Source organism: Bradyrhizobium sp. 521_C7_N1_3, assembly GCF_052075975.1.
In the GTDB taxonomy this organism is placed as follows: domain Bacteria; phylum Pseudomonadota; class Alphaproteobacteria; order Rhizobiales; family Xanthobacteraceae; genus Bradyrhizobium; species Bradyrhizobium japonicum.
In genome coordinates this window covers 1,362,762-1,824,134 of record NZ_CP197232.1, presented here as the reverse complement: position 1 = coordinate 1,824,134, position 461,373 = coordinate 1,362,762, and the positions used below count along the sequence as shown (strand labels likewise).

Annotated in this window: 355 protein-coding genes, 2 tRNA genes, 1 other RNA gene, 48 pseudogenes and 1 riboswitch (1 of these 407 cut by a window edge); of the genes and pseudogenes, 140 read left to right on the top strand and 266 right to left on the bottom strand. The window is 59.7% G+C overall.

Annotated elements, in window-relative coordinates; all coding sequences use genetic code 11:
• From AB7008_RS08330 to AB7008_RS08315, 4 genes are all read right to left on the bottom strand, one after another.
• Positions 1 to 89, bottom strand: the beginning of a protein-coding gene (locus AB7008_RS08330; protein WP_071916583.1) for a pyruvate kinase alpha/beta domain-containing protein. The gene continues 190 nt to the left of window position 1, outside the view; 89 of the gene's 279 nt are visible here — the first part of the coding sequence; the start codon lies at positions 87 to 89; its stop codon lies off the left edge, out of view.
• A gap of 85 nt (positions 90 to 174) precedes the next feature.
• Complete coding sequence (locus AB7008_RS08325) at positions 175 to 651, bottom strand: Lrp/AsnC family transcriptional regulator (protein ID WP_080588720.1); 477 nt, start codon at positions 649 to 651, stop codon at positions 175 to 177.
• A 328-nt stretch (positions 652 to 979) separates the two neighbouring features.
• Entirely contained in the window at positions 980 to 2,758 is a 1,779-nt protein-coding gene (locus AB7008_RS08320; protein WP_212477297.1) for an FAD-dependent oxidoreductase, read from the bottom strand.
• A 28-nt stretch (positions 2,759 to 2,786) separates the two neighbouring features.
• Complete coding sequence (locus AB7008_RS08315; RefSeq protein WP_049803097.1) at positions 2,787 to 4,325, bottom strand: phosphoenolpyruvate hydrolase family protein; 1,539 nt, start codon at positions 4,323 to 4,325, stop codon at positions 2,787 to 2,789.
• 235 nt (positions 4,326 to 4,560) lie between these two features.
• On the opposite strand from AB7008_RS08315, the gene AB7008_RS08310 reads away from it, so the two are divergent.
• From AB7008_RS08310 to AB7008_RS08240, 15 genes and pseudogenes are all read left to right on the top strand, one after another.
• Entirely contained in the window at positions 4,561 to 4,830 is a 270-nt protein-coding gene (locus tag AB7008_RS08310; protein ID WP_223153738.1) for a hypothetical protein, read from the top strand.
• A complete protein-coding gene (locus AB7008_RS08305) occupies positions 4,827 to 5,126 on the top strand; it encodes a hypothetical protein (protein WP_223153739.1) in 300 nt (99 codons plus the stop codon). Before AB7008_RS08310 ends, AB7008_RS08305 begins: the two co-directional genes overlap by 4 nt.
• 913 nt (positions 5,127 to 6,039) lie before the next feature.
• Positions 6,040 to 6,526: pseudogene (locus AB7008_RS08300) on the top strand (sugar phosphate isomerase/epimerase); the annotation flags it as partial.
• A 13-nt stretch (positions 6,527 to 6,539) separates the two neighbouring features.
• Positions 6,540 to 6,791, top strand: coding sequence for an FAD-dependent oxidoreductase (locus AB7008_RS08295; RefSeq protein ID WP_071916584.1), 252 nt, complete (start codon positions 6,540 to 6,542; stop codon positions 6,789 to 6,791).
• Positions 6,748 to 7,398, top strand: a complete 651-nt coding sequence (locus AB7008_RS08290; protein ID WP_071916585.1) for an NAD(P)/FAD-dependent oxidoreductase — start codon at positions 6,748 to 6,750, stop codon at positions 7,396 to 7,398. Before AB7008_RS08295 ends, AB7008_RS08290 begins: the two co-directional genes overlap by 44 nt.
• Entirely contained in the window at positions 7,386 to 7,652 is a 267-nt protein-coding gene (locus tag AB7008_RS08285) for a PAS-domain containing protein (protein ID WP_223154100.1), read from the top strand. Before AB7008_RS08290 ends, AB7008_RS08285 begins: the two co-directional genes overlap by 13 nt.
• Before the next feature lie 1,011 nt (positions 7,653 to 8,663).
• Positions 8,664 to 9,116, top strand: coding sequence for a Nif11-like leader peptide family natural product precursor (locus AB7008_RS08280; RefSeq protein ID WP_080584114.1), 453 nt, complete (start codon positions 8,664 to 8,666; stop codon positions 9,114 to 9,116).
• 248 nt (positions 9,117 to 9,364) lie between these two features.
• On the top strand, positions 9,365 to 10,711 hold the full coding sequence (locus AB7008_RS08275) for a radical SAM family RiPP maturation amino acid epimerase (RefSeq protein WP_100213762.1): 1,347 nt from the start codon (positions 9,365 to 9,367) through the stop codon (positions 10,709 to 10,711).
• A 104-nt stretch (positions 10,712 to 10,815) separates the two neighbouring features.
• Positions 10,816 to 11,067 carry a hypothetical protein gene (locus tag AB7008_RS08270; RefSeq protein ID WP_370126333.1) on the top strand — a complete coding sequence of 84 codons (252 nt, stop codon included), beginning with the start codon at positions 10,816 to 10,818 and terminating at the stop codon, positions 11,065 to 11,067.
• Positions 11,068 to 11,116: 49 nt separating this feature from the next.
• Positions 11,117 to 11,425, top strand: coding sequence for a hypothetical protein (locus AB7008_RS08265; protein ID WP_028160486.1), 309 nt, complete (start codon positions 11,117 to 11,119; stop codon positions 11,423 to 11,425).
• Between the two features lie 389 nt (positions 11,426 to 11,814).
• The gene (locus tag AB7008_RS08260; protein ID WP_028160485.1) at positions 11,815 to 12,213 is read left to right on the top strand and encodes a hypothetical protein; all 399 of its coding nucleotides are present in this window, start codon (positions 11,815 to 11,817) and stop codon (positions 12,211 to 12,213) included.
• A 25-nt stretch (positions 12,214 to 12,238) separates the two neighbouring features.
• The gene (locus AB7008_RS08255; protein ID WP_035711445.1) at positions 12,239 to 13,654 is read left to right on the top strand and encodes a hypothetical protein; all 1,416 of its coding nucleotides are present in this window, start codon (positions 12,239 to 12,241) and stop codon (positions 13,652 to 13,654) included.
• 742 nt (positions 13,655 to 14,396) lie between these two features.
• The gene (locus AB7008_RS08250; protein WP_306330604.1) at positions 14,397 to 14,519 is read left to right on the top strand and encodes a hypothetical protein; all 123 of its coding nucleotides are present in this window, start codon (positions 14,397 to 14,399) and stop codon (positions 14,517 to 14,519) included.
• A gap of 264 nt (positions 14,520 to 14,783) precedes the next feature.
• Complete coding sequence (locus AB7008_RS08245) at positions 14,784 to 15,077, top strand: helix-turn-helix domain-containing protein (RefSeq protein ID WP_035711448.1); 294 nt, start codon at positions 14,784 to 14,786, stop codon at positions 15,075 to 15,077.
• Positions 15,074 to 16,366, top strand: a complete 1,293-nt coding sequence (locus AB7008_RS08240) for a type II toxin-antitoxin system HipA family toxin (RefSeq protein ID WP_028143541.1) — start codon at positions 15,074 to 15,076, stop codon at positions 16,364 to 16,366. Before AB7008_RS08245 ends, AB7008_RS08240 begins: the two co-directional genes overlap by 4 nt.
• Positions 16,367 to 17,079: 713 nt before the next feature.
• Here AB7008_RS08240 and AB7008_RS08235 read toward each other — a convergent pair.
• From AB7008_RS08235 to AB7008_RS08220, 4 genes are all read right to left on the bottom strand, one after another.
• Entirely contained in the window at positions 17,080 to 19,881 is a 2,802-nt protein-coding gene (locus AB7008_RS08235; protein ID WP_028143542.1) for a trypsin-like peptidase domain-containing protein, read from the bottom strand.
• A 60-nt stretch (positions 19,882 to 19,941) separates the two neighbouring features.
• Positions 19,942 to 20,943 carry a hypothetical protein gene (locus tag AB7008_RS08230; protein WP_131233133.1) on the bottom strand — a complete coding sequence of 334 codons (1,002 nt, stop codon included), beginning with the start codon at positions 20,941 to 20,943 and terminating at the stop codon, positions 19,942 to 19,944.
• A 345-nt stretch (positions 20,944 to 21,288) separates the two neighbouring features.
• Complete coding sequence (locus tag AB7008_RS08225) at positions 21,289 to 22,596, bottom strand: DUF6973 domain-containing protein (RefSeq protein ID WP_028160482.1); 1,308 nt, start codon at positions 22,594 to 22,596, stop codon at positions 21,289 to 21,291.
• Positions 22,597 to 22,614: 18 nt separating this feature from the next.
• Positions 22,615 to 31,839, bottom strand: a complete 9,225-nt coding sequence (locus AB7008_RS08220) for a hypothetical protein (protein ID WP_441258656.1) — start codon at positions 31,837 to 31,839, stop codon at positions 22,615 to 22,617.
• Positions 31,840 to 31,968: 129 nt separating this feature from the next.
• Here AB7008_RS08220 and AB7008_RS08215 point away from each other — a divergent pair, with 129 nt between their 5' ends.
• Positions 31,969 to 32,382, top strand: coding sequence for a hypothetical protein (locus AB7008_RS08215; protein ID WP_441258655.1), 414 nt, complete (start codon positions 31,969 to 31,971; stop codon positions 32,380 to 32,382).
• Positions 32,383 to 32,531: 149 nt separating this feature from the next.
• Here AB7008_RS08215 and AB7008_RS08210 read toward each other — a convergent pair whose 3' ends face one another.
• From AB7008_RS08210 to AB7008_RS08175, 8 genes are all read right to left on the bottom strand, one after another.
• Positions 32,532 to 34,685: a hypothetical protein gene (locus AB7008_RS08210; RefSeq protein ID WP_212477299.1), complete on the bottom strand. Its 2,154-nt coding sequence runs from the start codon at positions 34,683 to 34,685 to the stop codon at positions 32,532 to 32,534.
• A 197-nt stretch (positions 34,686 to 34,882) separates the two neighbouring features.
• Positions 34,883 to 38,245: a hypothetical protein gene (locus AB7008_RS08205; RefSeq protein WP_441258654.1), complete on the bottom strand. Its 3,363-nt coding sequence runs from the start codon at positions 38,243 to 38,245 to the stop codon at positions 34,883 to 34,885.
• A gap of 38 nt (positions 38,246 to 38,283) precedes the next feature.
• Positions 38,284 to 40,383, bottom strand: a complete 2,100-nt coding sequence (locus AB7008_RS08200) for a trypsin-like serine peptidase (RefSeq protein WP_038936579.1) — start codon at positions 40,381 to 40,383, stop codon at positions 38,284 to 38,286.
• 1 nt (position 40,384) lies between these two features.
• Positions 40,385 to 41,236 carry a trypsin-like serine peptidase gene (locus AB7008_RS08195; RefSeq protein WP_157788444.1) on the bottom strand — a complete coding sequence of 284 codons (852 nt, stop codon included), beginning with the start codon at positions 41,234 to 41,236 and terminating at the stop codon, positions 40,385 to 40,387.
• A 334-nt stretch (positions 41,237 to 41,570) separates the two neighbouring features.
• Positions 41,571 to 41,846 (bottom strand): carboxypeptidase-like regulatory domain-containing protein, encoded by a 276-nt coding sequence (locus tag AB7008_RS08190; RefSeq protein WP_157158172.1) that lies wholly within the window; start codon positions 41,844 to 41,846, stop codon positions 41,571 to 41,573.
• Positions 41,843 to 42,742, bottom strand: coding sequence for a trypsin-like serine peptidase (locus AB7008_RS08185; protein ID WP_049806740.1), 900 nt, complete (start codon positions 42,740 to 42,742; stop codon positions 41,843 to 41,845). Before AB7008_RS08185 ends, AB7008_RS08190 begins: the two co-directional genes overlap by 4 nt.
• Positions 42,743 to 43,089: 347 nt before the next feature.
• The gene (locus AB7008_RS08180; protein WP_131233136.1) at positions 43,090 to 43,338 is read right to left on the bottom strand and encodes a hypothetical protein; all 249 of its coding nucleotides are present in this window, start codon (positions 43,336 to 43,338) and stop codon (positions 43,090 to 43,092) included.
• On the bottom strand, positions 43,265 to 43,558 hold the full coding sequence (locus tag AB7008_RS08175) for an Ig-like domain-containing protein (RefSeq protein WP_223153741.1): 294 nt from the start codon (positions 43,556 to 43,558) through the stop codon (positions 43,265 to 43,267). The genes AB7008_RS08180 and AB7008_RS08175 overlap by 74 nt, the downstream gene beginning before the upstream one ends.
• Between AB7008_RS08175 and AB7008_RS08170 the strand changes: the two genes are divergently transcribed.
• Positions 43,467 to 43,748 carry a hypothetical protein gene (locus tag AB7008_RS08170; protein ID WP_154694114.1) on the top strand — a complete coding sequence of 94 codons (282 nt, stop codon included), beginning with the start codon at positions 43,467 to 43,469 and terminating at the stop codon, positions 43,746 to 43,748. The genes AB7008_RS08175 and AB7008_RS08170 overlap by 92 nt on opposite strands.
• Positions 43,749 to 44,341: 593 nt before the next feature.
• Here the strand turns inward: AB7008_RS08170 and AB7008_RS08165 are convergent.
• From AB7008_RS08165 to AB7008_RS08145, 5 genes and pseudogenes are all read right to left on the bottom strand, one after another.
• Positions 44,342 to 45,808, bottom strand: a complete 1,467-nt coding sequence (locus AB7008_RS08165; protein ID WP_441258653.1) for a ThiF family adenylyltransferase — start codon at positions 45,806 to 45,808, stop codon at positions 44,342 to 44,344.
• A gap of 98 nt (positions 45,809 to 45,906) precedes the next feature.
• Entirely contained in the window at positions 45,907 to 46,455 is a 549-nt protein-coding gene (locus AB7008_RS08160; protein ID WP_028143554.1) for a Mov34/MPN/PAD-1 family protein, read from the bottom strand.
• A 4-nt stretch (positions 46,456 to 46,459) separates the two neighbouring features.
• Positions 46,460 to 46,948, bottom strand: coding sequence for a hypothetical protein (locus tag AB7008_RS08155; RefSeq protein ID WP_028143555.1), 489 nt, complete (start codon positions 46,946 to 46,948; stop codon positions 46,460 to 46,462).
• Positions 46,948 to 47,259 (bottom strand): hypothetical protein, encoded by a 312-nt coding sequence (locus tag AB7008_RS08150; RefSeq protein WP_028143556.1) that lies wholly within the window; start codon positions 47,257 to 47,259, stop codon positions 46,948 to 46,950. Before AB7008_RS08150 ends, AB7008_RS08155 begins: the two co-directional genes overlap by 1 nt.
• Positions 47,260 to 47,843: 584 nt before the next feature.
• Positions 47,844 to 48,043, bottom strand: a pseudogene (locus tag AB7008_RS08145) (transposase); the annotation flags it as partial.
• 332 nt (positions 48,044 to 48,375) lie between these two features.
• On the opposite strand from AB7008_RS08145, the gene AB7008_RS08140 reads away from it, so the two are divergent.
• Entirely contained in the window at positions 48,376 to 48,597 is a 222-nt protein-coding gene (locus AB7008_RS08140; RefSeq protein ID WP_028143557.1) for a hypothetical protein, read from the top strand.
• 1,014 nt (positions 48,598 to 49,611) lie between these two features.
• Here AB7008_RS08140 and AB7008_RS08135 read toward each other — a convergent pair.
• Both AB7008_RS08135 and AB7008_RS08130 read right to left on the bottom strand, forming a co-directional pair.
• On the bottom strand, positions 49,612 to 50,655 hold the full coding sequence (locus tag AB7008_RS08135; RefSeq protein ID WP_018273859.1) for an IS110 family transposase: 1,044 nt from the start codon (positions 50,653 to 50,655) through the stop codon (positions 49,612 to 49,614).
• 89 nt (positions 50,656 to 50,744) lie between these two features.
• Positions 50,745 to 51,014: pseudogene (locus tag AB7008_RS08130) on the bottom strand (integrase core domain-containing protein); the annotation flags it as partial.
• A gap of 83 nt (positions 51,015 to 51,097) precedes the next feature.
• Here AB7008_RS08130 and AB7008_RS08125 point away from each other — a divergent pair.
• On the top strand, positions 51,098 to 52,120 hold the full coding sequence (locus AB7008_RS08125; protein ID WP_038937504.1) for an IS110 family transposase: 1,023 nt from the start codon (positions 51,098 to 51,100) through the stop codon (positions 52,118 to 52,120).
• A 258-nt stretch (positions 52,121 to 52,378) separates the two neighbouring features.
• Here the strand turns inward: AB7008_RS08125 and AB7008_RS08120 are convergent.
• The 4 genes and pseudogenes from AB7008_RS08120 to AB7008_RS08105 all read right to left on the bottom strand — a co-directional run.
• Positions 52,379 to 53,298, bottom strand: a pseudogene (locus AB7008_RS08120) (IS3 family transposase); the annotation flags it as partial.
• A 61-nt stretch (positions 53,299 to 53,359) separates the two neighbouring features.
• Positions 53,360 to 53,629: a hypothetical protein gene (locus AB7008_RS08115; RefSeq protein WP_028144096.1), complete on the bottom strand. Its 270-nt coding sequence runs from the start codon at positions 53,627 to 53,629 to the stop codon at positions 53,360 to 53,362.
• A gap of 432 nt (positions 53,630 to 54,061) precedes the next feature.
• Complete coding sequence (gene nodU, locus AB7008_RS08110) at positions 54,062 to 55,816, bottom strand: nodulation protein NodU (protein WP_080588739.1); 1,755 nt, start codon at positions 55,814 to 55,816, stop codon at positions 54,062 to 54,064.
• Positions 55,817 to 56,316: 500 nt separating this feature from the next.
• Positions 56,317 to 57,510, bottom strand: a complete 1,194-nt coding sequence (locus AB7008_RS08105) for a pyridoxal phosphate-dependent aminotransferase (RefSeq protein ID WP_049802023.1) — start codon at positions 57,508 to 57,510, stop codon at positions 56,317 to 56,319.
• 1,376 nt (positions 57,511 to 58,886) lie between these two features.
• Here AB7008_RS08105 and AB7008_RS08100 point away from each other — a divergent pair.
• From AB7008_RS08100 to AB7008_RS08090, 3 genes are read left to right on the top strand one after another with little or no spacing between them, the layout of a single operon-like run.
• Complete coding sequence (locus AB7008_RS08100) at positions 58,887 to 60,458, top strand: hypothetical protein (RefSeq protein WP_244433080.1); 1,572 nt, start codon at positions 58,887 to 58,889, stop codon at positions 60,456 to 60,458.
• Positions 60,455 to 61,141, top strand: a complete 687-nt coding sequence (locus AB7008_RS08095) for an HAD family hydrolase (protein WP_028144093.1) — start codon at positions 60,455 to 60,457, stop codon at positions 61,139 to 61,141. The genes AB7008_RS08100 and AB7008_RS08095 overlap by 4 nt, the downstream gene beginning before the upstream one ends.
• Positions 61,138 to 62,040, top strand: coding sequence for an NAD(P)-dependent oxidoreductase (locus AB7008_RS08090; protein WP_041956566.1), 903 nt, complete (start codon positions 61,138 to 61,140; stop codon positions 62,038 to 62,040). Before AB7008_RS08095 ends, AB7008_RS08090 begins: the two co-directional genes overlap by 4 nt.
• Positions 62,041 to 62,742: 702 nt before the next feature.
• Here AB7008_RS08090 and AB7008_RS08085 read toward each other — a convergent pair.
• The 4 genes from AB7008_RS08085 to AB7008_RS08070 all read right to left on the bottom strand — a co-directional run bounded on the left by AB7008_RS08085 (position 62,743) and on the right by AB7008_RS08070 (position 67,852).
• The gene (locus tag AB7008_RS08085; protein WP_035711516.1) at positions 62,743 to 64,206 is read right to left on the bottom strand and encodes an NAD-dependent succinate-semialdehyde dehydrogenase; all 1,464 of its coding nucleotides are present in this window, start codon (positions 64,204 to 64,206) and stop codon (positions 62,743 to 62,745) included.
• A 12-nt stretch (positions 64,207 to 64,218) separates the two neighbouring features.
• On the bottom strand, positions 64,219 to 65,148 hold the full coding sequence (locus tag AB7008_RS08080) for a dihydrodipicolinate synthase family protein (RefSeq protein WP_018645246.1): 930 nt from the start codon (positions 65,146 to 65,148) through the stop codon (positions 64,219 to 64,221).
• A gap of 171 nt (positions 65,149 to 65,319) precedes the next feature.
• Entirely contained in the window at positions 65,320 to 66,468 is a 1,149-nt protein-coding gene (locus tag AB7008_RS08075) for a hypothetical protein (RefSeq protein ID WP_018645247.1), read from the bottom strand.
• Positions 66,469 to 66,715: 247 nt separating this feature from the next.
• Positions 66,716 to 67,852 carry a CaiB/BaiF CoA transferase family protein gene (locus AB7008_RS08070; protein ID WP_231088695.1) on the bottom strand — a complete coding sequence of 379 codons (1,137 nt, stop codon included), beginning with the start codon at positions 67,850 to 67,852 and terminating at the stop codon, positions 66,716 to 66,718.
• On the opposite strand from AB7008_RS08070, the gene AB7008_RS08065 reads away from it, so the two are divergent.
• Together AB7008_RS08065 and AB7008_RS08060 are read left to right on the top strand one after the other, a co-directional pair.
• Positions 67,748 to 67,972 carry a hypothetical protein gene (locus AB7008_RS08065; RefSeq protein WP_244439237.1) on the top strand — a complete coding sequence of 75 codons (225 nt, stop codon included), beginning with the start codon at positions 67,748 to 67,750 and terminating at the stop codon, positions 67,970 to 67,972. The two genes, AB7008_RS08070 and AB7008_RS08065, sit on opposite strands and share 105 nt — an antisense overlap.
• 210 nt (positions 67,973 to 68,182) lie before the next feature.
• Positions 68,183 to 69,274, top strand: coding sequence for a LacI family DNA-binding transcriptional regulator (locus AB7008_RS08060; RefSeq protein WP_018645249.1), 1,092 nt, complete (start codon positions 68,183 to 68,185; stop codon positions 69,272 to 69,274).
• Between the two features lie 164 nt (positions 69,275 to 69,438).
• Here AB7008_RS08060 and AB7008_RS08055 read toward each other — a convergent pair whose 3' ends face one another.
• Both AB7008_RS08055 and AB7008_RS08050 read right to left on the bottom strand, forming a co-directional pair.
• On the bottom strand, positions 69,439 to 72,072 hold the full coding sequence (locus AB7008_RS08055; RefSeq protein ID WP_244433081.1) for a CehA/McbA family metallohydrolase: 2,634 nt from the start codon (positions 72,070 to 72,072) through the stop codon (positions 69,439 to 69,441).
• Positions 72,073 to 72,273: 201 nt separating this feature from the next.
• On the bottom strand, positions 72,274 to 73,599 hold the full coding sequence (locus AB7008_RS08050; protein WP_063615341.1) for an MFS transporter: 1,326 nt from the start codon (positions 73,597 to 73,599) through the stop codon (positions 72,274 to 72,276).
• Between the two features lie 713 nt (positions 73,600 to 74,312).
• Here AB7008_RS08050 and AB7008_RS08045 point away from each other — a divergent pair.
• On the top strand, positions 74,313 to 75,095 hold the full coding sequence (locus AB7008_RS08045; protein ID WP_028144089.1) for an enoyl-CoA hydratase-related protein: 783 nt from the start codon (positions 74,313 to 74,315) through the stop codon (positions 75,093 to 75,095).
• A 59-nt stretch (positions 75,096 to 75,154) separates the two neighbouring features.
• Here AB7008_RS08045 and AB7008_RS08040 read toward each other — a convergent pair whose 3' ends face one another.
• The 11 genes and pseudogenes from AB7008_RS08040 to AB7008_RS07990 form a co-directional block, all read right to left on the bottom strand.
• Positions 75,155 to 76,375, bottom strand: coding sequence for a substrate-binding protein (locus AB7008_RS08040; RefSeq protein ID WP_018645254.1), 1,221 nt, complete (start codon positions 76,373 to 76,375; stop codon positions 75,155 to 75,157).
• Positions 76,376 to 76,523: 148 nt separating this feature from the next.
• Positions 76,524 to 77,780, bottom strand: a complete 1,257-nt coding sequence (locus AB7008_RS08035) for an amidohydrolase family protein (RefSeq protein WP_157158159.1) — start codon at positions 77,778 to 77,780, stop codon at positions 76,524 to 76,526.
• Positions 77,781 to 77,856: 76 nt separating this feature from the next.
• Positions 77,857 to 78,552 carry an ABC transporter ATP-binding protein gene (locus tag AB7008_RS08030; RefSeq protein WP_018645256.1) on the bottom strand — a complete coding sequence of 232 codons (696 nt, stop codon included), beginning with the start codon at positions 78,550 to 78,552 and terminating at the stop codon, positions 77,857 to 77,859.
• Positions 78,545 to 79,279 carry an ABC transporter ATP-binding protein gene (locus tag AB7008_RS08025; RefSeq protein ID WP_018645257.1) on the bottom strand — a complete coding sequence of 245 codons (735 nt, stop codon included), beginning with the start codon at positions 79,277 to 79,279 and terminating at the stop codon, positions 78,545 to 78,547. The genes AB7008_RS08030 and AB7008_RS08025 overlap by 8 nt, the downstream gene beginning before the upstream one ends.
• Positions 79,266 to 80,276: a branched-chain amino acid ABC transporter permease gene (locus AB7008_RS08020; RefSeq protein WP_018645258.1), complete on the bottom strand. Its 1,011-nt coding sequence runs from the start codon at positions 80,274 to 80,276 to the stop codon at positions 79,266 to 79,268. The genes AB7008_RS08025 and AB7008_RS08020 overlap by 14 nt, the downstream gene beginning before the upstream one ends.
• Positions 80,277 to 80,341: 65 nt before the next feature.
• Positions 80,342 to 81,562 (bottom strand): substrate-binding protein, encoded by a 1,221-nt coding sequence (locus tag AB7008_RS08015; RefSeq protein ID WP_035711494.1) that lies wholly within the window; start codon positions 81,560 to 81,562, stop codon positions 80,342 to 80,344.
• Entirely contained in the window at positions 81,559 to 82,422 is an 864-nt protein-coding gene (locus AB7008_RS08010; protein WP_035711497.1) for a branched-chain amino acid ABC transporter permease, read from the bottom strand. The genes AB7008_RS08015 and AB7008_RS08010 overlap by 4 nt, the downstream gene beginning before the upstream one ends.
• Before the next feature lie 845 nt (positions 82,423 to 83,267).
• Positions 83,268 to 84,124, bottom strand: a pseudogene (locus AB7008_RS08005) (pyruvate kinase); the annotation flags it as partial.
• Between the two features lie 145 nt (positions 84,125 to 84,269).
• The gene (locus tag AB7008_RS08000; protein WP_049802025.1) at positions 84,270 to 86,045 is read right to left on the bottom strand and encodes an FAD-dependent oxidoreductase; all 1,776 of its coding nucleotides are present in this window, start codon (positions 86,043 to 86,045) and stop codon (positions 84,270 to 84,272) included.
• A complete protein-coding gene (locus tag AB7008_RS07995) occupies positions 86,042 to 86,902 on the bottom strand; it encodes a phosphoenolpyruvate hydrolase family protein (RefSeq protein WP_035711502.1) in 861 nt (286 codons plus the stop codon). The genes AB7008_RS08000 and AB7008_RS07995 overlap by 4 nt, the downstream gene beginning before the upstream one ends.
• Positions 86,895 to 88,064 carry a Tm-1-like ATP-binding domain-containing protein gene (locus AB7008_RS07990; protein WP_035711506.1) on the bottom strand — a complete coding sequence of 390 codons (1,170 nt, stop codon included), beginning with the start codon at positions 88,062 to 88,064 and terminating at the stop codon, positions 86,895 to 86,897. The genes AB7008_RS07995 and AB7008_RS07990 overlap by 8 nt, the downstream gene beginning before the upstream one ends.
• A 799-nt stretch (positions 88,065 to 88,863) precedes the next feature.
• On the opposite strand from AB7008_RS07990, the gene AB7008_RS07985 reads away from it, so the two are divergent.
• Complete coding sequence (locus tag AB7008_RS07985) at positions 88,864 to 89,370, top strand: hypothetical protein (RefSeq protein WP_018645264.1); 507 nt, start codon at positions 88,864 to 88,866, stop codon at positions 89,368 to 89,370.
• A 4-nt stretch (positions 89,371 to 89,374) separates the two neighbouring features.
• Here AB7008_RS07985 and AB7008_RS07980 read toward each other — a convergent pair whose 3' ends face one another.
• From AB7008_RS07980 to AB7008_RS07945, 8 genes are all read right to left on the bottom strand, one after another.
• Positions 89,375 to 91,234, bottom strand: a complete 1,860-nt coding sequence (locus AB7008_RS07980) for a sigma-54-dependent Fis family transcriptional regulator (protein ID WP_028144081.1) — start codon at positions 91,232 to 91,234, stop codon at positions 89,375 to 89,377.
• On the bottom strand, positions 91,188 to 92,300 hold the full coding sequence (locus AB7008_RS07975; protein WP_011084700.1) for an ABC transporter ATP-binding protein: 1,113 nt from the start codon (positions 92,298 to 92,300) through the stop codon (positions 91,188 to 91,190). Before AB7008_RS07975 ends, AB7008_RS07980 begins: the two co-directional genes overlap by 47 nt.
• On the bottom strand, positions 92,300 to 93,127 hold the full coding sequence (locus tag AB7008_RS07970) for an HAD-IIA family hydrolase (RefSeq protein ID WP_011084699.1): 828 nt from the start codon (positions 93,125 to 93,127) through the stop codon (positions 92,300 to 92,302). Before AB7008_RS07970 ends, AB7008_RS07975 begins: the two co-directional genes overlap by 1 nt.
• Positions 93,120 to 93,890, bottom strand: coding sequence for an SDR family NAD(P)-dependent oxidoreductase (locus AB7008_RS07965; RefSeq protein ID WP_011084698.1), 771 nt, complete (start codon positions 93,888 to 93,890; stop codon positions 93,120 to 93,122). Before AB7008_RS07965 ends, AB7008_RS07970 begins: the two co-directional genes overlap by 8 nt.
• Positions 93,887 to 94,828: a ribokinase gene (locus AB7008_RS07960; protein WP_018645268.1), complete on the bottom strand. Its 942-nt coding sequence runs from the start codon at positions 94,826 to 94,828 to the stop codon at positions 93,887 to 93,889. The genes AB7008_RS07965 and AB7008_RS07960 overlap by 4 nt, the downstream gene beginning before the upstream one ends.
• Positions 94,825 to 95,685 (bottom strand): carbohydrate ABC transporter permease, encoded by an 861-nt coding sequence (locus AB7008_RS07955; RefSeq protein WP_011084696.1) that lies wholly within the window; start codon positions 95,683 to 95,685, stop codon positions 94,825 to 94,827. Before AB7008_RS07955 ends, AB7008_RS07960 begins: the two co-directional genes overlap by 4 nt.
• 12 nt (positions 95,686 to 95,697) lie before the next feature.
• Positions 95,698 to 96,660, bottom strand: a complete 963-nt coding sequence (locus tag AB7008_RS07950) for a carbohydrate ABC transporter permease (protein WP_011084695.1) — start codon at positions 96,658 to 96,660, stop codon at positions 95,698 to 95,700.
• Between the two features lie 69 nt (positions 96,661 to 96,729).
• Entirely contained in the window at positions 96,730 to 98,115 is a 1,386-nt protein-coding gene (locus AB7008_RS07945) for an ABC transporter substrate-binding protein (protein ID WP_011084694.1), read from the bottom strand.
• A 358-nt stretch (positions 98,116 to 98,473) separates the two neighbouring features.
• Here AB7008_RS07945 and AB7008_RS07940 point away from each other — a divergent pair, with 358 nt between their 5' ends.
• Complete coding sequence (locus AB7008_RS07940; RefSeq protein WP_161966258.1) at positions 98,474 to 98,692, top strand: hypothetical protein; 219 nt, start codon at positions 98,474 to 98,476, stop codon at positions 98,690 to 98,692.
• 44 nt (positions 98,693 to 98,736) lie between these two features.
• Here AB7008_RS07940 and AB7008_RS07935 read toward each other — a convergent pair.
• From AB7008_RS07935 to AB7008_RS07915, 5 genes and pseudogenes are all read right to left on the bottom strand, one after another.
• Positions 98,737 to 98,992, bottom strand: a pseudogene (locus AB7008_RS07935) (IS5/IS1182 family transposase); the annotation flags it as partial.
• Between the two features lie 79 nt (positions 98,993 to 99,071).
• Positions 99,072 to 99,434 (bottom strand): Wadjet anti-phage system protein JetD domain-containing protein, encoded by a 363-nt coding sequence (locus AB7008_RS07930; RefSeq protein ID WP_026312353.1) that lies wholly within the window; start codon positions 99,432 to 99,434, stop codon positions 99,072 to 99,074.
• Positions 99,431 to 99,775: a hypothetical protein gene (locus AB7008_RS07925; RefSeq protein ID WP_014497905.1), complete on the bottom strand. Its 345-nt coding sequence runs from the start codon at positions 99,773 to 99,775 to the stop codon at positions 99,431 to 99,433. The genes AB7008_RS07930 and AB7008_RS07925 overlap by 4 nt, the downstream gene beginning before the upstream one ends.
• A gap of 31 nt (positions 99,776 to 99,806) precedes the next feature.
• Positions 99,807 to 100,064 (bottom strand): hypothetical protein, encoded by a 258-nt coding sequence (locus tag AB7008_RS07920; protein ID WP_028170466.1) that lies wholly within the window; start codon positions 100,062 to 100,064, stop codon positions 99,807 to 99,809.
• Positions 100,065 to 100,332: 268 nt separating this feature from the next.
• Positions 100,333 to 100,503, bottom strand: a complete 171-nt coding sequence (locus AB7008_RS07915; RefSeq protein WP_014497906.1) for a hypothetical protein — start codon at positions 100,501 to 100,503, stop codon at positions 100,333 to 100,335.
• Between the two features lie 36 nt (positions 100,504 to 100,539).
• Between AB7008_RS07915 and AB7008_RS07910 the strand changes: the two genes are divergently transcribed.
• Positions 100,540 to 100,914 carry a hypothetical protein gene (locus AB7008_RS07910; protein ID WP_340050700.1) on the top strand — a complete coding sequence of 125 codons (375 nt, stop codon included), beginning with the start codon at positions 100,540 to 100,542 and terminating at the stop codon, positions 100,912 to 100,914.
• Between the two features lie 684 nt (positions 100,915 to 101,598).
• Here AB7008_RS07910 and rpoN read toward each other — a convergent pair.
• The 3 genes from rpoN to AB7008_RS07895 all read right to left on the bottom strand — a co-directional run bounded on the left by rpoN (position 101,599) and on the right by AB7008_RS07895 (position 107,847).
• Positions 101,599 to 103,053, bottom strand: a complete 1,455-nt coding sequence (gene rpoN, locus AB7008_RS07905) for an RNA polymerase factor sigma-54 (RefSeq protein ID WP_011084688.1) — start codon at positions 103,051 to 103,053, stop codon at positions 101,599 to 101,601.
• 2,293 nt (positions 103,054 to 105,346) lie between these two features.
• Entirely contained in the window at positions 105,347 to 106,132 is a 786-nt protein-coding gene (locus AB7008_RS07900) for a helix-turn-helix transcriptional regulator (protein WP_018645272.1), read from the bottom strand.
• A 1,100-nt stretch (positions 106,133 to 107,232) separates the two neighbouring features.
• Positions 107,233 to 107,847, bottom strand: a complete 615-nt coding sequence (locus tag AB7008_RS07895) for a J domain-containing protein (RefSeq protein WP_011084684.1) — start codon at positions 107,845 to 107,847, stop codon at positions 107,233 to 107,235.
• Between the two features lie 1,406 nt (positions 107,848 to 109,253).
• On the opposite strand from AB7008_RS07895, the gene AB7008_RS07890 reads away from it, so the two are divergent.
• Both AB7008_RS07890 and AB7008_RS07885 read left to right on the top strand, forming a co-directional pair.
• Entirely contained in the window at positions 109,254 to 110,582 is a 1,329-nt protein-coding gene (locus AB7008_RS07890; RefSeq protein WP_011084682.1) for a hypothetical protein, read from the top strand.
• Positions 110,583 to 111,266: 684 nt separating this feature from the next.
• The gene (locus tag AB7008_RS07885) at positions 111,267 to 111,683 is read left to right on the top strand and encodes an SET domain-containing protein (protein ID WP_011084680.1); all 417 of its coding nucleotides are present in this window, start codon (positions 111,267 to 111,269) and stop codon (positions 111,681 to 111,683) included.
• 739 nt (positions 111,684 to 112,422) lie between these two features.
• Here the strand turns inward: AB7008_RS07885 and AB7008_RS07880 are convergent.
• Positions 112,423 to 113,183, bottom strand: a protein-coding gene (locus AB7008_RS07880; protein WP_236842183.1) for an IS5 family transposase whose coding sequence is annotated in 2 segments (ribosomal slippage) — positions 112,423 to 112,844 and positions 112,844 to 113,183 — 762 coding nt in all. Because the reading frame shifts where the segments join, the coding sequence is not laid out codon by codon here.
• A 532-nt stretch (positions 113,184 to 113,715) separates the two neighbouring features.
• Between AB7008_RS07880 and AB7008_RS07875 the strand changes: the two genes are divergently transcribed.
• Complete coding sequence (locus tag AB7008_RS07875) at positions 113,716 to 115,374, top strand: outer membrane beta-barrel protein (protein ID WP_224517533.1); 1,659 nt, start codon at positions 113,716 to 113,718, stop codon at positions 115,372 to 115,374.
• A 2,156-nt stretch (positions 115,375 to 117,530) separates the two neighbouring features.
• Here the strand turns inward: AB7008_RS07875 and AB7008_RS07870 are convergent.
• The 4 genes and pseudogenes from AB7008_RS07870 to AB7008_RS07855 form a co-directional block, all read right to left on the bottom strand.
• On the bottom strand, positions 117,531 to 118,106 hold the full coding sequence (locus tag AB7008_RS07870; RefSeq protein WP_014497914.1) for a hypothetical protein: 576 nt from the start codon (positions 118,104 to 118,106) through the stop codon (positions 117,531 to 117,533).
• Positions 118,107 to 119,718: 1,612 nt separating this feature from the next.
• The gene (gene tnpC, locus AB7008_RS07865; RefSeq protein ID WP_223154101.1) at positions 119,719 to 120,393 is read right to left on the bottom strand and encodes an IS66 family transposase; all 675 of its coding nucleotides are present in this window, start codon (positions 120,391 to 120,393) and stop codon (positions 119,719 to 119,721) included.
• A 17-nt stretch (positions 120,394 to 120,410) separates the two neighbouring features.
• Positions 120,411 to 120,698, bottom strand: a pseudogene (tnpB, locus tag AB7008_RS07860) (IS66 family insertion sequence element accessory protein TnpB); the annotation flags it as partial.
• Between the two features lie 19 nt (positions 120,699 to 120,717).
• Positions 120,718 to 120,972: a transposase gene (locus tag AB7008_RS07855; protein ID WP_240537932.1), complete on the bottom strand. Its 255-nt coding sequence runs from the start codon at positions 120,970 to 120,972 to the stop codon at positions 120,718 to 120,720.
• Between the two features lie 446 nt (positions 120,973 to 121,418).
• On the opposite strand from AB7008_RS07855, the gene AB7008_RS07850 reads away from it, so the two are divergent.
• Entirely contained in the window at positions 121,419 to 122,765 is a 1,347-nt protein-coding gene (locus AB7008_RS07850) for a citrate-proton symporter (RefSeq protein ID WP_014497917.1), read from the top strand.
• A gap of 389 nt (positions 122,766 to 123,154) precedes the next feature.
• On the opposite strand, the gene AB7008_RS07845 is transcribed toward AB7008_RS07850, so the two are convergent.
• Entirely contained in the window at positions 123,155 to 123,361 is a 207-nt protein-coding gene (locus AB7008_RS07845) for a hypothetical protein (RefSeq protein ID WP_011084669.1), read from the bottom strand.
• Between the two features lie 556 nt (positions 123,362 to 123,917).
• Between AB7008_RS07845 and AB7008_RS07840 the strand changes: the two genes are divergently transcribed.
• Positions 123,918 to 124,457: a GNAT family N-acetyltransferase gene (locus AB7008_RS07840; RefSeq protein ID WP_014498653.1), complete on the top strand. Its 540-nt coding sequence runs from the start codon at positions 123,918 to 123,920 to the stop codon at positions 124,455 to 124,457.
• Between the two features lie 191 nt (positions 124,458 to 124,648).
• Positions 124,649 to 125,445 (top strand): annotated as a pseudogene (locus tag AB7008_RS07835) (IS1380 family transposase); the annotation flags it as partial.
• A gap of 151 nt (positions 125,446 to 125,596) precedes the next feature.
• Here AB7008_RS07835 and AB7008_RS07830 read toward each other — a convergent pair.
• Complete coding sequence (locus AB7008_RS07830) at positions 125,597 to 126,022, bottom strand: hypothetical protein (RefSeq protein WP_223153745.1); 426 nt, start codon at positions 126,020 to 126,022, stop codon at positions 125,597 to 125,599.
• Between the two features lie 227 nt (positions 126,023 to 126,249).
• Between AB7008_RS07830 and AB7008_RS07825 the strand changes: the two genes are divergently transcribed.
• From AB7008_RS07825 to AB7008_RS07815, 3 genes are all read left to right on the top strand, one after another.
• Positions 126,250 to 126,633: a hypothetical protein gene (locus AB7008_RS07825; protein WP_011084664.1), complete on the top strand. Its 384-nt coding sequence runs from the start codon at positions 126,250 to 126,252 to the stop codon at positions 126,631 to 126,633.
• A 583-nt stretch (positions 126,634 to 127,216) separates the two neighbouring features.
• Positions 127,217 to 127,510, top strand: coding sequence for an IS5 family transposase (locus AB7008_RS07820; protein ID WP_011084662.1), 294 nt, complete (start codon positions 127,217 to 127,219; stop codon positions 127,508 to 127,510).
• 142 nt (positions 127,511 to 127,652) lie between these two features.
• Positions 127,653 to 128,663: an IS481 family transposase gene (locus tag AB7008_RS07815; protein ID WP_011084661.1), complete on the top strand. Its 1,011-nt coding sequence runs from the start codon at positions 127,653 to 127,655 to the stop codon at positions 128,661 to 128,663.
• 330 nt (positions 128,664 to 128,993) lie between these two features.
• On the opposite strand, the gene AB7008_RS07810 is transcribed toward AB7008_RS07815, so the two are convergent.
• From AB7008_RS07810 to AB7008_RS07795, 4 genes are all read right to left on the bottom strand, one after another.
• Positions 128,994 to 131,237 (bottom strand): hypothetical protein, encoded by a 2,244-nt coding sequence (locus AB7008_RS07810; protein WP_011084660.1) that lies wholly within the window; start codon positions 131,235 to 131,237, stop codon positions 128,994 to 128,996.
• 426 nt (positions 131,238 to 131,663) lie between these two features.
• On the bottom strand, positions 131,664 to 132,905 hold the full coding sequence (locus AB7008_RS07805; RefSeq protein WP_011084659.1) for a cytochrome P450: 1,242 nt from the start codon (positions 132,903 to 132,905) through the stop codon (positions 131,664 to 131,666).
• A gap of 550 nt (positions 132,906 to 133,455) precedes the next feature.
• Positions 133,456 to 134,337, bottom strand: a complete 882-nt coding sequence (locus AB7008_RS07800; protein ID WP_011084658.1) for a pantoate--beta-alanine ligase — start codon at positions 134,335 to 134,337, stop codon at positions 133,456 to 133,458.
• 184 nt (positions 134,338 to 134,521) lie between these two features.
• A complete protein-coding gene (locus tag AB7008_RS07795) occupies positions 134,522 to 136,003 on the bottom strand; it encodes a pentapeptide repeat-containing protein (RefSeq protein WP_011084657.1) in 1,482 nt (493 codons plus the stop codon).
• Positions 136,004 to 137,409: 1,406 nt separating this feature from the next.
• On the opposite strand from AB7008_RS07795, the gene AB7008_RS07790 reads away from it, so the two are divergent.
• Positions 137,410 to 138,318 (top strand): hypothetical protein, encoded by a 909-nt coding sequence (locus AB7008_RS07790; protein ID WP_014497924.1) that lies wholly within the window; start codon positions 137,410 to 137,412, stop codon positions 138,316 to 138,318.
• 462 nt (positions 138,319 to 138,780) lie between these two features.
• Here AB7008_RS07790 and AB7008_RS07785 read toward each other — a convergent pair whose 3' ends face one another.
• Complete coding sequence (locus tag AB7008_RS07785; protein ID WP_011084653.1) at positions 138,781 to 139,215, bottom strand: VirK family protein; 435 nt, start codon at positions 139,213 to 139,215, stop codon at positions 138,781 to 138,783.
• Between the two features lie 685 nt (positions 139,216 to 139,900).
• On the opposite strand from AB7008_RS07785, the gene AB7008_RS07780 reads away from it, so the two are divergent.
• From AB7008_RS07780 to AB7008_RS07760, 5 genes are all read left to right on the top strand, one after another.
• Complete coding sequence (locus AB7008_RS07780) at positions 139,901 to 140,881, top strand: hypothetical protein (RefSeq protein ID WP_014497925.1); 981 nt, start codon at positions 139,901 to 139,903, stop codon at positions 140,879 to 140,881.
• 2,013 nt (positions 140,882 to 142,894) lie between these two features.
• Positions 142,895 to 143,584, top strand: a complete 690-nt coding sequence (locus AB7008_RS07775) for a response regulator (RefSeq protein ID WP_011084649.1) — start codon at positions 142,895 to 142,897, stop codon at positions 143,582 to 143,584.
• Positions 143,585 to 143,610: 26 nt separating this feature from the next.
• The gene (locus AB7008_RS07770; protein WP_014497926.1) at positions 143,611 to 145,065 is read left to right on the top strand and encodes a type II and III secretion system protein family protein; all 1,455 of its coding nucleotides are present in this window, start codon (positions 143,611 to 143,613) and stop codon (positions 145,063 to 145,065) included.
• A gap of 10 nt (positions 145,066 to 145,075) precedes the next feature.
• Entirely contained in the window at positions 145,076 to 145,738 is a 663-nt protein-coding gene (locus AB7008_RS07765) for a CpaD family pilus assembly lipoprotein (RefSeq protein WP_011084647.1), read from the top strand.
• Positions 145,739 to 145,933: 195 nt separating this feature from the next.
• Entirely contained in the window at positions 145,934 to 148,249 is a 2,316-nt protein-coding gene (locus AB7008_RS07760; protein WP_011084646.1) for a hypothetical protein, read from the top strand.
• 292 nt (positions 148,250 to 148,541) lie between these two features.
• Here AB7008_RS07760 and ltrA read toward each other — a convergent pair whose 3' ends face one another.
• Positions 148,542 to 149,951: a group II intron reverse transcriptase/maturase gene (gene ltrA / locus AB7008_RS07755; RefSeq protein WP_028170458.1), complete on the bottom strand. Its 1,410-nt coding sequence runs from the start codon at positions 149,949 to 149,951 to the stop codon at positions 148,542 to 148,544.
• Between the two features lie 272 nt (positions 149,952 to 150,223).
• Here ltrA and AB7008_RS07750 point away from each other — a divergent pair.
• Positions 150,224 to 150,664: pseudogene (locus tag AB7008_RS07750) on the top strand (transposase); the annotation flags it as partial.
• A gap of 793 nt (positions 150,665 to 151,457) precedes the next feature.
• Here the strand turns inward: AB7008_RS07750 and istB (AB7008_RS07745) are convergent.
• Together istB (AB7008_RS07745) and istA (AB7008_RS07740) are read right to left on the bottom strand one after the other, a co-directional pair.
• Positions 151,458 to 152,168, bottom strand: coding sequence for an IS21-like element ISFK1 family helper ATPase IstB (gene istB / locus AB7008_RS07745; protein ID WP_014497929.1), 711 nt, complete (start codon positions 152,166 to 152,168; stop codon positions 151,458 to 151,460).
• An 8-nt stretch (positions 152,169 to 152,176) separates the two neighbouring features.
• Positions 152,177 to 153,553: pseudogene (gene istA, locus AB7008_RS07740) on the bottom strand (IS21-like element ISFK1 family transposase); the annotation flags it as partial.
• 626 nt (positions 153,554 to 154,179) lie between these two features.
• On the opposite strand from istA (AB7008_RS07740), the gene AB7008_RS07735 reads away from it, so the two are divergent.
• Entirely contained in the window at positions 154,180 to 155,514 is a 1,335-nt protein-coding gene (locus tag AB7008_RS07735) for an IS5-like element ISBj2_B family transposase (RefSeq protein WP_181577869.1), read from the top strand.
• Between the two features lie 1,170 nt (positions 155,515 to 156,684).
• Here the strand turns inward: AB7008_RS07735 and AB7008_RS07730 are convergent.
• The 4 genes and pseudogenes from AB7008_RS07730 to AB7008_RS07715 all read right to left on the bottom strand — a co-directional run bounded on the left by AB7008_RS07730 (position 156,685) and on the right by AB7008_RS07715 (position 160,893).
• Complete coding sequence (locus tag AB7008_RS07730) at positions 156,685 to 157,086, bottom strand: hypothetical protein (protein ID WP_014497933.1); 402 nt, start codon at positions 157,084 to 157,086, stop codon at positions 156,685 to 156,687.
• Between the two features lie 1,003 nt (positions 157,087 to 158,089).
• Positions 158,090 to 159,154 (bottom strand): IS630-like element ISRj1 family transposase, encoded by a 1,065-nt coding sequence (locus AB7008_RS07725; RefSeq protein WP_011084514.1) that lies wholly within the window; start codon positions 159,152 to 159,154, stop codon positions 158,090 to 158,092.
• A gap of 324 nt (positions 159,155 to 159,478) precedes the next feature.
• A pseudogene (locus AB7008_RS07720) lies at positions 159,479 to 159,637 on the bottom strand (IS630 family transposase); the annotation flags it as partial.
• 234 nt (positions 159,638 to 159,871) lie between these two features.
• Positions 159,872 to 160,893: pseudogene (locus AB7008_RS07715) on the bottom strand (IS110 family transposase).
• 325 nt (positions 160,894 to 161,218) lie between these two features.
• Between AB7008_RS07715 and AB7008_RS07710 the strand changes: the two are divergent.
• Positions 161,219 to 161,548 (top strand): annotated as a pseudogene (locus tag AB7008_RS07710) (transposase); the annotation flags it as partial.
• Positions 161,549 to 161,802: 254 nt separating this feature from the next.
• Here AB7008_RS07710 and AB7008_RS07705 read toward each other — a convergent pair.
• Positions 161,803 to 162,596: pseudogene (locus AB7008_RS07705) on the bottom strand (IS630 family transposase); the annotation flags it as partial.
• Between the two features lie 129 nt (positions 162,597 to 162,725).
• On the opposite strand from AB7008_RS07705, the gene AB7008_RS07700 reads away from it, so the two are divergent.
• Positions 162,726 to 163,486 (top strand): IS5-like element ISBj2 family transposase gene (locus AB7008_RS07700; RefSeq protein WP_110115815.1). Its coding sequence is split into 2 segments (ribosomal slippage): positions 162,726 to 163,065 and positions 163,065 to 163,486, totalling 762 coding nucleotides; the frame shifts between segments, so codons are not numbered across the junction.
• A gap of 9 nt (positions 163,487 to 163,495) precedes the next feature.
• Here the strand turns inward: AB7008_RS07700 and AB7008_RS07695 are convergent.
• The 11 genes from AB7008_RS07695 to AB7008_RS07645 are packed head-to-tail and all read right to left on the bottom strand — an operon-like array spanning position 163,496 to position 171,919.
• Positions 163,496 to 164,533 (bottom strand): EscU/YscU/HrcU family type III secretion system export apparatus switch protein, encoded by a 1,038-nt coding sequence (locus AB7008_RS07695; RefSeq protein ID WP_014497939.1) that lies wholly within the window; start codon positions 164,531 to 164,533, stop codon positions 163,496 to 163,498.
• Complete coding sequence (sctT, locus tag AB7008_RS07690) at positions 164,530 to 165,351, bottom strand: type III secretion system export apparatus subunit SctT (protein ID WP_011084629.1); 822 nt, start codon at positions 165,349 to 165,351, stop codon at positions 164,530 to 164,532. Before sctT ends, AB7008_RS07695 begins: the two co-directional genes overlap by 4 nt.
• A 10-nt stretch (positions 165,352 to 165,361) precedes the next feature.
• Positions 165,362 to 165,637, bottom strand: a complete 276-nt coding sequence (locus AB7008_RS07685; RefSeq protein ID WP_011084628.1) for an EscS/YscS/HrcS family type III secretion system export apparatus protein — start codon at positions 165,635 to 165,637, stop codon at positions 165,362 to 165,364.
• 2 nt (positions 165,638 to 165,639) lie between these two features.
• A complete protein-coding gene (sctR, locus tag AB7008_RS07680) occupies positions 165,640 to 166,305 on the bottom strand; it encodes a type III secretion system export apparatus subunit SctR (protein ID WP_011084627.1) in 666 nt (221 codons plus the stop codon).
• Positions 166,298 to 167,419, bottom strand: coding sequence for a type III secretion system cytoplasmic ring protein SctQ (sctQ, locus tag AB7008_RS07675; protein WP_011084626.1), 1,122 nt, complete (start codon positions 167,417 to 167,419; stop codon positions 166,298 to 166,300). The genes sctR and sctQ overlap by 8 nt, the downstream gene beginning before the upstream one ends.
• Positions 167,416 to 167,952: a hypothetical protein gene (locus tag AB7008_RS07670; protein ID WP_011084625.1), complete on the bottom strand. Its 537-nt coding sequence runs from the start codon at positions 167,950 to 167,952 to the stop codon at positions 167,416 to 167,418. The genes sctQ and AB7008_RS07670 overlap by 4 nt, the downstream gene beginning before the upstream one ends.
• Positions 167,928 to 169,283 (bottom strand): type III secretion system ATPase SctN, encoded by a 1,356-nt coding sequence (gene sctN, locus AB7008_RS07665; RefSeq protein ID WP_011084624.1) that lies wholly within the window; start codon positions 169,281 to 169,283, stop codon positions 167,928 to 167,930. Before sctN ends, AB7008_RS07670 begins: the two co-directional genes overlap by 25 nt.
• Positions 169,280 to 169,900, bottom strand: coding sequence for a type III secretion system stator protein SctL (sctL, locus tag AB7008_RS07660; protein ID WP_011084623.1), 621 nt, complete (start codon positions 169,898 to 169,900; stop codon positions 169,280 to 169,282). Before sctL ends, sctN begins: the two co-directional genes overlap by 4 nt.
• The gene (locus AB7008_RS07655) at positions 169,897 to 170,535 is read right to left on the bottom strand and encodes a nodulation protein (protein ID WP_011084622.1); all 639 of its coding nucleotides are present in this window, start codon (positions 170,533 to 170,535) and stop codon (positions 169,897 to 169,899) included. Before AB7008_RS07655 ends, sctL begins: the two co-directional genes overlap by 4 nt.
• A gap of 11 nt (positions 170,536 to 170,546) precedes the next feature.
• Positions 170,547 to 171,410 carry a type III secretion system inner membrane ring lipoprotein SctJ gene (sctJ, locus tag AB7008_RS07650; RefSeq protein WP_011084621.1) on the bottom strand — a complete coding sequence of 288 codons (864 nt, stop codon included), beginning with the start codon at positions 171,408 to 171,410 and terminating at the stop codon, positions 170,547 to 170,549.
• Positions 171,411 to 171,418: 8 nt separating this feature from the next.
• A complete protein-coding gene (locus AB7008_RS07645; RefSeq protein WP_026312858.1) occupies positions 171,419 to 171,919 on the bottom strand; it encodes a nodulation protein NolB in 501 nt (166 codons plus the stop codon).
• Positions 171,920 to 172,101: 182 nt separating this feature from the next.
• Between AB7008_RS07645 and AB7008_RS07640 the strand changes: the two genes are divergently transcribed.
• Positions 172,102 to 172,794, top strand: coding sequence for a secretin N-terminal domain-containing protein (locus AB7008_RS07640; RefSeq protein ID WP_020608155.1), 693 nt, complete (start codon positions 172,102 to 172,104; stop codon positions 172,792 to 172,794).
• Between the two features lie 1,148 nt (positions 172,795 to 173,942).
• Positions 173,943 to 174,146 carry a hypothetical protein gene (locus AB7008_RS07635; RefSeq protein ID WP_011084616.1) on the top strand — a complete coding sequence of 68 codons (204 nt, stop codon included), beginning with the start codon at positions 173,943 to 173,945 and terminating at the stop codon, positions 174,144 to 174,146.
• Between the two features lie 570 nt (positions 174,147 to 174,716).
• On the opposite strand, the gene AB7008_RS07630 is transcribed toward AB7008_RS07635, so the two are convergent.
• Positions 174,717 to 175,781 (bottom strand): IS630-like element ISRj1 family transposase, encoded by a 1,065-nt coding sequence (locus AB7008_RS07630; protein ID WP_011084514.1) that lies wholly within the window; start codon positions 175,779 to 175,781, stop codon positions 174,717 to 174,719.
• Between the two features lie 154 nt (positions 175,782 to 175,935).
• Positions 175,936 to 177,390, bottom strand: coding sequence for a DUF1521 domain-containing protein (locus tag AB7008_RS07625; RefSeq protein ID WP_014497946.1), 1,455 nt, complete (start codon positions 177,388 to 177,390; stop codon positions 175,936 to 175,938).
• A gap of 250 nt (positions 177,391 to 177,640) precedes the next feature.
• Between AB7008_RS07625 and AB7008_RS07620 the strand changes: the two genes are divergently transcribed.
• The 13 genes and pseudogenes from AB7008_RS07620 to AB7008_RS07560 all read left to right on the top strand — a co-directional run bounded on the left by AB7008_RS07620 (position 177,641) and on the right by AB7008_RS07560 (position 190,535).
• Entirely contained in the window at positions 177,641 to 178,201 is a 561-nt protein-coding gene (locus AB7008_RS07620) for a hypothetical protein (protein ID WP_080588795.1), read from the top strand.
• Positions 178,202 to 178,298: 97 nt separating this feature from the next.
• Positions 178,299 to 178,607 (top strand): hypothetical protein, encoded by a 309-nt coding sequence (locus AB7008_RS07615; protein ID WP_011084613.1) that lies wholly within the window; start codon positions 178,299 to 178,301, stop codon positions 178,605 to 178,607.
• Positions 178,608 to 178,649: 42 nt separating this feature from the next.
• Entirely contained in the window at positions 178,650 to 178,841 is a 192-nt protein-coding gene (locus AB7008_RS07610; protein ID WP_014497948.1) for a hypothetical protein, read from the top strand.
• A gap of 116 nt (positions 178,842 to 178,957) precedes the next feature.
• Positions 178,958 to 179,851: a SctD/MshK family protein gene (locus AB7008_RS07605; protein ID WP_011084612.1), complete on the top strand. Its 894-nt coding sequence runs from the start codon at positions 178,958 to 178,960 to the stop codon at positions 179,849 to 179,851.
• A 33-nt stretch (positions 179,852 to 179,884) separates the two neighbouring features.
• The gene (locus AB7008_RS07600; RefSeq protein ID WP_011084611.1) at positions 179,885 to 180,421 is read left to right on the top strand and encodes a hypothetical protein; all 537 of its coding nucleotides are present in this window, start codon (positions 179,885 to 179,887) and stop codon (positions 180,419 to 180,421) included.
• A gap of 2 nt (positions 180,422 to 180,423) precedes the next feature.
• Entirely contained in the window at positions 180,424 to 180,852 is a 429-nt protein-coding gene (locus tag AB7008_RS07595; protein ID WP_011084610.1) for a tetratricopeptide repeat protein, read from the top strand.
• Between the two features lie 9 nt (positions 180,853 to 180,861).
• On the top strand, positions 180,862 to 182,961 hold the full coding sequence (sctV, locus tag AB7008_RS07590; protein WP_011084609.1) for a type III secretion system export apparatus subunit SctV: 2,100 nt from the start codon (positions 180,862 to 180,864) through the stop codon (positions 182,959 to 182,961).
• Positions 182,962 to 182,991: 30 nt separating this feature from the next.
• Positions 182,992 to 183,582, top strand: a complete 591-nt coding sequence (locus tag AB7008_RS07585; RefSeq protein ID WP_011084608.1) for a tetratricopeptide repeat protein — start codon at positions 182,992 to 182,994, stop codon at positions 183,580 to 183,582.
• A gap of 567 nt (positions 183,583 to 184,149) precedes the next feature.
• Positions 184,150 to 184,572, top strand: coding sequence for a hypothetical protein (locus tag AB7008_RS07580; protein ID WP_011084606.1), 423 nt, complete (start codon positions 184,150 to 184,152; stop codon positions 184,570 to 184,572).
• A 1,114-nt stretch (positions 184,573 to 185,686) separates the two neighbouring features.
• On the top strand, positions 185,687 to 187,033 hold the full coding sequence (locus AB7008_RS07575; protein WP_080588796.1) for a M16 family metallopeptidase: 1,347 nt from the start codon (positions 185,687 to 185,689) through the stop codon (positions 187,031 to 187,033).
• A gap of 53 nt (positions 187,034 to 187,086) precedes the next feature.
• Positions 187,087 to 188,492 (top strand): annotated as a pseudogene (locus tag AB7008_RS07570) (M16 family metallopeptidase).
• Between the two features lie 519 nt (positions 188,493 to 189,011).
• Positions 189,012 to 189,761 (top strand): hypothetical protein, encoded by a 750-nt coding sequence (locus AB7008_RS07565; RefSeq protein ID WP_011084600.1) that lies wholly within the window; start codon positions 189,012 to 189,014, stop codon positions 189,759 to 189,761.
• A gap of 54 nt (positions 189,762 to 189,815) precedes the next feature.
• On the top strand, positions 189,816 to 190,535 hold the full coding sequence (locus AB7008_RS07560) for a hypothetical protein (protein ID WP_011084599.1): 720 nt from the start codon (positions 189,816 to 189,818) through the stop codon (positions 190,533 to 190,535).
• Positions 190,536 to 191,081: 546 nt separating this feature from the next.
• Here AB7008_RS07560 and AB7008_RS07555 read toward each other — a convergent pair.
• The 3 genes from AB7008_RS07555 to AB7008_RS07545 all read right to left on the bottom strand — a co-directional run bounded on the left by AB7008_RS07555 (position 191,082) and on the right by AB7008_RS07545 (position 193,384).
• Positions 191,082 to 191,525, bottom strand: a complete 444-nt coding sequence (locus AB7008_RS07555; RefSeq protein ID WP_240536560.1) for an NEL domain-containing protein — start codon at positions 191,523 to 191,525, stop codon at positions 191,082 to 191,084.
• Positions 191,526 to 191,609: 84 nt separating this feature from the next.
• Complete coding sequence (locus AB7008_RS07550) at positions 191,610 to 191,999, bottom strand: hypothetical protein (RefSeq protein ID WP_014497954.1); 390 nt, start codon at positions 191,997 to 191,999, stop codon at positions 191,610 to 191,612.
• Positions 192,000 to 193,087: 1,088 nt separating this feature from the next.
• Positions 193,088 to 193,384, bottom strand: a complete 297-nt coding sequence (locus tag AB7008_RS07545; protein WP_161170740.1) for a hypothetical protein — start codon at positions 193,382 to 193,384, stop codon at positions 193,088 to 193,090.
• Positions 193,385 to 195,451: 2,067 nt separating this feature from the next.
• Between AB7008_RS07545 and modC the strand changes: the two genes are divergently transcribed.
• From modC to AB7008_RS07525, 4 genes are all read left to right on the top strand, one after another.
• The gene (gene modC, locus AB7008_RS07540) at positions 195,452 to 196,561 is read left to right on the top strand and encodes a molybdenum ABC transporter ATP-binding protein (RefSeq protein ID WP_441258652.1); all 1,110 of its coding nucleotides are present in this window, start codon (positions 195,452 to 195,454) and stop codon (positions 196,559 to 196,561) included.
• Between the two features lie 56 nt (positions 196,562 to 196,617).
• A complete protein-coding gene (locus AB7008_RS07535) occupies positions 196,618 to 197,886 on the top strand; it encodes an IS256 family transposase (protein WP_014497957.1) in 1,269 nt (422 codons plus the stop codon).
• Between the two features lie 1,014 nt (positions 197,887 to 198,900).
• Complete coding sequence (locus AB7008_RS07530) at positions 198,901 to 199,455, top strand: peroxiredoxin (protein WP_011084586.1); 555 nt, start codon at positions 198,901 to 198,903, stop codon at positions 199,453 to 199,455.
• Positions 199,456 to 199,461: 6 nt separating this feature from the next.
• Positions 199,462 to 200,010: a carboxymuconolactone decarboxylase family protein gene (locus tag AB7008_RS07525; protein ID WP_011084585.1), complete on the top strand. Its 549-nt coding sequence runs from the start codon at positions 199,462 to 199,464 to the stop codon at positions 200,008 to 200,010.
• A 211-nt stretch (positions 200,011 to 200,221) separates the two neighbouring features.
• Here the strand turns inward: AB7008_RS07525 and AB7008_RS07520 are convergent, their stop codons facing one another.
• From AB7008_RS07520 to AB7008_RS07490, 7 genes are all read right to left on the bottom strand, one after another.
• The gene (locus AB7008_RS07520; RefSeq protein ID WP_011084584.1) at positions 200,222 to 200,518 is read right to left on the bottom strand and encodes a ferredoxin family protein; all 297 of its coding nucleotides are present in this window, start codon (positions 200,516 to 200,518) and stop codon (positions 200,222 to 200,224) included.
• A 38-nt stretch (positions 200,519 to 200,556) separates the two neighbouring features.
• Entirely contained in the window at positions 200,557 to 201,864 is a 1,308-nt protein-coding gene (locus AB7008_RS07515) for an FAD-dependent monooxygenase (RefSeq protein ID WP_011084583.1), read from the bottom strand.
• Between the two features lie 11 nt (positions 201,865 to 201,875).
• Positions 201,876 to 202,985 carry an electron transfer flavoprotein subunit alpha/FixB family protein gene (locus AB7008_RS07510; RefSeq protein ID WP_014497958.1) on the bottom strand — a complete coding sequence of 370 codons (1,110 nt, stop codon included), beginning with the start codon at positions 202,983 to 202,985 and terminating at the stop codon, positions 201,876 to 201,878.
• A 950-nt stretch (positions 202,986 to 203,935) separates the two neighbouring features.
• Positions 203,936 to 204,277: a nitrogenase stabilizing/protective protein NifW gene (gene nifW, locus AB7008_RS07505; protein ID WP_011084580.1), complete on the bottom strand. Its 342-nt coding sequence runs from the start codon at positions 204,275 to 204,277 to the stop codon at positions 203,936 to 203,938.
• A gap of 654 nt (positions 204,278 to 204,931) precedes the next feature.
• Complete coding sequence (locus AB7008_RS07500) at positions 204,932 to 205,750, bottom strand: nitrogen fixation protein NifQ (RefSeq protein ID WP_011084579.1); 819 nt, start codon at positions 205,748 to 205,750, stop codon at positions 204,932 to 204,934.
• Between the two features lie 104 nt (positions 205,751 to 205,854).
• Positions 205,855 to 206,739 carry a nitrogenase iron protein gene (gene nifH, locus AB7008_RS07495; RefSeq protein WP_011084578.1) on the bottom strand — a complete coding sequence of 295 codons (885 nt, stop codon included), beginning with the start codon at positions 206,737 to 206,739 and terminating at the stop codon, positions 205,855 to 205,857.
• Between the two features lie 181 nt (positions 206,740 to 206,920).
• Positions 206,921 to 207,232, bottom strand: a complete 312-nt coding sequence (locus AB7008_RS07490; protein WP_161170736.1) for a hypothetical protein — start codon at positions 207,230 to 207,232, stop codon at positions 206,921 to 206,923.
• 74 nt (positions 207,233 to 207,306) lie between these two features.
• Here AB7008_RS07490 and AB7008_RS07485 point away from each other — a divergent pair, with 74 nt between their 5' ends.
• Positions 207,307 to 207,732, top strand: a complete 426-nt coding sequence (locus tag AB7008_RS07485; RefSeq protein WP_011084576.1) for an ArsC/Spx/MgsR family protein — start codon at positions 207,307 to 207,309, stop codon at positions 207,730 to 207,732.
• Positions 207,733 to 207,941: 209 nt separating this feature from the next.
• Complete coding sequence (locus AB7008_RS07480) at positions 207,942 to 208,685, top strand: OmpW/AlkL family protein (protein WP_018647470.1); 744 nt, start codon at positions 207,942 to 207,944, stop codon at positions 208,683 to 208,685.
• 405 nt (positions 208,686 to 209,090) lie between these two features.
• Here AB7008_RS07480 and AB7008_RS07475 read toward each other — a convergent pair whose 3' ends face one another.
• The 10 genes from AB7008_RS07475 to AB7008_RS07430 form a co-directional block, all read right to left on the bottom strand.
• The gene (locus AB7008_RS07475; RefSeq protein WP_011084574.1) at positions 209,091 to 209,438 is read right to left on the bottom strand and encodes a (2Fe-2S) ferredoxin domain-containing protein; all 348 of its coding nucleotides are present in this window, start codon (positions 209,436 to 209,438) and stop codon (positions 209,091 to 209,093) included.
• A 719-nt stretch (positions 209,439 to 210,157) separates the two neighbouring features.
• Positions 210,158 to 210,502: a hypothetical protein gene (locus tag AB7008_RS07470; protein ID WP_011084572.1), complete on the bottom strand. Its 345-nt coding sequence runs from the start codon at positions 210,500 to 210,502 to the stop codon at positions 210,158 to 210,160.
• A gap of 33 nt (positions 210,503 to 210,535) precedes the next feature.
• A complete protein-coding gene (locus tag AB7008_RS07465) occupies positions 210,536 to 210,895 on the bottom strand; it encodes a DUF3024 domain-containing protein (protein WP_014497964.1) in 360 nt (119 codons plus the stop codon).
• Positions 210,834 to 211,151, bottom strand: a complete 318-nt coding sequence (locus tag AB7008_RS07460; protein WP_014497965.1) for a hypothetical protein — start codon at positions 211,149 to 211,151, stop codon at positions 210,834 to 210,836. The genes AB7008_RS07465 and AB7008_RS07460 overlap by 62 nt, the downstream gene beginning before the upstream one ends.
• Entirely contained in the window at positions 211,148 to 211,462 is a 315-nt protein-coding gene (locus AB7008_RS07455) for a nitrogen fixation protein NifZ (RefSeq protein ID WP_014497966.1), read from the bottom strand. Before AB7008_RS07455 ends, AB7008_RS07460 begins: the two co-directional genes overlap by 4 nt.
• A gap of 250 nt (positions 211,463 to 211,712) precedes the next feature.
• On the bottom strand, positions 211,713 to 211,937 hold the full coding sequence (locus AB7008_RS07450; RefSeq protein ID WP_011084569.1) for a 4Fe-4S binding protein: 225 nt from the start codon (positions 211,935 to 211,937) through the stop codon (positions 211,713 to 211,715).
• 10 nt (positions 211,938 to 211,947) lie between these two features.
• Positions 211,948 to 213,447: a nitrogenase cofactor biosynthesis protein NifB gene (gene nifB / locus AB7008_RS07445; RefSeq protein ID WP_011084568.1), complete on the bottom strand. Its 1,500-nt coding sequence runs from the start codon at positions 213,445 to 213,447 to the stop codon at positions 211,948 to 211,950.
• A 747-nt stretch (positions 213,448 to 214,194) separates the two neighbouring features.
• Positions 214,195 to 214,419 carry a putative nitrogen fixation protein NifT gene (gene nifT, locus AB7008_RS07440; protein WP_011084566.1) on the bottom strand — a complete coding sequence of 75 codons (225 nt, stop codon included), beginning with the start codon at positions 214,417 to 214,419 and terminating at the stop codon, positions 214,195 to 214,197.
• The gene (gene nifS / locus AB7008_RS07435) at positions 214,416 to 215,597 is read right to left on the bottom strand and encodes a cysteine desulfurase NifS (protein WP_011084565.1); all 1,182 of its coding nucleotides are present in this window, start codon (positions 215,595 to 215,597) and stop codon (positions 214,416 to 214,418) included. Before nifS ends, nifT begins: the two co-directional genes overlap by 4 nt.
• 323 nt (positions 215,598 to 215,920) lie before the next feature.
• Positions 215,921 to 216,241, bottom strand: a complete 321-nt coding sequence (locus AB7008_RS07430; RefSeq protein WP_011084564.1) for an iron-sulfur cluster assembly accessory protein — start codon at positions 216,239 to 216,241, stop codon at positions 215,921 to 215,923.
• A gap of 259 nt (positions 216,242 to 216,500) precedes the next feature.
• Between AB7008_RS07430 and AB7008_RS07425 the strand changes: the two genes are divergently transcribed.
• The gene (locus AB7008_RS07425; RefSeq protein ID WP_014497969.1) at positions 216,501 to 217,091 is read left to right on the top strand and encodes a hypothetical protein; all 591 of its coding nucleotides are present in this window, start codon (positions 216,501 to 216,503) and stop codon (positions 217,089 to 217,091) included.
• A 21-nt stretch (positions 217,092 to 217,112) separates the two neighbouring features.
• Here AB7008_RS07425 and AB7008_RS07420 read toward each other — a convergent pair whose 3' ends face one another.
• The 10 genes from AB7008_RS07420 to nifD all read right to left on the bottom strand — a co-directional run bounded on the left by AB7008_RS07420 (position 217,113) and on the right by nifD (position 227,481).
• Complete coding sequence (locus AB7008_RS07420; protein WP_011084562.1) at positions 217,113 to 217,496, bottom strand: Rieske (2Fe-2S) protein; 384 nt, start codon at positions 217,494 to 217,496, stop codon at positions 217,113 to 217,115.
• Between the two features lie 598 nt (positions 217,497 to 218,094).
• Complete coding sequence (locus tag AB7008_RS07415; protein ID WP_225895108.1) at positions 218,095 to 218,928, bottom strand: host specificity protein; 834 nt, start codon at positions 218,926 to 218,928, stop codon at positions 218,095 to 218,097.
• Between the two features lie 892 nt (positions 218,929 to 219,820).
• Positions 219,821 to 220,114: a ferredoxin III, nif-specific gene (gene fdxB, locus AB7008_RS07410; protein ID WP_011084559.1), complete on the bottom strand. Its 294-nt coding sequence runs from the start codon at positions 220,112 to 220,114 to the stop codon at positions 219,821 to 219,823.
• Between the two features lie 10 nt (positions 220,115 to 220,124).
• Positions 220,125 to 220,319 (bottom strand): CCE_0567 family metalloprotein, encoded by a 195-nt coding sequence (locus tag AB7008_RS07405; RefSeq protein WP_026312876.1) that lies wholly within the window; start codon positions 220,317 to 220,319, stop codon positions 220,125 to 220,127.
• A gap of 19 nt (positions 220,320 to 220,338) precedes the next feature.
• Positions 220,339 to 220,803, bottom strand: a complete 465-nt coding sequence (locus AB7008_RS07400) for a NifX-associated nitrogen fixation protein (protein WP_011084557.1) — start codon at positions 220,801 to 220,803, stop codon at positions 220,339 to 220,341.
• Positions 220,804 to 220,809: 6 nt separating this feature from the next.
• Positions 220,810 to 221,205 carry a nitrogen fixation protein NifX gene (gene nifX / locus AB7008_RS07395; protein ID WP_011084556.1) on the bottom strand — a complete coding sequence of 132 codons (396 nt, stop codon included), beginning with the start codon at positions 221,203 to 221,205 and terminating at the stop codon, positions 220,810 to 220,812.
• Positions 221,202 to 222,611, bottom strand: coding sequence for a nitrogenase iron-molybdenum cofactor biosynthesis protein NifN (nifN, locus tag AB7008_RS07390; RefSeq protein ID WP_011084555.1), 1,410 nt, complete (start codon positions 222,609 to 222,611; stop codon positions 221,202 to 221,204). Before nifN ends, nifX begins: the two co-directional genes overlap by 4 nt.
• Before the next feature lie 9 nt (positions 222,612 to 222,620).
• Positions 222,621 to 224,264 (bottom strand): nitrogenase iron-molybdenum cofactor biosynthesis protein NifE, encoded by a 1,644-nt coding sequence (gene nifE, locus AB7008_RS07385; RefSeq protein WP_011084554.1) that lies wholly within the window; start codon positions 224,262 to 224,264, stop codon positions 222,621 to 222,623.
• 92 nt (positions 224,265 to 224,356) lie between these two features.
• A complete protein-coding gene (gene nifK / locus AB7008_RS07380; RefSeq protein WP_011084553.1) occupies positions 224,357 to 225,913 on the bottom strand; it encodes a nitrogenase molybdenum-iron protein subunit beta in 1,557 nt (518 codons plus the stop codon).
• Positions 225,914 to 225,978: 65 nt separating this feature from the next.
• The gene (nifD, locus tag AB7008_RS07375) at positions 225,979 to 227,481 is read right to left on the bottom strand and encodes a nitrogenase molybdenum-iron protein alpha chain (protein WP_011084552.1); all 1,503 of its coding nucleotides are present in this window, start codon (positions 227,479 to 227,481) and stop codon (positions 225,979 to 225,981) included.
• A 598-nt stretch (positions 227,482 to 228,079) separates the two neighbouring features.
• Here nifD and AB7008_RS07370 point away from each other — a divergent pair.
• Positions 228,080 to 229,065 (top strand): annotated as a pseudogene (locus tag AB7008_RS07370) (IS3-like element ISRj2 family transposase); the annotation flags it as partial.
• Between the two features lie 186 nt (positions 229,066 to 229,251).
• Here AB7008_RS07370 and AB7008_RS07365 read toward each other — a convergent pair.
• The 19 genes and pseudogenes from AB7008_RS07365 to AB7008_RS07275 form a co-directional block, all read right to left on the bottom strand.
• Positions 229,252 to 230,316, bottom strand: a complete 1,065-nt coding sequence (locus tag AB7008_RS07365; protein WP_011084514.1) for an IS630-like element ISRj1 family transposase — start codon at positions 230,314 to 230,316, stop codon at positions 229,252 to 229,254.
• Positions 230,317 to 230,459: 143 nt separating this feature from the next.
• Positions 230,460 to 230,654 carry a 4Fe-4S binding protein gene (locus AB7008_RS07360; RefSeq protein ID WP_011084548.1) on the bottom strand — a complete coding sequence of 65 codons (195 nt, stop codon included), beginning with the start codon at positions 230,652 to 230,654 and terminating at the stop codon, positions 230,460 to 230,462.
• Between the two features lie 538 nt (positions 230,655 to 231,192).
• Positions 231,193 to 232,305, bottom strand: coding sequence for an alanine dehydrogenase (ald, locus tag AB7008_RS07355; protein ID WP_011084547.1), 1,113 nt, complete (start codon positions 232,303 to 232,305; stop codon positions 231,193 to 231,195).
• A 369-nt stretch (positions 232,306 to 232,674) separates the two neighbouring features.
• The gene (hypE, locus tag AB7008_RS07350; protein ID WP_011084546.1) at positions 232,675 to 233,721 is read right to left on the bottom strand and encodes a hydrogenase expression/formation protein HypE; all 1,047 of its coding nucleotides are present in this window, start codon (positions 233,719 to 233,721) and stop codon (positions 232,675 to 232,677) included.
• Positions 233,718 to 234,860, bottom strand: a complete 1,143-nt coding sequence (gene hypD, locus AB7008_RS07345; protein WP_038937406.1) for a hydrogenase formation protein HypD — start codon at positions 234,858 to 234,860, stop codon at positions 233,718 to 233,720. The genes hypE and hypD overlap by 4 nt, the downstream gene beginning before the upstream one ends.
• On the bottom strand, positions 234,857 to 235,129 hold the full coding sequence (locus AB7008_RS07340) for a HypC/HybG/HupF family hydrogenase formation chaperone (RefSeq protein ID WP_439711317.1): 273 nt from the start codon (positions 235,127 to 235,129) through the stop codon (positions 234,857 to 234,859). The genes hypD and AB7008_RS07340 overlap by 4 nt, the downstream gene beginning before the upstream one ends.
• Positions 235,109 to 236,570 (bottom strand): annotated as a pseudogene (locus AB7008_RS07335) (Kae1-like domain-containing protein); the annotation flags it as partial. The pseudogene AB7008_RS07335 and the gene AB7008_RS07340, both read right to left, overlap by 21 nt.
• A 371-nt stretch (positions 236,571 to 236,941) precedes the next feature.
• Positions 236,942 to 237,927, bottom strand: a pseudogene (locus AB7008_RS07330) (IS3-like element ISRj2 family transposase); the annotation flags it as partial.
• Between the two features lie 37 nt (positions 237,928 to 237,964).
• Positions 237,965 to 238,318: a hydrogenase nickel incorporation protein HypB gene (gene hypB, locus AB7008_RS07325; protein ID WP_441258651.1), complete on the bottom strand. Its 354-nt coding sequence runs from the start codon at positions 238,316 to 238,318 to the stop codon at positions 237,965 to 237,967.
• Positions 238,264 to 238,566, bottom strand: coding sequence for a hypothetical protein (locus tag AB7008_RS07320; protein WP_014497976.1), 303 nt, complete (start codon positions 238,564 to 238,566; stop codon positions 238,264 to 238,266). The genes hypB and AB7008_RS07320 overlap by 55 nt, the downstream gene beginning before the upstream one ends.
• 209 nt (positions 238,567 to 238,775) lie before the next feature.
• The gene (hypA, locus tag AB7008_RS07315) at positions 238,776 to 239,117 is read right to left on the bottom strand and encodes a hydrogenase maturation nickel metallochaperone HypA (RefSeq protein ID WP_011084541.1); all 342 of its coding nucleotides are present in this window, start codon (positions 239,115 to 239,117) and stop codon (positions 238,776 to 238,778) included.
• Positions 239,110 to 239,463, bottom strand: coding sequence for a nickel-dependent hydrogenase large subunit (locus AB7008_RS07310; protein WP_014497978.1), 354 nt, complete (start codon positions 239,461 to 239,463; stop codon positions 239,110 to 239,112). The genes hypA and AB7008_RS07310 overlap by 8 nt, the downstream gene beginning before the upstream one ends.
• A gap of 835 nt (positions 239,464 to 240,298) precedes the next feature.
• Positions 240,299 to 241,155 (bottom strand): annotated as a pseudogene (locus AB7008_RS07305) (hydrogenase expression/formation protein).
• Between the two features lie 572 nt (positions 241,156 to 241,727).
• Positions 241,728 to 242,018: a HypC/HybG/HupF family hydrogenase formation chaperone gene (locus tag AB7008_RS07300; RefSeq protein ID WP_011084536.1), complete on the bottom strand. Its 291-nt coding sequence runs from the start codon at positions 242,016 to 242,018 to the stop codon at positions 241,728 to 241,730.
• A 2-nt stretch (positions 242,019 to 242,020) separates the two neighbouring features.
• Positions 242,021 to 242,619 (bottom strand): annotated as a pseudogene (locus tag AB7008_RS07295) (HyaD/HybD family hydrogenase maturation endopeptidase).
• A 34-nt stretch (positions 242,620 to 242,653) separates the two neighbouring features.
• Positions 242,654 to 243,346, bottom strand: a complete 693-nt coding sequence (cybH, locus tag AB7008_RS07290; RefSeq protein WP_014497983.1) for a Ni/Fe-hydrogenase, b-type cytochrome subunit — start codon at positions 243,344 to 243,346, stop codon at positions 242,654 to 242,656.
• A 4-nt stretch (positions 243,347 to 243,350) separates the two neighbouring features.
• Positions 243,351 to 245,141 (bottom strand): nickel-dependent hydrogenase large subunit, encoded by a 1,791-nt coding sequence (locus AB7008_RS07285; protein ID WP_011084532.1) that lies wholly within the window; start codon positions 245,139 to 245,141, stop codon positions 243,351 to 243,353.
• Between the two features lie 13 nt (positions 245,142 to 245,154).
• Positions 245,155 to 246,246 carry a hydrogenase small subunit gene (locus AB7008_RS07280; RefSeq protein WP_011084531.1) on the bottom strand — a complete coding sequence of 364 codons (1,092 nt, stop codon included), beginning with the start codon at positions 246,244 to 246,246 and terminating at the stop codon, positions 245,155 to 245,157.
• A gap of 645 nt (positions 246,247 to 246,891) precedes the next feature.
• Positions 246,892 to 247,503, bottom strand: a complete 612-nt coding sequence (locus tag AB7008_RS07275; RefSeq protein WP_011084530.1) for a molybdate ABC transporter permease subunit — start codon at positions 247,501 to 247,503, stop codon at positions 246,892 to 246,894.
• Positions 247,504 to 248,610: 1,107 nt separating this feature from the next.
• Here AB7008_RS07275 and dctA point away from each other — a divergent pair.
• The gene (dctA, locus tag AB7008_RS07270) at positions 248,611 to 249,927 is read left to right on the top strand and encodes a C4-dicarboxylate transporter DctA (RefSeq protein ID WP_011084529.1); all 1,317 of its coding nucleotides are present in this window, start codon (positions 248,611 to 248,613) and stop codon (positions 249,925 to 249,927) included.
• A 122-nt stretch (positions 249,928 to 250,049) separates the two neighbouring features.
• Here dctA and AB7008_RS07265 read toward each other — a convergent pair.
• Positions 250,050 to 250,810, bottom strand: a protein-coding gene (locus AB7008_RS07265; protein ID WP_110115998.1) for an IS5 family transposase whose coding sequence is annotated in 2 segments (ribosomal slippage) — positions 250,050 to 250,471 and positions 250,471 to 250,810 — 762 coding nt in all. Because the reading frame shifts where the segments join, the coding sequence is not laid out codon by codon here.
• A 75-nt stretch (positions 250,811 to 250,885) separates the two neighbouring features.
• A complete protein-coding gene (locus AB7008_RS07260; protein WP_011084514.1) occupies positions 250,886 to 251,950 on the bottom strand; it encodes an IS630-like element ISRj1 family transposase in 1,065 nt (354 codons plus the stop codon).
• Between the two features lie 878 nt (positions 251,951 to 252,828).
• Between AB7008_RS07260 and AB7008_RS07255 the strand changes: the two genes are divergently transcribed.
• The 3 genes from AB7008_RS07255 (at position 252,829) to AB7008_RS07245 (ending at position 256,649) form a co-directional block, all read left to right on the top strand.
• Positions 252,829 to 255,498: a PAS domain-containing protein gene (locus tag AB7008_RS07255; RefSeq protein WP_038937436.1), complete on the top strand. Its 2,670-nt coding sequence runs from the start codon at positions 252,829 to 252,831 to the stop codon at positions 255,496 to 255,498.
• Entirely contained in the window at positions 255,495 to 256,178 is a 684-nt protein-coding gene (locus tag AB7008_RS07250) for a response regulator transcription factor (RefSeq protein WP_011084526.1), read from the top strand. The genes AB7008_RS07255 and AB7008_RS07250 overlap by 4 nt, the downstream gene beginning before the upstream one ends.
• Positions 256,179 to 256,262: 84 nt before the next feature.
• Positions 256,263 to 256,649 (top strand): response regulator transcription factor, encoded by a 387-nt coding sequence (locus AB7008_RS07245; protein ID WP_014497989.1) that lies wholly within the window; start codon positions 256,263 to 256,265, stop codon positions 256,647 to 256,649.
• Positions 256,650 to 257,446: 797 nt separating this feature from the next.
• On the opposite strand, the gene AB7008_RS07240 is transcribed toward AB7008_RS07245, so the two are convergent.
• Positions 257,447 to 258,715 (bottom strand): IS256 family transposase, encoded by a 1,269-nt coding sequence (locus AB7008_RS07240; RefSeq protein WP_039228626.1) that lies wholly within the window; start codon positions 258,713 to 258,715, stop codon positions 257,447 to 257,449.
• 39 nt (positions 258,716 to 258,754) lie between these two features.
• Here AB7008_RS07240 and istA (AB7008_RS07235) point away from each other — a divergent pair.
• The 4 genes and pseudogenes from istA (AB7008_RS07235) to AB7008_RS07220 all read left to right on the top strand — a co-directional run.
• A pseudogene (gene istA, locus AB7008_RS07235) lies at positions 258,755 to 260,047 on the top strand (IS21 family transposase); the annotation flags it as partial.
• An 8-nt stretch (positions 260,048 to 260,055) separates the two neighbouring features.
• A complete protein-coding gene (istB, locus tag AB7008_RS07230; protein WP_014497929.1) occupies positions 260,056 to 260,766 on the top strand; it encodes an IS21-like element ISFK1 family helper ATPase IstB in 711 nt (236 codons plus the stop codon).
• Positions 260,767 to 260,967: 201 nt separating this feature from the next.
• The gene (locus tag AB7008_RS07225) at positions 260,968 to 266,109 is read left to right on the top strand and encodes a Ulp1 family isopeptidase (protein ID WP_354267412.1); all 5,142 of its coding nucleotides are present in this window, start codon (positions 260,968 to 260,970) and stop codon (positions 266,107 to 266,109) included.
• Positions 266,110 to 266,471: 362 nt separating this feature from the next.
• A pseudogene (locus tag AB7008_RS07220) lies at positions 266,472 to 266,793 on the top strand (DDE-type integrase/transposase/recombinase); the annotation flags it as partial.
• Between the two features lie 50 nt (positions 266,794 to 266,843).
• On the opposite strand, the gene AB7008_RS07215 reads toward AB7008_RS07220, so the two are convergent.
• Entirely contained in the window at positions 266,844 to 267,101 is a 258-nt protein-coding gene (locus AB7008_RS07215; protein ID WP_011084508.1) for a WGR domain-containing protein, read from the bottom strand.
• A gap of 569 nt (positions 267,102 to 267,670) precedes the next feature.
• Between AB7008_RS07215 and AB7008_RS07210 the strand changes: the two genes are divergently transcribed.
• Entirely contained in the window at positions 267,671 to 267,892 is a 222-nt protein-coding gene (locus tag AB7008_RS07210; RefSeq protein WP_014497999.1) for a hypothetical protein, read from the top strand.
• Positions 267,893 to 268,416: 524 nt separating this feature from the next.
• On the opposite strand, the gene AB7008_RS07205 is transcribed toward AB7008_RS07210, so the two are convergent.
• Positions 268,417 to 268,761 carry a hypothetical protein gene (locus AB7008_RS07205; RefSeq protein WP_011084509.1) on the bottom strand — a complete coding sequence of 115 codons (345 nt, stop codon included), beginning with the start codon at positions 268,759 to 268,761 and terminating at the stop codon, positions 268,417 to 268,419.
• Positions 268,762 to 268,917: 156 nt separating this feature from the next.
• On the opposite strand from AB7008_RS07205, the gene AB7008_RS07200 reads away from it, so the two are divergent.
• From AB7008_RS07200 to tnpC (AB7008_RS07190), 3 genes are all read left to right on the top strand, one after another.
• Positions 268,918 to 269,292 (top strand): transposase, encoded by a 375-nt coding sequence (locus AB7008_RS07200; protein ID WP_011084510.1) that lies wholly within the window; start codon positions 268,918 to 268,920, stop codon positions 269,290 to 269,292.
• 19 nt (positions 269,293 to 269,311) lie between these two features.
• Positions 269,312 to 269,668, top strand: coding sequence for an IS66 family insertion sequence element accessory protein TnpB (tnpB, locus tag AB7008_RS07195; RefSeq protein ID WP_011090953.1), 357 nt, complete (start codon positions 269,312 to 269,314; stop codon positions 269,666 to 269,668).
• 104 nt (positions 269,669 to 269,772) lie between these two features.
• The gene (gene tnpC, locus AB7008_RS07190; protein WP_441261193.1) at positions 269,773 to 271,269 is read left to right on the top strand and encodes an IS66 family transposase; all 1,497 of its coding nucleotides are present in this window, start codon (positions 269,773 to 269,775) and stop codon (positions 271,267 to 271,269) included.
• 213 nt (positions 271,270 to 271,482) lie between these two features.
• Here tnpC (AB7008_RS07190) and AB7008_RS07185 read toward each other — a convergent pair.
• Positions 271,483 to 272,484: pseudogene (locus tag AB7008_RS07185) on the bottom strand (type IV secretory system conjugative DNA transfer family protein); the annotation flags it as partial.
• Positions 272,485 to 272,511: 27 nt separating this feature from the next.
• Here AB7008_RS07185 and AB7008_RS07180 point away from each other — a divergent pair.
• Together AB7008_RS07180 and AB7008_RS07175 are read left to right on the top strand one after the other, a co-directional pair.
• Entirely contained in the window at positions 272,512 to 272,712 is a 201-nt protein-coding gene (locus AB7008_RS07180; RefSeq protein WP_035666406.1) for a hypothetical protein, read from the top strand.
• A 42-nt stretch (positions 272,713 to 272,754) separates the two neighbouring features.
• Positions 272,755 to 273,819 carry an IS630-like element ISRj1 family transposase gene (locus AB7008_RS07175; RefSeq protein WP_011084514.1) on the top strand — a complete coding sequence of 355 codons (1,065 nt, stop codon included), beginning with the start codon at positions 272,755 to 272,757 and terminating at the stop codon, positions 273,817 to 273,819.
• Between the two features lie 47 nt (positions 273,820 to 273,866).
• Here AB7008_RS07175 and AB7008_RS07170 read toward each other — a convergent pair whose 3' ends face one another.
• A complete protein-coding gene (locus AB7008_RS07170; RefSeq protein ID WP_011084515.1) occupies positions 273,867 to 275,663 on the bottom strand; it encodes a recombinase family protein in 1,797 nt (598 codons plus the stop codon).
• Here AB7008_RS07170 and AB7008_RS07165 point away from each other — a divergent pair.
• From AB7008_RS07165 to AB7008_RS07150, 4 genes and pseudogenes are all read left to right on the top strand, one after another.
• Positions 275,550 to 275,901: pseudogene (locus AB7008_RS07165) on the top strand (DDE-type integrase/transposase/recombinase); the annotation flags it as partial. The gene AB7008_RS07170 and the pseudogene AB7008_RS07165 sit on opposite strands and share 114 nt — an antisense overlap.
• Positions 275,902 to 276,082: 181 nt before the next feature.
• On the top strand, positions 276,083 to 278,335 hold the full coding sequence (locus AB7008_RS07160) for a hypothetical protein (RefSeq protein WP_028144443.1): 2,253 nt from the start codon (positions 276,083 to 276,085) through the stop codon (positions 278,333 to 278,335).
• A 272-nt stretch (positions 278,336 to 278,607) separates the two neighbouring features.
• Positions 278,608 to 282,825 carry a Ulp1 family isopeptidase gene (locus tag AB7008_RS07155; RefSeq protein ID WP_441258650.1) on the top strand — a complete coding sequence of 1,406 codons (4,218 nt, stop codon included), beginning with the start codon at positions 278,608 to 278,610 and terminating at the stop codon, positions 282,823 to 282,825.
• Between the two features lie 457 nt (positions 282,826 to 283,282).
• On the top strand, positions 283,283 to 283,861 hold the full coding sequence (locus AB7008_RS07150; RefSeq protein ID WP_304492805.1) for a hypothetical protein: 579 nt from the start codon (positions 283,283 to 283,285) through the stop codon (positions 283,859 to 283,861).
• 8 nt (positions 283,862 to 283,869) lie between these two features.
• On the opposite strand, the gene istB (AB7008_RS07145) is transcribed toward AB7008_RS07150, so the two are convergent.
• From istB (AB7008_RS07145) to AB7008_RS07135, 3 genes and pseudogenes are all read right to left on the bottom strand, one after another.
• A complete protein-coding gene (gene istB, locus AB7008_RS07145; protein WP_014497992.1) occupies positions 283,870 to 284,601 on the bottom strand; it encodes an IS21-like element ISFK1 family helper ATPase IstB in 732 nt (243 codons plus the stop codon).
• An 8-nt stretch (positions 284,602 to 284,609) separates the two neighbouring features.
• Positions 284,610 to 285,986, bottom strand: a pseudogene (istA, locus tag AB7008_RS07140) (IS21-like element ISFK1 family transposase); the annotation flags it as partial.
• A gap of 98 nt (positions 285,987 to 286,084) precedes the next feature.
• Positions 286,085 to 286,497: pseudogene (locus AB7008_RS07135) on the bottom strand (transposase); the annotation flags it as partial.
• Positions 286,498 to 286,797: 300 nt separating this feature from the next.
• Here AB7008_RS07135 and AB7008_RS07130 point away from each other — a divergent pair.
• Together AB7008_RS07130 and AB7008_RS07125 are read left to right on the top strand one after the other, a co-directional pair.
• Entirely contained in the window at positions 286,798 to 287,139 is a 342-nt protein-coding gene (locus AB7008_RS07130) for a type II toxin-antitoxin system PrlF family antitoxin (protein WP_014498004.1), read from the top strand.
• Complete coding sequence (locus AB7008_RS07125; RefSeq protein ID WP_011084500.1) at positions 287,136 to 287,639, top strand: type II toxin-antitoxin system YhaV family toxin; 504 nt, start codon at positions 287,136 to 287,138, stop codon at positions 287,637 to 287,639. Before AB7008_RS07130 ends, AB7008_RS07125 begins: the two co-directional genes overlap by 4 nt.
• Before the next feature lie 331 nt (positions 287,640 to 287,970).
• Here AB7008_RS07125 and AB7008_RS07120 read toward each other — a convergent pair whose 3' ends face one another.
• The 4 genes from AB7008_RS07120 to AB7008_RS07105 form a co-directional block, all read right to left on the bottom strand.
• Positions 287,971 to 288,168 (bottom strand): dTDP-4-dehydrorhamnose 3,5-epimerase family protein, encoded by a 198-nt coding sequence (locus AB7008_RS07120; protein ID WP_018648901.1) that lies wholly within the window; start codon positions 288,166 to 288,168, stop codon positions 287,971 to 287,973.
• Positions 288,078 to 288,308: a dTDP-4-dehydrorhamnose 3,5-epimerase family protein gene (locus AB7008_RS07115; protein ID WP_244651854.1), complete on the bottom strand. Its 231-nt coding sequence runs from the start codon at positions 288,306 to 288,308 to the stop codon at positions 288,078 to 288,080. The genes AB7008_RS07120 and AB7008_RS07115 overlap by 91 nt, the downstream gene beginning before the upstream one ends.
• Before the next feature lie 78 nt (positions 288,309 to 288,386).
• Positions 288,387 to 289,742 (bottom strand): aspartate aminotransferase family protein, encoded by a 1,356-nt coding sequence (locus tag AB7008_RS07110; protein ID WP_038937402.1) that lies wholly within the window; start codon positions 289,740 to 289,742, stop codon positions 288,387 to 288,389.
• A gap of 325 nt (positions 289,743 to 290,067) precedes the next feature.
• The gene (locus AB7008_RS07105) at positions 290,068 to 290,256 is read right to left on the bottom strand and encodes a hypothetical protein (RefSeq protein WP_014498007.1); all 189 of its coding nucleotides are present in this window, start codon (positions 290,254 to 290,256) and stop codon (positions 290,068 to 290,070) included.
• Positions 290,257 to 290,430: 174 nt separating this feature from the next.
• On the opposite strand from AB7008_RS07105, the pseudogene AB7008_RS07100 reads away from it, so the two are divergent.
• A pseudogene (locus tag AB7008_RS07100) lies at positions 290,431 to 291,184 on the top strand (IS6 family transposase).
• Positions 291,185 to 291,191: 7 nt separating this feature from the next.
• Positions 291,192 to 291,506, top strand: coding sequence for a hypothetical protein (locus tag AB7008_RS07095; protein WP_011084497.1), 315 nt, complete (start codon positions 291,192 to 291,194; stop codon positions 291,504 to 291,506).
• On the opposite strand, the gene AB7008_RS07090 is transcribed toward AB7008_RS07095, so the two are convergent.
• Both AB7008_RS07090 and AB7008_RS07085 read right to left on the bottom strand, forming a co-directional pair.
• On the bottom strand, positions 291,503 to 291,793 hold the full coding sequence (locus tag AB7008_RS07090; RefSeq protein WP_011084496.1) for a DUF2274 domain-containing protein: 291 nt from the start codon (positions 291,791 to 291,793) through the stop codon (positions 291,503 to 291,505). The genes AB7008_RS07095 and AB7008_RS07090 overlap by 4 nt on opposite strands.
• Positions 291,790 to 292,191, bottom strand: a pseudogene (locus AB7008_RS07085) (TrbI/VirB10 family protein); the annotation flags it as partial. The gene AB7008_RS07090 and the pseudogene AB7008_RS07085, both read right to left, overlap by 4 nt.
• 126 nt (positions 292,192 to 292,317) lie before the next feature.
• Between AB7008_RS07085 and AB7008_RS07080 the strand changes: the two are divergent.
• A complete protein-coding gene (locus AB7008_RS07080; protein ID WP_212477373.1) occupies positions 292,318 to 293,667 on the top strand; it encodes an IS701 family transposase in 1,350 nt (449 codons plus the stop codon).
• A gap of 49 nt (positions 293,668 to 293,716) precedes the next feature.
• Here the strand turns inward: AB7008_RS07080 and AB7008_RS07075 are convergent.
• The 3 genes from AB7008_RS07075 to AB7008_RS07065 all read right to left on the bottom strand — a co-directional run bounded on the left by AB7008_RS07075 (position 293,717) and on the right by AB7008_RS07065 (position 295,817).
• Positions 293,717 to 294,477, bottom strand: a protein-coding gene (locus AB7008_RS07075; protein WP_224517492.1) for an IS5 family transposase whose coding sequence is annotated in 2 segments (ribosomal slippage) — positions 293,717 to 294,138 and positions 294,138 to 294,477 — 762 coding nt in all. Because the reading frame shifts where the segments join, the coding sequence is not laid out codon by codon here.
• A 165-nt stretch (positions 294,478 to 294,642) separates the two neighbouring features.
• Positions 294,643 to 295,305: an amino acid ABC transporter permease gene (locus tag AB7008_RS07070; protein ID WP_014498011.1), complete on the bottom strand. Its 663-nt coding sequence runs from the start codon at positions 295,303 to 295,305 to the stop codon at positions 294,643 to 294,645.
• A complete protein-coding gene (locus AB7008_RS07065) occupies positions 295,302 to 295,817 on the bottom strand; it encodes an ABC transporter permease subunit (protein WP_028144277.1) in 516 nt (171 codons plus the stop codon). The genes AB7008_RS07070 and AB7008_RS07065 overlap by 4 nt, the downstream gene beginning before the upstream one ends.
• Positions 295,818 to 295,843: 26 nt before the next feature.
• On the opposite strand from AB7008_RS07065, the pseudogene AB7008_RS07060 reads away from it, so the two are divergent.
• Positions 295,844 to 296,111, top strand: a pseudogene (locus AB7008_RS07060) (transposase); the annotation flags it as partial.
• Between the two features lie 2 nt (positions 296,112 to 296,113).
• Here AB7008_RS07060 and AB7008_RS07055 read toward each other — a convergent pair.
• Together AB7008_RS07055 and AB7008_RS07050 are read right to left on the bottom strand one after the other, a co-directional pair.
• A pseudogene (locus AB7008_RS07055) lies at positions 296,114 to 296,326 on the bottom strand (IS110 family transposase); the annotation flags it as partial.
• Positions 296,327 to 296,475: 149 nt separating this feature from the next.
• Positions 296,476 to 298,338, bottom strand: a complete 1,863-nt coding sequence (locus AB7008_RS07050) for an NEL-type E3 ubiquitin ligase domain-containing protein (protein WP_011084490.1) — start codon at positions 298,336 to 298,338, stop codon at positions 296,476 to 296,478.
• Positions 298,339 to 298,581: 243 nt separating this feature from the next.
• Between AB7008_RS07050 and AB7008_RS07045 the strand changes: the two are divergent.
• Both AB7008_RS07045 and AB7008_RS07040 read left to right on the top strand, forming a co-directional pair.
• Positions 298,582 to 299,341 (top strand): annotated as a pseudogene (locus tag AB7008_RS07045) (IS6 family transposase).
• Positions 299,342 to 299,348: 7 nt separating this feature from the next.
• Positions 299,349 to 299,723 carry a hypothetical protein gene (locus AB7008_RS07040; protein WP_249162681.1) on the top strand — a complete coding sequence of 125 codons (375 nt, stop codon included), beginning with the start codon at positions 299,349 to 299,351 and terminating at the stop codon, positions 299,721 to 299,723.
• A gap of 15 nt (positions 299,724 to 299,738) precedes the next feature.
• Here AB7008_RS07040 and AB7008_RS07035 read toward each other — a convergent pair whose 3' ends face one another.
• Complete coding sequence (locus AB7008_RS07035) at positions 299,739 to 300,128, bottom strand: hypothetical protein (protein ID WP_014498016.1); 390 nt, start codon at positions 300,126 to 300,128, stop codon at positions 299,739 to 299,741.
• Positions 300,129 to 300,307: 179 nt separating this feature from the next.
• Here AB7008_RS07035 and AB7008_RS07030 point away from each other — a divergent pair, with 179 nt between their 5' ends.
• A complete protein-coding gene (locus tag AB7008_RS07030) occupies positions 300,308 to 300,715 on the top strand; it encodes a PilZ domain-containing protein (protein WP_014498017.1) in 408 nt (135 codons plus the stop codon).
• A gap of 281 nt (positions 300,716 to 300,996) precedes the next feature.
• On the opposite strand, the gene AB7008_RS07025 is transcribed toward AB7008_RS07030, so the two are convergent.
• The 3 genes and pseudogenes from AB7008_RS07025 to AB7008_RS07015 form a co-directional block, all read right to left on the bottom strand.
• Complete coding sequence (locus AB7008_RS07025; protein WP_080586833.1) at positions 300,997 to 301,206, bottom strand: ClpX C4-type zinc finger protein; 210 nt, start codon at positions 301,204 to 301,206, stop codon at positions 300,997 to 300,999.
• A gap of 555 nt (positions 301,207 to 301,761) precedes the next feature.
• Positions 301,762 to 302,262, bottom strand: coding sequence for a condensation domain-containing protein (locus AB7008_RS07020; RefSeq protein ID WP_038937460.1), 501 nt, complete (start codon positions 302,260 to 302,262; stop codon positions 301,762 to 301,764).
• A gap of 176 nt (positions 302,263 to 302,438) precedes the next feature.
• Positions 302,439 to 302,933 (bottom strand): annotated as a pseudogene (locus AB7008_RS07015) (IS1380 family transposase); the annotation flags it as partial.
• 54 nt (positions 302,934 to 302,987) lie between these two features.
• On the opposite strand from AB7008_RS07015, the pseudogene AB7008_RS07010 reads away from it, so the two are divergent.
• A pseudogene (locus tag AB7008_RS07010) lies at positions 302,988 to 303,746 on the top strand (IS6 family transposase).
• 802 nt (positions 303,747 to 304,548) lie between these two features.
• Positions 304,549 to 304,624, top strand: a tRNA-Ile gene (locus AB7008_RS07005).
• A gap of 227 nt (positions 304,625 to 304,851) precedes the next feature.
• Here the strand turns inward: AB7008_RS07005 and qatD are convergent.
• From qatD to AB7008_RS06985, 4 genes are all read right to left on the bottom strand, one after another.
• A complete protein-coding gene (qatD, locus tag AB7008_RS07000) occupies positions 304,852 to 305,616 on the bottom strand; it encodes a Qat anti-phage system TatD family nuclease QatD (protein ID WP_014498022.1) in 765 nt (254 codons plus the stop codon).
• Positions 305,613 to 306,887 (bottom strand): Qat anti-phage system QueC-like protein QatC, encoded by a 1,275-nt coding sequence (qatC, locus tag AB7008_RS06995; RefSeq protein WP_014498023.1) that lies wholly within the window; start codon positions 306,885 to 306,887, stop codon positions 305,613 to 305,615. Before qatC ends, qatD begins: the two co-directional genes overlap by 4 nt.
• Entirely contained in the window at positions 306,884 to 307,582 is a 699-nt protein-coding gene (qatB, locus tag AB7008_RS06990; RefSeq protein WP_224517554.1) for a Qat anti-phage system associated protein QatB, read from the bottom strand. The genes qatC and qatB overlap by 4 nt, the downstream gene beginning before the upstream one ends.
• Positions 307,583 to 307,745: 163 nt before the next feature.
• Positions 307,746 to 309,626, bottom strand: a complete 1,881-nt coding sequence (locus AB7008_RS06985; protein ID WP_028160578.1) for a KAP family P-loop NTPase fold protein — start codon at positions 309,624 to 309,626, stop codon at positions 307,746 to 307,748.
• Between the two features lie 208 nt (positions 309,627 to 309,834).
• On the opposite strand from AB7008_RS06985, the gene AB7008_RS06980 reads away from it, so the two are divergent.
• The gene (locus AB7008_RS06980; RefSeq protein WP_028160579.1) at positions 309,835 to 311,598 is read left to right on the top strand and encodes a hypothetical protein; all 1,764 of its coding nucleotides are present in this window, start codon (positions 309,835 to 309,837) and stop codon (positions 311,596 to 311,598) included.
• Between the two features lie 36 nt (positions 311,599 to 311,634).
• Here the strand turns inward: AB7008_RS06980 and AB7008_RS06975 are convergent, their stop codons facing one another.
• Both AB7008_RS06975 and AB7008_RS06970 read right to left on the bottom strand, forming a co-directional pair.
• Entirely contained in the window at positions 311,635 to 312,480 is an 846-nt protein-coding gene (locus tag AB7008_RS06975; RefSeq protein WP_038937275.1) for a Wadjet anti-phage system protein JetD domain-containing protein, read from the bottom strand.
• A complete protein-coding gene (locus tag AB7008_RS06970) occupies positions 312,477 to 314,147 on the bottom strand; it encodes an SbcC/MukB-like Walker B domain-containing protein (RefSeq protein WP_232208741.1) in 1,671 nt (556 codons plus the stop codon). The genes AB7008_RS06975 and AB7008_RS06970 overlap by 4 nt, the downstream gene beginning before the upstream one ends.
• A gap of 400 nt (positions 314,148 to 314,547) precedes the next feature.
• Here AB7008_RS06970 and AB7008_RS06965 point away from each other — a divergent pair, with 400 nt between their 5' ends.
• Both AB7008_RS06965 and AB7008_RS06960 read left to right on the top strand, forming a co-directional pair.
• On the top strand, positions 314,548 to 314,670 hold the full coding sequence (locus tag AB7008_RS06965; protein ID WP_038937273.1) for a transposase: 123 nt from the start codon (positions 314,548 to 314,550) through the stop codon (positions 314,668 to 314,670).
• A gap of 237 nt (positions 314,671 to 314,907) precedes the next feature.
• A riboswitch (cobalamin riboswitch) is annotated at positions 314,908 to 315,109 on the top strand.
• Between the two features lie 376 nt (positions 315,110 to 315,485).
• Positions 315,486 to 315,932, top strand: coding sequence for a hypothetical protein (locus AB7008_RS06960; RefSeq protein ID WP_014498031.1), 447 nt, complete (start codon positions 315,486 to 315,488; stop codon positions 315,930 to 315,932).
• Between the two features lie 401 nt (positions 315,933 to 316,333).
• Here the strand turns inward: AB7008_RS06960 and AB7008_RS06955 are convergent, their stop codons facing one another.
• From AB7008_RS06955 to AB7008_RS06935, 5 genes and pseudogenes are all read right to left on the bottom strand, one after another.
• Positions 316,334 to 317,749 carry a hypothetical protein gene (locus tag AB7008_RS06955; protein ID WP_244433119.1) on the bottom strand — a complete coding sequence of 472 codons (1,416 nt, stop codon included), beginning with the start codon at positions 317,747 to 317,749 and terminating at the stop codon, positions 316,334 to 316,336.
• 193 nt (positions 317,750 to 317,942) lie between these two features.
• A pseudogene (locus tag AB7008_RS06950) lies at positions 317,943 to 318,365 on the bottom strand (transposase); the annotation flags it as partial.
• A 63-nt stretch (positions 318,366 to 318,428) separates the two neighbouring features.
• Positions 318,429 to 318,607: pseudogene (locus tag AB7008_RS06945) on the bottom strand (IS21 family transposase); the annotation flags it as partial.
• An 81-nt stretch (positions 318,608 to 318,688) separates the two neighbouring features.
• The gene (locus AB7008_RS06940; protein ID WP_011084471.1) at positions 318,689 to 319,495 is read right to left on the bottom strand and encodes a glycoside hydrolase family 12 protein; all 807 of its coding nucleotides are present in this window, start codon (positions 319,493 to 319,495) and stop codon (positions 318,689 to 318,691) included.
• A 288-nt stretch (positions 319,496 to 319,783) separates the two neighbouring features.
• Positions 319,784 to 320,591, bottom strand: a pseudogene (locus AB7008_RS06935) (IS6 family transposase).
• 398 nt (positions 320,592 to 320,989) lie between these two features.
• Between AB7008_RS06935 and AB7008_RS06930 the strand changes: the two are divergent.
• Both AB7008_RS06930 and AB7008_RS06925 read left to right on the top strand, forming a co-directional pair.
• Positions 320,990 to 321,232: pseudogene (locus AB7008_RS06930) on the top strand (hypothetical protein); the annotation flags it as partial.
• A 628-nt stretch (positions 321,233 to 321,860) separates the two neighbouring features.
• Complete coding sequence (locus AB7008_RS06925; RefSeq protein WP_011084467.1) at positions 321,861 to 322,064, top strand: hypothetical protein; 204 nt, start codon at positions 321,861 to 321,863, stop codon at positions 322,062 to 322,064.
• 714 nt (positions 322,065 to 322,778) lie between these two features.
• Here the strand turns inward: AB7008_RS06925 and AB7008_RS06920 are convergent.
• The gene (locus tag AB7008_RS06920; protein WP_014498039.1) at positions 322,779 to 324,317 is read right to left on the bottom strand and encodes a DUF1521 domain-containing protein; all 1,539 of its coding nucleotides are present in this window, start codon (positions 324,315 to 324,317) and stop codon (positions 322,779 to 322,781) included.
• Positions 324,318 to 325,214: 897 nt separating this feature from the next.
• Between AB7008_RS06920 and AB7008_RS06915 the strand changes: the two genes are divergently transcribed.
• Positions 325,215 to 326,564: an IS701-like element ISBj6 family transposase gene (locus AB7008_RS06915; protein ID WP_038951335.1), complete on the top strand. Its 1,350-nt coding sequence runs from the start codon at positions 325,215 to 325,217 to the stop codon at positions 326,562 to 326,564.
• A gap of 49 nt (positions 326,565 to 326,613) precedes the next feature.
• Here the strand turns inward: AB7008_RS06915 and AB7008_RS06910 are convergent.
• A protein-coding gene (locus AB7008_RS06910; protein ID WP_110115998.1) for an IS5 family transposase occupies positions 326,614 to 327,374 on the bottom strand; the annotation gives its coding sequence in 2 pieces (ribosomal slippage) (positions 326,614 to 327,035 and positions 327,035 to 327,374; 762 coding nt in all).
• Positions 327,375 to 327,807: 433 nt separating this feature from the next.
• Here AB7008_RS06910 and AB7008_RS06905 point away from each other — a divergent pair.
• On the top strand, positions 327,808 to 327,999 hold the full coding sequence (locus tag AB7008_RS06905; RefSeq protein WP_014498042.1) for a hypothetical protein: 192 nt from the start codon (positions 327,808 to 327,810) through the stop codon (positions 327,997 to 327,999).
• Between the two features lie 336 nt (positions 328,000 to 328,335).
• On the opposite strand, the gene AB7008_RS06900 is transcribed toward AB7008_RS06905, so the two are convergent.
• On the bottom strand, positions 328,336 to 329,142 hold the full coding sequence (locus AB7008_RS06900; RefSeq protein WP_011084459.1) for an EAL domain-containing protein: 807 nt from the start codon (positions 329,140 to 329,142) through the stop codon (positions 328,336 to 328,338).
• A 292-nt stretch (positions 329,143 to 329,434) separates the two neighbouring features.
• On the opposite strand from AB7008_RS06900, the gene AB7008_RS06895 reads away from it, so the two are divergent.
• The 3 genes and pseudogenes from AB7008_RS06895 (at position 329,435) to istB (AB7008_RS06885) (ending at position 332,469) form a co-directional block, all read left to right on the top strand.
• Positions 329,435 to 330,223: a hypothetical protein gene (locus AB7008_RS06895; protein ID WP_223153754.1), complete on the top strand. Its 789-nt coding sequence runs from the start codon at positions 329,435 to 329,437 to the stop codon at positions 330,221 to 330,223.
• A gap of 129 nt (positions 330,224 to 330,352) precedes the next feature.
• Positions 330,353 to 331,729: pseudogene (gene istA, locus AB7008_RS06890) on the top strand (IS21-like element ISFK1 family transposase); the annotation flags it as partial.
• 8 nt (positions 331,730 to 331,737) lie between these two features.
• Positions 331,738 to 332,469, top strand: coding sequence for an IS21-like element ISFK1 family helper ATPase IstB (gene istB / locus AB7008_RS06885; RefSeq protein WP_014497992.1), 732 nt, complete (start codon positions 331,738 to 331,740; stop codon positions 332,467 to 332,469).
• Positions 332,470 to 332,477: 8 nt separating this feature from the next.
• On the opposite strand, the pseudogene AB7008_RS06880 reads toward istB (AB7008_RS06885), so the two are convergent.
• Positions 332,478 to 333,052 (bottom strand): annotated as a pseudogene (locus AB7008_RS06880) (IS66 family transposase).
• A 136-nt stretch (positions 333,053 to 333,188) separates the two neighbouring features.
• Positions 333,189 to 333,677 (bottom strand): hypothetical protein, encoded by a 489-nt coding sequence (locus AB7008_RS06875; RefSeq protein WP_014498044.1) that lies wholly within the window; start codon positions 333,675 to 333,677, stop codon positions 333,189 to 333,191.
• A gap of 505 nt (positions 333,678 to 334,182) precedes the next feature.
• Here AB7008_RS06875 and AB7008_RS06870 point away from each other — a divergent pair.
• Positions 334,183 to 334,380 (top strand): annotated as a pseudogene (locus AB7008_RS06870) (transposase); the annotation flags it as partial.
• 954 nt (positions 334,381 to 335,334) lie between these two features.
• On the opposite strand, the gene AB7008_RS06865 reads toward AB7008_RS06870, so the two are convergent.
• From AB7008_RS06865 to AB7008_RS06855, 3 genes and pseudogenes are all read right to left on the bottom strand, one after another.
• Positions 335,335 to 335,550 (bottom strand): hypothetical protein, encoded by a 216-nt coding sequence (locus AB7008_RS06865; RefSeq protein ID WP_038937322.1) that lies wholly within the window; start codon positions 335,548 to 335,550, stop codon positions 335,335 to 335,337.
• 589 nt (positions 335,551 to 336,139) lie between these two features.
• Positions 336,140 to 336,445: pseudogene (locus AB7008_RS06860) on the bottom strand (HigA family addiction module antitoxin).
• 51 nt (positions 336,446 to 336,496) lie between these two features.
• Complete coding sequence (locus AB7008_RS06855; protein WP_223153755.1) at positions 336,497 to 336,796, bottom strand: type II toxin-antitoxin system RelE/ParE family toxin; 300 nt, start codon at positions 336,794 to 336,796, stop codon at positions 336,497 to 336,499.
• A gap of 453 nt (positions 336,797 to 337,249) precedes the next feature.
• On the opposite strand from AB7008_RS06855, the gene AB7008_RS06850 reads away from it, so the two are divergent.
• Positions 337,250 to 337,567, top strand: a complete 318-nt coding sequence (locus tag AB7008_RS06850) for a hypothetical protein (RefSeq protein ID WP_011084451.1) — start codon at positions 337,250 to 337,252, stop codon at positions 337,565 to 337,567.
• Positions 337,568 to 337,584: 17 nt separating this feature from the next.
• Here AB7008_RS06850 and AB7008_RS06845 read toward each other — a convergent pair whose 3' ends face one another.
• Entirely contained in the window at positions 337,585 to 338,031 is a 447-nt protein-coding gene (locus tag AB7008_RS06845; RefSeq protein WP_018647864.1) for a tyrosine-type recombinase/integrase, read from the bottom strand.
• A gap of 340 nt (positions 338,032 to 338,371) precedes the next feature.
• On the opposite strand from AB7008_RS06845, the gene AB7008_RS06840 reads away from it, so the two are divergent.
• Together AB7008_RS06840 and AB7008_RS06835 are read left to right on the top strand one after the other, a co-directional pair.
• Entirely contained in the window at positions 338,372 to 338,728 is a 357-nt protein-coding gene (locus tag AB7008_RS06840) for a hypothetical protein (RefSeq protein ID WP_028182256.1), read from the top strand.
• Between the two features lie 840 nt (positions 338,729 to 339,568).
• The gene (locus AB7008_RS06835; RefSeq protein ID WP_018647867.1) at positions 339,569 to 339,802 is read left to right on the top strand and encodes a cold-shock protein; all 234 of its coding nucleotides are present in this window, start codon (positions 339,569 to 339,571) and stop codon (positions 339,800 to 339,802) included.
• Positions 339,803 to 340,122: 320 nt separating this feature from the next.
• On the opposite strand, the gene glmS is transcribed toward AB7008_RS06835, so the two are convergent.
• The gene (gene glmS, locus AB7008_RS06830; RefSeq protein WP_011084447.1) at positions 340,123 to 341,949 is read right to left on the bottom strand and encodes a glutamine--fructose-6-phosphate transaminase (isomerizing); all 1,827 of its coding nucleotides are present in this window, start codon (positions 341,947 to 341,949) and stop codon (positions 340,123 to 340,125) included.
• A 1,332-nt stretch (positions 341,950 to 343,281) separates the two neighbouring features.
• On the opposite strand from glmS, the gene gmd reads away from it, so the two are divergent.
• Both gmd and fcl read left to right on the top strand, forming a co-directional pair.
• Positions 343,282 to 344,367: a GDP-mannose 4,6-dehydratase gene (gmd, locus tag AB7008_RS06825; RefSeq protein WP_014498053.1), complete on the top strand. Its 1,086-nt coding sequence runs from the start codon at positions 343,282 to 343,284 to the stop codon at positions 344,365 to 344,367.
• Positions 344,339 to 345,346: a GDP-L-fucose synthase gene (fcl, locus tag AB7008_RS06820; protein ID WP_011084445.1), complete on the top strand. Its 1,008-nt coding sequence runs from the start codon at positions 344,339 to 344,341 to the stop codon at positions 345,344 to 345,346. Before gmd ends, fcl begins: the two co-directional genes overlap by 29 nt.
• Positions 345,347 to 345,620: 274 nt before the next feature.
• On the opposite strand, the gene AB7008_RS06815 is transcribed toward fcl, so the two are convergent.
• The 27 genes and pseudogenes from AB7008_RS06815 to AB7008_RS06685 form a co-directional block, all read right to left on the bottom strand.
• A complete protein-coding gene (locus AB7008_RS06815; RefSeq protein ID WP_028153850.1) occupies positions 345,621 to 348,737 on the bottom strand; it encodes an efflux RND transporter permease subunit in 3,117 nt (1,038 codons plus the stop codon).
• Positions 348,738 to 349,247: 510 nt separating this feature from the next.
• Positions 349,248 to 350,113: pseudogene (panC, locus tag AB7008_RS06810) on the bottom strand (pantoate--beta-alanine ligase).
• Positions 350,067 to 350,953: pseudogene (gene panB / locus AB7008_RS06805) on the bottom strand (3-methyl-2-oxobutanoate hydroxymethyltransferase). Before panB ends, panC begins: the two co-directional pseudogenes overlap by 47 nt.
• A gap of 960 nt (positions 350,954 to 351,913) precedes the next feature.
• On the bottom strand, positions 351,914 to 353,182 hold the full coding sequence (locus AB7008_RS06800; RefSeq protein ID WP_035716818.1) for an IS256 family transposase: 1,269 nt from the start codon (positions 353,180 to 353,182) through the stop codon (positions 351,914 to 351,916).
• Positions 353,183 to 356,907: 3,725 nt separating this feature from the next.
• A complete protein-coding gene (locus AB7008_RS06795; protein WP_011084436.1) occupies positions 356,908 to 357,144 on the bottom strand; it encodes a DUF2274 domain-containing protein in 237 nt (78 codons plus the stop codon).
• Positions 357,145 to 357,149: 5 nt separating this feature from the next.
• The gene (locus AB7008_RS06790; RefSeq protein ID WP_011084435.1) at positions 357,150 to 358,352 is read right to left on the bottom strand and encodes a TrbI/VirB10 family protein; all 1,203 of its coding nucleotides are present in this window, start codon (positions 358,350 to 358,352) and stop codon (positions 357,150 to 357,152) included.
• Complete coding sequence (trbG, locus tag AB7008_RS06785; RefSeq protein ID WP_038936969.1) at positions 358,349 to 359,383, bottom strand: P-type conjugative transfer protein TrbG; 1,035 nt, start codon at positions 359,381 to 359,383, stop codon at positions 358,349 to 358,351. The genes AB7008_RS06790 and trbG overlap by 4 nt, the downstream gene beginning before the upstream one ends.
• On the bottom strand, positions 359,380 to 360,063 hold the full coding sequence (gene trbF / locus AB7008_RS06780; RefSeq protein ID WP_028144224.1) for a conjugal transfer protein TrbF: 684 nt from the start codon (positions 360,061 to 360,063) through the stop codon (positions 359,380 to 359,382). Before trbF ends, trbG begins: the two co-directional genes overlap by 4 nt.
• 93 nt (positions 360,064 to 360,156) lie before the next feature.
• Positions 360,157 to 361,383: a P-type conjugative transfer protein TrbL gene (trbL, locus tag AB7008_RS06775; protein WP_038936970.1), complete on the bottom strand. Its 1,227-nt coding sequence runs from the start codon at positions 361,381 to 361,383 to the stop codon at positions 360,157 to 360,159.
• Positions 361,380 to 361,751 carry a putative entry exclusion protein TrbK-alt gene (gene trbK-alt, locus AB7008_RS06770; RefSeq protein WP_080586783.1) on the bottom strand — a complete coding sequence of 124 codons (372 nt, stop codon included), beginning with the start codon at positions 361,749 to 361,751 and terminating at the stop codon, positions 361,380 to 361,382. Before trbK-alt ends, trbL begins: the two co-directional genes overlap by 4 nt.
• Positions 361,751 to 362,482, bottom strand: a complete 732-nt coding sequence (gene trbJ, locus AB7008_RS06765; RefSeq protein WP_028152635.1) for a P-type conjugative transfer protein TrbJ — start codon at positions 362,480 to 362,482, stop codon at positions 361,751 to 361,753. The genes trbK-alt and trbJ overlap by 1 nt, the downstream gene beginning before the upstream one ends.
• The gene (trbE, locus tag AB7008_RS06760; protein WP_038936971.1) at positions 362,479 to 364,920 is read right to left on the bottom strand and encodes a conjugal transfer protein TrbE; all 2,442 of its coding nucleotides are present in this window, start codon (positions 364,918 to 364,920) and stop codon (positions 362,479 to 362,481) included. Before trbE ends, trbJ begins: the two co-directional genes overlap by 4 nt.
• A 10-nt stretch (positions 364,921 to 364,930) precedes the next feature.
• Positions 364,931 to 365,194, bottom strand: coding sequence for a VirB3 family type IV secretion system protein (locus AB7008_RS06755; RefSeq protein WP_028152637.1), 264 nt, complete (start codon positions 365,192 to 365,194; stop codon positions 364,931 to 364,933).
• Positions 365,194 to 365,517: a TrbC/VirB2 family protein gene (locus AB7008_RS06750; RefSeq protein WP_038936972.1), complete on the bottom strand. Its 324-nt coding sequence runs from the start codon at positions 365,515 to 365,517 to the stop codon at positions 365,194 to 365,196. The genes AB7008_RS06755 and AB7008_RS06750 overlap by 1 nt, the downstream gene beginning before the upstream one ends.
• Position 365,518: 1 nt before the next feature.
• Complete coding sequence (trbB, locus tag AB7008_RS06745) at positions 365,519 to 366,481, bottom strand: P-type conjugative transfer ATPase TrbB (protein WP_080588765.1); 963 nt, start codon at positions 366,479 to 366,481, stop codon at positions 365,519 to 365,521.
• 177 nt (positions 366,482 to 366,658) lie between these two features.
• Positions 366,659 to 367,978, bottom strand: coding sequence for an MFS transporter (locus AB7008_RS06740; RefSeq protein ID WP_038936973.1), 1,320 nt, complete (start codon positions 367,976 to 367,978; stop codon positions 366,659 to 366,661).
• 135 nt (positions 367,979 to 368,113) lie between these two features.
• Positions 368,114 to 368,539 (bottom strand): CopG family transcriptional regulator, encoded by a 426-nt coding sequence (locus AB7008_RS06735; RefSeq protein ID WP_038936974.1) that lies wholly within the window; start codon positions 368,537 to 368,539, stop codon positions 368,114 to 368,116.
• A 6-nt stretch (positions 368,540 to 368,545) separates the two neighbouring features.
• On the bottom strand, positions 368,546 to 370,519 hold the full coding sequence (locus tag AB7008_RS06730) for a conjugal transfer protein TraG (protein ID WP_038936975.1): 1,974 nt from the start codon (positions 370,517 to 370,519) through the stop codon (positions 368,546 to 368,548).
• A gap of 36 nt (positions 370,520 to 370,555) precedes the next feature.
• Positions 370,556 to 372,319: a relaxase/mobilization nuclease domain-containing protein gene (locus AB7008_RS06725; protein WP_038936976.1), complete on the bottom strand. Its 1,764-nt coding sequence runs from the start codon at positions 372,317 to 372,319 to the stop codon at positions 370,556 to 370,558.
• Between the two features lie 545 nt (positions 372,320 to 372,864).
• Positions 372,865 to 373,929, bottom strand: a complete 1,065-nt coding sequence (locus AB7008_RS06720) for an IS110 family transposase (protein WP_202949172.1) — start codon at positions 373,927 to 373,929, stop codon at positions 372,865 to 372,867.
• A 712-nt stretch (positions 373,930 to 374,641) separates the two neighbouring features.
• Positions 374,642 to 375,472, bottom strand: a complete 831-nt coding sequence (locus AB7008_RS06715) for a lytic transglycosylase domain-containing protein (RefSeq protein WP_038936978.1) — start codon at positions 375,470 to 375,472, stop codon at positions 374,642 to 374,644.
• Positions 375,473 to 375,474: 2 nt separating this feature from the next.
• A complete protein-coding gene (locus AB7008_RS06710; RefSeq protein ID WP_212481101.1) occupies positions 375,475 to 375,987 on the bottom strand; it encodes a S26 family signal peptidase in 513 nt (170 codons plus the stop codon).
• Positions 375,984 to 376,448: a DUF2840 domain-containing protein gene (locus AB7008_RS06705; RefSeq protein ID WP_028152645.1), complete on the bottom strand. Its 465-nt coding sequence runs from the start codon at positions 376,446 to 376,448 to the stop codon at positions 375,984 to 375,986. Before AB7008_RS06705 ends, AB7008_RS06710 begins: the two co-directional genes overlap by 4 nt.
• Positions 376,449 to 376,737: 289 nt before the next feature.
• The gene (locus tag AB7008_RS06700) at positions 376,738 to 377,616 is read right to left on the bottom strand and encodes a replication initiator protein A (RefSeq protein ID WP_038936980.1); all 879 of its coding nucleotides are present in this window, start codon (positions 377,614 to 377,616) and stop codon (positions 376,738 to 376,740) included.
• Between the two features lie 22 nt (positions 377,617 to 377,638).
• Positions 377,639 to 377,920 (bottom strand): helix-turn-helix transcriptional regulator, encoded by a 282-nt coding sequence (locus AB7008_RS06695; RefSeq protein WP_041957479.1) that lies wholly within the window; start codon positions 377,918 to 377,920, stop codon positions 377,639 to 377,641.
• A 120-nt stretch (positions 377,921 to 378,040) separates the two neighbouring features.
• Positions 378,041 to 378,208, bottom strand: a complete 168-nt coding sequence (locus AB7008_RS06690; RefSeq protein WP_244433102.1) for a DNA -binding domain-containing protein — start codon at positions 378,206 to 378,208, stop codon at positions 378,041 to 378,043.
• A gap of 709 nt (positions 378,209 to 378,917) precedes the next feature.
• A pseudogene (locus AB7008_RS06685) lies at positions 378,918 to 379,216 on the bottom strand (DUF2285 domain-containing protein).
• A gap of 232 nt (positions 379,217 to 379,448) precedes the next feature.
• On the opposite strand from AB7008_RS06685, the pseudogene AB7008_RS06680 reads away from it, so the two are divergent.
• Positions 379,449 to 379,658 (top strand): annotated as a pseudogene (locus AB7008_RS06680) (helix-turn-helix domain-containing protein); the annotation flags it as partial.
• An 81-nt stretch (positions 379,659 to 379,739) separates the two neighbouring features.
• Here the strand turns inward: AB7008_RS06680 and AB7008_RS06675 are convergent.
• The 20 genes from AB7008_RS06675 to AB7008_RS06580 all read right to left on the bottom strand — a co-directional run bounded on the left by AB7008_RS06675 (position 379,740) and on the right by AB7008_RS06580 (position 406,189).
• A complete protein-coding gene (locus tag AB7008_RS06675) occupies positions 379,740 to 380,057 on the bottom strand; it encodes a DUF736 domain-containing protein (protein ID WP_028152647.1) in 318 nt (105 codons plus the stop codon).
• A gap of 545 nt (positions 380,058 to 380,602) precedes the next feature.
• The gene (locus AB7008_RS06670; protein WP_049803133.1) at positions 380,603 to 381,085 is read right to left on the bottom strand and encodes a hypothetical protein; all 483 of its coding nucleotides are present in this window, start codon (positions 381,083 to 381,085) and stop codon (positions 380,603 to 380,605) included.
• Between the two features lie 126 nt (positions 381,086 to 381,211).
• Entirely contained in the window at positions 381,212 to 382,147 is a 936-nt protein-coding gene (locus AB7008_RS06665; protein ID WP_038936982.1) for a DUF2493 domain-containing protein, read from the bottom strand.
• 330 nt (positions 382,148 to 382,477) lie between these two features.
• Positions 382,478 to 383,539 carry a DUF7146 domain-containing protein gene (locus AB7008_RS06660; RefSeq protein ID WP_038936984.1) on the bottom strand — a complete coding sequence of 354 codons (1,062 nt, stop codon included), beginning with the start codon at positions 383,537 to 383,539 and terminating at the stop codon, positions 382,478 to 382,480.
• Positions 383,539 to 387,855 carry a strawberry notch-like NTP hydrolase domain-containing protein gene (locus AB7008_RS06655; RefSeq protein WP_038936985.1) on the bottom strand — a complete coding sequence of 1,439 codons (4,317 nt, stop codon included), beginning with the start codon at positions 387,853 to 387,855 and terminating at the stop codon, positions 383,539 to 383,541. Before AB7008_RS06655 ends, AB7008_RS06660 begins: the two co-directional genes overlap by 1 nt.
• Positions 387,856 to 388,002: 147 nt before the next feature.
• Positions 388,003 to 390,156 carry a ParB/RepB/Spo0J family partition protein gene (locus AB7008_RS06650; RefSeq protein ID WP_049801967.1) on the bottom strand — a complete coding sequence of 718 codons (2,154 nt, stop codon included), beginning with the start codon at positions 390,154 to 390,156 and terminating at the stop codon, positions 388,003 to 388,005.
• A 105-nt stretch (positions 390,157 to 390,261) separates the two neighbouring features.
• Positions 390,262 to 391,224 carry an ArdC family protein gene (locus tag AB7008_RS06645; RefSeq protein WP_038936987.1) on the bottom strand — a complete coding sequence of 321 codons (963 nt, stop codon included), beginning with the start codon at positions 391,222 to 391,224 and terminating at the stop codon, positions 390,262 to 390,264.
• Positions 391,225 to 392,294: 1,070 nt separating this feature from the next.
• The gene (locus AB7008_RS06640) at positions 392,295 to 393,005 is read right to left on the bottom strand and encodes a PAS-domain containing protein (RefSeq protein ID WP_038936989.1); all 711 of its coding nucleotides are present in this window, start codon (positions 393,003 to 393,005) and stop codon (positions 392,295 to 392,297) included.
• A 68-nt stretch (positions 393,006 to 393,073) separates the two neighbouring features.
• Positions 393,074 to 394,135 carry a HAMP domain-containing protein gene (locus tag AB7008_RS06635; RefSeq protein ID WP_441258649.1) on the bottom strand — a complete coding sequence of 354 codons (1,062 nt, stop codon included), beginning with the start codon at positions 394,133 to 394,135 and terminating at the stop codon, positions 393,074 to 393,076.
• Between the two features lie 649 nt (positions 394,136 to 394,784).
• Entirely contained in the window at positions 394,785 to 394,967 is a 183-nt protein-coding gene (locus AB7008_RS06630) for a hypothetical protein (protein ID WP_038936991.1), read from the bottom strand.
• A gap of 283 nt (positions 394,968 to 395,250) precedes the next feature.
• Positions 395,251 to 396,060, bottom strand: a complete 810-nt coding sequence (gene istB / locus AB7008_RS06625; protein WP_014497900.1) for an IS21-like element ISBj11 family helper ATPase IstB — start codon at positions 396,058 to 396,060, stop codon at positions 395,251 to 395,253.
• Positions 396,057 to 397,571 carry an IS21-like element ISBj11 family transposase gene (gene istA / locus AB7008_RS06620; protein WP_039228609.1) on the bottom strand — a complete coding sequence of 505 codons (1,515 nt, stop codon included), beginning with the start codon at positions 397,569 to 397,571 and terminating at the stop codon, positions 396,057 to 396,059. The genes istB (AB7008_RS06625) and istA (AB7008_RS06620) overlap by 4 nt, the downstream gene beginning before the upstream one ends.
• A gap of 338 nt (positions 397,572 to 397,909) precedes the next feature.
• Complete coding sequence (locus tag AB7008_RS06615) at positions 397,910 to 399,640, bottom strand: dipeptide ABC transporter ATP-binding protein (RefSeq protein WP_038936791.1); 1,731 nt, start codon at positions 399,638 to 399,640, stop codon at positions 397,910 to 397,912.
• Positions 399,637 to 400,518, bottom strand: a complete 882-nt coding sequence (locus AB7008_RS06610; protein WP_038936790.1) for an ABC transporter permease — start codon at positions 400,516 to 400,518, stop codon at positions 399,637 to 399,639. The genes AB7008_RS06615 and AB7008_RS06610 overlap by 4 nt, the downstream gene beginning before the upstream one ends.
• Positions 400,515 to 401,477: an ABC transporter permease gene (locus AB7008_RS06605; protein ID WP_038936789.1), complete on the bottom strand. Its 963-nt coding sequence runs from the start codon at positions 401,475 to 401,477 to the stop codon at positions 400,515 to 400,517. Before AB7008_RS06605 ends, AB7008_RS06610 begins: the two co-directional genes overlap by 4 nt.
• Positions 401,474 to 403,162, bottom strand: a complete 1,689-nt coding sequence (locus AB7008_RS06600) for an ABC transporter substrate-binding protein (protein WP_038936788.1) — start codon at positions 403,160 to 403,162, stop codon at positions 401,474 to 401,476. The genes AB7008_RS06605 and AB7008_RS06600 overlap by 4 nt, the downstream gene beginning before the upstream one ends.
• Before the next feature lie 32 nt (positions 403,163 to 403,194).
• The gene (locus AB7008_RS06595; RefSeq protein ID WP_038936787.1) at positions 403,195 to 404,529 is read right to left on the bottom strand and encodes an NtaA/DmoA family FMN-dependent monooxygenase; all 1,335 of its coding nucleotides are present in this window, start codon (positions 404,527 to 404,529) and stop codon (positions 403,195 to 403,197) included.
• An 852-nt stretch (positions 404,530 to 405,381) separates the two neighbouring features.
• Positions 405,382 to 405,672 (bottom strand): hypothetical protein, encoded by a 291-nt coding sequence (locus AB7008_RS06590; protein WP_028144232.1) that lies wholly within the window; start codon positions 405,670 to 405,672, stop codon positions 405,382 to 405,384.
• Positions 405,673 to 405,683: 11 nt separating this feature from the next.
• A complete protein-coding gene (locus tag AB7008_RS06585) occupies positions 405,684 to 405,899 on the bottom strand; it encodes a hypothetical protein (protein ID WP_240536567.1) in 216 nt (71 codons plus the stop codon).
• Complete coding sequence (locus AB7008_RS06580; RefSeq protein ID WP_240536566.1) at positions 405,896 to 406,189, bottom strand: hypothetical protein; 294 nt, start codon at positions 406,187 to 406,189, stop codon at positions 405,896 to 405,898. Before AB7008_RS06580 ends, AB7008_RS06585 begins: the two co-directional genes overlap by 4 nt.
• Between AB7008_RS06580 and AB7008_RS06575 the strand changes: the two genes are divergently transcribed.
• Positions 406,176 to 406,541 (top strand): hypothetical protein, encoded by a 366-nt coding sequence (locus AB7008_RS06575; protein WP_244433091.1) that lies wholly within the window; start codon positions 406,176 to 406,178, stop codon positions 406,539 to 406,541. The genes AB7008_RS06580 and AB7008_RS06575 overlap by 14 nt on opposite strands.
• A gap of 666 nt (positions 406,542 to 407,207) precedes the next feature.
• Here the strand turns inward: AB7008_RS06575 and AB7008_RS06570 are convergent.
• Together AB7008_RS06570 and AB7008_RS06565 are read right to left on the bottom strand one after the other, a co-directional pair.
• A pseudogene (locus AB7008_RS06570) lies at positions 407,208 to 407,357 on the bottom strand (DUF3551 domain-containing protein); the annotation flags it as partial.
• 526 nt (positions 407,358 to 407,883) lie between these two features.
• Positions 407,884 to 408,156 carry a hypothetical protein gene (locus tag AB7008_RS06565; protein ID WP_038936786.1) on the bottom strand — a complete coding sequence of 91 codons (273 nt, stop codon included), beginning with the start codon at positions 408,154 to 408,156 and terminating at the stop codon, positions 407,884 to 407,886.
• Between the two features lie 673 nt (positions 408,157 to 408,829).
• Here AB7008_RS06565 and AB7008_RS06560 point away from each other — a divergent pair.
• Positions 408,830 to 408,902 (top strand) — tRNA-Ile (locus tag AB7008_RS06560).
• A gap of 120 nt (positions 408,903 to 409,022) precedes the next feature.
• Here the strand turns inward: AB7008_RS06560 and AB7008_RS06555 are convergent.
• From AB7008_RS06555 to AB7008_RS06540, 4 genes are all read right to left on the bottom strand, one after another.
• Positions 409,023 to 409,481: a tyrosine-type recombinase/integrase gene (locus AB7008_RS06555; RefSeq protein ID WP_038936785.1), complete on the bottom strand. Its 459-nt coding sequence runs from the start codon at positions 409,479 to 409,481 to the stop codon at positions 409,023 to 409,025.
• A 9-nt stretch (positions 409,482 to 409,490) separates the two neighbouring features.
• Positions 409,491 to 410,438, bottom strand: a complete 948-nt coding sequence (locus tag AB7008_RS06550; protein WP_244433089.1) for a restriction endonuclease — start codon at positions 410,436 to 410,438, stop codon at positions 409,491 to 409,493.
• Between the two features lie 55 nt (positions 410,439 to 410,493).
• Positions 410,494 to 411,051, bottom strand: coding sequence for a hypothetical protein (locus AB7008_RS06545; protein WP_157788454.1), 558 nt, complete (start codon positions 411,049 to 411,051; stop codon positions 410,494 to 410,496).
• 71 nt (positions 411,052 to 411,122) lie between these two features.
• Positions 411,123 to 411,308: a hypothetical protein gene (locus tag AB7008_RS06540; protein WP_244433088.1), complete on the bottom strand. Its 186-nt coding sequence runs from the start codon at positions 411,306 to 411,308 to the stop codon at positions 411,123 to 411,125.
• A gap of 557 nt (positions 411,309 to 411,865) precedes the next feature.
• On the opposite strand from AB7008_RS06540, the gene AB7008_RS06535 reads away from it, so the two are divergent.
• Entirely contained in the window at positions 411,866 to 412,078 is a 213-nt protein-coding gene (locus AB7008_RS06535; protein WP_038936780.1) for a hypothetical protein, read from the top strand.
• A 1,923-nt stretch (positions 412,079 to 414,001) separates the two neighbouring features.
• Positions 414,002 to 414,973 carry an AraC family transcriptional regulator gene (locus AB7008_RS06530; RefSeq protein WP_441258648.1) on the top strand — a complete coding sequence of 324 codons (972 nt, stop codon included), beginning with the start codon at positions 414,002 to 414,004 and terminating at the stop codon, positions 414,971 to 414,973.
• Between the two features lie 697 nt (positions 414,974 to 415,670).
• On the opposite strand, the gene AB7008_RS06525 is transcribed toward AB7008_RS06530, so the two are convergent.
• The 4 genes from AB7008_RS06525 to tnpA form a co-directional block, all read right to left on the bottom strand.
• Positions 415,671 to 415,874, bottom strand: a complete 204-nt coding sequence (locus tag AB7008_RS06525; protein ID WP_038936777.1) for a hypothetical protein — start codon at positions 415,872 to 415,874, stop codon at positions 415,671 to 415,673.
• A 188-nt stretch (positions 415,875 to 416,062) separates the two neighbouring features.
• Positions 416,063 to 417,715 carry an IS66 family transposase gene (gene tnpC, locus AB7008_RS06520; protein WP_441258647.1) on the bottom strand — a complete coding sequence of 551 codons (1,653 nt, stop codon included), beginning with the start codon at positions 417,713 to 417,715 and terminating at the stop codon, positions 416,063 to 416,065.
• A 45-nt stretch (positions 417,716 to 417,760) separates the two neighbouring features.
• Positions 417,761 to 418,108, bottom strand: a complete 348-nt coding sequence (tnpB, locus tag AB7008_RS06515; RefSeq protein WP_038936775.1) for an IS66 family insertion sequence element accessory protein TnpB — start codon at positions 418,106 to 418,108, stop codon at positions 417,761 to 417,763.
• Entirely contained in the window at positions 418,105 to 418,506 is a 402-nt protein-coding gene (gene tnpA, locus AB7008_RS06510) for an IS66-like element accessory protein TnpA (protein WP_212477285.1), read from the bottom strand. Before tnpA ends, tnpB (AB7008_RS06515) begins: the two co-directional genes overlap by 4 nt.
• A gap of 222 nt (positions 418,507 to 418,728) precedes the next feature.
• Between tnpA and AB7008_RS06505 the strand changes: the two are divergent.
• From AB7008_RS06505 to AB7008_RS06485, 5 genes and pseudogenes are all read left to right on the top strand, one after another.
• A pseudogene (locus tag AB7008_RS06505) lies at positions 418,729 to 419,609 on the top strand (IS3 family transposase); the annotation flags it as partial.
• 284 nt (positions 419,610 to 419,893) lie between these two features.
• Complete coding sequence (locus tag AB7008_RS06500; RefSeq protein WP_014498117.1) at positions 419,894 to 420,088, top strand: hypothetical protein; 195 nt, start codon at positions 419,894 to 419,896, stop codon at positions 420,086 to 420,088.
• A 229-nt stretch (positions 420,089 to 420,317) separates the two neighbouring features.
• Positions 420,318 to 420,794, top strand: coding sequence for a hypothetical protein (locus tag AB7008_RS06495; RefSeq protein ID WP_225895088.1), 477 nt, complete (start codon positions 420,318 to 420,320; stop codon positions 420,792 to 420,794).
• Positions 420,795 to 421,101: 307 nt separating this feature from the next.
• Positions 421,102 to 421,494 (top strand): avidin/streptavidin family protein, encoded by a 393-nt coding sequence (locus AB7008_RS06490; protein WP_080588743.1) that lies wholly within the window; start codon positions 421,102 to 421,104, stop codon positions 421,492 to 421,494.
• Positions 421,495 to 421,838: 344 nt separating this feature from the next.
• Entirely contained in the window at positions 421,839 to 422,330 is a 492-nt protein-coding gene (locus AB7008_RS06485) for a hypothetical protein (RefSeq protein ID WP_014498119.1), read from the top strand.
• A 208-nt stretch (positions 422,331 to 422,538) separates the two neighbouring features.
• Here AB7008_RS06485 and AB7008_RS06480 read toward each other — a convergent pair whose 3' ends face one another.
• On the bottom strand, positions 422,539 to 423,069 hold the full coding sequence (locus AB7008_RS06480) for a Crp/Fnr family transcriptional regulator (protein WP_244433087.1): 531 nt from the start codon (positions 423,067 to 423,069) through the stop codon (positions 422,539 to 422,541).
• Positions 423,070 to 424,038: 969 nt separating this feature from the next.
• On the opposite strand from AB7008_RS06480, the gene AB7008_RS06475 reads away from it, so the two are divergent.
• On the top strand, positions 424,039 to 424,398 hold the full coding sequence (locus tag AB7008_RS06475) for a methylamine utilization protein (RefSeq protein ID WP_014498121.1): 360 nt from the start codon (positions 424,039 to 424,041) through the stop codon (positions 424,396 to 424,398).
• A 4-nt stretch (positions 424,399 to 424,402) separates the two neighbouring features.
• Here AB7008_RS06475 and AB7008_RS06470 read toward each other — a convergent pair whose 3' ends face one another.
• From AB7008_RS06470 to AB7008_RS06455, 4 genes are all read right to left on the bottom strand, one after another.
• Positions 424,403 to 425,395, bottom strand: a complete 993-nt coding sequence (locus tag AB7008_RS06470; RefSeq protein WP_038936768.1) for a hypothetical protein — start codon at positions 425,393 to 425,395, stop codon at positions 424,403 to 424,405.
• Positions 425,396 to 425,902: 507 nt separating this feature from the next.
• Positions 425,903 to 426,925: a cytochrome-c peroxidase gene (locus AB7008_RS06465; protein WP_038936767.1), complete on the bottom strand. Its 1,023-nt coding sequence runs from the start codon at positions 426,923 to 426,925 to the stop codon at positions 425,903 to 425,905.
• Between the two features lie 388 nt (positions 426,926 to 427,313).
• On the bottom strand, positions 427,314 to 430,022 hold the full coding sequence (locus AB7008_RS06460) for an EAL domain-containing protein (RefSeq protein WP_244433086.1): 2,709 nt from the start codon (positions 430,020 to 430,022) through the stop codon (positions 427,314 to 427,316).
• Between the two features lie 412 nt (positions 430,023 to 430,434).
• Positions 430,435 to 430,596: a Flp family type IVb pilin gene (locus AB7008_RS06455; protein ID WP_080588741.1), complete on the bottom strand. Its 162-nt coding sequence runs from the start codon at positions 430,594 to 430,596 to the stop codon at positions 430,435 to 430,437.
• A 1,846-nt stretch (positions 430,597 to 432,442) separates the two neighbouring features.
• Between AB7008_RS06455 and AB7008_RS06450 the strand changes: the two genes are divergently transcribed.
• The gene (locus tag AB7008_RS06450; RefSeq protein WP_038936765.1) at positions 432,443 to 432,622 is read left to right on the top strand and encodes a hypothetical protein; all 180 of its coding nucleotides are present in this window, start codon (positions 432,443 to 432,445) and stop codon (positions 432,620 to 432,622) included.
• 668 nt (positions 432,623 to 433,290) lie between these two features.
• Here AB7008_RS06450 and AB7008_RS06445 read toward each other — a convergent pair.
• From AB7008_RS06445 to AB7008_RS06435, 3 genes are all read right to left on the bottom strand, one after another.
• Positions 433,291 to 433,812 carry a hypothetical protein gene (locus AB7008_RS06445; RefSeq protein WP_162131494.1) on the bottom strand — a complete coding sequence of 174 codons (522 nt, stop codon included), beginning with the start codon at positions 433,810 to 433,812 and terminating at the stop codon, positions 433,291 to 433,293.
• 64 nt (positions 433,813 to 433,876) lie between these two features.
• Positions 433,877 to 434,002 (bottom strand): hypothetical protein, encoded by a 126-nt coding sequence (locus AB7008_RS06440; protein ID WP_018646717.1) that lies wholly within the window; start codon positions 434,000 to 434,002, stop codon positions 433,877 to 433,879.
• Positions 434,003 to 434,248: 246 nt separating this feature from the next.
• The gene (locus tag AB7008_RS06435) at positions 434,249 to 434,482 is read right to left on the bottom strand and encodes a hypothetical protein (RefSeq protein WP_011084363.1); all 234 of its coding nucleotides are present in this window, start codon (positions 434,480 to 434,482) and stop codon (positions 434,249 to 434,251) included.
• 495 nt (positions 434,483 to 434,977) lie between these two features.
• On the opposite strand from AB7008_RS06435, the gene AB7008_RS06430 reads away from it, so the two are divergent.
• The 4 genes from AB7008_RS06430 to AB7008_RS06415 all read left to right on the top strand — a co-directional run bounded on the left by AB7008_RS06430 (position 434,978) and on the right by AB7008_RS06415 (position 437,666).
• Complete coding sequence (locus tag AB7008_RS06430) at positions 434,978 to 435,181, top strand: DUF6894 family protein (protein ID WP_131233107.1); 204 nt, start codon at positions 434,978 to 434,980, stop codon at positions 435,179 to 435,181.
• A gap of 777 nt (positions 435,182 to 435,958) precedes the next feature.
• Positions 435,959 to 436,120 (top strand): hypothetical protein, encoded by a 162-nt coding sequence (locus AB7008_RS06425; RefSeq protein ID WP_441258646.1) that lies wholly within the window; start codon positions 435,959 to 435,961, stop codon positions 436,118 to 436,120.
• A 281-nt stretch (positions 436,121 to 436,401) separates the two neighbouring features.
• Complete coding sequence (locus tag AB7008_RS06420) at positions 436,402 to 436,716, top strand: hypothetical protein (protein WP_038936762.1); 315 nt, start codon at positions 436,402 to 436,404, stop codon at positions 436,714 to 436,716.
• Between the two features lie 458 nt (positions 436,717 to 437,174).
• On the top strand, positions 437,175 to 437,666 hold the full coding sequence (locus AB7008_RS06415; RefSeq protein ID WP_038936761.1) for a hypothetical protein: 492 nt from the start codon (positions 437,175 to 437,177) through the stop codon (positions 437,664 to 437,666).
• Between the two features lie 208 nt (positions 437,667 to 437,874).
• On the opposite strand, the gene AB7008_RS06410 is transcribed toward AB7008_RS06415, so the two are convergent.
• Genes AB7008_RS06410 through AB7008_RS06400 form a run of 3 tightly spaced genes read right to left on the bottom strand, consistent with a single transcriptional unit; the run spans position 437,875 to position 439,750 of the window.
• Entirely contained in the window at positions 437,875 to 438,204 is a 330-nt protein-coding gene (locus AB7008_RS06410) for a hypothetical protein (protein ID WP_038936760.1), read from the bottom strand.
• 12 nt (positions 438,205 to 438,216) lie between these two features.
• Positions 438,217 to 438,861: a hypothetical protein gene (locus AB7008_RS06405; protein ID WP_049803107.1), complete on the bottom strand. Its 645-nt coding sequence runs from the start codon at positions 438,859 to 438,861 to the stop codon at positions 438,217 to 438,219.
• The gene (locus AB7008_RS06400; protein ID WP_038936758.1) at positions 438,836 to 439,750 is read right to left on the bottom strand and encodes a DNA-processing protein DprA; all 915 of its coding nucleotides are present in this window, start codon (positions 439,748 to 439,750) and stop codon (positions 438,836 to 438,838) included. Before AB7008_RS06400 ends, AB7008_RS06405 begins: the two co-directional genes overlap by 26 nt.
• Positions 439,751 to 440,724: 974 nt before the next feature.
• On the opposite strand from AB7008_RS06400, the gene AB7008_RS06395 reads away from it, so the two are divergent.
• From AB7008_RS06395 to AB7008_RS06385, 3 genes are all read left to right on the top strand, one after another.
• Positions 440,725 to 441,117, top strand: coding sequence for an SEC-C metal-binding domain-containing protein (locus AB7008_RS06395; RefSeq protein ID WP_085971534.1), 393 nt, complete (start codon positions 440,725 to 440,727; stop codon positions 441,115 to 441,117).
• Positions 441,118 to 441,806: 689 nt separating this feature from the next.
• Positions 441,807 to 442,325, top strand: a complete 519-nt coding sequence (locus tag AB7008_RS06390; RefSeq protein WP_441258645.1) for a hypothetical protein — start codon at positions 441,807 to 441,809, stop codon at positions 442,323 to 442,325.
• 204 nt (positions 442,326 to 442,529) lie between these two features.
• The gene (locus AB7008_RS06385) at positions 442,530 to 444,233 is read left to right on the top strand and encodes a recombinase family protein (protein WP_038936755.1); all 1,704 of its coding nucleotides are present in this window, start codon (positions 442,530 to 442,532) and stop codon (positions 444,231 to 444,233) included.
• On the opposite strand, the pseudogene AB7008_RS06380 reads toward AB7008_RS06385, so the two are convergent.
• The 6 genes and pseudogenes from AB7008_RS06380 to AB7008_RS06355 all read right to left on the bottom strand — a co-directional run.
• Positions 444,206 to 444,292: pseudogene (locus tag AB7008_RS06380) on the bottom strand (acyl-CoA thioester hydrolase); the annotation flags it as partial. The gene AB7008_RS06385 and the pseudogene AB7008_RS06380 sit on opposite strands and share 28 nt — an antisense overlap.
• Positions 444,293 to 444,364: 72 nt before the next feature.
• Complete coding sequence (locus AB7008_RS06375; protein WP_441258644.1) at positions 444,365 to 445,279, bottom strand: metallophosphoesterase; 915 nt, start codon at positions 445,277 to 445,279, stop codon at positions 444,365 to 444,367.
• A gap of 150 nt (positions 445,280 to 445,429) precedes the next feature.
• Positions 445,430 to 446,464, bottom strand: a complete 1,035-nt coding sequence (gene ruvB / locus AB7008_RS06370) for a Holliday junction branch migration DNA helicase RuvB (RefSeq protein WP_174770139.1) — start codon at positions 446,462 to 446,464, stop codon at positions 445,430 to 445,432.
• A 20-nt stretch (positions 446,465 to 446,484) separates the two neighbouring features.
• Positions 446,485 to 447,102 carry a Holliday junction branch migration protein RuvA gene (gene ruvA / locus AB7008_RS06365; protein WP_441258643.1) on the bottom strand — a complete coding sequence of 206 codons (618 nt, stop codon included), beginning with the start codon at positions 447,100 to 447,102 and terminating at the stop codon, positions 446,485 to 446,487.
• Entirely contained in the window at positions 447,099 to 447,626 is a 528-nt protein-coding gene (gene ruvC, locus AB7008_RS06360; RefSeq protein WP_028157463.1) for a crossover junction endodeoxyribonuclease RuvC, read from the bottom strand. The genes ruvA and ruvC overlap by 4 nt, the downstream gene beginning before the upstream one ends.
• A 238-nt stretch (positions 447,627 to 447,864) precedes the next feature.
• Positions 447,865 to 448,611: a YebC/PmpR family DNA-binding transcriptional regulator gene (locus tag AB7008_RS06355; protein ID WP_028150892.1), complete on the bottom strand. Its 747-nt coding sequence runs from the start codon at positions 448,609 to 448,611 to the stop codon at positions 447,865 to 447,867.
• Between the two features lie 203 nt (positions 448,612 to 448,814).
• Here AB7008_RS06355 and AB7008_RS06350 point away from each other — a divergent pair, with 203 nt between their 5' ends.
• The 5 genes from AB7008_RS06350 (at position 448,815) to AB7008_RS06330 (ending at position 456,813) form a co-directional block, all read left to right on the top strand.
• Positions 448,815 to 450,563, top strand: coding sequence for a methyl-accepting chemotaxis protein (locus AB7008_RS06350; RefSeq protein WP_441258642.1), 1,749 nt, complete (start codon positions 448,815 to 448,817; stop codon positions 450,561 to 450,563).
• 108 nt (positions 450,564 to 450,671) lie between these two features.
• A complete protein-coding gene (locus AB7008_RS06345; protein WP_028157461.1) occupies positions 450,672 to 452,096 on the top strand; it encodes a methyl-accepting chemotaxis protein in 1,425 nt (474 codons plus the stop codon).
• Positions 452,097 to 452,834: 738 nt separating this feature from the next.
• Complete coding sequence (locus AB7008_RS06340) at positions 452,835 to 453,299, top strand: (2Fe-2S)-binding protein (protein ID WP_200875129.1); 465 nt, start codon at positions 452,835 to 452,837, stop codon at positions 453,297 to 453,299.
• 8 nt (positions 453,300 to 453,307) lie between these two features.
• Positions 453,308 to 455,473 carry a xanthine dehydrogenase family protein molybdopterin-binding subunit gene (locus AB7008_RS06335; protein ID WP_304492796.1) on the top strand — a complete coding sequence of 722 codons (2,166 nt, stop codon included), beginning with the start codon at positions 453,308 to 453,310 and terminating at the stop codon, positions 455,471 to 455,473.
• Positions 455,470 to 456,813: a c-type cytochrome gene (locus AB7008_RS06330; RefSeq protein WP_304492795.1), complete on the top strand. Its 1,344-nt coding sequence runs from the start codon at positions 455,470 to 455,472 to the stop codon at positions 456,811 to 456,813. The genes AB7008_RS06335 and AB7008_RS06330 overlap by 4 nt, the downstream gene beginning before the upstream one ends.
• A gap of 248 nt (positions 456,814 to 457,061) precedes the next feature.
• On the opposite strand, the gene AB7008_RS06325 is transcribed toward AB7008_RS06330, so the two are convergent.
• The gene (locus AB7008_RS06325; RefSeq protein ID WP_028157457.1) at positions 457,062 to 458,159 is read right to left on the bottom strand and encodes a cyclase family protein; all 1,098 of its coding nucleotides are present in this window, start codon (positions 458,157 to 458,159) and stop codon (positions 457,062 to 457,064) included.
• Between the two features lie 120 nt (positions 458,160 to 458,279).
• Here AB7008_RS06325 and AB7008_RS06320 point away from each other — a divergent pair, with 120 nt between their 5' ends.
• Positions 458,280 to 459,347 (top strand): CobW family GTP-binding protein, encoded by a 1,068-nt coding sequence (locus AB7008_RS06320; protein WP_304492793.1) that lies wholly within the window; start codon positions 458,280 to 458,282, stop codon positions 459,345 to 459,347.
• Between the two features lie 212 nt (positions 459,348 to 459,559).
• On the opposite strand, the gene AB7008_RS06315 is transcribed toward AB7008_RS06320, so the two are convergent.
• The 3 genes from AB7008_RS06315 to ssrS form a co-directional block, all read right to left on the bottom strand.
• On the bottom strand, positions 459,560 to 460,384 hold the full coding sequence (locus AB7008_RS06315; protein ID WP_028157455.1) for a TIGR00282 family metallophosphoesterase: 825 nt from the start codon (positions 460,382 to 460,384) through the stop codon (positions 459,560 to 459,562).
• Complete coding sequence (locus AB7008_RS06310; RefSeq protein WP_304492792.1) at positions 460,362 to 460,958, bottom strand: 5-formyltetrahydrofolate cyclo-ligase; 597 nt, start codon at positions 460,956 to 460,958, stop codon at positions 460,362 to 460,364. The genes AB7008_RS06315 and AB7008_RS06310 overlap by 23 nt, the downstream gene beginning before the upstream one ends.
• Before the next feature lie 202 nt (positions 460,959 to 461,160).
• A non-coding RNA gene (gene ssrS / locus AB7008_RS06305) (6S RNA) lies at positions 461,161 to 461,321 on the bottom strand.
• Between the last annotated feature and the right edge of the window lie 52 nt (positions 461,322 to 461,373).

The window sequence follows — 461,373 nt, the reverse complement described above, 5'->3', positions numbered from 1 at the left end:
GCGGCAAGATCTGCCCCCGCGGCCGCGACGGCATGCGAAGGGGTACTCTCCACGTCAGCTCGAGAAGCCTCAATCAGCGACCGATACATCGATCGAGTCATAAAGACCAAAGCCGCCCCTTACGGACTGCGGTCGACGGTAGTTGAGCAAGCCAATGTCCTCTTCGTCAGTCGCTTAACACCATGCGATGGAGGCTATTGGCAAAGTAAATCCTGCTTTGAACCGATCCATGACAACCATTGTTTCAATGCGCTTTATGTCTGAACTTTCGTCTGTAAGGCGCCGGGCAAACCGCTCGTAATCTTCCATATCGTTTACGGTAACGAGCAAGACGAGGTCAGCCAGACCTGTAACGCAGAATGCGCTCATCACTTCAGACATGTTGCGAATTTGCCTCTTTAGACGATCAACGGTATCGGCACGCGCGCGCTCCAAGGAAATGAGAACCACTGCGGTCACGTTACGGCCAATTGCTTTTGGAGAAATGATGGAAACGTCGGCCTCTATGACACCCGTCGATCGAAGGCGTTTCAGCCGACGTTGAACTCCGGATGCGGATAGGCCGACCTTCCCTCCAAGTTGTTCACTACAGAGGCGATTGTCTCGTTGGACAAGATCAAGAAGACGAAAATCGATCTTGTCGAGTTGCATCACTGCCTCGCGGCCAGCGGATTGCGATCGCGTCGGGGAAGCAGACGCCTGCGCTGCTTGTCCTGACATTTTCGACTCCTCACTACGCCGCCTAGCTGTTGAACGATCGATTTCTCGCGCTGTCATATGTCTTGGAACACCTGTTGGGAGCCCAGCTCTTTGCGATACATCGTAGACAGTTGGTGCGGCGATCTCCCCCTCCGCCGGGCTCACCAAACTCGAACCCGGCCGCCCCTCGAGGATGTCGCGGGTCGGGGCCGACGTTTCTATCGATGCGCGCCCCGGACCCGAGCACATATTCCCCGCCACAGACGAGTGTGGTAGATCGTCAAGCTCTGGAGGCGACGGCTTTTTGCTCCTGATCAGCGGAAAGCACTATTGCGTTGACGGTGCGATATGCGAATACGATGGCGGGACCGATTGTTATGCCTGCCCCGGGATAAATCCCGCGCATCGGCGACGTCATGTCGTTGCCGCAAGCATAAAGACCCTGGATTGCATTGCCTTGTGCATCCAGGACGTTTCCGTAACTGTCCGTCGCCAATCCGGTCGCCGTGCCAAGCGTTGCCGGAACGATCGGCAGCGCGACAAATGGTCCGCTCTTGATTGGTCCAAGATTTGGATTTTTTCCGACGGTCGGATCGCCGAGCGTGCGATTGAAAGCCGATTCCCCACGCTTAAAGAGGGGATCCCGTCCTTGGGCAGCGTGCGCGTTGTGTTCCTCGATCGTCTTTTGAAGCACAGCGGGATCTAGTCCCAGCTGCTTTGCGAGCTCAGAAATCGTTTCACCTGCCTTGACGTAGCCAAGGCGGACATATTTACCGATACTCAACGTCCAGGGCCATGGCAGTAGGTGCCCCATGCCCCTCAATCGAACGAACTGGCGATCGCAGATGAAGTAGAATCGCTTATCTGCTGGATAGCCGTTTTCAAACATTGCCAGGCAAATATCGTGATACGAATTCGATTCGTTGACGAAGCGTCTGGCGTTTGGACCGACAGCAATGACCCCAGGACGGCCCCGGTCGAGCCAGCCGTATGGCACAACCTGCGAGCCGCTGCCGCGTTTCAGGATTGACACCGGCGTCCAGAAGCCTGCCGATGCGACATCTTTGTCGATGGCGGCCCCGAGCGTAGTTGCAAGCCCAATGCCATCACCGTTAACATCGGCGTGGGCCAACGTAACATCATGCTGGTGTGCACCACTGACGTCCGTTCTCAACTGCGCGTTCCGGGCAAAGCCGCCAGTTGCGAGAACAACACCACGTGAGGCGCGCACGCGGATGCCAACGTCGATCCGCTTGATAATGGCACCCGTGACGCGCCCGCCTTCCTGCGTGAGTTCGACCGCTGGAGAAGATGGCCAAATTTCTACGCCGTACTCGTGCAGGCTCACCAGCAGCCGCGCGATCAAGGCATTCCCACCGCTGAGCTCAGTACCACGCCTGAAGCTGAGCCGGTCCCGCGCATAGCGGCTCAGGCGAGTTACGACGTGTTTGAGCGACGCAACAGATTGGAGTGGGTTGAGAAAGCTTCTCACCTCGCTCGATGAGATCATCATGCCCCCGAGCACAACCCGAATGGGATCACCAATCAAATCGAAGTCCTTGCCGAGAAGCCGCCCATCATAGGGGGCCGGGCTCAGTGCCCGTCCCTTATCAGCGCCGCCAAGTTGGCTCGAGTGATAATCGGGCGTAGTGGCCAGGGTAAACTTGACACTCGTGCCGTTCTCGAGCGCAGTTAGCGCCGCCGGGCCGTCTTCAAGATAAGCATCAATGAATTGCGCACGATAATGAACGCCGAGTTCGTGCTGCAGGTATGTCCTCGCATTGGCGATGGTGTCATCGATGTTAGCCGCGCGCGCCTGAGCAGAACAAGGAACCCAGATCATGCCATTCGAAAGGGCCGTCGTTCCGCCAAGTCGCGGAGATTTCTCGCATACAATGACGCGCAGTCCGGCCTTTGCCGCATCGAGCGCCGCCGACAGCCCGGCCGCACCGCTTCCGATCACGAGGACATCTGTCTCCCAGTCCTGATCCGCTCTCGTCCCTCCTTTTGAGGCGAAAGCAATCGTGTCCGGCTTAGCTCGGTCATTTGGCGCGTTCATGCGGCCTCGCTGCACGTTGCAGTGAACATCAATGAGTTTGCGGAAGCGGGACAGCTTTGAATTCCGCCGCCGCTGTTTTCACTGCCCGCTCAATTGGAATTCTTTCGATCGAGGATGCGCCAACAAAGCCAACACACTCGGTCGTCCGATAGACCTCGATCGTATCTTCAGGCTCGGCAATTGCCCCACCATGGCAAAGCGAGAGCACGTCCGACCGGATGCTTCGCGCCGCCGCGTTGATCTCATTGATGCGCCGGATCGCCTCCTTAACGGATTGCCCCTCCTCATGACCGACAAGGCCACCGCGCGTTGCGCCGACATGTGGGACGATGCAGTCGGCCCCTGCACTTGCCATCGCTTTGGCGTCTTGAGGGCTTGCGACATAGGCGAGCGAAAAGATATTCTTCTTTCGCGCGAGAGCGATCAGTTCGACCTCACGTTCAAAGCCAAGGCCGACGCGGCCGCGGCGGTCACGCCAGTTGTCGCCCATGGTTGAGATCGTCGGATAGTTGATGACGCCGGAGAACCCAGCAGCCCAGAACTTGTCCAAGAGAGCATCGAGGTCGAGCCGGAGAGGATCCCAAGCCTCGATACCGCCAACTACGTAATCGGATACGCCTTTCGCCGGCCAAAGGACCATCGTGGGTCCTTTGGCACGCGATAGCCGTTCTGCCGTAAGCCGGCCAATGCTCGCGTTCTCAGACGCAGTTGTGCGCATGAGCGTCGTGTAAGGCGTATGGGCGTAGAACTGGCGACCCCGAAACTGATCAGGAACGCTCGATGGCAGGCCAAAATTGACCATATCGATCGCACCGGGCGCGATCACTTGCGGAATCTGTTGCCGCGACGCTGCCTTGAGCCGATCCGGACCGGCGCTTGCGGTGCCTCCAACGATTTCGTCTCCGAGCTCCGTTATGGTCAAATCAATGACGGCGTCGAATTCACCAGCCGCGATCAGCTGCTCCATTTTATGGCCGCCCGCCCCGTTAGCCGGAAAGACGATCGCGTCTACACCGGCGTCGGCAAGCCGCGCTACGCATTGATTCGCGGCCGGCGTGGTCACGCCGAAGGCCGTTATCGCAACGATCTTCTTGTCTCGTCCAAGCTTGACGGGAGCATAGTGCGTGGCCGCAATGGCCCGCCCCGCGTTCTTGAGCACCCTACTGGTAAAGACATTGATGCCGAACAGATCGACCAGCGTCGGATAGAGGATGATGTCGCTGTGAGTGGCCAATTCGGCGAGTAGCGCAGGCCTTGCGCTGCTCACCAGAAATTTCGGAAAGCCATAAGGCAGCTCAGACACAACTTCGCCGAAAACCGCGCTTGCCCTACCCCCCGCAACCCCGACAATCGCGCTGATCGTTCCTGCCCCCAGGAGGTCACCAACCTTACTGCGCGTCCTTTCAGCAATCTGCTTCAAGAGTTCCGTGGGGGTCTTCGCATCGGCTGGTTTGTCGCCGCCATCCCTCCCAGTGCCGACGTCGATCAGGATGGTCTTGCGGCCGCACGCCTCGATAATGTCCGCAAGGTAAGACGCCTCGCGGCCCTTGGTATCCAGCGTGGCCACGATCGCGACCGCATCCGTAGTCGCGGATCCAGTCGCTAGTTCGGACAGGTTACCATCACGGGCCGACCTCTGGTCGTCCGTACAATGGTGAGACACGATCTTCCTCCCAGATCATACCTAACTATAGGTGGTCTAGACCCGGCTCTACCCGGGTATAAGATTGGTGAGGCGGCCAAATGGGTAATATTGGGTAGAAACGTTGAGAGCGAGAGTTCGCGGCAAACTTGCTACACAGATGTCGGACATAGCTAAAGGCGCACAATTGCAAGTCTACGCGCCCTCCTTGCGCAGCCTTCCAAAAGGCTTCCTGCTGGTCATGGCGACCCTGCCAATCCTGGACTGGAACGACTGTCTTTTGCGAGACTTGCTAACCCTCGACCAGGCAACGACGGCTCTCTATGCGGCGATAATCATGATCGACCCGTTCGCCTGCTGGGAGGATAGGGCCGAATCGTTGAAGGATGCCGGCATCACCGGCGTCGCCAATTTCCGCGCGCATCTATGATCGAGCGGTCGGCGGCGGGCGTACCTGTTGATGCCGGACAGGAGCTCGAACTTCGGCGGAAGGAATGGTTCATAAGCCTTGGCTTCAAGGCGTTGTTTGCCGTCGCGAGCGATTCTGAAATTACTGCAGCGGAGAAGCGATTTGGCTCCCATCTGGACGGACTCATCCATCTACCAGCAGAGGCTCTTACACGGACGATGAGCGAGGAGATGGAGCTGGTAAGTCTTGGCCAGCACGGATCGTCATTTCCAATGGCCGCGCTTTTGGATGGGACGACTTCGAAGCGGCCAACTTGAGCAAAGTGACGCGCGGGACTGTCTGTGATCCGCAGCTTCCCGAGCATGGGTTTGTCTTGACGACCCCAGAAGACTGGCCGCCTTTCCGCGATGAAGTCTGTGCGGGTTCAAGCCTTCGGTGAATCGTTGTCGCTCGAGAGAATGCATTTTTCCGTTTGGCTGGTGAGGACGCGCTCAACAGCGGTCTCAGGACGACCTGATATGCGTATCTGGGAGCGTCAACAGCAGGTTCACGATCTAGGGGGAATTCAGCGCAGTTTGTGCATTTCCTGCTCGGGACTGGCAATGCTGGGCTGCCTCGCGAGGTGATCTCGTCGATATCGCCGGAATCAATCGCAGCTGGCGTTGCAATAGGCATTAGCTAAAAGTTGGATGCGGCCCCGTCGCTAATTGCTATTCTATGGAGGCGATCGTGGTGACGCCGCTGAAGAACCCCACGGGATTACAGATTTCCGAGCGATTTGCAGCGGGGGTGCACGGCATCGGGAGGCCGCGACAGCGCGCGCTTCCAGCTCGATGAACTCGCCGTTCGGGCCTCGGATGAGCCTGAACCACTTATCACATCGTTTCCGGTGCTGCTCCGTCCCATGATCTACTTCGTAGCCCGTCTTTTTCGTTACATGAGACGGCGCAACGGGCGGGATGTGTCAGGCACGACTATCGTTACGCTATCCGTCCATCGGACCGGCTGCAATCACCTCGATATCTCGACTGCCAAGTGGGCATGATGACGCCCCAAAAAAGACCGCCGCCGGATTTCTCCGGCAGCGGCTCAAGTCTTGGGAGAAAGCAGACGAACCGGTCTGCCAGCGGAGAAGAGATAAGAGCGGAATTCTGGCCCCCGCTCGCTATTATTCAAAAGATGTCGGATTGGTCACAGCGCACGAACTCAGCATCCGGGTAAAGTTGGGTAATCTACTTCGAAACGCATCGCAACAGGATGACGACGGATCTCCTCTTCACGCTCGACCTGATGGATCAGGTTCCGGAGATGCGCCTGCTTGCCGATCTCTCGCACTTCTTGGTGAGCTGCGAATTCTGGTATCCGATCTCGGACGAGGACGAAGCGCTGGTGCGGCGAGTGCTCGATCGCACTTGGGCATTTCATGGCCGTGTTGCGTCTCGCGAGCAGATACAGGTCGAGATCACGTTCCCTCAACACAAGATCTGGCTGGACCTATTTCTTGGATGGTCGAAATCCGGATTCAAGAGCTGGAAGACGCGCTGCTGCGGATGCCCGCCTCACCTTCGCATGCGAACTTGGCCCACAGCCTTACGCAATTAGCGATCGGCTGGGCAACGACACCACGGACCGCTGGCAGGAAGCTGTCCTGCTCAAATCCCTGGTGCGCGCAATCTGTTTGAGGAGGCGGCGAACGATGAGCAGTCGTCACCCGTAAATCGTTTAGTCGCGTGAGTAACCAATCCACGATAGTGATCGTTGGGGCGGGCGAAGCTGGTAACGCCGCTGCCGTCGCTCTGCGGGAGGCTGCTGGCATGGTGGTCATCGGCAATGAAAGTACGCTGCCGTATGAGCGCCCACCTCTGTCGAAGGCGGTCCTGAGCGACGAGGTCAACCCTGGACCAAAATTGATTGTCACGTCGGAACGCCTTGCCGAGCTTGGGGATCGATTATCGCCAGGGCAGCGAAGTGATTTCAATTGATCGCGCGGCCAGTATTGTCACGCTCTCAAACGGATCAGCAATAGCGTATCACCGGCTCATGCTGGCGACGGGAGCCCGACCTCGGAAATTGAGCATCCCGATCGCCGAAGGAGCCAATGCGGCGACACTGCGGACATCTGTCGTCTCATGCTCCAGAGCGGCTGCTGCTGACTGCCATGATTCGGGCATCGATACCTTGGGCCCGCAGGCTACGCTCCTACAAACAGATGCGAACGGACAGATAGCATTGATCAATTCCCGAGCGAGCGAATTCATCGGCTGCTCCTCGCAGCTTATCCATTCCGATCTTTTGCGAGCCGACCAGGTACCGAGCGATGAATCAACCGCAGCTGAAATTACCCAACGTGAGGTCTTTGACGACGTCGAAGGATTGGCGAGCGAGGCTCAACTCCCAGATGGACGGTGGCTACGAGTCAGCCGCAGTCCGACCCAAGAGGGGCGCGTTATCCTCGTTTATAGCGATATCACCAGTTTGAAGCATCAGAAAGCCGAGTTGCATGCGACGAACCTGAGACTGGATGCGGCGCTGACGCACATGTCTCAGGGTCTCTGCCTCTACGATAGTGGGGGCGGCTGCGAGTTGTAAACCGGCGCTTCCGTGAGATCTTTGATCTTTCGCCTGAGCTCGTTGTTCCGGGCACGACTTTCGAAGAGGTGCTCGGTCTGAGTGTTGCCGCTGGAAATCATGGCTGCCAGACGGTGCCCGATCTGCTGGCGGAGCCGGAGAACTGTTTGCTCCACAACGAGAGCGGCAACTATCTTCAGTCCCGGCAAATGAGACATCTACCGCTTCCTCAGGTGCGGCAGATGATGATCGGTCCAGCTTCATTTATGATCTGACTGAACAAATCATGATCTTCCTGTGTCCAGACGTGCGCCGTTGGTGATTCTGGTGAACGGGCATTATCGATCGGGTTCGGATCCATAAAGCTCCCCTTTCTATTATGAGAACAAAGGCCACTTGAAGATCTCCCCCAGGGAGTGAGCTGAAGTTCGTCACGAATTCAGACATGGGTGGCTTCGTCATCGAGAGGCCAAGTTCGAGTGTTAAAGAGGCTGGCTTTCGAGAAGCTGACAAAGGTCAAGCAAGGGAGATAAACCGGCGGCCGCATCTGCCACGTCTGATGCGATCATCTCCGAGCAACGTCTCATTCCGCCCGACCTCGCAGTCGGCGCGCAGATTTGCGTCGTGCATCGCATTCATCTGGCGGTAAAGCTGGTTAGGAGGTCCAGGCGATGCGGACCGCGGCCAGACCCAGTCTTGCACCGAACATGTGAATTTCGATCTCTACTCGCGACCAGTCGTTCTGCCTTACAATTTGAGCCATGCTCGGGCCGCTAATCATAGTCGCGCCAGCGCGAGAACAGACGAGAGCGCGACCTACGTGAGAGTTCCGGCAAGCGCGGAGCGAACTGTTCACCTAATTAGATGAAGAACGAAATCGCTCAGACGCAAAGCGGCCGAGCCGATCATCCCGCGTACGGCTAAAGGAGCGGCCGTGCCGGTGATCCCGGGACTGCGGCTGCCACTGCGTGTAATGGGCACTTCGCGACGTCCCCGGCGCCTCCGATCCTGCGCGTCATGATGCAACCTCCGACTGACAACCGGAGCTACATCGATCAAGCGGCGTGTTTCATCTCAGGCGAGGCAATACGAACGGCCAACTTTGTCCCGGCTGCTATTGACGCTCAGCGTGATGCAGATGGCGCTCGTGTCAGGGCGAGCTTGGAGGAAGCGGACATTTCAGCGGCGACTTCGACACTGAGCGCTTGTTAGGTTCGAGACCAATGTCGGCAAGTTGACGATACGCACGGTCGGACAAAGCGCAAAAGCGGCAACTTCAGTTTGGTATGCGGATTGCTTTGTTACGGCATGATCACCGATCGCTTCCAAGGCGACGGATAGGTAGCAACAGCAGAGGCCCGGCTATGTCGCAGGCTGAGGTAGAACGGTTTGTCAAGAATCTAACGAAAGAGGGTAGTCTGCTCGAAAACCTTAAGCAGAGTGCTACAGGTCTTGCACCGATTGTAGCGGTCGGAAGAAGTCACGGCTACGATTTCACGGTTGACGAGATTAGGAGCAGCATCCGAGCGCCAGGCCGACACGAGTTGATGCAGGTCGACGCGATTGTCGGCGGCAGGCAGGATTTAAGCGGTGCGGGCTTGAGCAGCATTGTGCATACCACTGCGTTGGCTAGTTCATCGTCGGAGGCACCCACGAGCGCCGTGCAAGCCGCGGAAGCCGGCCGTGACCTGGTCGCTATCGTTTTGCTTATTGTAGTTGTTGTCGCGGTCGCGGCCTGACATGTTTTCAGCTCTGATCGCATTGGCTCGTCCTCAAGGAGACGAACCGGTGCGAAGAGAACTGAAATCACGCCTCGTCAGGCGTGAGATCATTGCTTTCAGGCCTAGAGATGCGGCTTTAGGGCGCACCCGCACCGTATGACGCACACTGCCACCGAACACTGCCGACAGATCTTTGACCGGCGTACCCCCGAGCAACTGCGCACGTTGTCACACATCAAGCGCTTCATGGAGCGGCTGGCTGTGACTTGGAGTTCCGCAGGGCGCTTTCGGAGAACGTTGATTCTCCTCGCGCGGTAACAGAGCGCTACGGCATCGAAGTTGACCCAATGAAGATGCTGCCGCTCTGGCGCGGCGGCTACCTGAAACACCGCTTCAAGCCGGAGTCTACGCCCTGGCCCCTGGCTATGATGTGGGACGAGTTTATCTGCGAGATGTTGCGCCATCGCGGCATCCTGCGCGAAGAGGGCGAAATGTCGACGATCAACTCTCGCTTTCATGCTTGGCGCGAGCGCCAAATCCGGCGCTGCAACGACGAATTGGGCGTAACGGCGGCGTCGGTCACGTACCCGATCATCGCTTTCGAGCTGAGCGACGGCTGCTCCGTCGGTTGTTGGTTCTGCGGCCTCTCGGCCGACCGCTTCAAAGGCTATTACGAATATAGCGAAGAGCATGCAGCGCTTTGGCGCGGTGTGGTCGGTATCGCGAGCGAGATGTTTGGTTCGGCTGCCCGTACTGGTTTCTGCTACTGGGCCACAGAGCCTATGGACAACCCACACTACGACCGCTTTCTATTCGACTACTATCAGATCACGGGCGCATTGCCACAAACAACGACGGCGGCCCCGATCAGGGATCGCGCGCTCACCACGCGCGTGCTCGAACTGTTCAAGCGCTATCGCACCGTGACAAATCGTTTCTCCGCGCTGAGCACAACACATCTCGACCAGATTCACATGGCGTTTTCGCCTGAGGAGCTGATCGGTGTCGAACTCGTCCTGCAGGGCAAGGAGGCGCTGACTGCAAAGGCTTTTGCTGGGCGCGCGCGCGAGCGGAGCGAGAAACTTAGGGTCGCCAACAAAGATGATGCAATCGCCTTGCTGGAGGGCGATCACACGACCATCGCCTGTGTTTCCGGCTTTCTCGTAAATATGCTGCAGGGGCGTTTACAATTGGTGACGCCGGTGCCGGGTAGCAAACGCTGGCCTCTCGGCTACCGCGTCTTGAGTGAACGCTTCTTCAGGACGCCTGACGAGTTCCGCGAGGGGCTGCAGCGCATGATTGACCAGCATATGCTCGAGAGCCCAGCTCCCAAATTGCCGATCCGCTTCCGCAGGGACCTGCAATACCAGGCCGGGAACCGATGCTTTCATCTCCGGTCACGCAACATGGAACACCGGGTGCTCGACGACATCGCTCCGACTTCCGTTGGCCATCTAATCGCCTGCGGCAACTGCACAGCGTCGGAGCTGGTTAGGCAGGTCACAACTGACGGAGCGAGCGTGCTCGCAGTAGCCGACCTGCTCGATCAGTTATACGCGGCCGGGGTGATTGAAGAGGACTTAGACGACAGCTTCGCCTGGCAGACCAGCTGACCTGCTACTGCGCTTTCATCCGGCAGCGGTTAGAGTTTCGGATTTTGTACGCCAGTGGGTCCGCCGGAAGAATTTCATTGTCGAGTTGCCCAGGCGAACGGTGCATGATGCCCCTGCAGTTCCACCGCGCTGTCAAAAACATGGAAATTTGGAGTGCACGCAGCGGCGGCTACTCGTTCGTTATAAGCTTGCAGGGCCCGACCGGTCCTGGTTTTCGCGGAAGGTTCGGCTACGTCGCTTCGTGGCGTCCGCTTGACCAGAGCCGTGGCGCGATCAGGGTGCTCGGCTCGCCGCTGCAGAGCTTCGCTGAGGCCGATGACGCCTGCAATAGTATGCTCAATTACCTGAGAGACTGAACTGATTCCTGGTCGCGGAAAATGGAAGCATCTTAAAGATGCTGCAGTCGTGCCGGGTGCTACCCAGGATGTTCACCGGGTCGAGACGTACTTTGTAGCGATTGAGATTATCGCGGCCGATTTCAGCGGGCGCTACACGTTCTATCCGTCGGACGGGCTTGCTCCAAATCGAGCTCATGTGGATTATCTTGAAGATCATCTGCCGTCCCTGACGCCGCTCGGAGCAAACATGTTCGTCGAAGGCTCGACAGATTTGTTCGCATTTCCCAATCCGGTAGCTAAGCCGTACCACAGGATCGTGATCCACGAGACGCCCCTAGCGAACGGCTGGGCCCTACCGGATCTATTCACGAAATGATCAGCACGATCCGTACACGGTTGCGAGCCAGAACAGCTTGATGACAAGGGCGGGACAGGTCGTAACGCCGTAGTCCCAATGACTTCACTGATTTTGCCGTCCTGCCACGCCTGTTTGCGGCGGCCGCCGTAGTAATGCTGCCAGATCTCGCCGAAGCGACCGGCCGGGGAGCGGGCTTGGGCCTTGACGGGCAGCGACCAGAGCCGCGCTCTGGAGCTATCCGGTTGGCATAGCCCTTTTTCGTCAACGATTCAGCCTGCGCGTTATTTCTTTCGACTATTCGTGCCGACCGGGGGACTAACCTACGAGAGTGGCTAGACGATCATTGATACCGGTTACTGCCTAACCCGGCGCGCCCCTGCTCCAACCTGAATACGGAGTACAGACAAATGCAAAATGCTAAGACGGCACAATTTGAGCAAGAGGTACTTAACTCGCTTCAGTCCATGGAGCTCGAGCTGGCGCTCCGGGGCAGCATGAACGCGCTACCTGAACAGCCAGTCGACACGAACCCGGAGAGAGCCGAACAGCAATCTGCGTTGAACGAGGCTGTGTCTCTCGTAAAGAGACGAGATGTGCTGGAGAGGATTTGCCCCGGCCTTCAGTCCGTCGCAGGCGACGCGCAAGCTCTCGCCAAATGGATTACGCCGGTTCTCCTTCCGATGGCGATTGCAGGCACTGTCCCCCTGAGTCCGCTAGTCTTTGCGGGCGTCGCGGTACTCTTCTTCCGGGTAGGCGTGGCGACGCTCTGCAAAGGGTGCGTTCCAGCCAAGGACAAAAGCGACTGATCTGCCCGGGACCGGAAAGAAAGTGATGACGCCACAACAACTCCTAGCCGAGCTGCAGAAAACGACCGAGTTGCTGGACTGGATACTGAAGCTCGTGCCGCCGTGCGGCGGTGGGTCGAATCTATTGTGGGCGCCGCCGGATCTGGAAGCACAATTCAAGGTCCTAGGCATCGCGGATGGGACGTTTATCGATCGCTACTCCTCGTTTCTGAAGCGGACAGACTGGGTGCACAACGCCTTCGAGGACTTGATTTCGAAGTCTCCGGCTCTCCGCCAAATCTGCCGAGCGGACGCGGGGATCGCGTCCGGAACCGTCAACGACGCAGAATTCAACGGACACGTCTACTCCTTCAGGTCATCACAAGGACTCGGCTACGTGATCGCGTTGCCGATGGGTGCGATGCCGTTAATCTCGAGCGGTGCCGAAATGCTCATGCTGCCCGCGGACACAAGTCTATGCGAGACGCTCGGAAACGCATTGACCAAAAAGGGGCTTGGAAAGGATTCAGAGCCGTGGCTGCTGCGGCTAAGGCGTCGGCTGGTCCGCTTCTCCAGCCGGCCCTACCTCGCCAAGCGGTGTTCTAAGCAGATCGGCTGGCAGTTCGGAATGATGATCCACCGGTACGTTCACCTCGGAACAGCTGACACGCCGGACGTGATCAGGGAACTTGGAGCAATTCCACTTGTCACCGACGTCCGGCGTTGGGGGCACCCACTTGAGGCTGGGAGCAACCTTAGATTTTTCGCAATCCAGTTCCTTCTCCTGCATGAGTGCGGGCATGTGGCGGCTGGAGACCTGTCCACAACAGATACAAGTCACTTCGAGATGGAATTCGCTGCTGATGGTTTCGCGTTTCGGGAATTGATCGGCTCTGCCGATGGAGATGATGTGGCTATATCGGGCACTCTGGGGGCGTGGCTGATCCTGACGTTGGCTGCATGGATTGAGGATCTGTCCCAAGAGACCGCGCCTCGATCACATCCACCGGCAAGGGAACGCCTCGAACGTCTCCGCGCCTACTTGCGGTCTCGAGAGCAGGAACAGCCGTCGATGACGCGCGCCCTGGAAGTTTTCGACGCCATGGCGAGTATGCAGAAACGGCTTTTTGAGGAAGCGAAGTCAGCTGGCGTCCTCACCATGGAGTTTCCGCTGTCGCGGTTTCTAAGCATGTGCGCACAGACCGGCCGGCATGAGATGTTCTACGACCAGCTGCCGCGATGGCTACTATTTGGCGCGCCTTCACGCCTCTGCCGGGAGTTGGCCCGCCTGCGCGTCTGCATGGAGCGAAGGATTGAGAGCGATCAGCAGGATGGCCGCGCAAAAGAGCAGTTGGGGCTAATAAACTGGGTGTTCGATGCGGCTCTGGCCGCGCCGAGCAACTTCTTGTCCAGAAAACTTCAGGCCTTTTATGCGAGAGCGCGAGCGGCGACCGATAGTTGACTGTCTGCTTTTCGGCGCTCGTCGGGATGCTCGATACCTGATACCGGAGGACGCCTGCGTTCAACGCGCGGCTGGCGCTCTACTTCCAGCCTTCTCGATCACGTCGCAGTGGCGGTGCTGTTTGGATGATACCGCCTCCTGACTTCGAAATCGCGGTTGAGGTCGAGGACGTCAAAAGCAACGCGGTCGGTGCGGCCTGCGTAACAGCCGCGAACGACCCCACGTCTTAAAGAACTCACGCTCTTGTCCGGCCTTTGACGCTGCAGCACCGAAGCGTTCGAGCAACAGTCTCAGAGCACTTTGCTCCAGCGCACGATTGCTAATTTGCGTCGCCTGCACGATTCAGGCCTGCTCTCTCCAAGCCAAACAGAATATAGAGGGAGGGTGAGGATCGTACGGCGGGGGTCACTGTTGCGTTGCTGCTGATTGCCCTAGGATCCGAAGCCTTCGCTTCGGGGCCGTGTTCGAGCACAAGGCATGGGGTTGCTCGGCCACCGAGGTGGAACGGCGCCACCATGGATTCGCGGGAGCCCAACTCGGATCCCTGTTGAACGGTGCCGGCTTCTTTCACCATGCGCACAGGGCCGACGACTGTCACGCCCTCATCAAGATCCTGACTACCATCCGCAGGCGCGCCGGCGCTTGCGGTGCTGCTAGAGCAAGCCCGAAAGAGAACGGTAAGGCTGTGGGCCGAGCAGTCGCCGTTCGATCTGAAGGATGTCCTGAAACGTCGCGGCTACAGATGGAGCGACGGCAGCCCAGATCCTGGTACATCGACGTCGGCGAGGCGGCTGTCAACGACGAGATCGCTTTCCTCAAGGCGGAGATCTACCTGCGCGAGATCGCCCTCGCCTGCAGACGTTGACCGCCTTTATCCGTTTTTCACCGTGGGCATAGAAACGTGCCCCCGGGTACTTCACCGGGGCCGCGGCACGGTGGTCATGCGGCGGACCCGCAACCAAGGCGGCGAAGTCGTTCAGGCTGATCGCGGGCGAGCGAGCGAGCGCCGATCGCACCCATATGAGTTTTATGGCCTATTCTAAGATATTATGTAAAACTAATATCCTTTTGATATCGCGTAAAAATCATATTCGGCCTATATATCTTAAATCTCATACGGGATGACGGCATGATTTTGAAGACAATCAGTGACTTAGGACTGGCCGTCCGGGAAGCCCGCCGTCGGCGGAAGCTGACCCAGAAGCAACTCGCCCAGACGCTGGGGACCACCCAAGAGTGGATCTCGCAGTTCGAGACCGGCCGCCTGGAGAATCCGAGCCTCGGAACGGTGCTAAAGGCCTTCGCCGCGCTGGGGATCGACCTGAACATCGACAGTGTGCCGGGATCTCTACGGAACAACGACTTGGATACCGGTGATCTGGCGCTCGACGAGCCGAGCTTTCTCAAGGGACGGCGGCGATGAGCAAATTCATGAACGTCCTGATGGGCGGCGTCCCGATCGGCCGTCTCGAGCAGATGGATACCGGCGTCCTGGCCATCGAGTACGCCGATGGTTGGCTCGCGGCCGACAGGGTTCAAATTCCGCTTTCGATGTCCCTGCCTCTCGCCGCCAAGAAGCACTCCGGCGCGAAGGTGGCCAACTATCTCTGGAATCTGCTTCCGGACAGCGACCAGACCCTGCAGAAATGGGGACAGATCTACGGCGTGTCGCCGAACAGCGCGTTCGCTCTGCTGTCGAAGGTCGGAGAGGATTGCGCCGGCGCGATCCAGATCGTCACCGACGAGTGGATGGCCGCCAATGCGGATTCGCCTGGGGAGGTTCAGTGGATCGACGAGGCGGAGGTCGCGAACCGCCTCAAGCGCCTGCGCGAGGAGAGGACCTGGACGGGACGTCGCGACGGCGACCGGGGGCATTTCAGTCTCGCCGGCGCGCAGCCGAAGATGGCCTTACTGTTCGACGGAAAGCGATGGGGCGTACCGAGCGGCCGCCGGGCGACCACGCACATCCTCAAGCCGCCGATGCCTCACCTGCGAGGCACGACCGAGAACGAGTACGCGTGCCTGCGCCTCGCGAACCACCTCGGGATCACGGCGGCCGAAGCTAAGGTCGGGAAGTTTGGCGAAGAGGTCGCGATCGTCGTCACCCGGTACGACCGCGAGATCGACAAGGATGGCGTCGTCAGACGATTCCACCAGGAAGACATGTGCCAGGCGCTCGGCGTGCATCCCGCCGTCAAGTACCAGAGCGAGGGCGGACCCTCGATCGAGCAGATCACCAACGACGTGCTGCGCTATGCTACCGATCCGGAGGCGGACAAGGCGGCGTTCGCTGACATGATCGCCTTCAGCTTCCTGGTGCTCGGTACCGACGCGCACGCGAAGAACTTCTCAGTCATCCACCTCCCGGGCCGGCGGATGTTTCTTGCGCCACTCTACGACGTCCTGAGCCTCGTGCCTTACGACAACGACGAACATGAGCGGCGACGCCTGCGCATGGCGATGAAGATCGGCGGCTATTACAAGTTCTCAGAAGTCCTGCCGCGGCATTGGAGACGCCAGGGGGAACTGATGAAAATGGATCCCGACGAGATGATCGCGCGATTGGTGGCGCTCGGCGAGAAGATTCCCGACGCGCTCAGCGACGTCGTGAAGGAGGCGAGGGTCGAGGGCCTGAAAGAACCGGTGCTTGACACGGTGCTGGACGGAATCTCGGCGCGCGGCAAAGCGATTGTGCAGCAATACTCGGCGTGAACGCGCCGCGCTCGGGATCGTCGATGAGATAGGCGTGACGCCGACGGACGCCGTCGGCGCCCGTTCCGACGCTCAAATCCGATGACCAAAGTTTGGGTGAAGATTTGGAAGGCATCGAAGACACCGCCGGAAAAGGACGAGCTAATAAAATCGTTCGACCGCGAGGCAGACAATCAACTAAGAAAACAATTATCAAAAGACATAATATCGAAGGTGTACGATTGGCTCTCGCGCACGCCGAGATAGGACAGCCAGTGCCAATTGCCATCCCGACCGCTCAAGTTCTTCGATGTGGACACCGAAGAAGCTGAGGGTTGGCCGGCTCAAGCTTGATATTACACGCGCCATGTTGTCGCAGGGTGCTACTTTGCAGAGGGATTCGCGAGCGACCGGCCCGAGCTAACGAGCGGAACCCCCTGTAAGGGGATCACCAGATTCGGCGTCGGTAGTTACTTGCAACTGAAATCTCCGCGCCGTCCCGGTACATGTCGTGGTTTCCCGAAAACGTATAGACCTGCGCCCGTTTTCCAAGCTTTCCAAAGACGTCGTCCAAAATGGAGGAGAAGTTCGATTTGCACCCATCCGGGGGGCCCGGCTAATGGACAACCTAGATCGAAGACGGCCGACCTGTTATTGGCTGAAGGAGCACGGCAATTTCGATCTGCTCGATGTTGGCGGCAATGGGCAGTTGGACATGGCGGCTTGAGTCGCTCTCATTCATCCACCATTGCGAGATAGTCCGAGAGTCGCATCCGACGATAGCCGGGCCGCTGCGGCGCCTCGTCTCCCGGTGGAACCATCAGGACGCTCTCCTCGCCGCGCGGCCGTGGGACGAACTTTTTGGGCGGGACCGGGTCGGCGCGATCCCAGTCGATCTCAAACGCGTCCGCAAAGTACTTTGCAATTCCGGCGTGATCGAAGATCAGTGAAGCATCGCGGTTGGTCGATACCCCCATGCCACTCCAATTGTGACTCCCGATCAGGACGCGCTTGCCGTCGACGACCATACCCTTGGTATGATGGTTGGGGATTTGCTTGAGACGCGAGTCGATGTCGACCCCCTTCGACTTAAAATACCAGGCAGAGTGGGTGGGATCCGAGAACTTCTTGCTGCTGTCCGCGCGCAGGATCACGCGGGCATCGTCCAGCGAAACCAGCTTGTCGGTCAGTTCGCCGATCAGATCGTCGATGTAGCCGCGATGCTGCCGCGGGTTGCTCGGCATTCCGATATAGGGGATCTGGAAAACGAGGCTGCGCCTTGCGGAGCGGATCAGCTTCAAAACGGCCTCGCTGTACACTCCGCCTTCGCGGTCGGGCGTGAGCAGAGGGGCCGCGACAATGCTTTCGGTGATCTCCAGGGGCTTCTTCAGCCGCGCTGGCGGCCGGCGTTCGCGCGGCCGCTCGATGGCTTCGAAGACGGACTCCGGCACATCGACCAGCGGCTCGCGATCATCCGCTTTCACCGGCACTTCCTTGCCGCCAAGGTCATGCGACCGCCGCACATCCTGAAGGATGTGCTCGCGAAATCGCTCGGCTAGAGTTGGGCTTTGAACAATCACGTGCCACTCGCGATTGCCGGGCAGGTCCTCCTCCGTAGCCCTGTCGCGCTCGGATGGATCGATGATCGGCTGGCTCGACGAACTCTTCCAGTTGCCAGAGGACAGCCAGAACTTGTCATCGTTCCGGACGGTGACCTTGATGTGATAGGACTGCTGAACCAGGCCGGTTGTTCCGAGCGGAACGGCGATGCGCTTGAACTTGCCATCGCCGAACCGATCGGCCCACTTCTGAAAGATCGCCTCTGCATCGAATTCGGTAGTCTCGTCGTCAACGTCAGCGAACGTCTTGAAGTCGGCTGCCAGGATGATCTTCGTTCCGGCAGCGAGACGTTTTGCCATCAGGTCGCTAATGGCTGATGCACGAAATTCGTATATCGCCGAAACCCAGGAGCCTGCATCCTCGCTCATAAAGGCCTTCAGCTCATCGAAGCCGTATTCCGGGCTGACGTGCGCGCGCACCGTCATCAGTTCTTCGACCGGACTCAACTGGTATTTTGGATCGCGGCGGGCATCGTCGTCGTAAGCGTTCGGAGCCGCGGCGGCCTCGAGAGACATCAGGCCCTCGAGCTGCTCTTCGACCGTGGCCGGGGCGTATTGGACCTGATAGCCCTGGAACGAATGCGGTCCGTCCGCGCGCAGCCCCTCCAGCGCGCCTGGTTGCGCTGACACGGCGATGCAGGGCGTATCGCCGATGCGGCCGTCATCCTCAAGATAGCCGACGCGCGCTGCGAGCACGCCTTCCGGCTTCTGCTTCCAGAACGCCTCGGCGGCATGCTCGACCGACATCCCGACACGGGCCGCACCGGCCACAGTCGATATCGTGCCGAGGTCGACCGTGATGGTGACCGGCACCGTGACGCTCACCGTGCCCCGCCCGCCGGGGGCGGGCTGCGGCGCCTGTGCGATCGCCGGCCGGGACTCGATCACCAGAGGCAGGGTCCAGCGCTTTTTCGCTACGTAAAAGTTGAGCTGGCTGGCCGGGACCGCCAGGTTCGTCTCCTTATAGATGCCGGCGAAGTGCAGGCCGACGACTTCGCGGGTCTTGAAATCGACGACCACCGATCCGGAGTTGCCGCCCAGCGTCGTGCAATCATGCGTCGTGGCACCGGCACGCGGCGCCGTGATGTAGCCGGGGGCAAACCGCTTCACGTCATATATGCCACGATAGAGCCGCTGCATCAGCGCCTGATCGGAGATGCGCGATGGCGGTGCCTTGGCGGGGTAGCCGAGCGTGAAAACGGCGGTGTTTTCCAGAGCGTCGGATCCTGCGATCTTGAACGGCGGCAGTTCATCCCCGTGGCCAAGGGACGCAAGCCTCATGAAGGCGATGTCGTTCGGCCCATCATCCGGCTCGATGTAGAGCACTTCGGCAATCTGGCGGCGCAGCCCACCAGATGCCGCATCGCGAAAATGACCGGTATCCCAAACCGTGCTCATCGTCCCGCCGCCGGCGCCTTGACGGAACACAAAGCCCTGCCCTTGTCGCCGCGCGAAGACATTCGCCACGTGGCGGTTGGTCACGATAATTCCGGCATCGATCAACCAGCCTGTCCCCGCGAATGGCGCACCGCCCGGAAAGTCCACGAGGTCGATGCGGCCGACCCGGTCGACCAAGCCTTCCGGAACCGCGCGACTTTGCTTCGACAATTCGAACAGCGTCTGTGCCTCGACACCGATAAGCGACACATCCTCAAAATTGAGACCGGCTTCTCCATTTCGCTCGACGAAGAAAACCGGTCTCTCCTCAGACACGATCGTCTCCAGATCGGCGATCGGACTGCGTGTCAAAAGGTCAATCACATCACGCGGGCTTGGCGGCGCTTCCTCGAGGTTTGCCGTCTCGAGACCGGCCTTGTCCCTTATCCGTTTGGCGATGCTCTGCGCCGCGTCGGGATTGCGCGCGAGCAACCGTTTGACGAACTCGATCAGATCGCTTCGTTGGGATTTGTCGGCCATCGTTCGCGCTCCGCGGTTGCTGGAAAATGATTACGGCGTCGCCGGCGAACTTGTCGCCGGTCAAGCGACGCGCGCCGGAAAAAGTTGTTTGATCTTCTGATGAAACAAGTCGGCGAATTGCTCAAACCCCGCCTTCGCAGGATGGAGTTCGTTGTGCCAGGAGGACACCTGCGGCGCCAGCACACCTTGCGTCCTGACGACCGTCACCCGAGGACCGCTCAGCGACTCCAGCATCGCCTCAAACTGCCCGAGCATCTCGCTGACGACGGCTTGGCCCGACGCAATCGTCGGAAAGTTGCGCAGACCGAAGGTCGGCTTGAGCCACGGTCCGAATTTGCAGATGCCGCGGCCGTCGGGTATGGCGAAATCATAACCATGAAAGATGAGATGCGTGTCGGGGCTGCATTTGTCGCGGATTGCAATCAGATCCTCATATCCGGCGCGCACCAGCGCCAAGGCCGCAGCAAAGCGCGGCTGATTGACGTGCGCCGCTGGTGGCTGAGTCGGATTCCAGTCCTTGACCCAGAGCGCCATCGGATTGTCGACGATGTCGTTTCCACCTCCGGAAAACAGCAGCAGGTCCCAATCGCCGCCCGCGGGACTGCCGTTCGTCAATCGTTCGGTCAGGGTCGTGCGCTCCTCGACACCCAGCATGAAACGAACCTCATCGCCCGTCTTCGCCAGGTTGAGGATGGGCACGCCCAGCCGTCGCTCCAGTCGCGGAACGATGCCGCCGCCGAACAGCGGCACGGGATATTCGAACCACGAATCGCCTTCGGCGAGGATCTGCAGAGGCGCGAACGCCTCGCCGCGCTCGCCTGCCGCCTCGGCGCCGCCTTCCCCGCGTCCCGCTCGCGGCGGCAACGTGCCGCGGGCCTTCATGATTTTCATGACTGCCTGGTATTCGCGGGTCCGGCGAACGCGCTCGCTGCGCTGTTCGCGTCGCAGCTTTTCGCGCTCCTGGCCAATTGTCCTTAGCGACGGCGACTGCGCTACCGCTGCCCGTGCGGTCTCGAGACCAGCCGCGCGTGGCCGCGCCGGCGCTGATACGCCGGCAAGCACGCGCGCTTCGTCCAGGGTCACGGGCCCGGCCGCGACCGCCGCCTCCCTTGCGCCAGATTGCGAGCCGGCCTTGCCCTTGCCGGACCGCGGCTTGACGGTGACCTTCCTGGTCCGCTTCTGCTTTGCCATACGCACAGCATGCTATCGTGATTGCAATACACATTCCGCACCCAGGGTCCCGCCATTCGCGCGGGCCCAGGCAGACAAAATAGGATCAACATACTACTTCAAGATGCATGAACGACCACCGCTCGTCAATGCGGCACTTGACTCAATCCAGGCAAGCGTACGCCTTGGCTCATATGGCTGCTTGAAATTCGAAATTCGGTCGACGCGGCGATCGAACTACAGCTTGTATTTGCCGTCCGAGTTTACCAGGACTCCGGCGCGCAAGACCCTGCACCTGCCGGTATCGACGCAGTCCTGCACCTTTTTCAAGACCTCATCGACCTTCATGCCGTCGCCCGCCTTGCGGCCGACCCCGTTGTTGAACAAGTCCATTTGCGTCGCGAGCGGCTTGCCGGGATTTCCGTCTTCATGCGTAGTCGCCCATTTCTCGGCCCAGACAACGCCCACGCCGCTGTCGGCCGCCATACGGGCGTTCCACAACGCATGACGAAAGGCATCGCCATTGTCGTCTTCGAGCGCCGTCGACTTGTAGCTGGCGAGAGCCTCGTTCACGGCAGTTTTCGCGTGTAACAGAACCAGAGCGCCGACGACGGGATTTTGCCTGAACAAATCCCATTCTGGGGCACTGAGAACACCTGAGGTGATCGGCAGCCCGCCGGATTCCTGACCAGACTTTTCATGTGCGAGCCTCTCCGCGGCCCGCTCGCTGCCCTCGGTCCAAAATCTTTCCGTCGGCTTCGGGGCCGCGGCCTCACCATTGATCTTGGCCTTCGGGACCGCTGCATTTCCGACCTGAGCCACCGCGCTCACGCCGAGCAAAGCCAACAGTTCGGCGGGAAGACCCGGAAGATGTCCGATAGGCTCGTTGCTGGCAGTTGCCACGACAAGCCGACCTACCGCGACCACATAGGCAACGAGAACCGCGGCTTGAAGCAGCAGTTGCTGCACGGCCGTCATATCGACGGTGTTCTGAACGCCAAACTGGCTATTGGTTGTAATGTCGGCAGGCTTCGCGTCATCGATCTCGATATTGCGGTACATCGCCCCCTGGCGCCGGGGGTCCGGGGAGAGAGCGCTCTCGTGGGCACCTGCATCCTTTGGCGGGGTCGCGGCATGGATCGAATTAACCACGCCGTTTCCGACGAGGCCCCCGAGCACGACACCAGCGAGCGCCCAGATGCTTGCATCAATCTCAACGAAGGACTGCACCACGCCGCTTCCGCCCGCCTTCCACAAGGCAACGTTCCAGAACGAAATTGCGAGGAAGGCCGAAGAGAGGACGACAAACCACCCGAACGTAATGACGCGCTGCAGTGAGTAGCAATTGAACTCGTCGACCAGCGCGGTCTTCACGCCGGTGATGCCGCTTGCAAACATAAATACGCCGAGCAGACAGACACCCCCGACAACCAATCGCAGGTAGCTTGGCGTCGCCGCCTCCGCATATCCGAGCGAAACCGCGGAAGCCACGATGAATGCCAACATTGCCGCGGAAATACGCCACCACTTCGTTTGCAGATTCATTTCGTTAAACCCTTACCGTCAACCAGAAATCAACTTTGCGGGAAGGACGCAGCGCCGGATCCGGATGATCGGCCGGTTCGACGCAGCCTCGAATACACGAAGGTCAAAGATATAATCGCCGCCGGCTGCGGGCCGATAAGACCGGCGCCACGCCGCTACCGATTCGACAAACGGGCCGACCCAGCCCGCCCAGTCCCCGGTCCGAAGTCCGGAGCGCGCAAGGCCCGACACGTGCAGGCCGTCTCCCTTGATATCGACCTCTTCAGCAAGAAGCGGCTCGAAGGTGAGGAGCACATCCAATGAAAGTTCTTCCAGAATCGCGTCGTGGTCGGAAGCACTGCCACCGCGCGGCCCAAGCAGATCCTTCAGCATTGCGGCGAAGTGTTCGCCGAACGAGCGAGCTTGCGACGCCATCTCCACCTCGGCCACGGTGAGTATGGGCACCAGCGGAGCACCCGACGCAACGGTCGGAACCCGATAGACGAATTCCTTGGCGACAGGTTTCCCCCGGATTTCGGCATTACGTGTCAGATCCAGCTCCGTCTGCACGGAGCGATAGGCAAGAATGTCGAGATCCAACGCATCGAGCCGTCTCAGTCGCTTCGCCAGATCCCCCTCATTGAAGATCAGCGGACCGACATCGTCGGTCTTCGGATGGGCGGCGTCGGCCGGACAATAAAGCTCAAAGCTCCCGGGCCCGGGCAGACCGGCGCGGCTCTTATCACGCTTGATGACAAGACGGCGCCGGCCGTCAGCCATGACCTCCTCTGCAACATCGTAAACATCGAGACGCTCGACCAGCGCGGCCTCGGATTCGATAATCTGTTGCGACAATGCGCTTGCGAGGTCTTGCGCGCGTGCCGCGAGGAATTTGGCAGCAGCCTCGCCGGTCGCCTCCCTGCCGAGCTGTCGCAGAACGGGCTCGACCGCCTCGGCAAAGATCGCAAACGCCCTTGCTCGCAGCGCGTCCCGGGTAAGGCCGAGTAATGCTTCCGTGGGCAATGGGCCGGTTCCCGGATTGTAGCGGAGGGTCAATTTGAGTCGATCGCTTCCGCTGCCTTCGTAGCTCCACGTTCGCGAATGCCTCCAAAGCCGCGCATCGCCGATCGTGTTCGCCACCGTGTTTCCAATTGATTCAACCTCGATCGCGGGCGTCCGCGGATACCGCTTTCGCACGATCGGGATGTCCGCATCGGGCAGCTCATAGACCCGTGGTGTCGCGAGCTTGAGCCATGCGGTCGGCCGATAACGCCCCGGATCTCCCGGCACCACGGCCTCGAGTGCGGGTCGCGGCAATCGCTGCACGTGCGTCAGCCGATACCCGGCCGGCGAAGGAACGGTGTTCTTGTCGTAGTTCGGCGTCACGTCGGTCGTGACAAACAAGTGCCGTCTCCCGCTCGCCGGAGCTCCGATCTGCATCGCGGACGGCCGCATCGTGTACGGCACGACGCCGGTGTCACGCGACACGATGCTTCCATATGCCTGCGGTCGCTTCTCCTCGTCATGCGGGACGGCAGCCTGATCCTCGTAATACGAGATCGTGTCGATTGCATCTGCAGCGGAGAGCCGCATCAGAACCCTGTCCTTCAAAATCGCGTTTGGAACGTTTCCGATGGCCGGCCGGCCATCGAGAACGGGGCGAAGATCTGCGACAAGTGACGCGGCAATCGACGCCTTGGCGATCAGGATCTGCTGCAGAGCGTCGCGGCCTCCTTGCGTGTCGGACAGTCTTTGCACGGCCGGAACATCGAGCACTTCGTCGTACAGCGTAAGCGCACGGGCAGCGGTTGCATCTGCATCGATCCGGTCGAAGCCAACCGACCGCACGGGCTTTTCGTCCCCGAACGTCGGCACGTCGGCAACGAAGCTGTGCAGGCCGGTTGAAATGGGTGGCAGTGCGAGGTCGTGGCGCACGGCGGTGGTGAAATGATTGGCCGGCGGAAGCACGTCTTGCCGCACCAGCCAGATCGCCCGCTCGACCAGCCCCGGGACGCTGCCATACCCCGTTGCGAGCAGGAACTGCGGCGCAAAGTGTGCCATGGAAGCCTCCAGTTCTTCCAGGGTGCGCCCAAAACCGGCGGGGAACGCCACGGTGTTTGCAGGCTTGGCAGAGCCGTCATGGCGCAGCGGCAGCGGCAACGGCACAACCACGCTCTTCACATCGGAAGGCTCAGTGCCATCCAGCCCATCCAGGCTGGTGCGCTCGACCCGAAGCGCCAATGCAAGCTCAGCGAACTCTCCATCCGAAACTTCGACATCAAATCCGAACACGACAGGATCGCGAGACAACAGCCGTTCGGCTTCCGTCCTGACCGTCGTCGCCGGAATTGTCCGCAAGTCTCTCACGCTCGTCATCGCACCGAACGCTGCGCTGGCAGCCTCCATGAACTTCCAGAGCTTCTCGACGTCGGGCCTCGCAAACGCGACCGACCGCTTCAGGGCACGAGTCTGCTCGCTCCCGCCATCGGTCAACGACACGCCGATGTGTTCGTCGCGAAGCTGCAATGCCGCCTGGGCGTAGATGACCCTGGCGCGATCTGACATTTCAATCAGCGCCCGGTACTGGTCGTCGGTCAGGGGGCCTTCACCTTCCGGCACGATTGACGACGCAGAGCGGGGATCAAGCACCATGGCTACGTTGAGCCGGCCGGCAGTGCTGCCAGGCCACCATGCGAGCAGCAGCCCGGGCAAATCGTTCAGCGGGATCAGGCGATCGGAGTATCGGATTTTGACCGGGACGCTCGCGAGCGGCGGCCCCGACCAATCGTTGCCGTAGACGTCGCGCCATTGACCGGCGAGCTGCAGCGTCTTGCCTACGGCAGCATAGGGCGACCTCGCATTCATCAGCTTGGCGAACGGCAGGGCCAGCCGGTAGGTGAGCATCTCCGTCACGCCCTCGTCGTCGGTGTGCCCCACAGCGAGGCTCTCGGATATCGAGACCAGCTCGGCATTGTCATCCCTGACCGAATAGGCGAACATGGAGAAGCGCGCGGCGAACTGGTCCCAAAGCTCCTCGTTGAGACCGGTCGGAACGGCGGGCCGCTCCGGCCGCGTCACGATGATGGGCAAGACCCCGGCCGGAGCGATTGGTTCGCTGAGCTCCGCCCGCGCCAACGGGTTTTCGCTGTCGATCTGGAACGTGAACGAGTGACCATCCAGATAAGCCGCAGGATCGGCCTGGTCGGCAGGAACATCGAATACGACTGCGTTCGCGTATCCCGCGCTCTCCTCGGTCAGGTACAGGATCATCATTAGCTCGATCGGCGGCGTGCTTCCATCACCCTCCGGGCGAGGCGGGAGCTGCTGGATCGAACTGCCAGCCGTCGGCCAGCCGATACTCGTGCCGGCGCGGTTCGTGACGCCCGCGCGCCGCACGATTTCGACAAAAGCCTGAAGCTCGTCGATCGAAGCCACATAGGTCTCCGAGATAGCCGTTTCCGCGGCCAGCTCTGTCGCTCCGAAAGGCCTTGCTTCGGCCGACAGGTCACTCTGCACGACCACGGCCGAAGTCGCTGCACCAACCAGCGGCTCAAGCCCATCCGGCTTGACGTTGTAGAACTCGGCGCGTGCGATCCGTTGCGCGCCGCCGGCCTCCAGGTTGAGGGCATCCAGCCAAACGCGATCGCCTTCGGGCATACCGGCGATCTCGAAGCGATCGAGGACGGCAGCACCCGGGGCCGGTTTCACCAGTTGCAGCCGCAGCGTCACCGCGATGACGGCGTGCGAGCCGATTTTTGCCGCGGCTTCCGGACGCGTCCGCTCGCCGATTCTGAAGGCACGGAGGCCTGGACGACTGAGAAGGCCCTCGCTACGCGTCCTCGCCTGGTGACGAATGACCTCGGCCGGGAACGGGACCAGATGGGCACGGTTGCCACCGAGAACGCGGGGGCGCCCCACGGCGAAGTCGCGCGGCACCGTTCGAAACCTGTCGGCGGCGCTGATGCGCCCGCCAAGGTCGGTAAACAGGTGCGCACTGGCCGCGAACTGGACCAAGGCATCGCTCTCGACGCCGTCGATAGCAAAGGTGAGCGCCCCGCCACGCAGGAACGAATCTCCCGTCTCAATGACGAAGGCCGGCCGCTCAGCCGGGACGGCGGGGCGCCCGAGCGGATGTTGCAGCCAGGCGAGCTGGTAGAGACCATGATGCATTCCGGGCGCAAGGTTCGGAGGCATGACGCCGGCGGGCGGCGAATCCGGGTCGGGGAGCCGCGGTCCATGCAAGAACAGGCGCGTCGCCATTGCGAGAACGCCTGAGCGAACCTCGTCCCGTTCCAGTTCGTCGAGCAGATCGCCCAGCCTGAAGGCATGAGGCGATCCATCCGCACGCGGCGCTGCGGTCCTGATCTTCTCCGCGGCGATGGCACAAAGGCGCGAGATCGAGCCGCGGATGATCAACCCGACATAGTCCTCGAACAGGACCTGCGCGATCGGGAGCCGCTGCGGCTCCGCCTCGGCGCCGACCGACTCGGCAACTCGGGAAGGCACAAGAGCGGCCATCTGACGCTGGAGTTCGGCGTCGATCTTTTCGCGGTAGGCATCGTTGACGACCTGCTTGTCGGCAAGGCGCGTCGTCACCGGCCATTCCGATTCGGCAAAGCCGCTCCGGGTGATCGTCGCGGTGGGCGGAAGCGGGAAGAACACGCCGCCGATTTGCGCGGCACCATCGACCGCGTCCGGCGCACGCGAGATCGTCGCGTCCACATTGGTCCGAAACAGCGCATCGACAAACAGGAAAGACGGTTGGCGCTTCCGACGCTCGGATGCGTGGGCGGTTCCGTCGAAGATCGTGTCGCCCGCAGCAACCCAAAGCGAAATTCTGTCGAGCGTGTCGAACGTGATCTCGTGATCGCGCAAGGCGACACCGGGGCTCCGGTTCGTGGTGTTTGCGATCGTCCAGGCCGCCATCAAGACAGCCAGGCTCGATCCGCCGACGGGATGCCCATCGGCCGTACTATCGGGAATGACGCCGAGAAAAACGGCGTTGGCGCGAACGGACGCGTCGGCTGCCGCTGCGAGCGTCATGTCCGGCATCAGATACACGGGCATCCGCCATGGCCCAAGATCCGGTGCGAGCCGCCAGTCTGCCGGATTGATGTTTTCGGTCCAGGCCGGCGGCTCCTTGAACACCAGAAGCGGCCTGCCGGCTTCGGTCACGACAATCGACTCGGTGCCGGCACGCGGCTGGAACAGGTAGTACTGCGTGTTGCGGTCCGACCCGACGTAGACGGAATAGTCTACGGTCGTCGAGAAGCTGAAATGCAGACTGATCTCGATGGTCTTGCCGAACACCCTGAAGCGGGCGATCACGACCGAAATCCGCACGCTGACACCGGCCTCGATATAGAGGCGAATGCGGTGGTCCGTTTTCATATCGAAGCCGTAAGCAACCCATACGCGAATGGAGACTCCGGCCTTCACGATGCCGAAGTCGACATAGCCGTATATCTCGCCGAGTATGCCGACCTGCCCGCGGATCGCGACGAAGGTGGATGCTGCCTGCGTCCACTGGCGCACCTCCGGGCGAGCCGGATCGTGCCAGAGCACGCCATAGCCTCCCTCGATCTCGGCGAACACCGTGACCGAGAGCCCGGCACGAAAGATACCCTTGTTGATCTCCTTGCCGAGGCCGACACGAAACGCCATGCCGACCTCGGTGACGGGCTTGTAGGTCAGAAGGCTATCATCGACGATCAATGCGCCCGATCCGCCGCCCTGGTGAAATCTAGGCTGTGGGATCAACCATGCAGCAGGCCCCGATACGCGGCGGAAGTAGAGCCCGCCAGATCCGATGAACGGGAATACCTGTACGCCGAAGGCGCGTCCATAATCCTTGTTGAAGGGATAACCGAGATCGACGGTGAAACCGCCGTCGGTATAGATCTCAAATGCGATCGTTGGAAGCGTGACACTGACGACGCCGAATTCCAGCTGACGCCAGGCCGGCGGCGCGACGATCTCGATCGAATAGACGCCGAGCTTTTCACTGAGCTTCCGATACAGCACATCCAGCGAGAAGAGATAGTCGCTGGAGCCGGGCGACAGCGTGACACCGAAGCGAATGCCATAGATGTCGTCGTCGCGCATCGCAAGGCCGAGCTCGACGCGATCGGCGAATACTGCGGAGAAGCCGACGGACCAGCCTCGCGACGGGTCGAAGCGGATGTAGTCCCTCTCGATCGCGGTGGATATCTTGTCCAGCGCGGCCGTCTCGTTGTTTCCAGGATCCTGGTCATACGGCGCTTTCGATGTCAGGGCCGTAAAGCGACCGACGACCTCCTTGGTGGTCCTGGGAGGAGGCTGGGTCGCCGGAAGCGGATCGACACGCTGCCCGAGCGCAATCGCCTTCAGATCGAACACGCCAATCTTGCCATCGATGGGCTTGCGGGCGGCGAACCAGCCGATGCCACTCGCGGCCTGTCCGCTCCCCAGCGTTTTGGGGTCCACGAACAGGAACAGGGAGATGCCTGCCTCATCCTTCGGAAACTTGTATCCGAGAATTTCGAGCTGGGCGCCGATCGCATAGAGCAGCTTGATCTGCGATGAAGCGCCGCCCCCCGGCGGCCGGAACTGCTTGTCGAGAATCTTGAACCGTTCGGCCCGCAGCTTGATCACGCCTTCGATGCCGATGTCGAGCTTGCCATCGCTTTCCGGGAATTTGATGCCCAGCGCCCAGCGCGGAGCCCATCCGCCACCCGTCCTCACTCCGTCACTGAAGCCGAACAGCACCGACAGCTTGAATCCCTTCTTCGGCGCCAGCGAGCCGAGGAATCCGAGATCAAGATCGAACTCGAGACCAAAGCGGAAGCCGTCGGTCTCCGGAAAATTTCCGAATCCAAAATAGCCGAGATTGGGAAGTCTCAATCCCTTCCCGAACAGGTTCAGAGCCTTGAACTTCAATGGAAAGGAGGACCAGAATCCGCGGCCGGGCCGCTTGGCGGCGGAGCCGAACTGAAAGCGCAGCCGCCCCGGATTGAAGAACATTCGCAGGGCTCGCTCAATCGCGTGGCCGGGCAGGTTCGGAATCCTGAACCCCGTCGCAATGCCCATGTCGCTGAAATCGAGGGCCTCGATATCGATGACATCAAGCCCGCCCAGGGAGCCAAATTTGACCCTGCCGTCCAGAAGAAAGCGGGAGACGACCGATCTTGCATCCGCCCCGTCGGGTTTCGAATCGTCGGTCACATAAGCAATGCGATTGACGTCGACTATACGGATGATTGCATCTTCATCGCCCTCTTCAGGTGCAACCTGCCCCTCCTTTTTGGCGGCGTATCTGAAGCTTTGCTCGGGGTCGGTCTCATAGGTGTATACTTCACGCGTGGCTCCGCCTTCGCGTATCCGCTCGTAGCGTCCGACCAAAGACAGAATGGAGTCGTGCTTTCTCTGCCAGGCCGTGCTCGCTCTCTTCTCCCATATGTCGCCGAACCCATGGAACAGACGTCCCAGGTAGAAGTCGATCTTGGCTTGAAACGTCGAAATTTCGCCGTTCGCAAAGCTGACGAGCAAGCGCCGGATCTTGAAGCCGTAAGAACCGTCGTGTTCGGGCTCTTCCTCATTTGCTAGGGCAGGTTTGATCGCCGAGCCGTCGTCCCGATAGTCGACCAGACCGGAAAGGCGCGATTTTGTGGACCCGCCCGAATTGCCGATACCCTTGAGTTCGATTGCAACATACTCGCCGCGCAGCCGGTCGAGATCCATGCCGCCGAGCAGACCCTGGACCTGCGCGGGGAGATCGCCGAGCCCCAGATCGCAATTGATGATGAGAACGCCGGCCCAGTTGCCGTCGTTGAGAATGCTCAGCAGTAGCTGGTATTGCCTGGCCGCAGCGGAGTCGGTGGCAGCGGCTTCTGTCTTCGCACGGTTGATGAAGGCCTTAAGGATATCACGCGCATTCGCGGTCGGATCCTCTTTTCCCTCGGGTCCCGGGCGCAGAAACTGATCCCTGCCCGACCAGGATGCCGGGTCATCGGCGAGTTCGATGATACTTCTGCTTTCATATCCCTTGATGATGAAAAGCGTCTCGGGGCGTAGTTTTTGACGGTCCGCGCGCCCTTCTGCGCCCGGAATGCCGACATCGAAAGGCCAGCCCCCGATTGCCAACCGGCTCTCGAGGGAGGTGCCACCTTGCGCCGTCACGTCGGGCATCTTGTTCGCGACCAGGAACAAGCGATTGCGGATCAATGCGTCGGCAACGGCCGGCAGCACCGGCCCCTTCCCTCCGCCCGGGGTCCGGCCGCGAACGGCAAATTGAAACTGCGCCGGCTGCCCCTTGGCGGTGCCAACCGAAACGGCAAAGACGATCGCCGCGATGCGCCCGTCCGGCAGGCGCTCGACCTCGAAGCCGAGCGGCGTCGTCGATCTGCTGATGACCGGATCGGTTTCGGTCGCGGGCGAACTCTCGGTGACAGTATATCCCTTTGGGGCCGCCAGCTTGCGGCGCTCATGCGCCAGCCTTTCTATGTCGAACGCCTGAGCGGACTTGCGCTTGTCCTGCTGAACGCCGCGCGGCGGCAGGACAGGCACAAAACCCGCCGGAATATTCGCGGCGTCCTGCCTCCCGACCGTCAGCTCGAGCGGCGCATGCTCGAGCACACCGCCATCCATCTTCAGGTTGCGGCCACTGGGTGGCTCGGCGATCATTCGCATGGTGCCGGAGGGATCGCCGCGGTGCACGCTCATCCACGACGTAACGCCGAGGCTGTCACCTTGCGCCGAGAGCGCGGGCGTGTTCGTGGCTGCAGTGCTCTCGGCGGCTTCGGCAAACCCCTCCGGCGGGCGCTTGTCAATCGCGGGGCCGAGGTCGAACGTGACGAATATATCTCCGGACGCTTCAGTTCCGGAAGCTGAAGGCCCCAAAGTCTCGCTGGGCGCAAAACCAGGCAGCAGTCCGAGCAGCGCAAGGTCGAGCGCCGCACCGGCTTCGGTGCCTCCCGCAGGTGGCTTCACCTTTGCCTTGAAGGTCCCGCGCAACGACATCGTGTCGTCGTAGTCACTGGCACCTGCTTCAAGTTTCAGCGGCTGGCGCGTGAATACAAAAACCGGTCCCCGCTGCAGCGCCGGGGTCGGATGCGGCACGACTTCAACGTCGTGCCCGGGCGCTGTCGGGATCGCCAGGACGAGCGCTTCGGTGTCGGAGCGAGGCAATGGTTGGAGAAACGACCGGAGCTGGTCCAGCGGTGCAAACGGATCAAGCGAAAGCACGCATCGACCGCTTCTCGTGCCGGCCTCGCCGCCGTGCAGCACGGCAGCCTCTTCCGTAGAGGTCGCGGGCGATCCATCGTTCCGCTTCAGGTAAGTAAAGCGGTTGACGAGCCCCGCGCCGACGATCTCGTCGATCGACGTCGGCGTCAGGACATCGCTACTCGAGCTGAGGTGACCCTCGCCACGGAAACATCCGATCGCGGAAGCGTCCGTGAGATCGAGCTCCAATTGCATGATGGCGAAGGGCGAGCGGCTTGTGTCCAGTGCGCGCCGTCGACCGAAAACATGTCCGGATCCCTGGGGCGTGAATACCAGACCGATCGGGCCGGCCGAAAGCATCGATCGGTCGAGGTCAAGGACGTATTCCAGCAATCCTGTTGCCGGATCCTCGAGCTGGACCTGGTTAGCGCCGAGCGGAAAGGACCCGCTGCGCCCGCCTTTCAATACGAACAGCGGCACACCGCCGCCGGCGCGACCGAAAGCAATTCGCTCCGCTGTCTGGGCGAGCCCGATTGTTGCCTGCTCGGCCGCCCGATGATCGAGCCATGCAACGATCTCCGAAAGTCCGGCAAACGGTTGCGCTGACGGCAGCACCCAAAAGATGCCGTTGCGAACGACGCTGTCGTCCAAGGTCAACGACGGCTCCGACGCGACATCGTTGATAGGACGAAACAGGATTCTGGGGTTTACAGCATCGTTGGCAAAAATGGACGAAGTTCCACAACGGGAAAATGTCACCATGAAATGCGACTCCCTTCGGTCAACGGCAATCCGAGTAAACGACAATCCTTACGGTCAATAATCAGGGGGGCTGGAAGGCCACCGAGTTCAATCGTCACCGCCTTGCCGAGCCGTGCACCGGGCGGCCATTGATCGGTGGCGTCCTTGATCGGTTCGAAGCAGCCTTTTTGAATATCCGCCGGGAGGACATGTGCAAGGCGTGCTCCCAGCGGCACCTGACGATCCTGCCCGCCGATCTCGATCTTGACGTTCGGCGAATAGGTCAGGCCACCGAGGGCGACCGCACATGCAACCTGATATTCCGGCTTGCAAAGGACCGTTCGGTCGAATGCGGTCGTATGAGCGTCGGCTGTGAACTTGTCCAACGCGGCCAGATCCTGCGCCGCCACGATCAACGTGGCCGGATTTTGAGCGAGCGAGTCAGGCGCCTTGCTGAAATAAATGGCCGGGCTCGGAATAGTCGCTATGGTCTGGACCTGGCGCAAGTTTCTCGGGAGAAAAACCCGCACAACCCCTTGCTGGAGCAAATCCTCAAAGACGACATGGGACGCGAGGGCCCCGAGTTTAAGTGTGGTACCGGCCTCCACTGCAGCCCCGGCGGCGCTCTCGGCCTTGGCATTCTCGGCATTGGCGTTCTCGGCATTGGCGTTCTCGGCATTGGCGTTCTCGGCATTGGCGTGCTCCGCCTTGGCGCTCTCGGCCTCGGCGCTTTCCGCCCCGAGGCTGCTCGGCCGGTTAAGCCTGCCCGACAACATGTACGCCAAAAACAGGTCAGAGGCGGCGCGCCCGCGCGGCGCGGCCACCTTTCGCGGCCTAGGAACCAATGCGTAGGGATCAATCGGATCGGCCTGGGTGGACAGATCCAGTGGCGCGCCGGGCTGCATCGTGCGCGACACCGGATCCACGCTGGTCGACTTGAAACGAAGCGACATCGCCGGGTGCAGATCGAAGAAATGGAAATTTCGATCCGCCCGATGCGTGTGTAGCATCATCCCGTCGATCGTCTTCGGCAGGCGCGAAACCACTTCAGATACGATCTGCCCGTTCAGGAGCTTGTGACTCTCGTCAACAAGTTTCGAAGCCGTTCGTCCTGCGGCGATGCTTGCGTAGCAATCGACGATCCGTTCCCAGGGCTTCGTGGCCGGATTCTCCACGGCGGGATTTCCGACGGAAGACGTAAGTTTTTGAGGTAGCGTCGCCAGATGCAGGGCGACGGCCCAGTATCCGGGGATCAGGTATGGCGTGCTCTCGGCCTTGGCGAGCCGAAGGACGATGCGCACCCCGTCGGTCGTGCGCGTTCCGTTGAGGCGGCGAACCGGGACGACCTCGACCGAGCCGGACAAGTTCGGCTCGAACTGGTGAAGAGGGTATTTCGCCGAATCGACGCTGCCGCCAGGTCGAGCGAGCTCGACCCAAGGTGTCGATGGATACTCGAATTCGGCCGGCGGGCGGTTTGCGGGAGCCTCCGACGCAGGCGCCGCGATCGGTGTCCGGCACGCCTTGCTGATCGCGTCAATCTTCAGGTCGCCCTCCGCGAGCGTGACGCGAAACGGACCATACGGCATGCTTCCTTCCGGAAACAGTCGAAGCGCCATATCGTCGGACTCGGGCGACGGAGCCGACGCGTGCGTCAGCGCCGCGGAAAGAATCTCGATCTCGACCCGACGATGGGACGGTTGCGGCGCCGGCTCGCCTGCAGCCTCGGTGGCCGGCCTGGCAGGATCCGCACAAGCGCCGCCTGCTCCTGAATTCGCCTTGGCCTGCCCGCGTCCTTCGATCTCGAGCGCGAGCGGCACGCCCGGCGCGCTTTGTCGCAACAGTGCGGCGATCGTCTGCGCGCGCTGGAACGAAAGCTTCAGGTTTGAATCGTCCCCGCCCTCGCTGTCGGCGAAACCCGAAACGCGGACGAGCAGGCGCGACTTCGACGGCCTGCCACTGTCACGATTCGCCGCGACGAGCAGGGCCCCCAGCTCCTTGATCTCCCGAATGATGGCAGCTGGCCGCTTCTTGTCGGACGACCAGACATGGCCGCTCAACCTGCTCGCACCGCGGGGAAAGCAGATCAGAGGCTCGCGAATGACGATAGTGCCGCCGGTTTCGACAGGACCGCCATTGATGAGCGCCAGTTTCTGATACAGCGCATTCACGCAGGTACCGTGTGCACCGCAGTTGTCTTCACGGACTGCGGCGGACGTTGCACGAGTGGCGGTCGCAAGACAAAGGAGCGTCAACAGAGCCGCGCATGGCCGGCATGGCGCCCGCCGACTCGTTCGGTTGTACCTCATCCCCCACCCCCTTAGAAAGATTGCCCCATCAGCAAATGACTTTCAACGAGTATAAATTCTCAAGCAGTCGGTGACAGCATAGACGTCAGCCAACGTCTCCATCCCTGAAATGCGGCAGCTATCGCAATGAAATCCTGCGCCCGATCGCTGTGGTGGTCGACGATCTCCGCATATGCAGATAAGGCTTCGACGAAACTGCCGGCCTCATCGGCCAGCGAAAGAATGGCGTAGCCATCGAGTGGCCGCCGACTGCGGGCCTGGCGGCCGCCGTTCGCCAGGTATTTGTCGACCGACGACCACCATCCAAGCTTGCTCGGAATCTCTCCTGGAAATGCCCTGGTCAGGGCGTGCCCAGCCGGCTCTATCCAATCGGGATGTGTCCCGGCGAGCGTGTTCAGGACACATCGCGCCGCGGCCTCCGAGCCCGATGCGGCCATCTGTGCGACCAACCCCGCGAATTCGCGCGTGAACTTTGGGTCGGCGATCACCGCGTTGCCCGGAATCGCGGACGAGCCCTTCAGCAAGGTCCTCATGCCGGAGACTAGCTCCGGAAAATTGGGCTGCAATTGGGAAGCGACGGCTTCAAATGACTTTCCGAACTCCTGCAACATCCGCGCCCCGATCGTGGAGAAAACGGCGTTGAAATCGAGCTTTCGCAAAATCGGTCGCGCCGTATCCGTTTCATGGAAAGCGAGCACGCACAATGCGCCGCTCGTGGTCGCGGCCGCCGGCACCTTTTGTCCACTCCTGCACATCGCTCCGACTGCATCGAGGATGCGAGCTTTTCGCTCCAGAACGACCGAGCCGGCAACGAAGTCATCCGCATGCACGATGCACGCTGCATAGTCCCAGGCTGCATCGCCCAATCCGGTCGGGAACGATACGAGCTTCCAGTCGGCCATGCCGGACTGCAGCAGGACGGGAATGGCCTGCGGGTCGCGTGCCCCAAGACGCAAGCAGAAGCGCAACGGCCCGCCGGCAGCTTCATCGGCCATGCGCGCGGCATCGAAGTCGCCGTCGCCAAGCGCAGCGAACGCAGGCGCCAGCGGTCCGGAGGTCGTGCCTCGATTGAGCCACTCCCGCAGCTCGTCCCAGTTCCCCGAACGATACTGGGTTTCGCAGACCATCCCGACGAGCGCAGGATTGTGCGCGCCCCTCTGCAGATCGTCCAACACGGAGGAAAGCCCGACGACCGCTCCCCGCTGCAGAAGACGCCTGCCGAAAGCCACCAGCAACGAGGACGCCACCCTAGGCGGCAACGTTCTGAGCGCCTCCGCAGAGACCGCCCGTCCGAGCCTGACCTTGAGGTAGACTTGCGCCGCCCCCGTCAGGTCGTCGACGGCACTGGCCAGGAGGGCTCCCACCTCTGGCCTCCAATAGGAATCCGCCTCCTCGATTCTCTCCTCGCCGCTCAACAGCAGATGGTAGATCGCTTCCGCGCGCATGTCGGTGCTGCTGTTGGCCCGGGCGCGGAAGAATTTCGTGGCTCGCAAATTGGCGTTGTCGAACCGCCGGCGATCCTGCCGGCGCATCAGGTCGAGCATCGCAAGCCTTACATCGCTTCGGTGCCGCAGGCACTCGCCGGTGCGGGTCACAAGCCAGCGCTCGGATTCAAGCCGCCGCAACAGCTCCATCGCTTCGTCCGTTGACAGCGCATCGGCTTTTTCGACGAGGCCGCTGGCCGGGGCCATAACCTCGCGGATGACGTCGGTGGTGACGGCGCGCACGACCAGCCCGGGCACCGCGAGCTGCCGTACCTGCGGGTCGTTGATGTGATTGACCATCCGGTTGATCAGGATGCCCGTAATGCGCCTGCTCGTCACCAGGTCTGCGCCGGCATCACTGTCATCGTCTCCGGCCGACTCCTGCGCATCCCCTGACTCGCGGTCAGATGCCTCGACTTCCCGAATGATCTCGTCCAGGAGAGACGCACGCTCCGCTTGGTCCCTGCTCTTGAGCCAGTTCATGACGATTGCGACATCGAGAGGACTGCCCCGCAGCAGCTTGGCAAGAGCTGTGATCTGCGAACTCGCGATTCCGATGGCATCGCTTTGGTTGCGCCGGCGGATGAGTTCGACAGTGGCCGCGAGTGGAAGCGGCCCGAGCTTGATGGGCGGGTGACTAGTCGTGATCTCCGGCGCGCCGGCGCGGCCTGCTACAACGACCCGCAAATTCTCCCAGCTCCCCCCGGATCTCGCGCCCGTCGGCGGCGTCGGTGCGCGCAGCGTTGCGATTAGATCTGAGATACCTTTCACCGCCTGCTGGTCGTACTGAACCACTTCGAATGTGTCGAAGACGAGCAGTACCGGCGCCCGACCCTCGTTGATCGATTCGATGATCGACCTCAGCTCGAAGCAATATGCATTGAGCTGCGATCGCGTCGTATCTTCGAGCAGCCGCTGCGACGGATTGTTGGCCAGCAGATCGATTGCACCTCGCAAATCGGCTCGGAATTTGGCCAGCGGCGCTTCCAGCCCGGGAAACCACGTGGAGAATTGGAGGGCAATGTCGATGAGGATCTGCAGCGGCTGGCGCGGTGCCAGCGCGGCGCGATCGAAATCGAGATAGGCGAAGGGTAGATCGATGCCCGGAAACAAGGCATGGTCGAGAATGAATTTTCCGATCAGACTTGACTTGCCCATGCCGCCGATGCCGCTGATGATCAGCGGCTCGTTGGCGGCGTCGCTGAAGGTTATTCTCTGCCACAAGCTCCGAATGGCTCGACTTGCATATTGCCTGAGCTCTTCGGGCGGCACGATTCCAACATATGCGCGCAGCGTCTCGATCTGCTTTTCACGGCCGACGATGCGGTCTCTGCTGCCGTCCGCGCCATCCTGCTCCGTCCGCCCAACCAGGACTCTCAAGGGCTCCAACAATTCGCGTTTGGCGATTTGCCTGCGGACATCTGCCGTTGGCGGCACCGCCGCGAAGTCGGTCCCGGCGAGCCAGCCGGACACGACCATCAACTGATCGAGCTCCGAGGCCGTGGCGGCGTCTAGCTCGGGCAAATCACCCTTTATGACCCGGCGGAGCATGGCGCCCTCCAGATCGTCGCTGTCCGCAGGTATGTCGATCGCGGACTTCAGCGTGTTGGACGCGTTGGCATCCAGCAGCACCTGCCGACGGACGCTGGGCTTGAGTTGCCACATGGGCGTCCCGCTCCGCGGCACCAGTTCGGATTGGGCAAGCAACGCACGAAGATCCGGACTTTCGTCCTTGTCGGGCGAGAAGCCGATACTGTTGGGAAGGAAGTAGCCGCGGGTGGCGGCGGCCAGCAGCTGCTGTGACGCGAGGTCACCAGGGAAAGCCGTCTCGGTCTTGCCCGACACGGAATTCGCAGCGTCCCGCACCACGCTCAAATCGCTATCGAGCTTTGCCGTATCGATACCGGCTGCTCGCAATCGCGCGACGATGTCAGCCATTGAAGACGTGCTATCCGGTGCCGCCATGCCATTCACCTCTATTGCATGACCTTGATTGCCTTCAGCGCTGGGACCACACCGCCAGCCAACGTCTTCAGCCTGAGCCCAGGATCGGCCAAATCCGGCAACGTGGCCTTCGAATATTCGTAGAGCGCTGCAACCGTATCATCGTTGTAGCGGCCGTCCGCGCCAGCGGCAGAAACTGCTGCCCGAATGCAGCTCTTCCAGGCTTCGATGCCAATCGTGTCGTAAGCGACGACATCGTGCTTGTACTGACTTGTATATTCGCGCACAAAATCGGGAATATGACCGATCAGCAGCCAACGCATCGATTTCAAGCCCGGTCCCAACACCTGCTGCGTGTCCGTGACACCGATCATCCCCGCGATGAGTTCCTTCAGCCCTCCGTCAGGCGGCGACTTGTGGATGTCATCGATGACGATCCAAACGAGTTCGCGCAATACCAGTTCCTGACCTGCCGCCGGCCCCATCGTTCTGTCGATCACGGTTTCGCTCACGGTAAGTCCAGCGTTTTTGGCGCGATCCTCCAACAGCCGACCGAACCAGGCCGGCAGATCGTTTGCCCACCAGCGGGTCCGTTGCCGCTCGTCCGTAGGTTTTTCCGGCATACCCCTCATTTCGCCAAGATCGATGCGGCGGCCGAGTTCCAGGAGAAAATCCTCCGGCCTGTCGGATTTAAATTCCTTCATTTCCTCGGCGGAGAATTCGACCACGATCGCGGGCCGACGTCGTGCAATGGCGCGCAGGATGCGGGTGGAAAAGCTCTTGCCGGACTTTCCAGGAACACTAGATGCGTTCTGCTCGCTGACGACCAGAACCCGCTGCACCGCATGCGAATCGAACATCGCGAATGCGGCTTCCTTGAAATCCACCCTTCCCAGCACTGGCTCGGGCTTCTGGCGATCATCGGACAACGACCACAGCCCGTCGTTGGTCCCGAAAACGGCGGATGATTCCAGCAGAAGGCCTGGTTTCTCCACCGAAAGCCGGGCGATCACCTGATTTATAAACACACCCTGATTGCAGAGACTGGTGGGCCTGTTCGGATAGGCTGACGGGTGCCCCGCATTGTGAAACCCGACGATATCCGGCGTTGCGTCGAAGCAAGGTGATCCGGAGGAGCCTCCGTTCGTGTTGGTCGAATAAAACAATCGGGTCGAGGGATCGGGATCGCTGTCGACAAAGTCCCCCTTATCGAACATCTGGGGACCGGCGGAGGGATGCTGCAGAAGCGCGATTGCACTGCCAGGACGCGGCGGGCGCACCGGGGCGCCCAAACGCTGCCATCCGCGAAGCTTGCCTCCGCCTCCGCCAATGGATTCGGCACCGATCCGCTCGGCCAGACGAATGATTGCGCAGTCGAGGCGCTGGTCAATCGGCGGCGGGCCGAAAAGGTGGGTCCGTCCGTCATCCGGATGCTTCATGCTCGACCATTCGAGCCAACGGCTGGCTGGCGGATTTTCCCGAGGAGTCACGAGCCTGACCACGCGCAGACCACTCGGCGGGGCTGCGACGGCGAAGGCGCCGACGGGCGCCCAGTAGTCGAACACGAAAGCTAGGCTCTGCTCCGCTCCCGCCAGCGCAACATCCCCGGCCGGGCCGGGGACCAGGAAGCGCTCGACGACGTGACGCGCCGTCAGAACGAGATCTGCCCCGATGAGGAAACCGGTCCCCTTGAAGCCCGGCTCGTACGGATCGTCGATCCAGATCGCACACACACGGTAACGGGCGGCCTCCATTCCTTCAAAGAACGTCTTCGAAACCAGGAAGGGCTGAACCTTGTTGTTCAGGCTCTGGAGGTTAGCCTGATCGGCCACTCCGTCCGCATTCACGGCAATCTGGTCCGAGAGGATTCCGCGAAGCACGGCATTGGTCTGACTGCGACTGATGAGCTCGACACAAAACCGTTCGAGCCATCCCTGGCTGGCCAAGTGCGGTACCAGCGCTTCCGTCAAGACGACCTTGTTGCCCGGATCCTGTGGCGCAAGACGCTCGATATAGTTCTTGCGATCGCTCGGCTGCGTGTCGGGCGGCAGGATCGCGTCGACCGCCGCCGTTATCACCGCCCACGAGGCGTAGAGATTCAAGACTTTCGGTAAAATCGCCTGCGTCGGCATTTTAGATACCCCACTCCCCCGTCTGGCTTCGGACGATCGCAGGGTGATCGGCTATCGCCGACAGGAGCACGGCTTCGTTGCGCGCTCCGGGGCGGCCAAAATAATGCAGTCCCACAACCTTCGACGATGCGAAATCCACCAGCGGACTGCCGGAGGACCCATTGGTCGTCGAACAGTCGTGGGCCAGTACATCCGTGCCGAGAAGCTCCAGCACGCAACCCGGAGAAAAGCGCTTGGTGCCGTCGAGCTCACCGAAAACTTTGAATACGTTCTGATCGTCCGCGAGGTCCTTGATCGGGTGCCCTGCGACGAAAACATTCCGTTTCGCCCATCCGTTGGACTGCGCCTTCAGATCCATCACGATCGGTGACGGCATGCCGCCTGCCGCGTCCGCCGTCGGCGGCTTCAGCCGGAAAATCGCGAGATCCGGTTTGTCACCGCCCTCGACATAAAGCACCTCGTCGAGGGCGAACCGCGAATGCTTCGAGCCTCCCTTCTCGAAGCGGAAATCTACGACGCATGGCCGATCGGTCCGCAACCGCCATCCCTGGCGCACGTCGGTGGCCGCCAGCGCAGCGTTCTGTCGGGCCACCGCACCGGCGACATGCGCATTGGTCACCAGCGTGTTCCTGCCAATCAACCACCCGGTCGCAACAGGAACGAACGGCTCAGCGCTTCCGACCATGATGCAGCCAACCCGAGCGCAGATGTCCAGGATCGCGTTCTGTGCCGTATTGATATACGCAACCCAGAAGTCGTCTTTCGCAGTCGCCGCACTGGTGTCGGGCGCATCGCCCTCGACGAACCAGGCTGGCCGCCCAATGACTTGGATCACGGCCTCCAGATTCGCCAATTGCCCTGCGTTGAGATCGCGATGGCTGACGTGACCGCCGGCGAGCGAGGCGGCAAGGTCGAGTCCTTCCCGTGCGGTCTTGTTGGCAACCGCGCGAGCGAGCTCCGTCGCGCCGGGAGACGCCGCTTTGAGATTCCATTCGATGCGCTGCTCAACCTCCTGCAACGACGGTGACTTCGGCGCGACTGACTCCAATCCGCCGGCTTCTCGCGGCGCCGCCGCTGGTCCGAGCCCCAGCTTCTTGATCTCTTTGATGACTCGTTCGGCGCGTTCCTCAGTGGACTCCGGGAAGCGGGCTCGACTTATCATGGCGTCTCTCCGCAGGGGACCGTCATCAGGGCGGATCGATTGTTACGTCATAGGTCTTGTCCGGCTCCGCTCCGACATTGATGTCTACGGAGCGGCTCTCGCCAGAGGCGGTGAAGATGCGCAGCCGAACCTCTCCGGTTGGAAGCCCGATCTGGGCATGCCCGTCCGCATCCGTTTGATACATCAGTTCCGGCACCGGACCGCTTGCCTGCTCGACCGCGATCCGGGCACCGGCAAGCGGCTGCCCATCGCGGAGGGTCACATGAATGAAGCACCGGCTGCGCGGCACGGAAGCTGTCAAGCCGAGGCGGCCTGCAACCACTCCTTCACCGTCAACACGATCTCCGGCGAAAGTCGCGGTCCGGAATTCGCCGTCACGCCGAGACTGGGCGCCGTGCCACCTATTCCATAAGCGTGCACCGCAACGGCAACAGCTTCGCTGGTCGCCGACGCCTGGACCCAGACAGGCGAGCCACTCTGGCCTCCGTACGTATCGACGTCGTAATAGATGCGGTGTGCGGACGTCCGAAGCACCCTGTTCTGGTGGAAGTACTGGTTTCGCCCGTTGTCGAGATCACCCGGATAGCCCGAAATGTTGACGAGAGCGTTCTCCAGCTCGGCATCCGTCTGCGACGCGATCTTGAAATAGCCGACCTCCTCGCCCAGCGGCTCCGCCAGCTGAATGCAACCGATGTCATGATCGGGATCGGCCGAGTTGATCCATTGCTGAAGCGCAAAGAACTTCGTTGCGGTCACGGTCCTGAAGGGAGATACGCCTGCGTCCTGCCCCGGCGAGACCTCGATCGAACCAATCCAGCCGTTGAAATCCGACGGGCTGTAGACGCAGTGTCCTGCGGTCAGCAGGGTCTTGGGGCCGATAAACCACCCCGTCCCGATATACGAAGATGTCTGTGGCGGCCGAGGCTTCAATTTCAGCCCGGCAATCTTGCGCCACGGCGGGGCCTTTGTATTGGTAATTCTGACGCGGTCGTCGGTGCCCAGCACTGTTTCGTTGCCGACCCGCACGCCCTTCGGTTTTATCTTGACATCCGATTTTCCAAAGACAAGCAGATCCTGCTGCGATTCGCCCTTGGACTCGGCGCTGCCATCACTGCCGGCAGTTTCGATGACGGGCGCAATGGGTTGATTTTCGGTGGGCGGCAAGGCCGCTGACGACGACCAGGGCAACGCATTCATGCCAAATCCTCCTCAAAAAATAAATCAAGAGATTACGGCTACATCCTAGTTGCGTCAGAATTTTCTGCAACCAAAATCGGATCTTCGTTCCCGTCTCGCCATCGACGACGGGATCTTTTAAGGTCAGGAGCTATTCCATATTGAACGATGAGCTTGTGGCCTGTCTTCTGCTGGAAAACTGGGGCAAAGTCCGTTGAGCACGTATGCGACTGAAGGGACGACATTCAGTTCAGCTGCATTACTCTGCCGAGAGCATGTGGCGGCGGGCATAGGCAGAAACTTCACCTCGACATTCCTGATAGCGTTCCTCCTCCGACTTTCTCGCAACACACTGTAATGACGAACCACTAAAGAATGTTGTTCAGTAGAGAGAGCGCTCGCGAAGTTTGCGCCGCGCGGGCAATGGTTCCCGTCGCCGATCGCTCGGCAAAGGCGAAAGTCAGTTTGTCCGTATTCACTTCCGACAATCCAAGAAGGCTGTCCGGCCTTTCCCCGCTCGAGCCCGAGAGTTTGGTAGTGAGGTTAAGCCCTTCGCTCGTGAACGCCATTTCGGCGGATCTGACGAGGCTGATCTCTCCAGCCAGACTCGTGTCCACGCTGGGACTGCGGAAGGAGTCCACCTCTGCCCCAGTTTGCGGCTTGCTCCTGCGCCAAGATCATCTCCGTAACCGAGCCGACTGACAGTTGATCGTGATCGAGGTCGCTGTCGTTTGAGAGTACGCCAATGGCTGCCGACGCTGTAACAACCCTGCCTTTTGCTACGCCATTGCTGTCGGAAATTGCGACCGGATCGTGGTTGGTTGGGGTGAACAACACCCACTATCCTTATTGCGACAAGTACGGCGGTCGCACCCAATGCGCCGATACCAGGGATTGTCATCAGCCGGCGTGTGACGTCCTCTCGATCGGCGACCGCCTCGATCTCCTTTGTCACTTCGCGAATCCGTTCTTCGAGGCGGCGGAGATCGGCGAAGAGATCGCCCACCAGGCGACGCATCACTGGTGACAAATCGTTTCTTTCGTCATTCAAAGCGCGCGGCAACTCGAGTTTTAAAGGGGATCAATCGCTGTCCGCTCAAGCTCCCGAACAACGCCAAACTCTTCGCCGTTGAAGCAGTCCTCAGGGCGATCCGAGACGTCGTGATGAGGCCAGCGCCAGAACACCATGAGTGTTCAACCGAACAACAGAATGAGAGCGACGACTATCTGTGCTTGTAACACTTCCCCCGGAAAAGGCTTGCGGCACTATTTTGTCCAGAATTTTCGATGGGCCAACAAGCGCGCCGATGCGACTCAGTTCGAGAACGGGCCTTCGGAGCAAATGCTGGCTTGGTATGCAAAATCGGCAACAGATATTCGTCACTTCTTAAGGAGAGATCAGCCGCAGGAGACCAAGTTGCCGCGGCCAGAGCTCGGCCGATCAGCGTTGCTGCGCAACTGCGCTGATTCACTCCATCCCTTCGCCTGACCACCGTCCCTGCTATGGCGCTCAGGTTGGTCGTCCAGGCAGCGGACGACCTCTTCTCGAGCGTTCGCGTTTATCTGGCGCGCAACTGGTTTTCTCTAACGGACGATCTTCTAGACCGAAGGCGGGACCGCTCAACGCCACAGACGAAGATGGCGAGACCTGCCTTCGGTCTGGCAGGTGCAGTTCGGATTTGCGCCTTGCACGAACCAGCGAGAACTTGGATGGAGAAAATAGAAGAAATTGGAGCAACCACGATCGGTTGGAAAAGCAGCAATTCCGATCGACATCTTAATGTGCTGGGCAGCCAGAATGATTCCCGCGGCCATGGATGTGAACCCCACCGAGAATTGCGGGTCACCTGGCCGGTTGACGTAGTCGGCAAGTTGCTGGATGCCGACCGACGCGCACCCTGGATTGCTTAATGCCTCCTCGACCTCGTTAGCGCTCATGCCGCGAGCAGATGTCCACGCTGCCCGTTGCACCCGCGACAACCCGCGCAACTCATCAACCAGGGCAACGAGTTCTTTGCGTGGATCGCGAAGCCGGTTGTGGCACTTCAGGCACATCCACGGCGAGGGAACGTCGTAGATGGAGACGCTTGACCGCAGACCCGTAGCGTGCGTGCTGCCGCCCATCAACATGCGCGGCCATACATTCTGGATCGCGTGCCGGGCGAAGTTTCCATCAGTATCGTCAACACATGAGAGTATCGTGTCGAACCGGAAGATTGCCTCATCGGACGCGAGCTCCGGAAGCTGATCGCCTCGATCGACGCGACGCAGAAACTCCTCCCACTTCTTCATCACATGGTGGGCCGTCAGCCCGCGGGACCGCAGATATTGGGCAACGATCTCAGCCTTCGATCGATCGTCGTTAAAGTCAACGATGCGAGCAAGCGGATAACGGTTGAGATTGGTTATATCGTCCAGCGCCTCCGGATCGATGGCCGTCACGTGACCCCGCACACCAGGCACGGAGCCGAGGGCCAGCGCGAAAGCCTGGCCGACCGCACCGGCGCCGACCAAGTAGGGCTGGCCGATGGACAACGTCTCGGGCAGCTCAGCGGAGGGCAAATCTTCCCACCCCGATCGGGTCTGCAGATCGAGGAGCGAATACGCAAGCTGATCGACGAAGGAACCGCGTTCGGGGTTAATTCCGCGCAGGTGCTTGAAAACCTCGGCAGCAGCTAGACACCCCGCGAAAGCAGGGCCGAGTGGATTTTTGTCCCGCGGTATCACGCTAGGAGCTGATCCGAGCGGACCCGCGTAGATATTCCATCCGTCTGCGAAGATCGACAGTCGTCGATCCGCGGCGAATCGCGCGCCCTCATTTCCAACCGTGATCTCAACGTCTGCGCGTTTATCAGCGGCGATATCGAGCTCAACGCGGACACGATCGCCTACGGCTTCCTTCGCCCATGCCAAAAGAGACTCAACGAGACTTCCAGGCTTGGCGTACGGTACGACGCCGTCGAGAAGGCGGGTCTCCGGCACTGACAACGCGATGCCCTCGACAAGCTGGTCTTGCCGGACCAGTTGGTTCGTCAGAGTCCAGATCATGTGCTGCCCGGCGAACGTGGACGCGATCGCGGCGGGCACCGTGACTCTCACCAAACCTTTGCGGGCCTGATCGATAGGTCGAAGGGCACCGGAAGGGTCCGGCCGCAAATGCCTATCGCCGAGAAGAGGGCCAGACATCAGCGCAAATCCAGAAAAGAAACCGTACCGGCACCTTCGAGAACGAGACGGCGGGCCGCGTCGGCGATCGAAAGAAGGTGCCAGTAGTTGATCTGGAATTCATGGATGCCGGCCCGATGCGGCCATGGACCGGTCCAGTGACCGTACCGCGGAAAGACCACCGACAAGACCCCTCGACTTATCGCACGGGCGTCGTCGTATCGGGAATGCTCGACCCAGTCGCCCGGATGCGAATGCACCTGAGCGAGCGCGACCCAGCGCTTTGCTCGGGTGGCCGCCGACACCGCCGCCATTGCCTCGCCGGTGACGTCGTAATTGCCCCACGTGCCGCGCTGTGGGGGCACAACAACGGCTTCCACGCGCCCGCACCCTCCAGGCAGATCGCGACCGTACCAGAAGCAGCACGTCTCGACGCGCCCGGCCCCTTGCAGCACCCCGACCGTTTGTTCGAGGGCATTCTTGGGCGCGTAGAGGATAGCGGAATTGGCTTGATAGGGCTGCTGCGGCGGCGATCGGCGTATCTGGTCGTCCTGATCGAAATTGCTCATGCGGTTACCCCTGACGGCCCCTGTAGTAGAGCCGCATGGCCTCGGTGATGGTGAACAAGGTGTGGTTGAAATTGTGGCGCTCAGGGTCCCAGACATGCCGCGCCTCTACCGAGTGGCGCAAGTCGTAGAACTCCAGCGTCGTGGAGTTGCAGATGAGCTGCCGCTTTTGGTCGTTGTAATTTGGATGCACCCTAAGGTGCGGCGCCTCGATGTTGGGAAGCCACCGATCATCGTCGCCCAGCTTGTAGTCCTTCGTAATCGGGTTCACGAATTGCGCGCTCGGTGGCCATTCGGGATAGCAGTGAAATTGAAGTCGCAGCAGGAAGAAGTCGGCACTCGGGCTCCAGAGCGGCACGCACAGGGTTAAGGCGTCGATTCTGCACCAGCCGGCCTCTTCCAAAGTCCGTCCCTTCAGAGCGAGAGGAAGATCCCGCTCGAGCGCCTCGCCGCCACGAGCAGGATCTGGGACAGGTGTCTCGTTGGCATTGGCCATCACGCCCCGCCGGTGCCACCGACGATCTGATACTTGCGTGCCGGACAGATATGCTGCTCTTGGGCCTGCCGCAGCGTGAGCCCGAGATAGGGCGTCAGGTCGGCGCCGGCGTGTTGGCACTGGAACTTGTCGTCAGCGTCCTTGTGCTCCGCCGGATTAAACTTGCCGTAAGAAGCGTCCCATACAGCCTGCAGCGTGGTCGCCCACGAAACCTTAAAGGTCACGTCGCGGTTTGTCTTCGTGTTCAACACCACGACACGCGTTTCTTTCGCAAAATCAACAACTTCATTCTCATCGGCAACTTCAGCCATCTGCTCGGCTCCTTCCAAAATCAGCTAATTAGCTGAGCCCCTCAGACTAGAGCAGCGGCGGCGCCGGCTTTTTGCGTTTTCACACGGAGTCACGACGAACAAGGGCGCGGGGTGTTGTTTTCAAGCCGCAAGACGTCGCTAACGACGGCCATTCGATCGCAGCTTCGTCGCGGACAATCTCGCACCTGTGCCTTGCAAGCGCGCATTCTCTGCAGGCAACGGTGCAGTTCGTGCTGAACGTTCGCATCAGGCCTTGTCAGCCGTCCCAGCGGGACATACGTCGGCAAGCTATTCGCCGAGCGATGCAAAGAAGTCGGGTCATTCGGAGGAAAACTCTGCGATCGCCGCGTACAAGATATCGACAAACCCGGAACACTTCTGTAGGGAAGTGCACAATATTAAACGCGCCACCTAAGAGCGTAGCCGTAATTCAATCCGTTTCAAGTCGCCCGTATGGTTGGGCTCAATGCTTTCAATGTGAGCTAGCGCGAATGCCTGGTACCGGAACCATTTCAGTGGTTTGCCAGCGCCCCCCATAAATATGTGAGAAGATCACGCGATGACTGTGCGCGAGCAGCTGTTTACTTTGTTGCGCAACCTGCCTCTTCCAAGGCCCTCAGCCGCTTCGCCTCGGAAACCTCCATGCCGCCGAATTTGGCCTGCCAATTGTAGATCGTCGCCTCGGAAACACCCTGCTTGCGAGCCAGGTCGGCTGTCTTCGCCCCAGCCTATGGTCCTTTAATACCGCGATAACCTGCTCTTCCGTGAACCTTGCTCGCTTCATCTGTCCTCCTTCTTCTGATATCTGAGGCCGGCAAACTGGACCATTTTTGGCTAGAGTTCTCGCTGCCGATCCGTCGACATCCGGACGTACTGCGCAGCCCGGAGCTCGCGCTCCCGAGGCCCGGGCAGCGGGGCATGCTGGACGGTGAGCTCTGTTTCCATGGAAGGCTCCCGAACTGTGCAGCGGTCAGCCTATTCAACCCGCCTGAAAACCAAGAAGTGTGAAGCTGTTCACCCCCGCCGAATCCCTCTTCGCCTACAATAGGAACGTCCCGGTCCGGGACGCTCATCCGGGAATGGACGAGTCGGAGCTGGGGAAGCTGGAGGCCGGCCATGAAGCGCCACGCCATGAGCAAGTATTTCGGTAGTGGCGCCGGCCACGTTCTGCGCCAGCACAACAGCGCCGTGCTGCTGTTCAGCTGGCGCGGCAAGTCCGACGGATCGGCCCGATATGTCGAGCGCGTCAACCGCTACGCGCGCGATGGCGTGGAATATCCCTGTCTTGCCGCCTTGCTCCGCGCGGTCGAGGCCGAGCACGCTCAAAAGGAGCGCTGATATGCAACATCAACGGCATCGCCCCACCGACCTGTTGGATCTGTACATCGGCGCTAAGCGCGCGTTGGAGCAAGCGATCACGGCGCTCAATGCCGGAGCGGCAGGGCCGCGGCAGCGAATTCGGTGCCGGCCTCAAAGTTTGCGACGGCGGAGCTGTTCCAACCCATCCTTGATCAATCGGAGATCTGCGTGAACGTGCTTGCTTGCGGAGCCGGACGCGGACTCGAGCAATTCGCGCCGAAGGCCCCTCATATCTTCAAGCGCCTGCTGGTTCCTTAAGCGAACGTAAGCTGAGACTATTGCTTTACACCACATGTCGTTCCAAATGCGTTACAAAATGAGTTCTCAAGATTGACTGAACTGCAGTGACCCGCGAGTACATATGTGAATCGCAGATGCCGAAATCTCAAATATCATGTGCAAACGGCACACGGGGAGACTGTAAACCCAGCTCGCAGACTTCGGCAACAACCTGCGCTCGGAGGGAAACACGCCGGAAGAATACGGAACCCAATCCGCTGGACGCACTCGGCGCCGCGCGGAACTTCGACGCGCCGGAGTGGACCGGCCCCGGCCTGGAGGTTTTTTCCGGATCGAAAAACCGAGCTGGGACGGAGAGGTCTGTCACTGTCTGGGCGGCAATAAGCGACAAACGCAGCTTCATCCCCCAAAAAAGCCGGGGAGTGATCCGCGGAACCCAGCTTGCCAAAGCCAAAGAGCTGCTCAGTGACCTTTGACCTTGCCCCCATATGTGGAACGGCCCGCGAGGCAAGAGCTTTTTCAGTCGATTTCACACATTGGAACGGTGCGGTCATATGTCCGGCCTTTGCGCGCGGCACAATATGGCCGCTGGCCTCGATGAGATCCGCGGAACGAGGAGCTAAATCAAGTTTACGCGCTTGAGCGCATTGGGGGCAGTAGCTTCACTCGTTTCGGGATTTCGTCCCATGGGTTCATCGCCTGTTGTTGCACCTCGCCCTCTGCCGGCCTGCGCCGGTCAGATCGTTTTGGCGGTCACTGCGTCACCGCGGCAATCGCCAATGGGTCGGGACGCCGATAAATTCCGCCCTTGTTCAGGAGCGCCCAGATGATCCGCGCCGTCTTATTGGCCTGCGCGACGGCGGCAACCTTGAAGGGGCGTCTGGCGAGAAGCGCCTTCAGCCACGGCCGCGCCCGAACGTCGTTTCGGACAAGCCGCAAGACGGCCGTTGCCCCGACAACGAGGAGAGAGCGGAGTTCTGGATTTCCCATCTTCGATATTCGTCCCAACCGCTCTTTGCCTCCGCTTGAATGAGGCCGCGGCGTCAATCCCAGCCAGGCGGCAAAGTGGCGAGCCGACTTGAACCCGCCGGGATCCGGCACAAGCGCTTTGATGGTCGCCGCCGTAATGGCGCCGACGCCAGGGATCGTGGTCAACCGACGCATGTCCTCGTCGTGCTTGGCCTCCGCGACGATTGCGCGCTCGAGCCTCTCGATCTGGTCGGCTGAAGCTTCAATCTCGTCGGCAATAGCCATCAGCGCGAAGCGCGCTGCTGCGGGCAGGCGTGCATCTGTCTCATCCCGTATGATTGCGACCAGCGCCTCAACCTTTGCCAGGCCGGCGGTGGCGATGATCCCCAATTCTGCCAGATGCGCGCGCAACGCGTTGACCGACTGCGTTCGCTGCCGCACTAGAAGAGCGCGGGTCTTCAGCACCATCGCGGCAGCCTGTTGCTCAGCCGTCTTAATCGGCACGAAGCGCATGGTCTTTCGGGTCACCGCTTCGCTGATGGCCTCAGCGTCCGCCGCATCCGTCTTGCCACGCTTGACGAAGGGTTTGACATAAGCCGGCGGAATGAGCCGGACCTCATGACCGAGAGCTGCGATCTCGCGCGCCCAATAGTGGGCGCTACCGCATGCTTCCATCCCCACCAGGCATGCTGGCAGCTTCTCAAAGAAACGCAGAACTTCGCTGCGCCGTAGCTTCCGGTTGAACACGGGTGAGCCCTCGGCATCCGCCCCGTGAACCTGGAAAACGTGCTTGGCCAGATCCAGCCCGATGGTGATAACCTGTTTCACGGAACGGTCCCTCCTTTGTGGCGTTCGAACAACGACCACGTTCTAGCACTTTGATGCTGTTGGAGCGGGCCGTTCCACCACATCAAGTTTTATCCAGTCCTGAGTTCGCCCCGGCTGTTGGATTTGCCCGGTTGGGCGGTGGTAGCGACGGGAGCTGGCGCGGAGCCCTCGGCATAGCGCAGCGCCAGATCCCGGCGCGGATCGCAGGTGAAGGCGAACTCGGACGGCGTCTTCCATCCGAGCCGCGAGTGTGGTCGTGCGTCGTTGTAATCGGTCCGCCAGCATCGGAGCGCGACGCGGGCATGGGCCAGCGACGTGAACAGCGTCTCGTTCAACAATTCATCCCGCAGCCGGCCATTGATGGGGAAGACGGCCCCGCTCCCTCCGCGCCGGCGATATACTGGCGATGGATGGACGAACCCGGTAACAGGAGCAATTCACCATGGAAATCGCGACAATTGGGTTGGATATTTCGAAGCACGTATTTCACATCCATGCAGTTGATGGCCAAGGCCAAGTGGCCGGTCGCCAACGCCTCCGGCGAGGCGAGATCGTGTCGTTCTTCTCCTCGCTCGCACCTTGCCTAGTCGGCATTGAGGCCTGTGCGACTGCTCACCACTGGGCGCGGGAGATTCGGCAGTTTGGACACGATGTGAGATTGATCCCGCCAGCCTATGTTAAACCCTACCTACGAAGAGGAGCCAAGAATGACGCCGCTGACGCGGCCGCGATCTGCGAAGCGGTCACCCGTCCCAATATGCGGTTCGTTCCAATCAAGAGCGTTGAGAACCAGGGCTTCTTGATGCTTCATCGTGCAAGAGGCTTGTTGGTCCGCCAACGAACCATGACAGCCTGCGCGATTCGGGCTCACTTTGCTGAGTTCGGAATCATTGTCGGGCAAGGCCGGCAACGGGTGGATGGTCTGGTGGACTTGTTGGATGACGAGGAACTGACACTACCGGCCCACGCCCGCATCGCACTAGCCATCCTTGTGAACCAACTGAAGGAATTGGACCGGCAGGTCGAGGCCATTGAGCGCGAGCTCACTCAGATCCAGCGAGTAAATCCGATGGCGAAGTTGCTGTCCTCAATTCCCGGGATCGGTCCCATAACGGCCACGGCTCTCGCCGCGACCGTACCGGACGCAACAATGTTCCGCTCCGGGCGGGAGTTCGCGGCCTGGCTTGGCCTGACGCCTAAGCAGAATTCCACCGGCGGGAAGGATCGGCTCGGCCGGATTACGAAACAGGGCGATTCCTATCTCAGGCACTTGCTTGTCATCGGAGCACGTAACGTCGTTCGGTACCCAAAGGCTCGCTCCCGGGTTGGAGGCGGCTGGATCGAAGCCCTGCTTGAACGGCGTCGGCCGATGGTCGTCGCCATCGCCGTTGCCAACAAGTTGGCCCGGATCGTCTGGGCGATGATGACGACCGGGGAATTCTATCGGCCTAAGCTCGCGGCCTGACTTTCCGCGTATGTTGGCCACCTTATGGTGTGAGGGCAAATGACAGCATGATGGACACCGGCGGAGCTGGGGATCGAGCAAGCCCGAAGAGCTTTAAGCGCAACAAGCGCGACCCGTTGATGAGGCCTCGATCCGCGATCTCCATCAGGGCCAGCGACCATGGCATCGGTCGCACCAACAGGCCGGATACATGAACGCACCCGACCGGTATCTAAAGTGCTGCTGAAATCCCTTGCATCCGCGGGGCCGTCTATACATGAAGCTCTCGATAAAGGCATTCTGCATGGGCTTGCCCGGCGCGATGTAGTGCCATGCAACACGGCTCTGATCGGCCCATGTCAGGATGGCGTTGCTGGTGAACTCGCTGCCGTTGTCGCTGACCACCATCTTCGGCTTGCCGCGTTCCATCAGCAGCCGGTCCAGCTCCCGCGCCACACGGGTGCCGGAGAGCGAGGTGTCGGCTACCAGCGCCAGGCACTCGCGGGTGCAATCATCGACCACGGTGAGGATACGGAAGCGGCGGCCATCGGTGAGCTGATCCGACACGAAGTCGAGCGACCAGCGGTCGTTCGGCGCCATCGGCACCATCATCGGCGCCCGGGTCCCGATCGCCCGCTTGCGGCCGCCGCGGCGGCGCACCGCAAGCCTCTCTTCCCGGTAGAGCCGGAACAGCTTCTTGTGGTTGATCAGATAGCCTTCCCGCTTGAGCAGAACATGGAGGCGCCGATAGCCGAAGCGGCGGCGCTCCTGGGCGATCGCCTTCATGCGCTGGCGAACGCCGGCTTCGTCCGCCCGGGTCGTCCGGTATCTCATGGTCATGCGGCAGCAGCCGATGGCTTTACACGCCCGCCGTTCACTCATCCCGTGGGCAGCCACGAGATGCGCGACAGCCTTCCGCTTGGCCGCGGGCGTCACCACTTCTTTCCCAAGAGGTCCTTCAACGCCGCATTGTCCAGCATGGAGTCGGCCAGCAGCCGTTTCAGTCGCGTGTTCTCGTCCTCCAGCGTCTTTAGCCGCTTGGCCTCCGACACCTCCATGCCACCGAACTTGGCCTTCCATTTGTAGATGCTGGCGTCGCTGACGCCATGCTTGCGGCACAGATCGGCGACCGACACGCCGGCCTCATGCTCCTTCAAAATCCCGATGATCTGCTCTTCCGAAAAGCGGCTGCGCTTCATGCTCTGGTCCTTGTGGTGGGCCAGAACGAACTTCAAACTGGATCAAGCCCGAGGGGCAAGGTCAGATGTGATCGGGCACGATTGGTAGCTTTTGGAGCGCTTCCAACATCTGCTTGAGTTTGGCCGAACTGGCGTATCGCTCTTCCGTAATGTTGTCGCCGCCATGGCCGAGTATGTCGGCGCGGAGTTCAGAAGCCACGCCAGCGTGCTTCAGATCAGCGCCTCCGCTTTTGCGAAACGAATGGAAAACCTTCTTCTCGGCGGCATTGGGCACCGCGACGTTTGGCACTTTGATCCAATCACCATAGAACGTGTCGCCGAGTCCGGTCATTAGCCGCTCGCAGCTCCGGAAATAAAAGCTTGTGGCCCAGCTTTTTAATGGCGGAGTGGTATTGAAGAAACCCAAGTCGGAGAACTTCACTTATGAGCGGCACTCGCCGCATCGACTGCAGATTCTTCAGCGCTCGGTGCTCGTTCGGCCGAATGAAGATATAGGGGATTCCATTCTCTTCGAGAACGTCATCGATGTCCAAGCCGCATAGCTCCTCTCGGCGCCCGAAAGTGTATCTCGCGAGGTACGGTACGACGTGCAATGCGTCGTGATAGACGAGCGAACCGGCCTTGATCCTGTTTTCGGAATCCTTGCATCCTCTCCATGGAGCTTGACGGAATATAGCGGCCAAGTCTTCAGCAGAAAACGGATTGCTTTGGTCGCGATCCCTACCTTTCTTCGTTACCCCTAGGCCTGCAGCGATCGCATTCGTCAAACAAGGCGGCCTCTGGCGGGAGGTATCCGATCTTTGGCGTACGGTTCCGCCTCCGCGCGCTGAGAGAGAAAGATGTCGTTGGCCAGCACTGAGTCTCCGCCCGCGCGTTTCGTCCACAGCACGCCATCGCACCACACGTGGTCAACGCGGTCCCACTGGCAGGCAGATGCCGCATTCGGGAAAAACCCGCGTCCATTGTGATTGGCGCTTGTGTTGCATAGTAGCGGAATGCCCGTGAGGCCCTCGTATTCGACGAGAAGTTCGGCGATTTTGTGCTGAGAGGTCCTGCAAATAGTCTGCAATCGAGCAGATCCGTCCAGATGCACAACAGCGGGGATCTTGGCCCGCCATTCTGCTCGTGTTAGGTGCTCGAAGAGCATGTAAGGGTCTGGCGTTCCAGGACTAAAAATATCCGGCGCACGATCCTCCAGGCATATTGGCGCTACCGGCCGGAAGTGCTCGCGAAGTTTGATGTCGTTGAGACGGTCCTTCATTCGCGGCGATGTCGCCGCGGCCAGTATGCTTCTGCTACCCAAAGCCCGAGGTCCAAGCTCCGCGCGGCCGGCAAGGAAAATGACGGGCTTGTTGCTGGCGAGAATCGTTGCAAGTTCACGCATGCTACATGGTGAGCCGTCCCATCCGGGCGGCACGTCGCCTCGTTCCACGGCTGGACCACTATAGACGGACCATTCCAATGGTACAAAGCCTTGGTCCGCCCCTAATGCGGAGCAAGCGGCACCTATTGCCGAGCCACTGTCATTCGGAAAGGGTGGCACCCAGATAGCATCGAACAAGCCGGCAGCTCGTAGTGTGCTATTCCATTTTATGTTGAGACCGCAACCGCCGGCGATGCACAGATTGCGCGCGGGAAGCCTCGAATGTCTCTGTATAGCACTCGCGAGCTTGGTAACGAGCAGACGCTCTTGGAACCAATGAAAGGATGCAAGCACATCTTCGGGGGCTTTGGCTTTTAACCGTAGCGCGCTGGCATCGAAGAACTCGTGGACAGGCTCAAGCGCGGCGTCCTCGCTGCAACGATCGACTGGCTCCGTAAACGTGCTAAAGTGCTTTTCGTAGAGCTCCTGAAACACCTCGACGATGCCTTCGTCGACCGAACCGAGCGCGATATAGGCCATCAACTTGCCCGCAACACCGAGGTCCCACTTGGTCCGGTTCGACTGCTTGTATGGTCCGAAGTGGTAGCCTGCGGCAGCATAAGCATGCCCGATCAGCGGGAAGAGGCACTCGAGGAACCTGGCTGCGCGGCGTTCTATATGGTAGAGACGTGGAAAGGAGGCGCCGTCCCACACCAGACAGAACGCGGGCTGCCCGGCCTTGGCGAAAGGGCTAGTACAAAAGGCCGAAGCCACATGGGCTGTGACATGCGGATAGCTTTGATAGGGGAAGGCGCTCCCGTTGAGCATTAGCCCAGAGCCGTCGTGCGCTATGAGGAGGCCTTCGGCATCGCCCTCAACATACGGCGCCCCTTTAAGGGTAATGGGTGCAGTCCCACTGAAAACCTCAAATTGTGACTCGACCTCGCCCCACCATCCGTCGATGACGAAGCGATCAACGTCTCGCGGATCAAAACCGTGCTCTGCCAGGGCGACAACAACTGCATCGAGATTGTCGATTTTTTGATATCGCGGATTATTGCCCCGCTTCTCCTGCTCGATACAAAAGACAAGCCGTCCGTCCTCGATAAGAGCGACTGCTCCGTCATGGGTCAGTTTGATACCGCAGATGCGCATACTGTCTCCGAACCTAATGCCGGTGATCCACTCGACTTGAAGGCGCCGCAACTGTTGCTCATCGCGAGACTCAGATGGGCTCCCATCTGTCACGATGCACGCTCTGGGCCAGTTCAAATCAGTGGAATCGCTGGCGATTGTCTGATCAAAGTCGGAGTTGGAAGCGACTTGACCGATTCGTGACACCGGACGCGTTCGGTTTCGGACCAAGCACTCCCGCCTACGGCGACAATTTGCGTGCGTGCGACCTGCGGCCCTTTGTGCCTTCTCCGACGTCGAGCGAACGAGTGCATCGGAACTCTTTACCGGATGGTGAGATCGTCGACCAGATCAGGAGACGTGACCTCCAGAGGCGGCGACGAAATGCGGTCTTTGACGTTACGATTCGACCGATGCTCGCCGTTAACGGACATAGGAGCTGCTTACATTGCCGAGTGCAAGTCATCAGCTGAAGCGCAGATATTCACAACCATGCCTTTCGTCTGGAACTGGACCGGCCGTTATTTGATCCTAAGGCTATTTAGCGCCTGGACGACGCGCGTCAGGCCGATGGCCGATGCCCCCGGAGGGGCGCCGAATGAGAGTCGCAGACCGTTGACGTCGCCAAACGCGTCTCCCCCAACGCAAGCCACGTTAGTTTGCTTCAGGAGCCAGCTTGCAACATCATCCGTCACTCCAACGCGACCTTCGTCCTGCAAAGCAGATGCAAGCCTGTTCAGATCAAGATAGAAGAATAATGCCCCGTCGGCACGAGGTGGCGTTACATCACGTAGATTAGAAAGGATGTTAAGACCTATGTCGCGAGCGTCGAAAAGCCGTTGGTATGTCTCCCGCTCAATACGGCCGCCGACCTGAAAGTGGCTCAGCGTAGCCTGCTGCGCCTCTCGACTTGGTATCATCGCTGCATAGCCCTGAAGCTTTCTAGCGGCGGAAACGATGGCCCTTGGAGCCGCGAAATAACCCAAGCGAGAGCCTGATATCTCCAGCGCCTGTGAACATGGATTGACCATGATCGTTCGCGATCGCACGGCGGGGTGCGCCACGACGATCGACTCATGGCGGTGTAAACCAGTGAATACCAATCTTGAGTAGCGCTCGTCCGAAATGATCCATATTCGGAATTCGATAGCAAGCTCGCCGACGTCCTGCAATGTTGTTCGGCTGTAGACTGCGCCCGTCGGATTGTTGGGTGAATTGATAATCATCGCTTTAGTCCGCGATGTAATGGCAGCTCGGATTGAGTTGCCATCAGGAGTATATCGTGGGCGCTGAGCGTCGACGAACACTGGTACTGCGCCAGCGGCGTGAACCAGTGCTGGGACAAACGGTTGCCAGGGGCGGATAATGATAACTTCGTCGCCCCGCTCTAGGACAGCCAGGCCCGCACAAAGCAGCGCTTCCTTTGAGCCGGCAGTGATTGCGATCTCTTCCGCACTCCAATCAAAGCCTGTCTGGGCGGCGAGCCTTTCCGCAATAGCTTTGCGGAGCGGCATGAGGCCAATGGGATCCAGGACGCCGCTCGCCCCAGAATCGACAGTAACCATCGCCCTCTCGTGCGCTAATGAGAGTGACTGGAAGATCTCGTCATTTGCGAGATCGATAAACTCATGCCCGCCAAAAGCAGAACCCGACGCCACGTCCTGGGCGCCGGGCACACGCTCTGTAAAACAGAACGATATCGAGTCTGACTGCAAGTGACCTCCTACGGTCGTCGAACTCGAGCAGCGAGCCAAAGCTCGCGACCGCCGTACTCTCGCGGTCTAGCCATCGAACCATATTCGGCGAGGCTGGCGATCTCACCTACACCGACACAGCCCCCCTACACAAAGCCGACAGCCTAATCGCCCGTCGCTCCATGCTGAGTGCTTGGTGCGACAATTGTGGCTCAACATCAAACTGACGGCTCTTTGGCTCGACTACGCTGCATAGAACGGCTGGACTGCTTGCAAAATGCGGGCCCCTGCCATCCTCCTACTTGCGAAGCGTTTTGCAGCCGGCACGTGGATACTTGAACGACCTCGGGCTCAAAGGATTTCGCAAACGTGAGGACTAGGCACGTGCGCCGCGACAGAGCCGTTGACGGTGACATATTGCAGTTGCTCCTGCCAAATTCGTTCAAGGTGCATCGGCGCCCGATCCGCGCAGGCGGCACGGTGTGTCATCGCCAGGAATTTTGGTGCCTGATCAATCACCAGTGTTAGTAGTTGATCCGGTACGCGTTGAAAACGCGCGTTAAGATGTTGCGACCTTTCCAGACAATCATGCACCATGCAAGCTGATGATAGAGGGTCAATATGTAAGCCAAATGGAAGCGAAGATTACAATGGCGTGAGAAGGACGGTTTTCACTCTGTGGAGGTTGAGATCGACAAAGCCGTTCTATTCGTCACTCGCCCCCTGAGATTGATTAGGGTAAGGCAGGAAAACATCGGGCCGCGAGATCGGTCAGGCGCTCGCTACCCCAGAGAGCCTGTTCGTAGCAGTGTGCGCACAGCGGCTACCAAATGTGAGTTGGCCAAAGAACGGAGGGGCTAGGTTGCCTATAAGTCCATTCGTTACTCTGTCCCGCAGACGGACGTGCGCACTTCGACTGTCCAGGACCCGGCTCTCGGTATCGGCAATCGCGCAATGGGTCGCTTTGCATCATCTGCCGGGTCTTACTCGCAAAACACGAAAATACCAACGCGCCGCTACCAGGCCTGCTTGGAGCCCTTTTCTAATGCTGGTCGTCCGTAAGGACCCGCTTTGGTGGTTTCCCCGCAGAATGGAAGGAAATGAGTGGAACATCAGAAGGCTTTCACTGACTTCAAGCACTCGCACCTTCGCTCCGGTGTGGCGCTTTTCGCACACAGTCGTAGCATCTTGAACATCGTGTGAGGGCCTGAACGAGGCACAACACTCAACTGAGTGGCTAGAGTGGCTCGTGTTCCAATTTTCCTCGCTCTAGAAGTGCCAGCCAGTATTTTCAAAGGAGTGGTACGACGCTTGCTTAAGGATGAAGCGAACTTCCGCCTTCATATAGCCATGCGAGGCGCCCCGCCAGATCGGCTTCTTAAGAAGTGGGTGACTATATGTCCGGTGTCGCCGGTGCGTTTCTCTGCGCTTCAAGCGAACCATGGTCGCGTGTTGTTGATCAGCTGAAGAAAATGATTCCGACGCTTGCACTCCGTGGGCAAGCAGGTGTCGCGGTCTATGCTTTCATGCAAGAGCGTGGGATCCGATATGCAAGGGCGATTCAATCGAACGATAATTCAGTGCGCATCGACGGAATCGAACAGGACCCGCGCTTTCGGCCTCATGTTGCAATCGCGCAGATCCGCAGCGGAGGTGGGGATGACGGCGATGTGCAGTCAATTCCCAGCCGCTATTTTGCAATTTCTCTGGACGGCGCCTTGGTGAACGCTCATGAACTCAGGAGCGAATTGCTCGCTCAGGGACCACTGATAGATACCAACACAGACGCCGAGCTCTTGCTGAGGTGGATCGAACGATCTTGCGAACGAGAATATTGGCGTCACGGCTTGCCCGCAGACTACGAAGCTATCTTTCGCGAGCTTGATGATCGTATCGATGGTGCCATTTCCGCGCTTTTGCTAGATATGAACGGTGATCTTGTTGCATATCGCAATCGAAGCGGTATGCGACCGTTGGAGACTATGCGGGCAAGCAATGGATTGTTGCTCTTTGCTTCCGAAAATTGTGCCTTCGCTGGCTTGAAAGGTGAGACCCAGCAGCTCTTGCCTGGGAGCATACGGCGCGTGGACGCCAAGTCCGGCCGCAGCGTTGACCATATCCTGAACAGCCGAGGATGTAAGGCCAAACTCTGCGCCTACGAAACTCTCTATTTGGGAAGTCCGAACACATCGGTTGAGGGCCATTCACATCGCCAGACCCGTCACAACATCGGGCTGGCCTTGGGGAGAATCGTTGCGGAGCGAGTCCAAGCAGACCCACTCTTGATGCCGCCAATCGTGTCCTCCATGCCAAAGACTGGGGGGCCGTACGCCGATGGTCTGTTTGACTCTCTCGCCGAACAGGGCGTGCTCGCCGAGCGTAGTGACGTAGTGGCAACGCAATTTCTTGAGCGAACGCTCCTGGGCAGACCCAAGGCCCGACAATCTCGCATTGCTCAGAAGTATCTCGTGTCGGAATCTGCCGTCGCTAAACGGACCATCATAGTTGTCGATGAGGCCCTCATTCGAGGTGATACCAGCCAAGCCGTCACAACGATGCTCCTTGCCGCTGGAGCCGAAGCCGTACATTGGGCAATTGGTTCGCCGCCTATAGTTGCTCCACACTACTACGGCATGGGTATTGATACGCTAGATGAGCTCGCATTCTGGCAGGCGTTGAAGCGACTGCCGCCCGAACTACGCGCCCAGAGTCTTCGCTTCCACAGGATGGATCCGCCAGCCCTCAAAATTATTGAAAGCAACATTGCGACGGCAATCCAAGCAGCCACCATCACTTATCTGCCCTTCCGTGCCCTTGTACCCATATTGGCCAACAGGCTAGAGGGCATCGATTTGTCGCCCTTCACGTTGGAGATGCCGACCCCCGCTGGACGTCAGCGCGCGGACAGAAACTTGAAAGCTTTGCTGGCCGCTCTTCCTGTCAATCCCCGTCTGAGGTCAGCATCATGATGCCCGCTCTCGTATTTGACTGGAACGGAACACTGCTCGATGACACATACGCGCTGCTCGAAACGACCAATGTAATTTTGGACCGCTTTGGTCGTCCGAGCATCGATATAAACACCTTTCGAGAGCATTGTGATGTTCCCCTCGATCGTCTCTATCGTAGCCTCGGAATGTCGCAGGAGGAGGTTGAGGCGGTGGAGCGTGACGAAGGCGCACTGTTTCACGACACGTACGAGCCTCTTGCGGATAAAGCCGATTTACGTGAGGGGGCGCGCAGAGTGCTCGCGTTAGCCCGCCGAGAATCTGCTCTACTCATCATCCTCAGCAACCACATAGTCGCGCCTCTACAGTTTCAGCTGAGGAGACTTGGAGTGGATGACTACGTCACCGACGTGCTCGCCTTTGAAAGCCGCGCCACGCAATACAAATCGATAAGCAAAGGAGAGCGGCTTCGCCTTTATATGAACAGGCACAACCTGAAGCCGTCGTCAACCTTCATCGTCGGCGATATGCCCGTCGAGACTGATATTGCACGCAGTCTCGGGCTGACAAGCATATCCATTACCGGAGGATTTGTTTCGACCTCGCGCCTGCAAGCTGCGCGTCCAGATTACACCATCAACAACCATCACGAGCTGTTGCCGATCCTACAAAGCCATGGCTTCTTTCGGAATACTAAATCATGAGCAAGGGATCGTCAGCGAACGCGGCTCCCAAAACGATCAAGCAGAGCATAGGGCTTATCGGAGCGGGGCGCATGGGAACAGGTATAGGGATCAGCCTGCTGCGTCAGCAAAACGAACTCCACATCAAAGTCAACAAGAACCGGTTCGGTGCTGATCGCCTGATGGGTGCAGGGGCCCGCGAGCATGCGTCGATCGCTGAGTTGGCGCAGCATGTAAGTGTGGTGGTGTTGTCATTACCGTCCAGCCGCGAAGTTGAGACGGTGTGCCTCGATCACGATGGACTGTTTGTTAACATGTGCCGAGGAGGTTTGATAATTGATTGTACGACCTCGTATCCCGCATCGACCATTGCATTGGCCAAAACGGCGGAAAGACGAGGTCTTAGCTTCATTGATGCTCCAGTAACACGAAGCCCCGAGCAAGCAGAGCTCGGCCTTCTCAATGCGATGGTTGGATCGGATGCAACACTCTTTCCCGTTGCTGAACGCATTCTTGCTGCGTTTTGCGAGACCGTTATGCATGTTGGAGATGTCGGACACGGCCACAAGCTCAAGCTTGTTTACAACAGCATGACTATGGGCATCGCTGCGGTCGCCGCTGAGGTCTGCCAATTCGCGGATAGTCTTCAGATAGATCTTGTGACACTGCGCTCTTTGGTCAGTCGGGGCTCTACGAACAGTGGAATATTCCAAGCCTTCGCCGCCTTTTTGTTGGGAGAGAAACCAGATGCACTGGCAATCTCGATTGCAAATGCTGCAAAGGACATCGAGTGTGCTGTGCGCCTAGCGCGCGAGAGTGCCGTTTCCGTGCCGGTCCTGGATGCTGCCGCGCAGGAACTCAACCTCTCAGTTGTCGCAGGCAAAGGTGAACTGACCCTCCCACATTTGGCCCGATCGTAGACGCTTGGTGTGGTTCCAAGCGGGCCATTTTTCCACGAGTCCCTGGTGCCCCTCGACTTCCTGGGCATCGAGAGCGATGACTAGGACGAGATGGTCCGCATCTTCAAAGAAGTCAGCGGCGTTTCTTATACGATGGGGTGGAGTTCGATCCAAACAGCGTCAAGGTCAATCGCATTCGCGAGGAAACTGAGTATGGCGGCCTGCGCATCACCGACGCGTTGGTCGATACTGCCAAGGCCCGAATCATTATCGATTTCGCCTTTGGTGATGCGGTCGAATCGGGTCTACTGGACATGGACCTGTCGGTTCTCCACGATCTTCCTGCTCGCATCTGCGCGCTTCTGCGCGTGAGATGGTCATCGCCGAGAAATTCCAGGCGATGGTCATGCTGGACCGCACCAATATTCGTGGTGCTCGCGGCCTCATCATTGGCGCGGATACTTGAGGGCTTTGGCACACGCAGCTGTTATCCGTCCGCGCTGATCTGCGGACAACGTATCTCATTTCTGCTCTCGCCTGAAAGAACAAGAAGGTGTCGGTCCAGCAAAGAAAAGGACCGCTGCCGGATTTCTCCGACAGCGGCTCAAGTCTGGGGAGAGGCAGACGTACCGGTCTGCCAGCGGAGAAGGGCGGAGCGCTTGAAGCGATCCGGCGGCACTAACGAAGTCGTTCTGCTCCGGTTTGGTATCTGGTATTCCGGTTCTAGCTCGCCTGGCTCACGAATTTGGTGTCGAGATAGCCCTCGATTGCCTCGAGGCCACCTTCCGAACCGAAGCCTGACTCCTTCGTTCCTCCGAAGGGCACTTCGGGAAGCCCAAGGCCATGATGATTGATCGATACCATCCCGCATTGGAGATCGGCCCCGATCGCGGCCATCGTTGCGGCGGATCGCGTGTAGGCGTAGGCGGCGAGCCCGTAAGGCAGTCGATTGGCCTCCGCCACAACCTCGTCATAGGTTTTAAACCGCGCAATCGGCGCGACAGGGCCGAACGGCTCTTCATTCATGATGCGCGCTTGAGGTGGAACATCGGTCAGGACCGTCGGCTCGAAGAAGTACCCCGTATTGCCGATACGCTTGCCGCCGATGCGCAACTGGGCGCCGCAATCGAGAGCGTCCGCGACGAGGGTCTCCATTGCATCGACCCGGCGCGAATTGGCGAGCGGCCCCATCCGGCTATCTCTTTCAAGGCCATTGCCAACCTTGATCGCGCTGGCCTCGGCAACGAACCTCTTGACGAAATCTTCATAGATACTGTCATGCACCAGAAACCGCGTCGGCGAGACGCAGACTTGGCCCGCATTGCGGAACTTGTTCGCCGACAAGATTCTTGCGGCTTTCTCGACGTCGGCATCCGGGAAAACGATGGCAGGCGCGTGCCCGCCGAGCTCCATGGTGGTGCGCTTCATATGGGCGCCGGCAAGGGCTGCGAGATGCTTTCCGACCACGGTCGAACCGGTGAAGGAGACTTTCCGGATGATAGGATGGCGTATGAGATAATCTGAAACTTCGGATGGCACCCCGAAGACGAGATTGATCACGCCCGCAGGCAAGCCAGCATCCGCGAAACTGCGCACCAGCGCCATGCAGCTCGCTGGCGTCTCTTCAGGTCCCTTGACGATGATGGAGCAGCCGGCTGCAAGGCTGGCGGAGATCTTCCGCACGGCCTGGTTGATCGGAAAATTCCAGGGCGTAAATGCGGCAACCGGCCCGACCGGCTCCTTGGTCACGAGCTGGACAACATTGCCAAAGCGCGCCGGGACGATCCGTCCATAGGCGCGCCGCCCTTCTTCGGAGAGCCAGTCGATGATATCGGCAGCAAGGAGCGATTCAGCACTCGACTCGGTGAGCGGCTTACCCTGTTCGAGCGTCATGATCAATGCGATGCCGGCTGCGCGCGAGCGTATGAGATCGGCGGCCTTGCGCATCGTCCTGTATCGGTCAAAGGCCGAAACCTTTCGCCAAATCTCAAATCCCTCCTGAGCGGCCATGATCGCACGATCGAGATCGCCACGAGACGCATAAGGAGTTTCGCCAATCGGCTGGCCGGTTGCGGGATTGAGGATTTTTTCCGAGCGATCCGAACCCCCTTCCGTCCACTCGCCGGCAATGAACATCCTGATCTTGGGGTACACAGGTTCTGCCTGCGTGGCTTGTTCTCGGCGCATCATGCCCGCATCTCAATGTCCCCAGCGAAGAGACAGCGGGTTGAGCTCACGCGCAAGCTCGATCAATCCAGCTCTCGTCGCCGGATGGATCTGCTCGAGCGGATGCCGCACGGCTTCGCATTTGATCACGCCGCCTTCAGCCATTACGCTCTTGGTGGCGCGCAGGCCGCACTGGCGGTTTTCGAAATTGATGAGCGGCAGCACCCTTGCATATGCAAGAGCGGCTTCCTGCCTGCTGCCCCCTTTGTGATGATCGAGCACGGGGCGGAGCAAATCGGGCAACAGCGCGCTCGACATTGTTCCGCTCGCACCGGCATCGAGGTCCGCCATCATGGTGATGGCTTCCTCCCCGTCAAAAGGACCAATGATGACCTCACCGCCGAGCTCGATCAGACTGCGGAGCTTGGCAGCCGCAAACGGCACCTCGATCTTGAAATATCTGGCGAGCGGCACCTCGCAAGCGAGCCGGACGAGAAACGGGACCGTCAATGTAACGCCGGAGAGCGGCGCGTCCTGGACCATAATTGGAATCCCGGCGGCGTCCGCGACCCGGCCGAAATGCCCGATCATGGCGCCTTCATCCGCCTTGAGGCTTGGACCATGATAAGGCGGCATCAGCATGAGGAGGCTTGCGCCACGTTCGGCCGCATAGCGGGCGCGTTGCACCGCAATCTGCGTGCTGAAATGGCTGCAGGTCACCATGACGGGCTTGCGGCCCGCGACATGCGAGAGGCAGAGATCGACCAGAAGGTCACGTTCCTGATCAGACAGCAGGAACTGCTCGGAATAGTTGGCCAGAATGCAGATCCCGTCCACGCCTTGGTCGATCATGCAATCGAGCACGCGCCGCTGCCCTTCGAGATCGAGATCTCCAGATTCCGTAAACGGCGTCGGAGCGACCGGGAACAAGCCGCGATAGATGGGGGGTTTCGCATTTCTCATGTAGAGGATTCCAGACAGGAGGCAGTCAGTTGCTGTCTAACTCGATCAGCCCATCGCGAATATCCAAGGAGTGGAGCCGATGCCGTCGGACTGTTTGGACAGATTGACTGGCGTGGCGTCACAAACAAGATTGGTTGGAGGCTTTGTTCGCGTTGGAAGCCTTTCGCGCCTCTAGATCCAGCCAGGCGGCACCAGATCCGTCAGGATGGCAAGGCATTCAAACAGGAAGTAGCTTCCGAAAATCAGCTCGACGTTCTGGGCCGCATCGATATCGCGCACGATCGCCTTTCGGGTGAAGCAGCCGCCGGTGAGCATTCCAGGCGGGCGCGGGTCATCGGGAGCAGTCGGTGTCAGGTATTTCGAGCTCAGTTGAGTAACTGTGCGCTCCGCAAATAATCTATATTTGGCGCCCCCCTCAGGACCAAGTGCGGATGCGAGGCGCAGCGCCGCGGCGGCAGCGATAGCAGTGGCCGCAGTATCCCTGCTGGTGTTGGGGATCGCCGGATCGTCGAAATCCCAGAAGGCAATGAGATCCGCGGGGACATGGTCGATCCACCAGTCAAGAAGGCGGACGGCGTAGTCGCGCCATAGCGGTTCGTCGGGGCGGACCATGGCGGCGTGAGCGGTGTAGAGCATCGCCCATCCCTGCGCCCGGCCCCAGGTGCTGATATCGCTATATCCCTTGTGCGTGTGCGTTCTGAGCACCTTACCGGTGTGATCAAGGGTGGAAGACTGGATAACTGAATTGTCCTGCCGCACATGGATCTCCAGGACGCGCCGCATATGTGCATTGGCGACCTCCTCCATCCGGGCATCGGAAAGCTCGTCCGCGGCCCAATAGAGCAGGCCTGTCGCCTGGAGCGAGTCGATGCTGCTCTCGGAAGCTCCCACTGCGCTCGCCTCCTCGGCATCCCTGCCCAACGGTATCAGTCCGAGGTGTGGATCGAACATATCACGAAGCGATCTTGCTGCTGTCAGAGCCACCGCGCGGGCGTTTTCTTCCTTGAACAGGATGCTGCCGAGGGCGCCGGCATGATAGAAGCCGAAGCCCTTGAAGGCCGTAAGCCGCTCGGCACGCGGCAACATTCGGCTTAGCGCAGCACGCGCGTCTTCGATTGGGAACTGGCTGCGATCAGCGAGGTGCGCGAGCCAAAGCTCACCGACAAATGCCCCGCCGGTCCAATCACCATCGGGGGTAAACGTCCATTTTCCGTCGGCGGCACTCGCCCAGTGTGGCAAGCCCGAGCGTGCGGTGTCCCGAGTCTCGGCAATGCGCTTCAGCATACGCTCGCGCGCGGGCAGATATTGGCTTTCCGACATGGCTTCTGGTCCAACATAATACTCGCCGCGCGGCTTTGCCCTGGCGGCAACTTAAAGCTCTTTACCAACAGATCCTGGACTGGCGCGAACGGTTGGTGTTCACGAGACTTCCAATCGTGCTTGGCTGCATCTCTGCGGAGTAGCAAGCCTCGTCAGCAGCACCGCAGGGAAAGCCGCGTGCAAGTTTATGCCAATCACGATGACCCTCCGACGTAAGCGTGCTGCTTTCGACAATCCTCGTTGTTCGTTAGTGATGCGAGTCCGCAGCGCCGATGGCGCCGGTTTCATAAAGATGCTTCAATTTCCTAGCGTCATAGCCCAGCTCTTTCAGAATCTCTTCCGTTTGCGCACCGAGCTTTTGCGGCGGCAAACGCACGTCCGGCTGCTCGCCGTCGTAGCGCACGGGATGGCTGACAAGGGTGATGGGAGCTCCGGTCGCGCCGGTCACGACCTGAAAATTTTTGTTATGCGCGATCTGCGGATCCGCAACGACGTCGGCATAATCGTTCACCGCAGCGTGCCAAATTCCACGCGCCTCGAACAGGACGATGCATTCCATGGTTGAGCGTTTGGCGATGTTGGCAGCAATCATGGCTGAGGCCTCGTCCCGCCGGCGATACGCCTCCTCGTCAGGAATTCGCTGGTCGGCCGGAAGGCCAAGCGCGCCTGAGAGCGCCTCCAGCGATCCCAAAGAGATCGCAATGTGCCCATCGCGTGTCGCATAGATGCCGTAAGGCGCACCGTAGTACCAGCCGGCCACCGGGCCCGGCTGACGGACGTCGTCAGGCCTTTGGCCGTTCAGGTAGCAGGTAAAAGATTCCATCTGCAGGTCGAGCGCAGCCGACAGCAGGCTAACATCGACGCGGCAGCCCTGCCCCGTCCGCGCCTTCCGCACCAAGGCAGCCAGGATCCCCGCCGCAAACAAGGCGGCGCCGTGATGATCGATGGCGGAAACGCCGACAGCCCGCGGCCCCTGCTCGCGACTTCCGGTGATCATCGCAAGTCCTGATAGCGCCTGGATCAAGAGATCCTGGCCTGGGCGATCGACATAGGGCCCGTCAGGACCGTAGCCGGAGGCAGCGGCATAGATGATCTGCGGATTGATCTTCTTTGCATCCTCGTAGCCGAGACCAAGCTTGTCGAGCACACCCGGGCGGAAGTTCTCTGCGATCACATCCGATTTGGCGATCAGTTGCCTGGCGATGACCACGGCTTCGGGTTTTTTCAGATCGAGCGTGAGGCTGCGCTTGTTGCGGTTTCCCGTCAGAAGCAACATTGATTGGCCGTCAACCCGCTTGTCCGCCCCGCCCCATTTCCTCTGAAAGGCCCCCCCGGGCGGTTCCACGGCGATCACGTCCGCACCGAGGTCGGCGAGAAACTGCACGCCGACCGGACCCATCAGAAAGTGATTGAGGCTGAGGACTCGAATGCCCTTCAAAAGATCGACCATACATCCTTGCTTTCGGTTTTACCTGAAATCGAGGTGCTGGCTCTCGATTTCTGAAATCGATTTCAGACTTAGGCTGTGCGAGAAGCGGAGTCAAGCGAATCTACCAACTTTCGAATGAGATTCGCTTCATCCCGCTCCATCTGTGCATGAGAGGGGCAGAAAATAGCGCCGATGGCCCGCATACAGGGCTTGAGAAGGTAGCGCTCGTGATGGTTTAACCCTTTTGAGGGGAGACCCTCTCCTTCTCCTGGTTGACCAACGCAAATGGACAAGAAACCTGTAATCGCGCCCAAAGGCCGGCAGCAGCCGCGCGTGAAGATCGAGGACGTTGCCCGGAAGGCGAATGTGTCGCCGGCGACGGTGTCGCGGGTTCTCAATCACCCCGATATCGTACGGCCGGAGCTTCGCGACAGGGTCATGCGGCATATCAATGACCTCGCCTACACGCGCGATAGCGCAGCCAGAGCATTGAAATCGGGACGCATGCGGACCGTCGGCGTCATCGTTCCGACACTGGCGCTCGGTATCTTTGCAGAAGGCGTGGAAGCCCTCCAGAACCGCCTCAGCGAAAGCGGCTACACGCTGTTCATTGCGAATTCGCAATATGACCAGCGGCGTGAATTTCAGGAACTGCAAAGTCTCATTGAACGCGGCATCGATGGAATCGTGCTGGTCGGAGCTTCCCACGGACGGGAGCTGAGGAGCCTGATCGAACAGGCAGGCGTACCCGTCATCACCACCTATGTTGCCAAGGCCGGCGGCGGCATCCCCGCGATCGGAATCGACAACGAAAGCGCCACCCGCGAGATGACGGAGTATCTGCTAAGGCTTGGACACGTCCGTTTTGGCGCGATTGCCAACGTTGTCGCCGCGTCCAACGACAGATCCCGCGCCAGGCTCGAGGGAATTCAGCGCGCGCTGTCGGACGCCGGTCTCCCGCTCAAGCCGAGCCAGGTCGTCAAGGCCGATTATTCGCTTGCCCAGGGCCGTAGCGCCCTTCGTCAGCTCCTCACCGATCATCCGGACACGACAGCAGTCATCTGCACCACCGACACGCTTGCCATCGGTGCAATGGCAGAGGCTCGCAAGATGGGGCTGGCCGTACCGGCTACGCTTTCCATCACAGGATTTGACGATGTGGAGCTGGCGGCGCAAATGGACCCGCCGCTCACAACAGTCAGCGTTCCGGCAGCAGAAATCGGCCGGGGAGCCGCCGATTATCTCATCAATGCCATTGCCGGAAGTCCTGTCCCGAGAAGTGTCGTGTTGCCGTACCGGCTGGTCATGCGCTCATCGAGCGCCCCGCCGCGGTCCAGCGTCCGTCCCGCCCGTCGCGGGCGCAGTCGAGATCATTGACCGGGCCACGGTCCTGATAACTATTTCAGAACCGGAGGCTGGCGTCCGCATCCCAGGACCCGATGACGCAAGCTGCTCGCCCCTTATCATTATTCGCCCGTAAGTAGAGGTGGCTGAGCATGCGATGCGCCGCCTGCGCGATCGTCAATGGCACAAGAGACTTCTCAATGCTCGCGTTCAACGTGAACGGAGTGAACGGGCGCATGGTGGTGGCTGGCGCCCAGTTCGTGCAATCTATGATGCAGGCGATGATGCGCAAGTTCCAGGGCAGCTCGCAGCCGCGAGTGTCGCGCTTCGTCGGACTTGGGAGCGAGCGTGTCCATATAGGCGATCGATCCCTCGATTTGAGCAAGGACCGACACTGCATCCGCGGTGGCAAAGATGGGCATTCCGCCTACTTTGACATATACCGCACTGGTGTGCGCCGCAATGTCGGCCTCGCGTCCGGCGACACTGCCCCGAACGCGCAGCGCGATCCAACATGACTCGTTGATGGGCAGGGAGAGCTGCCCCTTGCACGACAAGCCTCCGCATCGAACCTCCTCGAGGACCGTGCCGTTACATATGAGCTCCACCCGCGCCGGCGGGACGCTGACCGATTCGATCCGCCAGTCGATCGTGAGGGTGCCGCCTGAACGGGGAAGGGACACCGTGCCTCCAGGGCGACGTCCTTCAACGGTCATCTCAACCAGAGGCCCGACAGTGATGAACGTGTCCCCGCTGCGTACGGCATCCATCCAGTTGCGATACGTGAAGTCGCGTTCGCCCAATCGCACATAGGTCCGTGAGCCCCCGAGGAGCGCGGCCGCGTCCATCTTGTCGGAGCCCGCCACCAGCGGCAGATGGTAGCCGATGTTGAGGTAGCGATACCAATCGGCGAGACCAAATGCGCTGAGCTGCGCGGTCCGCGGGTTGAACGACATCATTTCGATGGCGTCGACAAGGCCGAGCACAATGTCGGCCGCACGCTCCGCCTGCGGGTTCGGCGCATGGGGCATTACCACCAGCCCCCCTTGCTGACGGCAGCGCTCCGCCCAGTCGGCCATGGTCGCTTCCAGAACATGGCCGATTGCAGCTTCGTTGGACCCGCCGCAAGAGAGCGGATTGATCATCTCACCTTCATAGCCGAGCAGCGATATGTGCCCCAGAACCTGCATCCGGTTCTCCGTGCCGACCCGAACCAGGAATTCTCCGTCGCCGCCGAAATCCTTTGCCCCGAACGTCGTGCGTCCGTCGAAATCGGCGACGTTGGTGAATAGCTCGCCCCACTGTGCGGCGAGCAAGTTGACCACGTTGACACCCTCCGCCTTGCCCTCAAGCAGCGCTGTCTGCGGGCTTAGGAAATGGACGTGCGTATCAGAGCTAACCCATCCCTGTTCGCGCCAGCGCAGCACACGATCGAGCTCAAAGGTGAGAGTGTCCGTGCTTGCAGTGATGTCGACGATGGTGCGCAACGGGCGCACCTCAAAACCCCTGCAGATCTCTACGAACACGGGCCCGAGCGGCAGGTCCGCCTCGCAACTGCCGTCCACGTAGACGTACTGGTTCAGCCCATTGGCAAATTCGCCCGAGAAGTCCTCGAACCTGCCGGTATTGACCTTGCGGTGATGTCCCTTGGGTGGCAGATACTCCCCATGCGCACCATGGACATGCAACCGCGCGGCAACGCGCACGCCACTGTCCTTTTCCATGATGCGGATCTTGACCGGCCTTGTGGCCGGTTCGACTGTCGCCACATTGAGCGAGGCGCTTGCGTTACCGCCACCTTCCAACGATCGAAGCTCGAACATGTGCAAGCGGCCATCGTCGGAGCGCAGATAGAGTCTTGCGTCCGGATGCGCCGAGTACTCAACGATGACATCGCTCCCGCAGCGCACGGGCTGCACATCAACTTTGGCGCCCAGCCAATCCGCTCTGGAGTACTCGAGCACTGCGCGTGCCGAGATGACCGTGCCGAGGTCCATGCCGATCTGCTGGCCCCGATCGTCGACATCGAGCTCGCCAAGCTTGTTCAGATGGAACCCCGGCGGCAGCCTCACCTTCAGCTTGCGACGGCCCTGGAGGCGCAGCGGGTGCTGGGTGAGCGCTGTCGTGGTCACCGCAAACACAAGCGAGATTTCCTGTTCCGCGCGCAAGCTCAACGCCGAAAGCTCCTTGTCCGGATAAGGATTGGGGAGCGCGTAAAGCCACACGTTCTCACCTTGTCGATCCATGCGTCCCGATTGGGTGCGAGCCTCGCCCTGGAAGAAGTTCGCCCCCGGCGCTCTGCCGAGTACAAAGTCCTCGCCGGTGCTTGCATGTACGATGGGCGCGCGTAGCGGCAAGGCGGCGAACGCACTCGCACTCCAGGAGATGTGGTTCTGCTGGATCGCGAAGCGGCGCAGCACCGGCACGTCGGTCTCGCTGCCGTCGGCATAGCGGAGCCCGTATGTCGCCACCCGGTCGCCGAGTGGATTGCCTTCTACAGGCAGCGTAGCCGGGCCGATCTCTCCGAAACCCTCGGGGCTTGCACTGGGGCGGTCTGCCGCCACTTGCACGAACAGCACATAGCTCGCCATCGTCGGCGGCAACGCGATTACGGCAGGAGGGGCGCCGGGGCGCAGCTCCAGCACATCCGGCCCTATTTCGCTGCCGAAGAGAAAGGGCATGCCGCGATGGGTCTGGAGCCCGCGAAGTGAATCGATCCAGCCGGTGTCACCCGGGCGGGCGGCGAACCCTTCACCGGCATTTGCGCGCTCGGCGTTGAAATATCGCTTCAAGTCCACAGGCGTGAAGTGCGGCGATGAAGGTGTTTTCATGCTTCGGACTCCAGTTTCAGCAACTCAGTGCCTCGCAAGCATTCTTTGTTTGTTGTGAATGACTGCTCGCGCAAGGACGCTTGCGCCGACCCCATGCTCATGCCGAGCATGAAGAGATACGCGCGAGCCCTTATGTTTTGCAGCTAACGTGGACGCCTTGCGTCCGTCGCGGGCACGGCGAAGCGCAGGGGCAGAGCGTGTTCATTCACCTATGTAGAGGCAGCCGCGCTTCTTTGCGATCTGGTAGACCAGCACGCTCAGGAGCGCGATCAACGATCCGTAGACGGGAAACATCCAGGCGATGTGCTCGCGTTGCAACCAAACCAGCAGATAGGGTGACGTCCCGCCAAACAAGGAGACGCCGAGCGCATAGCCGAGAGCCACTCCGGTGGTCCGCACGGCGCGCGGCATCAGCGTGGTAGCGATGAAGTTATAGAGGGCCATGTTGAAGCCCACGATCGCGCCGCCGAACACCGTAACAAAGAAGAACGTGACGATGCCTTTTTCCGAATAGAGCAGTGTCAGGAAGAAGCATGGGATGAGCAACAGGCGCAGCAGCGCGAACGCGCGCGAGGGTCGCACCTTGTCCGCGAAAGCGCCGACAAACGGCGCCGTTGACATCCAGATCAGGACCATCAGGGTCATGATCCCGTACACATACGTGCTGTCCTCCTTGAAGACCGTATTGGCCATGTTGGGAAGACCGGTGTTCCAGGCATAGTTGGCGATCTGCACCGACCCGATCACCAGGATGACGGCGAGCAGCGAAAGGCGGACGCTCCATAGCGTTTTCCACACACCGCCAGTCGATTCCTGAATGCGCGAAGACTCGTCTTGCCGATGCATGGCTCGATTGATCAAGGTTTCCGGCACCGTCGTGCGCAGATAGATGATCAAAAGGCCCAGCACGCCGCCGACCGCAAAGGGTATACGCCAAGCCCACTCGCGCATGGCTTCAGGTGCGACCGAGGCGCTCACCAGGAAGGCAACTAGGCTGGATCCAAGGCTTCCCAATTGGATGAATGTGCCGCCAATCAGACCGAGATAGCGTCCCTCCTTACCAGGTGGCGCCAGTTCAATTGCAATGGCGTTGGCGACACCAGCTTCAGCGCCTGTGGCAAACCCCTGAATCAGCCGCATGATCAGCAGCGCTATGGCCGCCGTGACGCCGAGGTCCTTGTAGGTGGGCAACAAGGATATCAAAAGCGAGCAAACCGCCATGGCCGTGACAGAGATCAGCATGACGCGCTTGTGGCTGATGCGATCTGCGACCGGCCCCAGCAAAACAGCGCCCAGCGGTCGAGCGCAAAAGCCCGCGCCGTACACGGCAAGTCCCGCCAGCAGCGAGGTGGTGGGATCATCGGAAGGGAAGAAGTGCGGCGAGAGAAACGCCGCCATTACGCCGTAGACATTCCAGTCGTACCACTCTAGCGCCACCCCTCCTCCAAGGCCGGCGGTCATTCGCTTGTTGGCAGTTTGCTTGTCAAGCTGGACGGGTACAGCGCTGGGCTGAGCAATGATGTTCATGGGTCCTCGGGCTCTATTGATGACTTAATGATTTTGCGGGTCGCGCGAGAACGAGCAGCCGCTCGTCGGCTCAACTGCGCCCGCCGCGAGCGGGGGTCTACGAGAGCGGCGGCCTTGAGCAGGCCGGACCGCGGAAGCGCAAGCGCAACAGCTGCCCGGGATGCCGGCGGAAAGCCCGCCTGGCTTCACGTAATTGCGGGCCTCGCCTCACGAGCGGCCATTGCACGATCCTAATGGCGCAGGACGCCTTCATCGTTGCTTCCGACTTGCGCGGCGACTCGCATAAAGCGCGCGCGAGATTCCGTGCCATTCCCATGGCCAGCCTTCCTCCTGTTGCTCTAAGCGCGCTTCTGAAGAAGCTGATGTTCTTGTTGGACAGCGCGGCGTCACAAGACCCGTCGCATCGTCAATGAGATCCTTCAGATGTGACCCACTCTCGCCGGCCGCATCCTTCTGGTTTCCCGCAGTACCGGGCATTTCGACATCGAGTTCTGAAATCGATTTCAAGATTAGTAAGAATTCGGAACTGCGGAGTCAAGCCGTTTTTTACGGGTGAAGCCCGCCTCATGGTCTCCGTCGGCTCCGCGTTGAGCAAGGTGGCTCAGCGCCGCTGAGGCTGGTTCTTCCAAGAAGAGGCTTTTGGATGCCTCGTTGCGAAGAAATCGATTTCAGTCTAAGGCGTGGTTCTCATATTCCTTCAGGAGAACCGCTCCATGTCCGAGACGCCCGATCTCATCCTCTCGACATCTGTCGCGCCCCACGTGCGCCTATTGACGCTGAATAGGACATCAAAACGAAACGCCTTGAGCAACCAGTTGATCGTGGAGCTTGGCGCCATCTTGCGCCGTGCCGCAATCGATGAGGATGTCCGCTGTGTCGTGCTTTGTGGCAGCGATGCGTTCTTCTCTGCCGGAGCCGACATCAAGGAGATGCGGGAGCGCGGCTTTGAGGCAATCGACAATTCCGCCCGACGTTCTGCCTGGGGGGATGTCGCCAATTTCCCCAAGCCTCTCATTGCCGCGGTCGAGGGCATTTGCTTCGGCGGCGGCCACGAATTGGCGCTGCTCGCGGATATCGTGATAGCAGGTGAAGGGGCGGTATTTGGGCAGCCTGAGATCAACATCGGAATATTGCCCGGCGACGGCGCAACGCAGAGGCTGACACGCGTGGCTGGCAAATCACTGGCCATGCTGATGATCCTGAGCGGCCAATCCATCACGGCGCGGAGTGCGATGCAGGCCGGCCTTGTGGCGGAAGTTGTCGAAAGCGGCAGGGCGCAGAGGCGAGCGCTCGAAATAGCCGATCTGATAGCGCAAAAGCCTCCCCGCTCGGCTGAACTTGCCAAAGCTGCCGTTCTCGCCGCCTTTCAGACCACGTTGGACGCCGGGCTCGAGTTCGAGCGGCAAGCGATACGTCACGCTTTCAGCACAGCTGACCAGAAGGAGGGAATGAACGCCTTCTTTGACAAGAGGCCGCCGAATTATCGCGGGAAGTAGCCCCCCGCGATTGGCTCGCACGCGGCGCCGGCGAAGCTCGCCCGCGCAACATGCGACATTCAACACTCCTTCGGCTCGACCGGGCCGGCGCTACGGGCGACGATCTCGTATTGGCCGGCCTTTGCCACGCCAATGTACATGTTCATCCTGCAGTGGCGCTTGCCCGGCACCATCTCCGCCGGCCCGCCAGGCCCTTCCGCAATCTTGGCGTGGTCAAGCGCGGCAGCGACAGCCTCGCGGTCAATTGTACCGGCTTCCCTCACTGCGGCTTCCCACAGCTTCAGTCCTCGATACGTGCCGGTCGCGGCGCTTCCTGCTGAGAACCGGAACTTGCCCGGAAACTGCTTTTCGTAGGCCGACTGAATTTTGGCGCTCACCGGATCTTCCGCCGCGAGCGCCTTGTAATAGTCGAGGCTGCTGGCGAGGCCTTCGATCTCGTGAGCCTGGTTCATTTCGAGCGTGTTCTCGTCATAGTAGACGCAGCCCAGCTGTCCCCCATTCCTAGAAAAGCCCGCTTCATAAAGCTGTTTGAAGAACGAGCCGACGCCCGGGGGGATAACACTGTTGAAGACCACGTCTACCTTGTTGGACGTGATGCGGCTCACGGTCGATGAAAAATCGATTTGGTCAAGCGGGTAGTACTCCTCGAACACCACCTCCCCGCCGCTGCTCTCGATCACCTTGCGCGCATAGGCATTGATTGTTTGCGGCCAGACGTAGTTTGATCCAGGCAGCGCGAAGCGTCTGCCACCGTTCTTGATCAACCACGGAATGAACCGGTCGCAATTCTGCGCCGGTACCGGCCCGGTGCAAAACAGATAGGGCGTGCACTCCCTGCCTTCGTAGGCCTGTGGATAGATGTAGAGCGTCTTGCCACGAGAGATGATGATGTCCTTGATGGCGTTGCGCATCGAGCTCGCAATGCCGCCGAGTACCAGGTCGACCTTGTCTCGTTGAATCAGCTTGCGGACATTGCCAACAGCGACGGACTCGTTGGACGCGGTGTCTTCGATCAGGAGGTCGATCGGGCGCCCCAAGAGACCACCGTTCTCGTTGATCTCGCTCGCGACCATGCGCGCGACATTGGCGTCGGTATTCCCGGCAAAGCCGAGTGCCCCCGTAAGGTCGGTGGCAATGCCAATCCTGATCGGGCCTTCAGCGGCGTTGGCCCAGTCAGGACGGATCACCCAGCTGCCCGGGCCGGCCGCAATGGCCGCAGACACAAAGGCGAAATTGCCGAGAAAGCGGCGGCGGCTGAGTTGCCGGTGATCATTCAACATGGAACTGACCTCCCCTTGGCTCATGGCCTTAATCCACGCGCCCTGCTCTTTCCTGGGGGGCGCGGTAACCGGAACGCTATCCGTCATTTTTCGGTTTCAAGTCGGCTCTTCGGATCAACTTTTTAAAATCGCGAACGAAGTGCAGCAATCAGGACAGTCTGAAAAGCTCCCTCGCGTTCTCGCCAAGGATCCTGACCGCCAAGCGCTCTGCGTCTCGGGGGCGAAAGTAGCCGCTCGCAACTTTTTCTTTCAGAACCTCGCCGATGAGCCGGCGTGCGCCCTGTATCGCGGCAAATGTCTCCTCAACGTGAAGACAATCTCCTCCGATCATCATTCGCGATTCATCCGGCAAGACTTCAATAGCCTCGTGCAGGGCCAGCTTGAAATGGGACGGGCTCAACAGGAAGGACCAGCACAAATCGAGCCAAACATTGCGGTACACAAAAGCCATTCCCAACAAGTCCCGGCTCCAGGGATAGGCCAAATGCATCAGCAGAAAACGGGTCCGAGGATGACGCTCAATCAACCCGGTCATGCGTAGCGGGTGGGAGCCGCTTATGATTGCCGTTCCAAGATGAGTTTGGACTGGCAGGCCGGCTTCGCCTGCGAGCTGACAAAACAAATCGACGACAAAGTCACAGAAAGCCTTGCGCGCCGCAGGGGATGGAGACCTTTGTCCCCAGGCCTGCCGAGCGAGGTCCTCGTTCGGTTCGTCAAAGCTTAGATCGCGGTCATAGGCGAGCGCGTTTTTGAGCGCAACGTGATTGCGCCGGGCGCAGCCGGCTACGAGCTCCCGGATTGCGTCGCAATAATCGTCGAAGGTTTTCACCTCCATGCCGAGGCGCCGCAGCAACGTATGGCCGCAATTTCCATTGTGATCGCGAGATTCCGGGTGCCAGCCGAGGGCGAATGCATTGATCCGCAGGACCGCATCGTAACTCTGCCCTAGGACCGGCCGCGGATCCATCAACGGATCGAGAAAAGGGTCCGTTACGATCCTTCCGATGGCGGCGCGCCCAATGACTTCACTTGGCCATGTCGCCTCCCTGTGGCGCAAGCGCACCAAAGCGTCTACTGCCTCCCAGTTGTCGCGCGTGATTCCGGTTTCGGCGACGCCGTAAAGCTCGGCGACACCGCCGGCGAGGTTACGAACGAATGCATTTGAGCCGCTCCTCTCCAGGAACGGAGCAAGGGCCTCCCAGGTGGTTGGCTCGGTAGCGGTAGATAACATATCGCCAGTCGCCTTGGGCTCGGATGGCAGGACGTGGCTTGTCCAAGCCGCATAGCTCTGCTGGAACAGTTTCAAAAGATTCACGTCCCGGCTATGTGCGACCTCGGACATGTGATGTTCATGGACATCGACGACCTGGCACGCATTCACAAAATCGCTCATGGTTTTGGACATCGTCCCTCTCTGTTCAGTCATCGCAAGGAACTTCAACGCGCCATCTTTCGGGCGTGGGATGGCAGCCGGGACGCCTCTACGGCGCCAGATACGTCAAGAGCCGCGGGTCGTCGCGCAGCTGTTGCGACGGGCCCGACAGCGCGACACGGCCGCGATCGACCACATAGGCCTGCTCCGCGACGCGCATTGCGAGATCGAGATGTTGCTCGACGATGATGATCGCGATCTCTCTGGCTAGTTCGATCAAGCGCTCGGTGATCTCCTCGATGACGCCGATCCAGACACCCTCGGTCGGCTCATCCAGCAGGAGGAGTTTGGGGTTTCCGAGCATCGCGCGGGCGATTGCGAGCATCTTGCGCTCGCCACCGGACAACGTTCCGGCCGGCTGATCCAGACGCTGGCCGAGTTTTGGAAACATCATCATGACCCGGTCCACTGCCGATCTATCGCGGTGCAAAAGCGATCCGACGGCGAGATTGTCGCGCACCGACAGGCGCCCGAACACTGAATGCTCTTGCGGCACATATCCAATGCCGGCCCGCACCCGCTCTTCGGTTCGGCGGCGATCGATATCTTGGCCGTTGAATTGCACGCCGCCCCTCCATGCCGGCAGTTCGCCCACGATCGCCTTCATGAGCGTGCTCTTTCCGGCGCCGTTACGGCCGAGGACGGCCACACCGCCCCGCGGTGGGACGGTCATATTGACACCGAACAGCACCTGGCTGCGTCCGTAGCCGGCGTCGAGATGCTTGAGATTGAGGAATTCAGGCACGGCGCAAATAGATCTCCTGGACGCTTCTGTTGGCCTGGATCTCGGCAACCGTCCCCGACGCCAGAACCTTGCCCTGATCGAGCACGGTTAGCCGGTCGCAGATGTCTCGGATGAAATCCAGGTCGTGCTCCACGATGACAAGCGAGCAATGCTGCTTGATCGGCTGCAGCAACTCGCCCGTGACGCGGCGCTCCTCAAGGCTCATGCCACCGGTCGGCTCGTCCAAGAGCAGAAGGCGCGGCCGGCATGCGAGCGCCATCGCGATCTCCAGCCATTGCTGCTGACCGTGAGAAAGGGTCGCCGCAGCATCAAACGCGCGATCGGCGAGCCGGAACTGGAGGAGCAACGTCATGACCTCCTCGTGCAGTCGTCCCCGACTGCGCGAGAACGCCAGATCCAGCAGTGAGGACCGGGCCTGCAGCGCGAGCAGGATGTTGTCGTATAGCGTGAGGGTCGGTAGCACGGCGGTGATCTGGAATTTCAGGCTCATGCCCGCTCGCGCACGCTCTGGCGGCGTCAACGAGGTGACGTCAGTATTGATGAATGTCACCTTGCCTCGCGTCGGCACTAGCGCACCTGCAAGACACTTCATCAGCGTGCTCTTGCCCGAGCCGTTCGGCCCGATCAGGCCATGAAACTCTCTCTCGCCGACGCTGAGCGCCGCTCCGTCCAGCGCGGTGAGTTTGCCAAAGACCTTGGAGATGCCGGCGGCTTCAAGGAGCGGCATTGCGCTTCTCCTTCAGGCTCGGGCCGAAATGACCTACACGTTCCCGCTCGCCCAGCACGAGGCTGATCAAGCCGAGGGGGCGGAACAGAATGACGAGCAACAGCAAAACGCCGAGAATGATCGGCCAGATATCGCGATAATTGTCGGAGAGCCAGAAGCTGAGGCCCTCAACAATCGCGGTGCCGATGACCGCACCGATCAATGTCCCGGAGCCGCCGAACAAGACGTAGAGCACGACCTGGGTAGACATGACCACGCCCAGCATGTTCGTCCAGACGAAGCCCTCGTGAAACGCATAGAGGCTGCCGGAAGCACCTGCGATCGCGCCGCTGATTGCGAATATGATGGCCTTCAAATGCTGCACATTGTAGCCGAAGAAGGCGATGCGCTGTTCATTCTCTCGCAATCCCGCCAGTGCCAGACCGAACTGCGACCGCAGCAAAAAGCGCGACAGAAGGTAGATCAGAACCAGAATGGCGAGAACCAGATAGTAAAATCCTGGTCCCTCGCTCAATTCGTGCGAGCCGATTGTCATCGGCGGGATCGAAGGGATACCGTTCTGGCCGCCAAGATAATGAGAACCCCGAGCGAGCCGATCGGCTGCATAAGCTCCGGTCATAGTACCAAGCGAAACGAAGACCACACTGGAGGGGTGACGGCCAAGCAGCAGGAAACCTGCCAGCAACAATGCCGCTACAAAACCGATCAAGGTTCCGGCCGGAAGAACGGCAAAAATCGATGCGACCCCGAAATCGCGTGAAAGCAGCGCCACACCGTAGCCGGCCGTGCCGAAGAACAACGACTGACCCAAGCTCAAGATCCCGGCATAGCCCCACACCAGGTCGAACGACAACGCGAAGAGGCACAGGATGAGCACTCGCGTTGCATAGACAGTGATGTAATCCCGCAGGACGAGCGGTGCGATCGAAGCGGCAATCAGCAATGCCAGTTCGAGAATTGGAAGCACCTTCGTTCGCCCTGCGATGGCAGATGCCATGACGGGCGAACGAGCAGCTTCAATCACGTGTGGCGGGGGCTGTGTGCCAGTGCCGGTCGATGACATCAGCACTCCTTCGGATCGACCAGGCCGGCGCTACGCGCGACAATCTCGTACTGGCCGCCCTTCGCCACTCCAATGTACATGTTCATCCTGCAGTGGCGCTTGCCGGGCGCCATTTCGGCAGGCCCGCCCGGCCCTTCCGCAATCTTCGCGTGGTCGAGGGCGGCGGCTACCGCGTCGCGGTCAATTGTGCCGGCCTCCTTCACTGCAGCCTCCCACAGCTTTAATCCTCGATAGGTGCCGGTCGCGGCGCTGCCTGCCGAGAACCGGAACTTGGCTGGAAATTGTTTGTCGTAGGCCGATTGAATCCTGGCGCTTACCGGATCCTCCGCCGCAAGCATCTTGTAGTAGTCGAGGCTGCTCGCGAGCCCTTCAATCTCTTGGGCCTGGTTCATTTCCAGGAAATTTTCGTCGTAATAGACGCACCCCAGCCGCCCGCCGTTTTTGGAGAAGCCGGCTTGATAGAGCTGTTTAAAGAACGGGCTGACGCCGGGCGGGACAATGGCGTTGAAAACCACGTCGACTTTGTTGGATATGATCCGGCTAACTGTGGAGGAAAAGTCAATCTGGTCGAGCGGGTAGTATTCTTCAAAGACGACTTCGCCACCGCTGCTCTCGATCACCTTGCGTGCATAGGCGTTGATTGTTTGCGGCCAAACATAATTGGAGCCAGGCAGGGCAAAACGCTTACCACCATTTTTGATCAACCAGGGAATGAACTGGTCACAATTCTGTGCCGGTACCGGTCCCGTGCAGAACAGATAGGGCGTGCACTCTTTACCTTCGTAACCTTCCGGATAGATATAGAGCGTCTTGCCGCGAGAGATAATGACGTCCTTGATCGCATTGCGCATCGAGCTCGAGATACCGCCAATCACCAAGTCGACCTTGTCTCGCTGGATCAGCTTTCGCACATTTCCCACGGCGACGGATTCGTCGGAGGCAGTATCCTCAATCAGGAGTTCGATCGGGCGTCCCAACAGGCCGCCGGAGTCGTTGATCTCCTTGACCAGCATGCGAGCGACATTGGCGTCAGTGTTGCCGGCAAAGCCAAGTGACCCGGTAAGATCGGTCGCAATGCCAAGCCTGATCGGGCCTTCCGCAGCATTTGCCCAATCCGGGCGAATTATCCAGCTGCCCGGACCCGCCGCGATGGCGGCGGAGGCGAAGGCGAAATTGCCGAGAAAGCGGCGGCGGCTCAGTTGACGGCTGGCGTTGATCATCGGTTGACCCCTCTTCCCGAAACAAGGCCTTGCGGCCGGAACTTGATGAAAATGATGGCAAGCACGAACACCAGAACGTCGGCGATAACCGGTGACATCAGCCAAGGCAGCCAGGCACTGAACGTGCCGATGACGCCGGCGCCAGCGACTGGGCCGGCGAAGGACCCGACCCCACCGACCATCACAGCAACGAAACCCTGGATAAGAAAGCGGATGCCGAGATCGGCGAACAATGAAAAGACCGGCACGATCAGCGCGCCGGCGAGACCCGCGAGTGCCGCACCAAATGCAAAGGTGACGCTGTAGATCATGCCCGTGGAGATGCCCGAGGCACGCGCCAGCTGTGGGTTCTCCAGCGAGGCGCGGACTCGCAGGCCGAACGAGGTGTAGGCGAGCAGAGCATGGCTCGCGGCCATGACCAGCAAAGTGATGATGACGATGACGCCGCGCCAGGCGGCGAAATGCAGACTGCCGATCGTGATAGAGCCACTGATTGGCTCCGGCACCGAGAGATACAGTCCCCCGGTCAGGCCGCGCACGGCTTCGCGAATGATCAGCCCCAGCGCATAGGTGCCAAGCATGGCGACGATTGGAGCGGCATAGAATCGGCGCACCACGAGTTTTTCCAGGACGAAACCAAGCGTGCCGACCGCGACGGGCGCGGCAAGCATGCCGAGCGGGACCGGCAAACCGACGCTGTGCATGAGATAAGTGACGTAAGCGCCGAGCAGGACGAACTCGCCTTGGGCGAAGTTGAAGATGCCCATCATGCTGGCAATGATCCCGAGACCGAGCACGACCAGCACAACAATGGCACCGAAGCTCAAAATCTCGAAGGTCGCGATAAGTAGCGTATCCATGCTGCTGCGTCACATTCCTTGGGCTTGCGAGCACAGCTTCTTCACGCCGACCGCGCGAAGGCGTGAGCTACTCGTTGGAATGCGAAGGGCTGCTGTCACAAGAGCGCTCCTGGAAGGTCATCCCGGCAATGGGAGTTGCAGGCGATGGTGGGCTTCTAGGGCGGCCCGCCTGTCGGCGCTTCATTCACGACATGCGGCTCGAGATTGCCTAGATCAACGTAGGGAGATTTGGGTAATGTTGGGTAATGTTGGCCAGGCGACCGACATTGCGGACACGTTAAAGAGGTCCTACGGCGGGTCGCCGGCCGTTCTCGCCAGCCCAATTTCGATGCAGCCAAAAGCGATAGAGAGCTATCCGCATGCCCTCACCGCAGGCTCCCGCAAACGCGCGCGTCGTTAGCGCCTACCGAACTATCGGAGGAAACCAGAAGAGCTGACGCACCATTTGCGATGGCCGCAGGCCGTGAGTTCAGCACCGAGAAGGCATCAAGTCATTGTGGCCGAGCACCTGGCTTGCCGACCAGCGGAAATGTGAATTCAATTCCCGCACCCGCAAACGTGGTCCACAGAGTCTGCAGCAGATCGTCGGATGCGGGAGGCGTGTCATTGTACTCTTCGAGCCGCCTGATGACGGCGCACGATAACCCGCTTCGCTCGGCCAACTGCTTCACCGACCAGTTCAGCATCCCCCATGCGGCTCGCAATTGCCTCCCCGTGAGCTTCGATGCGGCTCTCCGCTCCCTTGCGAGTATATCGTAATGCGCGTCGATCTACACGCCGAGCCACTCCCTTACACCGCCATAGCTGTTGCCGAGCGGTACAGCGTGCATCGATGGCAACGAGAAGGTCGCTGTCGGCGCAGTGATCATCGAGTCCGGCATCTGGGTTGCGACGATGACGGGCTTGGCAACAAGCCGGCAGGCCCTGACGACTCCTTTTGCCGGCCCAGCACCTCCTCAGGGGGATTTCAACCCTGAGGTCGCCTCGCGCGACCATGATGGCGTCTGACAAGTGGATCATATCCCAATACGATCAAGCGCCATCGGGGTCTCGATCTTGGCAACGCCACCGGCGGCCTCACCGATCAAAGCTCGTGCCTCGACCAGGTCAGATGGTTTCTGAACAAAGGACAGCAACCCAGTCGACGCCAAGCTCGAGGCCGAACGCAAGATCGGCTCGATCCTTCTTGGTTAGAGGCGAGATCTTGAGCAGCGCGCCTGGCAGGCTGGCGCCCTTGTGATCACGGATGACGCCGCCGATCACAACGCACGCCATTCTCCGTTCAGAACCGAGCTTTTCGACGACTAGCTAGACGAACGCCCATCGTCAATGAGCAGGGCCTGACCGGGATAAGCGGCTGCGAATATTTCTGGATGAGGCCGCGGGATTGACTGCTTCCCGCCTGTCTCTTAGCGCGAAGCAGACCGTCTCCCCGGCATCCAGCGCGAGCTTGCCTTCATCGAGCCGGCCAATGCGGATCTTCGGGCCTTGCGGATCCTGCAGCACGCCGATCGGCCGATTGAATTCCAGCTCCAGCGCACGGATCGAGACGAGCACACGGGCGTGATCGTCATGGGTCCCCGCGGCTGAAGTTCAGCGTGAAAGTATCAGCCCCCGAAAGATAGAGCGCACAAAGCTTTTCAGGTGATGCGGTTGCCGACCCAACGGTTGCGACAATCTTGGCATGGCGTGAGCGGCGCATCGTGCCCCTCTAGTTCAGAAGATAAGTTCAGCATCAAACGAGATAGGGCCGCTCACAAGGTATTCAAAGCGAGCTGGCCGACGTTGCGCACTTTCGCTCTCTCCACCGTCCGTCGTTGCTGGACCAAGAGGTGAAAACACTGCACTTATGCACCGGATGCCGCCGCCGTCTGTCCCTGATGGGTGGATTGTACGATGCTGTTCACCGCGCGGTAGGCGAACACGATGGCTGGTCCGATCGTAATGCCGGCCCCAGGGTAGATCCCACGCATCGGTGAAGTCATGTCGTTGCCGCAGGCATAAAGACCTGCGATCGGCACGCCGTTTCCATTTAGGACCCTTCCGCCAGGATCCGTTGACAGGCCGGTCGCAGTTCCAAGGGTCGCCGGGACAATCGGGAGCGCAATGAATGGCCCGTTCTTGATAGCTCCAAGGTTCGGGTTTTTCTTTCCAACCGCGGGATCTCCCAGGGTTCGGTTGAAAGCCGATTCACCGCGTTTGAAAAGCGGATCGCGCCCTTCAGCTGCGTGGGCATTATGTTCTTCAACGGTCTTTTGGAGCTCTTGCGGGTCGAGGCCCAATTCCGCCGCAAGCTCCGCAATCGTCCGGCCAATCTCGATGTAACCCAAGCGGGCATACTTCTTGATACTCAAAGTCCAGGGCCAGGGGAGCAGGTGTCCCATGCCTCTGAGGCGGACGAATTCCTTGTCGCAGATGAAATAGAACCGCTTGTCCGCCGGATAGCCGCTATTGAACATGGCAAGACAGATGTCATGGTACGAATTGGATTCATTGACGAAGCGCTTAGCATTTGGCCCCACCGCGATGACACCTGGACGGCCACGATCGAGCCAGCCGTACGGGACCACTTGCGAGGAGCGGCCGTTCCTGAGGATCGACACGGGCGTCCAGAATCCACTCGATGCAACGTCATTATCGATCGCAGCTCCGAGCCTGCCTGCGAGCGCAATGCCGTCTCCTGTGACATCGCTGTGGGCCAGCGTATCATTGTGCTGGTGGGCTCGGCTGAGCTGGGCTCGCAATTTACCGTTCCGCGCAAAGCCACCGGTTGCCAGGATTACTCCGTGCGAGGCTCGGACGCGGAGATCCGTGCGATCCCGCTTGAGGAGTGCGCCAGTAACTCTCCCTCCCTCCCTCATCAGATCAACCGCTGGGCAGCTTGGCCAGATTTCAGTGTCGTATCTGCGAAGGCTTGCCAATAACCGCGCGATCAGAGCATTGCCGCCACTGAGTTCAGTGCCCCTCCTGTAGCGCAGCCGGTCGCCTGCGTAGCGGCTGACCCGGCGAAGGACGTGCTTGAGCGAGGCAGCCGACTGGAAGGGATTGAGAAAGCTTCTGACCTCGCCGGACGAAATCATCATGCCGCCGAGCACGACGCGAATCGGATCACTTATCAGGTCGAAATCCTTGCCGAGAAGCCGTCCGTCGTAAGCTGCGGGGCTCAGCGCCCGGCCCATGTCGATCCCGCCGATCTGGCTCGAATGATAATCCGGAGCGGAGGCCAGTGTGAACTTGACTTCACTCCCATTCTCCAAGCTGGCGAGCGCCGTTGGGCCGTCTTCAAGATAGGCATCCACGAAGTCGGGGCGATAGTAATCGCCAAGTTCGTGTTGCAGATAGATCTTCGCATTCGCAATCGAATCATCGATTTTCGCCGCTCGAGCCTGCATTGAGCATGGAACCCAGATCATGCCGTTCGAGAGGGCGGTCGTGCCACCGAGCCGGCCAGACTTCTCGCATACCGTCACGCGAAGTCCGGCTTTTGCCGCATAGAGCGCCGCGGACAGCCCGGCAGCGCCGCTGCCGATCACGAGCACGTCCGTCTCCCAATCGTGCGTCGGCTTGTTCGCTTTGGAGGAGGAAGCGGTACTAGGTTTCAATTTGGTGATCGGGTTGTTCATTCCTGCCTCGGTGCAGATTTCTGCATTGATTGCTGACGCTTTCGCGGGAGCGGAACGGCTTTGAATTCTTCGGCTGCAGCTTTCACCGCCCGCTCGATCGGAATCCGTTCGATGGAGGAGGCGCCAACGAAACCGACACATCCGGTAGACCGGTAGACTTCCGAGGTATCCTGGGGCTCGGCGATTGCCCCGCCATGGCAGAGAAGGATGACTTCCGGCCGAACGGCTTGAGCGGCAGCATTGATCTCGTTGATGCGCCTGATGGCCTCTTCGATCGACTGTCCCGCCTCATGACCCACAAGCCCGCCGCGCGTTGCGCCGACATGTGGGACAATGCAGTCGGCTCCCGCGGCTGCCATCGCCTTGGCATCGTGCGGGCTTGCGACATAGGCGAGGGAGAAGATGTTCTTCTTGCGGGCCGCCGCGATCAGCTCGACCTCACGCTCGAAGCCGAGCCCGACGCGGCCACGACGCTCGCGCCATTTCTCACCCATCGTTGAAATGGTCGGGTAATTGATCACGCCGGAGAATCCGGCAGCCCAGAACTTGTCCAAGAGATCATCGAGCTCGAGCCGGAGGGGATCCCAGGCCTCGACACCGCCTATAACAGGAACCGAGGAGACGACGTTGCGGATCTCCGCCGCGAGCTCGAGCGTGCGCGCATTGGAATCGCCGATCCGGCTCGTCGGCAGCCCCATCAACCGCGACAGCCCGGTGCTGTAGACCACGAGCATGTCGGCGCCGCCGAGAGCTGCGCATTTTGCGACGAGGCCGCAACTGCTCGCCGCGGCAAGCACTGCCTTTCCAGCCTCAACTTGAGCTGTGATCTTTGCGAGTATTTCGGCCCGATCAAACATCCGCAACTGATGAATCTCCTGGTGTCAATTGTTCGACGATCCACGATGCGGCCGCCTCCGCAAATTCCGGATCATTGATGTGACAATCCAGCTCGCGGGCGATGATCGATCGCGGCAGATGTCGCCTGACCGCGTCGAACCAGGCCCTATCGGCTTCAGGGTTTCGAAAGATGCCGCCGTCCCGGTCATAGTCAGAGACCCCCTTGACCGGCCACAGAACGAGGGCGGGCGCCTTTGCTTGCGAAAGGCGCTCGGCTGTGAGCCTGCCTATGCGCTCATTCTCCGAGACGGTCGTACGCATGAGCGTCGTGAAGGGGGTATGCGAATAGAATTGGCGCTCCTTGAACTCGGCAGGCACGCTCGAGGGAGGGCCAAAATTTACCATATCGACGGCCCCCGGGGCGATGAGCTGCGGAATCATGCGGCGAGATGCTGCTTTGAGCCGACCCGGACCCGCACTAGCGGTGCCGCCGACAAGCTCGTCAGCGAGCTCGGTTGTGGTCAGATCGAGCACCGCATCGAACTCGCCGGCGGACACGAGCTGCTCCATCTTGCGGCCCCCGGCGCCATTGGCCGGAAAGACAATCGCGTCGATGCCTGCCTCTGCCAGCCGCGCGACACAGCGATTTGCCGCCGGCGTCGTGACCCCAAAGGCCGTGATCGCAACCGTCTTCTTCTTCCGCCGATCCTGAGCGGGCACATAGCGCATCGCCGCAATGGCCCGCCCCGCATTGTCCAGAACGCGTTCGGTGAACGCGTTGATCCCGAAAAGATCGACCAGGGTCGGATAGAGGATGATGTCGTTGTGGAGGGCCAATTCGGCCAGGAGGGCTGGCCTCGCGCTGCTCACCAGTAGCTTCGGGAATCCATACGGCAAATCCGATACAACTTCACCGAAGACCGCGCTGCCTTTGCCGCCCGCCACGCCGACGATGGCGTCGATCGCACCTGATCGGAGGAGCTCCTTGACCTCTTCACGCGCGCTTGCAGCTATTTCCCGCAAGACCTCGGCGGGTGAAACCACGCGTGCATCGCTGCTGTTCCTCCGGTTTGATGTGCCTACATCAATCGTAAGAGTCTTGCGGCCCCACTGTTCGATGACGCGCGCGAGATAAGCGGTTTCGCGGCCCTTTGTGTCCAGGGTTGCGACGATCGCGGCCATGCCCGCAGGATCGCACCGCTGACCATCCCGGATCGACCTTTCGTCGTCCGCGTAATGGTGAGACACGATCTTCCTCCTGGACGTTTCTGGACACCTGGAGGTCTAGATCGGAGTGAAATGGCCCATAAGCCCGGATACGAGCGCGATTGGGTAAAGTTGGGTAGCTCCAAGCGGCCATAGCAGCAGCCGCTTCATCCTGAGCGCCACCGTAACGAGGGAAGCCGCCTCTCCCCTTTGCAAGGAGGCGAGCGTCAGCTGGCGGAGCTTTGTGGTTTGGGCCGCCCGCATCGTCGGCGCGCTCCGAGACAAAAAGATGCCGCTGCCGGAATCTTCCAGCAGCGGCGCGAGTCAGGGAGGAAGCAGACGAGCCGGTCTGCTAGCGGATCCGTAGGACGCAGCGATAGCTCGCCCGGAATTTTCTACCCGAGACGCTTCACGGGCCCTTTTTCAGAACGAGCCGAACTCGGGCAGCATCGGCAAATCGTATCCGGCTCACAGCAAGGCGCGGAGAGGCTACTCAAGCAAGAACGGCTATGACGGCGTTAGCGTTCATCGCATCCAGCCGAGCCCGGCTCCCCCGCCGAAGAAAGACATGACATTGCTCCCCCAAAGATCGACGAGTGGTGGTCTAGACCTCGATGGAATGGCGTGTAAGATCGGCGAAAGGTTCAAATGGGTAGGATTGGGTAGAACCGTGAGAGCCAATGTCTTTGGTCGCCTTGCCGCAAGTCTCCCCTCGCCTCGCGGTGATCAGATAACGATCTATGCGCCGTCACTGCGGACTCTTCCGCAGAATGCCATGCTCGTCATGGCTACACTTCCTGTCATCGACTGGAACGACTGCCTCGTGCGGGACTTGCACGCGAGCCCCAAGGCGCCCCCTTGCTGCTATGCGGCCGTCGTCATGATCGATCCCTTTGCCTGCTGGGAAGATCTCGGAGATCTGTTACAGGATGCAAAGATGACCGGAGTGACGAATTTTCCGCCAGCCTGCATGATTGAACGGACATCGGCAGGAGTGCCGCTCGATCGCGGTCAGGAGCTCGAGCTTCGCCGTATGGAGTGGTTTGCAAGGCGCGGGTTCAAAGTCCTGTTTATCGCGGCGGACGAGGCAAAGATGACAGCAGCGGAGCAACGGCTTGGTTCGCAGCTGGATGGGGCCGTCTATCTGCGACCCGAGGCGCTTGCGCTGCCGATTGGATCGGATATCGGGCTCGTAAGCCTTGGCTCTCATGGATCGTCGTCGGTACCGAGGTTCTCCCTGGAGCAGGCCGCCACGGCCAAGCAGCCGCTACGACGGGCATGAGGCCTTATTCGAGGATCCGCAGTTTCTTGATTTTATTGTAGAGGGTTTTGCGCGAAAGCCCGAGAGAGCGAGCAGTCTTGCCGCGGTGAAGCCGGTTTCTCTTCAAGCCCTCGATGATCCAGTCTCGCTCGGACAGCGAGGCCGCGGGCCGTGCGCCAAAAGGTGGCTCCAACAACGGCTTTAGCACCTCACCGGTGATGTGACTTGATGGCAAGGTCACGAGCTGGTTCACGACCTGCCGCAACTCGCGCAAATTGCCTGGCCAATCGTGCCCCGCGAGCGCAAGGAATGCAGAGTTTTCTATCGTGAGCGTCTGGGCGCTGGAATCTCCTTTGGCTTCGACGGTGAAGTGTTGAACGAGTTGCGGCAGATCTTCAAGCCTGTCGGGTAGCGAAGGCAATTGGACATCCAGCCCGGTAAAAAGGTCGAGAAGCCGCGCGCACAGAACCGTTTCAAGACCAGCGCCTCGGGCCACGGTCGCGGTGGCAATGATCCGGGCGTTGGAACGCATGACAGTTACCCCGTTCAGAGGGGTAAATCCGCCTGTCTCGAGGTAATCGGCAAGGCGCTCCTGTCCATCGCGCGAAAGTTGGTCGACATGCAATAGCACGACGGCACCGTCACTCGACGCCTCCAGGAGTGACAATTGGCGTCTGCCGCTCTCAAGACGCTCGGCGCCGAACAACGGGCCAAGTATATCCATCGCCGGACCGGGGCGGCAATGAAACAACGCCGTTTTGGCGTGCCTGCGGTCGCTAAACGCGTGAACCAGGGTTGCTATTCTACGCTTGCCAGAGCCGGCCTCCCCCCAGATGAGGACCGGGCGGGGGGTCGCCGCAACGCGTCTGGTGATCTCAAGGATGCGCTTCATTGCCGAGGACTGTGCGATCACGCCGTGCCTGAAACCACTCAACTGCAGCTGCCGTTCGAGCAGATCCACCTTCTCGCGCAACAGGTGGATGGTCTTGAAGCCCGACGTCACCTCGAGGACCGACATCTCCAGAGGCACGCGGTCCAGCGAAGAGCCTCCGATGAAACCTTGGATTCCGGTCTCGCGGCAGATGTCGAGGAGTTCGTCCGGCTTCGTAATGGGGCCGCCCCCAAGCAGGCAGATGGTGCTCTTGTTGACGGATTGAGCAACGCGCGCAACGGCGCTCGTACGCGCTGCAAGTTCAGACAGGCTGACCGACGGATCGGCTCCGCTTTCAACCGCGCGGTTTAGATTGAAGTTGATGCAAATGGCCTCGGCGCCCGCTTCGACCATTCGACGCGCCTCGGATTGACTGCGCGTATAGGCAATTGTCATCAGGCCGCGTTTTGCAGCTTTCACGAGGAGCTCGATTTCCCGGGAGTAACCAAGACCACACTTCTCGAGCAATGACCTGCGCTCATCGTCGATGTGTATGACCGATGGGAAGTTGGTCACGCCGCCAAATCCCCATTTGATGATCCGATCGAGCCAACGATCAACATCGAGCTCGGGGTCGAATGTACAGGTGCCGAAGAAGACCGGCAGTTTCGTGCTGGGCAGAATTTCGGTCCGTCCGAAGCTTGCCACGAATTCGTTACTATTGCGGATTGGGAGGATCGAGGCAGGCGAGGCCCCACCCATGGCACGAAAACGGCCCGCATTGAGCGCGAGCACGAAATCGGCCCCCGCCCGCTCGGCGGCTCTGGCGGTCATGCCCGACCCGATCCCCGCACCAAGGACAAACGAACGGGAATTGCGGAAGAACTGCCTGATACCGGCTCCCTTCACCTCAGCCGTCCGCCTGTCGATCCTGAGCCGCGCATCATCGCACGGCTCTACGTGAAGACTAGCTCCAACTCGCAGGTGCGTGCAACCGCCATACCGCCTTTCCATTGCCCATGAACAAGTGGCAATCGGCTGGAGCGGCGGTGAGGGTGAACTTGGAGGCGCCTTTGGGCCAACCGGATTGTGGCGCCCTGGCGACGAGAGCTTCGTTTCCGGCATTACCGTAGATGTACGTGACGCTGCCGAGATGCTCGACGAAATCGACCCCAAGTTCAATCGAGATCTCCTGCTGCCCGGGCATTGACGAGGAGAAGTCGTCCGGGCGAATTCCAACAGTGACCGGCTTGCCAACCAGCATCTGGTCCGGCTGGACCGGAACGGAGATCGTGGGCCCGGCGTCCAACCGGACATCCATGCCATGTTCATGAGCTGCTTCGACCTTGCCGCCCAGGAAGTTCATCTTGGGCGAGCCGATGAATCCTGCAACAAAGCGCGAAGCGGGATTGTGATACAGATCGTGCGGGCTGCCGACCTGTTCGATGTTGCCGTCCTTGAGCACCACGATCTTGTCAGCCAAGGTCATCGCCTCCACCTGGTCATGCGTCACGTAGATCATGGTATTTCCGAGCTGCTTGTGGAGCTTGGCGATCTGAACCCGCATCTGCACGCGCAAATCGGTGTCCAGGTTGGAGAGCGGCTCATCGAACAGGAAAACTTTTGGTTCTCGCATGATGGCGCGCCCGATTGCGACGCGCTGGCGTTGCCCTCCTGAAAGTTGTCGAGGCTTGCGCTCCAATAGATGGTCGATCTGCAATAGCGATGCTGTTTTGGCTATCTTGGCGGCGATCGCGGCTTTCCCGGCTTTGGCCATGCGCAGGGGAAAGGCCAGGTTCTCTTTCACCGTCATATGCGGATAGAGAGCGTAGCTTTGAAAGACCATGCCGAGGTTGCGATCGGCCGCATCGATGTCGTTGACGAGCTCATTGTCGATGAGGAGCCGCCCACCGCTGATGGGCTCGAGCCCGCCAATCATGCGCAGAAGCGTGGATTTGCCCGACCCGGACGGACCAACAAAGATGACAAATTCGCCGTGATCGATAGTCAGGTCGATATTACTCAGGATCTCGATTGTCCCAAAAGTCTTCTTGAGGCCCTCCAGGCGAACGTCGGCCATTATGCCCTCCTCTGTCGCGGTTGAGCCGCGCGAGCAGCACTTACCTCAATCTCGCGCAAGCTCGATACGATGAAGTCGGGAGCCATCAAGGACGGATCCTGACGCGTTGGCACGCCGGTTGTAACAAGCACCGTGGCAAGACCCGCCCTCTTTCCGGCTTGAATATCCGTAGGAACTTGATCTCCGATCATGATGGTCGACCCGCGCTTCGTACCGAGGCGTGAGAGCGCTGTCTCGATCATCGGCACTTGCGGCTTTCCAACGATCGAAGGCCGCACTTGCGTAGCAGCGGCCACAGCTGCAATGGTCGCACCAGCGCCAGGTTCGAACCCGCTGGCCGTCGGCAGCAGAAGATCGGGATTGGTTCCTATGAACACAGCTCCATTGAGGATCGACTCAACCGCAATTCGCAGCTTCTCATGCGTGATGTCCCGGTCAAGCCCCATCACGACAGCTTCGGGCGCTCGGTCCGTGACCTCCAGCCCAACATCTCGCATGGCCGTCACAAGCGAGGAAGCTCCGATGACATAGATTCGCGTTAGGTGCGGATAATTGGTTCGAACGAGTTCTGCGGCGGTGATAGCGCTTGTAACGACCTGAGACGGTGCGATCGAAAGACCAGATCCTCTCAGCCTGCCGACGACGTCCTCCGGGGTATGCGTTGAATTGTTCGTCGCAAAGCAGAATGGCACGCCTGCTTTCTGCCATCTCGTAAACGCCTCTATGGCATCCGCTATTGCGGTGCCGCCACGATAAACGACGCCATCCAGATCGGAGATAATCCCTTCTATCGGCGGCCAGTTGATCTTAGAGCTGAGGCTAACCATTCATCAGCATCCCACCATTCACATGGACAATCTGCCCGGTCATGTAGGAAGCTGCGGGGCTGGCCAGGAACACCGCAAGCCCTGCGATATCTTCCGGCAGTCCGACCCGGCCCAGCGGAATTCGGCCACTATGGCGCGCTTCGGTTTCCTCCCGCGGACGCCCGTGCAAGGGTGTATCGATAATCCCGGGAGCAATCGCGTTGACGTTGATCTTGAACGGAGCACATTCATAAGCGAGCAGCTTTGTCACATCGTGCACGATGGCTTTTGACAAGCAATAGTCGGCGCCGCCAGCCTGGTAGTTGAAAACAGCACCTTGAGATGACAACGAGGACCCGACATTGACGATGCGGCCGCCTTTGCTCTTCATGAAGCGCTCGATCGCCAGCTTCGCGCAACGAAGCACTGCGACGGAATTGATCTGGATGGTTTTTTCGATTCGATCGGCATTTCCGGTCAGAAGCGCCTGAGCCGATTTTATTCCGGCGTTGTTGATCAGGACATCGAGCCTGCCGAAGCGCTTGGCGATCTCATCAAGCACCCTGCCGACATCATCTTCTCGTGACACATCCATGCTCATCGGCAGGATGCCATTGCCGTGCGGCAAACGAGTCAGAATGACTCGCAGGTTTTCCAAATTCGCGTCGGTTGCCAGGACGTTCGCACCGCCTTGACGGAAAGCATTAGCTATGGCTGAGCCAATGCCTCCACCTGCACCGGTCACAAGCACGGTCCTGTCTGCAACTGAGAACTGTTCGGTCATTCCAACTCCAAGATCGATTGAGAATTCAGAAATTCGTCGACGGCCCAACTGCTAGGCATCGATCTTTGGGCGCCGCGTCGCGTCACACATAAGGCGGCAACCGCGAGCGCCTTTTTGATCGCTTCTCGTATCGGCAACCGATGAGCAAGAGAGGCTGCGAAAGCTCCATTAAAGGCATCCCCCGCCGCGGTCGTATCAACGACCTTCACAGGAAATGCGCGGAGCGCGAAAGTCGCGCTGGCATCGGCGTAGTAGGCTCCCTGCGCACCTAGCGTGATCAGCGCTGCCTTCGGCCCGAGATCGAGAAGCTTTCCAGCCGCATGAGCGGCGCCGTCGAAGTCATGCACCTCGACACCGGTGAGCTCGAAAGCTTCCGTCTGGTTTGGTGTGACGAAATCGACACTCCTCCACGCCGCGGGCGACAGGCCCGCCCTCACGGGGGCCGGATTGAAAATAAGATCGAATTCCTTGACGCTCTTCAATGCAAAAAGGTGATTGAGCGCGGGGACCGGCATGCCCATTTCGGCAACGACGATTGCGTCCCGCTCAATGAATTCGGCCGCCTTCTCGACCATGCTCGGAGTGACATTTGCATTGGCTCCCGGGTCTATGACAATCATGTTGGAGCCGTCGTCGCCGACGAGGACAAGAGCAGAACCGGATATCTCCCCCGGGCATACCTCAATGGCATCAAGGCGGACACCTGCCTCACGCAGCGCTTGCAGCAACGATCGGCCAGCGTCATCATCGCCAAGCCGGGTGTAGAAGCTCGGCCGAAGCCCCAATCGAGCGGCGGCGACCGCCTGATTTGCGCCCTTGCCTCCCGCATTCTGCTTTAAGCTTCCCATCAGGCTTTCACCCGGCGTTGGAAGCCGCTCGACGTTGAAGCAGAGGTCAAGATTGGTCGTTCCGAAGAACATCAATGGTCTGGGGCTCATTTCACGGCCCCGAAGGTAAGGCCACGTTCGAGATGACGCTGGCCAAGGATAATCAGGACGATCGGCACAATCATGGTCACCACCAAACCCGCAGCCATGACCGGATAGAACTGAACGCCTGGATTAAGCAGCTTGAGCAGGGCCACGGTGACCGGTGCTTTCGTCGAACTGAGGATCAGGCCGAGAGCGAAATTGTGCCAGGCAAGCAAGAAAATGAGCAATGAAGCGCCGATTAGGCCGGGCTTTAGAAGCGGAAGAACGATGTGCCAGACTACACGGAACGGCTTTGCACCATCCATGGCCGCCGCCTCCTCAATGTCCTTTGGGATGTCCTCGATATATGATCGGCTTAGCCAGATGATCATTGGCAGCGTGACGACCTGATAAACCCAGATCATGCCGAGATAAGTGTCATAAAGGCCAACTGTTTGGAACACGCTGAACAGCGGTATAACGACAAGGAGTGCCGGCGCGAAGCGGAAGCCCAGAATGAAGAACGCGATGTCCTCCTTCCTAGGGATATCACGTCTTGCCAAGACGTAACCTGCGGGTACGCCGGCGATCAGCGATACGAGCACCGCGCCAAGCGATATCACGACGCTATTGGCGACCGGCGTCAGGAAATCAACCTTGATGGTGCCGTAGCTTGTCGCCCCGGCCTGGGCGGCATCGAACAAAACGCGGAAGTTTTCAAATGTTGGAGTGAAGACAAAGCGCGGCGGCAAGGTCATGACCTCGGCCTGCTGCTTCAGCGACATCATCACGATCCAGACCAGGGGAAATGTCAGGATGAGCGTACAGACAACAACCAGTCCATTAAGGAACAAGCTTGCGGGCGTTAAGCGTTTGAAGCGCATTGCCAGCCTCCTCTAGCTTACGCGCTGCCGAACCAACCGCCACAATTTTACCATGGCCAAGGTCCCGAGAAGCACGATCAACCAGTTGACAACCATGAGCGCGGCACCACGCCCGAAGGCGAGGTTTTGAAAGGCTGTGATGTAGGCGCGAACCGAGAGCACGGAGGTACTGTCACCTGGACCGCCCTGGGTTGTTCCGAAGATGATATCGAACTGATTGAGCGACTCGATCAGCCGAAAGACTGCGGCGATCAGGATATACGGTGCAATGAGTGGAAGCTCAATATGGAGGAACGTCGCCCAACCCTTAGCGCCATTGATCCGCGCGGCTTCTCTGATCTCCTCGTTAATGCCCTGCAAACCGGCGAAGATGATGAGCGCAAAAAATGGTGTGTAAGTCCATATGTCGATGAGAACTAGCGAGAACATCGCCGTACCGGCGTCCGAAATCCAGGCGAAGCGGCCGATCCCGACGAGCGAAAGCAAATAGTTCAGAATCCCGTTTTGTGGATCCATCATTGTGGTCCACATCAGGGCGACGCTCATGGGCGGCAATACCAACGGAAGGAGAATGACAGGCCGCATCAATTGTGCAAGAAACACGCGGCTTGCGAACAATTTGGCGAGCGCAAGCCCAGAGAACGCTTCCGCGAGGACCGCGGAGCAGGCATACACCGTGGTCGCCCGCATGCTGTTCCAGAAATCTTGAGTCTTGATTGCCACTTCATAGTTGGTGACCCCAATGAAACGAACCAGGGGACGGCCAAACTTGAGATCGGTCAGCGATTGGAAGACGCCATAGAAAAACAGAAAAAGAAATCCGAGCAGTATGATGATCGCGGGAGCAATCGCAGCAAGGCTCCACCAGTCAAGAGCATGCTGCCCGGCGCTTTGCACCTGCTCTTTTTTGGGCGGTGCCAGTTGGCCTACCGATGATTGTAGCATCACGGTTGCGTCGATGCCTCGAAGGTTCATCGCTCACTTCTCGAAAGATACGCGGGGGTAGTGGAGGCGGCAATCCGGTGATGCCGCTCCCCGGTTGCCTTACATGGAGGAGCGAATCTCGGAGGCGAGGTCGGCCAATGTCGCCTTCACGTCCGCACCATTAACCATCTTCTGCATGGCAACTGCCCAGGCGTTCATGGCCTCGGCAAACCCTACGCGCGGCGTAAAGGCGAGCGCAGCCCGGTCCTGAACACTCTTGAAGGTATCCACGAAATTTGTGAATTCCGGTTTAGCCGCATAGTCGAGCCAAACCTTGTCGCTCCAGGTCGAAGCGCGCGGCGAGTTGACGAGCTTGCCGGCGATGGCACCGTTCAGCTCGACCTGCTTTGACGTCGCCCACTGAATGAAGAGCCAGGCCGCTCCCTTTTTCTGGGAAGCAGCATTCATGGCCAGGGACCAGATCCAGATGTTCGATTCGAAAGTCTTGCCGTTCGGAGCTCGCAGTGGCGGAGCGAAGGCAATCTTGCCCGAAGCGGGCTTGCCGGCAACATCGTTCCAGAACCCGAACATGTTAGAATCGATCGCCATCGCTGTCCGACCCGAATTGATGCCATCGACCACTTGGTACCAGTTGTCGTTGGCAAAGGATGGGGCAGCACACCTCTTGATCATCTCCACGTAGTCTTTGTGGAAGGCGATCGACTCGGGAGAATTGAGACCGGTTTCCAACTTGCCGTCCTTGACGACGAAGTCGTGTACACCATAGGACTTGGCGATTGAGATCGCGGCCGTGTGGATGCTGCTCCAAAAGCGCACTCCTCGCACACCCAGGGGCGTGATCGCGGGATCGGCAGATTTTAGCTTTTCGCATGCCGCCGACATTTCCGGCGGGGTTGTCGGAACCTTGATACCGTGTTTGTCAAGAATGTCCTTACGGTAGAACAATTGGATGTTTTCGAACCCGTGCGGGATGGCCCACACCTGACCCCGGCCCGGTTCGATCTGCCCGCCATTGACTTGCCAAGTCAGCGCGTCACGCAATGCGGGGAAGAAGTCCTTGTAGTCATAGCTTGCCGATGTGAGCTTAGGGTCGTTCAGATAGCGGTCGAGCGGCTCAAGCAGTTGACCGGGCGCAAGATCCCAAGCCGGTTGAATTCCTGTGCCGACGACATCCCACGAGGGCGATTTTGTGCTCAGCTGGATGGTCAGCTTATTCCAATAGGCATCGTCCGGATAAAGCTCGGGCGTCACCTTGATGCCCGTCAACTTCTCGAACTCAGGAAGCTGTGCTGCAACCGCGTCAGCATATGGATGGATGTCGTAAGCCCAAACGATCGAAGCGCCCTCGAACTGGCGCCAGTTGATATCCTCCGCTTTGGCCTGGCCGAAAGATGCGGCCGCACCGGACAAGAGAGTTGAGCAAATCAGAGCGGCTTTGACGAAATGGTAAGAATGGCCGCGCGGTGCGGCTAGCGTCCTTGGCATTGGTCCCTCCTCTGGGCTCTTCGGCCCTCAAGTTCACGTGCCTGTCGTCTTCCAGGGCCGCGAGTGTTGGTAACGCTAGCCGTGATTTTCCGCCCTTATGCACCCATTCAGATCGAAGTTGGGTATTTTTGGGTAAGTCAAGAAAACAGCGTTACAGCAGCCGTTGCAAAAGCCATGGGGAGATGATCAATGCAGGCCCATGTTCAGACCCCGCGCAGCCAGCCTACAAACGAGGGCCGAGCCGGGCCAACCGCCCGAGCTGATGCATAGTAGCTCGTTCGAATCCCTCTGTTAATCTCACCTTGCGGCACGGACGCCTCGATCTTGTTCTTGATTGTGCTGCTTTTAAGAGGGACGAGTGCTTGATGCATTGCCGCAACCTTTCTCGATCCGCAAACAATCTGGTCTCTCAACCCGCCATATTGCAGGACGAAGCTCGAGCGCGACCGCGAGCATCAGCAACAAGGCGTTGCGGATTAGGCCCAACGAAAGCCTCAGCCAGGCTGAGGGTGAGGCGGAGATTGTGGTCGACGGCGGTGAAGGCGATGTTGGCGGCGTCCCCCTCCCGGCCCTTTGAGATGGCAGCGACCGAGATGCCCGTCGCTCTTCATGTGGCCATTCACGGCTCGATGACTGAGAGGCGCCTGAGCCGATGCGCAGATAAGATTGCCGCAACTTAAGGCCGCACTCGCGGGCCAGCCGATTGGTTAATCGCCGCATATTCCAGCTTGGCATCGGTCGGGAGGTGATGGTCTTGGGCTGAACGGTGGTCTCCACCGTCGCTGCTTGAGATCGCGCGTCCGCAACGCGCCGGTCTCATGCGCCCCCTCAAGCTCTCGGCCAGCAAGAGCTCCAGCTTGTCACCGAGCCGCTTACGTCAATGGCCAAGCGTGCCCGTTACGCAAGCTGGCGCCCTGGTCAGTCCGAACGCCTACGTGGGCGTAGGAAGAATCGGATCAAGCTCCTCCTGCTCGAGGATCTTGGATCCATCTTTGGCCAAGTATGCCGCCAGTGAAGCGATGCCGGAGTTTGGTGGGCAACGAGCGGGTGCGGACTTTTTGGTCGGCGCCCGCCCCGAGATGCGGCAGGATCGGTCGTCCGACGGCGCGCTCCATCGTGTGGAATATCCAGGTGCCGTCCGGATCGATATCCGACCAGTGAAAGATCGGGGTTTGTTCGGACACCATTGCCGAGATCGTGCGCAGGGCCTGTTGGCTGGCAAGCGAGGGATACCCGCCAACATACAGCGTAGCACCCAGTCGAGCGGCGTCGGCCTCGGCGACGTGCCTGTTGAAGCTTGCCAAGTTTTCGATCGTCAAAACATACGCCGGCGGCTCCCGGAAGCGGACATGATCTGCCTCCTTAGGCGCGATCCCGAGATGAGCGGAGTGGCTCCGGAGAGATCGGCCCCAAGAAGATCGATCTTACCCGCGATCAGCAGCGGCGGGGCAAAGCGTTCCAGCCCGATCGCCCGCAGTGCCTCGCGGGGCCGCGCGCCCGGAGGAAACTCGAGGACGCCACTCAGGAGCCGAACCACGACGCCTTCAACGCGTTCCAGCGTCTTGCTGTGCCTCACCGTCCGTCGCGAGAAGGTCTTATAGTCCACGTCGAGATGCTTGTTGTCCAGGATGGCCTGGGCGAGATCGAAGGCGTGGCGCAACGTATCGACATCGGACGAAGCGACCCGCGGGCTACCGCTCCCGGTCGATCAACGACGGATCGACTGGTGCGCGCATCCGCACCTGAAGCGGTGGTTCGATCTGGTCAAGGCAGGCCGGGCGTGATCCGCGCGCAGCGGCGTTCATCGAACCATGATCGCCGCCCGGCGCGACCCTAACGATCAGCTGGCCGGCGTATGGTAGCCTTTCGGTTGCCATGCGCGACCCTTGAGGCGATCCATGGCCATGATCGAGTCCGCCGCCCCATCCGCGCCGCAAGTCCAGCGACATGGCTCGATCTTTGACTGTAGGAGGCGCTTCATCCAGAATAAGAGTTTAGGACTTTGGTTCTTTGAATGCCTTCTTCTTCAAGGCGGATAAATAATTTCCTCGAACTCTTGGACGAGATTTACCGGCCAAGCGCATTTCTAGCGTCACAACAAGTTCCTCAAATTTTTTGCGTGTTGCGCCCGCCAGAGGTCGTTGCCGATAATAGCTGTACAGGCGCTCGGTTATGACAGCTGTCACCCACCGTGGCGTATCTTCCGATTCGTAAAACTCACTTATCCTGGTTATAGCTAGGGAACGAGTCGATCTCGAGCAACATGAAAGAGCAGAGCAGCGTGCGAATTGCAGATGTCTTCTCGCTGCGTATCTGCTCATCGATAAAATCAACCAGCTTTTCGCTTCCAAGGCTTTGATAGGCGATCTCGGCAACGATGGTCGGCATGACATGCTTGATCGTACCCTCGATGAACCTAAATAGCTGGGACAGCTTTTCACTCAGTACCGGGCGCGACCATTGGACGGTGTTTTGGCAACAGCTCCTTATCTGCACAACGGGTCTGTTCCGACCCTGAGAGACATGCTGGTGCCGCACGCCAAGCGGCCGATGTCGTTTTGCGTAGGCAGCCGTGCGTTCGACCCGGTCAACGTCGGGCTCGCGACGAAAGCACAGTCGTCCGAAAGCTGTGCGGCCGGTCTGACGAACTTCGATGTGTCGCTGCTTGGGAACAGCAATCGCGGACATTCTTTCGAGGGTAAGGAAACCGACTTAAGGAAACTGCCGCCCGGCATCATCGGACCAGAGTTGACCGACGCCGAACGGCGAGCGCTTGTCGAATATCTCAAGACTCTATGAGCGATGGCGTTCGACGCCGACTTGTGTGCCGGCGTCGCTAGCTTCCGCCGAGTTCGAATGCGCCTCGTCAGAACACGTGCCATTCGGCAGATTGTCCCTGCTCAGCCAGGTCATGTGTCCCTCCTGCCGGGACGTCGTCGATTGTCTTGAAGCCGCCATGAGCTCGCCGGTCCTAAGCAGCCCCGACTTGGCGCAATCCTGACGATCCCGCCCAACCGCACTTGGCGATGCTGGGCGCGGCTACAGTTGCGCACTCGAAAACCTGTTCATTTTCCAAAATCTGGGCGCTCCAAGTGTAGTTTTTACAACATTTAGCGCCGAGCTATTATGGTTAAGCCAATAATTCGCCCTACAACCTTGTTGTGCAGCGTAGCAACGAACCGGAAAGTTATCGCGGAAGAGGTGGTGGCGATCATTGGCGTGCGAGATCAGCCGGCTGCTACCGATCGGGGCCGTATATCGGCCGACAATAAGCCAAGGCGAGGACTTGGGAGGAATAAGAGCTTGGCGCCGACGGAGCCTCTGAAAACGCTCGCCCCTCTTAGACGGCAGTCGGCCTATACTACCTCTCCTCAAATGCCGCGCCAGAAGCTTCCTTCCATCACCATCAACAATCTCGCTCCAAAGGCCCGCTTTCAGAGACCTCCAAAGCTACGCTTCCGGATTAAATCGACAGCTGGGGGTTTATTTATCGAGGCCAGTTCCGCCCGATGCTCTACTGTTCATCGTTGACCACATATTGTCGCGGCGGCGCTGCACCGAGGACCGAATGCGCATGGCTTCGCGGTACTTCGCGACCGTGCGGCGGGCAATATCAATGCCCGAGACTCGCAGGCGCTCAACGATCGCGTCATCGGACAGAACCGCTGACGGCTCTTCGGATTCGATCAGCTGCTTGATGCGGTGACGCACCGCTTCAGCGGAATGCGCCTCACCGCCATCCGCCGAAGGGATCGATGCCGTGAAGAAATATTTCAACTCGAATGTGCCGCGATTTGTTGCCATGTATTTGTTGGCGGTGACGCGCGACACCGTGGATTCATGCATCTGGATGGCCTCGGCAACGGCCTTTAGATTCAGCGGCCGCAAATGCGCAACACCAAGGGTAAAGAAGCCGTCCTGCTGACGCACGATCTCGGTCGCAACTTTCAGGATGGTGCGGGCGCGCTGGTCGAGCGCGCGCACCAGCCAGGTCGCGTTCTGCAGCGCGTCGTTGAAGTAGGACTTATCGACGTCCTTGCCGATCTTCTTCGACAGCTTGGAATAATAGGTCTGGTTGACCAGCACGCGCGGCAAGGTGTCGCTGTTGAGCTCGACATGCCAGCCGCCATCAGGAGCCGGACGGACATAGACGTCGGGTACCATCGTCTGCAGCCGCGCCGACCCGAACTTCATGCCCGGCTTGGGACTGAGCCGGCGGAGCTCGTCGATCATGTCGGCGATGTCCTCGTCGTCGACGCCGCAGAGCTTGCGCAAGCTCGCGATGTCGCGCTTGGCGAGGAGATCGAGATGCTCGACGAGGGCCTGCATCGCCGGATCGTATCTATCGAGCTCGCGGAGCTGGATCGCCAGGCACTCGCGCAAGTTACGCGCACAGACGCCGGGCGGATCGAACTCCTGCAGGACGGCAAGAACGTGCTCGACATCCTCCTGCGTTGCGCCGAGCCGCTCGGCGGCCTGGCCGAGATCCGGCGGCAGATAGCCGGCTTCGTCGACGAGATCGATCAGATACTGCCCGATCATGCGCTGCGCCGGCGCGGTGAATGCGACCGACAGTTGTTCGGCCAGGTGGTCGGACAATGTTGTCTCGGACGCGACAAACGCTTCGAGATTGTAGTCTTCGTCACCCGAGCCGCCGCCACCCCATTCGGTATAGGTGGTCATGGCGCCATCCCGGGCGTCGCGCACTTGGGCCTCGGCCAGCTGATCGCCGCTGACCTGATCGACCTCAGTCGGGGCTTCGGCCCCAGCTGCATCGTCACTGGCACGCTCGAGCAGCGGATTACACTCCAGCTCTTCCTCCACGAAGGTCATGAGGTCGAGATTAGATAATTGCAGCAGCTTGATCGCCTGCATCAGCTGCGGCGACATGACCAGCGACTGGGATTGCCGGAACTCTAATCTTTGCGTGAGCGCCATGAAGCAAGAACCGTTACTGAAGTTGGTCTGCGTTTTGCTCATCTAGTCAGGAGCTGATCTAAGCGCTTTGATGTCGCGCAAAAGCGGATGCGAGGTGAGATGAAGGCAGCGAACAACGGAATCCGACACTCAGTCGGAGCTCCCTCGTCAATCCCCATTGTGCGCGAGATGAGAGGACTAGGAATTCGGATGCGGCACTGTGACGCGAGGGCATCAACAAACAGGACAGCTTCCCGTGGCGATACTCCTATCAAGGACTTGCAGTCCCCGGCAGTTTCGGTGAGTTCTGCGCGTAGCCGCGATCCTCCACCCTCCCGCAGGAGCGCCGGCAACAGCTGCGCGGGGCTCAGGATCAGTGCCTGCCGCCACTCAGACAGTCCCTCGCTGTCGAGCCTTGCTGCACGCTCGAATTAGCGCGAACTTCGAAGCCGATCGTGGAAGGAAGTTGCGCAAACGAATTGGCACTAGGGCTGGCAGTCGAAAATAGTTGAGGTAGCGGGTTGAACCGGCCGCAAGATCGCTATTGCGTCAAACGCGATTGCGAGGCGATCACCATTCAGCTGCCCAACGCCTGCCGCTTGTTGGCCGCTAGCGTCTGCCCCATGTGCGTCGAGAAGAGTCTCTTGTCCGGGTTGCTGACGCAAATCGGCAGAAGTTCGAATAGCGGGCATATATTGGCCTGCTCTTCGGCTTATCCTGCCGAAAGTTCCAACGTATTCGGGATGACGAATCTGGGGCCTCTGACGCATCAAATCTGGGACAGTTAGTTTCCTCCGCTTGGCCGCTGAGCGGGACGATCTTGTCGGTTTGGTCGAGAGCCCTGCGCCAGTCGCCTTGCTTGCAGCGGCCGGCCGACATACTCGCTCCGCGAGAGGCGTCCGCACGCGCGAGACCGCCATGATGTTCCTACGACCTCGAGCAACATTTCATCGCTGGCCAGCGGGGTCTTGCCAGCGCGTTGGCCCACTCCTCGCCATATCGGTGCTGCCGGTGAAGCCTGCCGCCTCCCCAAACAACACCTCTCCGAAGCTTCGGTGGGATGCCGACCCCAATCACTCGCCTCAGTGGCATCTGAGCTGCGGCGAAACGACAAGAAGAATTCGCGCTCTTGGTACAACTCACCGGGTCGCAGAGGCAAGCTCCCGAGCCGAACCCCGGCTCATCGCCCGCGTCGTCGTACCTGCCATTCGCGCTCCCGCTGCCTCTGCGCCGATGGTAGCACCATACACCGCGCTGTAGAACACCGCAGCGGAAGTTGGCGCCGCGACATCTTATTCCGGCTACCGACGCAATTGAGCGGCCGCGTGAGGAGTTCGAGCGACGGATCAAGATCAAGACCGTTTGCCATCAGCGGCCGCCGCGGCAATGCCGTCCTGGCCTGCTCACCCCCGGCCAGATCAACATGCGCAAGGTCGACGGCTGGAGACCCCTCACCACAAATCCTTCGATAGGTAACTTGGGACGCGCCTAGTTGTGGGGCGCGCACCATAGCCACAATGCAATGCGCATCGCGATTGAACTCGCTGCGCACGGGCAGGTAGCTTCATGTTAGTGGAAATCGCGCCGACATTGCCGCAGCTGGCAAGCCTCGATTGCACAACGCGAAGCATCAACTTCTCGATAAGGGCCGCGCTGCCGCTCAGGTGAAGGGCCTGGCTTCAGCGATCACGGCTTCGTCCAGCGGCAAGCCCCTGCCATAGGGACGAACCAGCTTTCGCGGGCGGTCGCATCGAGCAGCGGCACCTCAGTTGCCTGATTGATATGGCCGGGACGGCCGGCTGGCGCAGCCTCGAGAGCCTCGAGACGGTTGGTGGCGAGAATGAAGATGTTGTCATTGTTGCTTCAACCCGTTCATTGCGTTGAGCAGCCTGTTTAGCAACACTTACTTGCAAAAACCTATAACAGCGCGATTCCTGGCAAACAGATCGACATCCTCGATCTGAAACGGATGGAACTTCATATCAATAGCGCCGGGATCGCGTGGTCGGTATGACAAAGCATGCGATTTACCGCCTAGGACCTGCATTGTCCGAACTAGGAAATCCAGCCTCAGGCGAGTCTGACGCAGCGAGACTTGCATGAAGCGCCGACGCCCCTAGGTCCACGCCAGCCACTGATAAACACCGGACACGCGCGCCGGATGCGCTTGCCCCGTCATCTGGTTTGAGCCAATTCCGTTGAAGTACATCGTTGAATCCACTAGAGATCGGCTATCCCGACCGCAGCAGATGAATCGCAAAGGAAGAGCCCGCCGACGCAGGGTCCTTGATCGTTCCTTTGAAGGCGTACGGAGCTAAATGATGCCGCGCCGGGTTGCTTTGGCTACAGCATTTGTCCGGTTTGCCGCCCCTAGCTTTCTGATGACGTTCTTCATGTGGAAATTGACGGTATTATCAGTGACGTTAACAAGTTGCCCGATTACCCAGGCTGACTTCCCCTCTGCGACCCAGTATAGGCACTCTGTTTCTCGCGGTGTTAGCGGAATGTCTGTCTCGCAACTCTCATCAAGCGGCGGTGTAATCTGCGCGACAGCGTTGTGAAACGCCGACGCCAATGTCGTGAGATGAGCCATGCGATCCTGTGGATCGGCATCATCGAAAGGAGATGCAAACGATACGAAAGCCGATCGGCCTTGCGATCCAAACAATGGCACGCTCATGCCATGCTTAAGGCCTGCTTCTTTGGCCTCGCGTAAGACGCGCAGCTCACGGGGCTGCAGTTCATATCGACTGGTTAGTTCATCCCAAAGAAAGGGCCTTGGCAGCATTGCTGTCCGCCGGACCACCGGGTCGATCGCTTGATATTCTTGTTCAGCATAGCGTTGGCACCAATCAGACGGGAAATTTATAGTTGGCGGGGGCGGTAGATACTCTGGCAAACGACGCTCATTGGAGCAGGAGAGTGCTCCGTAGGCGACTTTATCAAAGCCTTCATTGCTCGCGAAATTCACAAGAAGATCGAACAGCGCTGCGATTGATCTTGTCTGTATAGCGCACTCGATGAAGCTGAATAGGTCGGGCCCGCGACTTTCCCGTCTGCTTGAAGCGAGTGGCATTTTGCCGTGCGACTGGTCATCCATTTTCTATTTCCGTTTGCTTACACAGATGTTGGCTTTGCTTCTTGCAGCTGAAAGCTCGCGCGCGAAAGGAAAGCGCCGGCCCAGAACTGTTTCACACGGTCCCAGCACGCTCCGAGAAGATAATCGGAGCGACTTGACGCACGCTGGCAGGTCGAGCCAAAGCGAAGCTGACTTTGTTCGCTGCTGACCGGTCGGGCTGCTCTCCGAGGTGCCAGTGCCCCAGTCTCTCGAAAGAACGGCTGGCAAATCATGCAACGATTGCGGCGGACACGGTCAGCACTTCTCGTAAGAACATGCCGGCATCTCGAGCGCCACCGCAAAGGAGCGAGGTCGGCATGGAACTGTTCGCAGCTCGGCACACCACACCCGGACGGGTCCAGCGCCCTCAGGTGCTTGCGCATTTTGGGCCACCACCCGCGGACATCAACAAATGGCTGCTTGACGAGGACGACAGCGTGCATGCGATCCTCAGGACTTTCCAAGAACCACCGATGCGCACAGCAATTCTCGCACCACTCGCCGATCGGAGAACTTGCCCCCATAATAGGGGCACTCGCAGAAAGATGGTCTCCTCTGGTTGAGCGGATGTGACATACGTCGAACATGCGACAACGTCTCATGCGCGACACAGAATTTGATATAGATCAAGAGCGTGATTAAAGGCCTGCCGTCTCACCTGCATTGACGGGGCGCGAATGGCACTCCCTGAGTGCCATCTTAACGCGCGAGGCAAGTCCAGTACCAACCTTCCTGCGGGCAGCGGAGCAGCAGTTTAGTGTGGCTCTGCTTTTCGAGCAGTCGAGGACGGCACTTTCGAACTTTCGCTGTGGCTCGCCTTTGCGAACTTCCCATCGGCGTCGTGAAGACTTGCCCCCTCCTTGCAAACCCGAGGAGAGAGCGAATGAACGAGGAAAGAAACAAAGGCTCGTTGTTGATCGGTCCGGGAGCAGGTTGATAGAACTCCTTGTGGCGTGGCGGAAATGTTGCGCCTCTCGGGCCTAGGGTCTGAAGCGGGTTACACGCCAGCTCGGGTGCAGCCTTCACACGATGAAGGGCTATGGAATGGCGGGTGAGGTGAAGCCGTTCAAGTCGTGTCCGGGTTAGCTCTCCCGCACCACGGTCTTCAGGTAATGGTAGGCCTTGATGATCTCGACCAGGCGCTGCTCCGTAGAGCGGTCGCCGCCATTGGCATCGGGGTGGTGCCTCTTGACCATCGCCCTGTACCTCGCCTTGATATCTCCGAGCGTCGCATCGACATTCAGGCCCATCACCTGCAACGCTTTCCGCTTGGCATTGAAAAGCTTGCGCGTCTCAGGCCTGGCCTCCGCGCGGGCGCGTCCCTTCAGCTCAGCGAGCATGCAAAAAGCATCGCAGTCGTCCTCGGAATGGGCCGGGCTGCCGGTCATCTTGCGGGCGCTGATGGGCTCGCCGATTTTCCAAGTTGGACGATGGCCCGTCAGCGCGTCATTCTGGTAGCGCGCGATCGCTTCGGCGTCCATCCCGGAGAAGAAATTGTAGGACTGATTGTATTCGCGAGCATGCTCGATGCAGAAGTGCCAATATTCGCGCGCATTGTGGCGGCCCTTTGGCGCGGGATGGGTTGCCTTGTTCTGGCAATCAGGCCATTCGCATCGCACCGCGGTCCGGCGCTCCTCCTGCGCTTCCTGCTTGTTGATGCGAATGGAGGCGAAGAATTTGGATGTGTCGCTCAGCATGACTTGGCTCCGTTGGGCGGAGCGGCAGTTAGCAGCGCCGCTTCTAAGCTAGAGAATTGGTTTCGACGGCAAGTTGGATCTGACTCGGCCTTTGCGTCTAGTTCAGTGCATGGTGTAGCAAGCACTTCCCAGCAATCGACATGCCAGGACTCGCGCGCTTGGTTCAGACAATCATCTCTTTGCGATCTCAGATCGATTCAATTGCAATGTGCTGTCGGGCTCTGCACATCGAGGTCTTGAACGGGACCGGGTGAATACGAACAAAGCGGGAGCTATGCAGGAATCTGGCTGATGACGCGCTTAGGGAAGCAGCGGAGCAACGCGGATGGTGAATTTGCGAGAACTTCTCGACGAGGCGATATGGCCAGAATGAGACTATCAACATCCTGCCCTTCGCTCAGCCGCCTGCGGTTGATCATGCGTGCTACAAATTCTGCGCAACAGAGCGCGTGTTCTGCTCGCCCGGTGCCGCGACGGAATCGTTCCAGAGACGCCGGCGAGATGAAGCGGCCAAGGATGGCCGCGCAACACCGCAAAAGCTATCGGCGCAATCGAGGCGGCCGGGCCCAAGGTGAGGACCGGGCGCGCGACTCTCGCCGGTTGGATCCGCTTCACGTACTTGATTTTGCCAGCCGAGCGCGGCGACCAGGAGCTTTGATCCCCTGCTTAGCCGGGCCGTATGTTGACTCGCGATTTCAGGAGGCACGATCGGCCCTGCTGGAAAGGATGCGGCGAATCTTTTGCTATTAGCGATTTTTGGGGCCTGAACAATCGATCGCGGGGCAAATACGTGCGCCGCAGCACAAGTCCGCCGGCGATCAAAGAGAGCCCGAGCTGGTTCTGAGCGGCAAGAAGAAGGCCATGGAGGGTCTCAACGGCGCCCAGCCGGCGCGGTCGCGGAGCATGCACTCGACATCTTTACTGCGAGCGCACCAAATATGTGCGTGGCCGCGATTACCGGACAAGGATCGCCGATATAAAGCCTATTGGCTTTCTGTGTCTTGCCGGCCGAGCACCAGCAGAGAACCACAATCCGAGCGAGAGCATCCGCCGCGGTACGGCACACGAACATGCGAGCCAGGAACCGTTGTCGGCCACCAACCGTATTAGATTGTGCAAGCTGAGCAAGCGTGAGACGTTGGGATGACCGAAGAGCCACAATCAGTTGCCGAGATCATCGCGGCGTCAGAGTGCCGACAGTATTTGAGCCCGTCCCAAACAGGCAAAAACGATGCCGCCTGCTCGGCTTCGTCACCAGTCGCGATTGCGGCGAAATGACTGAGCTGAGATCGCACTCCGGTTAGTCTCTAAGCACGTCAGCTTGTCGACAGCTGATCCTAATAGAGTGAGACAGTGACACGATTGGATCGGCATTGCGAGCCGACTCAAACCACCGGAGAGTCGACATGGACCCTTTTAACCGCATCAACCCACTCGACCGTGACCACGCCGCGGCACCGCAACAGCAGCAAGCGGAGTTTGAGCCTTACTTGGATGAAGTGCCCCAGCTTGATACCTCGACAATCGCAGAGAATCCCGTTTTTCATGATCCCTACTACCCTCATCTGTCTGAAGAAGGCCTTAGACTGGCCCAGGCATTGGGACTTGAGCACCAGAGCACGGACCGTCCTCATCCCGAACACGCAGTCACCAGACGCGAGGACGCCGCTGCGCAGCATCGCGCGCCGCAGGGTGGGCCGGAGGAACTGACTGCGCAAGGTCACGATCAGGATCCGTGGCAAGAGCCGATACGCGAAGCGATCCTAGCATCGTCTCTCAACCGGCCAGCCCCGGGTGGTCTGGCACCGGATCCCGAAGAAGCCGTTCGTTACTTCAGCTGGAGCGGCGCCTACCGGCCGGCTGCAAACGAGCTAGCCTCGGTCGCTTCCAGCTCAGGTCACGAAGTCGTTGTGGATGAGGATTACACCGGCCAACCTACGAAGAGGCAGAGGACACTAAGCCTGGCGGAAGAAAATGCCACTGCGCGCCAGCGCACCGAGCCCGGCAATTCAACCGGTCGCGAGTTAATTGAAGACGCCGGCGCACCGCTTCTGGCCAGCAGCCGGTTCGTCCTTCCTGAGGAAGTCTACGATCAGGATCTGCTGTGGGCCATGGTGGATAACGCTCGCCCATCGTCATCTCTCGAACCAAACGAGGGTCATCACCAAGCCCTGGACTCAGAAGCGGCCGTTGGTCCGTTCAACGCGCAGCACGGCGACCAGCACGCGTCCGCTGCGCACGAGCGCAGCAACGTCCCGCCGAGCCAGGACAGCCGACCTACCAGTTTTATCGTTCACAATGACCGTTACACGGCGCTGTTCGTGCCTGCGGGGGCGATGAGGCGAAGCACCCCACTCAATCCGCCAGGCTCAACCATTCAATTCGGATCTCGACCGGAAAACGTTCTGCCGCCCAGCCTGCAGCCAACGGATCGAACCGCCCGATCGCTTTTTGGACGGTCGATTGAGCAAGCCGCTCCGGCGTCCTCCAGGGCTCAGAGGACGTACCCCGCGGCCCGCGAGATTTACGCTGCATCATTCTCCGTTCCCGAGACTTTTTTGCACGGCACCCAACCCGCGCCGGACACGATGCGGGCGAAACTCGGCCAGTGGGGCCTTCTGCCGGACGAAGCGCATCCGACAAAACAATACGACATTCATGGTGAGCGCTACACCGCCCTTTTCGGACCCGGAGGCTCCGATGACCTTCGGCTCATCCATCACCCACGAATGTAGACGCCGAGGGACATCTCAAACGCATGGAGCCCGTCCAGATAGTTCCGGAATTGGACTTGTTATTGGACCATAGCTTGCTCCGGCTGCTCCTGCGAGGTTGGCGCGGTTCTGGGCAGCACAGATGTCCGCTGCTCGCGTCGATGACTTGCCAGCATCATCGCTTAGCAACTCCTCGTTGGGCCGAACTTCTACCTCCGTTTTCTTGCTAACTACGGCGTGATCACGTTGATTGCCTCGAGGCGGTTGTGCAGCGAAATCGGCAGTCGAGTGCCGGCCTCCCGCGCACTTTGCCTGCAATATCTGCTCCACATCCACAGTTGCCTGGGCACGCACTGACGCATTCACCCGCGGGCGGCTCTTGAAGCTGCGATGAAGGGCTTGTCGGCGGCTTGCCGGGCCGCGAGAGCATCGAGCGCGCCGTCGCGCTGGTAACAGGTCATGATCGTGCGACACGAGCTCGCCGCTATAATCGACACGGATCTTTGCTCGGAATGCGACTGACTTGCAGCCCTCCCAGCTCACGGCCTTGTCGCTGGAGGCGATCCGCAGCAGGCGGCCCAATACGCCTGGAGAAGACATAAATTGTGATGGAGGCGCGGATAAACGAGCCTACCAATTCGTGCAGCAGATTTCGCAGCTCACGTCAGTTAGTTTGCTGGGTAGTAACTCCGGGAGACTTCTTCAATGCTGATCGTCGACACAATTTTGAAGCCAGACAGGTTTGGCGGTATTGGACTTTTCTCCGCGACTCGTTTGCCCAAAGGTTCGTTGATCTGGATTCACAACCCAATCGTTGACATCACGGTGACGCCTGAACAATACGAAGCCCTAGCTCCAACATTCCAAGCGCTACTTGATAAGCATGCCTATCCAAGAGACTACAAGGCTTACGATGGTGTTATCGAGTACAATGCTGACAATGCCCGCTTCATGAACCACAGCAGCCGCCCAAACACATACCAAGACGACCGCCGAGTTTTCACAGCCCGTGACGTACAACCCGGTGAAGAACTGACCTGCAATTACTTATTTTTCGATCCACGGTGTGACGTATCGTGGAATGAAGAACCATCCATGAATCTTGATGCCCCAACGGGCTAGGCGACGGTGGATTCAAGTTCGCGGTCTGACGACTTGATCCGTTGGCGAATTACGCCGGCAAGACTTTCGGCAACTCGTTGTGGCCATCGACCGACTCGGCCAATTTTCTAGCTGCCTTACCGAGCAAGAAGATTTTGCGAGCGGAGCCTTGTTCGACAGACATCCCTTGGCGCGCAGAGCTCCTTGGCGCACCGTCGCGGGAGCGCTTTCGATGAGGTATCTCCTCGAGGCGGACTTCATTGCATCTCTAGAGCTTACCCAACGCCGGATCTCCGCGGATGTGCCCGTTCTCGCACTGACTTTTGAGTCTTGATCCTCGATATTTCCTGAGATGGCCCGGGCACCGATCCTGATATTACCTTTAGGATAGGCCGATTGTGCCGCTTGATGTCAGAGTAGCAGATGTGCTGTTACAAACGCACTTGATGAGGGCTTATCGCGGCTCGATCTTTGCGCCTCCGATTTAGCTTCGCGCAATGCAGAGAGCATCCGTCCCATCTGGTCACGATCCTACATACTGCCATATCAGGACCTGTTTAGATAAGAGATCAGCGACTATCGTGTGATCGATTTCGTCGGCCGAGGTCCATCCGATCTTGCCGATCAACTAGCATTACGCGCTCAAGGATGCCGCGAGGGACGAAAGCCGCAAGACAATGGGCGCGTCGATCCTAAAGCGGTCCGAGCACGACTCCTAGCTTCCTGGCGTACTCACGCTCCCAAAAACTAGGGTCCAGACTCAATTGAGCCAATATGCGACGAGAGCGGCGAGATGAACAGCGGCCAAAAAATTACGGGCGAGCTTGTCATATCGCGTGGCGATGCGCCGGAAGTCCTTAAGCCTGCCAAAGCAGCGTTCGATGACATTTCGTCCTTTGTAGGCGCGTTTGTTGAAGCGATGGATGACGACACGGTTAGATTTATTGGGGATTACGGGCTTGGCGCCACGACGAATGATTGCGCCGCGAAGCTTGTCGCCATCATACCCTTTGTCGGCGAGGAGCACGCTCATGGGTGGCGCGAGCGCCAGGACATCGGGAGCCGCAGCGATATCGGCATCCTGGCCTGGAGTCAGATGCAGGACGACCGGCCGGCAGAGCGGATCGCTCAGCGCATGGATTTTTGTCGTGCGGCCTCCGCGCGAGCGGCCGATTGCTTGATTGTGCTCCCCCCTTTTCCGCCGGAGGCACACCGGTGAGCTTTAATCGAGGTCGAGTCGAGCGACAGTACGACGCCGTCTTCGCCAGGCTTGGCCAGCGCTTCGAAGATTGCGCACCATCGTCCTCGCTTGGCCCAGCGATTGAAGCGATTGTAGATCGTCGTGTAAGGGCCGTATTCACGTGGACAATCACGCCATCGTGCACCCGATTGCAGCATGTGAATGATGCCGCTGACGATGCGTCGGTCGTCGTCCCGATCCGGCCCCGTCAGTCCCCTCGGCAGATGCGGTTCGATACGCGCCCATTGCCTGTCGTTCAGCCAAAACAAACCAGCGCGCATTCTCTCGCCCCCGAATCAACACGTAGGCAAGAGAATCACGTGGCGCTATTTAGGTACAGACCCTAGTACGAGCTGAACTTGCAACGGCCGGCTGGTTGCCATCAGGCAGCTCGCGGAGTGAAAAGAACACTAGGCTTGAAATCTCACGGCTCATCCAAGCTGAACCAGCTTGTGCTCACCGGGCAGACCACAAAGTTCCGGCACATGCACGTGCCTTGGACGCTAGCTCCGCAATGCAGCGAACCTCGACACTCGTTCGTCCGCCTTCCACCCAATGTAGGGAAGTTGACGCGGCACGCTCTTAGTAAGCTCCTGCAGAACAAAGGAATTGCTCCGGCACGCGGCTTGCTACGTTGAGGACGTCATCACCAATCGTCGTGCGGTGATCTTCGGAGCGGCCCCGGCTCGTTATTGGGGGCCTGGTGCTCCGACGATTTGCCGTGCGGCGATACTTAGCGAGCGCGACTACAACTCGGGAAAGTTCAGGGCAATCTTTATGCGATCAAGAGTTCTCTTTTTGGGGGCTGCGACCATGGCGATCGCCACAACGGGTACATCTATGGCGAACCTCGGGCGAGAAGCCCTGCCACCGTCGGTGTGGAACTGGTCCGGAGGCTACATTGGCGGGCATGTAGGCGGCGGGTACGGTCGAACCTCTTTCACCAATCCGTTCGGCCCACCGATCTACGGCGACGTCGTCGATATTCCCTCCTTCGTCGCAGGTGGCCAAATCGGCTACAATTGGCAGAACAATAGTTGGGTGTACGGCCTCGAACTGGATGCCAGCGCAGCTGTCGCGAGCGGCTCAAACACCTGCCTCGCAGCCTCAGACTTGATTGTAAGCGCAAACTGCAACGCAGCTCCGAACCTCTTTGCGACCGGGACCGGTCGCATCGGTTACGCCTTCGGCTCGCTCGGGCAAACGCTTGCCTATCTCAAGGCAGGTGCAGCCTGGCAAAATAATCGAGGCGACATCGTCAACAACTTTGAAGGGGGCGACCTGCCACAGGAGAAAACCCATTTCGACTATGGCCAAGTTGGTGGCGTCATCGGGCTCGGTGTGGAGCAAGCCCTTACGCCTTCATGGTCGGTGAACGTCGAGTATGACTATCTGCATTTTGGCGGGCCGAGCGTCGCGACCGCTTCGACCGCGAAGTTATCTCCGTCTACGATTTTGCCGGCGAGCACGACCAGCCTGTCCAGCAACTATCACATTGGGAAAATTGGTCTGAACTACCACTTTGGTGCGGACCCAGAAGCCGCACCAAAGTCCGATTCGCCGCTGCATGCGAGATCAGCCGGCAGCGTACCACCCATTCCCTACACGTCCGGTTGGTCGTTCGAAGGGGGCTCGCGGCTCTGGCTGAGCCGGGGAAGATTCCAGTGGGATCAAAGCGCAGTCCCGTATGGCTGGCCTGAAGACCCCAGCATACTGATTTCCAGGCTCACTTATCATGCACTGGACGGACTTTCGGGGGAGGTATTCGGCCGTGTCGACAGTCCCTGGGGAGTGTTCTTGAAGAGTAGCCTTGGTATCGGGTTCTTCAACAAAGGGAAATCGAACGATGAAGATTGGCTGCCCCACGAGGGATACCCCTACCTAAATACTCGTTCAGGTGAGTCAAACGGGCGATTTGCATATTACACGGCCGACGCCGGTTACGATGTCCTGCGCAGTACGAACTACAAGATCGGCGGATTTATAGGCTGGGCCTATTACAGCCAGAGCTCAGACTCGAGGGGTTGCGTTCCGCTCACAAATCCGCAGGACTTTTGTCGTATCAAGCCGAGCGACGATAGGATCGTTGGCAGCCAAGATACTCAATGGAATGCGCCTCGAATCGGCTTGAGCGCCGAAACTATGCTGACCGAGCGCTGGCGCCTGAATGCGGACATCGCTTACCTGCCCTGGACCGACTTCAAGGGCCGCGATAATCATCTCTTGCGCAAAAAGACCACCTTTAGTGAGCAACACGGCAATGGTGGCGGCGGCGTCCAGGTTGAAGGCCTTCTGTCCTACTTTGTCACCAACAATATCAGCCTAGGCGTTGGAGGCCGCTATTGGGCCATGTGGACGAAAAAGGAAGCGGACTCCGCGGACTGCGGAAACGGCTGCGGCTCGCTAGGATTTGCGAACTACAGCATGGAACGGTGGGGTACGTTCTTCCAGGCGTCTTACAAGCTCAACTAAGGGCTTCACTGTTACGAGGCTCCAAACTGCAGATGCTTAGGGGCCGTTCTGAAGTTCGCTGATGGCCCCAGTCCTCGGCGCCCATTCGCCGCCGAGGACTATGTCGCGATCACGCCTGTACACCGGCTTGCTTCGATTGCAAACCGCCCGCATGGACAAGGCGAGCGCAACTCCGCTCGCGAACCGGAGCTCGTTTCTGGTGATAAGAGCTCGATCCGTTGACCCGGAATTCGCTCCAAAGCCGATTCCGCGCACCATTGCGAAGGCGCCGACCGACCGGGAAGCCGCGGCCGTTGTCTCATCGCGCGGCGGCCGGAGGCGGGCGCAAAGTGCCTGGCGAAAGATCAACGGCTTATTCACCGAGGGGAGAGTTGAACGGCTGGCGGTCTGCAACGGACGAGCCGCTCACAGAGGAATTCAAGCCGTGGGTACACAGCGTCGGTGAGGTTCTGCGCGAGGATCCATCCAGCGCAACGACTCGGGCAGTATTGCTTGGCGAGCTACCCGCCCTTGCATCGCCACGCGAACTCACGCGGGTCATTTCCTTTCATGTAACAGCAGAAGATCACCAGATGGAATGCGAGCCGCGCGTCCTTGCCCCCGATCACCAGACGTGACCAAGGATTCCAGACCGTCCTGATTCCTACACTCCCCGCTATGGCCCGGTCGTCTGCCCCTGCTGGGACCTTCATGAGCAGCATCATCCGACATCAAATTCAGCTTACTGATCGTGTGAAGGGCGAGCGCAAGTTCAGTTTTTGCAATCTGCTCATCGTATTTGCCTGCACTTTGGTGCCACCCCCACGGGCAGATCCTCGGCGCTAGAAGTGAATGCGGCCCAATTGGCTGGGGGAGACTAAAGGCAATCGGCATTCGGCCACTTTTCCTCGCCAGCCAAACACGTAACCGGCGGCAGGGCGCCGAGCCCGTATGGAAGGCGCGCCCCCACGATTCCTAAATTCCGCAGCGGGATCTCTCCTGGGCAATCCTGACCGCGGCGAGCCCCAACATCACGTCGCCGGTGAACCCGAAATGGAGACGATAGAGCCACCAGATTGCGCAGCACCGGTCAAGATCGGACAAGGCTAGCCCGCGCCTAATTGCTGCGAGCATCCGCGCCATGGGCTTCATTCCGTGGATCATGTGGAAGCCTCGGCGTCTCGGGGCCGGCGCTCGCCATTCAATGACTTTCCGGGCGGTGGCGGCTCGCTGTCCGGCGCGTGCACCTGCAATAGATTGGGAGCTGAGATTGATGTTCGCCATGACGTTCTTTTCCGGTTTTTGAGGCTGGTTGCACACGCCTATGTGCATGCGATCTTGCGTGACTCTACGGTGGAGCTACTGCTTGCAGAACGCCCAGATTTGGTAGTGTTAAATTGACACGATTTCCTCGACAAATACGCTCACGCAATCCCACTGCTACGCAAAGCGACTGCGCCACTTGCGACGGTCCTTGCGGCTAGGCGATCTTTGCTGCCACCTCCTTGAGAATACCTTCGCGTCCGCCAAGACAATCCAGCCTCGCACTTGCAGGGCCTCCGCCGTTTCCAAGCAAGTGCTCAACGGGCACCGGTTTCTGCCCAATTTGCCGAACCCAGCCGACATCGAGCGCTGGCTTGCGGCCGAGCCCCGTTTGCCCTGGTAATTCTCGGTCACCTCGCGAAGCACCGCCCCGAGCAGTTCGGCCGCGGCACACCGTCGTGCAGCGCTCACGGGGATCCCTCAGACGCAAAGCAGCCGAGAAGACGATCATCCCGCGCACGGCTAACAGTGCGGCGCTGGCCGGTGATCCCGGGACCGGGGCGCGGCGGCGTGCCTTGGGCACTCCGCGACGCACCCCGGTTCTTCCGATCCCGCGCGCAATGGTGCAACCTCGGACTGGCCCACAGCCGGAGCTGTATCGGTCAAGCGCCAGCAACATCCTCGAGTGAAGCAACACGGCGACAATATTGCCGGCCGGATGACAGGTCGGCACCACGCAGACGAATGGCCAGGATGACCGTGCATCTCGAGCGCTGCCAGCGGGCCCGATGATGCGTACCCGCTGGCGGCTCGAACAATCCACTGCTAAGCGATGAACCGTCTATCCAGGTAAGGACAACCAAAGTGACCGCACGACTCAGACCCAGCGCGATCGGCTCACCGTCAAGTTGGTCTCATACCCGCGTAAGCTTAACGAATCCTCCTTCGGCTAGTTCGGCTTTGTAGGCCCGTCCGTTAAGATGGATGGTCGTGGGGCTATTGGCGGTCGGCATGAAACCTTCTTCGCGCAGCTTGTCTATGAGGGCAGGTGTGGCCCATTGCTGTGGTAGCGGCCTTCCATAGCGTCGGTTCTCCGCGAAGAAGGCTCCGAAGTCCGGTACCCCCGCCCGGCCGGCCCCAAGCACTTGGTCTTCCGCAGGGTTATGAACAAGAAGAACGCGATTACACTCATCCAAACCGGCCGTGTAGCGGTGACCCCGGATTTCATAGGTCATTGTCGGCTGGTCCGAGTCCGGCAAGAGACCCCGGTGGAACAGCCTATCGACCATCGAGTCAGGGGCGATTTGCGAACCGTGTGAAAATCTCTGGGGAGCGGCGAAGGAGACATCTACCGCTTCCTCAGGTGCGGCAGACGATGATGGTCCAGCTTCATTCATGATCTCGCTGAACAAATCATGATCTTCCTGTGTCCAGACGTGCGCTGTCGGTGATTCTGGTGAACGGGCATTATCGATCGGGCTTGGAGCCATAAAGCCCTCCTTTTTGTTAAGAGACCAAAGGCCTCTAGAATATCTCCCAGAGGGAATGAGCTGAAGTTCGTCACGAATTCCGGCATGGGCAGCTTCGTCATCAAGAGGCCAAGTTCGAGTGTTAGAGAGGCTGGCTTTCGAGAAGCTGACAAAGGTCGAAGAAGAAAGACAAACTCGCGGCTGCATCTACCACGTCTGATGCGATCATCTCCGATCCTGAACTCATTCCACCTCAACTCGCGGTCGGCGCGCAGCTCTGCGTCCTGCATCGTTTCATCTGACGGAAAGCTCGTTAGGAGGTCAGGCGACGCTGACCGCAGCCAGCCCCAGTCCCATACCGAACATGTGCATTTCGATCTCTGTCCGCGACCAGTTGTTCTGGCCTGCACTTGAGCCTATGCTTGGTCCGATAAGCAGAATGACCGCGATAGCCGGGCCAACGCGAGAACAGACGAGAGCGCGATCTGAGAGTCCGGCAAGAGCGGAGCGATCTGTTCACCTGATTAAATGAAGAAAGAAATCGCTCAGACGCAAAGCAGCCCAGACGATCATCCCGCGCACGGCTAAAGGTGCGGCGCTGGCCGATGATCTCGGGACTGCGGCTGCCGCTGCGTTTAATGCGCACTCCGCGATGTCCCCAGTGCGTCCGATCCTGCGCGCCATGATGCAACGTCGGACAGGCCGTCAGCCGGAGCTACATCGGCCAAGCTGAGATTTTCATCGTCAGATGAGGCAATACGATCCGCCAACTTTATCCGGCTGCTATTGATGCTACGCGTCATGCAGATGGCGCTCGCGCCTTGTTGTTGGAAAAGAGGATTCACTCGTGTCCTGATTAAGACAAATCGTTGTAATTGTTGGCGAAGCCGCCGCTGAAATGGCCGTCTTCCTCTAAGCGTCCGCTGGCGAAGAAGCGTAGCCGTTTCTTGCTTGCCCGCCCGGGCACACAAACGCTAGCTTCTGCGTGTGGCGCTATCGATTAGCCTTAGCAGCTCTCCACATGGTTGACCAAGATGGGCGACTCTGAAGCTCGCGCTCACCTAACGACTTGAGATCGGCATTCGTCGGTGTTGCGGCCGAACAGCTGGGCCTTCTCACGTCCTGGACGACGCGCTCGCTCGGGCGATAGCCAAGATGCAAGCGAGCGGCGCGGAACGCATGACGGCCTCGGTCCTGATGGTCGCCAGACCCAAGCGGCTCGGGGGAAAGCGGTTTGCCCGTCCGCTGGCGATCCGGCCGCGACGGAAAGTGGAGCACTGGTGAATGGTGATCTTGCTCGCGCGCAAGAGACCGCCTCGGGCGCGTTGATTGGCAGCATCGTCTAGGCGATGACGCAGCCCCGACTGGCTGTTTAAGGAGCGGACGCAACGCGTGACGCTGAGGTGGCTCGCGTCCTCGTCGATCATGTTCGGCGCCAGCCAGTCTTGTCGCAAACCCGCCACAGCAACGTAATGTCTGCGGCGCCCGACAACTGCACCAGGTTCTCATATTTCTCTTACCGTAAGCGACGTTCGCGTCCCACTCGCAAAGGTTTGGCGTGGGGATTGCAGTCTGTTGATCAACGTGTTTGCAAATCGCTGGCGGGGGGTATGGAGGCGACAACGACGGAGAATTACGAGGTGCGGCCGAACGACCAGGGCAGGAGCTCGTCGATCCGGGACTGCGGGTGACCGGTTGCGATCGCTTTGAGCGTCGCTTTCATCCAGACGTAGGGCTCCACGCTGTTGATTTTGCAGGTGGCGATGAGCGAAGCTATGCGCGCCCATGAACGACCACCTTCGTCGTGACCAGCAAATAAACTATTTTTACGCGTCAGAGTCAGCGGCCTGATTTGATTTTCGACGGGATTGGTGTCCATCTCAACGCAACCATCGTCGAGAAACAAGGTGAGGCCATCCCAATGGTTCAGGAGATAGGCGATCGCCTTGCCCATCTCGCTGCCCGGCGACAGGCGAGCGGCTTGCTCGCGCAGAAACCTCTCGAGTTCAGCGACGAGCGGCCGTGATCGCTCGTTACGGGTCGTTTGCCGAGCCGGGGCGTCGGCGCCACGGATCTCCTTCTCGATCGCATAGAGTGCGGCGATGCGCGCGAGAACGGCTTCGGCGATGGGTGAGCCGGCTTTCGGAGTCGCTGCGATGATCTTGCGCCTTGAGTGGGACCAACATGCGGCCAGCCGCAGCGGCACGCCGCCTTTGCGCTTGGGCCGTGCGAGCCGATGATAGCCCTGGTATCCGTCGACCTGAAGGATGCCGTCGAAGCCCTCGAGGATGCGCTCAGCAGCTTCCAGTTCAGCCCTTCAAACAGCGCTTCGAACTGCACGCGCGTCAGATGCATGACGCCGTCGCTGATCTGCGGCCACTCGAAACGACCATCGCGGCCAAGGCGCTTGTAGACCAAAACGAGGCCCGTGCCGTCCCATAGCAAAATCTTCAGCCGGTCGGCGCGCTTCGAACGAAAAACCACGATCAGGCCCGAATGCGGATCGAGCCCAAGCGTGTTTTGCACAAGACCGGCCAGCGCGTCGTGCCCGCACCGGAAGTCAACAGGACGCACAGCAAGCACAATCCGCAGTCCCTGCGCCGGAATGATCATGCGCCGCGCTCGATCGCAGTCACGATCTCCGCGATCCGCACCGCCGACACGTCCGCATCCAGGCGGACCGAAACCTTGCCAATCGTAATCTCGACGGGCCCTCGCTCTTGCCTGACGCCACTGGATCGCTCAGCTCGAGCGACACGAAATCCGCCGCGTCGTCCGTGACCAATGCGAGCCGGCCAGCACGCGCCAATCTGCGCCACGTCGTCAACTGCTGGGCCTTCACACCATAACGCCGTGCGACATCACATACCCGGGCGTCGGGCTTCATGCTCTCGAAAACAGCGCGCCCCTTGATCTCCGCAGACCATAACCGGCATCCAGAACGCGTCCGGCGCGTAAGCTTCCCCACAAAGCCATCAGCTTCGGCTTCCTCCCCCGATTGTTCCATCGCCTTCAGTCTCCTCTCGGCTCTCTGACAAGCCAAGGATCGCAGAGCGAAAGCCGAAGCGAAACCAGTCAATCAAATGGGAGAAAAGCTCCGCTTACCTCTTACCGGCCAGGCCTGGGATCAGACCAGAAGTCAAATCGGCCCAGAAAGGCAGGCATTCTTATTGCAGACGTTACCGTGAGGTTTGTAGCGACGCGCTTCAGGCTACATGTGGACAGGCGCAATGGCCGTGAAGGACGAGTTCGGGCAAGCGGACTGCAACTTTGCGCGACCGGTGTCTGGTGGAAATGTTCGGGCCAGGGTTCGCGCTCCAGATCAGGTTGAGGATGGCGAGGCAATTAACTCGAGAGAGGCTGGAGCCGGTCCCCAGTCCGGCAGACGAAGGCTTAACGCGCCGGGCGGTGTTGGGCGCCACCATCGGCAATATGCTCGAATTCTACGACTTCGGCACCTATAGCTTTTTCGCAATACAGATCGGTCAGGCGTTCTTCCCGGCAACCGACCAGTTCGCCAGCCTCATGCTGTCACTCGGAACCTTCGGCGCGGGTTTTGTGACCAGGCCAATCGGGTCCATCGTGCTCGGCTCCTATTCGGATCGGGTTGGCCGCCGGCCTGCCATGACCGCCAGCTTTGCTATGATGAGCGTCGCGGTCCTATTATTGGCCATTACGCCATCGTACGAGACAATAGGATTTTCCGCTCCGTTGCTAGCCATCTTCGCACGCTTGCTGCAGGGCTTTGCTCTCGGAGGCGAAGTCGGTCCAACGACAGCCTACTTGATGGAAGCGGCACCAGCCAAAGCCCGCGGTCTTGCTGTCTCCTTTCAGCCCGCGAGCCAACAGGTCGCTGCGACGGCTGGAGCGTTGGTTGGAGAAATACTCTCGCTCACCATGACAAGTGAGGCGCTCAATGCATACGGATGGCGGATCGCGCTGTTGCTCGGCGCCGTTACTTTGCCGTTCGGACTTTGGCTGCGGAGCGTCCTACCCGAAACGTTTCTCCGCCCGGAGGCGCCGGTTCTGGTCACCCGGCCTGTAAGGCGATCGCCCGCCGCTCGCCGCATCATGAGCTTGGGATTCGTCATCTTGGCCAGCTGCACGATCACTACTTACGTTACGGGATATATGACCACCTACGCCTTGAACACCCTCCACGTATCCGCGCCTCTCGCCTTCGGCGCCACGCTCATCAGCAATATGGCAGGCATTGCTGCGGCGCTGTTGGGCGGCCTGCTCGCCGACCGCGCAGGCCGCCGGCGCATCATGATATGGCCGCAGGCAGCTGCGTTGCTGATGATCTATCCGGTATTCTTGTGGATTGCAGAGAGCCGCAGCGCCTTCGCACTTTTAGGAGGCCTCGGCACGCTCACCCTTATCGGAACGGTTCCGTATAGCGCCTTCTACGTAAGCATGGCCGAGAGTTTGCCCAGGAACATTCGTGGTGGCGCCTTCGGGACGACTTACGCTTTTGCCATAGGCATTTTCGGAGGCACAGCTCAACTGGTCGTCACATGGCTGATCTACTTGACCGGGAGCGCACTCGCGCCCGCCTGGTACATGCTTTTCGCGAGCGCGGCCGGGCTCTTTGCCATGGTGATGATGCCGGAGACGGCGCCACTCAATTTCGAGCGAAACCATAGACGAACATCTGTAACGGCACGATCGCCGCCCTAGTAGCTTAGCCGAACAGGTAAGGATGACATCTGTGACGTCCGAAATGCGAACATCGAGCAGGAGCACGGTATGGGGCTAGCCCGAACAGCAATCTATCCTGAAAACTGGCGCAGCTTGACATCGTGAAGGAGTTCCGGCCGTAACGGCAGCGTCGCGGTCTGAAACGGCTTTCTCCGTTTACCCAACGTTCGCCGATGCTGCAGTTGAGCGATCGGGCTGCCGTCACCCGCCGGCTGGAGTGAGCAATGACTCTGATCATCTTTAGAGAACAAGAAGGCGCGGCTCGCACCATCCGCCAGCGTAAACGAACGGCATAAGGATGCGGCCGCTGACGGAGCAGCGGCCGCACGAGGCTCGATCCTCATTCTCTGCTTGATTGTTTTCCGTCGTCAGTGCAGCACGCACGCGGGATCGGTCAAGCAAAAAAACAGATCGCAGATACCATTCAATGGGTCATCGGCGCACTGAGGATACGATGTATCGGCTACCTGCACGCTGGAGGTGAGCGGTTGCGCGGCAACTTCTGCAGCAAATGGAGGTACCGCCGCGGTCGCAAGTGCGAGGGCGCTCGCCGTCACCAAAACTGACTTCTTCATTGGGAGATCGCTTCCCTAGGTTAGCCCCAGCCGTGGTGACGGTCTATATGACGACGCTACAATCGGTAAAATTGATTTTCTTGATCAGATCTATCGACCGAATGGATAAGTTCGGCCATCACCGCATCGCTCCGTCTACCCGCTCGGAACCTGTAGACCTACTTATGATCGGATGCTCGTCGCACCTCCGTCGATGCATTTCTCGGAGCACCCGACTAGGGTCTGTTTGGATTCAGGATTGAACTTCCCAGCCGGAACGATTCAAACTCAATCCGCTGCAGAAATGCCGGGGCCAAACACCTAGTTTTCCGTTAATTTCTCGGCGTCAGCTTACGGACAGCTAAGCTGCTTATCTGCGGAGTCAGGTCTAACGACCTGAAACACAATGCAACCGGCATAGGAGTGTGGTCGTCATGGACGATCGAGTTAACAATATGTCGCATGTTCCATCCTACGATGAGTATCATTACGCTAGCCCGTCTTATTCGTAAAGGACCGGCTCATGCGTCGGCTTTGTCAGCTTTCTGTCAGCTCGTCCAAATAGTAGCTCGTTGTGATGAGAACCAATTACAACAACTGGCCCTCCGACGGGCAAAGTGTGGACCAGCAGCGCGATGCGCTGGCCGGCACTTCTGGCGCAGATGGTGCTGCTTTTACGGCCGCTTTAGCTGCTGGACCAGCGTCTTCCGCTTTTGACAAGAGGACAGGTGTGTCAGTCCGCCTACACAGAGTAAGTAGCAATATTGGCAACGCCCAAAGTGTTTCTTTGTTTACTGATGCCAATGAACGCAATAAGGTGGGAGCGATGACCGTGGCGCCGGGGCGCAACAGTTTGCGAATTCTCAGCATAGAAAATCTCGGCCGGTCGAGGTACAAAGGGGTCGGGACGGCTATGATTGAAGTCGCCGATCATACTAGGCAGTCCGCGGGCCTTTCCAAGCTATCCCTTCTCTCTCAAGATGAAGGAGCTTCAGCATTTTTCTACAAGAAGGGATTCCGGTTTGCGGACGAGGGCAAGAATGCGGAAATGCGGACTGTCATTTCCAATCCACGATACGTCTCAGATGAAATTCTTATGGGCGAGATGGAGCGCTAGCCCGTCTTATTCGTAAGAGTGCGCCTGAGGGCTGGCGAGCGTGGTGTAAAGCGCTGATGCGGCGTAGGATTCGGTTGCGAAGCCACCCCATCACCTTAAACCACGCCCGCCATGACCGATGATACGATTCTGCCATCCTCGTTTCCAGCCGTTCACGCCAAGAAAGTCACAGCTGCCTTCGATGGCGGTCGATCCACGTCTACGACACGGATAAGAGCCGGCCCGTGGCCGTCGTGCTGCGGCCCGGCAAGACGCCGGGCGGCGTCGAGGTGCGTGCCCATCTGCGCCGCCTGGTACGGCATATCCGCACGCGATGGCACAACACGCAAATTACGTTCCGTGGCGACGGGCACTATGCCCGGCCGGAGGCAATGGCGTGGTGCGAGACCAACGGCATCGACTACATCTTCGGTCTGTCCGGCACCAAGCCTCTCGCCAGAAAAGTCGACGAGGTCGCCGACGACATCCGCACCCGACGCGCCATCGAGAACCTGCCGGTTCTGCGTGGCTATACCGAGACCCGCCACAAGGCAAAGTCCTGGGATCGCGAACGGCGCACTGTCGCCCGTATTGAGGCGGCGATGCTCGGCCTCGACATCCGTTTCGTCGTCACCAGCCTCGATGTCGGCTCGGCCGAGTGGATCTACGACAGCCTGTATTGCGCGCGCGGCCAAGCCGAGAATCTGACAAGCTGCATAAGTCACAGCTCGCCTCCGACCGCACCAGCTGCCGTTCGGCGCTCGCCAACCAGGTCCGTCTCGTGCTCCATACGGCCGCTTATTGGCTGATGCTGACCGTGCGCGAGGCCATTCCCAAAGTCCGGGAATTGGCCGCTGCCGAGTTCGCGACGCTGCGTCTTCGGCTCTTGAAAATCGCTGCCCGTGTGGTCGAGACCACGAGCCGCATTCGCCTTGCGTTCGCCGCGGCCTGTCCGGAAGCCGACCTGATCCGCTGCTTGCCAGGTGCGCTGCTGCCGCTCGGTCCTTGACCGGCGGGGCGTCCGCCCCCCGTTCGCCCAACCTATACCTCAAGCGCGTTGCAAAGTACGGGTCGTCAGGCGGTGAAAAGCCGAAGGCAATCCTGTGCGCCTCGTCAGACAAGATGTTCGGCCGCATCAATCGGGCCCCAAAGCCGCACTCTCACGAATAGGACGGGCTAGCATTGTTAGGAGGTTTGTGCATGTGCACATGATGCGCGCCGACTCGAACGACGGCCAGGCGCGGAGACGTGACCATAGGAGACGTCCGTGAAATCTTGGACGGACTTCGCTGCAGGCTCTCCGATTGATCGATATCGTACAGATTCGTCGCACTCTCAGGATTGCTGGCTTCTTCAAGAATGCAGGAGCTTTGAATGAAGGATGGGGAATGCCATGGGTGTGCTGGTTTCCGCTCGATCTCGCCCACCGTTCCGATTTGGTGTCGCCCGCCATGCCCAATCGCTTTTCTTAGCTGCGGCTGAAGTTCGTGCATGGTTTCCTCGGCGCGCCCGGTGCTGCTGCTTCTTCCTCGCACGTGCGTCAGGCATTTCCTGGCATTGGACGGGGTCTTCTCGGCATAACGCATTGCAAGCTCGTCAGGCTCCAAGCTCTTCTCAGGCAATTGCAGACGCGACAACCACAAGCAGTTCTGCCCGCAGCAGCCCATTACCCTTGCCGTCCCACCAAGCCTGGTAGGTGCGATCACGGGTCGTTTCGGGGATGATCCGACGCGAGTAAAGGTGCAACAACGGCTACAGCTATCAACTAGGAAATACGAGCGTCGGCCTCCAAAGAACGGAAGCCGGATTTCCTATGGCGACTGGTTTCACCAGCCAGCGGTGGCGAGAACTGTTTCCCGGACGGACTGATGTCACATCAATCGTGGATTTTCAGGTTGCACATCCGCTCGTCGGTAACGCCGGCGATATTCTGCTCGAGCACCAACTAGGGCGAGACGGCGAACGGCCGCTAGTGAACTGGCGTCCTGCCAATGACGAAGCGAGAGCCCGTGCAGAACAACTGGGCTTCGTTCATGTGGATCCCGATGATATGGTACTTGATCCCACCCAGTCCAAACAGTGGAGATATAGGGATGGTGAATGGCAGCGCGCAACCAATTCTTCGATGTATCTCTCCAAAGCGTCGAGCGATGATGAACCTTCATCAGAGCCCGACTCGGATGGAGACTTCATGTGACGTGAGATCTCTACCAATCCATTTGAGGTGGAGCAGAGCGCAGACCAACCGACACCTGCGGCTTACGATCGAGCCTTGGACGGAGCGAAGCCCAAGCCAATTCGGCTCAAGCCGTGAGGTGCACTGTACTGGCGGCGGTTTACGAGAGCTGGTGCCTATAATAGCACAAAAGAAAACCCCGGCTTCCAGCCGGAGTTTTCGACTCCCGCCCGGGCGGGAGGAGCGGATTGCCTATGGCAGGCGCCAGCGTCATTGTGTCCTCGCCATCAGAATGGCTCGGGATCTTTCCGGGTTGCCTGGGTGAGGAGGGTTTCGTTGGCCGTTTTCTTCGTAGGCGTCTCGAGAAGTGTCGGGCCAACTCATCGAGCAACGAGACCATCCACCCGGGCTCGCCGGCATTGGATGCGAAGATCAAAAAATGGAGCAGATGTCAGGACAACTACCTTGCCTTCGTTCAACTCGCGTCAGTCAGGCTATGGCTGCGCCTTAATGAATCCGCGCCCTAACACTACTTTGGCAGATTGTTAGAATTGGGCTTTTTATTAGGATTCTCATCCTGGCTTGGTTGTGATTCAAGCTTGGGATGGACCGATTCGTTTTGACTGACGCCCAATGGGCGAAGATGGAGCCGCTGTGTCTTGGCAAGCCGGGCGATCCCGGCCGGAGCGGCAAGCTGTTTGTCGAAGCCGCGCTGTGGATTGCCCGCACGGGCAGTCCGTGGCGCGATCTTCCGCGCGCCTTCGGCAACTGGATAACTGCGTACACGCGCTTTCGCGACTGGGCGAAGGCGGGCGTCTGGAAGCGCATGTTTGATGCGGTCTCAGACGAGCCGGACATGGAATATGTCATGGTCTGTAGAAGTTTCGACTTAATCTGACGGCAAGGTTTGAACTGGCAGGGAATGGAGCTGCGGGCGAGCAGGAGCGCTCACCCAAAGGGCGCTCCCGCGCAGCCCGCGGCGTCTCACAGGGAGACGTTACCATGACCCAGGAACAGAAGTCATTCGCGCGAAAGTCGGCATGCTGGAATTGGCCAAGCAGCTCGGCAACGTCAGCCAGGCTTGCCGGATGATGGGCTATAGCCGCGACAGCTTCTACCGGTTCAAGGAACTGTACGACAAGGGCGGCGAGCTGGCGCTGATTGAGATCAGCCGCAAGAAACCGGTCCTGAAGAACCGTGTCGCGCCGGAGGTCGAGGCAGCCGTCGTTGAGCTGGGGATCGACCAGCCGGCCTGGGGTCAGGTGCGGGTCAGCAATGAGCTCAGGAGCCGCGGCCTGTCGATCTCCCCGTTCGGCGTGCGGGCGGTGTGGCTGCGTCACGACCTCGCCAACGTCAAGAAGCGGCTGACGGCGCTGGAGGCCAAGATGGCCCAGGACGGCCTGGTGCTGACCGAGGCCCAGCTCGTTGCGTTGGAAAGGGCCAAGTCCGAGAAGGAGGCGCACGGCGAGTTCGAGAGCGAGTGCCCCGGCTATTGCGGTGCGCAGGACACCTTCTATGTCGGCAACATGAAGGGGGTCGGGCGGATCTATCAGCAGACCTTCATTGACACCTACAGTAAGGTGGCGTTCGCCAAGCTGTATGATCGCAAGACGCCGATCACGGCGGCCGAACTGTTGAATGATCGCGTGGTGCCGTTTTTCGATGCGCGGGGCATCCCGCTAAACCGGATCCTGACCGACCGCGGCACCGAGTATTGCGGCAATCCGGAGCATCACGAATATGAGCTCTACCTCGCCGTCGAAGACATCGATCACACCCGCACCAAGACGAGGAGCCCACAGACCAACGGCATTGTCGAGCGCTTCCACCGCACCGTGCTCGAGGAGTTCTATCGCGTCGTGTTCCGCAAGAAGATCTATCCGAGCATCACTGCCTTGCAGAGCGATCTCGATGAGTGGATCGCTGCCTACAATGAGGTGCGCCCACATCAGGGGCGCTGGTGCTACGGCAAGACGCCGATGCAAACTTTGCGTGACGCAAGTGCTCTGTCGAGAGAAAAATTGTTGCCGGCTGCGTGGGGTCGCACATGAAACCTTTGTCGGACACCTGCCGCGACAAAGCACTCGCTGTCAGCTCAAGTCCCTTCTTTTACAAAGTTTTCCGTCTTGCAACACTCAGCGGCCTACATTCTCATCCGAGCGCCGATGTTCGCCACACCCCGCAATGGCAAGCTTGCTTGCGCGCCGATTGGCGATCCTCCGGACTGCGGGCTGATAACCCTCCCGAAAGGAGTGTTCTCTCCAGGCTCCATGCTTTTGTAAGATAGAGCTTGATGGGGCTCGGCGCTGCTCAGGCAGTCCGCCAAGCCGATGGAGGCATGAGCGCTGTCACCGGATGGCTCACCGCCGCAAGACGATACCTCACCGGATCCCCAGTCGAGCCATCTGCGCTGAAGCGTGCTCCGGATCGGGGAGGGGCTGCCACGGCTGGCCAGCGGCGGTGCTTAACAAGGACTTGCAGAACACAGGAGTGAGCCTGCCGCGATGGATCACGACATTGTCGTGCCCCTCGGCGGCTCGAGCGCTCTGCCAGTGCCGATTGTAGCCGCGCTGTTCGTCGGACTTGACGTGGCAAGCGGCGAATTCGCGATCGCCCAGCGTTGCCAATTGCCAGGCATTTACCGGGCGCTTGGTATGGATGTGCACCCACATCGGCCTTGGCATCGCACCGCTGCGCAGCGCCCTGGGCTGCAGCTTGATTTCGAATAGCGTCCCCGGCTCTCCCTTCAAGGCGTGCGGTGGATCCACTGACGCCAGTTCTCCCGCTTCCCGCAACTGTTCTAGGTATTCTTGCGATGGAAACGCATAGGTCTTCGTGCAATCGCTTGTGATTGCTGCCTTTCGCGCGTTCAATGAGCTTGCCTGTCCCTGAACCTCGGACCACATCCTTGTCAGCCGGACTATTTTTTCGTGCACTTCAGGCACTTGCGCAGGCGTGAGCAGGCCTCGCCGGCGAGGCTCCTCCAGCGCGGCTACACAGGCCTCAATCTCGGAGGACTGCGTCTGCATGCGCTTGATGACGACATCCAACACGTGTTCGGCGTCCTCGGGCTTCATGTGGCGAGCTTGCGAGGCGGCGCTTTGCTGAGCCGGCAGATCGAACTGCAGCAGCTGGTCCAATCGCTCAAGTAATCCCGGCAGTGCTTTCCTGGATGGCGGAGCCATCCACATCTGGAGGTTATCGGCCGCAGCGGATGACGCGCGTGCCTGCTCCGGAGTGGCGAGTTTCTTTGTACCGAGATCCGAGAGCACGATGACCTTGCCCGCCGGGGCCGTCGCCGCATCGGGCCTAGCGAGTTGCGGCGTGGCGGGGCTGGCCGTCGAACTCCCCTCTCCTGCGGCTGCTGCGGGCCTTGCTTTGCCCGTTCTGCGCGCCGGACTGCCTCCGCCCGCTGGGCCAATATTATCCGGAAGCGCAGCCCAAGCCGGCGGTTCAATCGTGGCTTGCGTCTTTGGCTGCAATGCCAGCAGCCGCATGACTTCGTTCGCCGTCACCCACGCAGCTTCCACGATCTGGTCCAGCAACGGCAACGGAAGGTCAGTTTCCGTTGCAGTCCCCCTCAGGCTGTCAAGCATGCCGCTCAGCCCCGATGCAAATTCCGAAAGTCGTTCCATGACTCCTTCCAGAACGGCGCGATGCTCCGCTTCGAGCGCCGCTCCATCGCTGTACAGAACGGCTTGGGCCGTCGAGACGAACGCCGGAAAAACATCTCCGATGAAGGCCCCGAGCAGGCGCACCCTCCCGCTCTCATCCATGAGGGCGTCGCGCACGTCTGGTTCCAACGTGCTCGCTTGCGAGTTGACTAAAAGCTCCACGAGAGCGATCCGCGATTGCAGATACATGCACTTCGTAAAGAGCGCCCAGCCCGTATGATGCCTTAGTGCGGCATCTTCGGCCGTGCGCATGGCGGGCGTGCTGCCTGGAAGGTGGGCGGTAGCGGCACAGACTGACTGCATCCGCTCACAGCGCAGCACCTTCTTTCCCCACAACTCCATGCATGCTGCATAGTGGTTCGCAACGCTTGTAAACAGGCGGCTCAGCTGTGCAGGCGAGGCGATGTCTTTGAGGCTGTCGAGCACGCCTTGTGCTTTCTTTCTGCTCTCCTCCAGCTCGTAGATAATCTGGGTCGCCACTTCATTACATTCGTCAGCCTCCCTCACAGTGTCATCGCGGAGCCGGCGAGCCCGATCGTTTGGCAGAATTCGGCGCGCCAAATCGGGTGGCAGACTGGCGTAGTACGCCAGAACTGTTGCGCCTGCTTTGACGACCTGATCCATCAGATCTTGTCTCTCCGGCAAGTTCCGGGCATGCCCGGCCGCTCGGCGGCAAGCTTCAAGTTCCTCAAGCAGGCTGCTCAATTCTCGCTTTGCTGCCTTTATCTCCTCCCTCGTTGGCGCCGCTACGTCCGAAGTTGGCGGCGGGTTCGCAAGCGTCGCCGCTCTCACATCAGGCTCAGACCGTATCCGCCCTACGACGGCATCGAAGGACTGATCGCGTTCCCCAGGGAAGAGACCAGACTCCGGGCTCGAACGGCTCGATTCCCTAATGCTTTCGGCTCCCGCGGCCTCAAGCTCTGATGGACCAGCTCGGCCAATGCCTTTCATGCTTCATCTCCGGATAATTGAGGGTGCGCAGCCTGTCTGGATAGGCCGACTGGCTGACGACTAGCTGACCAAGAGCATTCATCCGGATGCGCAAGGAAGAAGATGCGGCCTTGTGTTCGACTTCTATCGCAGCTTCCATGCTGCTGGAGTAACCGCGTCAGTTCCGGTGTCATCAGCTGAGACGCGAACAGGCCAGACGCCCCCTTATAGAAAACTGACAGCTATAGAAAAATGACAGTCGCGTGCACCAAGCATTCGCCTCACGTATCGTTCTTCACGGGCGATTCAACGTCTGCCCGGTTATAAATAGCTGCCGACAGAACCTTCGCTTCTATCCATTCATCTGCGCAGTTTGAAGAAGCCAAGATAGTTCACATCAATCCACACCCACCGCACACCGGCGGTCGAGACTGTCCCGATCATGGCCTAAGCTTCAATCCGCACGGGGAGAGCGGAATAGCCGTGCACGAAGTTAGATGCAATTCGCTCGGGTTCGCCGACGACCTTGATCTTCAATCCCCCATCCAAAATCTCTTCCCAGAGGACTCTCAACTGCAGTTCCGCAAGGTGTCGGCCAAGACAGCGATGGATTCCGAATCCGAACGAGAGGTGTTGCCGCACATTCTTGCGGTCGATCACGAAACTGTTGGCGTTCTCAATGACCTCTTCGTCTCTATTGCCGGAGATGTACCACATGACGACCTTGTCGCCTGTCCTGATCGGTTTTCCCCCAACGATGCTGTCTATAGCAGCAGTGCGGCGCATATGTGCGATCGGCGTCTGGTATCGAATGATCTCAGACACGGCGCTCGAGATCAACTTGGGATTGTCAGTTAGTTTCCGCAGTTCGGAGGGGTACTGGCTCATGAACAGGAGGCCGCCGGTAATCGAGTTGCGCGTGGTATCATTGCCGCCTACGATCAGTAGAATGAGGTTCCCAAGAAACTCAGTTGGCTCCATATGGCGTGTGACGGGTGAATGCGCCATCAAGGAAATCAGGTCGAGGCGTGGCTCGGCATTGATGCGCTCGTTCCAAAGCCGTGTGAAATAGTCCAGGCACTCCGACAAGATGGTGCTTCGCTTGTCCCAGCTGTCGATGGCATAGCCTGCTTTAGGAGTTGTAACAGCTGCGTCCGACCAATAGGTCAGGAGTCGCCGATCCTCAAATGGGAAGTCGAACAGCGTGGCGAGCGTTTGCGTCGTCAACTCTATGGAGACCTTGGTTACCCAATTGAAGACTTCATTACGCGGCAAGCCATCGAGAATCATCCGGACCCGAGAGCGGATCAAGGTTTCGAGCCTCGTCAGGCTTTCCGGCCCGACGATCGGACTCACCGTGTTGCGCTGCTCGGCGTGCTGGGGAGGCCCCATCTTGATGAAACTTGGGGTCCAGTGCTTATCAGGCACCTCGACAATGGTGACACCTTGCTGTGACGAAAACGCGTGGTGGTTTGTGTCGACCGCTACGATATCCCGGTATTTCGTTATTGACCAATATGGACCATGAGCGCTATTTTGACAGTAGTGAACGGGATCTTCTCTTCGCAACCGCTCGAAGCAACCCCATATGCTGTCGTCTTGAAAGCGCTTGCCCTCGCTTACATCCAGCTCGCTGAGCGGGATAATATATCCATCATCCGCTCTATGGATTTCCAATCGCCTGTTCATAACATCTCCGCAGATTTTGTTCGCGAGAGCTTACGGATCCAAACTTACGATTCACCGGTTTGAGCTGTCGTGGCGTTTGGCTGTGACAAGCTACCCGAACAGACTATCTCAAAGTGCGGCTAGCCAGCCCTACCATGTCGGGCAGTAAGGATCGCATTGACTTTCCGGCTCCATCTACTCAATGGATCGCTGAGAGCTGTCACCACCGCTGGCCTCGCCGCTTCCGGGAACGGCATCGGCGTCAACATAGTGGCTGTCGTTGCCCTGACGGCGAAGGAGCTGGTCCGGCTGCCGCGGCTAGGTCCTGTTCTTCCCAGTGACACCGTCCTGCGCCGCCCTAACAGAGGCCGCCGACGAACGTCATCGCGCTGCCCGATCGCTATCTGAGCGCTACCGCGCGAGCCCAGCGCGAAACTTCGCCTTCATTGAGGGCTCCTACAACCGAACTTGGCTTCATTCCGCTCGCATATATCGCCCCAATCGACATGGAGCTAAGAGCCACCTAACCCCGTCTACTTTTTCGGGCGAAGATCTATGAGTAATCGACTCGCTACGACTGCTTAGGCAAATCGATCCAGATATCCTGAGCACCATTTAGGAGCGTATCCTGATCTGGAACATAGATGCTATCGGAAACCGTGAGGCCATGAGCCATTGCAGCCCCAATAATTAAGAATGGGAGCTTGACCTGCTCTAAATCTTTGAAATTATCAGCGTCGACAATCCGAACAAACTCGAGTCTAAACTGTCGAAACTCTATCCGAGATGTCGCCGACGCGACCAGATCCTTCACGCTTGACGCTCCTCGGGCGATCTCTTCTCTTGAACGGTTGAGTGCCGTGAAGAGACAGGACAGCTCATCAAGCTCGGAACGGTTAAATCGCCTCAAGCGCGACGAAATGGGCACTCCGTTCTTGTATCTCACGGTCGGCACAAACCTTATCTCGCAATCGAGAAGCAGGTCTGCGACGGCGCGCTTTACCAGGATCGCCTGACCTATATCTTTCAGGCCGAAGTAACTGCGAGTTGGCCTCGAATAGCAGATCCAGCGGATTGCTCCAGTAACGGCTTCCTTCAAATAAGTTTCAGGCCCCCCTAAACGCAAATCACAGTCACCTTGCGATACATACGTTCGATAGCCGACCGGGAACATTTCGGTGTCGCTCGACGAAATCACGGCAGTTGCTCCTGAACGTAGGGCAAGTCCAATATCATCGTCCAAATTGAAATCGTAGCTCCCACCTGGTCTAAGCTGGATCTTGTTCGGGTACACTGTGACGATCGCGACATCATTCTCCAATGCCGCTCTTCTAATCAGCTCTGCATGCCCAAGATGCAGGGCGCCGAGAGTGTGGACCGTTCCAATCGTCTGACCTGTTCTCGCGACCTCCCGGATGAACGCCTTGCCTGCGGAAAGACCTGTCAGATGCATCTTCTTACTCCGCTTTTTGAACGCCAAAATAGTGGCGCGTTCGGATCTCGGAAGGCGCGCCGCCCAGCGTCTCGTGGGCCGCGCACGCCAACGAGCACCAAAGAGGTTTTACGCCCTCTCACACCTCGACCACCGCACGAACTGTCCAAAGCTCGCGCGCACTGTTCTTGCAGCTCCGAAGCAGTCAGGTTGACCCTTCTCGACCCCGTCTGATCACCGATGAGAATTCAGCCAGATAGCTTGATGGTTCGCGCGGCTGCCGCCCCTCCAGAGCGACCTGCAGTCCCCGACAACGGTCGGCGAAAAATGGTGGCTCGAAAGTGGTTATCTTAGCGCCCGAAAAGTCCACCTTTACGAAACTGGCCTGGAACGGCGATATCCCACTCAGGTTCGCATCGCGCAGGGACGATTGGTTCATGCGAACGTATGCGGCTCGCGTTGCCTCCAGGTTACTTTCGGTCATATCCGCGGCGAGATATGCCTGAACGAGATTTGATCCCTCGAAATTTGCGTGATTCAATGCCATTGATTGCGGCGGATCACCGGTGATCATCGACCTGTAGAGGTAAGCTTGGGATAGGTCCGCATGCTCCAGATCGCAGTCGCGCACAAAGGCGCAGCGGCCGCGAAAACCGGTGAATTTGGCCGCTCGCATTGTGCTCTCTGTTATCGAAATGCTTTCACCTGATGCGCTAGATAGATCCGCCCCATTCAGCTGACAGGAGTGAATAGATGCACCGGTAAGCACGGCACCCACGAGGTTCGCGTCGGACAGGCCTACGGACAGAAGCCGCGCCTCGGTCAAGTCTGCCTGTTCCAGCTCCGCTCCCGCAAGATTTGATAGGTGAAGATCAGCGAATGGGGCGCTCAGGGCTCTCGCCCGAATCCGCCCGCTCACCTTTGAGAGTCTCAGATACGGAAGATGAGCGCCCTCTAGGACGAGACCATCGATCGAGATGGGACGCACGATCGATAAACAGTCTCCCTTCGACTGAAAGAACGAGCAATCCGCCAGATGCGCCTTCGTGATCGTGACCTGGCTCAGCTTTGCGAAGCGGAAGGACGCTGAAGGGAGGAAGCATTCATTGATGGTTGAGCCCTGTAATTCCGCGCCGTCGAATACAGCATCACTCGCGTCGCACTGGTAAACGAGGAGCCCGCTGAGCATCGCGTTGTCAAAGCGTGTTCTTTTCATGCTGCAACCGTGAAAAAGGCTGCCGGTTGCATCGATTACATTGCGCAGACTGGCATCATCGAAGTTGCAGACCTGCGCTGCCATCGCATGCATATAGGCAAAATCGAGCTTGGCCCCCATGAAACTTGCCCGCTCTAGCCCCGGACAGATAAGGTTCGCCTCAGAAAGATCTGCTCGATCCAACTTTGTTCCGTAGAGCTGCGCGCGATTGAGGGTACAGCGTCGCAGCGGGAAATCTGATAGGTCATGACCGCTAAGGTTCTCGGAGGATAGCTGCAAGCCAATCCCGGTCCTTCTGATTGCCTCCTCGGTTCGCCTCCTAACAGCAGCAACCGCCAGCAGCCGGTCGGCAGCCCGGCTCCAGTACCGAACGAACTCGCCATCTGATGAAAGCTTGTCTTTCGGATCTGAGTAGTGCTCTGCCCCTTCATTCACGGTGCACTCGCTATCAGCGCCGATCCTTTGCGACATGTCGAGAGTTCCGTACTGCCAGGATTACGAGGACCTCTTTGTGCTTGGCATGGACGCAGGCTGCGGGCTTTGTGGCGAACTCGCCGGGGATTTGGTGACACGACGTGTCGACGAGACTCTTATCATGTCGCTGTCCGCGGCGGCCGACGCTTGACCACGTCAGCCGAATTCTTGTCATGCCTGTCCACTGCCAATCGGTGCAATTGTCTACCACACCCACCAACCCTGATCCGTTGTTTGGCAGCGCTGATATGTCCGAAAGTGTGTTTCTTTTCGCCAGCTCTTCGACACTCCACATCACTCTCCATTAACCCGAATGCGCAACATTCTAGGTCTTTCTTCTTGTTCGGAATGGACCCGCGGCTTGCGGGCGGAACAGTGATCGTTCACCTAGCTCTGCACTCAGCCTGGCCTTACCTCATCGGCAGCAACAACCGTGCCAGCCGCATCAGTCGGAATTGTCGAGCTAAATCGGCAGCGTAATTTCCACATGGGCGCAGAATGTTCTGATTCTGACAAACACGGTCCCGCTGACAGAAACCGCATTATGGTCGCTACGCCACCTTGAAAGCAAAAATTCCGACTTCGGTTGCAGGAGGGCAAGAGCCGCAGTCCTTACGGGCACGCAATCGATCAATTGCAATTCGACACTTGCGGATCGCCGGCCTCCTGGTTAGCCAAAGCTCGCGATCGGCTAGGCCTGCTCCGCGAGCCGACGGGTCCATCTATGGGAGAACGAGTTGGGCCGATCGAAGTCGCACCCCCGTGGCTTGTTTTGCGACTAACGCTCGGCGCGCCGACGCGATCCATCGCATCAGTATTCCCAACAATGGATCTTCATGCCACGCGGCCCGGTCAGAGCCCGATGGCCGCGGCATGATCCGGCGTTAGTATCCCCAGCAGCTTCTTGAAGAGCTTTTCAAAGTCCTTCACGGGGAGCCGATGCAAGCTAGTCCAGGCAGGCTGCCCCATGCGGCTCAAGCTTACGGTAAGCGGGCCCTCCCCCGGGCTGCTTCCCCATAACCTTTCATACGGTACTGCCATGAAGCGGAGAGCGACAATGGCCCATCTCGCCAAAACTCTGCTCCGCAATAAACAACAGGCTCGCCGGCACAGACGCAATGGCCACGGGCTTTCTTCAAGCAATTGGGTCTGGTCAGCTGTTCGACAGCTAGGCTTTCTAGCATAACAGCATCTTTATCCGGACTGGAGCCCGACTCGAACACAAATATCTGGACGAGAAGCATGAGCTGGATTGCCGGTCAGGGGCCTGCCGCACGCCTCAACACCGAACGTTCGAGAACCAGACCGGTGCATCTTATACAAACTGCGCCCGTCTCAGTTCCTGCTCCTGATCTGATCAACTTTTGCATGACGATATTGAAGGCCGACAAAAGGAGACCGGAATGGCCCCATTTGACAACGTCAACCCATCCGAGGCTCGGATGCATAACCTCGATCCACAACAGGAAGAGACGGCGCAAGCAGACTTTGAGCATCGGCTTGGAGAGGCTCAGCCAATCCTCGCATCATTAGCTTCACCCGCGGCTGGATCGAACCCGACGGTAACGGACGGCAACAAGAAAGCGCAAGCTATCCCTGAGAACGAACGGTGCGCGGCTGCATCGTTCGTGAGAACGCGCGGTCAGCTTGCCGCAACGTTGACTTGCGCTAACCTTGCGGAACTCAGAAGAGACATCGAACTCGCTGCGCAAAGATCAGCACAATGGCCAAGAGCGACTGGATCGTCAGCCTATCGCGTCGACAGTGACCGCGTTTACGACGACGTGTTGGCATCGTCATACACGGAGCTGCAGCGCTTTCAAAACCACGCCAGCCACTGCAGGCCACATGTGTTGGACCGTCAAAGCGCGATGGCCCATTTGCGTTCCATGGCGGCTTTGCGTTACGAGCAAGCTCCCTGGAATATCTGGGGAGGCCAACGACTAGATCTGGGCCGCGCAGCGGCAGAGCACATGAGGGGCGATACCAATTCTTCGCCTTTTGTGTCACTGTCCGAGGACGCCTCACTACTGCTCGTTTCGCCGGACGACGACAAGGAGTTTGGCGCCAAAGTCATCGCGGAAAACGCGAATGAGTTGCACACCTACACGGTGCCGAGGGTCACAACTTGGACGGCGGAAGACATCGTCAGTATTCTCGAGGATGGAACCGAAAATGATGAACCCGATCTGGCATGGGTGAGTGCTACCCCAACCGAAGAGCGTGAGGTACTATTTCTGGGTGGGAATCTGGACGACTTTCGGACGGCCAGCGCATCGAATCCGTACAAAAAGTCAGGAGCAAAAGGCTGATGACGCAGGCTCCGGAAAGGGTGATTTGCCTTTTCCGATGCTTGGAAAAGTCGAAAACAGCGTTCATGCTATAATCCTCCGGTCCGTCTGCCCGGCGAGGGGGAGCGTCAACAACGCCGGTCCTGGCTGGATCCGCTTAAATATGATGTTCTCACGAGGGCCGCGGGCAGCGCGTGGACGTAGCGAGATCATCTGGACGTTCAACCGAGAGGTATTGGCTCAGCCCCATACGACGACTGCATGAGCCGCCGATCTTCCACCTCAAAGATCGAATGGAGATCGGCGACATTCATGAGTTAGCTGAGCAACAAGTTCAGGCAACTTGATCCTTCCCTGACGAAAAGACGGCTAGAAAGAGTCTGGCAGTCCTGACGATCGAAAAGATCCGTATCATGCCCGGCGAAGCTGTCCACACGATGGAGGATCAAGTCTACGAAGCGCCCGTCTGCTCTGTGCTCTTCGTTACCAGATGAACTTTGCGCCATCCGGCACTTCGCAGATGAATTCGCCTTGATTCGCGAGTTCGGTGGTCCCGACGACAAGTTTGGAGGCTCGCACCGTCAGCTTGCCTTCGCGGCTAAGGCTATGGCGGATGTACTCGGTCACGGCATGTCCGGAGCTGTCGACCGTTTGATGAGCATTGGCGAAGCTGATGCCGCTCTGGCTGGTCACCCTGAAGGCATTGATGACCAGACCGGCCTGCGTCGCCGACGCAGGTTTGCCACCATCCGCGTTGGTACAGTGGGTCATATCGAGGATGAGCTTCACATTCTTCCCCGCTTGGAGGGCTCTGAGTACTTCAGTGTATTTCGGCGAGGGGTCGTCGGCTCTTGCCGGCGCGCTCGCGGCCGAAAGCAAGGACAACAGGATCGTTAGTCCTCGGCCAGTAACCTTCATATGCTCTTCTCCCTCGATAAGTACCGCCGATTGCGGCCTCCAAGTCGTGATGCTCGCGATGCGTTTGGCTGATTCCAGACAACAAGCGCGCTCGTACAAAGCAGCCTGTCGCAACGACGCGCAAGACGTTGTAATGGCTATTCCGACATCACAACCTCGTATGTTAGGTTTGCGGAAGTGGCTTAGCTTCCCGCGCGTCGACTAGACCGGCTTGATCCAGCGTCGTCCGCTTGGAAACAGCAAACCAAACCGGTTGCGCTGGTCCGCCACAGGCCTCTCGAGCGAGAGAATGTAGTTCTCGCCTCTGCATAAGTAGACGATCTACGAACGCGCCTTTCGCCACCTCAAGCACCGGCTCGTCCATCTTGCTGTGCACGGGCTGTCTGCCTTAGATCACGCGTCCACAATGAAGTGGTGGGCGCGTCCTGGCGTGCCGATCCGAACAATCTCAGGCATCCAATAGCAGCCCAATCGAACACCAATGCCAGGAGGCAAACGGCAGCACCGATTTTGATCCGACGCTTCGCGCGACTTCCTTCCGGCTGGCTGTTCGCCATGCTGACTGACTCAATTCGACTCCGTCAAGAGCTGAAACTAAATGGCGCCCTCTCTGGTCTGTCAGCTTCTCGAAAGCTGCGCCTGCAACAATCTAGGCTGGCATCCGGCACTTCGAAGGGAGAGAGATATGAACGTTGATCCACGAAATGCTGTGGACACTCCCTTTGAGGTTCACAACGTGGTACAGCAGGCGCGCCGCGTCCATGGACAACAGGATGAGCTTGGCGCCGAGAGCAGCGCAACGGCACACAATTCCGAAGATCAAGCAAGCTTCGAGCAGCAGCTGAATGACTTGGATATAGACGACCTCGATTCGGCCTACCCGACGCCGCCTTCACTCTGCTTAGCGGCAAATTCCGCGACTGCCACGTCCTCGTCTGCGCCAGGCGAGGCCGCCTCGGAACCCGGTAGCTGCCCAGCCCCATCATTTGTCAGTGCCCGCGCTCAGCTTGCAGCAACACTGACAGGTGCCAATCTTGAAGTGCTTCGCAATGAGATCGACCTTGCCGTGCAGCAGGCGGCGCGCTGGTCACCGGCGAGCGCACCTAGCATTGACCGAGACGGCGTATTTGACGACGTCGTGAGGTCGTCTTATGTCACACTGCGGCGTTTTCAGAATCAGAATAGTGACTGCAAGCCGCATACGGACGAAAACACAAGCGCCATATTGCATGTTCGCAACACGGCTCGGGATCATTCTTCCATTGGAGATCATCCAGAGCGGTATCCTATTGACCGGGCGCGCCAAGCTGGCTGGCATATGCGCGGCAAGACAACAACATCACCCTTCGTATCGTTGGTCGAAGATCCGGCGAAACTCGCCGTTTCTCGCGATCATTGGGCGAGGGCGATCGCCAACAATGCGAACGCACTGCACACCTACACTGTTCCGAAGCACAGTGTCTGGACGCCAGACGACGTGATGAGCAGCATTGCGCTCAGAATGAATGCTGAAGACTACGACAACATCGATGCGGACGTCGATTTGATGTGCTCACTTGGCAGAACGCCAACGAAAGAGACCGAGCGCCTGTTCTTGGGCGGAAACTTGGAAAGCTACCGCACCGGCAGAGAAGAAAATCCCTATAAGCGCGAGAGCAATGAGTAGATGGTCTCTCGGCCAAACCGTTGGGCTGGTTCGTTGGTTTTCAAGCACCCAAACTCCCAAAAGAAAGACCTTGAAGCGGCGTACCAACTCCGCACACGCAGAACAGCTTAAGCTTATGCGGCGACCGGCGGCCCGATCAACTCGCCGGTCGAGCGGCAGAGCGGTTGGGTCTCCGACAAGATGCACTTCCGGCGACGCGAGGATGTCGGACAATCCTCCTCCTGTGCGCGCTCGTTGGAGCATCCCGGCGCCTTGGACATTGTGAGTTCGAACGACATACGAGCTCACGGCTGGCTGGCGGCTTTGGTGGAGTTACGCCGCTGAACGCGCTGCGTCCCTCTCTGTACTCGGTCTGAAATTGGCCGCGCGGTCAAGCAACAGGTGTTTCGGCCGCGATCGCATCGGGCATTCGCTCCCCGCGATAAGCCGCGCTGTTACAAGACAGCCGATCCGTCACCTGGATGCGTTCCATCAAAACAATCGATTTTGCGGAGCGCGCCTAAGAGGCTCATAGTCGATCGCAATATAAGGAGGCCGCATTCAAGATGACGTCTGGCAATCGATTCTCTCCTCAATCCCTTGCCGAACAACTTGGCTCGAGCGATCGACAGTCTTCACCTCGAACGTTGCTTCCTGTTCATCAAGTGGACGTCCACCTCTCGCCACGGTCTCCCCGCTAAATTGACACGCATGAGGCGGATCGGATCGCCCCGCTCCTGGTGTCATGGCTTACCCCGCTTGCCAAGAGCGCCTGCCTCTTCTGCACTCAATAGCGCTTCTGCGAGACGTTTAATTGGACGGACGAATGCTCACGGCTTTGTACACAGCGAGACGGACCGCCGCGCGCAGTTCGACGGCATGGTCGAACTGTGTCGCCGTTGCCTCACAACGATTCCAAACTGAAGGCACCCCGACAAAGAGCATTCAATTGCACTTGAATCTCACCTCGCGTCAGATTGTAGGATTTCCGACAGTCTCGCGACACAGTCCGCTCGTGTGAACTCTTCCTGACGGGTACCAACAATTGCGAACGTCTCAAAAACTCAATGCTCGGCCGATTCGGTTGATCACACTACCCAACTCCTCCTTTTTAAAGCTTGCATCGTTCATCTGCTCTGTGAGGGCTGGGCGAAGCGCCGTCTTCGCAGGCAGACCTGGATCCAGCGCGCGAGAACAACGCGGGCAGTCTTTGTTTCGCCTATGCCGACGAAAGGCAGAGTTCCTGAGCCGTGCACCCGATCCGACGACATGGAGCCGGCGTCGCCGCCTCAGACAAGGCACGACAGCAATGCCGCACGTAATTTGTCCTTCATTGGCAGCACTAGCTCAGTTGGGACGGAGAACGCCTCGGAAGCGACCGAGCATTGGAACGGTTGACATCTTACTTGGATAACGCCGGCAAACGAGAGGACGTCTGTCCCGAAGGACGCGTTGATCGTTTCGTCGCATCTCGGCCTTTTACGCCCCATTGGCCGGCACATAGCGCGCGAAGTGTCTTTAGCGCGGAACACTTGCAATGCCGCGACTTGACGGCACTACGGCCAACAGCCTCGCAAGACTGACCGCGGATCAAGACGAACTGGGAAGTATTCAATGTCGGTTTCGCAAGCCTGTTCGACGACAAATACAGCTGATCTCGCCCGTGCCTTGCTTTCGCTGGGGCAGTCTCGCGCGATCACTACCGCTAGCATTCGCGCAGCGCATGCAGGCATTGCTATGTGCCGCCCACAGATGCATCAGTGCGCCGCCAGGGCTCTCAACCCCGTAAGTCATCGCAGAGCTCTTGCCAACATAACGGATATGTTGAGCTGCGCCGCCCGCCCAGGCGACCCGCCGCGAGCCGTCACATATCCGATGTCAATGGATGCGCATGCATCGGTCGCCTGCCAACAAGCTCTTGCGGGTCGTCTACGGCTTTTCGAATTCATGCCAGACCGGCAGCATCCAGTCGCCGGATCTCTTGGTCAACCCTAACACGCTCAAGTCTTGCCGAGGACGGACGAGAGGCGATGGATGCGAATTCTCCTGGTTGATCATCATGCGGACTTTGGCCGCGCTGTGAAGGCAACGCTCGTGAATTGCGGGTTCGCGGTGGACGTGACGCCCACGCTGGATGAGGCGTCAGCCGCGCTGGATTGCGCAAACTACCACCTCGTACTGCTGGAGTCCGTCTTGCCGGATGGGGATAGTTTGGACTGGTTGAAGCAGTTGCGGCGCGAAGGACGATCAATGCCGGCAATGATGATGAGCAGTCTCAATGATCTCAGCCGCCGGATCGCGACCTTCAATGCGGGAGCGGATGATTTCCTGCCCAAGCCTGTGTCGATCGACGAACTCATCGCTCGCATGCGGGCCATTTTGCGAAGGTCAACGCAAATGACGGCGCCGGTCGTGACATTCGGGAATCTGCATTTCGATCCGATCGCCAGACAAGTCTCGGTGGGTGGCCGGATCCTGAGGATTGCTCGGCGTGAGGTGTGCATTCTCGAGCATCTGCTCAATCGCGCCGGCCGCACTGTGCCGCGCGCTTCGCTGGAAGATAGCTTGTACGCGTTCGATGACGAGGTTTCGACCAATGCGCTGGAAGTCGGGATTTATCGCTTACGCGCGCATTTGAACCAGGCGGGTGCGACGCTCAGAATCAAGACCGCGCGCGGCGTCGGTTACACTCTTGAACTCGTTGGCACAGCATCGGCTGCCTAGCAGCGTCACTTAAAGGCAACAATCGCTTGAAGGTCCTTAATAATGCCGCCGGCGCTACCCAGCCGCCTGCGATCACCAACCCACAACGCTCTGCCGCTCTCAATCGTCTCTGCTACCTCCTATGCGGATTTGCTTTGCTGTTTCCGCTTGCGGCCTCAGCCGAGACCAAGCGGGACGGCAAAGGAGAGATGCCACGTGCGGCACCCGGCAGCACCACGGGCACGCTCAATATTACCTCGTCACAGGGAAAGACGGTGCATTTGAGCGCACCGGCGGCGACCATTTTTGTCGCCGACCCTGCAATTGCCGATTATCAAGCTCCGTCGAGCAGTACAATTTTCGTGTTCGGCAAAAAGTCCGGGCGGACGAGCCTGTTCGCCCTCAACGAAAACGGCGAGGCTCTTGCCGAGCTGCGTATTGTCGTAACCCAACCACTCGAGGATCTACGGGCCGCGCTCAAGGCCGAGGTCGGCGACTATCCAATTCAGGTCAGCTATACCCCGCGCGGGGCGATCCTTAGCGGTATAGCGCCCAATGCCGATGTCGTTGAGGCTGCGAGGAAGGTCACTGAGCAATTTGTTGGCGCGGGCGCCCCGGTCGTCAACAAGATCCAGGTCGCCGGCTCACTGCAGGTAAATCTCAGCGTGCGCGTAGCAGAAGTCTCCCGCACCGCCGTCAAGGATCTCAACATCAACTTCACCGCCTCGGGCCCAAACGGCGCTTTCCTTGCCACCGGCAAACCGGGAGGGTCCGGCAGGGCTGGCGGCGGCGGCACGATTGGGATCGGGTTTAGCACCGGCAATATCAACCTCAGCGCTGTTCTCGACGCTCTCGCCAGTGAGCACCTCGCCTCAATCCTGGCTGAGCCGAACCTGACGGCAATGTCCGGCGAAGCCGCAAGCTTCCTCGCCGGCGGCGAGTTTCCGATCCCAGTCATGCAGGACAACAGGCAGGTTTCGGTCCAATTCCGGCAGTTCGGCGTGAGCTTGGAATTCGTCCCGACAGTGCTCAGCAACAACCAGATCGTTGTCCGTGTGAAGCCCGAAGTCAGCGAACTATCGACCGAAGGCGAAGTCAAGATCAATGGTATGGCGGTTCCTGCCCTCTCGACGCGGCGGGCGAGCACCGTGGTCGAGCTCGCCAGCGGCCAGAGCTTTGCAATCGGCGGCCTCATCAGGCGCAACTTCAACACTGATATCGGCGAGTTTCCCTGGCTCGGCGACGTACCGATCCTTGGTGCGCTTTTTCGCTCTTCATCGTTTCAAAAACGCGAAACCGAGCTAGTTATCGTTGTTACACCTTACATCGTACGGCCGGGATCAAATCCAAGCCAGATAAGTATTCCGACCAACCGCATCGCACCGCCATCAGATGCAGGCCGCATCTTGACGAACACGGTGGCACGGCCGCCTCAAGGCCGCGATGCGCCGCGCGCGAGCGCACCGGGACTGACGGGCAACGCCGGCTTTATCATCGAATGAGGATCGACATATGAACATGCGATATTTGTCCCATTCGATTGTCCTTGCCGCAATATTGGGGGGCTGCGCAAATACTGCGTCGATCCATCCCAATCCTGCCGAACAAGGAGTCCAGGTCGAACAGAAAAAGCGTGTCTTGCTTCTGCAGAGCCTCCATGCCCTCGAAAAGCTTCAGCTGCGTAATTTTATCGCCGACGCAAGTGGTGGCCGGCGGGATGCGCTCCATGTGGATGTCAGCGGCTCCCATAAGCTCATTGCGCAGGTGGCGCACGAAGCACGCGCCATGGGGGTTGTTCCCTCTAACATCCGGCTGTCCGCTTCTCCCCTCAATTTATCGGGCCGTTCCGCCGTCAGGATCGAGGCGATTACGTTTGAAGCGCATCTTCCGAACTGTCCGTCGCTTTTGATCGCAGGACCAGCAGTGGACGACAATTCGTTCGAACCGACTCTTGGTTGCTCGACCAAAAACAACCTGGGAGTGATGGTGAACGATCCGCTCGACCTGGTTGATAATCGGTCTGTCAGCACGGTAAATGGCGATCGCGCCGCCGCTCCTCTTGCTAGTCACTCTACTCTCGCAGCGCGCAACAAGGGCAACGGAGAAGATGGAGCAAGCACGACAGCGCCGGACGCAGCGGGACCAACAACACAGAATGTGCAGCCGCTCCGATAGGCGCTTTAAGCGCTTGTCGGAACCTACTGTGCAGCACCTGGCGCTCAGGCGCACGAGCGATGCTGCAAGGCGCAGAGAAGGCAATTGCGAGCCATCATTTATCCTTTCATTCTACCTTTCCGCTTGGCGATGTCAGGTTTTGGAAAGCAAACGTGAGTAGCGAAATAGCGAGAGAGCGAGCCCTGCGGACTGAACATGGACCGATTCAACACGATCAACCCAGCCGATAAGGCGTCCGCTGCGTCGGATGCCGCCGTGGAACAGCCGGATCAAAAGCATGTGGCGTTTGAGCAGCACCTGGCAGGCGTGCGAGAGGCGGGCCCTGTATATCCGCACGCGGCGCTTCATGATGTCACTGAGGAAGACGATCACCTCATCCAGGCGGCATCGGCCGCTGCTCTCAATGGAGGGCCGCCGCCGAGTGAGACCACCGTCAAAATTTATGATCGTCGGCTTCGCAAATTCGCCGAGGGGCTGAAGAAGTCCGGCAAATCAATTGCTGGGCTCGATGACGATGCCTTACTCGCTAACGCTAGGAAGCTGCTGCCAAACGACAGGGTCATCGCGCCAGCATTGTTAATGATCAGTCGGTACCGCGAGCCCGACGCCAACGCTCGCCCCCTCTCAACACATTATCGTCCTTCCAGGGAAGATGAGGGTCTTATCAGGGATGCCGCCGAGGCAGGTTTTGGTCGACAGATCGGCAGGAAAACGGCCGAGAGCTATGCGAGCGGACTGCGGAAGTTGGCGGTAGCGCTCCGACCCTTGTCCATTGCCGACCTCAGTGATGATAAACTGCTCGGACACGCGGATAGGTTGTTCCCGAAGGACAAGATGCTCATCTCCGCCTTGAATGGCCTTCGGGACTATCGCGCCATTACCCTGCAGACCAATTTAGGCGGAGAAGGAGGCAGTTCGCGCCAGGTCATCCAGCCGTCCACCCCCTCAGCTATGCCGGCCGATGAGCAGCCGATTGGGGACGATGCAGATGAGCGCAGCTCACGGCCGCCGGGGTTCAATGCTCCGCAGGTCTGGCATGGAGTGGGGTTGGCCGTCCATTCGCCTACGGAAAGTGTCGCCCAGGACGTGCTTTTCGATGCTGCAGAAGCCGAGAGCTTCTTGCCGGCGACCATGCTTGGGCCAACGGTCAGTTCAATGGTTCACTCGCCGGTGCAAAGTGTCGATCAGGAGGCGCTTTTCGATGCCGCGGATCGTGCGAACCTTTTGTCGGCGGCGACCTCCAATGCGCCGGTACCTTGGCCAACGATGAGTCCAACCATTCCCTCGCCGGTGCAACGTGTCCCTCGGGACGCGCTTTTCCATGCCGAGGGTCGCGAGAACCTCTTTCGCGCGCTGACCTTCGATGCACTGGTGCCTGGTCCAATGATGAGTTCAATCATCCACTCGCCGGTGCAAAGTGTCCCTCAGGACGCGCTTTTCGATGCAGCGGACCGCGAGAACCTTTTGCCAACGCCGACCTTCGATGCGCTGATGCCTTGGCCAACGATGAGTCCAACCGTTCCCTCGCCAGCGCAGAGTGTTGCTCAAGAAGCGCCTTTCGATGCCCCTGCTTGGCATCCGAGCTTGCGGCAGCCCGATTTCGCCTCTGAAGACCACTCTGGACAGATGATGAACGAAGGCGCTGCGGCGCAGACCACCCTTGAGCAGACGATCGCAGCAGCCGGCGAAGCCTTTGATGCGTCTTTGAGCGTTCCCGAACATTTCTCCCACGGGACTCAGGCCGCGCCGAATATGATGCACAGGCTTCGCCGCTGGGGCCTCTTGCCGGATGCAGCACAGCGGGTAAAGGCCTACGACATTCGAGGTGAGCGCTATATGGCCGTCTTGGGACCGGGAGGGCTCAACGATGTTCAGCTCGTCCATCTGCTGTCGCCCGCTGTCGGCGATACGTTTGATGTTTCTTTCGCCGTTCCCAAGAATTTTTCCCATCGCACCCAGCCGGCCCCCGACGAGATGCTGTCCAAGTTAGGCGAGTGGGACTTCTTGCCTGTTGTGGAACATCCAATCATGAACTTTGAGATCGGCGGCGAACGCTACACGGCCATCTTGGGACCGGAAGGGCCCAAGGACGTTCAGCTCATTCATCACCCTCGGCCCGCTTTGCCGGGCGAAGCTAGGCCTGCGGCACTGAGGACTTCCTCAGATATCTACGGCGGTCTTGCGCCAGGGCTTGATTCGGCGGCTCCGTTCGAATGGAGTAGGGACGCTCCCTCGGCGCTGGCGCCGAACCTTCCTCTGCCGTCTGCCGCACCTGCATCAGGCCATCAGCCAGTCCCGCAAGTGCCTGAACTGGGAGAGTTCTTGGGCGACGGCTGGACGCACGCCTCCCAAGAGGCTTCGCCCGCCGTGATCGACATATTGCAGAATCTAGGCCTTCTGCCGAGCCGGGACGTCCCAATGACCGCTTTTTTTATCCACGGTCAGCTCTACACGGCAGAGAGCCTACCGGGAAGCCGCGTTCTTCTCTTCCATCAGCCACAATTTGGCTGAATGAGGGGCTCGTCGGCACCTCGGACAGCTGCTCAGGCGGACCTAAAACCACGTCTGATCCTCCTTCCGGAGATCTTAGAAGCACGCTTCAACGATGCCGGGCGGTGAGCAAATCCGACCTTTCCAGTGCCACCATGATCTCAAGCAGCTATCGATCAAGTAAGCATTCGGCAGCACCGCACTCTGCAGAGCAAGAGAGGCGCGGTCGAGTAGCTCAGCCATTTGGCTTTCGCCCTCACAGATCCGGGCGGGCGGATTTCCCGCACCCGGCTCTTCCCGAGGGTAACCCGCGTCATATCCGCGCCTGCGCCCAAGTGCGAGTGATGCGTGGAACGGGCAGAGGGAAGCGTGCCGTCAGGGTGTCGAACTCCGACCAGCCCATGCGCCGACTTTTCTGGCTGCGTCGTCTCAGACAACGTAGCCAGATCCGACGCACTTCGCGGTAGAAGCCGTTGAGCGCTGGATAATTGTGCGGCCTGCCATAGTAGCCGTAGTGCCCGCGCAGTGCGGCGGCGAACCGCTCGTGCTGCGTGGCCAGTGGCGCGTGCATGAGCCGCCAGGCGTCCTGGCGCAACGCCGTCAGCTTGCGCGTCAGGCGTTTCCCTTCCGTCTTGTGCTTCACGATGAACCGGCCATCTCGGGTCCGCCCGCAGTAGTGGGTGAAGCCGAGGAAGGCGAAGGTCTCTGGTCGCCGCTCGCCGCGCCGCTGACGCGAGACGGCCGCGAACCGGCCAAACTCGATCAGCCGCGTCTTGCCCTCATGAAGCATCAGGCCAAAGCTGGCCAGCCGCACCTTGAGGGCCAAGAGCATTTCCTGCGCATCTGCCTTGCTCTCGAAGCCCATGACGAAGTCGTCCGCATAGCGCACGGTCACGACGCGACCGCGGGCATGACGACGACGCCATTGGTGGGCCCAGAGATCGAGGATGTAGTGCAGGAAGATGTTGGCAAGGAGCGGGCTGATGCCTGCCCCTTGCGGCGTGCCCCTGTCCGTCTCTCGCTTCTCGCCGCTCTCAAGAACACCGGCCCGCAGCCACAGCTCGAGGAGCCGTAGGATGCGAGGATCGGCGATCCTGTGCGCCACCATCCGCAACAGCCACTCGTGGTCGACCGAGTCGAAGAAGCTGCGTATGTCGGCATCGAGCACCCAGTTCACACGCTGGCTCATGATCGCCGTATGCAAGGCATCAAGCGCCATATGAGGATTCCGCCCCGGCCGGAAGCCGTAGGAGAACCCAAGGAAGTCGGCCTCATAGACGGCGCTCAACACCTCGGCCACCGCGCTTTGGACGATCTTGTCCTCGAGCGCCGGCACACCGAGAGGCCGCTTACCGCCATCGGCTTTGGGGATGTAGACTCGCCGCACCGGCTGTGGCCGGTAGCGACCAGTGTGGACCCGTCCGCAGAGGTCGCGGATGTTATCCGTGAGCCCCTCTTCGTACTTCGCCATCGTTACCCCATCGACCCCCGCGCTGGCCTGCCGCTTTTGTCGTCGAAACGCCCGAAGCAGAGCGTCCTCGTCGATGTGGTGCAGCAAGGCCGTGAACCGGGTTTGGGCAGCCCGCTTGGCCGCCGCGTTCACCCGATCGAGGTTCGGCGGCAAGGCAACCCGGCTCTGTGTCCGGACCCTGGCCTTCTCGCGCGGGCTCCCCTCGGGCTGGCCCCTTCCCTCCATACGTCTCGTTTCCTTCGACGACTTCACAGGTACTATGGACCAGTCCGACTCCCGACCTCAGCTCGGACCGCGGCTCTGGCAGTGCCTCGCCGCTGTCCCCCACTGGAGACCAATCCAGTGGACCCGATCGGGCCTCTCATGTTCCGATGATTGCCTTCCATGCGTGATGCGGCCATCGACCCCGACGGAGCGGCATCGTCTCGCATAACGACGATGCTCATGCTGCCTTCGTGACTAGGGAACACACTCGGCCTCCGGCTGATGGCGCTGGTGGTCGAAGGCATGACCGGCGCGGCATGTGCAGTGAGATCGGCGACAACGTGAAGGCCTTCCTCAACCGCCCGCTCTAGGGCGATCGGCCCTATCTGTGGATCGGCCACGTACGTGAAGCTGCGTCAGCAGGGGCGCATCGTCTCGGTCGCGGTGACCATCGCGTCGAGTTAACAGCGACGGCCGGCGTGAGGCGCTCGGCATTGACGTCGGCCCATCCGAAGCCGAGACGTTCTGGGCCGCGCTCCTGCGCAAGCTCGTCCGCCGCGGCCTGCGGGGCTACGGGCTCGTCGTCTCCGATACTCATGAGGGATCACGGCCACGGTCGGCGAAGTTCTCAACGCCACTAGCGCTGCCGCGTCCACTTCATGCGCAATGCGCTGGCACGTGCCGGCAAGAGCGCACGGCGCCTCGTCTCCGCCTTCATCGCCACGGTGTGCGCCCAGGACGATGCCGAGGACGCGCGGGCGTAATGGCGCTGCGTCGCCGACCAGCTCCGCTCCCCTGCCAAAGCGCGGCGCCTTCCTTGCAGCGCCGGATCCGCTACTGACGGGCAATGCACGGCGGCGGGCAGGAACTCATCTTCCGTCAGACCTCCGGCTCTTGCGATTGATTTGATACGCAAGCGGCTGACCGCTGGCGTTGTCACGTGACGATCTCCTTCATCCCGCTAATCCCGAATCTTTTTCGATTCGCCTGTGCGATGTAGTGCGCGGGCTTCTTCGCCATGTTTCTGAACTTGGCCACTCTAGAATCAGAAATGCCGTCAGTTGCGAGTTCCTTGCGTGCAATGAAAATTCAGATCGAAGCCCGTAGCACGAGTAAGTACGCGGCAACGGGCGGTGCTCCCGCCGCTCTTCGTAAATATGAATGTGCATCACGTCTTCGACCTCTGGACCCACGAGTGGAGAAGCAGCGGCAGCTATGCCGGCGGCAGTCTTATGGGCTTCGAAATAAAACCGAGGTCCTACGCCTTCTCGACGCCCTGCGTGAGCGAATAGCGGAGTTCGGTCTTTCGCTAAATGAGGAGAAGACCCGGATTCTGAAATTTGGACGGTACGCGGCCGAGCGCCTCTCGCGCCGGGGCAACGCCGCCCGAAGACGTTCGACTTCCTCGGGTTCACGCACATCTGCGCGGTGCACCCAACGAAATCCGCACTTCACAATGCGGATTTCACGGATCGTGAGCATCGATTTCGCGCGATCGTGAGCACTGAATTCAGACGATCGTGAGCAGCCCGCTACGGCCGATGGGAGATAGAGTCAGTGTTCTGGTTGGCCGTCAAGGGTGATGGTTTTGGCGCTGCGTTTTCGCATGCTTTCTCCGGTGAGCTGGAGGCGGTGGGCGTTGTGGACGAGGCGATCGAGAATGGCGTCGGCGACCGTGGGGTCCCCAATGGCTCCATGCCAGGTGTCCACGGGGAGCTGACTTGTGACGATGGTGGATGCGCGGCCATGTCGGTCCTCGAGGATTTCGAGCAGATCGCGGCGTTCCGCGGCGGTGAGCACCGATAGTCCCCAATCATCCAAAATCAGAAGCTGAGCGCGGCCGAGGCTTTTGAGGAGCCGGGCGTAGCGTCCGTCTCCGCGCGCGAGCGCGAGCGCCTCGAACAGCCTTGGAACGCGATGATAGAGGACTGATCGGTTGTCGCGGCAGGCCTTGTGGCCGAGCGCGCAGGCTAACCAACTTTTGCCCAGGCCGGTTGCCCCGGTGACGAGCAAATTCTCGTGGCGATCGATCCAGCGACCTTCGACGAGTTTGGCGAAAACGGCGCGGTCGATGCCCCGCGGGGTGCGCAGATCGACGTCCTCGACGCAAGCAGTCTGGCGCAGTGCGGCGATCTTGAGGCGCGTGGTGAGCCGCCTGGTGTCGCGTTCGGCGGCTTCGCGGTCGACCAACAGGCCGATGCGATCTTCGAACGGCAGGGCTTCGAGATCGGGCGATCGGCGCTGCTCCTCGAAGGCCTTGGCCATTCCGGTCAGTCGGCGCCGTAGCTTTTGACGAGCGCCAGAATGCCAAGGCAGGTTCGAAAGCCTTGTTCTGGATGGGGCCGGGCGTCGATCACGGCCTGGAAAAACGCTGCTGTCGAAGGACCGATCCGCTCGCCGGCGGCGATCACCGCGGCGGGGGTCCATTTGCCGTAGCGGCGATGGGCGCTGGGCATGTGGTCGGCGATGGTGGTGTGTCCGCGTCGGTTGGGCGCGCGGGCATGGCTGGCGATCCGCTGGCCCTTGTGGAAGATCTCGACCGTCCGATCGTCGATACGGGCATCGACCAGCTCGCCAATCAGACGATACGGCGCGGAGTACCAATGGCCGTCGACCTCGACATGATAATCGGGAGCGAGGCGGCAGCGCTTCCAGCGTGCGAAGGCATAAGGCTGATCTGGCAGCGGGGTTAGCTTGGGTTTGTCGAGTTCGGCAAACAGTTCGGCGCGGCTTGAGCCGAAGCCACGCATTTGACGAGCATTGAGTTCGTCGACGAGTGTCTTGATGGCGGCGTTGAGCTCGGCCCGGGAAAAGAAGCGCTGATTGCGCAGCCGGGCCAGAATCCAGCGCTGGGCGATTTGCACCGCGACCTCGACCTTCGCCTTGTCTTTTGGGCGCCGCGGCCGTGCGGCGAGAATGGCCGTGCCGTAATGGCTCGCCATCTCGGCATAAGTGCGATTGAGGCCGGGATCGTAGCGGTCGGGGTTGCTGACGGCGGCTTTGAGGTTGTCGCAGACCACGAACGTCGGCGTTCCGCTCAAAAACGTGAACAAGTTGACGTGGGCCCGGATCCAGTCGGCCAAGCTCTCGCTGGGGCAGGCCTCGGCGTAGGTGTAGTTCGAAGCGCCCATCGCCGCGACGAACAGCTTCATCGGCTGCACTTCCCCGGTCAGGGGATCGACGATGTCGATGGTGTCGCCGGCGAAATCCACGAACACCTTCTCGCCGCCCAGATGAATCTGCCGCATCGAAGGTCGGACCCGCCCCTTCCAGGCCTCGTAGGTAGTGCAGAACCACGTGTACCCGAAACCGTCGGGATTAACGGCGCGATACTCCTCCCAGAGCAGGCGACGGGTTACGTTGCGCCGGCGGAGCTCTTTATCGATGTAGCTCCAGTCGGGCACCGGCCGCTGCGGGCTCTGAGACGCTGGTCGTGGGGCCGGGAAAAGCAAAAGCTCCAGGTCTTCATCGGTCATTCCCTCCGGAAGCGGCCAGCTCAACCCAGCAGAGCGGGCGCGGCTCAGGTAGCTGTGCACAACGCCGTTGCTGACGCCCACGCTCCGCGCGATGGCCCGCTCTGGCAGGCCTTGAAAATGTTTTAACCGAAGGACTTCCTTGATCCGGCGCATCGACAATCTCTGGGTAGGCATTGGACTTCCTCGTTAACCACGAGGTCATTCCCTAAGCCGGTTGAGTTGTCGGCCGAAGCGCTGCAAGGCTCCGAAAGCCTTGCTCACGATCCTGCGAAATCGTTGCTCACGATCCCCTGAAATCCGCGCTCACGATCCCGCGAAACGCGCATCACAATCCGACGGGTGACAATCGACTCCCGCAATGCCAGGATGGCACGATACGACACGGCGTAACGAACCGCCGCCAGGCGTTCATCGTTGATACCGGCGCGTGGCTCCGCCGCGTGTTGCAGGGATACCTGAACTACGACACCATTCACGGGACTCTGATACGGGCTCGGGCCTTGGCCCGGTGCGATGCTTACGCGCTGGCCCGCCGAGCGACCACAGCGCGTTCTGCAGACCCTCGGCCAGGGCGACGAAGCTCTCGCCCCAGGACTGGTAGTCGCCTCACGTGTCTCGGCGATCAGCTTCGGATGTTGTCCGTGAACAAGCCTCCAAGCACTTGATTGAGAGTCTGTTTTCCGGTTGCGGCGGCATTTGAGATTGCAGGGGATTGGGGCTTCACAGCAAAAACCTGCAATTTCGATTTTGGATTTCCCTGCCGCTGCGAACCGTGATTCTGTGCTGCATCGGAGGGACCGATGCGACCAAAGAAGCACAGGACGACAGGCTCGAACGATCTGTTCCGGTCCCGGCTGGACCAGATCATCAACATGCGACACGAGCTGGTTCTGCTCGCCGGCAGGGTCGATTGGGACTGGATCGACGGCGAGATCGCGCCGCTCTACAGCGACAACGGCAGGCCGGGTATCGCGACCCGCTTCATGATCGGATTGCTGCTGCTCAAGCACATCTACGAGGGGGTGTGCGAGCGCTGGGTCCACGATCCGTACTTCCAGTTCTTCACCGGCGAAGAGTTTTTCCAGCACGTTTTCCCGCATGAGCGCTCAGACCTGAGCCACTGGCGCAAGCGGCTCGGCGACAAGCTGGAGCGGTTGTTGGCCGAGAGCCTTCGCGTGGCGCACGCGAGCGGTGCGTTGCGCAGCCAGGACCTCAAGCGGGTCACGGTCGACACGACCGTCCAACCGAAGGCCATCAGCTTCCCGACCGACGCCAAGCTGCTGCATGCAGCGATCCGCGGGTTGAACCGCCTGGCGAGGAAGCACGGGGTCAGGCTCCGGCAATCCTATGTTCGCGTGGCCAAAAGCGCGGCGATGATGGCGGGCCGCTACGCTCATGCCAAACAATTCAACCGGCATCAGCGACAGCTGCGCATCCTGCGCAGCCGGCTGGGCCGGATCATCCGCGACATTCGCCGCAAGACCGAGGGCCAGGCCGCATTGGAGGGGGCATTCGCCCTGCCGCTGAGCCGAGCCACCCAGATCGGCTCGCAGCAGCAGCGCCAGCGCGGCTGGAAGTTGTATTCCTTCCATGCTCCGGAGGTCGAGTGCATCGGCAAGGGCAAGGCCGCCGCGCCCTATGAGTTCTGCGTGAAGGCCTCCATCGTCACCAACAACCAAAGAGCTCCGGGCGGCTTGTTCGTGCTCCACGCCTGCTCGCTGCCGGACAACCCCTACGACGGTCACACCCTTCGCAACGTCATCGAGCGCACCGAGAGCCTCACCGGCTGCCCGATCGAACGGGCCTATGTCGACAAGGGATATCGCGGCCACGACACACAAAATCCCCGCCGCGTCTTCATCTCGGGCCAGAAGCGCGGCGTCTTCGGCGTCATCAAGCGCGAGCTACGCCGCCGTTCCGCCATCGAGCCCATCATCGGACACATGAAGAACGAAGGTCACCTTAGCCGCTGCTATCTCAAAGGCCGCGCCGGAGATGCCGCTAACGTTCTCCTCTCGGCCGTTGGCCACAACCTCCGCCGTGTCCTGGCTTGGCTCAGAGACCTTTTGTCCCTCTTCCTGCTCTCACTCTGGCCAACGCTCAACTGTCCAGTTCAGCCCAATTCGGCTTATTAACGATCGACTCGGATCGCAGGCAGCGCGGGCGACTCGCCGCCTTGGCTGACTTCAATCGGGAGCTAGTTCAGTTTCTGCGGAGAAAAATCTCGTGTTCCGAGCCTGGCGGCCCGATACCGGCTGTTTAGTTCACGTCCCCGAGAGTAAGACTTTTATTTGGCTCAGATCCGGATGGGGCAGAAGCTTGTGCAAACCCATTCGCAACTTGAGGTCTTCCGGCGCCCACGGATCTCCCTGCTGCCAGCTCGGGGGCCCATAAAGAGACAAACTTGGCAGCGGCTGGTTGCGCCGCACTTGCGGCGCATAAGGCGAGGATGTTGAGTTGAAGCCGTCCATGTTCCACCCCCTGAACGCTTAAAGCCGACTACAGAAGGTCAGCGACAGGAAACAGCGCGGGCGCGGCCTGGCGCCTACCGACCTGGGGGGCTGGATAAAGGCACTATCCCTGCCGCTCCGCGCTGCCGTTGAGTTTAGCGGAAAGCGTGACTCGGCGCTGACCGTTCTGGATAGATAGCGCTGTCCCTGCCACGTCCCGTTAACCACAACGGCTCTGTATCCGGGCTGGCTTACTGAAAGCTGACGAGACCCGGCAATTCCCAAAACGAAAGCGGCCCGTGTGGGCAAGTTGCAGTCAAGCGTGAGAACGACGTTCCGGCGGCACGCTTGGTACCACGTCAGCCTGAGCATTCGCCAGCTAGCAGCTCCGGTGTCCAGCGCCCGGCCTGCCGGAGGGCCGCAGGCGGTGGCCACCAGAAGGGCCTCTTCCTTGTCGTTGAGTTCGCGCTCTGCCCGGTAGGCGGCTCTTCGCTCTGGTTCTCCGCCAGGTTGCCTTCGACAAAAACGTCGAAGGGTGGGAGACCGCCAAGTGGCCGACGCCCAGGCTTGTGGCGATCACGTCATCACTCATCCCGGCATCGGCCGCCAACCGGATCTGCGCCCCCTTGAGCGGACAGCGGTTGCCTGCCTCCGCCTAAGAAAAGCTCTATTCGACAAAAAGAGAGGTATCTATGGCAAACGAATCTTAGATAACTCGCGGCATCTTGAGTTCAGAGCAATCGTGGGATTTGGCGGGTGAGCTGAAGCCACTAAAGCGACCCACACCCTCGTCAGTGGGCGACATATGCCCTCGGCTCTGGAGGAAGTAGCTGCGATCGGGCTCTTATCGCAAGCTCAGTGAAGCGCCTGCCTTCCCGCGGGTGATGGCTGTGGCTTGAGATGATCCAATATCTTCGAGCCGGCGCTGAACGACCTCGACCAGAATTTCTCCAGAAAATCCAGGTGACACCGCAACAGCTCCGAGGAAGTTTTGGAGTCCGCGATATCCTTCAGAAAGGTGGCCTGATCGTGCAGGGAGGAAGCCGCCAAACCTAGTCCGTCCTTCAGGGCCGCAGCGAACAGGTTGCTTGTCGCTTCAATCGAGCTCTGCCATTCCCGAAAAGTAAATGGACTAGGCGATGCGGCTGTCGTAGATTTCCCAGCGCCATCGGCGGAAGCGCCAGATATCAGAGCCGGGTCGTGCCCGACATGTGGCCGCCGCTCGCGTTTCTCGTCTTCGCTTGCATTCGGTGCCATTCGAGATCTCCTAGCTTGAAGGGCTTATAACGTACTAAGTTGTTCGCCGCTCATTTCGATCATCCCCTACAAGGTACCACAATTGCCAACACGCGATACCTACCTCATTTGGTAACGTGGCAGCAAAGGAGGCAGTGAACGCGATACGGCCAGAGCCCATAGGCTGTAAAGCGCGCGTCCGTGTGCTGTCGCTTTGCCCACCGGTGCCGGCCCAGAGGCTGAGAACTGGGGCGATCGGATGGAGGATGGTGCCGGCTGCGCGTAGATGGCTGGCGGCGGCAAAGTCGGTGAGCGCACGTACATGGAGCAGCAATCAACATTCAATAATTGTTTAAGATTCTCCAAGCCGCTGGAACGGGCGATCGCTTCTACCCTGCTTCGAAGGCTTCACTGGCAGCCTGCTCGGCCTGTTGACGGCCCTGCCCTCTGAGCCAACGAGCGCTTCTGGACGGGCCACATGAAAGCGACTTTGAATCGCGGTGGATGCCCTCGACGGCTGGAAGCCGATTCGGCCGGCTGGCGTATATGATCTATTAGAACCATCTCGGCGGCTCGCGCAACCAGGCGACCGCCAGGCACTTAACCGCCGCGGCACCGCTATACGGGATCATCCAGAGGTTCTTGCCGACCGAATGCGAAATCCATGCTTCGATACGACGAGCTAACTGCCGGCGCAAACTTGCGATGTTCGGCGAAGCTTGTCCGGTGTCAGCTAGCGGGTTGGGTTAGGTGAAGCAATAGACGTTGCAAGCACCCCGCGCGGGAAAACGGCGTTGATGGACAATGGCGGCAATACCCTTGCGTCTCGAGTTTAGCTGGAGGCTTGCTTTTTCTCTCGCACGCAGGCTTACGTCCTGTGGCTCTCGAACGTGTGCGGCGCAATGTGGCACTCGGGCCGATCTTGAGACGTATAAACGCTGTGATCGTATGAACTTGTAGCAGCGCGGCTCGAGATAGACGACCAGAGACATGCTCCAGATGGCACCGTCCCTAGTACCCGGAATCAGAGCTGAGTGATACGGCGGCCTTTGAAACGGCGTTGACGGACCTTTTTCTTGGTCCAGACGAAGGGCTCGGCTCTGTCGTTGTATGCGTTGACGTAGGCATCGATGTGTTCCTGAAGCTGCTTGAGGCTCGTGAAGGAGGTGCCGCTGAGCGACTGCCCCTGCAAGATGGAAAACCATACTTCGACCTGATTGAGCCATGACGCACTTGTCGGCGTGAAATGAAATTGCACGTTGGGGTGGGCCTTGAGCCAGTCCTCGTTCTTTTTATGGGTGTTGAGGTTGTCGAGGATGACGTGAAGCTTGCGGTTCGGAAAAGTCGCGGTGACGCTGTTCATGAAATCGAGAAACTCGACGCGGCGCCGGCGTTTTGAATGGGTCGCGATGATCTTTCCGGTGGCGACTTCGAGCGCCGCAAACAATGTTGTGGTGCCATGCCGCTTGTAATCGTGGCTTTGGCCGGTTAAGGCGCGGCCATTGGGCAACTTCAGATAACCCTGCGCTCGCTCCAAAGCCTGGATCGAGGGCTTCTCGTCCACGCACAGCACAATGGCCTTCGCCGGCGGCGCGACATAGAGGCCGACAACATCGGCGGCTTTGGCCGTAAAGTTCGGGTCGTTGCTCTCGCACCAGGACTTGCGAGCCACCAGGTCAATCTTGTGGCTGCGCAGGAACCGCCAGACATATTGGACATCGACATCGCCCAGCGCCTCGGCCAGCAGGGGGCCGGTCCAGCGCGCAAACCCTTGCGGTGGCGGCTTATCCAGCAGCTTCAGAATCCGCTTGTCGGTCGTCTTCGTATAGATCGGCTGCTTGCCAGGCCGCGGCTTGTCTTGCAGCCCTTCAAGGCCATGGTCGGCATAGCGATGCCGCCAAAGGCTGACAATCCGCGGCTGGACCCCAACTTCCTTGGCGATCGACCGGGTGCTGCGCCCATCCGCCGCCAACAGAACTATCCGCGCCCGCTTCAAATCGCGCTGCAACGTCACCGGTGAGCGACAGCACGCCTCAAGCACCTTGCGATCTTTCCTCGAAAGGTGGACTTCTCTTGCTTCGGGTATCATCCCGACCTTGAATCACGACTCACGTTCCAAGAAAAGTGGGTACTAGTTGACGATCAGCACTACCGGCTTGTCAACCGAGTGGCAGGGTCCCCTAGCCAAGGTGGTACAAGTCGACGTCCTCGAGGGTGTAGGCGCTGAAGCTCCCGAAATGGGCGAACAAGTTGTTGCGCTTGGCGCCGCAGCTGATCCGGTGATCCGGTCGGCGAGGCCGCGGCCCAGAGGCTATCGGGCGAGCGCATCGGCGCCTCGCGGAAGATGCGAGCATCGATTGAGCGCCAGCCTGCAGATCGCAGCGTCAGGACAGGACGACCTAGTCACGTGAATCTAATGTTCGCCACATAAAGTCTGCTGGGTTTTGTGGCAGAAGCGTTTGACGGAAGCCAAAATCTGGTCTGCGGACTTGGTCCATTTGAAGGGCTTCGGGTTTTGGTTGTGCAGGTGGATGAAGGTGCAGATGTCGGCCTCGAGTTGCCCGACGGAGGTGTCGTCTAATCGCTGCTGGGACGTCAAGCATTTAGTTTCGTCAAGAGACGCTGCCGGGTGCGTGGTTGTCTTCGCGGTCGACATTGGTCGCCGCATGATGGAGCTTCGCGGACGAGCCTTCAATGTGGACGACGCACTTTGCTGAGTCAGCAGTGCAACCCCATCAGCGGAATGGCTCGGCTCACGTCCTGGCAGGGATACCTTAGGCGTTCAGGTTCTGAACGCTATCCGAGCTTATGCGGCAGCTCCGGCATTCGGATTGAACAGCTCGCCGGTCTTAAGCATCGTATGCTTATCACCGCCAGTTTCCGTGCCACAGCCACGGCGGCTCTTTTGAAGCCGATCCTCTCCCGGAGATGCCGTCCCCACGTCCGCAGAGCGCTGTCGGTTGAGCTGCGCGTCAGAATGACCGCTGCCGCTTCATAGAGAAGCCCACGCAAATGGCGGTCGCCACGTCGGGATATATGGCCATCATAATCGACTTCTCCGGATTGGTAGCGGCGCGTTGTCAGGCCGATCCACGCGCCAACAGATCGGGATTTCCTAAAGTTGTCAGGCTCCTCAATAGCTGTGGCAAAAGAGGTTGCGGTGATCGCACCGATGCCCGGAATCGACATGAGGATGCGGCAGGCCTGACTCTCGCGCGCATCCCGAACCAACTGGCGACCGAGTTCGGCGGCGCGGATGCGAATGCCACGCCAGGCTTCCAGCATCGGAAGCACGATGGATGCAAGTCCGTCCTGATCAGCCAGAAGGTTCCGGACGTTCTCGAAGGTGCTTCCCTTTCCGGCGGGAACAAGCAGACCGAAGGTCTTCATGACGCCGCGGATCTGGTTCGAAAGCTCGGTGGTGATCCGGACCAGCCGCGTGCGCGCCGCGACAAGCGTGCGGGTCAGCATGCTGTTGAATCCCTTCACGCGCACCTCACGAAAGAACCCGACTTCCGCGAGCTGCGCCAGACCATCGGCGTCGTTCGCGTCCGTCTTGTTCGCCGCCATATCGAGCGCCGCTTTATCATGGCGCGCATCGACGCAGATCGCCGGCAATCCTTCGGTGCGCAAAGAATGATAGAACCATACCGACAGCGGTCCCGTCTCGAACACCACGCGTTTCACGGCCGGCGCCCGCTTGCGGATGAGCGCGGCGATGACACTGGGATCAGATGCACACTTGCCGCGCCAGATCCGTTCACCTGCTCGACGGATCGAGACCGCCGTCTCTTTCATCGACACATCGAGACCGATATACTCTTCCATGGCTGTTCTCCATTCGATGCTTGGGCCCGGCGTCCAGTCGTGAGCCCGTATTTCCATCCTATCGGGGAACAGCCACCCTCCAAGACTATTGATTGTCTTTAGGGCAACACGCTCCTGCGATTACCCCATGTGGACGCCCCCTCACGGCATCGCTGTGCCAAAGTGGTGTCGTTGACCATCACTTGAACGGAGGCGTCCATGTCGGAATTTAGCATAATCGCGTTGGATCTGGCGAAGAATGTGTTCCAGATGCACGGCGCGGATGCATCAGGAACCGTGCTTTTCCGCAAGAAGCTGCGCCGGGATCAGATCCTTAAATGTCTTGCCGCGCAGCCGACGTGCACGGTCGCAACGCGACTTTGCGGCATGGCTGGGGCTTACCCCGCTGCAGCGCTCCACCGGAGGCAAGCAGAAGCTCGGCAAGACGTCACGTATGGGCGAACGAACCCTGCGACGACTACTGATCATCGGCGCGAGCGCGGCCGTGCGCTGGGCAATGCGCAAAGACTCGACAGCGGATTCTTGGCTTGCGCGCATGCTTGCCCTCAAGCCGCCCATGCTGGTGATCGTCGCCCTCGCTAACAAGATGGCGCGCATCGTCTGGGCATTGATGGCGAGAGGCGGAACCTATCGGGCTCCGGCTGCGGCGAAGTAGTTCCGCGGCAGGGACCGTGAGTGTGAGAAGGTCAACCGGAGAGTATGGCGCACGGTCACGAGACAGGAATGGGAAAACCAGATCATGGATACGCGCCTCGAGCACGCGAAGTTGAATTGGACCCGTTCCGCGAACTCCCATACGGGCCAGCGGCATGTGGCAGCCGCAACAAAAGGCCGAACACATGTCAGCGCCCGACCACGCTCCGCACTCTTCGAAAGATTCTTCTTGCACCAACGGGGGCGTCTACACATGTCCATGACGATATGGACATCGAGGCCTTCAGGAACTTGAGCATCGATCTCTTTTAAAAACTTCAAGACTCGACTGCCCGGTGGCGCTTGTAGCATTTGCCGATGACGAACCCCGAGGCGACATCGAGCGCGGCAAACAGCGTGGTCGCACCATGCCGCACATAGCTGTGCGTACGACGCTCCGGTATGCCGGGCATCATTGGCAAGACCGGCTGCTCGCGATCGAGTGCCTGAATCTGGCTTTTCTCATCGATGCTGAGGACAAGGGCTCGGTTCGGCGGGGACAGGTAAAGCCGACGATGTCGCGTGCCTTGTCGACGAGCCGCGGATCGCTCGACAACTTGAATGTCTGGCTACGGTGCGGTTGCAAGCCGAACGCCGACCACATTCGGCGGATCGTGGTGCGGGAAAAGCCAGTTTCCGCAGCCATCGAGCGGATCAACCATTGCGTCGCCTCGGCCGGCGTCGTACGCAGCGTGCGATCGATCATGGCGGCAACCTGATCGTCGTTGATGGTGCGAGGGCGGCCAGGGCGTGCCTCGTCAAGCAAGCCATCACAGCGATCCTTCAAAAATCGGCGGCGCGACTTGCCAACGGTGTGTTCGTGGAGGCCGAGTTCGGCAGCCACAGACTTGCTTGGCAAGCCATCCGCCCACCGCAGGATCGCGCGGCATCGCTCAGGAAAGCAACCGCGCAGCACGATGACGACGAACTTGCCTCTCCAAGTACGCCCGCTCCTGCGGACTCAGCACCAACGGCGCGATCGGCCGGCCTTTCCCACCTGCATTCGCCACAAGCGCTCTCCTCTCTCGAGATTCAAGCTATCAACCAATGCGACGAACTTGCGTTCCGGATGACTAGGGTCTGTACCTAAATAGCGCCACGTGATTCTCTTGCCTACGTGTTGATTCGGGGGCGAGAGAATGCGCGCTGGTTTGTTTTGGCTGAACGACAGGCAATGGGCGCGTATCGAACCGCATCTGCCGAGGGGACTGACGGGGCCGGATCGGGACGACGACCGACGCATCGTCAGCGGCATCATTCACATGCTGCAATCGGGTGCACGATGGCGTGATTGTCCACGTGAATACGGCCCTTACACGACGATCTACAATCGCTTCAATCGCTGGGCCAAGCGAGGACGATGGTGCGCAATCTTCGAAGCGCTGGCCAAGCCTGGCGAAGACGGCGTCGTACTGTCGCTCGACTCGACCTCGATTAAAGCTCACCGGTGTGCCTCCGGCGGAAAAGGGGGGAGCACAATCAAGCAATCGGCCGCTCGCGCGGAGGCCGCACGACAAAAATCCATGCGCTGAGCGATCCGCTCTGCCGGCCGGTCGTCCTGCATCTGACTCCAGGCCAGGATGCCGATATCGCTGCGGCTCCCGATGTCCTGGCGCTCGCGCCACCCATGAGCGTGCTCCTCGCCGACAAAGGGTATGATGGCGACAAGCTTCGCGGCGCAATCATTCGTCGTGGCGCCAAGCCCGTAATCCCCAATAAATCTAACCGTGTCGTCATCCATCGCTTCAACAAACGCGCCTACAAAGGACGAAATGTCATCGAACGCTGCTTTTGCAGGCTCAAGGACTTCCGGCGCATCGCCACGCGATATGACAAGCTCGCCCGTAATTTTTTGGCCGCTGTTCATCTCGCCGCTCTCGTCGCATATTGGCTCAATTGAGTCTGGACCCTAGACTAGCCCCGCCGCATAGAGCGCTTTTGCGACTGACTCGAAATACTGCGAAGGCACCGGGTTGCCGAGCCTTGCCTTGCCGAGCAGCTGACGCGCCAGAACATTGTCCTCCACAATGTTGAGGCGAAGCGCGCGCGCCTCACCAAGCAGCTGTGAAGCAGCTTCACCCTCGCCACGGCAGACCAACACCGGCACACCGGTCTCGCCGCGAACATAGCGCAGACCAATCAACGTTGCCGGTCCCCGCAATATCAACGTGGCCCGGCTGATGCCGAGTGGAGCCTCGTTTGCCGACTCTTGCCGCAGCCGCCGGTGCTCGCGCTTCACCTGCGGATTGCCTTGCTGTTCCTTGTTCTCCCGCTTGGCCTCCGTTTCCGTCATGCGCATGTCCTGCATAAACAACCAACGCTGGATTAGAAGGTCAGCCAATCCGCCGACCAGAAAAGCTCCAGCGGCAATGCCAATCAGCAGTTTAACCTCGGTGAAGACGAAACCAAAACAGCCCATGCCGCAGACTGGCAGGTACACCAGCGCTTTCCAGCTCGCGGTCACGGTTAAAAAGAAGATCGCACCAAGCAAAACCACTTTAGCCAGGGTCTTGCCAAGCTCGATGGCCGAACGTTTCGAGACGATACGCTTCAAGCCTTTGATGGGATCGAGTTTCTCGAGCTTCGGCTTGAGCGGCTCCGAAGCAAACATAAAGCCGCCATTGGCCAGGACATTGGCCAGAAGAGCTGCTGTCACGGCAGCGGCGAGCAACGGAGCGACAGTGGCAATCGAAAGTTCTAGCAAGCCGCTGAGCGCTTGTGGCACCGCGCTTGTGAACGGCTGCTCCTGCAGTTTATCGACCAGCCGGGCCGTCTCCTGCCACTTGTCCTCAATGGCACCCGCTCGCCACCACAGACAGCCGAAACCGGCACAGGCGCTGACGCCGCTCACTAGATCGGAGCTGCGCGCGCTCTGCCCCTTCTTGCGCGCATCGCGCAGCTTCTTGGGCGTCGGAGGAAGCTTTTTCTCCTCACTCGTAGAGCTCATTTCAACAGCTTCCTCAGATGATCGAGCATGTCGTTCGAGGTCAGGATTTCAGAACCGGCATATTCGAGCAGATAGACGGTGTAGCTGACCATAATGACCCCGAATGCAACATTCTTGATCATCGGAGAGAGATCGTTCATCTTGAGCTGAGATGCAAAACGGCCGAGCATCATGACCGAGATATCCACCAGCAACAGCAGGGCCAGAACCGGCCCGGCGACCAACAAGGTCGTCATCATGATACGATCGAGAAGGGCAAGACACTCCATTGCCCCTTGCACTGTCAAGGCAGGCAAAAACTGATAGACAGGCCACACTAGGTAGCTGCCATAAAGGCCGCTCACCATGGTCTGCAGCCCGCCGACCAGAACGAAGATCGTAACCGCCGTAACACCGAGAAAGAGCCCGGTTCCAGTCGCTTGGCTGTGCGTCGCGGGATCCTCCCCCGCAACTTGGCTTGAAATTCCTCGTTGGGTATCGATGATGTCGCCGACTGCCTGTATGCTCCATAGTGGAATACTGAGCAGGATGCCGAGCATCAGACCGACGAACACCTCCTTCACGCCAAGCATGGTAACGCTAACCAAGCGCGTGTTCGGGTCCAAGGCCTGCAGACCGAGCTTGATCTGAGCAAGGCAAGGCAGGCCAATCGCAATCGTCAGGCTTCCCCGAATGAGGCCGCTGATACGCGGCCGGGTGAAGACAGGAAGCACCAGCATGATGCCTAGGGCGCGGGCCGCACTCAGGCCGGTTGCGGCGACGAATTCGATCGAGCCCTGAACGAGAACTTGCGCCTCTGCGGGTGACAGGCCAGCCATCCAAGCTCTGCTAGTATCTTGCGGTGAGTGCCGGAAACTCGCTGAAGATGCGCTCGGCCTGGTCGATCAGCGGGGCGCTGAGAACCGGGGAAAAACCGGCGAGCACGGCGACGACAACCAGAAGCTTGACCGTCAGTGGCAGGGTTTGGTCCTGGAGCTGAGTTGCCGCCTGGATAAGGCCAATGATCAGTCCGGAGATCAGAGCTGCGAGCAACGGCGGCAGAACCCAGATCATGAAGAGCACGAGCGATTGACTGAGGTGCGTAAGGATGCTGGCTTCGTTCATGGTCAACCTCCTGGCGTGGTGTAGCTTAGTACTAGCCCGTGCATGAGACGTGACCAGCCGTCGATAGTGACGAACAGAAAGAGCTTGAAGGGGACAGATATCACTGTGGGGGATACCATCGACATACCCATGGCCATCAAAATCGTGGTGACAATCAGATCGATCGTGATGAAGGGAAGATAGAGAAGAAAACCGATTTCGAAGCCCCGCTTGAGTTCGGAAATCAAGAACGACGGCACAAGAATTGAGAAATCATCTGCCGTTACGCTGCCGCGCATCTCCTCCGACCAGACATGTTCGGTGGATGACAGGAAGAAGCGGCGCTGCTCTTCATTGGTGAATTTCTTCAGATGAACACGCAGCGGCTCCTGTCCCTCCTTGGCGGCCATCACCCAGTCATCGAAACTCTGGTAGCGAAGTTGCGGATCGGTAAGGCGGTTATAGGTCTGCTCGAAGACTGGAGCGCTGATGAAGACGGTCAGGATGAGTGCCGCTCCGTAAAGGACGATGTTCGGCGGTATCGATTGAGTTCCTAGCGCATTGCGCACGAGGAAGAGAACAACCGAGACCTTGATAAAGGCTGTAGTTGTGACGACAGCAAAGGCCAGGAGACCAAGGCCGACCGTTATTGCAAGAAGCGCCAGGATGCTGGGTTGAATTTCAGTCATTAAGCGCCAACCTGCCGCGTAACCTGACGGCGAGCTCCTCGCCGATCCGCACGATGTCGCCTCGGCCGATACGTTGGCCGTTCGCAACGATATCGACCGGCCCGTCAAGATGCCGGCCAAGTTCGAACACGTGGCCTTCGTTGATGGTTCGCAAGGTTCCCAACGGCATCGGCCAGCGGCCACATTCGAATACGAGTGTGATCTCGATGCTGTCGATATCCGCCTCTGACGGGGGCTGCTGTTGCATCTGGTTTTGGGGCATCACATCTTCACTTTTTAGAGGGTGGGATCGCAAGCGGAATGGTCCTCGCAGCACCAGCCTGTCGCCGCCAATCTCTGCAGGGGCCCACAATCGGTCTGCAACGAGAACAATTTGGCCTCGCGCGAGTGGAATTGTGTCCGGGAGCAGCGCATCGCCTTGCTCTGCTTGGCGAAGAACGCCGATCGCGACGCGGAGCGAGCCGATATGGCCTGCAACGATGACCGGGAGTTCGGAAAGCAGCCTGGCCGCCTGTCGCGGTAATCGGCCGAGCAGCTCGCCGAGGACGGTGAAAGCCGGAGGCACCGGACCGTCGAACGGAGAGAATAGAAGCAGCCGAGCCTTGCTGGCGAGCTCACCATAGGCGACGTCAAATTCAAGATAAGGCTGCGTACTCCGCGCTTCCTCGGTGCGAACAAGCTGCAGATTCCGCTGCGTCATTCTTTCCAGCGCAGCAAGCAAGGGTTCAAGCGCAAGTTCCAGGACCAGCGAACGCGCCGGCTCAGAAGGTAAGGTAAGCCCATTCTGCACGGTCCGAACCAGCGCTTCCGCAAGCTTACCCGGCAAGGACAGGATCAAGGTTTCACCTTCTACTTCGAAGACGCAGTCGAGCATCGGTGCCGCAGCCGGCTCCGCCTGCCAGACGGTCCGGCTCACGCGCACAGATAGCGGCTTCTCGCCGAGGAGGCCTTGTAGAGGCGCACGCAACGCTGTGATCTCGTTAAGCCACGAGGCCACTGCGTGCGACAGGATCAGCGACGGCATGAAGGCTGCGCGCTCAGCCGGCCGGTCCGAGGCCGGTGCGGCTTCCGCGCCGCAGGCCCCGAGCTCGCGCGTGAGAGGATCTGCAATCATGCTGGCTCACCTCCCGTCTGCCCTGACGGGCCGCGCCGGTAGCGGAGCAAGACTTCATCATCAGCTTCGATTTCGGCGGCGGCTTCGAAATGAGCACTCGTGGTGCGCCGAACGTCTTGATCAATCTCACGCCATTTCTGGCTCGCCGCTGAACGCCTGGCCCAAACGGCCCTCGCCTCAAGAACCGCAGTCTCAGCTTGCGCCTGAGCAGCACGGGCATTTTCAAGAACCTGCTGCGCCGCTGCAATCTCGTCTGTGAGCCGGCCGATGATGAGATGATAGCGCCGCTGCAGCTCGCAAACAGACATCGCATCGGCTGCTAGCATCTCCCGATAGAGCTCTGCCTCGAGCTTTGCCCGGCGCTCTTCGGCATGTGTAAGATGCTCGAAAGCTCGTTGGACAGCTTGGATCGCAAGGTGGCGCTTGGCTTCCATGTTAGACAATTCACGAATGGCGCTTCGCTCCCGCATGTCCTTTACGAGCCGCAGCTTCGAGGCGTGAACGGGACTTAGGCGGTCAGACGCGATATCCATGCGATCGTCTCCTCAAAGCTGCACGCCTCACCCTGCCCCTGGCGCAGAAAGGCCCGCAGTTGCTCGATCGAGGCGATCGCCCGATCGGTCAGCGGATCAGAGCCTTGTTTGTATTCACCGACCTTGATCAGGAACTCGGCCTCAGCGTACCGTGACAGCAGATCACGGAAAAAGGATGCCGCCTTGCGATGCGGCACGGACACGATCGCATCCATGACGCGGCTGCGGCTCGACAACACGTCGATCGCCGGAAAATGCTCCCGGGAGGCCAACGCGCGGGAGAGAATAATGTGGCCATCGAGGATGCCGCGTGATTCTTCCGCTATCGGATCACCCGTGCCGTCACCTTCGACAAGCACAGTATAGAAGGCCGTAATGGAGCCATGCTCGCCCATGCCGGCGCGCTCCAACAAGCCCGGCAACAGTGCAAAAACGGATGGCGGAAATCCGCGCCGGGTCGGCGGTTCTCCTGCGGCAAGTCCGATTTCACGCATGGCGCGGCTAAAGCGCGTCAAAGAATCCATCATCAGAACGACGCGAAGGCCCTGATCACGAAAATATTCGGCTAGCGCTGTCGCCATGTGGGCGCATTGGGCCCGCTCCATCGCCGAACGGTCGGAAGTCTCCACCACAACGACGGAACGGTGAAGGGCTTCGCCAAGATGACGTTCGATGAATTCACGCACCTCTCGACCGCGCTCGCCGATCAGCGCAACGATAGTGACGTCGGCCGCTGCGCCTCTTACGATTTGCGACATCAGCGTCGACTTGCCGCAACCGGCATCACCATAAATTCCGATCCGCTGACCTTCTCCGCATGTGAGAAGACCATCCAGGACACGGACGCCGAGCGGGAACGGCTGTTCAATCGCGCGCCGTTTCATCGGATTAGGCGCCCTGCCGCGCAGCGGTCTGGCTTCGCCGGCTTTTATAGGGCCCTTGCCGTCGAGCGGCCGGCCAAAACTGTCGATCACGCGGCCGAGCAAATCGGGGCCGGCAGCCACTTCCTGCATTCGCCCGGTCGTCACCACCTCTGCGCGATTGGACAGCCCCACCATGTCCCCGATGGGCGTGAGTAACACCCCATCCGGCAACAGACCGATTACCTCGGCCTCGAGCGACCATCCGCTGCGAGGATCCTGCAATAAGCACAGTTCTCCGACCCTGGCCTCCGGCAAGACGGCGTGCAGCAGCGTGCCCACGGCCCGCGTGATCCGGCCGCGGACAGCGCGTGTATCGATGTGCTTGGCGGAAGATCTTAAGGATGAGAGTGCGGCCTTTACGGTTCCTTCTGCGGCCGCGGCATGATGGGTCGGTCGTTGCACGGTCACGATTCAGCTTCCTCCGTCAAGCCAAAGCCGAGGCGCAGCGCGCGCAGCTGCGCGGCAAGCCCAAGATCGACGTTGCCGAACTCGCTCCATAAAACACATTGGTCCGCGCTCAGCGCCGGATCCGCCTCAATCCTGAGCTTCGGCCGGCCCTCAAGTCCGTCATAATCCTTGAACTCACTGGCTAGCAGGTCGGCTTTCAGTGGGGATACGTGAAGGCAGACCTCCGTGTTTTTATATCTTTGCTCGATGGCATGACGAACGCACTGGACCAGCATCTTGCCCGAATCAAATGCGCCAAGCAGATCGCGAACGATCTCAAAGACCAGTTGCGGCAATTCCCGCTCCAGAACCGCCTTGCGTTGGGCCAGTTCACAAGTCGCCTGCGCAATCAGCCGGGCCATTTCCTCTGCGCCAGCCTTTGCACCCTCGGCGCGGCCCTGCGCACGTTCCCGCTCATAAGCCAGGCGTGCCCACCCTCGAACCCGCTGCAGATGCCGCTCGGCAGCGGCCAGCGCCTGTATGGCATCGTGCCAGATCTCAAGCTGCGCAGCTGGGATCAGCGGTCCAAGAGCCCGAATCTTCGGGGCCGCGGGTGGTGCGAGGGCATCGGCCGTCATGCCCCAGCATCCTCAGTGCGCAAATGAGCCATGACGAGGGAAAGCAGCGGGCCTGCTGCGCTACGGTGCTCGGCAGTTGAGCTCTCGGCGGCCGTCCCAGCGGGCAAGCGTAGAAGCACGCGGATACGAGCAAGCGATGAAGTCTCTTCGAGCCAAGCGCCGAGACAAGCATGCCCGTCATATTCGATCTGTCGGGACAATTGCTCTGGATCGGCGATCGGGGCCGTTGCGACGGCGCAGGATAAATGCCGGACTGCGAAAGCATGCGCCTCGGCACCGATCAACTCCACCAACACAGGCAGATCGTGCCTGGAGAACAGCTTGAGGATGGAGCGTGCATGCCAAATGCCGCCCGCGAGCAGCGCAGCCCGCCGCGGATCATGCCCCAGGAGAGCATCTTCGCTCCAGTCGCCGCAGCTCACCTCCCCCTTGCTGCCCAAAAGCAGTTCGGCGAGCCTTGGCTGTAGCCTGGCACTCTGCTGTAGCCGAGCCAAAGTGGAAGGTGAAAGCAGCGGGTCAAGAAGCCCGGCAAAACGACCGGGATCGGCCGAGGCAGCAAGCTCGCGCAGCCGATCGGCTGCGAGCGTGAACGAGCGATTGGTTTTTGTGGCTGTGGTTGACATTGATGGCGGCATGAGCGTCCAGACTATGACGCATCAGCAATCATCTTGCCCGCCGCTTGGTCAGCAGACAGGCGCGAGCCCCTACCGAACACGCTCAGCTTACGCGATGATTTTCCAAACTGACGCATGCGCGGGCCCAGCAATACGCAAGCGACGATGCCGAATACCGCTCCGGCGCTTCCTACAGCAAGCGCAAGTAACGGCGATGAGCCGGCTCTTGCTGACTGAGCCACAGGGACTCCCGGACCGGCAGACTGCTCGACTGGAGCGCGCTCGACCGGCACGAAGACAACGGCGACCTTGTCATAGGACAGCCCTTCAATGCTGTTTGCGACGAGCATCTTGATCTGCGGCAATAGTGCCGAAAGCCTCGCGCTGGAGCCATGTCGAATGAAGACCGATGCCGAGGATGGGGTCGCACCTTGCCGCAACAAGTCGTTCTTCGGCAGAACGACGTGAACGCGTGCTGAAAGGACGCCATCTATATCGCTGATCGTGCGCGACAATTCTTCGCTTAGAGCATAAACGTATCGTGCCCGCTCCTCGATCGGCGAGGCAACGAGGCCCGATCCCTTGAACACCTCGCCGAGATTCTTGAAGGATTGGCGCGGCAGCCCCTCAACATTGAGCAGGTCAATCGAATAAGCGAGCTGCTTTTCCTCGACCTGGATTGTGCTGGTTCCGTCCTTGGCGACAACACGGACAGCATCAACGCCCTTGCCAAGGAGAAGCGCGAGCATCTCATTAGCCTCGCGCTCCTGAATTTTGGTGTAGAGATCGGTCTTACAGCCGATCAGCGAGAGGAGAAGGGGCATAGCAAGAAACACGCGAAGCCGTCGCCACGATTGACGGCCGCCGGAGCTCCCCCTCTTCATATCGCCAGTCATCAGCTTACTCAGCCGGCCGATAGCAGCTTGTTTAGCGACGAGCTGACGGCGCTGGTGCCCTTGGAGACGAGGGAAACCTGAACAACGTCTTTGTAGACGTCTCGCAGATTCGTCATCATCGATTCGAAATCAGCTCCAACCGGCTTAACAGCCGCATTGGCTCCGGCGTTATCCGCCGGCAAAAGTGGCTGCGCAGCCGGCCCAGGCTGCACCCCATTTACGACAGCCGGCGCAATCGCCGGAGAAACGGCTCGACCCTGGTAGATGCCGGAAAGGGTTTGGAGGATTCGGTCGCCCGGCGGACTTGCCAGCACATTCGTGCGCTGGACCTCCAATATCGGAGGAGTCGCTGCGGGTGGATTCGCGGTCGGGAAAGCAGACCCCTGATTGGGAGCTACTTGCGCCAGGGACTGCTCGAAACGCGCCTGCTCGCCAGCAGCTGCCGGAGAGCAGGCACCGGAAAGACAACCGGCTGAACTGGGAGGGATCGGCGTTGCGCCTAACAACATGGAGTGTGTCATTGTGCTGGTTTGATGACCTAAGCTTTAGCCGATGAACCGATCAAGTTCATAGGCTGCCGAGCTGACGAAAACCTGACGGAGATCAGGTTGACTTGGTCATCTAATGATCACGTTTGGCTTCCAAGCTGCGGCGAAACTCTAACTTCATAATGAGCGGAAGGCGTCAAGGAATGCTCGCGCGGTCCACGGTGGTACATATCTTAAAAAGAATTTTTTGTGCCGGTGTTCTCATCTGTGTCGGAATTTTGCGCACGTCTGCTGCATCCCTTTCGCTGCCGCCCGCCCCTTATAGCTACACCGTTCTCGATCAGGATCTTGCTGCGGCGCTGCAGGAGTTCGGAAACAATCTCAATATCAGGGTCAATGTCAGCGCCGACGTCAGGGGCCGGATTCGTGGACGAATGCCGGACCTGCCGCCACGAGAATTCCTTGACCGTTTGACTGCTTTGTACAATCTCCAGTGGTACTATGACGGACTTGTCCTTTACATCTCCGCCGCCCAAGAGGCGCAAAGCCGGCTCATTGTATTGAACCCAATCAGCTTCGATGCGCTCAAGGCCGCGCTCGACGCGCTCAACATCTCGGATGAGCGCTATATCGTGAAACCTGCCCCGGGAGAGGGCCTCATCCTTGCTTCTGGCCCACCCAGATTTGTTGCGCTGGTGGACCAGACCCTCAAGGGCCTTGTGGCGGAAGCGCAGGCCCGGCGCAGTCCCGCCGCCGAGAGGTCACAACACGAGTCGGTTTTGATGTTGTTTCGCGGCTCCTCGAGCACGGTCTTCCGGGACGGGCGGCCGGAAGCTTCTCCCGAAACGCCGCTTCATGGGGGCGCTGTGCGCGAAGCCGGTCCAGGCCAGAAGTGATGGTCGAAGATGCAAGACCGCTCCGACTGAAGTCGCATCCGATCGTCAGCTTTTCGAAAGCTAAAGCCCCCAGCATGAGCCTGCGAGGTCTTGACGGCTGCCCTGCTTGAGGCAGCCCGATAGATGGATAAGAGACCGGATGCTCGAGGGAAATTGGGTAGCGCTGCCTTCACGCAGTGCGAGGCATTAAAGATCAATGTGGGCCTCCGCACGCGCGCTTCCGAGCTAGCTGAGGCTTCGCATAGCTCAATGCGCGTCATCAGTTGGAAGGAGAAACAGGGTGGATTTCAATGCAGTCGCCCCGGCGAATACGAGCCGGAGCCCGACACAGCACGGACGGCTACAGATGCAACCGAGTTCGAGCGGCAGCTCAGCGGTTCAGAGGCTCCCGCTTCGGCGCAGGGAGTCGCCCATCCAGTGCTGCAGGGCGAGGCTTATTCACCCTATCTCGACGCGGGCCATCCCTACTCTCCATACTTGGAGACAGGACACCTCTATCCGCCTTACCCAGATTTAGCGCATCCCCTTGGGCCAGACTCGGGTTGGCAGGATAATCTATATGCCGCGCCTGCGGCCGTCGCTGCGCCAGAGCCGGACAACGGCCAGCTGCATCTCTCGCCGCAGGCCATAGCTCAGGCGATCGAGGAACATCCCGGCTTCGATCAAGATGTGATATGGCAGACTCTGGATGTCGGCCCATCGGAAGCCGAGCCACGGCACGGTGAGCCTCAAGCGGGGACATCGCATGCAGGACCATCGCGCACCGCCCCTTTTTCAGGATGAGCCGCCGCACGCCGGCCCCTCGCATGCCCGGCCATTGCAGGCGGGACCGCCCCAACCTGGGTCTTCTGAAGCTCCGCCAGAAAGGACCGCGAGGCGATCCATGTCGTCGAGATGAAGGTAAGCGCGTTGCGGATCAGGATAGTCTGGGTATGACCGGCCCCCCTAAATACCTTCAACATACCGGTTGTTAGAACCAGCACAGTTCTTCGCACAAACCTCCAAACACCGGACCACCTGAGATCACTCGGGGCACGAATCGCGGCATCAATCCGGCCTCACTCTTCGTCAGCTTCTTGCAAGCTGCCCCTGCTAGCACGAAAGGAATAGGTCATCTCGCGGCACCGCCGCTATCTGAGTTTTATGACATGGACACAGGCGCAGCCGATATCGCAGCAACGGCGCCAGACGCTGGCACAAACACCGATAACGCCGCGAACGGCGGCGACAACTCGCACGCAGCATTGTTGCAGCGGGCCTTCGAAAAAGCTCTGGTTGCCGTCGCTACCCAGGTCATAAGCGATACCCAGTCAGACATGGATGACGCTATGAGCGAGCTAGATGATGGCTGAAGGCCGGATTATCAGACGCGCACAGGGAGGACCTGACGGACGGCAAGCCGAACCGAAAACGATCGGGTGAAGCAGGCGGACTTGGCAACAGCAGCCGCTAGACCGTCTTAGGTGATCCTCCAGGCAGGCGGTGCGGCCGTTCTGCAGGACCTCGCAACTTTCGGAAGACGCCGCAGCGACTTGCTCATGCCGCCGTGTCACATATTCTTCGATGAGGGTTCATCAGGAGCGCTCTTTAGCCAGGGCACCAGACGTTCTAAGCGAGCCCGAGCGCTCCCCGCCGATGAACTTCGTCATCTATTATCCTCGATTGGTTCTGCAGCCGCCCGCGAGATCGTGCGCTAGAGAGATCCTCCGAGATTTTCCGGAACATAGGCAGACTTGGCGCTCGCTGCGCCCATATCTGCAGAACTCCGGGGACCGCTACCCCTCAGCATCGAGGCATGTTGCTGCTGCCTGATCCTGAGTTATGGCGTATTTGTCGCTACGAATTGGCGCCAAAGCTCAGACTGCCCCTATCACGCTAAGAGCTAAGATCCTCATCGAGGCCGCCGCACCTAGTACCCGGAATCAGAGCTGAGTGATACGGCGGCCTTTGAAACGGCGTTGACGGACCTTTTTCTTGGTCCAGACGAAGGGCTCGGCTCTGTCGTTGTATGCGTTGACGTAGGCATCGATGTGTTCCTGAAGCTGCTTGAGGCTCGTGAAGGAGGTGCCGCTGAGCGACTGCCCCTGCAAGATGGAAAACCATACTTCGACCTGATTGAGCCATGACGCACTTGTCGGCGTGAAATGAAATTGCACGTTGGGGTGGGCCTTGAGCCAGTCCTCGTTCTTTTTATGGGTGTTGAGGTTGTCGAGGATGACGTGAAGCTTGCGGTTCGGAAAAGTCGCGGTGACGCTGTTCATGAAATCGAGAAACTCGACGCGGCGCCGGCGTTTTGAATGGGTCGCGATGATCTTTCCGGTGGCGACTTCGAGCGCCGCAAACAATGTTGTGGTGCCATGCCGCTTGTAATCGTGGCTTTGGCCGGTTAAGGCGCGGCCATTGGGCAACTTCAGATAACCCTGCGCTCGCTCCAAAGCCTGGATCGAGGGCTTCTCGTCCACGCACAGCACAATGGCCTTCGCCGGCGGCGCGACATAGAGGCCGACAACATCGGCGGCTTTGGCCGTAAAGTTCGGGTCGTTGCTCTCGCACCAGGACTTGCGAGCCACCAGGTCAATCTTGTGGCTGCGCAGGAACCGCCAGACATATTGGACATCGACATCGCCCAGCGCCTCGGCCAGCAGGGGGCCGGTCCAGCGCGCAAACCCTTGCGGTGGCGGCTTATCCAGCAGCTTCAGAATCCGCTTGTCGGTCGTCTTCGTATAGATCGGCTGCTTGCCAGGCCGCGGCTTGTCTTGCAGCCCTTCAAGGCCATGGTCGGCATAGCGATGCCGCCAAAGGCTGACAATCCGCGGCTGGACCCCAACTTCCTTGGCGATCGACCGGGTGCTGCGCCCATCCGCCGCCAACAGAACTATCCGCGCCCGCTTCAAATCGCGCTGCAACGTCACCGGTGAGCGACAGCACGCCTCAAGCACCTTGCGATCTTTCCTCGAAAGGTGGACTTCTCTTGCTTCGGGTATCATCCCGACCTTGAATCACGACTCACGTTCCAAGAAAAGTGGGTACTAGTATCTTCATCTCCTCACTGAACACGAAAAGCGGGCGCTAGCGCCCACTTCAGTGACTTATCCCATAAGCTGGAACCGCTTCGCAGTACCAGCCAGACCTCAGGCCAACTCAAGCATCGGACGTTGTGCCTGGATTCTCATTGCTGTCGATGATTTCCTGGTTCACCTGGCGTCCAGACCGGTCAACCCAGCCCGAGCCTGGTTGTTCATAAATCGTCTGGGCTCCGTCCGAAGTCAATTGATCAAGCGTACGGCCCGCATTCGACTGCGTCACCTTGAGATTGTTCTTACCGTCAAAGCGGTCTCCAAGCCCTTCGACGACCATGGCATTGTCGCCGTTAGTAATGGTCAGCTTCGAGGCCATCGTTTTGCCCTTGCCGATATCAACGGTGTCGACAGTAATCTTCGTGCCGTCGTCGAGCTGGAAAGTCATGTTCTTCTTGAAGTCAAAGTCGACCTTGCCGTCACCGTCGGCATCGACGTGGGGATCGCCTTTAATCGAGGTGATCTTGCCTGTTTGACTGTTACGAATGAGCACTGTTCCGTCATTTTCGTCGACCAAGATCGAATACTTATCACCAAGCTTGATCTCAGCCTTGCCGTCCCTGACCTCATGTGACCACACTGGCGCCGGCTGAGAAGACTGCGTGGGCACCTGGGCAGCCGCAACAGGCACCATCGCAAGAGGCGGCGGCGGAGGAGGAACGAAGAAGACGGGCGCCGTAGAGGTGGGCGCTCCGCTTGCATACTGGTAGTTGCCCGGCCCACGCCCTTGCTCGCCGTCGTCGATACTCGCCTGATTCACGGCGCGTCCGGCGCCATCGACCCATCCCTGTCCACTCTCATGGATCGTTTGGGCACCATCAGACGTCAACTCGTCAAGGGTCATCCCAGCGTTGGACTGCGTCACCCTCAGATTGTTTTTGCCATCCTTGTCGTCGCCGAGCCCCTCGACAACGATCGCGTTGTGGCCGTTCGTAATCGTAAGCTTTGAAGAGATGGCCTGGCCATTGCCGTAGTCGACATTATTCACAGTAATCTTCGTGCCGTCGTCGAGCTGAAACGTCATATCCTTCTTGAAATCGAAGTCATCCTTGCCGTCTCCGTCGGCATCAACGTGCGGGTCGCCATGAATGACCGTGACATGGCCGGTCTGGTTGTTGCGGACTGTCCACGTGCCATCCTTCTCATTGGCCGTAATCGTATACTTGTCCCCAAGGTTGATCGTGGCCTTGCCATCCTTGACCTCATGCGTCCACACCGGATCCACAGCAGGCTCGGCATTCTGATTCAGCTGGCTCATCAGCATGGTGGAAGGAGGAGGCGCCATCATGTACGCCTGCGTCGTAACGACGGCTGGCGCCACGACGACCGGAACGACACTCCCAACGGCCGTACCGACGAGGGCTGGTGAGGCTACCGGCAAGTACTGGTAGCTCGCCGGGGCATATTGCCCCAACATGGCGTTGAAGGTGGGAGTGACAACAGCGCCCTCCGGCGCCACTCCGTTCATCGAGTCGGGCGCACCCACCACTGGCAGGCCGGCCACGGGAAGATACTGCATTTAGTTCACTCCTGTTGCATAGACGACATCTGTAAAACTGTGAGCGTTACGCGCATAGTCACCCAAGATCCGCCGCTTCAGATCTGCATGAGAGCGCCTGATCAGCTCATCCGAACGAACGACTAATTCCCTTGCCAGAACCGGCAGCCTATGGAGATCCTCTCTCGCCCCATCACCGTAACCGCACGAGCACATCACGCGCATTCAACTCACAGATACGGTAGCCCGAACACCTGTCGAAAAGCTGACGATGATCAGCGAGCCAAGCCGCACGCACTTTGGCATCGATCGGATGTCCGAAACGCATCCTTCGCTGAACGTATCGCAAGATTTAATATTCCTTCCTGGCAAGATTCGTCTGGTACCAGCGGTGCTCCCATGTCTTCAGGCAAATGACACGACGTTGCCGGTTATCAGCCAATCATCTCATCCTCACCGCAATCAGCGCTCCCGCCGGAACTGCACATCATCTGCGAGGAGCGATCAACAGCTTGAACTCTCGCTGCATTTTCCCAAACATCAAGACTTCGCGAAAGGTGAGCTTTCGCAAGCCGCCATCTTAGCCAAACGGGACAAGCGAGGGCTGAGATCCGCACGGCTCGATGACCTTATCCCGCTTCCGTGCTCCACCCTGCAAGCCACGCGCCTGCGAAGGTTCCGCCAAGTCAAATCATTCCTGAACGCGCAGCTAAGCACGGCTCAACTCGCCTTCATCCAAGCCGGCTATAGGGCGCCGCTGGGAGCGACAGGGCGATCCGATGATTGCGAGCAGATGCAAGCCTGCCGCAAAATATCACTCGCCTCAACGTGAGGCTCGTCAGCTTTTCGAAAGCTAGCGCCCCTAGCATGAGGCCGCTGAAGCTAGGCGAACAGTCGTCTGCGCAACAAGACGAACATAGGAGAACGCAATGATCGGAGAAATGATTGGAAGCGCCGCCGGCGGTTACCTAGGCGGCCCGGCCGGAGCGGCAATTGGTTCGGCACTGGGCGGGACCGTGGACAAGGTCTTTGACAAGGTGGTCCACACCTTGGTGCCCGACGAGGGTCACCATGATAAGGCCGAAGACCACAAAGACGCCGGCGAAAAGACCGAGGTGCAATCCAAGCACGAGACTGCCTGCAAGAGCCCGGAGCTGAACCTCGGGCTCAGCACGCTCGGCGGTACGCCCATGTTCCTTTCCATTCCTGCGATCGTCTCGCCGGCCCGCACCTCGTAACAAATCAGAACCAGCGTTATCCCAAAAGAAAGGCAAATAGACATGGCGGTTGACAATGTTGGCGGAAATGGCGGCGCTGCTGGTGCCCAGCAGACCGGCGATAGCGGCTTCCAGAACCAGATGGCTGAATTCGAGCGTGTGAGCCAGAAGGTTCAGGCCCAGGCCGTGGCAATGCGCAGAATTACGACCGAACTCTCGTCCGAGAAGAAGGTCGCCGACGAGCGCGTCCAGTAATTCTGCAAGACGGGTGGCTCACCGCAGTTGCTACCGTCGCCGCGCTGTGAATGACGAAGTCTGGATGAGCCGTACGGCACCGCCGTACGGCTTCTCTCGTTATTCGGGGGATTATCGTGAACGACTCTGTTTCGCTTGAGTTCGAGGTGCTTTCGGGGGTCTATACCGGGCTCAAAGGAAAGACGGCGGGCGGCGAGAGCATTGTGGGCAGCGGCCTCGATGCGGACATGATCTTCGTTGAACAAGGGCTCGAACCGCATCATCTTCGCGTCATCCCGCAGCGCGATTCGATCGAGCTCGAAGCGCTCGCTGCCAGAATCAGCATTGACCGTCACGCTAGCATTGCAACAGGTGAGCGCGTCAGAGTGCCGCTTCCCGCGATCATTCATGCCGGCGCGATGTCCATCCGCTGGTCGGCAGAGGATTTCCAACCAATTGCTTCGAGCAAGCGATCTCGCCGCTCGATCGTGGCACTCAGCCTGATCTTGCTCAGCTCTGTCGCGATCGGCACCGTCTCAATCATCTTTGCCCCCGGCGATAGGGCGGTGGCGCCAAGCACCGGATCATCGCACGCGGTCGAAATTGCCGCTAAACCAACCGTCGATCATTTTGACGCGAGAGCTGCTGATGAAATGGCCGCATCACTGCGCCAACAGATCGAACGAGAGGGCCTTCCTGACGTCAAGATCGGGCACGGGCCCGGCGTCGTGACCGCGGAAGGGACGATTGCGCCGGACCTCGTCGCAAAATGGAAAGAAATCCAGCAATGGTTCGATCGTCAAAGCAATGGTACCCCGACCCTTGTGAACGCTGTCGCGGTGAAAGAGGAAAAGATGCCGTCTTCGATTGCTGTCCAAGCCGTCTGGCGCGGAAGCGAACCTTATCTGCTTATTGCCGGGCAGAAGTATTTCGTCGGCGCGCTCTTAAGTAATGGATGGACCGTTGATCGAATCGAGGATGGACGAGTTCTGCTCAGCCGCAACGGCCGATCTGCCGCTTTGCCCTATTAAGGTCTCTACCCTGCAAAAGAGAAGGAGAAGGCTATGGCTAGGCTGCCTCAGAACTCCGTAGGGCCCGGCAACTCATCGCAGGGGTTAGATGCGGGCCAGCACGCACCAGTCATCGGCTCGCCTCCTTCGCGAGGTGATAAGCTCGAAGTCGGAGGCGCCCATGCGGATAGCGGCACGAAGCGGGCGTCGTGGCAGGATGCGGCTTCGTATGATCTGCCAATTGATGGCGCGAGCGAAGCGGCGCTCGGGGTCGATTCCGTCGGCGCCATCTCACGCGTCACTTTATTCGAAAGCGAAGCAGGAGCGAATGAGGTAGATGCACGCGCGAGATTGGCTTCGCTTTATGGTCCCAATCTGTCCCGCGGACTACTCTCCTTCGTAGTTCCGCGCCTTCGTCATCCCGACGTACTGCGCGCTGACAAGCATGGTGTTCTTCTGGAACGCTTGACGCGAACATTGGAGGCGACGCCGGAAGACAAGACGGCGCGAGAGTGCTTGGCAATCCTGCAGCAGGAGCTGCAGCGGTTACTAATGCTCCGACAAAACCAAAACAGCTTAATCAAGGGTTAGCCATGGCCGATCCTGATGGATTGCATCGCGTCGCCGTTCCCCTGGCTCCAGGAGTCTCAAAATCCGGCGATATTCCGTCGATCTCCGGGCCAGAGCGCGACCTGCTTTGCGCACTCTCATATGTCCATCTCGCGTGCGGGCAGAGCGCACACAGCCTGGCTCTGTTGCGAATTGCAGCTCGCGAGCATTCCAACGACGTCGGTCTACTCCGCATTCTAGCCTACACGCTCATCGCCGAGGGCCTCGGCGAGGAAGCACTCCATGTGCTGGACCGGCTGGACGCACTTGATACGCAACCCTCTTCTCGCATACCGATGACGCTGTTGCGCAGTCACGCGCTACGGCACGCTGGCCGCATGGCCGAGGCTCGCGAGGTCTTCCAGACCTATGTGTCATTGCGCGCGAGTACAGCCCTCATCCGAAAGCAATAGGGATCTATCATGGCCAACACCTTGCGCGGCTTTGTCGTGCGCGCTCCGGCCCACCCGGATTTCATGGTTGCCTTGATGCTGCTTCTAGCGATCGGCATGATGATCATGCCAATCCCAATCATCGTGATCGACATGCTGATCGGCTTCAATCTTGGCTTTGCCATATTGCTGCTGATGGTTGCCCTCTATCTCAGCACACCGCTTGATTTCTCGTCCTTGCCGGGCGTCATCCTGATCTCCACCGTATTTCGGCTGGCGCTGACGATTGCAACAACACGGCTGATCCTCGCCGAAGGCGACGCGGGCAGCATCATTCACACCTTCGGCGACTTCGTCATTTCAGGGAATATTGCGGTCGGAATTGTCATATTCTTGATCGTGACCATGGTCCAATTCATGGTTCTTGCCAAGGGTGCCGAACGCGTCGCAGAGGTGTCTGCGCGCTTCACGCTTGACGCGCTACCAGGCAAGCAGATGGCGATCGATGCGGAGCTACGCAACAGCCACATCGATCAACACGAAGCACGCCGCCGACGTGCCGCCTTGGAACAAGAGAGTCAGCTTCATGGCGCTATGGATGGTGCCATGAAGTTCGTTAAGGGAGACGCGATCGCCGGGCTGATCGTGATCTGCATCAATATGCTTGGCGGAATAAGCATCGGCCTGCTCTCCAAGGGCATGTCGCTCGATGAAGCGCTGCATCAATATACTCTTTTGACGATTGGTGATGCGCTCATTTCGCAGATTCCGGCGCTGCTGCTGTCAATTACCGCCGCGACCATTGTCACGCGCGTCAACGGACCCTCCAAACTCAGACTCGGCGCCGATATCGTTCACCAACTTACCGCAAGTACGGAGGCACTTAGGCTAGCCGCTTGCGTCTTGGTATTCATGGGGCTCGTTCCTGGCTTTCCTTTGCCCCCGTTTGCCGTGCTGGCCGTCCTGTTCGCTGCCGCAAGCTACGTCAAGGTCGGCCCCAAAGACGACAAGCCTGCCGCCAAAATAGGAGCTAGCGCCGCGGCATCGGCGCCGGTTCCTGCAGCGGTCCAAAAGCAGGCCGCACATGCGGAAGCGCTTCCGATCGCGTTGTTCCTTGCACCAAACCTGACGGATTCGATCGACAAAGACGAGCTGGAAGAGAGCATTTCGCGTGTTTCAAGGCTCGTGTCGGCGGACCTTGGCATCACCATTCCGCGGATCCCTGCCCAGATTGGCGACAGCTTGTCCTCGTCGCAGTTCAGGGTCGATGTCGATAGTGTGCCAGTTGAGCGTGATGTGATCAATCCCGGGCACTTGGCACTCAACGACGATGTCGCGAACATCGAATTGAGCGGCATCCCCTTTCAACAAGACCCTGAAACGAATCGGGTCTGGATCGAAGAACGGCATGCAGCGGCTCTCAAGGCCGCCGGAATCGGATATCATCGGCTAAGCGAAGTTCTTGCCTTACGTCTCCATTCCACATTGACGCGCTTTGCACAGCGCCTGGTCGGTATTCAGGAAACCCGCCAATTGCTCGCTCGGATGGAGCAGGAATACCCTGATCTGGTGAAGGAGGTACTGCGTACGGCCACCGTCCCTCGGATCGCCGAGGTCCTGCGCCGCTTGCTCGATGAAGGCATTCCAATCCGCAATACCCGCTTGCTTCTGGAGGCATTGGCAGAATGGAGCGAGCGCGAGCAAAACGCCGTCCTGCTCACCGAGTATGTTCGTGCTACCTTAAAACGCCAAATCTGCTTCCGGTATGCTAATGCCCATCGCGTCGTGGTCGCCTTTATCATCGAGCGTGAGAGCGAGGAAATCATCCGCGGCGCAGTACGGGAAACGGCCGTAGGCCCATATCTCGTCTTGGATGAATGGCAGAGCGAAAAGCTGCTTGCACAATTTCGTCAGATTCATGCGACCATCGCGCAAAGTAAGAGCCAGCCTGTCGTCCTCGGTTCGATGGATATCCGGCGTTTCGTGCGCGGTTTTCTCACGCGCAACGGAATCGACTTGCCTGTTCTGTCCTATCAAGATCTCGCCGCGGACTTCACGGTCCGGCCGATCGGATCCGTCAAGCTTCCAAAGGCGCCTTCCTCAGGAGGGCTCCTAACAGCTGCAAGCTAAGAGTGCGCAGCACTACCTTGTGAGTAGCCGATGAAATCTAATGACACCAGCTTCCGCCGATATCTGTGCTCCGCCAGTCCAAGGCTGCGGCCGGCTCTGCTTGCGATGCTGACTGTTGTGCTGCTCGCTGGTTGCGCTACCGCAGACAAACATGGCCTTTCACCGCAGCAGAGGTCCGCATCAGACCTCGCAGACAGCGAAGAGATCGACCCCGCCGCGCGCGAGCGCATTTCGCACGCGCTTGGCCGAGATGCTGATGAAGGGGCTCTGCGCGACGCATTGAAGCAACAGCCGAACAACATTGATGCGGCTATTCCTCTTGCGCGAGCCCTGCTGGCACGCAACTGTCCGAATGATGCGCTTGAGGTGCTCGACGGCGTGTTATTGGCAACCCCTGGCGACCTGCGCGCATTAAATGCCAAAGCAGTTGTTCTCGATCACGAGGGCCGTCATCAGGAAGCCCAAGAGCTATACCGCCAAGCTCTCGCGGCGGAACCTGCAAACCCGATGCTGCGCAACAATTTCGGACTGTCCCTCGCCCTTCAAGGCAAGATGGACGCCGGCGATGCCAGCGCAGCACCTCAGGCGGGCAGCCGGAAAGCATTGGCTCGTTCAAGATAAGGCGATCAAGAGCGGGCAGGAATAGCGAAGCGTGATGCTTAGCTGTCAGCTTGCCGACAGCTAGGCTTACTATGAGCGCGGAACCCCACTCCAGCGCGGCCTCGCCGACATAACAGGACGTGTTATGTTTCAAAACACTAAAGCTCTATCTAACAGCGAACGTGCGTCCGAGCTCGATGAAATGGGAACGAGCTCGGACGATGGCTCCCACACGGATAGCCCAAGATTCTTGGATGTATTCTCTGCTCTGAGTTTGGCGCCATCGAGCTGCTCCGTTGATGCATCTTTGGCAGCAGTCCCGCCATACGCGCTGGTTGACGAGCGGCCGGTGGTTGAGATCTCAAAATCTTCGTTTGAGAATAAGCTGGCAGATTTTTATGGAGGAGACATAGAGGATATTGCTGCCAATCCGCAGCGATACTCGCGCTGGGTTTCCGAAAAGGCTCACGCACAGCGGACACTGCATTTCGCTTCGGCACGAAGTCTATTTCGGAGAAATCGTGCTTTTTCAGCTATCAGCTTGGGAACAAGAGCGTCGGGCTTCTGAGAACGGAACCCGGAGGCCGCATGAGTGAGCTGTTCAAGGGCAACAATGATTGGCGCCATCAATTTCCTGGACGAGATGAAATCACCTCAACAATAGCTTTCCGGGTTACTCATCCGCTCGTCGAGAACGCGGGCGATATCTTGCTTGAACATCAGCTCCAGATCGACGGAAACAAACCGCTCGTTCTCTCCCACTCTTCCAATCCGGAAGCGAAAGCCCGCGCGGCAGCGTTGGGCTTTCTTGAGGTTAGTGACTCGATGATGGTGCTAGATCCCACCAAGCACGATGACAAATGGAAGAACGAAGGCGGCAATTGGCAGCGGGCGGGTAAGCCGCCTTTGTATCTTGCCGCGACTGAAGACAACAGCGGCAATGCCAAGTATACCGAGAGTGTAGCGAAGCCCGCGAACGATCCGTATGATGAGGAATATGACTTTATGTAGAGCCTACAGGCATCACACGAAGAGCGATTGGCCGGATCGGCGGGGCAAGATCAGGCCTCTATCTCATTTCCTGCTGCATGTACTCTTGAGCACCGACATCTTTTCCGTATCCGCAGGCGGAGTTGGACTGCGCTGTGGGTCCTTTCGTCTGGCGGAATCAAGCCGGACGAGCAGCAGATCGATTATCTCTCGGACTCCGCAGCCTCGTGTTCCTCCTGATCTGCAGCTTGCGCCAGCAAAGAGCCTCCTTGTATCAGCCGAAATGACGCGGTCTATCGGCACTGCGAAGCTACAGCGCGCGATGGCGGCGCACGATCTCCATGACACCCGGTCCTGCCATGTGAGGATCTCCTCCTCTGCCTTCCCGGGAAAAAACTTGCTCGCAAACCGTTTTCAGCCCTTTAGCCGCCGGCAGCGGACGGCATGATTGGTTGGCAGAATCTTGCCGGCATGAACGTCCTCCGGGAGGATCACATCCTCATCAAACCCGCTCGGCACTGCTACATCCACGCCCTTCTGGCATCTTGTCGTTCAGATAAGAGAGAGGAGAAATAGCGAAGTAGTTAACATGCGCCAACCAGGCTCCGGCTTGCAACCGCAAATCACATGACCGCGATCTGCGGTGCCCTTGGTATCCTTAATCTGAGTGACTTGTTGGCAGGTGATTTAAGGACGGTGAGCGGTGCGCTCGGCTTCCCTTTGCCTTACGTAAACCGCGACGGCCGGCAAGTGACTTCCACTGTCTCATCGAAGCTATCGCTGAGCATTTGTTTACCTCGCGCGTCAACAACCGATGGGCTTTTGCGGCAAATCTTCTCAATCGCGCTCCCCCGCGGCACCTGATGCGCGCGGCCGATAAACTACGCTGTTGTCGCACGTTCATCCTGGACTACTTCGGCGCAGTGTACTCAGAGGAGCTGCTCGCTGGCAGACAAATCGTCAAGCCGCTCATCGTGTAGAGCGAGATGTGTGACGGCAAGCTGCTGAGTGTTGTGCCAGCGTATATCGCGCTTGATCTACCCCCAAATCTCCAGAGACGCCAAGTTCTCCTGAGACGTTGTGCGCAAGGTTGTGTTCATGACATGTCGACGGTTACATTTGGCCACCTGAAGCCTTGGACTCGACGACGCGCACCACTCCGGCGGTTAGCGTCTATGCCGGCACGGTCAGATCAGATCGAGCAGCATGCTTCACGCTTCATAACGACCTGCAGGTGGTTGTGATCCAGGATCATCGCACACCAGTCGTCACTCAGATGATCTGGTATAAGGTCGGTTCCGCGGATGAACCGCCCGGCAAATCGGGGCTTGCGCATTTCCTCGAACACCTGATGTTCAAGGGTACTTCCAAACATCCGGCGGATGAATTCTCCAAGGCCGTGCTGCGCGCCAGCGGCTACCAGAACGCCTTTACCGGGTTCGACTTCACCAGCTACTTCCAGCACGTGCCTCGAGAGCACCTCGGCAAGATGATGGAATTTGAAGCCGACCGCATGACCGGTCTCGTTCTCAAGGACGAGAACGTGCTCTCCGAGCGAGACGTCGTGCTGGAGGAATTCAATATGAGGGTCGCCAACCATCCAGGTAACCGGCTTGCTGAGCAGATGATGGCGGCGCTTTACCTCAACCACCCCTACGGCCACCCTATTATCGCGTGGCGCCAGGAAATCGAAAAGCTTACCCGAGAGGACGCGCTTGCCTTCTACCGGCGCTTCTATGCACCTAACAACGCGATCCTGATTGTCGCTGGCGACGTAGCCACCAAGGAAATGCGCTCCATGGTGAAGGAGACGTTTGGCGGCATCCCCGCGCAACCTTCGATTCCCAAGGAACGCCTGCGGCCGCAGGAACCGCCGCCGGCCGCGCAGCGCAGAGTGACACTGGCCGATGCCCGCGTCGAGCAGCCGGCCCTGCGCCGCTATTATCTCGTACCCTCGACTCGCAGCGCGGCCGCGGGCGAGGGTCCAGCGCTTGAGGTGCTCGAGCAGTTGATGGGCGGCGGCATTAACTCATATCTCTATCTCTCGCTGGTTGTCGAAAAGCAGCTCGCGGTCACCGCCAGGGCGAGCTACCACTCTGCCGCGCTCGATCCATCGCTATTCGAGATTTCCGTCATACCAAAGCCTGGCGCCAACCTCAGCCTGATCGAGCGCTGCATCGACGAGGTAATCGCCGGTATTGCCCGTAATCCCGCGAGTGCCGAAGATCTCCAGCGGGCGAAGACGCGGCTAACCGCGCAAGTCGCCTACGCCCAAGACAGTCAGGAACTGCTCGCTCACTGGTATGGCCGCGCCCTGACGACGGGACTATGCATCGAGGATGTACAACGCTGGCCGGACGACATCCGAGCGGTCGGCGCACCGCAGGTGCATGAGGCCGCGCGGATATGGCTCGACAAGAAACGAGCGGTAACCGGCTATCTCGTCAAAGAGTCTACCCCGCAACACTGGGAGACGCTCTAGTGATCCATCCTTGCACTCGACGCGGGATCCTCCTTGGAGGAGCCTCCCTCTCCATGGCGGTGCTCGCTTCGTCAAATTCGCATGCCGCACCACGATCACTGGACCGGACCAGGATCAAGCGTTTGATTTCGTCTTGCGGCATAGAAGCCTGGTTCGTGCAGGACTCCACTGTCCCATTGATCTCGATGGAATATGCCTTCACCGGCGGCGCGGCTCAGGATCCCGCTCAAAGACCTGGCGTAGCCCACATGGTTTCTGGGCTGCTCAAGGAAGGTTCCGGCAAATTTGACTTCAAGACCTTTCATCAGCGGCTGGACCGCCATGCCATTGAGCTGCGTTTTCACGTGACCCATGATCACTTCCGCGGTGCCTTGCGCACGATCAATGACAGCGCGGAGGAGGCCTTCGAGCTTTTACGGATCGCGCTAACCTCGCCGCGTTTTGAGGCCGCCGACGTCGAATGGAACCGTGCCGCTGTGCTTGCGCGCCTTCGGCACGACTCAACCGATCCTTCGTCGCTGGCTCGCCGCAAGTTCCTCGAAGTCGCTTTTGGGGATCATCCCTATGCTCGCCCAGTCGATGGCTACTTGGAAAGCGTGCCGAAGATAGAGGCCGAGGATCTCAAGGGTTATGTCCGGCGCGTCATTGCAAAAAGACACGTTCAAAATCGCGGTGGTCGGCGGGGTCGATCCAGGGGCCGTCTGCAAGCTGCTCGATAAGACCTTTGGCAGCCTGCCGAGCAACGCGGAAGCGATGCCGGTCGCCGACGTCATCGCAGCAAAGCCGCCGCAGCGGGTCTTTATTCAGCTCGATGTGCCGCAGACAGTTGTGACTTTTGGCGGTCCAGCCGTCCGTCGCAGCGAGCCGGGTTTCATGCCCGCCTGTATCGTCAACCACATTCTCGGCGGCGGCGGCCTGACGTCACGCCTGTTCCGCGAAGTCCGCGAGAAGCGCGGACTGGCTTATTCAGTCCGTGAGCAGCTTGTCTGGCTGGATCATTCAGCCATGTTTCTCGGTACCAGCGGCACCTGCGCCGATCGGGCCGGTGAAACGGTTGAAGAAATCGAGAAGCAGGTCCGACAGATCGCCGCGGAAGGACCGACTCAGCAGGAGCTCGATGACGCAAAGTCCTACCTGAAGGGCTCGCAACTGGTAGCTCTCAACACATCATCAAAACTGGCGCGAACGCTACTGCAGCATCAGCTTGACAAGTTGCCTATCGACTATCTCGAAAACCAGAATGCCGTCGTCGATGCGGTGACGCTGGAAGACGCCAAAGAGAGCAGCGCAGCGGCTGTGGGGCGGGGGTCTGCTCACAATTATCGTCGGCCGCGCCCCAAAGGACGCAGCGCAGGCGGCCATTGTGCCGTCCAGGACTACACCCCCGCCGGGCGCCGATCAGCTAGACACCGGCCCGACGACGCCGCCCAATTTATTTTCTAGCAGCCCATGTGCTTAGCTCTCGCGCGCAGAGAGGCCTTTAGCCACTCACCTTTAGCTCGTGGAGATATTCCTCGGCATGCCGAAAAGACGGCGATCTGATCCAGTAGACCTTTGATGGTCTGCGAAGCCATAGTCGGACCGCCTAGCATCCCCCCGATTTGCGCTTTCATCGAGCTCGCAATCTGACGCTACGTAAGACTCGGTCTCCCATTAAAATTTGATAGCGGCAGCGACAGCATCCATAGCGAACCTACGGCAATCCAACGATCACCATGGGCAGACTTTGATTCTTGCCCCGCATATTCCAGCCGCACACAAACCTCACGTAAATCACCAGTACAAGTGATTACTCCCATTGCCGGAGCTGCATCATCACGCGACGTTACTCGCTAGATGTTGAAAACGCTTATCAGTTGCAGAGCTCTCGCATCGGCGGTTCATTGCCCCTTCTTTCCGCCATGTTCGCACCCAAAGCAGTGACGCGCCGATAGCGCACTTTGCGCGCGGCAATAGCAAGAGCTCAGGAGATGTTTCTATGGTGAAGCCAGTGGTAATTGTAGTCGGTGCGGACAAGGGAGGAGTCGGCAAGACGACCGTATCACGAACGCTACTGGACTACTTTAGCGTCAATAACGTGCAAATACGCGCGTTCGACACGGAGTCGCCCCGGGGAACGCTGAAGCGCTTTTACCCCGGGATCACTGAGATCGTCGACATGACTGCGACGGCGGACCAGATGAAGATCTTCGATACCTTGAACTCAGGGCTGTCCGTCACTGTCATCGATGCTCGCGCAGGCCTACTGTCCTCTGCGCTGGCTTCCTTGCGCAACATCGGCTTTCTGGACTCGGCACGGTCTGGCCAGATCACATTTGCCGTGTTCCACATCCTGGGATCATCTATCGCGTCGCTAGACGAGATCGAGGAAACCGCGACTTTCATGACCGGTGCAAAGTACTACCTGGTCAAGAACTTCATCAACGACACTCAATTCTTCCAGTGGGATCAAGCCACTTATAATTCCTATTTTCATCGCATCAAACATGCGACTGAGTTGACCATCCCGAAGCTTAACGAGATGGCGTATGAGCAGGTGGAAGTCGCGTCCGTCCCGTTCATAGACTTCGTCGCGAACAAGGGACGCAATGATGAACCCGCGAACAACTCCTTCGTGCTGCGCGGCTATGTCCGGCACTGGCTGGCAAATGTCTGGAGCGAATTTGATCGCATCAACTTGACGGAATTGGCCGGGGCCAAGTCCGCCACCCGGGCCGGCGAGAAGTAGCCGTATATCCGGCAAGCTCGAGCCCACGCACGGAACGAAATTGATCTGCTGGCTATGTTAGCGACCCCCATCTACATCATCTGCTCACCTAGCCCGCAGGTCGGTAAAACCCTCATCGCTCGGGCCATGAGCGAGTTCTTGCTGCTGAAAGACGGTACAACGCTGTCGTTTGACGTCAACTTGAAAGAGCCATCATTGCTCGACTACCTGCCCAACATCACGGAGACCGCGGATGTGATCGACACATACGGCAAGATGCAGCTGATGGACCCTCTCATCGTTCACGATCGTGTACCCAAAGTAATCGATCTCGGCTTTCACGCCTTCGACGAATTCTTCAAGATGTGCGAGGAGATTGGCTTCGTCAAGGAGACGGCGCGGTGCTGTGTCACCCCTGTCGTACTCTTCGTCGCGGGCGCAGATCGCATCTCCTTTCGTGGTTACGAGATGCTGCGGCGGCGAATTCCCCCGGCCTCGCTGGTCATCATCCACAATGAATTCGCACTGCGCGGCGGATTACCTGAAGCGATGGACGGCGATCGGGTGATTCGAATTTCCGCACTACCGCTGTTCCTTAAGAGATATATAGATCGGCTTGGCTTTTCCTTCACTGGGTATCTGCGCAACGAGAAGGACTGGTCCACCGAGCTGCATCAATGGATCCGGCGGAATTACGGCATGTTTCGCGATCTGGATTCGAGTGTGACGCTGCGAAGGTGGGATCGGCCGCGGGGGACGGACATCGGTAGCCTACGTTGCACGAGGGCGACTTGAAGAGATCGGTCTGATCCCCCATCTATTTGTCTGGCCTATGAGAGGCCGTTGAGCGCTGAGTTCAACGGCGCTCGCAACGTGAACGCATTGCGTTTTGCTAATCTTCTCTTGGATGTCCATCCTATACCATGATCGTCCGCACGGACGCACGGGCGCAATTAACAGAGCTCATTCGGCAATGGCTCATGCAGACAGTCCGTCATGCAGGCAGTCCGTCCCGGAAGGCGTCGATTAAATTTTGACTTTTGTGACCGGCGAGGCGGATCGACGGACCCTCCTTCGGAGGTGCGCTCATAGCTGAAGGCCGAGCTTCCCGAGGACCTGATGCAGGAGCGCGCTTTTGATCGCGCGGGCAATCTCGTTTCGTATCTGGCGCCGAGGACCGGCTCGGCATCGGCATCGCCCGTCAGACCATGCTCAGCCAGTCGCTCATCCAAGCGGGTTTCAAATTGTACACCCATCACGCCGACGAGCCGCTCCTGCATTTCAGCATAATCTTGGGGTACCATACGCCTCACCACGCTTTCCATGGTTGCCATCGCGTCGCTAAATAGTCCCGAAATTCCGCCGCTTCCCGTCCCGCGCCGACGCCTCGGCCCTGGCCACATCGGCCTCGGTCACTTGAGACACATTCATGAAGCGCATGTCGGGAGCGTTGTGCCGCAGCTCCAGGGCGTCCCGCAGCTGGGCTTGGTAGGCAAGATAAACCTCGATCTCGTCGACATCCGCGTCGGGATCGGCACGGCGAAGTGAGTTGCCCCTCTCGCGCGCGATCCCGTCAAGCGCTTCCAAGCGAAACAAGACGCGGTCGTTCTGGAGCAGTTCGCCGAGGCGCCCGTCATAGAGTCCGTCCTCGACATCAGCGTTCAGGCGTGCGGTCTGCATGCCGTTCCAGACCAAAGTAACGCGATCTTCGCAGCTCCCGTTCGCTCCCGAAGCCAACTCGAAATACTGCTCGCGTAAACGGGGCCTGACGGCTGCCTGCCGCAGATCTTCGGCGACCGCCAGGCGGAACGCCTAGTGATGGTAGTTCACGGTCTCTGCAGGCAGGCGCGTCAGCCCATTGCTGATGGCCTAGAGCCGCTGGAGGCCGGTCGAAAGTGTCTCGGGCAGGCTGTCGAGCTGATTGTGATCCACATTCAGGCGGCGCACCTCGGCCAAAATGGGCGCAGGCAAGGCGGTAAGGGACCGAGACGACAGATCTAGCGGCTGATTGAGATCACCCGTCCCCCGCCAAGCCGACGTTCGGCTTACCGCTTGTTGCCGATCCCCATGTTGCCCCTGCCCGTCTTCGGCAGCCCAGTTGGCCAGCACCTCCTCCGGCGAGGCAACCGCTCCGGCAGCGGACGTGTGCACGCCGGCCAAGGTCTCTCCCCACAGCGGTGCGGCCGGAGAGCCTGGTTCGGAGCTTTCCAAATCGGAAGTTGCGGAAGGAATACGAGTGACGAGCTGTTCTGTGTTCATCGATATCGTTTCTTCGGTAGCAAAATGAAGCGAATGCGCCGGGGCGGCGCATCTTAGAACCGCCAATCCTCTACTATGGCTGACGCGCCACCGGCCCACAAGGAGTGAGGTGCGATCCCACAAGCGTGCCGACAGGCACGAATGGCCCGGATACGCTTCTGCAACTAGCACCCACTGCAGACAGTGTAGCGAATCCAGACGGCGTTTCGCTCGCGGATCAATTGATATTGCAGTCCACCGGTCTCGCCTGCGAGCTCTGCGCCCATTGAGCCAAGCCTGCAAGGGAGTAGCGGCGCTCATGATACGAGCGCCACCTGTCGATAACCTGACGCAGTCCGGAGCGACGAAATGACGAATGGCGTTTGTAATTCCGTAACCTTGGGCTCAGCTCTCCGCAGACGAATCACTTTGTGCTGGACCGGCTGGTGGCGGGTGCCGGTCCGCCGGCAGCAGCGCGTTTAGGCCGGCAACTTTGCTGTGACGTGAGGCGAGGCGGCCATACTTCTCCCCGGGGTCAAACGCTTGGGCGATAGCTGAGCTCAAAAGCTTGCAGCCTATCGCGCTAACGCGCTTGGCTACGAGACGCAGCGCGCCCCGATGTCAACACCGCGGGCTCGCTAATTCTCTTCGACGCGGAGTTCCCAGCCATTTTAACATTGGTCACGTGAACCGGCAAACGGCGATCGAGCGGCTCTTCACGGTATCCTTCCGACTGGATAATCGGACAGGTGCATCTGTCACTGGTACGACAGATTTTCTGTGTCGAGCTCAGTGTAGCCTAGCTGCGCCGCGACCAAATAACTCGAGCAGCTAGTGCGCCTTGTTGATCTCGCGTTAAACACGCTTAACCCTATGAGCGCTGGAATTGTGCAGGACACACGTTCGCGGCGCATTGAAACCGCGAGGATCTGCCGCGATTTCTCGCCAAACGCGCGGCGTAGGATAATATTGACTTATAAGCGTCGCATACATCGGACTTCTCGCCTCCTCCGGACACGAGCGGGCGATACGCCGTTGTCGGCTCAACTATCCGGCAGGAATGCGGAGCCAGGGAACGACCGCTCGACGAGCATCGCCATGTTTTACACTTAAGGATCAACATCCGTGATGACTTCGATTGATGATACGCTAAGTGAGATCAGATGGCTGCGAAACGGAATCTGGCGCTGCCGCCGGCTACTTAACACCGACCTGCCTGGCACCGAACGCAAGGCCCTTGAGAAGCGTCTGCATGAACAGCTCTCTGCCTTTGAACGGCTCTCGTCGACGGCGTTTCCTTTCGCCTTGAGCTCTAAAGTGTATTCGGTCAGGAGCACCACAATCGGGCGAAGCGACTCCCCTGAAGCGCCCATAGAGAACGCCGCAATGGTATCAAGCGGTTGCATGGGGAAATCGATCAGCGGCTAACAAAAGAGGTTTCCTAGCCCAATCTGTTACAGCTCAGTCTAGCCGAAGGTAATCCTGAGAAATCTAAGGCAACCGCGATGAAACAAACGCGCTGATATTCCGGCAATCATTGGCTGTCGCAGCCGACTTAGCCACTTCCGCAAAAATACGTAGTCGCGGGCCACAATGCCATAAATTGATGACAGTACGGTCCACTGCCTCCACAGCTGACGCTGATTGCCCTTGGGACCAGCCACAGAGAGACGAAAGCAACTTCACAAAACCTCGAAGCCGCGAATGGCTACAGCGCTGAACAAAGCGCAACTGCTGCAGCACGAAACTCGAAATTCAAGGCCGCACCACGCCTGGGCAACTGTATCGCTAATCGAGCCAATCCAATCACGGATCGGTCCCACCCAGCCGACTGCGCCTCGGCAGGCTGATGCTCCAGCCCGGTCGACCTTCAGCCACCAAGCTGGCCAACCCCGCCGCCCGTCAGTCTGAATACTTCACTATCGTTCGAGTTCGCAACTGCCGCGTCTCTCGATGAGGGCCTACCGGGCGCTTGTTGAGCGATTGTCTCGGTGCATCGTTTTCGTTTGCCGCGGTTGGCATCATGCGCCGGCATTCGCGGTGCAAGTTTTTGAAATTGTCCCTAAGACAAAACATGGCCACGTCAACATCGCTACGGCCTGTAAAGCGGTCACAGAAGCGGATCACGTCTGATTTGCACGACGCCAAGACTTCCTCGGCTCGCCGATCTCGCGCGCGAGCGTGTCCTGTGCACCATGTCGCAGCGATCGCGATCGCAGCGAGGACGGCTGCAAAGCGATGCGCATTGCAAGTCCAGCCCATTCGTCGCTCTTGATTGACCAAACCCCTCATAAGACGCCTGTGCTTCTCTGTTTTTCTTTGCCCCGAGAGGTGATCTGTTTACCGGATTGGAATGCCTCGGCAGCCATGAGTCTCGCTTCTCGCGGGCCGGCTGCAATGATTGCCGCGCTCCGAATCATTATCCCGCCACTCGCAACACGCATTGCGAAGACCGCGACAAACAGAGATCGGCCGTTTAGCACTTATGTGCCCATGTTGGCTCCCAATATGGTTTTCTGCTTCGCCATGCCTACAACCTGACGTTACGGTCGATTCAAGCACTTTGAGCGCGCGGGCACCGCATATCATCTCGGTCAGCGCTTTCGCCAAGCGACCGTCTACAGGCCTTCTCCGCCGAGTAGATCGGATGGCGCGTCAGTCGGATGGCATGGAGTTGTGCATCATTGACGAGCTCTACGGCCGCATATTCGCCAAAGCACGATCTCGAACGCGAGAGGCTTGGCATGATCCTTGGGTGCCGCCTCACGGCCCTGCATGTGCGGTTGGAGACGCGAGCGTCAAAGTCCTACAATAGGATGCGGCGATTTAAGACGCGGAGTGGAGACAGATAAAACGCCTCCCTTGCCGCTAACCGCCCAGTTATCACTTCGAACGGCACGCGGATTGCTGGGTAAGTATCAGCCAGTTGCCGGGAAGGAAGCGGCTCAGGCGGAGCCGGAGTTCCAATGAGACTTATTCGATTCATGTTAATCGACCTGGCGCTGATGCTGGTCGCACCTGAGAGTGCAGAGGCTACGATCAGCTACTGGGCAGACTTCAAATCGGCTCGCGAAGCTGTGGGATCATTGATGCCGATTTCCGGCCGCGGGCCAGTATTCAGCTTTGGCGTGAGCCGGCATCTTTGCCCCCCAACCTCTCAAGCCGCGCCATTCAACATTCACCAGAAGGCCTCGGCCCGGCCAAGCAGACCAAAGACCTCGCGTTGCTGGAAAGGCGGCGCTTAACTCTTAAGGTAAGCGCGCCGGCCACCGTACCGATTGCCACGATCCACCGGCGTGGAGCTGCTCAACAAGGCTCCGGACTTGAAACCGCTCTGCACGCCTCCCTCCCACTTTATACCCTCTTGCGAGCAGCAGCGCCGTGCTGGAGCGGAATAGACTGGATGGCCAGCAGCATAACGATCACCTCCAGTGCAGCCGCTAGGCTCCTCACTTAGATGGAAGATACAGCACATGGGCGGGTTCACCAACGAAGCCAAGAAGGGCTATATTGAGGTTGCCTTCAACGGCTCGCTCGCGAGCATTCTGCTTGATACGCAGTTCAGCGTACCGGCCAAAGGCGTCACAGCGATTTTTGGTCCGCCTGGGTGCGGCAAAACTACACTCGCGCGCTGCATCGCTGGCGTGCAGCGTCTGCCGAATGGCTTCTGTGCGATTGATGGGGAGATTTGGCAAGATGAGACGACGTTTCGACCGCCTCATCTGCGTCGCGTCGCATATGTATTTCAGCTACCGATCCTCTCTTCTCATTTGTCGGTACGACGCACCCTTTTATACAACGCGTCAAACTCGGAACCGACACTGATCGATTTTGATGGTGTGGTCGAATTGCTCGGCTTGGCGCCACTGCTCGAGCGTACGCCATCACATCTTTCCAAGACCGAGCGGCAGCGACTTGCCCTTGGCAGTGCGCTGCTAGGCCAGCCTCGGCTACTCCTGCTGGACGATCCACTCATTGTGCGCGACCGCTCCGCCAAATGCGAGATCCTGCCATTTCTCGAACGCATCCTGCAATCGCTTGCGTTGCCGATGATCTACATCAGCCATGACATCACCGATATCGAACGTCTCGCCGATCATCTCGTCATGATGAAAGATGGCACCGTGACTGCGGCCGGTCCGCTCAATGTCACCCAGAGCGACCCGGCGCTCGCCAGCCGCAGTGAAGCGGCAATCTGTCTGGATACTATGGTCGGCGGTTATGACGGGCGCTACGGGCTGGTCAAGCTCCGCCTCAAATCCGCGCGCTTTCTGATACCAGCAGTACCGCTAAGGCCGGGCGCAAGGCTGCGGCTGCGCATCGCTGCCGGCGACGTCAGCATTGCGTGCGAACCTCCGCGCGCAAGCTCTATCCTCAATGTATTTCGAGCACGCATAACGGCCTCTCTGCCGCACGGCGATGCTGAGGTCACCTTGGTTCTGACCCTTGAAACTGGCCACTCTGGCGTGCCGCTTTTGGCGCGCATCACGCGCCGCTCCTTTGATGCCCTACGGCTCAGTATTGGAGCGGAAGTATTCGCGGAAGAGCTATGCGGGAAACTGGGTGATGACGGAATGAGATAGGCGGCGTATCGAGGCGGGTGTCGAGCCTGCCAGAACCTCAAGGAGAGCGATACGCCATGAACGAGCATAGCAACATTGTCCCACTGCGTCAGCCCGATGAGATCGACGATCCACTGACGAATATTTTGCGATCTGGTGCTCGGCAGCTGCTTGCGCAGGCTGTCGAGATGGAAGCCGAGGCGTTTCTCGCCGCGATGAAGGGCTTGAAGCTTCCCGATGGCCGCGACCGCCTCGTGCGGCACGGCCATGGTCCAGTGCGGACGATCCAGACGGGGATCGGCGCCGTCGAAGTCGCCCGGGTAAAGATTCGCGATCGCGCGGTGACCAGCGATGGCGAGCGGATCCGCTTCACCTCGGCGATCCTGCCGTTGTGGGCACGGCGCACGAAGAGCTTGGATGCACTTTTGCCGGTTCTGTACCTGCGAGGCATCTCGACGGGCGACTTCCAGGAGGCGCTGGCGGCGCTCCTGGGCAAGGATGCGCCGAATCTTTCTCCGGCGGTGGTTTCCAGACTGACGACGGAGTGGCAGCTCGAGTACGAGCGTTGGCAGAAGCGCGATCTGTCGGCGCGCCGGTACGTATACGTGTGGGCGGACGGCGTCTTCCTGCAGGCTCGCATGGAAGACCACAGCGAATGCATGCTGGTGCTGATCGGCGCGACGCCGGAAGGCAAGAAGGAACTCATCGGCTTCCAGGTCGGCGTGCGCGAGAGCACGCAGAGCTGGCACGAACTGCTCGTCGAGGCGAAAACCCGTGGGCTGAAGATCGCCCCGGAAATCGCCGTCGGTGACGGCGCGCTCGGCTTCTGGAAGGCGCTCGACGAGGTCTTTCCCGCCACGCGACATCAGCGGTGCTGGGTGCACAAAACCGCGAATATCTTGAACAAAGTCGCAGTGTCGGTACAGGCCAGCATGAAGAAGGATCTGCGCGAGGTCTATTTGGCGTCCAACCGAGCTTCGGCCGAAGTGGCGATCGATGTCTTTGCCGAGAAATACGGAGCGAAGTACGACAAGGCGGTCGAGTGCCTGACGAAAGATCGCGACGCAATGCTTGCGTTCTACGAATTCCCCGCCGAGCATTGGGACCACTTGCGGACGACGAATCCCATCGAAAGCGTGTTCGCGACGGTCCGGCACAGAACGGTGCGCACGAAAGGTTCGTTATCGTCAACGACTGCCAAGTTGATGGTGTTCAAGCTGCTCTGCGCCGCATCAAAGACCTGGCGGCGGCTGAAAGGCACAAATCAGTTGCCGAAGGTCAGCGCAGGTGTCAGATTCGAAAACGGCATCGAGGTCATCCAAGTGCCGGAAAACCACGCCGCCTGATCGCCTCGTCACCCAAAATCCCGCATAGCTCTTCGCGGAAGTCGCGCGCGCCGTTCCGCTCGGGCTGCCGAGCGGTGGCTTGCAAGGCCTGCCACATCCCCATGAGCACCTTGGACGGCTATGTCTGGACGCGAGAAACACACCAGCAAGATCGCGGCCATCATCGATAGATTCGAATAGCGCTCCGGGCAGTTCTTTACCTGCCAAAGACGATCTTGAGGCTACCTGCCGATTCCGCTTTGGATGTCGCGCAGCGAGGAAGGCATCACCTTACAGGTGCAGCGGCACTCGAGGGGGGCACACACATTATGCTCGCAAGCGAACGTTGCGAGGGGAGAACAGATCTCGATTTCCCAACCGTTCGGCAGCAGAACAATCCGGTCTTGACAAAAACGGTTGCCGAGGCTGCGCCCGCCGTCTCCCGGGCGCTTCGCAGCAGGACCCCATCTCCTTGCGATCAGCAAATTCGCCAAACAACGGGAATGAGCTGACCGGACCTGCGCGCCGAATCGTTACGATAGCCAGGCGTACCGGACTTAACAGACGTTCCGAAAAACATGCCTTGCGGCCGGCGCCGTTCAACCCCAGCTGCGGCTATTGGTCGGAACGATACCGGGCGGCGCACGCCCATCGAAACCCTTCGCCATTTGCGGAAGCCGCCTTAGCTCCCGCGTCCGCTGCTGCGCCGCCTCGATGCCTTGCGAACGCGCCGATTGTGGACCTTGAACGGCACGACGTCGCAGTTACCAGCGGCGAGCGCCAAACTGCCATAGCCCGGCCAGGCCGGCTGTGCAGTGCCTACCGGTCGGGGACGAGATTGCTTCGGTTTAGGTCTGGCTGCCGTCTTCCCGCCAACCGCGTAGCCAGCGCCCGTGTACTTTCGTGCTCAAAGGCGCCTGTATCCAAGCCGCTGGGCTGGTCTTGTTGCGCCAATTCTAGGTCTAAGAATGCGTGGCATATGGTTTGCTCCACCAGTGAGGTCACGATCTACAAAAGCAAGTTTGTGAGGACACCATGCTCGGAATTGGAAGTCAGTTGCCGCCATTCGACATCACAGGCGTGAAGCCCGGTTTTCAAGCGCAGGAAGAGGAAGGGCAGAGTGCGTTTGAGACGCTGACCGAAATGAGCTTTCCGGAGAAATGGAAGATCATCTTCTTTTACCCAAAGGACTTTACCTTCGTCTGCCCGACAGAGATCGCAGAATTTGCTCGGCTTTCCAAGGAATTCGCTGACCGAGATGCGGTTGTACTGGGTGGCTCGACTGACAACGAGTTCTGCAAGCTTGCTTGGCGGCGCTCACATGTCGACCTGCACAATCTACCAATCTGGCAATTTGCCGACACAAAGGGAACGCTCGTCGATGGCCTCGGGGTGCGTTCACCCGAAGGGGTTGCCTATCGTTATACCTTCATTGTTGACCCCCAAAACACGATTCAGCACGTCTATGCGACCAATCTGAGTGTGGGCCGCAGTCCTAAGGACACACTCCGCGTTCTAGACGCGCTGCAAACCGACGAGCTCTGTCCCTGCAACCGCGAAATCGGCGGGGAAACACTGAAGGTTGCGTGACGCAGCATGTCGCCGATCGAACAAATCTACGACAAGATTCCCGATTTCGCGAAGGATGTCAGGATTAACTTGACCTCCTTGATGGCCGATGAGACGCTTTCGCCGCGGCGAAAATACGGGGTGCTGGTAGCGAGTGCAGTTGCCACCCGCAATTCAGCCCTGATTGCCGCGGTGGAATCGGCAGCCTCGGGCGTGATGACATCTGTGGCGATCGCCGCAGCGAAAGCTGCGGCCTCCGTAGTGGTAATGAACAATGTCTACTACCGCTTCGTTCACCTCGCTTCCAACCCAGAATACAAGACGATGCCGCCGCGGCTGCGCATGGACGTGATTGGCAATCCCGGCGTGGACAAGTCCGATTTCGAGCTGTGGTCGCTTGCTGTCTCCTCCATAAACGGCTGCGGTATCTGCATTGATGCCCATGAGAGGACATTGAGAGCCGCGGGCGTCAATTCGGAGACGATCCAGACCGCCGTGCGCTTTGCTGCGATCACACAGTCAGTGGCGATCGCACTCGAGGCCGCTGGGCCTGCCTCCCCTCAGGCAGGAGACTGATCTTTTCTCTGCCATCAGATCGACGGCATCGTGGCGCTACTCAGTGGCGCCACAACGAGCCTTTTGCTGCTTATCTGCATGTCACGTCTTGCGTCGCGTTGCGATGACGGGTGTCTTCTCAAACAACCCGGCGCTATGCAGGTGACAGTGAGCGCGCCACAGATACAGTGAGATTGCGTCGGCTAACGCCGCACCACCCTTCGCTCTGTCATCACCCAAACTTGAACAGAACACCATATCCGCCGCGCGGGTGGCTCCATTCGATGTCGCCGGTCGGCTCGGCGATCACGCGGCAGGTACCGCATTCAATGCAGCCATCAACTGTAACTTCGACCTGGCCGTTGTCGTTGAGCTCGTAGCATCGCGCCGGGCAGGCCTTCAAAAGTGTGAGGAGCTGCGGCGATGGCGTCTTGTGCGCACGTACCCTGACGTGAGGGTGCCCGGCGTCGACAAGATAACGGTTGTAGTACAGCTTGTCTTCGACGCGCACGGAGGGTTCGACATTCATGCTTTTGCCTTCCACTGTTGGACTTCACACTGTCGCGATCACCGCCAGGCCCTGGCAAAACGGTAAGCATCGCCGACCAGACCTGACCATGACCGCGTCTTGACAAAGGATTTGAGGCTCGCCTTCTCCTTCTCAACCTTGGGCGTACCATCGACGCGCACAAAGTTCTGCATCGCCTTGGAGATAAGCTGCGGATAAGTGAGAAAGAAATTTTCGGAGTGGGTATGCATGAGGGGTGGCAAATCCTTGTACTTCTTGAGATCTTTGATGACGAAAGAATCGTCCAACATCTTTTTGTAGATTGAGAGATTTGTTGCACTCATCGGTTCGCCGCGCGATTTGACCAGACCTATCGCTTCGGCCGCGATACGGCCCGATGTCATCGCGAGATTGGAGCCCTCACGATGAACGGCATTGTTGAGTTGGGCGGCATCGCCCACGACGACCCAGCCCTCCCCATAAAGCTGTGGGATCGATTTGTAACCGCCTTCGGGAATGAGATGCGCCGAATATTCCTTTACTTCGGACCCTGCTATCAGTGGCGCCACAGAGGGATGCCTTTTGAATTCATCGAGCAGGCCATACGGCGTTTGGCCCGTGCGTTGGAAGTCGGCGACGAGACAACCGATGCCAAGCGAAATGCACTCTTTGTTGGCGTAGATGAAACCCATCCCGGTCATGCCGCGGGAAATGGTACCGGCAGCCTCTATCACGACGCCTTCATCCCCCTTAAGATTGAAGCGTGCTTCGATGGTTTCACGGGGCAAGAAGTGCATTTCCTTCACCGCGAGCGCAACGTTATCGGGTGCCGGACGGGCGCGCAGGCCCGCACGCGTGCCGAGCAAGCCATTGACCCCTTCGGCCAGAACGACGACGTCAGCATGTATCTCGCCGTCACGGCGATCTGTACGAACACCGACGACCCTGTTACGATCGTCCTGCGCGAGCTCTGTGACGGTGGTCTCGCAAAGCACGATCGCGCCAGCTTCCCGCACCTTTGAAGAAAACCATTTGTCAAACTGGGCGCGTATAATCGTATAGCGGTTCGGCCTCTGCTCGTTGAAGTCCTCCGAACGGTAGTGCATGCCGACATGCGAGCGATCGTCCATCATCCAGAACCGCTGTTCGATCAGGTGGCGTTCGAGTGGCGCCTCCTCTCGAAACTCGGGGATCAGCTTTTCCATCATGTCGGCATAGAGGATGGCCCCCTGCACATTTTTCGATCCGGGATATTCGCCCCGCTCGAGCTGCAGCACCTTCATGCCCTGTTTGGCCATCGTCAATGCCGCCGCGTTGCCGGCCATACCGGCTCCGACCACGATCGCATCGAATCTCTCTTCAATCATCAATATCTCCTCTAGACCGCGATCCTGGCGCGCGAATCTGGCAGAAGCCGCGCGCGAAATGCAGCCGTCAGGGCTGGCAACAATTGCATAGCATCACTGACGATCGCGAGATGGGCGAAGTCGAAGATCGGAGCGTTTTTGTCCGTGTTAACGGCGACGATCAGATCCGCGCCCTCGACGCCGACCCGGTGCTGGATCGCACCGGAAATGCCCGCGGCAATATAGAGCTTCGGCCGGATGGTTTTGCCTGTCTGACCGATTTGCCGGTCAGACGTAACCCAGCCCTTTTGCACGAGAGGACGCGAGCAGCCATATTCAGCCCCAAGCAGAGCTGCGAGCTCGCGTACCAACCGGAAGTTCTCAGGCGATCCCAGTCCAAGGCCGCCCGCAACCACAACATCGGCATAGGCCAGAGTGGAAGTTTCTGCATCGCGGTCGGGTAGGAAGGACAATACTTTCGTGACTATATCGTCTTCTACAAGGCCGAGCGGATGAACGACGATACGAGCGGCATCGCGCATAACGCGTGCAGGCATCGGCATCACTCGCGGGCGGACCGTGGCCATCTGCGGGCGGTAATTCAAGGTATAGATTGTGCAGAGCAACGAGCCGCCAAAAGTTGGCCGCGTCGCCGCAAGTGAACCGTCGGCGTCCACGTCCAGCGTGGTGCAGTCGGCAGTAAGCCCCGTCGATAGATTCGTCGCCACGGAACCTGCGAGATCGCGACCAAGCGTCGTGGCACCCAACAGTAATATCTCGGGCTTGTAGGTGTTGACGAGTTCGGTGAGCGCTTTCGTATAAGATTCGTTGCGGTAATCCGACAACACATTGTCGCTCACGAGATAGGCCAGATCGGCGCCGTAGCAAAAGGCTTCAAGTGCGGCGTTGCGTGTGTGCTGCCCCTCCGGACCGACAACGACAGCGGCAAGATTCACCTTTAGCCTGTCGGCAAGACCACGCCCCGCACCCATGAGCTCCCAGGAAACGGGATGCACTTGGCCCCGCTCCAGCTCGACGAAGACCCAGACGTGCTTGTACGACTTGAAGTGCTCCGGCAGTTCTTTTTTGGCTGCTCCGCGGCCGGCCCCTGCTGGCATCGCCGTTTTGCTGACCTTGCTCATAGTCTAAATTCCTCTGGAGATAGGCGCGCCCGCGCCACGGGTTGCTTTTTCGCTTTCGTTAACCGAAGTTCACTTTTGGCCGGCAAGTGGCTGGCTGCTCTGCCCGCCTGCGCGCTCGGACCAGTCGCACCACAATACGCGTCGTCGCAATTGGCGCACCCATTCGGCCGGCTTTGGAGGGATCTTGCAAACTGAATCCTTGGGTGCCGGGCTCGACGAGCGCCACCGTGGCCGGCCAGGACGAGGTGATCCTGACCGGCCACTTCCATGCCTTAGTTGACTAGTCCGTTCGCGGCGCCTCGCCGGTACCATCGATGGAGGTCCTGGCAAGGCTTCTGTCACGCGACCGTGCCGAGCCTCCAGCGCTGGCACTCCGTGTGGGAGGAGGGCACCACTTTTCGTAACGCAGTTTCTATCTGCGATGAGATGCAGGCACATTTGAGCGGGATCGGGGGCCGATTTGATGCGGACGCTACTGTGCATAGCCGCCGCAAGAGCCGCGCGAAGGGGACACCTATTATTGACTACCATCTCACCGTCACTACGAAACTGCGACCGCGTCAAAGACCGTTGCGAACAGACCTGACGGCATCGTAGGCCTCGATATGATGCCGCAGGGGGGCTCGGCAGGCACTGTAAGCAGCATCATGGGTCCTCCTTCAAACTCACCGCGGGCGCCACCATCTGTCGGCATCGATGATCAGATCAGCAGGACAACAGCAAGTGTCGTACCAGTTGCAAAGACGATTGAAGTCAGTGGGACGTATTGGCTTGCGCCACACATCAAACAGCTGCTGATACCTGGTCACGAATAATCCGGACATGGGTCGGGAATACGACAGCCGTTGGCCGGGCCATGACTAAGAGACTTGCCGCGATAAATAGAAAGCCGCATTAACGGAGCGCCTCGGCGTCCGCCGGACAGACTTCGCTTACAGTGGAACGCTAGGTCACTTCAACTCGCTCAAAGGAACGAAGGCCGCAGCCTTCTTGGAGTCTGAGACGGCATCCTTCAAAACCTTGAACACTCGCTCGTCGATCGGTGACGATGCCACGAAATCTCCATATGCCCGTTCCAGCATCGCCTTGCATCGAGTTCTGATTTCCGGCTCTGCGGCACCAGCAAATTTCTCCTGTGCGAGGTATTGTCCCATGCGCTTCAAAATGTGAAGGCGCGCGACATTCACGATCTTAGGGTCGTACTCGACGCCAAGCAGCGAAAAAAACTCCTCTGCCGATGAGGCCTTGCCGAGTCGATCTAGAATACCGGTTGCTGGGGATGAGCTGATCATCGAATATTCTCCTTCGGTTTAGCTCTGGTGAGCGCCCACATTGAGCGGATCCGAAACAGTAACGACAACGCGCCCGCGGGTTTTGCGGTTGCGCTCAATCTGATGAGAACTCGGTGACGGCGCGGAAAGACTTCTCATGACTGACACCTGAAGTTCGCGGGCCCGGTATATCCTAACACTTGGTTGACCTTTTCCATCGTTAGCTCCTGATGACTACACAGCCCGAAGACGGCATGGATATTGTGGCAAGGGACCACATATTTCATCGACACCCTTGCGTCGACCCTCGCGTCGGCGCCTCTTTCCCGGGTCCGTGCGGCACTTCATCATGGTAAGCGGAAGATCTGCTTCGATAATTGCGCGGACGCGATGTTTTTGTTGACCGCGCCCGCCGTTACCGCCGCAGTCTTTGTGATCCTAACGGCCGACCTAGTGCAAGAAGTCACGCTTCTCTTTATGACCTTGTTCAGCAAATGCATCGTGGCAAATGCGACAGCGCTATGAGGCCGAACGCGTTGCCCTTTGGTGCGACAGGTCCGTTGCGGCGCACCAACACGGGTGAACTGTAGCCTAGCACTCGATCTTGCCGCCTTAACCACACGGCCGTCCGCTCGCATCCAAGTTGGTGATCCGCGCCCTCCTCCGACCTGCGGCCTACAAATGCGGTGAAGCCTTTTCGGATAACGATGCGACTGCGGTCTCTCCTGGCGTTTCAGATGCCCGGCCGCTGGACACAGCCGGCCATGCTGCGGCCTGCAACAGCAAATCGCGCCGACGCTCGGCCATCCGGCTCTCACCGCTTTCTTCACCGAAACAGATGTTGAATTCGTTACATTGATTGCACACGGGTGTCGTGCACATCGCAAGGCCTTCGTCCTCGCAAAGCATGCGGTAGAAGAAGCGCTTCCAACGCATATTGTTGACATTGCTCGCGGCGAGCGGCGCGAAATGCCGGCTCATCACGAGCGAGAGTTCGCCACGATCACGCAAGCCGAGAGCTTCCCAAAGATGGTCCGGCTCCATGGCGCGGCGCGCGATCATCGCAGCCAGCCACCGGCCGATATCCCCTTCCGTCGAGCGATGCTTGAGCAACAGATCGCGAAGCATTGCGATCTCCTCATCCTCTTCCCGCTTGAAGGGCGCGGCCTGCTCCGGGGCCCTGATCCCGGTTGGGAGAAAGTGCTGCTCCAGTAAGACCGCCAATTCAACGCCGGACAGGCCAACTTTCTCAGACAGACAGCCACCATCCATCGTGGCAGCCGCCAGGATAGACGCCAGGGCATGGCGATCGAGATTGCTGTCGATGGCGATATCGGCATTTGCAGGATGTTCACCGGTGAGCAGCCGGTAGGTTGAAATTCCCTTGTGCAACTGGCTATTGGCGTCAGCAGCACAGGCAGTCGTGAACGGAAGGACGTGCGGCTCGGACATAACTCTGCGGTTTTTCACAATGCGTGGTTCGTCACGGCGCACTCTGGTTTTCGCGGCCGATCGTCAGTATGCCGGCCCCCCCGGGAAGGGGGGTGAGGGAGACCGGCATCTGTCGCTCGCCTTCGCAAGGCGGCGACTCGCGGCCTTTACGAGGCTGCGAGTTCGGCGGCGGTTTTGCCGATGATTGATTCATCCACGGCCTTTATAATGCCATGCTCCATCAGCATGTCCTCGAGCTCATCCATTGAGATCGGGGTCGGGATGATGCCCTTGCCGCCATTATTGTGAACCTTGGCCGCTAGTTTCCGATAGTGATCAGCCTGCTTGGAATCGGGTGCATATTCAAGCACCGTCATGCGACGCAGCTCTGCATGCTGCACCACATTGTCACGCGGCACGAAGTAGATCAGTTGAGTGCCAAGCTTCTTGGCCAACGCTTCCGCCAGTTCCAATTCCTTGTCGGTCTGCCGCTCGTTGCAGATCAGGCCGCCCAACCGCACCCCACCTGAGTTCGCGTATTTCAGGATCCCCTTGGAAATATTGTTTGCGGCATACATTGCCATCATTTCACCAGACATCACGATGTAGATCTCCTGCGCCTTGTTTTCGCGGATTGGCATCGCAAAGCCACCGCAAACAACGTCGCCAAGCACATCGTAAGAAACATAGTCAATGTTCTCGTAGGCTCCGTTCTCTTCAAGAAAATTGATCGAGGTGATGACACCGCGGCCGGCGCAGCCGACACCTGGCTCAGGGCCACCGGACTCAACGCAGCGAATGTCCTGGTAGCCAACCTTCATTACGTCCTCGAGCTCTAGATCCTCCACGCTGCCGGCGCTCGCGGCAAGACTCAAAATCGTGTCTTGAGCCTTGGCGTGCAGAATAAGGCGAGTCGAGTCCGCTTTCGGATCGCACCCTACAATCAGGATCTTCTGACCCATCTCTGCCAGCGCCGCTAGCGTGTTCTGCGAAGTGGTGGACTTGCCGATTCCGCCCTTCCCGTAGAAGGCGATTTGTCTTAGTGAAGCCATGCTGCTCTCCATCAACCGATTTGCCAAACGTTGCGCGCTTCTTTTGCGAGCTTTGCTTCCCTCGCAGAAGCGGGGGCACACGGGTTCAAGGGAAGGAGCGCATCGCTCGCCTTACACGTCGGCGTGCACTCAGCCCTCACTCAGTGTTGCTGCCGCTTATCAGCAACAGCCGTGCCAAGGTCTAACCCGGCACCTTAAGCTTCTGATTACGTTTCCAAAAGCAACCAGCCGGCGCGCGATCGTAGGCTGTTTTGGATCTGACAAGATCTGCCCGGCTGTCAGACAACGAACAAACAATCGCAAACATGAACGCCAACAGCCAAATAGGCTGACTTAGCCGATGCCGCCATTGTGGAACAGAACTTGCTGCCGCTCGCGCAAGCTCAGCCATGTGAGGAGTAAAGATGCCGGACGGAGTCAAAATGAGACGGGCCAGCGGCTTTGCAAATTCGCTGAGGGCGCACCATGCGCTGATATTGACGTTGACTGTCAAGAACTTCGAATGGCTCCCGGGAAGCAGCAGCCCTGTGCTATTCGCCCAGCATAGCACGCCTACATAGGTACGCCGTGGCTACAATCATCTTTTATCAGAAGCCCGGCTGCGCCACGAACGCGCGTCAGATTCAAGCGCTAAAGTCCGCCGGTCATGACGTGGTCGTCCAGGACATCTTGAAGGAGCCATGGCATGCGGACGAATTGCGCAGCTTCTTTCGCAATATGCCCGTCGGCTCCTGGTTCAACCGAGCCGCGCCTCGTGTCAAGTCGGGCGAAGTCAATCTCGATTCTATCGACGCGGCGAGCGCACTCGCATTGATGGTGAGTGATCCACTCCTGATACGACGACCGTTGATCGACTTAGACGGAATACGATGTGCCGGGCTCGATCGCGAGCCCGCGCTGTCGCTGCTTGGCCACCAGACGCAGGAGCATCTCCAGGGATGCCTGCACCAAGCAACTCGCACGCGCTGCCCGAAGATGGGATCAAGCGAATGAGCCTGTTCCGGACGATCACACCAGAAGAATGACGTTCTCGACTTGCGGCTTGCTTGGCGCGAGTATTTCCTTTAGCAAAACGTGTTTCGCAGCTGTGATCCTGATGCAACTGAGCGGCACGATCGCTCCCATATTTGATTGGTATCAAATCTTTCGCCGTTCCTTATGTGTGACAGAGACCTTGCGCGGCTTCTCGCGCGACTTTTGGAATGGAGAATTCGATGAGAGCAAGAACAGTCCTGGCAACTGTATCGGTCTTCGCGCTAGCGACCTCGTTGGCCAGCAACTCGGTACGTGGTGCTGATCTGGGTCCGGCGCCGGTCTACTATAAAGCTCCCCCTATTGAACCCCGCAACCCGTGGATGATCCGCCTGCGCGTGCTTGGCGTTTTGCCGGATACCGCAGGCAGTTCCGTCAACGTTCCAGGGACGCCGTTGCTGTCATCACCCAACTCTGGGCTTTCGATCAGCGATCAAGCTATACCAGAGCTCGACATCACCTATTTCTTCACAGCTAACTTAGCCGCCGAACTCATTCTCGGCGTGACCAGCCATCACGTCAGCGGCAATGGCGCGCTCACAGGGCTCGATATCGGCAAAGCCTGGCTCTTGCCTCCTACACTGACCCTGCAATATCACTTCACCGATTTTGGGCCGCTTAAGCCCTATGTCGGCGCGGGCATCAACTACACTGTATTCTTCAACCAATCGGCAGCCAATACTTCGCTCGCCGGGCTTTCCGTCACGGATCTAAACATCAAAAACCAATTCGGCGCGGCAGTCCAATTCGGTTTCGATTACATGCTCGATCGCCACTGGGGCCTCAACTTTGACGTTAAAAAGCTGTGGCTGCGGCCGGAGTACTCGGCCACCTTAAACAATGCGATTGCCGTTACGGGCCGCGCCCATATTGATCCATGGCTCGTCAGCGGCGGCGTCGCTTACAAGTTCTGACGTTAGAGCAGAGCCAGAGTGGAGAGGCCGTTTGATAAACTCGGATCCCAGCAGGATCATCGAGCTCGTCTCCTACTCTCGCCGGACTGACACGGAAAGCCGGCTGACGCGCCATCGACGCGTCAGCTCGCAAGAGAGGGAACCGCTGGCGTTGCTCGCGCTGCAAGTTACGAATCGCGCAGCACGTGAGTAACATTACACAAACGTCGACTCAGAATATGATCATACGTCTGTTTCGCCACGCTTAAGACCGAAGCCATTTTCCCATTTGCCTGATAAGAAGGCGATACGCCGCTGACAGCCTAATCTTGGCCGCGAAGTGCCCGGTTAATCTCAGACGATCCGCCCCCCAACGTCGAGCCGACCATGCTAGCTAACCCGGCAAGCGGCCGCCAAGCGACGCCTCTAGCTTCGCTTGAGCACTATCACAAGCCGGTCGACACGTTGGCCGTGCTTGAGGTGGGATATGACGATCTCGTCGACATCCTCAGGCGTGGTCGCGCGATACCAGACTCCGTCGGGATAGACAACCAGCAAAGGACCAGAGTTACAAAAGCCAAGGCAGCCCGCAGTCGCGAAGCCAATATCGTCGAGGCCTTGCGCTTCGATCGCCTTGCCCATTCGATCCCACAGAGCTTGCGCGCCGGAGGCGCCACAACTGCCGTGGGGATGGTTTGGCGGACGCTGCGTGTTGCACGCAAAGACATGGTGCCTATAGAGTTGAGGGAGATGAAATTCTTTTTCTGAGTTCACGCGCCTATCCTCTGATAGTGAATTTCAGCTGTCGGGATGAGATGTGAGCGCATAGCCGCCCGCAATGTCCAACGATGACCGTCCATTGGCGCATGGACACCTGCTGACACCAACTCCCGCTTGCGAAGGCAGTCGGAATGGTCGGGCGCCTTACTCGCTGTCGTCGCTGAGATGAGCGATAGGCACCTTCACGTCCGAAGGTCGCCTGCTGATCAATGACAACCTCTTCTCCCGGCATCGAGACCTCTCATTCATGCAACAATCCCCCCGATCAACTTTCTCGAAGAGCAAGTTGCACACCAAATGCGTCATAGCGCGCCTCACAATTGAGGGAAGTTGCGGCAATGCCGACGTTCTCGCCGCTATCAGCGATTGAATGCCCATGGCCTCGCTCAGAACAATAATGTCGGCCGGAGAGACGGCGTCGCCCTCGATCTGTTCACTCATCAAATCGCGGTTACCGGTTCGCTCAACCCGGCCCCGTCGTTTCCTGCTTTAAGGTATCGACAGCAGTTCGGCTCAACCGGAATACCCCGCGGCCACGAGCGAGCGGCTGATAAGCCGAGCTGGCACGGGTGTTGAGGACATCGAACCACCCGTTCGGAGTGAGCTTCCCTGGACGCTGGCCGATTTGTATCACCCGCCCATTCGGGGCGAAGCGGACGTGGATGATGATTTGTTACAAGCTCATACCGATTCCTTATTTTGGCCGCTTACGATCACGAGCTGACACCCGACAAGCTCGACTGTAATGTGGTCGATTTCGAATATCTTAGCGGGACTCCTTCACGTGATTGCAGATGCGCGTCGTAGCACTGCTCGACCATGCGACACCACTCCAAGACATCATCGGTAGGCTTGCACAGCACTGCGCCGTATTCGGCCGGCTCATTGCTCACGGCCCAACATTCCTTTGGCCAATGCGATCCCGGTCGCCCGCGTTGAGTGTCGAACTCACGCATCACGCCCCGCCCGCGGCGCAGCTGGACAAAGGGACCCATGCCGTCGCTATCGGCAGCAAGCAGCCGTTCGATCTCGATCAATTCCTCGGTCGTGATCGCCATCGTCGTTCTTCTATCCTCGGGGACGGTGGTCCTTCATTGCCAGAACAGGCGCTCAGGATCCGCATTCAATTCGTCGATTGCAGGGATCAAGCGATGATAGAGGCTGTAAAATTCCCAGACTCCCCCCGCATGATTTTTGCGAAACAGCTTCCAGATCCCGGTCACGCCATCATAAAGGATCAGCGCGACATCGACGAGCGCGCCATCCTTGTCGATATTGCGCGAGCAGCAGGGACTCTCGATGCAGTAGCCGCCCCACACGGGCGTCACGTTTGGCGAGACGTAGAGATAGCGCTTCCGCGCGCTCAAGCCGCGTTCGATCCGTTTGCGATCAAGCTCGTTGAGATGACGCGCCAACCCCGGTTTTACTTTCCTCATCAGTGCGGAATTCATGATGAAAGCCTCCCTTCAATGCCTTTTGATGTTCTCTTGAACTCCAGCAGATGAGCAGCTCCTCACCAAAATCAACGATAAAGATAGGCTCATGCGCTTTGTTGTTGAGAGTATCGATGACGGTCTGGCGGCTCGGCCTGGCGGCGAGCGAAGCTCCGTCCGTCTCCGTATCGACCGATGAGCGGTGCTTGATCAGGTCGGCTGTCGGTTTACCCCGCTGGCCCCACCAATATTTTGGAAAACCTCGCTGAGTCATGACTCCTCCGGTAGTGGCAAATCATCGACCTCCTCGCCTGCATCCACTGGCTCAAGTTCCTTGCGTTTCATGCCAACGCGGTAGCCGCTTTCCAAAAACTCCACGCCGTAGATGTAGAATTGCTGCAAGAACGTGCCGATCGAGACGACGTAGCCCACCTCCCCCTTCTTGACCAAGACGTCTCCGATCTCCTTGCCGGGATAGGTGCCATCATTCCGGATGACGCGATTGGCGCGAAGCTTTTGGCCAAAGCTGAAGGCGGGTGGGTCGCTTAGCTCGACGGCGTCGCTATCCCGGAGAATTCCGTTCATATTTCGCTCCTCATGCACCGACGGCGCGGGGGCACGCCGAGGGGACACTCTGCTCCGCATCACGAGGCGCCCTCGAGCGCCGAAATGTCGCCAGGCTGTGCTGCCCGCCAGCAACAGCCCCATCGCAGGAATCCAGAGCGGCCACCGTCCGTAAGAGCAGACGCCGGCGCCTGCGGAGCCGCCAGTTCGCAGCGCGACGTTTGGGACGTGTTCAGCACCAGCGATTGCATTGCCGGTCAGGCTCCACACTTCAGACGGGCGCCTGGTAGCGAGGCAAGGCCCTGTCAACCACGCAGGTGTTGTCGACCGGACAGGCAGCGGCACATTGCGGTTCGTCAAAATGCCCCACGCATTCGCTGCATTTCGCCGCTTCAATGACAAAGTTTCCCCCCTTCTCCGAAATAGCAACGTTCGGGCATAAAGGCTCGCAAGCTGAGCAGCTCGTGCACTGCGAGGCGATGATTTTGAATGGCACATATTCCTCCTTACGCCGCAGAGATCCGATCTCCAGGCCAACGCGGGGGCACGCCGCGCTGCACATGCTGGATCTCCCCGCGCTTTACTTTGCCGACATAGGCCCTGAACCAAGCGATCGTCGACTTCTCAATGTACTCATAGGCGAATTGATCGACCGGCTCGATCCCAGCCTTGATCAGGCCGCTCTTGGGGCAGCCGCCGATCTTAGCCACGAAGACCGCGTGGCAGTCACGGATGTCGCGCATGATCACGGATAGCCTATCTTCCTCGCCATAGCCGGCCTGGCAGTAACCCTCCACACGACGTAGCCCGACGAACTTGGCGCCGGATGTGGAGAGCTCGTACAGTTGGAATTCCTTTGCATGTCCAAAGTGCTCGTTGATCAATCCCGAGCCCTTAGTTGCGACGGCTACTAGAACAGTGATCGCGCTCATCTCTCCGGAGACTCCCGCCAACTCCTTTTGACCGGCCGCGACTTTGGAGACGCGCTCATTCTCTACCCTTTTTTGATAAGCCTTGCGCATCTCTAGGTCATAATGGACGTCCATTTTCATCACCTGATCATTGGTGAACTCCGCGCTGCGATCCTCGCCGAGTAGACCGACCGCATCAGCGCGGCACTGCCGGCAATGCCGCATCATGTTTATCTTCCCTTCGCAAGCATCTTGCAGCGTCTTCAATTCTTGAGCCGTCGGACCGCGCTGACCGTTGAGGCCAAATGCTGTTCCGTGCTCGGGTACGGAGATCAGCGGCATGATATTGTGAAGGAAGGCACCGCGCGACGTGACCGCCTTGTTGACCTCGACCAGGTGGTCATCATTGATATTGGGGATCATCACCGAGTTGATCTTGCACAAAATGCCCCGTTCGCTAAGCATCTCGAGCCCTTGAAGCTGGCGATTGGTGAGTATCCTTGCCGCCTCGATGCCGGTGTATCGCTTGTGGTTGAAGAAGATCCATGGATAAATCTTGGCTCCGATTTCAGGATCGACCATGTTGATGGTGATGGTGACGTGGTCAACTTTGGCCCTCACGATGGTATCGACATAGTCTGGCAGCGCTAGTCCGTTGGTTGACAGACACAGCTTGATGTCAGGAGCAGCCTCGGTGACCAACGCGAGCGTTTTGAACGTCTTTGCTGGATTGGCCAGGGCATCGCCGGGACCAGCGATGCCAAGTACCGTCATCTGCGGAATGGTCGTCGCGACCGCGATCACTTTTCTCACTGCCTGCTCAGGGGTGAGCTTCTCGCTCACCACACCCGGACGCGATTCATTGGCGCAGTCGTATTTTCGGTTGCAGTAGTTGCACTGGATATTGCAGGCAGGTGCGACCGCGACATGCATGCGAGCGTAATGATGGTGCGCATCCTCGCTGTAACAGGGATGGTTTTTCACCCTTTCCCAGATTTCGACCGGCAGATCGCCTCGGCCGGCCTGCGAGCCGCAGCTCGCCCGCCCGGTCTTCGCCGAAGCGCGGCAGCCCTTATGCTCGGTTATGGACTGCATGATCTTCCCGCTATTGACCGCTGCTTTGACATATTTTCCGCGCTCCACGACCGAGATCACTCCCCTGCAAGCATCGACGCCCACAGATCATCCTAGAGCGCGCTTCAGGAAGATTAGCAACTTGCATGCCGTGGCGAGGATGATGCGAATGCAACCACAGTACACCGAGTAGGCGCAGCGATAGCGTTGGCACTTGCAAGACAGCAATGATGAGCTTGTTGGCAAAGCGACAGATGCGTCGCCATTCTCACTCGGGGCTCCATCTCGTGTGCTTTTCACTCTCGCGGGGCTCGCCCCGATCCAGCTCATCTGAACGGGCTTTCGCGCGCTGCCGCTCTCAATTGGCCCGATCCGAACTGGGGAAGCCGGACATCATAAGGCCAATACTAGGGCAACACGCGTCCGAATATGACAGGCAGCAATGAGGGCCAAAGATGATGGTGCAATCGCCTTGTCCCGACTGGCTGAGTAAACCCCGCCTCATCAATGCCGTCGCGGCGGGCCGACGTTTGCTGATCTTGATATGCTGCGCCGCAGCCAGTCGACCCCCAAAGCCCCGAGACAGCGCCGACTTACCGGCGAATAAGCCGACCGATGCATCTGGTGTGCTCAGCACATCGCATTTTCAATTCCCTGATGCCAGGACGAGAGAGACGACAATGATCTCGGTCCCCAGGGCGGGCGCCAAGGTCGGCGAGAGTAACCTTTGCATCCGCCGCATCGACAGCGCTCATCTCCGTGAGCGCTTCATGGATCGTCGCCGCTCTCATCCCGCTTCTTCGCGTCGATTGTGATCGGTAACCGTGTGTCGCTCGCCATCTCGGGCAAATCGAGCACCCAACCGTTAGCGACTTTGATCCAGCCGCCCCATAGGGTCTCGTACTCGGAGGCCACGATTGACTCTTCGATATCCTTTTTTGGCACGTAGATTGACAAGCCCGTGTCCGGAGAGCGGCGGATCATGATTTTCACGAGGTCTGCTCCCTGACCGTGGCGCGGGAGCTGGCGCGCATGCGAGTCACGATATCTGACACAGCGCACACGGCCTCATCGACTTCGGCGAGGGAGGTTTCGCGCGAAAGAGAAAAGCGCACGGCGCCGTGCATCCGCCACGCAGGCACCTGCATGGCACGCAGAACATGCGATGGCTGCATTGAGCCCGACCTGCAGGCTGACCCGAGCGATACGGCGATGCCCGCCCGGTTAAGACGGTGGGCAATCGCTTCACCTTCGAGATGGTCGAAGGCAATATTAGTCGTATTCGCCAAACGATTGCGAATGTCGCCAAGCACAACGCACTCGCCATTGCGCAAAATTCCCTGCTCAAGGCGGTCACGTAACGCGCCAATGCGGATGCGCTCGGGTTCAAGCCGCTCCGCCGCAAGTTCGGCAGCTTTTCCTAGTCCGACGATTCCGGGAATATTCTCGGTCCCAGCGCGCCGCCCTCGTTCCTGTGATCCGCCGCAGATCAGCGGCTGGAATTTTGTCCCTTTACGCAAATATAACGCACCTACCCCCTTCGGGCCGTGCAGTTTGTGCGCGGATAGTGAAAGCATGTCGATCGTGCTGTCCTTTAGGTTTAAGCGTACTTTACCAATGGCCTGCACCGCATCTGTGTGAAATAGCGCTCCCGCCTCACGGGTCCACCCGGCCAGACACTTCACGGGAAATATCGTTCCGGTCTCGTTATTGGCCCACATAACCGAGGCAATCGCTGTGCGTGGCCCAAGCGCGCAGCGAAACGCCTCGATGTCGAGCCGGCCGCAAGCATCTACGGCAATAATGCGCGTCTTGACTCCCCTTGCCGCCAATTGCTCCGTTAGCGCAAGTACGGCGGAGTGCTCAACCGAAGTGGTGACAACCTCGTCTCGACCTTCCTGGGTTGCAAGTGCCGAGAGGATTGCGGCATTATTGGCTTCGGTCCCTCCCGAGGTGAAGACGATTTCGTGATCGTATGCACTACCTAGCAGGCCGCTCAAGCTTCTCCGTGCCTGCCTCACCGCAATTGCGGCCTCGTTGCCAAAGGCATGCGCGGACGAGGCATTGCCGAATTGCTCAGTGAAGAAAGGCAACATGGTTTGCACGACGGATGGATCAGTTCGCGTCGTTGCATTGTTATCGAGGTAAATCGGCGCTCGATTCTCGCTCACTGCACCACCCCGCCTGCAGCAACAACGAGGACCAGGCGATCCAAACCTCCGATCTTACCTACCAGGTGCCCCTGAATCCCTTCTAGACTCACGCTCGGAAGCTTGTACGGCTTGCCAGCATTGTCGAGCCGCGCCAAGAGCATGCTGCTATCGTGCCGATCAGCTAACAGGCGCCAGCTTCGGCTTGGCGATTGGGTCCGATCTCTTCGTTCGCGCAGCGAACGGGACCCTCTCGCATCGTGGGGATCGACGAGTTCTTCAGTCGGTCTGGTTCGGCCGGTGTGGTTCATTGCCCTTTCCTTATCGCCTGATCAATGTTTCCATCAGCCGAATGATTTTCCACAGGAGCAGTTGGTGGCCGCGTTCGGGTTATGAAAGGTAAAGCCAGAGCTCTCCGGTGCCAGCACGAAATCGATGGTTGTGCCGGCCAGATGCTCTCGGCTCTTGCTATCGACAAACACCTTGAGCCCATCGCAGTCGATCACGGTGTCGTCAGGCTTTGGCTCATCGGCGATGCCCATCTTGTATTTGAATCCATTGCAGCCGCCTGCTTCGATCATGACGCGCAGACCACCCGCCCGCCGCTCCGAAGATGAAATCGCGCTCTTGATTGCATTGACTGCGCTATCGGTCAGGTTGATCACGTCTTTGCCTCGTCAGCTTAGGCCCAGCTAAGAGCAAGTCACGTGCCAGCGCGCAGACGCCTGATGATGCTCATTTCCGCGCCCCTTGGCTGGCAACGGATGTCGGGTTCCTGACAAGGCACGTAAGGCGGTGCCAGCCACCGGCGCGTTTTCTTTCCGAGCTTCACTGAACGCCGCCACGCAGGCGACGGCAGGCAATTTGCATCGCATCTGGCTCCGACAACGCGTCGGTGAAGAGCATAGATCAAGGACAGATTTAATGACCGCTATCGAGAACACTGCACTCGGCAGACTTGAGAAGGAGAGCCGCCTTCTCAACGCCGTATTCAAAGGCGCGACCACCAAGCCGGGCCGGTTCGGCTTTCGCGGCGACGTCGCACTAAAGTTCCAGACTCAGGTCGCGGACGAGAAACGACCGCCAGACTATTCCATTGAGCAGGTTCTGACGATCGCCCAAAACGGAGAACGCACTATCCCCGTGCTGGCCGGCTACCTACATTCCTTCGCGTATCTTGTTGACGTCGCGACCGTCCTCGACGGTGCCTTGAGCCCAATCGGCAGCTATTTCATTTTCTGCAACAACATCGATTTGCTGGCGAAGTATCGAGTTAAGCTCGGCGATATTAACTTCCACGTCTTACCCTGCGATGAATCCACGGTTTGGAAGGAGATGATGGACTTGGTCGGGCTGAACAAGGACGACATCAAGAAGCTCGATCCGGCCGGCAAGCTTGATTACCTCCTCGATGCCACAAGGGATCTCGATCTATCCTATGAGGAAATCTCGTATGACGACGGACTAAAGAGGATGGAGGCTGTGAAAAACCGCAACGAGAACCGCCCGGTCTGAGGGCGGTCTTCAGTTGTTGGCTCATGCATCGTCCTCCGCGAGATGCACACCGACGGCGCAGATGTCGCCATCCACAACTACCAACGCGATCGGCGTAAGCGCTCTACCTTGACATGGACCTTCGACGCACCGCCCGGTGCCGAGTTCGAAGGTCGAACCGTGCTTGCCGCACATCAGCCGGATACCGTTTGGATCGAGGAATTCGTTCTGCTCCCAGTCCAAATTGACGCTGTGGTGCGGGCATTTATTGACATAGCCAAGCACCTTCTTGCCCCATCGCACCACAATGATGGGCCACGGCCGGTGATTGCCGTCATCTTCGAGGACCATAAGATGAAATCCGATGGCCTGGCGGCTCGGAATGTCGTTAAAGCTGCAAATCGCATAGACGAGAGTTGGCTGCATAGGTTGCTCTTGCAAGACTTAATTGTCGCTGTGCAATTGCCCCTGCAATAACCGTACGAGCGCCGAAACGAATCGTGTCTGGTCATCCGACGCGCAAACTTGGCTATTTCAGCAGATCTCGTTGCACAGCGGCGTATATTTCAGACAAAGGAACATTGAGCCTTCTCGTTCCCTCCGTGCTAGCTGCAGAACTGCTGCTCCGCGCTCCGGGCTTGCCGGACGGCCAAACGCGGCGGATGTCGCTGCTGCTCGTTAATGGCCACGCCGCATAGCGGGGCCACGGTGCCCTCCGATGGCGTATGTCTCACGGCGTCGCGGCCTTCGCAGAAGAGCCATGTGCTCGCTTCCAGCCGGCGCAGGGCGCGCGCAGCGAGCGCGCGCCCCCTTTGAACTAAGACTGTTGCGCCCGCGCTTTGAACGGTCAAACGCCCATCACTTCAGGTTCGGTGTTGCTATTGCAGCCACCTTACTCCATGCGCGTTCGGCAACATGCACTTCAAGCAAGGTGACGGCTCATCGTGCAACAATTCGCTTTCGAAACTGAGTGTCGATATCACTGCTCTCAGCTTTCGAAAAATGGCTCAGGGTCGCCGTTGCGTTACTCCATGCTTAGCCCCGTGAGGACGCGCTCCAAATAGACTGACGGATCATCTTCGTCAGAATAGTCCGCCTGGACCGTCGATTCAGCGGCGGCATCATCATCCTCCACCTTACTAAGGTACTTCGTAGGCTTGCCTACTCGCTGCCACTGGTCGTTCTCATTCTTCGTCCACACCTCGGGATGCTGGTGAGGATCAAGCACCCAGTGATTTCGACCCACATGAACAAAACCCATTTCTGCTAGGCGGGGTTCCATGCCGGGCAAGCCTGGTTTTGACAAGATCAAGGGATCATCACCATCCTCTCTCAGCTGGTACTCAAGCAAAATATCGCCCGCGTTCTCAACCAGGGGATGAGTGACCCGAAGGTCCACCACGGACGTGAGATCGTTGCGCCCAAACTTTTCCCGGAAGGTCTCCCCCTTGATCCGAACCGGACCTCCTGCTCTCAACAGGCCAACTGTTTCGTCACCCAATTGATAGCTGAAGAAGCGCACGGGCCTGGCTGGATCATAGTGAGTGGCGCTATAGCTGCCAGCAACCGTTGCTGCCCGCTCAGCTTTCTTTGATACGAAGTCTGAGTACTCTTGCGGATTAATGGCGATGTTCATGATGTCGCGGCCCAAAAATCTCTGCAGCCCTCGATCGAAGGAACGCTGGTCGATCTCAACAATGGGCGGACCGGAATTCAGATAGTACGCCCTTGTTTCAGATGACGACCCGCCTGGCTCCATACCTGCAAGTGTTTCCGCAAAGCGGGGGCTATCTCCCGGTTCATCAACTTGATTAGCGCTTGTGGATTGGCTGGATGAGCCAACGACTCTGCCATACATCAGATCGCTCTCCTATCGGCAACATTGCACGCGATTGAGCTCATGCCGCGCAAGCTCGCGTTCATAATATACAACCTAACTGACCACAACCTGACCTAAGCATCTGCCGGCGCTCGGAGGCTGCGGCTGCGCAATCCGCAAGCGAGTCACGCACCCGCTGGCCAGCAATCGCAGGCTGATGGCGTGCGATATTGTCCGCGCTTGATCATCAAAAATGTGACGTTCAACGGCGCAGATCTGCAGCACCGCCCTTTACTTTCGGTCGTCGCTGCCATTGACCAATGCAGCCGTCTATCGAGGATCGGCGGCGTGCGCGCAGAATTGCTGCCCGGTGCTTTTGTCGCGGCGTCCGCGACTCGCACGTGCTATTGCACTGTCATCCAATTCGGAGCAGCACCATCCGGTCCCAGGATAGAATCGCGAAGACACAGGTGCCACCATCACATGCGCTTCAACGCGATCGGCGGCTATGATCGGCCGGACAATTGTAAAACCCGTGGACCGCGGCAGACTTTCGCTCCTGCCGATCCCGCAACCGAAGGCCACAGGATAGGATGAGCACGACTGGCTCCGAAGGAAGTGCCTATTCGGAAAACCGACTAGACGACCACGACGGTAATATGATCGCCCGCCCAAGGCCAAGTCGCTTTTCGACAAAACGCGGATCCTGCGATACGAGCGAGACTTGCAAGCAGGCGCCAGACAGCCGGTATGGCTTGCCTCGGGGCTGAGCAGCATTCGGCCATGCGCATCTCCGCTCGTTCCGTCTTGCCATTCAGGGAAAAAATCGGGCCATTCGGGCCGGCTGGCACGAGTCTCCGTTGCGGATTGACCTGATCCAGCGGGGCCTCCCTCCACGCGCTGCGGCGAACGGGAGATAGATCCCCTTCGCTCATGCAGCTGCGGCTGGGACGTGGGTCTGGCAGCTGGCCGGGCAAACCCTATCGCACGCACCGCAGCCGATGCAGGCGCCCTGATCGTTCAGAACCATAATCTTTTTTTCGACTTCATCGTCCGCGTCATTGTCAAGGTTGACGAGTTCGCCCTCCTCGTTGATGCCTTTCAAAGTCATGACATCTTGACCGCACACCTTGAAACAGCGGCCACAGCCGATGCACTTCTTGGCATCGATCGAGGCTAGGTATTGTGGCATCCAGTCGCGGCCGTCTCGCGTTGCAAATGACATGCATTGCCCTTCAAGTATTTTCCAGCTCTTTTAGCTCGCGACTCTTGCGCTCCAGTTCGACATAGACATCGTACGCCTTCTGCGCCACCGCCATAATCGACGTCCAGTTGATGGGCAATTCTTCCGAAAGGTCGTGCAGATCCATCTTGGCCTGTATCGCCTTGGCGGACACTTTCTTTAGTTCGGCCTTCAGTATTTCACTGATCGCCCATGAGTGAGTATCCTCAATAGTTAGCCACGTCTGGAAATTTCCGAATCAGGCCAATTCCCTCGCTGACATATCTATCCCCCTCTTGAGCCAGCTTGACGCAATTATCGAATCCCAAGCGATGCACGTCGCGCAGCTGCTTGTTTACGGCGACCAACCGCCCTGCGATGAGCACTATGCGCCCGAAGCCTTCATGATGCAGCTTCAGGATCGGCTGAACCATAATGCCGGTCTCCCTCTCTACTGACAGGCCGACCGCATTGAAGAACAACTCAAGCCGCCATAGTGTATTGGGATCGGGATCACCGATGATCGGCAATGCGCGTCGTCTCTCCCTGTTCAGGATATAGGGTTCGAGCAGATCAAGGTCGCTCTTCCCTTCCCAGGCTTCATTGGTATCCTGGGCGCGCCAAAGCTTGACTAACTCGATTAGAAATGGTGCGTCGACGACGCTGCCCTGCTGCGCTATTTTTGCGGTCATATCATCTCATTCGTCGAACTCAAACGATCGCGGTTGGTCCTTTGCAAGGACCTTGCGCAGCCAGGGAGGTGGCGTGCCCTTCAGCACCGACTCGAGCTTTTCCAGCAACACGTGAATGCTTTCCGGTTTGCTCACCTTGATAGGATGAATTTTGCTGGCCACCACTCGCGCAGCCGCGGCACCACCAATGGCCGCGACGTATAGGATGGCGCAATCCTTGATCGCCTGGATCTTTGGCGCCAACTTGTCACCACTGCCGTCCTCCTCAAGATCGCCCTCAAACTCGATAGCTTTAAGAAAGACATGCCCGCTGGGCGCGACATCGTAGATTGCAATATTCTTTGCCCAGCCAAAATGAGCATCGACGCGTCTCAGATCCTGAGTGGCAAAAGCGACCTTCATGCAATTGACCTTTCAGGCGCGCCAGTGGAGCGGCGATGCCCCACGTGTTGTGGCAGTCCGGGCGTGGTCCGCCACCTATCGGGTGTAGGTCGGTCGTTCTCGTCGCGATGCGCGATCACGAGATTGGCGATTTGGAAGATCACATTGCGGGTACCACGATAGCCGACGGATACTTGGTGGCCCGCGCCAAGCCGATCGAATATCGGAAAACCTACGCGATAGAACGGCACTTTCAGCCGCCCCGCCGCTTGCCTTCCATGCGAATGCGTGATCAGCAGATCGCAATGCTTTTCTTTTGCAAATCCTTCCAGATCTTCGAGGTCACCAATGAGAACCTCCTTGGTCCTGATTCGCTCGATCACCTCAGACTGAGTGGTCGTCACGGCGACGGTCACCTGCGCGCCCATATCGTGCAGCATGCCGGATAAATCGAACAGAAGGTCTGGCTCGGCACCGATCGCGACTTTGCGGCCGCCAATATGGAAGTGCGCGTCCAACATAGCATCGGCGAGCTGACTGCGCTGGCGTCGATATTTCGAGGGTATCGGGCGCCCGCTAATCTCGCTCAAAAACATCATGAAATCGTCGTTTGGATGAAGACCACACAGTCGCTCGAACACACGAAAAGGCACCCCGGTTTTAGTCTGCATGACCTCAGCCGCGCGCTGCATCTGCGCACCGATTGCAATGGTCCACCCTGCGCGCCCCATGCTCGCGATCTCGTCGACGTCAATGCCGCCGATGGTCGTTGACGTAAACTCATCGGGGATATGCCCGTCGAGCGATCCCGCCAAGTCAGGGAGAAAGGAGGGGTACAATCCGAAATCCTCCAGCAAGGCACGGAGTTCATCAAGGTCGCCGGGCGTCAGGTGACACCCCGGTAGAACATTTACCTTCGAGGGATCCCGCAGGCCATTGGCACTTGGCCGGTCCACCAGCACCTCCACCATGCGTGCAACTGCCTTCTCCCACCCATCCTGGAACGCGCCCTTGAAATCAGGCGTTGATACATATACGAGCGGCAACTTTGTGAGTTGCGGATACGCACTCCGGATTAGTTTGAGGTACGCTTCCACATCGTCGCCGTTGGTCTCGGTGACACCGGTCGAGCAGATTCCGATGATCTTCGGCTTAGCGCGCTTGGAGATGTTAAGTATCGCCTGCTCCAAATTTTCATATCCGCCGAGTACGGTCGCGACCTCGCTCATCGCGGTGGTCTGCAGCGGTATTGCTTCTTTGAAGTGCCGGACAAAGAGCGTGAGACCGAAGGATGTGCACCCCTGTGAGCCGTGCAGAAGCGGCATCGCACCGCGCAGCCCCATGAAGGCGTATGCGCCGCCGATCGGCTGGCTCATCTTCAGCGGGTTGACAACGCAGGCTTTTGTCGGCGCCGTGACCAGGGCCATGGCGACTCCCTACTCTGCGGCCTGTCGCATATCAGATGGCTCGGACATCAACATATCTTCGATGCGTCCTTGACAGCAGCCACCGGCCGCATTGGTATGCTCTCGGACCGCTGCGACGCTCCTCAAGCCGTGCACGGAGATTGCGTCCTCAATCGTGCCCAGATCAACCCTGTTACACACGCAGATATTCCTCGCGCGGCGCGCTGTTTCGGCGAGGACCGGATCGCCGGCGATCGCGGCCATGGACTGCATCTGCTCCCGCGCTTTGGCCAAAGCCTCCCATGGCGCTGGCCGACGTAGCTGCTCCCACATCGGGCTTGAGAGCGAATTATCGATCTCCTCCACCAGCTTGACTATTCCGGCATAGCCCATATAGGCGTGGCAACGCTCCTGGTTGATATCGACCCATGGCACCGCCGCCTTCAGCGCGACAAATTGCGACTTGCCGCCCGATAGCATGATGTCCGCTTCTGCGTCCTTCAACATCTTGTACATTTCGCGCGCAGTCATGTCGTCGATCATGTGGGCATCCTGCCCCATGAGCTCCTTGATGCGCTCCTTGTCTTCCATGGTCGATTTCTTCACACTGGTTCCGACTAATTCCAGCCCGGCTTCCTGGAGCGCCGAGACGACCGACCATGACTTGACACCGCCGGTCATTAACAAGGCCCTTTTGCCTTCGAGTCGCGGCTTGTACGGCTGGATGGCAGCCCACGCCCGCGCTTCCTCGCGCGCGATCACCGCTTCGGTGCGCCCGAGCAGATCTGCCGGGGCGCCGCGCTCAACCAATAAGCGGGCGATCTGGCGTAGCGATTCGCTTGAATCCTGAATACCGTAGAACGACCCCTCGAAGAATGGGATCCCGTAACGTTGCTCCATCTTGCGTGCCACGTTGATCATGGATTTTGAGCACACCAACATTGCCGCCCGCGCGCGATGAGATGAAGCGACTTCGCGGTATTTGCCATCGCCCGAAATGCAGCAGAGAATTCGCACTCCAAGCTCGTCTAACACTGGCTTCACCTGCCAGAGCTCTCCTGAAAGGTTGTATTCTCCGATCAGATTGATGTCGTACGGCGTGGTGTAGTCCGGTTCTCGCGTGCCGATCACGTAGTCGAGCAAGGCTTCGCCCGCGAGCTTGTTACCGAGGTTTTTCGAACCGGCGAAGCCCGGAGAATTGATCGGGATCACCGGTTTTGAGAATCTTCGCGACGCTGCCTTGCAGACTGCATTGATGTCATCGCCGATCATCGCCGGGATGCAGGTTTGATAGACGAAGATTGCGGGCGGATCGCACTTGTCGATGATCTCCTTGATCGCTTTGCACAGCCGCTTCTCGCCTCCGAATACAATATCGGTTTCGCTCAAATCGGTTGTGAAAGCGGTGCGCCACAAATCCGAGCCGGACGACGCCGCGCCGCGATTGTCCCAGGAATTACCTTCGCACGCGATCGGGCCATGTACCAAGTGAGCGACATCGGTGAACGGCTGCAGCGCAACCTTCGCGCCGTCGAAAGCACAGCCACCCGCAGCGCTACCCGGCTGCAACTGTCTGGTACAGCCGTTCCTGCGTTCCGCCTCAGACTTACTGCCATTCTTGGCGCAGCCCGGCTCGTCGAAGATATCCTGGACCGTGGCCGCCAGTGAACTCATCCTGCTTCCTCTCAGGGCAACAAATTGTAAACTCAACCGTTATGTGCTCGTGCCATCGTCCAGTCCTGGACGATGGCACGTGTAGTTGCTCATCAACGAATGATGTCGAAGCTGTAGTCGGTTTTGCCAAGAATGTTGGTCTTGTTGTCGATCTCGTCGAAGATCTTGTCCAGGATCTTGACCAGCACATTCAGACCGCCCTGATAGCCCCATATGGGGGAGCGGTGATGGTGATGCCGGTCGAAAATCGGAAAGCCGATGCGGATCAGTGGCGTTGCGGTATCACGCTCCAGATACTTCCCATAGGTGTTGCCAATCAGAAAATCGACCGGCTCGGTGAACAAGAGTGAACGCATGTGCCAGAGATCCCGCCCCGGATAGACTTGGCAGCCCTGTCCAAATGGCGAGCTTGCAAGCAGCGCCTGCATTTTCTCCTGCCACGCTTTGTTGCCATTGGTGGACAGCACATGGGTCGGCTCGGCGCCGAGTTCGAGCAGAAACGCAGCCAATCCATAGCAAAGATCCGGATCGCCATAGATCGCGAACTTTTTGCCATGAACATGAGCGCTTGAGTCGGCAATGGCATCAACCAAGCGGCCACGTTCTCGCGCGAGTTGCTCCGGAATCTCCTTGCCGCTGATGCGTGACAGCGCGACGATAAAGTCATCCGTTGCTGATAAGCCTACCGGGTAGTTGAAGGATAGAACGTCCTGGCCATGCTCTGCCGCAAATGACAGCGTTTTTTCCGTGCACCATTGCTGCATGGAGATGGTCGCCTTGGCGTGAATCGCGTTCGCCGCATCCTTCAGCGTCGTACCACCGTCATACATCCGGAATTCGCCGTCTGTCGGAGTGTCGAACACTTCAGAATTGTCGGCGAGAACTGTGTGCTGGATGCCCATCAATTCCAAGATGCGCTTAATCTCGCGAAGGTTCCCGACGGTATATCCATCGAACCCGCCAATGATGTTGATCGCTCCATTCGGTTTGCGCTCCAGCTTCGGCGCTGTTCCGGCCTTGCCGTCCCAAAAATGCTCCAGAATGCCTTTGAGGGCATTGTCGTAGCCGGTGACGTGACTGCCAACGAATGCGGGCGTGTGGGCGAACGGCACGTCGAAGTCTGCCGGAACCGAGCCCTTTTCTTTCGACGTCTTGATGAAGGCGTTCAGGTCATCGCCGATCACTTCGGCCATGCAGGTTGTGGAAACCGCAATCATCTTGGGCTTGTACATCTTGTAGCTGTTCGCGAGCCCGTCGGTCATGTTGTTCAGACCGCCGAATACGGCAGCATCTTCCGTCATTGATGAAGAGACACAGGAGCTAGGCTCCTTGAAGTGCCGCGACAAATGACTGCGGTAATAGGCCACACAGCCTTGGCTGCCGTGGACGAAGGGCAGCGTGCGCTCAAAGCCGACAGAGGCGAATACGGCGCCAAGCGGCTGACACGCCTTCGCCGGATTTACCGCCAGCGCCTCCCGCGCGAAGTTTTTTTCGCGATATTCGGCCGTTTTGGTCCATTCCTTGATACGTTCGACCTCGGCAGGATCGCGCGGATTCTCGAATATCTTCTTCTTCGCCAGCATTTGCTGGTATTCTGGACCGCGGAACAGTTCGACATGATCGAGCACGTGTTCGGCACTCTGCGGCATCGGTGAAATCCTTCACTATCAGATTGGAATCGCCCGGGCTTTCCCGGAGAGCGAGACGAGTTGCGTTATTCTGCAGCCTGGAGCTTGGCGCTCGGCGCTTCCTTCCAGGGAGCTTTCGTTCTTTTCCAAATTGGCGAGTTGACGGCCATGTCCATGTCGCGCGCGAAGATCGCAAAGCCGTCATAACCGTGATATGGACCCGAATAGTCCCACGAATGCATCTGCCGGAACGGCACACTCATCTTTTGGAAAACGTACTTTTCCTTGATGCCTGAGCCGACAAGATCAGGCTGGAGTTTTTCGACGAAGCGCTCGAACTCATAGCCATTGACGTCATCATAGATGAGGGTGCTGTCTTTCACGTAGTGCTGAGCTGTGCGCTGATAGTCGTCGTTGTGACCGAACTCGTAGCCAGTGCCAATGACGTCCATCCCGAGGTCCTCGTACGCGCCAATCACATGACGCGGACGAAGGCCGCCGACGTACAGCATCACCGTCTTGCCCTCGAGGCGCGGGCGATATTTTGCAATCACGGCGTCCACCAGCGGCTGATACTTCTCGATCACTCGCTCGGCGCCTTCCTTGATCTTGTCGTCAAAATAACCCGCAATCCTGCGCAGTGAGTCCGCGATCTTTGAAGGTCCGAAGAAGTTGTACTCGCACCAAGGGATGCCGAACTTCTCTTCCATGTGGCGTGAGATATAGTTCATGGAACGGTAGCAATGCAGAATGTTGAGCTTTGCCTTCGGCGTTGCTTCGAGCTCGGCCAGTGAACCGTCGCCGGACCACTGCGCGATTACCCGTAGTCCCATCTCTTCAAGCAGAATTCGCGACGACCAAGCATCGCCGCCGATATTGTAGTCTCCGATGATCGCAACATCGTATGGTGTCGGCTCGAACTTTGGTTTGCCCTCGGCCTCGATATGCCCGAAAATCCAATCGCGTACCGCATCGTTTGCAATGTGATGGCCTAGTGACTGCGACACACCCCGAAAGCCCTCACAACGGACCGGCACGATGGTCTTGCCTCCATATTCTTTGGATTTCGCCCTTGACACCGCCTCGATATCGTCACCGATCAACCCTACCGGGCACTCTGATTGTATCGTAATGCCGTTGTTGAGTGGAAACAGCTCTTGGATTTCATCAAGGATTTTGTCCAGTTTCTTGTCGCCGCCAAATACGATATCCTTTTCCTGGAAGTCGGAGGTGAACTGCAGAGTCACGAAGCTATCGATGCCCGTGGTGCCAACGTAATAGTTGCGCCGCGAGCCCCATGAATATTGGCCGCAGCCAACCGGGCCATGGCTGATATGAACCATGTCCTTGATTGGTCCCCAGACCACCCCCTTCGACCCTGCATAGGCGCACCCTCTTATCGTCATCACGCCGGGTATGGATTTGATGTTGGACTTCACCCCGCAGTCCGACTTACCTGCTTGGTGCACGTTGAGGTGCTTGGCACGCCTTTTCGCGGTTTTCTCCGGATAGACCTTCAGCACCTCCTCGATCAGCTCTTTGTTGCGAGCCCTGATTTCTGCGACGCTGTTGGTCGTGGCGAGACTCATCTGGTGTCCTTTAAAAGGTTAGCTGTTGGGAGGGCGGCTTCTTGATCCAAGACTTTGCAACCGGCATGCCAGGGTCTCATGAGCACTAAAACTAGAACAACAACAGTTTCTTAGCGCGACTTGTACGGTGACGGGCTGTTGTTGCGAATCCGACATCTCGCCTTTGCGAGGGACTCTTGGTTTGGCGGTGTTCGAAATGGAACAAGGCGGCCGCGCGTGAAATTCACGGCGGAGTTTTTGAGTTTATGCGCGACAGCAACGCTCTGCGGTGTAAGGCGGAAGCAGGCCGCAAGTCTGGCTTCCAATCCTTCATACTTATTGAAACCTACAGGTGCTCACCTGCGATGTAATGACGTGCGCGATCTCGCGCTCTAGATCTCAAGGCGAGCTACCTCGACGCCACGTGAACTTCTTAGGCTCGTTAGATCACACGAGCATCGTCGCGCCTTGATAAGGGGCACGCACGATCACATCGATGTCTTCGCGTGCGTTGTACATGCCGAGGGACACAGAGCTGGCCCCGCAAATTCGGACAGTAGCTTGAGTGGATTTTCTGCCTGACAGCGGCGAGGATTCTTGCTGCGAATCAGGAGCGAAGATGACGAAGAAGAGCCGCCGGACGCATTCTCCGGCATTCAAGGCGAAGGTTGCTTTGGCTGCGGTCAAAGGAGACAAGACACTGGCGGAGCTGGCGCAACTGTTTGATGTTCATCCGAACCAGATCACGATCTGGAAAAACCAGCTCCTGGAAGGCGCCGCCGGCGTGTTTGGGCATGACAAGACATCGGCCGAGACGCCGGTCGATTTGAAGGCGTTGCATGCCAAGATCGGCGAGCTGGCGTTGGAAAACGATTTTTTGTCCGGCGCGCTCACCAAGGCGGGCCTGCTGAGCGCAAAGCGATGATCGACCGCGGTCATGATCTTTCTATCGTGCGCCAGGCGAAGGTCCTGAAGCTGGCTCGCAGCACGGTCTACTATGAACCTCGGCCAGTTTCGGCCGAGGACCTTGCCTTGATGCGTCGGCTCGATGAGCTGCATCTCGATTATCCCTTCGCGGGAGCGCGTATGCTGCGATCGTTGCTGCGGCGGGAGGGGGTATACGCCGGTCGCCGCCACATCGCGACGCTGATGAAGCGCATGGGGATCGAGGCGGTCTATCGTCGCCCGAACACGAGCAAGCCGGCTCCGGGTCACAAGATCTACCCGTACCTGTTGCGCGGATTGAAGATCGAGCGGCCCGACCATGCGTGGGCAATGGACATCACCTACATTCCGATGCGGCGTGGCTTCGTCTATCTCGCGGCGGTCGTCGATGTGTTCAGCCGACGGGTCCTGGCCCATCGCGTCTCGATCACAATGGAGGCGGCCTTCTGCGTCGAAGCGGTCCAGGAGGCGTTGGCGAAGCACGGCAGGCCCGCGATTTTCAACACGGACCAGGGCAGCCAGTTCACCAGCCTCGAGTTCACCGATGTGCTGCTGGACGCGAAGATCGCCATCAGCATGGACGGCAAGGGCGCCTGGCGCGACAACGTGTTTGTCGAGCGGCTCTGGCGCACGGTCAAATACGAAGAAGTTTATCTCCGCAATGGCCGCATGACCGTCGCCGACGATTTTGTCGTCGCTCTGGTCGGGCTACGCCCTCCCGACGCAACGACAAAATCGTAAAGCCCCGCGTTCAGCATAACCCGGCAGGAATCCACTTAAATCCAGCGGGGCGCTGTCCAAACAACCGGGGCCAGCTCTCTTCGAACACGGGGCTAGTACCCGGAATCAGAGCTGAGTGATACGGCGGCCTTTGAAACGGCGTTGACGGACCTTTTTCTTGGTCCAGACGAAGGGCTCGGCTCTGTCGTTGTATGCGTTGACGTAGGCATCGATGTGTTCCTGAAGCTGCTTGAGGCTCGTGAAGGAGGTGCCGCTGAGCGACTGCCCCTGCAAGATGGAAAACCATACTTCGACCTGATTGAGCCATGACGCACTTGTCGGCGTGAAATGAAATTGCACGTTGGGGTGGGCCTTGAGCCAGTCCTCGTTCTTTTTATGGGTGTTGAGGTTGTCGAGGATGACGTGAAGCTTGCGGTTCGGAAAAGTCGCGGTGACGCTGTTCATGAAATCGAGAAACTCGACGCGGCGCCGGCGTTTTGAATGGGTCGCGATGATCTTTCCGGTGGCGACTTCGAGCGCCGCAAACAATGTTGTGGTGCCATGCCGCTTGTAATCGTGGCTTTGGCCGGTTAAGGCGCGGCCATTGGGCAACTTCAGATAACCCTGCGCTCGCTCCAAAGCCTGGATCGAGGGCTTCTCGTCCACGCACAGCACAATGGCCTTCGCCGGCGGCGCGACATAGAGGCCGACAACATCGGCGGCTTTGGCCGTAAAGTTCGGGTCGTTGCTCTCGCACCAGGACTTGCGAGCCACCAGGTCAATCTTGTGGCTGCGCAGGAACCGCCAGACATATTGGACATCGACATCGCCCAGCGCCTCGGCCAGCAGGGGGCCGGTCCAGCGCGCAAACCCTTGCGGTGGCGGCTTATCCAGCAGCTTCAGAATCCGCTTGTCGGTCGTCTTCGTATAGATCGGCTGCTTGCCAGGCCGCGGCTTGTCTTGCAGCCCTTCAAGGCCATGGTCGGCATAGCGATGCCGCCAAAGGCTGACAATCCGCGGCTGGACCCCAACTTCCTTGGCGATCGACCGGGTGCTGCGCCCATCCGCCGCCAACAGAACTATCCGCGCCCGCTTCAAATCGCGCTGCAACGTCACCGGTGAGCGACAGCACGCCTCAAGCACCTTGCGATCTTTCCTCGAAAGGTGGACTTCTCTTGCTTCGGGTATCATCCCGACCTTGAATCACGACTCACGTTCCAAGAAAAGTGGGTACTAGCGAGCGAGGAAAACGGGAGACGGGTCGCAAAGGCGGCTGTTTTGGATATTATCTTCATCATGCTTCGTGCAGGAGCCCCTCTCATCGGCTGCCGCTCCTATGCGGGCACGCAAGTATCTGGCACGGGGCAAACCACGGCGCACTTTGGCGCGTCAGAATGCCCCTCACATTGGGTACACTGGGACGGATTGATCACATAGATGTCGTTCTTCAGGCTAATCGCGGCATTGGGACACTCGAACTCGCACGCACCGCAGACCGTGCATTGGGATGCGATTATCTTGTAGGCCATCAGTGCTATTCCATAAGCAAAAGGTGCGGAACAGTTTCTTGCTATCAAGTCTTGTGCCAGACATCTTGAGCTTGATTCATCTGAAGAAATTTCGATAACGCAGGTCGCCGACCCGATACGGTGTCGCAAATCCTACAACGAACATGACAATCTGATCTCGATCCTGTGGTTTGCGCATGATCGGTGTCACGGCCGTCAGCGATCAGGTAAACCACCTTCTCCAGCATTAGGGAACGATCCGAGATCCTTAAGGCCGCCTGCCGCGGCTATGATCGATGTGTCGCGACATCATGGAGCTGTCCGGGCAAGTATCAGGTCGCCCGCGGCGCATCTTGTCGGCTTCACTCAATGGGACCGGAAGGTACATCGTCTCCCTATCCTGGCGGCGGTTGAGGCAGGCGTTCGTCCGGTGATCCTCTGCTTCGTTCCGCACTCCTAATCAATACTGGCGGAGGTCAGTTGATTAATAGCCGAAAAAAAGAGCCACCCCGAAGGGTGGCCTTAGTCAGGGAGGAAACGCCCATGAGGGCCTCTGGGATCAGGCCGCAGCCTGTTCGATCGGGGAGAAGGGCAGCCCGAGGCTCTCGGCCACCGCCTTGTATGTTAGCCGGCCCCGATGGACGTTGAGGCCTGCGCGCAGATGTGGATTCTCGAGTACGGCGGAAAAACCCTTGTTGGCCAGAGCCAAACCAAACGGCAGGGTCGCGTTATTCAGTGCCTGGCTCGAGGTTAGCGGCACGGCACCCGGCATATTGGCCACACAATAATGAATGATGCCATCTACTTCGTATGTTGGATCAGCGTGAGTGGTTGGGCGCGATGTCTCAAAGCAGCCGCCCTGATCGATAGCGACGTCCACGAGTACGGCTCTCTTGCGCATTGAGCTCAGCATGCTCCGGCGGACCAGCTTCGGAGCGCTTGCCCCTGGGACGAGCACCGCACCAATCACCACGTCCGCCGCAAATACCTCTTCCTCCACGGATTCGATGGTCGAAAACCTAGTGCGAACCCGTCCTTCGAATAGCTCGTCCAGCTCACGGAGCCGGATGATCGAACGATCGATGATGGTCACCTCTGCGCCCAGACCAGCCGCCATGCGCGCGGCGTGCGTACCGACGACCCCACCTCCAATCACCACGATTCGGGCAGGCTGAACCCCGGGCACCCCACCGATCAGCAGCCCTCGCCCCCCTGTACTCCGCTTTAGAGCGCTACCCGCCGCTTCGATCGAAAGCCTGCCCGCGACCTCGCTCATCGGCGCCAGCAGTGGAAGACCACCATGAGCATCAGTTACGGTCTCATAGGCGATTGCAATGCATCCAGATTTCAAGAGGCCGGCAGCCTGTTCCGGGTCCGGGGCCAAGTGCAAATAGGTGAACAGGATTTGATCCTCACGCAGCTGGGACCATTCGGCCGGCTGAGGCTCCTTGACCTTTACGATCATCTCGCTCGATGCGAATACCTCAGCTGCCGAAGTTAAGATCGTTGCGCCGGCATTGCGATAATCGCCATCGGTTGCACCAATGCCAGCGCCGGCATTGGTCTCGATCATCACGCGGTGGCCCGCTGCCACGTATTCACGGGCAGCTCCTGGGGTAAGGCCCACGCGATATTCGTGCGCCTTGATTTCCTTTGGAACTCCGACCTTCATTTGAATACTCCCTGCCTGACGCGCCTTCTTATCGGAAGCGCGCAGCGATATCGCGACGCAGCCGGGCAAAATGGCGCAGGAATTCAGCGATATTTGCGAGGCTTCGCAGGATTTCAAACCCAGGGGTGCTGGGTAGATCGTGTGATCCTGTTCGCTGAACTTAGCCGTCGAAAACTGCGCGATGCCGGTGAATCGTTCCGAATTGCAGTCGCGGCCCGCAGAAAAGCCAACAACCGAAATCCAGCCTCGCCGAACTCCTCAAGCAGCAAAGACAGCAATTTGCCAATTAGGTAGGATTGCCTATCAAGCGAAACGCTTGTTGAGCTGAGGGCTAATGGGCGGCCAAGAAATGGACGTTGCGCAGCCTGTTCAACAGATCCGAGGCAATTGTTCCCCCCACAGCCAGTCGACGATTCGCCGGCCGCCGAAATCGGTCGTCATCTGCACAAATTTGTGATCGTCAGCCACCGCCTCACCGATATCGGCCGCATTGGACCCGAGGGGGTGCGCCTTCATGGCTGCGAGAACGGCATCGGCAGAATCCGGCGCCACGATCGCGACGAGCTTGCCTTCGTTGGCAACATGGATCGGTTCGAGTCCAAGCAGTTCGCAGGTAGCCGCAACCGCAGGCTTCACCGGAATCATCGATTCCTGCAGATGGAAGCCGAGCTCTGATTGAAGCGCGATCTCATTGAGAGCCGCAGCGAGCCCGCCGCGCGTAGGGTCGCGCATTACCCGGATGCCGCCACCGCCAGCGGCAACCATGGCCGCAGCGAGACTATGCAACGCTGCTGAGTCGGAGACGATTTCGGTTTGAAATGCAACGTTCTGACGCTTTGACATGATCGCCACCCCATGATCACCGAGGCTACCGGACAGCAGCACACGGTCCCCGACCTTTGCCTTGTCAGCGGAAAGATCGAGCCCATCGGCCACCAGCCCGATCCCGGTCATAGAGATGAACAGACCGTCCGCCTTGCCACGCTCGACCACCTTGGTATCCCCGGCAATGATATAGACGCCGGCGGCACATGCCGCCGCGCCCATCGACTCCGCGATCGTCTTGAGATCCGAAAACCGGAAACCCTCCTCGATGATAAAGCTGGCCGACAAATAGAGAGGACGCGCACCGGACATCGCGATGTCATTAATCGTGCCGTGCACAGCCAATGACCCGATGTTGCCGCCAGGAAAGAACAGTGGCGAAATCACATAGCCATCAGTCGTCATCACCATCCTGCCTGCGGTAACATCGAACGCCGACTGATCATTGGAGCCGGCGAGCCATTCATTACCGAAGGCCTGATGAAAGAGGCCGGAGATTAGCTGTGCCATGGCACGGCCTCCGGCCCCGTGGGAAAGTTCAACGCGTCCGTTCTCCACATCGAGCTTGCGTTGATAGGCTTTCACGCTCATGACGTCTGCCTCGCCTGCTCATCGCGAACTCGGCGATAGGTCCAATACGCCGCACAAGCTCCTTCTGATGACACCATGCAGGCTCCTATGGGCGTTTCCGGCGTGCAGATATTGCCAAACAACTTGCAATCGATCGGCCGTTTGGCGCCACGCAGGATCGCGCAGCATTCGCAGGCCGGATTGTCTTCGACACGCAGGTCATGGATCGCAAAGCGCGTCTCGGCGTCGAATTTTGCATATGATTGCTTCAGCTTCAGTCCGCTGTTGGGTACCAGTCCAAGCCCGCGCCATTCAAACTGCTCACGCAGCTCGAAGACCTGCGAGACCTCCTCCTTGGCGCGCCGGTTGCCTTCGCGTGTCACTGCACGGCTGTATTGGTTTTCCACCTCGTGGCGGTTTTGGTTCACTTGCCGCACCAGCATCAGGACAGCCTGCAGCACGTCGAGGGGTTCAAATCCGGCGACCACGATCGGCTTCTCGAATTGTTCCGCCATGGGCTCGTAAGGCTGCGTACCGACAATGGTGCTGACATGTGCAGGCCCGATGAAGCCGTCAATGGGGACCCCGCCCGTGTTGCGGATCTTCGGGTTCTCGAGAATGCGGTGCATCGCAGAGGGCGTAAGAACGTGATTGCAGAACACGCTAAGGCCCTCGAGCCGCTTGTGCTCGGCAATCCTGATCATGACCGCCGTCGGGGGCGTCGTGGTCTCAAATCCGATGGCAAAGAAGACCACTTCGCGGCCCGGCGTCTGTTCGGCGAGCCGGATAGCGTCGAGGGTCGAGTAGACCATCCGAATGTGGGCACCCAGCGCTTTGGCAAGCAACAGGGACTGCCCTTGCGACCCAGGCGCGCGCATCAGGTCGCCGTAGACGCACAGAATGACCTCTGGCCGCTCGGCGAGCCGGATCGCCATGTCGATACGGCTCGCCGGCAGAACGCAGACGGGACAACCGGGCCCGTGGATCATCCGAACGTTCGCGGGCAGCAGATCCTCAAGACCGTAGCGGGAGATTGCATGAGTGTGTCCACCGCAAAATTCCACGAACCGGTAGGCTCGTTGTGAACTGACCTCAGCGTCAATTGCTCGCGCAAGTCCCTGCGCGATAGTCTTGTCGCGAAATTCGCTGGAATATTTCACGATCGGCATTCCTTCGCAGCGCCTAGCTCCTGCAGGAGCTCTAGCGTGCGCTTGGCTTCCGCCGGATCGATCTTAGCGAGCGCATAGCCGACATGGACCAGGACGAAATCGCCGACGTCGAGCTCGTCGAGGAGGGCAATCGATATCTCCAGGTTGACGCCATCGATGAACACGAGGGCCATTTCGTTGGGAAGAATTTTCGCGATCTTTGCCGGAACCGAAAGACACATATCAGGCAGCTCCTGCCCGGCGGGCGGCTGTTGAGCAATCTTTAGAGCCGCAATCCAGGCCTGGCCGAGGCTCAAACCGCCGTCATTGGGCGGCAGCCGTCGCGGTACCAGGGGGGTAAGACCGGCATCGCTGCACCCCCGCGGGATTTTGTCCGCCAGCACCGCGTTCAGGAAGCAGCCGCCGACGGGATTTTGTCCGCCAGCACCGCGTTCAGGAAGCAGCCGCCGCTCAGAACCACGGTATTGATGCCGGTTGTCCGCGCAGAGCGTGTGACCCAGTCAACGCAGGCAGCGGCTAACGTGCCATGAAACAGCCCGGCTCCTCCGGCAGCGTCAATGTCATCAGCAATCAAACGTGAAAATAGCGGACCAAGGGACAGCACGCCGCCCTCGATCGTCCAGCCGGCTTCCAGAATCGTAGTACCCCGCACCAGCGCTTCGAGCTTCAACGCTGCTTCGCCGTCATAGCTCTGCAGATTCGCAATACCTAGCAGCGCCGCTGCCGCGTCGAACAACCGTCTCGCACTGGTCGTGGTGGTCCCGCCCGGCTGATCGAGCAAGTCCGACAGACAGCCGGCTTGCCGCTGCGCGGCAAAGCGCTGCCCGATTTCGTTACCCGGCCGAGCCCGTGTAATACTGCGCTGGCCATGCGCCACGGCTCGCGGGCTGCACGATCTCCACCCGGTATCTGCAGGGGCGCTAAGTGCCCGATGCGCTGGGACGACGTCTCTTCGCACAACAATAATTCGCCACCCCAGTTACCGCCGTCGGAGCCAAAGCCATGGCCATCGAGCACCAGGGCAAGCGCAGGTCCCGCATGGCCGTGCTCAGCGATTACTGCGGCAGCGTGTGCATGGTGATGCTGAACCGCGACTAGCGCGCGAGCATTTGCTTCCGCAAACCGGGTAGAAGCCATATCGGGATGCAAATCATGGGCGACGGCGACAGGCTCCACGCCGAGGCTTGATGTGAGGTGCCGGATCGTCTTCTCGAACGCACGGATGCTTTCGGCCGTATTTAGATCGCCAATATGCTGAGAGACGAACGCTTGGTCGTCCCGCGTGATGGTGACGGTCGACTTCAGTATCCCGCCGACGGCGAGCACGGGCGGGACAGACCTTGCAAGCCGAATTGGCTCGGGAACATAGCCGCGAGCACGACGGATGAATTGGTCCCGGCCAGCGGCCACCGAAACCACGGAATCATCAGCGCACGCCAAGATATCGCGATCATGGGTCACGACCAGGTCGGCGCCCCCCTTGAGCTGTCTCAACGCCTCCACGTTATCGATCAGCAGGGGTTCGCCGTAGAGATTTGCACTGGTGACAACGATGACCGGGCCAGCCTCTCCACGCTGCGGCAACGCGGCAATAAACTCAGACGTACGGTGCCCCTCGACCTCGATGAGAACGCCCTCGGGACCATTGATGACAAATCCCGCCAATCCGTACCGCATGGCTAGTCCATAGACGTAGGGACGAAAGCCAACCCCTTGCACTGCTCCACTCACGCGCACGCGCAGTCGCTTTCGATCGCAGGTGGCTGCGGCGCTCATCGCCTTGCGTCCTCTAAGGCGCGTCTCTGACGGCGCGCCTGCCTGTTGATCCAGGCGTAGAGCGCGCCAAAGCCCTCGCCAGTACGAGCCGAAACGACAAGCACGTCAATCTTTGGGTTGACCCGTCTGGCATACTCAGAGCTGGCCCCGGTTGTTTGGACAGCGCCCCGCTGGATTTAAGTGGATTCCTGCCGGGTTATGCTGAACGCGGGGCTTTACGATTTTGTCGTTGCGTCGGGAGGGCGTAGCCCGACCAGAGCGACGACAAAATCGTCGGCGACGGTCATGCGGCCATTGCGGAGATAAACTTCTTCGTATTTGACCGTGCGCCAGAGCCGCTCGACAAACACGTTGTCGCGCCAGGCGCCCTTGCCGTCCATGCTGATGGCGATCTTCGCGTCCAGCAGCACATCGGTGAACTCGAGGCTGGTGAACTGGCTGCCCTGGTCCGTGTTGAAAATCGCGGGCCTGCCGTGCTTCGCCAACGCCTCCTGGACCGCTTCGACGCAGAAGGCCGCCTCCATTGTGATCGAGACGCGATGGGCCAGGACCCGTCGGCTGAACACATCGACGACCGCCGCGAGATAGACGAAGCCACGCCGCATCGGAATGTAGGTGATGTCCATTGCCCACGCATGGTCGGGCCGCTCGATCTTCAATCCGCGCAACAGGTACGGGTAGATCTTGTGACCCGGAGCCGGCTTGCTCGTGTTCGGGCGACGATAGACCGCCTCGATCCCCATGCGCTTCATCAGCGTCGCGATGTGGCGGCGACCGGCGTATACCCCCTCCCGCCGCAGCAACGATCGCAGCATACGCGCTCCCGCGAAGGGATAATCGAGATGCAGCTCATCGAGCCGACGCATCAAGGCAAGGTCCTCGGCCGAAACTGGCCGAGGTTCATAGTAGACCGTGCTGCGAGCCAGCTTCAGGACCTTCGCCTGGCGCACGATAGAAAGATCATGACCGCGGTCGATCATCGCTTTGCGCTCAGCAGGCCCGCCTTGGTGAGCGCGCCGGACAAAAAATCGTTTTCCAACGCCAGCTCGCCGATCTTGGCATGCAACGCCTTCAAATCGACCGGCGTCTCGGCCGATGTCTTGTCATGCCCAAACACGCCGGCGGCGCCTTCCAGGAGCTGGTTTTTCCAGATCGTGATCTGGTTCGGATGAACATCAAACAGTTGCGCCAGCTCCGCCAGTGTCTTGTCTCCTTTGACCGCAGCCAAAGCAACCTTCGCCTTGAATGCCGGAGAATGCGTCCGGCGGCTCTTCTTCGTCATCTTCGCTCCTGATTCGCAGCAAGAATCCTCGCCGCTGTCAGGCAGAAAATCCACTCAAGCTACTGTCCGAATTTGCGAGGCCAGCTCTCTCGATGGTCTTTTCCAAATCGAATTCAAGCAGCGGCGCCAGATCGATCTTGTTGATCACCACGAGGGATGAAGCAGCAAACATATCAGGACATTTGAGGGGCTTGTCTTCACCTTTCGTAATCGAGAACACCACGATCTTGCAGGCCTCGCCAAGATCGAAGGCAGCGGGACAGATCAGATTACCGACGTTCTCGATGAAGAGAATGCCGCCTGAAAGCAGGGGCAAGCGGCGATAAGCTCCGCCGATCATTGCAGCATCGAGATGACAATTCTTGCCGGTATTGATTTGAACGGCTGGCACGCCGACAGCCTGAATACGTTCAGCGTCGTTCGAGGTCTGCTGGTCGCTTCGATGACACCGACCGGGCGGCTGCGCTTGAGCTCGGACGCGGCACGGACCAGCAGCGTCGTTTTACCTGCACCGGGACTGGATAAAAGATTAAACACGAGAACGTCATCGGCAAGGAAGAGGGCCCGGTTGACCGCCGCAATCCCATTATTCTTGCCCAGGATATCGCGCTCGATCTCGATGACCTGCTTTCCGCTCATGCCCCCGACCCTTGAATCAGCCGAGCCGGCGCCGCCGCTCGGAAGCGGCTGTATGCCATGTGCCTGATGGTGGGCCGGCCGGCGAAGAGGAGAATGGCCATCGCAAGAGTCCCGCACATGGTCATTGTATCGCTCGTGGCTCTTCGCATCATTTGTCCTCGAGTGTTTGGTCGTCGGTGTACCTTCCGTGCAGCCGCAAACGGTACACATCAATCGATCTCCAGCGCTTTCACGCGCATCTGTTCGCCCGCGGTTACCTGCAACTGATAACTGCCGCAGCAAGGACAGCAATCACCCCGGCGTGCAATTTCAACGCTCTTCGAACAGCTCATGCACCAGGCAACGCCCGGTAGTTCAACGATATTAAGCGCGGCGCCTTCGGCAACGGTCCGCATTGCAGCGACAGCAAAGCAGAACCTGATCGCTTCAGGCGCGGCATGACTCAGCGTTCCCAATTCCAAACAGACGCTCCGCACCCGCGAAGAGGATCGCTCCCGTACCTTCTCCTCGACGATCTGAATGATCCCCATGCAAATGGCCATTTCATGCATCGTGAAATTCACGAAAATTGAGAGTGAACCCGACGCACGGATCCAGCGACGCAATCACCGCGTGGACTGCATCACAGCGCCGCGGAGCTGTCAGCACGGCGCCCTGCAGGTTCCGTACAAGCGGTCCGCGCTTATGGAAATTCCACTCCGTCGGCGCCAGGAATTCGAAGCGAGATATCCGGCCGTGAGCGTCAAGCTCAACAGCGTGGTAGAGACGTCCCCTGGCGCATTCGACCGCGGCCGCTGCACGACCGGGCCCAAGCTTATATCTTTCGATAATCCCATGCTCTGCGGTATCCGGCTGAGCGCCGGCCTCAAGCCAGGCACATAGCCCGGACGATTTCAACTATTCTGGCCATCAGCCGCTCGGCCGCACCGAAGGGTCTCAGCAAGAACCGATCCCGGGTCATTTGGCGCGCCCAAGGACCCGTCTCGGGCACATGTCCTTCCAGATCCGGACAATCGCAAAACGTCGAATCATCCCCGAGCAATCGCTTCGCGATGTTGAAGTCGTCAGCAGCGGACAGGAACGAGTATGCTGCCGGAGCCGACTTCAAGCCGGCCTCATGAAGCGCCGCGACGCGAAGCGACAGTGGGCTGCCGGACCTGAGCGCGCGTCCCTCATTCGGTACGCCCAGCGCGGCCAGCGCCGCCGCGATCCGCGCTGTTGCTTCCCGTTGAGGGGGGGCACGAGGCTCGCTGGGCGGAGCGAACAAGCGCTGACAATTCCGACATCAGGGAGCGGATTGCTGCCGCACTGGCGACCTCTAGCGTGAGATGTCCGGCAAATAGGCCCCGTGCCAAATCCATGATGCGCTCGGTAACGATCAGCGCAATACGATGCTGTTTTTTTTGCGAGGGTGATCACTTCGTCGCGCGCCGTTTCGATCGCGGTCAACAGTGCGGTTTGCTGCGCAGCGGCACATAACGCGAAGAGCCGCGGCACTGCGTTGAGCAGTGACGAGGCCTGCTTTCCGGCGAATATCCGACCCAGCGGCGGCCGGACTCGCGGCTGGATCTCGACCGAGGCGACTACGTCGGCAGCTAGCAATACGCGGACATGGATTTTGTTGCTTGCAGTGAGGTTCATGCGCAATGCTGCCCCCTCCCCCCGCGCAAGCTATGATCCATCCGAAGGCGCCGTCTGTGGGATCGCAACTGATGTCGAGTGCCCGAGCGCATCATGTGAAGTACGCCTCGAGAATTTCCTGCACGCGTCCGGCAGAGTCCTGGAAATCCTCGTCGGCAGCCAACGCAACAATCGGCACGCCCCCGACCTCCACCGTATCAAGGATGATGTTGTCCGTAGAATTGAAGAACTGCACGGACCAAACATTCCTAGTCCCGGTCGCCTGCACTCTGCAGGCACCGTAGCCCCGCAACATGAGTTGGACGGGTCCGTTGCCCAAGCTTTGCTGCAGGAATGTCAAGTCGACAACGCTCATTGGCAGTAACGTCAGATTGATGACATGCGCATTCATGCAAAATTGCCAGACGCTGGCCCGCTCGCGTATTTCGGCCAGCACCGGTTGAACGTTCATCGCGCCATCCGGCGGCGTGTCAATCAGAAGTTCGGTTGATGTCAGGTCAGTTGCGGCACGCCGGACAATCTGCGGAATCGCTCCAACCTCGACATATTCGTGCGCCGGTTCGGTTCCGATGCGCACGCGCCAGATTCCGGCATGCACGGACTCCCGGATTTGTGCCAAACTGCCGTCCGGCAACGCAACCACCCGGTCACCTCGCCTTCCCCGAGCAATTCGTCAATCAGCTTGCGCTCGGCATCGCTGAAATTTGCGAGTCCGTACAATTGTGTCGGATCACCGCTTCTCTGACCCCCAACAGCAGCAGCGACATTTGACATTAGCAGGGCAGCGTTCGGATACTTCCTTGCACGTTCGTCGCAAACCCGCCAAACGCGATTGACAAGCGCACTTGTCGCGCCGCGATAGAATACATCGAGAGTTCCAGAACCTGTGGTAAAGCCGCTCGCCGCGCGGCCGGCGCCGCCAGATACAACGGGGATCGCTGCTTTCACGATGCGATGTTCCATTGTCTGTGTCGAGGGGTATTGCACTTGCCGGCGTCGGTGCTGCCGGCGAGTGCCCAAAGGATCGGTGAGGAGATGCGGTTGATCGTGAGCAAACGATCCGGTCTCTTGCCGATCAGGCAGAGTATATTGTTCCTCGGGGATAGGCGCGGCGTCGACAGTCTACGCTGGCCGGGCCGGCCGGTCAGTGTGCCACCAGGGCCGCGCGAGGGTGCTTCACTGATCCGCAGAATATGTAGGGGATCAGCCGCCGGCAGCGGCATCAAGGTCGCCTTCCTGGGAACGTGCGCGACCAGGCGCGCATCGGCGCTAACGCCCTCCACGTCGTCGGACGGAGCGGGCCGTGTCAGAGCATGCTGAGCCGGCTGCAACTTCATCACACTCCTCTCTGATCATGATCGGTTCTGCCAGCATGGCGGTTAGCAAGGCGCATGCCAATCATCTCTAGGTGCGCGAGTCGCGTTCGACCCAACGGCGTAGCGCCTGACGTTGTCCAAGCCGATGGTCCTGCGACTGGAATCCGGTCTATGAACCCCAGCCGGTGCAAGGGAGCGGAAGCGCTAGCGTAGGTGCTCCGGCAATTGCGGCTCGTGACCGATCAAGTCCGCAAAGAAGCGATCGCAGCTCTGACCGTTGAGGCTGGCCTCAAGCCCGTCAAGTGCTTTGCAGATCAGCCTTGCTTCGTTTTCGTCCAGGAGCCGCACTGCGCTGTCGATATGAACGAGCACCTTGGCGCCGGCCCGTACATCAGCGAGCAGCACGACGGAGATGCGCCGCTGCTCATTGCCATACTCGCATAACGCGGTGACACCGTCGGTCTCGACAATCGTCATTGGCAAGCCAAGGCACATAATCAGCCGCAGGCCGCTAGATCGGCTCTGCCTTTCATTTCATAATTCGCATGGTCAATATTGTTCGCCAACAGCCGTTCTGATGCAGGCAGCGGCGCACTCCGCGGTTTTGCCGGCGAGTCCCACTGCTCTAGGAGCTTACAGGCCAGTCTAATCGCGGGGGGAATCTGAAAGCGCACCGGCGCGGTCAGCGGACCGCCCCAATTCTCCAGATCCATCGGCTGGCAGCCGATAAGAGCGAGCTCTCGCGGGCGGCGGCCAAGCAAATCGGCCGCGCTCAAGACCTCCTGGAAGCCCATCTAATGCAGGCTCACCTTCTTGGCCCCCGTGAATTTTGGCACTTCGTCATCTCGTACAAGCTCCAACTGCCCGGGCAGCAATCCATAGTCGATGGCGTCGAACACGATCAGGCAGTCGGCCCCCTCAAGAAAACTAACGAGGTAGAGCCCCTGGGTGCCGCCATCGAGAACGGTGACGTATCATCGACCGCGTAGCTACGATGAAACTCCTCGACCGCACGCACACCGAATCCCTCATCGGCCCACAGAATATTGCCAATGCCGAGCACCAAAATCCGCTTTTTCTCTGTTGAATTGAGCATCCGCTTCCCAGTCAATCGCCAAACCAATGCTCACCTACTTGATAGAAGGGAAGCTGCGGCGCGACACGACGTCGTCCCAGAGCACCGCGTAGATGTGGACCAGCGCGAACATCACGATCACCCACAGGCCGAGATGATGCCAGGTGTGAAAGTCCTGGCTGTTCGGCCAGAGTGAAAACACCCAGCCGAACACCTTGTACTGCCAGCTGTCAGTACCGGCACCTTGCCCGTAAAGTGCAAAGCCGGTGACGACCATGAACGTGATCGTCTGCGTAAACATGAAGAACATTGCTAGCTGAGCAAGGCGGTTGTGCCCGAGGCCCCTTTCAGGCTCAACCGCAAGGAACGAATACCGGCGAATCTCGTGGTGCAACTCCCGCCAAAAGCACCGGCGCCAAAGCGGCACGCAAAAGATCTGCATGGCGTGCGCGTTTCCCATCAAGGCCCAGTAGATACGCAGAAGAAAGCCGGCGCTGAGTACATATCCCGCCGAGAAATGAGCAAAGCGGATATAGCCGAATAGAAAACCGCCGCTTGCCATTCCCCATATCGCCGGTGTCCCGGTTCCAATAAGATAGCCTGTTAAACTCAGTACCAGAATCGCGGCTGCATTAGCCCAATGCCAGAGTCGCACCAGCGCATAAATGTGGGCGGTGCCCCCACGGATGCTGCGACCAGCCAGTGCCGCATCGGCGGCGGCAAGAAACTTCTGAGCCCTGTTCCGCATGGGCCTAACGAACTCTAATTGAGGCCATTTCTTGACCCTCATGACTCATCACGTGCGTCGAGCAAGCCAAGCACGGATCAAAGGAGTGGATGGTGCGCAAAATCTCCAACGGGCGCTGCGGATCGGCCATCGGAGTGCCGATCAGCGAAGCTTCAAAAGCGCCAATATTGCCGCTTGAATCGCGAGGAGATCCGTTCCATGTCGTCGGCACGACACATTGATAGTTGTCAATCTTAGCGTCCTTGATCGTAATCCAGTGCCCGAGCGCACCGCGAGGCGCCTCAGTGAACCCGTAGCCTTTGGCTTCCTTGCGCCAGGTTTCCGGCCTCCACCTGCTGATATCGGCAGTTGCCGTGTTGCCCGCCTTGATGTTGATTACCAGCTTATCCTGGAAATGGCGCATCTGATGCGCCGCCCATTGGCATTCGAGCGCCCGCGCCGCAGTACGGCCAAGGGTCGAGAACAGCGCAGTCACGGGAAGATTGAGCCCCTTGAGCAGTCTCTCGGCGGGCTCCTTGAACTCGGCTTTGCCTTGCGCATAACCGATAATGTATCGGGCCAACGGCCCAACCTCCACGGCGCGGCCGCGCCATCGCGGCGCTTTGATCCAGGAATATTTGCCGCCTTCGTCGAGTTCTTTAATATCTGTCTTGCTGCCTTTGAGTTTTGGCCCAAGTTCAAAACTCGGCTCGGTGATACCATCCCAGGGAAGCAGTCCGCAGCAATGGCCGGGGTATTTATACCATGAATGCGCGACGAATTCCTGGATCTGTTCGGGATCACCATGGTCGATCGGCAATATCTCCTTGAGATTGCCATCAAGAATGACCCCGCGCGGCAGCTTGAAACTCTCGCCGGAACAGTCATTGGCCTTTTCGGGGATATCGCCATAGGACATCACGCTTTTGCTCGAAAGACCGCCGCCGTGGAGCCAGTCCTTATAGTACGAAAAGATCGCGGCAATGTCGGGCAGATAGACCTGCTCGACAAACTCGATCGAACGGTCGATGATGGAGGATATAATGTTCAGTCGCTCCATGCCGATTGCGCCCACCGCTCCGATTCCGTCGATGTTGATCGCGCACGGCACGCCGCCCACCAGCCAATTTGGATGCGGGTTCTTGCCGCCATAAATCGCTTGGGTTTTGACGATCTCCTTCTGGAAGTCGAGTGCTTCAAGATAATGAGCTACCGCTATCAGGTTCGCTTCCGGTGGCAGTTTGTAGGCCGGATGCCCCCAATAGCCATTCTTGAACGGACCGAGTTGCCCTGATCCGAAGAATTTGCCGAGCCGGATCTGTAGATCCTTGAAATAGCCAGGGGATGACAGCGGCCAGGGCGAGATAGATTGCGCCAGTGTAGAGGTCGACTTGGGATCGTCCTTGAGGGCGGAGACCACGTCGACCCAATCCAACGAATGGAGGTGATAGAAATGTACGAGGTGATCATGCACGAGCAGGCACAGCTGCATGATGTTGCGGATCGAATTTGCATTCTCCGGAATCGTAATTCCTAGTGCATTTTCAACCGCGCGCACGGAGGTGAGCGCATGGGTACCGGTGCAGACCCCGCAAATCCGCTCGGTGAACGCCCATGCGTCGCGCGGATCGCGCCCACGCAGGATGACTTCGATGCCACGCCAAATCGTCCCGCTTGAGACTGCATTGCGGATCACATTGTCGGAATCGAGATTAGCTTCGATGCGCAGGTGGCCTTCGATGCGAGTCAGCGGATCGATAACGATTCGCTTGCCGGAACGATCGAGATTGAACCCATTCGGCGTCTGGACGGCCACCGTCGTTACCTCCTCAACTCGGCTTGCCTTTGTGGGCAGGGCGATCCGGCCGGTGCCTCAACCGCTTCGCGGCGGTGACCGCCGCGTGGGCAGCGACCGCTAGCCCCACCACGCCGGCAGCGGCCATGCCGATCTCGTCGGCGTTCTGCTCGATGCCGAACTGCTTGATGGTCGTGAGTCGGTCGTAAAATGACCCTTTATCCCAGAAGCCATCTTCGGAGCAGCCGAGACAGCCGTGGCCGGATTGAATGGGAAATGAAACGCCGCCGTTCCACCGAAGGGCCGAACAGGCATTGTAGGTGGTTGGTCCCTTGCAGCCCAACTTGTACAAGCAATAGCCCTTGCGTGCGTTGGTGTCGTCCCACTCTTCGACGAATTGACCAGCGTCGAAATGGGACCGCCGGTAGCACTTATCGTGAATGCGCTCGGAATAAAACATACTTGGACGCCCTTGGTGATCAAGCTTTGGAAGCTTTCCGAACGTGGTAATGAAAGTCACGAGGCCGCTCATGACCTCTGCGATCGGCGGGCCCCCGGGCACCTTGATGAAGGGCCTGTTGGTGATTAACTTATCGATCGGCACCGCGCGAGTCGGATTTGGCTTGGCCGCCTGCACGCATCCCCAGGACGCACACGTGCCCCAAGCGACGATCGCCATGGACTCTTCCGCCATCGACGTGAGCTTTTCAACGAACGGCTTGCCGCCGTCAATGCAGAACATGCCACCCTCGTTCAAGGGCGGGTTACCTTCAACGGCAAGCACATATCCGCCTTTGTACCTGGCACGGGTTTCCTCCAGGATGGCCTCAGCCTGGTGTCCTGCCGCCGCCATGATCATATGGTCATAGTCGAGCGAAATCATCGACAGCAGCGCGTCCTTGATCAAGGGATGAGCCGAGCGGATAAAGCTTTCCGAGCAGCAGGTACACTCAAGCCCGTGCAGCCAGATGACGGGCACTCGCGGTTTGGTTTCCAGGGCGTGCGCAATACTGCTTGCACCAAGCCCCAAGCTCGCGGCCGTGAAACTGCAGAATTTAAGGAAACTGCGACGCGTGATACCCTGTCGTCTGATCACGCCGTAGAAGGTTTCCGTTGCATCACCCATGAAACCTTCCAAGCGAGTTGTCGCCAGCGTTACGATTGGTGATGTTCGGCAAGAAACAAGCCAGCAGAGCGAAACACCTGAAAGATAACAAGCCACCGCTTTAAGATTTTCGGCTTGTCGAATCCGGCCAGCGTCCCAGAAGCTAGGCCATTGATCTGCTACGCTATTGGTGTCCAGTTTTCGACGTCGATGTGAGCACTTTAACAAATCAAGCCGATCGTTCACCGCTGAAGGGAACTACGCTCCTGCAGGCGGCACTCATGATGCCGATTGTTGAATAGAATTGGTTCAGTCGACGGGCACCACATTGCCCGGCCTCAATCAGACTTGCCGATCGCTGACCAACGGTGCGTTAAAGCGCTCATAATCGAACCTAATGCAGGCAGCACGTACCAACGCGGTTGCCGAGCAAGGAACAGAGCCCGCAAGGGACTGAGAATGTGGTGCGCACGTTGGCTTGACTTTAGGTCTGATTTGATCCGATCTGCCCCTGGTTCCAAGGGGCTCGTCGCCTACGGGGCTGTGCGCGGCGACAGGCTGGACGTTTAGAGCGATCGCCCTGGCAAACCTAAGATGATTCGTTGCCTCGCCCGGTACAATGTCTGTCGATGATGGCTAAGGTGAAGATTGTCGCAAATGCGAACATCACCATACCAGCGGCAACCACACTTCCTCGTGCCAGCGCGGCTCTTGGACGTAGTCCACGACATAGGCCGACAACACCTTGGTGCGTCCAGGAATATTTCCGCCGATCATCATCACGACGCCGAATGTGCCTATCGTGTGAGAAAATCCAAGCACGGCCGCTTTAACGAGCTCCAGTCGCGCCAGCGGTGCGATGATAGCAACGAAGCCATACAATGGCGAAACACGCCCTGTCATTTCCAACGGGTGATCGCCAACCGCAAGAAAGGCGTTACGTATCGGCTGCACGACCAATGGCAGCGCCGAGAGCACCGATCCGACCACGATCCCGACGAAGGTAAGAGCGAGCGTGCGCTCGCCCCAGAAAGAGGCGAGAACGCCGCCGGGTCCGTCGGGGCCGAGCAGAACGAGTACGCAAAAGCCGAGAGCCGCTGGGGGTAGTACCAGCGGAAGGGCAATTAGCGCAGCGACAGCCTCGCTCAGAAAAGTCTTTGAACGCGCCAGCCACCAGGCGAGGGGCACACCAATCACGAGGAGGATCACGGTCGTCACGCTAGCGAGCTCTATCGTGAGCGCAATGGATTGCGAGATCTCTGACGAATCAAAATCCATGTGCGTCAGCCCGCCAACGAGCGCAGGTCGCCGTATCGCGATAGTGATTGCCTGCACGTCGGGCTGCCCAGCGATGTGGTGCGAATAGCCATTTGTTCGTGCGGCAGCTCGCTCTGTCCCCCAAATTTACGCGCACCGTTTCTGCGAGCAAGAGCAGCATCGCAAGGCTCATCGGCAACTCCTGTGACAAGTCCGCTTCGTCCCACCCGACGGCGGCAGCTTCTCATTTGTCATCAGCAATTCGAGTGCCACGTGCGAACAGCGGCGGCGCTATGCTTATGTGAAAGCACTTTGCGTAGACGCCGACGTCACCGTGGAGTGGACCTAACGCTTTGTCAGGTTTCTGGCATCTTTGTTTCCAAGCGGACAGCAACAGCCGCCCAACGAAAACGGCAGACTCGACTCGAGAAATGCCTGTTTGGTTTGTCGGCGGCTCAAATCCCGTGCTCGCAGGGCCGGTAGCTGAACCGATCGCAAGAAGCCTGCCGGTCGGCAGCTACGCAAACGAAGTAGCTGAAAACTCGTCGTAAGGCTGGTTCGGCGACGCGGCAAAGGCGCGAGGGGCCGCGAGCGACGGCCGCTCCCCTGACCGGCTTAGCTTGCACATCGTCAGCACAGGCGTGGAGACAAACGCCGCGTCATCGACGAGATTGGCCGCTTGCGGAAAAACGCAGTCATCCATCAGAGGTCCTATCCGGGCAACGCAGCTCCTAGCCAGACTTCCATTCGGTAAATTCGTTCAATCCAAAATAGCAATTTTACCAACTGCACGTACTGCTGCACGATCTCAACACTCCAGCATTCCGCTAATGCGCGCTACGCTGCAGCCTAATGTTCGACCTTGCGAACACGGCTAAGAGCACTCAAGCCGATGCCACCGAAGGGAGGCCATTGTCCGCGACTTTTTAGTCCGCCGCAGTTTGGGATTTGGTGCATATCTTGCTTAGCGAGAAAGGACAACGCAACTAAACGCCTGCCTTTGGAAAGACGCGCCGGCTCTCGGACGCGTCTTCAATCGCGCAAGGCTATAATGATTAGTCTCGTATGACACTGTCGCCTCTCACCGAGCCGCGGCACACATTCGAGTATATTCGGGAAGGAAGCGTCATGACCACCATGGCAACCGCGGCGCCTGTGCGCGCGTCGCAAGCTTGGTATAAGATACTCTACGTCCAGGTGCTGATCGCAATCCTAATTGGCGCCATGGTTGGCTGCCTATGGCCGTCTGTCGCCACAAACGACTGGGTCAAGGCGCTCGGTGATGGGTTCATCAAGCTCATCAAGATGGTGATCGCGCCCATTATTTTCTGCACCGTCACGTCTGGCATTGCGCATATTCAAGATGCCAAGAAAGTCGGGTGCGTCGGCGTCAAGGCGCTGTTCTATTTCGAGATCGTCTCCAGCTTTGCCTTGCTGTTGGGCCTTGCCATGGGCAATCTGGTCCGGATTGGCCATGGCCTTGCGGTCAAACCGGATGCTGCGGCGGTCGCCAATTACGTCAAGCAGGCGGAAGCCTCGAAAACCGTCGACTTTATTCTCAACATCATTCCCGATAGCGTGGTCGGCGCCTTCGCTCGCGGCGATGTTCTGCAGGTTCTCCTGTTCGCGATCCTTTTTGGCTTCTCGCTGATGGCGTTGGGAAAGCGTGGCGAGCGTCTGCGCGGCATGATTGACGACGTCGCGCACGCGGTGTTCGGGGTAATAGCTATTGTAATGAAAGCGGCCCCGATCGGCGCCTTCGGCGCCATGGCTTTCACAGTCGGCAAGTTCGGGCCCGCAGCACTCGGCAATCTGATCGGTCTGATCGCGCTGTTTTACGTGACTGCTGCCCTATTCGTAGTAGTCGTGCTTGGTCTGATCGCCCGCCTCGTCGGCTTTTCAATCTTCAAGTTCCTTATCTATATTAAAGACGAGCTTCTGATCGTGCTCGGTACTTCATCCTCCGAAAGCGCGCTCCCTCAATTGATGGAGAAGCTCGAGCGGCTGGGCTGCTCCAAGCCGGTGGTCGGGCTGGTGGTGCCGACTGGCTACTCCTTCAACCTTGACGGCACCAATATCTATATGACACTTGCAACATTGTTCATTGCCCAGGCACTCGGTGTCGATCTCAGCTTTGGCCAGCAGCTCACGATCCTGCTAGTAGCAATGCTAACTTCGAAGGGAGCAAGCGGCGTCACCGGCGCAGGCTTTATCACGCTCGCTGCGACATTATCGGTAGTAAACCCAGCTCTGGTGCCGGGCATGGCAATCGTGTTTTCTATCGACAAGTTCATGAGCGAGGTGCGCGCCCTCACCAACATCATCGGCAATGGCATCGCGGCTGTGTTCGTATCCTGGTGGGAAAGCGAGCTCGATCACGTGACGCTGCAGACTCGGCTCAACAAGTCCACCGCTTCCACTACTATCGACACTACAAGCACATGAGGTAGGTCCCGGATCTGAACCGCCGCCATTCGGACACGAATACTCCCCCTGCGCTCTCCGGCGCACAGCATTATTCCGCGCCGCAGCCAGGGCAGCTGCCCCTGAGAGGCTAGGGTCCAGACTCAATTGAGCCAATATGCGACGAGAGCGGCGAGATGAACAGCGGCCAAAAAATTACGGGCGAGCTTGTCATATCGCGTGGCGATGCGCCGGAAGTCCTTGAGCCTGCAAAAGCAGCGTTCGATGACATTTCGTCCTTTGTAGGCGCGTTTGTTGAAGCGATGGATGACGACACGGTTAGATTTATTGGGGATTACGGGCTTGGCGCCACGACGAATGATTTCGCCGCGAAGCTTGTCGCCATCATACCCTTTGTCGGCGAGGAGCACGCTCATGGGTGGCGCGAGCGCCAGGACATCGGGAGCCGCAGCGATATCGGCATCCTGGCCTGGAGTCAGATGCAGGACGACCGGCCGGCAGAGCGGATCGCTCAGCGCATGGATTTTTGTCGTGCGGCCTCCGCGCGAGCGGCCGATTGCTTGATTGTGCTCCCCCCTTTTCCGCCGGAGGCACACCGGTGAGCTTTAATCGAGGTCGAGTCGAGCGACAGTACGACGCCGTCTTCGCCAGGCTTGGCCAGCGCTTCGAAGATTGCGCACCATCGTCCTCGCTTGGCCCAGCGATTGAAGCGATTGTAGATCGTCGTGTAAGGGCCGTATTCACGTGGACAATCACGCCATCGTGCACCCGATTGCAGCATGTGAATGATGCCGCTGACGATGCGTCGGTCGTCGTCCCGATCCGGCCCCGTCAGTCCCCTCGGCAGATGCGGTTCGATACGCGCCCATTGCCTGTCGTTCAGCCAAAACAAACCAGCGCGCATTCTCTCGCCCCCGAATCAACACGTAGGCAAGAGAATCACGTGGCGCTATTTAGGTACAGACCCTAGTACCCGGAATCAGAGCTGAGTGATACGGCGGCCTTTGAAACGGCGTTGACGGACCTTTTTCTTGGTCCAGACGAAGGGCTCGGCTCTGTCGTTGTATGCGTTGACGTAGGCATCGATGTGTTCCTGAAGCTGCTTGAGGCTCGTGAAGGAGGTGCCGCTGAGCGACTGCCCCTGCAAGATGGAAAACCATACTTCGACCTGATTGAGCCATGACGCACTTGTCGGCGTGAAATGAAATTGCACGTTGGGGTGGGCCTTGAGCCAGTCCTCGTTCTTTTTATGGGTGTTGAGGTTGTCGAGGATGACGTGAAGCTTGCGGTTCGGAAAAGTCGCGGTGACGCTGTTCATGAAATCGAGAAACTCGACGCGGCGCCGGCGTTTTGAATGGGTCGCGATGATCTTTCCGGTGGCGACTTCGAGCGCCGCAAACAATGTTGTGGTGCCATGCCGCTTGTAATCGTGGCTTTGGCCGGTTAAGGCGCGGCCATTGGGCAACTTCAGATAACCCTGCGCTCGCTCCAAAGCCTGGATCGAGGGCTTCTCGTCCACGCACAGCACAATGGCCTTCGCCGGCGGCGCGACATAGAGGCCGACAACATCGGCGGCTTTGGCCGTAAAGTTCGGGTCGTTGCTCTCGCACCAGGACTTGCGAGCCACCAGGTCAATCTTGTGGCTGCGCAGGAACCGCCAGACATATTGGACATCGACATCGCCCAGCGCCTCGGCCAGCAGGGGGCCGGTCCAGCGCGCAAACCCTTGCGGTGGCGGCTTATCCAGCAGCTTCAGAATCCGCTTGTCGGTCGTCTTCGTATAGATCGGCTGCTTGCCAGGCCGCGGCTTGTCTTGCAGCCCTTCAAGGCCATGGTCGGCATAGCGATGCCGCCAAAGGCTGACAATCCGCGGCTGGACCCCAACTTCCTTGGCGATCGACCGGGTGCTGCGCCCATCCGCCGCCAACAGAACTATCCGCGCCCGCTTCAAATCGCGCTGCAACGTCACCGGTGAGCGACAGCACGCCTCAAGCACCTTGCGATCTTTCCTCGAAAGGTGGACTTCTCTTGCTTCGGGTATCATCCCGACCTTGAATCACGACTCACGTTCCAAGAAAAGTGGGTACTAGCGAGAAAAGAGGCAGGAGCTTTTTCAGGGTTTCGCTTTCGCACTCAAGGGCTACCGGCCATCTGAACGCTTGTGCAACATTTTTGCCAAGCCGATGACGGGACTGACGGACTAGGTATTGGTCCGCCTACGAAGATCCATATGCACGTCGCTCCACTTGCCTCACGCGATTAAGGACGACGTAGGGATCCTGCGGACGCAGCTTGTCGTTCTCGTTACGATGCGCGCTGCGTTAGCAGAGCATGGTGGGTGTGATCAGCGTGAATGGCACTCGACAAAGCCGTGGCGAGTCATACGAGGCTGCCCTGCGTTCTGCGACGCCGCTCGCTTCCAGCGGAACCAGTTTTTCGCAGCTAAAGCGCGATAAGATTGGAACGAATCATCATCGCGCGTAGGACTCGCGCGACTCCGGCTTCTGTGTCGGCAGGCGAACTTGCGCTTTCTTCGCGGGAGCGGCTGTGTCGGGGAGACGAGTCATTGGGCAGCTTTTTTCTGATCCTTGCCGGTCCGGAGGCGCGCCTTCGAACCTATCGGCTGAACTGAAACCACTGTCCTCATTCCGCGGCCTAATGGGGCGCATTGGCCGTAGGCTCGAGCGATGCGCAAAAGCGGACGTTTCAGCTTCGACTAAAGTCGCGTCAGCGACACCTACTGAAGGTTTAGGACAAATATACGTATGTTTATAATGCGTTTTTTCCCCGCGCGTGCTGAGTTCGGCAGCCGATGATCGATCTTGCACACGCTATCATGCGGACCCAAGTGTTCAAGATTGCCTCATTTTTGCCTAAAATGCTATAGCTCTCCCGCCGGATAACAGGCCGGACGGTCTCAAAATGTATAGGATCAGCAGTTTCAAACGTTCAGCCCCTCAGTTGACCTTGGGCAGCATAGCGCTAGCCGCGGTTACACTGACTTGCGTGTACTTTCAGGCGCATTTCGCCGCCGCGGCGTTCGCCTATTTGTTAGTAGTCTTACTATTTTCGTTGATGGGCAGCTTCATTGCTTCATCAGCGCTTTGCATCATCGCAATCGCTGCTCTCGCATACTACTTTGCGCCGCCGGCGTTTAGTTTACGAATCGATGATCCCCGCGATGTTCCTGTGGTTGTTGCATTTCTTATTGTCTCTGTTGTCGGAACGTACCTGATTGGAAAACTCCGCCAGGAAAGAGAGGCTGCACGTGTGGCTGCGGCCAAGCTTCAGCGGAGTGCCTCGGATTTGGAGGATCGTGAAAAACGGTGGCGCGCAATTTTCGAGCACAATCCAGCCATGTACTTCATGGTCGATGAGGCCGGCATTGTCCTCAACGTCAATACGTTGGGCGCGACACAACTGGGATTTGCTTGTGCAGAACTATTGGGCCAATCCGTGCTCGACGTATTTCTGGAGGAGGATCGCGCATTCGTCCGCAAATGCATTCAGACGTGTCTTGAGGATGTTGGACAATCGCGCACTTGGGACGTCCGGAAAGTCAGGAAGGACGGTTCTGTATTGTGGGTGCGTGAAAACGCCAAGGCCATGCTTTGGGCCGGCGACCGCCCCGTCATCCTCATGGCGTGCGAAGATATTACGGAGCGCAAGCAGACCGAGCTTGCGCTGCAGCGGAGCGAAGCGCATTTGGCTCACGCGCAGGAGTTGAGTCATACAGGCAGCTTCAGCTGGAACGCCTCTACCGGCGAGGCCTTCTGGTCTAAGGAGACATTTCGGATTTTCCAAATCGATCTTCAGACGACACCGGCGCCACAACTCGTCATTGAGCGCACGCACCCAGATGATAGGGCTTCTGTCAAAGAGATTATCGATGAAGCGATGCGAGACCTGAGGGATTTCGAGCACGAGTACCGGCTGCTGCTACCTGACGGCTCCGTGAAGCACATCCATGCGCAGGCACGAGTCACGCGAACCGCCTCTGGTGAAATTGAGTTTGTTGGGGCAGCCACCGATATTACGGCAGCTAGGCGAGCAGAACAGCAGTTGCGCCGAAGCGAGGCCTATCTGGCCGAGGCTCAGCATCTCACTCACACAGGCAGCTGGTCCTGGGACGTCCACACACGAGATTTCGTTTATCGCTCCGCTGAGGTCGACCGCCTGTTTGGCTTTAACCCACAAGAGCCGGTTTCGCTAGAGACTATTCGATCGCGCATCCATCCGGAAGACTTGCCAGGGTTGCAGGAGGTGCAGCGTCAGGCGATTGACCAGGAGCACGAACGGTTCGAATATGATTTCCGTGTTATTCTGCCAGATGGCGGGATAAGGCGCATACACTCCGTTGCACACGTTGTCGTCGGCAGCGATGGTAATGTCAGCGAGCTGATCGGAACACATATGGATGTTACCGAGCAACACGCAGCTAGGGAACGCTTGGAAAACACGCTTGTAGCGCTGCGCGAGAGCGAACAGCGCTTTCGCGACTATGCCGAGACTGCTTCCGACTGGCTCTGGGAAACCGGGCCAGATCATCGGGTCACTCACTTGTCCGAGCACACCAGCGCTGCGGGAATTTTGGCGACAGGGTTAACGGGCCTGCTTCGCTGGGACATCGCGTGCGACATGGAAGAAGAACCGGAGAAGTGGCGTCAGCATCGGGCGACGTTGCAGGCACACCTGCCGTTCCGGGATCTCATCTACCGTACCGTAAATAGGATGGGATCTCCGATCTACGTCCGCACTAGTGGCAAGCCCTTCTTCGACGGAAACGGAAATTTTTTGGGCTATCGCGGCGTCAGCACTGACATCACCGCTACCATTCGCGCTGATCAGGCCGAACAAGAGCTGCGAAAGGCACAGGCGGAGCTTGCACATGTGACGCGTGTAACGACCTTGGGAGAAATGACAACTTCTATCGCCCACGAGATAACCCAACCACTCGCCGCTATCCTCAGCAACGCCGATGCGTGCCTCGGCTGGATGGCTCGCGATGTTCCCAATCTTGCAGCCGCGCGCTCTTCAGTCGAATGGATCATAGAAGATGCAATCCGGGCAAGCGAGGTGATCCGTAGTATTCGCGCACTCGCGAAAAAGGGCGAGATCGAGATGGTGCCGCTCGACATTAATCAGGTGGTTAGGGACGTCAGCGCGCTGGTAACACGAGAGCTGGTGAGCCACCAAGTGACGTTGCGAAGCGAGTTGGCGTCTGCGCTGCCTAGGGTCCTCGGTGATCGAATTCAGCTACAACAAGTGATCATCAATCTGGTGATGAACGGAATCGAGGCCATGGACGCAGTTACAGACCGGCCGCGTGAACTTCTGATTCAATCATCTACGGACGATCTGGGGTACGTGCAGCTTTCCGTGACCGATTGCGGCGTCGGGATCGCCGAGAATGACGCGGACCGCGTCTTGGACCCCTTCTTCACCACCAAATCGAGCGGCCTAGGAATGGGCCTTTCGATCTGCCGGTCGATCGTGGAAGTTCACGGAGGACGAATTTCAGTGGTTCAGAAAAATGGACCGGGCGCGACGTTCCAGTTTGCCCTTCCGCTGCATAAGGAGGCCATCTCGTGACAGGACGATTTGACTGGAGAGGCCAAGGCGGACATACCGAGGCTTCGACGAAGGCAATCGTCTTTGTCGTCGAGGATGACATCTCTATGCGTCGCTCGCTTACGAACCTTTTTCGATCGGTAGGCTTGGAGGTCGTGGCGTTCGGATCGGCCCGTGAAATGCTGCAGAGCACAATGCCGGACGTCACAAGCTGTCTAGTTCTTGATGTCCGGCTGCCGGGCCTGAGCGGCCTTGACTACCAGACCGAGCTCGCCAGGTTGAACATACACATCCCAATCATCTTCATTACCGGCCATGGCGACATTCCCATGACCGTCAGGGCCATGAAGGGAGGCGCGGTCGATTTCCTCAGCAAGCCCTTCCGCGATCAGGAACTGCTTGATGCCGTCGTTGCGGCGACCGAACGCGATCGCAAAAGACGAGAAGCTCAGCGAACCGTGGCGAACCTGAAATCTCTATTTGAGACCCTAAGCCCGCGAGAACAGGCAGTGATGAAACTGGTCGCGACGGGGCTGATGAACAAGCAGGTAGCCGCCGAACTTGGGCTCGCCGAGATCACCGTCAAGATCTACCGGGGACACGTAATGAAAAAGATGCGTGCCCGCTCGCTGGCTGACTTGATCAGAATGAGCGAGACGCTCGGAATTAGCGCCAATCACACTGAACAAACCCAAGTATGATTTTACAATTCCATCACTTAAGCCCACTTTCGCGAAAGTGGCTGACGGTTTGGCAGCCGCTGTACTGCGTCGGGAGGGCTCATCTTGTCCACGCCTTTGATTTCCGTCGTTGACGACGACCCCTCGGTCCGTGCGGCGACAGAAAACCTTTTGAAATCGCGTGGCTACGTCGTGCAGATATTTGCCTCGGCCGAGGCGCTCCTGCGGTCGCCGCGGTTGAACGAGATATCCTGCGTCATAACTGATGTGCAGATGGCAGCGATGAGCGGGCTGGAGCTGCTGGCAGAGATGCGGACGCGTGGTTACCAAGCACCCTTCATTTTCATTACAGCTTTCCCCAACGAGCGCGTACGCGCGTCAGCCTTGGACGCCGGAGCGATCGGCTTCCTCGCCAAACCATTCGGCGTACAAGAGTTACTCAAGTGTCTCGACAGCGCACTGCAGGCATATGGCGACCGAGGCCGCATCTGATTCGATCAACTGCGCGTTCTTGTCCGATCTAACGACGATCACGCACCGGGCAACCTCTTTGCGGCCGGAACCGCGACCTGCCCTAACGTTATTAGGAGCTAATTCTTGCCCGCCAAAGCATTACCGGCTACTGTCGGCTGCAAAACAACCTTTGACCTTGCGAGAGACGGAGGGTACGCCGGCTCGATTCATTCCAGGTCGTGATCAAAGTAATGCCGGCCCAGAGCGATCAGCGCCCCTAGCATTTAACTCCACCTGGAGCGAAGCTATATGCTCCATTGCAGAGCGGTTCCCGAGAGCGCTCGGCAAGCACGAGATTGGTTGTGCTCAGCCCAGCCGCGGTGACGACGAAATGGAGCTTCGCCAGGACGCCCCTCATGTCTTGGTCACCGCTTTTCCGGTGAAAGCGCTTTGAACGATGCCCAGCCCAAGGAATTGTTACGTCCGCTGACGCGTGCGGGTTGGACTTGTCTATAGGGCCGCCGCTTCGTTATCGATTCCCAGCGCTCCGGCTATCGTCAAGCTCCCACATCATGTGTGGCAGACCTCTGGTCCAACCCGTCAAACGTGCTCGGCGCAACACGTCCCCACCACGGCCGGGCTATCACACAGGTGTCCTCGCCGCAGCGAGCATCGGCAGCAACTGGTTTGTACTGTAGCCCCCAATTTCTTAGGGCAAACAAATCAGTCAGCAACTGCTAAGCTAAGGAGGACCGAGGAGACAGCATTGATGTCTCCTGTGTCAGAACGTAACCTAAGTTCGTCTGAGCTATGCGGGATTTTGGGTGACGAGGCGATCAGGCGGCGTGGTTTTCCGGCACTTGGATGACCTCGATGCCGTTTTCGAATCTGACACCTGCGCTGACGTTCGGCAACTGATTTGTGCCTTTCAGCCGCCGCCAGGTCTTTGATGCGGCGCAGAGCAGCTTGAACACCATCAACTTGGCAGTCGTTGACGATAACGAACCTTTCGTGCGCACCGTTCTGTGCCGGACCGTCGCGAACACGCTTTCGATGGGATTCGTCGTCCGCAAGTGGTCCCAATGCTCGGCGGGGAATTCGTAGAACGCAAGCATTGCGTCGCGATCTTTCGTCAGGCACTCGACCGCCTTGTCGTACTTCGCTCCGTATTTCTCGGCAAAGACATCGATCGCCACTTCGGCCGAAGCTCGGTTGGACGCCAAATAGACCTCGCGCAGATCCTTCTTCATGCTGGCCTGTACCGACACTGCGACTTTGTTCAAGATATTCGCGGTTTTGTGCACCCAGCACCGCTGATGTCGCGTGGCGGGAAAGACCTCGTCGAGCGCCTTCCAGAAGCCGAGCGCGCCGTCACCGACGGCGATTTCCGGGGCGATCTTCAGCCCACGGGTTTTCGCCTCGACGAGCAGTTCGTGCCAGCTCTGCGTGCTCTCGCGCACGCCGACCTGGAAGCCGATGAGTTCCTTCTTGCCTTCCGGCGTCGCGCCGATCAGCACCAGCATGCATTCGCTGTGGTCTTCCATGCGAGCCTGCAGGAAGACGCCGTCCGCCCACACGTATACGTACCGGCGCGCCGACAGATCGCGCTTCTGCCAACGCTCGTACTCGAGCTGCCACTCCGTCGTCAGTCTGGAAACCACCCCCGGAGAAAGATTCGGCGCATCCTTGCCCAAGAGCGCCGCCAGCGCCTCCTGGAAGTCGCCCGTCGAGATGCCTCGCAGGTACAGAACCGGCAAAAGTGCATCCAAGCTCTTCGTGCGCCGTGCCCACAACGGCAGGATCGCCGAGGTGAAGCGGATCCGCTCGCCATCGCTGGTCACCGCGCGATCGCGAATCTTTACCCGGGCGACTTCGACGGCGCCGATCCCCGTCTGGATCGTCCGCACTGGACCATGGCCGTGCCGCACGAGGCGGTCGCGGCCATCGGGACGCTTCAAGCCCTTCATCGCGGCGAGAAACGCCTCGGCTTCCATCTCGACAGCCTGCGCAAGCAGCTGCCGAGCACCAGATCGCAAAATATTCGTCAGTGGATCGTCGATCTCATCGGGCTGACGCAGTGGGACAATGTTGCTATGCTCGTTCATGGCGTATCGCTCTCCTTGAGGTTCTGGCAGGCTCGACACCCGCCTCGATACGCCGCCTATCTCATTCCGTCATCACCCAGTTTCCCGCATAGCTCGTCTGCTGGGTTGAGCTGGCCGCTTCCGGAGGGAATGACCGATGAAGACCTGGAGCTTTTGCTTTTCCCGGCCCCACGACCAGCGTCTCAGAGCCCGCAGCGGCCGGTGCCCGACTGGAGCTACATCGATAAAGAGCTCCGCCGGCGCAACGTAACCCGTCGCCTGCTCTGGGAGGAGTATCGCGCCGTTAATCCCGACGGTTTCGGGTACACGTGGTTCTGCACTACCTACGAGGCCTGGAAGGGGCGGGTCCGACCTTCGATGCGGCAGATTCATCTGGGCGGCGAGAAGGTGTTCGTGGATTTCGCCGGCGACACCATCGACATCGTCGATCCCCTGACCGGGGAAGTGCAGCCGATGAAGCTGTTCGTCGCGGCGATGGGCGCTTCGAACTACACCTACGCCGAGGCCTGCCCCAGCGAGAGCTTGGCCGACTGGATCCGGGCCCACGTCAACTTGTTCACGTTTTTGAGCGGAACGCCGACGTTCGTGGTCTGCGACAACCTCAAAGCCGCCGTCAGCAACCCCGACCGCTACGATCCCGGCCTCAATCGCACTTATGCCGAGATGGCGAGCCATTACGGCACGGCCATTCTCGCCGCACGGCCGCGGCGCCCAAAAGACAAGGCGAAGGTCGAGGTCGCGGTGCAAATCGCCCAGCGCTGGATTCTGGCCCGGCTGCGCAATCAGCGCTTCTTTTCCCGGGCCGAGCTCAACGCCGCCATCAAGACACTCGTCGACGAACTCAATGCTCGTCAAATGCGTGGCTTCGGCTCAAGCCGCGCCGAACTGTTTGCCGAACTCGACAAACCCAAGCTAACCCCGCTGCCAGATCAGCCTTATGCCTTCGCACGCTGGAAGCGCTGCCGCCTCGCTCCCGATTATCATGTCGAGGTCGACGGCCATTGGTACTCCGCGCCGTATCGTCTGATTGGCGAGCTGGTCGATGCCCGTATCGACGATCGGACGGTCGAGATCTTCCACAAGGGCCAGCGGATCGCCAGCCATGCCCGCGCGCCCAACCGACGCGGACACACCACCATCGCCGACCACATGCCCAGCGCCCATCGCCGCTACGGCAAATGGACCCCCGCCGCGGTGATCGCCGCCGGCGAGCGGATCGGTCCTTCGACAGCAGCGTTTTTCCAGGCCGTGATCGACGCCCGGCCCCATCCAGAACAAGGCTTTCGAACCTGCCTTGGCATTCTGGCGCTCGTCAAAAGCTACGGCGCCGACTGACCGGAATGGCCAAGGCCTTCGAGGAGCAGCGCCGATCGCCCGATCTCGAAGCCCTGCCGTTCGAAGATCGCATCGGCCTGTTGGTCGACCGCGAAGCCGCCGAACGCGACACCAGGCGGCTCACCACGCGCCTCAAGATCGCCGCACTGCGCCAGACTGCTTGCGTCGAGGACGTCGATCTGCGCACCCCGCGGGGCATCGACCGCGCCGTTTTCGCCAAACTCGTCGAAGGTCGCTGGATCGATCGCCACGAGAATTTGCTCGTCACCGGGGCAACCGGCCTGGGCAAAAGTTGGTTAGCCTGCGCGCTCGGCCACAAGGCCTGCCGCGACAACCGATCAGTCCTCTATCATCGCGTTCCAAGGCTGTTCGAGGCGCTCGCGCTCGCGCGCGGAGACGGACGCTACGCCCGGCTCCTCAAAAGCCTCGGCCGCGCTCAGCTTCTGATTTTGGATGATTGGGGACTATCGGTGCTCACCGCCGCGGAACGCCGCGATCTGCTCGAAATCCTCGAGGACCGACATGGCCGCGCATCCACCATCGTCACAAGTCAGCTCCCCGTGGACACCTGGCATGGAGCCATTGGGGACCCCACGGTCGCCGACGCCATTCTCGATCGCCTCGTCCACAACGCCCACCGCCTCCAGCTCACCGGAGAAAGCATGCGAAAACGCAGCGCCAAAACCATCACCCTTGACGGCCAACCAGAACACTGACTCTATCTCCCATCGGCCGTAGCGGGCTGCTCACGATCGTCTGAATTCAGTGCTCACGATCGCGCGAAATCGATGCTCACGATCCGTGAAATCCGCAGATGCTCCCGGTGCGGGTCTATCGAGGGCTGTAAAGGGTGGTTTGTTGCTGATCGCCAGCATGCCAGATCGAAGCCCTGGTTCATATTTTGAAAGTGAGAACGGATGGATTTCCCCTCGACCAAGCGGGTGCGTGAACAATCGGACAGCACGGGCCCGCAAGAGAGCTCACCCGCGGCTCCGTCCGCAGCCGCGGCGACCTTTGAGCGGCAATTGAGCGAGATCGGCAGTTCAGGTGAAGGTGATGGAGCAATGCCGGCCGCCTCGACGCCGCAGCCGGCTCAGTCAAAAGGGATTCTGAGAAGGCTCAGCAAAAGCCCCCTTTATTCCCAGGATGCTCCCCTTATTTTGGGGCTTGAGAAGGCCCTCATCAAGGGCGGGGCCGCCAAAGGCACCGCACGAAATAATCTATATTCTCTTCGCAGCTTTGGCCAGTGGCTCTTCGCAAATAACAAAGATCCCATTGCTGCTCGGCTCGACGACGAAGAGTCGCTGACCGTTGATGCGCGCGTGTTCGAAAAGCGTCCCGCGACACTCCTTAGGGCAATAGACCATCTCAGGACCTCGCGGTCGACGGGCGGAATCGTGCCGATCGCAGGCCGCACTGAGTTGCATCCTTATCCCCAGGACGCAGCTCTGATCGAAGGGTACAAAAACGACGCAGCGACAGATACCGGCAAGAAGGATGCAAGCAAGAATGCAACTGCTCTTCGCAGTTTCAGCGACTACCTGCGTGAAAACAGCAAGAAGGGCATTGCTGCTCGTCTTTCAGACGAGGCGTTGGATGGAGATGTCAAGAGCTATAAGAGGGCCCCCGGTGCTGATTCAAGGATCGGTGCCGCTCTGGCTCATCTCCGAAAATCGCAGGCGGGCGCTAAGGCGATGGAGCTCGAGCGCCATATTGATTCCGAAGACGCGGCCCTGAAGGAGTCGAGGCAGGTCGGCGACGCTGCTGCGCAGCACAGTTCGTTGCAGAAAGCTGGCAGTTGGCCAGAGGAATTGCTTCCTGCGGAAGGCCATGATCAGAATTTGCTTTTGGGTCCGATGGACGAACCCGGCCCGCCGTCCTCGGCGCCGCAACCGGCTCAGTCAACTGGGGTTGCGATAGGGCACAAGAAGCGGCCTCTTCATTCCGAGGATGTTCCCCTTATTGCGGGGTTTGAGGAGGCCCTCCGGAATGGGAGCGCCGCCGAACGCACCGTCCGAAACTATCTATCTTCTCTTCGCAGCTTTGGCCAGAGGCTCTACGCAAATAACAAAAAGAGCATTTTTGCTCGGCTCGACGACGAAGAGTCACTGACCGCTGATGCGCGCGAGTTGTTCGAAAAACGTCCCGCGACACTCCTTAGGGCAATAGACCATCTCAGGACCTCGCGGTTGACGGGCGGAATCGTGCCGATCGCAGGCCGCACTGAGTTGCATCCTTATCCCCAGGACGCAGCTCTCATCGAAGAGTACAAAAACGAAGCAGCGACAGATACCGGCAAGAAGGAAGAAGCCAGGAAGGATGCAACGGCTCTTCGCAGTTTCAGTGACTACCTGCGTGAAAACAACAAGAAGGGCATTGCTGGTCGGCTTTCAGGCAAGGCGCTGGATGGAGATGTCAAGAGCTATAAGAAGGACGCCGGTGCTGATTCGAGGATCGGTGCCGCTCTGGCTCATCTCCGAAAATCACAGGCGGGCCCTAAAGCGATGGAGCTCGAGCGCCATATTGATCCCGAAGACGCGGCCCTGATGGAGTCGAGACAGGTCGGCGACGCCGCTGCGCAGCACAGTGCGTGGCAGAAAGCTGGCAGTTGGCCAGAGGAATTGCTTCCTGCGGAAGGCCACGATCAGGATTTGGGCCGGATGGACGAACCCGGCCCGTCGTCCTCGGCGCCGCAGCCGGCTCAGTCAACTGGAATTTTGATAGGGCACGACAAGCAGCCTCTTCATACCGAGGATGCTCCCCTTATTTCGGGGCTTGAGGAGGCCCTCCGTAATGGGAACGCCGCCGAACGCACTGCCAGGGGCTATGTACGTACTCTTCTCAGCTTTGGCCACTGGCTCTTCGCAAATAACAAAGATCCCATTGCTGCTCGGCTCGACGACGAAAAGTCACTGACCGCTGATGCGCGCGAGTTCATCGGAAAGGGTAATCCCTTAAGGCTTCTTGCGGCGATAGTTCATCTCCGAACCTCGCAGTCGACGGGCGGAGTCGTGCGGATCGCAGGCCGCACTGAGTTGCATCCTTATCCCCAGGACGCGGCTCTCATCGAAGAGTACAAAAACGAAGCAGCGACAGATACCGGCAAGAAGGATGCAAGCAGGAAGGATGCAACTGCTCTTCGCAGTTTCAGCGACTACCTGCGTGACAACAACAGGCCGGGCATTGCTGCTGGGCTCGGCACGTCGTTTGATGGAGATGTCGAGAGCTATAGGAAGGTCGCCGGTGCTGATTCCAGGATTGGTGCCGCACTGGCTCGTCTCCGAAAATCGCAGGCCGGCGCTGAGGCGATGGAGCACGAGCGCCATATTGATCCCGAAGAGGCGGCCCTGAGGGAGTCGAGGCGGGTCGGCGACGCCGCTGCGCAGCACATTGCGTCGCAGAAGGGTGGCAGTTGGCCAGAGGAATTGCTTCCTGCGGAAGGCCATGATCAGGATTTGCTTTTGGGGCTGATGGATGAACCCGGCGCGTCGTCCTCGGCGCCGCAGTCAACTTGGATTGTGATAGGGAAGAGGAAGCAGCCTCTTTATTCCGTGGATGCTCCCCTTATTTCGGGGCTTGAGAGGGCCCTCATCAAGGGCGGGTTCAGCAAATCCGCTGCCGAGCAGCACGGAGGTTCTCTTCGTAGCTTTAGCCGTTGGCTTTTCGCAAAAGAAAAACCGAGCATTCGTGATCGGCTCGACAATAAGTCGCTGACCGATGGCGGTGAGGTGCTCGAGTTCACCGGAGAGGGTAATCCAAAGACACTCGTTCAGGCAATCGACTATCTCCGGACCTTGCGGTCGACGGGCGAAGTGCCGATCTCACGACGCGCTAAGCTGAATCCTCACCCCCAGAACGTGGCCTTTATCAATCCCGAAGACACGGTACTGATGGAGCCGAGGCGCGTCGACGCCGCCGCTGCGCAGCACAGCGCGTCGCAGGAAACTGGCCGTCGGCCAGAGGAGCTTCCCGCGGAAGGCCGCGATCAGGATTTGCTTTTGGGGCTGATGGACGAACCCCGCTCGTCGTCATCTCTCGAGCCAGCCGCGCGCCATGACCAGGCACCGGATCCCGGAGAGCCCGACCGCCAGCAGTCCCCGGACGAGCCGATGGCTGCGCTTGCCAGGAGCAACCGCCTGCCAAGCGAGGAGGTCCTCATCAACGATGAGCATGACACAGCTGAGTTGAGGCCAGCGAAGAGGCAGAGGACCCTAAACAATCCGCAAGGCGTTGCCGGCGAGCGGCAGCTGAGCGAGATCGCCAATTCAGGCGGCCAGCCGACACCGGCGCCTACCCATCAACAGGGTACGTCGTCATGGGAGACGCAGCCGATGCTGCTGCGGAGCGGCTACGAAGATGTCACGGCGCCGCATGCGGTCGCGACGTACGTCGGGGGCGCCGCTGCGCAGCACAGCGCGCGGCAGCGAGCTGTCAGTCGGCCATTGGTCCTCCCGGAAGGTTACGATCAGGATCTGCGCTTAATGGTGGAAGACGGCCCATCGTGGCCCGAGGTTCCTCCTGAGCAGGCGCAGGACATAGTCCAAGCTGGGCAGGAACCTGCCCGGCCGACCGTGGAAGCAGCGCCAACGCACTCTGCCAGGGCTCGCTCAAATACCTACGGCGGTATTGAGGTGTCGTTTAATCCGAATTCGCCCGCATCATTTGAGTTGCGTGACAATGCTTGCAGCCCGGCGCCTGGCTTTCCGCCGCCGTTTGCCGGGCCGGTACCGGGGCATCACCAGGGCGCTCAACAGCTCGGCTCGCCGCAGGGGCTTTCTCCGGTGTCCGCCCACTCGGACGATGACGCTTTGGCGTGGTTGAGCGAGGAGCTTGCGCGGCAGATGCAAGAACCGGCATCACCATCAACTGCCAGGGCTCAGGATCTCTATCGTGGATTTAAGGCACTGCTTGATCCGGATGTGGCCGAGTTGGATGACAGTGCTCACTTTGCGCCAGCGCCTTCTGCCAGGGCTCGCTCAGACACCTACGGCGGTCTTGAGGTATCGTTTAATCCGAATTCGCCCACATCATTTGAGTTGCGCGACAATGCTTGGAGCCGGGCGCCTGGCTTTCCGCCGCCGTTTGCCGGCCCGGTACCGGGGCATCACCAGGGCGCTCGACAGCTCGGCTCGCCGCAGGGGCTTTCTCCGGTGTCCGCCCACTCGGACGATGACGCTTTGGCGTGGTTGAGCGAGGAGCTTGCGCGGCAGATGCAAGAACCGGCATCACCATCAACTGCCAGGGCTCAGGATCTCTATCGTGGGTTTGGGGCACTGCTTGATCCGGATGCGGCCGAGTTGGATGACAGTGCTCACTTTGCGCCAGCGCCTTCTGCCAGGGCTCGTTCAGACACCTACGACGGTCTTCCATTGGTTGATCTGACCGCGCCCGCACCGTCCCCATTGCGCGACGATATCGTGCGGCGGTTTCCGATCACCTCCTCCGATGCTCAGATCGGGGCGTTGAAGCCGATAGCCTTGTCCCACAACCGCGGGCTGGTGCTCGAGCACACGGAATGGCTGGGCGACGAGCATATCCTCAGGGATTACCAGCTTCAGGAGCTGGATTTGCAGAGGAGCGATTCGGATCTCGCCGCCCGGACGCGGTTCGTAGATCCCCTCGAAGCGCTGCGGCTGCGCCTGGGCGCGGAGAGCGACGTGCTACGCGTATTCCATCGCATCGTCCATGATCGGCGTGATAACGATACAGCCGACTTCCTGTTGCTGCCAGTGAACGATGCCAGTGCTACGGACCGCGGCAGGCATTGGTCGCTGCTGTTCGTTGATCGCAGCAACCGGCAACGGCCTGTCGCCTATCACTACGATTCCTACGGGAGATACAACGAGACGCATGCAAGACAACTCGCAGAAAGGCTGAACCTCGCCCTGCAGCCCGCCGGCATGGCCCAGCAGCAGAACACTTATGATTGCGGCGTCTTTGTCGTGGACGGCACGCGGGAGCTGGTTAGGCAATTGGCGCAAGGACGGGAGCCAGACCAGCTGAACCTCAGCAACGTCGTTGCCAATCGGCAGGCACTGCAAGCGCGACTCAGGGGTTGATGTCGCCGTGGGCGGACCCTCGCGGCGCTTCTCTTTGAGCTTGAATGACGGCTGGAAGAAGTTCACCAGCAGGCGCGCCGCGGCGTAGAGACGTGCCATCACGCGGGCCGTCTCGCCCCCGTCGAAGCGCCCGTATCCGACGAGCCGCCGGACCACCGACAGCGCGATGCGGTTGTCGGCAAGGGCGAGCGCGCGACGCTGCGCTTCGGAAAGACCGGTCAGCTGACCGGCGCCTCGAGGAGACCGAGCTTTCGCGCGGCCAGGTATCGGCCTTCGCCCGCGATGATCGTGCCATCGCTGTCGACGAGCAGCGGGTACCGTCAAGTTAACGAATTGGAGCGGCCGAGGGGTAGACGACCGGCATGCCGACCGCCCGGGACCCTCTTTATCGCCGCCATCGCTTCCCATCGGAAGTGATCAGCTATGCCGTTTGGTTGTATTTCCGGTTTCCCAGCGGCTCATGAAGAAGCTCTTGAAATCCGCCGGCACGCCGCCGCGCGTGATGATCACGGACAAGCGTTCGCACGGCGCTGCGAGGGCGAAGATGGGCTTTTTCGTCGAACATCGCCAGCACAGAGCTCTCAACAATCGGGCTGAGAATTCTCATCAGCCGACGCGGCAACGCGGCGGATCATGAAGCGTTTCAAATCGTCCCGTCAGGCTCAACGGTTTCTGTCACTTCACGTTCCAGGCATCGTAAGTGGATCCGTAATCCCCGGGAAATTGACGAAACCTCAGACTCTCTCCTCAGCAGAGGTGTATCCGCGCCTGCGCTTGGCGCGCTCCAGCCGTCCGAATGCTTCGCCCGCTTCAGCGCTGGCATCGAAAGTCTGCACCATCGTCTGGCCGGTCGTGCCGATCCGGCCCCAGTCGCGGATCAGCGAGACCCCGCCGAACAAGGTCGGTTGGATCGAAAGCAAGTAAAACCGCCGCATGTTGCGGGTGGTGTCGATGCGGCGAAGGTGAAGCGGCCCTAGCTTAAGGTTCGGCATGCATGGATTCTCGCTTCCTGTGGAAGCGAGGTCCAATGCTTTCTATGAATCGATCAGGGCCAAACGATTCATTCTCTCGCTACATCAATTGCACCAGGCGGGTGTCTTCGGACTGTGGCGATGATGTGGAGGCTCCACGGCCCGATTTGAACCCCACCGTCTCGCGGCAAAACCGAGACCGCAGTCTGAACTGATCGAGAAGCTCACTGAATCGCGCCGGAGCTCGGTCCAAGCATTGTCGATCCAGCAGCCTCAGCAAGGTTTGAAAGCTGACTAGGTGACATCGGTGCAGCCGTTGAGCGATCGACGGAGCAATTGCGGACGAACGGGAAATCGAAGTCCGGACACGGGTGAATTATGGAATGACACCCGGGCACTTCTTTGCCGGTGCTGCTGCAGAGAATCAAGCGCGCGATGTGGTCGGACATCGCCGACCTGCGTCTGGCAGCCCGACCAACCTTATGGGGTGTTGAAGAAGCGCGCGGCCTCTTAAAGGCCGCATTCTCTGTGGTAGGGCAGTATCTGAAAGCGCGTATGGCCGCGCAACCTGAGGCGAGAGGAGGATTCCGATGTTCGAGGCTAAAGACTATCGCGTGTGCTGCCATCACTTTGTCACCCCGACCGACCGCGCCGTCTACCCGGCGCAAGAGCCCTTACTAACCTACTCTGAGGCCCTCCGGCAGGTGCAGACCGAGCAGGCCAAGGGCTACATGGTGGCCTGGGTCATCGATCGCACCGGAGCAGGCGCCACCAATGAGATTGGTGGTTCGAACGCATCGGTTCGACGTTGATCGTAAGCGCAGCTCTGGCCCTTGGATTGGCGCTTGACGTCTGTTTTGATTACGGTGTGAGCCGGCACGGCTTCCACTTTTCCGACAACGTTGACGCTGGCCTCAAGCGCCTGCCTGTCGTCGAACCACTTTTTAGAGCTTGATCACATGATCGCAGCCGCGCCGAAGATCGAAGAGGCTGCAATGCCGTTTCCACGCCGAGTCACAAGCAGAAGAAACTCAACCAGGACTCGCGCTGGTCAGCGTCATCAGAAACTGTGCACGCTCGACAGGACGATCGAGCCAGTGCGTCGAGGTCTATTCCTGCATAGGAGGACGCGGCGAGGCGGCGGGAAAGTTGGAAGGTTGGGATCCAGCAAGGTCCCGATTCGCGCGCTGTACCTCGGCGGTCCCAAACACGAGGACGCAGAGAGGTCTGTTTTGGGCGCGGGATTTTGGCTGGGACACGAGCCCGTCAGAGCGTTGCCGCCGCCGCTCTGAAATGGTCGGGAAACCTTCCGATCGTGCGAGACTCTTATCTAACCTCACTTGTGATCCGCTCCCCTCGAGACTTTTGGAAGATATCCCAACTGCCGTTCCAGAGCAGCTAAGGTTCGACGGGCCGAATCCAATCTCGCAGTCGCCTCGACCAGGTCGGCCCATGTTTTATCCGACCGTGCAACCGCCGTGGAGCCGGTCTCAAACAGGTTGTTGTTGAGATGCGGGGCCGCTTCGCCTCGCAGGGCACGCTCCAAATCGAGCAGGGTGCTCGTCAGCGCTCGATGCGCGCACGCGTCCTCTCGTTCCAGGTTTTCCGCCACGTCGAGCGCCGCACGATAGTGTCGTATCGCTGCAACGACTCTGCTCTCGAGGTCGGGCTCATCGCTCATCTGCTTTTCTCTCCACGAATCTTTGAGCAATTTGTGTCGGTCTGAACGAGCAAAAATTGTAAGCGGAGCTTTTCTCCCATTTGATTGACTGGTTTCGCTTCGGCTTTCGCTCTGCGATCCTTGGCTTGTCAGAGAGCCGAGAGGAGACTGAAGGCGATGGAACAATCGGGGGAGGAAGCCGAAGCTGATGGCTTTGTGGGGAAGCTTACGCGCCGGACGCGTTCTGGATGCCGGTTATGGTCTGCGGAGATCAAGGGGCGCGCTGTTTTCGAGAGCATGAAGCCCGACGCCCGGGTATGTGATGTCGCACGGCGTTATGGTGTGAAGGCCCAGCAGTTGACGACGTGGCGCAGATTGGCGCGTGCTGGCCGGCTCGCATTGGTCACGGACGACGCGGCGGATTTCGTGTCGATCGAGCTGAGCGATCCAGTGGCGCCAGGCAAGAGCGAGGGCCCGTCGAGATTACGATTGGCAAGGTTTCGGTCCGCCTGGATGCGGACGTGTCGGCGGTGCGGATCGCGGAGATCGTGACTGCGATCGAGCGCGGCGCATGATCATTCCGGCGCAGGGACTGCGGATTGTGCTTGCTGTGCGTCCTGTTGACTTCCGGTGCGGGCACGACGCGCTGGCCGGTCTTGTGCAAAACACGCTTGGGCTCGATCCGCATTCGGGCCTGATCGTGGTTTTTCGTTCGAAGCGCGCCGACCGGCTGAAGATTTTGCTATGGGACGGCACGGGCCTCGTTTTGGTCTACAAGCGCCTTGGCCGCGATGGTCGTTTCGAGTGGCCGCAGATCAGCGACGGCGTCATGCATCTGACGCGCGTGCAGTTCGAAGCGCTGTTTGAAGGGCTGAACTGGAAGCGAGTGGGCGAACGGATTGTCGCGACGCCAGCTGCGGCGAACTGACTCAGACCCGACAACCTGTTTCGCGCGGGGCTTTGGGATGATAGCTTGCGGATGTGCCGCCGTCCCCCATTGATCCCGCCCGTCTTGCAGCGCTGCCCGCCGATTTGCGCGCGCTCTTCCGCGCGCAGGAAGCGATGATTGAAGCCGAGCGTCGTCGCGCAGACGATGAATGCTCGGCGCGCCTTCATGTCGAGAGTGAACTGGCTGCGTCCAAAGAGAGCGTCGAACGCCTCGAACTGCTCGTGAAGGAGTACGAGCGCGCACGTTTCGGTAAACGCTCGGAGAAGTTCAATCCCGATCAGATGCAACTGGTTCTCGAGGACATCGAGATTGCCATCGCCGAAGTCCAGGAACGCCAGGACGATCGTGCGCGCCGCGCCGGCACGGCGCCGTCCAGCGGCCGGACCAGGCGCGCTGCCCGTGCCTTTCCCGCGCACCTGCCGCGCATCGAGCAGGTGATCGAACCCGAGAACCTCGAGTGTCCCTGCGGCTGCGGCCGGATGGCCCAGATCGGCGAGGATCGCTCCCGCCGTCTCGATGTCATGGCCGCCCAGTATCGTGTGATCGAGACGGTGCGACCGCGCTACGCCTGTGCAAAGGGCTGCACCGGTGTTGCTCAGGCGCCGGCGCCCGCCCATCTCGTGGAGGGTGGCATCCCCACCGAGGCGCTGCTGGCGCAGGTGGCGGTCGCCAAGTTCAGCGAGCACATGCCACTCTATCGTCAGTCGCAGGTTCTGGCTCGGCATGGCATCTTCATCGATCGCGCCGTTCTGGCAGACTGGATGGGAACGGTCGCCTTCCACCTCGCGCCGCTGGTCGAGCGCATGAGCGTCGTGATGAAGCAATCGGGCCGCTTGTTCATAGACGAGACCAGGGCGCCTGTGCTCGATCCGGGCCGGGGCCGAACGAAGACCGGCTATCTGTGGGCTGTCCTGCGCGACGATCGCGGCCACGGCGGCGCTGATCCACCAATCGTGGTCTACCACTACGCGCCAGGACGCGGTGGTGACCATGCTGAGCGCATCCTCGAGGGCTTCGACGGCATCCTTCAGGTCGACGGATACCAGGGCTATCATCGGCTCGCACGGCCCAAGCGCAAAGGCGGCGTGCCGCTGCGGCTGGCCGCATGTTGGTCCCACTCAAGGCGCAAGATCATCGCAGCGACTCCGAAAGCCGGCTCACCCATCGCCGAAGCCGTTCTCGCGCGCATCGCCGCACTCTATGCGATCGAGAAGGAGATCCGTGGCGCCGACGCCCCGGCTCGGCAAACGACCCGTAACGAGCGATCACGGCCGCTCGTCGCTGAACTCGAGAGGTTTCTGCGCGAGCAAGCCGCTCGCCTGTCGCCGGGCAGCGAGATGGGCAAGGCGATCGCCTATCTCCTGAACCATTGGGATGGCCTCACCTTGTTTCTCGACGATGGTTGCGTTGAGATGGACACCAATCCCGTCGAAAATCAAATCAGGCCGCTGACTCTGACGCGTAAAAATAGTTCATTTGCTGGTCACGACGAAGGTGGTCGTTCATGGGCGCGCATAGCTTCGCTCATCGCCACCTGCAAAATCAACAGCGTGGAGCCCTACGTCTGGATCAAAAATTAGGCGGCTTACAGGTGGCGGGCGAGATGATGCGCCGGCTCGTACGACGAGCCGAGCATCGAGCCCGGTATGCCGTCGTTGCTGGATGCGCTCCGTCTCGGCTTTCCGTTCCCAGACAATACTGCCCTTCCACGTACGCCCTTTCTTTCTCTGCCTGGGAACCAGCCGGTCGTTTGTATGCCGCCCACGTCTTTCTCATCGCCGCGTTCGCGATAATCAGCGACGCCGACCAGCGTCTCTCCGATAGAACCTGTTTTCGCCGACGCAGGCGCGCATGTCGGTGCGCCGGAACCAGATGGCGCGTCCGCATCGCAGCGGTGGATTGCCCGCAATAAAGATGACCTGCTCGTCGGTTCGCATGCGCAAGACATCATGCGGCAGCATCAGCGGCCGGCGCGCGAGCTGCTTGGACCGCGTCCGGGAGGAACCCGACGTCTGCGAGGACCGGCTCAGCTGATCGACCTCGACCGTCGTGTCGCCGCAGCGCTTGGAGATGTAGTCCGCCGTCTCGGGGTCGTTGATCGCCGAGAAGGAGATCCAGGATGCGCTTTCGAACCACTTGCTGGTGGCATCGCGGCCGCCATAGGCCTCGCGCATCTGGCCGATTGACTGGTAGAGCATCAAGAGGGTGATGCCGTATTTGCGCCCCGCATCACGCGCGGTTTCGAGAATGCGTAAGTAGCCGAGACGCGCGACCTCATCGAGTAGGAACAGGGTCCGGCCGGTCACTTCGCCATTGCGATTGTAGATGGCGTTGAGCAGCGAGCCGATGATGACGCGGGCGAGGCCGGCATGGTTCTCCAGGGTCTTCAGGTCGAGATTGATGAAGACGTCCGTCCGGCCCTCCGCGAGCTCGGCCGTCGTGAAGCTCGATCCGGACACCAGGGCGGCATAGTTGCCATAGGAGAGCCAGTGGGTTTCCTTCACCGCATTGGCGTAGACGCCGCTGAAGGTCTCTGGCGTCATGGCGATGAAGGGCGCGACATTCTCCTTCACGAATCCGGACTCGGAGTTGTCGTAAATCGTCTGAAGCCGCTGGCGCAACTTCGGCTCCGGCTCCGACAGGTTGGCGCGGACCTGGCGGAGGTGCTGATCCTTCTTTTCCGTATGACCGGACAAACAGACATCGGCGATCAACGCCGTCAGCAGTTGCAGCGCCGAGGCCCGAAAGAAGTCATCCCGCGCCGAGCCCTGGCGCGGATTGTCGGTCATGATGAACATCCCTCGTTTTGAAAAGGAAACCTCATGTCTGAAAGTCGAAAGCCCACGCACGATGCCTTCGCTGTGGCCGGTGACGGCCGAAATTCTACATGGACGCGGATCGGCGCCGCTTGGCCGAACGATGACGGCAAGGGTTTCAATATCGTGATCGCGCCCGGCTTGGCCGTTTTGGGTAAAATCGTGCTGCGCGAACCGAAGCCCCAGGCCGACCAGGAGCCTGACTAGTACCCACTTTTCTTGGAACGTGAGTCGTGATTCAAGGTCGGGATGATACCCGAAGCAAGAGAAGTCCACCTTTCGAGGAAAGATCGCAAGGTGCTTGAGGCGTGCTGTCGCTCACCGGTGACGTTGCAGCGCGATTTGAAGCGGGCGCGGATAGTTCTGTTGGCGGCGGATGGGCGCAGCACCCGGTCGATCGCCAAGGAAGTTGGGGTCCAGCCGCGGATTGTCAGCCTTTGGCGGCATCGCTATGCCGACCATGGCCTTGAAGGGCTGCAAGACAAGCCGCGGCCTGGCAAGCAGCCGATCTATACGAAGACGACCGACAAGCGGATTCTGAAGCTGCTGGATAAGCCGCCACCGCAAGGGTTTGCGCGCTGGACCGGCCCCCTGCTGGCCGAGGCGCTGGGCGATGTCGATGTCCAATATGTCTGGCGGTTCCTGCGCAGCCACAAGATTGACCTGGTGGCTCGCAAGTCCTGGTGCGAGAGCAACGACCCGAACTTTACGGCCAAAGCCGCCGATGTTGTCGGCCTCTATGTCGCGCCGCCGGCGAAGGCCATTGTGCTGTGCGTGGACGAGAAGCCCTCGATCCAGGCTTTGGAGCGAGCGCAGGGTTATCTGAAGTTGCCCAATGGCCGCGCCTTAACCGGCCAAAGCCACGATTACAAGCGGCATGGCACCACAACATTGTTTGCGGCGCTCGAAGTCGCCACCGGAAAGATCATCGCGACCCATTCAAAACGCCGGCGCCGCGTCGAGTTTCTCGATTTCATGAACAGCGTCACCGCGACTTTTCCGAACCGCAAGCTTCACGTCATCCTCGACAACCTCAACACCCATAAAAAGAACGAGGACTGGCTCAAGGCCCACCCCAACGTGCAATTTCATTTCACGCCGACAAGTGCGTCATGGCTCAATCAGGTCGAAGTATGGTTTTCCATCTTGCAGGGGCAGTCGCTCAGCGGCACCTCCTTCACGAGCCTCAAGCAGCTTCAGGAACACATCGATGCCTACGTCAACGCATACAACGACAGAGCCGAGCCCTTCGTCTGGACCAAGAAAAAGGTCCGTCAACGCCGTTTCAAAGGCCGCCGTATCACTCAGCTCTGATTCCGGGGACTAGATTCGATAACCTGTTTTGTTGAGTAGCGTGATGGTCAAGGTTGCCAAGCCCCGAGCCATGGCTCGATCGCGTCCTCGGCGGGCTTGAACACCGGGATGTGGTAGTTCGAGCGCATTGATGTGACGCGCTCGCGGGTCCAGCGATTGCCGTTGCCGGTCTTGAGGCCGTTGCGATTGAGGAGGCCGGCAATCAGATCGTCGCTGGCGATCAGCACCAGTTGACGCACGGCCTGGACGATATCGGCAGAGGTGCTGTTGCGCTGTCCGCGCCGGCGCTTCGGCAAGCGCAACTCGCTGTGGGCGCCCCCCACCCAATGGACGATGAGAACGATCTCCGAGGCCGCGTCGTCGATATCGGCCACGACCTCATGGATGAGGGTGCGCACAATGCGCTTCTTGAGGCGAGCATCCGTCGTCGGCGCATCCCAGACCGTTTTGAGGTTCGAGGCCAGAACGCCGAGCGAGACTGGATCGGCAAGGGGTGCGGGCGTGGCCGCATCATGCATGGCGATCTTGGCCTCAACCTCCGCCGCGTGAGCGAGCGCCCTGTTCCAGCGCGCTTCCAGCTCACTGGCCACCAGCCGGTTCGCGGGATCAGCGGCATCGTATTGCCGGAAAGCCCTGTCGGCGGCATAGCGCGCCGCTTCGAGGTCGCGACTGAGAGCATCGCGTACCTGATCGCGCCGTTCCCTGGCTCCCTTGGCGGCAGCGGTTGCGGCGGCGACAGCGCCCGGACCGACGACTCCAAGCAGCGATTCTTCGATGGCGTCATCGACGCGCAGTCCGCCGAAGGCGATGCAGTGGGCCCAGCCATTATCCATCCAGGCACGGTTGCAGCTGTAGCGCGGGATATGGTTCTCCATGCCGGAGTACCGGAGTGTGAGCTTGCGACCGCAGCGCTTGCAGCGGATCAGACCGGCCAGCAACGCGTCACCATGGTTGGGCGCGCCGTGATGCCGACTGGTGGGAACATTGCTGCTGACCATGGTGCGAATCGCCTCGAACTTCTCCCAGCTCACATACCCTTCGTGAGTGTTGGGCTTCAGCGTCAGCCATTCGTTCCGCGCCTTGCGGCGGATCTTCAGGCTCACGCCAGCGGTGCTGTATCCCGCCGCCACAGCTGTCTTACCATAGGCATAGGCGCCGCCGTAGACCGGGTTCTCAATGATCCGGTGGATGGCAGAGTAGTTTGGTCGCCGCCAGGCCGTGTCGCCGTTGGTCTGCTTCACCGGCAGATCGAGATTGTACTCATGGAGCCAGCAGAGCGCCTGTCGCGCGCTGCCCAGTTCCTCGACCTTGTCGAACACCAGCTTGATCGCCTCCTGGACACGCCGATCCGGGTCTTTCTCATAACGGTCGCCGGCCTTCACGAAGCCGACGGGCGCTGTCACAACCAACTCGCCCCGGCGCGCCTTCTCGTAGCGGGCCGAGAGCGAGCGCTGGCGCAACAGATCCAGCTCGTACTCGTTGAGGCTGCCCTTGAGCCCGAGCAGCAGGCGGTCGTTGCCGTGCCTTGGCGCATAGATGGTCTCTTGATCGACCAGAACGGTATCGACCACGCGGCACATCTCGATGAGTTGCTGCCAATCCCGGCTGTTGCGGGCGAAGCGCGAGACCTCGCGGGCGCAAACCGCACCAACCCTGCCGAGGCAAACCTCCGCCACCATTCGCTCGAATCCGGCGCGTTGTATGCCGCCGGCGGCTGAACGACCATCTGACGACGGACAATCACGGACAAGCTCCGTTCGTACGGCGCTGCGAGGGCGAAGATGGGCTTTCACGTCGAACATCGCCAGCACAAAGCTCTCAACAATTGGGCCGAGAATTCTCATCAGCCGACGCGGCGGCGCGAGCGGATCATGGAGCGTTTCAAATCGTCCCGTCAGGCTCAACGGTTTCTGTCAGTTCACGATCAGGTCGCGAACCTTTTCCACATCCCCTATTCTGGAGCCGTCACTGCCGACTTCCGTCGTGCTTCGCGCGGGCGAGCCTTTGCGACTTGGCGCGAGATCTCCGCGACAAGCGCTATCGCCGAATCTCGAACCTTTGAGAAGCGCCTCCTTCGGCTCGCGGTCGATTAAGTTGACGATGCCCCGCTGCCTCCAGCAGCACGCCAGGCGCGATGGAATTGCACCCCACGGTGATCCGGGTTTTCCTGTGAATCGGGGAGAAGCGCCCTACGTCAGCTACTCGTCAGCCAGCCAGTCTATGCAGACTGGCTGCGCACTCTCGACTTTATCGGAGGTGGAATATGACAGGCATTGGCCGAGCTGGTAAATCGCACGTTGGGCCCGCAGGAGCCGACAGCGCATGGGGATCGAGTAGTTCGAGCCCGGAGCTCGGTCCCGCCCCCGGGGAGGGCGGGCAATCTTTCGACTCTGTCGTGGAGCGGATGCGCTCCGGGCCTCGAGATGGAACGGCTCCGCTCGTGAGCCTGCCACCAGCTTCGGCGGTGGCAGTCCAGATTTCCTCAAGTGGCGACGGAATCAAGGCAGCGAAGCAAAAAATGCGCAGCCTGCTTGCGGGGCTTGATGCTTCTAAAAATGCAGCCACACGAGCCCGGAACCCGAACCCGTCGGAGGCGCAAGAGCTGATCGATCAAGTCGTCAAGGCAGGCTCGGAAGTTCTGGGCTATTACGCGAGCCTCCCCCCGGACATGGCGCGGGGGCTTCTTTCCGACGGTCGGGCTCGCCGACTCCGCGAGGAAACTATCGCTGCGGGAAACGAATGCGACATCGTGGCCACCTGGATTATCGGCGACCTGGAGAAGAGCAGGAAGAAAGCAACAGCCTTGCTCAAGAATATGCGAGTTGCCAACGCTCAGCCTGACCAGCTGAGCCGAGCGGTATCCAGCGTGGCGAAGCACTACGAGGCCTGCATGGAGGGGTGGGGAAAGAAGGCATTGCGCATGGAACGGATGCAGTCCGTCTGCGCGGCCACCGCCAACTTGCCGAGCACCACGCCCGAGATGCGGCAGGCCGAAGAGGCCGCACTACGCCTGCAGACCGGCTGGGCACTTTATACGAAGTGCGTGTATCTGCAATCGCAGGTTGCTCTTGCTCAGCTTCTAATTGAGTCGCGGGCGAGCACGTTCGAACCAGCTGTAAGCGACGCCCTCATGGGTGAGGATGGGCGGGTGCGTCTGCTCGGGACCTTTATCGAGGATGTTTTTCCGGCATTTAACTCGGCGTCCGAAGCCGTTCTGAGCAGCAACGGAGCGGCACTCGACGCAGACCACTGCACCGTTCTGGAAGGAGTCATGGAGCGGCTTTCGGAATTTGCCTCAGGGGTGCACGGAATCGTTACCAGGCTAAGGGACGCCGGAACGGATGCCGACCTTCCATTAAAACTGTTGGGCCAGATCGCGGATGGTGCATGGGTCACCGCGGACGACGTCACGCGTCTTTTGGACGTGCAGCCAAAGACGCCCGCCGTGATTGAGCCGACGGCCCGGACTGCCGTAGTGGTTGAGGGGGGCGCGGCCCGCAGGGAGGGGAAGGGCAAGCGCGCACCGGCCGCAGGCGAGCGAAGTTCGGCGGCCGGGCCGCGCGAGCCGCAGCTCGCCACGCCCGACGCTGCCACGGCCCCGACAGTCAAGGTGATCGTACTCTCGGATCTGGGTACGAAGAAACTCGCGAGCGCGGAGGAGGCGGCACTCGCGAGGGCGTCATCGTCGGCGACCGGGCACCTGGAGATATTGCAGGCTCCGCCCTCCAGGAACGCACTGACCGGATTACTCAAGCGATTGGACGAACTTTTGCAGTTCGATCTGCCGGCTCAGCAAAGCGCGGTCTCGCAAGCGCGCCACGGGAAGCCCGAGGACGCCGATCACGCCGTGGATCTCGTCGTTAAGCGCCTGCAGACACAGGCCTCCGAGATTGAGGCCAGTGTAGCCGCGCTGGAGGAGCCTCGCCGACGTGTCCTACTCACGCCTGCGCAAGTGCCGGAAGTGCACGACAAAATAGCCCGGCTCAAGGCGATGTTGTCCGAGGTGCAGGGACAGGCAAACTCTTTCACGGCGCAAAAGGCGGTGATCACGATCGATTGCATGAAGACCTACGCGTTTCCGTCCCAGAAGTATCTTGAACAGTTGCGAGCGGCCGGGGAGTTGGCGGCTGTGAATTCACCGCGCGCCTTGAAGGATGATCCGGGGACACTGTTCGAGATCAAGCTGCAGCCCAAGGCCCTGCGCAATGGCGCGACGCCAAGCCCGATGTGGGTGCACATCCATACCAAGCGGCCGGTACATGCCAGGCAGTTGGCAACGCTGAGCGATGCCGGGTTCGCCGCTTGCCACGTGAAGTCAAATGACCAGCGCGGCTACAATCAGGACTGGCAGAGCGCTCGAGCTGCGACGGGGCGCGAGAACGTCGTGATCCACCGCGGCAAGCTCACGCCGGCGTTCTGTAGGTCCTTGTTGCGCACCGCAGCTGGCGGCCAGCCGTGGCATCCCCTTCCCGAGGCGGAGCACGCGTCGATGCAGTTCGCGCGCCTCGGGATGTAGTTACCTGGGTGTCCCGCGCCAGAGCGTCGCTGTGGTGACACGATCAAGTGGACCGTTTCTCACCGAGAGGAAATCCTCGATGAGCTCGAAGCCGGCGCGGGCTTCCTCGAACAGATCGACAACAGGGTCCGATTGAAATTCGATCGGGAGCGTCGTGACCCCAACTTCCTTTCGCTTGGCAGCTGAACCGTCAAATGCCGGCGATGTGTCGTCTCAAGTCCAGGCGCATGCGATCAGCGCTCCAGGCTCTTCATCTTCGAAAGTGAGTACACATGAAATTCGTCTCAATGAATCGGGGGGGGCAACAAACGGATAGCGTGGACGCGCAAGATGCCTCTCCAGCCGACTCGTCGGCAGAGGCGGCGGCCTTTCAGCGGCAGCTGAGCGAGGTCGCTGTCCTGTCCGCTCCCGTGCTCATGCAGGTCCGCGCCTATCAAGCGGATGCATCGCGATCTGAGGCGCGACCCATCGTGCGGGCGAGCGGGCAACCATATACGCCGGCTCCGCACGGTGAAGGCGGTGGAACGACGCTGAATGCGTCGGCGCTGCCGCTCGGCCATGCAAATTTGGTTTTCGCAGGAAGCGGCATGGATCCTGTTTATTCCGACGATGCGTCTCTTATTGAGGGGCTCGGGCCGGCACTCTTCAAGGCTGGGGCCTCCGAGCGCACCGTCAGGCGCAATGTACGTTGTCTTCTCGGATTGGGGCATTGGCTCGTAAAGAACGGAAAGCCGGGCATTGCTGCCCGGCTTTCCGAAGAGTCGCTGGTCGAGGATGCCCTGGAGTTCGGCAAGCAGGAGGGGCAGGCCATCGCTACGCCACTGGTTCATCTTCGAGCCTCCCAATCGCCGGGCGGCATCGCGCCGATTGCAAGCCGGGTTGAGCTGAATCCCTATTCCCAAGATGCGGATCTCATCAAAGGGTACAAGGAAGATGCAGCGTCAGGCACCGCCAACACCGTCAGGAAGTATGCAACTCTTCTTATCGATTTCAGTGATTACCTCCGTGAGAACGATAAGCCCGGCATTGCTGCTCGACTTGGCGACGGCTCGCTGGATAATGATGTCAGCCAGTATAAGGAGGCGGACCCCCGTGGCCGCAGAAAAGCCGGGGCCGCACTGGCTCATCTCCTGAGGTCGCCGGCGGGTGCTAGAGCGATCGAGCTCCGGCCTCATATTCGCCCCGTTCCTGATTTCGAAGGCGCGGTTCGCGCTGAGCCGAGCCGGACCCGGGCCGCGACTGCACAGCACAGCTCGAGCGGAGCTATCAGCTGGCCGGAGACTCTGCCTGCGAACCAGCAGGATCTGCTTTTGGAGACGATGGACGGACCCAGCTCCTCGCCGCCTATCGAGACAATTGCGCACCATCAACAAGCAGCGGATGCAGGAGGGTCTTTTCGTGACTTGAACTTGCCCCGCGCCGACCATGGGGTTTCACCGCCGCATGGCCTGGCATTGGATGCTGCAGGGTCCCTGAACTGGCGCCACCATGACGACGAACTGACGGATAAACGTCACAGGAACCCGCTCGGGCCAGGCGAGCAGGTTCTCGTCATCAATGAGCATGATATAGGGGAGTTGAGATCAGCGAAGAGGCAGAAGACGCTAAGCAATCCGCAGGGCGTCGCCGTTGAGCGGCAGCTGATGCAGACGCCATCCCATCAACTGGCGGCGTCCCCATCGCAGATGCAGGCTCCGATGCTGTCGCAAAACGAGCTGATCGGCGAGCCGCTCTCGGGGGAAGACGCGGAGCTCTTGGCGAGGTTTCGTGTAGACGCCAAGCGGCGCAAGCTCACCCCAGGCGCCATCAATAACAGTGTTTCCGGGCTTGGGAGATTTGTTCGCTGGGTCAACGCAGAGCATGGGGGGTCCGTAGCTTCTCGGCTACGAAAAGGTACACCGCTGGATGAGGAAATTGCGGCGTACCGGAGATTGGGCCGTGACCCCCAGCACCGCATTACATCGGCCCTGGATGTTCTCCGGCGGCTCTTGCGTGGGGGTGAAGAAGCCGAAGCTCCCGAACCCCGCGTCCTCGGTGCCCCACGTCGCCTGGTTCCTCATCCAGAAGATGCGCCCCTCATCGAGGGCGCGCTGAGCCAAGCTCTGAAACATGTTAAAACTGCGAAGGATAAGGGGTCTGCGCAAAAGCGGGCGACACGTCTTCGCGCGCTGAGTGCGTGGCTTAAAGGGAATCGCAAAGGGAGCATCATCGGGCGACTTAACGGCTCTAGCAAGGAGCAGTTAACGCTGGACAACGATGTGCTGGCGTTCCAACGGACCGGAGGCGCAAGATACCGTCCCGATTTGTCGCATCTTCGCAGCTACTTAAAACTCATCGAGGCGAACCGAGAGCTGGGGCTGCCAGGCCCTGAGCAGCCGAGCTCGCCGGCCGCGTGGGGCGATCGGCATCCCGGCTCGGCGCAGGATCTTCCCTCAACGCCGGCAAGCCCAAGCGCGGGAGCTTGGGTTTGGTTGGGTGAACAGCTGCACGAACCAGCATCACCATCCAGGCCCCCGTCACATGCTAAGGGCAGGCTTGAGCCATCTGTTGATCTGAATGCGCCGACGCCGTCCGAGTTGCGCGACGATGCTCATTTTGCGCCAGCGCATCCTGCCAGGGCCCGTTCAGACACCTACGCTGGTCTTGAGCCATTTGTTGATCTGAATGCGCCGACGCCGTCCGAGTTGCGCGACGATGCTCACTTTGCGCCGGCGCATCCTGCCAGGGCTCGTTCAGACACCTACGCTGGTCTTGAGCCATTTGTTGATCTGAATGCGCCGACGCCGTCCGAGTTGCGCGACGATGCTCATTTTGCGCCAGCGCATCCTGCCAGGGCTCGTTCAGACACCTACGCTGGTCTTGAGCCATTTGTTGATCTGAATGCGCCGACGCCGTCCGAGTTGCGCGACGATGCTCATTTTGCGCCAGCGCATCCTGCCAGGGCCCGTTCAGACACCTACGCTGGTCTTGAGCCATTTGTTGATCTGAATGCGCCGACGCCGTCCGAGTTGCGCGACGATGCTCACTTTGCGCCGGCGCATCCTGCCAGGGCTCGTTCAGACACCTACGCTGGTCTTGAGCCATTTGTTGATCTGAATGCGCCGACGCCGTCCGAGTTGCGCGACGATGCTCATTTTGCGCCAGCGCATCCTGCCAGGGCTCGTTCAGACACCTACGCTGGTCTTGAGCCATTTGTTGATCTGAATGCGCCGACGCCGTCCGAGTTGCGCGACGATGCTCATTTTGCGCCAGCGCATCCTGCCAGGGCCCGTTCAGACACCTACGCTGGTCTTGAGCCATTTGTTGATCTGAATGCGCCGACGCCGTCCGAGTTGCGCGACGATGCTCATTTTGCGCCAGCGCATCCTGCCAGGGCTCGCTCAGACACCTACGCCGGTCTTGAGGCAGCGGTTAATCCGAATCCGCGCACACCATTCGAGTTGCGTGACAATGCTTGGGCCCCGGCGCCTGACTTTCGGCCGCTGTTTGCCGGGCCAGTACCGGGGCATCACCAGGGCGCTCGACAGCCCGGCTCGCCGCAGGGGCTTTCTCCGGCGCCAGCCTTCTCGGATGATGAAGCTTTGGCGTGGTTGCGCGAGGAGCTGGCGCGACGGCAGATGCAAGAACCGGCCTCACCATCAACCGGCAGGGCTCCCTCAGACATCTACGGCGGCCTTGAGTCATTGGTGCATCTGGATGCGCCCACGCCGTGGGAATTGCGCGACGATGCTCACTTTGCGCCGGCGCCCGCTGCCAGGGCGCGCTCGGACACCTACCGCGGTTTTCCATTGGTTGATCTGACTGCGCCCACGCCGTCCGAATCACGCGACGATGCTAATTCTGTACGGCCGTTTCCGATCACCTCCGCCAACGCTCAGATCGGGGCTTTAGATCCGACAGTCTCGTCTCACGGCCACGGGCTGGTGCTCGAGGACACGGAATGGCTGGGCGACGAGCATATCGACAGGGATTACCGGCTCCAGGAGCAGGATTTGCAGAGGAACGATCCGGATCTCGCCGCCCGGACGCGGTTCGTGAATCCCCTCATCGTCCTAAATTATCTGGGCTCTAACGACGATGGCGTCGTGCAAACCGAGTTCCAGCGCATCGTCCATGATGATGAATTTAATGATACAGCCGACTTCCTGTTCCTGCCCGTGATTAATGCCAACCCTGAAGATCCTAATAACCTCGGCAACCATTGGTCGCTGCTGTTCGTTGATCGCAGTGACCGGGGGCAGCCGGTCGCCTACCACTACGATTCCTACAGGGGACTCAACAAAAAGCATGCAGAGCATCTCGCAAGTAGGCTGCACCTCCGCCTGGAGCCAGCCGGCATGGCCCAGCAGCAGAACACTTATGATTGCGGCGTCTTTGTCGTGGACGGGACGCGGGCGCTGGTTAGGCAATTGGAGCAAGGAGGGCAGACAGTCCACCTGGACCAGCTCGTCGTCGATCGGCAGGCACTGCAAAACCGACTCAGGGGCTGATGTCGCCGTGGGCGAGATAGAGTTGGCTGTGAATCGACGCTGAACATTGCCCCCCGTACGCGCGAAGTCAATCAAGTACTTGGGACGCCGATCGGCGTCCGGACCCCACACGATGACATAATTGCGGTCGGCGCCCGCGGGACGAAAGGTCCGCTATCTTCAAGCCTGCACGCAATCACACGAATCGGAGGGGCTATGAAGCAATATGTTGGGCTTGACGTCTCACAAAAGGAGAGAATCAGGAACAGCAGAAGCCCGTTCCCGAAGATCATACGTCCGTCAGCAAGGACGAGGAATCGGGCGCACGAGGGTTGCAGCGCGATTTGCAGGATCGGTTGCAGCCGGCGCACGACGAGCCGGTGAGCGAGCCCGTCAGCGATAGTGCTTCCCATCCCGAAGTACCTGCAGGCTCGCGCCGGTTCGCCGCCTGCTCAAGGTCGGCATTGGCCTTGCGATTGTGGCCGTCTTCGGATGGTTGCCGCTGAAGGCCGTGCTGCAGACCTCGAGCGTTGCGGCCGTGGTCAATGCCAGGATCGTGACGTTGCGCTCGCCGATTGACGGCACCGTGAGCGCGAAGCCGCCGCAAGGCTCGACGCAACTCAGCGTGGTCCATGAGGGCGACGCGATCCTTCATGTCGTCAACGCGCGTGGCGATCGCGTGCGGCTCGACGATCTTCGGCGGCAGATGTCCCGGATGGAAAATGAGCGCCCGAGTTTCGCCGCCAAGCTTGCGGCCGCCGAGACGGCGCAACAGGACCTCGCCCGCCAGGCGGCCCAGTTCCGCGACGGTCGCATCCTCCAGCTCCAGGCGCGCATTGCCGAAATCCAGTCGGCGATCGAGGCCGCGGCCGCGCGACGGGAGAAGGCAGTGGCCGCCGTCGAGCGGGCCTCGTCACTGATCAAATCGGGCAGCGTCTCGACGGTCGAAATGGCCCGCCTGACGCGCGAGCAGGCGATCGCCCAGCAGACTGCGGATTTCACGGATCGTGAGCATCGATTTCGCGCGATCATGAGCACTGAATTCAGACGATCGTGAGCAGCCCGCTACGGCCGATGGGAGATAGAGTCAGTGTTCTGGTTGCCGTCAAGGGTGATGGTTTTGGCGCTGCGTTTTCGCATGCTTTCTCCGGTGAGCTGGAGGCGGTGGGCGTTGTGGACGAGGCGATCGAGAATGGCGTCGGCGACCGTGGGGTCCCCAATGGCTCCATGCCAGGTGTCCACGGGGAGCTGACTTGTGACGATGGTGGATGCGCGGCCATGTCGGTCCTCGAGGATTTCGAGCAGATCGCGGCGTTCCGCGGCGGTGAGCACCGATAGTCCCCAATCATCCAAAATCAGAAGCTGAGCGCGGCCGAGGCTTTTGAGGAGCCGGGCGTAGCGTCCGTCTCCGCGCGCGAGCGCGAGCGCCTCGAACAGCCTTGGAACGCGATGATAGAGGACTGATCGGTTGTCGCGGCAGGCCTTGTGGCCGAGCGCGCAGGCTAACCAACTTTTGCCCAGGCCGGTTGCCCCGGTGACGAGCAAATTCTCGTGGCGATCGATCCAGCGACCTTCGACGAGTTTGGCGAAAACGGCGCGGTCGATGCCCCGCGGGGTGCGCAGATCGACGTCCTCGACGCAAGCAGTCTGGCGCAGTGCGGCGATCTTGAGGCGCGTGGTGAGCCGCCTGGTGTCGCGTTCGGCGGCTTCGCGGTCGACCAACAGGCCGATGCGATCTTCGAACGGCAGGGCTTCGAGATCGGGCGATCGGCGCTGCTCCTCGAAGGCCTTGGCCATTCCGGTCAGTCGGCGCCGTAGCTTTTGACGAGCGCCAGAATGCCAAGGCAGGTTCGAAAGCCTTGTTCTGGATGGGGCCGGGCGTCGATCACGGCCTGGAAAAACGCTGCTGTCGAAGGACCGATCCGCTCGCCGGCGGCGATCACCGCGGCGGGGGTCCATTTGCCGTAGCGGCGATGGGCGCTGGGCATGTGGTCGGCGATGGTGGTGTGTCCGCGTCGGTTGGGCGCGCGGGCATGGCTGGCGATCCGCTGGCCCTTGTGGAAGATCTCGACCGTCCGATCGTCGATACGGGCATCGACCAGCTCGCCAATCAGACGATACGGCGCGGAGTACCAATGGCCGTCGACCTCGACATGATAATCGGGAGCGAGGCGGCAGCGCTTCCAGCGTGCGAAGGCATAAGGCTGATCTGGCAGCGGGGTTAGCTTGGGTTTGTCGAGTTCGGCAAACAGTTCGGCGCGGCTTGAGCCGAAGCCACGCATTTGACGAGCATTGAGTTCGTCGACGAGTGTCTTGATGGCGGCGTTGAGCTCGGCCCGGGAAAAGAAGCGCTGATTGCGCAGCCGGGCCAGAATCCAGCGCTGGGCGATTTGCACCGCGACCTCGACCTTCGCCTTGTCTTTTGGGCGCCGCGGCCGTGCGGCGAGAATGGCCGTGCCGTAATGGCTCGCCATCTCGGCATAAGTGCGATTGAGGCCGGGATCGTAGCGGTCGGGGTTGCTGACGGCGGCTTTGAGGTTGTCGCAGACCACGAACGTCGGCGTTCCGCTCAAAAACGTGAACAAGTTGACGTGGGCCCGGATCCAGTCGGCCAAGCTCTCGCTGGGGCAGGCCTCGGCGTAGGTGTAGTTCGAAGCGCCCATCGCCGCGACGAACAGCTTCATCGGCTGCACTTCCCCGGTCAGGGGATCGACGATGTCGATGGTGTCGCCGGCGAAATCCACGAACACCTTCTCGCCGCCCAGATGAATCTGCCGCATCGAAGGTCGGACCCGCCCCTTCCAGGCCTCGTAGGTAGTGCAGAACCACGTGTACCCGAAACCGTCGGGATTAACGGCGCGATACTCCTCCCAGAGCAGGCGACGGGTTACGTTGCGCCGGCGGAGCTCTTTATCGATGTAGCTCCAGTCGGGCACCGGCCGCTGCGGGCTCTGAGACGCTGGTCGTGGGGCCGGGAAAAGCAAAAGCTCCAGGTCTTCATCGGTCATTCCCTCCGGAAGCGGCCAGCTCAACCCAGCAGAGCGGGCGCGGCTCAGGTAGCTGTGCACAACGCCGTTGCTGACGCCCACGCTCCGCGCGATGGCCCGCTCTGGCAGGCCTTGAAAATGTTTTAACCGAAGGACTTCCTTGATCCGGCGCATCGACAATCTCTGGGTAGGCATTGGACTTCCTCGTTAACCACGAGGTCATCCCTAAGCCGGTTGAGTTGTCGGCCGAAGCGCTGCAAGGCTCCGAAAGCCTTGCTCACGATCCCGCGAAACGCGCAGTCCTCGGCCGAAACTGGCCGAGGTTCATAGTAGACCGTGCTGCGAGCCAGCTTCAGGACCTTCGCCTGGCGCACGATAGAAAGATCATGACCGCGGTCGATCATCGCTTTGCGCTCAGCAGGCCCGCCTTGGTGAGCGCGCCGGACAAAAAATCGTTTTCCAACGCCAGCTCGCCGATCTTGGCATGTAACGCCTTCAAATCGACCGGCGTCTCGGCCGATGTCTTGTCATGCCCAAACACGCCGGCGGCGCCTTCCAGGAGCTGGTTTTTCCAGATCGTGATCTGGTTCGGATGAACATCAAACAGTTGCGCCAGCTCCGCCAGTGTCTTGTCTCCTTTGACCGCAGCCAAAGCAACCTTCGCCTTGAATGCCGGAGAATGCGTCCGGCGGCTCTTCTTCGTCATCTTCGCTCCTGATTCGCAGCAAGAATCCTCGCCGCTGTCAGGCAGAAAATCCACTCAAGCTACTGTCCGAATTTGCGGGGCCAGCTCTATAGTTTCCATTCATTCGCGCAGACCCCCGAGCCACAGCTGTAGCAGCGGCATTGGAGGCGGGCAATTGTGCATCATTCTCGTTGAGCTTCAGCGCCAACTCCACCAGACGGCGGAATCGCCAGTTTGCGGCCATCTCGAGGCACCCAGGCAGACTTGACTTACAATGCAGATGCATTACATTGGGATGTCGTGACGACGCAAGGAGCCGCTATGGCCAAGACCGCCGAAATCCTCGAGATCCCCGCGACCATCACAGACCGCGGCCAGACGACCGTGCCCGCCGCCATCCGCAAAATGCTGGCCCTGGGAAAGCGCGACCAGGTCGTGTTTCGGGGGCTCGCTGACGGCACCGTTGTGATCGCGAAGAAGCAGTTGAGCGCCGACCACGGCGATCCGGTGATCGGCACGTTCCTCGCGTTCCTGGCCCGCGACATGGGGAGCGAGCCAGCCCGGATCCGGCCGGTGCCGAAGTCGCTGGTCGCGCGCGGCAAGGGCTTGGTCAAGGGTGTTAAGGTCGATCTCGACGCGGCGCTGCCGGAAGACGATACGTGAGCGACGACACCTTCGGGGTTAACGGTTGGACGGTCTACGCCCATCCGCTATTTCTCGACCAGTTCGAGACTATGATCGCGGCGGTCGAGAAGGCGCGCAAGAAGGATCCGAAGGGATACAAGAAGAAGCGCGCCGCGAAGCTCCTGTCGGCTGTCTTGAAGGTGGCGTTCGACGACATTCCGAGTGACCCAACGCGTGACGTCTATCGGCAGGGCGGCACTCTCGGCGACGAGTACAAGCACTGGTTCCGCGCGAAATTGCTGCAGCAGTTCCGCCTGTTCTTCCGCTATCAGCAATCGGCGGACGCCAAGATCATCGTTCTCGCCTGGGTGAACGACGACTCGACGCTGCGCGCCTACGAGAGCGCGAACGACGCCTACGCCGTGTTCAGGAAGATGCTGGACCGCGGAAACCCGCCGGACTCGTGGAACGAACTCGTAGCCGCGGCCTCGACTGGCGAATCCAAGACGCGTCTATCGCGCTCGACGCGCGGGAGATGACCCCAGCTGGCCTCGTTCGGCCGCGACCGCCCGCTGATCCGGCCCGCGCCGCCGGCACCGGTCTGCAGCGAGAGACACGATTCGGCCAGGAAGAGTCCGTGAAATGCCCACCATCCAGCTGTCGGCTACGCCCAAAGGCAGCGGCGAATGCGCCGACTGTCCGGCGACATCATCATCAGCATTCCACCTGTTAAGCCGTGTAGACGGAGGCGACATTTCAGCCCTCCGATGCGGGTGAACCGGTTCGTGTTCCTCAACCTTCCAATACTTCAGCCTCGATCCCCTTTACCTGCGGGCATCAATGCACCTCCGACCTGCCCGCGGGTTCCCGTCACCAGTATCCGCCCGTACAATGGAAGTTTTGGATGTCGGCAAGCAGCGGCGCGGCCGCGTCCTTGGCCGAGAGCGACGGCTTTTTGATACCCCAGTTTATACCGATCACCGGGTCGTCCCAGCGGATCGAAACCTCGTTCTCCGGATTATAGAAATCATCGCATTTGTAGAAAAAGTCCGCGGTCTCTGAGAGCACACAACGAAACCGTGCGCGAATCCGCGCGGAACCCATAGTTGCCGCCGGTTATGCTCGCTTAATTCGACGGCAACGTAGCGTCCGAAATTCGGGCTCCGGACGCGGACGTCGACCGCGAGGTCGAGCACCTTGCCCCTCATTGATGGATGTCCAGACAATCGGACTCGCGGCGCACTAAGCGGAGTTGAGTGAACGCTAGTGAGGCTCGCGACAATTAACTACATCGCCTTAAGATCGTGGAGCATGCCCGTGATCCCGTCGATGAGCTCGTCGATTTGATCCTTGTTGACGATCAGAGGTGGGCATATCGACAATGCATCGTCTACATTCCGCACGATGATCCCTCGCTCGTGCAGCAACCGGCTCGCAATGCTGCCAACATCGCCCGGAGTAGTAGCGGCGACTTTCCGTTTCTTGTCCAGCACCAGCTCGATTGCCGCAATAAGGCCAACGCCACGGACCTCCCCAACGAGTGGATGGTCAACGAGCGTGCGCAGCCGTTCCTGCATGTAGGCCCCGATGCGGCCAACGTTCGCAATCAGACCCCGCTCCTCGATGAGTTTGAGGTTTTCGAGCGCTACGGCGGCTCCGACCGGGTGACCACCGCCCGTGAAGCCATGAGCCAGCAGTCCAACCTTATTGCTCTCGTCCGCGATTGGTTCGAACATGTAGTCATTCATTATGATCGCAGATAACGGAAAATAACTGGACGTGAGCTGCTTCGACACCACGATTACATCGGGCGCGATGTTGTAGGTTTCGCAACCGAACATTTTTCCTGTCCGGCCAAAGCCGCAAATCACCTCATCAGCGACCAAAAGGATGCTATGCTTTTTTAGCACACTTTGAATTTTGTCCCAGTAAGTCGGCGGCGGAACGATGACGCCGCCCGCGCCCATGACAGGCTCACCGAAGAATGCTGCAATGGTATCGGCACCTTCGCGCTGAATCAGCGACTCGAGCTCCTCGGCCCGACGCGTAGCAAAGGTCTCCTCCGATTCGCCCGCACGGCTGTCCTTGTAGAAATGGGGGGAGCCCGTGTGCATAATGTTGGGGAGCGGCAGATCGAAAGAGCGGTGGTTGTCTGGAAATCCGGTCAGGCTTGCCGCACCGATCGTGACGCCGTGATAGCCGCGCAACCGGCTGATGACCTTCTTGCGCTGAGGCTGGCCCGCTGCATTCGATCGATAGGCGATCAGCTTCAACACCGTATCGTTCGCTTCCGAGCCGGAATTTGTGAAGAACACCTTACTCATTGGCACCGGAGACATCTTCACCAGCTTCTCGGCAAGCGCGATGGAAGGCCCATTCGATCGTGATGCGAAGGTATGATAGAATGGCAGGATTTGCATCTGGCGATGCGCGGCTTCGATAAGCCGCTTTTCGCTGAAGCCAAGACCCGCACTCCAGAGACCGGCCATCGCATCGAGGTAGCGTTTTCCTGCCGTGTCGAAGACGTAGGGGCCCTCGCCGCGTTCAATTATGAGCGGCCCGGCCCGTTGGTGCGACCGCGCGTTGGTATAGGCGTGAAGCTGATAGGCCACATCTCGGGCCTGTTGAGAACTGGGCAGCATGGTCGGCGTCACATCATCGGTTCAGAATTGGATAGGGACCGGAGCATCATGTGGGGAAGCGCCGGTCCGTTTCCGGCTTCTCTGGGCCTTGCGATAGTCGTCGTTGACGATCGCTTTAAAGGGATTCGCTTTTGCCTATGCCTGACCACAGGCTTAACTGGCGGCGCGACGCACTGTCTGGAAGTGATCACAGAAAGGTGACGATGTTCAGCACGACAAAGCGTCGGATTTCCGGGACGCGTTAGTCGCCGACGGGAGCTTCCATCAAACTGCCGGCGGCGTTCAGGCCGTAGAGAGTCGGTGGTCGTAGCGCCGTGGACCGCGGTTACGTATTCGAGCCCACCACGTTCAGGCCGTCCGCTCCGCTAAAGGCCAGCGTGTCATGTGTGTTTAGCACGTTATCCCAGCTGCTGCCGCGCGTCGTCACGGACTGGTTGGGCTCCGAGCCAACACGCGTGATGAGTAACACTGTAAGCAACAACCCGCTCTGATTGACCAGTTTCTTGTGGGCCATCAGTGATCTCCTTGATCTGGTCGGTGTCCCGGCTTTGCGCGGTGATCTGCGACCGAGTTTGCCCCAGAATACCTTAACTCGTTGAGTTGGTCGCCTGCCAAAGCTTGTAGGCTCACTCCCAACCGGCACCGTCAAGTTAACGAATAGGGGTGGCCGATGGGGTAGACGACCGGCATGCCGACCGCCCGGGCCCCTCTTTATCGCCGCCATCGCTTCCCACCGGAAGTGATCAGCTATGCCGTTTGGTTGTATTTCCGGTTTCCCTTAAGCTTGCGCATGGTCGAGGAAATGCTGGCGGCGCGTGGCATTGGCGTGACCTATGAAACCGTGCGCCAGTGGGGACGGAAATTCGGCAAGCCGTTCTCCGATCGGATCCGCCAGCGCGCTCCCGCCCGCGGTGACAAATGGCATCTGGACGAGGTCGTTATCTCGATCGCGGGCGAACAACATTGGCTCTGGCGCGCTGTCGACCAGGATGGCTTCGTTCTCGACGTCTTGATCCAGCGCCGAAGAGACTCGCGCGCTGCGCAGCTTCTCATGAAGAAGCTCTTGAAATCCGCCGGCACGCCGCCGCGCGTGATGATCACGGATAAGCTGCGTTCGTACGGCGCTGCGAGGGCGAAGATGGGCTTTCACGTCGAACATCGCCAGCACAAAGCTCTCAACAATCGGGCCGAAAATTCTCATCAGCCGACGCGAGCGGATCATGAAGCGTTTCAAATCGTCCCATCAGGCTCAACGCTTTCTGTCAGTTCACGATCAGGTCGCGAACCTTTTCCACATCCCCTATGCCGGAGCCGCCACCGCCGACTTCCGTCGTGCTTCGCGCGAGCGAGCCTTTGCGACTTGGCGCGAGATCTCCATGACAAGCGCTATCGCCGAATCTCGACCTCTGAGAATCGCCGCCTTCGGCTCGGCGGTCGATTAAGTTGACGATGCCGTTCCGGGATGCGTGGGGCGAACCGGCGCAGCGGTTCGACCTCGGGCAACCCAATCTTCCAGCCGAATTTGTTGCTCCCTATGCCGAGGCGTTCCGGGGGCATCATGCATCGTCGTCACCTAGCACGCGTCACCAATGCTGGAAAGCACTGAAGTTCTTTGCCCGCTTTCTCGCCGATAGCGGCAGGGTTCAGGCGCCGGCCGATTTGACGACCGAATTGTTCGGCCAATACATCTTATGGCTGGACGCCTTGCCTTCCCGAACCGGCAAACCCTGTGCTCAGCTTTCGCGCTTACTGGCGGCAAGCTAACGGCAATCCATCGTTGCGTCCGTTTCTTGACCTGCGTCGTGAACGCTATGACCGAGGTGCGAGCTGAGTGTATTTCGCCGTGCTTTCGCGAAGGCGCGGTCGGTCGCCATGCGACGCTCGATCATCGGCGCAATCAGTTTAGCAGGCTCGGTCCGCGTCATCAGACCTACGCTATGCGTCAGGATCTCGGCGTAGCTTCTGAGATCCCTAAAGACCGCCGCCGGCAGCTCGGTCGTGAGCTTGACTGGCTTGTCGTCTTCAAGCGGCCCAAGCTTGAGCTTCGTCATGGCGCTCCTCCATTGCTGTAGGGCGCCAGCACCAAATCGCGCGTGCCGATCACGCGGACCGGAAACCTGGCCGGATGGTCAGCGTCGGCTGGATGTTGAGCTGACGCTGCACGACCAATTGGCCGGTCTGGCTGATGCTGATGGACGCACCGCTACGGATCGCTTGAACGAGGTTGTTCTCATTTGGCTCGTGCCGCCTCTGCTCCGACGCTGAGCATGGTCGAGAGAACGGCGGCCTTGAATAGCATGCCCCAGTGGTTGTCGACATCGTCCTCGAGTCCGGCATAACCACCACTGTCGGCGCCCGGCTGGCGCTCCAGCACGATCGAGTTGCCGTCCGGTATGATGATGCGAGTCCAGACCAAGAGGATTCGACTCTGGCCGTCCGCACGGCCGCTTTTTAGGCGATGATCTGACTGGCGTGGGCGCGCTCTCGGTGCAGTTTGGGCTTTGCTTGAACTAGCACTACTTTGGCAGATTTTTGATTTTGTCGCGTTTTATAGGATTCCCGAATCAATTTTTCAATGATTCATGGATGGTCGGCTCTTGGAGGGCTGACCATGCCGGGATGGGAAGACGAACTTGAACGCTGGCTGATGCCGTTCTTGGACCGGCTGGGTCATAAGACCCGGCAGCGGATGTGCCCTCTGTATGTTGCGGGACTGATAGGTCCTGGCGATCGCAAGAGCGTTCAGCCGATGGCGGAACGCCTTGCCATGAGCAACTACGACCAGTTGCACCATTTCATTGCGGACGGTGTCTGGGACGCGACGCCGCTGGAGACAGAGCTGCTCAACCAGGCGGACCGACTTGTCGGCGGCAGCGATGCGGTGCTGGTTATTGATGACACCTCACTGCCGAAGAAGGGTGAGCGCTCGGTCGGTGTTGCGGCTCAATACGCGTCGGCTCTCGGTAAAACGGCAAATTGCCAAACGCTGGTGTCTTTAACGCTTGCGCGCGGCGAAGTGCCAGTAATGGTCGCGTTACGTCTCTTTCTGCCTGACAGTTGGACAAGCGACATGTCTCGTTTGAAGCGCGCTCGCGTGCCAGTCGAACACCGAACGCCACGGTCCAAGCCGGAGATTGCTTTGGCCGAGATTGACCGCGCGATGGCAGCCAACGTGCGCTTTGGATGTGTGCTGGCGGATGCAGGATACGGCCTCAGCGCACCGTTTCGACAAGGGCTAACAGAGCGCGGGCTGGCCTGGGCTGTCGGCATCCCTCGGCACCTGAAAGTATATCCGGTCGATGTGAAGCTCATTTGGCCGATTACCAAAGTCCGCGGGAAACCACGAAAGCACCACGTGCCCGATATCTTATCGATTGCGGCAGAACAAATGTTGGCCAGCGCCAAATGGAAAACCGTGAGTTGGCGTAGCGGGACGAAAGGTCGGCTCAAAGCCCGATTTGCTGCTCTCCGTGTCCGGACCGCCGACGGCCCTCCGCAGCGGATATGGGATAAAGGTCAGCAGCATCTCCCAGGCGACGAAGCCTGGCTCATTGGCGAGCAACGCGCCTCGGGAGAGAAGAAATACTATCTCGCCAATCTTCCGGCGATGACGGATCTGCGCACGCTGGCAGCCACCATCAAGGCACGGTGGATTTGTGAGCAAGCGCATCAGCAGTTGAAGGAGGAGCTCGGACTTGATCACTTCGAAGGGCGATCATGGCGGGGTCTTCATCGCCACGCCCTGATGACAATGATCGCCTACGCCTTCCTGCAACATCGTCGCCTCGCACACGCGGGGCGGAAAAAAAAGAATCAACGGGCCTCCGCCCCAGCCAACCATGCCCGCCGTACGTCACGCCATCGTCGATCTCATCCTTCGGCCGCCGTCTCAGCAATGCCCATATTGCCGAAAGCAAATTCTTGAAAAACAGCGGCCAAAACACATTCTGCCAAAGTAGTGCTAGGGTCCAGACTCAATTGAGCCAATATGCGACGAGAGCGGCGAGATGAACAGCGGCCAAAAAATTACGGGCGAGCTTGTCATATCGCGTGGCGATGCGCCGGAAGTCCTTGAGCCTGCCAAAGCAGCGTTCGATGACATTTCGTCCTTTGTAGGCGCGTTTGTTGAAGCGATGGATGACGACACGGTTAGATTTATTGGGGATTACGGGCTTGGCGCCACGACGAATGATTTCGCCGCGAAGCTTGTCGCCATCATACCCTTTGTCGGCGAGGAGCACGCTCATGGGTGGCGCGAGCGCCAGGACATCGGGAGCCGCAGCGATATCGGCATCCTGGCCTGGAGTCAGATGCAGGACGACCGGCCGGCAGAGCGGATCGCTCAGCGCATGGATTTTTGTCGTGCGGCCTCCGCGCGAGCGGCCGATTGCTTGATTGTGCTCCCCCCTTTTCCGCCGGAGGCACACCGGTGAGCTTTAATCGAGGTCGAGTCGAGCGACAGTACGACGCCGTCTTCGCCAGGCTTGGCCAGCGCTTCGAAGATTGCGCACCATCGTCCTCGCTTGGCCCAGCGATTGAAGCGATTGTAGATCGTCGTGTAAGGGCCGTATTCACGTGGACAATCACGCCATCGTGCACCCGATTGCAGCATGTGAATGATGCCGCTGACGATGCGTCGGTCGTCGTCCCGATCCGGCCCCGTCAGTCCCCTCGGCAGATGCGGTTCGATACGCGCCCATTGCCTGTCGTTCAGCCAAAACAAACCAGCGCGCATTCTCTCGCCCCCGAATCAACACGTAGGCAAGAGAATCACGTGGCGCTATTTAGGTACAGACCCTAGAACATGTCTCCGCGCAAAGCGCTCGATGGAGTCGAGCGGGTTCGCTCAAACGGCGCAATTGCCTTTCCCTAGAAGGTTTCGATCGACTAGGAATTGTTTTCAGACTCGAAGACAGCGTTCGATTATACTGGCCAGCCCGCTCAACGCGTAGCAGATCACAAAGAATATGCTCAGCACGCCCAGATAGATCTCGATGGCGTGTGAGTCTCCGGTTCCGACATACGCTAGTCTTTCTATCATTTGACGCGCCGATCCCAAGAGATCCGACACCCCAACAACGGACGTCAGTGCACTCGCCTGGACGAGAACGGTGAGCTGCCCGACGTAGGGCGGCAACGCACGCCGAAATGCTTGTGGCAAAATGACGAACACAAGCGCTTCCGTTGCGCTCAAGCCAAGCGCTCGGGCGCCCTGCTCTTGGCGATGTGGAATTGAATCCAAGGCGCCTCGAAAGACCTCACCGATGTTCGCCCCGCCCCAGAGCCCCAATCCGATTATTGCGGCCGTGAGTGGGCCCGTGCGGAGACCAATTTGCGGAAGGGCAAAGAACACGAAGAGGAGTATCATAAGCGACGGCACGCCGCGGAACAACTCAACGTAAAGCCGTCCGACAAAGCGCGCGAACGTGAGCGTGCTTTGCGACAGCGCCGCGATCAGGAGACCAAGGATTGTCGCCAAAATGACGGTGAGCAGCGAGATCCACAAAGTAACCAAAAGGCTCTTACCAAGGTAAAGGGTGACAGGCCAAACCCAGTTGGTCATTTAACTACTCCCAGCCCCGGAACCGCGAGCCTGCGCTCGAACGTACGAGACAAAGCGCTTAGGATGCTGCACCCCAGCAGGTACATGAGACAAGCGATTCCGAAGGTCTCAAACACTTTAAACGTATCTGACACGATCCGGTTGGCGACATAGGTCAATTCCTGATAGCCGACGACGATCATGAAGGAGGACGACCTGAACTGCGTGATCGCCGTGGTTGTTGTTCCGGTGATCGCGATGCGCAACGCGATCGGGAGTGTGATGTCAAGAAAGGTCTGGAACGCCGGCAAGCCGAGAGCGCGAGCTGCCGTCACTTCGCCTTTCGGCACAGCTTCGAATGCGGCCCTGAAGACCTCCGTTTGATAAGCACCGCCCCACAATGCGAGCGCTAGCCAGGAAGTCTCGAACGGCGTCAGACGGATGCCTATGTCGGGTAGCGCGTAGAACAGAAAGAGCTGGCTCCGGAAATCTGGACAGGGCGATGAGTGGAGTTTCTGCCTGACGGCGGGCAAGATTGTCCCGCGAATCAGGAGAGACGATGAGCAGACGAGCCCGCCGGCAGCACGCACTCGCATTCAAGGCCAAGGTGGCGTTAGCGGCGATCAAGGATCAAGGGCGAGATGACGCTGGCCGAGCTGGCTGAGCATTTCGACATGCATCCGAACCAGATCACGCAGTGGAAGTCCCAGCTTCAGGAAGCGGCGGCCGAGGTCTTTGGTCCTCGCGGTGGCAACAGAACGAGCGAGCCCGCGGGGGACGTGAAAACGCTGCACGCCAAGATCGGGGAGCTGACGCTTGAGAACGATTCCTAAGAAACGGCAGCATCTACTTTCGGCTCCAAGGGCAGGTGAACAAAGCCGAATGCCTTGGCACGCCGCTGCAAATTGTTGACCACTCGCGTCCGGTAGCGCGTCTCGTAGGACGAGGCCCCGGGATCGACATAGTCCATTCCGTATCGCACAGCATTGTAGAACAGAACTGCGATCTTCCGGGCCGTGGCGGTCACGGCCTTGGTCTTGCCAAAGCACTACTGCCGCTTCACAGCATAATGGCTGATCAGCCGTCGCAGTTCAGTTTCCGCCGCTGCGGTTGAACCAATACCTCGCTCAGGCAGTTGCTTGATCCTTCGATCTGGATGAAGGACCGCGTGGTCAAGCAGCAGACGCCGCTTCACAGACTGAGGCCGCGTTTGTTGAGCACCGTGTCCCTCAGAGCACCCTTGATCTCGCGAGCGATGTCCTTGCTGACCTGGGGTCCGAACTCCCGCTCGGCATCCGCAACGACATCGGCCTCAGCGCCGATCAGTCCCGCTTCAACGAGCTTTTGCTTCAGTCGGCCCGGGAACTCCTCCTCCAAGGCATCGGCGAGCTTTTCCTCCATCGTGGCATGGTGTTCCGGTTCAATGCGGAGCACCACATCGTCCCAAGGTTTCCAGTCCGTCGCCAAATAGTCGGCGAACCCCGTCGCCTCCTTGCTCCGCACAGACGTCTCAGCCCTGTCAATGTCTTCCTCGGTGAGGTGAGAGTCGTAGAAGTAGTTCATGTCCGGGGCGATGTGCTGCAGCCCCAGCCGCTCGCGCAGCGTGGCCTGATAGGCAAGGTAGACCTCGATTTCGTCGACGTTGTTGATGGTGCCGCCTGTGCGGAGCGATTGGACCTTCTCGCGCGCGATCCCCCCCAGTGCCTCCAAGCGGAACATGACACGGCCTAGATCAACGAGGGCCGCTACCCCCTCGTTATTGTCATAGAGCCCGTTCTCGACGTTGGCGATCAGGCGCGCGGTTTGCATGCCGTTCCAGGTCAAAGTTCTGCGATCCGCGCAGCTCTCGTTGGCGTCAAGAGCAAGCTGGAAGTACTGCGCGCGCAATTGCGGGTTGGCCGCTGCCTGCCGCAGATCATTGGCCACCCCCTGCTGGAATCCTTCGTTCCCAGAGTTCACGGTATTCCGCAGCCCGTTGAGGAAGTCTGCGTATTGCTGGGCACCGGGTTCTTCTGCAAAGCTCTGCCACTTGGCCACCACCTCGGGATCGCCCTCCTTCGGATCCCCGTTGAGCCAGTCCGCTACTGCCTCGGGAAGAGACTCCGCAGCTACTGTCTCGAGAGGAAACGGCGCAACGGCGGCGTCCTCCCACTGATCTTCGTGCGTCTCAGACAAATCAAAGACGACCCTCGGGCCGGCATACCCATCGGTACTTTGGATTGTGTCCAGGTTCATCAGCATCTCCTGGGGCAGCGGATTGCCAGACACAACCACCTCCGCAGCAGCCCCCAACTGCGTTAGCAAGCCCGTGGGTAGGCTGGTTAGCTGGTTATCGTTAAGGTAAAGTCTTCCGAGACTGGTCGGGAGAGTCTCGGGCAGGCTCGTCAATTGGTTTACACCAACGTCAAGGCTTCCGAGACTGGCCGGGAGAGTCTCGGGCAGGCTCGTCAATTGGTTTACACTAACGTCAAGGCTTTCGAGCCTGGCCGGGAGGGCCTCGGGCAGGCTCGTCAATTGGTTGTTGCCGACGTTGAGGCCCTCGAGCGCGGCCGGGAGGGTCTCAGGCAGGCTGGTGAGCCGATTGCTCCACACGTCCAGCAAGGCGAGCCCGGCCGGAAGCGCGGGCAAGCTGACCAACTGATTCCCATTAACATTGAGCGAATTGAGCGCGTCAGGGAGAGTCTCGGGCAGACTGGTCAGCCGGTTGAAGGACGCGTCGAGCGAGTGGAGCCCGGCTGGAAGTGGAGGCAGGCTGGTGAGGCGCAGCATTGCAAGATTCAGCTCGCCCTGATTCCAAGCATTCACTCGCCTTACAGCCTCTTGTCGATCCTCGAGCGGGTTCTGCCCCTCTTCGGCAGCCCACTCCTCCAGCATCTGGTCGTGCCCCCCCTCCGCAGGAGCAGAATCCCCGAGATTTGCCGGATCGTCAGCGGCGAGCACCGCGTGGGTCAAGACTCCAACCCACTGCGCCTCCTCACCTTCCCGGTCCTCGCGGCCGGAAGATTCGGTGCTGCCATTACCGCGCTGAGCCTGCCCTGCATCAAAGGGATCCATTTCCTGCTCCTTGTCGGACTGAGCAAATTATGCGACCTCTCGGCCCACATCGAACGTTGCAGCCTCTAAGACATTTAGCTTACGTCGAGCTGACGAGCGTTGAACCATGTTGAGGAAGCGATCTGCGCAATTTGTGAAGGAGTTCGGCTTCGATTCGGTGCAGCCTTTCGGCTTGAGCCAGATGAGGTCAGAGGGTACCGTCAAGTTAACGAATTGGAGCGGCGGAGGGGGTAGACGAGCGGCATGCGGACTGCCAAGGACCCTCTTTATCGCCGCCATCGCTTCCCACCGGAAGTGATCAGCTATGCCGTTTGGTTGTATTTCCGGTTTCCCTTAAGCTTGCGCATGGTCGAGGAAATGCTGGCGGCGCGTGGCATTGGCGTGACCTATGAAACCGTGCGCCAGTGGGGACGGAAATTCGGCAAGCCGTTCTCCGATCGGATCCGCCAGCGCGCTCCCGCCCGCGGTGACAAATGGCATCTGGACGAGGTCGTTATCTCGATCGCGGGCGAACAACATTGGCTCTGGCGCGCTGTCGACCAGAATGGTTTCGTTCTCGACGTCTTGATCCAGCGTCGAAGAGACGCGCGCTGCGCAGCGGCTCATGAAGAAGCTCTTGAAATCCGCCGGCACGCCGCCGCGCGTTATGATCACGGATAAGCTGCGTTCGTACGGCGCTGCGAGGGCGAAGATGGGCTTACACGTCGAACATCGCCAGCACAAAGCTCTCAACAATCGGGCCGAGAATTCTCATCAGCCGACGCGGCGACGCGAGCGGATCATGACGCGCTTCAAATCGTCCCGTCAGGCTCAACGGTTTCTGTCCGTTCACGATCAGGTCGCGAACCTTTTCCACATCCCCTATCCCGGAGCCGCCACCGCCGACTTCCGTCGTGCTTCGCGCGAGCGAGCCTTTGCGACTTGGCGCGAGATCTCCATGACAAGCGCTATCGCCGACTCTCGACCTCTGAGAATCGCCTCCTTCGGCTCGGCGGTCGATTAAGTTGACGATGCCCTGCGTCGAGCCGGCGGCGGGCGCCGATCTCGGTCTGCTGGGCGATTGCCTGCTCACGCGTCAGGCGGGCCATCTCGACCGTCGAGACGCTGCCCGATTTGATCAGGGACGAGGCCCGCTCCACAGCGGCCGCCGCCTCTTCCCGTCGCGCGGCCGCGGCCTCGATCGCCGACTGGATTTCGGCGATGCGCGCCTCGAGCTGAAGGATGCGGCCATCGCGGAACTGGCCCGCCTGGCGGGCGAGGCCCTGTTGCGCGGTCTCGGCGGCGCCAGCTTAGCGGCAAGGCTCGGGCGCTCGTTCTCCTGCCGCGACATCTGCCGCCGAAGATCGTCGAGCCGCACGCGATCGCCACGCGCGTTGACGACATGAAGGATCGCGTCGCCCTCATGGACCACGCTGAGTTGCGTCGAGTCTTGCGGCGGCTTCGCGCTCACGGGTGCCGTCGATCGGCGAGCGCAACGTCGCGATCCTGGCATTGACCACGGCCTCGACGCTCGAGGTCTGCAGCACGGCCTTCAGCGGCAACCATCCGAAGACGGCCACGATCGCAAGACCAATGCCGACCTTGAGCAGGCGGCGAACCCACCGGCCCGAGCCTGCAGGTGCTTCGGGATGGGGAGCACTATCGCTGACGGGCTCGCTCACCGGCTCGTCGTGCGCCGGCTGCAACCGATCCTGCAAATCGCGCTGCAATCCGCATGCGCCCGCGTCCTTATCCTTGGTGACGGAAACTTTGTCTTCAGGAGAGGGCTTCTGCTGCTGTGCCTGATTCATTGACCGGCCCCTGAATTGTCAGTGCGGGCGGGGTTCAGAAACCGTAATCCTGAACGGCCAATGTGCTTTTGGGGTGCCCCTTCGACATGGGAGCACCGTCCCACCGAACGGGGCCGTTATACGCTGGCCCATTGATGGCCACTGATACTATCTCGCTTGGATTTCTGAGGCCCAACCCTATGGTTCTGTACAATTGCGTCGTGCTCGCGATCGTGCGCTTCATCTGCATCGAGCAGCCGCGGCGCCGCAAGGCCGAGCGTTTCGAACGCGACGAGCCGATCCTAGTTCACGAAGGCGCCGAGCCGCGGCTGGTGCGGATGGCCGACATCTCGATTTCGGGCGCGCGCTTCATCGATCCCGCCCCGCCGCCAATCGGCGCCTCGATCAAGTGCAATGTCTATGGCCAGAACGTGAGCGCGACCGTTGTCCGCCGCACTCGCGACGGCTTCGGCGTCCGTTTCGAGGACGCGGTTGCGACGCGGATCAATGTCGTCCGCGCATTCTATGCCGGCGAATATGTCCGCGCCTTCCGCAGCGTGCGCGCGGCGCCGGTCGGCAAGGCGTTGCTGATGCGGCTGTTCGGCTAGAGCGGTATGAATGAGGTGGGCCTGGAGCAGTCCCATCCGTCGTCATTCGCAATTGCGCAGCTTAGTGCCGGTCGTGCTGACAGTACTCGCCTTGCTCGTGTGACCGCCCGAAACCACGGTGGGCGCGATGACGGTCCAAGAGTTGGTGACCATACTGCAAGCGCTTCCCGACCAAAACGCCCCTTCGAAAGCACCTTCGCTACCGTGCGCCACCGCACCATCCGATCCAAGGGTTGCCTGTCGAACATGACTGCGCTTGCGATGGTCTTCAAACTGATCGATTATTCCCGCTGAAAGCCGCCGCTGCTCCCTAGCTCCCCGACGAACCGTCGATGCTTCTCCAACCATTCAGGTGAACGAGCTGCGATAGCTTGAACGCACACTTGAACGCATTCATCACAAATAGCAGCTGCTCCGTCAGGAGCGGTGACGATCGCAAGAACATGCTGCGCCTCCATTCTACAGAAAGAACAGATTACGTCCGAGGTCATAGTCGCTTCTCATTCCTGTGATGGGGACACTGAATAGTACTACCTGCAGGACCGAGTCGCGAGCTATCGCCGAATTTTGGTGACCGCCGGGGCCGGTCAGGCGGCGGCGGTTGTGGGCTGACGGTCGGTCGGCTTGGCGATGACCTCGATCCCGTCTTGAATGTCATGAGGTAGTCTCAATATAGACTATATCTACTCCCGATCTGTCAAGACACTCCGCCTTACACACGGCTTCTCTTGCTCAACCTTGAACCGGAAAATACTTCCGGCTAAACCCCGTTCGATGACATCTAATCGTGTAGGCACAGATCTCACTCCGTTGAGAGCGACAGTATATCCCTGTTCCTGTAACAGTACGGCCGACCATTTTTGGTAGGTCCATCGGGCGCGTTTGCGTCATCACCGGGGTTATTGAGCGTCAGACCGACTTTCTAAAACAGAATTGTCAATCCTTTCCGGCGTGCAACACCAAGAACTGGTTATGGCCATCGAGACGGCGCCAGCTTTTCTGCGCGCCCTTGGCTGAGACTTTCTTGTTCGAAGCCGCTCTCCGTTTCAGTCAGCTTCCGGAGCGTGAAAAGCGGGCCCGGATAGTTCTGTTGGCAGCGGATGGGGAGGGTCGTCCTGCCCCGACAGACGCGACAGCACCGCCGCCCAGCCCGCCAGCACCGTCAGGAACAACTTCGTGCCATGCTGCCGGCTCAGCCGCTTCAAGTCCCGCGTCAGATCCGCATCGATGACAACAGGAACACTGGCCCCCGGCAAACGACTGCTGGGCCGGCCGCGCACGGTCCGTCGGCAAGACAAGACGGGCCGTGCCTGACAGGGCGTTGCGCCAATACTTCGCCTGCTTCTGCAGCCGTTCCCCGACAGCCACTGCCGTTGCCAGGCGGCATAATCCGGATACTGGATCGCCAACGGCGGCAAAGGATCGTCCTGTCCAGCCTCGAACGCCCGGTAAAGCCGACTGAGTTCATGCACCAGCACGCCCAATCGACCGCCGTCCGAGACGATGTGATGCTGGGTCAGCAGGAAGACGTGTTCCTCATCCGACATCCGCACTAGCCCGTCCTATTCGTGAGAGTGCGGCATTTGGGCCCGATTGATGCGGCCGCACATCTTGTCTGACGAGGCGCACAGGATTGCCTTCGGCTTTTCACCGCCTGACGACCCGTACTTTGCAACGCGCTTGAGGGATAGGTTGGGCGAACGGGGGGCGGACGCCCCGCCGGTCAAGGACTGAGCGGCAGCAGCGCGCCGGGCAAGCCGCGGATCAGGTCGGCTTCGGGACATGCCGCGGCGAACGCAAGGCGAATGCGGTTCGTGGTCTCGACCACACGGGCAGCGAGTTTCAAGAGACGAAGACGCAGCGTCGCGAACTCGGCAGCGGCCAATTCCCGGGCTTTGGGAATGGCGTCGCGCACGGTCAGCATCAGCCAATAAGCGGCCGTATGGAGCACGAGACGGACCTGGTTGGCGAGCGCCGAACGGCAGCTGGTGCGGTCGGAGGCGAGCTGTGTCTTATGCAGCTTGATCAGATTCTCGGCTTGGCCGCGCGCGCAATACAGGCTGTCGTAGATCCACTCGGCCGAGCCGACATCGAGGCTGGTGACGACGAAACGGATGTCGAGGCCGAGCATCGTCGCCTCAATACGGGCGACGGTGCGGCGTTCGCGATCCCAGGACTTTGCCTTATGGCGGGTCTCGGTATAGCCACGCAGAACCGGCAGGGGTACCGTCAAGTTAACGAATTGGAGCGGCGGAGGGGGTAGACGAGCGGCATGCGGACTGCCAAGGACCCTCTTTATCGCCGCCATCGCTTCCCACCGGAAGTGATCAGCTATGCCGTTTGGTTGTATTTCGGTTTCCCTTAAGCTTGCGCATGGTCGAGGAAATGCTGGCGGCGCGTGGCATTGGCGTGACCTATGAAACCGTGCCCCAGTGGGGACGGAAATTCGGCAAGCCGTTCTCCGATCGGATCCGCCAGCGCGCTCCCGCCCGCGGTGACAAATGGCATCTGGACGAGGTCGTTATCTCGATCGCGGGCGAACAACATTGGCTCTGGCGCGCTGTCGACCAGAATGGTTTCGTTCTCGACGTCTTGATCCAGCGTCGAAGAGACGCGCGCTGCGCAGCGGCTCATGAAGAAGCTCTTGAAATCCGCCGGCACGCCGCCGCGCGTTATGATCACGGATAAGCTGCGTTCGTACGGCGCTGCGAGGGCGAAGATGGGCTTACACGTCGAACATCGCCAGCACAAAGCTCTCAACAATCGGGCCGAGAATTCTCATCAGCCGACGCGGCGACGCGAGCGGATCATGACGCGCTTCAAATCGTCCCGTCAGGCTCAACGGTTTCTGTCCGTTCACGATCAGGTCGCGAACCTTTTCCACATCCCCTATCCCGGAGCCGCCACCGCCGACTTCCGTCGTGCTTCGCGCGAGCGAGCCTTTGCGACTTGGCGCGAGATCTCCATGACAAGCGCTATCGCCGACTCTCGACCTCTGAGAATCGCCTCCTTCGGCTCGGCGGTCGATTAAGTTGACGATGCCGTGCCAGGACACACCGTGATCAAACAGACGTCAAGCGCCAATTAAAGCGCCGCAGAGCTGCGCTTACGATCAGCGTCGAACCGATGAGTTTGAATCACCAATGTCATCTGGTGGCGCCTGCATCGGCGCGATCGATGACCCAGGCCACCATGTAGCCCTTGGCCTGCTCAGCCTCCACGTGCATCGGCGATCTGTTCTTCTTGCCCGGCGGAATCCTGAATATCCGAGTGCTCGAGCATGGCCTTGCCCATGTCATGGATAGGCACGAAGGCCTCAGACTCCGCGTTGCCCGAACCGACGATGGTCTACGTCTGACAATCGGACCTTCCGTGGCCGAACGCCTCGTGGAGGAGATCGATCTTGTCGGAATGACCGGCCTAGAATGCCGGCCTTACCGCAAGAACGACCAGGCGTTTGTCGAACAGAAGAACGGAGCCGTGGTCCGAGAGATGGTCGGTTACATTCACGCGCGTATGGTAGTTTTCAATGCGCCGTTTTCTTACAACCTTACGACCTTAGATTTGAAGATCGCTCTCGCGAGTTTTGGTCTGCATCTCTTTGAGCCGTGTCAACTCCGTTTCGCAAGGCTGGGCTGTCTCGGTCAGCTCAGCGCTTCCATGCTTGACAGCCCGTACGTCTTAAGGGCCCCTCCAGCTTTGCTCCGATAAAGCGACGCGAGCGCCAAAGCGGGACCCAATCGCCTCTTTCAATTGGCATTGCCGGAATGCCGGCTATCCTGTAAACGGGCCGCGCACCGTTGCCGGCCGTCTTTGAGCGGTCGCCCGCAGCGGGGCCTGTAGCTCAATGGTTAGAGCCGGCCGCTCATAACGGTCTGGTTGCAGGTTCGAGTCCTGCCGGGCCCACCAGTGAGTTCAAATTGTGCTGTGAGGCCACTTTTAGAACGACTCGATTTGGGCCTTTAGAGCGACTCGATTTCGTTTTAAGAACGACTCGATTTCACATCCTTCTGACGGTGTTGACGAATTTGGCTCCGTTTTTCTCGCCGATCCTTGAGCGCAGAAAAACCGAGGGGGGTCCTTCCGCGCCCGTGTCGGTCCGCGGACTACGGAAGAGTGACTCGATTAGCGGCGACCTACGGCTTTGATGTTGACCGGTCATTCTCTGGAGCAAACTGCGTCGTCAGTCGCTTGAGGTTCGACATCAACTGGTCACGGACCTCGTCCTGGCCCATGCTCCACAGTTCAGCGAGCATCGGTTCGGTTTTCGCCACGTCCCAAGGAAAGAGCGAGCGCCCCTCTGCCTGCGCGAAAGGCCCATCTGACTCGGTCAACATTCGTTCGCGCGGCATTAGTGCAGCCAACCCGCGACCTCGTTCGCCGTTGAGCATGGCCGGACCGACGCTGAACCAGCAACCTTGGTCAATCGCCCGCTGCAGTTCGCGGCGCGATCCCGAAAACCAATGGAGCACGGAGATGCCGGAATCGGGCCGCGAGGCCAGTGCATCGAGGACGGGGCCTGCTGCGCGGCGGCTATGTACCGTCATGATGCGACCGCCGGCCGATCCGCACATTCGCAGGATATTGTCGAACACCCGACACTGCGTGTCCCACGTTGCCTTCAGTTCAGGGCCGCCGTCGAGGCCGATCTCGCCGACGTATCTTGTTCGCGGCAACAAATCTTCAAACAGCGCGAGTTCGCTCCGGCGTTCGTGAGCAAGCTGCGGATGCAGACCGAGCGCGGTGCGAATACGGGAGGCTCCCTCGGCGAGTGCGGCTGTCCCGGTCCAAGCCGACGGCGTAGTCGTCACGGACAGAACGAACAGATTGCGCTCGACGCACTCCTTCGTCGTCGCTTGAGGATCCGGATAGAGGTCGAGATGCGCATGTAGATCGATCACTTAACACCGTATTTCGCATGCAGATGCCCGAGTTCGGCGAGCCCCCGACGTAGCATATCCCGCAGTGCCTCGCGATTCTCGATTCGCGGCCATGACAGTGCGCTCCCAAGCCACTCTTCGAACCCCCCATTTTGTGCGGCGGCCAGAGCCATGCCGACAGAACGAACGTCGTCGAAGCCCGCGTGCTGCTCGTCGTCGCGACCGATATCTTCAAAGACGTACTGGGTCAGATCCGGTTGCCCCCAGGCGAGGAAGGCGGATCTTCGAACTTGGCAAGGTACGCATCGGCCGCAGTGGCTATATTTGAATTTCTGAAATCGACCGCAACTCGTCGAACGCACGGCCAATGTGCGCAGCAACGGCTGATTGTTGCATTCCTTCAGCATCTCTCCCTTCGTCTTGTTGGCGTAGGGAGTGCAGAGCGCCGCCCGGATGCCAGCGGCGTCGAGAAGATCCTGAAACAACGCCAGGAACTGGGGATGCGCCGTTCGTGTGCTCAGGCTTCCGATCCGGCTTCCGGTCAGCGGTGGATTTATCGCGATGAACCCGTTTTCGCAGACATATAGGGGAATGGCCGCTCCCTCCTGATAGGGCGCCAGGGCCGTCGCGACGAGAACTCCGAAGGCGAGAAATATGATCGAACGGGCGCGCTGCGAGGTATCCTTCGGTTTTGGTACGACCGCATTGTCGTTGAGCTGTATGTGTCTCAGACCGCCTGCGATCGCATGCGCGAACTCTTCCTGCTTCTCAGAGTCACCGCGCACGATCTTACTGATGAGGAGGGGCAGCGTGCCGGCAGCAGCGAGGTCAATCGTTCCGATCAGACTGTCGAGGCCGCCCGATAACAGCGCGACGCAATCCTGCGGCGGCCGGACCACACGCGCCGGCTGGGGAGCTGCCGCTCCGCCCGCGATGAAGCGCAAGCTCCATCTGTCGGTCGTCAAGAACGCCAGCGCATCGGCGATCAACGGCGCAACTCCATTCCAGAAGCCCGGTTCGGTCACCGCGATCTCCAGATCGAATTCGCGAGTCCATCCATCCGGACTTTGGGTTCGCAGCCCGGCGGCATCCGCCACCATGACCGAGTTGGAGATGGAAAGGAGATCCCATGCGCGCCTATCGGGAGCAAACCGTTCTTTCCGGACGTCGCCGCGTAAAGCGGCGCCTACGCTCGCTCGACCAGGGACGCCTGCCTGGCCGTACAGCACTACCCTGAGCGTGCCCGCCTCATCGAAGCGGCCGACGTCCGCCGGAGCGCACAACAGCCTCATTCTTCGTATCCTTCGAATACCTCGAACGTATCCCGAAGCGCCGCTTGCACAACGCTCGCAACGCGTCCCGTCGTAAGGGTTCGCCCCTGGTCCCTCAACCGCCGGAAAGCCGCCGCTACGGATTCCGCGATGTACGCCCGCATCTGCTTCAACCGGGACATTGCGACCGTTGCGGTCGGGGCCCGTTCGAGAAGGTGCTTGCCAACGTCGAGTTCGAAGCGCCGGGCGACATCGATGGCGGTGAATTTTTCGATGACGAACTCACGTTCGACGTCCGACAGATTGAGCAGGTCGGCTTCCGGAAACTCCTTCAGCAATTCCGACATTGCGTCGTGCATGGCGGCACGCTCCGCTTCGGCATCCTGAGTTCCGTCGACCGGCCTGACCGCCTCGATGATTGCGGTCGCTATCTCTTCCGTCGACCGCCCGGCCAGTACGGCCGCGTCGATCGGCGCGTCGGCGGCGCCTGAGGCGGTCGAGTAAAGCGTGTAGCCGAGCGAACCAGCGGTTTGTGCAGTGGCACCAAACCTCTGGGTCGCTGGATTCGAACCGCCGTACCCGTTGCGGATATAGTGCCCAAGCCCGCGTCTCAGATCACGCGCGTCACCAGAGCGCGCAAAGTCTCCCAGACTGGCACGGGTGCCGCCGAATCGCTTCTCGGGAGCGATGGGCGACGGCTGCAGCAGCGGCGGCACTGCGGGCGGTGCAGCAGAAACCGGGGGCACTTGGTCCGGAGGCGCGCCGTCGGGCGGTACATCCGGCTGTTCGTTGGGAAGCTCCGGAGGAGGTGGCACCGGATCCTGGGGCGCGGCCGGCGTCCAAGGCGGCACCAACGGGACGCCCGGGCCCGGGCCCCCGCTAGACTGCGACGTTCCCATTCGCCCTCGTCTTGTTGATGGCGTTCTTCACGGGTTTAGAAACGTCGCCCGACGAACCCCACACCTCAAGAAGCGACGCCGCCCAAGGGCGGTCGCTGATCTTCGGCACGATGCTAGGCTGAATCTGCTGGTGAGGGCGCGCCTCGAGGAACGCCGCCAAACGCGGTCCCTGGACCGGATCGGCATCGGCGAGCGCAATGCAGGCCGTAAGTATTTGCGGCGCGCCCCACTCCTGTTCCTTGCGGGCGCGCTCGAGAAGTCGATCCATAATCACTGTGGTTTCGATCCGGGGCACCCGGACCAGGCGGTCCCTCAACCGAGCTGACATTTCCGGATGTTCGAGCATCGCCGCGAGAAGTTCGGCGCCGTCGGAGGACAGGCGATCTTCAGGAGTGATCAGCGGCGCATGCTCGCGGCTGACGTAAAGAGCCCCGCGGAGATCGACGTCATGCAACGGCGGCGAAAGCGCCAGCCATTCGCGCACGAAGTCGCCGGTCCACGGATCCTTCGTCTCCAGGTCGCGACCGGCGGCCGCTGCCTCCTCCCAGTCCTTCAGGAACGCGGGCTTTCCTTCCGCGTCCGTCGTCACATTCTTGACGAGCTCGGCATAGGCTTTGGCGTCGCCGATGCGCTCGAACAGAAGGAGCTTAGCGAGGACCGCCTCATCCACGCCCACACCCTGCGCCTTGGAGATGGTCATGCGGATCGATAGCGCGTTCAGGAAGCGCTTGATCAGGCGGGGATTGCCGACAATTCCGGACGCCGTTGTCATGAGCGAAGACAGCCGCTCGGCAGTGTCGAGTTGCCCGACCAGCGATCCCGGTAAGCCGATGTCAAGCGAGTTGACGAACGCGCGGTCCACCTTCTTGCCCTGCCAAGTGCTCTTCAGTTGACGGATCACGGCGGCGCGAATCTTCTCCTTGTCGGGCTCGGGCAGGTCGCTGTTGTCCACGAATAGCAGCATCATGTATGCGCGGACCTCCTGCGTGCCGAGTTGCGGCACGCGGATCGGAACCTGGATCAGCTTGTCGAAGTAGTTCGTTACCATCAAGTCATTTTCGAAGCCCGCGAAGTGCTTGCGGACTGCGTGCTTGATCATGTCGTTGTCCGCAGCGATGACGAAGGCGGTGTTCTTGAGGAATAGGAAGAGGCGGATGGCTTCGAGCGTCGAGATCGTTGTCTCGGGCAGGCAGCGGTCGAGATCGTCGATCAACACGACAAGCGTGATACCGAGTTCTTCAAGGGTTTGCTCGAGCGTGTCGCGCAGAGCCTGAATTTCCTTCGGAGGAGACGTTTCCTCCTTCGGTTTTAGAAGCTCGCCGCCTTCCTTGACGGCATCGCCGACGGCCTTCTTCGCCGCATCGGCATCGCTCTTCCCGAAGCCCTCGCTCCACATCTTTCTGCCGAGTTCGAAGAACTCGCCGGCGGCCCCGACCGGCGGAACGCCGAAATAGATCGAAGCCGCCGACGTCGTTGCGAGCTTCGCCACCCGCAGCCACTTCACCCGCTTAGCAAGAGCGGCAACCTTTTCGAGCGCTGTCTCGCGGCTTTCGGCCTCGTTCGCAAGCTTGTCCGCAATGACGTCCATTAGGGCGGCGCGCGCATCGTCGTACCCTTGGTAGAGCCACGCGTTGAATTCGACAAAGACGTATTTGTCGAGGCCCTTTTTCCCGCTCTTGTCCTCGCGGGCAGCTACTGCGGAGCGGGTCAACTTGATCATCGACGACTTGCCGATGCCCCAGGCACCGGACACGCCGATCGAGATCGGGCGGCCCTTCGCTTGGACAATGATCTCGGCCACAGTCTCCGCAACGCCAGAGAAGTTCAGGAAATCACGTTCGGTCTCGTTATCAGCCCACATGTAGCCCCACCCGCGCATCCCAGCGGTTGTAATTGTGCCGGTTCCAGATGCCTAAAATTTAACTTATCGTCCAGATATAGTGGTCTTTGGGGCCATTTCCAGCAAATGTTGCGTTTTTTCCCTGCAACCATATGTAGAGCTATTGAAACTCCCGCGCTGCGAGTGGTCTGTAGAAAACGTAGTGATTTCAATTAACTGGGATTTGCAAATGGCAGACGATCTGCTCAACGACACGAAGACCTACCCGGGCATGGCACACTGGTTCGATCCAGTGCTGTTGCTCCAGTTACTGAACAACGTCGTTGTGTCGTCCATATTTGGACAGTACGCGGACAGGCGATTGGTGATCGCCGCTCTCGATACCGTGCCACCCGAGGAGCACTCGAAGCGGGCGGAGGACTTCCGTTCACGCCTCAAGACGGACCAGCATGGCGGTGTATGGATCGACTGGGTCGCCGACCTCGGTGACGGCTTCGACAGCACCTACGCGGTAGCGAGCCTGCTCGCCAGTAAGGATCTGAAAATCGGCGAGACTCTCCTGCCGCGCGGCCAGGCGCTCATCATGGGCGGTGATGAAGTCTACCCCAAGGCGACACGGGAGGCTTATGCGAATCAGCTAAGGCAACCCTATGCGTGGGCGGCTCCCGATCCAGACAGGAAGAACGACGATGGCAGACCGCTGCTCGCAATACCCGGCAACCACGATTGGTACGACGGTCTCGTCCTCTTCCTCGCGCTTTTCTGCAAAGAGAAGCCGTGGCATGTCGGCGCGTGGCGCTCCTACCAGCGCCGCAGCTACTTCGCCGTCCGACTAACCGAGACATGGTGGCTTTGGGCGACTGACATCCAACTCGCCGACGACATGGACGGGCCACAGGCTGATTACTTCAAGCAAATCGCTACCGCCATGCCAGAGAATTCCAGGATCATCTTGTGCAGCGCCGAGCCCGGCTGGCTGTACACCGATAGCAATCGCAAATCCTGGGAGATCATGGAGTATGCCGCCGGCATCGCGATAAACGCCGGACGCGGACATACCATTCCGGTGCTGCTATCAGGCGATACCCATCACTACAGCCGCTACGTGGGCAAAGACGGCCGCCAGTACGTCACGTCCGGCGGGGGAGGTGCCTTCCTGCACCCGACACATCAACTCTCTCAGGATGTCTCGGTAAACTTCATCAACCATCGCGAGGATCTGAAGCTCGGTACGATGCCAGACCCCGAGCATCCGGAGAAGACGACCGCCGCTGCCTATCCATCATTCTCGACGAGCAGGTGGCTCACGTTGCGCAACGCGTTCTTCGCCTTCACGAACTGGGACTTCTCTTTGCTGATGGGCGGCATCTACTTCCTGTTCGCATTGCTGATCTCGTTGCGGGACCAGCCCGACATCTACGCGCTGATCGCAGCCATTTTCGGCGCGTCCTTGATCGGCTACACGTTCAAACAGGAGGTTTCCCGGAAATTCAAGATATGGGCCTCTGCCGCCGTGCATGCGGCCGCCCACGCTTTCGTTCTGATCTACGCGGCGCGCTACGCGATCGCATTCAACAACGCGCACTTCGCTTGGAGCGGTGAATGGTGGGAGATTTGGAAATGGTTCGGTCTTCTGGCCATGGAGATGGTGCCCGTCGGCTTCCTTGTCGGGAGCACACTGTTCGGGCTAAATATGCTCATCACGTGCCTGCTGCTCAGAATGAATCGCAACGACGCCTTCAGTTCACTCCGGATCGGCGCCTACAATAATTTCTTGCGCTTCCGGCTGACCGAGGATGGGTTCGACATGTACGTGGTAGGGCTCGAGAGCGTTCCTAAGCGGAGGGACTGGATCGCCAACAAGAAGCACGACAAGAACCGACCCGACCCGGAGATTCCGGTATTTGTCCCAACCCACGATCTCAAACCACATCTTGTCGAGAAGATTTCGATTAGCTTTGCACGAAAGCGGGCCGACGCGGCGGTGCTTTGAGCAAAGTACCGCCGACAAGGAGTTTCCCCAACACGGCTAACCTTCGCGACCGAACTCAGAAGTTGGTGCCGGATCCAACGCCTCTTGCTCCATGTGGCGCACATCTGACCCGAATGCCAACCACTCCGCCAAGGCGCGGATCTCGCTGTCTGACTTTGCGATGGAGGCCAAACTCGGATCCGCATCGGCCGGATGACCTGATTGCTTCGCCAACTCCTCACTCATCAGGTGCGGACGGGGGCCGCGTGGAAGGCTCTCCTCGAGGTACCGGAAAATTCGCACTCCGCCGGCATCCACGTCACCCCAGTGAAGGAACGGCACGTCGTCCGGCACGCTCGTCAGGACCTTCGACAGAAGCTCGACGACCCCCGCCGACGGAAACCCGCCGGTGTACACGACCAGGCTGCCGTCCTCGATCTCGCGGACCTGCCGATTGAAGCTTGCGTAGTTCTCGATCGTCAGCACCGCTTTCGGCCGCTCCAAAACCGACAGTTGCGAGATCATCTCCGGATGGATTGAGGCGAAGGGCCTCGCGCGGCCATCGACCAGGCGCTCGCCGGCCCCTTTCACGACAACAGGACCTCTCAGATTTACAGGGTGACTGAAGCGCTCCAGTCCGATGTGCGCCCAGACCACGTCGGCAGCCGCGCCTGGCTGCCCGATCCGGACGCCGAGAACGGCCGCAAGTCGCGAAGCGTGCCGATCGAAGGCCTTCGCCGCCGCCATCTGGTCATGAAAGCGGCCCATCTGCTGCGCGGTCGAAAGTCTGTCGTACTCCGGAGCCGCGGACGCCGGCCGGGTGCGATCCGGATTGCGTTCGCTCCGCTCTAGCAGGCGCTCGAGGAATTGGACCCCCGCATCCGTCGTACGAACGTCGGTCATTCCGCGGCCTGGTCCTGCGGGACGGCGCCGGCCTTCTCGGCAGCAATCAACTCGGCTTTGAAGACGTCAAAGCCCTTGCGATACGGATCCGCGTCAGCAATCGCCTGGCGAGCCATCTCCGTCGGGTATTCGGTGTCGATCATGACCTGGTTGCCCAAGCGGTTCACGTTGACGACCGTTTCGACGACCTCCATGAACACGTGCCGCTTCTCGTCCGGCGTGGCCAGCATGACCTGGAGACCCAAGTCCCGCATGAATTCAGAGCACTGGCCAATTGCCTTGGTATCCAAGCGATTGAAGGCCTCGTCGAAGATGGCGAGCGACAGTCCGCTCTCGCCGGTGCGCCGGTTCTGGTACGTCGCGGCCAATGAGGCGCCGATGGCGATATAGAACGGCAACTGGCCCTCGCCGCCGGATCCCGTGCCGGCGCGGCTCGTCAACGACGAGCGGATCTTACCATCGGCATCCTGGATGTAGAGCTCGAAGTTGAAATACTTGCGCGGATCCTCGATTTCCTCGGTCCGCGCGTCCGGCTTCGACAGGATCTCCTCGATCTGACGCACGGCGCGCATCATCGGAGAACTCGCATCCTCGCTACGATCCCCGAAAAGCGGCAGATTGAATTCAGGCTTTCTTGATTCCTCGACGAGCTCGATCATGTCGACGTGGGTCGGGGCCTCGAGCGCCTTGAACGAGTAGTAGTCGCGCCCGTGGAACTGGCGGTCCTTCAGGTGGCGGTTGAGCTCGTTCAGGGTGGACTTGATGCCGGTGAAGGCATCGTCGAGCCGATGGAGAAGGTCGTCCCGGAATGCCGAGGTCATCTCCGTCTCAGCGTTCCGACACTGCTCCGCGTACTGGACCAATTCATGCCCATCCAATCGGTCCTTTTCGGCGACCGCCCACTGCTCGACGGCCGACGGCGTCGCCTCCTCGGCGGTGAACGGCGGCACGAGATAGAAGTCCTGCCCGTGCTTGTTCACGGCGCCCGTCATTTCCCTCATCAGGGTGGAGCGCCGGTTGGTAGAACGGTTTTCACGGTCCGCCGTCAGCCCAGCGATGCGGTCCGACAAGGACTGAGCCGCCATTTCGGCCACCTTCGACCGGTAGTCGCTCATCTCCCTCGATTGCGGGAATCCGTCCAGCAGCTGGCGCGCGCGGGCGCGACGTGCCACCGCCAGGACTTCACGATTGTTCTTCATGTAGTCTTCATACGCGCCCTCGGCCCTGTCTTTCGCGCTGTGTGCCCGGGTCGACGCATCCTGTGTCTCGGTCTTGAGCCGGTTTGCCGTCTTGACCTCCGCGGCTAGGCGCTCCAGATCGGCAACGAGCTTGGGATCGCGATTCCGCTTGGCGTCTTCGATATTTTTGCCGATTTCCGCCAGCTTGCGATCGAAAGCAGCCAATTCCTCGCCGCATCCAAAGCAGGTCAGGCCAGAGTCGCGGATGGCCTGGAATTGCGCGAACATGGCTTCGAACAGCCGTGCCTCATCCTCCGCGCGCCGGACATCTCCCGCCGATCCAGCAAGTTGCTGGAGCAATTGCTGCCGTTCGGCCTGAAGCTGTTGGCGCATCTGCTCCTTCCGACCGTCGACTTGCGCGATTTCGAGCAATCTCTCGTCGAGATTCCCGACGAAGAAGCCTTCGACTTCGTGGTTGGTCTCGTTCACCCTGACCCTAGCCGTAAGCAGGCTGCGCGCAAGCTTCTCCCCGCGGAGTACCATGACCTCTCGAATTCCGCGCTGTTCGACGCCATCGTCGCAATGGCGTTCTGCCTTGCAGATCGCGACGCGCGGTTCAGGGTCAGCGTGAAGTACCTCGCAGGGCTAACACCGGACATGCTCAGCACGACAGGCAGGGCGATCATAGGCGGACAAGCCGGCTTCGATACACTGTGCGAACGGTTGAGACATGTAAACGGCACCCGAGCCGGCCATCACGGCCGCATCAAAGAGCTGGGACATTTGGCTGGGCTTTCGACGTCGGAGTCGCCCCTCGATCCTCAGATCAGGTCGATCTTGCTAGAGAAGATCGAAACGAACATCGCAAATGCCGTCGAGGCGGAGTCTCTTGAAACTCGCTGCCCGTGTGGTCGAGACCACGAGCCGCATTCGCCTTGCGTTCGCCGCGGCATGTCCCGAAGCCGACCTGATCCGCGGCTTGCCCGGCGCGCTGCTGCCGCTCAGTCCTTGACCGGCGGGGCGTCCGCCCCCCGTTCGCCCAACTTATCCCTCAAGCGCGTTGCAAAGTACGGGTCGTCAGGCGGTGAAAAGCCGAAGGCAATCCTGTGCGCCTCGTCAGAGCAGATGTGCGGCCACATCAATCGGACTAGAAAAACGCACTCTCACGAATAGGACGGGCTAAACTGTCACATGTTGTGTCACTCAGCACTCGATTCACGCCCCTTGCTTGACTCGGTTATGAGGGGCCTTCAGTCTGGTTATCGGTAGCGCCGAAAGGCGTATCAAGGGAATACGGTGCGTCCTCACGGACAAGGCCGAAGCTGCCCCCGCAACTGTAAGCGGCGAGCCGACGACAGTTGGGCCATTGGGTTCGTTCGTTCGAACCTGGGAAGGTGGTCGGAGGCGTCAACCCGCGAGCCAGGAAACCTTGCTGCCGGTCGTGGTCATGGACTGACGCAGGGGCGGGGTGCTCCAAGACGTTGCAAAGCCGATCGAGATCTGCCGCATTCGGGGCGAACGGCTGCCGCTCACGGCGAATGTGCGTGACGGCTTTTTGTTTCGCCCGTGGTCATCACCGTTTTCATTTCAAACGTAGTAGCCGTGCCGGCGCGAGTTTCGGCGTCAACTTCAATCCTGCTCAAACAGCGCTGGCTGTCCGGGTCAGCATTGACGCTAGGAATCGTGCTGGCCTCGATCGCCGCAGCGGGATCGGCGTCCGCACAGCCTCCGCAACTGCTCAATCCGTGATTGTCTCCTCGGCCAATCCGTGGGGCAACACCGTCACCGCGGCAGCAGCAGCGGCGCGAGCGCGTACGCCTCTGGTACGTGGCCGCGACCCGGGCGCGCGACCTGCTGATCCTGCCTAGGCACTCCGCCGACCTGTCGGACAAGTGCTGGGCAAAGCTCGTCGATTTGGGCCTGGCTGGTCTCCCGGCGATCAACCCGAACGACGTCGGCACCGCGAAGGAAAGGAACGTCACGCCGCTAGAGAACGGGCAGACCCGCGAGACCTTCGCCGCCGAGGCGACCGCTATCTTCGATGTGCGCAAGACCGTGATCTGGCGTCGCCCGAGCCGGAGCGAACTTGATCAGGTGGACGAGCCAGAAGCGAAGATCGAAAGCGGGGAAATTCCGGAAACCGGCGCTGCGGAGCCTGCTGCCGTTCTCAGAAGTTCGACGCGTGGCACCATCCTTCACAAGCTAATCGAGGAGGTGCTGACCGGAGAAGCCTGCGACGCCAGGGCGGACTTGAAACGCGGGCTGCGGAACTGATCCGGCAGATGGGGCACGAACCGGCGGAGGATCCGAAGATGGGCATCAGCGCCGTCGAACTGACCGCCACGGTGCTGCGGACGCTCGCTCTTCCGGACGTCGTGACGCCGCGACCGCGTCTCGCCCCCGAGCTCCCGTTGTTCGGAAGCCAGACTCACGAAGGCGGCAAGGTCCTGCTCTCCGGACAGGTTGACGCGATCGCGTTCGACGAGGCCGGCGCCATCGACGCGGTCGTCGATTGGAAGAGCGACGTGGCTCCGGATGCGCCGAGCATCGGCCACTACAGACAGCAGATCGCCGACTATCGGAAGCAGACGAACCTAAGCGGGACAGGTCGTCGATGTGACTTGAGCCCCCGCGGCTGCTGCTCAGGATCCAAGCGCCGTCTCTGCCGGCCTGGTCTACCTTGCCGAGCTGCGGTTGCTCACGCTTGGCTGAGATCGAATCTGAAAGTTCTCCGCAGTTTCACGGATTTCGAAATTGATCGGTCCAGGTCGCCCGTCCGGAGTTCGGGCCCACAGGTATGCGGAGCCTTCATCCAGCACGATCGACTCGACCGAGAAGCCTGCACGCTTAACCAATCCGGCGAGATCGTCCGGCGGGATGAGGCCGTAGAAGGAATGGCCCCTAAGCGAGTCCATGAGGAAGCCGTTGCCGTATGGTTGACAATTCGGGAGATTCTGCATCCTTGTAAAATCAGAATTGCGATAGAGCGTCACAAACAAGCAAGTGCCGTTTGGCTTTAGCTTAGCTCTCATCAGTTGAACGATGCCAAGTCTCACGCTTGCCGATGGGATCACAGAAAGAACGTTTATGCAGAAGCCGCGGTCGTATCTCCGGTCATGGGAGGCAAACTGACCCACGGTGAGGGCGTGGACGTGATTTGATTTGCCGACGTAATCGCGGATGGTGGTCGAACGACCGCGGATCATTTGACCCCTTGAAAGCTGCACTTCCGAATCCACCAACGCAAGTTCGCCGGTGGTTTTGGCTATTGCCCGTTCGTAACGCAGTTTGCCGCAGCCAAAGTCGAAGCTGGAATGAATTGGCTCGAGACGCGAGATCAGCTTCTTAAGATAGGCCCAACTCTGTGTTTCCGGCTTGGCTGCGTTTTCGCTCCGGACGATGATATCCTTCCCGATCTTGTACCACATCAGATGGCCGCCTCTGTGAATGCTTGGCGGTTGCCTGCACTTGCCTCGGCATTCCCGGCTATCTGTTGGATCTGGGGATCCGCCCTTCGTTCCAGCAATCCATACCGAAGATGCATAAATAGAAGCGCGGCCATCGAGGCGGTCCAAAAAATGATCAGAAACCAAGCTGCCCTGGCGAAGGCGGATAAGACCGCGAAGCCTGTGAGTATGAAGAGCCACTCCAAGGCAACCCAATATGTGCCAAGCCTCCAATGCGCTTTCGATGTCGTGCTTGTCGACGAGCGGATGTTCGCTTCGGCTGGACGCGTATTTGTAGAACGTCGCTCTCACGAGGGGATGGCGGTCGCGTTTGAGATTTGCCACCTGACGGGCCGACATCTGCGCACCCGACATGACAGCCAGAGGGAGAAGGATGTTAGCGCGGTCGAACCTCGCCCTGATATTAAATATGTCCGAAATCCGATCATGGAATCGGGTGACCCTGCTGAAGATGAGCACCAGCAAAGCAAGCGCGAAGCCGCCCACGTTCACCTCAGGAGCTTTAATAGCCGTGGCGAATTCCTTGACGCCGGGCAGATGCTCAACTCGCAAGAAAAGACCGTTAATCCAAGGATCGTACCTCACCAGGAACGAGCAGGCTAAGGTCAGCCAGAAATCCGCCAAAGCGTTCTTCTAGAGCATCTCAGAATAGTTCTTCGGCCCGAAGAAGGGCATCAGAACGCGAAGGATCGAATCCATGCCGCCCCCGAGGTTGTTAAGACCGGTCCATAAACGGCTTGATTGAGTCAGAAAAGTAGCCGACGGTCAACGGATAAGGTGATGGCCGAAGGGAGGAAACACCCTCCCTCGGACGCTTCCCGAGTCGAGTAGCGATCCCATATTCAAGGCAAAAAGCGCGCATCTGATTTATGAGGCACGTCCGTTGCGAAATCATCCTATCGCGAACACGATGCAGCGCTTGCAGGTCAATGTGTTCGGGCGACCGTATTTCGACGAAGCGCATTGTTGGTCGCGTCACTGCTTCCGCGATCGCTGCGGCATCGATGATGTCACTTTTGTTGGACTTTACATAAGGCTTGACGAATTGAGCCGGAATAATGCGGACGGTATGCCCCATCGCGGCGATCTTGCGTGCCAACCATTGCGAGCTGGCCTTCCAATTGTAGATCGTCGCTTCGGAGACCCCGTGCTTGCGAGCTAGGTCGGCCGTCTTCGCCCCGGCCTCATGCGCCTTCGACACTGCGATAATCTGCTCTTCCGTGAACCTTGCTCGCTTCATCTGTCCGTCCTTCTTCGGGGCGGACTCTGAATCCTTCTGGAGGAAATGCTCAGTGGCAGGTCACGCCAACGAAAAGAAGCGTTGGTTGCGCAGCCGCGCCAAAATCCATCGCTGCGCGACTTGCACCGCAACTTCGACCTTTGCCTTATCTTTTGGGCGCCGCGGCCGGGCTGCGAGATGGCCGTGCCGTAATGGCTTGCCATCTCGGCATAGGTTCGGTTGAGGCCGGGATCGTGGCGGTCGGGATGTGAGCGGCAAGCCAAGGCCGTCAGTCAGCGTGGCTCATTGGCATAGCGCAGCTCACCTTACCGCCCGCGCGGACTTCACTTCGAAGTCACGGACCAGTTGTTGAAATTGAAGTTCTTTCCCCCCGGGGACGAGGTAATCTCGACGCCGTATTGGACGCTACCGACGTTTATGTCGCCAAAGTACCCCTTCGACTTGATCCACTGCAGGATACTCTTGATGTCCACTGTCCCGCTGTTGGTCTTCGAAGTGCGCAGCAATGAGATGACCTTGTGACCATCGGAGCCTTCGCCTTCAAACACGTTCCAAGTCGCCCCGCCTACATTGACATTGCTGTAGACCGGAATCGCCGCACCGGAAGGGGCATAATGATATGAAATGGGCTTAACGTTGCCGCTCCCGTCCGAGTTTCCGGTGTAGTTTGTCCAGAGCATTATCTCATGTCGGTCTGAGCTGTCCCAGATATCGTAGGCGACATCCCAGGCGCCGCCAGTGGGAACTTCCTGATTGAAGCTCGAGCTCAGAGTGTTGATTGAGCTGAGCGGTTTCCCGATATTGAAAGCCACGTGCGGATAGCTCTTGATGCCAGGAGTATTGGGCTGGTTCGACCACACGCTCCACCGGTTGGCTGCACTCACCGAAATCGTCTGAGGCCCAGGGTGCGGGCCCCATACGTCGTTGTTCCAAGAGTAGCCATCGCGTGAAAAGCTTCCGTATGGAGCGCTCGAACGCCAAATCGGCGTCTGTGCCGACACAGGCCCGGCAGATGATAATGACCGGGCTTCATTCGCGGCCTGCCTAAATAGATCATGATCCTCCTGTGTCCGGACGTAACCCGTTGGAGACCCTTGCGCGCCGGCACCGCTTATCCGATTGGAATCCATAAAGCTCTCCTTTCTGATAACAAAATCTCCTGCAGATCCACTAGCGGGCCCCCTAGTTCAGCATGGGCGGCATCGGCATCTAGAGACCGGGCTTGAATGCTAGGAAGGTTGGCTTTCGAGAAGCTGACGAGCTCGGGAAGAAGGGTGGACCCGCGCCCGGATTTGCCGTCTTTCGGATGACAGCAGCCTGGCTGAGACAGTGGCAACGATTGTCCGTCGTCAGACAATTTGAGACTGATCAGGCTTTTCGAGAAGGGAGGCTCTGGCTCATCAGGGGGCATCGTCAACTTAATCGACCGCCGAGCCGAAGGAGGCGATTCTCAGAGGTCGAGAGTCGGCGATAGCGCTTGTCATGGAGATCTCGCGCCAAGTCGCAAAGGCTCGCTCGCGCGAAGCACGACGGAAGTCGGCGGTGGCGGCTCCGGGATAGGGGATGTGGAAAAGGTTCGCGACCTGATCGTGAACGGACAGAAACCGTTGAGCCTGACGGGACGATTTGAAGCGCGTCATGATCCGCTCGCGTCGCCGCGTCGGCTGATGAGAATTCTCGGCCCGATTGTTGAGAGCTTTGTGCTGGCGATGTTCGACGTGTAAGCCCATCTTCGCCCTCGCAGCGCCGTACGAACGCAGCTTATCCGTGATCATAACGCGCGGCGGCGTGCCGGCGGATTTCAAGAGCTTCTTCATGAGCCGCTGCGCAACGCGCGAGTTTCTTCGGCGCTGGATCAAGACGTCAGGAACGAAGCCATTCTGGTCGACAGCGCGCCAGAGCCAATGTTGTTCGCCCGCGATCGAGATAACGACTTCGTCCAGATGCCATTTGTCACCGCGAGGGGGAGTGCGCTGGCGGATCCGATCGGAGAACGGCTTGCCGAATTTCCGTCCCCACTGGCGCACGGTTTCATAGGTCACGCCAATGCCACGCGCCGCCAGCATTTCCTCGACCATCCGCAAGCTTAAGGGAAGCCGGAAATATAACCAAACGGGATAACTGATCACTTCCGGTGCGATGGCGGCGATAAAGAGGGTCCCGGGCGGTCTGCCGGTCGTCTACCCCTCCGCCGCTCCAATTCGTTAATTTGACGGTACCATTCAATGGACTGTCCCTGTCGAAGGTTGCGGCCGATCTTGCGGCGCACGCCGTCAACGGCTGGCCGCCGGAGGTCATCAACGATTTCGGCAATCTCGGCTTTGTCCGACCTGCTGGCATCGTGTTTCTCAGCAACTTATTCGCATGGATGAGCGCTCATCAAACCAAAATCACGCTCACCAACCTCAGGGGCAAACGCCGTCAGGTTTCTGGACGACTCCCTGTTCTTCGAGCAGCATTGCGGCGCAAAGTTTCGCCCGGATGCCTCACCACGGTCGACAACGCGACCACTGATGAGGATCGCTCATCAGCGATTGCCATGGCTGGCTGGAACACAACCTTGCTCCTTGGCTGGCTGCGCGCCTGTCGATCTCTCCCGCGAGCGGCGTGTACAACCGGCCGGTAGCCGCCATGCCCATCTGATCGCGGGCATCTGGACCGGGTTCAAGGGCGACCGGGGCACCAAGTCCAAGCCGGCCCCCGGCCCTCACCTCGTTTATGGCTTCCTGACGACCGATGAGGAGCGCGACGTATGGATGCGCGCGCCGCGGGATGAAGCAAAGGCATTGCAGCGGCCGTTGCCGGATGATGCGCTGAAGATCGTGATGCGCGGCGCGGATAAGGAAGATCAGCCAACAGCAGGGTAGCGATGCTTTAGCGCCGCAATCGGTATGGTGTTATGGGGACAAGAGGTCTGATGTTGTTCAAATCGCCAACAACGGCCGTGCTCATCATCAGCGCACGCCGATGGCCGAAGCGTTGCATTTCTGCAGGGCGCGGCGTTCGGCATTGCTGCGAACTGCCCGAAACTTCATCTGTATACGAAAGCAATCGCTCAATCGAAAAACGGTATCCGAGGAGTTCGCCAAGGCAACGCAAAGGAATTTGCAGAGGGCGCGTTTCTGTTCCACGAATTGCTAACTGGCGGAAAAGGAGACGAATGTGATGGCGGCTCGTGCACCTGCGATAACGTATGCGGCCTTCGCCCCGGTACATGCTACTTCGTGATTGAACCGTCGGAGGTAAAGCCCTGAGTCCGCAATGCTTTAAGGCAGCACCTTGACGAGATTGGCCCGCTTGCGTGCAGCCAGCTCGACAGCAGCATCGCGCGCCGCTTTGAATGTCATCACTTCCGCTGGCGCGTGCTCATGATCCTTCTCGATCATGGATGAAGCCGCCAAGGAAGCTCGATCTTAGTCAGCTTTTCGCAAGCTGCTCCTGCTAGCATGAAGAGGATAGGTCATCTAGGCGACGCCGCTATCCGGGTGTTACGACATGAACGCAGACGCAGCCGATATCAATGCAACAGCGTCGCAGGTTGGCGCCCCCTCCGACACCGCCGAGAACGGCGGCGATGACACGCGTGCAGCGCTACTGCGCCGAGCATTCGAAAAGGCTCTCGTTTCCGTCGCGACGCAAGTCATAAGCGATTCGCAGTCGGATATGGATGAGGCCATGAGCGAGCTTGATGATGGATGAGCCGATGGTCGGCGCCAGATAGCGATACGGCCGCCTGGTGATTGAATCGAAGACGTGCCAAGTGAGACTTGGCACACGCCAGCAGTTAGATGCGCATTCTATGATCTTTCAGGTCCGCTGCGAACTGCTCCGCGAATCCGAATGCACCTGGATCTTTTTGGCAGCGGGCTGCTGCGACGTCCCTTTGGCGTCCCCAACAGCAGACTTTGACGGAAATGGTGATGCTCAAAGCCATGGCGCCTCCGGCTTCGTGAGAGGATGATGGATGTTCTGGGAGCGCAAGGGTTCACGCCCGGCTTGGTAGGCTAAAGACAGGCAGGGCTCAACGCGAAACAGTGGCTTATGCTTTTGAGCCGAGGGTAGATCGCGCCGCCGAGGCCGTCCCCAATCCAATCTACGATCTTGGCCGGGATTTTCGCTGCGACGCCTGCATCTGCAGGACGTTGACGTGCAGACAGACCTGAGAGCACCGTTCCCGCGCAGCGCCTCCATCGCCGGCAACGCGCCGCAGCAATTCTAGCCGGGTAGCCGGGTCTGGAGGCCCTCCGCCCGTTTGTCGGCGCCAAGGCTGCGATTGCCAAGACAATCTGGCTGTTACCGTCGATCCTAAATCGATAGATCGCCAAGCTGCCCTTCTCGCGGCCGTTTGGCGAAAATGAAAGGCGGGCGCTAGCGCCCGCTTCCACGAGTTTCCGACATCCCCGGGATCAGGCCTCATGCCGGCTGTGCATCGCGACCGAAAATGCGCCGGAACATGGCCTCGCGCATCATCGTCTTGAAATCCGGCGGCGCATCCGGGTTCTCATTGTGGTTGATCACCGACTGCGTCACCTTGCGTCCGGAGTTGTCAACCCACCCCTGATTTGTCTCATGGATTGTCTGAGCTCCATCGGACGTCAGCTGATCAAGCGTTCGCCCAGCATTAGACTGCGTGACCTTCAGATTGTTTTTCCCATCCTTGTCGTCGCCGAGTCCCTCCACAACCATGGCATTGTCGCCGTTGGTGATGGTGAGCTTCGAGGAGATGGTTTTTCCCTTGCCATAATCGACCGTGTCCACCGTAATCTTCGTGCCGTCGTCGAGCTGGAAGGTCATACCTTTCTTGAAGTCGAAATCGTCCTTGCCGTCGCCATTAGCATCGACGTGAGGATCGCCGTGGATCCTCGAGACATGGCCGGTCTGGTTGTTCCTAACGGTCCAGGTGCCGTCCTTCTCATCGGCCGTGATCGTATACTTATCACCAAGGTTGATCGTCGCCTTGCCGTCCTTGACCTCGTGCGACCACACTGGCGCTGGCTGAGATGACGGCGCTGGCGTCTGAGCGACGGCAAACGGAACCATCGCAAGAGGCGGCGGTGGAGGAGGAACGAAGAACACGGGCGTTGCACTGGCAGGCGTTGCGCTTGCAGACTGGTAGTTGCCCGGCGCGCGACCCTGTTCGCCGGCATCGATACTCGCCTGATTCACCACGCCGCCGGCGCCATCGACCCAGCCTTGGCCGCTCTCATGGATCGTCTGGGCACCATCGGGTGTCAGCTCATCAAGAGTCATGCCAGCGTTGGACTGAGTCACCCTCAGATTGTTTTTGCCATCCTTGTCGTCGCCGAGCCCCTCCACAACCATCGCGTTGTGGCCGTTCGTAATGGTCAGCCTTGAGGAGATGGTCTCACCATTACCGTAGTCGACATTATTGACGGTAATCTTGGTCCCATCGTCGAGCTGGAAGGTCATATCTTTCTTGAAGTCGAAGTCATCCTTGCCGTCCCCGTTAGCGTCAACATGGGGATCGCCATGGATCTTCGTGACATGGCCGGTCTGGTTGTTGCGGACGGTCCAGGTGCCATCCTTCTCATTGGCTGTGATCGTATATTTGTCGCCGAGGTTGATCGTGGCCTTGCCATCCTTGACCTCATGCGTCCATACCGGATCGACGGAAGGCTCCGAACCCGAACTTTGCTGGCTCAACAGCATGAAAGGAGGAGGCGGAGCCATCATGTACACGGGAGCAGCCACGACTGGAGTGACGACCGCCGGAGCCACGACAGCGGTTGTGACGCCACCTGCAGGAACGACCACCGGAGCGACAACGACGGCAGCGCCTGCCGGCAGGTACTGGTAGGCACCCGGCGTGACATACTGTCCCAACAGTGTGCTGAAAGCTGGGCTGGCAACCACCCCCTCTGACCCCACCCCATTCACCGTCGAATCGAGTGCGCCGACCACGGGGAGACCGGCCACGGGAAGATACGCCATTTAGTTCACTCCTGATTGCATCGAAGAAAGCGGTAAAACTGCGAGCGTTATGCGCGCATCAACAGGAAGCATTTCAGGCCGCACCCTTGGCCCGATGGTGAGCGAATGAATGCCTCTCGCCACCAGCCCCGGCAGCCTCGATGAGCCCCCTCTCTCATCACCTTCGCAGCGGCTCGGCGCGAGCATATCGCGCCCATCGAACTCGCAGGGACTCTACCTGCAGCACCTGTCGAAAAGCTGACGACAATGAACCACCGACTGAGCATCGCAACCCTCGTAGCATCCGAGGGGTGCGGATCGCATGGTTGCTCGCGGCGGCCGGCCGTCACGACGGACCATCTCAGGCAACTATCGACGCCCGCCGATCACATGTGATACGTCGCTTCGTTAACATCGATCGACTGTCCGATGTCGGCTGCGCCGATCGGTCCTGTTGCATGCGAGATTCACGCCGCTTGCTCTTGATGCAACAATCATCGGGACCGAGAGGCATATCATTCTGTCGATAAGTGACGCGGTCGCCGCAATTCCGCCAGTCACTCCAGCGGTTGGGAAGCAGCATTCCAACCGCTCCGGCCACGCCGCTATTGCCGCCAGCGGCGATCCGAAGATTCCGGACGCGATCTGTGGGGATACGGGCGATCACACCAACAGCCTCTACAGCATCAGCGCGCGGCCCTAACCAGGCTACCGCCCCACGCCATGAGTCTCCAAAGACTTCAGATTGGATGACTCAGCGCTGATCGACAAACGCCACAGCCAACCTGTTGGCCGATCGATCCAAGTGCGCGCCTGACCGCGCACGTAGGTCAGAATTTCGCTGCTAGCCTCACTAGCACTACTTTGGCAGATTGTTGATTTTGCCGCGTTTTATAGGATTCCCGAATCAATTTTTCAATGATTCATGGGTGGTCGGCTCTTGGAGGGCTGACCATGCCGGGATGGGAAGACGAACTCGAACGCTGGCTGATGCCGTTCTTGGACCGGCTGGGTCATAAGACCCGGCAGCGGATGTGTCCTCTGTATGTTGCGGGATTGATCGGTCCTGGCGATCGCAAGAGCGTTCAGCCGATGGCGGAACGCCTTGTCACGAGCAACTACGACCAGTTGCACCATTTCATTGCCGACGGTGTCTGGGACGCGACGCCGCTGGAGACAGAGCTGCTCAACCAGGCGGACCGACTCGTCGGCGGCAGGGATGCGGTGCTGGTTATTGATGACACCTCACTGCCGAAGAAGGGTGAGCGATCGGTCGGTGTTGCGGCGCAATACGCATCGGCTCTCGGTAAAACTGCAAATTGCCAAACGCTGGTGTCTTTAACGCTTGCGCGCGGCGAAGTGCCAGTGATGGTCGCGTTACGTCTCTTTCTGCCTGACAGCTGGACAAGCGACATGCCCCGTTTGAAGCGCGCTCGCGTGCCAATCGAACACCGAACGCCACGGTCCAAGCCGGAGATCGCTTTGGCCGAGATTGACCGCGCGATGGCAGCCAACATGCGCTTTGGATGTGTGCTGGCGGATGCAGGATACGGCCTCAGCGCACCGTTTCGACAAGGGCTAACAGAGCGCGGGCTGGCCTGGGCGGTCGGTATCCCTCGGCACCAGAAAGTGTATCCCGTCGATGTGAAGCTCATTTGGCCGATCACCAAAGTCCGTGGCAAACCACGAAAGCACCACGTGCCCGATATCTTATCGATTGCGGCAGAACAAATGCTGGCCAGCGCCAAATGGAAAACCGTGAGTTGGCGTAGCGGGACGAAAGGTCGGCTCAAAGCCCGATTTGCTGCCCTCCGTGTCCGCACCGCCGACGGCCCTCCGCAGCGGATATGGGATAAAGGTCAGCAGCATCTCCCAGGCGACGAAGTCTGGCTCATTGGCGAGCAACGTGCCTCCGGGGAGAGCAAATACTATCTCGCCAATCTTCCGGCGACGACGGATCTGCGCACGCTGGCCGCCACCATCAAGGCACGGTGGATTTGTGAGCAGGCGCATCAACAGTTGAAGGAGGAGCTTGGACTTGATCACTTCGAAGGGCGATCATGGCAAGGTCTTCATCGCCACGCCCTTATGACAATGATTGCCTACGCCTTCCTGCAACATCGTCGCCTCGCATACGCGGGGCGGAAAAAAAAGAATCAACGGGCCTCCGCCTCAACCAACCATGCCCGCCGTACGCCATGCCATCGTCGATCTCATCCTTCGGCCGCCGCCTCAGCAATGCCCATATTGCCGAAAGCAAATCCTTGAAAAACAGCGGCCAAAACACATTCTGCCAAAGTAGTGCTAGGGTCCAGACTCAATTGAGCCAATATGCGACGAGAGCGGCGAGATGAACAGCGGCCAAAAAATTACGGGCGAGCTTGTCATATCGCGTGGCGATGCGCCGGAAGTCCTTGAGCCTGCAAAAGCAGCGTTCGATGACATTTCGTCCTTTGTAGGCGCGTTTGTTGAAGCGATGGATGACGACACGGTTAGATTTATTGGGGATTACGGGCTTGGCGCCACGACGAATGATTTCGCCGCGAAGCTTGTCGCCATCATACCCTTTGTCGGCGAGGAGCACGCTCATGGGTGGCGCGAGCGCCAGGACATCGGGAGCCGCAGCGATATCGGCATCCTGGCCTGGAGTCAGATGCAGGACGACCGGCCGGCAGAGCGGATCGCTCAGCGCATGGATTTTTGTCGTGCGGCCTCCGCGCGAGCGGCCGATTGCTTGATTGTGCTCCCCCCTTTTCCGCCGGAGGCACACCGGTGAGCTTTAATCGAGGTCGAGTCGAGCGACAGTACGACGCCGTCTTCGCCAGGCTTGGCCAGCGCTTCGAAGATTGCGCACCATCGTCCTCGCTTGGCCCAGCGATTGAAGCGATTGTAGATCGTCGTGTAAGGGCCGTATTCACGTGGACAATCACGCCATCGTGCACCCGATTGCAGCATGTGAATGATGCCGCTGACGATGCGTCGGTCGTCGTCCCGATCCGGCCCCGTCAGTCCCCTCGGCAGATGCGGTTCGATACGCGCCCATTGCCTGTCGTTCAGCCAAAACAAACCAGCGCGCATTCTCTCGCCCCCGAATCAACACGTAGGCAAGAGAATCACGTGGCGCTATTTAGGTACAGACCCTAGGTGAGGTTGCAGCTGCCGGCAGGTGATGGGCTGCTGCAAAGGATCGACCTAATCACCCCGACCGAGACTCGTCAGCTTCTCGAAAGGTAGCGCGCCTAGCGTGAGGCTGCTGAACTCTAGGCGAGCACGTCTATTGAGACGTAACAAGACGAGCATAGGAGAAAGCGATGGCCGCCGAAAACAAGAACGCCGGCAAAACGGACAACGTACAGCCCAAGACCGTTGGTCTCGGCAAGAGCGCCGAACTGAGCCTGAGAAGTCTGGGGGGCGAGCACCGTCTTTCTTTCTATTCCTGCCCCTCGTATCGTCGGCCCGCCCGACGTAGCAGGCCACAACTAACGACTATCATAAAGAAAGGTGAATAGACATGGCGGTTAATAGTGTTGGCGGTAACGGCGCCGCTCCTGCTACCCAGCAGACCCAGGATGCCGGTTTCCAGAACCAGATGGCTGAGTTCGAGCGTGTTAGCCAAAAAGTTCAGGCCCAGGCCGTGGCAATGCGCAGAATTACGACCGAGCTCTCTTCTGAGAAGAAGGTCGCCGACGAGCGCGTCCAATAAGTCTGCCAAGACGGCGGCTCAGCGCGTCGCTACCGGATCCGCGCAGTGAATGACGAACTCCGGAAGAGCCGTGCGGCAACTGCCGTACGGCTTATCTCGTTATTCAGGACATTATCCTGAACGAATCGATCTCTCGAGTTTGAAGTGCATAGCAAAGCCGAGGGGAAGACGACCGCCGTCAGCATGTGAGTTGGCGCGGGGCCCGGCGCCGATCGGCACGTTAAGCCGTTGACATCATTAATCTGGGCAGGGTCATTCCATCCGCCGATTCACACAAAGCGCCTGATCGCCCGCGGCGAAGCGCTGCGCGCGATCGATGGCGACACTCGCGCCTGACTAGGCGCCATGCGTCAGGACGATCGGCTCTTTCTCCGAGAAGTGCGTGCGCGAGCGGGCGAACTTCTTGACGCCCATCGGCTTGCCGAACAGGTAACCCTGGACCTGATCGAAATCCATCTCATGTGCGGCAAGAAAGTCCGCGCGCGTCTCGCCCCCCTGCGCAATAACCTGCGCGCCGGAGTCGTGTGCGAGCTCGACGATACGCCGGCACACCGTCTGCTTGAGGCGCTGATCCGCGCAACCGGTGACGTATTGATGGTCGACCTTCAGCTGGACGAACGGAAAGTTCGGCAATCCCAGCAAGGATGGCCACTTCGCGCCGACATTGTCGATCGAGATGCCGATATTGTGCAGGCGAACGCGCCGGGCGACATCGATCGCCAGGTCGAGATTGTCGATCACCTCGGCGCTGTCGATCTCGATCAGCAGGCCGGCGAACGCCGCATGATCCGGAATCCGGTAGCAAAGCTCGCGCACCGCAGCATCGTCGGCCAGAAACGAGATCGGCAGGTTGATCGAGAGATCGACCGGTCCGATCTGCCCGAGCAGATAGCGCCAGTCCTCGATCGCGCGCGCGATCACGAACTCGGACAGCGCATGAAAATGCGGATCGCTTTCGTCGGGGATGAAGTAGGCAGGCGGCACGACGCCCCATGCGGGATGGCGCATCCGGATCAGCGCCTCGGCGCCGCTCGGAACCAATGTCCGGAGATGAAGTTTCTGCTGATACCACAGCTCGAGCGAGCTGGCTTTCAGCGCTTCGGGCACATCCACTGCCGGGCTCGGTGCGGGCTCGAGCGGCATCAATGACGCAAGAATCGTCGACAATTTGTGGAAGGGCTCGCAACCGGAGACGGTTGAGATGTATTTGGCGAGCGACTTTGAACACGGCGCCTTGCCGTCTCCTCAATCCCAGCGATGCCGCCCTTCACCTTCTCGAAGGCGGCCGTGAAACAATCACCCCACTGGTGACGAGCGCCTTCATCGCGGTCGATACTGCGGTGAGCGCGGTCCCCAGGAAGCCGCGGCTGCATCGACGGACAAGGCATCGAAGACTCAGAAGGATTTCAACTTTTCGGTGATGGGCGGAAAAAACGTGGTCGATCAGTTCATTGCATCGCAAAGCAAGTCGCCGGAGGGAATGAAGGCCGAGGTGGCAACCTATGGACTGCTTCCCGGCGCAATGGAGGCGATGAAGCTGCAATTGCAAACGGAGTCGATCGCGCGGGCGAACAACACCGCGATCACCGCCGCGCAGCAGGTGCAGCTCGACCTGCTGAAGCAGAAGACTTCGGAATACGCCATGACGCTGGCCGGGCTCCAGACGATCCAAGCGAACTTGACTCCCTCTGAGAGTTACCTACAGGAGCCTAAGATCCAAGCGCAATTCAACGCCAATACGATCAGTGCGCAGCAATTCCTGGATGCGCAACAAAGGCTAGCGGAGAACGCCCAATCGACGTGGAACACCGCCGGCGCCTCCATGGCGGGCGAATTTGCACAACTCTCGCAGGAATTCGGCAAGCACAGCATGGCTATGGCGACGGCGGCTAAAGCGTTCGGCATTGTCGAGGCAAGGATCAACACTTACACCGCCTTCACGAAGGCGTTGGCATCGGCCGTGCCGCCATTCAATGATGCGTTGGCTGCGGGCGTGCTCGCTGCCGGTATGGCCAAGGTCGCCGCGATCAGCTCTATGTCGACACCTAGCTTTAGCACCGGCGGCTTCGTCTCCGGCGCTGGGACAAGCGTCTCGGACAGCATTCCCGCAATGCTTTCCAATGGCGAATTCGTTGTGAATGCCGAAGCTACGCAACGCAACAGGCGGGAAATCGCCCAGCAAAGCGGTTCTCGTCAGTTTCATGCGCGTTTCGCGGGATCGTGAGCGCGGATTTCAGGGGATCGTGAGCAACGATTTCGCAGGATCGTGAGCAAGGCTTTCGGAGCCTTGCAGCGCTTCGGCCGACAACTCAACCGGCTTAGGGAATGACCTCGTGGTTAACGAGGAAGTCCAATGCCTACCCAGAGATTGTCGATGCGCCGGATCAAGGAAGTCCTTCGGTTAAAACATTTTCAAGGCCTGCCAGAGCGGGCCATCGCGCGGAGCGTGGGCGTCAGCAACGGCGTTGTGCACAGCTACCTGAGCCGCGCCCGCTCTGCTGGGTTGAGCTGGCCGCTTCCGGAGGGAATGACCGATGAAGACCTGGAGCTTTTGCTTTTCCCGGCCCCACGACCAGCGTCTCAGAGCCCGCAGCGGCCGGTGCCCGACTGGAGCTACATCGATAAAGAGCTCCGCCGGCGCAACGTAACCCGTCGCCTGCTCTGGGAGGAGTATCGCGCCGTTAATCCCGACGGTTTCGGGTACACGTGGTTCTGCACTACCTACGAGGCCTGGAAGGGGCGGGTCCGACCTTCGATGCGGCAGATTCATCTGGGCGGCGAGAAGGTGTTCGTGGATTTCGCCGGCGACACCATCGACATCGTCGATCCCCTGACCGGGGAAGTGCAGCCGATGAAGCTGTTCGTCGCGGCGATGGGCGCTTCGAACTACACCTACGCCGAGGCCTGCCCCAGCGAGAGCTTGGCCGACTGGATCCGGGCCCACGTCAACTTGTTCACGTTTTTGAGCGGAACGCCGACGTTCGTGGTCTGCGACAACCTCAAAGCCGCCGTCAGCAACCCCGACCGCTACGATCCCGGCCTCAATCGCACTTATGCCGAGATGGCGAGCCATTACGGCACGGCCATTCTCGCCGCACGGCCGCGGCGCCCAAAAGACAAGGCGAAGGTCGAGGTCGCGGTGCAAATCGCCCAGCGCTGGATTCTGGCCCGGCTGCGCAATCAGCGCTTCTTTTCCCGGGCCGAGCTCAACGCCGCCATCAAGACACTCGTCGACGAACTCAATGCTCGTCAAATGCGTGGCTTCGGCTCAAGCCGCGCCGAACTGTTTGCCGAACTCGACAAACCCAAGCTAACCCCGCTGCCAGATCAGCCTTATGCCTTCGCACGCTGGAAGCGCTGCCGCCTCGCTCCCGATTATCATGTCGAGGTCGACGGCCATTGGTACTCCGCGCCGTATCGTCTGATTGGCGAGCTGGTCGATGCCCGTATCGACGATCGGACGGTCGAGATCTTCCACAAGGGCCAGCGGATCGCCAGCCATGCCCGCGCGCCCAACCGACGCGGACACACCACCATCGCCGACCACATGCCCAGCGCCCATCGCCGCTACGGCAAATGGACCCCCGCCGCGGTGATCGCCGCCGGCGAGCGGATCGGTCCTTCGACAGCAGCGTTTTTCCAGGCCGTGATCGACGCCCGGCCCCATCCAGAACAAGGCTTTCGAACCTGCCTTGGCATTCTGGCGCTCGTCAAAAGCTACGGCGCCGACTGACCGGAATGGCCAAGGCCTTCGAGGAGCAGCGCCGATCGCCCGATCTCGAAGCCCTGCCGTTCGAAGATCGCATCGGCCTGTTGGTCGACCGCGAAGCCGCCGAACGCGACACCAGGCGGCTCACCACGCGCCTCAAGATCGCCGCACTGCGCCAGACTGCTTGCGTCGAGGACGTCGATCTGCGCACCCCGCGGGGCATCGACCGCGCCGTTTTCGCCAAACTCGTCGAAGGTCGCTGGATCGATCGCCACGAGAATTTGCTCGTCACCGGGGCAACCGGCCTGGGCAAAAGTTGGTTAGCCTGCGCGCTCGGCCACAAGGCCTGCCGCGACAACCGATCAGTCCTCTATCATCGCGTTCCAAGGCTGTTCGAGGCGCTCGCGCTCGCGCGCGGAGACGGACGCTACGCCCGGCTCCTCAAAAGCCTCGGCCGCGCTCAGCTTCTGATTTTGGATGATTGGGGACTATCGGTGCTCACCGCCGCGGAACGCCGCGATCTGCTCGAAATCCTCGAGGACCGACATGGCCGCGCATCCACCATCGTCACAAGTCAGCTCCCCGTGGACACCTGGCATGGAGCCATTGGGGACCCCACGGTCGCCGACGCCATTCTCGATCGCCTCGTCCACAACGCCCACCGCCTCCAGCTCACCGGAGAAAGCATGCGAAAACGCAGCGCCAAAACCATCACCCTTGACGGCAACCAGAACACTGACTCTATCTCCCATCGGCCGTAGCGGGCTGCTCACGATCGTCTGAATTCAGTGCTCACGATCGCGCGAAATCGATGCTCACGATCCGTGAAATCCGCAGTCTGCAGCAGTGTTGCGATGGTCGCCCAGGTTCGTCCGCCGCCGTCGCTGCCCGCGAACAGGCTATTCTTTCTTGTAATTGTCTGCGGTCTGATGGCGCGCTCGACGATGTTGGAGTCGAGCTCGATGCGGCCGTCGAGCAGGAAGCGTTCGAAGATGGCACGGCGCGAGACAGCATAGCGGATCGCCTCGGCCAGTTTGATTTGCCGGAGATCCGCCGCAAGGTCTGCTGCCAGAGATCGAAGAGATCTGCGACGACAGCCGCGGAGGCTTGCTGGCGCGCGGCAACGCGGGCGTCGGGGCTTTGACCGCGCACGGTCTTCTCGACCTGCCAGAGCTTCGCCATCCGCTCGAGCGTCGCCGTTGCCACTTCCGAGCTCCCTGCAACATGCAGCTCATAGAACTTGCGCCGGCTGTGTGACCAGCAGCCGGCCAACGTGATGCCATCATCGCCGCGATCGGATCGCGCGAGCTTGTTATAGGCGGCGTAGCCATCCACTTGGAGGATGCCGCGATAGCCATTGAGATGCCGGACGGCGCATTCGCCGGCGCGGCTAGGTGAACTCGCCTTGCTGGTCCTAGGCGCTACAGCGAAATCTGGCCATCTTAGCGCTCCTGCTGCGGCGAGGGCGGCGGCACCTCGGTCAAAGTGTCGGCGTCGCGGTCGTAAGCGCGTAGTAAACGCTGGCCTGGCCTCGCCGGCGGCGCAGCCGGCGGACGTTGTCGAAGCCCTGCCCCAAGTGGGGCGGCACTGGATCGCCGGCCGCGTGCTCTGCGCAGCGGGTTTCGAGCCACCCTTTGTTGGCATGCAGCCGGCCTTCCGCGCCGCAAATCTCGCAGGTGCAGGCGGAGCGGGCGACGGCCAGGTCAACTGGATGGCCGATCGCGGACTCGGTGGACTTCGAGGCTTCGGTGTCCCAGTCGACGAGCAGGATGCCCATCTTCTGCTTGATGCGGACGAATTCGAAGGTCTCGCCGTCGCGGAGCGCGACTTCGATCCTGCGACAGAGCCGGACCAGGATATCCTGCCACCCTCGCTCGCAGTGCGGGTAGCCGAACGAGCGACTAGGCTCCTCGGCCGTCGTGAGGAACAGACGCGGGTGCCACAGCATGAGGTCGCGGCGCCAATCCATGTCATTACTTCCCCATCTCATTACTCCCGACCTCCAGGCTGGAGGGGCGATATCGACAAGAACATCGTTCGCGCGATCGTACCGCCTGCAGGTGACCTTATGACCGACGACGCGCTGCAGAATGCAGATGTTCTCCAGCGCCGGACACCTCTCGACGGCCGTGCCCTGGGCATGAGTCTCGCAGCGGATGCCATCCCCCTCCGAGCTCGATCTCGATGGTGAGGTCCGCAGCAGGTGAGCGCGCGCGGAGAATCGCGATGCACATGGCGCAGATGGGCGCGGGCCGCGCCGATACGCCGGTGGAGGGGGCGCCGCTCGATCGAGTTCGACCCGCGTGACCTCGGGATACTCGAGCCCATCACGGAGGCGGCCGCCAGCTACTAACTCGAGCTCTCGGCTCTGGAATAACATCGGCCTGCCCGCACTTCGTGCTCCCGGTGCCGCTGTCCCGATGGTCGCACCATACTCCACGATGTAGAACACCGCAGCGGGAACGTTGGCACCGAGACATCTCACCAATTTGCTCGATCGCCTCAACGAGGAGATCAGGCGGCGAACCTATGTCGTGCGAATCCTCCCCAATGCCGAGAGCTGTTTAAGGCTGGTACGGGCGCTGACCGTCGAGCGCCATGAGGCCTGGCTCGAGGACCATCGCCATCTAAACATGGATCTGCCGAAGGAGCACAAGGAGGCGCTACGCCGGCGGCCTGACGATGCTCAGGCCCACCAAGGGGATGCACGCCCCCCTCTCCGCCGCCGTCGCTCGCCAGGGCTACGCTTTTGCGCAAGCGAGCGACGGCGGCTCCGAGGGGATGGCTCGGCCGGATCCCATAATCGATTTTGCTGAACTTGACGCACAGAACTGCCGATCCGGGCCGTCGTCGTGGTGCGGCTGCCGCTGATCGTAAGCGAGCCGAACGCTTTTCGTCTGCGGCCTGAACGTCTTTATTGTCTCCACGGCAAGCGGCCCCGTGGGCCGCTTTTCGTTTTGTGAATGGGCGCGCAGTCTCGTCAGCTTTCAGTAAGCTAGTCCCAATAATTGGTTGTTGGGTTTAGCGGGGGTGGCACGGACATTGCTGTGGTTTCCAGAGCAGTGGGGTGGAGTGTCACCTTCCGCTAAACTCACCAGCAGTGCGGATGCGGCAGGTGCTTCAACTCAGCCCCCCTGGTCGGTCGGCACCGTGTCGCGCCCACTGCTTCTAAATCACGGGCCATTCCCGGTTCTGTAAGTTACGCTCGTTCTGCGAGCGATGACCTCCCGGTCAGCTTCTTCCGCTGCTTTGAGGCTGGCCGTGTGGGGGTTAGCGGCGCGTGGCAGGGACAGCGCTTCCCCTGTGTATGCGTGGGGGTTACTTGAGCGCCGAGTCACGTGACCGCTAACTATCGGCAGTGCGGGCGGGGCAGGGACAGCGTCCGCTCCGGCGCAACCGAACGGCGCCGAGTCTCACCCGCACTGCCTGCGATCTGAGGCTGATCCCCGAGCCCCGCGAGGCTGCAACCCCGGTTCTGGTAGTTGTGCCACGGCTTTTTGCGATGAATGTATCCCACCGTCAGCTTCTTCCGCTGTTTGAGGCTGGCGCGTGGTAGGGAGAGCGCTTTTTCTCCAAGCGGGCGCCGAGCCACGTGGCCGCTAACGTTCCCGCTGTTTAGGTCGCGGCTACCACCTTGAGCGGCCTGTCGACCCGGGACCGGTATGATCCTTTAGGCCATCGATCACCTTGAGCGCCACTTCGAGTTCATCTCGAAGATGCTTCGTAATCCGCAGTCCGCTCGCAAGCTCCTCGCGGCTGATTTCCGCGCCGTGGGCGACTTTTTGTTCTAGGTCGCGTATAGCGTGGTCGATCTTGTGCAGCGAGAACGTGCCAAGCATCATTTGGCTCCGTCCACGATTAAGGGTCGGTCATCCGGCCGCGCGGGTAGGACCCACAACGTAAAAATGCGTCCACTACATGGTTGAGTAAAGCGGGTGGCGTTGGGGGAAAATCTTTTCCCATCTCGCGTCTGAGCGCCTCGAATTCGGCTAAGGTCGAAAGAGGGCACTCCGCCACCGCGTCCATTTTTGAGCAGATAACTTCAACCCGGAATCGCCGAGCGGCCAGCTGCTCTTCAGTTCGCTGTGGCCCGTAGGTGTCTTCTGCCGGGGTATGGCTTGGCCTACGGGCGTAGTCCGTGAATGCTTGGATTGCCGCCCCCACATCGGTCCTAGGCACGGCGGTTACTCCTATGAGCGGAGCCAGCTCGAACAGTTGCGGGCCGAGCGCTTCAATATGACATGCACGCGGGGCGCGGCACCCCACCGGTACTGGTAGGTGCTCTCCAGTTCTTCTCCACCATACAATGGTAGCACCTTGGGGAATTTGAACCTCTCGGGCGTAAAGGTGGCCAGCCCCTGTCTTCGAGGACGGGCTGGCTACCATCGCTTGCGACACCGTTTGGGCGACCCCGCACCCGGACTCGTCGCCCTAAGCCGGTTCCAGCATCTTGATCTCGCTGACATCAACTTCGCGTCGGCGTGCCACGCATCGGGGGCTGCCTGCAAACGAAGCTAGATGGCCGGGCCGTTGCCGACCGGCTTTCCAATCCGGGCGGCCACGTTCGGACTGACCGGCTTCTTCTCCGCGAGGATGTCGTGCAGATGCTGCCTGGAATCCCAGCGCTTCTGCAATCTCGGTCTTAGACTTCCTGATGTACTGTAGAATTTCATCAAGGACGGCGCCCGGATGAGACGGGCAGCGGTTAGGATCGCGCTTAGCCTTCTGCTCTGCCATTGATGCTCTCCAGCATGTCGGAGCCCTCATGGCTTATTCGGTATTCTGCGTTCAGTGGTACTGGTCAAAGTCAACCTTGAATGCATCGCCTCCTTCAAACTCGAATGTGATGCACCACGGGCCATTGATGTGAATCGTGTAGCGCACGGACTTTCCGGCCAGCTTGTGGAAATCGTTGCCTGTCAGCTTCAGTTCGGAACTGTTGACGGCTTCGTTGAGCGTATCGAGACGAACTCCTATAGCGCGACAATCAGGATGAGAGCGCGATGCGCTTGTGCATTCTCTTGTCGACGCAGCCGGTTCGCCGCTAGTGGCGCGGCCATACTGCCTAAGATCACAACTGATCGCCAAGCGCTGGCTACGACCAATCCTGGTAGTTGTGATAGGGGCGTTCGCCGAATATGCATCCCGGTTAGCTTCTTCCGCTGCTTGGGCTGACCATGGTGAAGTTAGCGGTGAGTGGTAGGGACAGCGCTTCCTCGGTTCACGTCAAAGCGCCGAGTCACGTGCAGCTATCTACTGTGGGTCCGAATGGGCGGTGACAATCAACACTCGAAATCTTCGGCAGATCACAGCCCTGCGGTCGCAAGCGCTTGAGGTGCTTGCAGCCAATCAGGCCCGGGCCGCCGATCAGTCTTTGAGCCCGGCAGATCGCCAAGTCGCGACGTTTGATGCCGAGGAGGCTCAGGCAGTGTTGGGCATACTCGATAGCGTGAAACTCAACCTGGGCCGAAGGAGGCAGGCAAGATCGCTGCACGCATACGCGCTCTTCTAGAGGGCGTCTCGTGGGCGCTGGCGTGTTTGGTGCCTGATCATGATTCGGTTCCCCGTCAAACCAAAACTCAGATACTACAGTGGCGTGAACCGAAAGTTGCAGCGCAAAAAAAGCGGGTTTATAACGCGGTTGCGCATCGCGCCGCCAATCACCTTAATACCCAGATCGCGAACAATGAGAGCGACACCCAGCAATATATGTTCGCTAACATCGCTTACGATATCGGCGCTTCGACGGATGACGTGCGATCTGCCCTTTCAAACGGCGGGTACAACGGCGTAACATTCATGGGCATTAGCGCAGAGGAGCGGACAGCACTGGCTCGATACAGACGAGAGGGGAGCTGAAGTGTCGCAGAAGTTTGCTAACCGGTGATTGTGATTAAATGCTTTTCAATCCGCTGGAATCGCTTCTCGCTTCTCTTCGAACATATGCCATCGCGCATAGACGCATGAACGATGGTCGCGGCTGTACGCCTGAGGTCATGGGGCGTAAAGGCTACCAGCTCATTGTCTTCCAACAAGCGCCGCACAGCCTGGCTCATACAGTGGCTCGCAAGCACCCCAACGCTTTCGAAGCGACTGGCAACGACGGGTCTGTTGCCTTGGTCCTCTCCCTTCTCTGGCTTGCCGATCTCCAAGGCCGCCTCGATCAACTTGACGGCAGTCGGGAAGAGCGGGACTGTGTGCTCCGCTTTCTTGTTCTTCGTCCGTACAGCGGGAATGATCCAGTGGGGCTTTTCCCCGTGTAGGCCGTGAAGCTCGGAACGCATCATGCTCGCGACTTCGCCCCGGCGCTGGGCTGTCAGCAATACGGACTTTCAGCGCCAAGCGCGTTCCATCCGTGATGCCCGCTTCCTCATCGTTGAGGATCGCAAAGAAGGCTTCAGTTCGTCGAGTGTTAGAACGCGGTCCTTCTCGACTTCCTTGCCACCAACTTTCTTCATGCCGTGCAGGAAATTCTCAGTCAAATCTCGCGGTCGTTCGCATACCCCGCAAATGGTGCGGATATCCGCTTAAGCAATCCCGATGAGCAAGTGCTACCAAATGAGATAGGTTCGACATGTTGCCGGTTGTGGTACTTTCCGAAGCTCTTGGTCGGATCTAGACCACGCAGCGAGCTGCGATCCTGTTTAGACGGAGAGACGTTGAATGACCGCGAGAAGTCCCGAATACGAGAAACGCGAACGGAAGACCCATCCAGAGCCCGAACGGGCCGCCCAGGCTTCAGCCTCTGAAGCGGGAGGCACCACGCACGATGTTGGAGAATCAGCGAGGGCTGCATCAAGCCATTCATTTGCGTCTCCGGAATGGAAAAAATCCCTCGAAGAGACAACAGACCTGTTCGCTGCGGCGTTGAAGGACGGGTCAAAGCTGGCTGCTTCCTCTCTGCACGCTCAGGTCAATCTTCTGAAGAATCTTGCCAATTCCAAAACTCCCTCGGACGTGATGAAGTGCCATCTGGATTTCGCGGAGCAGTTCTGGTCGAAATCGTTCAGCAAAGGCTGAGAGATAAGATCATTTAGAGCGGGCCGTCATCTGCGGCTAGCTGAGCAATTCGCCAAGCGTGAAATAGGGTCGATGGCGCTCTATTACCTCCGAGGTGAACGCACCTTTGGCAAGCCTGACAATCACCCCAGTCCAGCTTCGCTACTTGCTCGACTACCCATGCGAATGCTCCTCCTCGTGAGGCTCAGTGATTCTGAGATGGAGATGGTCGAGCTCGTGATTGCGTAGTTTTCGAGCCTCAATCGCGCACGGCGTGTTGGAGAACGGGTGCGCGTCCGAAGGGAGACGATCGATTAAAAGGCCCGCTTGCCTGCTGTTCAATACGCCAGCGAAATTTCTGTGTGCTTAGCAGGTCGGATGAATGCCGCCATCGCGTACAGGCCGGGCGTGCAAGAGAATGCGCTGGGCCGTGATGGGCAGCACGTTGTCGGGGCAATTTGGCGGCGCGAGCGTGAGCCTGCAGTCCGAAGTTCGGCGGGACCAACTGGGACGGACAGTGCCCCCGTCGGCCATCAGTTTTCAGACCAAAGCGAACACCTTGACCCTGTAGCCCGCCACGAAGCGCCTGCAGAATCTCCGATTCTCGATTCGGCACGACCCTTGCTCGGTCCTGGGCAGCATCACCGAGTCTCCAGATGCGGTAATGTTAGGGGCGGGCTCGTCGCTTCTAGCGCCTGGTCCGCCCCGCCGGTTTGCTGTGAGGCGAGGTGAGTCAGGATGTTTCAAGTGGTGGCGCTCATCTTCGCTCGCGCTCGTCGCCGCCGAGTTAGGAACGGAAAGTGCACCCGCAGCTCCGGAGTAGTAGGCGGCGATATCGAGCCGCAAGACCGTGGAACAAACATGCGCACCGGAACAGTAGTGTCGTACAGCGTTGAAAAGGGCTGGGGGTTCATTCGGCCTGACTATGGCGACGGCAAGGATTTGTTCGTGCACATATCGGACCTTCGCGGCTGCGCAGGGGCTGATCTGGTGTCCGGCACGCGCGTGACTTTCGGTATTCGTTTCAATAAACAGCGCTCGAAGTACAGAGCCGTCGAAGTCAGGCTGCGCGCTCCGGGGCATGGCGACCAGTGAATCCGATTGATGGCGACCACCATTTCCGATCGATGACGACCACCTGTTCCGGTCGATGGCGACCAGGGCAACAGGGCTGTGGACGGGCGTGATGAACGCCGTCCCAGTCGTGCAACATCCCGGATCGCCCCTAGGCTAGTCGATTCTGCTATACGAGGCTGATGGCAGCATCAGCTAAGTTCACCAAAACCGCACGACAGCTACGAGCGACCCGGATTGTGAACTTGTCGGATTCCGTCCCCGCAGAACCTAGGCCACCAAACCCGCGCCGAATGGCTCGAGGCCGAGACCTCAATGCTTTGATACTAACTTCTCCAGCCTCATTCCACCGTGACCGATTTTGCAAGATTACGCGGCTGATCCACGTCCGCCCCCCTTGCGACCGCGGTATGGTAAGCCAAGAGCTGGACCGGAATGGCATAGACCAGCGGCGTAAAGCTTGCGACCATTGCCGGCAGCACGATGGTCAGGAGCGTGTCTACCATCGCTTCAGACGCACCCTTCGCATCGGTGATCAGGATGATCTTGCCGCCCCGAGCGGCCACCTCTTGCATGTTAGAGACGGTCTTCTCGAAGACCTCGTCGTAAGGCGCGATCACCACCACAGGCACAGCCTCATCGATCAGTGCGATCGGGCCGTGCTTGAGCTCGCCGGCGGCGTAGCCCTCTGAGTGGATATAGGAAATTTCCTTCAACTTGAGCGCGCCCTCCAAGGCCAAGGGGGCCGATGTGCCACGACCGAGATAGAGTACTGTCCTCGCGCCGGCGATATAACGCGCGAGCTTCTCAATCTGGGGCTCGACCAACAGGGCCGCAGCAATCAATCGCGGCACCTCAATGAGCTCGCGCACGAGCTGCGATTCATCGATTTCAGACAGCTTACCCCGCTCCTTAGCTGCTCTGACGGCAAGCACCCCCAATACCATCAGCTGGCAGATAAATGCCTTGGTGGAAGCGACGCCGATTTCTGGCCCTGCCAGGGTAGGCAAAACGGATTCGCTCTCGCGCGCAATCGTCGACGTCGGTACATTAACCACAGATATCGTATGCAAGCCCTTGCCCTTGGCGTATCGCAAGGCAGCTAATGTGTCAGCGGTTTCGCCCGATTGCGAGATGACTATTGCGAGATCGCCTCGGCGCAAAGGCGCCTCCCTGTAGCGGAATTCAGAGGCTACATCGACGTCGCAAGGCAAACGCGCGAGCCTCTCGAACCAGTATTTGGCGATGTGCCCAGCGTAGCTAGCCGTGCCGCACGCAGTAATTGAAATGCGCTGAATGCAATTAAAGTCGAAGGGCAACGCGAGCGGCAGGGCGACGCGTTTGGCCGCAACATCGAGATAATGCGCCAATGTCTTGCCGGCCACTGTCGGCTGCTCGTGAATTTCTTTGGCCATGAAGTGGCGGTAATTCGCTTTGTCCACAAGGAGCGCTGATACGCCAGATTTTGATGTTTCCCGCTGGACGATAGAGCCGTCTGCACCATAAATCACGCACGTTGCGCGCGTAAGCACGGCCCAGTCGCCGTCTTCAAGGTAGGTGACGGTGTCGGTCAAAGGTGCGAGCGCAATTGCGTCCGAGCCTAGATACACTTCGCCGCGACCATGTCCGATCGCGAGCGGCGAGCCCTTGCAAGCACCGATCAAAAGATCGTCGTTCGCTTTGAAAAGGAATGCCAACGCGAAGGCACCACGCAGTCGCGGCAGTGACGCCTGTACCGCATCCTGCGGCGAGTAGCCATTCTTGAGATAGGAATCGACGAGATGCGCCACTACCTCGGTGTCCGTCTCCGAGTTAAAGCCGGCTCCATTCCGCTCCAACTCGGCTCGCAGCTCGCGGAAATTCTCAATGATCCCGTTATGAACGACCGCGACATTCTCCGTCGCATGCGGATGAGCATTGCTTTCGGTCGGCTTTCCATGAGTCGCCCAGCGGGTGTGACCGATGCCAGCATGCCCCGACGGCGGACAATAGCGCAGCTGCTCCTCAAGGTTCCTCAGCTTACCTTCGGCGCGGCGGCGCTCGATCCGGACTCCTTCGAGAGTTGCGAGGCCCGCGGAATCGTAGCCACGATATTCCAATCGCCTGAGCGACGCGACCAACTTATCAACGACCGGACCACGGCCCAAAATGCCAACAATTCCACACATATCAATCCATGCAGCCCAGCTTCAAGAAGTCTGACGTTCCTCCAACAGGAGCACCGTCGCAAACTTCGTTTGCCCAAAGGTAACAGGTTTAGGTTCGGGATTTTCAGCGGGCGCCGTTATCACCGCCGCATTCTCTGGCCTCATTTAGATCTCCCGGCCATCATCGCTTCGCCCAGCTAGATTCCGCTTTTGGCTGGCCGATCGAAGAAACACTGCGATGCCATCGCCATTGGCGTGACTGCCTGAAGCAGAATCAGATGCGCTAGTGCGCCTGCACGGCGCATCCAAGTCCGCCCAAACAGGCTCGCTCGACGGCCTCACTAACTGTCGCCGGCGCAACAAGCCGCTGCCAAGATGTATCAAATAGTCTCGCTCCATAGATTGAGGGCATTCGAACAGAACGGAAAGCCAATTATCCTACGGTGAAGCAGGTTATCTTGCTTGGCTCACTCTCACCGAGGAGCCATTTCAGGACGCAGTTTGTGTTCTCAGAAGAAGCGAGAAGCGATGCCAGCTTGCCGGGCACGGTCAATATGGCAACAACTGAGTCCTCGCGTCTCACTAATCATTCTCCCGGGCGAGTGACGCTTCGTCTGGGCTTCGCTCCATTTCAGACAGAAAGATGAGATCTGCCCACGTTCCGCATAGTCCCTGCTCATCTCTTTGCGCAGCTGCTCCCGACTTGCTGGAAACACACTTGCGATGAGGGTTTAAGAGACTTTTCATGATTGGACAGAGGCAACTTATGCCCGGTCAAGTTAGAGGACTGGCATCAAAGCTCCATTGTACGAACGTAAGATTTCGATATCGAAACGTTACAAAGTCTATACCAACGTTTGCCTTTCTTTCTCATTCTGTTTTGCATCAGGCCGTCCATTGCCTACCCGCAATTAGCAAAGCGGCGCTGATTATGAGCCGCGAAGGCTGCGTCTTCTAGTCGGAAGTCTCACCACGTCACTCTTCCGCGCCATGAGGGACCAAACGGAAAACATACCTGCGCGCGTGGAAAGATAAGGACCCCAGAAATATCGCGAGGAGGCAAAGCGCCCCCGAGCGCGTCTAACAGGGCCCACCATCCATCCCGCCTGCTTGGGATCGTCGCCGTTGCGAGGGTTCGCTCGACTTTCATCTTTGAAGCTCATGCGCCGGCATCATTCAGTCCACCTAAATCAATGTATATGGTGTGTTTTCCTGAGTCCGGTGTATGACTTGGCTTGCCGAGCGTATCCTTTAATTGCGATGGAGCGCGCATCCGCATATCGATCTTTTCGAGAAGCGGCTTCGCAATGATTTCTCAGAGTGCAGCTCTTTCCGGTGCAACTAAGGAAGACCATGACGGTTCGCAACTCAAAGGGGCGTGTCGCTCTCATCACCGGCGTGACCGGTCAGGACGGCGCCTATCTCGCCGAATATTTGCTGTCGCTCGGCTATGTCGTGCACGGCATCAAGCGGCGCTCGTCCTCGTTCAACACCGCGCGCGTCGATCACCTCTATCAGGACCCGCATGTCGGCAACGTTCCGTTCCTGATGCACTATGGCGACATGACGGATTCGACCAATCTGATCCGCCTGGTGCAGCAGATCCGGCCGACCGAGATCTACAATCTCGCAGCTCAAAGCCACGTCGCCGTCAGCTTCGAGAGCCCGGAATACACCGCCAATGCCGACGCCATCGGCGTGCTGCGCCTGTTGGAAGCGATCCGCATCCTCGGCATGGAGAAGGAGACGCGGTTCTACCAGGCCTCGACCTCCGAGCTCTACGGCCTGGTGCAGGAGATCCCGCAGAAGGAGACGACGCCGTTCTATCCGCGCTCGCCTTATGGCGTTGCCAAGCTCTACGGCTACTGGATCACGGTGAACTACCGCGAAGCCTACGGCATGTTCGCGTCGAACGGCATCCTGTTCAACCATGAGAGCCCGATCCGCGGCGAGACCTTCGTGACCCGCAAGATCACCCGCGGCGTCGCGCGTATCGAGGTCGGGCTGGAACAGACGCTCTATCTCGGCAATCTCGAAGCCAAGCGCGACTGGGGCCATGCCAGGGACTATGTCGAGGGCATGCACAAGATCCTGCAGGCCGACAAACCCGACGACTTCGTGCTCGCCACCGGCGAGATGCGCTCGGTGCGCGAGATGGTCGAGCTGTCCTTTGCCCATGTCGGCCGTCGCATCGCCTGGCGCGGCAAGGGCGTCGAGGAGACCGGCGTCGACGAGACGAGCGGCAAGATTGTGGTGAAGATCGATCCGACCTATTTCCGTCCGACCGAGGTCGATCTTCTCGTCGGCGACGCCAGCAAGGCGCGCGAGGTGCTCGGCTGGACGCCGAAGCGCAGCTTTGCCCAGCTCGTCGAGGAGATGATGACGAGCGATCTGGCGGAGACAAAACGGGATGCGGCCAGTGGCAAACGCACCGTTTGAGCTGAGGGGCAAGAGCGTCTACGTCGCCGGCCATCGCGGCATGGTCGGAGCCGCGCTGGTGCGCCGGCTGGCACGGGAGGAGGTGCGGCTCGTCACGGTCGACCGGCGCGAGGTCGATCTCTGCAACCAGGCCGCCGTGTTCGACTGGTTCGCCAGGACGCGGCCGCAAGTGATCTTCCTCGCCGCGGCCAAGGTCGGCGGCATCGTCGCCAACAACACGCTGCGCGCCGAGTTCATCTACGACAACATCGCGATTGCGGCGAACGTGATCCAGGCCGCGCATCAGAACGGCGCCGAGAAGCTAATGTTTCTGGGCTCGTCCTGCATCTATCCGAAGCTGGCGCCGCAGCCGCTGCGCGAGGATTCCGTGCTCACCGGTCCGCTGGAGCCGACCAACGAGCCCTATGCGATCGCCAAGATCGCCGGCATCAAGATGGCGGAGGCCTATCGCAGCCAGTATGGCAGCGACTTCATCAGCGTGATGCCGACCAATCTGTACGGCCCCGGCGACAATTATCACCCCGAGCTGAGCCACGTCGTCGCCGCGCTGATCCGCCGCTTCCACGAGGCGAAGGTTTCGGGAGCGAAGCGCGTCATCGTGTGGGGCACCGGCACGCCCCGGCGCGAGTTCCTCTATGTCGACGACATGGCGGATGCCTGCGTGCACCTGATGAAGACCTATTCGTCGCCGGAACCGGTCAATATCGGCACCGGCGAGGACATCACCATCGCCGATTTAGCACTGATGGTCGCGGCCGCCGTCGGCTTTCGCGGTGAAATCAGCTTGGATACGTCGCGCCCGGACGGAACGCCGCGCAAGCTGCTGGATGTTAGTCGGCTGTCCAGACTCGGCTGGCGAGCCACCACCTCGCTCACGGAAGGCATTCAGCTGGCATACCGGGTGTTTTGCGCTGAGAGAGACGGACGGCTCCAGAGTGATCTGCTCGTTCTCGACAAGGCAGCCTGCATCACCGGCTAGATCATATCGAGCAATGTTCCGAAGGGGCTGAGCCTTGCGATGATCTGTCAGCCCTCCTTTTTGATCAAGAGAGCACCGATTCTCCTTTGGTCGAGCTTGGGCGTCAGGTCTCCGTGAATACCCGGCGCCGCTTTAACCTGGGGCGGCAGCAGCGGATCTCCGACTGTTAACCGCCGAAAAGATGCGCCCAGTTTGGCACCAAGCACGCGAAGTTCTCGATGTGTAAAGAACCGTGAAGTGGTCCTAAGCTCCTTCGCGCGTCACACTAGCAAACCTAGATGATTTGATGGTCATGCTTTGTTACCTCGGCATCAGCAGCGCTGGTGAAGTCGCGCTCGGCGAGGTTCGCGCGGACGACACCCCCATTACCACGGTGATCGGACGCGATCGCGACATAGACCGCCGGGAGCACGAATAGCGTGATCAGCGTGCCCGCAGACATGCCAGCGGCGAGAACGAGTCCGATCGAGAACCGGCTCGCGGCGCCAGCTCCGGTTGCCGTCAACAAGGGTATGAAGCCCGTGACCATTGCCGCCGTGGTCATTAAGATTGGGCGCAGTCGGACACGCGCCGCCATCTCTATAGCCGAGCGACGGTCAAATCTCTCCTTGAACTGCAGCTCATTGGCGAACTCAACCATTAGGATGCCGTGCTTTGAAATCAACCCGACCAGTGTCAACAGTCCAACCTGGGTGTAGATGTTCATGGTCGCCCAGCCGAGGAACGGCGGAATCAAGGCGCCGACCATTGCCATCGGCACGCTGATCATGATGATGAGCGGATCGCGCAGACTTTCGAACTGCGCCGAAAGCACTAAGAATATGATGATGAGGGCAAATGCAAAGGTAATCGCCAATTGATTACCCTCGTGCACGTACTGGCGGGCGTCGGCCAGGAAGTCGTAACTGAAGCCTGGGGGCAGTTTCTTCGCCTCGGCTTCTAGGAAATCCACGGCCTGTTCGATCGTGACGCCGGGCATCGGCACGGCCTGAAAGGTCGCGCAGTTGAGCTGGTTGTAGTGGGTGAGCGCATTCGGATCGGTCGCAGTCTCGGTGGAGACTACGGTAGACAGCGGAAGCATCGATCCCGTCGCAGTCTTCACATAATAGCTTCCGATTGATTGCGGCACTAGCCGTTCCTCTCGCGGCACCTGCGGGATCACCTCGTAGGAGCGGCCCTGCAGATTGAAGCGGTTGACGTAATTTCCCCCAAGTAAGGTGGCGAGCGCGTTACCGACGATCTGCATGGTGATGCCAAGCTCGTTAGCCTTCGATCGATCAACCTTGATTCGTACCACCGGCTGGTTGAACTCGAGGTCGGAGTCGCTCACCATGAAGAGGCCGCTCTTCTGCGCGGCATCCTTCAACTTTGACATCTGCTCGTGGATGGATTGAAAGCCAAGAGTCGAATTGATCACCATCTGGACTGGTAGGCCACCAGAACCGCCCGGCAGCGGAGGCAAGCTAAAGGCAAACGCGTTGATGCCTTCGATTTTGGATAGCTCGGCCTGAACAAGCGACTTTAGTACAATCGATGATCGCTTGCGTTCGTCCCAAGGCTTGAGCAACATGCCGGCCATGCCACTCTGCTGGCCGCCAATGCCATTGAACACGAAGCTCAAGTCAGTCTCTGGAACTTTTTTCAACGCGCTTTCAAGCTTGGTGCCATAATAGTCGAGGTAGTCGATATTGGCGTATTTCGGCGCCTTAGTTAGCGCGAATATGATACCTTGATCCTCCTCCGGCGCTAGTTCCTTGGAAATATGCATATAGAGAAAGCCGACAAGTCCCAACATGGTCAGCGCAAATAGGCCGGTAATTGGGCGATAGTCGAGCGAACGGTCGAGCTTGCGGCCGTACCATCGTGTTACGGCACTGAACCCGCGGTTCACAAGCCTTGCAAATCGTCCCCCCTTGGCGCGCCTCAGGAAGAGAGAGCACATCATGGGCGACAGCGTCAAAGCGACCACACCGGACACGATCACCGCTCCTGCCAGCGTGAACGCGAATTCGCGGAACAGGCCACCGGTGAGGCCGCCAAGGAATCCGATCGGGGCATATACCGCAGCCAAGGTAATCGTCATGGAGATAACCGGACCGACGATCTCGCGCGCGCCCCTTGTAGCAGCCTGTAGCGGAGCCGCTCCTTCTTCTAAATGGCGATGAATATTCTCCACCACCACGATTGCGTCGTCGACCACGAGGCCGATCGCGAGAACCATCGCAAGGAGCGTCAGGAGGTTGAATGAGAACCCCAGCGCCAGCATCATGCTGCAGACACCAACGAGAGACAACGGAATAGTAACCACAGGAATGATGACGGACCGCAGCGAGGCCAGGAAAAGAAAGATCACGACGACCACAACCACGACGGCCTCAATGAGCGTCTTCTTCACTTCGTCGATCGATGATTGAATAAACTTGGATGAGTCGTAGGCCACTTTCATCTTCAGCGGCGGCGGCAGGTTACGCTCCATTTCAGGAAACAGCGCCCGAACGCCTCGCACTATGTTTAGCGGATTGCCTTCCGGGCTCGCTTGCACGCCGACAAAGACCGCGTGGTCGCCGTTCATCGTGACGGTAGTGTCCGTCATCTGCGCGGCAAGTTCGACTACCGCAATGTCTTCCATGCGCACAAAGCCACCGTCATTCGCCTTGACAATCATACGCTTGAAATCGTCAACACTCCGCAAATCCGTATTTGCTGTGACATCGGAGATAGTGAAATAGCCCTTGGTCTGGCCTGCCGCAGCCTGGAAGTTGTTAGCTGCGATTGCAGCCGAAACTTCAGCCGGCGATATGCCATGCCCAGCCATTTTCGCAGGGTCTAGCCATAGCCGCATCGCAAAACTCTGGCCGCCTAGGATGTCAGCCGCTGAAACGCCGTCGACGGTTGAGATAACCGGTTGCACGACGCGCGTGAGGTAGTCGGTGATCGCACTGGCCGCTAGCTCATCGCTGGAGAAAGCGATATACATGACAGCATTCGTCTGACCGCTCGACTTCGTGACGACTGGATCGTTTGATTCCTTCGGGATCAGGTATTTGACTGAGTTGACCTTGGAGAGCACCTCCGTGAGCGCTTCGTTTGGATTGAAGTTCAGCTTGATGTAAACTTGAATAGTCGAGACACCAAGCATAGACGAGGAACTGATGTAGTCGACGCCTTCGGCGGACGCGACTGCTTGCTCCAGGGGAGTGGTGATGAACCCCTGGATCATGTCGGCCGAGGCGCCAGGATAGGCAGTCGTGATATTGATGACCGTATTGGTTAGCTTCGGATATTGCCGGATCGGCAGTAGGACCGCGGCGCGCAAGCCGATCAGCAAGATCAGGAAACTCACGACGATTGACAATACCGGACGTTTGATGAAAAGCGCGGTAAATGTCATGTCAACTCGTATTCGGGATTGGGATGTAAATCTGCCACCAACTTTAAGGCAATGGTCAGCAATGCGGCGACTGTGCTAGAGCCCCCGCTGTAGAGCTCGTGCCCTTTTTGCGTTTATCGGCGAAAGGCCCGACAAGAATAGTTGATTAGAACGCAACGACTTCTAGCCGGGCATTAGTTCAGGCTTCGCACTTCGACATCGGAATTACAAACGACCTGACCGGTACTCAACTCTACAAAGGTAAGTGAGTGATATAGCATCGGCTGCAAAGCACTATACCAAGGTTTATCGAGTTCGCCGCTGATCACCGTCGCAAGACTTGCGGAGTTGCTAAACACAAATTCTTAGCCCCGCATATTCAGTGCGCGCCCGCTATCGCTTCGCTAACTCGCCGAACAAAGCCGTCTCGGGGCTTGCCCTCTGCTGCCAGTTCGATATGCCTCTCGGAACAGTGCTTTGAGCGTTTCTGTCAGCTCAATAAGCTGCGCTCTGGCTTGTCCACGCCTTGCGCTACCGAGTTGGCAACGCCAATACCACTTTGTCGATCCGACGCGTTGAGCCAACGTAGGCGGCCGTACATAGCGCCGCGGGGAGTCGCAGTGGACTATCGGCGGTTTTGGGCGTGTCACCGTCGATAAGTCAAGATACTGCAATGTGTCAACCGCCTCCAAATGCCTTGGCAGCCGCAATCAGCTTTTGTACGTTGCACTCTCCAGACCGAAAATCATCGAGCGCCGCGGGCAGCCCCTGGTTGATTGCAAGGGCCTGCTGCGCGCTTCCTAGCTGAGATAGCGATTGCGACTACTCATGGCGGGCCCATCCTTTTCACGAACCGTCGGTACGGTGACGATCTCGATCGGGACATTGAGATCAACCACCATGCGACGCACGACTACGCATTAATGAACATCCTTCTGGCCAAAAAAGCGACGTGGGGCTGCACCATGTTGAACAACTTGCAGACGACAGTCGCCACACCGCGAAAATGTCCGGGCCTGAAAGCGCCGCATAGAGGTTTCGCGAGGTCGCCAGGTCCAACAAAGGTTTCGAAATTGCTCGGATAGACTTCCTGTGCATCGGGCGCGAAGAGGATCGCAACACCAGATCCCGGCACAGTTCTTCATCGCGCAAGAAGTCGCGCAGATAGGTGCTGAGATCTTCATTTGCTCCGAACTGAGTGGGGTTAACGAAGATGCTGACGACGGTCACATCGCATTTTGCTTGGCTCGCTGCGATCAGCGCCAGGTGGCCATCGTGGAGATAGCCCACCGTCGGCACAATCCGGCCCTTTGATTGGCACTGCGGGATTTTGCGAGAGTGCGGCGAAGTTCAGCGACGCTCGTGATAATTTGAGGTGGATGGCGCCCAGTTGGCAATTGCCTCCCCAACGCCTTCGGGAAGCCGATAGGACTCTTGCGGGCCGGGGAACGCGCCACGGCGGACATCCGCTGCCCCGCGCGAAAGCGCATCATGGAACTGCTGAAAGCCTTCCGTATAGGCGGGAACGAATTTGGGGCGATGACCTTCGGTTTGGCCCAGCACGTCATGAAACAGAGCACCTGCTCTGAACAGTCTGGGCCCGAGCCGATTCCGATCGTCGGTATTGTCAAGGAATCGCTTACTCGAGCAGTAAGCTCAGCCGGAGTGCCCTCCAATACCAAAGCGAAACAGCTGGCCTCCTGCAGACGATGAGCATCATCGAGCAAACGCAGCGCTTCATCCACTTTGCGGCCCTGCACTTTGAAGCCGCCCATGACATTAACGCTCTGCGGAATAAGACCGAGATGACCCATCACGGGAATCTCGCAATCGACAATGGCATGCACCATCTCGATTCTTTTGCCACCGCCCTCGAGTCTCGCCGCAGCTGCTCCTCGCTGCAGAAATCCGCCAGCATTTCGTATGGTCTCCTCAACGCTGACGTGGAAGCTAAGAAAGGACATATCGGCGACGAGCAAGGCACGCGGTTTGCTGCGTACGGCGGCTTCGAGGTGATGGTTCATCATCGCAACACTTACTGGAGGCGTGTTTTCGAATCCAAGGCAGACGTTACCCCCGCTGTCACCGACGAGACTGATATCGATGGAAGGATCCGGGATAGGCGCCGCAACCGCGTCGTAGGCAGTCGTCATGACTAGACGCCGGCCGTCCTGCTTCCACCGCTGCAGGAGGGGAATTGTGATGCGGTCGACCGGTTGCTCCGAAACGCGACTCATTTGAACTCAGTTCGATTTTTAGCTGCGAACTGACAAAGCTTTGAACTTCAACCAACTCGCCGCCTATTGCAAAGTTATAGCGATCCCCAGCGCTCGAGTTGATCGAGTATCCCACGCGATCAGCAGTCTGGTTGCTACAATTCTTCAGCGTCAATCCGCTCTTCGTCGCTGTCCAAGAAGGACAAAGGGCAAAAAGTGAGTTGCGTATGGGCTTGGTGGATCCGCGCACCAGCGCCGTTGAGAACACACCATCGCGAGGCACGTGCGCGAGAATGACATAGGTCGAAGTCGCCCATAGGAGTTCTTGTTCCATATCTCCACAAGCCCATCGGTGGAATGGCCACTTCGAAATAAGGATGTGGATCGAGGGTGGCGGAACCGCGACAATGAAGATTGGCCTCCAGCACATCCTTCGCAGCGACTACTTTTCTCGCCAAGTGTTTTGCGCACCCGCGACTTCCCTGTGAGAGCGGAAGAAATCTGTCGACCCGCCAAGAAGAAAGGAAAGACCCTCTCGGAAATCACCCGCAGATGGTGAAAATTCCTTTTGGTTGCGTCATCAACGCCAGAAGGCTTCCTTCGCTTGCTGTAGGTCTTGCGGGCGTGTTCGGCTTCGGCCGATTCGCGGGCCGGCTGTCGCGTCGGACCGATCGGGTTTACTTCTACAGCGCACTTTTGATGCATCGATTTTTTCCAGTGTTAAATCCACCGAGGTGAGCATAAGGCGGCATGCAACAGATTGTATTTCTGAGCCGATTGATCGGTAAAGAGCTCCTATAGAGTTTTGTACCGATGTGCTTGAGACCGAGGCGTCCGTCTCGGCAGTCCTCCCCCGCAGGCTGCTCTGTCCTGTCCGGTCCATTAACCGCTGGCCTATATGGTCACCTTGCCGAGCTTTTTGATACCGACCCGGATCGGGTCCGCCGGAAGAGCTATGCGGGATTTTGGGTGACGAGGCGATCAGGCGGCGTGGTTTTCCGGCACTTGGATGACCTCGATGCCGTTTTCGAATCTGACACCTGCGATGACCTTCGGCAACTGATTTGTGCCTTTCAGCCGCCGCCAGGTCTTTGATGCGGCGCAGAGCAGCTTGAACACCATCAACTTGGCAGTCGTTGACGATAACGAACCTTTCGTGCGCACCGTTCTGTGCCGGACCGTCGCGAACACGCTTTCGATGGGATTCGTCGTCCGCAAGTGGTCCCAATGCTCGGCGGGGAATTCGTAGAACGCAAGCATTGCGTCGCGATCTTTCGTCAGGCACTCGACCGCCTTGTCGTACTTCGCTCCGTATTTCTCGGCAAAGACATCGATCGCCACTTCGGCCGAAGCTCGGTTGGACGCCAAATAGACCTCGCGCAGATCCTTCTTCATGCTGGCCTGTACCGACACTGCGACTTTGTTCAAGATATTCGCGGTTTTGTGCACCCAGCACCGCTGATGTCGCGTGGCGGGAAAGACCTCGTCGAGCGCCTTCCAGAAGCCGAGCGCGCCGTCACCGACGGCGATTTCCGGGGCGATCTTCAGCCCACGGGTTTTCGCCTCGACGAGCAGTTCGTGCCAGCTCTGCGTGCTCTCGCGCACGCCGACCTGGAAGCCGATGAGTTCCTTCTTGCCTTCCGGCGTCGCGCCGATCAGCACCAGCATGCATTCGCTGTGGTCTTCCATGCGAGCCTGCAGGAAGACGCCGTCCGCCCACACGTATACGTACCGGCGCGCCGACAGATCGCGCTTCTGCCAACGCTCGTACTCGAGCTGCCACTCCGTCGTCAGTCTGGAAACCACCGCCGGAGAAAGATTCGGCGCATCCTTGCCCAGGAGCGCCGCCAGCGCCTCCTGGAAGTCGCCCGTCGAGATGCCTCGCAGGTACAGAACCGGCAAAAGTGCATCCAAGCTCTTCGTGCGCCGTGCCCACAACGGCAGGATCGCCGAGGTGAAGCGGATCCGCTCGCCATCGCTGGTCACCGCGCGATCGCGAATCTTTACCCGGGCGACTTCGACGGCGCCGATCCCCGTCTGGATCGTCCGCACTGGACCATGGCCGTGCCGCACGAGGCGGTCGCGGCCATCGGGAAGCTTCAAGCCCTTCATCGCGGCGAGAAACGCCTCGGCTTCCATCTCGACAGCCTGCGCAAGCAGCTGCCGAGCACCAGATCGCAAAATATTCGTCAGTGGATCGTCGATCTCATCGGGCTGACGCAGTGGGACAATGTTGCTATGCTCGTTCATGGCGTATCGCTCTCCTTGAGGTTCTGGCAGGCTCGACACCCGCCTCGATACGCCGCCTATCTCATTCCGTCATCACCCAGTTTCCCGCATAGCTCCCGCCGGAATGCTCACGTTCATAGCGTCGCTCCGGCTCAGCCGGGCCCAGGTTGCGCAATCGGTTTAATCCCAGCCGGCGCCGGATAGGGCTGAAGGTCGCCGGCGACACTACCGGCCTCGATTGAGATCTGTTTGACCTGTGGCGCTGTCGTCCCAACGTTCCGGCTTCTGCGCATGGGAAGGCAGGATTTGGCTTGGATAAAAGAGGTCTTGTGGAGCGATCACGGTCCATCCACTCCTTCCTCGCCGAACGCTTAAACTTGGCGACCGTCCTCGCCGAAAACGGCGAGTTGCAGCGCACTGCAGCCTTCGTCAGGCCAGCCTCGATCAAGATTGGCGCCATGGCCTTTCGGCGTCAATGGCGCATTCTTGGGGGCGTTCATCCGATCCTTAAGGGGTAGGCTAAAGCTTCGGCAGGTTGCTTCCTCGTTCAGGACCGGATGGACAACCTACTGAAAGCTCACACCTCATGGTCTCACAGACATCCTACCCGAACTGGTTGCCCCCCCATGCGGCCCCTCTAGAAGCGCGCGTATGCGCGCAGCGATCTGTCGCGCTTTTCGGCCGCAGGTTGGGTTCCACGCAATCGAGTATAGCCAGCATCGCCAGAACTTCGTCGACGTTAAATGTGGCCGCCCTGCGATCTGATAGTCCCAGAGACCGATGGGGGGCGCGGACCCGATTGGCTGCAAGCACCGCAAGCGCTTGCGGCCGCAAGGACGTAATATGCCGCTCGAATATATGCATTCGTTGGCCTGTAGCTGCCCTGTGGGCATGATGTCGCGAGCGCTGGTGGCCAACCCGGTCGCAAAGACTGGGGCTGGCCACCTTTGCTCCCAAGAGGCTCCAATTCTCAAGGGCTACAAAGTTGTATCTTCGAGAAGTACCAAGGGGCACCTACCAAAATCGGTGGCTCCCCTCCTCGTCGGCGACTCTCTAAGCTAGTTTTTGCCTTGAATTGGAGACACCAGCACGACCAGACACATGCACGTTGCATGAACAAGAAAACATGCCAATCGCACATGAGCGACGCAAGTATGTGGGCAGAGTCAATCTAGGCGGAGCACGATAGAAAGCCGCTGGAAAGTTATCCGAGACCCTCGTAGACCGCGATGAGGAGTACCTCGTTGAAAAATGGGCGACGCTGCCGGCGTCGCTCGTCGGCACGCCTGGCGGAGAGAATGGCACGAAGATAAGGGTGGAGGGGATTCAGCCACGCAGTCTTCTTCCCTTCCAAAGTATTGCTGATGATTGATCGGAAGCAGTGCGGGCGCGACCCGGTGCCGTTTGGTTGCGCTGGAGCAGGCGCTGTCCCTACCCGCCCGCCAGTTGAACTTAGCAGAACTTGGCTCGGCGCTTATCTCCCCGCGGACACACAGGGGCAGCGCTCTGTCCCTGCAGCTAACCTGCTCCAAACTCAGCTTCAAGCGGCGGCAAGAAGCTGATCGGGAGCTTATCGCCAGCGGACCGAGTGAAACCGCCAAAAAACGAGAACTAACTCGTGAGTTGGAAGCAGTGCGAACGCGGTTCGGCGCCTGACGGCCTGGGGCATCATGAGGCACTAACCCTGCCGCATCCGCACTGCAATGAGCTTAACGGAAGCGTAACTCAGCACATGGTGGTCCTTCAGCTCATGCGCTGTCCCTGCCACGCTCCCGTTAAACCCAACGATTCTTTATCGAGCCTGGCTTACCGAAAGCTGACAGACCTGCGCAGCAATTTACAACGAAAGGCGGCCTATGTGGCCGCTGGCAGTTGAGAGCAATTACGACGTTTACGCCTCAGACAATAGCCATCGGCGCGCTTGCGATCAGCGGCAACCGCTCCGCGCTAAACGCCCGTGGCGTTCAGTTGGTCAAGCTCCACGTTGGTTTGTCGTATTGAAGACGATTGTGCCCGTTTCTCAAAATGCGTTACCAAGCTCCATCAGGCCCATCAGCGAGGCGCAAAGCGAACGGAAAGCAGCGGATGCGGCTCGGCGCCCATATCCATCCGGGGAGGGTGGACAAATGCGCTATCTCTGCCGCATCCGCTTCGCCGGCGAGCCAGGAGCGACATGACTCGGCACCTCCCATGGAGGAAGGAAGGCGCTGTCCCTATCAAGCGCCGCTGGCACAGTAGTCAGCCTCGGGGAGCACAAGGCTAGCCACCCGGCTTTCCCGTGAGGCCCGTCGCCTCAGGGTACAGCGGGACTTTAGCGACAAGGCGGCCTCGGGAGACCTACCAGCATTGGTGGTCATACACACTTAATCGAGAAACTGTTGGTCAAACTTGAAGACCAAGCGAGTTCAGTGCCTAGTGCTCCAGAACGATCAGGCGGCGCCAGGGGCGCCGCTTTCTCCCCACATTTCTGTTTCAGCTGCCGCAAGGAAAAAAGACCGAGCGCACCCTACAGCGTTGGCCAGCCGCAGCATTTCGTCACAACGCGGATGGCGAGCAGGGATGTCCTGCCGTCATGAAGCCGCCCGAGTTAAGAACGGCAACAAGACTTTGGGCAGCTCGCCGATCAAGCGGAGGGCGTTAGCCGCAAGGCTGACTCTTGGATCATCGCTGAACGGTGCGATTGTTTCCAGCGTCGTGAAACGGGCGTGCTGGACGGCGCATTCCTCGTTCTGTTCGAGCATGATCCGCAGTTGAGGTGCACGATGGCGTCTTCATTGGGAAAGATGGCGTCCCCCCTCGGTCCGACGAAGTGCATCTCTACCCCTTCGCGGGTCTCGAACTTCTTGCAGCGGCGGGTCCTTCCGGGCCCCCCTACGCGGGTGACCCGCGACCACTCGACTTTGCTAGATATAAAATTTCAAAAGGCACTTTCTGTTCTCGGATCGGCGTGGAACCCAGGGGTGGGCCTGCTCAGGAAACAAATCCGGTCGGCTATTTTTGAGCCTGAAATTGATGTCTTCGTCCGTTCGTCATCGGGCGGCGCCAAGTGCGACCGAAACACGCTCGAAAGCATCTATACCAATTGAGACCGTATGGCTCCCAATCGGAGCCTCTCTATCCATGATCGTTATCGGCCTCAAGGGCCTTATCGGGGCGGCAAGACCACCGTGACCCGCATCGAAAGCCACGGGTTTGTACGCGGCCGGTTCGCTGGCGCGCTGAAGCGACATGCTGCGCGCCTACCCACATTACCGGCGCTGCGACGAAGCCACCATCGAACGCATGATCGACGGCGACCTGAAGGAACAGCCGTTGCCCTAGCTCAGCGGCAAGTCGCCCCGGCCGGCTGCCCGCTGACGGCCCAAGAGCTGCGAAGCTACGCAAATACGCCAACGCACGTCGTCGAGATAGCGCTGGCAAAAAAGCTGACTGAGGCGCCGTGGGCAACGCAGTCAACGAGGATGTCGGCGAGACGCTCCAATCGCTTATCGACTTCGTCGGCGCCGATGCGCCGTACCAGACCTTGTTGCGGGTGGCCAGTCTAAGATCCGAGCTGTTACAGCGGCGTTGGCGATTAAGCTACGCGTTTCGTCTTTCATCTGATCCAACGAATATGACCGTTTTTGTGCCATGAATGATAGAGCCGCGACGAAGAGGGCCCGACTACCGCCAGTCGCCTGAAGCTCATTTTTCAACACTGGCCATACGATGATGCGACCGGGACCATGACGTCATCTAGCGAAGCTCTATCCGTTCTCTACGAGCCGCCGAGTCTGCCGCCGCGACTTCAGGAAGCCGCGGTCGGTTGCCATGAACTTGAAGAGCATGGGCGAGATAAGCTTCGCTGGGTCAACCATCTGTCCACTTTGGGCGGATAGTAAATCCGCATAAGCAAGCAGATCGCGATGTACGCTTGCGGGTAGCTCCGCAGTGATCTTTACCGGTTTGTCATCTGGAACGGCAGCAATTTTCAACTTCGACACAACATCTACCTCGCGTAAGGCTGAAGGATCAGATCGCGATTCACGATCACGCGGATCGGGAAGCCAGGACGTACCGTCAGCGTGGGCTGGATATTGAGACCGCGCCGAACTACCTGCTGTCCAGTTTGGTTTAGAGAGTCCGAGGCGCCGTGACGCAACGCCTGGATAATTGCGCTGTCGTTGCTGTTAGTGTCCGAGCCGGCACCCAGTTCCGTTCCGACGGCGAGAAACGTCGATAGTGCCGCAGCCTTGAAGAGTTCGCCCCAGTGATTGTCCACCTGGTCTTCTAGGCCAGCATAGCCAGCGGTGTCAGCGCCAGGCTGCCGCTCGAGAACTATAGAACGTCCATTCGGCATGATTAGCCGGGTCCAGACGAGCAGAACGCGAGACTGGCCGAAAGTGACCTGGCTGTCGTAGATGCCGATTAGACGCGCTCCCTGAGGCACGAGCAGAAAGCGACCGGTCGGCGTGTCAAAAACATTCTCGGTTACCTGCGCGGTAATTTGGCCTGGCAGGTCCGATCGGATCCCGGTGATCAGCGCCCCTGGAATCACCGTCCCGGCCTGCACGATGTATGGTGAAGCGGGCCTGATGACACGGTCAGGGCTTACCATGCGACGGTCCACGGAGGCATTCACGAAGGCAAGCTTGCGGTCCTGGCCGTTTTGCGCAGATCTATCCTCGCCAGTGCTCGTTGCGCTTGGTGATGCGAGGCGGTCGCCTCCAACCGCCGCAGCGGTGGGCGGACGCGCTCCTTCATTGGTCGCAGCGAACAAATGGCTGATGCGGGCTGCCTCAGTCTCTTGATCCCGGCGCTGCTGGTCTGGATCAGTGCCGATCGTCGGCGACTGGCCTTGAGCAGCAAGTATTGGTCGACCGAGGTCGCCGGGAAGCGGCGGACCAAGCTGCGGGATTGGCTGGCGCGGAACGCCAGCATAGTCCTTCGGCAGCGTCGTAATACCGTCGGCAACATTGTGGTGGTCGGTACTGTAAAGCTCATCGGCCGCTTGATTGCGGGAGCGATTGTTCTGCAGCGACCACAGCACCGCTCCGCCGATGACAAGCAGGGCAACCGCGCTCCCGCCGGCCAAGACCTTCCGCGACAACCGCGTCACGCGCGTGTGCTCTGCTCTCAAGCGGAAGCTCTCGGATGGCTCCACTTGTGTCTCCGGCGGAATAGCTTGCTCGTTTACATTCCGAGAGTTCATGACGACGGCCTCCCGCCGGTTCTGACAATCCTGACCTTCTTCTGGTGCTCACCACCAAGCCGCAGTTCGGCGGCAGCAAACAGCCGATCGACGATCAATACATTGCCGTCAGCGCGATAGTTGACGAGTTCGGTCTTGCCGTCTGGACCGATGACAAAGAGCGGAGGCATCTCGCCCTGCACGATGCCTTGCGGGAATTCGACATAGACCTTGCGGCCATCGTCATATGCGGCGAGCGGTCGCCAGGGAGGACTGTCCCCTTCGATGGCATAGCGGGAGATGCGCTGCGCCGGGTTCGGAAGAGCGGGTTTCAGAGCGACCGGACGCCATCGTTCCCGTGCGGTTTCAGGATAGTACCAGGCAACAGACGGCATGTATGGCCGTTCGCGGGATCGGAGTTCGATCAGGTAGGTGCGCCGGTCAGTGTTGACCACTAGGTTGGTTTCGATCGAAGCTCGGGTCGGCTTGACCAAGACATGGACGCGCCGTGTATCGCCGCTGCCGCTCTCGGTATCGCCCACGACCCAGCGTACAGTATCTCCGGCCGCGATCGGCCCTGATCCCGTCAACTGTTCTCCCTCCTCGAGCGCGATATCTGTGATCTGCCCCGGCGCGGCGTAAATCTGATAGAGCGCCCCGGGACTGTAGGCGTAGATTTGCGCAGCATTGAAATACCCCCGCTTGCGCGGTTCGACCCTGGCCGCATTGTTTGCCATCTCAACCCGGCTCACCGGTTCGACCTCTTCCTTCCCGGCCGACTTGCCTCCGAGAGCCGGCTTCCAGAGCGGCGGAACGTGAAGCGGTCGCAATCTGTCGTCGAGAGCCACGGGCGTCGCCGGCAGCGGAGGAACTTCAGTGTCATAGCTGATCTCCGGCGGAATGTATGTCGCGCACCCACCGAGCACGGACGAGCAAAGCATAAGAGCGGACAGAAGTGCACGCTTCGCGCTCACGAACCCGGGCCAAGTCGAATTGAGCCTGTTTTGCTGAATGGAACATTTCGAATGAATGTCAGACGGCGTCTTGGTCACTGACCCAACTCCTTTGACCAGTTGATGGCGCGGACATAGACGCCAAGAGGATTCTTGCGTAGGCGCTCGGCTTCGCGCGGCGTCTCGATCACGATTGTAAGAATTGCAGTCCAGCGCTCGGTCGAGTTCAACGCGCCATTGTCGTAGATGCGCTGGGTCCATGCGACCCGAAAGCTTTCCGACGACGCACGAATGACGCTCGAGACCTCGACAGAGATTTGCGCCTTACCCAGCTTGGCAAAGGGGTCGTTGCTGCGCGCGTAGTCGTTGAGCGCAGCGGCGCCGCGATCAGTCGTAAAATCATAGGCCCGCAGCCAGTTTTGGCGCAGAACGATCCCGTCTGCCGGTAGGCCTCTGACATCCTCGATAAAGCGTGCCAGATGATAGGCGATCTGCGCATCAGTGGGCTGATATTCAATGTTGGCCGGCGCAATCCGCTGAGCCTGACCGAGATGATCGACTTCGACCACCCACGGCGTGATCGAGCCCTGACTCGATTGCCAGACAAGGCCACCTGCGAGACCGGCTGACAGCGTCAGGCAGCCAAAAGCCATCAGGCGCCAGCTCTTGGCTTGCACGCGCGCTGATCCAATGCGTTCGTCCCAAACCTGCGCGGCCTTTTGATAAGGCGTAATCGGCTCGGGCATGCGCCCGTAGTGAACTGATGGCCGTTTGAACATCGATGGTTGCCCCTGATATCAAGTGATCGGTTTCAAGTCGTGCGATGGAATGGTTTGAGGCGCTGTGTGTGCGGCGGAGATGCAGGGTGCGTCTCAACGTTCTCCCTCGGACAAATCGACGGAGGAACCGCTACCACCATGATCGCCCGAGCGGACGGCGTGGCCAGCGGCCGAGGCACCATGCCGGATGGTCTGAGCACGCTTCATGCGGCGAGCCCAATCAGGCTGCCCTTCAGCCGGCGCGCTCGTGCCCTGCTCGCCCGCTTGGCTACCTCCGAAGGCAGCCGCTGCTCGACGCAAAGGACTCGTCGCAGCCGAAGCGCCAGCCTCCGCGACGCCGGCAAGGCCGCCGCTTCGATAGGCGGCTGTTGCTCCGCTGATGACAGCGCCGCCACCGCGCGCGCCGCCTGCAATCGCACCACCAGCGAGACCGGCACCGCCAGCGGCAAGTCCCGCGCCAGCCGCAACAATGCCGCCAGCAGCAAGGCCTGTTCCAATCGTGGCTCCGGCGCCGAGTTGGGGGCCGCCCGACACCAGGCCGTTTGCGATACCCGGACCGAAGATACCGAGGCCCAGCAAGGAAAGCGCCGCGAGCACCAGCGTCATCGCGTTTTCGATGGTTGGCTGTACACCGCCGAAACCTGCGGTGAACTGCGAAAACAGGGTGGAGCCGATGCCGACGATGACGGCCAGGACCAGGATCTTAATGCCGGAAGATATGACGTTGCCCAGAACGCGCTCCGCCGCGAAGGTGGTCTTGCCAAACAAGCCAAAGGGAATGAGCACGAAGCCGGCCAGTGTCGTGAGCTTGAACTCGATCAGGGTGACGAAGAGCTGGATCGCCAAAATGAAGAAGGCGAGCAGCACCACGACCCACGCGAACAGGAGAACGACGATCTGGACGAAATTTTCGAAAAAGCTGATGTAGCCCATCAGGTTGGAGATCGAATCGAGGAGCGGTCGGCCGGCATCAAGTCCGACTTGAGCGATCTTTCCAGGTCTCAAGAAATCCGATGCGGAGAGGCTTGCGCCTGATGCTTTCAGGCCAAGACCGGCAAAGCTCTCGAAGACGATGCGCGCCAGACTGTTCCAGTTACCGATGAGGTAGGCGAAGACCCCTACGAAGAGCGTCTTCTTGACGAGACGCGCGGTGATGTCCTCATCAGTTCCCCAACTCCAGAACAACGCTGCGAGCGTAATGTCGATCGCAGCAAGGGTCGTTGCGAGATATCCGACATCGCTCCCCAGCAGCCCAAAGCCGCTGTCGATGTAACGCGTGAACGTTTCCAGGAACTGGTCAATGATCCCCGTACCAGTCATGGCTTGCTTGCCTCAGGTGTCACCAGGTTCGGATATCCCTGCGGGATCCGGCTTGGATCCTTTGGAGCGAGCGCCACGCCGGCAGCGGAATCGTCGTGGCCAGGTAATGTGGCACCGTCTTTCTTGCCAAAAAAGCGACGGCGGTTTTCGGCCCAAACTTGCTTGCAGTGATGATAACCCGCGGCTTCCTCCGCAGTGACGCTGCGGCAGCGCGCGAGGTCAGAGCTGGTTGCTTCTGTCGTCTGCTCGGCCTTCGGTGGTGGAGCAGGACCGTCTCCGCCACGAAGCTGAATCGTGCAGGCAGCGACGGCCACTAGGCCGATTGTCGTAAGCAGCGATAGCGCCTTGAATGCCTTTAGCTCGGTCATCAGTGGAACATCTGCACGTTGAAGGATTGATAGCCCTCTCCTGGCGTCAGGAATCGCCTGAGTTGCTCTCGTCCTTGATCCTGAGCCGAGCCGCGCTGAGCCGCTTCGAGGCTCTGCGCCCTGCCCTGCGCCGTCACGACAGCGGTGAGGTCGGCGAGTTGCTGCGCGTTCAGCGCGAGAATCTGATTGCCAGCTTGGGTTGCCTGCAGAGCACCGCTTGCGCCTTGGCTAGACGCTACGAGCGCGGACGTCTGGATGCGATTGGTGTCGAGATTGCCAACGATGCCCGCCTGAACTCGCAGCGCGTCTTGCGTTGCGGCATAGGAATTCTGCCAACGTGTTTGGGCGTTGAAGATCAGCAACTGGTTCGACTGGCTGACTGTAGCTGGCGCATAGCTCGTCGAAAACGCGCGATCGATCTGCTGGACGTCATAGGCGATGCGCTGGGCCTGGGCCAGTAATTGCTGAGTCCGCTGGATCGAGGATTGCAGTTGCTGCAGCGACGAGTACGGCAGGTTTGCTAGGTTCTTCGCCTGATTGATCAGCATCTGCGCCTCGTTCTGCAACGAGGTGACCTGATTATTGATCTGCTGGAGCTCCCGCGCAGCTGTTAGGACGTTCTGCACGTAGTTGTTGGGATCAAAGACGATCCACTGCGCTCGCGCGGACACCGTGACGCTGAGCATCAGCGCGACCGTGGCAGCGGCCGCCAATAGGCCAAGATGCCTCATAGGGATTTCTCCAGATTGACGAGATTGGGGATGATGTCTAGGGCCCAGGCGACACCGCGGTGCCGGAGCCAGGCCGGCACGAAGCCGTCAGGTCCATGTTCGGCGAGGAGTTGCGTGATCGCGGCTTGGTCTGCCTTGGAAGAGGCTGCGGTAAAGGCGAGCGCGACTTCACCGAGCCCAAGTTCGAACATCCGATTGCCCCGGCGCGACTGGCAGTAGTAGTCGCGCTTTGGCGTTGCTCGGCTCAGAAGTTCGATTTGGCGATCATTGAGTCCGAAGCGGCGGTAGATCGTGGTGATCTGGGGTTCGATCGCCCGCTCGTTCGGCAGCAGCAGGCGCGTTGGGCAGCTTTCGATGATCGCCGGCGCGATCGCGGAGCCATCGATGTCCGACAGTGACTGGGTGGCGAAGATGACGGACGCATTCTTCTTCCGGAGCGTCTTCAGCCATTCCCGGAGTTGACCGACAAAATCTTCATCGTTGAGGGCAAGCCAGCCCTCGTCGACAATGAGAAGTGTCGGCCGGCCGTCGAGACGGTCTCCGATCCGATGAAAGAGGTAAGCCAGAACCGCTGGGGCAGTGCTCGTTCCGATCAACCCTTCAGTCTCAAACGCCTGAACCGAAGCTTCGCCAAGGCGCTCGAATTCGGCATCAAGCAGGCGCCCGGAGGGACCGCCCAGGCAATAGGGCTGCAGGGCCCTTTTCAGGGAATTGGATTGCAGCAAGACCGAGAGGCCCGTGAGGGTGCGCTCCTCCCTCGGCGCCGAAGCGAGAGAGGTGAGCGCCGACCACAGATGATCCTTGACCTCCGGCGTGATCTCGACCTTTTCCCGCGCCAGGATCGCGCAGATCCATTCCGTGGCCCATCCGCGCTCGGCGGAATCGTCGATCCAGGCCAAAGGTTGCAGCGCGACGGGGTTTTCGTCCCCTTCAGACAGCGCACCGCCGAGATCATGCCAGTCGCCGCCCATGGCGAGCGCGGCCGCCCGGATCGAACCGCCGAAATCAAACGCAAAGACCTGCGAGTTCGGATAGCGCCGGAATTGCAGCGCCATCAGAGCGAGCAACACCGACTTTCCGGCACCGGTCGGTCCCACCACAAGGGTATGGCCGACATCTCCGACGTGGAGCGAAAACCGGAACGGCGTTGATCCCTCGGTCTTACCAAACAGGAGCGGCGGGCCCCTGAAATGCAGGTCCCTCGCCTCGCCCGCCCAGACGGCCGACATCGGAATCATATGGGCGAGGTTAAGTGTCGATACCGGTGGCTGCCTCACATTCGCATAGACATGCCCCGGCAGACTGCCGAGCCAGGCTTCGACCGCGTTCACCGTCTCGATCATGCAGGTGAAATCGCGGCCCTGAATGACCTTCTCGATCAGCCGCAGCTTCTCGTCGGCGACATTGGGATCGCGGTCCCACACAGTGATGGTCGCCGTGACAAAGGCTTGCCCAATCTGATTGGACCCCAGTTCCTGCAACGCCGCGTCGGCATCAAGCGCCTTGTTGTGGGCGTCGGTATCTAGCAGCGTCGACGCCTCGTTCGTCATGATCTCCTTGAGAATGGCGCCAATCGATTTTCGTTTGGCGAACCACTGCCGCCGAATTTTGGTCAGCAGCTTGGTGGCCTCGGTCCTGTCGAGCATGATCGCGCGGGTTGACCAGCGATACGAAAACGCCAGGCGATTCAGGTCATCCAGAATTCCCGGGGTCGTCGCGCCGGGAAAGCCGACGATTGTCAGGACCCGAAGATTGGCTGAGCCCAACATCGGCTCGAGTCCGCCGGTCAGCGGCTGGTCGGCCAGCAGAGCATCGATGTACATGGGAATCTCAGGTGCTCGAACTCGATGACGCTTGGTCGAGATCGTCGAGTGCAGATAAGTCAGCGTGTCCTGATCATCGAGCCAGGTGCATTCCGGCATGAACCCTTCAAGCAGGCCGAGCACGCGGTTGGTTTGGTCGATAAATCCGCGCAGCACCTCCCGAGCATCTGCTCCAACGGTGCGGTCGCGACCTTCATAGAGCAATCTCTCCGCCATAGCCGCTCCCTCCTCCGGAGGCAGATAGAGGAAGGTCAGGAAGTAGCTGGACTCGTAATGGGCACCCACCTCTTCGAACTGAGCCCTGCGTTCCGCGTCGACCAGCGCGGACGCGACGTCCGGAAAGGAGTTAGGCGGGTACGCCCCCGCAAAGTGACGTTGCGCCTCAACGAACACGGCCCAACCCGATCCCAGGCGACGCACGGCGTTGTTCAAACGGCCGGCGACGGCGACAAGTTCAGCCGGCACTGCGCTATCGAGATCGGGGCCGCGGAATTTCGCGGTTCGTTGGAACGAGCCGTCCTTGTTCAGGATGATTCCCTCGTCGACCAAGGCGGCCCAAGGCAGAAAGTCGGCGAGACGAGCATTAGAATGGCGATATTCGGCAAGGTTCATCATGGACATGAGCTCAGGCGTTGAGATGGCTGGGGATGCGCAGATGCCGGCGCACCACATCGACAAAGGCTGGATCGCGCTTGGCGGCCCAGACAGCGGCCATGTGGCCGATGAACCAGAGGACGAGACCGGCGATCCAGAGCCGAAGTCCGAGCCCAAGGGCTGCCGCAAGCGTGCCGTTCACGATCGCAACCGACCGCGGCGCGCTGCCCATCAGGATTGGCTCAGTAAGCGCGCGGTGAACGGGCACAAAAAAGCCTTTGACCGGTTCATCCATCAGATCACCACGCCGCCGCCGAAGGAGAAGAACGACAGGAAGAAGCTCGAGGCGGCAAACGCGATCGACAGACCAAACACGATCTGGATCAGCCTGCGGAAACCACCTGACGAGTCCCCGAACGCGAGCGTGAGCCCGGTCACGACGATGATGATGACGGCGATGATCTTGGCGACTGGACCTTCAACCGACTGCAAAATCTGATTGAGTGGCTGCTCCCACGGCATGTTCGAGCCAGCCGCCCACGCCGATGCCGACGCCAAAAGCACCGTGCCGAAAGCGGCCAACGATGCACCTCGAAGAAAGCGAAATTGCTGACGCATGTCAGTCTCCTGCTGTTGAAATGCTGTAGTCGCCCGTGGCACCGAGGCCTGAGACGGTGGCGAGTTCGGCGAGGCGGCGGTCGGCGCCGCGTCCCGCCAGCACGGCGACGAGGTCGATGGTCTCGGCGATCAAGGCGCGCGGAACCGAGATGACGGCTTCCTGGATGAGCTGCTCGAGCCGTCGCAGCGCGCCGAGCGCCGTCCCCGCATGAATGGTACCGATGCCGCCGGGATGGCCGGTGCCCCAGGCCTTGAGGAGGTCGAGTGCTTCGGCACCTCGGACTTCGCCGATCGGGATGCGATCAGGACGCAGTCGGAGGGACGAGCGAACAAGATCCGACAGTGTGGCCACACCGTCCTTGGTCCGAAGCGCAACGAGATTGGGCGCCCTGCACTGTAGCTCGCGCGTATCTTCGATCAGCACAACCCGATCGGAGCTCTTCGCGACCTCGGCCAGGAGCGCGTTCGTCAAGGTTGTCTTGCCGGTCGATGTTCCGCCGGCGACGAGGATGTTCTTCCGTGCGTCGACCGCGCCCCTCAGGATCTTGGCCTGCTCCGAGGTCATGATGCGCCTTACGACGTAGTCGTCGAGCGTAAACACGGCGACGGCGGGCTTGCGGATAGCAAAGGCCGGTGCTGCAACGACCGGAGGCAAGAGACCTTCGAAGCGCTCGCCGGTCCCAGGCAATTCGGCCGAGACCCGTGGCGAACCGGCATGCACCTCGGCACCGACGTGATGCGCGACTAGGCGAACAATGCGCTCGCCATCGGCAGCGGACAGAGTTTCGCCTGTGTCCATGAGGCCATTCGACAGCCGGTCGATCCATAGCCGGCCATCCGGGTTGAGCATCACCTCGATGATCGCTTCGTCTTCGAGATAGCCGGCAATCGCGGCCCCAAGCGCGCTGCGCAGCATTCGCGCACCGCGCGAGCTCGCGTCTGATTGAATAGAATGGATTGCCATCGTTCGCCCCACCGAATGAGGGCACCCAAGGGGCCCTCAGATGGGGATCATTAGAAAAGGCCCCACGGACTTGGCGCAACAAGCGGCTTCAGTGATCGTAGACTGGCGTAGAAAAAGAAAGACTGAAAACTGATGTTTGAGGTCTACTCATTCGTATCGTACTCGGCGAGCTACCGCTCACCACTCCGCATCGTCATCCGCGGGCACGAGTAAGACCGAATCCTCATACGACTCGACAGCGTAAGAAACATCAGCCGGCTTGAAGAATAGGAGTGAACTCATCCAGGAAACGATAGATCGGCGCCAAGGCAGCATGAACCAGATCAACGCCGCGATCTGCACTGCTACGTTGACGCCGAACGCTACTTGATAGGCATGGACGGCCCTATGGCCATCATTCGCGGGCCATTGCTCCAAGATAAGACCTGTCCCGCATTGTGCCAGGAACGCCCAACCAAAGTGCAAGACGTTCAAGGCGCCGTTGGCACGACCGGCAAGCGCCGGCGGAAAGTAATCTACTATTACCGCGAAGCTGACCACGGTTGCCGTTCCGGCAATTGCGACAACGGACCAGGGCAAGATGGACGGCAGAGGCACTCGCAGGATCAAAGCTAGCTCGGCTGCGAAAAAGAGCACCGCAACCGTCGCTAATACCGTCTCCGCCCCTATTCCCCTTCGTTTGACGTAGTGGACGGTCATCCCGAACAACAACGCGCCGAAGCTCAAGACGATCGACATGGTGAACAGCTGTCTTACGAGACTTGCGCGATCAAGCCCCTCCACGTCGGTCAGCCACGGTGATGCCCACAGTCCCTGCAGAGACCAAGCCGATCCAACACAAGTCGCCGACAATGGGGCCATTCGCCAGAAGCGCCGATCGCTGAAAACGGAGCCAAGGGTGGCGCGCGCCGTTGATGGAACAATGCCTCGTTCAGGCACCGCGACATAGATGAGAATGGCCGTCGCACCGGTAGCGACTGCCAGGATCCCAAAGAGCAGCCGCCAGCCCATCCAAGCGAGCAGGTATTCGACGGGAGCCGTAGCCGTTACCGCTCCTAGCGACCCCAGCATAATCATGTAGCCGTTAAGCAAAACGACGCGTTCGCTAGGGAACCAGAGGATGATGGACTTCAGTCCGGCCGTCAGCGCCGCCGCGACACCAAGCCCGATCATTGCACGCGCTATCAAGAGTGACGGGAAACCGCTCGATACCGCGAAGAGTCCGGCGCCCACTGCTGCGAGCAAGAGCAGAGCACTCTGGACGCGCCGCGGACCAAAGCGGTCCAACAATATGCCGACGGGAATCTGCGCCGCCGCAAAGACGAGGAAATAGACCGAGGTAAGCAACCCGAGGTCGGCAGCCCCAAGCCCAGCATCCGAGCTGAGATGACTGGCGATCAAAGCGTTGATCGTTCGAAACAGATACGAAAGATAGTATCCAACCGCAAACGGGAGAAATACGCGCGCTGTGAGGCGCCATGCCCCTGAAATCTGCATGCTGGCCCCTCTTGCTGTCAGCTCGTGCGAGCCGATAGCGCGACCAGCTTTTCGTCAGTTCAGCTAAATCGCTGCGGGCGTAGGTTAGCGAAGAAAAAGAAGGGACCGGCGAAACGGTCTTGCTACATGGTTCAATCAAGATTCTTCGGCCGCTTCCTGGCGGCGGATATCTTCTGGAATCTCGCGCAGAAAGCTTTGCCCTTTCTGCAAACGGCGCCCGAGCGCCTCGACAAATCCTTCAAAGCGCTCCCGACCCTTTGCCTGCGCGGCCGTCTGCGCGTCATTGGGCAATGGCGGCGTTACTGTCAGCCAGAAGCGGATGAACAGGGCCAAGGTCTCTGCCGTTAGACCGATATCACGCTCCATCCGCTGCATTTGTCGCGAGAGGCGATCGAGACGACGGGTAAACGCGGCCTCTCGCCTGTCCGCTCCGTCCGGTGACAAAAACGAAGCAACGGCTGCCTCCACGATCGCAGACCGGGAAAGGTTTTTGCGATCCGCGAGGTCCGAGATCTGTTTCAGAAGCTCGGGCGGGAAATAGACGTTCATCCGATCGCGCATGTTGCCTCAGAGCTCCATGCCGTCATTCGGATCCATGGCAACCTGGCGGGCGACGCCACGCATCTGCTGACGAAGCAGTCGAGATTGGCGGACCGCGTCCTCATCGTCGTCAAGAACCACGGCGAATTCCTCGGCTGGGGCCGGCTCGGTTGTTTCCTTGGCTATCGCGACGTGATCGGGGAGTTCGGGCTCGCGACGGAGACCACTGTTCGCGGCGTCTTCCTCTGCTTGCCCCCTGTCGGTTGGATGCGGCGCAGGCTTCAGCGTTTCAAGCGTTGACCATCCGTCCGTTCCTGATACCGTCGGATCGGGCGGCGGCAAGATCCGCTCGGTAAGCCGCCGATCCTCATAATAGCGAACCTTCTTCGCCCGGATCGGCGGTGTGCCCGCTACCATAACAATCTCGTCCATCGGCGATAGCTGCATGACCTCGCCCGGGGTTAGCAGCGGTCTCGCCGTCTCCTGGCGCGAGACCATCAGGTGTCCAAGCCAGGGGTTCAACCTGTGACCGGCATAGTTCTTCATCGCACGCATCTCCGTCGCCGTACCCAACGCGTCGGACACCCGCTTGGCGGTCCGCTCGTCATTTGTCGCGAAGCTGACGCGCACGTGACAATTGTCGAGAATCGCATTGTTGGGCCCGTAGGCCTTCTCGATCTGATTGAGCGATTGCGCGATCAAGAAGCTCTTGATGCCGTACCCCGCCATGAAGGCGAGCGCGGACTCGAAGAAATCAAGACGTCCCAGCGCCGGAAACTCGTCGAGCATCATCAGGACTCGATGCCGGCGGTCGCGGGCGTGCAGATCTTCGGTCAGCCGCCTGCCGATCTGGTTTAGCACCAGGCGGATTAAAGGCTTGGTCCGCGAGATATCGGAGGGTGGCACCACGAGGTAAAGCGTCGTAGGGCGGCTGTTTGCGATCAGATCGGTTATCCTCCAGTCGCAGCGGCAGGTCACCTGGGCTACGACGGGATCGCGGTAAAGACCCAGGAACGACATCGCGGTGGACAGAACGCCCGACCGCTCATTCTCGGATTTGTTGAGGAGTTCACGCGCCGTCGAGGCGACCACGGGATGGGAGCCCTTCGCGTCAAGATGCGCGGTCGTCATCATCGCCTTCAGCGTCGCCTCGATCGGCCGCTTCGGATCGGACAGGAAAGCTGCGACGCCAGCCAAGGTCTTGTCTGCCTCGGCATAGAGAACATGGAGTATGGCGCCGACCAGGAGCGAATGACTGGTCTTCTCCCAATGGTTCCGCTTGTCGAGCGAGCCCTCGGGGTCGACCAGGACATCGGCGACGTTCTGGACGTCACGAACCTCCCATTCCCCGCGCCGCACCTCGAGCAGTGGATTGTACGCAGTGGACTTTGGATTGGTTGGGTCGAACAAGAGAACTCGACCATGCCGCGAGCGAAAACCGGCCGTCAGTTGCCAATTCTCACCTTTAATGTCGTGCACGATGGCCGAGCCCGGCCAGGCCAGCAACGAAGGAACGACCAAGCCAACACCCTTACCGGACCGAGTGGGGGCAAAGCACAAGACGTGCTCCGGCCCGTCATGGCGCAGGTAGTCGTGGTCGAGCTTGCCAAGCACCACACCATCCGGACCGAGAAGTCCGGCCGCTCGAACCTCTTCCGCATCAGCCCAGCGCGCCGAGCCATAAGTCTCAACGTCCTTGGCCTCGCGCGCCCGCCACACCGACATGCCGATCGCCACCGCGATCGAAACGACGGTCCCTGATGCTGCGATGAAGGCCCCCTCGACAAAGACCTGCGGCGCATAGGCATCGTAGACGAACCACCACCAGAAGAAGATCGGCGGATAATAGATCTTGAAACCCCACAGTTCGAACCAGGGCCGCCCAAGCTGGGGCTGGTAGCCAAGTCGCCAGGCCGTCCACTCGGTTGCTCCCCAGATGGCCAGCAAGACGATCAGGCCGACAACGATCACCTGCCCCCAGAGTATTTTGGTTCCGGACATTCCGAGCGTCCTTCCGCAACTGAATTGGTGAGATAGCTAGAGGCCGAGGTCGCGCTTGCGACCAAAGCCCCATTCAATACCACCGCCGTCCTTCACGAACCCGGTGACGTGTTGGCCGAGCCTCTTTTCTAGTTCGCGCGACCAGGGCACGAGCTGGAAGCCGAGACCATTATCGATCATGGCGAAGCGTCCCGAGGTGAGCGTCAGCCGCTGGCGATACGTGCCCGCCACATGCTCCCCGGAGGCGGCGTTCATATGAGGCAGGCCGATGTCGGCCGAGACTTTTGCGGCAACCTCGTCCAGTTCGCGTCGACGCAACGTCTTCAGGAGGTCTCGCTGCACGGTGATGCGTTGGCCCTGCCGCCGCGCCAAGCCCTCCTGGATCAGATGCTCGGTCCGGGCCTCCATGGCGTCGCGGGTCTCGCGGCCAAATCCACCCATGGCAAGCGGCATGGGGTCGCGTTCGACCAGCCTGTGGTCGAGCCAAGTTGCCCCTCTTGCCTTGACCTGACCACCAAGATCGAGATCGGAACGGGCCGCGAGCACCACGGTGGGGCGCGGATCGCCGGGTGGACCGAAACTCCGGACTTCGACGATGCCGCCCATTGGCGGTGCATATTCGAACGCCTCGAGCCCTCGGAAGCGCACGTGGTGAGCGCGTCCGTCTGTTCCGTCAATCAGGGCATAGGCCTCCCCGGTCAGTTCGTCATGCAATCCGCGGTCGACCAGCCGTCCGATAATCTGGGCCGTCGGCCGTCCACTCTCAATGACGAAGTCGGCAACGCCGCGCGCTTCCCCACGCTCGGTGAAGGCGCGGTGCATGGTCTTGATGATGTCGCCGCGCATGCCGAGATCGCGCAAGCTGCGCTCGGCCTCGAGCCCGACTATCCATTCGCCTGGTGCAGCGGAGGTAGCAAGGCCCATCCTCTCTAGCTGTTGAAGACGACCGATCATCAGGCGCCGGATCTCGGAATCGGACTTGCTCGAGTTCTCGGGGCGAAGATCGATAGTGCCGGTCTCATCGGCTGCCAACCGGATCTCCCGATCTAGCCGCGTCCATCGTTCCGCCGTGACTTCTCTCTCCAGCGAATTGCGGATCTCGTGCTCCGGTTTTGGACCCAGTTCTATGGCGACCAGTTCCTCGGCGCGTGACCGCAGGCCCAGGCTGATGTAGTCGCGGGAGATCACGAGATCTGCCCCTTCCTCGTCTACTCCCCGAACGAGAAGATGGACGTGGGGATTGTCGGTATTCCAATGATCGACAGCAACCCAATCGAGCCGCGTGCCGAGATCAATCTCCATTTGCTTGGTGAGGTCGCAGGTGAAAGTCCTGAGGTCGGTCATCTCGCCGGCATCCTCAGGCGAGACGATGAACCTAAAATGATGCCGGTCGTCCTTGCATCGTTCAGCGAAAGCCGCGCTATCGGCACCGTCACTGCCGGCATCGAACATCACGGCACGCTCACCGCTTCGGGTCACGCCATCGCGCTTGAGATATGAAAGATGGGCCGTCAGAGGCGCCGAGCGGAATGCTCGTCCTTTGTGCCGGACAACACGTGCCTTCACCACGACGCGCCGCGTCGGGCTGAACAACCGACTGCGGCTGAACGCAAGCCTGCCGCGGCCAAACGTCGAGCGGCCATAAGCCGTGGAACTCCTGCCAGCCGCAGACTGACCAGAGGTGTGCCCGGCCTTCTTTGCCGCCCGCAGCACCTGGTTAATGAAGCTCTTCTGCTTCGGCGAGCGGGTATTGCGGATGCGCCCAGGCCGAATACGCAGGTCGCTATCGCCCACGCTCACGGGGCCTCCAAACGATTAAAAGCACGCACAGTGCCGAAAACGCCTTTGATTGCATTCGTAAAAACGCTAGGCGCGGCACGCGACCCGACAGACCGGCACGCTAGAACCCAAGCCATGCCAATGGCTTGCGGTTCGACCGGCGAGCCCCTTTTATCTCGCCTTCCTAATCGGGCGGGCAAAGTCAACTCATTCCCACGCTTTTCTTCGACTCTTCGAACTCCAACCATGACCGACTCCCTGCACCAACAACGCGCAACTTCATCACAGCCGCGTACGCCACGTGCCTTCACCAGGCGGGGTCCATGCGTTCCTTCGCGTTCAGCACTTGGGCCGTCGCATGCTCTTCATCAGGTTCGTAAACAGGGCTGTCCAAGCAGTCCGGCGCTCTCGTCCTGAAGGGCGGCAGCAGGCAAGAGATAGCGGACATTCCCCGTTTCGCGGCCCCGCCAGGGGACGCTCACCGCGACGCGCCGCTCTCTAATTTCGCTCCTCCTCAACGTGCTGGGCGAAAACCCAGTGCTAATCCGTCGTTATCTGCACCGCGGCTACTGTGCAGGTCTCAACCGCAGCCGCTGCGTGACCTGGCGCCGAATCCGACGTGCAAGTCGGTCTCGCTGATCCACATTCGGTGCAGAATGCTTGCGAGCTTCCGCGCGACCGCGGTGATTGCGCACAACATGCTCGATCGTTTGGCGATCCGCAGGCCCCACGCTCGCAATGCCGACCATTTCCTGACCCGCAGCAAGCAGGCTTGCGGCCGCCTCGCAAAGCACTTCGCGCACGGCGACGTCGACCTGTTTGCTGATGCGCCCTTCGTAATCGATCGATGTGCCGGACTGGTGCCGCCTCGGCGCCAAGCCGAAATGCGCGCCGACCGTTCGTGATCTGGCAAAGCGCCGGGGATCGTCGACGCCGACCTTGAACGACAGGGCCGCAACGGGACCGACGCTTGGAACCGTCATCAGGCGTCCGCAGATAGCGTCATGCTGGACCACCTGCAGCAGCGCACGATGGAGCCGATCGTATCCCTCTAGGATGGCTCGGCGCGCATCCAGCATGGCCTCGATGGTCATAATTAAGATCGGATCGCTGCGCTCGAGCAGCGCGCGGACGCGGGCCTCGTAGGCACCGCGGGCGACGGCTCCGACGAGCAAACCACAGGCCCGCAGTGCTCCACGAATGTGGTTTTCGATGTCGATCAGTTTGCGCTTGACCAGCTTCCGGCTGGCCAGCAGCGTGCGCATCTTCTGCATGTCGATGTTCTTGACATGAACGGTGCGATACCAGCCCAACCGCATCATCTGCACGAGGCCGCGCGCGTCATTCCGGTCGGTCTTGTTCCGCATTGTCGACAGCGAAACGCGCATGTGACGCGCTTCGACGACAATGATCGGAAGCCCCGCGGGCTGTAGTTCGCGACACAGCCAGATGCCAAGCGATGACGCCTCGACTCCCACTCTCCCCAGGCGATCCGCGTAGCCCTCTACTGCGGAGCGGATCGCCGCTGGCTCGGTTATAACCGTGACCTCGCGAACGGTGTGACCCTCGCCATCGACGAAGCAAAGACTGGTTTCCTCAAGAGCGACGTCCAATCCAACGTAGAATTTCATCGGAGCTCTCCTGTGTGGCAACGACCGCCTAAGTCGTTGCACCGGGCTCCGGATTCGACCACACGGGCGGCTATCCCCTTGCACCGGTTTCTCGAAGCCCGATTTGAAGAGCCGTCCTGCCGTCGTGGTTCCCCGGCCGCTGATTCCCGCGGCCCAACTTCCAAGCCAACTCGGTGCTCGTGGCGATTTGCGACAAAATGCAGCTCGGGTCATTGCGGTAGATCCTTCCATCCCGCCTGCCCGAATACGTCGGCTGGCGGCCGATACATAGCGAAATAGCCGCCGCGACTCGGCAGCCAACTTGAGAAGCCCCCCGCTGTTTGCCCGCGTTTGCGAAGCGATCGCTCCCCGAACGGTCGAGGCACCCGCAGGGTGGCTTGGTGAGGGGCGCAGCGACGAGTAGAGCGCGGGCCGCATCGCCCGTGTGCCATCAGCACGTTATTGTCCCACTCCCCCGCGCACTCTTGCCCGCGTGACCAAGGGTTCTTCAGTAGCAAACTCGAAAGTCTTAGCGTCATGATCGTGTTGCAGCGTCTCGAATGCAAACCGAATGTCCGTCACAGGGCGCCAGCGAACCTGGAAACTAACGGCTGATAGCACGAGCTGCCCGATGTGCAGCCGCCGAAGGCTTACGTCGTGTTTGCCAACTGCTCTCCCTCTTCCGCCATTTGCTCGGTGAAGCAGGCCAAGGCCTGCGAACCCGCACACTTGGTCATTGCGATAATTCTGAATGCGATCGAGGTATGAACACGCCAATATGGTGGGGGACCATGGGCGAAACATCGGACGTCGAGATTGCGGTCGTGACACCGCTCGACGGCATGAGCGCCAGCAACCGATCGCGCGTTTTCATGAGATCGGATCGCGTGATGAAAAGCGTCGCGGCTGCTGATGACTGTCCGCTGGACGCCCACCTCGGCGGCAGTTCAATGGCAAGCAGATTTGCAAGCTTTGCGACGTATGCTCGCGTCTCGTCTGGCAGAGAGCCGCCTGCGAGATGCTCTTCATAGCGAGATGGTCCCGCGTTGTACGCGGCAAACACGCCAGGCGAGCCATACCGATCGAGCAGTTGGCGCAGATAGGCCGTGCCAGCCAGAATGTTGTCGTGCGGGTCGTAGGGGTCGTTCCCCAGATTGTAGCGCTCGCGAAGTTCCGCCCAAGTCGCCGGCATGATTTGCATCAGGCCCATTGCGCCTTTTGACGATCTGGCGTGAACGTCACCAGCACTCTCGATGCTTTGGACTGATCGGATCCAGTTCGGGGCAATCGCAAAGCGTTGCGAGGCTTCATTGATGAAGCCGGCAAACGAACGAGGGGCCTGACTGATCGTCGGCTGGGCGGCTGATCCGCTCTGGGCCAAACCAGGACTGTCGAACGCGGTCAGCAGAAGCATCAGGGGCAAGGCAGCACAAACGCGCGTGCCCAACCGACCCAAGCACCCGGTCGGGCTCGCGCCAGCCTTGCAGACACCGATCGAGATGGAGGTATGATCCCGCAATCGATCGAATAACAGAATGGCGAGGAGAACACGTCGAATGCGCACGATTACTCCTCCCACGTCCACACCGGCATCGCACGGCCGATCACGCTAGATGCCGGAAGACATCCAAAATACCGGCCATCAAGAGAGTCGTCCGACTGCCAGTTCATCAGAAACAGCTCGCCGTCTCCGACGACGCGGCAGCCCTGCCATTTCGGCAGCGGCCTGCCTCGTCTGTCGTGATCCTTCGCCTCGCCCACCGCGACGTCGTCGACCGAAATCGTGAGACCGGTTCTGCAGACACTCTGCCCCGGAAGGGCAAGCACGCGCTTCAGCATGGGGACGCCAATGGGCAAATAGCCGTTAAAGTCGAGGAAGGTCGCGAGCGGCTCCGGCAGCTGCACGGCGACCAATTCAGTGACTTGGAGTTGGTCCGCCGGTAAAAGGCGGTAGAGACCAATCGGCACGCTCGCGGATGCGTTCCAGATGTAAAGCGGAAGCGGCCCCAGGACGATCGTCCCGATGAGCGCAGCAGCCACGCCAATCGTCACGGCCAGCATCATCAGGCGGCCCGTCATCGGATCACCTTTTGGCGACGAAGCCAGGCCTGATGGCGCGCTTCCGTATATTGACGCGGGTTTTCGTTGACGGACAGGCGGTTATGGACGTGATGCCAATGATCAGGCGCGACATCAGCTGGATCGATGCCGAGTGCCTCAACGGCGTCGGTTATTTGTAGTACTCGCTCGACCTTCGGCCAGCCGGACAGACGCAGCAAAATCTCCCCGCCGGGTGTCACATAGGGGACGGTCGAGCAGCGCTGTCCCGGAGCGACCGCGCGCAAGATGTCGATGCGCGAAATGATTGTCCCAAAGTCGTTGGAGGTCCATCGGACGAAGCCAAAGATGCTGCCGGGCGCAAATGAGAGGACGCGCCGATGGCGATCAAGCTTCCGTTCCTTGACGATACGACCGAACCGAATCCGGTTTTCGATGCGCTTCTCGAGCCACAGCACTTCCACTTCGGTGAGATCGTTCATGCCGCCGGTCCCCAAGACTGAAAAAGGGCGACGTAAGCTTTGGCGACGGCGAAACACCTGTGCGGCTTCTTCGCACAAGCAGGATTGGCGGCGCGCCGTTGCCAGTTGGCTGCGATGCGGCTTGGGGTTTGTTCCGTTAGAGGGAATCCGAAAGATTTCTGGTTAGTAAAGTTACAGCGGCTGGAAAGCTCGGAGAAACAAGCTCTTAAGGTCGATTCCAATCCCCGATAGCACGAGGATTGGGTCCCCGATAGCACGGGGGTTGCGGTCCCCGATAGCACGAGCTGATTCACAGGTTGTCCTCCGAATTTGTAATGAGACCGCGCTGGCGAAGGCGAGCCGTTAGGGGCATCAATAGGCGTGGTGCGAAGTTCAGTCGCTCGGTGCCATCAGGACCGCGCGTGAGCACGAGCTGGTAGCCGGGCAATGCCTGACGCTGAACGATCTGACGTACGTCGTAAGCAAAGTGCTTGAGCGGCGAGAGGATGCCGGACTTGGCATGGAGATGCACAAGGTCAAAACTCCGGCCGCCATCCTGGCGTCCACCATGCTTTTGCACGAGCCGGTAGAGCCATCGCACAAGTCCGCCCGTCAGATGGAAATAAGCGCGATCAATCGTCAGTACGAGCGCGTCATCGATTACGCCCGCGTAGAACCAGTCCGGCAGGATTAGCTCGAGCCCAAATGCGCGACCATTTGCATCGGCCGTTTCCTTCCACTCGTTGATCCAGGAGAAGCGATGCCCTCGTCGTTTCGCTGGCTGGCGGATCGACGTCAGCACCATCCTTGACTGAAGTCTGTCGAGGCCCGCCTTGAGCCGGTCATAGTCGCGTGCGCTGCTGCCGCGGCCGACGAACGTCAAGATCTCGTAAGGCGTTGCCATCAGACGGGACGTCTTGAGACCTGCGTCACGAGCTTCGACGATCTGAGAAGCAGCGCAGATCAGAACGTCTGCATCCCAGATGGTTGCCATGCCGTGTTCCGGCACGGCCTCGACACGAATTGCGATCGCCCGGGCACGGAAATCGATCGGCACAGTTCGCTTTGTTTTTGCAAGCGAGAAGAACGGATATGCCATCAGATCCTGCGCATCGCGCGGCGCGAGATCGCCGGGCAACGCCCGAAAGAGCTCAAGCTGGTCGCGCTCGAAATGGCGATTGCGCCGCATGATTATTGCTCTCGCGCGGCAATCAGCGACGTTCCTGGCCCGCATACGGGCGCAGCGCCGGGTGCTTCTTGGCAGGCAGAACGGTCCCCTTGCCGGGGTCCGACGTTGACGTCTTAGCACCGAGGTCGGCCCACGCTTTCAGATCATCTAATGCGTAGACGACACGTCCGCCAATCTTCCGATACGTTGGACCGGTGCCGTATGTGCGGTGTTTCTCAAGCGTGCGTCCCGAGAGGCCAAGATATCGCGCGGCTTCCGGTGTACGCAGGAATCGCGAGGGTAGACCGGCCATCAGATCGGGCATTTGGGATCTCCAGAATGACGGTGCACCGCGTATAGCGGCGCCTGCGTGTGTGCGGTCATCATGGAGGAGCAAGTTCTCGGAGGGGGATGCCGAATATTGGGGGTACGATTTGCGGCACCCCTAGGGGACTGCGCTACTCGTCCTCGCGACTGGCCGCAGGAGTTTGCGGTAACAACCGTGTATCCACGCGAGGCCGCCTTGCACCAAGGCGGACGTTCTATTAGGCACTTCATGCGTCTGCCAGGCGCGATCGTGAGTGCGCTTTTTGCCGAAGAGCGCTGCGGTAATAACGCGGTACAGCCGCCAGCGCTGTGCGCATCAAGGGCGCGCCTCGCGGCGCTCAGACGGTTGCGCCGGCGGTTGATTAATGTGTGGAAATGCAGGGCTAGGCGCGCGTCCATTCGTCGCGCGCCACGGCCGTCGGACTTGATGCGCACGTGCATCGAAATCGTTATCAAACAGCAATTTGAGTGCGTATGAGGCGCCGAGCACCGGCATCTTTGGACCAGGCACGGGAATCTACGGCCCTGCTGCGCAGCACGGCATACAAGCCGTCGACGGCCATGGCGGACCTGGCTGGTTGAGAGAATCCAGCAGCGGACGTCGAACTGCCATCGACCGTCGAGGCGACCGTGATACGAATGAACGCTGCTAGAACCTCGGGCGCCCCGAAAATCGTCTGCTCGTCGAAGGACCTCTACGGGTCACCGACGAAAGCAGATGCCCCACCTCTTTCCTTAATTCCTCAGCCACTTTGCCATCTTACTACTGGCGATCATCACCTCATATTCGCGTCAATAGTCCGCATTGCAGCGAGGACATTCCCGAGCGAGGCCCATGATTCCAACGTCTTGTAGGCTCTCGTAGGATTCCGGGACCGCCAGTCGAATTCAGGCGTTGCTCCTGCCCCATTGCACACAGCCAACAAAGGATTGCGCCGGTGAACGACGCGGTTGTAGGAAGCCCCTAGTTTCACACGCGTGGAGCACCGGAATGACTACTGGTTAGCAATGGAGAATGGCTCTGTCTGCAAGTCGGCAGCCGACGCCTTTCTTCTATTTCGAGCCGGTGCACGCAAGTGTCGCCCCTGCTCCGTCCTCCATTTGGCGCGCGAGATGACTCTGATATGCGCGCCGCGCACGATCTGGCTCTCGCTCTGTGTCCATATGCAAGACCGGTCGAGCAACTTCGCGCCAGTCCGCCCCTCACCCTCCGCTTGCAGAAGCCGAATATACGTGATGACATGCTGTTCGTCATAGGCCGCAAGCGCCGGCCATTCGGCGCACTGTCCGCCATTTCTGGATCGAGGGATGGCTACAGCATTACACCCGGTTTGAAATGCGAAGAATCTACGCGATGGTCTGGTCGCAACCTAGACCCGCGTTGTCCGGTAGAATTGCGGATTTCTTTTGAATCCGTTCGGTAAGGTACGCCACCAAGATCGGCCGCGCATGGCATCACCACCATTAGTACATTTGGATGCGATTGGATCCTAGAACGATCGTTCCGGCTCAGTTCCCCTATCGCCATGGATATCAAAGAGATTATGGCCCTCAGCCTGCGTCGGAAACGCCACGATCTACAAATGACGGAGGAGGAACTGGCCGAGCGCGCGGGTTTAAGCGCCCGTTACGTCGGCGTAATCGAACGCGGCGATGTATCAGCAAGCGTCATGGTGCTCGGGCAAATTGCTGAAGCATTGGGAGTCGAACCCGGGGACCTGCTCAAAAAGGCACGCCGCTTAGCAAATCGTAAGCCGCCTGAAGCCTGCCGCGAAGGGCCCCGCCCGGCGTACCGGACGGGGCTTGGTCAGGCGCTCTCACTCACTCTTGCGAGGCCGGGACCAGAGCAGCGTGTAGCCTTCGCCGCTTTCGTCATCGAACAGGTTCGCGTAGATCGGCGCGTTGAAGGAGGGATCGTCGAGCTTGAGCGAAAGGTAGTCGCGGCCTTCCTCGGAGCGCTTCGACCAGGCTGCCCCGATCTCGGCTCGGCCCACATAGACGCGGTGGCTCGGCGCATTGTCGTTTGAGCGGTTGGCGTCGGTGACGATGCGGACGCCCTTGGCCTGCAAGCTCAGGGTGATAATCTCGCCCTGGAAATCGTTGCCGACCTTCTTGAAAGAACCGATGTTAGCCATGTCACTTCTCCTGTTGGGTTTCGAGCCCGCGACCACCGCGGCCTCGATGGCGACCTGAAGGCCGGGGACGATCGGCGACGCACCTCGCTTTGAGGGCCGTAGCGCAGCGGAGGACGCCTTGGTTGAGACTTTCTTGTCTCGCGAGGAATGGGCGCAAGCCCAGGGGAAGAAAGTCTCAATCCACGGCGTTGCGGCTCAGACGATCGAGGCGAAGCCGGTCTCGGCCAGACCGAGCCATCAACGAGGCCACGTGAGTCCGCGTGCTGAACCGCAATGCAGAGATGACGTTGCGTATCCCGGTTCTCCTGAACAAGAGGTCGCAATGATTGGGCGTAGAAAGAGAAGAAATCGGCTGCAAAGGGCGGTGTCGTCTCTAAACAACTAATCAAGGAGCCGTCGGCCGCCCCAATGGGTGCCCGATGATGCGGATGGCCTTGTTGAATACGAACGGGAAGTGCGGCAACTATCTCTCGCACAAGCTCGGCGATCGCCCTGTCGACGGGCCGATCTATGCGAGCCCTACCGGTGACGAAGGGCATAACCGGCTATCGTTTGTGCCAGCCCGTTGCAGGAGCTGGTTGCGACGGCTTGGCAGCCTGCCCATTTGGCTCGAGCGGGCAGGTTTCCGCCAATACATTCAAGCGCACCCACGCCGTGCAGCATGCGCAAACTGCACCCATGCAGGCAAAGACCTGACGCCAGGCTGGCGATGCCATGCCGATATGAGACAATGCCAGCGCTACCTGATAGCCGGCGACCCCAGCTGGGATAGAGAATGCCGCCGCGACGAGGATGCGCGATATGACGGATCGGCTGGCGGCAAGGGTAAACTGGCCAACCACAAGCATGAGCGCTCCGCTTCCGATCCCCACAAGAAGCGCGCCAAGGAGGCCGGCACCGCCGTGGAATGCGATCATCCCAACATTCAACGCGACGAAAAACGGCAAAGCATGGACCGCCAGAGCGAAAATCGCCCAGCAGAGCATGCCGATGCCAAGCGTATCGAGAACAAGCCCAAGCGCGAGCATGGTGGTGGCTCCATCCATAGGTTCATGGGTTGCGCCTTCCACCACCACCACGGCGCACACGAGATGTTGGACGCAAACGAGGCGGAGTTGCGGCAGGCACAACTCCGTCTCATGCTTCAGGCGTCATTAGGACGGCGCTCGCGAGGCACCGAACTTCCAGACGGGAATGCCGAGGCGCTTTGCCTTGTCGGCGAGATTGTCCTGGATACCCGTGCCCGGAAAGTGCATCACCCCGATCGGGAGGAGCTCCAGCATGGCATCGTTACGCTTGAACGGTGCCGCCTTGGCGTGCTTGGTCCAGTCGGGCTTGAAGGCGATCTGAGGCACCTTGCGATTGGTCGCCCATTTCGAAGCGATCAGTTCGGCGCCTTTCGGCGAGCCGCCATGAACCAGGACCATGTCGGGATGCTTGGCGCAGACCTTGTCGAGGCGATCCCAGATCAGATGGTGATCATTGAAGTCAAGCCCGCCGGTGAGTGCGATTTTTGGTCCGGGTGGTAACAGGACCTCGGTTTCTGCGCGACGCTTGGCTGCAATGAAGTCGCGGGAGTCGATCATGGCTGCGGTGAGGGTGCGATGGTTCACCAGGGATCCCGATCTGGGTCGCCAGGATGAGCCCGTATGTATCTCGAAACGCTCGATCGCCTGATCGCGGAAGAGCTCAAGGCAATGGCGCCGTTCGATCAGGGTGATGCCTTCCGCCACGAGGCGCTCGAGTTCGACCGATCGGACCTCCGAGCCGTTCTGCTCGCGCGAGCTCTTCTGCTGCGCCTGTTCGTTGTCATCGAGTTGGCGCCCAATGCGGTCTACTGCACGATGGAACAGATTGACGGTCGACCAGAGGAGATCGCCAAGGTCCGGCTCGAGTCGCGTGTCGCTCAAGGTCGCAACGAGGGCATCGAAGATGTCGGCCACGGCGCCGGTGATGAGCTTGCCCTCGGGAAGCGGCCGCGGATCGGGCTCATCGTCGAAGGGGCGATAGCCGAAAAGCTGGAGTTCAGTGAGAAAGTGATTGATCGGAGATGCAGTGGATTGCGGTTCGCTGTCGTGATGGTCGGTCATGTCTGGGATCCTTTGCCGGAACGGCCGCGCCCATCGCGGCCTTCGTGGCGATCACTCAGACGGCAGGCGGAACGGGCCAGAACCCGAAAGGGCCGGAGCGACAGCGGAGGATGGCGAAGGCCGGCTATTTTGCTTCGCGATGCAAAGCGCGCAGCTCCACATGTATATTGTGTCTCTCATCGCCGGCGCGGCGGAAAATAGCCGGGCGCAGCCATTGCCGGCCCGGTTCGCTTGCCGTCCAATCGCCCTCTAGAAGGGCCGTGGTCGCGTCCTCTTTTCCGGACTGGATTCGCAGCAGCCGGCCTAGTGGGACTGATCGAAGTACCAGGGCTATCGTGCGGGCACGTTCGAGCAGTGCAGGAAGCGGACGACGTCCTCTGGGACGAGTTGAAGATGTAAGACCGCCTGCAGGGCCTCAAGGCCGAAAACGTGAAGATCTTCGTTGAAATCGCCCAGCCGCGGCGACAACGCAATCGCTTCAACGCCGGCGGCTTCCGCTCGCTGGGTGAGCGTAGCCTGCACGGCATCTCCGGCGGCATCGGCGTCACGTGCGATATAGAGCCGACGCAGACCAGACGGTAGCATCATGGCTGAGAGGTGATTGGCCGAGAGCGCCGCTGCCATAGGCATAGTCGGCAGCACACAGCGCAATGAAAGCATGGTCTCGATCCCCTCACCGGCGGCGAGCACGTCGTCCACCGCGCCGAAGCGAACGGCGTTGCCAAGGAGGTCGCCCATGGCCCGTCGTGGCGTGTCGATGGGAGCCTTGCCGAGACGAATGCGATCAAAGCCGTCTGGATCGAGCCAGGTTCGGTGCGCCCCGGTGATCCGCCCCTCAAGGTTCGTGACGCGGGCGATCATCGCCGGCCAGGTTTCGGTCGGCGAATGCTCATCCGGCCGACAGTAGCAACGAGGGTGGAAGCGCAGGCTGCCACCATGGTGGGCAACAGCAATTCCGCGACGCTGCAAATATTTTTCGACTACCGTCCCCTCGATCGGGCTGGATATCGCAAAGAGCCGGCGGGCGGCTTCCTGCGACCCAGCCGGCGCCATCGAACGACCGAGGTTCGAGACCGGCTGCGGATCAGGACGAGGAAGCTTCAGAAACCGCCTCGCTTCCTCGGCGACCTCGCTGAAGTCTCGCAACCCCCGGCATTCGCGGATGATGTCGAGAAGGTCACCATGCTCGCCGGTCGCAGCGTCGGTCCACTTGCCGGCGGGGCCCTTAGGTGATTCCTGGAGCCGCACGAACATCGAGCGGCCGGGCGTGTTGTGGACGTCGCCGACCACCCAGTACCGCCCCGCCCGCTTGCCATTGGATAGATAGTATCGGCACACTGCCTCGGCCTCGCGCGCGAGGCGGCGTGCCAGTTCGGAAGGCGCGGGGGACATCACGCGGCCTCCCGCTCACTGACGCGCGCGACCGGGTAGGTGTCGAGCACCTTTGTCAGGATCCCGACGCCGCTTGCGTCCGTGGGCACGAACATCCGCAGCTTCCAGGATATGATTTCACCAAAGAGGCCGTAAGCGCGGAGGCGATCGCGCATCGTGTCGTCGAATCCCCACAGCTCGATGCGATTCGCGCCCATGACACGGACGCGGCGAAGCTGGAGCCCCTCTGCGAGGTCGAGGACGGTACGTCCCTCCATCACCGCAGCAAAGGCAGCATCCGGCGTTACCGTGGGCGCGTCCTCCGAGACGACGTTTGCGACCCACGCGGCTGAAACCTTGCGGCCGATGATGCGTTCGCCCGCATCGGTCTGGAGCCGATAGACGCGGGTCGATTCGTTCGGCAATCGTTTCCAGATGGGTAACAGCAAGCCGGCCACGACGTGGATCGTACTTTCCGTGAACTCAGGTACCTCGGCAAGCTCCGCCAGCCAGGCCGCGGCAAAACGTTCGCGATCCGCTTCAACCCAATGGCTCTCCGCCATCATGTTCAAGGGGACCTGGTGCTGCTCCATAGGCCGGATCAGGCGGACGCGGCGCTCGATCTCGCCATCCTCGAGCATGATGCTCGGGGCCGGAACCTGCACGGCGGCCCGGCCCGAGCGCTCGTTGATCAGCAGGACAGCATGATTGGAAAGGCGGGCAAGGGCGTTGTCCAAACCAACAGGATGGTTACGCTGGCGCTGGACGATGGTGAGCAGCCGCGTCTCGGCGCCTGTGCGCGGATGGACATAGATCATCCTCCGGCCGCTGACGACAAAGCTTTCGGCACGGAGCGTTTCCAGCCCGAGGTCATAGGTGCCGGACGCAACAGCGCCCTCGATCCGGGCGGTCAAGAGCTGCTCGAAGGCAGTGAACAGGATATTCTGCAGGACGATGGTGAGCGCTAACAACCTGTTCAGAAAGGTCGTGATCGGCGGCAGGTCATCCCTGAGCCCATTGGCATCCGTCAGCTTCAGGCCGGTCGCAGCCTCGAACTTCTCAAGCGAACATCCGTCGACCTTGCCTCGCGCTAGCAACGTGTAGAGTTGACGCAATGCGTCACGCCCGTACTGGCTTTCGAGATTGTCCTCGGGCCGGAACAGCCCTTGCCCTCCGGTCTGGCGCTGGCCGCGCGTGATGGCTCCCAATGTGTCGAGCCGGCGGGCGATGGTGCTGAGGAAACGCTTTTCGGCCTTCACGTCGGTCGCGATGGGACGAAACAGCGGCGGTTGCGCCTGATTGGTCCGGTTTGTCCGGCCGAGCCCCTGTATCGCAGCATCCGCCTTCCAGCCGGGCTCGAGCAGATAGTGGACCCGCAAGCGGCGATTTCGCGCCGACAACTCGGCATGGTAACTCCTCCCGGTGCCTCCCGCGTCGGAGAACACGAGGATGCGCTTGACGTCGTCCATGAAGGCCGAGGTTTCAGCGAGATTGGCCGAACCGGCGCGGTTTTCGACCACCAACCGGTCGCCCTTACGAATGATACGGCGCGAGCGGCCGGTCACTTCGGCGACCATGTCGGTGCCGAAGCGCTGCACGATCTGATCCAGCGCGCCAGGTACCGGAGGCAGCGAGGCGAGTTTCTCGATGAGGCGGCCGCGTCGTGCGACGGCTTCCCGGCTCTCGACCGGCTGGCCATCGCGATAGACAGGCCGAGAGCAGAGGTTACCTTCCGAGTCTGTAAAGGGCTCGTAGAGCTGGACCGGGAAGGAATGGGCGAGATAGTCGAGCACATATTCGCGCGGGGTGATGTCGACCTGGACGTCGCCCCAATCCTCGGTCGGGATCTCGGCGAGCCGGCGCTCCATCAGCGCTTCGCCAGTTGAAACAATCTGGATGACGGCGGCATGGCCGGCGTCGAGATCGCGGTCGATCGATCGGATGAGCGACGGCGTCTTCATCGAGGTCAGCAGATGACCGAAGAAGCGCTGTTTGGCGCTCTCGAAGGCGGACCGGGCCGCGGACTTCGCCTGCCCGTTCAGCGTTCCGGTTTCGCCGGTGATGTTGGCGGCCCGCATCGCCGCGTCGAGGTTGTTATGGATGATGCTGAACGCATCTGCATAGGCGTCGTAGATGCGAACCTGCTCCGGCGTAATCTGGTGTTCAACGAGCTCGTACTCGACGCCCTCATAGGACAATGAGCGGGCGGCGTAGAGTCCGAGCGCCTTGAGGTCGCGCGCCAGCACCTCCATCGCCGCGACCCCACCCTGCTCGATTGCCTCGACGAATTCGGCACGTGTGGCGAATGGAAAGTCGGCACCGCCCCAAAGGCCGAGGCGTTGGGCATAAGCGAGGTTGTGGACGGTGGTGGCGCCCGTCGCCGACACATAGACCACGCGAGCATTGGGCAAAGCGTGCTGGAGCCTCAGGCCTGCGCGCCCCTGCTGAGAGGCCGCCTGGTCGCCGCGCTCGCCCTCGCCCCCGACCGCATTCTGCATGGCATGGCTCTCGTCGAATACGATCACTCCGTCGAAGTCGGAGCCCAACCATTCAACGATCTGCCTGACACGCGAAAGCTTCTCGCCACGCTCGTCGGTGCGTAGCGTGGCATAGGTGGCAAAAAGGATGCCTTCCGAAAGCCGAATCGGCGTGCCCTGGCGAAACCGAGACAGGGGCGTGACGAGCAGTCGCTCCATGCCGAGTGCGGACCAGTCGCGCTGGGCATCTTCGATCAGCTTGTCGGATTTGCTAATCCAGACGGCCCGGCGGCGGCCCTTGAGCCAATTGTCGAGCAGGATCCCAGCGACCTGCCGTCCCTTGCCCGCACCGGTGCCATCGCCCAAGAACCAGCCGCGGCGAAAGCGGACGGCAGTCTCTGCGTCGTCGTGCGCGGCGGCCACAACATCAAAGGTCGCATCGACCGTCCAGGAGCCCGCGAGAAACTCGGAATGCGCCTCGCCGGCATAGATGATGCTCTCGATCTGTGCGTCTGACAGAACCCCATCTGGCACCAGGGTCGAATGCAGGTGCGGACGGTAAGACGGCTTCGGCGGCGCAACGGACGCCATCGCCGCCGACTGCACGAGCTTGGTCGGATGTGCACACGATCCGGGAATACGGATCGACTGCAATCCGAACTCCTCATAGAGCGCATCGGTGAGGCGGGCGCTTTCCGGCGGCGACCATTCGACGATCTTGTACGCAAGCTGCACACCTTCTGGCGCGCTCCCCGAAGTGGATGAGGGGCTGGGTGCAATGGCGCCGGCCGATCGGGAGATTGCAGGGCGCCTAATGACGTCGGCTACGACCGGCGCAGTGACGGGCAACCTCGGGGGCGCATGCTGGGTGACCCACTCGAGCAAGGCGGGGACATCGCCGGCCATGCCTTGCGAGGTGGGAAATGCCTTCGGATCGGCAGCGGGTAACTTGTCGATGACGAGCAGCCTCGTGTCCGTCTGAGTGCCGTGCTTGGCGTAGACGGCGCCGTCGATCGCGGCAGAAAACACGACCCGTCCGCGCTCCTGGAGGCGAACAAAGGCCTCTAGCCACGCCGGGTTATCCGGCGCAAGGCCCGCGCCAGCGATGGCGACGAGGCGTCCGCCATCGCGAAGACGCGCGAGCGCCGAAGCGATGTGCCGGAAGGCGGCGTCCGCCATTCGTCGATCGACATTCGCCACCGCGGAGAACGGCGGGTTCATCAGAACGACGCTCGGCACAACGCTCGCGTCGAGGTGATCATCGATCTGAGCAGCATCGAACCGCGTGACGTTAACATCCGCGAATAGATGCTCGAGCAATCCCGCCCGGCTCTCGGCCAACTCGTTCAACACCAAGTCGCCGCCGGCGAGCTCGGCAAAGATGGCGAGCAAACCGGTCCCGGCAGAGGGCTCCAGAACGCGATCGGCGGATGTAATGGCGGCTGCGGTGCATGCAACCAGCCCAAGCGGGATCGGCGTCGAGAATTGCTGAAGCGCCTGACTGTCCTCGGAACGCCGCGTGTGGGTCGGCAGACGGTTCGCGACTTTCGCCAGCATCGGCAGCATGGCGGCCGTCGAGCCAGCCCTGGCCCGTATGGCCGGTCCGAACTTACGAAGGAACAGAACGGTTGCCGCCTCGCAGACGTCATAGGCGGTCTTCCAGTTCCAGGCGCCGGCCGCGTCGGAGGCGCCGAACGCAGCCTCCATGGCGCTACGCAGAACAGCGGCATCGATGCCCCTACCGCGTTCGAACTCGGTCAGGAGCTGTCGCGCTGCCCTGACGGCGGCGGAGGTGAAAGTTGCAGCGGCGCGCAACGAAAGCGGCGCGGCGGCAGCGCCGCCGACGAGAGATTCGGTCATGGCAGGAATTCTTTCGGAGAGCAGGAAGGGGTCGAACCGCCAGGCGCTCTCCTCTGACCTGGACGGCTCAAACCCTTCCCGGCCCGCTCTCCCTCTCAGACCTCGGGCATAAAAATAGGGACCGGCGCCGCACGCCGGTCCCCCGCGCTACTGCGGGACGGCCGTGCCATCCCGCTCCTTAATTTCATTCAGCCGCGTCGAGCTGTGCGGATCATCGTCGCTGGCGTTTTCCTGATCCTCATCGTCGGCGAGGAATTCGGGCAGCCGGCCCGCTTCGCCCTCCTGCCCCACTGGCGCTGCATCGGGATCGACGAGACGCAGCGGCTCCGGCAACCAGCCTGAGCCATCCAGAAGGCGCTCGGCCTCCTTGGCCATGTCGGCCTTCTTAAGATGGTCGATCAGTTGAGCCGACGACTCGCCCTTAGCCTCCCGTACGGCCTCCAGAATGCGCGGCTTGGTGACCCGGCCGAGATAGTTGTCGACGGAGGGCTTCCACCCTGCCTGCACCATGTCTAGCCCGACCGCCCGCGCCAGCACATCAGCGCGGTCGAGACGCGTGCGGACGCCGTGTGCTGAGACGCGAGCCTGATTGTAGCGATTGGCCGGCTCATAGACGGCATTGACCGCAAAAGATGCACAGTGGGCGAACAGCGATGCTTGTGCACCACCATCGAGAGCCGTTAGCGCATCCCAAAGATCGTTCTCCCTCTTCGGCAACCGCGCCTTCCAGGCCTCGTGCCGCGCCTCGACAGCCTTGGCGGAGGCGCTTTCCCTCAGCCCCGGAGCTTGGGCAGGAAAGTTCGGCGTGCGAAGGCCGATCTCTAGACAGCTTCCGGATGACGCGAACCGGTAAAAGGCCGTCAGCACGAAGTTGTGCAGCACCGCCTGGAACGCGATCGCAGGATTTTCTGCCAGCGCGTCGCGCAATGCCAACGTGCGATGCGCCGTCAGCTCGGTGATCAACCGATCCGGCAGAGGCCTGGCCGCGTCGTCATCTTGTTCTTCGGCATAAGGCGCACTACCCGCGACTGCGATGACCGTGCGCTGGACTGAAGTGCTGGGCTCCTTCCCTTCGTTCGACGACGGATCGGCGGCCTGCGCGATATCAGGATCGGTTGCCGGCACTTCGTCCTCAGGCCGGACGTAACCACGATACACGCAGAGCCGTCCTTCGGAATCGATGCTGATGAAGACACCAGCCCGGGCGATCTCCGCCGGATCGTAAAGCATCGGCCGGTTCTCGAACGCCGCCAGCGCCGACTCGATTTCGCCGAGGCGCTGATCGACTTCTTCGGGCAATTCGTCGGCATCCTGGTATTCGGTTTCAAGCTTGGCTTGCTCGGTGTTCAGGGCATCGATGGTGGCCCGCTCCCCAGGCGAGAGATCGACAGATTTTCCTTCGATTTTCCGGAGGCCTTGTGTGTGACCGTAGGAGAACTCTACGGCGACTGAGATCCACTTCCAGCCCTCGGCAGCAATCGTCTCAGCTTCGGCTTTGAGTTTTTCGATCACGAGGCGGTCGAGCAACACGATATCCTGAAGCCAACCGCCGTCGTCGTGCTCGAACAGATCCCGCAGAACGCCGCCACCCGCCTGCTGATAGGCGTCGAGGCCCACGAATTGCGCCCGGCGATCGGACCCGCGCACTGTGTTCTCGGTGAGCATGCGGCGGATCTGGTATGGCTCGTCATAACCGGAACGGCTGAGGTTCTCCCAGACTTGCTCCTGGCGGGCGTGATCCGCAGTAACTGAGAACGCCATGAGCTGCTCGAGCGTCATGCCGTCTTCGGCATAGACGTCATGCAACTTCGGCGAGACCGACGCCAGGCGCAGGCGCTGCTTGACGATCGCAGGGTTCACGAAATGGCGCGCGGCAATGTCTTCCTCACTCATGCCGAGATCGCGGAGCGTCTGGAAGGCCCGAAACTGATCAAGCGGATGCAGGCCGACCCGCTCATCGTTCTCCGCCATCGAATCGTCCTCGGCAAGGCCCCCTTCGCGAACGACGCACGGCACCGCCTGCGTCCTCGACATCCGCTTTTGTTTCACCAGGAGCTCGAGAGCGCGATAGCGCCTGCCTCCCGCTGGTACCTCGAACATGCCGGTCTCGTTGCCATCAGGATCAACGACGGCCCGGACACTTAGACTTTGCAGAAGCGTACGCTGCGCGATGCTCTCGGCTAGCTGCTCGATCGAAACGCCGGCCTTGACGCGGCGAACGTTCGATTGGCTGAGCACGAGCTTGTTGAAGGGGATGTCCCTTGAAGGCGACAGCGTGATCTTTTGTACGGCTTTCGTCATTTTGGCTCTCCACGACGGGCGGCCGTGAGACTCTCTCTCGGCTTCCAACCCGTCGCGAATAGCGCCCCCTCCTCTCACTCTTGCGCGGCGACAGGAGGCCAAGCATCAAGCCGTCTCGTGATCGGCAACAGCCGAATCCAGCGACGCGTGCTCAATGGGCTCGGGAATGAAGCCGAGCAAATAGTCCGCGGCCTTGCTCGCCTGTGAGGCGGCACGCACGATAGCCCGATTGTCTTCGCGCAGGACTTCGAGCCAGGAGCCAATATAGTCGGCATGGCGCACGGTCGGGACGATCCCGAGCGACGCGCAGCTGAACGCGGAGCTCAACTCGGCGACCAGTTCTTCGAAGGCATATTTCTTGGTGCCATAGGATCCGCTAAGATCGCGGTTGAGGCGCGAGCGATGTCCGGTCGCGTGGCCGAGTTCATGCAGCGCGGTGCGGTGCCAATTGATCGGCTCGAAATAGGCCTGCGGCGGCGGGACCTGCACGAAGTCTTCGGCCGGCGCGTAGAATGCGCGATCGCCACCAATCCGAAATGTGATCCCGGTGGCCTTGATCAAAGTTTCCACGGTAGGCTCGATCAGACCTGGCGGCGGTGGCGGAGCCGCGGTCGCGATCTCGCCGGGGAGTCCGTCGCATTGGTCCGTGTTGAAAACGGTAAATCGCTTGAGAAATGGAATGGCCTGCGCTTCGTCGCCGGTCTCGGCGGCGCGCTGTTTCTCATCGCGCGGCACGAAACGGTCGGCGTAGACCACCGCGGTGCCACGCTCCCCCTTGCGCACATAGCCTCCAAGCGACAGCGCCCGCCGGAACGTGAGCCAGCTTTGACCGCTGTAACCATGCTCGATCGTGCTTCCCCAGAGCAGAAGGACGTTGATCCCGCTGTAGGACCGATCGGTCGAAGCATTTTTCGGGATGGCCAACGGCGCTTTCGCCGCGGCCGTACCCCACGGCTGAACCCAGGGGACGCGTCCGGCCTCAAGCTCGACAATGATCTTGTCGGTAATTTCGTTATAGAGGTTCGCCCGGTCTTGGCCGGCGCGCGCGCGAACAGTAGGATTTGACATCGCGGTTCTCCGCGACGGGCGCCGCGAGCCACTCTCGCAGCTTCTAACCCGTCACGAAAAACCCAGCCTGCACTCTTACTCTCAGACTCTTCGCAATCTGCCAGGCTGCAGGCCTGATCAGGCGTGCGCCAGGGGCGCATCGCCTTCGAGAGATGGCACCCGCAGGAGCGTGAGCATAGCGACGCCGAAGGCGGCACGCGGGACCGAGTGCATCGACGAGACCGGTTCAATAGCGGCACCAGGGAACGGGGCAGTGATAGCGATCGCCGCAGGCGAGCCCTTTCCCGAGAGCCCCCGGCGAGGAGCTCCAAAGCCTAGCGCGAGATGCTCCGTCAGCTCAACCACACGATGCAGGGCTGCATCGTTTATCCGAAGAAACGCAGGCATGAGCCGGAGCCCCTGCAACTCTCGCATCACTGATGGACTTTAGTCGTTCATTTCGGAAGTCCACCGCAGCTTCCTGCAGTTAAGCAACTGGTTGCTGTGTGCATGGCACGCAATGCGCTCCGTTCGGGCTTGTCTCGCATTCTGCAGGAGCCGCCAACAGCCGGCGCAGCCACTTCTGGTCTGCCTCCCGCCGGGCGTTGAAGCGATCGACGCATTTCCTGGAGCAAAGGGCCGTTCGCCACCAGTAATGGCGGATCAGCCCGAACCTTCCACCACACACCGCACAGCACCCTCGGTTTTCGGAGCTATGAGAGCTATTCTGCATTTTCGCCTCCTTTGGCGGACGCTCGTGCGGCAACATCGTGCCCGCACGTAAAGAGCGGCACCGTTTCTGCTAAATGTGGCTGCATTTTCGGGCACCGGGCGCACGAGCTCGGCTCTTTGTGCGCCCTCGTGGCGAAGCGATACGCTCGATCGCGTTGCGTCGCCCGATTAATCGGCGACTGTAGCCAGGTTTTGATCTCGAATGATGCAATGAGCAGCGCTGGAGAGACAAAATCCTGCGCAGACGCATACAATGCCTCCGTTTTTCGCCGGATACCTCCTCGGGGTAGCAGCATCCCACTGTACCCGCGAGTCCAGTTCCGGCGCGGTCGACTCAGGAGGGGCGACGTGTGATGGCCCTATTGACGTTCGCGATCCGCTCCCATCCCGACCATAGTCACGAAGGTGTGCGGCTGCTCTCCGGCACCGCCAATCTGCAGCCGTCGCGCACAGATCCCACGCCGTCCGCGAACGGGGCTGTCGATAGTATCGACAATGGGTTCGAACTGCTGCTTCTGGGCAAGCAACTGCCGGTCGCGCCGTTCGATCAAGTCGGCCGCCTCCGGGGAGAACAATTCGCGTGCGGTCCTGCCGACGATTTCGGCCCGCGACATGCCGATCATCTTCTCCGCAGCCTTGTTGACGAAGAGGTAACGCAAGGTGCGCGCGTCCTTGGCGATGATGCCTTCGTGAACGTTCTCGACAATGGTGGCCAGCAGACGCTCAGTCCTCTCCAACATCCGCTGGCCATGTCGCAGGTCGGTGACGTCCTCATGCACGGACACCCACCCGCCGCCATCCATCGGACGCTCGTAGATATTGATGGTGCGGCCGTCATTTAGCGCGATCTCGTAGGCGGTCGGCTCGCGCCGGGCGATTCGATCGAGAATCGCCGCGAGATGTTTCGCGATGTCGTCGCTGAAGAGCTCGCTCTTGATACGATGCTGCAGGATTTTCTCCAGCGTAGAGCCAGCCCTGATCGTCTCTGGCAGATTGTAGATCCGCCGATAGTTATTGTTCATCGCGACGACATTGGCCCTGCCGTCAAGCATGATGAGGCCTTGCGGCATGCTGTTGATCGCCGCCGATAACTGCCACTTCTTGGCCTGGTACTTGTCGTTGAACTGGTCGCGCCGGGTTATAGCGGCGTCGCGTTGCTGCGCCGTGTTGAACTCGAGCTGCTCCAGCTCGAGAGTCTTTTTTGCATGGCATCACGGAAGTGCTGCATGTTGCGGGCCAGATGCCCGATCTCGTCGTGCCGCATCAGATGCGGCACCTCGCTCTTGATGTCTCCTGCGGCGATCCGGTCGGTTGCTTGCGCGATATCGGAGAGCCGCCCGACCACGGAGTCGCGCATGACGAGGACGTTGATCGCGGCAAGGACCAGCGCTGCGAGTCCAAGCATGAACAGGTACCAGGCCGCATAGCGGTTCTCGTCAGCAAGCTGGTCGGCTTCGCGGGCTCGCTTATCGTAGGATCGCTGCAGTGCCTCGAGGTCAGCATTGAGCTTGCTGCGCACGGTGCGATTGGCCTCGTTATCGCCCCATTCACGAGCCGCGGCCGGACTGATCTCGAGCTCCCGCCGCACCAGTTCTTGCCGAAAGTCGATGAACTGCATCACTTGCTGTTTGAACGCCTCGAATTGCTCGAGATCGTCGGGATGCACAGTCTGCTCCCAGCGCTTCATCACGGCCGTGACCTCGCTGCTGCGCTTAACTAGCTCGCCTGCGAATTGCTTCACTTTCGCCGGTTCGGTGGACATGTAGATCCCGCGCGACTCCATCACGATCGCGCAGATCAGGGCGTTGACGCGCCCGATATTGACGGCAGCCGACGCCGAATCGATCTGCATGTGCCGATAGTTCGTCTGCAGGCGCACGCATTGGACCGACATCACCAACAGAAACATTGTGACGATCGTCAAAAATCCGGCGATGGAATAGACTTTGTCGGCCACGCTCAGGCCACCGGAGCCGCGCACAAAGCGGACAAACCTTTGCAGCGTCGTGGTCGCGGTCTGCGCCCCAAAGCCCACCGTCACTGCGTTCATGATGCACCTATCCGGTCTAGAATGGCAGAAAATTGGTCCCGCAGGGCTAGCGGAGACTTCACGGCCTCGCCTCGGTTTATCTTTCGAAGGTCCCACGCGCCAGAGCATCTCTTCGCGAAACGCTCTGAGGAGGCTGCGCTGCGGCTGCACCGGTTGATATGTCGCCCCCGCGATCAAAGTCTAAGGGCAGCCGGCGTAGGCAGGGATGATGGCCTGAACGCACAAGGCACTCCAACGGCGCGCGATAACGGCCGCTGGTCCGCTTGCAAGTGGCCGGCCTGCTGAGGCGCGCAAGTGGGCGACGTCACCTGAAAGAGCAGCCGCGATGGCGCGGGACGGCTACGACTGAGAGATAAGGTGGTGAACTATCAGACAATCGCGCTGCACGCACACAGATGACAGAATGCAAAATCTGCGACGCGCTCGGCCTTCTATTTCATTCTTCGGGACTTGGCCTTGAGGTGCCTTGGGGCCCCAAACCTACCAGGCGTGCGCCAAGGGCGCATCGCCTCAAGGCAAAATGGCACCCGGAGAGCGTGAGCATAGCGACCCGAAGGGGCACGCGGGTCCGAGTGCAGCGACGAGACCGGTTCAATAGCGGCACCCAGGAACGGGGCAGTGATAGCGATCGCCGAGAGGCGAGCCCCTTTCCCGAGTGCCCCCGGCGGGGAGCTCCGCATCTCCTAGCGCGAGGGATCGACGCCGCACGGCGGCCGAGACGCAAGGCAGCTCGGTCCACGAGAGCCCGGTGCGGCGGAAGCCGCACGCGCGAATCGGAAAAATCCGCCAGTCCGCGGATCTAGATGTCCTCGCGCGCTTGCGTCTGCGCGTCATAGATCCTGATCTGAAGCATGGGAAAGCGCTTCTTGAGTTCTTCTCCGCCTGCCCTGGCGCCGTCTCTGGTTGCAAATTCGGCCTTGAGTCGGCCATCCACTTCAAGTGCGTAACCAGAGGCCGGCAGTTTACGGGTTGCTGCAAACATTTCATTCCCATTGTGCAGTGAGGTGGTCGGGAATGATGGGTAACGTGAGTCGCCCAAACGACGCCAGACCCACCTGCCCCGGTGCGCTGATCGGTCGTCGCATCTTGTGGATTGACGTCTCGCAGTGGAGCCCTTCGAGGACGGGCATTTGTATAGCGCGACGATCTGGGTCGGAAGAGCGCGGCGATCAGGATGGCGAGTCAGTGTCGCGGCGCGATGATGATCGCCGCGATGATTGTCGCGCGCAAGAGTTTTGTTTGCTTTGATTGTCGCGGAGCGTCAATCAAGCGAGCGTTTTTTGTGTCGCGTGCTCCGGTGGCCGCCCTGGACCACGCTTTCGCTCGAGGGCAGTCCGCCTGCGATAGCTCTCGACGTTCATCTCGACGATGGTGGCGTGGTGAACAAGGCGATCGATCGCCGCGAGGGTCATAGCTGGGTCCGGAAAGACCTTGTTCCATTCTCCAAAGGGCTGATTGGCGGTGATCAGCAAAGAGCGTCGCTCGTAGCGTGCGCTGATGAGCTCGAACAGCACACTGGTCTCGGCCTGGTCCTTGGTGACATAGGCAAGATCGTCCAAGATGACGAGATCGAAGCGATCGAGGCGGTTGATGGCGCCCTCGAGGTTGAGCTCGCGGCGAGCCACCTGGAGCTTCTGCACGAGATCGGTGGTGCGGGTGAACAGGACGCGCCATCCGTTCTCGATGAGGGCCAAGCCGATTGCTGCCGCCAAGTGGCTCTTGCCTCCACCGGGCGGACCAAACAGCAGCAGATTGGCGCCCTTGCCGAGCCAGCCGTCGCCGGCGGCGAGTGCGGTCATTTGCGCCTTGGAGATCATCGGCACGGCCTCGAAGTCGAAGCTGTCAAAGGTCTTTCCGGTAGGCAGCCGCGCCTCGACGAGATGGCGCTCGATGCGGCGGCGGCCGCGCTCAGCGATCTCGTGCTCGGCAATGGTGGCGAGGAAGCGCGCCGCCGGCCAGCCTTCTATATCGGATTGCTCGGCAAATTGCGGCCACAGCGCCTTGATGGCGGGCAGCCGCAGCTCGTTGAGCAACAGATTGAGGCGCGCGGTGTCGACTACGTTGGTTGTGCTCATGCGGCGCCTCCGATCTCGGCGGTACCGATGAGGCATTCATAGGTGGCGAGCGGTGCGAGGCGTACCACGACGTTCGGCACCTGGGCGGGATCCGGGGCGAAGTGAGTACGTAGCCGGTTGAGGTCGGGCAGCCGGCCGTCGTTCAGGTCAGCCGTGAGCTGATTGGCGAGTTCGGCCTCGCAACCGCGCTCATGGGCGAGTGCGAGGAGATCGACCATGATCCGGCAGGCCTTCTTGTCCGGTAAGCGTTTGCGCAAGACGTCGAAGGCTCGGCGGTAAGCTTCCCGGGGGAACAGCTGGTCGCGGTAGACCAGATTGAGGAGCGCCATCGGCTTGCGCCGCAAGGAATGGATCACGTGCCGATAATCGACGACCTGATCGTGCTTGCCATTGGGATGCGGCCGCCCGCGCGGCAAGGTGAGGAGATGCGTGCCGCCGACAAACACGTCGAGGTGATCGTCATACAGGCGCACCCGCAGCCGATGGCCGATCAAGCGCGACGGCACCGTGTAGAACACCTTGCGCAAGGTGAAGCCGCCGGACGACGTCACGTGGACGATCACCTCTTCATAGTCCGACGTGCGGCGGTCCGGCAGATCCTGAAGTGCGCTACGTTCACTGTCGATCCGCTTGGCGTTGCGGGCATTGCGGCGGCTGGCGATCTCATCGATGAAGCCACGATAGGCAGCTAGATCGTCGAAGTCGGCGGTGCCACGCAGCAACAGCGCGTCGCCGATCGCTCGCTTGAGATGACCATGCGAACTCTCGATCGCCCCGTTCTCGTGGGCGATGCCACGATTGTTGCGGGAAGGCCGCATGCCGTAATGGGCACAGAGGTCTTCGTATCGCCGCGTCAGATCGTCTTTGGCGTCGCGGTCGAGATTGCAAAAGGCGGCCGACAGGCTGTCGGTGCGATGCTCCCGTGGCGCCCCACCGAGTGACCACAAGGCATTCTGCAGGCCTTCGGCCAGAGCGACGAAGCTCTCACCGCCGAGCACGACATGGGCGTGCTCAAACCCGGAATAGGCCAGCCGGAAGTGATAGAGACGATGGTCGAGCGGTACGCCCGCGATCGTGACACCCAATTCGCCCATGTCGGTGAAGTCGGACAGGCCGCGCTGACCGGGTTCGTGGGTCTGGCGGAAGATGACCTCCTGCTCCTCGCCGTGGATCGCCCGCCAGGCCCGGATCCGGCGCTCCAGCGTGCGACGGATGCCGGCGCCGAGCTCGGGATGGCGTCGGAGCAACTCCTCGAAGATCGTGACCGGCCGCACACCGGGGGCGGCCTTCAGCATCGGCGCGATATCTGTCTCAAATACGCGGGCCAAGGGATCTGGCCGGCGACGGCCGCGGGGAGCCTTCTTCTGCGACGGAAGGCGTCGATCCTTCTCGATCCGGTAAGCGGTCGAGGTGCTGAACGAAGCCTTGGCGGCGGCCACGGGTGGGCTATCGGTCTGACGGTACTTCATGTAGAGCCTCATTTGGTGATCGGTAATGTGTCGGCCTGGCACGCGAGTGATTCCTCTTGGCGGAAGAACCACTTGCATAACCAGCCGGCCGCGATCACCAGTCGGCGCGGTCCGCTGTGGATCGCGCCGACGCCGGGCTCGTAACTCCGGTCGGGCTACGCCCTCCCTGCGTCACGAGCCCGGCGTAGCCCTCTCATCATGGTCGACGCTCCACTTCCATCCTGTTCGCCGCGCGGCAATTTGCGTGGTCCGAACAGGGGGACGGGGTTTCAGCCAGCGCGGATGCTGCATGGACACGGCCCGACATTGCTGCCTTCCACAGCACTCGCCCGCGCAGTCACCCGCCCGCTGAGCCGACATGTGCGGCTGGCCTCTGAAATTTATGCCGCCTGGAAGTGCAATTGTGGCACGGCCGCAACCAGCTTCCTCGTATAGGGTTGCCGAGGCCGTAAAAATACGTCGTCCGCTCCACCGGCTTCGACGGCCACGCCATGGTGCATGACAAGAACGCGGTCGCTGAGGTGGTGCACGACGCCGAGATCATGCGAGATGAATAGATAGCTGACACGCAAATGCGACTTGAGATCTCCAAGCAGATCGAGAATTTGCGCCTGAATGGATACGTCAAGTGCCGCGACCGGCTCGTCACACACGATGATCTTGGGGCGCGGAGCAATTGCGCGCGCGATCGCAACCCGTTGGCGTTGACCGCCCGACAGTTCCAGTGGACGCCTGGTCCTGAAGTTTGGTGACAGACCCACGAGATCAAGCAGCTCGCTGACCTCCGATTGTCGACTGGCTCTGTCGAGGGGATGTCCGCTACGTCTGGCCAAGGCATCATCAATGACACGCTCGATGGTCCAACGCGGATCGAATGAACTTAGTGGGTCCTGGTAGATGACCGAGATATCCGATCGCCGCTGGCGGCGCTCTTTCTCAGTCGCTGTAGTCCACGGCGAACCCTCGAGTGTCACCTCTCCTTGGTCCGGCCTTTCGAGCGCGAGCGCCATGCGTGCCACGGTCGTCTTCCCGGACCCTGACTCGCCGACGATGCCTAGCGTCTCTCCATGGCCGAGGCGAAACGAGACGTCATTGACGACGGTACGCAGCTTGCCATCCGGTCCGCGAAAGCGCTTGACGAGCCGTTCCGCCTCAAGCAGGGGTCGACCGCACTGTGCGATACTCGATTGGGTCAGCGCTCTGGTCTCTTCTCCTTCAGCCGAGATGAAGCGCGGCGCCGTCGAGGACGAAAGACGGCTCCCGCGTGACCGGACGGATGGGATCGCCTTGAGAAGGCCCCGCGTATAATCATGTCTCGGATCGCCAAAGATCTGTTCTGATGAGCCATGCTCGATGATTTCGCCGTGTCGCATCACAATAACCTCGTCGGCCATCTGCGATACCACGGCAAGATTGTGGCTGATGAGAATCATGGCCTTGCCGCGTTGGCGGGTTTCGCTGAGCAGATCCAGGATTTGCGCCTGGATCGTAACGTCCAGCGCCGTCGTGGGCTCATCTGCGATCAAAAGAGCTGGATCGAGTGCGATTGCCGTCGCAATCAAGGCTCTTTGCCGTTGCCCGCCTGAAAGCTCATGTGGAAGCTGCCGCGCCTTGACCGCCGGCTCGGGCACGCCCACGAGATTCAGAAGCTCAACTACCCGTTCCGTCAAGTCTGCGCGTGTCCTGATTGCACGGTGAACACTTAGTGCTTCACCGATCTCCTTGCCAACCGGTCTCAGCGGATCGAGCGACACCAGCGCGTCCTGTAACACAAAGCCAATGCGCTTGCCGCGCAAGGCTCTCCATTCCCTGTCACCGAGTCGATCGATATTCTTCCCCTGAAAAGTCAGGCGGTCAGCTTGGACATGAGATCGCGCCCCGGTCAGACCAACCAGCGTCCGGGCCGTAACGCTTTTGCCTGATCCCGATTCACCGACGATCGCGACGCACCGGCCTTCCTCAACCCTGAAAGAGACCCTCTTGACCACAGCTCGCCGCGAATGCGCCGGCCCGAAGGAAACGTTGAGGTTTTGTACGGTGAGCAACGGGTCGCTAGCCGGGGGCTTTGTGGCATTTTGCCGGAAGGAAGCTGCGGGATAGGTCACGTTCATGGAAGCTCGATCCTTCCTTCCAGGCGTTGCTGCACGTACTGGCCGATGACAGTCACTGAGAGCGCGAAGGTAGCGATGGCGATCCCGGGCATGACCTCGAGCCACCATGCATAGATTACGTAGTTGCGCCCGGCATTGAGCAGTGCGCCCCATTCCGATGACGGGGGCGCAACTCCCAAGCCGAGAAACGAAAGGCCGGATGCCCAAATGATGGCTTGCCCGATACCGAGCGTGAACATTGTCGCAAGCGGGCTGATTGCGTTGGGGAGGATATGCTTGAACAGGATGCCCCTGGGCGAGTGGCCTAACGCCTTTGCCGCCTCAACATAACCAGTAGCTTTGACCCTCAGAACCTGCACCCTCACCATGCGTGCATATCCTGGCGATGTTCCAAGGCCGACCGCGATAATCAGTGTCGAGACCGAGGTGCCCAACAACGAAACGAAGAGAAGCGCAAGGAACAGAGTGGGGAGAGCGAACAGGGCGTCGAAGAGCCGGCTGAGCACGTTGTCGATCCAGCCGCCAGACAGGCCCGCCGTCACGCCGAGTATGAGCGCGATGGCAAGGCTGAGCGCAGTCGCACCCAGCCCAATGGAGAGAGACTGACCTGTCCCCGCCACGATGCGGGAATAGAGATCCCGTCCGGACTGGTCCGTCCCCAGCCAATGCGTCAATGAAGGGGCCTTGAGAGGTGACATCAAGCTCAGCGCCAACGGATCATGCGTCTGAAGCAGTTTCGGCGCAATCGCCGCGATGAGGAAAAAGGCGGTGAAGACAGTCGCGATATAGACCGGAACCGGAAACATACGGGCGCCCGTCAGCACTCTTGCAGTTATGAACGCTTTTGTATGTCCCGCGGAGCCATTGGCGAAACTCATGCCTCTTTCATCCTCGGGTCGACGAGTTGTATCGTGAGATCCACGATCAAGCTGGCGGCGACAAACAGCGCAGCTGAAACCAGGATCACCCCTGACACGACCGGGACATCGCGTGTGGACGATGCTGCGACAAGGACGCCGCCGAGCCCCTGACGGCCGAAGACCGCTTCAATCAATACGGCGCCCGACAGCAGCTTGCCTATGATCCAGCCGGAAAGGGTGATCCCCGGCAAGGCCGCATGGCGCAGAGCGTGACGTAGACGGAGGCTGAGATCACCTGTGCCGCGCATTCTCGATGAGGTGATGAAAGGCTGATCAAGAACCCGCGTGAATCCGCTCAAGACCGCTTGACCAAGGAAGCCGTAGATTTCCAGGGCCAGGGCCATCGTAGGCAGAACGACGCCCATGAGGGTGTTGCCGCCCACGACAGGAAACAAGCGAAGCTGGATCGCGAAAACGACCAGCAGGATTGTCGCCAGCCAATAGGGCGGCAGGGTTGCCAGGAAGACCTGAAACCCGCCTAGCGCCTTGGACCATATGTTGTTACGCCCGGCGAAAAGAACCGTGGTCGTGATGGTGATGATCCAGGCGGTCAACATGGCGGCAAAAGCGAGCGCAATCGTTGGTCCGATCTGGCGCGCAATCAGGTCTGTGACAGGTTGATATTGGACGTAGGACTGCCCAAGGTCTCCGTGCATCACGTCCCTTACATACTTTCCGTATTGCACGAAGACGGGTTGATCGAAGCCATATTTGGCATTGATGGCGAGTAGCTGGTCCCGAGGAATCTCTCCCACGTTTCCGCTATTTGCATTGAAGATGATCTGGGCCCGTTCCCCGGGCATCAGAAACTGCACAAAGAAGGTGAATGTCGCCGCGGCCCAAACCACGATCAGGCCGGACAAGAGCCGGCGCGCTAGCCAAAGGCTTTGATGGCCTATCGTCTTCACCGCATTCATTTCTTGTCGGTGAAATATGCGTCCGAGAAAACGGGCTCGCCCACCGACCCGCTGTCGAGCCAGATGTCCTTCACATTATCGGCTAAAGCGAGGGTGACGTCCAAAACCGTGTAACTCAGGGACGGCGCGTTCTCGATAATCCGCCGTTCCGCCTGCTGATAAAGCGCGGTCCGTTGCGCCTTGTCACCAGCCTGTTCAGCCTTCTGAATGATGTCCCACAGGGGCAGATCCTGATAGCGGGATGGATTGAAGGGATTGCGGACACCATTCAGGTCAGGCTTGTACGAAATACGATAGATCTCGGCGCCAGGCGCAACCCAATACAGTGGAACGACCTCATAGTCATTTGGACCAAGATTCTTTCCTGCCCAGAAATCAGCCTGGTTGGTCGGCTGGAGCCGCACGTCGAACCCTGCGGCCTTCGCTTGCTGCTGGATGATCTGCAGGACCTGATCGCCGTCGGGAGGCGAAAAGGCATTGGTGTAGGTGATGCGTATGATCAGCGCTTTGCCGTTCTTGCTGCGAATGCCGTTTGCATCGCGCTCTGTCCACCCAGCCTCATCGAGCAGCTTGTTCGCCTTCGCGAGGTCATAGGAATAGGATTTTGAGAGCTCGCTGACATATTCCGGCGAGCTTTGGCTCAAAGCGAAATTGCCCTCATAGGGCAGTGAGCCAAGAAACGCCGCTTGCACGGCAGCACGTCGGTCCGAGGCGTAAGCAAAAGCCTGCCGAACACGCACGTCGTCGAACGGCGGTCTCTCGGAGAACAACGCAAGCCGAAGCGGCGTTCCACCCGTGAGGTGGCGCACGATCTTGAACCGGGAATTGGCGTCCTGCCAGTTGACGGCAGGGATATGATAGACAACGTCGGATTCGCCGGTCAGAAGTGAGCCGTAGCGTATCGTGGGGTCAGCGAGAAAACGCCACTCAATTCCTTCGACATAGGCTGGGCCTTGATGCTTGGCAGTGGCCGGCGCCGAATTATAGTTTGGGTTTCGACGGAATATGACGTTCTTGCCGCGGTTCCATTTCTCTACGATGAACGGACCCGAACCAACTGGGCTTTCGCAGTTCACGGCCTTGCTACGCTTAAGCGCCGTCGGCGACAAGATGCCTTGCGAGGACTGCGCAAAGACATTCAGCAGCGGCTCGAACGGCGTCTTCAACGTGATTTTGAGCGTCAGCGGGTCGGCAACCGCCGCGGACTCGAAGATGCCCCTGAGATAAGGACCGGCTGTGGGGTTCTCGAGCTCCGGACTGTCGCTCAGCCATCCATTGATGTTATCGACGACCGCCTGGGCGTCCAGAGACGTCCCGTCCGTGAATTTGACATCGGGCTTGATCTGGAAGGTGTAAGTTTTGCGGTCATCCGAGATGGTCCAGGCGGTCGCAAGCCAAGGCAGGATCCTTCCGTCTTCAGCCCTGGCGACCAGATTGTCGCTGAATTGACGCTGAAGGTACCACTGCTGCACCCAACCACCATAGAGGCACGGCGGCTCCTGGAAGTGTCCGTACCGGATAATCCCACCCGATTGCGGCTTGCCAGCCGAAGCGCCCTCCGCGTGCACCGGATCCGCAATCGAAAGGCCAGACATCGCGATGGCGATGATTGCGGCGCGAGACTTCACACGACGATTCAGACTTTTGAGAAGAAACACCGCATGAACGGCAGCCGGCTTGGACATGATAAGCTCCGAATGTGATAAAGGAGAAGCACTCAGGCGGCGGAGACCTGGTCGGTGCGCTCGCCCTGCAGTGGGATGCCGAGGTGCTCGCGCAGCGTTTCGCCGCGATAATCCGAGCGGAACAAGCCGCGCCGCTGAAGAACGGGAACAACGTGATCGACGAACGCAGGCGTGCCGTCGGACAGAACATCAGGTATGACGTTGAACCCGTCGACTGCGCCAGCCCGGAACCATTCTTCGAAGGATGCGGCAATCTGTTCCGGCGATCCGACCAGCACCCGGTGGCCGTAAGCAGGCGCCTCTACGATGATCTGGCGGACTGTTTTGCCGGAGCGCACGAGAGCTTCCACAGTGCGATGTTGGCCAATGGAAAAAGCAGCGTCCGCATGTCCCGGCAGTAAGCTGAGGTCGATTGGCTCGTTGATCTTCAGCCTTTCGGCAGGAAAGCCGAAACGACTGGCCAGCGCATCAAGGGCAACGTCAAAGTTGATTAGATCGTCAAGCTCCGCCTTGCGCTTGATTGCTTCCTCTTCGGTTCCGCCGACGAACGTGACGATACCCGGCAGGACAAGGGGCGCCCGTCGTCCATGTTGAGAAGCAAACGACCTGAGGCGATCGGCCTCGCGCAGGGCGATTTCCAAATCGCCTGTCGATGAGAACACGGCATCGGCGCTTCGGGCCGCGAACCGGAGCCCTGGATCGGATCCGCCGGCCTGGAAAATAACCGGCTGCCCCTGTCTTGAGCCGGGATGTGTCAGTGGCCCGCTGATGTCGAAGAACTCGCCGGCATGCCTCGTCGTCCGCAGCCTGCTCGGATCACCAAACCGCCCCGAGGCCTGATCCAGGATAAGAGCGCCTTCTCCCCAGCTATGCCAAAGGGTTCGCACCGCCTCCACAAATTCTTCGGCTCGGCGATAGCGGTCATCACGTGACAGCACGTCGCCGCCAAAGCTCCTGGCCGTATAGACATTGGACGTCGTAACTGCGTTCCAGCCCGCACGGCCGCCACTGACAACGTCAAGCGACTGGAATCGGCGCGCGAGGTTATAGGGTTCGTTGTAGGTGGTGGATGCCGAGCCGATCAGGCCGACAAATTTTGTTTCTCGCGCAATGCTGGCAAGCGTGATCGTCGGCTCGATGCCGTTGAGCGGTGGGTGCTTCTCGATTGCTGGATCGAGCGCTGGCGTGTCGGCGAGGAAAACCGCGTCGAGCTTTCCACGCTCGGCGAGCTTCGCGGCTCGTACGTAATGCTCAATATCGTAAAATGCGCCGGGAGAATTTCCGGGCCACCGCCACGCTGCGGTATGTCCCCCAGCACCATGCAGGTTCAAGCCAAGGTGAAGCTCACGTTCAAGCACTGACGTCATCACGCGGCACATGCGGTTCGTGTAGAGGTGGACCGGAAGGTCAAAAACGGCATCGCACTCTTCTCAATTTTCGGTAGCCATGAACGCGTCATGGCACTCCAACATTGTAGAGTAGCCGACCAGCGTCAACCGCGGAGGAAAAATAAGAATGCCTGTTTCAATTCGTGCCGCCGGATAATTAATTTCTGTTGGGAATGCCTCATGGCGCGGAACGATAAACTCCGTGACTGAGAAGCCCCATCTATCTGGTTTGCATCACATCGACGGACCGACGCAGCGACCAACTCAGAGTCGCGTAGACACGAATGCGCCACAAGGCATTCCAGCGCCAGCGACAAGAGCGTTGCTTGCGTCTATGCATCATACTGCGCCCCGCGCACAAAGATTGAATCTCAGGGTGCACGGCTCGGAACAGAAGGGCGATCGCGCCGTAATCAAGCTTGCGCGTTCTGATGTTTCAGGACTGATAGCCCCATCGTCATAATCCGAGCCATCTCAAGGTAATGAGTTGCAATGGATCACTGATAGGCCGTCCTGTCTCGACCTTGCGCGCCAACATCTGCGGCGTGCGCCAGGGGCGCATCGCCTAAACGCAAAATGGCACCCGTAGGAGCGTGAGCATAGCCCCCCGAAGGGGCACGCGGGTCCGAGTGCAGTGACGACCGGTAGGGTGGTTGGCAATGATGGGACGCTGGAGCCATCTGCCTAAGTACGGGGATCAGTCATCGCAGTTTGTGGATTTCGATGAGATAGTCCGTACCTGAACGAGGATGCGAGAATACATGTCTTGCCTCTTTTTGACCGCCAGAAGCGGTTCGGCAGAGACGCGTCAATATGAGCCACTCTGAATGTTCAGCTCTTCAGAGAGCCCGCGTATCTCAGGCTGCGGGTCCATAGACCGACGAGCGCGATAGTGATGAGGATCGTCACTCCGGATGCCATATAAAGCGCGGCCTCAATTGCGTTTGGAAATAGGGTCGGAAGGAGGAAGATCAGCGCACCGAGCCCGGCCGTCAGCAGGGTCGTGAAGGCCTGGACGCGCCCAATCAGGGCCGAATCCACAACGGTCGAAAGATGTCCGTTGGCCGCGGCCCGTGACAGGCTCCACAGCATTCCAGCTATGGCATAGAGCACGATCGCCATCAGCGGGCTGGTCACAAAAGACAGCACAACCAATGAGGCCGGGCCCCTGCAAGAACCGCGGCGGTTGCTCGGGCCAGTTTCCTGGCGAGCGCAGGTATCCCGGCAAGAGCGAGAGCGGCCATGCCGGCGATCGCGGCGGTCATCTCGAGCATGCCGAAGAGATCGCTCCCGCCGCCAAGCGAATGAATAACGAAATCAGGCAACAATAGGTTTGTAATCTGGATCACCGCAAGGCCAGTCCCACCGTGACCGCGGCGGACAGGCTTTGCGGTTCGTTCAGAAGATAGCGGAACACTTCACGCGAAGCGGAAAGCGGAGTAAGGCCCTTTATCGAACTGCGACTGCTTTCGGTTCCCGTCGTCAGCCTCCCGAGCAAAGGCAGAATGGCCACAGCCATACCGGCCGATAGGCCGGCTGTGGTAGCGCCGCCGAGACGATCTATGGCATAGCCCGCCATACCTGTCCCGAGGGCAAGACCGGCCTGATTGAAGAAGGAGAGGCGGATGTTGAATGCCATGCGCTCGGTCTCGGGAACGATTGACTGGAGCAACCCACTCATCGCGCCGGCCAGCAGCGCTAACCGAACGCGCCGAGAATGGCCGAAGAACCAGGAGTGGTCGCGAGAGGTCCTCGGGGAGGAGCTGCACGAGGGCCAACACAAAAAGGCCGCAGGCCCTGATTGCTTGCCCCGTCGCGCTGACTGTGAGCCGACTATGTCGGTCGACGATGTACCCGCTGAGGGGCGCCAGAAACAATCCAGCGACGCTCGAGGTCAGCAGCAGAAGGCCAACCAGACTGGATCCGCCGGCGTGGAAGCCAATCCACGCCGGCAGGACGATGCCAACGCCAACAATAAAAAACGACGCTGAGGAAAACCTAACAAAGCAAAGTCGGTGTGTTGCTTGCATATCCAATTCGTTTCCTCCCGCTCTCCAGGAGGTTACCGCCCTCCCCTCAAGCTCGACCCGGGCGCGGCCGCTGCAAGGCGGAAAGGCCAGAATACGAAATCACAAATCCGGCCGTTCCCTGTCTCCGCGGAGATATCGGCGTGGACAATGGCACGGTCGCTATTACTCGCGGCCCTTAGAGTTGATCGTCGCCGCGCGCGTGGACGTGAATGGGATTTTTGATCTAAATTTTGATCTCAACGAACAGGGTCCCGGGCTGCGGCGTAGAGCGAAGAGGTCGCGGCTCGTCGCACGATCAGCAGCATTTTGAACGAGCGAACGGGCGCCTAACCAAGATCATCCGCCGGGACCGCCAATGGCACGAAGTCAAGGGAGCTTCGACCGGTGCCGACGGTTGCGCCGTCGGCGATTGAGGCCGGGGCGGTGCGAGAGGATGCCCGATCGAACGTGACGCCGATAAGGCATTGTGTCCGGTTCGCTGTTGCCTGGCGTCGCAATGCAACTGAGGACGCGAGCTTACTCGAATGTGGACGTCCAACCAGGCGGAAGCCCAACCCTTACCTGCACAGCGGGCGATTCGATTTAGATGAGCAAAGACTGATGTCTCGATCACGCTTGACGATCACATCAGCGCAATCGCCATCCTTGTCGCTGGAATGCGTAGATCGGATTCATCCCGCAATAGGCTGAGGTACCGGAGGCGGTGGCCATACACTGGTCATAAAACTGGCAATTGCCAGGATATCCCAAGGTACGTCCCTGCAGGCAATAAACGTCCTGCCGAGCCGGTGGGATGTGCTAACGCCCCCGCGGAGCGGCGGTCGAAGGCGATCCAAAGCCGACGAGCATCGGAAGTGCAAACACAGCGATGAAGAAAAGGTTGCGCATGATCTAGCCTCCGTTAAGTCTTGAGAGGATAGAAAATCCAGAAGTGATATTTTGATATTGGTAAAGGGCAAAACAATCCGTAGACGGTTTGGCCGATCGCCTTCGAAAGAACTCCAAGCGTCAGTCGCTCCGGCTTTCAAGCAGCATTCCTGCTATTTCTAAAAAGACGCGCATTTTTCAAGCGTGATGGCAACGTGTGCGGCGGAACACTCTACGGCAACAGCCGATCGGAGCTTGAGCACTCTCGCGCTTGCGCAATAAGTCAATTCGGGGACGGTCACAAATCGGCGCGCTTCAATGAGCTAAAGGAGTGGAAGATCGGCCATCAGGTACTCCGCGAGCGCGCATCGCTTGAGATGGGCGACTTGAGCGGGCCCGGCAGCGCCACATGACGATTCAGTGAGCTTGAGCTATCCTACGATTTCGTGACCCGCTCGATCCGGCGCAGCAGGGAATTGGCATACTCTTCACGCTCGCGCATGAAGCGCTCTTGCTGAGCTTTGAAGCTCTCGACCCGTTTTCTGATCTCATCGCGTTCACTGCCGCCATAGTCGGGCACGCTGAGGCAACCCGGCTCAACGACTTTTTTCGGCACAGAGCGGGGCCGCTCGATCTCTACCTTCAGCGATTCGGTGAAGGCCATCGTTTCAGCGACGAGCGCATCGAGCTCGCTCTTCCAATCGTGCATTGACGCAACCCCCACGAAATAATCCCGCCATGCTAGACGAGCCAATTCATCACAAGCCAGGCTGCGGCAATGGCGCAAACGCCGATTGCCAGATAGCGCAGTCCAACCCTCATGGTTCAAAGGAAGACCTCGATCCGTAGTGTCGCGCGTCGGGGCGACACTACATCAGCTACGCTCCGGTCACAGGCTGCCCATGCGAAAGACGGTTCTCGGATCCGGGCAACGGCCTCGAATGTCTTTCTAAAGTGGGGCAGCTCTGGGCTTGGCGATATCGCAACTTCCCACACTCGATGTGGTGAAATTCATCAAAAACGAGCTCCCGGACGCCGAATTCAAGCGCCATCGCAGGGTTGCACCTCGTGTGTTGCCGCCTACGAGCGCCTGTTCCCTGACCGATTGAGCGCGCGCTACTGTTTCGGCTAGCCGCGGTAGAGTCAAAGTCGAAGTTCTTTGTTTTCGGGCTTTCGATTCAGGAATTCTGCGTCCGACGGCGACAATACGCAACGCGGGATCAGGATCCTCGACCGGTCGGCGGCTCGCGAGCTTTGACCTGCAAAGCTGAATGCCGACTGCGAGCTAGTCCCTATTTCGCTTGAAGCGATATGGGATTGCCGGAATGCCGGCCAACCTGTAGACGATCCCGGCGCCGCCGCGCGGTCGCCTTTCAGCGGCGGGGCCTGTAGCTCAATGGTTAGAGCCGGCCGCTCATAACGGTCTGGTTGCAGGTTCGAGTCCTGCCGGGCCCACCGCCCTTAAAAAGGGCCCTTGATCTCTCAGCGCTTTTTGCCGATTAGACAAATTCAACCACCACAACTAGACAAATTCGTTTCTCAGTTTTCACCACGGTTTGTTCTGCGCCAGCGACTTCATCGCGTCCTCGTTTTCTGAGCCTCTTCGAGCTGCGCGATGGCGCGCTTCGCACGGCGCTTCCGGTCGGCGTTCTCAATGTAAACCTGAAGCTCGCGCAGATCCTTGTGACCGCTGATCGCTTGCAAGTCGCGCACGTCCAGCACCCGGCCATCGGGCCCCTCGTAATCAGCGAGCCGCGTCAGGCACAGCTTGCGCAGGCCGTGGCTTGAGCATTCCGGCAAGCCCGCCTCGTCGCACCACTCGCGCATCTTGTTGCCGAACCCGTTCGCCGTGAACGGCTTGCCGAACGATGTCACGAGGTAGGTCTCGGTGCCGGTCAGTGGCGTCGCCGCAATGATGTCCGTCTCCTGCATCAGCGGCACATTACACCCGCACCGAAACTGGCCGGACGGTGGTCGCGCCACCTTCGACGACAGGCACGGTTCGATGAAGCCGGAGGGACGCCGCAGGATCATGGCCGGAGGCTAAAATATCGGTGGCTCTGCATGCCAGAGCACCAGATCATCCAATGCAACGAGCACGATCTTGTCAGTCAGCGCGGCTGATACAATTGCATCCTCTGTAAATGTTGACGTTGTGATGATGTAGCCGCGATGCGCATTCTGCTCTTCCACAACTCCCTTGAATTGCTGGATGGTCGGTCGGCCAACTTTATTCTCCGTCGAGTTTCGCTTGCATTGGACGATCATTAGGCCGTCAGGGTGGACGGCAAAGCCATCGACACCAAAGTCATTCGATTTTCGAGTAACCCAAGCCTCAAGGCCAGCCCTATGAAAAAAGCTCATGCTGTGCTGTTCGAAATTGAAGGGGTCCATGCTGAGCAAGTATTTTCGGAGCGCCATCTCCTCCACCGGCATGGCGAACCGGGTGGGATCCATCGGCTGCTCTTTCATTGCAGCCTTCATTTGTGCGCTAGTCTGACGTAGTCGCTCGTCTTCAATGATGATGTCGATGATTTCCGCAATATCGGTTCGTGCCTCCGGGCTTGTCACGACAGCTTCGATAATCGAGGTAATGCCTGCCGTACCGAGAAAGACCAGCAACAGTACCGGAACGCCAAGAGCGCCACCAAACGCTGCTATGCCAGCGGCATGGCCACCGACCAACGGGATTGCAGCGAGAGTGGCCGGTAACGCGATCTTCATTGACAATGATAGATTTGACTTCCGGTAATTTGAAACGGTTGCAGATATGCTCTTGGCCATCGCCTTGATGGTCGTCCGTGAATTGATCAGCGCGTTCAACTGCCTCAATTTTTCGAGGGAGCTTACTTCGCTTGCAACGACCTCGCGCGATTGGCTAAGCCAGCGTATCGCGAGGACCCGATCTTCGGGGCGCGTCGTGTGGGTGATGGTTGAGGCGAAGAGGCCCACAAGCCACGTCTTAATTCCGTTGGTCACATTGACGAACACGGCTGCTCCACAGGCGAGACGGATAGGGCGGTTCTATTTGCACGAAATCTCCAAGTCATCCGTGTCGCGCGGCAATTTCCTCTTTCTCGCTGGCTTTGAGATTGACGAACTTCATGTTGACCCTCGGCGGGACAGCGAAGTCCACGTCGAGGTACGCTGTGCCGAGCTTCATGGTGCCTTGGATGCGCTTCGCCGTCGCTGCGCTGGTGATGAGGGCCGTGACCAGCACGCCGCCACTGGTCGCTTTGGCGGCGATGGCATTTTCTTTCTGGATGTCGGCGTTGCTGTTTGATTTCAAGCGAAGCCGAGCTTTTGGTGGCAGGCCCCACGTCACTTTGAAAGTCGTCACCTCATAGCCCATCTGTTCAAGGATCGGCAGAGCATCGCCGACCTGTTGGGTGAAGGTGTTGAACTCGATCATCAGCTTGCCCGTTGCATCCGAGAAGTCCGGAAGCGAAAGGTCCGGCATCGACGGCAGTGACACGGAGGGCAGCGATGGCATCATGTCTCGCGCGGATTTGGTGATGCTGTCGATCCGGCTCGGCGCGGCCTCTTCGGCCTCGGCAACGGCGACGGTGCTGAACAACACAACGATTATCGAAAATGCCCTCATTCAACTCCCCCTTTGGCTCCGACCGCCAGATTAGGCATCGGGCGACGTTAAGCAGGCACGTCATCGATCTACTAGTGCCCGAGAATGGTCTGCATTCGACCCTGCAAGGCTTCGATCAGCGCAACGCGTCCCTCGGCGTTATTGAGATAGCGGACATGCCGGAGATGTCGAAGGTCAAAGGGAATATCATTTTCGTTCTGCGTGATTAGGATCACCTCTCGACCGAGGGTGTGGGCGATACCGGCTTCGTAGAACACGTTCGGATTTCTACCCGTACAGTCGCACACAACAATGCGCGAACGATCAATACGTGCGACTACATCTTGAATGATCGCAGCATTTTCCCAAATGTCGTCGGCCCGTCGACACAGAAGTCCGACGTTACCACGGACGCGTAGGACCAAACTTCGGTTTGGCCTTCCGCAGCCTTGTTCGCGGGTGGCCCCATGCATCCGAGAACCTGTTCCTTGGAGAGGCCGACCATCTGCGCCCGGGCGTCCTGCGCCACTTGGGCTCGCTGAATAGCGCAGCCTGCTAGCGTGACGCTGAGCGCCACGGCCAATCCCACATTACGCATTCTTCTTAATCTCCTCCGCCGCCCGCACACTATCCACAACCGGGGGGCGAAGGAAAGCGGTACCGATCGCGTTTTTGGCGGGCGCCTCCGTCTTGGCAAAGACATGGCCCGACCGGCCTTTTCCAGAGCGTTACTCGAAGTGCGTGAGAATAGATTTACAAGCAAAAACAATGTTTTAATGCACGCGACAGTGATGGCTGAACGGGTCGGATACCCACCAGCTACAGGAGCAAGCCAGTGCCAATCCCCATCCCCTTTTCGGTCTTTCAGACGACACCCGGCCAGAATTTTCCCAAGCCGCTTTTTGGCCTCCACGCGTATTCGCTCGAACAGGCCCGCGAGGCCAAGGTCGCGGGCGAGACCATCGTCGTCGCCGTCGCGCTCAGGAAAGGCAGGGAGAGGTTAAGTGCAGCGGGCCTGATGCGAAGCGCGCAGCGCGCAGCGCTCTGACGCGCACCACGCGCCATCCTATTCGCTTTTCGGGTCCCTCGGGGGCCAGGGCTAAACGCGGGGACCGCGCGACCGCGCCACTTCAGCATATTTACAGTTTCCATTTTTCGGGTTTCGTATGCTGAATTCGATTTTGAGGTTCACGGAGATGCGGCGCACTGATCTGGCTGAGGCAACGTTGGAAGGCTGGGCGCGGCTCGACGCAGCGCAGCGCCAGCGGTTCTTCGAGGCGTTCGTTGCGGCGGCGGTACGGCTCGACATGCTGGAGCTGCGCGCTTGGCTCTGGCGTCGGCTCCGAGAGCCGCCGCTAGTCGCGATTGATCCGGCTCGCTTCACGATTTCGGATGCCGATATTGCCCACCTTCTGAGGACGGCGGGCAATGCACCGGGCGGCGAAGCTGCCGCCGGGCCAGGGACGGGGCCGATGGCGGCTAGAACCCGCAGGCAATCGCTTCCGCCCTTGTTCAGCTCGCTGCGCCCAAGGATGCCAGGCTGCGAAACTGAGCTACGTCAGGGAACAATCCAGACTACGGTCCCGATGATCGCAATCGAAAAGCCGATGATCACCAGGTCGACCGTGAGCCACTCAGGGATGCTGGACATAGCTTCGTCCTCCAGCGTCACTCTGTGCTTGATGAGGGTGGGCCAATGTGAACCAGTTCACACACCCGGTACAAAAATTTAGTGCGTACCGCGTCCCCATATTCTCAAATCAGGTTATCCCATGGAGCTGTGGGCTTGGCTTCGGCGGCGGCTAAAAAATCCGCCGCTCGCCCCGCCGTTCGATCCGGCTCGTTTGATGTTTGCGGATGCCGACCTTGCCGTCATCCTGAGGGCGGCGGGCGAAGCTGATCCCCCCATCGACCGGCGGTGCCCCCAACGAGAAGGAAGCGTACCGGCCGGGGGCATCAAACAGCAGGGAAGGCCGTTCGGTCCGGCCCGAGAGCCGACCCAGAACGCAAGTCGCGTTTTGACCCCCCGTAGACGTTTGCTGGGTCAACTTTTGTTCTGGCGTCGCTCCGGTTCCGGGTGCACATTGGTTCTATCACCGTGCTTTGGATCGGTGACGAGAACGCCGGTTGCGCTCCCTCCCAATTCACGCAGGGAAAGGAGAGTGCCATGGGACGACACCCACAATCCCACATTAACAACAACCTGAATGCGGAACGAGCCCGCATCATAGCGGAGCTGGAAAACACGCAGCCGGGACCGCAACGTGATCTTCTAGAACGCAAACTGCGCCAGCTTAAAACCGCTTCTAATCTAGACAAATGGCTGACGTCGCCGGGTCTGCAACCCCCTGAGCAATAAGGTCGTCTCAGGCCGACCGAGCGCGTAGGGAGCAGATGCAAGAGTACCGCGCACATATCATGGACCTCGACGGGCATATCGCGCTTCGCATCGTTCTAATGTGCGAGGACGAAACCGAAGCCAAGAAGCGCGCCAGATGCTTGGCTGACGGCTACGACGTAGAGCTGTGGTTTGAGGATCGAAAGATCACAGAATTTAAGAGTGAGTAAAGCTGTCTCGGTTGGCGGCCTTTAGGCACGGTGTTCTCTCCACCTTTTGAGGAGTGACGACAGTCGTATCGGCCGTGGATTACACATGCGCATCCTGAAAGTTGCACACGCAAATTCTTCGTGCCCTTCCGGCATTTCGCGCATCATCGCAACCTCGATGCGAACCGTGTCAGCATCGAAAGCCTGACGGGAAATTCCTCGTCATTTTCTTGAAGTCCTACCCTGTAATCCACCTCACACCCGCACCCAAGCGCGGTCCGATATAGTCTCTTGAGACGTCTTAGCGTCATTCGAGGAATTTACAGATTTCTTTCGTGCGGCTCAGTCGTTCTTGTGTGGTTGGGCACCGAAACGGAAGGCCGGCATGCCAACGTCATTTCCCCTTGTGCGATGGTCGACTGAGATGCTGCCGGAGCGCACACGGTTCTCCACGTTCCGTGAAGAGTTTGCGCGGCTGAACCTCGCCTTGGACGTGATAGATCACAGCGGTGGCCGACCACGTATCAATGTCACCTACTGGCCGCTCGGCCCGGTTGGCGTTTGTAGCATTGTCACCACGCCGGTGGAGTTTATCCGTCACAAACGCCACCTCAAGGATAGCCGTGACCAATTCGGACTGAACATCGTCGAAGCTGGCCCGGTCCAATTTGCAAATGCTGGCCAGGAACATGTCTATGATGTCGGCGCCGCTTGTTTGGTTGACCGGGGAAGGCTGCTGCGAGTATTTGGGCCGCGTGGCGCCAGCGTCAAATTCGTGACCGTGCCGGCTGCCGCCCTTAGGTCTCTGGTTGCGCAGCCGGAAGATCTATCAGGTCGGCCGGTGCGTCCCGAACCGGCGCTTAGACTGCTCGGCCGCTACCTGCGGTCGCTCGCATCCTTCAAAGAACCTCCGTCATCAACACTGGCCTCCACCGTCGGCGTACATCTCCTCGATCTCGTGGCCGCAACGCTCGGGCCGACGGCCGAAGCTGCAATCGTTACGGAGCGTGGAGTGAAGGCAGCCAAGCTTCAGGCGATCCTGGCGGAGGTCGCGCAACGCTTCGGCGATCCCAATGGCGATCTGAACAATGTTGCTGGAGCGCTCGGTATGTCGCGGCGATACGTGCAAAAGTTGCTCGAAGAGACCGGAAAGTCCTTCACCGAGCACCTTGCAGGGTGTCGGCTTGAGCGTGCCTTCGCGATGTTGACTGACCCGCACCATCTGCATTTGGCCATCATCGATATCGCGTTTGCAGTCGGCTTTGGTGATGTTTCTCATTTCAATCGCTCGTTCCGCCGACGCTTCGGCGAGACGCCATCAGGCGTGCGCGCCGCATCAATCGTGAGGCAGAAGTCATCCTGCGCCCCCTCACAATGCGCGGGCGACGGCCGCTGAAACGCGGATGGGCAGCGGGAGCGGCGGCGCAAGGCGTCAGGCCAAGGCCGCAGGAAGGCCGCACAGCGCGCCAAGGGCGCAGGGCCCGGCCACCGGGCGGGCCGCGCCAGCGCACAGGCGCGACATGGCTAGACACTCCGTTAAAAACCTTTGGTCCATCTGCGGTCCGTTGTGGCGCCGAGACAAAATTAAATGATTGATTTCGTTGAAGGGTGGGACTTCTGCCGGGCCCACCAGTATTTTCAAGGAGGGCTTGGCCCGCCCGTTCGCGCCTCGTCTTTTCGTCAACCAACGAAACAACCAATCCTACGTTCTTGCTCGGTGCCGAATGCGTTCCGATAGCGTTCGCTGCGGTACGCAGGGTGGGCCGGGTGGTGATACCATAGGTTTCGCGAAGCGTCATTTCGCTCATACCCAAGAAGCCCGCGGCTTCCCACATCGGTGCCGCCCGCTGCATCAGCCAAGTTGCCGCGGTATAGCCGGTAGGTGAGACGTGGATAGTCCGACCGCGGGCGAACTGGCTAGGGGTGGGCCTCAAGCAGTTCTTTGCGGGCGATCTGAGCGCCGTCGATCCCGGCATGGCTGACGCTGATTGGTGAGGTTATGCGCTTTTGAGATGGCTCGGGTACTACGACGGCGGATGCGGCCCGCAAGATCGTGGGGCATGCCAGCAAGGAAAAAACCTGCCAGCAGGTGTCTACGGGTCAGCATGCGCAGGTGACTTGCTGAGATTAGCTAGTTTCTGCGCGAGCAGGATGCTTTGGTGCTGCAGGGCCTCCTCGATCACGTCAAGCTTCGCGCGCATCAGGCGCAGCGCAGTGGCCGATGCCGGCCGGTGCGCCACATCGAGTAGCATCAGCCGAGTGGACATCGCCTGATATTGCGCGGCGAAGTCGGTCACCTCGGAGCGGTAGGTTCGCAAAGCGTCCGTCAGCGCAACGATCGCTTGATCGGTCGATTTCTGCTCATGTTTGATGCCCCCCCTAAATCACGGTCGGTGGATGCCTGCTCAGTACGCATACGACGAAGACCGCCTGATTGACGCATGCGCGCGGGCACGGCGAGTTCTATGATGGCGATGCGTGAAGGTCAGGCGGCTTGCTGATCGGTGGGGTTGTCGGCCTGACGCAGGAGCTTCCATTCCCAGGGCAGCAGCTCGTGCAGACGCGATGCGGGAAGATCGGCGATACGGGCGAGGATGTCGGCGAGCCAGGCTTTGGGATCGACGTCGTTCAGGCGACAGGTCGTGATCATCGTCAGCATGATGGCGGCGCGGTCGGCGCCACGCAGGCTGCCGGCGAAGGTCCAGTTGCGCCTCCCCAAGGCGATGCCGCGCAACGCTCTTTCAGCGGCGTTGTTGCTGAGGCAGATTCTGCCATCGTCGAGGAAGCGGGCAAAATCGTCCCAACGCCTGAGCAGGTAGTTCATGGGCTTCAGGACCTCGGAGGAGCGCGAGAGGGTTTCTCGCTCACGGAGCAGCCAGGCGTGCATATCGTCGAGCAGCGGCTTGCTCTGCTCCTGGCGCACGGCACGCCGCTCGTCGGCGCTGCGGCCGTTGATGGCGCGCTCGATCTCGAACAACGCATCGAGGCGTCTGACAGCCTCCAGTGCGATCGGGGAGACCGGTTTGCCCTTGCGGCCTTCCCTGGCATTTTTCTCGATGTCGGCCAGCTCGAAGAAGCCCCGTCGTGCATGGGCAAAGCAAAATGCCGGCGTAATCGGCCGCGCCTTCTTCTGCGGATCGAACAGCGGTTCGAACCCGCTGTAGCAATCGGCTTGCAGGATACCACCGAAGGCGACCAGATGCTTCTGGGGATGCTCGCCTCGTCGGTCGCTCGAGGCGTAATAGACCGCCGCCGGCGGCGCGGGCCCGGCGAAGGGCCGGTCATCCCGCACACAAGTCCAGATCCGTCCGGTGGTACACTTGCCCTTCGCCAGGATACGGATGGTGGTGTCATCGCCATGAAGGCGCTCGGCCGCGAGCACATGGCGTTCGATCAAATGGAAGAGCGGCATGACGGCGAAGGTGCCGTGGCCGACCTGGTCGGCCAGGGTCGACAACGACAGGTCGATCCCCTCGGCCTTGAATCGCGCACTCTGGCGGTTGAGCGGGATATGCATGCCGAACTTGTCGAACAGGATCGTCGCCAGCAATTGTGGGCCAATGAAGCCGCGCGGCGTGGTATGGAACGGTGCGGGCGGCTGGCTGATCTTCTCGCAATCACGGCAGGTGAACTTCTCGCGTACCGTCTCGATCAACTTGAAGCGGCGTGGGATCTCCTCCAGCGTCCTGGTCACATCCTCGCCGATCTTCGCCAGCCGCGATCCAACGCAGCAGGCACAGCTCGTTGGAGCCTCCATGACGACGCGCTCGCGTTCGATGTCATCCGGCCATGGCTTGCGCACCGGCCGCTTGCGCGTGAAGGAACGGACGTTCTGCGTCTTCGCCGCTGCGGCGTGCGCGGCAAGCTCATCCTCGCTCGCCGTGGTGGCGAGTTCTTCGAGCTCCAACTCCAGCTGCTCGAGCAGCCGTGCCGTGCGCTCGGAGCGCGGCCCGTACAGTTCGCGTTTGAGCTTCTCGATCCGCAGCTCGAGATGCGCGATTAGCGCCTCGTTGTCCGACAGCTCCGCCCGCGCACTGGCAGCCACCGCCTCGGCCTGCAGCCGCGCCTCACGCTCGGTCTGCAGCGCCGCCAGGGCACTTGCAAGGTCCGATGGAAGATCGTCCGGCTTCGATATCATGAAGCCAGTGAATCAGATCAAGCCGCAGATTCAAACCATAAAACGTTATCCGACCCGCGTCGGACGCTGGGTTTCTTGTGGGTTGCGCCAATCGATCCCGGACAACAGATAGCTCAACTGCGCCGGCGAGATCGTTACCGATTCACCGGCAACCGATGGCCAGATGAACCTGCCTCTCTCGAGCCTTTTGGTAAACAGGCATGCTCCCTGGCCATCGTGCCAGATCACCTTCACAAGATCGCTGCGGCGACCGCGGAAGACGAACAGATGACCGTTGAGCGGGTCTTTGTGCAGCACCTCCTGCACTTGGAGTGCCAACGACGGAAAACCTCTGCGCATATCGGTGTAGCCTGTCGCGAGCCACACTCGCGCGCCTGTCGGAACCGGGATCATCGGCGCACCAGGGCATCGAGAACGCGACGCAGCGCGTCTCCATCGACCTCGCCATCGACCCGGATGCGGTGTCCGCTACCAAGATCGATCTCGATGATGCCCTGGCTCTTCCGTCGACGCACCGGCGCCGTCGTCAATGGCACTTCGGCCACATCCCGCGGCCGCACAGACGGCCCAATCTCGACCGGCACGAACGGAGCTATACTCGTCTCACCGTGCTTGCAAAGCTCTTTGCGCCACCTGAACAGCTGGCTCACATGAAGGCCGGCCATGCGAGCCACCTCGGAAACAGTGGCTCCGGGCTCAAGCGATGCTGCAACCAGCCGTTCCTTCTCATCTCGCGACCACCGCCGCCGCCGCTCGACCGATGTGATCACCTCTGCCCGCGAAATCGTCATAGCGCTTCTCCTAGGATTACCCCTAGGACCTGCAGCGCTCGCCTCCGTCAAACAAGGCGGCCTTTGGCGGAGGGATACCCTGCTCATGTTTGACGGCCTCTAGATCACGGCCGGTAGATGCTTGCTGATGTTTGATGACCTCTAAAGCGCGGCCGATCGAAGCCTGCTGAAGTTTCATGGCCGTGAGTTCGTCACGCGCCTTGTTCTGACTGTAGACCACGCCGGCTGAAGCGGATTGTTGCGGACCTGTCCTTGGACAAGGCCAAGCTTCAGGATGTGCTCTCAAAAAAGCTTTGAAGCCTGGCCGCAAGCGAGAGCTTGTCGACAAAGTACGGAGTGACTGGAAGGTCTCGATCAGGCGGGCCTGTTCGACTCTTCGGATCGATCGCGCACTTTACGTCTACAAGTTCAAGCGTGGCGACCAGGCCGCTCTCAAGAGCCGGATCAAGGACATCTGCGAGACGCGGGTGAGATACGGATATCGCCGGGTCCACGTCCTGCTCCAACGTGACGGCTGGGCCATCAATGTCAAACGTGTCTATCGTCATTATAGGGAATTGAGCCTGCAATTGCGCAACAAAACGCCGAAGCGTCGCGTCAAGGTCAAGCTGCGTGAAGACAGGACGGAAGCAGGTCGGATCAATGAGGCCTGGGCAATGGACTTCGTTCATGACCAGCTCGCCACCGGCCGCAAGATCCGTGTGCTCACGATCGTCGACACGCTCAGTCGCTTCTCTCCAGCCGTCGATCCGCGCTTCAGCCATCGAGGCGGGGATGTCGTGCAGACTTTGGAACGCATCTGCAAGACCGTCGGCTACCCCAAGACGATCCGCGTCGACCTGGGATCGGAGTTCGTCTCCCGCGATCTTGATATCTGGGCCTACCAGAAGGGTGTCGTGCTGGATTTCTCGCGGCCGGGTAAGCCGACAGACAACAGCTTCATCGAATCCTTCAACGGCAAGTTCAGAAGCGAATGCCTGAACACGCACTGGTTCCTGAGCCTTGACGACGCACGGCAGAAAATGGAGGATTCACATAGCGCGATCGGCAACAAGGCGCCGATATCGCTGTTGAATGGCTCATCGGCACCCCCGCCGGCATGAGTCTACCCCCGGGAAATTCCAGCAATGGCTGGCCTAGTTTCCGGGAGCACTTCAGCGGCAAGCAGCCATCGACGTGTGGTGTGGGTCATTCTGGGGTGCGGCGTTCAGAACTACTGACGGCTCGGGACAATCCTATAGCCGACACAATCGCCGCGAGTAAGCCCCGCAGCGGTCTCCCGCCGGCGCAGACAGATCTCCCGACTTTCCGGTCCCGATTTTTTAGCGACCAAGAATCGCCGCGCAACGATTTCACGCATTTCCCACATAACGTGAAGGAAAACTTCTTGAAACGCATCATATGCGCGTTTTTTGCCGCGCTGATGCTCCTTGTCGCCGATTTGGCACATGCCGCAGCAAGTATCCGGGCGGCATTCCAATTATGGTTGATGATACTGATCCCGGTAGATGGCAGTCGCGATGATAATCAGCGCAGGAGGGCCTTCGTGCGCTGTCTTTCTGCGCCGCTTCTTCCGCGTTAAACGGGACCGTCATCTTTCTTGGATATTCGCGCTGGCCAATCTCGTGCAGCTCGCGGCCAACAGCCCAACTAAAGAGATTTGCACATGAGGTTTCACGGCGCTCATAGGTCTCCTGGCGTCTACCACGCTTGCCGTTGCATTTTTGTGGACTTCGCGGTGACAACATGCAGACGCGCTTCGTCATATTCGATCGTGGCTGTATGCACCTCCGAGGCGATAGGCTAACCGATTGATTTCTGAGGTATGTGATAATCACACGATCGAGGCCGATTACGGGATCGATCATTCGCAGCGTTGTTTGGCAAGCGGGTTGGGACACTTGATGCGAACGATTCTTATAGCTCTAAGTATTTGGTTGTTGATCAACGTCCTCTTTGTACTAGTCATGATTCCTCCGCGCAAACCACGGAAATCTAGCCGTCAGAACGGCACCGCCGGTAGGCTTTCACCCGCATTAATTAAGGAGAACGCCGAACCATCAAGCGAAGAGGATGATAGCTCTTCTCTTCGCCACGTTGTCATCGCGATCGGGCTGGGCGTCTTCTTTTCGCTGACGCCGCCTTTGCTTCAGGCTTACGATGCTATCAACGAGTTCGTTAACCGTCGCCGATCAAGACGAAACGCTTCGGCGACCCATCACAGCCTTGATCAGCACGCTGACGAAGTCTCCGATGTTGAGACCGGCCAGGACAAGAACCGTCGGTAGTCACCATTCGGGATGAATGTTCAATCCCATTAAGTCGTAGTCGGTCAGTGTTTCGCCGCCCGTGTCGCATTGGTGCTTTCCGGCGAATTGATCCACTTTTAGCAGTGGGCTCGGCGCGCGGCCGCCAGGAACCATGTCGGGGTAACGGTGCCGGGGGGCTCGACGGAGTCCGACTCCGCCGCGATCCAGCGCTACCTGGCGCATATGCGCCGCATTCTGTTGCCGAATGCGAGATAAGAGCAGCGAACATGACCTCAAGTTGAACCACACTACATGATCTTTAAGCGACTAATTTTGGGGCTTCAATATGAAGAGACTTCTGGGGCTTTTGCTGCTCGCCCAATCCTTCTTGCTTTCCGCCGAGGCCATGGCGCAGGGGCTTCCCGCTCCCTCATACTGGAAAAATGAACGAGGTTCGGAACTGCTTATTTGGTCCGCCAATAGCGGGACGATACAAGGGACTTTCACAAACCATGCTCAAGGGTTTGCGTGCCAGGGCATCCCGTATCCTGCAGCGGGATCCGTTAGTCCAACCGGCTTGTATTTTGTTGTTACCTTTGCCCAGTGCAATTCCTTTACCCGCTGGGTTGGAACAATTAAGGGGTCTCAGATGCCAACGTCTTGGACGCTGTTCTACGTTGATAACAAAGGCAAGCCTAGCAAGTTGAAGGGTGCGGATATATTCACGCGCGTATGGTAGTTTTCAATCTTCCTGCAAACGAAGCGACCTAAGATTTGAAGATCGCTCTCGCGACGTCTGCACTCCGAAGCGGCGTGTGACGCTGAGCCCGGCGCGCGCGGGCCCAGCGTCGCGCCGACGCGGCGGATTTCGGCCTATTCTCCGCCCTCGTAGAAGAGCTCGAGCGGCAGGTTGACCAGCACCGATCCAGTCCCGAGCAGTTGCATTCGGCGGTTCGGGTGGTAGACACTTCGCTAATACTTCGGTTCGAAGCGCGCTACTCTGCGCGTCATCCCTGAGCTCTAGGTTCATTCTCGAGGAGATCCTCAGCACGTGCCTTGGCGTCGTTTTCTCGGGATCATTTTATGTCACCTATTCAAGCGATTAAAGACTGGTACGTGTCCCTGGACAACGAACTTCAATCAGACATCGCGTACATGTTCGTATCTCTGACTCTCGGTGATCGCCAGTTTGCTCCCGCTGCCGCTGTCCGAAGACTGTTGCAATGGTTTGACGTGCGTAGTGAAGGCACGGAACACGAGGATGCTCTAGCAGCCGTTACGTTTCGGGCCTCATTCGAATACATCTTTGCTGAGCGCTTCACGGGCGCCGGGTGGATCTTTCCAGAGCAAACTTTCAAGGACGTGATCCGCGAGGCTGCTGAAGGTAAAGAGGCAAGCAAGATTGCGACGAGCGCATTCCGGTTACTGCGGAGCCTTCCGGACCGGAGAACGAAATGGAAAGAGGCAGGTGAGAACTGGAATGCCCTAGTCAACTCGACAATCAACGATGATGCGTTGAGGCAGTGGACACAAGATCAGTTCCTGGCGAGCGACTACGGGCCGGCGCAAGACTGAAAAAGCTCCTCACCTCCCGCAATCCTCGCGACGGTGCACTTGCCAGGCGATTCTGGCGCCATCGATGTTAGAACCTCCATCCTCAAACTTGCTTTGTTTGAGTAGGAGTCAAGCGCAAATGCTGTTCGGCTCTTCGCTCCGCGCAGCAATACCGTGTTCGGCAAGTCGTCTCGATATGAACTGGAGAGGTGAAGCCTATGCGACGTTGTTACCCCATCAGCCCTTTTGCTGGAATCGCGGACTGAGACGAGGCATAGGCGCCTGAAATGAGCTTGTAACAACAACATGCCCTTTTCTCGAGGCACTTGGGTTCATCAATCTCCAAGAGACCGCGCATCTTGCGGATCAGCCCTCGTTCTTCGAATCGGCTTAGAGTCTGCGTTACCCCAGCGCGACGAAGTCCCAAGACAGACGAAAGGTAGTCATGGGTAACTGGCAGCACACGAACGTCAGCAGCATCACTCGCCAAACAAAGCCAGCTCGCGAGCCTCTGTTCACGATCGTGCCGAACCCCGCACAATCCTGTCTGAACGCACTGAAATGTCAGCGCTTGAACGTACTCAAAGAGATGCTCTCGGATCTCAGGACGCTCTTCTACTAGCCGGCGCAATTCCTCAACACGGATCCTGTGCGCGCTTCCGGGAAAGAACACCACAGATTGATGCGTCGAAAGATGTCCTCCGCACAAGAACGAAGCACCGACCACACCCCGATATCCTATGACGGCCGTTTCAAGCATGCTCCCCGCCGCGACAACCCTTAGCGAGACGAGGCCCGACTCCACGAAGTAGACGTGCTCTACATGCCTTTTCGGCTCTTGCAGAACCATACGCTCTTTCAGGACGATCGGCTCAAGGCACTCCCCCAATGCTGCGAGGCCGTCCGGAGAAATTCTGGACAGGATAGCATTTCTGACAGGGGGCCGCGTATTAGGACGCAGGCTATCGAGCCGACGAAGCGTCGGCTGTGTGCCGGTAACTCCTGCGAGAGCGGGGTCACCCGAGCTGTCCCGCGGTTCAAGGACGGCTGGCACCCGATTGGTCATAGTGCAGTCCGTCTCATAGCGTGGATATCTGCTGGAAACGTAGCCAAATACCCATACGGATTCCTGTAATGTGCAGCGCGTTGAGCACAAATCCGGCCTTAAGACGGCGTCTTTGACGAATTTCAACGCCTGACGGGGACCGACCGGGGTGTGGAGCAACTCGCTTTGGACTCGTCGGCGCCGGAACGCCGTCAGACCAGCGCGCCACGCTGTTACCGCCTGGCCGGGGATTGCGAAGTCCGTTGCGTGAGACGAACACAGCACCACTAAGGCAACCGCGCCTCGCCAGAGAACATTTCAGATGTCAGGCGAGAGTTTAGTCATGCTCCCTCTATGCCGAAATTCATTGTGACCAACACGAGTTTTGCACTGATGTTCTCAAGACAATCAATCAACCTTTTCAACCGCTGATGCCATGAGGGAGCACCGTTTGTCTCGCCGCAGGGACACCTGGCGACGACTGGCAGTCCCCTCGCACCGCCAAAGCGCAAACATGCTGCGTGGACACAGCCGGCCGCCTGCCTCGCGTCAGTTTTCCTCTAATAATGATTGGAACCGAGGCGCAAAATAAAGATCAATCTGTCATAAGTGTCGCTAGTCCCGGGCTCCGGCGGTCCGCGGTAAGGTCGCATTTTTATAGAATTTAGCTTCAGTGAGGTCGGAATGAGAGAAAGGCTAATACCTTCACGCACAGGCAAGTTCGGTTTTCAGATGATAGCCGCAATAGTGGGAGGGCTCCTCGCTGGAGCCGCTCTAGGCGCCACCCCCTATGTAATTTCGCAAAAGGACCGAGAATTCAGACCCCAAGAAATCGTAATAAAGCGCGGCGAGACCCTACGGTTTATAAACGATGACGGTGAGCTCATGCACCACACCTATTTGAGCTCAGACACCTTCGAGTTCGATTCTGGCGATCAACAGCCAGGCAGCCAATTCGACGTCGTCTTTTCTGTGGCTGGTGACTACACTGTGTTGTGCGGCATTCATCCCAAGATGAAGCTTGGCGTGCACGTCAAAAAGTAGGGCCCTACAGAATTGAGGTGTTGAAGATCGCTGCATGACCGACATAGTAGGCGAACAGCGTAACCGTCAACGCCGCACATAGTCCGGCCGGAGCGAGCCAGGGAGCGCGATAGTCGGCTTCCCTCGGCTGATTATCGGAAAGTATCGCGACCAGTACGACGATGATCGCCGAGTGCCCGATCACATCAAGCTTGCCAAATTCGAAACACGCGCTGATGAACATTCCAAGCAGTATGGCAGCCGCAACGCGCCGGACCAAGGGCGTCCAAGCTAGGGCAAACGCGAGCGTGAATTCGATCATGCCAGCGGCGCGCATATAGAACTCACTATCGAACCCGAGCGTCATGCCGGGGTGCTCGATCAGAAGCGGGAAGCTCCATTCCGGGTAGGCCCACTTTTCCACCGAAGCCCACATCAACGTGACGGCGGTTGCGTAGCGCACGACATCGAGTGGCGGAACGCCGAACAGATCTTTTTGCAAGCCCGCGAGGGCGAGGTAGGCCGCAAGGCCCAAAAAGATCGGATAATCGGCCAGATGAAACGTGCCGTAATCTCGAACGGCGAGCCCGAACAGAACGACAATTCCCGCCGCGGAGAAGGGCATCGTGCGGCGCGACAGCAGGCCTGCTGCGATGGCGAGTTGCAAAGGCCCAACCATTGACGAAGTCGTTTTCAATTCCGGGGTCAGCAAGATACCGCCCACCGCCCAAAGCGAGATGAAGAAAAATCCGCAGACAGCCCGGATGATTTCCTCAGTGTGTAGTCGCAATCCGTCCGTGAAGCGGTTGAGGGAGCGGGCCGCCAGCTCACCCAAAGACGTCCGTTCAACCATGCAGCCGGAAAAAAACCAGAGCAGGGCAAGAGCCAACAGCAGTTCAAAATCCTGGCACAGTACGTTTTCGAGGCTTCGGGGCTGGCCGGCAGCGTCATAGGCACAGAACCATTTGACATGGGCACTGGCACCTTGTGTCCCCAAGAACCAGAAAGAAAGTGCCACGATGGACCTTGCAAAAAGGGAGCTTCTCCGGAATGCCGCAAAGGCATCCCGCGTCGGAGACCTGAACATAAAAAACCACCCCTTTTGGAAAAGCGCCCGCCTCTGACGATTTGTTCAACTTAGCACAAATCTTAAGGATGTGACGACGCTCGCATCCGAAGGTTGTTTGCTGGGTTAATGGGGACACGCCGGCAAGGATTTGTGCGGCGAGACTATCGCGCACGTCCCTTCAATTTTACAGATTTTGACGACGGGCCTTCAATGCAAGTGTCGTACTGAATGTCAGACAAAAAACGGATGTCCGGAGTAGTCCATGTTTGGTGCGTTTCGTACGAAGAGGGTGCCCGTCGGCTCGGCGCTGGCCCGCACCGCAATGAGACTCACAGCATGCAGTGAAACCCTGGAGACGTGGGCGGGCGGTTTCCTCATCCTCGTGTTGGGCTTGCTGGGAGCGGCATTGCCGCACTTCCCCTGAGAGCCTCCCCGACCGCGCGATCGGGGTACCGGTCATCGCGCCAACCTGGGAAAAGTCGTATCCGTCGAGGATGCGGTGAGCGTCTGAAGAAAAGCGATCAGATCCGCCTTTTCGCTTTCCGTCAGAGATAGAGGCTTTATTGAAGGCGAGCGGCTCGGACGGTCGATCCCACCCTTGTCATAGAGTTCGATGACCTCTTCGAGGGTTGCGACCGATCCATCATGCATGTAGGGAGCACGCCGCGCGACATCGCGCAGTGTCGGCGTTTTGAATGCGTACCGCAGCTTTTGCGACGTCGGAAAAAGCCGACCGCGTCCAACGTCGTCGTTCCTTGCGACGCCAATATCGTGAAACGATCCGTCAGTGAACGATGGTCCACTGTGGCAGTTTGAGCAATGGGCTTTGCCGTTGAAAATCTCAAAGCCGCGTTTTGCCGCGGCGCTGACGGATGTCGCGTCTCCCATGATCCACCGGTCGAATGGCGCTTCGCCAGCCACGATGGCTCGTTCAAAAGTCGCCAACGCGGCTTCGATCCTGGGTCGCGTGATCGCACCGTCCCCGAATGCGACTGCGAATGCATCAGCATAGGCCGGGATAGCGGAGAGACGCGCGATCAATTCTGATTCCGTCAAATTCATGTTGGCCCGGCCTGTGATCGGCCCGAACGTGACGGCTTCGAGAGTCTTGAATTTGCCGTCCCACCCCAACGGTTCGGTGAACGCCACGTCGATCAGGGTCGGCGCACGCAATGGCAGGCCGCTGGGATCCTCGCCGACCGCACGCGCGAGGCCATCACCCCAGGAAAGCGACGGATTGTGGCACGTCGCGCAGGAACGGGTGCGGGACTTCGAGAGCAGCGCATCGAAGAAGAGTCTTTCCCCGAGAGCAGCTTTCGGCACCGTGTAGGGATTACGATCGGGATAAGGGATCGCCGCCGGCCGACGATAGCTGGCGCGCGCCGTGGCATCCGCTGATGTCTCCGCCGCTGCCGAGGCAAAAGGTTGGCCCAGCGGAAAAAGGGCCGCGAGCAAAGCTAAGCTGACCCAGATCCTCATCGGCTCCTCGACGATATAGTGCTCCTATATGGCAACCCCGGAAAAAAAGCCTTAATAGCAAGTATCGGATGCTGCCGATTAATCGAAATCTCCTTCAGAGAACCCTTGCGCCTCCATGACTGGGGCGCGCCAACAATTGATGAAGTGGGCCCGTGTGACATTATAATGGAAGCCCTCGATGAGTTTCATTTCAGAGCGCTCAACAAAACCGTAGGCAGGAGCTGCGGCGCGCTGATAGCGTCGTTGATTATGATCGCGCCCGACGATCGGAACCTTTGTGGCTCGGTTGCTAACATGTCGACGCACCATGTGGATCCTGAACGCATTGAAACCCAACGGCGAGAGCGAACTCAGGACCGAACAACACTCAGGAAAGTCCTGGTTCGTCTTAGCCGGTCATCGCACCGCTTAACTGACGTCTCGCGAGGCCGCCTCTCAGATTCAGGATCGTTGATGCTATCTCGGTAGCAGGGACCGGGCGGCTGAATAGGAATCCCTGCGCCTCGTTGCACCCTTCCGCCCTTATTTGATCCAACTGTTCAATCGTCTCGACCCCCTCCGCCGTTATTGTTATGCCAAGGCTTTTTCCAAGGCTGGTAATGGCTCTTACGATTAATTTAGATCCATTTGTCGCTGTTGCATCACGGACGAATGACTGATCGATCTTGAGCTTGTCAAAGGGGAAGCTGCGCAGATAGCTCAGCGAGGAGTATCCAGTACCAAAATCATCTAAGGCGATGCTCAGCCCCTGCGCCTTCAGCTTGTGCAGTGTTGCAACCGTCTCGGCGCTGTTTCCAAGGAGAACAGACTCCGTGATTTCCAATTCGAGCCGGTGCGGGGCCAGCGTTGAAGCATCAAGCGCGTTGGCGATAACCTCTGCAAATCTTGGATCCCGAATCTGAGTCGCCGAGACATTGACGGCAATCTTGAGCTCGCTCGGCCAACCGGCCGCCTGCTCGCAGGCGCGGTTGAGAACCCACTCACCCAGTGGAGTGATGAGACCGATGTCTTCTGCAATGGGAATGAATTGGTCGGGTGGCACCAGGCCACGCTTCGGATGAGGCCAGCGCAATAATGCTTCGAAGCCGCTGATCCGGTCCATCCGCAGGTCATAAATGGGTTGATAGAACAGAGTGAACTCGTCCTTGTCCATGGCCTCGCGAAGATCGAGTTCGAGCGCGCGGCGGCTCTGCAAACTTGCGTCCATCGCCGGCTCGAAAAACCGCCATGTTCCCCTGCCCCCGGCCTTGGATCGGTACAAGGCCATGTCCGCATTTTTCAGGAGCATTTCCCGTGTCATGCCGTCACCGGGCGCGAGCGCAATTCCGACGCTGCACCCGACGATAACGCGATGCCCATTTAGCTCATAAGGAGCTCCGATACATTCCACCACGCGGCGGGCGAGACGTTCGGCGTCTGCAGCGTTTTGGACATCAGATTGTATGATCGCAAACTCATCGCCCCCCAACCGGGCGACGGTATCAATCTCGCGGACACACGCGCTCAGTCGGTCGGCGACCGCGCAAAGCAACCCATCACCCACCGGGTGGCCCAAGGTGTCATTGATCTGTTTGAAATTATCCAGATCCAGGCAGAACACCGCAAAGCCGGAACCCCGGCCGGCCTCCGCGACGGCGTGTTCAATGCGCTCGGCGAACAATGAGCGGTTAGGTAGTCGGGTCAGATCATCATGCCGCGCCATGAAGGTAATCTGAGATTGGGCTCTCTGTTGTTCGGTCACATCTTCGCAACTGACGAGTAAGCCGCCATCAGAAGTGGAGCGATGGCCAATAGAGATGACGCGTCCGTCGTTAAGGCGCTGGAGGTAGTTGCCGCTCTCGTGGCGAGGCAAAATTTTCTCCCGCTCCGCCAGCAGATCGGGCACCGTCTGGCCGCCATGACTTCCAGCCGCAACACTCAGACCGAGCACTTCCTCGAAAGTCATGCCCGGAGCAACGAGCTCAGGCGAAAGATCAAAGATCTCACAGAAGCGTCGGTTTACGACCTGCAGCCGTGCCTCGCTATCGTAGAGGCAGAGGCCCTGAGACATGTGTGACAGCGCCGCATCCAGTCTCAGATTCGTCGCATGCAACTCGGCTTCCTGACGCTTCAAGCTGGTGATATCGCTATAAACGAGGATAACACCCCCCTCTTGGGTCGGACTGCGGCTAACTCGCAGCCACCGTCCATCTGGGAGTCGGGCTTCGCTCGCCGATCCTTCGACGTCGCGAGAGACCTTTCGTTGCGTAATTTCGGCTCCGGTTGATTCATCGCTTGGCACCTGCTCTACTCGAAAAGGATCCGGATGAACAAGCTGCGAAGAGCAGCCGATGAATTCGCTGGCTCGGGAATTGACCAATGCTATCTGTCCGCTCGCGTCCAGGAGCACGATGCCTTCTCGAGAATTTTCAAGCGCATCGGAAAGCCGCGCTTGCGCGGAGCGACGTTGCGCCACCTCTCGGTCGACCATCTTCCTGATGTTGTCCCGCATCTTCCTCATGGCCGCGAGTAGCGAACCCAACTCGTCACTGCTGCCTCTGGGAATGTCCGCGTTCAAGTCGCCATCGGCAATACTCCTTGCCGCTTTCGACGCAATGGCGACAGGCCCGATAATCCGCCGTGCCAGCAACCACGAAAAAAGCCCGGACAGAAGGAGCGCAACGGTCAGCGCCACCACATTCAGTTGCAGATCCCGTTTGATCGCGGCAAGGGCTCGCTGACGGAATAGAAAACCATCCCCGGCCGTATAGTTCACCAGCAACTCAATCTGCTGATTTACGACGTTTGAGAGCTGGTCAACGTCGTCGATTTCCCGAGCGCTCGCTGCATTATTCCCGGTGCCATCAGCTTGAAAGCGACGGCGATGAATCGCGACCCAGGCGTTTGCAGCTTCTTTAACTTTGGCGGCTGCCTTCGCAGCTCGCGCTGATTGCGACCTTTCAGCTGCAATAGTGACATCTTCCGAAAGCGTCTTCGCCAGCTTGTCGATTTCATCATCTAGTCGAGGACGGGCCGACGGCTGCCTTGTGACGTGTGAAGATGCCACGCGCATCGCGGCAAAATCGGCACCAGCCGCACGTGCGTAGTTGATCGACATCAAGGACTCATCGAAAGTCCGCGCAACCAGGTCGCCTGCGTGCCGGATACCAAGGACGGAATACCCTCCGAGGCTCACTGCGATCGCGCTCATCGCAAGACAAAAGCACAAGATTGCAGTTCGGATCGACCCTCGAGCCGAGACAAAGCGCGAGAAACAGGCCGTTACGGACTGAAATGCCTCAAGGACCACTTTCGATTGATTGGCAAATCTGCCGACGACCAAAAGACTCATCCAGGTGTCTTTCGCTAAAACAAGAATTTCCGAGCAGCAGCATCGAGACGATCCGTTCACCCCCTCGCCGCACCAATTCTCAAGTTCCGCCGAATTCAGAGGACTAGCTCGCCTCTGACTAGAGCCGTTCTTGCACATGCGGTGGAGAAAAGAAGCCGCCAAGGGAGGCGGCTTTTGATTATTTCAGAGAGCTGCTGATCGAAGCGAATTTCGCATTGAGTTTAGTGCCTAGCCCATTCACGACCGCTATGATTGCAAGCGAAATACCCGCCGCTATCAGCCCATATTCTATGGCCGTAGCCCCGGACTCATCGCGTAAAAAGTGTACTAGCGTTTTCACAGTGCGTGCCCTTCCAAGGTCTAACGCTCGGGATTTACCGGCAATTTGTTAAAGCCGGCAGAATCTCATTCGAGAATCCGTTTGGTGTGGCGCCAAAACTTTGTACGGAACGTACAAATGCGCGCACACTTTGCAAAGTCGCGGTGAACCTCTCGTCGTCCAGTTACTAGTCTCAGGCGGGTGCAGGTGGCGATCTCGGCGTTGGCGATCAACATCTCGCCCGAGGAGTATCGCGCCGAACACGGCCGCGCGGTCGGATGCCCGGTCGAGGATAGGCCCCTGCTGGCCTTCTAAGGATTTCCCGCAGAGTATCGGGATCATCGTGTGCTCTCACAATATCTCCGGGAGAACGGTTCGGGATAGTTCGGCAGTGGTCATAAACCTGCACGCTAGGGAGTTTGGGCTCCGCCACCTGCATGACCAGGTCACCCCCGCATGGTTGACGGAACACTCGATCAACCGTCCTCGTGAAGTGCTGCCGTGGAAAGCTCGGGAAATCTTGTCAGAGCTGCGCGACGTGCAGGGACCGGACGCTTGCTCGCCGGCGAGTAACACTCGGGCGAGAAACAGCGTCCCGGCGGTTCGTCTTCACCAGATCGCTCGGCTTCCTTTGGATCAGAGACGCCGCCGCCACCGTGCATTCATGGCCGGACGACCGGATCAGGCGATAATTGCAATAGGCAGCCGAACAGGCCCGTAGCAGATTGCAGGTGGTCAAACCGGCCGGCGATCCGCTTTATGATGGCACATGTTGGTCGCCGAAGCGTCGACTTCATCGAGGAAGTGAACTTCTCTTATCGCCAGCTTCCGCAATCGCGACAACGTTTCTCAGCTTGGCTACATCGATCCGACAAGTCCTTCCCCAATCTGCCACTCCGTCTTTACAGATCGAGACCAGCTTTGATGGAGTGATCAGTACGTCGCGAGAAGGGCTAAGCGATCGACCATTTTTGTGGTTTCGGCCTGCTGCGCAGTTGCGTCTCTGTTATCGGCAGGAAGGCGCCCGTCTGAACGGTTGCCGATGTTGCCTGACAGTCGACCGTTTGCCCCGCTGCCACTCGCGCCAACTGCCGAATGTCAAACAAGCCTGCAGATCAGCAAACTATGCCGACCCACTGACGAAGCTAGCTGCAAGCGCAAGAATCCGAGGCCAATGTAATGAATACTTAAGCGCTGGGCTGGGTTGAATGGCGCCTCCGGGTTTCAATCGAGCGCAGCTCGGCGAGCGCGCTCACAGTGTTAGAATGATTAGGTATTGCTCGCTCGAAAGCTCGAGAATAATCGTCAAGCGGAGCTTCGCCACTATTCAGGAACAAACAATCTCGATGCACACCCCACACACCTCTCGTTAATGACGTCGCGTTTGCGATCGCAACTGATGCCCAATAAGGTTCTAGATTTGATCAATACGTTTTCAAGGTTCTGCTGCGCCGGGCTTGGAAGTGTCCGCCCCTCCGAGATGGAAGCACCAAAGCGATAGAGGCCTTGATAGCATCCCGCATGCGAATTAGGCGCAGCACAGCGTTAAAGTAGATTTCCGGTGTCGAGGCAATTTTGCAATAGGTCTCATTCAATATCCTGAAAAGGGCCAAGGGCGGGATTCCGAGCTTCTAATGGGGGAGAATGCGATGCGACCGCTGCGTAAAGCACGAGAGTCATAGCCGAGCGGACGATATTTTGTACATAACGTTCAAATCTGCGGCCGAAGCAACACGCTCGGGCGAGTAACGGGATCGTTCGTACGTCCCGTGCTGTGTTTGTCGCCACCGCCCTGATTTGGCTATTAATGGTTGGCGAGCACAGGGAAACTCTTCGTTCGTACTCACTTGCTCAGAAAAGGTTCGATATGAATCATGACGACAACGGAAATCGCCATGAAGTATCGGTGATGACGGACGAACAGCTCGTGCTGGAGCACTGCAAGCAACAGATTGCTCGTCTCAAACAGCTGGTTATTCGCCTTTCTGAAATTGCGTTGCGCAACGTCGTAAGAGCCGCCGAGGACCGAAAATCGGAACGCGCGTGAGTCTCCCCCGGAGGGAAACGAACGTTGCGCCGTAGCGCGCTGTTCTTTACAGCGCGGCTCCCGCCGGGGGCAGGGAGCAGCCTCGCCCCTATCTCCATAGGGGCGAGGCTCCTATTTTATAGCCGGAACTTTGAGGGTTCAGACCGGCATCGAGCTTGGCGTATCGCGCGGCCTTCAGGCGCCGCGGGGAGGTTGGGATGCTGGTGGTGGAGACGATTGCGAAGATCCATCGCAGAAGCATATGGGCCGAATGAACGCCGGCGTGCATCCAACCGGCGACGAGCACCCTCTGTGTGTTCGGCGGCCTGGGCCCGTCTCGAAAGTGAGCACAACTTCACGGTCGGCCAAGCGCAACGTCTGGGAAACGCTCTTCGCCCGACGCGTGGATATTCCTTCGCATCGACAGCGATCACGCGCGACGTGCCGAGCACATTCTTGCGAGAGCAGTGGCTCGCATTTGCGACGGCAACGCCAGCAAGCAGTGCCGTCGCCGCGCCGGCGAGTTGTGAGGCCCATTGGTGCAGGCCTAGTCTACCAGCGCAACGGAGAAAAGCGGCGCGCCTATTTTGTACCAAGGGAAGCTGTCTCGCTCCTCTCAATGGGGCGCGAAGTGGATTTCGATTCTGACCGCAACCGGATGGGCGGGCCGGCATTGGGCGAAATGTCGTTTACTCAAGAGTACTTTCGCCGGCTGGCTCGGGAATGTGAGCTGCCCGCGCGCTTTTTCGCGCTGCTTGACGGCGACGCCTCAGAGTACGCCCCCGAGGAAGCCGAGCAGGAGTGTTGCCGGAAACACTCTGCGTCCGCAACGGCTCCCACCTCTCCAGATCGGCGTGGATAACCAGGTCACGTGGCCCAAGGAGGAAGCGCTTATCACCTTTGAACAATACCGCCTGCTCCTCATGCCCAAGACCAAGGATCACTTGCAGTCCGTCCACATCGACCTGACGGCCAACTGTCTCGACGAACGCGGCGCCTTGACGGTCGTCTCTCCTTCTCAGCTGCACCGGCTCGATGCCGGAGGCAATCTCGATCACCGGCTGGTAGCGCTTGGCGGAAGCGCTGAAATATATCACGCCCGAACGCCGCCGCTGAAACAACTGCACGTCGCTCGAGCCCTGCGGCGTCGAGATTTTGACTTTGTGCTCGCGGTTGGTGAAGCCGAACACGCCCAAGGTTTCCGAATCCACTCCTGGCGCTGCTGCACAAACCAGCTCTAGCCAAGCGCGGCCCCTTGGTCATTGCGTAGCTCGATTACGTCGGGGTCAGCTTGTGGCGGTCGCCGTTCCAGATCGTTATCGCTTCCTCGGGCGTGCCGACCGCCTTGGTCGAGACCTCCATGCCGTAGGGTTCGCTCGCAACGAAGGCGCCTGCTCGCATCCTCCTGGATCAGGACCGGGTAGCACTTGGCAATCAAGCACCTCCGGATCGGACGCCCCCGATTTCGTGTTGCTCTCACTGGTATTCGGATCAACTGCCATTCTGTAGTCTGCCTCAAGCAGCTCCACTAGCCGCTCGATGCGAGCGATCCGGAATGGCTGGGACGGCTTTGTCATCAGGGCAGGCCCCTCGGATCGAATGCGAAGAATCCAATGATGAAGATGACGAGCGTGCGAGGAGTGGCGTTCATGCGCCGGGCTGTCGGTCCTCCGCCGAATGCCAGTCCGCGCCGTGGAGGCGGATCATCTCGCGACGGGACCGCTCGATGAAGACGCGCTCAACGCAAAAGCCGGCGGTGACTGAAGCCGCCAGCGCAAGGCCGCAGGCGATATAATCATTCATGAAATTCCAAAACATGTTGCTGCCGGCGACGCCGACAAAAGTAAGTGCCATGACGGTATTGCGAATTGCCTTAACCACGTTGTTTCCCCAGCCGGTCGGCGAGGCACTTTAGCATTGCAACCATGACGCTTAGCAGCGTTTGATGGTTGTGATCCGCCGTCTTTCTGCTCAATCAGCTTGGGTCCGGCCGTGTTGTCGCGCCCCGTGGAACCCGATCGATACCGTATCTGCTCTGTGCCATGAAACGTGGTGACGATTTGGCAGACAGCCTTCGCCAGCCGATAGGACGCAGCATCCGCTTTGCAGCGGTTTCTGCGGCCAGCCCGCGCAGCCGGGCAGCGCAGCCGAGCAGAACAAACAGCACTGCATCTCTGGACCATAGAACGAGGCGTTCTCGGGCGTCGGCAGCAATTCGTGCGGGCTCAATCCGTTCCAAAGCCCACGCACGAAAGCACTTCGCATTTCGCCAATCGTTCGCAGAATTTCGGCATCATGAGCCCTACATCAGAGAACTTCTGCTTAATTGCCCAATACTATTCATTACTCCCGTGGGGCAACGAAGCGAGCGAACGAATGGCCCGTTTCTACTTTAATCTGGCAGGCAAGCAGAATGTCGACGACCCCGGCGGGTTAGCATTCGAAGACGAGCTGCAAGCCTTCCGTGCGGCAGAACGCCTAGCAAAAGATCTGGCGAGTGCTCAACCTCTGCTGCGGGGTACAACCTGCGTGGTCGTTACACGTAGGGACCGAGGTGAGGCCTATTACGTAAGCGTGTGACAGCGCTTCCAAATCAAACGTCTCGGCCACTACTGACGTATCATCTGCCGGGGGCAGCCGCCTCTAGTTGTGGGACCACCGAGCCGATTGAGGGGGGCTCGTTTTCCCTAGTTAGACTTGCCTGCAACGCCACCGTCAGGCACGATTTCGAAGAACCCCGATTGCACCATGTGCATCAAGACCTATATCGGCGCGGTCGAAGCGGCGCATGATGATGGCTGATTGGGCCGCGTTCTGCGATGGCAAGCGCGCTGCGGACGGCGTGGTCGTGCCGACGTCTCGCGCGATTGCGTGACGAACAACTTTCTGACTTTCGTATCGTGGAAAACCTGTTTCCCATCAAGTAGAACTAGGCCGTGAACCCCCATCTGTGGACGCCCCGCGAGATGCAAGCGGTTTTTGAAACAGACCACGAAAAGCCCAGAGAGTTGCATGGCGACTGGGTCCATCATTGTGCCTCCGAAATCCCGCGCGCGCCGCCCCTATCGCCTGAAGGGATTTCGTTGGGACCCGGCGCAACTGGAAAAACTGGTGCAACCACCAAGGACCGCCAGATGAGGGGTGAGCGCCGCCGGGTTTATTAACCCTCAGCCGATCATGCAGAAAAGCGGCAAAAGGTGGCCCATCGGCGCCGATTATGGAACCGGTTGTGGTGTTAAATGCCCCGAAACGATAGCAGAAACGAAGGGGATGCTCCGGCTCCGCATACTCGGCTCACACACCGACGACTGGCGCAGGATCGCCCGCGATGACAAAGCAGAGCGAGCATAGATCAGCATGGCCTATCTGCAGAAGCAGCTCGCTAGGCACCGAAAGGCCCTCGGCGAACTCGGTGAGCGCGTGTCGCGTGCCGAACGTGAGATCACGAAAGATCGCGACCACTGGCGCGATCGCGCCGACAGACTCGAGCCGGCATTTATTGGACCTAGCGTCGACTGAAAACCCCGACACTACGAAGAGACGATCATGCCCGTACAAATGAACGCCGAGCTTTTCTGCAAGCTGCGGGAATTATCGCGCCATAACGCGGTCGCCCGCGCGCTTGTCTTCTTGTGGGAAACCGGCACCCTGACCTACGAGGACTGGGCGACGAAGGCGATCTCTCTTCTCATTGATCAGAACGAAACGCTCTCGGCGATCGCCGAATGCGGAGAAGCGCGCCTGCCGCCTACCCAAAACTCCGTCCGTAGCCTCACCCACACGTTGAGAGAGATCGTCCCGTGTCCGACACCCCCAAGACCGGAACACCGCACCCCGGGCCCGCGCTGCGGCTTGTCAGCGGCGCGAAACAGGAGCCCCTGCGCAGCCCCGCCGCCGGCCGCGATGCCGAAAACGAGAAGACGCTTTGCTTCTACTTCAACCGGCGCGTGACCGATGACGAGATGCGGCACCTTCACGCGGTCATACGGCAGGCGGCAGCCTACTCGCCGATCATCGACGGCCAGCCCAGCAAGCAAACGACCGGAGTCTCAGAGCAGGAGGCGGCGGCAGTGCTGCGGCGCTACCTGCTCATGCGCGAGATTGACGGTCACTGAGAAAGTTCCTCTTTTGCATCCGCGCCCCCGACAAAGTCTCGCTAAATTTCAAACTGAGACACTATCGTGAGGCCAGCGGCTGCGCAAACGACGGACTGCAGGGCGCCACCACGACGTGGCCAAGTGTCGTGGTGCATGCTTACGGTGGTGAGACACCGTCCCTCATTCTCGGTTTCAATACTGTCTTGATGCGTGACATCATCATGCAGCCGGTCCCGCGGCGTACAGCCGGCCAGTATTTGTCGCGCGATCCCGGCCCTGGATGTGGAGATTTCACCGGTTTGGCGAAGCCTCGATTGAGGGCGGTCGGGACGCGCCGGTTCGACGCGGGAGCTGATTCCTGTGAATAAGGACGGGCATTAACCTCGCGACGCTTTGACAATGCCATCCTCGTCGTCCGCGAATCAACCTCGGGTCAAGCGACCATGACGACAAAAGTACCGCACGGAAATGGGACAATGAAAGACGACATCAAATCCAAGCTCGATGCCGCGTTTGAGAAGCATGAAGCTTCAAAGCGATTGGCCGCCGAAGCTAAGCAGGCGGCTGAAACCAAGGAAGAGGTTTTCTCGCGCGAGTTCATCGAAGCAAGGGACACCATCGTTCGCCCGGCGATGGAGGAGATCGGCAGTTACGTGAAAGGCAAGGGCTACAGCTACGAGATCTCAACCGAAGACGATAAGCCTTCGCCAGATGGCCGAAGTCGTTCGGTGCCGGCGTCAATCAGGTTGACGATATTCCTGGGTGAACGCCGCTATCCCGTCCATGAGAATCCCGGTTTCTCGGTAATTTGCGAGAAGGAGCAGCAGAAAGTTCGGTTCCACGAATGCACGATGTCGCCAGGGCGTGGTGGACACGCCGGCCCAGCCGATCAAGCAACATTATCTCAGATTACGAAGGATCTGATCCAGGAAAAAATCCTGAAAGTCGTAGCCGACGTTTTCCGCTGATAAAGCGCCACGCGGCATTGTTAATGGTGATCCCGGTGGAAGCGCTCGAGGTGTTCGCCGTCGCCTGATTGTAGGTCGCACTGCTACCGAACGGCAGGACGGGCCCTCCTGTGACAGGATCGCGGTGTAGCTAACAAACAAACTTTCTTCTCTTCGCAGGGAAGGACATGTCGGAGATCGTGCGTGACCTCTCGCAACGTCGGCCGCATCAGCCAAAAAGCCGCCGGCTAACATTGATGATGAAGCCAGCGGGCGCGCCGATGATGGCGCCGAGCAAGCCGTAGCCAAAGGCGCCGAACGCGCCGATCATCACCGCGCCGTAGAAGAAGCCTATCCCGGAGCACAGGACCGTCATGCCAATCAAGGTCTGATCGTTTTTCTCTTCGATCCGGTGCAGGCGTCGCCCTTTGGAGCTCTCCACATAGGGCCCGGTTGGTTCACGCGAGCCGCAGTGAGGACAAGCCAAGGCCGAAAACGAGACACCGCTGCCGCAGTCGTAGCAGTCAATCAGTTCGTGTTGTGCGCGTTGACCCGTCATGAGCCCAGCCTCCTATCTCAACAACTCATCGATCGAAACCTCGCCAAACGGATTTGGAATCGCGCGCCTGGCGACGAAAAGACCGATCACGCGCGTCTGTGGCGCGCGCTCCAAAATCATCTCCTTGATGGCCTTGAAATGGGAGCCTGTCGTGAGGACGTCGTCGAAGATGCCGACAATACCACGCAGGTTTTGCAGATGGTTTTCAGCGATCCTGTAGTTCTGTTTGAGTTCGGCCGGTGCCTTCCGGTTGCCGCCCTTGAACGTGTCGGTAGAGGCGATCTGCTCGATTAGTTCCCGGACGTCTGGCGGCGCCGGGGCGCGGATTCCTCTGCAAACCTGCACCATCCGATCATCGTAAGCAGGATCGGTCTTCACCTTCGATGGCGGCATCGGAACGATCGTGGCCTGGGCCAGCCATTCGGCGTTCAAAACCGCAGACAGGTCGCGAGCGCATCTGGCAATCGCCGGAGCTTTGTAGTGGTAGCCGCCATCGTTACGCTTCTTCTGAAGATTGTGAATCAGCTGATTGGTGTCGCCACCCTGCCAACCTTTACCGGCCGTGTATTCGTAGAGGTAATGACAATCGTCACCCTCGTCGAGGTACCAGTGATCTCGCCGGTTGGTTTCATCAATTTGCTGAAGCAGGCCGACCATCACCCAACGCGCCCCAGATGTCGGCGAAGTCACGGACGCGGATCGCGCCCCGCTTCTCGAAGGTCGCCGGCCAAGTGATATCGTCCCGCTTGAAACAAGAATCGAGGATGAAAAGCTTGCGCCCCTGCTGAAGAGCGGCACGCGCCTGTGTGAGCGTCCCGCTCGCGTCGCTGGCCTCCACGATGATCGTGCCCTCCGTGAGAGCACTCATCGTGACGTTTCGCTCAGGGAAAAATAGCTTGTTCTGCGGGACGTGCTGGCTTGCGTACCGCAACACCGGCACCTGCGAGATCAGCAAATGCTCTTCCGCGATCCTTCGCTGAAGCGCCTGGTTCTCTTTTGGGTAGTAGGCCCCGATCGGTGTGCCGATCACCGCGATGGTATGGCCCTTCGCTTCGATCGCTGCCGTATGAGCTGCGGTGTCGATGCCCGTCGCGAGTCCCGACACGACGGTGAAGCCGCGCTCGACCAACGCACGTGACAACTTTCCCGCACGCAACTTCCCGGTTTCGCTTGGATTGCGGCTGCCCACGACGGCAACGCATCGGGTCTCGACGAGCTCCCAAGCGCCTTGGAAGTAAAGCATCTCTACCGGATGCCTCGCATCCCGCAGCTTCGGTGGATAGTTGCCCGTGAGATTCAGTCGCGTGCCAAATCTAGACACGCCCGCCCTCTTAAGCGCCGCTAAGACCTCGGATGCGCGAGCGTCTGCTACAGCCCCTGAAACGAAGTCGGAGGGCACAGCAGTCGGATCTGAAGCGAACTTGTCCGCGATCGTTTTGAAGGTGGCCCCCTTCTCGAGCCACAGCGCTTCGTACGCACCCAACTCCCTGCACGGCGAGATTGACCGTACGGCCGGCCCGTCATTCATTCTTGCGAGAAGGTTCATCGTCCAACCCTAGCTACCCCCTGCCGCGGCGTCGAATCCGCAGAATCGAAGTCCACCATTTTGAGAAGCCAACGCTTTTCGGGGACAAAAGCGTCAGCAGAGCGTAGCATGCAATTAGAACAAAGCAAGAACATACGAATAACTCATTATTGATCATCGGGTTAAATGGTTAACGCTCCCTTGATTTAGCTCGACGCGCAAGCGAGGGCCCGAGCGCTGTATCGTGCCGTTGACGCGGATGGGACATGAAGAATCGTCGGCCTTCCAGGCGCACCCGTCAGCCAGTCGCCACTAAAAAGAGAGGCCTTCCACCGAAAAGGAAAAGGTGTTGACGAGTTGGCGCAATTCGCTCGCAACGCCCCGGCTCCACAACTGAAGCCAGCTATAGTGTCGGCTAGGCAGTGGTCCGCGCGGCTCTGCCTATGGTCGCCGCCGACCCGTTAGGGTGCGGCGGCTTCCAAGGTGAACGATCCGTAGAGGGTCGGTTTGGGGCGGTGCTCTTCGCGGGGGACCGCCCCCTTCCTCTTGCGGACGTTGACAATCACCATACGGGAAAAACATCATCTTCCCATGCGGAAAATCCGCAGGCCACACGTTGTTCACAGTCTGCGAATGCGCAGCCGCAACACCAACCAAGGGCCGCAGACTGTCAAAAAAGCGGTTAGATTCTGCCACTATCGAAGAAGTGTTGATCCACGAGCTCGAGCCCTAATCTCCAATCAGCTGTGCGCTACGCCTTGTTGACGACGCGTGCCACGATTGTTTGTCCTTTCCATCCGGACGTGATCATTCGCGTCGGCGACGATGGCGCCGAGACCCAGAAACCGTCACCAGGGGGCAGCCGCAGGCTGCGGCCAAACCGAGCGCCGCTCAGTTTCCCGCCCCTACATGCGCTCAAATTCTACGTCCTGGCAAACGCAGGCCGTTCCACCGCTGGTACAGGTCAGGAGGCGGTAGACGACTTCCTCCAGATCATGACCGATCCCGTCGGCGCACGCCAGACGATGGAACAGCACGTGCTCCCGTTGCTCGCGGCTTTCCAACTGACTGATATGATAGTGCCCATCCGTAGCCACTACGCGATTGTTTTGGCTTGGTGCCAGGACTTCGCAGAGGCACGAAGGGAAGTGCGCGCGTTAGCGGAATATGGTGGCACACCCGATCAGCGGGCGATGGTTGAGGAGCGCGCTGAAGTCGTGGAAGCCATCGCGGCGGGCCGCGTTCATCTCAAAAGGCTAGCCCCGCCGCCAAATGCCCGTCGATTGATACCAGGGGCGCTCCCAGTAGGACGCCGCAAGATCGGTCGCAACGATCCATGTCCATGCGGGTCAGGTCGCAAGTTCAAACGGTGCCCGGGCGCAACGTAAGGTGTTATGCCCGCTCTCCAACAACGATCATCTTCGAGCATCCAATCCGCGGTGGCGCCTAAGGACGCCCATGATTGCGGAGGCGATGAAGACAGTGACTGGCACCACTTCCGGGAATAGCACACCAATCAATGGTGTCAGAGTCCGGGAAGCCCCCAGTAGAACACGCCGACCAGGCCGGCAATAAGGCTTGTATAGAGGACGTGGGGGACAATGGAGAGCAGGTACTGCTTACTCGCTCACCGCTGTGAGTGCCCTGCCGGCGGCCAATCGGCTCCTTTGTTCGGGCGACGATCAGAAGGCGGCGAACGATTATCTGCTGACCTGCGCTTCCTCGGAGACGACAAGGATTGAAGCAACGCAATCCACCGGGAGCAACAAGCCGCCGCCTCGGCCCATCAGACGCGTTTCCACGGTGATGATCAGCGCTTGCGAGGCCGGTTCGTGGAAAATTTTCGCGATTGGGTGGGCTCCTGCAAAAAGATTGTCTTTTCAGCCTCCACCGCACTTTGCGGCACCGGCCGAAGAAGGCCTCCCTTGTGGTCTTCCATATCTCCCCAAGCGACGAAGGTAGCGGCTAAAACAGGCGGCGTCTCAGCAATTCCTCCGTGCGTATACTCAGATCAGGACAACCGCATCTAGCGTCGTGCGCCACGATTTGTCGGCCGACCGCCGGATTTCACTGATCAATGAAGCCGTCTCGTCTGCGGCAACCGCTGGCATCAGACGGAGCGGATGCTCGAGCGGAGAACTGCACCGCTAAATATGGACACGGGCATCGGACTTTCGTCGCCGTCAGGCGCAAGTTTTTTTACTCCGCCTTGTTTGGCAAAAATTCTCTCGCCTACGACCGCTATCGCAGGAATGCGCTAACGCCCGATGTGGAGCACCGCGACACCAGAAAACTCTCATTTTCATTGATCGCTGCAGCGGTCAACATGATTGGACCCACAATTACTCAGATCGAGACTTCCGTGAGCACTCCAGAGGCAAAGGTCAAGTGTGGACCTTCTGTGATTTCTATCGGCGCACGGCCAAGGCTGACGAAAGCTGTGGCTGAAGGACGATCTGAACCTGATCACCACGCCGACGAAAATTGTGAAATCAGGGAGGGGTCTCTGCCGGCGCGATCGACGCTCCGAATAACAGAAGCAGGCACCGCAAGTGATCACAGCCCAGCTATCGCGCTGGGCGACAATTTACGTTAACGTTTGCCGGTCGGTCCATATGCGTACTCGAATCCGATCGCCTCGGAGGCAGAAGGCGATCATCCGACCGCTTGATCCTTCCCACCCTCAGGGTTGGGATAATCCTGACAATGAGGAAGTTTGGCTTGAACTGGCGCGCGCCATCGGACGGCAGATTGCACGAGACGAAAACGACGGTTTGGAGCAGCCGAAAGGAGGAAAGGCATGATGACGGGGCCAACAAAAAAGAGGGCCGTGTTATACGCCCGCTATTCGAGCGACATGCAAAAGGCGACCTCGATTGACGGCCAGCTATTGCTCTGCCGGAAGATCGCGGCACGCAACGACCTAGATGTCATCGGTGCATTTGTTGATGCCGCGAAGTCTGGCCTAACCGAATATGCGAGGGACGGCTATCAGCAATTGCTCAATGGCGTGCGAAACCATGATTTTGATGTTGTGATCGTTGAGCATTTCGATCGCCTGTCGCGCGATCCCGCAACCATCCAGCGTCTCAAGCAAGTTTTCGAGTTCAATGGCGTTGAGCTAATGGATCAGAAAGGCGTTTACGCGACTGCCACCGACATCAGCATCGCAAGTCTCTACAACACGATTTATAAGCCGCAGCTCGCCGACAAGGTTCGGCGTGGCCATGATAATGCTGTCGCTAGTGGAAGAATTCCTGGCTCATACGCTTACGGTTACCGGCCAAGGCCGGGCGCGCCCGGTGAGCGCGTGATCGATGAGAACGAAGCGAAGATCGTGGTCCGCATCTTCACCGAATATGTATCGGGGCGTTCAACCCGAGATATTGCGGCCGATCTCACGCGCCAAGGCTTGCCCTCGCCTGGCGCCACCCGTCACAAGAACAAGGCTGGTCGCACGACCTGGAATCATCAGTGCATAACTGGCGGTCGCCACGGTCGCGGCATTATCGGCAACGAGCTGTATATCGGCGAAATACATTGGAACGTTCGATCAACAATTCTGAACCCGGAAACGCAGAAGAAACAGAAACGCCGCAATCCGGAAGACCGGCACATCATTGTCAAGAAGCCCGAGCTGCGGATTGTTCCGCAAGTGCTTTGGGACAGGGCGCAGAAGGTTCGCAGCGGCCGCGCCATCCATATGTTCGGACCGACGGGCAAGCCCCGGCGCCGTCCTGTGATCCCGCGCAATAATGAGCACCCACTTGCTGGGGTCCTGCGGTGTGGTGTCTGCAACGGGAATATGCGAATCGCTCAATCCTCCAGGAATGGCGCTCCGCGCGCCGCATGCGCCAACGCGCATCAACGAGGCACGTGTGAGCACACCCGGAGCTTTGACATGGACGTGCTACTTGAGGATGTCTCAAGCAAAATGGAATTAAAATTGCTTTCGCCCAAAGCGATTGAAGAGGCGATGCGTGCTTGGAAGGAGGAGCGTAAGAACGATCGGAAAAAGAACAGCGAACACGCAAATTTAGAGCGTAGACTTCGTACGTTGACCACTGAGATCGAACGCTTGTCATATGCCATCGCAAACAGCCGTCGCAAGCCGGATGAGTTGCTCAAGCGGATCGATGAGTGCGATGTGGAACGGGAAACAGTTAAGGAGCGCTTGCGGCTTCTGGGTAGTGGCGGCGAAAACGTGATCCCGTTCGACCATCCAAAGTTCGGTGACCGATATCGTTCGGAGGCCAAGAGACTGCTCACCGCGCTGAAGATTAATCCGAAGGCCATCGAAACCCGCGTCGCCTTTCGCAACTTGATCGACAGCATCGTAGTACATCCGGTTCGCAAGCGGATGCCCTACGAGTATACTCCGTACCTGAACAGCGCTTCCCTTTCTAGCATGAATCTTTTCCCAGAAAATCGACGCAAGACGAGAGAGATCAGTGCGTTCGTCTACTATGATAACGTCAAGTCAGAGAAATCCGTGTCCTCGTAGTAGACGCGGACCTGCATGTGATGGCGGCCGTCGCGGATCTCGCCGTCGAGATGGGCTGTCACGTCGCGAGCCTCTTTGCTTTTTGCAACCGGCCCGTTTTGCGCAAAAACAGCCGGCCGCGCAAGCGCAGGTTATGCCACCGCCGGCGTCCTTCCCAGCGTCACTTCGACGATTTCCGGCGGCACGCCGACGCGGACCGGCATGATGCTGCAACCGAGGCCGCCGGAGACGATGACGTCGCATTTCAGCCGGAAGTGACCATAGGCGAGCCGCACGCCGTGCTGAGGCGAAACAGCCGGCGACCAGCCGAACAGGCGGACCTGGCCGCCATGGGTATGGCCGGACAGTTGCAGCGCGACGCGCGCGGGTACGAGCGGCGCGATATTGGGCTCATGCGCGAGCAGGATGACCGGCGCATCGTCGGTGACCTTCGCCAGCGTGCCCGCGAGATCGTCGGCGCCAAGCCGATGCGCGCGGCCATAGCGCTTCGCGGGATAGTAGGCGAGCTGATCGCCGAGGCCCGCGAGCCAGAAGGAGCGTCCGTCCTTGGTGAGACGCACGACGTCGTTCTCGTAGACGGGAATGCCGGCCGCCTCCAGCGCGCGATGGGCGGCTGTCGGCCCGTGCCCGGCCTGCTGCACGGCCCTGTCCACCCAATAGTCGTGATTGCCCATGACGGCATGGACGCCGAGCGGTGCCTTGAGGCCCGCGAGCACCTTGGCCCATTCGCTCGACGGAATGATGCGCGTGACCTGGTGAACACCCGCGACATAATCGCCGAGCAGCACGATGACATCGGCGTTGAGCGCATTGGTGCGATCGACGATGCCCTCGATACGCTCCAGCGACATCCAGGGATCGCAGGCATGAATGTCGGTGACGATGGCGATCTTGAGCGGAAAATCCGCCGGCCATTGCCGCGGGGTCGGGTGATAACGGGTGACGCGGAGCCGCAGCGGCTCGATGCCGACGCCATAGGCCGCGGTCGAGACGCCGAGCGCGGACAGGCCGCCGATGGAACGGATGAGATGACGACGCGTGATCATGGAAGCCCGATGGTGATGCAGCTTTGTGATGCGGCCCGATTGGAGCGGAATTGGGGTCCGCTCGTGCAGACGGCCTGCATTTGCGTGCAGACCGTTTGCACAAAGATTACCGGAAGTTCATGACGACCGACGCACCTTGCATCAACGCAATCAGTCGTCGCTCTCGTCCGTGCCGAACAGGCCGAACTGTGCCGCGGCATCGCGCGAGGGCTCGGCGATGCCGAGATGGCGGAAGGCGTGCGAGGTGAGCAGGCGGCCGCGCGGGGTGCGCTGGAGATAGCCGCACTGAATGAGATAAGGCTCGATGATGTCCTCGATCGCATCGCGCGGCTCGGACAGCGCGGCAGCCATCGTCTCGACGCCGACCGGGCCGCCGCCATAGTTCTGCGCAATGGTCGTGAGGTAGCGGCGGTCCATGGCATCGAGGCCGGCGGCGTCGACCTCGAGCGCGCTCAGCGCGTGGTCGGCGATCTTGCGGTCGATCGAGGCGGCATCGGCGGCGGAGGCGAAATCGCGCACGCGCCGCAGCAGGCGGCCGGCGATACGCGGCGTGCCGCGGGCGCGGCGCGCGATCTCGTTGGCACCGTCGGCGCTCATGCCGACATTGAGCACGCGCGCGCCGCGAGTGACGATGCTTTCCAGCTCCTCGATCGTATAGAAATTGAGGCGGACCGGAATCCCGAAGCGGTCGCGCAAGGGATTGGTGAGCAGGCCGGCGCGCGTGGTGGCACCGACGAGCGTGAATTTCGACAGCTCGATCTTCACCGAGCGTGCCGCCGGGCCCTCGCCGATGATCAGGTCGAGCTGAAAGTCCTCCATCGCGGGATAGAGCACCTCTTCCACCGCCGGGCTGAGCCGATGGATCTCGTCGATGAAGAGCACGTCGCGCTCTTCGAGGTTGGTGAGGAGTGCGGCGAGATCGCCGGCCTTGGCGATCACGGGACCCGAGGTGGCGCGAAAGCCGACGCCGAGCTCCTTGGCGACGATCTGCGCCAGCGTGGTCTTGCCGAGGCCGGGGGGACCTACGAACAGCACGTGATCGAGCGCCTCGCCACGCTTGCGTGCCGCCTCGATGAAGATCGAGAGGTTCTTGCGCGCCTGCTGCTGGCCGACGAAGTCGGACAGCGATTGCGGACGCAGCGCGGTGTCGCCGACATCGTCGCTGCGGCGCTCGGGCGAAACCATGCGGTTGGCCTTGGGGTCGCTCACTTCGCGAGCTCCTTGAGGCCGAGGCGAATGAGCTGCGCCGTCTCGGCATGCTCACCCGCGCTGCGCGATGCGGATGCGATCGCCGCGGCGGCCTGCGGCTGGCCGTAACCGAGATTGACGAGCGCCGAGATCGCATCTGACACCGGGCGCGGCGCGCGCTGGTCGTCGACGGCGCCGGCGAGATGCACGACGGCGGGATCGACATTGGCGAAGGCCGGCGCCTTGTCCTTCAACTCGGTGACGATGCGCTCGGCGACCTTGGGGCCGACACCGGGCGTACGCGCCACCGCGGCCTTGTCGCGCAGCGCAATGGCGTTGGCGAGATCGGCCGGCGCCAGCGTGCCGAGCACGGCGAGCGCGACCTTGGCGCCGACGCCCTGCACGGTCTGGAGCAGGCGAAACCATTCGCGCTCCTGGTCGGTGCGGAAGCCGAACAGCTTGATCTGGTCCTCGCGGACATAGGTCTCGATCGACAGCACCGCGGCCTCGCCGGGCGCCGGCAGATGCTGAAGCGTGCGCGCCGAGCAATGCACCTGATAGCCGACGCCGCCGACATCGAGGAGGACATAATCCTCGCCGTAGGAATCGATCAGGCCCTTGAGCTTGCCGATCATATCCCCACCACCTTCAACCGCAGCGCCGTGCTCTGGCGGTGATGGGCGTGGGTGATGGCGATGGCGAGCGCGTCGGCGGCGTCCGCGGACGGCGGCTCGGCTTTCGGCAGCAAAATCTTCAGCATCATCGCGATCTGGTGCTTGTCGGCGTGGCCGGCGCCGACCACCGTCTTCTTGACCTGGTTCGGCGCGTATTCGGCGACAGTAATGCCGAACATCGCGGGCGCCAGCATGGCGACGCCGCGGGCCTGGCCAAGCTTCAGCGTCGCGACCCCGTCCTTGTTCACAAAGGTCTGCTCGACCGCGGCTTCCATCGGCTTGTGACCGGACAGGACGGCGGCAAGCCCCTCATGGATCGCGAGCAGCCGGCTCGCCAGCGGCAAATCGTCCGGCGGTTCCACCGAGCCGCAGGCGACGTAGATCAAACGATTGCCCTCGGCCTCGATCACGCCCCAGCCGGTGCGGCGCAGGCCGGGGTCGATGCCGATGATGCGAACGGGGCCACGAATCGGGAGCGCAGTCATGGGCCAGTGATAGCGGCTGGCTGCGGTGGGGGAAACAGAAACAGAACGGAAGTAACAGGGGAAGTGGGGTGTCGCGATTGGGTGCCCGCGATGACGACCAAAAGACACGCCGTCATACCCCGCGAAGGCGGGGTATCCAGTACGGCGCGGCTTCTCCGTTTCCCTCGGATGTCTCTGGAATACTGGGTCACCCGGTCAAGCCGGGCGACGACAGCGGAATCTGGGACTGGTGGCGACCTCAGCCGCCCATCTTCGCCATCAGCGCGTCCGACACCTCGAAATTGGCGTAGACGTGCTGGACGTCGTCGTGCTCGTTGAGCAGGTCCATCAGCTTCAGGAGCTTCTCGCCGGTCTCGTCGTCGACCGCGACCGTATTCTGCGGCTTCCAGATCAGCGCGGCCTTGCGCGGCTCGCCGAACTTGGCTTCCAGCGCCTTGGCGACGTCGCGATAGCCTTCGGTCGAGGCGTAGATCTCGTGTCCGCCTTCGCCCGAGACCACGTCGTCGGCGCCGGCCTCGATCGCGGCATCCAGCACCGCGTCGTCGGAGGCGACGCTGCGGTCATATTCGATGATGCCGGTGCGGTCGAACATGAAGGAGACCGAGCCGGTTTCGCCGAGATTGCCGCCCGACTTGGTGAAGAAGGAGCGGATGTCGGAGGCGGCGCGGTTGCGGTTGTCGGTCAGCGCCTCGACGATGACGGCGACGCCGCCGGGGCCGTAACCCTCGTAGCGGATCTCGTCATAGTTCTCGCCCTCGTTGCCGAGCGCCTTCTTGACGGCGCGCTCGATATTGTCCTTCGGCATGTTCTCCTGGCGCGCCGCGATGATGGCGGCACGCAGGCGCGGGTTCATGTTGGGATCGGGGGTGCCCAGCTTGGCCGCGACGGTGATTTCCCGCGCCAGCTTGCCGAACAGCTTCGACTTCTGGGCATCCTGCCGCCCCTTGCGGTGCATGATGTTCTTGAATTGGGAATGTCCGGCCATGCGTGTCTCGTCAGGAATCGTGCGCCAAAGGTGAGCGTGGGAAGCGCGGCCTTATAGGCCGCCAACCCACCGGAATGAAAGAGGCTCTACGACTTTAAGGTAATACCGTAGTGCCCCGTGCCTAGGAGTCAGGCACCGTTAACCATGATTTCATTCCGGCTTGCGAAAATAGCAACCGCCCGTTCCCCGACAAGAGTGACCTGATGGCGTTCGCATTGTTTCGGAAGCGTCTGCCCGACTTGTCCGCGCCCGTGGCCCCCCCACAGGCCGCGCCGTTGCCGGTCGATCCCGCGCCCGCCCCGTCGGCCGAGGGCGATTCCGCCAGGGAAATCCTGGAACTGCTGGAACTGGAGCTCGGCGCCATGATCCGCCAGCTCGAGCGGGCCGCCAATTCGGTCGCCGGCGGCGCGGAGGCGACCGCGGCAACGCTCGCGGATATTCGCGAACGCACCGACGCCCTCACCGGCCGCACCAATGCGGCGCAATCGACCGCCTCCACCTTTGCCCATGCCGCCGACAAGTTCACCCAGTCCGCGCAAGGCATCGGCGCGCAGGTGCGCGAGGCCGGCAAGCTCGCCGACGAAGCCAGCGCCGCGGCGCAGGAAGCCCGCGCCAATGTCGACCGCTTGCGTGAATCCTCCGCCGCCATCGGTAATGTCGTCAATCTGATCGCGCAGATCGCGCGGCAGACGACGCTGCTCGCGCTCAACTCGACCATCGAGGCCGCGCGTGCGGGTGCGGCCGGCAAGGGCTTTGCGGTCGTCGCCACCGAAGTGAAGGCGCTCGCGGTGCAGACCCAGGGTGCGACGGAGGAGATCACCAGGAAGATCGACGCGCTCCAGCGCGACGCCGCCGGCTCGGCTGACGCCGTGCACCGCATCGCGCAGGCAATCGAGGCGATCCGCCCGGTGTTCGACACCGTCAACGGCGCGGTCGCCGAGCAGAATGCCACCACCAGCGAGGTCTCCGGCAACGCGGCAAGCGCGTCGCAGTTCATCATCTCGGTCGGCGAGAGCGCGGCCGAGATCGATGCCGCGACCAAGGCGGCCGAGACCCACGGCGAGAACGTCGCCAGCGCCGGCAAGGCCGTCACCACCTTCGCGCGCAAGCTGAAATCGCGCTGCGCGGTGCTGCTGCGCCAGAGCGAGCACGACGACCGTCGCAAGACCGAGCGGCTGCCCTGCCATCTCAAGTTCGAAACCGCGCGCGGCGTGTTGCAGGTCTACGAGATCGCGATGGATGGCGTGCTGATCGGCGGCGCGGAGGCGGCGAAGCTTGCCACGCAGGCCGTCGTCGACGGCACCCTCGAAGGCGTCGGCGCCTGCCGCCTGCGCGTCGTCGAGCAGACCAAGGCCGGCGCCCGCGCGCAATTCGTCAGCCCCAACGCCGATCTCAGCGAGAAGATCGAAGACAGGCTCTGGTCGATCCACGAGGAGAACACCGAGTTCGTCACCCGCGCCATGGAAGCCGGCACGGCGCTGACCCGGATCTTCGAGCAGGCGGTTGCACGCGGCGAGGTCAAGATCGACGACCTCTTCGACACCGATTATTCGGAGATCGCCGGCACCAATCCGCAGCAATACCGCACGAAATATCTGGACTGGGCCGACCGCGCGCTGCCGCCGTTCCAGGAAGCCTTTCTCGCCAAGGAACCGCGCATGGCGTTTTGCGCCATGGTCGACCGCAACGGCTTCCTGCCGGTGCACAACAAGATCTATTCGCATCCGCAGCGGCCGGGCGATGTCGCCTGGAATACCGCCAACAGCCGCAACCGACGGATCTTCAACGATCCGGCAGGGCTCGCCGCCGCGCGCAACCTGCGCTCGTACCTGGTCCAGAGCTATGCCCGCGACATGGGCAACGGCAACACCGTGATGATGCGCGAGATCGACGTTCCGATCCGCGTGCAGGGCCGGCACTGGGGCGGATTCCGCACGGCTTACGAGCTGTAGTGCGCGCTCAGGCAAGACGCCGGCCGCGAATCACCCTTTAAGGCTGGAATTGGAATGGGAATGCCGCGGAGAGCCGGCGAACGGCTCTGACTAGAGGACTCTCAAAACATGTCCGTCGCACAACTGGCAGTCCTGGACACCGGCTCCAACCGGACACTTGCCGAACGTCTGATCGACCAGCTCGCCGATCGCATCGGCGGTCTCGGCGTCGAACTCGCCGACATCGCCGGCAACGTCCAGGAAGTCGCAAACCGCGTCGCGAACCAGTCCGAACGGTTCCACCACCTCCAGGAGACGGCCGAGACGATGGTCTCGGCCAATCACGATATCGCCAACGCATCGCAGGCGGTGCAATCGACCGCATCGGCGGCGGTCGGCGAGATCGCGCAGTCGCGCGGCGCGGTCGACACCGCGGTCAGCCACATCTCCGAGCTCGTCGCAGCCGTGGAGCGGATCGAGGCGCGCCTGAGCGCGGTCGGCTCGGCGCTGGCGCAGGTGGCAAAAGTGTCCGGCTCGATCGAGGCGATCGCCAAGCAGACCAATTTGCTCGCGCTCAATGCCACCATCGAAGCGGCCCGCGCCGGCAATGCCGGCCGCGGTTTTGCGGTGGTGGCAAGCGAGGTCAAGAATCTCGCGGAGGCCACCCGTGCGGCCACGCATCAGATCTCCGACACCGTGCGCGATCTCGACGGCCAGATCGAAGGCCTGATCGGCGAGAGCAGCGACGCCTCGCAACGGGCCAAGACCGCCGGCGAAGGCGCCCAGCAGATCTCCGGCATCATCTCGCGGGTCCAGCAGGGTTTTGCCTCGGTGGAAGCGGAGATCGACAGCGTCACGCGCGCCGCCACCTCCAATCTCGGCCATTGCGACACGGTCATCAGCGAGCTCAACGAGCTCGCCAAGGGCGTCGACCTGTCCTCGCGCGATCTCAAGAACGCCGATCAGCGCGTGACAAAACTGCTCGACACGTCCGAAGCGCTGATCGCGATGATCGCCGACAGCGGCGTGGAGACATCGGATGCGCCGCTGATCCGCGTCGTCGTCGAGACCGCAAAGCGGATCTCGGACGAGTTCGAGGCCGCAATCGACCGCGGCGAGATCACGCTCGACCAGCTCCTGGACGAGAACTACCGGGAAATCCCCGGCACCGATCCCAAGCAATACAAGACCAGCTACGTCGACTTCACCGACCGCGTGCTGCCCGCCATCCAGGACCCGATCCAGAAGTCAGACCCCCGCATCGTGTTCTGCGTCGCCTGGGCCAAGGGCGGCTATCTGCCGACCCACAACCCGAACTACCGCCTGCCGCAGGGCAAGGATCCCGTCTGGAACAACGCCAATTGCCGCAACCGCCGCCTGTTCAGCGACCGCGCGGTGAAGAAGGTCGCGGCCAACACAAAACCGTTCCTGCTCCAGACCTATCGCCGCGACATGGGCGGCGGGCAGTTCGTGCTGATGAAGGACCTGTCCTCGCCGATCGTGATCCGCGGCAAGCATTGGGGCGCCTTCCGGATGGGTTTTCGGCAGGGCTGACAGTCGCCGCGACGGCCGCCTTGGCGTCCACGAATCAAAAATCTGGAAAACAACCCCATGCACAGTAGCCGGTGCATGGGGAATCAATGGCTTACGCCGGCAGGCCAGGACGCAGTTTGCGACGCAGTTTGACACGTCGGGCAAAACAGGGGCATATTGCTATTATTCCGAAATTTTCGCTCTCCTCTTCCCTTCTCCCCTTGTGGGAGAAGAAGGCATAGGCCGCCTTCGGCCGCCGTTCTTAAGAACGCCGAAGCAAAGCTTCGGCTATGGCGCCGGATGAGGGGTCTGTCTCCGCGGGTAGAGCCGCTTGAGAATGAGAGAGGGTCATACGCGGATAGAAACCCCTCACCCGAACGTGTTCGTGTCTACCGACGTCGCTGCCCTCTCCCCAAGGGGAGAGGGCACAACAATGTTGGACGCGCCGCCGCCCGACTTTCCCAATCGCACGAATTTCGTCATCGCATGAATTTCCGCATTCGCACGATCATCTGCGGCGATCAACGATGCGTGCGACGAAAATGCGTCAAAACATGACGGTTGTCATATCAATTAGCCCAATTCCGTTGCAGCGATCGCCGCACAAATTCGTGAACGTCATGGCCTGACGCGTCGGCAGCGCAAATATGCATCGCCGGAAATTCTGGCGCTTCATCGTTTCGCATCAGTATGATTATTGTCGCGCACGAATTCGCCGACGAGATCGCCGCAAGCGGTCAAGCGAGCAAGGGGATGCTTATGGCAACAACTCTCACCATCAACGGCGAAACCAAATCGTTCGACGCGCCGCCGGAAATGCCGCTGCTGTGGGTGCTGCGCGACATCCTCGGAATGACCGGCACCAAATTCGGCTGCGGCATTGCGCAATGCGGCGCCTGCACAGTGCATGTCGACGGCAAGGCGGTGCGGTCCTGCGTGCTGCCGGTCAGCGCCGTCGCGAACCGCGCCATCACCACCATCGAGGCCGTCGGCAACACGCCCTCGGGTGCGAAGGTGCAGAAGGCCTGGCTCGATGCCGAAGTGATCCAGTGCGGCTATTGCCAGTCGGGCCAGATCATGGCCGCGGCCGCACTGCTGGCGACAACGCCGCACCCTGATGATTCCGACATCGACGCCGCGATGGCCGGCAACATCTGCCGCTGCGGCACCTATGTGCGCATCCGCGAGGCCATCAAGCAAGCGGCCAACGGCCGGCAGTCGTGAGGTCCGCCATGAATGCACACAACAACGTCTCCCGCCGCGCGCTGCTGACCGGCGGTCTCGCCACCGGTGTCCTGCTCGCCTTCCATCTGCCGCTGCGCGCCGCCGCCAACGAGCCGGTGCAACGCGACGTGACCGACGGCAAGTTCGCGCCCAACGCCTTCATCCGGATCGACGAGACCGGCCGCACCATCCTGATGATGCCGCAGGTCGAGATGGGCCAGGGCACCTACACGTCGATCTCGGCCGTGATCGCCGAAGAGCTGGATGCCGACTGGAGCAAGGTCGAGGTCCAGCACGCCCCGCCCAACGACAAGCTCTATGCCAATCCAACCTTCGGCCTCCAGGTCACCGGCAACTCGAACTCGATCCGCGCCTGGTGGCTGCCGCTGCGCAAGGCCGGCGCCACCGCCCGCGCGATGCTGGTGCAGGCCGCGGCCAGCCAGTGGGGCGTCGATCCCGCAAGCTGCACGGCATCGAAGGGCGAGGTCGCGCATGCCGCGAGCGGGCGCAAGCTCGGCTATGGCACGCTGGCGCTTGCAGCCCAAGGCCAGACGCCGCCGAAGGATGTTGCCATCAAGGATCCCAAGGATTTCGTTCTCATCGGCCAGCCCTTGAAGCGGCTGGACACGCCGGACAAGGTCAACGGCAAGGCGCTCTACGGCATCGACGCGATCCTGCCCGGCATGAAGATTGCCGCGATCGCCAATTGCCCGGTGTTCGGCGGCAAGGTCGGCAAGGTCGACGACAGCGCCGCGATGAAAGTCGCCGGCGTGCGCAAGGTCGTCGTGCTCGACGACGCCGTTGCCGTGATCGGCGATCACATGTGGGCGGCGAAGAAAGGTCTCGAAGCGCTCAAGATCGAGTGGAACGAGGGGCCGAACGCCAGGATCAGCACCAGGGACATCTGGGACGACCTGCGCAAAGCCAGCGAGAAGGACGGGGCGGTCGCAAAATCCGACGGCGATATCGCCAAGGCTCTCGCCGGCGGCGACAGGTTCGAGGCGGCCTACGAGCTGCCGTTCCTCGCGCACGCCTCGATGGAGCCGATCAACGCCACCGTCCACGTCAGGCCGGATGCCTGCGAGATCTGGACCGGCACACAGATCATGACCCGCGTGCAGTCGGAGGCCGCCAAAGCCGCCGGCCTTCCCGTCGACAAGGTGATCGTCAACCAGCATTTGCTCGGCGGCGGTTTCGGCCGCAAGCTCGAGCCGGACATGGTGGTCGCGGCGGTCAAGATCGCCAAGCAGGTCGACTATCCCGTGAAGGTGGTGTGGACCCGCGAAGAGGACATCCAGCACGACGTCTATCGTCCGGTCTATCGCGACCAGATCACGGCATCGCTGGTCGACGGCAAGATCGCAGGCTGGAAGTACAAGGTCGCGGGCTCCGCTGTGCTGGCGCGCTGGCTGCCGCCGGCGTTCCAGAAGGGCATCGACATCGACGCGATCGACGCCGCCGTGGATGCGCCCTACGACTTCGCCAACTTCCATGTCGAATATGTCCGCGCCGAGCCGCCGGCGGTGCCGACCGGCTTCTGGCGTGGCGTCGGCCCGAACAACAACGTATTCGCAGTCGAATGCGCAATGGACGAGCTCGCGCGCAAGGCCGGCAAGGATCCGATCGAATTCCGGAAATCCATGCTGACCAAGAACCCGCGCATGCTCGCGGTGCTCAGCCAGGTCGCCGAAAAATCCGGCTGGGGCCAGAAGCTGCCGCCGCGCGTCGGCCGCGGCATCTGCGTGCAGCCGTCCTTCGCAAGCTTCATCGCAACCGTGGTGGAAGCCGAGATCGACGACATCGGCGAGATCACGCTGCGCCGCATCACCTCGGTGGTCGACACCGGCATTGCGGTCAACCCCGACACGGTGAAGGCGCAGATCGAGGGCGGACTCATCTTCGGGCTCACCGCCGCGCTCTATGGCGAGATCACCATCGACAAGGGCCGCGTGCAGCAGTCGAACTTCCACGACTACCGCATGATGCGCATCAACGAGACGCCGAAGATCGAGGTCACCGTGGTCAAGAGCGGCGAGGCGCCCGGCGGAATCGGCGAAGCCGGCGTCAATGCCGGACCACCGGCCCTGCGCAACGCGATTTACGCCGCAACCGGCGTGGCGCTGCGGCGCCTGCCGATCGACCGGAAACTTCTGGCTGCGGGGAAGAAGGCATGAGCGGCAAGATGCGTATCCTCACAAGCCTGGTCGTGATCGCCATCGTGGTGGCGGCGCTCGGCGTCTGGATCATCCGCGGGCCCGGGCCGCTCGACTTCGCCGGCGGCACCAAAGTGGCGCTCACGGATTATCGCGCAGGCAAGCCGACCGGCGTGCCGGCCAAGCTGGAGAAAGCGAGTCTGGTCGAGCGCGGCGAGTATCTCGCGAAGGCGGCCGACTGCATGGTCTGCCACACCAAGCCCGGCGAGAAGGAATATTCCGGCGGGCTCGGCTTCAAGCTGCCGTTCGGCACGCTCTATTCGACCAACATCACGCCGGACAAGGACACCGGCATCGGCAATTACAGCGACCAGGATTTCCTCAACGCGGTCCAGCGCGGCACGCGTCATGACGGCGCGCGGCTCTATCCGGCCATGCCCTACACGTCCTACACCTACATGACGGATGAGGACGTGCTGGCTGTGAAGGCGTATCTGTTCAGCCTGCCGGCGGTGCGCGCGAAAGCGCCCGACAACACGCTGTCGTTCCCGTTCAACCAGCGCTGGGCGATGATCTTCTGGTCGGCCGTGTTCAATCCGGACACGCGCTTCACGCCGGATACCTCGAAGAGCCCGGAGTGGAACAGAGGTGCGTATCTCGCCGAAGCGCTGGCGCATTGCGGCGAGTGCCACACGCCCCGCAATCTCGGCTTTGCGCTCGACAACCGCAAGAAGTTCGGCGGCGCGATCACGGCGGGCTGGCGCGCCTTCAACATCTCCTCCGACAAGGCCACCGGCCTCGGCAATTGGCGCGACGAGGACCTGATCTCGTATCTGTCGCTCGGCCACGCGCCGGGCCACGGCTCGGCCTCGGGTCCGATGGGCGAAGCGGTCGATCGCAGCTTCAGCCAGTTCGCTCCCGAAGACATCCGCGCGGTCGTCGCCTATCTGCGTAGCGTGCCGCCGGTGGCCTCGCCCGACCTGCCTGCCACCACGGCCCCGGCCGCGCCCGCCTCGCATAAGGACGGCGTGACGGCCGACGCTCGCGGCAAGAAGGTGTTCGCCAGCGCCTGCGCCAGCTGCCACGGCTGGAGCGGCGAGAGCCCGGTCTCGCCGATGGCGACGCTGACCGGCACCTGGGCCGTCAACGACCCTGCCGCCACCAACGTCGCGCAGATCGTGCTGTCGGGCACCAAGCGGCACACGCCCGACGGCGCGCTCTCGATGCCCGCGTTCGGCGATGCATATAGCGACGACGAGATCGCGGCGGTCGCGAACTACGTCACGGCGCGGTTCGGCACCAAGGGCTCGAAGCTGACGGCGAAGGATGTGGCCGAGCTGCGGGAGCAGACGGCGGAGTAGTGTACGACGAGATTGACGCGTGATCGCGCGCCAATCTCCGCCGTCGTCCCGGACAAGCGAAGCGCAGATCCGGGACCCATACCCACAGGGAGTGGTTTGGCGAAGACTTCGGAGTGGGAGCTGTGCCCCACACTACTCCCTGGGGGTTATGGGTCCCCGCTTTCGCGGGGACGACACCGATTGTGTTGCGCTGGCTAAACCCAAAACATCGGCGCGGGTGCTTCACCACCTACGCCGATCTATCCCACTCACGTAATCGCAATCGGGCAGCCGTTGCTTCCCGTGGCGCCCTTGATGGGCGCCGGGGTGAAGGAATAGACGAACTGATATTTCTTGTCGGCGATCAGCTCGTCGAAGATCAGGTTCTCGTGGTTGTGGATGCCATTCTTGGTCTGCAGCTCGGCATGGACCACGAAGGCGAGCGACTTGTCGGGATTGGGCACCACCTCGACCGCCCAGGTGTCTGCGCCGGTCAGCGCAAGATCCTTTTCGACCACCCACTTCGCAGCATCGAGGCCGATGCCCGGCTCGCCGCTGTTGAAGCGATCGTTATTCTTCATCCACAGCGAGCCCCAGCCGGTGTGGAACATGATTGCATCGCCCGGCTTGATATCGCTCTCGGGAATGTTCTGCTTCGCCAGCGCCGCCTTGATGTCAGCCGAAGTGATCTCCTGCCCCGCATCCATCATGCCACCCTTGAGAGCGACCATGTCGATCAGATGCGCGCGGGTGAAGATCGGCTTAAGCTTCTCGATGCCGAGCTTCTTCAGGCCGTAGGCGTCGCTGATCTCGGCGGCGGTGAAACCGTTGTAGAATCGCATCTCGCTCTTGTCGCCCTCCTTGCCCATCTGGATGCCGATGTGGCCGAGGCCGTCGAACTGCGTGCCGGTCTGGCCGATCTCGGTGGCGAGAAACTCGTCGTGATAGACGAGCCTGTTGTCGCCGAAGGGGCCGCCGGTCGGGCTGCCGGGAATGCGCAGTGCGAATACACGCGCACCAAACAGCGGCATGGCGGCTTCGTACACGCGGCCGATCTTGTAGATCTTGCCGTCCTTGATCCATTTCGCCGCGTCGAGGACCTTCGCCGGGGTCATGTGGTTGGATGCGCCAGACTCGTCATCCTTACCCCATTTCGAGGGCCACCATGGCTTGTCGACATTCTTGGGCATGGAGGTTGCTGTCTGCGCCTGGGCCTCGCTGATCGGCGCCAGCGAGAACTTGCCATGCATCGAGCCGGCGAGCGCGGCGCCGGCGACGCCGGCGATGCCCGCGGTGCGGAGCAAGGTCCGGCGGTCAGTCGTGGCGCCGCTGCCGTCTTGATCTACGTTATTGATCTCATTAGACATTGCACCCTCCCAGGTTGTGGTCCGAATAAGCTCGGACTCTAAAATTGTTTCCGCTAGCCTCCTCCTCCGCTAGGTTGTTGTCCAGCGACAAAATTAAGACCGTTGGTGCGAGAGCTTCCAATGAGCCTGTTTGAAAGCGACAAATCCGCACAGCGACTTCCGGTCTCGCTGATCACCGGCTTTCTCGGCAGCGGCAAGACCACGCTGCTCAATCGCCTGCTGCGCCACGACGACATGAAGGACAGCGCCGTCATCATCAACGAGTATGGCGAGGTCAGCCTCGACCATCTCCTGGTCGAACGCGTCGACGGCGAAGTCGCCGTGCTTGCGAGCGGATGCATCTGCTGCACCATCCGCAGCGACCTGGAGCAGACGCTGCGAGACCTTCTGGTGAAGCGGGACCGCGGCGAGATTCCGCCGTTCCGCCGCATCCTGGTCGAGACCACCGGGCTCGCCGATCCCGCACCGATCGTGCAGCTCCTGCTCAACAATCCGCTGGTCTCGCACTTCCTGCGGCTCGACACGGTCGTGACCACGGTCGACGCGGTCAACGCGCCGCATCAGCTGGACCGGCAGTATGAGGCGGTGAAGCAGGTGGCATTGGCCGACCGGCTGTTGATCACCAAGCGCGACCTGGTCGGGGACATCGCGGCGCTTGAGCTGCGCCTGCGGCGGCTCAATCCCGGCGCCAGAATCGAAAGCGTCAGTCACGGCGAGATCGATCCCGCGCAGCTGTTCGGCGCCGGCCTGATCGATCCCGAGCTGAAAAGGATAGACGTCGCGCGCTGGCTCAATGAGCACGCCTTCACCGAGCCGCATGCGCATGCCGGCCATGCGCATCACGATCATCACGCGCACCATGATCATGGCCATCATGATCACGATGCGTCGATCGCGAGCTTCATGCTGGCGTTCGACGAGCCGCTCGACTGGATGGCCGTGACGCACTGGCTCGCGCATTTGCGCAACGCGCGCGGCCAGGATCTGCTGCGGGTGAAGGGGATCCTCGATCTCCGTGACGAACCGGCGCCGATCGTGATCCATGGCGTGCATCACGTCTTCCATCCGCCGGTGGTACTGAGCGGCTGGCCCGACAGCGATCGCCGCTCGCGCATCGTGTTCATCACCCGCGGCATCGCGCGTGATGAAGTGCTTGAGCTCTGGGAGGCGGTTCGCGCCGCAGCGTGAGGCGCGTCGAAATGAGCGACGCTGCCGAACCCTCCCCTGGAGGGGGAGGGTCGCTGTGCATGCAGCGAAGCGGAATGCGCAGCGGGGTGGGGTGACAGTCTCTCCACCTCGAACAGTGCCCGTGGGGAGAGATCACCCCACCCCGCTCGCGCTGCGCGCGAGCGACCCTCCCCCTCCAGGGGAGGGTGGCAGCTTGAATGTCGCGCTGTCCGTCAGCTCAACCAGAATTTCGGCGTCGCCGGCTCCAGCCGGCCGCCGACGCGCACCGGTGCAATCTTTAGCGCGAGGCCCGTCGCATCGTCCGTCTCGACCGCCACGCCGCTGAGCGTCGCCACGCCCGCGGCCGGCTCGAACCGGCCGGAGGGAATCCCCGACGTGAAGCGCCGCAGCGGTTCTTCCTTCTGCATGCCGATGATGGAATCGTAATCGCCGGTCATGCCGGCGTCGGTCATGTAGGCCGTGCCGCCCGACAGGATCTGGTGGTCGGCGGTCGGCACATGGGTGTGGGTGCCGACGACGAGGCTGGCGCGGCCGTCGCAGAAGAAGCCGATGCCCTGCTTCTCGCTGGTCGCCTCACAATGGAAGTCGACGACGATGGCGTCAGCGGCAACGCCGAGCGGACAGGCACCGAGCTCGCGCTCGAGCGCGGCAAAGGGATCGTCGAACGGGGTCATGAAGACGCGGCCGAGCGCATTGACGACGAGCGCGTGCTTGCCGTTCTTGGTCTCCACCAGCGCGGCGCCGCGGCCCGGCGTGCCGCGCGGATAGTTCGCGGGCCGTACCAGGCGCTCGGCGCGCTCGATGAACACCAGGGCTTCACGCTGGTCCCAGGAGTGATTGCCGAGCGTCACCGCGTCGGCCCCGGCGTCGAGAAACTCCTGATAGATCGCTTCCGTGATGCCGAAGCCGCCGGCGGAATTCTCACCGTTGACGACGACGAAATCGAGCGACCAGTCCTTGACCATGCCGGGCAGATATTCGGCGATGGCGTTGCGGCCACTACGGCCGACGACATCACCCACGAAGAGAATGCGCAACTTCAGAACTCCGGAAATCGAACACGTCCGATTCCGTTAGCACATAATCCAGCGCGACGTCGTGCGATAGTGCCGGAACCGCCTTGATCTCCTGGGCTGCAAAAGCAAGCCCGATGCCGACGATCTGCTTGGCCTTGCGCAGATGCGCGAAGGTGTGGTCGTAGTGCCCCGCGCCATAGCCGATGCGATGGCCGAGACGATCGAAGGCCGCGAGCGGCGTCAGCATGATGTCGGGAATGACTTCGCTTGCTGCCGGCGACGGCTCGGGAATGCCGAGCGGGCCGAGCATCAGGCGGTCGTTCGGATGGAAGATGCGGAAGATCAGCGACTGGCCGCGGGCGGTGACACAGGGCAGCGCGAGCTTAGCGCCCGCCTCGGCGAGTGCCCTCATCAGCGGCAGCGGATCGATCTCGCTGCGGATCGGGGAGTAGCCGGAGACGATGCTGCCGGGCAAAAGCGGAAACGGCAGCCCGCGCTTGGCGAGCTTTGCGGCGGCGGCGGTGCGCTTCTTCTCGCTCAGCGCGTCGCGCGCCGCGAGGGCCTTGGCACGGAGTTCGGCTTTCGAATTGGACATGCGCGGTTTCCCCCGAGGCAGAGCCTTGCTCCACTGTCATCACCCGCGAAGGCGGGTGATCCAGTATTCCAGAGACGCCAGTGCTAGACCTCGACGCCGCGGCGTACTGGATGCCCCGGTCAAGCCGGGGCATGACACCGAGATTGAACCGCAAGCGTGTCGGGGACGCAATTCGACGGGCAACCAGAAGGAAGAAAAACAGTGCGAAGCCGCGGACGCCGTTGAAGCACTCGATCCCGGAGTTCCCTACGAAAGTAGGTGGGCACCATATGTCCGAGCCCACGGGCCCGGCCAGGGACAGTTCCCTAAAGGATCGATAAGGCCCCGGGGATATATGGCTCCTGACGCACGTCGCAGCCTCGCTCGCGCAATCTAACAACGATACTGATAAATCGCCAGCCCGGTGAGCGGGTGA

Excerpts from the sequence above, each read along its gene's own strand:
- AB7008_RS08325 (WP_080588720.1), bottom strand. The coding sequence starts at position 651 with ATGCAACTCGACAAGATCGATTTTCGTCTTCTTGATCTTGTCCAACGA.
- AB7008_RS08320 (WP_212477297.1), bottom strand. The coding sequence starts at position 2,758 with ATGAACGCGCCAAATGACCGAGCTAAGCCGGACACGATTGCTTTCGCC.
- AB7008_RS08310 (WP_223153738.1), top strand. The coding sequence starts at position 4,561 with ATGTCGGACATAGCTAAAGGCGCACAATTGCAAGTCTACGCGCCCTCC.
- AB7008_RS08305 (WP_223153739.1), top strand. The coding sequence starts at position 4,827 with ATGATCGAGCGGTCGGCGGCGGGCGTACCTGTTGATGCCGGACAGGAG.
- AB7008_RS08280 (WP_080584114.1), top strand. The coding sequence starts at position 8,664 with ATGCGGATTGCTTTGTTACGGCATGATCACCGATCGCTTCCAAGGCGA.
- AB7008_RS08270 (WP_370126333.1), top strand. The coding sequence starts at position 10,816 with ATGATGCCCCTGCAGTTCCACCGCGCTGTCAAAAACATGGAAATTTGG.
- AB7008_RS08260 (WP_028160485.1), top strand. The coding sequence starts at position 11,815 with ATGCAAAATGCTAAGACGGCACAATTTGAGCAAGAGGTACTTAACTCG.
- AB7008_RS08255 (WP_035711445.1), top strand. The coding sequence starts at position 12,239 with ATGACGCCACAACAACTCCTAGCCGAGCTGCAGAAAACGACCGAGTTG.
- AB7008_RS08250 (WP_306330604.1), top strand. The coding sequence starts at position 14,397 with ATGGAGCGACGGCAGCCCAGATCCTGGTACATCGACGTCGGCGAGGCG.
- AB7008_RS08245 (WP_035711448.1), top strand. The coding sequence starts at position 14,784 with ATGATTTTGAAGACAATCAGTGACTTAGGACTGGCCGTCCGGGAAGCC.
- AB7008_RS08240 (WP_028143541.1), top strand. The coding sequence starts at position 15,074 with ATGAGCAAATTCATGAACGTCCTGATGGGCGGCGTCCCGATCGGCCGT.
- AB7008_RS08235 (WP_028143542.1), bottom strand. The coding sequence starts at position 19,881 with ATGGCCGACAAATCCCAACGAAGCGATCTGATCGAGTTCGTCAAACGG.
- AB7008_RS08225 (WP_028160482.1), bottom strand. The coding sequence starts at position 22,596 with ATGAATCTGCAAACGAAGTGGTGGCGTATTTCCGCGGCAATGTTGGCA.
- AB7008_RS08205 (WP_441258654.1), bottom strand. The coding sequence starts at position 38,245 with ATGGCTGACATCGTCGCGCGATTGCGAGCAGCCGGTATCGATACGGCA.
- AB7008_RS08200 (WP_038936579.1), bottom strand. The coding sequence starts at position 40,383 with ATGCCGACGCAGGCGATTTTACCGAAAGTCTTGAATCTCTACGCCTCG.
- AB7008_RS08185 (WP_049806740.1), bottom strand. The coding sequence starts at position 42,742 with ATGAATGCGTTGCCCTGGTCGTCGTCAGCGGCCTTGCCGCCCACCGAA.
- AB7008_RS08170 (WP_154694114.1), top strand. The coding sequence starts at position 43,467 with ATGGCTGCCGACGCTGTAACAACCCTGCCTTTTGCTACGCCATTGCTG.
- AB7008_RS08160 (WP_028143554.1), bottom strand. The coding sequence starts at position 46,455 with ATGAGCAATTTCGATCAGGACGACCAGATACGCCGATCGCCGCCGCAG.
- AB7008_RS08155 (WP_028143555.1), bottom strand. The coding sequence starts at position 46,948 with ATGGCCAATGCCAACGAGACACCTGTCCCAGATCCTGCTCGTGGCGGC.
- AB7008_RS08150 (WP_028143556.1), bottom strand. The coding sequence starts at position 47,259 with ATGGCTGAAGTTGCCGATGAGAATGAAGTTGTTGATTTTGCGAAAGAA.
- AB7008_RS08140 (WP_028143557.1), top strand. The coding sequence starts at position 48,376 with ATGAAGCGCCACGCCATGAGCAAGTATTTCGGTAGTGGCGCCGGCCAC.
- AB7008_RS08125 (WP_038937504.1), top strand. The coding sequence starts at position 51,098 with ATGGAAATCGCGACAATTGGGTTGGATATTTCGAAGCACGTATTTCAC.
- AB7008_RS08115 (WP_028144096.1), bottom strand. The coding sequence starts at position 53,629 with ATGACCGGACTCGGCGACACGTTCTATGGTGATTGGATCAAAGTGCCA.
- nodU (WP_080588739.1), bottom strand. The coding sequence starts at position 55,816 with ATGCGCATCTGCGGTATCAAACTGACCCATGACGGAGCAGTCGCTCTT.
- AB7008_RS08100 (WP_244433080.1), top strand. The coding sequence starts at position 58,887 with ATGTCCGGTGTCGCCGGTGCGTTTCTCTGCGCTTCAAGCGAACCATGG.
- AB7008_RS08095 (WP_028144093.1), top strand. The coding sequence starts at position 60,455 with ATGATGCCCGCTCTCGTATTTGACTGGAACGGAACACTGCTCGATGAC.
- AB7008_RS08090 (WP_041956566.1), top strand. The coding sequence starts at position 61,138 with ATGAGCAAGGGATCGTCAGCGAACGCGGCTCCCAAAACGATCAAGCAG.
- AB7008_RS08085 (WP_035711516.1), bottom strand. The coding sequence starts at position 64,206 with ATGCGCCGAGAACAAGCCACGCAGGCAGAACCTGTGTACCCCAAGATC.
- AB7008_RS08080 (WP_018645246.1), bottom strand. The coding sequence starts at position 65,148 with ATGAGAAATGCGAAACCCCCCATCTATCGCGGCTTGTTCCCGGTCGCT.
- AB7008_RS08075 (WP_018645247.1), bottom strand. The coding sequence starts at position 66,468 with ATGTCGGAAAGCCAATATCTGCCCGCGCGCGAGCGTATGCTGAAGCGC.
- AB7008_RS08060 (WP_018645249.1), top strand. The coding sequence starts at position 68,183 with ATGGACAAGAAACCTGTAATCGCGCCCAAAGGCCGGCAGCAGCCGCGC.
- AB7008_RS08055 (WP_244433081.1), bottom strand. The coding sequence starts at position 72,072 with ATGAAAACACCTTCATCGCCGCACTTCACGCCTGTGGACTTGAAGCGA.
- AB7008_RS08050 (WP_063615341.1), bottom strand. The coding sequence starts at position 73,599 with ATGAACATCATTGCTCAGCCCAGCGCTGTACCCGTCCAGCTTGACAAG.
- AB7008_RS08045 (WP_028144089.1), top strand. The coding sequence starts at position 74,313 with ATGTCCGAGACGCCCGATCTCATCCTCTCGACATCTGTCGCGCCCCAC.
- AB7008_RS08040 (WP_018645254.1), bottom strand. The coding sequence starts at position 76,375 with ATGTTGAATGATCACCGGCAACTCAGCCGCCGCCGCTTTCTCGGCAAT.
- AB7008_RS08035 (WP_157158159.1), bottom strand. The coding sequence starts at position 77,780 with ATGTCCAAAACCATGAGCGATTTTGTGAATGCGTGCCAGGTCGTCGAT.
- AB7008_RS08025 (WP_018645257.1), bottom strand. The coding sequence starts at position 79,279 with ATGCCGCTCCTTGAAGCCGCCGGCATCTCCAAGGTCTTTGGCAAACTC.
- AB7008_RS08020 (WP_018645258.1), bottom strand. The coding sequence starts at position 80,276 with ATGGCATCTGCCATCGCAGGGCGAACGAAGGTGCTTCCAATTCTCGAA.
- AB7008_RS08015 (WP_035711494.1), bottom strand. The coding sequence starts at position 81,562 with ATGATCAACGCCAGCCGTCAACTGAGCCGCCGCCGCTTTCTCGGCAAT.
- AB7008_RS08010 (WP_035711497.1), bottom strand. The coding sequence starts at position 82,422 with ATGGATACGCTACTTATCGCGACCTTCGAGATTTTGAGCTTCGGTGCC.
- AB7008_RS08000 (WP_049802025.1), bottom strand. The coding sequence starts at position 86,045 with ATGAACAACCCGATCACCAAATTGAAACCTAGTACCGCTTCCTCCTCC.
- AB7008_RS07995 (WP_035711502.1), bottom strand. The coding sequence starts at position 86,902 with ATGTTTGATCGGGCCGAAATACTCGCAAAGATCACAGCTCAAGTTGAG.
- AB7008_RS07990 (WP_035711506.1), bottom strand. The coding sequence starts at position 88,064 with ATGGCCGCGATCGTCGCAACCCTGGACACAAAGGGCCGCGAAACCGCT.
- AB7008_RS07985 (WP_018645264.1), top strand. The coding sequence starts at position 88,864 with ATGCTCGTCATGGCTACACTTCCTGTCATCGACTGGAACGACTGCCTC.
- AB7008_RS07980 (WP_028144081.1), bottom strand. The coding sequence starts at position 91,234 with ATGGAAAGGCGGTATGGCGGTTGCACGCACCTGCGAGTTGGAGCTAGT.
- AB7008_RS07975 (WP_011084700.1), bottom strand. The coding sequence starts at position 92,300 with ATGGCCGACGTTCGCCTGGAGGGCCTCAAGAAGACTTTTGGGACAATC.
- AB7008_RS07970 (WP_011084699.1), bottom strand. The coding sequence starts at position 93,127 with ATGGTTAGCCTCAGCTCTAAGATCAACTGGCCGCCGATAGAAGGGATT.
- AB7008_RS07965 (WP_011084698.1), bottom strand. The coding sequence starts at position 93,890 with ATGACCGAACAGTTCTCAGTTGCAGACAGGACCGTGCTTGTGACCGGT.
- AB7008_RS07960 (WP_018645268.1), bottom strand. The coding sequence starts at position 94,828 with ATGAGCCCCAGACCATTGATGTTCTTCGGAACGACCAATCTTGACCTC.
- AB7008_RS07955 (WP_011084696.1), bottom strand. The coding sequence starts at position 95,685 with ATGCGCTTCAAACGCTTAACGCCCGCAAGCTTGTTCCTTAATGGACTG.
- AB7008_RS07950 (WP_011084695.1), bottom strand. The coding sequence starts at position 96,660 with ATGAACCTTCGAGGCATCGACGCAACCGTGATGCTACAATCATCGGTA.
- AB7008_RS07945 (WP_011084694.1), bottom strand. The coding sequence starts at position 98,115 with ATGCCAAGGACGCTAGCCGCACCGCGCGGCCATTCTTACCATTTCGTC.
- AB7008_RS07920 (WP_028170466.1), bottom strand. The coding sequence starts at position 100,064 with ATGTCGCTGGACTTGCGGCGCGGATGGGGCGGCGGACTCGATCATGGC.
- AB7008_RS07915 (WP_014497906.1), bottom strand. The coding sequence starts at position 100,503 with ATGCCGACCATCGTTGCCGAGATCGCCTATCAAAGCCTTGGAAGCGAA.
- rpoN (WP_011084688.1), bottom strand. The coding sequence starts at position 103,053 with ATGGCGCTCACGCAAAGATTAGAGTTCCGGCAATCCCAGTCGCTGGTC.
- AB7008_RS07900 (WP_018645272.1), bottom strand. The coding sequence starts at position 106,132 with ATGGATGACCAGTCGCACGGCAAAATGCCACTCGCTTCAAGCAGACGG.
- AB7008_RS07895 (WP_011084684.1), bottom strand. The coding sequence starts at position 107,847 with ATGCTGAGCGACACATCCAAATTCTTCGCCTCCATTCGCATCAACAAG.
- AB7008_RS07890 (WP_011084682.1), top strand. The coding sequence starts at position 109,254 with ATGGACCCTTTTAACCGCATCAACCCACTCGACCGTGACCACGCCGCG.
- AB7008_RS07885 (WP_011084680.1), top strand. The coding sequence starts at position 111,267 with ATGCTGATCGTCGACACAATTTTGAAGCCAGACAGGTTTGGCGGTATT.
- AB7008_RS07875 (WP_224517533.1), top strand. The coding sequence starts at position 113,716 with ATGGCGATCGCCACAACGGGTACATCTATGGCGAACCTCGGGCGAGAA.
- AB7008_RS07870 (WP_014497914.1), bottom strand. The coding sequence starts at position 118,106 with ATGGCTCCAAGCCCGATCGATAATGCCCGTTCACCAGAATCACCGACA.
- AB7008_RS07855 (WP_240537932.1), bottom strand. The coding sequence starts at position 120,972 with ATGAAGCCCGACGCCCGGGTATGTGATGTCGCACGGCGTTATGGTGTG.
- AB7008_RS07850 (WP_014497917.1), top strand. The coding sequence starts at position 121,419 with ATGGCGAGGCAATTAACTCGAGAGAGGCTGGAGCCGGTCCCCAGTCCG.
- AB7008_RS07845 (WP_011084669.1), bottom strand. The coding sequence starts at position 123,361 with ATGAAGAAGTCAGTTTTGGTGACGGCGAGCGCCCTCGCACTTGCGACC.
- AB7008_RS07840 (WP_014498653.1), top strand. The coding sequence starts at position 123,918 with ATGAGAACCAATTACAACAACTGGCCCTCCGACGGGCAAAGTGTGGAC.
- AB7008_RS07830 (WP_223153745.1), bottom strand. The coding sequence starts at position 126,022 with ATGCGTTATGCCGAGAAGACCCCGTCCAATGCCAGGAAATGCCTGACG.
- AB7008_RS07825 (WP_011084664.1), top strand. The coding sequence starts at position 126,250 with ATGGCGACTGGTTTCACCAGCCAGCGGTGGCGAGAACTGTTTCCCGGA.
- AB7008_RS07820 (WP_011084662.1), top strand. The coding sequence starts at position 127,217 with ATGGACCGATTCGTTTTGACTGACGCCCAATGGGCGAAGATGGAGCCG.
- AB7008_RS07815 (WP_011084661.1), top strand. The coding sequence starts at position 127,653 with ATGCTGGAATTGGCCAAGCAGCTCGGCAACGTCAGCCAGGCTTGCCGG.
- AB7008_RS07810 (WP_011084660.1), bottom strand. The coding sequence starts at position 131,237 with ATGAAAGGCATTGGCCGAGCTGGTCCATCAGAGCTTGAGGCCGCGGGA.
- AB7008_RS07805 (WP_011084659.1), bottom strand. The coding sequence starts at position 132,905 with ATGAACAGGCGATTGGAAATCCATAGAGCGGATGATGGATATATTATC.
- AB7008_RS07800 (WP_011084658.1), bottom strand. The coding sequence starts at position 134,337 with ATGCATCTGACAGGTCTTTCCGCAGGCAAGGCGTTCATCCGGGAGGTC.
- AB7008_RS07795 (WP_011084657.1), bottom strand. The coding sequence starts at position 136,003 with ATGTCGCAAAGGATCGGCGCTGATAGCGAGTGCACCGTGAATGAAGGG.
- AB7008_RS07790 (WP_014497924.1), top strand. The coding sequence starts at position 137,410 with ATGGCCCCATTTGACAACGTCAACCCATCCGAGGCTCGGATGCATAAC.
- AB7008_RS07785 (WP_011084653.1), bottom strand. The coding sequence starts at position 139,215 with ATGAAGGTTACTGGCCGAGGACTAACGATCCTGTTGTCCTTGCTTTCG.
- AB7008_RS07780 (WP_014497925.1), top strand. The coding sequence starts at position 139,901 with ATGAACGTTGATCCACGAAATGCTGTGGACACTCCCTTTGAGGTTCAC.
- AB7008_RS07775 (WP_011084649.1), top strand. The coding sequence starts at position 142,895 with ATGCGAATTCTCCTGGTTGATCATCATGCGGACTTTGGCCGCGCTGTG.
- AB7008_RS07765 (WP_011084647.1), top strand. The coding sequence starts at position 145,076 with ATGAACATGCGATATTTGTCCCATTCGATTGTCCTTGCCGCAATATTG.
- AB7008_RS07760 (WP_011084646.1), top strand. The coding sequence starts at position 145,934 with ATGGACCGATTCAACACGATCAACCCAGCCGATAAGGCGTCCGCTGCG.
- istB (WP_014497929.1), bottom strand. The coding sequence starts at position 152,168 with ATGGCCAAGGCCTTCGAGGAGCAGCGCCGATCGCCCGATCTCGAAGCC.
- AB7008_RS07735 (WP_181577869.1), top strand. The coding sequence starts at position 154,180 with ATGCGACCAAAGAAGCACAGGACGACAGGCTCGAACGATCTGTTCCGG.
- AB7008_RS07730 (WP_014497933.1), bottom strand. The coding sequence starts at position 157,086 with ATGGCACCGAATGCAAGCGAAGACGAGAAACGCGAGCGGCGGCCACAT.
- AB7008_RS07725 (WP_011084514.1), bottom strand. The coding sequence starts at position 159,154 with ATGATACCCGAAGCAAGAGAAGTCCACCTTTCGAGGAAAGATCGCAAG.
- AB7008_RS07695 (WP_014497939.1), bottom strand. The coding sequence starts at position 164,533 with ATGAGCTCTACGAGTGAGGAGAAAAAGCTTCCTCCGACGCCCAAGAAG.
- sctT (WP_011084629.1), bottom strand. The coding sequence starts at position 165,351 with ATGGCTGGCCTGTCACCCGCAGAGGCGCAAGTTCTCGTTCAGGGCTCG.
- AB7008_RS07685 (WP_011084628.1), bottom strand. The coding sequence starts at position 165,637 with ATGAACGAAGCCAGCATCCTTACGCACCTCAGTCAATCGCTCGTGCTC.
- sctR (WP_011084627.1), bottom strand. The coding sequence starts at position 166,305 with ATGACTGAAATTCAACCCAGCATCCTGGCGCTTCTTGCAATAACGGTC.
- sctQ (WP_011084626.1), bottom strand. The coding sequence starts at position 167,419 with ATGATTGCAGATCCTCTCACGCGCGAGCTCGGGGCCTGCGGCGCGGAA.
- AB7008_RS07670 (WP_011084625.1), bottom strand. The coding sequence starts at position 167,952 with ATGGATATCGCGTCTGACCGCCTAAGTCCCGTTCACGCCTCGAAGCTG.
- sctL (WP_011084623.1), bottom strand. The coding sequence starts at position 169,900 with ATGACGGCCGATGCCCTCGCACCACCCGCGGCCCCGAAGATTCGGGCT.
- AB7008_RS07655 (WP_011084622.1), bottom strand. The coding sequence starts at position 170,535 with ATGCCGCCATCAATGTCAACCACAGCCACAAAAACCAATCGCTCGTTC.
- sctJ (WP_011084621.1), bottom strand. The coding sequence starts at position 171,410 with ATGACTGGCGATATGAAGAGGGGGAGCTCCGGCGGCCGTCAATCGTGG.
- AB7008_RS07645 (WP_026312858.1), bottom strand. The coding sequence starts at position 171,919 with ATGTTGTTAGGCGCAACGCCGATCCCTCCCAGTTCAGCCGGTTGTCTT.
- AB7008_RS07640 (WP_020608155.1), top strand. The coding sequence starts at position 172,102 with ATGCTCGCGCGGTCCACGGTGGTACATATCTTAAAAAGAATTTTTTGT.
- AB7008_RS07635 (WP_011084616.1), top strand. The coding sequence starts at position 173,943 with ATGGACACAGGCGCAGCCGATATCGCAGCAACGGCGCCAGACGCTGGC.
- AB7008_RS07630 (WP_011084514.1), bottom strand. The coding sequence starts at position 175,781 with ATGATACCCGAAGCAAGAGAAGTCCACCTTTCGAGGAAAGATCGCAAG.
- AB7008_RS07625 (WP_014497946.1), bottom strand. The coding sequence starts at position 177,390 with ATGCAGTATCTTCCCGTGGCCGGCCTGCCAGTGGTGGGTGCGCCCGAC.
- AB7008_RS07620 (WP_080588795.1), top strand. The coding sequence starts at position 177,641 with ATGATCAGCGAGCCAAGCCGCACGCACTTTGGCATCGATCGGATGTCC.
- AB7008_RS07615 (WP_011084613.1), top strand. The coding sequence starts at position 178,299 with ATGATCGGAGAAATGATTGGAAGCGCCGCCGGCGGTTACCTAGGCGGC.
- AB7008_RS07610 (WP_014497948.1), top strand. The coding sequence starts at position 178,650 with ATGGCGGTTGACAATGTTGGCGGAAATGGCGGCGCTGCTGGTGCCCAG.
- AB7008_RS07600 (WP_011084611.1), top strand. The coding sequence starts at position 179,885 with ATGGCTAGGCTGCCTCAGAACTCCGTAGGGCCCGGCAACTCATCGCAG.
- AB7008_RS07595 (WP_011084610.1), top strand. The coding sequence starts at position 180,424 with ATGGCCGATCCTGATGGATTGCATCGCGTCGCCGTTCCCCTGGCTCCA.
- sctV (WP_011084609.1), top strand. The coding sequence starts at position 180,862 with ATGGCCAACACCTTGCGCGGCTTTGTCGTGCGCGCTCCGGCCCACCCG.
- AB7008_RS07585 (WP_011084608.1), top strand. The coding sequence starts at position 182,992 with ATGAAATCTAATGACACCAGCTTCCGCCGATATCTGTGCTCCGCCAGT.
- AB7008_RS07580 (WP_011084606.1), top strand. The coding sequence starts at position 184,150 with ATGAGTGAGCTGTTCAAGGGCAACAATGATTGGCGCCATCAATTTCCT.
- AB7008_RS07565 (WP_011084600.1), top strand. The coding sequence starts at position 189,012 with ATGGTGAAGCCAGTGGTAATTGTAGTCGGTGCGGACAAGGGAGGAGTC.
- AB7008_RS07560 (WP_011084599.1), top strand. The coding sequence starts at position 189,816 with ATGTTAGCGACCCCCATCTACATCATCTGCTCACCTAGCCCGCAGGTC.
- AB7008_RS07550 (WP_014497954.1), bottom strand. The coding sequence starts at position 191,999 with ATGAACACAGAACAGCTCGTCACTCGTATTCCTTCCGCAACTTCCGAT.
- AB7008_RS07545 (WP_161170740.1), bottom strand. The coding sequence starts at position 193,384 with ATGCAACCGCTTGATACCATTGCGGCGTTCTCTATGGGCGCTTCAGGG.
- modC (WP_441258652.1), top strand. The coding sequence starts at position 195,452 with ATGGGCGGGTTCACCAACGAAGCCAAGAAGGGCTATATTGAGGTTGCC.
- AB7008_RS07535 (WP_014497957.1), top strand. The coding sequence starts at position 196,618 with ATGAACGAGCATAGCAACATTGTCCCACTGCGTCAGCCCGATGAGATC.
- AB7008_RS07530 (WP_011084586.1), top strand. The coding sequence starts at position 198,901 with ATGCTCGGAATTGGAAGTCAGTTGCCGCCATTCGACATCACAGGCGTG.
- AB7008_RS07525 (WP_011084585.1), top strand. The coding sequence starts at position 199,462 with ATGTCGCCGATCGAACAAATCTACGACAAGATTCCCGATTTCGCGAAG.
- AB7008_RS07520 (WP_011084584.1), bottom strand. The coding sequence starts at position 200,518 with ATGAATGTCGAACCCTCCGTGCGCGTCGAAGACAAGCTGTACTACAAC.
- AB7008_RS07515 (WP_011084583.1), bottom strand. The coding sequence starts at position 201,864 with ATGATTGAAGAGAGATTCGATGCGATCGTGGTCGGAGCCGGTATGGCC.
- AB7008_RS07510 (WP_014497958.1), bottom strand. The coding sequence starts at position 202,985 with ATGAGCAAGGTCAGCAAAACGGCGATGCCAGCAGGGGCCGGCCGCGGA.
- nifW (WP_011084580.1), bottom strand. The coding sequence starts at position 204,277 with ATGATCAGCTCATCCCCAGCAACCGGTATTCTAGATCGACTCGGCAAG.
- nifH (WP_011084578.1), bottom strand. The coding sequence starts at position 206,739 with ATGGCTTCACTAAGACAAATCGCCTTCTACGGGAAGGGCGGAATCGGC.
- AB7008_RS07480 (WP_018647470.1), top strand. The coding sequence starts at position 207,942 with ATGGAGAATTCGATGAGAGCAAGAACAGTCCTGGCAACTGTATCGGTC.
- AB7008_RS07470 (WP_011084572.1), bottom strand. The coding sequence starts at position 210,502 with ATGGCGATCACGACCGAGGAATTGATCGAGATCGAACGGCTGCTTGCT.
- AB7008_RS07465 (WP_014497964.1), bottom strand. The coding sequence starts at position 210,895 with ATGAATTCCGCACTGATGAGGAAAGTAAAACCGGGGTTGGCGCGTCAT.
- AB7008_RS07460 (WP_014497965.1), bottom strand. The coding sequence starts at position 211,151 with ATGACTCAGCGAGGTTTTCCAAAATATTGGTGGGGCCAGCGGGGTAAA.
- AB7008_RS07455 (WP_014497966.1), bottom strand. The coding sequence starts at position 211,462 with ATGAACGGAATTCTCCGGGATAGCGACGCCGTCGAGCTAAGCGACCCA.
- nifB (WP_011084568.1), bottom strand. The coding sequence starts at position 213,447 with ATGCAGTCCATAACCGAGCATAAGGGCTGCCGCGCTTCGGCGAAGACC.
- AB7008_RS07425 (WP_014497969.1), top strand. The coding sequence starts at position 216,501 with ATGACCGCTATCGAGAACACTGCACTCGGCAGACTTGAGAAGGAGAGC.
- AB7008_RS07420 (WP_011084562.1), bottom strand. The coding sequence starts at position 217,496 with ATGCAGCCAACTCTCGTCTATGCGATTTGCAGCTTTAACGACATTCCG.
- AB7008_RS07415 (WP_225895108.1), bottom strand. The coding sequence starts at position 218,928 with ATGTATGGCAGAGTCGTTGGCTCATCCAGCCAATCCACAAGCGCTAAT.
- fdxB (WP_011084559.1), bottom strand. The coding sequence starts at position 220,114 with ATGTCATTTGCAACGCGAGACGGCCGCGACTGGATGCCACAATACCTA.
- AB7008_RS07400 (WP_011084557.1), bottom strand. The coding sequence starts at position 220,803 with ATGACCGCAAAAATAGCGCAGCAGGGCAGCGTCGTCGACGCACCATTT.
- nifX (WP_011084556.1), bottom strand. The coding sequence starts at position 221,205 with ATGAAGGTCGCTTTTGCCACTCAGGATCTGAGACGCGTCGATGCTCAT.
- nifN (WP_011084555.1), bottom strand. The coding sequence starts at position 222,611 with ATGGCCCTGGTCACGGCGCCGACAAAAGCCTGCGTTGTCAACCCGCTG.
- nifE (WP_011084554.1), bottom strand. The coding sequence starts at position 224,264 with ATGAGTTCACTGGCGGCCACGGTCCAGGATATCTTCGACGAGCCGGGC.
- nifK (WP_011084553.1), bottom strand. The coding sequence starts at position 225,913 with ATGCCGCAGAGTGCCGAACACGTGCTCGATCATGTCGAACTGTTCCGC.
- nifD (WP_011084552.1), bottom strand. The coding sequence starts at position 227,481 with ATGAGTCTCGCCACGACCAACAGCGTCGCAGAAATCAGGGCTCGCAAC.
- AB7008_RS07365 (WP_011084514.1), bottom strand. The coding sequence starts at position 230,316 with ATGATACCCGAAGCAAGAGAAGTCCACCTTTCGAGGAAAGATCGCAAG.
- AB7008_RS07360 (WP_011084548.1), bottom strand. The coding sequence starts at position 230,654 with ATGGCCTACAAGATAATCGCATCCCAATGCACGGTCTGCGGTGCGTGC.
- ald (WP_011084547.1), bottom strand. The coding sequence starts at position 232,305 with ATGAAGGTCGGAGTTCCAAAGGAAATCAAGGCGCACGAATATCGCGTG.
- hypE (WP_011084546.1), bottom strand. The coding sequence starts at position 233,721 with ATGAGCGTGAAAGCCTATCAACGCAAGCTCGATGTGGAGAACGGACGC.
- AB7008_RS07320 (WP_014497976.1), bottom strand. The coding sequence starts at position 238,566 with ATGAGCGGAAAGCAGGTCATCGAGATCGAGCGCGATATCCTGGGCAAG.
- hypA (WP_011084541.1), bottom strand. The coding sequence starts at position 239,117 with ATGCATGAAATGGCCATTTGCATGGGGATCATTCAGATCGTCGAGGAG.
- AB7008_RS07300 (WP_011084536.1), bottom strand. The coding sequence starts at position 242,018 with ATGTGCCTTGGCTTGCCAATGACGATTGTCGAGACCGACGGTGTCACC.
- cybH (WP_014497983.1), bottom strand. The coding sequence starts at position 243,346 with ATGCGGAACAGGGCTCAGAAGTTTCTTGCCGCCGCCGATGCGGCACTG.
- AB7008_RS07280 (WP_011084531.1), bottom strand. The coding sequence starts at position 246,246 with ATGGGTGATGCAACGGAAACCTTCTACGGCGTGATCAGACGACAGGGT.
- AB7008_RS07275 (WP_011084530.1), bottom strand. The coding sequence starts at position 247,503 with ATGGATTTTGATTCGTCAGAGATCTCGCAATCCATTGCGCTCACGATA.
- dctA (WP_011084529.1), top strand. The coding sequence starts at position 248,611 with ATGACCACCATGGCAACCGCGGCGCCTGTGCGCGCGTCGCAAGCTTGG.
- AB7008_RS07260 (WP_011084514.1), bottom strand. The coding sequence starts at position 251,950 with ATGATACCCGAAGCAAGAGAAGTCCACCTTTCGAGGAAAGATCGCAAG.
- AB7008_RS07255 (WP_038937436.1), top strand. The coding sequence starts at position 252,829 with ATGTATAGGATCAGCAGTTTCAAACGTTCAGCCCCTCAGTTGACCTTG.
- AB7008_RS07240 (WP_039228626.1), bottom strand. The coding sequence starts at position 258,715 with ATGAACGAGCATAGCAACATTGTCCCACTGCGTCAGCCCGATGAGATC.
- istB (WP_014497929.1), top strand. The coding sequence starts at position 260,056 with ATGGCCAAGGCCTTCGAGGAGCAGCGCCGATCGCCCGATCTCGAAGCC.
- AB7008_RS07225 (WP_354267412.1), top strand. The coding sequence starts at position 260,968 with ATGGATTTCCCCTCGACCAAGCGGGTGCGTGAACAATCGGACAGCACG.
- AB7008_RS07215 (WP_011084508.1), bottom strand. The coding sequence starts at position 267,101 with ATGCCGAACCTTAAGCTAGGGCCGCTTCACCTTCGCCGCATCGACACC.
- AB7008_RS07210 (WP_014497999.1), top strand. The coding sequence starts at position 267,671 with ATGTTCGAGGCTAAAGACTATCGCGTGTGCTGCCATCACTTTGTCACC.
- AB7008_RS07205 (WP_011084509.1), bottom strand. The coding sequence starts at position 268,761 with ATGAGCGATGAGCCCGACCTCGAGAGCAGAGTCGTTGCAGCGATACGA.
- AB7008_RS07200 (WP_011084510.1), top strand. The coding sequence starts at position 268,918 with ATGGAACAATCGGGGGAGGAAGCCGAAGCTGATGGCTTTGTGGGGAAG.
- tnpB (WP_011090953.1), top strand. The coding sequence starts at position 269,312 with ATGATCATTCCGGCGCAGGGACTGCGGATTGTGCTTGCTGTGCGTCCT.
- AB7008_RS07180 (WP_035666406.1), top strand. The coding sequence starts at position 272,512 with ATGTCTGAAAGTCGAAAGCCCACGCACGATGCCTTCGCTGTGGCCGGT.
- AB7008_RS07175 (WP_011084514.1), top strand. The coding sequence starts at position 272,755 with ATGATACCCGAAGCAAGAGAAGTCCACCTTTCGAGGAAAGATCGCAAG.
- AB7008_RS07170 (WP_011084515.1), bottom strand. The coding sequence starts at position 275,663 with ATGAGAATTCTCGGCCCAATTGTTGAGAGCTTTGTGCTGGCGATGTTC.
- AB7008_RS07160 (WP_028144443.1), top strand. The coding sequence starts at position 276,083 with ATGACAGGCATTGGCCGAGCTGGTAAATCGCACGTTGGGCCCGCAGGA.
- AB7008_RS07155 (WP_441258650.1), top strand. The coding sequence starts at position 278,608 with ATGAAATTCGTCTCAATGAATCGGGGGGGGCAACAAACGGATAGCGTG.
- istB (WP_014497992.1), bottom strand. The coding sequence starts at position 284,601 with ATGGCCAAGGCCTTCGAGGAGCAGCGCCGATCGCCCGATCTCGAAGCC.
- AB7008_RS07130 (WP_014498004.1), top strand. The coding sequence starts at position 286,798 with ATGGCCAAGACCGCCGAAATCCTCGAGATCCCCGCGACCATCACAGAC.
- AB7008_RS07115 (WP_244651854.1), bottom strand. The coding sequence starts at position 288,308 with ATGAGGGGCAAGGTGCTCGACCTCGCGGTCGACGTCCGCGTCCGGAGC.
- AB7008_RS07110 (WP_038937402.1), bottom strand. The coding sequence starts at position 289,742 with ATGCTGCCCAGTTCTCAACAGGCCCGAGATGTGGCCTATCAGCTTCAC.
- AB7008_RS07105 (WP_014498007.1), bottom strand. The coding sequence starts at position 290,256 with ATGGCCCACAAGAAACTGGTCAATCAGAGCGGGTTGTTGCTTACAGTG.
- AB7008_RS07095 (WP_011084497.1), top strand. The coding sequence starts at position 291,192 with ATGCCGTTCCGGGATGCGTGGGGCGAACCGGCGCAGCGGTTCGACCTC.
- AB7008_RS07090 (WP_011084496.1), bottom strand. The coding sequence starts at position 291,793 with ATGACGAAGCTCAAGCTTGGGCCGCTTGAAGACGACAAGCCAGTCAAG.
- AB7008_RS07080 (WP_212477373.1), top strand. The coding sequence starts at position 292,318 with ATGATTCATGGATGGTCGGCTCTTGGAGGGCTGACCATGCCGGGATGG.
- AB7008_RS07070 (WP_014498011.1), bottom strand. The coding sequence starts at position 295,305 with ATGACCAACTGGGTTTGGCCTGTCACCCTTTACCTTGGTAAGAGCCTT.
- AB7008_RS07050 (WP_011084490.1), bottom strand. The coding sequence starts at position 298,338 with ATGGATCCCTTTGATGCAGGGCAGGCTCAGCGCGGTAATGGCAGCACC.
- AB7008_RS07040 (WP_249162681.1), top strand. The coding sequence starts at position 299,349 with ATGCCCTGCGTCGAGCCGGCGGCGGGCGCCGATCTCGGTCTGCTGGGC.
- AB7008_RS07035 (WP_014498016.1), bottom strand. The coding sequence starts at position 300,128 with ATGAATCAGGCACAGCAGCAGAAGCCCTCTCCTGAAGACAAAGTTTCC.
- AB7008_RS07030 (WP_014498017.1), top strand. The coding sequence starts at position 300,308 with ATGGTTCTGTACAATTGCGTCGTGCTCGCGATCGTGCGCTTCATCTGC.
- AB7008_RS07025 (WP_080586833.1), bottom strand. The coding sequence starts at position 301,206 with ATGACCTCGGACGTAATCTGTTCTTTCTGTAGAATGGAGGCGCAGCAT.
- AB7008_RS07020 (WP_038937460.1), bottom strand. The coding sequence starts at position 302,262 with ATGTCGGATGAGGAACACGTCTTCCTGCTGACCCAGCATCACATCGTC.
- qatC (WP_014498023.1), bottom strand. The coding sequence starts at position 306,887 with ATGAGGCTGTTGTGCGCTCCGGCGGACGTCGGCCGCTTCGATGAGGCG.
- AB7008_RS06985 (WP_028160578.1), bottom strand. The coding sequence starts at position 309,626 with ATGTGGGCTGATAACGAGACCGAACGTGATTTCCTGAACTTCTCTGGC.
- AB7008_RS06980 (WP_028160579.1), top strand. The coding sequence starts at position 309,835 with ATGGCAGACGATCTGCTCAACGACACGAAGACCTACCCGGGCATGGCA.
- AB7008_RS06975 (WP_038937275.1), bottom strand. The coding sequence starts at position 312,480 with ATGACCGACGTTCGTACGACGGATGCGGGGGTCCAATTCCTCGAGCGC.
- AB7008_RS06940 (WP_011084471.1), bottom strand. The coding sequence starts at position 319,495 with ATGGATTCCAATCGGATAAGCGGTGCCGGCGCGCAAGGGTCTCCAACG.
- AB7008_RS06925 (WP_011084467.1), top strand. The coding sequence starts at position 321,861 with ATGAACGCAGACGCAGCCGATATCAATGCAACAGCGTCGCAGGTTGGC.
- AB7008_RS06920 (WP_014498039.1), bottom strand. The coding sequence starts at position 324,317 with ATGGCGTATCTTCCCGTGGCCGGTCTCCCCGTGGTCGGCGCACTCGAT.
- AB7008_RS06915 (WP_038951335.1), top strand. The coding sequence starts at position 325,215 with ATGATTCATGGGTGGTCGGCTCTTGGAGGGCTGACCATGCCGGGATGG.
- AB7008_RS06905 (WP_014498042.1), top strand. The coding sequence starts at position 327,808 with ATGGCGGTTAATAGTGTTGGCGGTAACGGCGCCGCTCCTGCTACCCAG.
- AB7008_RS06900 (WP_011084459.1), bottom strand. The coding sequence starts at position 329,142 with ATGCCGCTCGAGCCCGCACCGAGCCCGGCAGTGGATGTGCCCGAAGCG.
- istB (WP_014497992.1), top strand. The coding sequence starts at position 331,738 with ATGGCCAAGGCCTTCGAGGAGCAGCGCCGATCGCCCGATCTCGAAGCC.
- AB7008_RS06875 (WP_014498044.1), bottom strand. The coding sequence starts at position 333,677 with ATGGATTGGCGCCGCGACCTCATGCTGTGGCACCCGCGTCTGTTCCTC.
- AB7008_RS06865 (WP_038937322.1), bottom strand. The coding sequence starts at position 335,550 with ATGATGCTTGGCACGTTCTCGCTGCACAAGATCGACCACGCTATACGC.
- AB7008_RS06840 (WP_028182256.1), top strand. The coding sequence starts at position 338,372 with ATGACCGCGAGAAGTCCCGAATACGAGAAACGCGAACGGAAGACCCAT.
- AB7008_RS06835 (WP_018647867.1), top strand. The coding sequence starts at position 339,569 with ATGCGCACCGGAACAGTAGTGTCGTACAGCGTTGAAAAGGGCTGGGGG.
- glmS (WP_011084447.1), bottom strand. The coding sequence starts at position 341,949 with ATGTGTGGAATTGTTGGCATTTTGGGCCGTGGTCCGGTCGTTGATAAG.
- gmd (WP_014498053.1), top strand. The coding sequence starts at position 343,282 with ATGACGGTTCGCAACTCAAAGGGGCGTGTCGCTCTCATCACCGGCGTG.
- fcl (WP_011084445.1), top strand. The coding sequence starts at position 344,339 with ATGCGGCCAGTGGCAAACGCACCGTTTGAGCTGAGGGGCAAGAGCGTC.
- AB7008_RS06815 (WP_028153850.1), bottom strand. The coding sequence starts at position 348,737 with ATGACATTTACCGCGCTTTTCATCAAACGTCCGGTATTGTCAATCGTC.
- AB7008_RS06800 (WP_035716818.1), bottom strand. The coding sequence starts at position 353,182 with ATGAACGAGCATAGCAACATTGTCCCACTGCGTCAGCCCGATGAGATC.
- AB7008_RS06790 (WP_011084435.1), bottom strand. The coding sequence starts at position 358,352 with ATGAACTCTCGGAATGTAAACGAGCAAGCTATTCCGCCGGAGACACAA.
- trbF (WP_028144224.1), bottom strand. The coding sequence starts at position 360,063 with ATGTTCAAACGGCCATCAGTTCACTACGGGCGCATGCCCGAGCCGATT.
- trbL (WP_038936970.1), bottom strand. The coding sequence starts at position 361,383 with ATGACTGGTACGGGGATCATTGACCAGTTCCTGGAAACGTTCACGCGT.
- trbK-alt (WP_080586783.1), bottom strand. The coding sequence starts at position 361,751 with ATGACCGAGCTAAAGGCATTCAAGGCGCTATCGCTGCTTACGACAATC.
- trbJ (WP_028152635.1), bottom strand. The coding sequence starts at position 362,482 with ATGAGGCATCTTGGCCTATTGGCGGCCGCTGCCACGGTCGCGCTGATG.
- trbE (WP_038936971.1), bottom strand. The coding sequence starts at position 364,920 with ATGATGAACCTTGCCGAATATCGCCATTCTAATGCTCGTCTCGCCGAC.
- AB7008_RS06755 (WP_028152637.1), bottom strand. The coding sequence starts at position 365,194 with ATGGATGAACCGGTCAAAGGCTTTTTTGTGCCCGTTCACCGCGCGCTT.
- AB7008_RS06750 (WP_038936972.1), bottom strand. The coding sequence starts at position 365,517 with ATGCGTCAGCAATTTCGCTTTCTTCGAGGTGCATCGTTGGCCGCTTTC.
- trbB (WP_080588765.1), bottom strand. The coding sequence starts at position 366,481 with ATGGCAATCCATTCTATTCAATCAGACGCGAGCTCGCGCGGTGCGCGA.
- AB7008_RS06740 (WP_038936973.1), bottom strand. The coding sequence starts at position 367,978 with ATGCAGATTTCAGGGGCATGGCGCCTCACAGCGCGCGTATTTCTCCCG.
- AB7008_RS06735 (WP_038936974.1), bottom strand. The coding sequence starts at position 368,539 with ATGCGCGATCGGATGAACGTCTATTTCCCGCCCGAGCTTCTGAAACAG.
- AB7008_RS06730 (WP_038936975.1), bottom strand. The coding sequence starts at position 370,519 with ATGTCCGGAACCAAAATACTCTGGGGGCAGGTGATCGTTGTCGGCCTG.
- AB7008_RS06720 (WP_202949172.1), bottom strand. The coding sequence starts at position 373,929 with ATGAAATTCTACGTTGGATTGGACGTCGCTCTTGAGGAAACCAGTCTT.
- AB7008_RS06710 (WP_212481101.1), bottom strand. The coding sequence starts at position 375,987 with ATGACGGGCCGCCTGATGATGCTGGCCGTGACGATTGGCGTGGCTGCT.
- AB7008_RS06705 (WP_028152645.1), bottom strand. The coding sequence starts at position 376,448 with ATGAACGATCTCACCGAAGTGGAAGTGCTGTGGCTCGAGAAGCGCATC.
- AB7008_RS06700 (WP_038936980.1), bottom strand. The coding sequence starts at position 377,616 with ATGCGGCGCAATCGCCATTTCGAGCGCGACCAGCTTGAGCTCTTTCGG.
- AB7008_RS06695 (WP_041957479.1), bottom strand. The coding sequence starts at position 377,920 with ATGCCCGATCTGATGGCCGGTCTACCCTCGCGATTCCTGCGTACACCG.
- AB7008_RS06675 (WP_028152647.1), bottom strand. The coding sequence starts at position 380,057 with ATGGCTAACATCGGTTCTTTCAAGAAGGTCGGCAACGATTTCCAGGGC.
- AB7008_RS06670 (WP_049803133.1), bottom strand. The coding sequence starts at position 381,085 with ATGCTCGCGCTTGGGCTTGTTCTCGATACGCTTGGCATCGGCATGCTC.
- AB7008_RS06665 (WP_038936982.1), bottom strand. The coding sequence starts at position 382,147 with ATGACCGACCATCACGACAGCGAACCGCAATCCACTGCATCTCCGATC.
- AB7008_RS06660 (WP_038936984.1), bottom strand. The coding sequence starts at position 383,539 with ATGTCCCCCGCGCCTTCCGAACTGGCACGCCGCCTCGCGCGCGAGGCC.
- AB7008_RS06655 (WP_038936985.1), bottom strand. The coding sequence starts at position 387,855 with ATGACCGAATCTCTCGTCGGCGGCGCTGCCGCCGCGCCGCTTTCGTTG.
- AB7008_RS06650 (WP_049801967.1), bottom strand. The coding sequence starts at position 390,156 with ATGACGAAAGCCGTACAAAAGATCACGCTGTCGCCTTCAAGGGACATC.
- AB7008_RS06645 (WP_038936987.1), bottom strand. The coding sequence starts at position 391,224 with ATGTCAAATCCTACTGTTCGCGCGCGCGCCGGCCAAGACCGGGCGAAC.
- AB7008_RS06640 (WP_038936989.1), bottom strand. The coding sequence starts at position 393,005 with ATGCCGCAAGGCCTCATCATGCTTGACGGCAGGGCCAATGTCGTCGCG.
- AB7008_RS06630 (WP_038936991.1), bottom strand. The coding sequence starts at position 394,967 with ATGTTTGCAGCAACCCGTAAACTGCCGGCCTCTGGTTACGCACTTGAA.
- istB (WP_014497900.1), bottom strand. The coding sequence starts at position 396,060 with ATGAGCACAACCAACGTAGTCGACACCGCGCGCCTCAATCTGTTGCTC.
- AB7008_RS06615 (WP_038936791.1), bottom strand. The coding sequence starts at position 399,640 with ATGAACGTGACCTATCCCGCAGCTTCCTTCCGGCAAAATGCCACAAAG.
- AB7008_RS06610 (WP_038936790.1), bottom strand. The coding sequence starts at position 400,518 with ATGAGTTTCGCCAATGGCTCCGCGGGACATACAAAAGCGTTCATAACT.
- AB7008_RS06605 (WP_038936789.1), bottom strand. The coding sequence starts at position 401,477 with ATGAATGCGGTGAAGACGATAGGCCATCAAAGCCTTTGGCTAGCGCGC.
- AB7008_RS06600 (WP_038936788.1), bottom strand. The coding sequence starts at position 403,162 with ATGTCCAAGCCGGCTGCCGTTCATGCGGTGTTTCTTCTCAAAAGTCTG.
- AB7008_RS06595 (WP_038936787.1), bottom strand. The coding sequence starts at position 404,529 with ATGACGTCAGTGCTTGAACGTGAGCTTCACCTTGGCTTGAACCTGCAT.
- AB7008_RS06590 (WP_028144232.1), bottom strand. The coding sequence starts at position 405,672 with ATGGCGATCGTGCTCTATGCCATAGCTGGAATGCTGTGGAGCCTGTCA.
- AB7008_RS06575 (WP_244433091.1), top strand. The coding sequence starts at position 406,176 with ATGTTGAATGCCATGCGCTCGGTCTCGGGAACGATTGACTGGAGCAAC.
- AB7008_RS06580 (WP_240536566.1), bottom strand. The coding sequence starts at position 406,189 with ATGGCATTCAACATCCGCCTCTCCTTCTTCAATCAGGCCGGTCTTGCC.
- AB7008_RS06565 (WP_038936786.1), bottom strand. The coding sequence starts at position 408,156 with ATGCACGATTGGAAGAGCGAGCTCGATGCGCTCGTCGCTGAAACGATG.
- AB7008_RS06555 (WP_038936785.1), bottom strand. The coding sequence starts at position 409,481 with ATGATCCTGCGGCGTCCCTCCGGCTTCATCGAACCGTGCCTGTCGTCG.
- AB7008_RS06545 (WP_157788454.1), bottom strand. The coding sequence starts at position 411,051 with ATGAGGGCATTTTCGATAATCGTTGTGTTGTTCAGCACCGTCGCCGTT.
- AB7008_RS06530 (WP_441258648.1), top strand. The coding sequence starts at position 414,002 with ATGCTGCCGGAGCGCACACGGTTCTCCACGTTCCGTGAAGAGTTTGCG.
- tnpC (WP_441258647.1), bottom strand. The coding sequence starts at position 417,715 with ATGATATCGAAGCCGGACGATCTTCCATCGGACCTTGCAAGTGCCCTG.
- tnpB (WP_038936775.1), bottom strand. The coding sequence starts at position 418,108 with ATGATCCCGGTTCCGACAGGCGCGCGAGTGTGGCTCGCGACAGGCTAC.
- tnpA (WP_212477285.1), bottom strand. The coding sequence starts at position 418,506 with ATGACGATTTCGCGGGCAGAGGTGATCACATCGGTCGAGCGGCGGCGG.
- AB7008_RS06490 (WP_080588743.1), top strand. The coding sequence starts at position 421,102 with ATGAAGAGACTTCTGGGGCTTTTGCTGCTCGCCCAATCCTTCTTGCTT.
- AB7008_RS06485 (WP_014498119.1), top strand. The coding sequence starts at position 421,839 with ATGTCACCTATTCAAGCGATTAAAGACTGGTACGTGTCCCTGGACAAC.
- AB7008_RS06480 (WP_244433087.1), bottom strand. The coding sequence starts at position 423,069 with ATGCTTGAAACGGCCGTCATAGGATATCGGGGTGTGGTCGGTGCTTCG.
- AB7008_RS06475 (WP_014498121.1), top strand. The coding sequence starts at position 424,039 with ATGAGAGAAAGGCTAATACCTTCACGCACAGGCAAGTTCGGTTTTCAG.
- AB7008_RS06465 (WP_038936767.1), bottom strand. The coding sequence starts at position 426,925 with ATGAGGATCTGGGTCAGCTTAGCTTTGCTCGCGGCCCTTTTTCCGCTG.
- AB7008_RS06460 (WP_244433086.1), bottom strand. The coding sequence starts at position 430,022 with ATGTCGATCAACTACGCACGTGCGGCTGGTGCCGATTTTGCCGCGATG.
- AB7008_RS06450 (WP_038936765.1), top strand. The coding sequence starts at position 432,443 with ATGAATCATGACGACAACGGAAATCGCCATGAAGTATCGGTGATGACG.
- AB7008_RS06440 (WP_018646717.1), bottom strand. The coding sequence starts at position 434,002 with ATGCGAGCAGGCGCCTTCGTTGCGAGCGAACCCTACGGCATGGAGGTC.
- AB7008_RS06430 (WP_131233107.1), top strand. The coding sequence starts at position 434,978 with ATGGCCCGTTTCTACTTTAATCTGGCAGGCAAGCAGAATGTCGACGAC.
- AB7008_RS06425 (WP_441258646.1), top strand. The coding sequence starts at position 435,959 with ATGGCCTATCTGCAGAAGCAGCTCGCTAGGCACCGAAAGGCCCTCGGC.
- AB7008_RS06415 (WP_038936761.1), top strand. The coding sequence starts at position 437,175 with ATGAAAGACGACATCAAATCCAAGCTCGATGCCGCGTTTGAGAAGCAT.
- AB7008_RS06410 (WP_038936760.1), bottom strand. The coding sequence starts at position 438,204 with ATGACGGGTCAACGCGCACAACACGAACTGATTGACTGCTACGACTGC.
- AB7008_RS06405 (WP_049803107.1), bottom strand. The coding sequence starts at position 438,861 with ATGGTCGGCCTGCTTCAGCAAATTGATGAAACCAACCGGCGAGATCAC.
- AB7008_RS06400 (WP_038936758.1), bottom strand. The coding sequence starts at position 439,750 with ATGAACCTTCTCGCAAGAATGAATGACGGGCCGGCCGTACGGTCAATC.
- AB7008_RS06395 (WP_085971534.1), top strand. The coding sequence starts at position 440,725 with ATGACCGATCCCGTCGGCGCACGCCAGACGATGGAACAGCACGTGCTC.
- AB7008_RS06390 (WP_441258645.1), top strand. The coding sequence starts at position 441,807 with ATGAAGCCGTCTCGTCTGCGGCAACCGCTGGCATCAGACGGAGCGGAT.
- AB7008_RS06385 (WP_038936755.1), top strand. The coding sequence starts at position 442,530 with ATGATGACGGGGCCAACAAAAAAGAGGGCCGTGTTATACGCCCGCTAT.
- AB7008_RS06375 (WP_441258644.1), bottom strand. The coding sequence starts at position 445,279 with ATGATCACGCGTCGTCATCTCATCCGTTCCATCGGCGGCCTGTCCGCG.
- ruvB (WP_174770139.1), bottom strand. The coding sequence starts at position 446,464 with ATGGTTTCGCCCGAGCGCCGCAGCGACGATGTCGGCGACACCGCGCTG.
- ruvA (WP_441258643.1), bottom strand. The coding sequence starts at position 447,102 with ATGATCGGCAAGCTCAAGGGCCTGATCGATTCCTACGGCGAGGATTAT.
- ruvC (WP_028157463.1), bottom strand. The coding sequence starts at position 447,626 with ATGACTGCGCTCCCGATTCGTGGCCCCGTTCGCATCATCGGCATCGAC.
- AB7008_RS06355 (WP_028150892.1), bottom strand. The coding sequence starts at position 448,611 with ATGGCCGGACATTCCCAATTCAAGAACATCATGCACCGCAAGGGGCGG.
- AB7008_RS06350 (WP_441258642.1), top strand. The coding sequence starts at position 448,815 with ATGGCGTTCGCATTGTTTCGGAAGCGTCTGCCCGACTTGTCCGCGCCC.
- AB7008_RS06345 (WP_028157461.1), top strand. The coding sequence starts at position 450,672 with ATGTCCGTCGCACAACTGGCAGTCCTGGACACCGGCTCCAACCGGACA.
- AB7008_RS06340 (WP_200875129.1), top strand. The coding sequence starts at position 452,835 with ATGGCAACAACTCTCACCATCAACGGCGAAACCAAATCGTTCGACGCG.
- AB7008_RS06335 (WP_304492796.1), top strand. The coding sequence starts at position 453,308 with ATGAATGCACACAACAACGTCTCCCGCCGCGCGCTGCTGACCGGCGGT.
- AB7008_RS06330 (WP_304492795.1), top strand. The coding sequence starts at position 455,470 with ATGAGCGGCAAGATGCGTATCCTCACAAGCCTGGTCGTGATCGCCATC.
- AB7008_RS06325 (WP_028157457.1), bottom strand. The coding sequence starts at position 458,159 with ATGTCTAATGAGATCAATAACGTAGATCAAGACGGCAGCGGCGCCACG.
- AB7008_RS06320 (WP_304492793.1), top strand. The coding sequence starts at position 458,280 with ATGAGCCTGTTTGAAAGCGACAAATCCGCACAGCGACTTCCGGTCTCG.
- AB7008_RS06310 (WP_304492792.1), bottom strand. The coding sequence starts at position 460,958 with ATGTCCAATTCGAAAGCCGAACTCCGTGCCAAGGCCCTCGCGGCGCGC.